The sequence below is a fragment of the Paenibacillus sp. PL2-23 genome, assembly GCF_040834005.1.
In the GTDB taxonomy this organism is placed as follows: domain Bacteria; phylum Bacillota; class Bacilli; order Paenibacillales; family Paenibacillaceae; genus Pristimantibacillus.
Map to the genome: position 1 here is coordinate 3,135,017 of NZ_CP162129.1, position 461,373 is coordinate 3,596,389.

Below are 461,373 nucleotides of genomic sequence, written 5' to 3' on the forward strand. Positions count from 1 at the left end.
GATCGATCAGCTTCGCTTCCAGCGTCGATTCCCCAATGCCCGCAAATTTCAGCAGCCGCGAATACAGCGGCTTCTCCTCTCCCAGCATGCTTCTCAGCCATGCCTGGCCAGGTCCCTCCAGCATCGGCTTCATTTCCTTTGGCGGACCGGGCAGCAGCATGTAGAGCATGCCGTCCGCCTCCAGCGCGTTCCCCACGGCAAGGCCAGTCGCGTTCTGAAGCGGAACGCTGCCCTCGATCATAAGCGCTTGCTTCCGATTGCTCTCCACCATCGCGATGCCCCTCGAAGAGAACAGCTCCTCAATGGCGGCCATAGAAGGCTCATGGAGGATGAGGCTGCGTCCCAAGTCCTCAGCCAGCACATCCTTGGTCAAATCGTCCTGTGTCGGCCCTAGACCGCCCGTGAACAACAGAAGGTCCGCTCTTCCGCGTCCAATCTCAATCGCTTGCTGAAGCCGTGTTGCGTTGTCCCCGACAACGGTCTGAAAGTACACGTCAATACCAAGCTCCGCCAGCTTCTGTGAAATCGCCTGGGCATTCGTATTGACGATCTGTCCCAGCAGCAGCTCCGTTCCTACCGCAATAATTTCCGCTTTCATTCCCGTATGTGCCTCCTAGCCCAGCTTCCTCGATCCACGCGCTGACACAAAAGCACTCCCCCTGTCGCGGGAAAGTGCTTTGAAGCGCTGGTTGTTATTCCACCGGTATTAAATGTTTATTCTTCACGAAGTAATCAATGCCCGAATAGACGGTTATGATCGCGGCAATCCAGCTGGCGATAACGTCAAAAGGAAAGTCGATCAGCGCAAACGGGAAATTGTTGATCAGCAGGGCGATAATCATCGTAATTTGGATAGCCGTCTTCCATTTGCCCCAAGCGCTTGCAGCCATGACGGAGCCCTCCAGCAGCGCAATCTGCCTCAGTCCCGTCACCGCGAACTCCCGGCTGATAATAATAATGGCGATCAGCGCATTCAGCTTGCCCATCTCCACAAGCGAGATCAGCACAGCCGCTACCAGGAGCTTATCCGCCAGCGGATCCAGCAGCTTCCCCAGATTGGTTACAATCTTGTTCTTGCGCGCGATGTAGCCATCCAGACCGTCCGTGCTCGCCGCGATAATGAAGATCACAGCGGCGATCATCTGGTTGTAGGAGATTTCGAAATCCATAAAGGACAGCGAACCTAAATCCACCTTGATAAGCAGGAAAAACATGATGACTGGAACAAGAAATATTCTTGCAAGGGTAATCCTATTCGCTAAATTCATGATACGCCCTCCCCGGACAGATCGAACTCGTACGCGTGCGTCACGCGCACCTTCTGCATGGAGCCAATCTCCGCCCGGCAATTCGAAATAAATACCTCGCCGTCGATTTCGGGAGCATCGTACATCGATCTGCCGATATAGACGTCGCTGCGGCCGTCGTAACGCTCCACAAGCACGTCGATTTCTTTGCCGATATACTTGCTGCTGTTGTCGCGCGAGACGATACGCTGCAGCTCCATCAGCGTATTGACGCGGAATTCCTTCACCTCGTCGGGCACATGGTTCGGCAGACGAACGGCTGGCGTGCCCTCTTCGCTGGAGTAGGCAAATACGCCAAGACGGTCAAATTTGATCTCTTTGACAAACTCGCACAGGTTTTCGAAATCCTGCTCAGTCTCGCCAGGAAAACCTACAATAAGGCTTGTGCGCAGCGCGACATCGGGAATGGCCGCGCGAATTTTGGCGATGAGCTCGCGTGTATCACGCTGGCGGCCCGGCCTGCGCATGCGCTTCAGAATGGTGTCCTCGCTGTGCTGCAGCGGCATGTCGATGTATTTGCAAATTTTCGGATTGGTTGCTATAGCCTCAATCAGTTCATCGGAGAAGAAGCCTGGATAAGCGTAATGCAGCCTTACCCAATGAATGCCCTCCACCTCGCTCACGCGATTCATAAGCTCCGGCAGCATAAAGCGGTCATATAGGTCCGTGCCGTAGTTCGTTGAATCCTGGGCAATCAGACTGATTTCCTTCACGCCCTGCGCCGCCAGTCCTTCCACTTCCTTCACGATCGACTCCATCGAACGGCTGCGGAAGCTGCCCCGCATCATAGGTATGCTGCAGAATGTGCACGCGTTGTCGCAGCCCTCCGCAATTTTGACATATGCCGTATAACGCGGCGTCGTGACGAGTCGCGGAAGCTGCTGCTCGTAATTGAATACGGGATTGCCCACGCGGATCGGCTTCTTGCCGCGCAGCGCCTCATCGACGATGTCGTTAATGTTATGGAAATCGCCCGTTCCGACGATACCGTCAATCTCCGGCATCTCTTCCATCAGCTGCTGCTTGTAGCGCTGGGTCAGACAGCCCGATACAATTAACGCCTTCAAGCGGCCCGTTTCCTTCAGATCGGCCATCTCCAGAATTGTATTGACGGATTCCTCTTTGGCCGCATCGATGAAGCCGCACGTATTCACGATGATTACAGTGGCCTCATCCGGCTCATTCACTAGACGGAATCCGCGCTCATGAATGAGACCCGACATAATTTCGGAATCCACCAGATTTTTTTCGCAGCCTAATGTAACTACCTTCACTCTTTCCGTCATATATGTACTTCAATTCCCTTCTATTCACGCTGTACTCATTAACGGTAATTCGTAAATTGCAATTCCACTGGCAGCTCGGCTCCGCGAAGCAAAGCGATAACGGCTTGCAGATCATCTCTGCTTTTGCCTGTCACACGAATTTGATCGCCCTGTATCTGGCTTTTCACCTTCAGCTTGGAATCGCGAATGAGCACGTTGATTTTTTTGGACACGTCCTGCTCAATGCCTTGTCTCAGCTTAATGCGCTGTTTAACGGTACCGCCGCTTGCGCCTTCGATTTTGCCGAAATCCATATTTTTGATAGGGACGCCGCGTTTGACCATTTTGGATTGCAAAATATCGATTACGCTCTTCAGCTTATATTCGTCATCCGAGCCCACCACAAGCTCTTCCTTCTCAAGCGCTATGCTGCTTTTGCTGCCCTTGAAATCGAAGCGCGTCTCTATTTCGCGCTCCGCCTGCGTGATCGCGTTAGACAGCTCCTGCATATCTACCTTCGATACAATGTCAAATGAACTTTCTGAACTCATGTCAGGCTCCTCTCCCTCACTATCCTTAAATGGATTGATTATTCGCTTGTTATAGAATCCGTTGCCGCGCCTTCGCCGGCAGCCGGCGAAGGCGTAGCTGACGCGCCAGCTCCCTCCGCTGCGGGAACAAGCAGCAGCTGCTTGGAGCCTGCTCGATCGCCATCCGGCACAGGCACGCCATCTACGGTCACCTCAGTGAAGTCTGCCCGGCCTACATTAATATAGATAGGCTCTGTCAGCTCGTACGTTTGAACGGCGCCATCCTCCGCATTGGCGTAGAACAGCTTGGTTCCCCTGTTGCTGCCTGAACGCACCTCAACCCAGTTTCTTCCCCCAACAACCTTCAGCTCCACCTTATGTACGGTACCAGCGGGACCAATATCGTATAGATCCGTTTTGCCCGACTTGCTGTTGAACGTAACTGTAGTCGGAGCCTTCGTAGGCGGCGGTGGCGTAACGGATACTGCAGGCTCGCTGGGATCCGGATTGTCAGTGGCTGGCGCTGGCGTTGATGAATTTTCCGTAATGGGCGTATCATCTGCCTTGTTCGTATCAGGGTCGTCATTTCTCACTACATAATACCAGACCAGGACAAGAATCAAGATCAGGAAGCACCACATAACCAGATTAAATCCGATTTTGCCGAATCGCTCTGAGGCCTGCGACTTCATCTTCCTTGGCTTGCGCACAGGAATAGGCTCCGTGGCATGCTCCACCGCAGGTGCCGGCACCTCATGCTGATAGAGCCGCAGCACCTCTTCGGGATCAAGACCGACAGCCTCGGAGTAGTTCTTCACGAACGCCCGAACATAGAAGGACCCCGGCAGGACACTGTAATCGCCGGATTCAATCGCCTCTAGGTATCGTTTTCTGATTTTGGTTAGCTCCTGAATCTCGTCAAGCGATAAGCCGCGCTGCTCTCTGGCTTTGCGTAGCAATGCGCCTAAGTCAGACATGGAGTAGCCTCCTTCCGGATGGATGGTTTAGAATTCGTCCGTATAATTAGCTGTAAATGATTCGTAGGTAATTTCTTCTTCCGGCGTATTGCGCAGCTCCACGATAATATCGAAGTGGCTGTAGTCGTATTGGGATTCCTTCACAAAAATATCGGGATGCTCGATCACCTTCGTTGACGGCATAGCCATAATCTCCTGGAGCAGCGCATAATGCTTCTCATTGGAGCGTATGGTGCTTACAATTCCGTCAATAATAAAGATGTTGTTCGGCTGCATCTCTTCCTCCGACAGCTGGCTGCGGACTGTCTGGCGCAGCAAGGTGGAGGATACGAACGTCCACCGTTTGTTGGAGCACACGCTTCCGGCTATTATCGACTCCGTCTTGCCGACACGCGGCATACCCCTCAAGCCTATAACATGATTGCCGTCCCTCTTGAACACCTCGCCCAGGAAATCCACAAGCAGACCAAGCTCGTCCCTTACAAAACGGAACGTCTTGCGATCGTCGGAATCCCTCTCGATATAACGTCCATGACGGACAGCCAATATGTCGACAATAGTGGGCGTGCGAAGCTTGTTCACGGTTATATTGTCGACCTTCTGGAGCATCTTGCCCAGTAGCTCAATCTTCTCATCGTCGTCCGTCTGCAGCAGCATGCCGCGGGTGCGATCCTCGACGCCGTTGATCGTCATGATGTTCACCTCAAGCATGCCGAGCAGGGATGCGATATCTCCCAGAAGTCCGGGACGGTTTTTATGTATTTTGTATTCCATGTACCATTGTTTCGTTTCCATTGCGTTCACCGTCCTAAACTTGAATAATAAATAGAATAAAGACAAAAATCAAGTGAAAATCTGCATTAGTTTACCATAATCAACATTCTACAATTTTCGTCATAATCCTGCAACGACGCCGAACATTGCAGAAAAGCCTCCGCGAAAGAGGAGGCTTCCCTGCTCGTTATGAGTGCTAGGCTTTTTCGACAAGCTTGACCATGAGCCTTGCAATCGCCTTGCGTTCTTCCTGGTCACCGACATCCCAAAGCTGCTTCAAAACACTTTCTTCATCGTTTTTCGGATCAACCTTCTCATCGAGGAAGCTGCCGATCTCGAACGCCAGGTTCGAAATCGTCTCTTCTGTCAAGCCCATTTTCTTCGCTTGCGACACGCGATCCGCCAAAAAATGCTTCCAGGTTTCGAAATTAGTAAGGACAGTTGACATGTATCTTCGCCTCCTAGGGTAGTGTGGAAAAGAATCATCAACAGTCGTTATTGTGTGCACATCGGTCCAGGTTTATACCCTAAGCATCAAGATTGCAGGCATTGTCAGGTGTGCCAGCCGCCGTTCGGGCTTATGATCTGACCTGTAATATAGGAGGATTCTGGAAGGGACAAGAAATAAACAAGCGACGCAATCTCCTCGGCCGAGCCAAAGCGTCCCGCCGGAATTTCCTGCTGCAGCGCCGCCTTCTCCTCCGGGTTGAAGCCGGCCATCATGACGGTATCGACGACGCCAGGCGCGACGGCGTTCACCGTTACGCCTGAGGGCGCCAGCTCTTTGGCCAGCGCCTTGGTGAACGCGTTCATGCCGCCCTTGGTGGTGGAATAGAGCACCTCGCAGGAAGCGCCTGACATGCCCCATACGGAGGAGACGTTAATAATTCTGCCGAACCGCTGTCCAATCATATGAGGCATGAACAGCTGCGTGCACAGAAACATACCCTTCAGATTGACGGCCATCACATCGTCCCACATCCCCTCCGACACGTCGGCAAGCATCCCATAGTGAGAGATGCCGCCGTTGTTGACCAGGATGTCGGGCCGGATGCCATGGCTCTCCAGCTTGTCGCGCATTCTGCCCAGCTGCTCGCTGGAACGAAGATCCGCTGAGATCGTCATTACATTAGCGCCCAGCGACATGCACATTCGCGCGGTTTCGTTCGCATGCTCATGCGACTCCAAATAATGAATAACGATATTGACGCCTTCCGCGGCAAACCGTTTGGCGATGGCCGCCCCGATGCCCCGGCTCCCCCCGGTTATCAGTACCGTTGTCTCCTGTAGTGTCTTCACGCGTTCTCCGCTGATTTCTCCACTATGGACACGGCTAGCTGCTGGAAGTCGAAATGCTCGCGCAATCTCGCGTTCACTTCCTCCAGCTTGCAGGCCTCATAACATTGGAGCACATCGAACATATCGCTGTCGCGGAAGCGGTATCGGGTAAATTCGCCCGCAATGGATTCGGGGGAGTTGAGCATGCGAAGATAGCTGCCGATCTTCTTCCGTTTGGAGCGCTCGAACGTATCGGAGTCGATGCCGTTCTGGATCGCTTGGGCAATTCCGTCCTTCAGCCGCTGGATGAGCGCGTCGGGCTCCGGCGTATCGCCGCCCAGCACCGAAAAGGCGTAATCCCTGCTGGAGTTGTATTCATGGCCGAAGGAATCCGATATGAGATTGCTTTCATACAACGATTGATACAGCTTGGAGCTAGGGCCGATCAGCGCGTCTAGCATGAGCTTGGTCGTCACTTCATTGCGAAGCAGCGCTTCGCCCTCCAAGCCCACCCGCTTCTCCTTGAACCCCAGCATGCACTTGGGAAGGGACACGGGAAGCTGCACGACCTTGCGCGGCGTTTGAACCGCGGTTGGCTCCTCGTCGAAGAAGCGTTTAATGTCGCCTTGCGGCTGGAACGACTTAGCCGCTTGATTGCTTCGCACCAGCTCGAACACCTCTGCGGCATCCACTCCGCCCACAACGAACAGCAGCATATTGGAGGGATGGTAGAACGTTTCGTAGCAGCGATACAGCGTTTCCTTGTCAATCTGATAGATGGAATCCACAGTTCCCGCTATATCGATGTGAACGGGATGGGTCTGGTACAGCGCGGAAATCAGTCCAAAATAAACGCGCCAATCCGCATTATCCCGATACATATTGATCTCTTGCTCGATAATGCCCTTCTCCTTGTTCACATTCTCGTCTGTGAAATAAGGATTCTGCACGAAATTAATCAGCGTTTCAAGATTGGCGTGAATTTGCTCAGTCGCCGAAAACAAATAAACGGTGCGATCAAAGGTTGTATAAGCGTTGGCGCTGGCGCCTTGGGAGGCAAACACCGCAAAGATATCGCCCTCCGGCTCCTCGAACATCTTGTGCTCCAGGAAATGCGCGATGCCATCAGGTACGCGCGCAGGCGTCTCGTCGCCAACGGCAAACACGTTGTCGATGGAGCCGTATTTTGTGGAGAAGGTGGCATACGTTTTCTGAAAGCCTTCCTTCGGCAGCACAATAACCTCAAGTCCGTTGTCCATCACTTCACGATACAACGTCTCCTGCACATGCGGATATTGTAACGTTTCCATAATCGGTTAAGCCTCCTTCCTGTCCCGCAGGAAATATACCGTATCCAGCTGCACCTGCTCTGCCACCTTCACGATATCGCCCGGCGTAACAGCCTGCACCTGCTCCATCAGCTCCATGCTGGAACGGCTGTTGCCCGTAAGCACACTGTTGAAATCATAGGACAGCATCTCGTAAGCGGAGTCCTGCAGCTCTCTCAGATGTCCCGAGATCATCGCTTTCGTCTGGTTGATCTCCAGATCCGAGAGTTGTCCCGCCTTCATGCTCTCCAGCTGAGCCTTGATGATCTCGACAGCCTTGTCGTAGTTGGCGAATTCGATGCCAGACTGTATCGTGCAGATCCCCTTGTGACCATCCAGTCGGCTTGCCGCGTAATAAGCCAGGCTTTCCTTCTCGCGAACATTGATGAACAGCTTGGAATGCGGATATCCGCCCAGAATGCCGTTATACATAAGAGCCGCGGGATACAGCGGATCATCATAGCCTACGCCAGTGCGCAGGCCCATATTGAGCTTGCCTTGACTGACCTCCATGCGATCCACTACAAATTTGGTTTCCTGAACGTTTCGCTTCACGACAGGTCGATTATAATGGGCCGGCATGCCGGGCTTCAGCCGGAAGGACTCCGACACCAGCCTCGTGACTTCCTCCAGCGTTGTGTCGCCGACAACATATAAATCCAGCGCGGCGTTATCCAGCCATCCCTCATAATGGCGATATAATGCTTCTGGAGTAATGGCGTCTACGGCGTTTAATTGGCCAAGCGGATGGAGACGGTAAGGCTCGCCCTGGCACATTTCCTCCAGGCACCGCTCAGCCGCGTAACGCACTTTATCATTGACGATGGCTTCAAGACGCTTCTTCAGCGTGATCTTCTCCGCATCCACATATTTGCTCCGGAAGCCGTTGCCCTCCAGACATGGCTCTGTCAGCACTTCTCCCAGAAAGCCGATGGACGCCGCTAACAAAGAATGCTCCGAGCTGACGAATCGGTCATTGATAACATCCATTCGAAATTGCACGATTTGAGAGTCGCCCCTCTTGTATACATCGAAGCCGAAGCCCGCGCCGTACATGTCGTCCAGCTTCTCGCGGAACGCGATGGTCTCCGGCGTCTTCGCGGTACCTCTTCGCAGCACGAAAGGAGTCAGCGCGACAGGCGTCACATGCTCCTCCTCCAGCGGCACCCCGGCAAACAAAGATATCGCAAACGTCTTGAAACGATTCGTAGGCAGCACATGCAGGCGGATACGCTCGTGCTGTCCTCTTTGGAATGAAGACACGCGGTTTGCTCCCTTCATTAACGCCGTTTTTTTCATTTTAACTCAACAGAAATGGAAGAAGCAACCACTGCTGCGCTTGCGCAGAAGCGGCTGCTTCCCCTATAACCCGACTATTTGGTCACATGCAGAAGATATGCTTCCCGATCGTCTTGATCTGTGTTCTCGTCCAAATCCAGCTCGAAGTGGCTGTGTTCGGATTGAAGTAATAGAGACAGCCGCCGCTGGGGTCCCAGCCGTTCAGCGCGTCCTCCACCGCCTCCTTGGCCTTGGCGTTCGGAGTTAAGTAGATTTGGCCATCCGCTACGGCTGTGAACGCCCTTGGCTGGAATATGACGCCGTAAACCGTGTTAGGGAAGCTCTCCGAGCGGACCCTGTTCAGGATGACCGCTGCCACCGCAACCTGACCCTCGTAAGGCTCGCCCCGAGCTTCGCCGTATACGGCGTTGGCCATAATCTGAAGATCATTATCCGACAAGCCTAGTCGATTCGACTTGGCCATATCGCTCCCGGCTGAAGTGGCGCTGCCTTGCCCGCTTCCGCCGGTTGAGGCATTGCCTCCGCCGCCAGCGCTGGTTGTGCCAGGCTTCCAGCCCTTACTGGCATCCACAAGCTTCTTCTTGGTGTCCGCGCCGACAACGCCGTCGGACTTCAGGCCGAATTTCCATTGAAACCAGGTAACCGCGCCTTTGGTCTTCGAGCCGAAGACGCCGTCGATCTTGCCATTGTAGTAACCGAGGTAGGTCAGCCGTCCTTGCAGCTCAGTCACATCGGCTCCGGAGGAGCCTGTCTTCAGCGTCGCGCTGCTAAACGTCTCGGCCGATTCGCCGAAGCTCCTCATCAAAGTCAGTGCGCCGAACACAAGCAGGACGATGATGGAGGTCACCGCTATCAAACGATTTCTCATGTAAGGATCTGCCTTTCTCTTGCAAGTTAGTTCGCTTCAGGTAGCGTTACCTAACTCTAGTATGAGAAAGTTGTCCAGCTTCTATGCACCGTCCGACCTATCTTATGAGCTGATTCGGCCGGCTTGCAGCTGCTCCAGCGTCATCAGCACCTCTCTCGGCTTGCTTCCCTCGTAAGGACCAACAACGCCGCGCGCTTCCATCTGATCAATCATGCGGGCCGCTCGGGTATAACCAACGCGCATTCTGCGCTGCAGCAAGGATACCGATGCCTGCTTCGCCTCCACTACAATCTGGACCGCTTGATCGAACAGCTCGTCCAGCTGCAGCTCGTCATTCTCCGTCTCCTCGTCGAGCTCCGGCACCAAATCCTCCTTGTACTCCGCTTCGCCCTGGTCTCTAGCATAGCCAACTAACGCTTCGACCTCCTGGTCGGACAGGAACGCCCCTTGCACCCGGATGGGCTTCGACATGCCGACAGGAAGGAATAGCATGTCACCCCTGCCCAACAGCTTCTCCGCTCCCGCCATATCCAGGATGGTACGGGAGTCGACCTGTGAGGAGACGCCGAATGCGATCCGTGAAGGAATATTCGCCTTGATAACGCCTGTAATAACGTCCACCGAAGGCCGCTGTGTCGCTATGATGAGATGGATGCCTGCCGCTCTCGCCATTTGGGCCAGCCTGGCGATGGAATCCTCAACATCGCCGGCGGCAACCATCATGAGGTCGGCCAGCTCGTCAACGATGACGACAATATAAGGAAGGACCGCTGCGGGATTATCCGCCATCAACGTATTATAGCCCTCAATGTTCCTTGTTGACGACTTGGAGAACAGCTCATAACGCTTCTCCATTTCCACGACTATCTTCTTGAGCGCCAGCGATGCTCGGCGCGGATCTGTGACAACTGGCGCCAGCAAATGAGGGATGCCGTTGTAGACATTCAGCTCCACCATCTTGGGATCAATCATCAGAAACTTCACTTCATCCGGCTTTGCTTTGTACAGGATGCTTGTAATGATGCCATTAATACAAACCGATTTGCCGGAGCCAGTCGCACCGGCTACAAGCAAGTGAGGCATCTTGGCCAGATTGCCGACGATTGTCCCTCCGGATATATCTCTGCCAAAGGCGATGGACAGCTTGGCGGAGGAGTTAAGGAACGCCGGCGTCTCCATAACCTCCCGCATCGTCACGACGGACACCTCCATGTTGGGCACCTCGATGCCAATAGCGGATTTACCCGGAATGGGCGCTTCCATCCGAACGTCCTTGGCAGCCAGAGCGAGGGCGATGTCATCCGTCAGCCCCACGATGCGGCTCACCTTGACTCCCGTTGCCGGCTGCACCTCATAACGGGTAACCGCAGGGCCCCTCACAACATCCAGCACCTTCGCGCGAACGCCGAAGCTCTCCAGCGTCGCCTCCAGCTTGCGCTTGGAGTCATACATATCAGCGGCTTCGCTTCCTTTGGCAAGTCCGTTCGGCTTGTGCAGCAAGGTGAACGGCGGCAGACGATACGGCTTCTCCGCCTTAGCGGCGGCTTCATCCGCCATGGGACGCCGAGGCACTCCCTCCGCAGGCTCCTCACCTGACACAATGGCATCGGAATCCAACAATGGATTATGCTCCGACTCCTGCGCGTCTGCCCCTATATGCTCGTCTGACTGTAGATCCGTCCTGTCAGCATCATCCTGTATGGATTCCGCCCCATGCGCCGACGCATCCCAGCCCTGCAAGGGCTCATCATAGCCCTCTGACTCGTGGCGCAGAAGCTGCTCCGCTCGGTTGTCGACTTCCGGCATTTCTTCATCCCATGGAGGCCCATCGTTATCGTCGCGGCCCCCTTCCTTGGAAGCCTGCTGCTCGCTCTCGCTAAGCTTCCCTCCGGCGGGCTCCCAATCATCGCCAAGCTCCTTCTGCCAGGCTGGCTTGGCATCGTCCTGGGACGAGGGCTCCAGAGGCTGATGGGACAGCTCCCAATCGTCATGCCCCGGATGCGCTTCCTTGCCAGGCTGCTCCTCCTGCTTCCATGCGAAGAAGAGGGATCTCTTCTTCTTAACGGGCGCTGGCTGATACAGCGTGTCGTCCGCATCATCCATCGTCCCGTCATGCTCCCCATCACCCGGCCCCATTGCAGTAGCATTGGCAAGTGCGGCCTCCGCCGCTCGGCGCTTGCGCATGGCGGCACGTTTCGCATTCAGCAGCTTGATCAGACGGGCCGTCCGCTTGCGAAGCGTACCCAGCAGCTCTACATAGGATTTGCCTGTAATGAGCATAAACGCAATCGCGAACATGACAATGTTCATAATAACCGCGCCGTAATACCCGAACAGCATGAAGAATAAAGCGTATTGGATCGCTCCGACATAGCCTCCGCTAATCGACTTCTCCCGAATGGACACATCCAGCTCTGGAGAGACGGAGATCAGCTGATCTCGTAGGTCGGTGCCGAGCGTAGACAGAATCACGCTGCTTGTCAGCGCCTCGCCCTCCACCCCGGCAAATCGCAAATTCACTTCGGAGATGGAGCTGCTGAGCGTGAACGCCAGCACAAGAATCAGCAGTCCCGTCTTGCGGCTGGACCATGCCTTGGGCCAAGCCCGCTTGACCATAACGCTGAGACCCACATAAATGCCGACCAGCGCCAGCACAAAATAAAACTTGCCAAGCACGAGTCCGAACAGCTTGGACAATGCTCGCCCGACTGTCGCTTCCCCCGACATGGCAATGATGGATATCGTAATAAGCAATATGCCGTATACTTCATATTTCAACTGAGCGCCAATGGATTTCTTCCGTCTCTTCTTTGCCAATTCCGTCACCTCTGGTCTACCATTATATCACAGACGTGACGGTTTGGACTATGACGGGTGCTGGCGCCCCTGAGACTTCCTAATTCGTATCGTAATAGACGATGGAGCCAGGAGCCAGCTCCGGTCGCAAATAATCATTCAGCGAGCACTGCAGCAATCGAACGACCCTGCCCATCCCATGGGCAATGGGCACCACTTGCAGCATAATATCCCCTCGCCATACCTCGCAGGTCTCCTCCGCCTCATCTCCGAAGCCTTGCAGGACAAGCTCCAGAGGCATTGTCGTGTGCAGCGTCATTGCGTCATGCCACCTCCTGTCGGAACGAGTGCCGACGCTCTTCTCATTTCAATCATGCCGTTCAGCTCGCGCAGGGCATCGCCCAAGCCGCCCACTGCATTCATTAGCCCATGCTTGACGGCGTCGGTGCCAATAACCGTTGTGCCGATATCTCGGGTCAGCTCACCCGTCTTGAACATCAGCTGCTTGAACGTGGCCTCGGTGACTTGGGAGTGGGAGGTTACGAATCGGACAACACGCTCCTGCATTTTGTCCAAATATTCGAAGGTCTGCGGAACGCCGATGACCAGTCCGTTCAAGCGAATGGGGTGAATCGTCATCGTTGCGGTTTCGGCGATAAATGAATAATTGCCCGCCACCGCAATGGGCACGCCGATGGAATGACCGCCGCCTAATACGAGCGTCACCGTCGGCTTGGACAGAGTCGAGATCATTTCGGCGATGGCCAGACCCGCCTCCACATCTCCGCCTACCGTATTCAGCACGATAAGCACACCTTCAATTTTCGGATTTTGCTCCGCTGCGACGAGCTGCGGAATAATATGCTCATATTTAGTCGTTTTGTTCTGCGGGGGCAATATCATATGCCCTTCTACTTGTCCAATAATGGTCATGCAGTAGATGTTCGACTCCCCAGGAGACGGCGAAGACGCGGTTCCCAGCTGTTGAATATTTTCAACCGCAGGGTTCAGCTTTCGCTTGTCATCCCCCATAGGCTGTTCCGGTTGCTCGTTGTTTACAGTTCTGGACGGAAATAACGTGTCAGTCATACATCTATCCCCTTTTGGCTTCGAATCAGTGGCTCATCATAGTATGGGGTCGAATGCCTTTTTTATACCGCCCTTGCTCCTTGATCCATGAGGGCCAACAATAGAAAAACGCTCTTCCCGTCCGCATGCGGAGGAAAGAGCGTATTCGTATCGTGATGGGTTATCGTCGATTAGACTTCCATGATAATCGGCAGGATCATGGGACGACGACGAGTTTGCTCGTACAGGAATCGGCCAAGCGCATCCTTCACATTCGTCTTCAGGGATGCCCACTCATTGACCTTGTCGTTCATCAGCTTGTTCAGCGTAGAAGTGACAATGCGGTTGGCCTCATCCAGCAAGCCCTCGGACTCGCGGACATATACAAATCCGCGGGAGATGATGTCCGGACCGGACAGGATTGTGCCGTCCTGCTTGCTCAGCGTGACGACCACGACCAGAATGCCGTCCTGCGACAGAAGCTTACGGTCACGGAGAACAATGTTCCCTACGTCGCCGACGCCCAGTCCGTCAATCAGCACATTGCCTGCCTGCACCTTCGCGCCTTTGCGGGCAACGCCGCCTTGCACTTCAACCGTATCGCCGTTATCGACGATGAAGATGTTCTCGCGTTCCATACCGATGGCTTCCCCAAGCTTCGCATGCTGGCGAAGCATCCGATATTCACCGTGAATGGGAATAAAGTACTTCGGCTTAATCAGGTTGAGCATCAGCTTCAGCTCTTCCTGACTGCCATGGCCGGAGACGTGCACACCGGATACGGAGCCTGGTCCATAGATGACGTTGGCACCCAGTCGGAACAGCTCGTCCACCGTGCGTCCAACATAACGCTCGTTGCCCGGAATCGGCGTCGCGGCAATGATCACCGTATCCCCTGGCAATATATCAACCTTGCGATGCGTGGAACGCGCCATGCGCGTAAGCGCGGACATCGGCTCGCCCTGGCTGCCTGTGCATAGGATAACAACGCGATCAGCAGCCAGCTTGTTCACTTCCTCCGGCTCAATCAGCATGCCTTCCGGAATGTTCAAATATCCAAGCTCCGAAGCGATGCCAACCACGTTCACCATGCTGCGGCCTACGACTGCAATCTTGCGGCGAGTTGCGATCGAGGCATTAATAATTTGTTGAATCCGGTGCACGTTGGAGGCGAAGGTAGCCACAACAACGCGCTGAGTCGACTTGCGGAAGATATCCTCCAGCTCATCTCCAACATTGCTCTCCGAAGGCGTGTAGCCCGGTCTCTCGGCGTTCGTGCTGTCCGACAGAAGCGCCAGCACGCCGCGGCTGCCAATCTCCGCTATGCGCTGGAGATCCGCGAATTGATCGTTAACCGGCGTGTGATCGAACTTGAAGTCACCCGTGTGAACGACAATGCCCTCCGGTGTTTCCAGGCATACGCCAACGGAATCCGGAATACTGTGGTTCGTCTTGAAGAAGCTTGCGCGAATTGTGCCCATCTGAACCTCGGAATCGGCATTGATCAGAATGCGCTTCGTCTCGCCCAGCAGTCCAGCTTCCTTCAGCTTGCCCTCAATCAGGCCCAGCGTCAGTTTTGTTCCATACACAGGCACGTTCAGATGCTTCAGCACGTATGGCAATCCGCCGATATGGTCCTCATGGCCATGCGTGATGAGAATGCCGCGAACCTTGTCGCGATTCTCCGTCAGGTAAGAGATGTCCGGAATGACGATGTCGATGCCCAGCATGTCCTCCTCTGGAAACTTCAGGCCCGAATCGACGACGACGATGTCGTTGTTGTATTGAATGACGTACATATTTTTCCCGATTTCGCCCACTCCGCCAAGTGCGAAGATCAGCAGCTTATCTTGGTTGTTCTTTTTTGACAAGTGAATCTATACCTCCTACAAATTGTAATAAAAGCATTATCTATACATACTCAGATAAACGTCAGATGCCGCTCTGACGATCTCTTCAAAAATCAAATCATTTTATTGCCGCACCCAGTCACTTGTGTTTTATTATACATGAAGAAAAAGATGGAATACAAGTAATACCGGAGAATACATAAAAACCAGCCCGGCAGACGCAGGCTCAAACAGAAAGCCGATGCTGCTCGCACCGGCTTCTAAAGCGTCTCTCAGACGTATGAATTAGGACAAGAGCTTGCGCAAATAATCGGCTTCCGACTCATTCGCGCTCACAAGCGGCAGACGCACGCCGCCTACCGGCATACCCTTCAAGCCCAGCGCGAATTTGACCGCAACGGGGTTAGGCACAGGATGAGGACAATAAAACAGGCCTTTGAATACGGGGAACAGCTCACCGTTCAGACGGGCGGCTTCCTTCACGTTGCCGCTGACGTAGGCTTCAATCATCTCTCGCATCTTCGTCCCCACAATGTGGCTTGCTACACTTATGATGCCGTAAGCGCCCACGGACATAGCAGGCAGGGCTGCGCTGTCGTCCCCGCTGTACACCAGGAAGCCTTCCGGCGCGCCGCTAATAATTTGCGTCAGCTGCTCCAGAGAAGCGCAGTCCTTGGTAGCGACTACATTATCAAGCTCCGCAAGGCGAAGTGTCGTCTGAACGGAAATATTAATACCGGTACGGCCTTCGACATTGTACAGGATGACAGGCAGCTTCGTGGATTCCGCAATGGCTTTGAAATGCTGGAACAGCCCCTCCTGCGACGGCTTGTTGTAATAAGGAGCGACGAGCAGCACGCCATCCACTCCGCAGAGCTCCGCTTCCTTCGTCAGATGGATGGAATGGGCGGTATTGTTGCTGCCCGTTCCCGCGATCACCTTGCAGCGGCCCGCCGCGTGCTTCACGACAAATCGGAACAGCTTCAGCTTCTCTTCCTCCGATAACGTCGGCGACTCGCCTGTCGTACCGGATACAATCAAGCTGTCGGATTGCTGTTCATCAATTAAATAGTGAATTAATTTCTCCGTCGTCTGCCAGTCGATTTGTCCATCAGCATCGAACGGGGTCACCATCGCGGTGATCAATCTGCCGAACTCCATGGGGATCTGCCTCCTAATTGTTACATCTAATCAATAAGTGCGAATTTATGGACCATCCGTCTCCCGGTGCAGGTCGAACTTGGCGTGCAGCGCTCTAAGCGCTTTGGCCATATCCTCCTGCTGGACGAGAACCCATATGGTCATATTGGAATCAGCGGACTGCATGATTGTAACGCCCTGCTCCGTTAAAGCCTCCACAATACGAGCCATTACACCCGGCTGACCGCTCATGCCTCCGCCGATGACGGAAATTTTGGCGCAGCCGGATACGGCCGTGGGAGCAAAGCCGGATTGCCTCAGCAATTGCAATGCATGTTCCGCGTCATGATCAAACACCGTATAGACGGCCCCGCTTGGCGTCACGTTAATGAAATCGACGCTGATATGATGTTTGGCCATCGTCTGAAACACTTGAAGCTGCATATCATTGCGCCCGTCGAGCGCCTTGACTGTAATCTGCGTTACGCCGGCTACATGAGCAATACCCGTCACATAACGGTCCTTGACCGCCTGTGCAGCGGGCGGCGTGTCCGTGACTAGCGTGCCCGGCTCATCGGAGAAGGTCGACCGCACGCGCACCGGAATTCGAGCCTGCTGAGCAACCTCAACCGCTCGAGGATGTATGACCTTGGCACCCTGGCGCGCCATGTTGCCTATCTCCGTATAGCTTACGCAAGCCAGCTGTCTCGCTTCCGCCACAAAACGCGGATCCGCCGTTAACAACCCATTGACATCGGTATAAATATCTACGAGCTCCGCCCGCAGCGCAGCGCCCAGCGCGGTTGCAGACGTATCGCTGCCGCCGCGTCCAAGCGTTGTGAGGTCGCCGGCCGCCGTTACGCCTTGGAAGCCCGTCACAACCACGACCTTGTCCTGTCGAAGCAGCCCCATAATCCGATCCGTTCCGATCGACTTGATTCTGGCGTTGCCGAACTGATCGTCGGTCAGGATTCCCGCTCCTCCGCCAGTGAGCGCGGTTGAGGGAATCCCTCTGGACAGGAGCAGGCTGCACAAGGCGGCGGCCGAGATCATCTCTCCGCAGCCCAGCAGCAAATCCCTCTCCCTTGGGGGCAAGGCCCCTTCATTGTCTTGCATCAAGGAAAGCAGCGTATCCGTTGCATACGGATCGCCCTTGCGTCCCATCGCCGAGACAACGACGACGACGGCGAAGCCGTCCTCCCGTTCCCTGGCTATATGACGAATAACGCGGTCTCTAGCTTGCTCGGTTGATAGCGAGGTTCCTCCGAATTTCTGAACCAGAATTCGCATATCGTCCCCCTCCAATATCCACCGAAGACGAGAGCAGCGTTATACCCGTTGTGTATTCCATTAACCTCTTGCGATCCCTGTTGCTACTATTCATATATCCTGCTGCAGCTTGTTGCAGGTTGTCGGAGACCATCCGCATGACTCGACCCCATTCGACAAGTCCGAACCATACGTCGACGAATACGCCAGTAAGCCTACACTGACGCTTCCGCCGCAAGCGGGTACTGCCCATGGACGAGGGGAACAACGCGATTGCATCTCCCCTGGCGCGTCCTCAAGCAGCTGCTTGGCGTCTTCCAGTTCCAAATTATTAAGCTACGCTTACGAAAAACGTTCGATCAGGAGCGGCTGAAGCTGACGCCCTTGTAGCGCGGCTTCACACGCCTCCATCACCAGATCCATTCTCGCAACCAAAGAATTGGGCTTCTGAGTAGGATTATCTTGACCAAATGGCACAAAATAAATATGTTTAGCCACTAGAAGCTTTGCAATATTAGCGGCATTCAAGCCCAAGCCGTCGTTCGTCGAGATCGCCAGCACAAGGGGACGGCCGTTGCGCATTTGCGCTTTCGCCGCCATCAGTACGGCGCTATCCGTAATGGCGTTAGCCAGCCTGCTCGTCGTGTTGCCAGTGCATGGAGCAATAACAAGCACGTCAAGCAGCTTGGATGGTCCAAGCGGCTCCGCCTGAACGATAGTCGAAATAATCTCGTTGCCCGTAATGCCGGTCAACCGCTCCTGCCATTCCTTGGCCGTGCCGAATCTTGTATCCGTCGTAATCAATGAATTCGACACGATCGGCACAACATTGGCGCCTGCGTCCACAAACCGTTTGATCTCCGGCATAACCTCTGCGAATGTGCAGTGAGAGCCCGACAATGCGTAGCCTACCGTAATCCCGTTCCAATTCATATCCCATTCCCCCGCTCCATCGTGTCTTCCATAATCAGTTGCGATAAACAATCCGCTATGATCCGACCTGCTGTCTTGGGAGCCACGATACCGGGGAGACCGGGTGCAAGCATCGCCTTGATACCCCGCTTCTCAGCGAAGCGGAAGTCCGTTCCGCCAGGCTTCGACGCGAGGTCGATGATGACGGTCCGTGACGGTAAATTTGCGATAATTTGCGCTGTGACTATCATAGTCGGAATTGTATTAAAAAGCAAGTCAATATTCCCTACGTTTTGCAACAAGCTGCCCATGTAAAAAGGCTTAAAACCCATCTCCGAGGCGCGTGCAAAATGCTCCGATCTTCGCACGCCAACCTTCACGTTGGCGCCCAAGCCTTGAAGCGTTCTTGCCATCGTAAATCCAGTCCGGCCAAAGCCGAGCACCATGGCACTGGATCCGTGAATCGTAATGTCGGTATGCTGGATCGCCATCATCAATGCGCCTTCCGCCGTCGGTATGGAGTTGTAGATCGCTACGTCATCCCGGTCGAACAGCTCGACCAGCGCAATGCCCTTCTCCTCGCAAAGGCCTCGGAGATACGGCTTCGCCATTCCGGTATACACCTTGCAGTGCAAGGGAAGCTTCGCAATATGGGAACGCGTCAGCTTCAGCTCGCGATCGCTGAATACGGTATGGATCACACCTTGATCGTCCGTTCCGACCGCCGGCAGCAGCAGAGCGTCTACGCCCTCGAACAGCGCTTCATCGAACTCTGCATGTACGGCTCCGTCCAACGACGAGTGCAGGCCGTCGAAGCCGCAGACCGTGACGCTCGCATCCAGCTCGCTCAGCTTTCGAATGACCTCAAGCTGACGCGCGTCGCCGCCCAGCAGCAGTACTTGAACGCCTGTTAGCATCGGGCTTCACTCCCTTCTGGCAAATAGATATAGACCATCGTATGCTTCCGCCCAAGGCAGGGTGAAAAAAAGCGCACAAAAAAAGATCGGAACGCCTCCGCGCTCCGATCTCACTTCTATTATTTGACGCCTGTATGCCCGAAGCCGCCCGCTCCTCGAACCGTATCCGGAAGCTCATCGGCCTCCTCAATTACGACGGAAGGCACCTCCTGGAACACCATCTGGGCAATTCTTTCGCCGCGCGTAATGACGAACGGCTCGGACCCCAAATTTGCAAGCAGCACCTTCACTTCGCCCCTGTAATCAGCGTCGATTGTGCCAGGCGAGTTCAAGCAGGTAATGCCGTGCTTGTAAGCGAGACCGCTTCTTGGACGAATCTGCGCCTCCAGCTCCTTCGGCATCGCCATCGCGAAGCCCGTTGGCACCAGCACGCGCTCGCCTGGGGCGAGCGTCATCGGCTCCTCGACGGCGGCCTGCAGGTCGAAGCCTGCCGCCCATTCCGACATTTTGCGCGGAATCGCGATATCGTCGTTGCCCTCCAGCCGTTTAAACAGCACCTGGTACATATTGATCTCTCCTTAGCTTCACCGCGTCCTTGTCTGTCGAGCCGACCATCGCTACCGCAAACGGCACAGCAAGCATTCGCTTCGTCACTTCCCGTATATCGTCCATCGTAACGGAATCAATACGATTCAACAGTTCGTCCAGCGTATAATGATGGCCGATCATCAGCTCGTTTTTGCCAATCCGGTTCATTCGGCTGCTGGTGCTCTCCAGACTCAGAATCAGCGAGCCCTTCAGCTGCTCCTTGCCGCGATGAAGCTCCTCCTCCGCCAAGCCTTTCACGGACAGCTCCTGGATTTGCTCCAGCGTGAGGTCGAGCACTTCCTTCGTCTGCTTGGGAGCCGTTCCCGCGTATACGGTGAACAGTCCGGAGTCGGCATAGCCTGTATGATACGAATATACCGAATAAGCGAGACCGCGCTTCTCCCTAATCTCCTGGAACAGACGCGAGCTCATGCCGCCGCCAAGCGCGTTGTTCAGCAGCACCATCGCATACAGCTTGGGATCCCGATTGGAGCAGCCCGGGAAGGTCATGCATATATGATTCTGCTCCGTTTTTTTCTTATAAAAAATATAATCGCCGCGGAACACCGGCGGCTCTGTCAGGAACGGGGTGGAATGGGCGGCGAACCCGCCGAAGTGGGCCTCCAGCAAGGGTAGCAGCTTGCCCTCCTCCACGTTGCCCGCAACGCTGACAACCGTGTTCTCAATCGTATACCGCTCCTGCATATAGCCCCTCAGCGTGTCAGGACCCATCGCTTCCAGCCGTTCCTTCAGGCCTAGGATAGAATAAGCCAGCGCATGATCTCCGAAGGAAGCTCGCGAGGCCTCGTCATGCACCTTATCGTCAGGCGTATCCTCGTACATGGCAATTTCTTCGAGAATGACGTTTTTTTCTTTGGCGAGCTCATGCGGGTCGAATTGGGAATGGAAGAACATGTCCGAAAGCGCGTCCACTGCCATCGGCAAATGCTCATCCAGCACCTTGGCGAAGTAGCACGTGTACTCCTTGGACGTAAAGGCGTTCACATTGCCCCCGATTCCGTCGAACAGATCGGCGATGTCCTTGGCCGTCCGCTTCTCCGTACCCTTGAAGAGCATGTGCTCGATAAAATGGGAAATTCCGTTATTTTCCAACGTTTCGTTCCGAGAGCCCGTTTTCACCCATATGCCGAACGAAACGGAACGGACGGTCGGGATGTATTCCACCACAACGCGCAAGCCGTTGCTAAGCGTATATTTGTTCACTAAGCGTCGTCCTCCTATTCGTATATCACTATATCAGAATACGCCCGCGCCCTCAACAACGACCGGCACTCGCGCTTCCGACAAGGTTTCGCTAACCGTCCCGATGGCGTACCCCTTGGCCAGCGCGCTGTCGATCATGCCGCCTATGGCATCACGCGTCGCAGCCGTAGGATGCATCAGGATCAAAGCTCCCGGCTCCAGCTTGGACGAAATTTTGCGAATGACATAATCCGGGGATGGCTTCATCCAATCCACCGTGTCAATCGTCCATAGAACGGTGCCCAGCCCTTGCTCTCTGGCGGCCTGAACAGTAGCTGCGTTGTAGGAGCCGGATGGAGGCGCGAACCAGACATTGTCGACTCCAAGCAAATCCTTCAGCAGCGTCTGCGTTCGCACGATTTGGCTCGTCTGATCGGCTCTGCTTAATTTTTTCATATCCGGATGCGAATAAGCGTGATTGGACATCTCATGGCCCTCGGCCTGAATTCTCCGCGCTACGTCTACATTGCCCTTCAACCATGACCCGTCCAGGAAAAAGGTCGCCTTGACCCCTTTGCCCCGCAAGGTTTCCAGAATGGGGTCTATGTATTCATTGCCCCACGCAACGTTAATCATTAGCGAGATCATCGGCTTCTCCGGATTGCCCCTGTAGATAGGGTGTGCGCCTAGCTGGGCGAGTGTAATCTTGGGCGGAATTTCCCTGTACTGATACGGAATAGCGCCGCCTCTCGGCGCTTCAAGAGCAGCCTTATACGTTCCCTCTATATCGACAGAAAGGCCGTTATAGCCCGGAATCGCATGCCATACCCGATCAATGCGGGCATTAACAGGAGCAATAGCTTTTGTCTCCGCCTCCGCGACAATTGCCTCGTACAGCTCCCGCTTCTCCTCCTCCGAATAAGCGGGCGGCGCCAGCGCCTCGATTGCATCCTCCGATTTCACCGTCGAGATGAATGAAGCGATGTTGCCATTCATTTTGACCAGAACCACCATCATGAACAAGCTGGCCGCGATGACGGCCGCTTTGCGCATCTTCATTGCCCCCACTCCCATACGAGCAAAGTCGCGCGGGAGCAGAGCAGCTCCTCGTTCGCTTAACACCCAGTCTATGAGTTCTTGGACAAGATTATGCTTCAGGATTTGCAAAACAAAAAGAGACAGATAAGCTCTGGCTCTTCGGTCCTTGCTATAAATGGCTGAGGGGGGGCAGCCCGCTGCAATCTAGGATTGAGCAGGCTCTTCCGCTGTCAGTACCGCCTTGCGAGACAGGTTGACGCGACCTTGCTGATCGATTTCGGTTACCTTCACCGTGATCTGATCGCCGATCTTCACCACATCCTCGCATTTCGCCACACGCTCAGTGGACAATTGCGAGATATGCACCAGTCCGTCCTTGTTAGGAAGAATCTCCACGAACACGCCGAACTTCTCAATGCGTCTCACTGTGCCAAGATAGATTTCTCCCACCACAACTTCCTTCACGATGCCTTCGATAATGGCTCTGGCCTTCTGATTCATCTCTTCGTTGGAGGAAGCGATGAACACCATGCCGTCCTGCTCAATATCGATTTTCACGCCGGTTTCCTCAATGATTTTGTTGATGATCTTGCCGCCTGCTCCAATAACATCACGGATTTTGTCCGGATTAATACGAAGCGTAAGAATCTTGGGCGCGTATTTGGAAAGGCTTGTCCGTGGTGTGGACATCACTTCCAGCATTTTGCCCAGGATATGCATGCGGCCTTGACGCGCCTGCTCCAGCGACTGCTCCAGAATGCTGCGGTCGATGCCGTCGATTTTGATATCCATTTGAATCGCCGTTACGCCTTGCGCTGTGCCTGCAACCTTGAAGTCCATGTCGCCGAGGTGATCCTCCATGCCCTGAATGTCGGACAGAATCGAGAAGTGATCGCCGTCCTTGATCAGACCCATAGCGATGCCTGCCACTGGCGCTTTGATCGGTACGCCTGCATCCATCATCGCAAGCGTGCTTGCGCAGATGCTGGCCTGGGAAGTAGAGCCGTTGGACTCCAGCACCTCGGATACAAGGCGAATCGTGTACGGGAACTCCGCCTCGGAAGGAATAACCTTCGACAACGCGCGTTCGCCCAGAGCGCCATGACCGATTTCCCTGCGGCCAGGAGGGCGCAGAGGACGAGCCTCGCCTACGCTGAACGGCGGGAAGTTGTAATGATGCATGAAGCGTTTCGTTTCTTCCGGCGAGATGCCGTCGAGAATTTGCACGTCGCCCATGGCGCCAAGCGTACAGATGCTAAGCGCTTGCGTTTGACCGCGCGTGAACAGGCCGGAGCCGTGTGTACGCGGCAGCAGAGCGACATCGCATTCGATCGGACGAATCTCGTCGAGACCGCGTCCGTCAGGACGAACCTTGTCATGCGTAATTAGACGGCGAACCTCTTCCTTCACGATGTCGTACAATACTTCCTTCACGTCGGCCAGAAGCTCCGGCGTATCGGCATATTGCACCTCGAAATGAGCCACTGCATCGCCGTTAACAGCGTCAATCGCTTCTTGACGGGCATGCTTCTCGGGAATTTTGATCGCTTCCACCAGTCGAGCGGATGCGAAGGCGCGAACCTCAGCGTTGACGCTGGCATTCACCGTATGTAATTTTACTGCCATTTTCTCCTTGCCCGCTAGAGCTTGAAGCTCCTCGATGTTGGCCACAATGTTTTTGATCTCATCATGTCCGAACATAATCGCTTCCAGCATAACGGATTCCGGCACTTCGTTCGCTTCCGCTTCCACCATCATAATGGCTTCCTTCGTACCTGCGACTACTACAAAAATATCCGTCAGCTGCTCTTGCTCCACCGTCGGGTTAATAACAAATTGTCCATTCACGCGACCCACGATAACACCGCCGATTGGTCCGCTGAACGGCACATCGGAGATGGTTAGCGCAGCGGATGTTCCGATCATCGCCGCAATTTCAGGGGAGCAGTCCTGGTCCACGCTCATGACGATGTTGGCAATTTGCACGTCATTGCGGAAGCCTTCCGGGAACAACGGGCGAATCGGACGGTCTGTCAAGCGACTGGACAGAATCGCCTTTTCGCTTGGCCGGCCCTCACGCTTGATGAAGCCTCCCGGAATTTTGCCCACCGCGTACAGTCTCTCTTCATAGTTGACCGTCAGTGGGAAGAAGTCCAGGTCCTTCGGCTCTGATGACGCGGTTACCGTACACAGAATGACGGTCTCCCCGTAACGAACCGTAACGGCCGCATTCGCTTGCTTGGCGAGACGCCCAGTCTCTAGAATGAGAGGTCTTCCTCCAAGCGTCGTTTCAATACGTTGAATCATCACAATTCCCTCCTTATCCTATTACAAAAAGCAACCCGAAATCCCGTATCCAGAAGCACTGGGGATGGGAAGATCAGGTTGCTTTTCGTCACGCATGTTTTAGCGGCGCAGGCCGAGTTTTTCGATCAATGCGCTATAACGTCTAACGTCCTTGTTCTTCAGGTAAGCTAGCAACTTACGGCGTTGACCTACCATCTTAAGCAATCCGCGGCGGGAATGATGATCCTTCTTGTGCTCGCGCAAATGCTGAGTCAGGTTAACGATGTTTTCCGTAAGGATAGCGATTTGAACCTCAGGGGACCCTGTGTCACTTGCGTGAGTTTTGTGAGTCTCGATCAGTTCTTGCTTGCGTTCTTGAGTAAGTGCCATCCTTTTCACCTCCTTCATTCATAATCGCCATTAGCCTCGCCGCCGTCGGTGAGATCGGACAACCAAGCTAAGGTTCAGTATACGAAGCATGCAGACCCGATAACAGGCAAGCTGTTCGCAACGTTCTTTAGTATAGCATAACGAATAGCCGCTTGTCGAGAAAATGCGCTAGTGTGTCGCCAGCAAATTTCTTGCCTTGTCGGTATCCGCCGCGATTTGGGCAATCAGCTCCTGGATGGAGCCAAACTTCTGCTCTGGACGTATAAAATGACGGAATTGCACCTTCATCTCCCGGCCATAAATATCGCGGTCAAAGTCGAACAAATGCGCCTCCATCACCGGCATCACATCCGTTTTGTTGAATGTCGGCTTCATCCCATGATTAAGCACACCGTCGTAAGCCGCGCCGTCAATCCATGCCGTAATGGCATATACGCCAAGCCTCGGCGCAACGTATGGTTCCACGATTTCCAGATTCGCCGTCGGGAATCCGATGGTCCGCCCCCGTCCATCGCCATGCACGACTGTACCTGTTATATCATAAGGTCTTCCAAGCAGCGCGCTCACCATGTCGAGATCTCCGCTCTCCAGCGACTCCCGCGTCAAGGTGCTGCTTACTTTGCGCCCGTCCTCATAAAGCGGCTTCTCCACATGTACGGACATAACGCTGCCGCCAAGCTCGACGAGAAGCTCCGGCGTACCCGCTCCCCGGCTGCCGAAGGCAAAGTCGAAGCCTACTGCGACATGACTGACGCGAAGCGGCTGCAGCACCTCCGTCACGAATTGCTCCGGCGACAAAGCGGCGAACCGGCGATCAAACCGCATCACGAACACCATGTCGACGCCCAGAGCAGCGAACAGCTCCGTCTTGCGGGCAAGCGGCGTTAAAGAGCGGTAATAATGATCCCCATGGCCAAGCACTTCCTTGGGATGCGGGGAGAACGTCAGAACGGCAGACAGCATGTCCGACTGCCGCGCGTATCTGACAGCCTCGCTTATAACGTTCTGATGGCCTCGATGCACGCCGTCGAAATGGCCGATCGCTACAGAAATCCGCTTGCCTTCTGTCCGTGAATAGCCATTCTCTTCAAGCGGATAAGATAATGAGATGATTTCCACAGATGACACCTGCATTTCTACATGAACTGTAAGATGGCCTCGAAGGTTACTCCTCCGCAGCCGCCACAAATACTTTGACCGGCTTCAGGAGCGAAGCTTCGGCATCCACCTGATAGATGCCCAGGAAGGGACCGCCCTCTCCCGGCTCGTACAGTCGGACTAACTCGTTGTCGTTCCAGGAGCCTTCGCTTTGGCCGGCTGAGACCGCCCACAGCTTCAGCTTCTGTCCGCGTCTAGCCAGCGGAACCTTGCTCTCGGCCACAATCGCAGCGGGCATATGGCTAATAGCCTGATCAGCTGGTATCAGATATCGCTCCAAATCGCCAGCCTCCATATGCCTCTCGATATCCTCAAGCGTTAGACAGCCTTCCGCTGTAATGCCGCCGGACATGGTCCGCGTCAGCTTCGCCATGGCTGCAGGCAGCCCGAGCGCCTTGCCGATATCCACACAGAGCGTGCGAATATAGGTGCCTTTGGAGCAGATGACCGAGAAGGTCAGCTCTGGCTCGTCGCCTTGGAGTCGGGTATCCAGCAGCTCGATCCCGTGAATCGTCACCGTTCTGGATTTCCGTTCGACCGTCTTGCCTTCTCTCGCCAGCTCGTATAATCGCTTGCCGTTGACCTTAACCGCGGAGAACATCGGCGGCACCTGCTCGATCTCGCCAACAAATTGCAGGAGCGCCTGCTGAATTTGTTCGCGGGTGATGGAGCCGACAGACTCGCGCGCAATGACCGTTCCGGTCATATCCTCTGTGTCGGTCGCAATGCCGAGACGAAGCACCGCTTCATAGGCTTTGGGTCTCTCCTGAATGTACTCCACGACCCGCGTTGATCGTCCGAGGCATAAGGGCAGCACGCCGGTCACCATGGGATCAAGCGTGCCGGTATGGCCGATTCGTTTCATCCTGAGCAGCCTTCTAGCTTTGGCCACCACATCATGCGAGGTCCATCCTTCCGGTTTCCATACCGCCAGAATGCCTTCCATGCTTATACCAACGCCTTTCTAACCTCTTCTACCACGCGCTTTATCGCTTCCCCCAAATCGCCCTCCAGACGGCAGCCAGACGCGCGAACATGTCCGCCCCCGCCGAAGCTCTGAGCGATCTCTGCGACATCCGCCTTGCCTGCGGAACGCAGGCTTGCCTTCACGCCGCCGTCTGACGTTTCCTTGAACAGGATGCCAACCTCAACTCCATCAACGTTAAGCGCATAATTGACGATGCCCTCCAAATCCTCGGGAACAGCGCCGCACGCCTTCAGATCATCCTTGCCGATATACAGCCAGCCGATCTTCAGATCGTCGCTGAACGTCAGTCTCGCAAGCGACGTTTGAAGCAGCTTCAGCTTCGCCGCCGTCATCTTCTCCAGCAATTGATCCGCCAGCTCGCTGCCGGACACGCCTGCAGCAAGCAGCTTGGCCGCTATCTCCATGACGCGGGGAGTGGTATTGGAATACCGGAACCCTCCCGTATCGGTAAGTAGACCCGTATAAATGGCCACTGCGCAATCCAAATCCGGCTCGAGACCGGCGCGTTCAATAAGATCATACAGCATTTCGACAGTAGCCGCAGCATTCGGACGGATGACATTCACTGTGCCGAACCGGTTATTGGTGGGGTGATGATCGATGTTCAGAAGGGGAATGCCTTCCGGAAACATCAAAGAGACTTCCCCGATGCGCCGGTTATCGGCGCAATCCACCGCAATAACCGCATCGAACGACGCCTCCGGCCTCTGCCTCTTATAGGAGTGAATTCGATCAAAGTGAACCAAATATTGAAGTCTGGACGGGAGCTCGCTTTCATTAATGAGCACAGCTCTCTTGCCCAGACGCTCCAGCAGCCAGCTTATGACAACTGTAGAGCTTATAGCGTCTCCGTCAGGCTGAACATGGGATACGACAAGGAAGGAAGCATTGGCCTTCATGAAGGCCAATGCTTCGTCCAATGCAATCATGTACTCTTGTTGATCGCTCATGACCGCGCATCGTTTCCGTTGTTAATTTCGCCAAGCAGCGATTCGATCCGGCTGCCGTATTCGATGCTGCTGTCGAACTTGAACTGCAGCTCGGGAGTATGGCGCAGCTTCATCCGCTTGCCAAGCTCGGAACGGAGGAAGCCGTTCGCTTTGGCCAGCGCCTTCAGCGTCTCTTCCTTCTGCTCGTCGCTGCCGAGCACGCTCAGATAAACACGGGCCTGGGATAAGTCGCTGGTCGTTTCCACGCCGGTCACTGTAATGAACCCGATACGGGGATCCTTCAGCTCCTGCTGGATAATCTGGCTCAGCTCCTTCTTGATCTGCTCGCTGACCCTTCCGACGCGTATCTTAGCCATGCATGATCACCTCTCTACCGTTTCCATGATGAACGCTTCAATCATGTCTCCCTCTTTAATATCGCTAAAGCGCTCAAGCGTTATACCGCATTCGTAGCCTTGCGCCACTTCCTTGGCATCGTCCTTGAACCGCTTGAGGGAATCCACCTTGCCCGTGTAGACCACGATGCCGTCGCGGATGACTCTTGCTTCTGCGTTGCGGACAATCTTGCCGTCGACAACCATGGACCCGGCAATCGCGCCGACCTTGGTTACCTTGAAGACGTTGCGCACCTCGGCATGGCCGATGACAACTTCCTTGTAGATCGGATCCAGCATGCCCTTCATCGCTTGCTCGATCTCGTCGATGACGTTGTAGATAACCCGGTGCATACGCACGTCAACCTTCTCCTGGGCGATAGTCGCTTCCGCCTGCGGATCAGGGCGAACGTTGAAGCCGATAACAATCGCATTGGAGGCGGAAGCCAGAATAACATCAGATTCCGTAATCGCGCCGACGCCGGTGTGAATGATCTTCACGCGTACGCCTTCGATATCGATCTTCGCCAGAGAGCCCTTGAGAGCCTCCGCGGAGCCTTGCACGTCCGCTTTAATAATGACATGCAGATCCTTGATTTCGCCGTCCTTGATGTGGCTGTACAGATCGTCGAGCGTAACGCGCGTATTGGCGCCCATCTCCGACTGGCGATGCTTGATCGCGCGGCGATCGGCGATTGCGCGAGCCTTGCGCTCATCCTCGAATACCATAAACGGATCGCCGGCCAGCGGCACCTCCGTCAAGCCTGTTATTTCCACAGGAGTCGATGGACCAGCTTCCTTCAATCTGCGTCCGCGGTCATTGACCATCGCTCTCACGCGGCCGAAGCAGTTGCCCGCAACAAACGCGTCGCCGATTTTCAAGGTGCCGTGCTGCACGAGAATACGCGCCACAGGACCTTTGCCTTTGTCCAGCTCCGCCTCGATAACCGTTGCTCTGGCGCGTTTGTTCGGGTTCGCTTTGAACTCGTTCACTTCCGCCACAAGCAGGATCATTTCCAGCAAGCCTTCCAGGTTGATGCGCTGCTTCGCGGATACTTCCACGAAGATCGTATCGCCGCCCCACTCTTCCGGAACTAGCTCGTATTCCGTCATTTCCTGCTTGATTTTGTCCGCGTTCGCTTCCGGCTTATCGATCTTGTTGACAGCAACGATGATTGGAACGCCTGCCGCTTTGGCATGGTTGATCGCCTCCACCGTCTGAGGCATGATGCCGTCATCCGCTGCAACAACGATAATCGTAATATCCGTCACCTGAGCACCCCGCGCGCGCATAAGCGTAAACGCTTCGTGGCCCGGCGTATCGAGGAACGTAATTTTTTTGCCGTTGATTTCGACCTGGTAAGCGCCGATGTGCTGCGTAATGCCGCCTGCTTCGCCGCCTGTCACGTTTGTTTTGCGGATGGCGTCCAGCAATGTCGTCTTGCCGTGGTCGACGTGGCCCATAATGGTCACGACTGGCGGACGAGACTTCAGATCCGCTTCATCGTCAACCTCTTCCACTGTCTCGAAGGTGTCTTCCTCAACCGGAATTTTCACCTCGACCTCAACGCCATATTCGCCCGCGATCAGAAGAATGGCATCCATGTCGATTTCTTGGTTAATCGTCGCCATCACACCAAGGAATAGAAGCTTCTTAATAACCTCGGAAGCATCCTTGTGGAGAAGCTTCGCTAAGTCGCCTACCGTTAATGTGCCGCGAACGATAATTTTCTTCGGCGTGTTGTCGATTTTCTCGCGCGGCGGCTGTTGATTGCCTTTGCCGCGGTTTTTACCGCCTCTGCCGTTCGATTTGAAGCCGCCGCGCCCATCTTCGAAACGCTTCTGATTCGCGCCTTTTTTGCGATCCTCATAGCTTCCGCCGCTGCGGCCTTGCTGGCCTCTGTTGCCGCCGGCGTCGAAGCTTCTGCTCTGGCCTTGCGGCGCCGCTGCCGGACGATTGCCGGAAGAAGCGCCTGCGCCTCCGCCTTGGCCGAAGGAGCGATTGCCGCCGCCTTGACCGCCTTGACCTCCCTGACCGCCTTGACGGTTGCCTTGGTAGCCCTGGCCTTGACCTTGGCCTTGGCCGCCGGATGGACGGTTAAATCCGCCGCCCTGGCCTCCGCCGGATGGACGACCGCCTTGGCCTTGTCCGCCCTGGCCTCCTTGGCCGCCGCCTTGGCGGTTGCCTTGATAGCCTTGACCGCTGCCGGATGGGCGTCCGCCCTGGCCTTGGCCGCCTTGACCGCCTTGGCCGCCGCCCTGGCGATTACCTTGATAGCCCTGGCCGCCTTGTCGATTGCCTTGATAGCCTTGTCCGCCGCCGGATGGACGTCCTTGGCCTTGCTGTTGTCCTTGGCCTGAAGGTCGTTGTCCGCCTTGGCCGCCTTGCTGTGGTCTCTGTTCACGTTGTTCGCCTGTTGGTTGAGTTTTCGTATTAATAGAGTTCATTGTCCCCTGTCTGTCTTGTGATGTTGGTCTGGCAGCCTGTTCTCCGCCCTGGCTCGGCCTCGGCCGATTCGGGGCTGTGGCTGCGGCAACCGCTGGTCCGCCTTCTTGCGCTCGCTTTGCGGCGGCATTGCTCTTGATATCACGGAAGAAGCCCTCCACCTTGTGCACCATTTCGTTCTCCATGACGCTCATGTGGTTGTTAACGGGCAGGTTCAACCGTTTAAGAATCGTAATAATTTCTTTGCTGCTCATATTAAGAGACTTCGCGTATTCATATACCCGAAGCTTATCTTTATTGTCCTTGCTGTCCTGTTTGTTGCTCAATAGGATCCACCTCCGTATTTTGGCTCAGATGACTTCCAATCATTTTTCCGAATTGCATATCGGTAACCGCCAGCACGACGCGTTCAGATTTCCCTATCGCCTTTCCCAGCTGCTCTCGATCATATGCCTCGGCGAGTTGTATTCCGTAGGTGCCGCATTTATCTCGGAACTTCTTCTTGGTGTTGTCAGACGCGTCGCCTGCGACGATCACCAGCCGGGCTTTGCCCGCCCTGACCGCCTTCAGCACGATCTCATCGCCCGTAATCAGCTTGCCGGCGCGCATAGCCATGCCAAGCGAAGACAACGCCTTATCAGGCTTATTCGTCATCCGCCGTCAGCTCCTTGGCCGCGATGAACGCATCCTCCACCGCAATAAAGTCTTTCTCCAATTGATCGTATATATGTTCGCCAACGGGCAGCTTCAAAGCCCGGTCCAGCGCCTTCGTCTTCTTCGCAAGCTTGAAGCAGCTTACCTTGCCGCACAAATAAGCGCCGCGCCCGGCTTTTTTGCCGGTTAGATCAATTCCGACCTCGCCGTCCGGTGTGCGAACGATCCGAATAAGCTCCTTCTTCGGCATCATTTCTTGACATGCGACGCATTTGCGAAGCGGTATCTTCCTCGGTCTCACCGTTCACCCTCCCCTTCCTGTACGAGCGATAGGCCGTTTAGTCGATAGATACGGAATCCTGGTGCATCGTTCCCGCATTAGACTTCGGCCGGCCATATTCCTGCTCCGCCTGCGTCTCGCTCTTAATATCGATTTTCCAGCCTGTTAGCTTAGCGGCCAGTCTTGCATTCTGACCCTTGATGCCGATCGCCAGAGAGAGCTGATAATCCGGCACGATCACTCGCGCCATCTTCTCCTGCTCGAAGACGATAACCTCCAGCACCTTGGATGGGCTGAGCGCGTTCGCCACGTACTCCTCCACACTCTCGGACCAGCGGACGATATCGATCTTCTCGCCTTTCAGCTCGTTCACGATTGTCTGTACGCGCAGACCCTTCTGACCAACGCAGGAGCCTACCGGATCCACCTCGTCATTGCGGGAATGCACGGCAATCTTGGAGCGGAAGCCCGCTTCGCGTGCAACAGAACGAATCTCGACGACGCCGTCATAAATCTCGGGCACCTCAAGCTCGAACAGACGCTTCAGAAGACCAGGATGAGTTCTGGACATGATGATTTGAGGTCCCTTAGTCGTGTTCTCAACCTTTGTTATAAAGGATTTGACGCGATCGCCATGCTTGAATTTATCCGTCGGCATAAGCTCCGTCAGCGGAAGCACCGCCTCCACCTTGCCCAGATCAACAAATAGATTGCGCACATCCTGGCGCTGCACAATACCGTTGACGATATCCTCTTCCTTGTCGATAAAGGCGTTATAGATAAGTCCGCGCTCCGCTTCGCGAATTCGCTGCGTCACGACCTGCTTGGCCGTCTGAGCGGCGATACGTCCGAAATCTCTTGGCGTAACCTCAATCTCCGCCACATCGTCGAGCTGGTAATGCGGGTTGATCTCGCGAGACGCCTCCACCGAAATTTCAAGGCGAGGATCAAGCACCTCGTCCACGACGGTTTTGCGGGCATATACTTTAATAACGCCGTTATGGCGGTTAATATCGACCCTTACGTTCTGAGCTGTGTTGAAATTGCGTTTGTAGCTGGAAATAAGCGCGGCTTCAATCGCCTCGAGCAGCACATCCTTGGCGATTCCTTTCTCTCTCTCGATTTCCTGCAGAGCTTCAATAAAATCCATACTCATTGGAACGATGGTCCCCCTTTCATAATAGAAGCAATAATTAGAATTGAATGGCGAGTCTGGCGCTTGCGACCTTCGCGTAAGGGATGTTGTGCTCCTTCTTGCCCGTCTTCACAACAACGGTATCGCCGTCGAACGACACGAGATGGCCTTCGAATTCCTTAGCCCCGTCCACCGGCTCGTAGGTAGTAAATAGAACATATTTGCCGACAGCCTTGCGGACATCCTCCGGCTTCTTCAGGGGGCGTTCCGCGCCTGGGGACGACACTTCAAGAAAATACGCGCCGGATATGGGATCGTTTTTGTCAAGCTGCTCGCTCACATATTCGCTGATGCGCCCGCATTCGTCGATATCGATGCCGCCTTCCTTATCTACAAAAATGCGAAGAAACCAGTTGCTGCCTTCCTTGATATATTCAATGTCGACCAGCTCAAAGCCATTATCGTTGAGGAACGACAGAATCATAGCCTCAACAGCGGATTTGATAGTGGATGTGCTCAAAATGAAAAAACCTCCCGTATAGGTTGCAATGTGATATTGCCGAATACAAAACGTAAAGAGTGGGTTTCCCCACTCTTCTGCATCAAGAATCTATCCTCATCATTGCCACAAAAATTATAACATAACCGCCTATACGTGACAAGAAATGATTTCTAGTTTCAATCATACTCTTGCACGGTACGTGACAAGAAATGATTTCTAGTTTCAATCTCAAAACAACGATAGCTGGTTCGACTCCGGCAAGCCTCTGAAGCAGCCCATGCCTCCGAGCACCTCGATAATCGTTTTGGTCGCCTTGGACTTCATCTGGAAATCCTCGATCGACAGAAACTCTCCATCATTCCGCGCCGCCGCGATATTGCGTGCCGCATTGTCGCCGATGCCGGCGATGGCTGCAAAAGGCGGGATAAGTGAATCGCCGTCCACCTGGAATTTGATGGCGTCGGAGCGATACAGATCAATGGGCTTAAACGAGAAGCCGCGAGCCGTCATCTCCAGCGACATCTCCAGCTGCGACACCATGTTTTTTTCCTTCGGCGTCGCGTTGAAGCCCTTGGCTTCAATCTCGACCAGCTTCCGGTAGATGGCGTCGTAGCCCTGGCACAGCAGCTCCAGGTCGAAATCGTCAGCCCGTACGGTGAAATAGGTGGCGTAATATTGAATCGGATAATACAGTTTGAAGAACGCCGTACGCACAGCGGATATAACATAAGCGGCCGCGTGCGCCTTCGGGAACATGTATTCAATGCGCAGGCAGGAGTCAATATACCACTGCGGCACCTTGCAGCGCTTCATCTCATCAATCCACTCCGGCGTGAGGCCCTTGCCCTTCCGCACGCTTTCGGTAATTTTGAAGGCGAGGCCGGCGTCCATGCCCGCTTTGTAGATGAGGTACAGCATAATGTCGTCGCGGCAGCCAATAACGGTTTTAATGTTGCACGTCCCGTTTTTGATAAGCTCCTGCGCATTCCCGAGCCACACGCCCGTTCCATGCGACAGACCGGAGATTTGAAGCAGATCGGCGAAAGAGGACGGCTGCGTCTCCTGCAGCATCTGGCGCACGAACTTCGTCCCCATCTCCGGCACGCCGTAGGTTGCCACGGAGGACCGGATCTGCTCCGGCATGACGCCAAGCGCTTCCGTGGAATTGAACATGCTCATGACCTTGGGATCATTCATAGGAATGGTCGTGGGATCAACGCCGGTCAAATCCTGCAGCATGCGCATCATCGTGGGATCGTCATGGCCGAGAATATCGAGCTTCAGCAGATTTTCATCGAAGGCGTGATAGTCAAAATGCGTTGTCTTCCATTCCGCCGACGTATCGTCCGCCGGATACTGTACAGGCGTGACATCCTCCACCTCAATGTAATCCGGCACCACGACGATGCCGCCGGGATGCTGGCCCGTGCTGCGCTTTACGCCGGTACAGCCGCTCGCCAGCCTCTGGAGCTCCGCCTGGCGCCATTTCTTTTGATGCTCTTCCTCATATTTTTTGGCGAAGCCATACGCGGTTTTCTCCGCTACTGTGCCGATCGTGCCCGCGCGGTATACGCATTTCTCACCGAACATTTCCTTGGTGAAGTTATGGGCTATCGGCTGGTATTCGCCCGAGAAATTCAGATCGATATCGGGAACCTTGTCGCCCTTGAAGCCCAGGAACGTCTCGAACGGTATATCCTGGCCTTCGCCCTTCATCGGCTTACCGCACTGCGGGCAATCCTTGGCGGGCAAATCGAAGCCGCTGGGCACGCTGCCGTCGAGGAACCATTCGCTGTGCCTGCATGCCTTGTTGAGGCACAAATAATGGGCTGGCAGCGGGTTAACCTCCGAAATGCCTAGGAATGTCGCTACGACAGACGAGCCGACGGAGCCCCTGGAGCCTACCAGGTAGCCGTCGCGATTCGACTTCTTCACCAGCTTCTCGGATATCAGATAGTTGGCGGAGAACTTGTATTTGATAATCGGTACAAGCTCCTTCTCCAACCGATCAATGACCACCTGAGGAAGCTCTTCCCCGTACATCGACTTCGCCGTTTCATAACAGGTGTTCCGAATCTCCTCGTCCGCTCCTTCAATGTTGGGAGTGAACAGCTCCTTCGGGAACATATCATAGCTTTCAAAGCGGTCGGCCAGCTCCGATGTGTTCGTGACGACCACCTCTCGGGCCCGCGCGTCTCCCAGGAATCGGAACTCCTCCAGCATCTCCTCCGTGGTGCGGAAATGCGCATCGGGCTTGCGCTGGTTTTTGAGCGGACTGAAGCCGGTGATGCCGTGAATCGTAATATCGCGGTACATTTTGTCCCGTGGATTCAAGTAATGCACGTTGCCTGTCGCGATGACCTTCTTGCCAAGCTCGTCTCCGATTTGGCATATGCGTCTCATCGCGTCCTCAAGCTCCGCTCGGCTGCCCACAAGACCCTTCTCCACCAAATGCATGTAGAAATCGATAGGCTGAATTTCCAGCACGTCGTAGAATTCGGCGACTTCCTTCGCTTCCTCGTACGATTTGTTCAGCACCGTCTCAAAAAACTCGCCTTTCTCGCAGCCCGATATAACGAGCAGGCCCTCGCGAAGCTCCACCAGCTTGCTTTTGGGAATGGTGGCAACCTTCTTAAAATATTCGGTATGTGATAAGGAGATAAGCTTAAATAAGTTCTTCTTCCCAGCCGCGTTAAGCGCATAAATATTGCAATGGAACGGCCGCTGGTTGGACAGGTCCAGCCCCACGTAATCGTTCAGCTGGTGCAGGTCCTTAATGTTGCGCTCCGCAGCGTCTCCAATCAAGCCGAACAGCACGCCGCCCAGCGCAATGGAATCGTCAATGGCACGGTGATGATTCTCGAGACTGACCTTGTATTTGTCAGCAAGCGTGTTCAGTCTATGGTTTTTCATGTTGGGATGAAGAAAGCGAGCGAGCTCCAGCGTATCAAGCACCGGATTCGTTAGCTCCGGCATGCCAATGCCCCTAAGATTGGCCTGAATAAAGCCTATATCAAACCTCGCGTTATGGGCAACCAGAATATCGTCGCCGATAAACTCGACGAACTCGCGAAGCTTAGGCTCCAGCTCCGGCGCATCCTTTACCATGTCGTCGTTAATATTCGTCAGCTGCTGAATATGGTAAGGGATTTTTTCGTGCGGGTTAATGAATGTCGTGAAGCGATCCACTTCTTTCCCTTCGCGCATTCTAACGCCCGCAAGCTCGATAATTTTGTTGTTGACGACAGACAGGCCTGTCGTCTCGATATCAAAGACGATATAAGTAGCTGTCGCCATAACCTCGGAGCGAGAGTGAAGCACCATCGGCACGGCATCGTTCACCACATTGGCTTCCAGACCAAACAGCACCTTCATGCCATGCTTCTTGGCCGCCTTCACGGCATCCGGATAACATTGCACATTGCTGTGGTCAGTCACGGCAATCGCCTTATGTCCCCACTTGGCGGCCAGCTTCACATATTCGCCGATCGGCGCGACCGCGTCCATTGTGCTCATTGTTGTATGCAGATGGAATTCCACCCGTTTCTCCTCGGCCTTATCCATCCGATCCGGCGGGGATTGTATCTCATGCAGGTCGTTCGGCATCATGACGAGCTCCGGCTCCTGCATAAACCGGTCATATTCGATACGGCCGCGCGCCTTAACCCATTTGCCGTTCGCCAGCTGGGACAAAATTTTGACGTCCTCCTTCGTCTTGGCGAACATCTTCATGGCAATGGAATCGGTAAAATCCGTTACATTGAACGTAAACAGCGTGCTGCCGTTGCGAAGCTCCTTCACATCCAGACCAAATACGGCGCCCTGCACCGTAATCTTCTTCTCCTCGTCCTGAATCCTCATCAGGGGAACGGCTTCCTCGCGAATGTCGTAGCCTACCGCCAGACGAACAGCTTCTTCGCCATCCTCCTCCGCGGAGGCTGATTCCACCTGCGCGTCGGCCATAAGCTGCTGTACGACGTTGCGCTCTTCTAACACAATTTTTTGCTGAAATTCCTCATACATGTCCGCCCGGGCTTCGCCTACGATCATTTTCACTTTGCAATCGCGGTCGAAATTCGTTTTGTAGAAAGCTGAGATGGCCTCATCTACCTGCTTCTTCCGCGCAAGCTCCAGACCCGTGGCATCCATAAGCGATAAAGTAATCAGGTCGCCCTGCGCTTCTATGGAGGCCTTCATCAGCCATCCGTTGACAGACGCGATTTCACGCTGCGCCCATTCCATGAACAGCGGCCAATATTGGAGCACGATATTTTCCGTCTCGACAACGGGATCGTATATGAATACAAAGGCTGCCGCCGCAATATGCTCGAATTTCTTCCGCACGGACTGGCATAACCCATTATAGGCTTGTAAAGGAACCATGGACGTTTTGCGGATGCAAAACGTCCATTCTCTGTTTGTGCTGCTGACGATAACTTGATCGATATATCCATCTTGAAAATAAGTCTGTACAAGCTCATGCGGCAGCCCCGCTTGCTGCAGGAGCAGCTCGAAGCGCTGACGCTTGTCGCCGGTTTGGCTCATTGCTGTCAACTCCTGTCCGAACCGAAAGCAGTTCTTAATAGGCGCGCGCGAATACGACGGTGTGCTTGGCTTCGTCGCCGCATACTAGGCAGGACGGCTTCGAGACGGAGGGCTCGAACGGAATGTTGCGGCTCGTTGCTCCCGTCTCCTCTTTCACTTGCTTCTCGCATGCTGCTGATCCACACCAGCCAGCTTCCACAAAGCCGCGCTGCTCCTCCAGGAAAGCCTTCATCTCATCCAGCGTGTCGACGGCCCTGGAATTGGCTTCGCGGAAGGACTTGGCGCGGACATACATCTCCTGCTGCGTCTCCTCCAGCATCTTCTCGACCTCAGCCACCAGGCTATCCTGCTTCACAATTCGCTTCTCGCCGGTAATGCGGGATACCAATACAACAACGCCATTGTCCATATCACGAGGTCCAAGCTCCAGGCGAAGAGGAACGCCGCGCATCTCATATTCGTTGAACTTCCAGCCAGGGCTAACGTCAGAACGGTCATCAACCTTAACCCGTACGCCGGCCTTTTTCAATTCCGCGTACAGCTCGTCCACTCTGCCCACCACCTGCTCTCGGGTTTTTGGCGGTCCGATTGGAATCATAATGACTTGTGTAGGTGCAACCTTCGGAGGCAGCGCCAGGCCGCGGTCATCGCCGTGAACCATAATAAGCGCGCCGATCAGCCGCGTGCTGACGCCCCAGGAGGTGGTATGGGCATACTGCAGCGTATTTTCGCGATCCAAATATTTAATATCGAACGCAACAGCGAACTTATTGCCGAGATAATGAGAGGTTCCCGCTTGAACGGCTCGTCCGTCCTTCATCATCGCTTCGATGGAATAGGTATCGACGGCGCCGGCGAAGCGCTCGGACGGCGTTTTTTCACCACGGATAACCGGTATGGCTAGAAACTCCTCGACAAAGCTGGTGTATACATCCAGCATTTGCATCGTTTCCTGGCGGGCCTCCTCCTCGGTTTCATGCGCGGTATGGCCCTCCTGCCACAGGAATTCGCTTGTGCGAAGGAACGGCAGCGTCCGCTTCTCCCAGCGGACAACATTCGCCCACTGGTTAATGAGCAAGGGCAGATCGCGGTAGGATTGAATCCACTTCGCGTACATATGTCCAATCATCGTCTCGGAGGTTGGGCGAATAGCCAGACGCTCCTCCAGCTTCTCGCCTGCCGCCTCCGTTACCCACGGCAGCTCGGGGTTGAAGCCTTCAACGTGCTCCTTCTCCTTCTGGAAGAAGCTCTCCGGAATGAAGAGGGGGAAATACGCGTTGCGATGCCCTGTCTCCTTGAAGCGGCGATCCAGATCTCGCTGAATATTTTCCCACAGCTCATAGCCTTCCGGACGGAACACGATGCAGCCACGCACTGGCGAATAATCCATAAGCTCCGCTTTTTTGATGACATCGATATACCATCTTGAGAAATCTTCGCTTTGCGGCGTAATTTCAGTAACAAATCCTTTTTCCTTGGACATGGGCGACAGACTACTCCCCTCGAACTAATCGTAAAATATCGTTATAGGTGACCGCGACCATAAGCAGCATAAGCATCGCGAAGCCTACAAAATGAACCATGCTTTCTTTGTTAGGATCAATCGGCTTTCTTCTTACGGCCTCCAGGCCGAGGAAGATAAGGCGGCTTCCGTCCAGCGCCGGTACTGGAAGCAGGTTGAATATGCCCAAATACAAGCTGAGCAGCGCCGTCCAGGAAGTGAGCTGCGCGATGCCCTTCTTCGCGATTTCGGCGGTCACATTCGCAGTCCGCACAGGACCTCCCAGATCATCGAACTGGAATTGGCCTGTAATCAGCATTTTGAAGCTTTCAAAAATAAATTCCGTGCTAACCTTCATCAGCTCGGCAGCGCGAGCAATCGTCTCTCCGAAGGTCGCGGAGCGTGTAGGCGGTGAAGCGCTGATGCCTACCTTGCCTGCTCCTTCCTCATTCGCTCTAGGCGTAATTTGGAAGCTGAGCGGCTCCCCATCCCGAAGCACATTGATTTCAACAGGCACGCCGGGCGACTTGCCGATGATATCAATCATCTTCCCGAGATCGGCACCTATCTTCTCGCCGTTTACGGTATCGACGATGTCGCCTTGGCGCAGATCCACTCCTGCTGCGGGCATGCCGCTTTCGATCGAACGAATAATGAGCTTATCCGGATTGTCAACCGGCATGCCCACCATCTGGGCATACACAGCATACAAGACAAACGCCAGAATAAAGTTCATCATGGGTCCGGCGAAGATCGCCATGGCCCGCTTGCGCACAGGCTTGCTGCCGAAATGTCTGTCAATCGGCGCAATCTGCGTATCCTTCCCTCTGGAAACGACAAGAGCCTGCGGGTGTACCGAGAAGCTTTCGGATTCTCCCTCAACCAGCAGGTTCATGGAAAGCGCGCGCTCCAAATCAACCCGCTCCACCTCGCCGCGAACGGTACCCGTTCTCTCGTCCAGCCTGTCGAGGTAAATACGTGTAATTTGATTATCCTTCAGCTTAACGGCAACGGTCTGTCCCGGCTGAACCTCTACAAGCTCCGGATCCTCGCCCGCCATTCGGACGAAGCCGCCGGCTGGTATAAGCCTCAGCGTATATCTGGTTTCGCCTCGTTTGACGGAGAACAGCTTCGGACCAAAGCCGATCGCAAACTCTCTCACTAGGATGCCTGCGCGTTTGGCGAAAAAATAATGCCCCCATTCATGAATGGTGACAATGACGAAAAACACGAGCACTGTCGACAAAACGACCCCAATCATTCCCATTGCAGTGTTGCCCCCTGTTCGTTACGGCCTGTACATAGATTATCATTATTCTCCCGCCCGATACAAGAGAACCACTATTTCGCCATGATCAAACCGTTGATGCCAGGTGCCGTGCCCACTTGTCCACTTCGTTGATGGCTTCTAGATCGTGCAGCTCGCAAGGATCGTGCCGCTCCACCACCGTCTCGATCACACGCTCGATGTCCAGAAACGTAATTTCGTCATTCAAGAAACGAGCGACCGCCACTTCGTTGGCCGCGTTATAGACAGCCGGCGCCGATTGTCCCATTCGTCCGCAGGCATAAGCCATACGGAGACAAGGGTACCGCTCCTCATCCATCGCCCGAAAGTGCAGTTTGCCAATATCTGCCAGGCTAAGCCGCTCTGTAGGCGTCGGCATACGCTCTGGATAGGTCAAGGCGTACTGAATCGGCACACGCATGTCAGGCATGCCTAATTGCGCGATGATGCTATGGTCTATGTACTCAACAAAGGAGTGAATTATGCTCTCCGGATGAATAAGAACATGGATCTGATCGTAGGAGAGATTGAACAGCCATCTCGCCTCAATGACCTCCAGACCCTTGTTGACCATCGTGGCGGAATCAATGGTAATCTTGGCGCCCATCGACCAATTGGGATGATTAAGCGCCTCTGCTACGGTAACACCCTCAAGCTCGGCTCTCGTCCGATCGCGGAACGAGCCGCCTGAAGCGGTCAGTGTAATCCCCAGCACATCGGCTCTTCTCTCACCGTTCAAGCATTGGAACAATGCCGAATGCTCGCTGTCGATAGGAAGAATCGATACGCCTCTCTGGCGTGCCCGCTCCATAACAAGATGGCCGGCGGTTACAAGGGTCTCCTTATTCGCGAGCCCAATCATTTTGCCCGCGTCAATAGCCGCCATTGTCGCAGGCAAGCCGCGGCTCCCGACAATAGCGGTAACGACCGTATCGGCATCGGTGCCGGCAGCTACCTCAATCAAGCCTTCTTCGCCGAATACAACCTTCGTGCCCGCTGGCAGATGAGGCCTTGCTTCCTCCGCCAGCTCCCTGGACGCCAGGCTCACGATTGCCGGTCTAAATTCTTGAGCCTGCTGGACAGCCAAGTCGACATTCCGCCCTGCGGAAATGCCCGTTACCCGGAATTGCTCAGGATGATGCCGGACGATGTCCAGCGTCTGCGTCCCGATCGAGCCGGTGGAGCCTAATACCGCGATTTGTTTCAACACAATCCCCTCCACAACCTATACAGGGATCAGTTCCAAAAGCAGGAGCAGCGGGAACACGATCAGCCAGCTGTCGCAGCGATCGAGTACGCCACCATGGCCTGGAAGCAGCGTTCCCGTATCTTTAATGTTTCGAACACGTTTGTATGCGGATTGAATCAGATCGCCGAATTGACCCGCGACAGCCGCAAGGACGCCAATGACCAACGCTTTGGCCACTGTAATGACTTCTGGTTTGAATAACGCGAACACTACAGCAACCAGAAGCGCCAGCAGCACACCGCCAAGCGCACCCTCGATGGTCTTGTTCGGACTGATGGACGGCCACAGCTTTCGCTTGCCAATCGCTCTTCCTACGAAATAAGCCCCTACGTCCGAAGCCCAGATGCAGCCGAAGGATAGGAACGACCAGAACAAACCATGATCATCTACAGCGCGCACTGTAATCATAGCCGCAAAGCCGTAACCGACGTAGAGAGCGCCAAGCAGCATGAGCGCGGCACCGTCAATGCTTGTTTCGTTTTTGGTAACGACGGTGATGGACAGCAGCAGAAACGCCAGCATCCAGATGATAGTCAGCGGTCCAGGCAGGCTGATCCCCCACGCCTCCCAAGGCAAGGTGAAATAAAGCACGCCCGCAAAGCCAAGCACGGAGGCTGGATGGGACAGCTTGAAGCCGTTCATTCTTGCATATTCGGCAAATCCGATAATCGCCAGCAGCACAAGCAGTCCAGTATAGAACGCTCCGCCGATAACGGCTAGACCTACAAACAACGCGCCTGCGATAATACCCGTAACCAATCGTTGTTTCAAAATACAGTCACTCTCCGTCAGATGAAGCTATAATCCGCCATACCTTCTGGCCCTGCGCTGATATTGGCCAATCGCTTCATAAAAGTGCTTTTCCGAAAATTCCGGCCAATACACATCCGTAAACCATAATTCGCTGTACGCCAACTGCCATAACATAAAATTGCTGAGACGCAGCTCGCCGCTTGTACGGATTAACAAATCCGGATCTGGCAGCCCGCTGGAAAGCAGCCGCGATGACATGGCTTCCTCATCAATATCATCAATGGACAGGACCCCAGTCTTCACATCGGAGGCCATGTCGCGAATGGCGTTCACCATCTCCATCCGGCTGCCGTAATTAAGGGCAAAGTTAAGGATGAGACCCGTGTTGCCCGCGGTTTTCGTAATCGCTTCCTCCAGCGCGCTAAGCGTATGCGGCGGAAGATTGTCGCGGGAGCCCATCATACGGACCTGAACGTTATTGGCGATGAGTTCGTCTAATTCAATTTCGATAAATTGCTGCGGAAGCTTCATAAGAAACTCCACCTCCGCTTTTGGCCTCTTCCAATTCTCCGTTGAAAAGGCGTACATCGTCAAATATTTGATGCCAAGCCGATCTGCGGCAATGGTTATGCGCTTCACTGTCTTCATCCCGGAATGATGACCTGCCACGCGCGGCAAGCCGCGCTTCCTCGCCCATCTTCCGTTGCCGTCCATAATGATGGCCACATGGACAGGTATATTATCTGTTGACAGCGAAGCGGCAGTCGGCGAGGATGAAAGGCCCAGCTTGGCCCATAGTCGCTTGATCATCTTGCTTCCTCCCAACCGAAGGCCTTCATAATGTAAGCATGCATGCGTCTTTAAAAACGTAACCCCACCTAACGGAGGGGCTTTTGGGTCATTTAAACTTCCATAATTTCTTTTTCTTTGGCGGATAACACCTTATCCACTTCCGCAATAAATTTATCCGTCGTCTTCTGAATATCTTCCTGGTGGCGACGCGATTCGTCTTCGGAAATATCCGTTTTCTCCAGCTTCTTCACGTCGTCGTTGGCGTCGCGTCTAATATTGCGGATCGCAACCTTGGCTTCTTCGCCGAACTTCTTCGACGCTTTAACCAGCTCCGTACGGCGCTCTTCCGTCAGCGGCGGAACCGAAATACGGATAGCGGAGCCATCGTTAGAAGGCGTCAGACCCAGATCCGATTTCATTATCGCTTTTTCGATGGCTGCTACTGAAGATTTGTCCCATGGCTGAATCATCAGCGTCCGGGAATCCGGGGTATTAATGTTCGCCAATTGATTAAGAGGAGTCAAAGCGCCGTAATATTCAACCTGCACACGATCCAGCAAGGCAGGGCTTGCCTTGCCCGCGCGAAGCGTCGACAGATCGCGTTTGAGAGCGCCAATCGCTTTCTCCATCCGTTCCTCTGCATTTTTTTTAATGGTTTGTGGCATTACTTTGCACTTCCTTTCACGATAGTACCGATCTTCTCGCCCAGCACAACACGTTTAATATTACCGCTCTCCGTAATGGAGAACACGATCAGTGGAATATTGTTGTCCATGCAAAGCGACGATGCGGTGGAGTCCATTACGCCAAGATTCAGATTCAGCACGTCCAGATACGTCAGCTCCTCGAACTTCTGAGCCGTTTCATCCTTGAACGGGTCGGCAGAATACACGCCGTCCACCTTGTTTTTCGCCATCAAGATGACTTCCGCCTCTATCTCAGCTGCGCGCAGCGCCGCCGTCGTATCCGTCGAGAAAAACGGATTGCCTGTTCCAGCCGCGAATATGACAACACGCCCCTTCTCCAGATGGCGGATCGCGCGGCGTCTAATGTAAGGCTCCGCAATCTGCTGCATAGCTATCGAGGTTTGTACGCGTGTTGGCACATCAATTTGCTCCAGCGCATCCTGAAGAGCAAGCGAGTTCATAACCGTAGCCAGCATACCCATATAATCGGCCGTTGCCCGGTCGATTCCTTTGGCGGTGCCGGCAATTCCTCTCCAGATGTTACCTCCGCCTACGACGATTGCAACCTCAACGCCGAGCTCTACGACTTCCTTCACTTGGTTTGCAATGGAAGAGATAACGGAAGCCTCGATGCCATATCCTTCGTTGCCGGACAAGGATTCTCCGCTTACTTTCAAGACAATGCGTTTAAATACAGGATGTTCCAACGTTTTTACCCCCATCATACCCCCGCTGCCGAGGACACTCTTTATTCAATTCACAACGATCGATAGACAAAAGCAAGGCGGGGCGGACGCCCCGCCCCGCCTGTGCGTTCGGATTACAGTTTCGCTTGAGCCATAACTTCTTCAACGAAGTTGTCGACTTTTTTCTCAAGGCCTTCGCCCAGCTCGTAACGAACAAAGCGACGGATGGAAATATTTTCACCGATTTTGCTAATTTTTTCGTTCAGCAGCTCGGAGATTGTTTTGTCTGGGTCTTTAATGAAGGATTGCTCAAGCAAGCAATACTCTTCATAATATTTCGAGATACGGCCTTCAACCATTTTCTCAACGATTTTTTCTGGCTTGCCTTCGTTAAGCGCTTGGTTTTTCAGGATTTCCTTTTCCTTCTCCAGCTCGTCACCCGGCACTTCTTCGCGGCGTACGAACTTCGGATTAGCGGCAGCGATTTGCATCGCGATGTCTCTAGCGAATTCGCGGAACTGATCCGTTTTTGCAACAAAATCTGTTTCGCAGTTCACTTCAACCAGAACGCCGATACGGCCGCCTGCGTGAATGTAGGATTCTACTACGCCCTCAGTCGCGATACGGCCAGCTTTGTTCGCTGCAGCCGCCAGACCTTTCTCACGAAGCAAAGCGATCGCTTTCTCGACGTCGCCGCCTGTTTCATCCAACGCTTTTTTGCAATCGAGCATGCCTGCTCCCGTTCTCTCACGTAGTTCCTTTACCGCGCTTGCGCTAACTGCCATGTGAAACCCTCCTAAAAGTTTACATCTGATTTTTGTTCAAAAAAAGGGCAGTGAGAGGTTTGCACCATCTGACCACCCTTTGTTGTTTGTATTGTTGCCTCAGGCCATTAAACCTTAAGCAGTTGTTTGCTCGCCTTGGTTCGCTTCCACGATCGCGTCAGCCATCTTAGCTGTAAGCAGCTTAACCGCGCGGATCGCGTCGTCGTTACCTGGGATGACATAGTCGATCTCGTCCGGATCGCAGTTCGTATCAACGATACCTACGATTGGGATACCCAGCTTGCGAGCTTCCGCTACTGCGATACGCTCTTTGCGCGGGTCGATAACGAACAGGGCGCTAGGCAGGCCTTTCATGCCTTTGATGCCGCCCAGGAATTTCTCAAGACGCTCTTTCTCCTTGCGAAGAATGATAACCTCTTTCTTAGGAAGAACCTCGAAAGTGCCGTCCTCTTCCCATTTCTCCAGCTGCTTCAGACGGTCGATACGCTTCTGAATCGTTTGGAAGTTCGTCAGCGTGCCGCCCAACCAGCGCTGGTTGATGTAGAAGTTGCCGCAACGCTCAGCTTCTTCTTTCACCGAATCCTGAGCTTGCTTCTTCGTGCCTACGAACAGCATAGTGCCGCCCTCTGCAGCGATCGATTTAACAAAGTTGTACGCCTCGTCAACTTTCTTAACCGTTTTTTGCAAGTCGATAATGTAAATTCCGTTTCTTTCTGTGAAGATATAACGATCCATCTTTGGGTTCCAACGACGTGTCTGGTGACCGAAGTGTACCCCAGCTTCAAGAAGCTGCTTCATGGAAATAACCGCCATCTCTTCAACACCTCCTGTTATGGTTTTTTGTGTCCCTCCGCGAATCGCATCTTCCACTAAAACTTTCGCCGGGCGAAAGCACCGTTAATGAAATTGACCCGCGTGTGTTTTTAACACCGTCATTTAATATATCACAGTTAGGCATGCGGTGCAACAACTCGTTCTATAAATCGATTAATTTCGACGGGAGCGCCTTAAGATTGGTTGGCTACCATCTGCTCAGCCGCGTATTTGGACAGAGGCTTGCTCGTAACAGCTTGGACCGCCGCTTCCACGCCGGCGCCGGTTGGAAGAACGAAATAACCGGCGCGAACCTTTAGCTTGCCGCTTTGCATCTGTTTCACAAATTCGCCTGCTTGCTCAATAATTTGTTGATCCAGCAACAGCTTCTCCGTCTGATTCAGATTCATCCCGGGAGTGATATGAATGAGCCTTAATTCACCCTGCCCGCTCTGAACGGCAGACGGCTCCTGGGAGGCCGGAGCAGGCGTAGAGGGCGCTGCGTCGAGCTTGTCAGCATCGGCAGTCCCTGTCGCCTCAGGCTGCTCTGGGGGCGACGATAAGCCTGGGCTCTCTTGGGCGGCAGCGCCGCCGCTCAGCTCAGCGCCAATCGCGTTGAGCCGATCCTGGCTCCTCTCGCCCAGCTGGAACAGCTGAACCAGCAGCGCTCCTACAATAATGCCAGTGCCCAGCCCCAGCAGGAATGTTCGCAGGTTAGGCATGCGCAGCCTCCTCCTGCCTGGACAACCCGATAATCAGCTGTACCTCGCCTTTGTTCATGCCAAGCCTTTTGGCAATGGCTTCAACCGATTTGCCTTCACCATAGAGCTGGAACAGCTCGGCATATCTTGCATGAATGGAATCCGGCTTGGGCTTAGGCTCCTGCTCCGCGTAGTCAGGGGACGCAGGCTGAAGCGCGTCAACCGGATTCTTCTCAGCGGGAGTGCCGCTTGACAGGCCCGGATGAGAGGCTGGAGGCTGTGCCAATCGAGGCTGGGGATGGGCTGCAGCCAATGCGGGACTCACAATGGCATCCTGCAGCAGCTTCTCCAGCTGGCCGCAGCGCTGCTCCAGCGACGCGATCCGCTCGTCCTTCCTGACGGCCTCCAGCTTTGAGCTTTTTTGCGTTTCCGCAACAAGCTGCATCAGCTGTTCATTATCCTTCTCCATGTTTTCCATAAATTGATCGAGAGCCGTCTCCATGTTGCGCACCGATTGCGTGGACTCCTCCGCTTCCGGCTTCTTCTTCGGCACGAAGAAAGCAACCATGATGACGACCGCTCCCACAAGCGCTATCGTTTGCCATGAATCCATCGGTTGCATCCCGCCTTTGATCTATTCTACGGACCTTTTAAAGCTTAATGTCGAAGTGATGACCTTTGAACGGGTGTGCCGGCGTATCCGGCTGGGGTTCTTGCTCCGCATTGTCATCCTTCTTTTTGGGCTTCCGCTTCTTATAAGGATTGCCATCCGGACTGTCTTGATCCGTTTTGACATCCAGATTTGAGGATTTTTCAATAGCTGTGTTCTGTCTGCGCATCTCCTCGGTCTGCTTGGCCGTCCCGCTGGCAAGCATCGTCTGCTCCGTTATGGGACGCTGGAGCGATTGCTGATGCATGCCGCCGAACTCCTGCGTTCTTGGCACGGACATTTGGAAATCCAGAGGCTTGAAGGTCATAGGCTCGAACTCCTTCCGCTAGTCCCGGTCAGGCATGATAAGGTGTAAGCGAAATATCTCCATCCATAAGCTTGAAGGAGACGCGCTGCGCGCTGTCTTTGACGAATTTGGTGTACCGGCCGATTACGACCTTGGTTCCGCTGTACACCGTCCCGCTGACGTTCACCTTGGAGCGGTCTGTATCCTCCAGTGTACGTTCGATTTCCAGCATTCTCGACTTGGATTGCTCAATCAACGCAATCGTCTGACGCTTGGTTGCGTTCAGCTTGGCGCGCATTTCCAGACGCTCAGCCGACAGCTGCCCAGCGGCAGCCAGCTGATCCAGCAGCACAAGCGCCTTCTCCGTCTTTTCGTTGCTTTCGTACGATTGCTTAATCGTTGAACGAAGCTGCAGCAGCTCCTCCCTCAGCTGAGGGTTGACGCCGACCTCCACCACCGTTGCTGTAGACATAACATTGCCAAGCGTGCGAACACTCACCTGCTCGCCAGCTTGAACAATACCTCCTACGATCAGTCCTTTAGCGCCGGAGCAGATTACATTTTTCCCCGCCTTAACGGTGGAATGCATGATGCTCTGCGATACGATGATGTCTTCGCCCGCTACAACGTTCCCATCCTGGATAAAGGAGCTTTTGATGTTGCGTCCCGCCCTGACATGCCCTTTATTGCCGGCCATAATGCCGCTTGTAATTTCAATAGAACCCTCCGATTCCAGCTCGGCGCCTTCAACGCCGCCTACAACACGAATATCGCCGGAGGCTTTGACACGGAAACCGTTCAACACATTCCCGCGAATGACAACGGTTCCCACAAAGTCAATATTGCCTACACTGTAATCGACATCCCCGTTCACCTCATAGACGGGAAATACGTTTATTTTACCTTTTTCCGTCTGCGTCACTAATCCGTCTATCGCGGCGTACATGGCCGATTCATTGACCACGACGTTTTTTCCAATTTTGAACCGCGCCCGCTTCCCGAGCTTCGGCGCGAGTTCTTCTCCTGTAACCGTCATGCCGGCAGGGCCGGAGAGCGGCTCGATGAGCTCTGCAATCAGCTGCCCGCGCAATACATTGTTGAGCTTGGTTACCTGCTTCAAATCCACCTTGCCGCCCTCATCCTCGGACGGCTGATGGTCCTCATTCCCCATGCTGAACGCAAAGCGCACATAACCGTCCTTGCCGGCTGGCGGATTATCGCCTTGAGCGATGACGGTCTGCTCTTTGCTGAAAGAGATGGGATCCTTGCATATTTGCTCTATAACCTGGGTGCGGAGTCCGTGTACAACTCCCTTGCTTCGTATATATTGTTCCATATCAAACGCACTGCATGAGAATTCATCCGTTATTCGAGTGAATGTCAAAAAGGCAGATAGCTTGTCAGCAGAAGCCTGAATGCGCAGGTAAGTGTCAAGCTGTGAAAAGTCCACCTTGCTCCCTCCTCTCTAATGCTGCATCAGTTGATCCCTCTGATTCGCAAGTGCCGCCCGCAAACGCAGGATAGCTTTGGAGTGTAGCTGGGAAATACGGGAGGGCGACAATGACATGACTTCCGCGATCTCGCTTAGTGAAAGCTCTTCATAATAAAACAGGGAGATTACGGTCCGCTCCTTCTCCGTCAGCCGGTCAATGCCCGCTGCCAGCGTATCCTTCAAATAAAATTCATGAACCTTGAAGTCTGGATTTTTGGCTTTATCGTCTATTAATAGCGACATCCGAGTTTCGCTTTCTTCTTCGCGTATAGGATCCTCGAGAGAGCAGATGGTCGCTACGGATATATCATGCAGCATAGCCACAAATTCCTTCTCCGACACCTGCAGATAGTCGCTCACTTCAGCGTCCGTCACGGAACGCATCATTTTTTGCTCCAAATGCTGATAGGCGTCCTCGACCCGCTTCGCTTTCTCCCTTACGGAGCGCGGCACCCAATCGCCTTGGCGAAGTCCATCGATAATAGCGCCGCGAATACGCCAGGACGCGTAGGTCTCGAACTGCAAGCCGCGCATGTAATCGAACTTTTCGATAGCATCGATCAGCCCCATCACGCCGTGGCTTGCCAGGTCGTCTTTGATGACGTTTTTGGGCAAGCCAATCGCCATCCTGTTCGTTACGTAATCAACAAGAGGCAGATAGTTTTCGATTAGCTGCTTTTTGGCTTCAAGATCGCCGCGCTCTCTCCATGCTTGCCACATCTGGATGTTTGTCAAATGAGGCGTTTTTAGCTCTGTCATCGACTCACTCTCCTGTCAGGTGACGTATGGCTTTCACCAATTCTTCTGGTTGTTTGTTCGTGTTGGATACGAATTGAGGCGGGGCCAAAGGTCGAAACTCAGCTTGCTTCTGCGCATCCGCAGGAGCGGGCGGTTCAGCCGACCCTCCTCCTTGCAGCTGTGCTTTTAACAAATCGTTAATGTCGTCAACTTCGTCCGGTGTCGTCACATCGAGCTGCTGCCCTTTCACTTGCTCATCAGCCCCTTCCTCCCCGTTCGCCGACAAGGCCGGAGGCTGCAAGATCATCCCCCATACAAGCCTTGCGACGTAACCAAGCAGGAAAAAAGCCGCAAATGCGTACAATCCTCTGAGCAAAACAACGGTCAACGGATTGTTGCCGAATGAGAATATCGCAGTCAGCGCTATTCCCAATATGCCAAAAGCTACATTCCATCGCCATGTTCCCAGCATCTTAAATCTCCTTTACCCCAAACTGCACGCTTCTAATGAATAGAATACCCTTGACGCTGTCAAACTCAACCGTTCTCCCATAGTTCCCGCCCGTGTCCTGCCCCCTGATCGGAATGCGGAATCGCTCCAGCATCTCGATGCAGCTATCCACATTGCGCGGCCCTATGCGAAGCGTATCAGAGCCGCCCATAGCGAACATCTGTGCGCCGCCGGCCATCTTGGCCTCCATGCGCTCGATTCGAGCTCCCACCGCCAGCATGCGATCTAGGAGCTCTGGTATAGCCGTATCCGCATATTTGGCAACATTAATTTGCGATTCGCGGGCAATACTGGAGGAGGGCAGCATGACATGCGCCATGCCTGCAACCTTGCACTTGGGATCGAATAATGTAAGCCCTACGCATGAGCCCAGACCGGTTGTTTTGAGGACGGCACCTTCAACGGCAATGTTGAGATCCGCCATACCCACCTTCACTAACGGCTGCCCTATCATCCCAAATCGACTCCCAGTGCCTTGAAAATTTTGTTGAAAGAATCCGGATCAGGGATCAGGAAGAAATGGCCTTCCAGCGCTTGTCTGTCTTCAATAAATGTCGTTTCGATCAATAGGGCGGAATCGCCCATTTCACCGAATTGCATAAGACCGTAGCTTAGTATGGCGCCGGCCATATCAAGCGCGATAGACGGTACGGATGGCGCCATCGGAAGCTTAGTGAAATCAGCCAAGGAGGATAGATAAGAGCCAGCTAGTATATTGCCAATTTCGCATAAGGCGGAAAGCTCCATCTCCGAATAGCCTTCACTCTCCACATGATTGATGGACATCATCTGGTTCAGCATCCGTTTGGCTGCGGGCTCTTCAATAATAAAGAACATATTGCCGGGAGCCTCGCCTTCAACGCGGAGAAATACGGCCAAAACGATCTGCTCCGCGCCGCCCACCCGTTCCGCCACCTCTTCAAAGGGAAGAAGGCTGACCTTCGGAACAGCCATATCAACGGGCTTGTCCAGCAGCTTCGACAGGGCGGTCGCCGCATTGCCTGCGCCGATATTGCCTACTTCCTTCAGCACATCCAGCTCAAACGCTTTAAACGAATCAAATCCGCTCACGGCTTATACCTCAAGCTGCTCGATCTGAACAATTTCGTTGCGGTTCAACACTTCCGACAGGTTCAGCATAATAAGCAGGCGCCCTTCCCCCAGCTTGGCAATGCCGCGCAAGTATTTGGCCTTGATGCCGCCTACGATTTCTGGCGGAGTGTCGATGTTGTCGGTATCAATATCAATAACATCGTTAGCCGCATCCACAATAAATCCGACTTCAATTTCGCCGACGGCTACAACGATAATGCGCGAATGCTCCGTAGGCGAGGTCTCCTCGAGACCGAAGCGGCCTCTAAGATCGAGGACCGGGACAACAACGCCGCGAAGATTAATGACGCCTTTAATGAAGGCTGCTGTCTTCGGTACTCTTGTAATTGGGGACAATCGCTCGATGGTGCGCACTCGTTCCACTTCAATTCCGTACTCTTCGTTGCCTAGCCCGAATACGATTACCTTCAATTCTTCTCCCATCGTACATAACCTCCCTTATTTAATTAAAGCGTTCGGGTCAATAATGAGCGCCACCTGGCCATCGCCGAGAATGGTCGCGCCAGAAATCGCGTGAACATTGGTCAAATATTTGCCCAGTGTTTTGAGTACAATCTCGCTTTGGCCAATAAATTCATCGACGATTACCGCCGCCCACTTATCGCCTTTGCGAATGACGATCATTTCATTTTCTTCTTCAGCCGTCTCATCAAAGTCTGGAGACTCCAGCACCTGGCTGAGCGATACGACTGGTATGATGGAATTACGGAATTTAATCATCCGGTTGCCGTGAACATTAAGCATGCTGCTGCGCTTCACGATGCCGGTCTCCACAATGGAAGTAAGCGGGATCGCATATTTCTCGGAGCCCAGCTTAATAAGCATCGCCGATATAATCGACAGCGTGAGCGGCAGCTGGACCGAAAACTTGGTGCCTTTGCCGAATTCGGAATGTACCGTCACATTGCCGCCCAAGGAAGTAATTTTGGTTTTAACAACATCAAGTCCAACGCCGCGGCCTGATATATCCGATATTTTGTCTGCCGTGCTGAAGCCTGGGGCGAAGATCAGCATATTAATTTCATCGGCATTTAGCTTCAAGCTCTCTTCTTCAGTAATAACCCCGTTTTTGATCGCGGTTTTGAGCACCTTCTCCTGATTGATGCCAGCGCCGTCCTCTTCCACCTCGATGAAGACATGATTGCCGCTATGATAAGCGCTCAGACGAATCGTACCCATCTCCGGCTTCCCTGACTCCAGACGCTTTGTCGTCGTCTCAATGCCATGGTCTACCGAATTGCGAAGCAAGTGAACGAGCGGATCGCCGATCTCATCAATGACGGTCCGGTCAAGCTCCGTATCCGCGCCAGTAATAACGAGATCAATCTTCTTGTCGAGCGACTTCGCGAGATCGCGAACCATGCGCGGGAAGCGGTTGAATACGGAGTCCACCGGCACCATCCGCAGCTTAAGCACGATATTCTGGAGATCCGAGCTGACCCGGGACATATGCTCCACGGTCTCCGTCAGGTCGTTGCGCTTCACCTCACTAGCCAGCTGCTCCAGTCGAACGCGGTCAATCAACAGCTCGCTGAACAGGTTCATTAACGTGTCCAGACGGTCGATATCGACACGAATCGTTCTGCCTACAGCAGCTTGTCCGCCGCCAGCCGCTCGCTTGGCCGGCTCTCCTGCTTCCTTCTTCGCAGCTTCAGCCGGAGTCGCCTCCTGGGCTTCAGCCGGCTTAGGAGGGGCTTCCACTGCCGCCGCGGCAGGCGCAGCAGTCAGAGAGGCCAACGATTCGGGATCAAGCGGCGTCACTTCCACCGAGGCGACCTCGGATATATTCGCGATTTGCGCCTGCAGCGAATCCGCAGTAACGGTTGAGATCGTAAACACCTTGAAAGAACGGTCGAACTTCTCCTGCTCCAGATCTTGAACGGAAGGGTCCGACTTGACAACCTCGCCCGTTCTCTCCAGGACGTCGAACACCATATATGCCCGCGCAGCCTTCAGAACACAGGTCTCATCCAGCGTCACCTGCACATAATAAGGCTCGTGGCCGCTTTCCATGGATTGCAGCAAGATGGAGGATTGGAACTGGTCCAGCAAGGCAGATGCGCCTTCAGCTTGCCCAGCGGGACTTGCCGCTGGCGCTGCCGAGGCAGCCCCGCTCTTGTAGTCGCTCTTCAGAATGGTCTGAAGCGAGGCGACAATGGCCGTAACATCTGCTTTGCCGGTGCCGCCGTCAATGATGTCCTGCACCATGGCCTCAAGCGCGTCCAAACCTTTGAACAGCGTATCGAAGATGAAGCTGTCCATCTTAAGCTTGCTGTTGCGGACGAGATCCAGCACGTTCTCCATCTCGTGCGTCAATGCCGCCAAATCCTCAAACCCCATTGTAGCGGACATGCCTTTGAGCGTATGTGCAGAACGGAAGATGGATTGTACGATGCTCAAATCTTCAGGATCGCCTTCCAGCTGCAGCAGATTTTCATTCAAGGATTGCAGATGATCATTGGATTCGTCGATAAACATGGACAAATACGCATTCATATCCATTTTCTAGCACCTCCTATTGAAAATATGTCTAATCAATTGATTACAGCGCTGACAAGCTTGGATGCAATTTGTTGAAGCGGGAGCACCTTCTGGGCAGCTCCGCATTCCACCGCGGAACGGGGCATGCCGTAGACGATGCAGGTTTCCTCCGCTTCCGCAATCGTTGTAGCGGCGCCGTTGTCCAGCAGGGCTTTGAGCCCTCGGGCGCCATCGCTGCCCATCCCCGTCATGACAACCGCATGACGCTCCAGCTCCTTGAAGGACAGCAGTGATTCGAACATGACATCTACGGAAGGGCGGTGACCGTTGCGCTGAGGCGCCTCCGTCAGTCTTATGAAGTAGCCTGCTCCGTCTTTGGCCAACTCCATATGATAGCCGCCTGGCGCGATGTAAGCGTGACCTGCTGCAACTCTCATGCCCTGCTCCGCTTCATGTACGTTCAGCTCGCTGAAGCTGTCCAACCGCTGTGCCAGCGATTTGGTGAATCTGGGCGGCATATGCTGAACGATTAGAACCGGCGCCGGGAAGCTTCCCGGCAGGGAGCAGATCACCTCGTGCAATGCCCGCGGACCGCCTGTTGAGGTTCCGATGGCGACCAAATGCTTGAAGGTTTCGGCTTGCTTTCCTTTGCTTGCCGGATTATGTGCAGTGGAAGACAACTTCAACTTCGTCGACGGAGCAGCTGCCGGAGGCTCTTCTTTAGCCCGCGGAACGATTGTTTTGCCGCCTAGGCTTTGCGGCTTTCCTCGCTCTGTTCGCTCTGTCTTGGTTGTCTTATCCGTTTTTGAAGCATAAGTATTGGATTTAGCTTGCGTAAGCGGGGATGCCGGCTTATCCGTCAGCCCTCCTCTGACCAGCTTCGAAGCCGGCTTCGGCTTGGACGGCGCTTCCCCTTGAAGCGTGTCAGCCGTTTGAGTCAGCTCGGCAGATGCGAGCTTCTGCGCAGACCCCTCGGCAAGCACGCTGCGACTGCTCCGCTTGGCGAGCACCGCCGTTTTCAGCTTCTCCAGAAGCTGTTCGCCGACATGGTTAATGTCGTCTCCAGAGGTGCCCACCGTAGGCTTGCGAATAAAGTCAAAGGCTCCGAATTGCAGCGCCTTGATTGTATCTCTTGTATTGTCCTCGCTTATTCCCGACAACATAATAATGGGAATCGGTCCTGCCTTCATGATGAGCTGCAGCGCGTCAAGCCCATTCATCTTAGGCATCTCCAAGTCCATAGTCATGACATCCGGCTTCAGCTCTGCTGCCATCATGACTGCTTCAAGACCATTGCTGGCCGTGGCGGCTATTTCGAATTGTCCGTCCTGAAGGATAAGGTCGCTTATAATTTTCCGCATGAAGGCGGAATCATCCACTACAAGAACCCGATAGGGAGCCATCGCTTCCCACCTCATTTCCAAAGGATTATCTTGAAAGTCTGAATAATTTGGTCAGGAATCCTTTGACGCCGCTGGCATCACCGTTCGACTGTGGAATGTCTAGAAACTCCTTCGCTATTCGAGTAATCGCTGCCGCGGCATCGCTGTCGGGAAACGCGATAATAAATGGCACCTGACGCTTGACCGCCTTGGATACATGCGGGTCGTCCGGCAGGATCCCCAGCGTCGGAAGCTCCGATTGGAGGAATCGATGAGCGACTAAGCTGATCTTCTGGGCTGTATCCCTTCCTTCCTTGAAATCGGATGAACGATTTACGACCAGCTTGAACGAAATGCTCATGTCCATGGCCTTCACCATTTTGATCAGGGCGTACGCATCGGTAATTGACGTTGGCTCAGGGGTTGTAACCACAATGGTCTCCTGGGCGGATGAGATGAATTTGACCGTTTCCTTAGACAATCCCGCGCCTGTGTCAAACAGGATCACATCGTATTCGCCGTGAAGCTTCTCAATTTCTCCGGCGAACCGGTTGAGCTGATCGTTGGACAGCTCCAGCAAATCCTTGAAGCCTGAGCCGCCAGCAATATAGTGGATGTCCTCCGGTCCCACCGCGATAATATCCCAAATCGTTTTTTCCTGCTTCAGCAGATGGTACAAGCTGTATTGCGAGCTTCTCCCCATTAATACATCAATATTGGCCATGCCGATATCGGCATCGAACACAAGAACCTTTTTCCCAAGACGTTTCAGAGCTATGGCGAAGTTCAAGCTGAAATTGGACTTGCCAACGCCGCCCTTGCCGCTGGTCACGGTAATAATACGTGTGTTTCTCTGGTCTGTGCGATGCTCCTGCTGTCTGACTAAATTGCGCAGCGCTTCAGCCTGATCATTCATTTTCGCCGTCTCCTAACAGCTGATCCAGATAGACCTGCACCCGGAATCGCTCAATATCATCTGGTACGGTTTGGCCGCTGGCCAAATAGATCGGTTGCAGCTGATATTTAAGGATTAAGTTAAAAATGGCACCGTACACCGTTGTTTCGTCCAGCTTCGTAAACAGCACCTTGTGTATGCCGTATTTGGTGAACCGTTCTGCGATGATCGACATATCCGACGTTTTGCCCGTTAGGCTTAACACTAAAATCGTTTCGTTAGGCTCATTCGACTGCAGAAGGCTGATGACTTCCGATACGTGCAGCTCGCTGCGGAAATTGCGTCCTGCCGTGTCCATGAAGATCAGGTCCCTTTCTGCCAATCCTTTGTAGGCTTTGGGCAGATCGGATGGAGAAAATACGACCTCCAGTGGAACGTTTAATATATTCGCGTACGTTCTCAGCTGATCGACAGCCGCTATTCTGTACGTATCGGAAGTAATAAAACCAACTTTTTTGCCTCGCTTTATCGTCTGCTCGGCGGCAAGCTTCGCAATCGTTGTTGTTTTCCCAACTCCTGTCGGTCCCACAAAATGAACGATTCGGGTCTCGCTGCTGATCTCCGCGTTGCAATAAGGCTCCAGCCACTCAGACAGAATACGTTTGGCTTGCTGCCAGACCTCTTCCTTCTGATAGGAGCGGTTTTCTAGCTTCTGCTTCTCCAGCAGATCCTCGACGATCTTGTCAATCCATGCCTCGTCAAGCTCCTGCTGGGTTAATCGTGTCTTGAGCAGCGCGATAGGCTCCGATAATTGAGTAAGGCCCTGCTGCTTGGAGAGCTTGACCATATACTCGCGCAGATCGCGAATTTCATTCACAATAAACTGGTCGATTTCTTCCCGCGGGGGCGCGCTCGGCTTCACAGCCGCTGCAGATGCTGCCGCGGCGTATGGCGCTGCTGGCGCATCCATTACTGCAGTGGCTGCACTAGCGCCTCGCTGGGCTGTCTGCAGGATTTGCTCCACCACGGCGTGAACCTCAGGCGTCGTTTTTCTAGGCGCTGGATTCTGTGCCTTGGGCGAATTGGATTCCACAGCCGCAATAACTTCCATCTTCTTCTTGCGAAACATGCCCATAAAGCCGCCAACCTTTATTTCCTTTGTGTCCAATATCACGGCATCCTTGCCTAGATCAGTGCGGATTTGCGATACAGCCTCCGGCAAGGCGTTCACCACGTAGCGCTTTACTCTCATAGATTCACCACCCCTACGCTTTGGACTTCAACGGAAGGCTCCAGCTCGCTGTAAGATAGAACTGGCACCTCCTGCATCGTCCGTTCGATTATTTGTCTCAGATACATGCGGATTGTAGGCGAAGCCAATACGATTGGCTGCTGGCCGGATTGAATTTGGCGGCTCACATGCTCATTCAGCTTCTGATATATACTTTGTGTTGATATCGGATCCAGGGCGATATAGCTGCCATGCTCTGTCTGTTGAACGGATTCCGCGATCTTCTTCTCAAGCTGCGGCCCTACCGTAATAACTCGCAGCGTATCTCCGCCAGGGGCGAATTGCTGCGTGATTTGGCGGGACAAGGCTTGTCTGACGTATTCCGTCAGAATGTCGGGGTCTTTAGTATAGTGGCCATGGTCAGCCAGCGCTTCGAAGATCGTTACCAAATCGCGAATAGACACCTTTTCCTTCAGCAGCTTGGCGAGCACCTTCTGCACATCCCCCACCGTAAGAATGGAAGGAATCAGCTCATCGATAAGCGCCGGATAGGATTCCTTGACGTTCTCCACCAGCATCTTCGCTTCTTGTCGGCCAATCAGTTCATGAGCATGACGCTTGACGACCTCTGTCAGATGAGTGGCGACAACCGACGGAGGATCGACGATCGTATAGCCGGACAGCTCGGCCCTCTCCTTCATCGTCTCATCAATCCAGAGAGCGGGTAGCCCGAACGCTGGTTCTGTTGTTTCAATACCGACAACGGAGTCGTCATCGAAGCCCGGGCTCATTGCCAAATAATGATTAAGAAGCAAATCACCTCGCGCCACGGCGTTTCCTTTGATTTTGATCACATATTCATTTGGACGAAGCTGGATGTTGTCGCGGATGCGAATGACCGGTACAACAAGTCCAAGCTCCAGCGCGCATTGACGTCGAATCATAATGATACGATCAAGCAAGTCGCCGCCCTGCTGGGTATCCGCCAGTGGGATCAGACCATACCCAAACTCGAATTCGATCGGGTCCACTTGCAGCAAGCTGATGACGCTCTCCGGACTGCGTACCTCCTCGATTTGCTGCTCCTCCACAAGCAGCTCCTCCTGCTCCTGCCGCTTGTCCATTCTCTTCTGCATCGTATATGCTCCGAATGCCAGAAGCCCGGCGAATGGCCACGTGGTCATAATGCCGATTGGAGTCAAACCAAGCACGGCAATCGTTCCCGCTGCTATATACAGCATCTTGGGGTACTTGAACAGCTGCCCCGTCACATCCTCCGACAGATTGCCATCCGATGCCGCGCGAGTAACAATTAAGCCGGCTGCCGTGGAAATTAACAGAGCAGGAATTTGTGCTACTAGACCGTCACCAATCGTCAGAATGGAGAAGGTCTCCAATGCTTCAGAAAACTCCATGCCATGCATGGCCATGCCGACAATAAAGCCGCCGATCAGGTTAATAATTAAGATGATGATGGTAGCGATGGCATCGCCTTTGACAAACTTGCTCGCACCGTCCATGGCGCCGTAGAAGTCCGCTTCCCGCTCAATCTTAGAGCGGCGATCCTTGGCCTGCTGCTCATTGATCAGACCGGAATTGAGATCGGCGTCTATACTCATCTGCTTGCCGGGCATCGCATCCAGCGTGAATCTTGCCGCAACCTCGGCTACGCGTTCTGAACCTTTGGTAATAACGATAAATTGAACGACGACTAGGATCAGGAAGACAATGAAGCCAATGACAACCTCGCCGCCGCCCACCCAGCTGCCGAACGTTGCGATGACATCGCCGGCCTCGGCGTTCTGCAGAATACTTCTCGTAGTCGATACCGATAGTGCCAGCCTGAACAGCGTTGTAATGAGGAGCAAGGAAGGAAATATAGAGAAATCAAGAGCTTCCCTTGTATTCATGGAAACCAGCAATATCATTAATGCGATGGATATATTCAGGATAAGAAGGATGTCGATTAGGAGGATCGGTATCGGAATGATCATCATGAGTACGATGCCGATAATGCCCAGAATAATGAATAAATCTTTTGGTTTCATGATGGATCCCCTCCTTCTTCTGCGCTGTGGACAGACACGCCGCTCTTACCTTCTGCGGCCTTTCAATTTGTATACATAAGCGAGTACCTCTGCAACTGCCTGGAACAAATCTGCCGGGATGACGTCTCCGATCTCGGCACATTCGTACAGCGCTCGGGCAAGCGGCTTGTTTTCCATTGTGATGACGCCATTCTCCTTGGCGATTTCCTTAATTCTGAGCGCCACATGATCCATGCCCTTGGCGAGAATGGTCGGCGCCTCCATGTTGGAAGCATCGTATTTGAGCGCGATTGCGAAGTGCGTCGGGTTCGTAATGACGACATCCGCTTTGGGAACATCCTGCATCATTCTCTGCAGCGCCATCTTGCGCTGACGCTCGCGAATCCGGCTTTTAATCAACGGATCGCCTTCCGATTTCTTGTATTCATCTTTAATGTCCTGCTTCGACATCCTTAAGCTTTTCTCGTGCTCGTATTTCTGGTATAGAAAATCAAGAAAGGCCAGCACCGCCAGCACAGCAGAAACCTGCAGCCCCAGCATGATCGTCAGGTGCGACGCAAAGGAGAAAATGGCTTCCAGTGGCTTGCTGGAAAGTGTCAGCATCTCGTCCCATTCGCGCATGATGGTCGTGTAGACCAGTATGGCGATAATCGTTACCTTCAAGATGCTTTTCAGAAATTCAACCAAGCTTCTCATCGAAAAAATACGTTTAAAGCCTTCGATGGGATTTAGCTTCTTCAGCTGAAATTTAAGACCTTCTCCCGTAAGCAAAAATCCGAATTGCATGATGTTGCCGACAACGCCCGCCAGCATAACGATGGCGAAAATGGGCAGCAGCATCATAAGAAATTGCGCGGCAATATTCATAAACAGCTCCATGACGTTGGCGGTTGTCAGCTCCATATTGAGCCAATGCTGGAAGAGTCCGCCGAACATGGCATCCACGCGGTTTCTATAATAATCGCCAAGCATCATGAATGAAGCGAACACGAACAGAAGAATAAATGCTCCGGGCAAATCCTGCGATTTGGCGACCTGGCCCTTCTTCCTGGCATCCTGGCGTTTCTTGGGTGTCGCTTTTTCCGTTTTCTCTTGGTTGAACATCTGCAAATCAAGCTGGAATCGAAACTTGCGCACCCTTGAAAGCCTCCTATTGTCCTTCTTGCGATCCGCCTTGAATTACCGCGAACAGCTGCTCCAGCGAATCGAACATAATGGAGAACAGCTTCTCGAACAAGGTCGCAAGTCCTGGCATAAGCAGGACGATCAAAAATAAACCCAGCATCAGCTTCAATGGCACACCAATAACAAATACATTGAATTGAGGCGCTGTTTTCGTCAAAAAGCCTAACCCTAAATCTGTCAGAAACATAGCCACTACGAGCGGGGCAGCGATTTGCAGGGCCAGCAGAAACGTATTGCTGAACACTCTTACCAGCAGCTCCGTTACGTTACCGCTCATCAGCCTGGCGAACAGCTCATTATCCAGCGGGATCCACTGGTAGCTGTCCATCAGTCCAGATAGCATATAATGATGGCCGTTCATCATCAGGAAAACGACCAGCATCAGCATAAATTTGAAATTGCCCAGAAGCGGCGCCGAAACACCGGAATGCGGATCTACGACGTTCGCCATCGCAAAGCCGATCTGCATATCCATTAAAGCGCCAGCGGTTTGCACCACCATAAAAAACAGATAAACGACGAACCCTATTAATAGACCGATAATAATTTCCCTCAGCACCGACAAGACATAAAGCGCATCCGGGACGATCGTCTGCTCCATGCCATAGGAGAGAAACACGATCAGCGATATAAAAAAGCCGAGGCCCAGTTTAAACGTATTCGGCACACCTCGGGAAGAAAAGACTGGAGCAACGACGAAAAACGCAGTAATTCGACAAAAAATAAGCAAAAAAATGGGGAAACCCTGTACGATCGCATTCATGCTCTCACAACCTAACCGATATACTGATGAAGATTATTCAGTAAGTTGTAGGTGAAATCGACGATCGTATTCAGTATCCATGGACCAAATACGATAATGGATACAAACACAGCGACAATTTTTGGGACAAAAGCAAGCGTCTGCTCCTGGATTTGCGTCGTCGCCTGGAACACGCTGACGATCAAACCTACTATCAGAGCAAGTGCAAGCATGGGTGCGCTGGCTTTCAGAACGGTAAAAACCGCATCTCCGGCTAGTCCGATTACAAAATCCGCGCTCATCGCCTTCATCACCTGCACTTATCATGTATTAAAACTGAGCAGCAACGATTTGGTGATCAAGTACCACCCGTCTACCAGAACAAACAGGAGCAGCTTAAAAGGAAGCGAAATCATAATAGGCGGCAGCATCATCATACCCATTGCCATTAGCGTGCTGGATACGATCATATCGATAACCAGAAACGGGATAAAGATCATAAATCCCATCTGGAACGCTGTCTTCAGCTCACTGATTGCGTATGCTGGGACAAGAACAGTCAGCGGTATGTCTTCTATGGTCGCCGGCTTCTCCGTCTTCGTATAATTCATGAAGAGCATGAGATCCTTTTCCCTTGTATGGACGAACATAAATTCCTTCATCGGTACCGCAGCCTTATCGAATGCTTCCGTCTGCGTCAATTCCCCCTTCAGATAGGGCTGAAGGGCCGTCTCGTTCACCTGGCCGAACGTAGGCGCCATAATGAACAAGGTGAGAAATAACGCGAGTCCGATCAGCACCTGATTCGGGGGCATCATCTGAGTCCCGAGGGACGTCCTGACGAAGCTGAGAACGATGACGATTCTTGTGAAGCTGGTCATCAGCACGAGTATGGCTGGCGCAAGGCTTAACACGGTAATGAGCAGCAATAGCGTTAAAGCGCTAGTGCCCGGCTGCTCCCCCTCCGCCCCTCCGATGTCGATTGACACGTCTGGCAGGGGATTGGCGAAAGCATGCGGCTGCGCCAGCATCGAGAACAGCAGCACAGCAGCAATAGACAGCAGCAGCTTATTTCTTCTCATGATCCATCAACCGTTCATTTGTATTATGTTCATGAAGCATAGCCTCCAATTGCTGTTTGCGATCGGACTGCTTGCTCATCTTGGATTGAAGCATATCCTGGAAGCTGGAGGCTTCGTTCCACTCCCCTGGCTCATCCCCGTCAGTCTTGGAGCGGCGCTGCCACTTGTCCAAGATGGACTTAAAGTCCACCCTCTTCCATGTCGTATCGCCCTGACGCTCCAATGCGGCTGCCAGCTGCGCCGCCTCCTCCGGATCGGTCAGCTTATCCAGCAACGTAATTTGTTGTCCAACGCCTACAATATAGATTCGCCCGCCTATATCTACAACCTGAAGCGATTGATTCTGGCCCAGCGCTATACCGCCAAGCGAACGCATGGAACGGTTGCCGCCCCATAGCTGATTGCGCTTGGACAGCCACTTCAGTGCAAACAGGATTAGCGCGACGACGACGGCCAGCGCAACCATGACCCAAACGAGGCTGCTGATCAAATCTGAGGCCGATGCGCCGGGAATATTGTCCTGCGGCTGCCCCAGGTCACCGATGCCGCTGGAATCAGCAGCAGCCAGTGTCGGCAATGCAGCCCACCCTACTAGCGTAAGGAGAGCCGCGCGCATTCTAGGATCCTTCATGATAGGGAAACCGTTACCCTAACGTTTTCTTAATCGCTTCGATAACGCGATCCGCTTGGAACGGCTTGACAATAAAGTCCTTTGCTCCAGCCTGGATGGCATCAATAACCATCGCTTGCTGACCCATCGCAGAACACATGATCACCTTCGCGTTGCCGTCGAGCTTTTTGATTTCCTTAAGCGCGGAGATCCCGTCCATCTCGGGCATCGTAATGTCCATTGTAATCAGATCCGGCTTAAGCTCCTTGTACTTCTCAACTGCCTGCGCACCATCCTGCGCTTCTCCAACTACCTCGTACCCGTTTTTGGACAGGATATCACGAATCATCATGCGCATAAATGCGGCGTCGTCTACGATAAGAATGCGGTTTGCCATCTTCATTTCCTCCTAGGATGTTATTGTAATTTTTGAATGCGGTCCCACTGGCTTACGATATCCGTGACGCGAACGCCGAAATTCTCATCGATAACAACAACCTCGCCTTTGGCAATCAGCTTGTTATTGACCAGAATATCGACAGGCTCGCCTGCCAGCTTGTCCAGCTCAATAATTGAGCCCTGAGAAAGCTCAAGAATATCCTTAATTTGTTTCTGGGTCCTACCTAATTCTACAGTGACCTTCAACGGTATGTCGAGCAATAAATTCAAATTCGTGCCGTCATTCGACGCAAATTGCGGCTGGCCAAAGTTGGCGAATTGAACAGGCTGCACATTCACATTTCGATTCGGGCTTGGCGCGTATCCGGCTGGCGGATATTGCCCCGCGTATGGATCATAGGCCGCAGCAGGCTGCCCATATCCAGGATATGGTGGAGCTGGCGGCTGCTGATACATTGGCGGTGGCGTCGGAGGAGCCATCATGCCCGCTGCCGCCGCTTGGTGCATGCCCGCATATGGATCGGGGGCCGCTGCCGCCGCTGGCTGCGCTGGCGCAGGCGCAGGCGCAGGTGGAGGCGTTGGCGCTGCTGCCGCAGGCGCCGGGGCAGGTGTCGGAGCTGGCAGCTCTTCAGCCGTACCCATTAGAATAGATACCATCTGCTTCGCGAACGTTACCGGCAGTAGCTGCATGATGGTGGAATCAATTAAATCGCCAATTGCAAGCCGGAATGAAATTTTGATGAACACATCGACAGGAGGAAGATGCCCCATGCCGTCTCCGTTATGAACATCCAGAATATCGATTCCAGGCGGTGAAATGTTGACAAAGCGATTGAAGATAGTTGACATCGACGTTGCCGAGGAGCCCATCATCTGATTCATGGCTTCCTGCACAGCGCTGATATGAATTTCATTCAGCTCGCCAGGAACCACCTGTCCCTCGCCGCCCAGCATCAAATCCGCAATAACCTGCGCGTCGTTCGTATGGATAACAAGCGAGTTAATGCCTTCGAAGCCGTCAACATAATTGACGCTGACCGCGACATGCGGCTTAGGAAATATATCGCCAAGCTCCTCGCGCTTGACCAAGGTAACCGTTGGCGTCGTAATATCTACTTTTTTGCCCAGCAGCGTCGACAATGCGGTAGCCGCGCTCCCAAAGGTAATGTTGCCGATTTCCCCCAGCGCGTCCTGCTCCATCTCGGACAAATAATCGGAGAGCACGACATCATTGGAAGGCGCTTCTTCAGGCTCGCCAGAGGATTGACGAAGCAGCGCGTCGATTTCCTCTTGTGACAAATAATCCTTACTCATCATTTTCTTCTTCAGCTCCTTCGTTTACGATTTTGTCCACTTGTATCGCAATTTTATCTCGAACCGAGCCTGGGCTTCCGATAAATTTTAATTTATCTCCAACAAAGATTTTTAAGCCTTCATCTACCGACTTGTTTAGATTTAACACATCGCCGGCGCTAAGGGACAGAAATTCGTTGATCGTAATGGACGTCTCGCCAAGCTCCGCAACAATGGGCAGCTTCGCTTTGTTTACGCGCTGCTCCAGAATTTCCACTTCGCCAGGGATACGCTCCTTCTTCTGCGACACGAACCAGTGATGAACAGACAGCCGCGGCATAATCGGCTCGATGACGACGTGCGGTATACATAGGTTGATCATGCCAGTCGTATCGCCAATCTTGGTACTGAATGAGATAAGGGCGATGGTTTCGTTAGGCGATACAATCTGCATGAATTGCGGATTCGTCTCCAGCGCCTCCAGTCGAGGCTGAATATCCATAACCGTCTTCCATGCTTCCTGCAGGCTGTCGAATGTTCTGGCGAATATTCTCTCCATAACAGTTGTTTCGATTTCGGTCAAATTGCTGATCTTGGAGGGAGCCACGCCTTGTCCGCCCAGCATCCTGTCCAGCATCGCATAAGCGACGTTGGGATGCACCTCCAGCACCATCCGCCCTTCCAGCGGCTCGGCTTCAAATATGTTCAGAATCGTCATTTTGGGTATGGAGCGAATGAACTCGTCATAAGGCAATTGTTCGACATCGACCACATTAATTTGAACAAAAGTGCGAAGCTGAGCCGAGAAATAGGTTGTCAAATATCGCGCGAAGTTCTCATGTATACGAGTCAAGCTGCGGATGTGATCCTTCGAGAACCGAACGGCGCGCTTGAAATCGTACACACTGACCTTGCGCGTTGTTTCTTCCTTCTTCAAATCCTCCGCATCCATTTCGCCGGACGATAAGGCGGCAAGCAGCGCGTCGATTTCGTTCTGCGATAATACATCAACCAATTCTCTCACCTCCTTCGAGGAATAGCTTCGCTAATTAAATCTCAGTAATAATAAAGTTCGTAATTTCTACCTTCACTAGCTTACCGCTTGGCAGTATGGGATTGATGAGCGTCAACAGCTTGGACTCCAGATAGTCCTCTCCGGCAGAGCCGTTCAGCTCCTCTGCCTTCAAGTCCGCGAGCGTGCGGCTCACGATTGGCTTGATCTCAATTTCGAGCAGCTTGTCGAACTCTTCTTTCGTTTTCTTCTCGTCTAGCTGGAAGGCGAAGCTCATACGAACGACATAGTTAGGGTCAAGCAGGTTCCGCTGAAAATCCTTCAGCTCAGAAGTTACTTCCACGCGTTCGTCAGCTGTCAACACCGCGATCTCGACAGGCTCTTCATGATGCGCCGCCTCGTCGGTCGGATCATTGAACATCGTCCGGAACAAAATAATGGCCACGATGGCGATGAGAGTGATGGACAATAAAATTGTAATTAACCAAGGCATCATCTTTTTCATGTCGAAGGACCCTCCGTTTTACTCTTTTGGGCCGCAGCAACGAGGCCAATTGTTTGAAGAAACTGCTGATTAAGCGCGATGAGCTCAGGCGTCTTTTCTTTCACGACAAGCTTATTGCCGGTCGTGAGCGTAATAACGGTATCAGCAGCCTCTTCAATCAATTCAATTAGAAGAGCATTAATTGTTATTTTGGTTCCGTTCAAACGCGTTACGGTAATCATGAGTTATCCCCTCTTTATTTCGGGGAGGCTTGCGCCTCCCCCTGTGCTATGGATTGGATTAACGTTTCAGATTGACAACCTCTTGCAAAATTTCGTCGGAGGTCGTGATAATTCGGGAGTTCGCTTGGAAGCCGCGCTGTGCCACAATCATTTCGGTAAACTCGGCTGTCAGATCGACGTTCGACATCTCCAGCTGTCCAGAGATGATGGCGCCTGTTCCAGCTTCGGCGTCATTGGCTGCGAACAGCTCGAACTCTCCCTCCGGATTGGCGTTGACAGTCATCCGATACAGGTTACCGCCAACCTTCTCAAGACCGCTGGGGTTGACGACTCTGGCAACGCCGAGCGGTCCGTATTCCACCTGACCGTCCGCTGTCACACCAAGCAGAGTACCGTTCTGGCTAATCGTAAACGCCGTAACCTCTTCATCCAGCACGATTGGGGCTCCATCCTGACCGAGCACGAACATGCCGTCCTGCGTAACGAGCTGTCTATTCGCATCCAGTGTAAAGTTACCGGCGCGTGTCAGCAGCATTTCCCCTCCGTCGCCGGCGGATACAACAAAAAATCCGTCGCCGTCAATGCGGAGGTCTGTTACTTGATTCGTTGTCATAGCAGATCCCGCGGTATGAATCGTATCAATCGAACCAATCGCAACGCCAAGACCGATCTGCTTGGCGTTAACGCCGCCGCTTGTGCCTTCCTCAGGCGCCGTTACGCCGGACACCGTCTGGCTTAGAATGTCCTGGAACATAACGCGGCCCGCTTTGAAGCCGACCGTGTTCACGTTCGCAATGTTATTGCCGATGACGTCAAGCTTGGTTTGAAACCCTCGCATACCGGATACGCCGGAGTACATAGATCTTAACATGGTTTCAGTTCCCCCAATGGTTATAATTTACAGATGTCCGCTGCTTCAATCGATCCGCATGCGGCAAGGCCTCCGTTAGGTCCAGCCTTAAGAAATAATAATGGCGCTGTCTATTTGCGTAAATACGCTGCTCTTCATTTGATTGCCATCCATGGCCGTTACCACGGTACGGCTTGGTACATTCACGATCATGGCAATATCCTTTAATACAATTAAGGAATCCTTGGCGCCCTTGGATGCCGCGTCGTCGACAGCCTTCATAAGCTGATTCAGCGATTCGGGCTGAAGCGTGATGCCTCTCTGCTGCATGCGCACTTCGGCGTGATGGCTGAACCTCAAGGTTGTGGAGCTAAGCAGCTTGCCGAATGGAGTGGCCGATCCCGTCTGGCCGTTGCCGGTCTTGGCTGTTTTGTCAGAAGCTAGCGGCGACTGCTTGATCGGAAACAGATGTCCAATCTTCATGGAATCGCTCATGGTGCTTCCACCTCTTCCGCTCCGGCCTCAGCCTCATCGGCATCTTCCTCCGGCTCAGCCTCAGTCCTGCCAGGATCTGTGTCCGAGATCGAAACGAGATAGTCCAACGCCACTTCCTTGGCACCGATCTGGGCGTATAATACGCCGTCCTTCGACAAGATGGAATCCACCTGCCCGCTCATGGTCGCGATCGCGCCAGTCTCGTCATATTCGTTCCACTCCACAAACTTTCCGATCATGCTGGAGGCTGCACCAATATTTTGACGCATTAACGATAATTCAGTGGACATATTCATCAGCTGCTCAACGGACGTGAACTGCGCCATCTGTGCGATAAATTCCTTGTCCTGCAAGGGCTGCATGGGATCTTGGTTGCGCAGCTGCGTGACCAGAATAGTTAGAAATTGATCCTTCCCAAGTGTGTCCGAGCTGCTTCTGGCAGCTGCAGTCCGAACGTTTGACACATCATAATTGGGCCATACGTTGCGCGTCGATACGCTGTCTGCCATCCTTCGTTCACCTCCCGTCATCCCTATTGAAAGCTATCCCATCCTGCTCTTAGCCACTTAAGCTGTTTCATTGATGGAACGTCCGTATCCCAAGCCCTGAATAGCAGCTTGCTCCACCAGGTCGGATTCAAACGCGTTATCTGTTACCTTCTGGTCATCTCGGAAGCCTTGACGATTGCCTGATGACTGTCCACCCTGCTGGCCGTGGCCCGCATGCTGCTGAGACAGCTCGGATGAGGAGGAGCTTTGTGTCACCTCCAGCTTATCCACATGGAGACCCTGTGCTTGCAGGGACGCTCTCAGCTGTGCCATCTGGTTGTCCAGCATATCCTTAGCCATAGCGGAATCCGTCTGGAATATCGCGGTCAGCACACCATTCTGCATCGAGATCCGCACATCCACTTGACCCAGATGCTCAGGGAACAGCATCAGCTTTGCCTCAGACAAGCCGCTAACGGTATGTATATCAAACTTCGATACGATCATGCCGTTCATGGTCTCTGCGAAATCATCAGCCAGTACGAAGGCCGAAGGCGCCGCAGCTGCCTTATGCAATAGCGGAGAAAACTCCTTTACATTATCCGGTCCGATAAAAGGCAGTGTCCCTGAAGCGAGCGATTCGCCGCCTTTGGCCTCGCCAGCCATTTCCTCGTAAGGCATACCCGCCGCCTCGGCAGCTGACGATATCGCCCCATTCAAAACAGAGGGATGATTCACCGCCTGCGACAGCCGCTGGAGAAGAGCTGATGTATCTTTAGTCGTTGCAGGCTGAGCCATCAACCAAGCTGGAAGTGCTGCTTCCGACTGGGCTTTACTGCTGGAGCTTGAAGATTTGTCCTCCGACAAACTAACCGCCATCGTTTGCAATTGAGCCATAATCAGCGCAAATGGCTCCTGGCCCTTCAGCTGCTTCATAGCTCCAAGCTGCAACGCTGCCTGTAGCTGAAGCAAACCATCCTGAATACCTGATTTCACATTGGCAAGCATCTCGTGGGCATCTACAGTCTCTGATGCGTCGCCAGAGCCGGTATTCGTTGGAGGCATCGGTACGCCAAGCAGAGCGAGTAGCGCCTGTAAGGAATCAAGCAAGGCTTGAAGCTGTTCAAGCTGCTCCAATGCCGCGTTCGATTCATTCGATTGTGCCATGCTCGCATCCAGCTGATCCACCAACCCTTCAATGAAAAAGCTGATGTCTTCAACGGTAGGGGTTGCACCTTGCTCTGCTCCCGCAGTCAGCGCCTCCAGTCCAGCAGCAATGGCAAGTAGCCCGACGGTAGATGGTTGTTCGCTGCCGCCATTAGCTTCTGTGCCCATGATCTGAACCAGTGCCTGCTGAAAGCCCTCTCCCTCAGAGCCAGCTGTTCCGTTCGCATTCGACCCTAGCTTAGCGGCAGATGCTTGTCCCATTGAGGTGCTGCTTACATGTAGCATATCCATTTCAATTCACCTCCTTTCCCGTACCTGCTTTGGCATTATGAGCCAGACATCAGCTTGGACATGATACCTGCTGCCGCTTCCTCGTCAATGCTCGACATCTCTGCCAGAATGGAAGAACGAGTGCCGTCATCCACGGCATTCAAGATGCGGATAACCTTGCTGGGACTAATATCAATCATCCCAATAAGCATTTCGCCTGCGCTTTTAGCGTCCATGGCCGAGAAAGTTGCACGAAGCTGGTCCTGATTCAATGTGGAGGATGCCGGCTTTTCAACCGCAGCAGCGGCTTCCGCTTTTTCGAGACGGGCTTGCAGCGCTGCAAGCTGCTGATCCTTAGCCGTCACGCTGTCCTTCATCTTCATCGTCACCTCTGCGGCGATCGCAGGATTCATCTTCTCCATAATTCGGACTCGGTCATCCGCACGCATCGCCGAGAACAACAACACCATTTCATCATTGGTCAGGTTCTGTACGATTGGAGCCGCCTTGCTGGGCGTCATCCTGGTGAACATGCTGGCAAGCTCGGTAATCTTCGCTTGGTATTGCTCGTCATCCAGCTTCTTTTCTTCCGTCTGCTGCTTCAACGCTTCATTCTCTTGCTCTAGCTCCTTGACTGCCGTCTCTTGCGAGGATTGTGAGCTGGTCGTGTCCGCAAGCTGCTGCTTGGCTTCGGCGAGCTCAGCCTCGAGCTCCTGTATACGTTCGTTCATCTTGATCGTCCGGATTTGATCGTCATCCATTGTGCTGCCGGTAACCTCCGGCTCCGGCAGAACGTTCTTCACCACGGGGACAGATTGTCCGAACTGAAGCGCTCGATTACGGAAATCGGTGTCGAACAAGGTAAGCAGTACGCCCAACAAAACGATTACGAATAAGATCGGCACCATCACGAACAAGAAGCGTTCGAACCCGTTATAACCTTTTTCCAATTCTGCATCCGCCATATTCTTCACTCCTTCAAGCGGCGTCCCACGGTGCTACGGGGTAGGCATGATGAACCTAACGGTCGCCATTTCGTCAAGCTCGTTCTGCTCCTTCAGCTGCAAAGCCTGCTTAAAACGATCAAGAGCATGGTCTTTGGCTTTCAGCCACACCTTTTCGTCCTTCATTTTGTCTGCAAGCTTCGAACGGTTTTGCTCAACCTTGCGTTCAGCCTGCCATACATCCTTCAGCTTCTGTTCAATGCGCAGCTGCAGGTGGTCGATGTAATCGCCAATCAACCGCAAATCGGATAATGGCATGCCAGTCTGGGAAGCCTCCTGAAGCTTGTTCTCCCAATCCGACTTGATCTCCCTAAGCTCGTGGAGCGACTTTTCTTCCTCTTGCAGTGAGCTAAGCGCTGTTGACAGCACCCATTCCGCCTGCGTCTTTTCGCTGGTCTTCAGGTCTACAATTTTTTGAAAGGAATAATGAAAGGAAGCCAATCCGCTCAACTCCTATAAAATTCATTCAGAAGACGTTCCTGCGTATGCTGCAGATTTGTTTTTTCATTCGTTTTTTGTCTGGTGAAGGCATGAATAGCGTCGATATGTTCAATGGCCGTATCGATTTCTTTGTTCGAGCCTAGCTGATACGCCCCGATATTGATGAGATCCTCCGAATCCTTGTAGAGAGAGAGCAGCCGCTTTAACCGATTGGCTGCATCCTGCTGCTCTTCGGATACGATTTCCTTCATCACGCGGCTTACGGAGGCCAGCACGTCTATCGCAGGGAAGTGGCCTTTATGGGCAATATGACGACTGAGCACAATATGGCCATCCAGAATGCCTCGCACCGCGTCCGCTATCGGCTCATTCATATCATCACCATCAACCAATACGGTATAGAAGGCGGTGATGGAGCCTTTGACTCCGGTTCCCGCTCGCTCCAGCAGCTTGGGCAACGCAGCGAATACGGATGGTGTATAACCCCGTGTAGCGGGAGGCTCGCCCACGGCAAGACCTACCTCGCGAAGCGCCATTGCATAGCGGGTAACGGAATCCATCATCAGCATCACGTTCAGTCCGCGGTCCCGGAAATATTCCGCGATGCTGGTCGCGATAAGCGCGCCCTTCATTCGAATGAGCGCCGGCTGGTCGGAAGTTGCAACGATTACGACAGAACGAGCTAAGCCTTCAGGTCCCAGGTCCTTCTCCATAAACTCCAGCACTTCCCGGCCTCGTTCGCCAATCAACGCAATCACATTGACATCAGCTGACGTATTGCGGGCGATCATGCCGAGCAGGGTGCTCTTGCCTACTCCGGAGCCAGCGAATATGCCAACGCGCTGGCCTTGGCCGACAGTCAGCAAGCCGTCAATCGCGCGCACACCGATACTAAGCGGATCCTTGACTCTCGGCCTGCTCAGTGGATTACTTGGCTCGTTATGAGTGGAGTAGTGCTGCATGCGGCTTGGCAGACGCGAGCCGTCGAGCGGATTACCAAGTCCGTCAAGCACCTTGCCAAGCAGCTCGGAGCCGACCTGCACCGTTAGCGGCTTGCCCGTACCTACAACGTCACAGCCCGGGCTGATCGCGTGCAGTTCGCCAAGCGGCATCAGAATAACCTTGTTATTCCGGAAGCCGACTACCTCCGCTTTCAGAGGTTTGGCACCCTTGGAAGGATAGATGTAGCATAGGTCGCCAATACTGGCGTCTGGACCTTCCGATTCAACGGTCAAGCCAATGACCTGCGTAACCTTCCCGTTCACTCGCACGGGATCAATCGGCCTGAGATGCTCCAAATATTTGCCGATATCCAGCTCAATCGAATGCATGCGCCTGACCTCTCTCTTCGCTGCTATGATGTGCCAATCCGATCAGCTCGCGCTTGATCTCGGCCAGCTGTGTGTCGATGCGGGCGTCAATACTTCCGAACGAGGAACGAATGACACAGCCATTATCCTTAATGGAGGAATCCGGCAAAATCTGCAGTTCCGCTTGCGAATCGATTGCGGTATGAAGCTCTTCTCGGGCGGCTTGCACAAACGCCAGCTGAGAAGGAGCCACACATAAGGTTATGACACCTTGCTCGCGTCTGCGTGATAATGATTTACGGATAAACTCAATCATTACATCCGGAGCAAGTGTTAATTGCTGTCCAATAATTTTTTCAGCGATAGCACAGCTAAGCTCCACGAGAAACGGCTCCGCCTCTTGAATAATTTGCTCGCGGGTGGAATAAGCGAGACTCAGCACCTCTGCCGCTTCCTCCAGCTTGGCTTGCCATTGCTGTTGCAGATCGGCTTGAGATGCAGCCGTCCCTTCCGCGTAGCCCTGCTCAAAGCCGGCTTGCCTGGCCGCTTCGGCAGCGTGAATGTCCTCATTCCGCTTCTCCAGCCACCAGAGCTCAATCTGGGCCTTTGCTTCTTCGAGCATGGTCTCGCATTCCTTGGACGTTTCTCTCAGCTGATTTTCGGCGAACGCTTGAGCGTCCTCCATAATTTGATCCCGAAGGGACAACGTCTCCTCATCTGGTCCGGCAGGCTCCTCTGGAACAGTGTGCTCATGGCCTTCCGCAGCTGGTGCCGAGTAAGGATTGATCCAAGATAACTGTTTCGATTGCTCAAGCGGAATGACGCTGGTCGACTTGATCAAATTAGACAATGATATCATCTCCTCCGCCGCGCGCGATGATGATTTCGCCCGACTCTTCTAGCCTGCGAATCGTAGCGACGATTCTGGTCTGGGCTTCCTCGACGTCACGCAGCCGGACAGGGCCCATGATATCCATCTCTTCCTTGAACGTATCCGCCATCCGTTTGGACATATTGCGGAAGATGGCTTCTCGCACTTCCTCGCTTGCAACCTTGAGGGCAAGCTGGAGATCGGCGTTCTCGATATCGCGAATGATTCGCTGAATGGAGCGGTTGTCGATGTTGACGATATCCTCGAACACGAACATCCGCTTCTTGATTTCTTCTGCAAGCTCCGGATCCTGAATCTCCAGCGCGTCCAGAATCGTACGCTCCGTACCACGGTCGACGCCGTTCAGGATTTGAACGATGGAGTCTATACCGCCAGCATTCGTGTAGTCTTGTGTAACCGTAGCCGACAGCTTCTGCTCCAGCACCCGCTCAACCTGTGAGATGACCTCTGGAGACGTGCTGTCCATGAGCGCCACTCTTCTGGCCACATCCGCCTGCTTATCTTGCGGCAGCGAGGACAATATTTGAGAAGATTGATCCGGCTGCAGGTAAGACAGCACCAAAGCGATAGTCTGAGAATTTTCGTTCTGGATAAAGTTCAAGATTTGAGCTGGCTCAGCCTTGCGCGCAAAGTCGAAAGGTCTGACCTGCAGCGTGGCAGTCAAGCGATTAATAACCTCCAGCGCCTTCGTCTCGCCAAGCGCTTTCTCCAGAATGTCCTTGGCGTATGAAATACCGCCTTGCGATATATATTCCTGCGCCATGCAGATTTGATGAAATTCACTTAAGATAAGCTCCCGGTCCTGGCTGTCCACCTTACGAACGTTCGCGATTTCGAGCGTCAGCTGTTCAATTTCATCATCTCGAAGATGCTTGAATATTTGAGCGGAAACCTCGGGCCCGAGCGTTATTAATAAGATCGCTGCTTTTTGTCTGCCGGTTAGCACTTGCATCGTCTTAGACAATGACAGTCCTCCTATTCTTCAGCAAGCCAGGTACGGAGAAGATTAACGAATTCGTCCGGCTTACGCTTGGCAAGCGTTTCAAGATTTTTCCGAGCTTGGCTTTCATTGGTGACCGTTTCAAGATCAAGCGTAGGATATTCGACTTTGGTCTGCTCCGGTATATCGGCTTCCTCGACCTCGTCCTGCCTTCTTCTTCTGCGCACTAGCATAAAAGCTAGACCGCCGATAATCGCCAGCGCGGCTGCGCCGATTCCAAGCAGCCATCCCGTCGAAAGTCCGCCTGCCGCAGCATCTGTCGGGCTTTCTGCAAAATTTCGGGCAATGAGTGAAACCTTTTTGTCAATCAGCTCGTCATTATTCACATCCTGACCGGAATCGGCCAGCTGTGATCGCACAAGCGTGGTCAAATAATTCATAATATCATTTCTTGCTTGCTCATCATTCAATTGTGCGGCCTCGATGCCGATACTAATAGAGAGATCCTTCAGCACAAACGGTCCGGACTGGATATTTCTTTTGATTCGGTCAAAGTCATAGTTCCGGAGCTGGGAGCTCGTCTCGGAGGAGCTGCTCTCTCCTCCTGCCGCTTCGTAGCCCGGGATGTCGGTTTCACCTGTCCCGGCTACGCCGCCGGCTTCTGTAGAAGAGCCGGTTGATGTGGCATTATTAATTTCCTCACTGACAATAATGCCATTATTGTTATTATTATCCAGCGGTCTGACCAGATTTTCCTCCGTTATTTCCTTATCGAAGTTCATGCTGCTGGATACACTAACCACTAGATTGTCGCTCCCAACAATAGGACCTAGGAACGATAATATATTTTTTTTCAGATCAGTTTCGAATTTGCTTTGGATTCTGAATTGCAAATCCACAATATCCGCGTCTCCGATACCCATGCCGCCCGCCTCGGAGGACATGAGCTCGCCCTGCGGACTCGAAATGGTAATATCCTCAACTTCCAGGTCCGGCACAGTCGCCTGCACAAGATTGTAATAGCTGTCGATTTCCTTTTGCGACGGACGGTAGCCTGGAGTAAATTTGATTACGATTGCGGCAGATGCCTTGGATGTATCCTCCGGCGTCAGGAACACGCTTTCCTCTGCTGCACTAATGAGCACCTTGGAGCTTTCGACGCCTTGCAGCTGATTCAGAAGCTTCTGCACCTCGCCATTCAAAGCGTTCTGATAAATGACGTTAAATTCATTTTCCGTTGTTCCTAGCGCGGATGAATTAGCGCTGAACACTTCGAAGCCGATGGAGCCGTTCTGCACCAGCCCTTGCGAGCCAATATCAACCTTCACCCTGGAAGCTACCGCGCTTGGCACCATAATGCTGGTCCCGCCTCCACTGAGCTCATAAGGAATCCCGTTGCTGTCAAGATAATTCATAACGGCTGCCGCATCGGTTGCATCCAGATTTTGAAAGGCGAGTTCATATTCGGTTCTAGTGAATACGATTGTCAACAGGATAACCGTCAACAATATTCCGCTTACGGAAGCCCCCAACCATATTTTTTGCTTTTTGCCCATTTGGCTCCACGTTAGCTGAAGCCGTTCTCGATATTGGGCGACTCTCTCGTTCACAATTTCACCTCACCTTTGCTGGGAAAAACGTACGATTAGATTTGCATCCGCATGATTTCTTGATAAGCCTCAACCACCTTGTTGCGGACTTGTGAGGTGAACTGCAAGCTAAGCTGGGCCTGCTCCGAAGCGAGCAGAACCTGAGTGACGTCGACCTTGCCGACCAAATATTGATCGTTCAGCTTATGAACGTTCCTCTCTTGGGCACTGACGCTGTCCAGCGCCGTCTGTAAATATTGGCCGAAGCTTTGTGTCAGTTCAGCCGGCGTTTTCTGTGTAATAGGCTCCGACTGGAGCGCTTTAACGGGAACGGCTTGTCCCAGGTTCATCGATTGGATCATGAATTTCCCTCCGTGTTTGTCTAGTTACCGATTCCGGTTATCTGCCAATCTCCAGCGCTTTAATGAACATCGACTTGGTGGCGTTGATAGCCGTCACATTGGCTTCATAAGCTCTCGATGCCGATATCATATCAACCATTTCCTTGGCTACATCCACGTTTGGCATGTTCACGTAGCCATTCTCGTCCGCATCGGGATGCGTCGGATTGTAGACCAGCTTGGTGGGGGAATGATCCTCTTGAATTTTAGTCACTCGGACGCCCTTAGCACTGCCGTCCTCTCCCATTTGCTTGGAAAGCATGCTGGAAAAAGACTGTGAAGTAGGCTCCAATACGACCAGCTTCCGCTTGTATGGTTCAAATTTCCCATTTACAAACCTGCCGCGTGTGGTCTCTGCATTGGCAATATTGGATGAAATGACGTCCATTCGCAATCGCTGAGCGGTTAGCGCCGAGGCGCTGATATCAAAACCATTGGAAATCTTCAAGAATTAAACCCTCCCGTCGATTGCGATCCGCATCATTTTCAATTCATGGTTAATTTGTTGGATATAGAAGTTGTAATTGAGCTGATTCTTGGCCAGCAACGACATTTCCCGATCCATATCGACATTATTTTTGTTATTATTCATGCTTGTCGAATCATCCGTTACCACTTTAGCATCAGGAACCCTTGATGCGCTAGCACCAATTTCTATATGACGAGAATCGCTGATTTTACCAGCAAGCCGCTTCTGGCCTGACACACCCATCGATTCCTCCAGTAGCTGCTCGAACAAAACTTCCGATCGCTTGAAATAAGGAGTATCCGCGTTTGCGACGTTGTTAGAGATCACTCTCTGTCTCATTTCTGCTGCGTACACGGCTTGTTCCATACGGTTGAACGATGCGCCATTCAGCAAACTCATACTGCTTCACCACTTTCATTATGAAAATCCTTATGTAACGTATTCAACAGAATATTCGCCATTCCTTCTTCTTTCGACATAAAATAATTAAAAAAATGAGACAAAAATGTCGATTGATGCTGTCAGCATAATATTCAACAATTTCCTAAAACTTTACAATACGCAAATAGCCCTATCTTTTGTAAAAGATAGGGCTATCCTGGTATGCCAGACCTATGTTCAGCTTTTTATCTTTTCTAGTTCCTGAAGCAGTTGCTGATTCAGAATTCGAATATATGTGCCCTTCATGCCTAACGATCTAGTCTCGATTACCCCAGCGCTCTCCAGCTTGCGAAGAGCGTTCACAATGACCGAACGGGTTATGCCGACCCGGTCCGCAATTTTCGAAGCAACAAGAAGCCCTTCCTTGCCGTCCAGCTCCTCGAATATATGCTCCACCGCTTCCAATTCACTGAAGGACAAGGAGCCGACTGCAACAGCGACAACCGCGCGGCTTCGCACCTCCTGCTCGAATTCCTCCGCACGCTCGCGCAAAATCTCCATCCCGACAATCGTCGAGCCGTATTCAGCAAGGACGAGGTCATTGTCGTTGAAGGGGCCCGAGAGCCGGGATAGGACCAGCGTACCAAGCCGATCTCCGCCGCCGGTAATCGGAACAACGGTCATCACTTCCTGGTCGCCCAGTCGGCCGAAGCTGCTGAACATACCGCTGTCCGGGAGCACATTCGTTATCGTTTCCTCCGCCTCCAGAAAACCTGCGTTCGTCTCTGCTGTGAACCGGAGCTCGTCCGCTGTCAGCGTCCGCATATATTCGTGCTCGTACGGATCTACCGCGGCGCAGCCCAGCACTTTGCCCCTGCGGCTGACGACGAACACATTGCTCTGTATCGTCGTACACAGCACCTCTGCCATTTCTCTGAAGCTAAGCGCCTTGCCGGCTGCTCGTTGGAGCAGCCGGTTCAGCGTTCTTGTTTTATTCAATAAACTCATTTGCAAATGCCTCCCAAGACTGTAACCGCTACAATATATATTGACTCAAATCGCGATCCTTCGCAATGCCTCCAAGCTTTTCTCTTACGTATTCAGGGGTAATCGTCATCTTATCCAGGGAAAGCTCCGGTGCTTCGAAGGACAGGTCCTCCAGCAGCTTCTCCAGAATAGTGTGCAGTCTGCGCGCACCGATATTTTCCATATTGCGATTGACGTCAGCGGCAATGGACGCAAGCTCGCGGATAGCCTCAGGCGCAAACTCAACCTCGATGCCTTCCGTCTGCAGGAGCGCGGTGTATTGCTTCGTCAGCGCGTTTTTGGGCTCAGTCAGGATGCGAATAAAGTCGTCCAGGCTTAAGCTGGTCAGCTCCACCCGAATCGGGAATCGCCCCTGAAGCTCCGGTATCAGATCAGACGGCTTGGCGATATGGAAGGCGCCCGCTGCAATAAACAGCACATAATCCGTTTTGACCGGACCGTATTTCGTCATAACCGTCGAGCCTTCGACGATCGGCAGAATGTCTCTTTGCACCCCTTCTCTTGACACATCCGGACCTGAGCCGCGTGAAGGGCTTGCGATTTTGTCGATTTCGTCGATAAAGATAATGCCGCTTTGCTCGGCGCGCTTGACGGACTCCGTAATAACATCATCCATATCGATCAGCTTGTTGGCTTCTTCCTGAACAAGCGCCTTGCGCGCCTCCTTTACAGGAAGCTTGCGCTTCTTCGGCTTTTTCGGCATCAACTGGCCGAACAGCTCCTGCATGTTCATGCCCATGCTGTCTGCGCCTGGACCTTGCCCAGACAGCATATCCAGCATATTCGGCGTTGTGTCCTCCACTTCAATCTCGATGATTTCATTCTCCAGCTTGCCGGCAGCCAGCCCCTCGCGAATTTGCGAGCGCTTGAGCTGAAGCGCTTGATCCTGCTCTTTGTCCGGCTCCTCCTCTTTCTCCTCCGAGGAGCCACCGAACAGCATTTCGAATGGATTTTTGGACGGCTTTGCTTTGACGGCGGACGGCGCTAGCAGCAGCACAATACGTTCATTTGCCAGCTGTTCCGCGCGATCCTTCACTTCCTCGGTTTTCTCTTCCTTGACCATCCGAATCGCCGTCTCCACCAAATCGCGAACCATGGATTCCACATCTCTGCCCACATAACCCACTTCCGTGAATTTGGTTGCCTCCAGCTTGACGAACGGAGCCTTCACCAGCTTCGCCAGCCTTCTGGCGATTTCGGTTTTACCGACGCCGGTAGGTCCAATCATCAGGATATTCTTGGGCATAATTTCGTCGCGAAGCGATTCCTCCAGCTTGCTTCTCCGATAACGATTGCGAAGCGCGACCGCAACCGATCGCTTCGCGTCCTTCTGGCCAACGATATACTTATCCAATTCCGCGACGATCTGGCGCGGCGTCAGTGCATCATTTCCCATTGTCCATCGCCTCCGTTATCTTCATTTAGATCTCTTCTACAATGATATTATGGTTGGTATACACACAAATTTCCGCGGCGATCTCCAGCGACGATTTGGCGATTTCTTTGGCCTCCATAGCCGACGCATGCTTCACCAGAGCTCTAGCCGCAGATAACGCAAACGTGCCTCCGGACCCGATGGCAAGTATGCCGTCATCCGGCTCGATGATTTCGCCATTTCCAGAAATCAAGAGCAGACCCGTTTTGTCCATCACCAGCATCATCGCCTCCAGCTTGCGCAGCACACGGTCGGAGCGCCAGTCCTTCGCCATCTCCACAGCGGCCCGCTGCAGGTTGCCATGATGCTCCTCGAGCTTGGCCTCGAACTTCTCGAACAATGTAATCGCATCGGCGACAGAACCGGCAAAGCCGGCTACAACCTGTCCCCGGTACAGCCTCCGTACCTTTTTGGCTGAATTTTTCATAACCATACTGTTGCCGAACGTCACTTGTCCGTCTCCCGCGATAGCGCCCTTCCCTCCGTGCCGAACGGCGCAAATCGTTGTCGCGTGGAATTGCATTTCCATAATCCTGCAACCTCCTCCGATAATCATTAGGAATGGGAACCCGAAAACAAAAATCTCCTAGTTTACTGTACGGCGGATGCTGATAAATGTTCCTGTTTAAATTGTTCTATGCGCGATATCGCACGATTAGCAATCGCTTCGTTTTTTTCTTTTTTGTTGCGGATTTTATTCTCAAGCGGCGGGAACAGGCCAAAGTTGGCATTCATCGGCTGGAAATGCTTAAAGTCCGCTGTCGTAATGTATTGAGCCATGCTCCCAAGCGCAGTCTGCTCAGGCAGCACCAACGGCTCCTGTCCCTTGGCGAGACGCGCCGCGTTCAGACCTGCGATCAAGCCCGAAGCGGCTGATTCTACATAACCTTCAACGCCCGTCATCTGGCCGGCAAAAAATAAAGAATCTCTGTTCAACGTTTGATAAGTAGGCTTCAGCAGCTTGGGGGAATTAATAAAGGTGTTCCGGTGCATGACACCGAATCGCACAAATTCCGCGTTCTCCAGCCCTGGAATCATTGAAAAGACACGCTTCTGCTCGCCCCACTTCAGATGCGTCTGGAAGCCGACCATATTGTACAGCGTTCCTGCTGCGTTATCCTGACGCAGCTGAATGACCGCGTGCGGCAGCTTGCCGGTATGCGGGTTGACCAGCCCTACAGGCTTCATAGGACCGAACAGCGCGGTTTGCTTGCCCCGGCTCATCATCACTTCAATCGGCATGCAGCCTTCAAAATATATTTCCTTCTCGAATTCCTTAAGCTCCGCTGTCTCGGCGGCTATCAGCGCTTCGTAGAAAGCGTCAAATTCCTCCTCGGTCATTGGGCAGTTCAAGTAAGCCGCTTCTCCCTTATCGTACCGGGACGCCAAATACACCTTACTCATATCGATGGAGTCCTTCTCGATAATCGGCGCCGCCGCGTCATAGAAGTAGAAGTACTCCTCACCAAGCAAATCCTGAATTTGCTTGGACAAATCCGGCGCTGTCAATGGCCCCGTCGCGATAACCGTAATACCTTCCTTCGGTATTTCGGTTACTTCTTCATTCCGGATCTCAACCAGGGGATGCTCACGCAGCCTGCTCGTGACCTCGCCCGAGAAGCCGTCACGGTCGACGGCAAGCGCTCCGCCCGCAGGCACGGCATGCTGATCCGCGCAGCTGAGAATAAGGGAGTCCAGCCGGCGCATCTCCTCCTTCAGCACGCCTACTGCGTTCGTCAGGCCGTTCGCCCGCAGACTGTTGCTGCATACGAGCTCAGCGAATTGATTGGTATGGTGGGCCGGCGTTTGCTTCACCGGACGCATTTCATATAAGGTAACGGGCACGCCTTGCGACGCGATCTGCCAAGCGGCCTCGCTTCCGGCGAGACCGGCACCGATTACAGTCACTTTTTGCGACACATTCATTCATCCTTTCTGTGTGAGGGCCCATGGCCCCCTCTGGTCACCTGCGCTGAAGAACGTCCCAGCTGCAGAGTTCGTTGGAGGTAGTGAGTCCTAAGAACAACATCATCCTCCCCTGGAGGGGAGGACGTGTGTGTGGTGCTTTTGTTGAGCTGCTATCGTTATGCCTGCTCTTCTTGCTCATGCTCTGACTCATCGTCGATAATCTCTTCGGAATAATCGCAGGAGACGCATTGGAGCTTAGCTCCGCTTCGATTGCGCTTCTCCACAAGCATGGATTGACAGCTCGGGCACGACTTGCCCGTCGGCTTATCCCAGGACACATATTCGCAAGCTGGATATTGATCACAGCCATAGAAGATGCGGCCCTTCTTGCTGCGGCGCTCGATAATTTTTCCTTCATGGCAGGTCGGGCAGGTTACCCCGATGTCCTTGACAATCGGCTTGGTGTTGCGGCATTCCGGAAAGCCTGAGCACGCAAGAAACTTGCCGAAGCGGCCCATCTTGTACACAAGATGACGTCCGCACTTCTCGCAAATTTCATCCGATACCTCATCCTGCAGCTCGACTTCCTTCATCTCCTCCTCGGCAACCGAAAGCCGCTTCTCGAAGGAGTCATAGAACTTCGCAAGCACCTTTACCCAATCCTCGCTGCCTTCCTCTACATGGTCGAGGTTGCCCTCCATGTTGGCTGTAAACTCAGCGTCCAGGATTTCGGGGAAAAACTCCTCCATCAGCTCGCTGACCAGCTCGCCAAGCTCGGTCGGCATAAACTTCTTCTCCTCAATCGCCACATAGCCGCGCTTCTGGATCGTCTCCAGCGTCGGGGCGTAGGTGCTGGGACGCCCGATTCCAAGCTCCTCCAGCGTGCGGACCAGTCTAGCCTCGGTATAACGCGGCGGAGGCTGGGTGAAGTGCTGCTTGGGCTCAATGCCGTCCGTCTGAACCGCATCACCCTTCACCAGCGGCGGCAAAAACTTATGCTCCTCCACCGTACCGTCATCATTGCCTTCCACGTACACCTTCATGAACCCCGCGAACTTCACCTTGGAGCCGTTCGCGCGGAATACGGTTTGGCCCGCTTCCAGATCGACCGTCATCGTATCTAGCACTGCCGATGACATCTGGCTGGAGGTGAATCGTTCCCAGACAAGCTTATACAGCCGCAGCTGATCGCGCGTCAGGAAGGGCTTCATAGACTCCGGATCCCGGTAAATCGAGGTGGGCCGGATGGCCTCATGCGCGTCCTGAGCGTTGCTGTTTTTCTTCGTATACACGCGCGGCTGCTCAGGATTGTACGCTGCGCCGTATTTCTCCTCGATATATGCCTTGGCTTCTTCTTGGGCCACAGGCGAAATTCTGGTCGAATCCGTTCTCATATACGTAATCAGACCGACGGTGCCTTCTTTGCCAAGCTCGACGCCCTCATACAGCTGCTGCGCAACCGACATCGTCTTGGAGGCTCGGAAGCCGATCTTCCGGGCTGCCTCCTGCTGAAGCGATGACGTAATGAACGGCGGCGCCGGATTGCGAAGCCTTTCCTTCTCCTTCACTTCTACAACGGAGAACGACTGGCCTCCCATTGCCTTCAGCACTTCCTGTACGTCCGCTTCCTTGCTCAGCTCGCGTTTTTCGCCATCAACGGCATAATATTTGGCATCAAAGGCCACGCCCTTATGAAGCAGCTTGGCTGTTATCGACCAATATTCCTCAGGCACAAACGCGTCGATTTCGTTCTCGCGGTCTATAATGAGCTTCACCGCTACGGATTGCACACGTCCAGCGGACAAGCCTTTTTTGACTTTCTTCCATAATAATGGACTAATCTTGTAGCCAACTAGCCGATCCAGAATTCGTCTCGCCTGCTGCGCGTTCACAAGGTCCATATTAATTTTGCGCGGGTGCTTGAAAGCATCCTTTACCGCCTGCTTCGTAATTTCGTTAAAAACAACGCGGCATGTGTCGGCTTCGTCCAGCTCCAAATAATGCGCCAAATGCCAAGCGATTGCTTCCCCTTCACGATCGGGGTCAGCCGCCAGGTACACGTTTTTTACTTTTTTGCGGGCATCCTTCAATTCTTTAAGCACGTTGCCTTTGCCGCGAATCGTTATGTATTTGGGACTAAAATCGTTTTCGACCTCAACACCGATCTGGCTTTTGGGCAAGTCGCGAATATGTCCCATGGATGCCTTTACAATATATTTGCTGCCCAAATATTTGCCAATGGTTTTGGCTTTGGCCGGTGATTCTACAATGACGAGTGAATCTGCCACATGAGGTGCCTCCTCTCTATACAACAAACCATAAGACTACAACGCTATATATATGGAACCTGGCTGAAGCTCGATTTTCCGTTTTATACATAAATTTAGCAGAAGTGCGTTCAAATGTCCAAACGGAATCGCAGACAGCTCGTGCAGCTCATTGATGCTCAAGGGCTGATCCCGCAAAAAAGCTATAATCCGACTCTCCTCGGCGGACAGCGGGACGTTCAGTCCCGGGCTTTGGGGCTCGCTTCCACCCTGCGAATCGACATAACGCTTGGACTGCTCCTGCAGCCATGGCAGCTCTTCGTACACTTGACTGGCCTCCGTCATGATACGAGCCATCCCCTCGCGGATCAGGTCATTTGGGCCTTCACTTTTGGGGGAGGTGATGGGGCCGGGCAGCGCGAACAGCTCCCGATCCATCTGGAACGCATGGTTAGCCGTAATGAGCGAGCCGCTTCTGCGCGCGCCCTCCACTACGATCGTTGCACGGGATAACGCCGCAATAATCCGATTGCGCTGATGGAATTGGCCCGGATGGAGCTTTGTCCCGATTGGCGTCTCCGACAGGATCAAGCCATCCCGTGCGATCCGGCGGAATAGCGACTCGTTCTCCGGAGGATAACACGTATCGATGGGTGTAGGCAACACCGCTATTGTGCTGCCAGCTCCCTTGAGAGCCGCTTCATGAGTAATCGCGTCCACACCCTTGGCAAGTCCGCTTACAACGGTCAGACCGCTTCTGGAGAGCTCCAGCGCGAATGCTGCGGCGGCATGTCGCCCATAGGCCGTCGGAACGCGAGTGCCTACGATCGCGGCAGCCGGTCGATCCAGCAGCTCCAATCGCCCTCTCGCGTACAGTACCCAAGGAGGCTGCGCAATTTGCCGAAGGATATCGGGATACCGTTGGTCAGTGGGAGTAAGCACAACGGCATGGGCTGCGCGCACAGCAGCCGACTCGCCGGTTGCGAGCTTCCACGGCTGCTCCTGATATAGCCGAACCGCACTCTCCGCTTGCTTGGGCTTCAGACCGATGGCAAGCAGCTCCTCCACGGTCCAGCAATCTCTCCGCCACAGCGAATGCTTGACCGCCTTATCAATGGCATGCCAGCCTATTCCCGGTATCTCGTAGAGCGCGATAATCATCTGCCTGCGAGCTTGTTCGTCTTGATTCATCCTATCAGCCCTCTCATTGTAGGGCCGCCTTGCATTCCTATCTATTGTGCGTTACAAACCGCAAGAATGCAAGCCGACCGTTGAATTTAACGATTTTCACCTGGCGGTGGAACACAAAAAGGCAGCCTTCCGACCACCGCTGAACACGGTGACGAAAGGCTGCCTGCCTTTGAACAATCTATTATTTGCGAGTGATGCATTTCTCCAGAAGACCTTGCTCTTCCAGAACGCTTACAAGCGTGGAGCCCATCTCGGAAGGAGTTGGAGCTACCTTAATGCCGCAAGCCTCCAGCGTCGCGATCTTCTCGGCTGCTGTTCCCTTGCCGCCGGAGATGATTGCGCCTGCATGGCCCATACGCTTGCCCGGAGGCGCCGTTGCGCCGCCGATGAAGCCAACAACCGGCTTCTTCATGTTCGCTTTGATCCACTCAGCGGCTTCTTCCTCAGCCGTTCCGCCGATTTCGCCAATCATAATAACCGCGTAAGTGTCGGGATCGTCGTTAAAACGGCTAAGAATATCGATAAACTCCGAGCCTTTCACCGGGTCGCCGCCGATGCCTACCGCGGAGGATTGACCGATGCCGCGAGTCGTCAGCTGATGTACAGCCTCGTAAGTCAATGTTCCGGAACGGGATACAACGCCTACATGCCCAACAGTGTGAATGTAGCCCGGCATAATGCCGATTTTGCATTCGCCAGGTGTAATAACGCCAGGGCAGTTCGGTCCGATCAGAACCGTTTTGCTGCCTTCCATATAGCGCTTCACTTTCACCATGTCAAGAACAGGAATGCCTTCTGTAATACAGATAACGAGATCCAGCTCTGCGTCTACAGCTTCCATAATGGAGTCTGCAGCGAATGCCGGCGGCACGTAAATAACCGAAGCTGTCGCGCCAGTCGCTTGCTTCGCTTCCTGAACCGTGTTGAATACGGGCAAGGAAACAACTGTGCCGTTCTCCAGCGTAATATCGACATTGGTGCCGCCTTTGCCTGGCGTTACGCCGCCGACCATTTGCGTGCCGTAGTCGAGCGCGCCCTTGGCATGGAACATACCCGTTTTGCCTGTGATGCCTTGAGTGATGACTTTTGTATCTTTATTGACCAAAATACTCAACTGAACTCACATCCCCTGATTGAATTTCTACGCGTATATAGGGCCGATTCCGATCGGCTTATTTCACCAGTGCGACAATTTTCTGAGCGCCGTCCGCCATGGAATCTGCAGCCACAATGTTAAGGCCGGATTCGTTAAGCAGCTTCTTGCCCAGCTCTACATTCGTGCCCTCAAGACGCACAACAAGCGGACGGTCCAGGCCAAGTTCCTTGGCAGCCGCGATTACGCCTTCAGCGATAACGTTGCAGCGCATGATTCCGCCAAAGATATTGACGAAGATCCCCTTGACCTTCTCGTCGGACAGAATGATTTTGAACGCTTCCGTTACTTTTTCTTTTGTCGCGCCGCCCCCTACGTCAAGGAAGTTCGCAGGGTCGCCGCCGTAGTATTTGATAATATCCATAGTCGCCATCGCAAGACCAGCGCCGTTAACCATGCAGCCGATGTTGCCGTCGAGAGCGATATAGCTCAGGTCGTATTTGGACGCTTCGATTTCCTTCGCGTCTTCTTCTTCCAGGTCGCGCAGCTCGATAATATCCTTCTGGCGGTACAGGGCGTTGGAGTCGAAGTTCAGCTTCGCGTCCAGAGCCATAACGTTGCCATCGCCCGTTACGACGAGCGGATTGATCTCGGCGATGGAGCAGTCCTTCTCCACGAATGCCGTGTACAGGGCAAGCATGAACTTCACAGCCTTGTTCACGAGCTCAGCAGGAATGTTGATGGCGTAAGCCAGCTTGCGAGCCTGGAACGGCTGCATGCCAACGGCCGGATCGATAACTTCCTTGAAGATTTTCTCAGGGGAATGCTCGGCAACCTCTTCGATCTCCGTTCCGCCTTCTTCGGACGCCATCATGGTGACGCGGCCCGTGCCGCGATCAAGCACAACGCCAATATAATATTCTTTTTTGATGTCGCAGCCTTGCTCGATCAGAAGGCGCTTGACCTCTTTTCCTTCCGGTCCTGTCTGATGAGTAACAAGCACCTTGCCCAAAATTTCGCTCGCGTAAGCGCGCACCTCATCCAAACTTTTGGCGACCTTGACACCGCCTGCTTTGCCGCGTCCACCCGCGTGAATTTGCGCCTTCACGACGACGACCGGCGTACCGAGCGATTCCGCTGCGGCTACGGCCTCATCTACGGAGAATGCCACCTTGCCCTCCGGCACGACTACCCCGTATTGCTTCAGTACCGCTTTGCCTTGATACTCATGGATATTCATTGTTGAAATCCTCCATTTCACAGACTCTCGAATAAGTCATATGTACAGTACACAAACCTTTATCATTGTAGCACTTTTGCTTGTCCAATTCCTTATTTTTCTGATTGAAAGCGCAAGCTTTTTTGATATGGATATCATCTCAAAATGAGATTAAACCCCGCCACAAGCCCTAGTATGACCCAATCCCCACCATTTAACCGCCTGTCTTAGGATAGGTTTGACAGATAGTAGCCGAGGCCTTACTATAGGATCATCGCAATCCTATAGCGTATAATTATTTTCAGTGAGGAAGCACCTTCTGAATGGACGTTTATTAACCATTCCAGGAGGTGCTTTTTTTGTACAGCTTTACGCATAGCGCAAGCGTGATGGGCGTGGAGGGCCGCAGCATATTCGTCGAGGTCGATATCAGCAGCGGCCTGCCGCAGGTGAATGTGGTCGGTCTGCCGGACCCCGCCGTGCGGGAGTCGGTGGAGCGGGTGCGCGCCGGCCTCAAGAACAGCGGCTTCACATTCCCGATGGATCGCATTACCGTCAATTTGGCGCCCGCAGATATGCGGAAGGAGGGCACGGCCTTTGATCTGGCTATCGCCGCAGGCATTCTGACCGCGAGCGGCCAGCTTGACGGAGCATTGCTTGATGGCACGCTGCTCATAGGAGAGCTGTCGCTCGACGGCGGCGTGCGCCCCGTAACCGGCGTGCTCGCCATGATGGAACAAGCCCAGAGAATGGGCATGAAGCGCGTTCTGCTGCCCGTCGGGAACCGCAAGGAGGCGGCCTGGATTTCCGGCATCGACGTGTATGCCATCGCCCACGTTCGGGAGCTGAGGCCCCAATCGGCTGCCGGCCCTAGTCCTGCCCCCTATTGGTCGCGGTTCGCCACGGATGAGAAGGCAGCGGGAAGCCGCAGCCATGACAATTGTATGCCTAGGGAGCAGCTGGATTTCGCAGACATTATTGGACAGCATCAGGCCAAGCGAGCCATGCTGATCGCGGCATCGGGCAAACACAATATATTGCTGAGCGGACCGCCCGGCACTGGCAAAACGATGATGATTCGGCGTCTTCCCGGCATACTGCCGCCGCTAACGGAGACGGAGGCGCTGGAGGTTACAAAAATTTACAGCGTGGCGGGCAAGCTGCCAGATGGCGCTGGGGGACTTATGCAGCAGCCCCCGTTCCGCGCGCCTCATCACAGCATCTCAACGGGCGGCCTCATCGGAGGCGGGTCCATTCCGAAGCCGGGCGAAGTGACGCTGGCGCACCGCGGCGTACTTTATTTGGATGAGCTGCCTGAGTTCCCCCGCTCCGTACTGGAGCTGCTGCGGCAGCCAATCGAGGACCGCGTCGTAACCATCTCCAGGGCCAGAGCGACCATTCAGTTCCCTGCCTCGCTCATGCTGGCGGCCTCGTTCAACCCGTGTCCCTGCGGATATTATGGGCATGAGTTTGGAGAAAAGCGCTGCACATGCAGCCCGGCCGTTATTACACGCTATCGCTCCAAGCTGTCGGGGCCGTTGCTGGATCGGCTGGACCTGCAGCTGGAAGTGCCCCGCCCGATCTCGTTCGAGCGAGAACGAAATGAAGCCAGCGTCACAACAGCGGAGCTGAGAGCGCAAGTGGCCCAAGCGCGCGCCGTTCAAGCGGAACGCAACCTGATATACGGCGTCACCTGCAACAGCGAGCTGTCGGGCGAGGGTTTAAGACGGGCGGCTGCCCTGAAGCCGGACGCGCGCAAGCTGATGGACACCGCGTTCCAGCAGCTAGGCATCAGCATGCGCGCGCATGACCGCCTGCTGAAGCTTGGCCGGACGATCGCCGACATTGAAGGAAGCCGCTTAGTGGAGTGCGAGCATATCGCAGAAGCGATTCAGTACAGGCGATTAGACCTGAAGCTGTGAAGCACCGCTGCCCACAAATCTGCAGGATCAAGCAGGACGCTGCCCATTAGTTGAGAAGCCCTTGTAGGGGTTAAAAGGTATAGCCACCCCCTTTTGAATACGATATAATTCTGGAGTAAGGCGTAACATCCACTTGGTATATCTTTATTATCCCTAATTTCATCATCCGATCCGACATATCTAAAATAATCGTTCCTACAGGAGCTACTATTGCAATTGTTGGCGGTTTGTTTGGATGATTGACATTTACGAAAAGGAGCTAATTACAATAAAGCCTGCAATTACATATCGTTTAGGCATTTGCGCAGCCTGCTTAGTCCTGCTTAACTTTACAACTACATCATCGCAAAACACGATATTGACCATCGTAGCAGCCTATACCGGAATTACAGCAGTTTTCCATATTGCAAGTAAATTCATCCAATCCAGAAAAAAAGAGAGGCCGTGACTGGCTTCTCTTTTTTGTTTGGTTCAGCAGGTTTTATCCATGCCTACCTAATATCTGCTTCGTCTTAAAATTAATTACCGTAATTGACGGACTAAGCATCTTTTTATAATTGTCATATCTTTATCACTAAACGTTCCATACTGCTTAATAAATTCAACAGCCTCATCTTCCATTTTTTTCATACTGAGTTTAAACGCTATAAAGTCACCTCATTTTTATTCTTCGCTTGCATCGTTAGAATACTTTAACTTATCTACTTGAATCCAAGTAATTAATTCTTTCTTATCTATTGGATAGGTATCTTCAAGATCTTTATTCTCCTCCAAAAACACCTCTCCTTTCCGTGTCAGTTTTGCTGGACGCAGTGAAAATTTATCGCCTGCTCGCAATACTCTTTCCAAATATCCTTCTCTCTCGAGGAGTTTAATCATACGCTCAAACTCGAAGTCTTTTAATCCATAATGCCTACTTTCAGGCATATTCTCTTTCCAGTGTATTTCTCTCAGAATACTGTAGCCAACTCTCATCTGAACTTACCTCCATTGGATATTGTTTGAAATGACATGAAACTGGTTTACAATTGGTTTCATTAAAGTTGTCATTCAATCCGAGACTTATTATGTTACCAGAAATTTCTCCTTTCTGGGTTGAGAGTGCATGTGATATTGGCTCGTTTGTACTGTCAGTATCTGAATTTGATCAGAATCCTTCAAATGTAACAGCACCATCAAATTTTAAGGGAATAGGATGGGAAAAGCATCATATTTTCGAGAAAAGATTTGCCTCGCAGTTAGGCACAACAAGCGCAGACATGTTGTTGCCGCTCAGTTTCCCTATCGGGAAACGAGCGGCTTTTTCTTGCCAAGGATGGCGTCAATAAGGGACAATGAATGGCGTGTGCAGCCGAAGGCTGTACCGCCATTCATTGTCCAAGGAGCTGCGAAAACGACCAAATAAAAAAGGAAGACGTTATGGGTTGCAGCCCCGTCTTCCTTTCCCCATTTCGCTTAGCGTTAGAAATGAAACCAGAGATTTCACGACAGGTAACGTTTACGGTCATAAAGACTGGAAAGCAGCAACCGGTCGTCGGCTGGGAATACGATAGCAAGGACTTCTTCTACTACAATAATCTTAGTTATATTGTTAATACGCACAAGGGTTGGGGAAGAATAAAGATCGGGAAATACAGTAACAAATCAGGTGTTACTGAATCGACGTCTGCTGTAGGTTCTTACTTCCATAAATATGGCGTTGCTACTGGATCATTGTCATTCAGTCCAGCCCCTTCCATAGGCATTTCATTTGCATCTGGGTATGATCAATTTGCAGATGCGACTACTAACCCATTCTCTTGGACAAATTACAACTATTAAACATTAGGCGGATTTATTCCGCCTTTTCATTTACAAGAAAGTAGGTTTGGTTGATGGATATTTTCGCGTTTGTCTCAATGGTGATATTCGTTGTTAGTTTCCTTTATGCCTTAAAATCACTCAAAGAAAAGAATAAATACTTCGGAGTGCTTGTTTTTACATCTGCAATTTTCGCAGGTATCAACTTCTGGCTCCTTTATTACTTTATTGAAAATTGAAATGAGTGAGGATTTGGCGTGCTTTATTTGGATGATGTCAGAAGAAAATAAAGTATTAGACCTGCGCCGGTTAGTTAGGCTTAAGGGCAGATTATCGTAATATTAAAATGGGGCTCGCCTCTTTATTTATATCTCCTGGAGATCAGAAACTCGGCAACGGGATACACGGCCAAACCGAAGCACAAAATGAGGCTTAACGGGACATTGTCTTGTCCATTCACGTACTTCTCGACGACGAGAAGGATAACCAGGGCGATTAGAAGGGCGAAGTAACTGATTTGTGCGCTTTTCAATTGAATCGTTTTGCCCAATTCGTCGTCTTGGCTGAAACCCTGATGCTGGGTTCCCCATGTCAAAGCGGACATGACCACTCCGAGCGGAATCGCCAAGCGGATGAAATCGTCAACAACCCCAAGCGTATCTCGTTGAAGCCACCGGTAGAACATTTGACAGAACAACAAGAAGAATAGTCCCCCGACGATATAAGCTAGAAGCTGACGCCAGTTCATCTTGGCGGTTTTCATAATTTTTTTCCTCCTTGAAGAGACTTGTTAATTACGAATGAATAACTCATCGACTGTCATGCCTAAAACATCCGCAAGTTTAAAGGCAAGCTGAAGCGTCGGATCGTATTTATTATTCTCGATGGCATTGATTGTTTGTCTGGAAACGTTACAAACCGCTGCGAGTTGTTCCTGCGAAATGCCATTTTCCTTACGAATCTCCTTGATTCGATTCTCCAATTCACCAACCCCGTATGTCAAAATGTTTTTACATCTCCATAGTATTTAATTACTCTGTAAATGTCAAATTCTTTTTACATTTTTCCCGTGATAAAGCTGACTTCATAACTTAGGGCGCGTAAAGCAAACGGAAAACGTTAGTTTAACAACACAGCGGCAGTCTACGACTTTATTTTCTCGTTCAGGGCCGCTGCCGGTGAAAATAATGCGTCAGTCTAGAACTTATTCCCTATACCTGATGTTTTTCAAACTCTGAAACCGCATCAAATCAACCAACCCAGTCAAATATTTTTTTTCTTTCAACAGATTCCTCACGCACCAAAAAGCCGCGTTCCCTCAGAACGCGGCTTCGTAATGGGTATAAGCCTCAATACGATCATCTTCGCCTATGGTTACGGCTATCACATCAAACCGGACAAAGGCGTCACGCTGTCTGGTCATCGTCAGATAAGCCGCAGCTACGCTGCGAAGCTTATTCTGCTTGCGCGCGTCGACCGACTCGGCCGCTGTGCCGAAGCGCCCTACAGAGCCGGCGCTTCTGGCCCTCACCTCGATGAACACGAGCCGCCCACCTTCACGGGCGATCAAATCCAGCTCCCCAAGACGCGAACGCCAATTGGTCTCCAGGATCTCATAGCCTTGGAGCGCCAGACGCCGACTCGCCTCCGCCTCTCCCAGAGCTCCCAGCCGCTTGCGATTAACGGTCATGGAGCAGCTCCTTCGCGCGACGATCCGATTGGTAGACGAAGCTCAGCACTTCTGCAACCAAAGCATACAGCTCCGCTGGAATTTCCTGATCCACGTCCAGCTTGGACAGAACCTCCACCAGCGAGGCGTCCTCTTGTACAGGAACGCCGCTGTCCTTCGCCTTCTCCAGAATGCGGTCAGCCAGAAAGCCCTGGCCCTTGGCGACGACAACAGGCGCAGAACGTTCGCCCGGCTCGTATTTGAGGGCAACCGCCTTCCGCGGAGGAGTCGCCTTTTCTCCTTCTCCATGCTGCTTCATGCCCGGTAATCCACCCCTTTGTAGCGCGTTGACGCGAATTGGGACAAATCTGGAGGACTTTGAGCTTTGGATTTGACCGTCGAGGCTGCCGCAGTCTCCCCCTGGGAACCCTCCGGAAGCGGGGTAGCCCGCAAAGAGGACAGCTGGTAGCCCGTTTCCTGCAGCCGATCGGCGATGTCGGCGCGCGACGTTTCGATCAGCTGAGTGATAGCAGGATGGTCATTCCAAATATTGAGGCTGACGATTCTGTCCGTCACCGTCACATCCACCAGCGTATCCCCCAGGCTCGACATGGTCAGATGAAACAGCAGCCGGCAGTTCTCGGCGTCCAGCTCTCCTCGCTTGCCCCGCCTCGTCTGGATATGCACGGAAGCCGTGGTGCCGCCGTTCGCGTCCTGGAACGGAATGAACATGGTCACATGCGTGAAGACGGAGCTGTTGCGCTCCGGCGTTAACAGCAGCTGCTGGCCGGTTATATGGTTCACCAACTGCTGAGCCGTCTCCTTCAAGGATGCCGGTGCGTCGCTCGCGCTGGCGAGAGACATCAGCGCGCTCTTCAGCGATTCCGATACAAGAGGGGAGCTTGCGGGCGAAGACTCCGCCGCCGGTAATCCCTCCCCCCCGATCTGGGAGGCTAGCATCGCCAGCTGAGCTGGCTGCAGAGGCGCCACGGGAGCCCGGCCGCTCGCATCCGCGCCTGAGGCTCCTGGCGCAGCTGCTTGTCCGCCTGCCCCCAAGTCGCCTCTGCTCGGCGTATTCACGGACCTCTGCGCCTCGTTGGCGACGGGCCCCGGCCTGGTCTCTCCCGAGGCCAGGCGCGCGCCTTCCTCCGACGAACCGCCGGCGCCTCGCGCCACCCCTTGCCTGGCCGCCTGCTCCAGCTCCCCGCCAGCTTCCTGCGCCAACTGATCTCCAGAAGCGCCTGGAGCGCCTGGAGAGGGCGCTGTAGCCGCTGTAGCCGCTTTGGCCAGCTGAAGCTCATGATCGACGCCCATCCACTTCATCAAGCCGCTTAGCCAGCCTCCTGCCCCTTGGCTTGGCGCAGCAGAGGCTCTAGCGCCCGCGCCATCGGCGCCTGCCGAAGCCTGAGCCGCGCCTGTTGCCTGCTGCGCAGCACCTGGCCATTCTCGCTTCCCGACCACAGGCGCCGCCTCCTCATGCGCTAAGCCCGCTGCCGCCGCCGCTCCGCCTAATGCGCCTGCAGCTGGACGATTCGGCTCATGAGCCGCCAGGCCGCCGCTGCGGATCGCCTCGCCCTGCTCCAGCAGCGCAACGACGCGCGTTGCTGCCGCTAGCGCGGGCCGCTCAGCTTCGCTTAGTCCGGCCGCGCCGTTCTGCGCGCCCACGTAAGCCTTAAGCTCGCTTTCCAAAGATTGGAGCAGCTCATGGGCCGACCTCCCATACATGACCTGGCTCATGGATGCAATCGTAGCCTGCGTCATGGGCAGCCCGCGTTTGAATACAGCAGCCGCAGCCGTCATCCACGGCTCGGCGTCCACCCCTGCGGGTCTAACCGCAGCGGCCTCCTGGAACGCCTTGGCGGCGGTCCGATTCAGAAGGAAGCCCTCCCTGCGCAAATCCTTGACGATGTCCAGCGCCCAGCGCTGATCCGGCAAGCTCAATAGCTTGGCGAAATCCCGGAACGTATCGTCTAGCAATCCCGTTTGACTAGGATCAACGGCCTTCAGGATGACGACCGAGGCGGTGGATTCCGGCTGAACCTGCAGGATGGCCGATTGGCCAACCGACAGCGGCATCTCAAGCTTAGCCCGCACCTGCACACCGTTTATTTGCACAAGCGCTTCATTATTTTCGAAGGATTGCATGACGACGCCTCGTACAACCTGGCCAACCTTCAGCTCCATGGCCTTCACTTCGCCGCCCGTTGAATCGCCAAGCAATCCACGCATGATTTGACCGATATTCATGTCTGACATTCCCTCCATCGCGGGATAGCACCTTTATGCTTACCATTCATACACCTTATATCGGTTATATGTGCTGAACCCTGAAGCGAAATTCCAGCAGCATCCATCCTTCAGAACAAAAACGCTCGGCAGCCAGCGACCGCCCCTATTGGGCGTTAATCACCAGGCAACCAAGCGTCTTCTACTCATCATGCATGTTCAAGCCATTCAGCCTACACTTCCACTTCACCCAGAAGCTTCTTGAGGAATGTGCGGCGATGCAGCGGACTTGCTCCGTACTCCAGCAGTCGATCCCGATGAAGCTTGGTCGCATAGCCCTTATGTATAGCAATTCCGTAGTCCGGATAACGCGCTTCCCATTCGCCCAGGCATAGCCGATCTCTCGTTACCTTGGCCATGATGGATGCTGCGGCGATGGATTGACTGGTCGCGTCACCCTTCACAATGGCTTGCTGCGGGAGCGGCGAATCCACTCTCTCCGCGTCAACAAGCAAATAATCGGCCCGCACATTCAGACCCTCCACCGCCATTCTCATCGCCAGTCTGGCTGCCTGCTTAATGTTGATCTCGTCTACGGTAGCGGCGTCAACATGAGCGACAGACCAAGCTATGGCTTCCCGCGAAATGATGTCGTACAGCTCATTCCGCTTCTTCTCCGACAGCTTCTTGGAATCGTTGACGCCTTCAATGACAAGGCCAGGCGGCAGAATAACCGCACCCGCAACAACGTCCCCGAACAGACAGCCTCGACCTACCTCGTCCACCCCGGCAATGGCGCTATACCCTTGTGACCACAGCTCTCGCTCCAGCTCCAGCAGCATATCGATGTCCCCCGTTTCTCCGCTCCCGGCAGCTTGGGCCTTACACTTGACGCGCAGGCATATCGTCGTACGGAGCTTCCAGCGTAATGCGTCCCAGCTTGCCAGCTCTCAAATCACGCAAAATAATGCCGGAGGCCTTCTCCAGGTCTACTCGGCCGCCGCCCATCAGACAGCCCCGCCTGCGCCCGATATCCTCCATCACGCGGACAATTTCTTCCCCGTCCTCCAAATCCGCAGGAGGCTTCTCCAGCTCGTAGCGCTCCTTCAGCGTCGGCCAATAACGGCCAGCCAGCTCGCGAATCGCAAAAAACGCAATATCATCCACATTAAGAATTTGCTCGCGAATAGCGCCCGTCATGGCCAGCCGGTAGCCCACCAGCTGATCCTCGAATTTCGGCCACAATATGCCCGGCGTATCCAGCAGCTCCATCTCCGTACCGACCTTGATCCATTGCTGGCCCTTCGTAACGCCCGGCTTGTCGCCGGTTGCCGCGATATTGCGCCCCGCAAGACGGTTGATCAACGTAGACTTGCCGACATTCGGAATGCCGACGATCAGACCTCTGACCGCTCTTGGATTCATGCCCTTCCCAATCTGCCTCGCAATCTTCTCGTGCAGAATTTCCTTCGCCTTCATGGGAATATCCTGTACCCGAGTACCCGTCTGAGAGTCAACCGACACACATTCATGGCCCTCATGGGCAAAATAAGCCATCCATTGCTCCGTCGTCCTGGGATCGGCTAAATCCGATTTGTTCAGCACAATCAGACGCGGCTTGCCCTGCAAAATATCGTCCACCATGGGATTGCGGCTTGACAGAGGCACCCTCGCGTCAAGCAGTTCAATCGCGATATCAATTAGCTTTAATTTCTCTTGTATCTGCCGTTTGGCACGGGTCATGTGACCCGGGAACCATTGAATGGCCATTCCTTCACCTCTTGTCTAGTACCTGTGCTTAATGAAGCTGATCTTGTCCAGCGGCCAGAAAATAACATCCGCGCGTCCGACGATTTCCTCGTCCTTCACGAAGCCGATTACCCGGCTGTCCGTGCTGTTGCCGCGGTTGTCTCCCAGCACGAAGATCATCCCCTCCGGCACCGTCTTCTCTGTCACCGTTTCATTAGGAAAGTTTTTCTCCGTATTATAAAGCTCGCCTCTTGCGCGCGCAGCCTCGATTGCCTCTTTTATGTACGGCTCCTCGACTAATACGTCATTGATGTACAAGTCATCTCCGTCAAGACGAATTTGATCTCCGGGAACGCCAATGACCCGTTTAATGAACTTTCTGCCCTGCTCCGGCACGTCAAACACGACAACCTCTCCGAACTGGGGCTCACGAATATCATACAGTATTTTGTTCACAATTAACCGTTCGCTTGTCTCGAAATTCGGCTGCATCGAGTCCCCGTCCACAATAAAGGGAGAAAATAAAAACTGCCTGATTACAAATACAAGCAAGACAGCGATAACCAGGGCTTTGATCCACTCCACAATTTCTTTAAAGGCCCTGCCTTCTCTCTGATGCGTGACGGAACGTGGTGTATCGTTGGCGGCTTCCTGGACACTGCCGTTTTCCTTCGTCTCGTCTACGGTTTTCCACTCGTCTTCGTTACGATGCTGCGAATCCATGATTTCGCCTTCTTTCTCGAAGTCTAATAGGTTATCCAAAAAAACGAAAAGGAGCTTGTTTGCGCAAGCCCCTCTTGTCGTTCATCTTAACGAATTTCTTTAATTCTAGCAGCTTTACCGCGCAGGTTGCGAAGGTAGTACAGCTTAGCGCGACGTACTTTACCGCGACGTGCCACCTCGATCTTGTCGATCTTAGGCGAATGAATCGGGAAAGTTCTCTCCACGCCAACACCGTAAGAAATTTTGCGTACAGTAAAAGTTTCGCTGATGCCGCCGCCGCGACGTTTGATAACAACGCCTTCGAACAGCTGGATACGCTCGCGCGTTCCCTCGATAACTTTAACGTAAACCTTCAGCGTGTCGCCAGGGCGAAAGCTTGGAAGATCTTGACGCAATTGCTCTTGAGTAATTGCTTGTACAATGTTCATTCTTCGTTCACTCCTTCCACCATAGACGTTCATGTAAGCTCCCGAGCTCTCCTGAGTCGTTCATTGCTTATAGCGGACCGTCCGTGTTAACAAACAACATTAGAAATATTACCATAGAAAAGAGCACAAAGCAACAGGTTTATTCCTTCCGCCTGCTTCATGTATACTGGCAAAGATAGAATCTACTTCATGGAGGTGCGCCGCCGTGCACGGAATCAGACACCGCATCAGCAAGGAAGGTCAACCTTTACGCCAGTCATTGATCGGCCTATGTGCAGTCCTTTTTATTTTTGCCAGCATATCCACGGGATATACATACGCCTCTTCAGCGGAATTCAGCGATATGAAAGGCCATTGGTCGAGCTCGTATATCACTTGGGCGATGGAAGAGGGACTGACAAACGGCTACGAGGATGGAACCTTCCAGCCGGACAAGCCCATTACGGAGGCCGAATTTCTGGCGCTGCTGCTGCGAGCTTACGGGTTGATAAGTGTAGCTGACGTGGCTGCCGGAAGCCAGTGGCACGCGCCTTATTATGAATACGCGAACAGCCTGGGTTGGCCGATGAATCATGCCAACACAAGAGGCAGCTTCCTTCGGGGACAGGCTGCGCTGCTGATGGCGACTGCAGCCCGCGGCGTTGTCTTGACGGAACGAGAAGCGATTAAATGGCTGCTGGACGAAGGCATCTCCAACGGCCGCACAGCGGCAACCATTGAAGGCTTCGCCTCAACGGGCAGCATCACCCGCGCTGAAGCGCTCACCTTTCTCTATAAGCTCAAGCTGCATACGAAGCTGCTCTCGTCGACCAAGCTTCCGACCGTTCAATCCGGCCTTTATGGCATTGAGCTGGGAGATCATGTCGACAAGCTGATCGCGCTGCATGGAAAGCCAGACGGCATCGTGCTAAGCGAATACGCGTTTTCATGGCATGTCTATACGGGAGGCGGACAATATGAGCCATTTGCTATGTATGGCCTTGCAAGCGATAGGATCGTTGCCGCCTTTTCGCCCTCGAAGGGTGGCTGGCAGCTCCCTGGCGGCTTAACCAACGGCTTGCCGCTCGCATCCGCTAAGCCTCTGCTTGCAGGAGTCACTGGTGTTCGGCAGGAGGACGATTATTATGCGTATTCAGCTGGCGGCGTTCGGACGACGCTATTCCTGGACGCTTTGGATGGCGATGGAATTGTCGGCATCCTGAAGCAGCAGGAAGGGCTGAAGGCATCCACCGCTCGAGATGACAAGCTGCGGGATGCGCTTGAGCAGACATTGTTCGATCTCGTTAATGCGGAGCGAGTGACGAGAGGAATCTCAGCCCTCTCCTGGGACCGCTTAGCGGCCCAAGCCGCTCGCTTGCACAGCGAGGATATGCGCGACCATAACTACTTCAGCCATACGAATAAAGGAAATGCATCCGCATTCGACCGGATGGAGTCGCAAGGCATTCGATTTCGGTATGCCGCCGAAAACATCGCCGCAGGACAGCCTAACAGCTTTTTCGCCCATTACGCCTTTCTGAACTCTGCGTCGCACCGCAAGGCGATGCTGGATGCGAAGCTGACGAAGCTGGGAGTTGGCGTTGCCCTTGGCGGCTCCTATAAGCAATATTTTACTCAAAATTATTACAGTCCGTTATAAGCCAACTCGGCTTCGAGATGCAAAATAAGGGAATGCAGCCTCCATGGAAGCCGCGTTCCCTTATTTGTTCTCCTCCGCCATCTGTCGCTGGGCCCATTCCTTCAGCAGCTTGCGTTCCTTCTCCGTTAACTCCGCGCCCTCTAACAAATCCGGCCTCCGCTTGAACGTCCTCAGAAGCGACTGCTCCCTCCGCCATTGCTCAATCTTGGCATGATGCCCGGATATAAGAATATCGGGAACGCTCCAATCACGGAATTGGGGCGGCCGGGTGTAATGAGGATGCTCCAGCAAGCCCGTACTGTAGGAATCCGTCACCGCTGAGGTTTCATTCCCGAGCACGCCCGGCAGCAGCCTCACGACGCTGTCGATGACCGTCATAGCGGGAATCTCGCCGCCTGTCAGCACGTAATCGCCGATGGACAGCTCGTCCGTGACCAGATGCTCGCGAATTCGTTCATCGTAGCCTTCATAATGGCCGCATATAAGCACAAGATGCTCCTCCTTGGCCAGCTCCTCCGCTTTGCGCTGCGTAAACGATTCGCCTTGCGGACACATGAGAATCACCCTTGTCTTACTCTCCGAACGAGCCTGAAGCTCCTCCACCGCCGCGAATACGGGCTCCGGCTTCAGCACCATGCCCCCTCCGCCGCCATAGGGGTAATCATCGACTGTGCTATGCTTGTTCGTGGAATATTGCCGGAAGTTAATGGCCTCCAGCGATACGAGCCCCTTCTCCTTCGCCTTCCCCAGGATACTGGAGCCGAAGACGCCTTCGAACATTTCCGGGAACAGCGTCAGAACATCAATTCTCATGTTAGACCAGCCCTTCCATTAACCTCACGGTCACAACCTTATCCTCCACATTCACAGCCAGCACCACATCATCGATAACAGGCAGCAGCAATTGCTTGCCCCGCTTCTTGGCCAGCTCCACTACCCATACGTCATTGGCGCCCGGACTGAGAATTTCCGAAATGTCGCCCAGCGTCTCCCCATCCTCAGTTACAACGGAGCAGCCGATAATTTGATGATAATAATATTCCCCTTGCTCAAGCTTGCCTTGCTGCGCCTCCGATACCTTCAGCAGCCAGCCCTTGTATTTCTCGACGTCGTTAATGTTGTCGTAGCCTTCCAGCTTAAGCAAATAGACGTTTTTCTGCTCGCGGGAGCCAGTAATCGTCACCTCATGCGATTCGCCGGTCCCCTCGTTCACCATCAGAAGCTTGCTTCCCTTGGCGAAGCGCTCCTCTGCAAAGTCTGTTTGCGAAACGACCTTCACCTCGCCGCGAATGCCGTGTGTATTAACTATTTTACCTACGGTATACCATCTTTCGCTCATGCCCAGAACCCGCCCTTCCAAGTTAATGAGATGCTTTGTGCTTCTTCTTATGCTATGTAAAAAGGGTCAGGACATTCGTCCCAACCCTGCTGCGTGCCATCGGCTTATGAAATAATATCGACGATGACGCGTTTATTCGATTTGACGGATGCCGAGGTTACCACTGTGCGCATCGCTTTCGCGATGCGGCCCTGCTTGCCGATTACTTTACCTATGTCATCGGGGTGAACCGAAAGCTCGTAAACCGTACTCCGCTCATCATCCTTCACTCCGACTCGCACTTCGTCCGGATGATCCACTAAAGCCTTCGCTATGACAAGAATTAATTCTTTCATCACAAAGCCCTCCGCTGTTCAACAGTTATTTCTGTTGTCTAAGCTCATGGAACTTCTTCAGAACACCAGCTTGGGAAAGCAGGTTGCGAACAGTGTCGGAAGCTTGCGCGCCAGTCTGCAGCCATTTCAGAGCTTTCTCTTCATCGATAGAGACTTGAGCTGGCTGAGCAACCGGATTGTAAGTGCCGATTTCTTCAATAAAACGTCCATCACGCGGGGAACGGGAATCCGATACAACGACGCGGTAGAATGGTGCCTTGTGAGCGCCCATACGTTTCAAGCGAATACGTACTGCCATTTATGATTCACCTCCTTCAAAAAATACAGTTCTTATAAACGTTCATCAGAACGGGAACTTCATATTGCGTCCCAGCATGCCTTTCATGCCCTTGAGGCCCTTCTTGCCCTTGGGTCCCTTCGGTCCCATCATGGAGGAGAACTGCTTCATCATCTTGCGCATATCGTCGAACTGCTTGATCAGACGATTCACTTCCACGATGGTTGTGCCGCTGCCAGCCGCGACGCGCTTGCGCCGGCTATGGTTCAGCAGCTCCGGCTTCTGCTTCTCTTCCTTCGTCATGGAGCGAACAATCGCTTCAATCCGGCCAAGCTGCTTCTCGTCGACCTTCAGATCCTTCATGCCGCCCTTCATCTTGTTCATGCCGGGCAGCATATCCATAATCTGATCCAGCGGTCCCAGCTTGCGAACCTGCTCCATCTGTTCCAGGAAATCGTCGAACGTGAACTCTGCCGTACGCATCTTGCGCTCCATCTCGGCAGCCTTGTCCGCGTCAATGCCGGCCTGCGCCTTCTCGATCAGGGACAGCATATCGCCCATGCCGAGAATACGGGACGCCATCCGCTCCGGATGGAACGGCTCCAGCGAGTCGATCTTCTCGCCCATAGCCGCGAACTTGATCGGCCGGCCCGTCACAGCCTTGACGGAAAGCGCCGCACCGCCGCGAGTGTCGCCGTCCAGCTTCGTCAGCACGACGCCCGACAGCTCCAGCTGCTCATGGAAGCTTTGCGCCACATTCACGGCGTCCTGCCCCGTCATCGCGTCGACAACGAGGAGCACCTCATCCGGCTTCACGTTCGCATGAATCTGCTTCAGCTCTTCCATCAGCTCTTCGTCGATGTGCAGACGTCCCGCCGTATCGAAGATGACGTAATCATTGCCGTTATCCTTGGCGTGCTGCAGGCCCTGCTTGGCAATATCGACCGGCGAGGCCTGATCGCCAAGCGAGAATACCGGAGCGCCAATCTGCTCGCCCAGCACCTGGAGCTGCTTAATCGCAGCGGGACGATAGATGTCGCACGCAACAAGCAATGGCTTGTGCTTATCCTTCTGGAGCAGCTTCGCCAGCTTGCCGGAGGTCGTTGTTTTGCCCGCGCCCTGCAAGCCGACCATCATAATAACCGTTGGAGGCTTGTTCGCTTTGGCAAGCTTGGATTGGGTGCCGCCCATCAACGCGGTTAATTCCTTATTGACGATGTCGATAATAACCATGCCGGGAGTGAAGCTCTTCGACACATCCAGCCCGACAGCCTGCTCCTTCACTTTGGCGATAAAATCCTTGACGACTTTAAAGTTAACGTCGGCCTCCAGGAGCGCCAGGCGAACCTCACGCATCGCATCGTTGACATCGTCTTCCGATACCTTGCCTTTGCCTCTCAGCTTGCTGAATACATTCTGCAGGCGATTGCTTAAGCTTTCAAATGCTGCCATGAATCCTCGCCTCCTTCCCTTGCCGTGCCTTCTGCCGTTCGGAATGCTCCGACGGCTTCTATAAGGGACCGTTTGTCCCCGTCATTCATCACGATGGCCTCGATCTGCCCCTCAAGCTGATCAGCCAGACGAAGCAGTCGCTCGTGCTTGGCCAGAAGAGACAGCTTCTCTTCATAGCTCTCCAGCGCAACCTCCGTCCGCCTGATATTGTCATAGACGGCTTGCCGGCTGATGCCGAACTCCGAGGCAATTTCGCCAAGCGAAAAATCATCGTGATAATAATAAGTAAGTATGGTGCGCTGCTTCTCAGTCAGCAGACTTTCGTAGAAGTCGAACAGCAAGTTGATTCTCGTTGTTCGGGCCAAGGCATCCGGTGCGGCTTCTTTCAACGCTCCCGCCTCCTTCACGTCTCTTCTACATCAAGCTAAATGCACTGCGGCACTTCATGCAACGTCTCTTATCATACAGGATGACAATTGCCCTGTCAAGCAATTAACCTTGTCAGCTGCCAAGGAAGCATGAAGCAGGCTTCCTGACTGCGAGACGAGTGTCAACGAGTCTCCGCTTATTCCGACAGTTTCCGCCTATGCGGATGGCTCCTGCTCCTCCGCCTTGCTGATCAGTCCGGCGAACAACGCGTGTACGAATTGCTCCGAATCGAACGTCTGCAGATCGCCCATCTTCTCCCCGAGGCCAACAAGCTTAACGGGCAGGTTCAGCTCGTTGCGGATCGCCACAACAATGCCGCCCTTGGCCGTTCCGTCGAGTTTCGTGAGAACAAGCCCAGTCACGCCGCTTTTTTCGCCGAACAGCTTGGCCTGGCTCAGCGCGTTCTGGCCGGTCGTCGCGTCAAGCACAAGCAGCACCTCGTGAGGCGCCTCCGGCAGCTCCCGCTGAATGACCCGGAAAATTTTGTTCAGCTCTTCCATCAGGTTCGTCTTATTCTGAAGACGGCCGGCGGTGTCGCATAGAAGCACGTCTACCTTGCGCTGCTTCGCCGCTTGCACGGCGTCGAACATGACGGCTGCGGGATCGGCGCCTGACGATTGCTTGATCACATCAACGCCAACTCGCTGGCCCCATACCTCCAGCTGCTCGATTGCCCCCGCGCGGAACGTGTCGCCTGCGGCGAGCAGCACCGACTTCCCTTCGCTCTTGAACTTATGCGCCAGCTTGCCGATTGTCGTTGTTTTGCCAACACCATTGACGCCAACGAATAGAATCACCGTAATTTGCCCTTCGGGCGCCATGCGCAGCTCCGCATGATCATCGCCTCGCAGCAGGCCGATCAGCTTCTCGGACAGGACAGGCTGCAGCTCCGCCGCGTCCTCAATCTTCCGTTTCTTCACCTCGACGCGCAGCTCGTCGATCAATCCCATGACCGTATTCACGCCCACATCGGCACCGATCAATATTTCTTCCAGCTCTTCATAGAACTCCTCGTCGATCTTCTTCCGGCGAGTAATCAGCTCCTCGACCTTCTCCACGAACGCCGTACGCGTCTTGGTCAATCCTTCCTTGAATACGTTGGTGACGGATTCCGTCTTCGCCGCAATGCTTTCCTTCAGCTTCTTAAAAAAACTCATGCCTGTCGTTCCTCCATCCTGAACATCCTGACAACGTCACATGTTATTCCAACTAAGCCGATACCGGCTCTTCCTCTTCCAGCCGCACCGACACAAGCTTCGATACGCCGCCTTCCTCCATCGTAACGCCATATAGGACATCCGCTTCTTCCATAGTGCCTTTGCGGTGAGTAACGACGATGAACTGGGTCAGGTCGGAGAACTCACGCAAATATTGCGCAAAGCGCGATACGTTGGCTTCGTCCAGCGCGGCCTCGACCTCGTCCAGCACGCAGAACGGAACCGGCTTCACCTGCAGAATCGCGAACAACAGCGCGATTGCGGTCAAAGCGCGCTCGCCGCCCGAAAGCAGCTGCAGGTTCTGCAGCTTCTTGCCCGGTGGCTGCGCGACAATATCAATGCCCGTATCCAGCACGCGATCCGGCTCCACCAGTATGAGATCCGCGCGGCCTCCGCCGAACAGCTTCGCGAACACAACGACGAAGTGGCCGCGTATCGCTTCGAAGGTGGTACGGAACCGCTTGGACATCTCATCGTCCATCTCTTTGATGACCTGGTACAGCGCCGTTTTCGCTTCGATAAGATCGTTTTTCTGCTCTGACAGGAAGTCGTAACGTTCCTTGACGCGCTCATATTCCTCAATGGCGCCAAGGTTCACCTCGCCCAGCGCGGTGATTTGGCGCTTCAGATCGCGTACTTCATTCTGCGCGCCGACAACATCCTCGGGTACAGGGTATTGCTCCTTCGCAAGCTCGAAGCTGAGCTCATACTCCTCGCTCAGCTTGCGCAATAGGTTGTCAAGCTCCACATCCTGGCGATTGACCGCAATTTCTGTGCTGCGCAATTGGTCCTCAATAGCCCGCAGCTGCGCGCGCTGCTCCTTGGTCTCGCTTTCGCCCTGCTCCAGCTCGGCAATTCGCTGCGCTCTCGCGGCGCGCTTCAGATCGGTCCCCTCCGCGCAGCTCGCCTTCTTAATCCGCAGATGGTTCAGCTGCTCGATCTGAGCGATCGTCTCGTCGGCGTGACGGGCGATTTCCTCCTCCTGCTGCGCGTACAGCGACCGCAGATTCGCAAGCTCGCCCTTCGCTCTCTGAATGTCCGAGCGGACGCGGGCGGCCTGATCCTCGAAGCTCAGCTTCTCTTGATCCGTCTTGGCGACGGCAATCTTCAGATCCGTCAGCTGGCCTTGCAGCTCCTCCTTGGCGGACTCGCTTGCCTTGCGGCGCTCCTCTGCCAGCCGGATCGCCTCCTGAAGCCTCGCCTCATCCAGCGTTAGCTGCTGGAGACGCTGCTCCGCCGCGGCTGCGGCTTGAGCAATTTGCTCCTGCTCCTGCGTCTGCGAGCTCCGCTCCGAGACGGACAGCTCATTCTGCTCCGCCAGCAGCCTGGCCTCCGACTGAAGCTGCTGCTGCTCCGCGCGAATGCCCTGCTCCCGGATTCGGCACTGCTCCGCGTGCCCGCGAAGCTCCTCCATATTTTGCGAGCGGATGGAATGCTCCTTCCGCAAATCGCTCAGCTTGCTCAACAGCCCATCCAAGGTTGCCCTTGCTTCCTTGATTTCCTGATCCAGTGCCTCGATCTGACGGCTGCGGCCAAGCAGGCTTGCGCCTTTCTTCTGCAGGCTGCCCCCCGTCATGGAGCCGCCGGCGTTCACAACGTCGCCTTCCAGGGTGACCACACGGTAGCGATATTGGCAGCGCGAGGCGATGCGATTCGCCTGCTCCAACGTCTCCGCCAGCAGGACGTTGCCCAGCAGGTTGTTGATGATGGCCTGATACCGCTCGTCGCATTGGACCAGCTCGGACGCGACGCCGACAAAGCCTTCAACAGCCGCGATGGAACGTTTGTCGTTCTCCGGCACCATACGTCCGCGGATTACATCCAGCGGGAGGAACGTGGCTCGGCCCAGCTGACGCTGCTTCAGGAACGCAATGGCGTTCCTCGCCGTCCGCTCGTCCTCCATGACAATATGCTGCAGCGCCCCGCCCAGCGCCGTCTCGACCGCAATCTCAATACGCTGCGGCACCCGCACCAGCTCGGCAACCGCGCCATGAACGCCGTCAATGCCGCCTGAGGAGCGTCGCGCCGCCTTCAGCACTTCCTTGACGCCCTGCATGAATCCGTCCAGCGCGTCCTGCATTTCCTTCATCGTGTCGCGCCTGGAGATATGGCTGTCCAGACGCTGCTCCCACTTGCGGATCAGCGTCAGCACCTCATCGATCCCCGCGGCAAGCGACTTGACCGACTCCGATTGCTCCAGCATGTTGTTCCTTGTCTTCTCCAGCAGCTCCAGCGTCGAAGCCAAATCCAGCTCAAGCGACTTGCGGCGCTCGTCCAGCTTCGCCTTCTGCTCGGTCCACTTGGATTCGTCTTCGCTTAAGCGCTCCATGCGACGCTGCAGCGTCTCCTTCTGCTGCGCCGCATACCGAATTTCGTTGCGGTGCTGCGCCATTGCGCTCAGCACGTCGAGCAGCTCGCCCTTCAGACGCTCCTCCGCGTCGACTACCGCTCCGCCCGCCACGCCGATCAGATTGACTTCCTCCGCAGCCAGCTTCGTGCGAAGCTCCGCCAGATCCGCCTCCAAAGCCGCCGCGCGGCTTCGGAATTCCGCTTCATCCTTCGTCAGGGAAGCGATCCTCGCGTCTTGGGCGGCGATGGACTCCTCCAGCTGCTTCTTGTTCTGCTCCAGGTTCCGCTTCCGCTCCTTCAGCACCTCGCCGTAGCCTTCGCATTTCTCTACGTCCTCGCTAATTTGAAGCATGGCTTCGTGGAGCTCATCCAGCGCCTGCTCGATATCTCTCAGCTGAAGGCGATCCTGCTCCAGATGCGCGTCATGCTTGGAGACAATCGTAGAGAGCTGAAGCTGCTCAGCCGTCAGCTTGTCCAGCTTGTCCTTCGCTTCGGACCAAGACTGATGCACAGTCTCAATATTATGTACGTACATCGAGATTTCTTTAGTTTTGAGCGTTTCCTTCAGTGCTTTGAAGTGAATCGCCTTCTCCGATTGCTTCTGGAGAGGACCAACCTGATCCTCCAGCTCCATCACAAGATCGTGAATGCGGAGCAAATTCTGCTCGGTCTCATCCAGCTTCTTCTGCGCCTCTCGCTTGCGAGACTTATATTTCACAATGCCGGAGGCTTCCTCGAATATGCCCCTGCGATCCTCGGATCGCGTGCTCAAAATCTCCTCGATTCGTCCCTGGCCGATAATGGAATAGGCTTCCTTGCCGATGCCAGTATCCATGAACAGCTCCGTTATATCCTTCAAGCGGCAAGGCTGCTTGTTGATCATATACTCGCTGTCGCCGCTGCGGTGCACTCGTCTCGTAACCGTCACTTCATTATATTCGAGCGGCAGCGCGCCGTCCGAATTGTCCAGCGTAAGGGACACTTCTCCATAGTTGACCGCTTTACGAGCATCGCTGCCCGCAAATATAATATCCTCCATCTTGCCCCCGCGAAGGCTCTTGGCGCTTTGCTCGCCGAGAACCCAACGAATGCCGTCGGATATATTGCTTTTCCCCGAACCGTTCGGGCCGACCACCGCCGTTATACCGTTTACAAACTCCAATTCGGTTTTGTCGGCGAAGGATTTGAAGCCTGCTAATTCAATCCTCTTCAAAAACATAGTTTGGCTTTCACCTCACCCTCCATTGTATCATAATATCCTGGATTACGATAAACTTTTCAGCAGCCTGCAAGCCTACGCATCGCCTTGTTTAACCGTTCCCTGCAAGAGCCCGCCCCGTCCTAATATGACAAAAATCCCTCCCACCGATATATACGGTCGAAAGGGATTTTCATAGGAATAAGCCTGGACGATTGGACTGGCGTAAACGCATCGTTGTCATCGCTTATTTGTCCTGGGACAGCAGATTCCAGGCTTCGGCCGCGGCCCGCTGCTCCGCTTCCTTCTTCGTGCGGCCAGCACCTCTGCCGTAACAGCGTTCAGCCCCCAGGAACACTTCCACAATAAACTCGCGGTCGTGAGCCGGTCCGCGCTCTTCAAGCACGCGATATTCCACGGGACCCAGTCCGTGATGCTGAGCCTTCTCCTGAAGCTTCGACTTGGCATCCTTCATCAGCAGGCCGAAATCATTGGACTCAATGAACGGGAACATGTGCTCCTCCAGGAACACTCTGGTCCGATCAATACCGGCATCCAGGAAGATCGCTCCGACAAAGGATTCGAACAAATCAGCCAGCAGCGCTTGTCGATAGCGTCCGCCAAGCTGCTCCTCCCCGCGTCCCAGCAGCACATGCTTGCCAAGCTCCAGACGCTCCGCGAAATAAGCCAGCGAAGGCTCACAGACGACCGATGCCCGCATGCGGGTCAGCTCGCCTTCCGGCCGCTTGGGATACGTCGCGAACAGATACTCTGATACAAGCAGCTGCAGAACGGCATCGCCTAGAAACTCCAGACGCTCATTATCCTGAACGGAGCCGCGTTTGTGCTCGTTGACGTAGGACGTATGGGTAAATGCCTGTCTCAGCAGCTTCGTGCGTTTGAAACTGAGCTGCAGCTTCTGCTGCAGCTCCTCAAAGTGTTCATGCTTCATATGCCTTCATCACGATCGTCGCGTTGTGGCCGCCGAATCCGAAGGAGTTGGACAAGGCCACTTTCACGTCGGCTTTGCGGGCGATGTTCGGAACGTAATCCAGGTCAAGCTCAGGATCTTGATTGTCCAAGTTGATGGTTGGAGCGATAATGCCCTCCTTAAGCGTCAGGCCAAGAATAACAGCCTCCACGCCGCCGGCGGCTCCCAGCAGATGCCCCGTCATCGACTTGGTAGAGCTGACAGCCAGCTTGTAGGCGTGATCGCCGAACGTCTTTTTGATCGCTGTCGTCTCCGACTTGTCCCCGACCGGAGTTGACGTACCGTGAGCATTGATATAGTCGATATCGGACGGCTCGATGCCTGCGTCTCGAATCGCCTTCGCCATGCAGCGCGCAGCGCCGTCGGGATCCGGCTCCGTCATATGGTGAGCGTCTCCGCTCATGCCGTAGCCGATGACCTCAGCATAGATGCGAGCGCCGCGCGCTTGCGCGTGCTCCAGCGATTCCAGCACGAGCACGCCCGAGCCTTCGCCCATTATAAAGCCATCGCGGTCGATATCGAATGGCCGGCTCGCTTTCTCCGGCTCCTCGTTGCGCGTGGACATCGCTCGCATGGAGCAGAAGCCCGCCATGCCCGTCGGACGGATGGTTGCCTCGGCACCGCCTGCGATCATAACGTCCGCGTCGCCGCGTTGAATCATTTTGAAGGAGTCGCCAATGGAATGCGTGCCCGTCGCGCAAGCCGTCACAGCCGTGCTGTTAGGGCCTTTGGCGCCGGTCAGCATCGACACTTGGCCGGATGCCATATTCGCGATCATCATGGGAATAAAAAACGGACTGACGCGCTTTGGACCCTTCTCCAGCAGCACATTGTGCTGATCCTCCCAGGTGCCAAGGCCGCCGATTCCGCTGCCGATCATAACGCCGACACGCTCCGGATCCGCGTTGGTGCCGATTGTCAGCCCCGCGTCCTCAACAGCAAGCTTGCTCGCGACAGCCGCGAACTGAACGAAGCGGTCCATCCGGCGCGCTTCTTTTTTATCCAAGCCGTAGTCCTCGGGATTAAAGTTCTTGATCTCCGCAGCAATCCTTGTCGGATACTCCGAGAAGTCGAAAGCTTCAATAACAGATACTCCAGACTTGCCTTCCAGCAGAGCCTGCCAGAATGCCTCCAGATTCGAGCCGAGCGAGGTCATAACCCCCATGCCCGTAACGACAACTCTATGTTTCATAATCTTCACCTCAGCAGCTAGCGATATGGAAGAATACGCATAGCGCCCTTCCTTCAATCTATATGTAATAGCGATTAAGCTCCATTAGTCGAGATCCACAAAAAAATGCCATCGTAAAAACGCTTAACATGGAGAGAAGTCCCGTCTATTGCAGGCGGGACTTGTCCATCCTTAGGTATGAGATTGTATGTAGGATACAACTTCTCCCACCGTCGTGATTTTCTCTGCATCTTCATCAGAGATTTCCATATCAAACTCGTCTTCCAGCTCCATGACCAATTCAACGACGTCAAGAGAGTCAGCTCCGAGGTCATCTTTGAAGGAAGCTTCAAGTGTTACTTCTGCTTCGTCTACGCCAAGGCGGTCGATGACAATACGTTTTACGCGATCTACTACTTCGGACATCCGGTTCACCTCCTCCACCGTATTATACGAGAATTAATACCAAATTGCCATCTTTACCTTACGAGATCAAACCACATGCTTCACGGCTTGCTACATGTACATGCCGCCGTCCACGTGGACCGTCTGGCCTGTCATATAGGCCGCTGCGTCAGACGCAAGGAACCGGACCGCGTTCGCGATGTCGGAAGCGTCGCCGAGACGCGCAAGCGGAATTTGGCCCGACAGCGAAGCCTTCATATCGTCAGGCAGCTTGTCCGTCATATCCGTCTGGATGAAGCCAGGCGCTACGCAGTTGACCGTGATGCCGCGGGACGCCAGCTCGCGGGCGCTGGCTTTCGTCAGGCCGATAACGCCGGCTTTGGCGGCCACATAGTTGGCTTGGCCGGGATTGCCCAGCACGCCGACGACAGAGGAGATGTTGATGATGCGGCCAGAGCGCTGCTTCATCATGGGACGGGTAACGGCTTTGATCCCGTTGAACACGCCCTTCAGATTCGTCTCGATGACCTGATCGAACTCCTCTTCCTTCATGCGCATGATTAAATTATCTCTTGTAATGCCTGCGTTATTCACCAGAATATCGACGGCGCCAAGTTGCTCGATTACATCCTTGACCATCGCCTCAAATTCGTCCGCCTTGCCTACATTGGCTTTGACAAGCACCGCACGGCGGCCAAGCGCCTCCACTGCAGCCGCCGTCTCCGCCGCCGCGGCTTCGCTTCCGGAATAATTGATCGCCACGTCAGCCCCCGCTTCCGCAAGCGAGATGGCGATAGCGCGTCCAATGCCGCGGGATGCGCCAGTGACGAGCGCTTTCTTGCCTTCCAGACTCGCAAACATTGCCTTCCCCTCCTACCTTAGGTTAACTTATTCCGCCTTCAGCGCTTCAAGCGCCGCGACGCTGTTCACCGAGATCACACGAACGCTTCGGTCGATCTTCTTGATCAGACCAGCCAGCACCGTGCCTGAACCGATCTCGACGAATGTATCCACGCCCTGCCCGATCAGATAACGTACGCTATCCTCCCACAGCACCGGTGAATACACCTGCTCCACGAGCAGCTCCCGAAGCTCGGACGCGCTTGTGGCTTCCTTGGCCGTAACATTCGCCACAACCGGAACAGAAGCGTCCTGCCATGACGCCGTCGCCAGCGTGTCTGCCAGCTTCTCGGCAGCCGGCTTCATGAGCGAAGAATGGAAGGGACCGCTTACCTCAAGCGATATGACGCGCTTGGCTCCGATCTCCTTGCCTTGCTCGACGACCGCTTGCACGCCAGCAGCCGTGCCCGACACCACGATTTGGCCTGGACAATTCACATTCGCTAGCTCTACACCCGTACCATTCGCCGAGATCGACTCGCACAGGCTCGACAGCGCCTCGCGCTCCGCGCCCAGCACCGCCGCCATAGCCCCTTGCCCGCTTGGAACGGCTTGCTCCATATATTGGCCCCGCGCCCGAACAATGCGCACGGCGTCCTCGAAGGAGAGCGCTCCAGCTGCCACTAACGCGCTGTATTCGCCAAGACTGTGGCCCGCCACATAATCCGCTTGGAGACCACTCCCTTCCAGCAGCTTCAGGTAGGCAGCCGATACCGTGAGCAGCGCTGGCTGCGTGTTCGCCGTCTGCTTCAGCGCCTCCTCAGGCCCTTCAAATATAAGTGTTGTGAGATCGATGCCAAGTATGTGATTGGCCTGCTCGAACAGCTGTTTCACGCTGTCGGATGCTTCATACGCGTCTTTGCCCATGCCCAGGGCCTGTGCCCCTTGACCGGGGAATACAAATGCCGTTTTTCCCAACAAAGTTCCCTCCCCAAACATGTCCGATTCAGTCTCAACCTCGGATTTAACGGTTGAATGCTGGACCGGCTACCAGATCAATACGGACGCCCCCCAGGTCAATCCGCCGCCGAAGCCGACGAACACGAGGCAATCCCCTTCCTTCACGCGATCCTGCTCCACGGCCTCCGCCAGAGCGACGGGAATGGACGCCGCCGACATATTGCCGTACTTGTCCAGGTTGACCATCGCCTTCTCCTCCGGCAGATTAAGCCGGTTCATAGCGGATTGAATGATTCGGATATTAGCTTGATGAGGCACCAGCAGATCAACGTCCGCCTTAGTCATGCCCGCCTTCGCCAGCGCGTCCTCTGCCGCGCTGCCCATAATTCGGACGGCAAACTTGAATACATCGTTGCCCGCCATATGTATATAATGCTGCTTGCCGGATAAGCTGGCTTCGGATGCCGGCATGCGCGAGCCGCCGCCGCTTACCTTGAGCAGCTCTCCGCCGCTGCCGTCTGCTCCAAGCTCGAAGGAACGGAAGCCTCTGCCTCCTTCGACCGGTCCAAGCACGACTGCGCCCGCGCCATCCCCGAACAGAATACATGTATTCCGGTCCGTATAATCCGTAATCCGGGACAGCGTCTCCGCACCGACGACCAGCACATGCTTATACATGCCTGTGGCAATCATGTTGGACGCAGTGGCCAGACCGTATATGAAGCCCGAGCAGGCCGCCGACAAGTCAAACGCCGCGGCCTTCGTCGCTCCCAGCTTGTCCTGAAGCAGGCAAGCCGTAGACGGGAAGAACATATCCGGCGTAATGGTCGCGACGATAATCAGATCGATATCCTCCGCTGTTAGGCCAGCCGCCTCAAGCGCGCGCTTCGACGCTTCAAGCGCGAGGTCGGAGGTCGCTTCGGCCTCCGCCGCTACCCTGCGCTCCTTGATGCCTGTGCGGGTGACGATCCACTCGTCGTTTGTCTCCACCATTTGCTCCAGCTGTTGATTGGTAAGAATTCGTTCAGGCACGTATTTGCCCGTGCCAATAATGCCAACAGATTGCAGACTCATGCTACTCACTCACTTCCGGTTGATTTCTGCGGAGATCGATTCGATCAAGCTGGCTTGCAGCGCGATTCGTGTCTGGCGAACCGCGTTTTTCACCGCAGTAGCGTCCGATGAACCGTGACACTTAATAACGAGGCCGTTCAAGCCCAGCAGCGGAGCTCCGCCGTGCTCCTTGTAATCCAGCTTCTTCTTCACCTGCTTCAGCTTAGGCAGCATAATAGCCGCTGCAACCTTCGTCATAAGAGAGCTGCCGAAAGCCTCCTTCAATACAGCGAAGATCGTTCCGGCTGTGCCCTCCATCGACTTCAGCATGATATTGCCGGCAAACCCGTCGCACACCAGCACGTCGCACGTTCCGTTCAGGATATCCCGGGATTCCACGTTGCCGACGAAATGAATAGGCGCTTGCTCCAGCAGCTCGAACGCCGCTTTGGTCAGCTCGTTGCCCTTCTTCGCTTCCGTTCCGACGTTGAGCAGCCCCACGCGCGGCTTCGCTAGTCCGTGAACCTTGGCGCGATATATACTGCCCATGATGCCGTACTGAAGCAAATGCTCCGGCTTGGCGTCCATGTTGGCGCCCAGATCAAGCGCCAGCACGCCAACATCGTCCATGGTTGGCATCATTGGCGCCAGCGCCGGGCGTTCGATGCCCTCCATACGGCCGACAATCAGCAAGCCGGTTGTCATCAGCGCTCCCGTATTGCCTGCTGACATCATGGCGTCAGCCGCCTTGTCCTTCACGAGCTGGCCCGCAACGACCATGGAAGCCGTCTTTTTCCTTCGGACGGCCTTTACTGGCTCGTCATCCGGTCCAATTACGTCCTCCGCGTGATAAATTCGTATATTGGCAGGCGGGTTGTCCTTCAGAAGCGGCTCAATCACCGCTTGATTACCCACCAGCAGCAGCTCGGTGTCCGGCCATTCCCTGGCCGCCTCCAGCGCTCCCTGAACGATGGAGCCCGGGGCGTGGTCTCCCCCCATGGCATCAATCGCGATCCGCATGTGTTACTCCTCCTCCGTTGTCTCTGTCGCCGGCGGACCTGTAGATGACGAAGTTGCCCTGGAACACCATCTCGTCGCCTACATAGGTGAACAGCTCTACCTTTGATTTGCTTCTCTCGCCCGAAATCGAGCGCACATACGCCTTGGCGATACACTTCTCCCCAAGCTTGACGGGCCGGATAAACCGGATATCAGCGGTCACAGTCAAAGCGATGGCGTCATTAATAACCGCAACGGCCAGCGAGTTTGCCTGTGCGAACACATGATGGCCCCTTGCGATGCCCGTGCGGGAGAACACATGCTCCTCGCGGATTTCGAAGATGGAGATACCGCTCTTGTCCAGCTCCAGGTCGACGATGTCGCCGATCACCTCATGAAGCGGCAGCGAGCGTACGGCGTCGTAGGAGCGTTCAGCCATCAGCTTCAGCCGTTCCCGCAGCTCCGGAATGCCGAGCTCCATTCGGTCGAGCCTGACGGTCTGGATGCTGACCTTCAGCAGCCTCGTCAGCTCGCGATCCGTTATGAACGGATTGTCATCTATATGCTGGGCCAGCAACTGATGCCGCTGACGCTTGGGCATTCGTTCCATGCTCGGCCCCCTTGTCCGCTGATCCAATTCGGAATGCCGCCTCGCATTCCTTATTAGTTATATGTATAGCCTGTAATTTTATCACCTGGTACTAAATCAGTATATGAGAAAACCTCTCCCGAGGTCAACTCAGGATAAGTAAAGAACAAAAAAAATAGCACCTCACCGCTAGATGAAGTGCTACCGCCCGAAATCATTATTATTGGGAAATGATCTCTTTCGTTTTGTAATATCCACACACTTTGCATACGTGGTGAGCCAATTTCAGCTCTCCGCACTGCTCGCACTTCACCATACCCGGTATCGCAAGCTTGAAATGCGTACGACGTTTGTCGCGGCGAGTTTTGGATGTTCTACGTTGAGGTACTGCCATCTTTCCCACCTCCTTCACAAAATCAATAGCCGTGCTGCTAATCCTTAAATAAATCCTTCAGCGCCGCAAATCGAGGATCGATGACCTCATGCTTGCAATCGCATGCTCGCTCATTTAAGTTCTCTCCACAGGACTGGCACAGTCCCTTGCAATCCTTGCTGCACAACGGGGCAAACGGCATAAATACCAGAACCGCTTCCTCCAGAAACGGCCTTAAATCCAGCCTCTCCGTTGGCACCTCCACGAACTCGTCGTTCTCGTCCGCTTCTGGCCCCTCGTCCTTCTCCTCTGCGGATGCCAGCTTGAACTGCTCGAAGTACGGTATAACCGTATGCTCCTCCACCTTGTCCAAGCAGCGAGAGCAAGCCAGGTCCAGGTCAATGGACAATTCTCCGGATGCGGTTACGAAGCCTTCGTGACCAGCCACCTCAAGCGATACGTGCAGCGGTCCAGCCGCTAAGACATCCGCACGACCCTTGAACAGCTCGCTTACGTCCAGCTTCTCCTGCACCGTTGCCTTCAGGCCCTTGGCCATCCATTCCTGCATATGAAACTGCATAACATCACTCCAAACAAACAAAGATTATTATAGCGATTTACTTGATCTTTTGTCAACAATTTCACTCAGGCTATTTGGCGCGCCCCTATCCGTTAAGTGACGAAGCACCCTCTCTATGCTATATTGAAATCACTTGTCAATCAAGCGTCAGAAAGGCTGGTAAGCGATGCGGGCAGTCGGTTTAATCGTAGAATACAACCCTTTTCATAACGGACATCTTTATCATTTGCGCCAATCGGTCAAAATAACAGACGCTGAGGCGGTCGTCGCCGTCATGAGCGGCAATTTCCTGCAGCGGGGTGAGCCCGCCATGTGGGACAAGTGGACACGCACGCGCATGGCGCTTGCCGGCGGCTGCGACCTGGTGATCGAGCTCCCGTGCGCCTACGCGACGCAAGCGGCAGAATGGTTCGCCTATGGCGCCGTATCGCTGCTGGAGGCGACAGGTGTCGTAGACGCGTTCTGCTTCGGCACAGAAAGCGGCCAGCTTGCGCCGCTTCTGCGCGCGGCGGACATCGCGGCCGAGGAGCCGCCGCGATTCCGTGAGCTGCTAATGGGCGGCCTGGGCAGCGGCGCAAGCTACCCCGTAGCCTACAGCAGAGCGGTGCAGGCTTATCTCGGCGAGCAAGGGGCGGAGGATATGTCCCGTTTCCCGTTCGATCAGCCCAATCACACGCTAGGCCTTCATTATCTCATTGCGCTGAAGCGGCTAAAGGGGACCATGACCCCTTATACGATTGCCAGAGAGAAGGCTCAATATCATCAGTCAGACGTCACGGACAGCTCTATCGCAAGCGCGACGGCCATTCGCAAGCTGCTGCTTGAGAGCCGCTCGCTGCAGGGCATAAGCCGCTATGTACCCTCCTCTACCTCCAGCATCCTATCGGAACGGCTGGATGCCGGCGTGCCCGCGATGGGCTGGGAGCAGTACGAGAAGCCGCTGTTCCGCATGCTCCTGACGCAAGACCGCCACCGATTGGCGGAATTTCACGAAATAACGGAAGGACTGGAGCATCGTATTCTGAACGCGCTGCCAGAGCTGGAGTCATGGAGCTTCGAGAGCCTGCTCGGCGCGCTGAAGACGAGACGTTATACCCGAACAAAGCTGCAGCGCGCCCTTCTCTCCATTCTGCTGGGCCACGCCAAAGAGGATTTCACGCGGGACAAGCTTGCGGGAGGCGTACGGTATATCCGCGTGCTCGGCTTCACGGATAAGGGCCGCGAGCTGCTGAAGGACATGCGCCGCCAAGCGTCGCTTCCCGTCCTGATGAGCGCCGCGCGCCCGCCGGGCTCGTACCGCTATCTGGAGCTGGATGTGCGGGCCAGCAATGCATATATGCTGGGCGTGCCAGGGGCAAGCCTTCAGCGCGATCTATACCGTGACTATCGGGACGCTCCCATCATGCTCTAAAGACGCTTCGTGAAGGAGGCGACGGCATTCATCGCCTCCTGCAGCGTCTCCACGCCTACGATCTGCATGTCCGACCCCATGCTTCGCGCCTTCGCCGCGGCGGCCCCCTCATTGGCCTTCGGCACCAGGAACAGACTTGCGCCTTCAGCGTCCGTCGACACAACCTTCTGCTTGATGCCGCCAATGGCCCCAATTCTTCCGCTGGGATCAATGGTGCCTGTAGCGGCAATCCGTCCGCCGCCCGTCAAGTCTCCCTCCGTAAGCAGATCTATCGCAGCAAGAGCAAATACAAGACCAGCGGACGGACCACCAATCTCCCGGGCCGAAATGCGCAGCGACTGCTCCTCCTGCTCCGCCTGTACGGCTCGCAGCTCTGTGAAGCCCTTAACTCCAAGCAGCTCTGCCAGCCGTTTGGCCTCTCCACCTGTATCGCCAGCCATCGCTTCGGCGTCTCGAAGCTCAATCTCCAGCGTCTCTCCCCCGCGATCCGCCTCCAATATGACAGATTGCCCCTGGCCGCTTCTTACATCCCCTAGCACAGCCGCCACCAGCTTCGCAGCGTGCTCCACGCTCTGGAATCGTTCGCCGTCCTGGATGCCGATCAGCCTGTCTCCCGCCTTCAGCTTCCCTGCGGGATGGTCCGCGATAAGGATCACATCCGTCACCACAATGGACGCCGTCTCCACCCTGTACGGCACGTTCAAATATCGGTACGCCGCTTCCAGGGCGTCCTGCTGTGAGCCCTCCATAATTACCGTCAGCCGCTCCGAATACTGCTGCTGGGAATATTGGCCAAACACGTCGTTTTTCAGATAAATGTCGCGATCACCGTCGACAGCCGCCTTCAGGACGCCCCACATGTTCGGCAGCGTCAGCTTAACCGCAGTAAGCAGCAGCTCTCCTTCGCCCTGGCCTCCCCTGGAGCCGGAGGCGTATTCAATCATCGGCTCCACCGGAACCGCGATTCCCGGCTCGTAGACCGCATACGGCGTCGGCGCATACAGCAGCCCCCACATGACAAGAGCGGTCGCGCCCGCCGACAGCGCGATGCGGCGCAGGGCGGATATTCCGGAACGCATAGGCTGTTCCCCCCAATCTATGCTTCAATGCATCCTGCGATGCTGGTCTATCTCCGGACTGGCCGGCGTACTTATGAATCGTAAGAGGTATGTCCAAGAGGAGTTGAGCCATCTTGCCCAAAACCATTCTGCTGGCCGTCTTGTCGATCCTATTGGTGGGCTCCATCATCACGCAGCCCGACGCCTCGTTCCAGGCGTCACTGCAAGGGCTGGCCGTTTGGTGGAACATCGTGTTCCCCGGCATGCTGCCCTTTCTCGTTCTATATGAAATCATGCTTGCGTTCGGTCTCGCTCATGTGCTGGGCGCCCTGCTTCAGCCCGCGATGAGGCGCTCCGCCCCGCTGCCCGGAGAAACGGCTCTGGCGCTTGTCGTCGGCTGGCTGGGCGGCTATCCCGCTGGCTCCGAGGCCGTCGCCTCACTGCGCAAGCGCGAGCTGCTCAGCCGCTCGCAGGGCCAGCGGCTGCTCGCGATCGCCTATATGCCCAATCCGCTGTTCATGCTCGTTGTCATCGGCGCTGGCTTCCTTCACAAGCCGATAGCAGGCATGATGATAACAGCAGCTGTATGGGCCTCCGCCCTCTGGCTGCTGCTGATGTCCTTGCTATTCCGCAGAAGACGGTCCGCTCTGGCAGCGGAGACGCCAAGCAGCGAGTCAGCCGCCGACAACCAAGAAGCCCCCAAGCCGCCAGGCTTGGCTGCTGGACTGGCGCTGGCCCTTCAAGGCGGCCGGGAGCAGGATGGCCGCAGCTTCGGCAAGGTGCTTGGCGACGCCGTATCCGGCAGCGTTCAGAAGCTGATGGTCATTGGCGGGTTTATGATATTAGCCTCCGTGCTGTCCAAGCTGACGGAGCCGCTCCTTGCACCCATCGCAGAGCAAGGCTTTGCGTTTATCGGTCCTGCGCTCTTCGAAGGGCATCTAGGCGCCTACGCCGCAGCCCTCTGGCAAGCGCCCGGGGACAGCTTGGCATTCAGCTGCGCTATTATTTCAGCGGTCCTGGCCTGGAGCGGCCTCGCGGGCATTCTTCAGACCGGCTATGCCATAACCGGAACGGACTTGAAGCTGCTGCCCTTTGTCGCTTACCGGCTGAATCACGCGCTGCACGCCTTCATTCTGACGCTCCTGCTCTGGAAGCCGCTAAGCTGGCTGACAGCCAAGCTCGGGGGGAGCGGCGTATTCCCAGCGATGCAGCCCTACGAGTCCATAAGCCCTCCAGCGAATAGGCTCGCAGCCTTCGCCGTCAGCGATCTGCCGACGCTGTGGCCAGCCTCCTTGCTTGCAGCAGGCATCCTGTTGGCGCTTATCCTGACAGCGCGCATACTCATTGGCCCGGGAGGCTGGCGCGGGAAGCGCGCGACCCGCTAAACCCCGTTATCAGCGCCTGCATAACGCCTTGCCGCAGGCTTAGCCCCTGGCCGCGTACTTCTCCTTCAGTCGCTCTTCTACCACCTGCGGCACCAGCTCGTGCACATCGCCTTTGAATTGGGCGATCTCCTTCACGATGCTGGAGCTCAGATATGAATATTTGGGATTCGTCATCATAAACATCGTGTCGATCTCGCCATCCAGCAAATGGTTGGTTGAAGCCAGCTGAAGCTCATATTCGAAATCCGTGACAGATCGAATGCCGCGAATAATCACATCCGCATCCTTGCTTCGCATGAACCTTACCAGCAGATCACGGAAGCTGTCAATCTCCACGTTCGGAATGTCCTTGGTCACCTCTGCCAGCAGCTGTTTGCGCTCCTCTACGGAGAACAGCGGGTTTTTGCTTGTATTGTTAAGCACTGCGACAATCAGGCGATCGAATTGCTTCGCGGAACGCTTAATAATATCCAGGTGTCCGTAAGTGACGGGGTCGAAGCTGCCTGGATACACCGCGATTCGCTCCTTCTTATCAGACTGGCTCCGTTCGTTCTGGTTCATTCTCCGACACGCTCCTATTCTTGTTGTCTTGCATTATGTAGCGGTATATCGTAACGGCTGTATCGCCATATTGCGCGTGCCTGATCTGCTGGAATGCCGCCAGCTCCTCCGGATAGCCGTGGGAGGCGTCATGCTCTACGACGACAGTGGCATCCTCCGCCAGCATGCCCTTCTCCGCCAGCTCAGCCATCACCTCATCCATCGTCGTCATCCGGTATGGCGGATCGAGGAACACCATTGAGAATTGAATGCCACGCTTTGCCAACGCTTTCAATGCTCGCTCCGCATCGTTTTTATATATTTCCGCCGCGCTCTCAGCGCCGACCGCTTTCACATTGTGGCGGATGATATCCAGGCTGATTTTCTCTTTGTCGACAAAGATAACCCGCTCCGCCCCTCTGCTCCACGCTTCGATCCCGAGACCTCCCGTCCCTGCGAACAGATCCAGCGCGATCCCGCCGTCGAAGTACGGTCCAATCATACTAAATATCGCTTCCTTCACCTTATCCGTGGTTGGCCTCGTATTCGTGCCCGGCACGGCCTTCAGCGCGCGCCCTCTCGCCGCGCCCGCGATGACTCTCACAGCTATTGCCCCTTTCGCGTCCTATCCCGCCTATCTTAGTGTTCACCCATCTTACCATATTCGGGAACATCTCACCATCGCGTTGCCGCAAAGGCCTCTTCGCAATATTTTTATCTGGGATGTATAAACGTTCCCAAAGCGGACAAAATAGGATCATCGGCGTCGCGAGATGCCGTAGACAACCGCGGAGAAGACTTACGTTTCCCCATAAGTTCTTCGTCCGGTTTCTCCTCTCCCATGAAAAGGGCGTCCCGAAAGGGGCGCCCGATTGGCGTTTGCAGATTTTGCCATCCAAAGTCCCGTTTGCAAGGATGGCAGCATGTGGTAGACTAATGTATTATTGCCCAACTCAGGGTGCTCAATAAAATCTTAATTATTGGAGAGAGCTGTTTGAATTGTCGTTGCAGAACACAGGTCGAGAAGCTGCGAACCATTATGGAGCAAACCTATGACGAATATTTGTCGTTTACGGACCCGGCAGTCCTATCGGCAAGTCAAGCACTGGATGATGCTTTGGTGCAATATCGCAACTGTCCCAGCTTTGAGCAATGCAGCAGGTGGGGACGGCCTGACACCCAATCCAAAAAAGACCCTACGATTTGCTAATCAGCGCCCCGCTTGGGGCGTTTTTTGTTTCGCTTCAACCCCTCGCGCTAGTTATCTCCCGAACTGTTCATTATTTCTAAAGCGTGCCGCTCAAAAGTTTGATCCATTCAGGGCAACCTTATAAAAATGAAGGAGGTTGTTCTTTATGCATACCGTTTGGAAGGGCGCAATCAGCTTCGGTCTCGTGCACGTGCCTGTCAAAATGTTTACCGCTACGGAAGACAAGGACATTCGTTTCCGCACCATTCACAAGGAATGCGGCATGCCGATTTCGCAGCAGCGGGTGTGCTCGCATTGCGGGCGCGAGATCGCGAGCGACGAGCTGGCCAAGGGCTTTGAATACGAAAAGGATAAATTTGTTTTGTTCAGCGAGGAGGAGCTGGAGGAGCTGCGACCGGAGTCTGCGCGCACAATATCGATCCTGGATTTTGTGGATTTGACCGATATTGATCCCATATATTTCGAGAAGGCGTATTACCTGTCTCCCGATATGGCTGGCTCTGGCGCATACGGGCTGCTGATTGAAGCCATTCGCCAAACAGGCAAAATTGGTATTGCCAAAATCTCGATCCGCAGCAAAAGCCGACTTGCCGCCATCCGCGTTGTCGCCAACTGCCTCTGTCTGGAGACGATGCACTTTCCAGATGAAATCCGGCCCATATCGCTTGTGCCCAACATACCGGAGCAGACAGCGGTGAACGACAAGGAGCTGGAGATCGCCAAGCTGCTGGTAGAGCAGCTGTCGGCGCCATTCGCTCCTGACAAATACACCGATGATTACAGACTGGCGCTGCAGAATGCCATCGAAGCCAAGATTGCAGGTGAAGGCATCGACATTGTAGCGGCGCCCGCGACTGAAGCCGGCGGCGGCAATGTCGTAGATCTTATGGCGGCTCTGCAAGCAAGTCTTGACGCCGTGGCCAAAATTCCCACCGATACCGGCGGAGAGAAACGCAAAACAGGCAAAGCAGCGGCACCTAAAGAGAAAAAAAACAAAAAAACAAAAGAAACGGCATCGTAATGGAGGTTCCTTATGCCTGAGCTCCCTGAAATGGAAACCTACAGAGCTCTGCTGAGCGAACGAATCGCAGGGAAAAGGATTCGAGCGGCCATGGTGACGCGCGAAAAAACGATCAACGTGCCAGTCGATGCGTTCAGATCGCGGGTAGAAGGTCAAAGGCTGGCGCGCATCGACAGGCGGGCCAAAATGCTTCTCTTCCGGCTGGACAGCGGGGATTCACTCCTCCTGCATCTCATGCTTGGCGGCTCGATGTTTTTCGGCGCTCCGGAGGAAGCGCCTGACCGGACGGCCCAGGTCGTGCTCGCGCTCGAGGGAGGCGGCAGCCTTTTTTTCCACGGCTTGCGTCTCGGTTATCTGCACGTCTATACTCCAGCCGAGCTGGAGGAGAAGCTCCAAGGGCTCGGTCCAGAGCCGCTCGATCCAGCGTTTGGACCCAACAACCTCACCTTGCAGCTACGGCGGAAATCCAGACGCGCAGTGAAATTTGCGCTGACGGACCAGAACGTCATCGCCGGGATCGGCAACTGCTATGCTGACGAGATGTGTTACTCCGCCGGAATTAACCCGCTTCGCAAGCTGTCGAGCCTGTCGGACGGCGAACTCCAAACCCTCTTCAATTCGATGCGTTCAACGCTGGCGGAAGGAATTCGGTATGGCGGGTACATGGAGACCCCTCTATTCACGGGCGATTCTTTAACCGGCGGCTATAATAGCCGCTGCAAGGTATATGACCGTGGCGGCGAGCCCTGCATCCGCTGCGGCACCCCGATTACAAGGACGGAGAGCAGCGGACGGAAGGTGTTCTTCTGCGGATCCTGTCAACGGCAAGGAGGACACATCAATGGCGGTGAAGACGCCGTCAACGACAAGGCTGCAATGCGTGAGCTGGTTGTTCACCATTAAGCACGACGCGCTCGGCGTTGGGCGCGACGCGGTCGACGTTGGGCGCGGCGCGGTCAGCGTTGGGCGGCACGCGCCTTCCGCTGGCGCTTATCGCTTCTGAATCAGCGATTGGACGAATTTGATTTCCTCCGAATGAGGGAAGCTCGCGTTGTTAGGCGTCTCCAGCACGATCGGCAGCTCCCGGATGACGGGACTGTGGAGGAACTCCGCCATAGCCCGCTCTCCGATGCACCCTCTCCCGACACTGGCGTGCCGATCCTTGAAGGAACGGCTGGGATAGACGGAATCGTTCAGGTGAACAGCCTTCAGATGCTGGAAGTATCCCAGCTCCTTCCCCTTCTCCAGCAGGGCCCCCCAATTGTCACCCGTCCACAAGCCGCTCGCAAACGCGTGGCAGGTATCAAAGCAAAACCCCATTTTTTCGGGAAAGCTGGACAGGGCTCGCATTTGAACCAGCTCCTCCATCGTCATCCCCATTCGCCCGCCTTGACCGGAATGATTTTCAATGAGCAGGAGTGCGGGGCCATCACTGACGCTTAACACTTCATTCATGGTCTCCAGCATTAGCTGATATCCGCGAAGAGGTTCCGTTCCCTTGTATTTGCCGAAATGAACGACGAGGCCAGTCGAGCCGCAAGCGGATGCAATCTCAAGATCGTTAATCAGCGAACGGATCGTCGATTGCCGCAGCTCCGGCTCCTCCGCTGATAGATTCGTTGCATATGGCGTATGGGCGATTGAAGACAAGCCTTGCTCCCGGCAGAAGCGGGCGCAGCTTTGGGCATCTTGTTTGTCATACTTCTTCAGAGTCAGACTGCGGGGGTTTTTCGGAAAATATTGAAAAGACCGCCCTCCCAATCTAACGGCCTCCTTGGCGGCAGCCAAATAACCGTTGCGAATCGACACATGGCTGCCGAGTCTCATCTTATTCCCCCTACCCTCTTTTACCCTTTAGCCTTCCTCAGCGGCTCCGGAATGATTCCAGACCTCATGTGGGCAAACTGGGAGCAGTAGAGAATGGGAGGTTCATAAATGATGCCAACAACAACAGAGCTGAGACCCGTTCATCCCTTCGAGCCTGTCCGCACAGCCACGCAGCCCGAGGGCCGGCAATGGACCGCTCAGATCAAGTGGGACGGCGTGCGGATGCTGACCTATTATGACGGCAGCAACACCAGACTGGTCAATCGCAATCTGAACGACCGGACCTTGCAATATCCCGAGCTGCTGGATGTAAGGACATACTGTAGGGCGAATTCCGTTATTCTGGACGGCGAGATTATCGCATTCCAAGAGAACAGGCCGTCCTTCTATGAAGTGATGAAACGCGACCGGCTGCGCGCTGTCCCTTCAATTAAAGCGGCTTCTGCAAGAACGCCCGTCACCTACATGATCTTTGATATTCTCTACCAGAATGGCGCATGGGTGATAGACAAGACGCTGGCGGAGCGTCAGGCCCTGCTTCAGAGCCTGATCATCCCCCGACCCAACATCCAGCTCGTCCAGAACGCTGCCGATGGTGAAGCCCTGTTCCATTTAATGAAGCAATACGGGATGGAAGGCATTATGTACAAGGATCTGGGGAGCGCGTACGCGATTAACGGAAAGGACGGACGCTGGAGGAAGCGGAAGGTGTTCCACGATCTGATCGCTGTCATTGGAGGCGTCACGCTCCGGGACCGGCTGGTCAACTCCCTGCTGCTCGGCGTTTACACCGAATCAGGACAGCTGCAGTATATCGGTCACGCAGGCGGCGGCAAGCTGACTCGCAAGGACTGGACGGCTATTACGGAGATGGCCGCTGGCTTGCGAGCGGAGCGCATGCCCTTCGCGAATACGCCGGAGAGAAGCAAGGATGCGGTATGGATAACGCCTGCGCTTACTGTGAAGGTCGAATATTTGGAGCTTACACCGGGCGGCACTATGCGCCATCCTACCCTTCAAGCCATCGTTGACCGTCCGGGCAAGGATTGTACGACCGATCAGCTAAGCTGATTTTTCTGCATTCAGAATAATAAGCAGGCGCAGCCGCTTCAACTTGGTGAAGGACTGCGCCCGCTTGAGTTTTAGAAAATTTTGCGATTCACGCCAAGCAGCCTTCTTCTGCGGTCATTGGCTCGCTCTACGATGTCTGCCGGCGGCTTGTAGGCAGCGTTTACGTCGTGACTCATATGCGGCACAATAAATTTTTTGCGGTATATAATTTGCTGCACATACCTCGGCGTATCGCTTAGATTCGGAGCGCCCCGATGCCAAATTTGACTATTGAAGAGAAGACAGTCACCCGCATTGGCCAGGATGGAGACGGGGCCGGCCCCGTTATAATCCTCTATTTCCTCGCTGAACGATAGATGCTTGCCTGCTCTGTGCGAGCCGGGCACGACCTGTGTCGGGCCGAGCTCCTCTGTTATGTCATCCAGATAATATAACGCATTTAATAAGTAGATAGGCACAGGAATACGGGCATCCCACTCCACGCCGTCCGGCAGAGGGAAGAATAGCGCTTCGTCGACATGCCATTTGCTGACCCCGTTGTTTTTCATCGTGCGCATACCGTTCATACTGCTGAGCTGACACTCCGGGCCCAGCACCTCTTCGACGAATTCGATGACGCCCGGATGGTCGATCAATTGCTCGAATGGTTCCCCGCGCTCGAACATGGGTCCCTGCAGCATCACCTCCGGACCCTTCCCCTCGAATGCCAGGGCGATCCCTTCTTTAATGACAGAGGTCTGCTGGGGCGTCAGGGCATTCCGGAACAAAACATAACCATCCTGATGTAATTGCTGCAGCTGCTCGGCATACAAGCTTTCCGTTTTTATCATCATCTTCATACCACCTATCGATTAGATTGAATGAGGGCGCCTCACTTTTTTCATACGATTGCTTATTAACGGCTCGGTTGTCACTTCGATTTTTTGCGGAATTTTGTAGGGGGGCAGATGCTCCAGACAATAAGCTCGAATCATGCCTCGCAGCTCCTTCAAGCCGATCTCCTGGCGCAGCCTGACCGTAGCTTTGATAAGCTGGCCGGTAATGGCGCTGGGCTCCGCGGTTACCGCGACCTCGGAGATGCTGTCCATCTGCTCAATAACGCTTTCGATCTCCGCAGGATACACCTTCTCGCCGCCCACATTGATCAGCTCCGACCGCCGGCCTAGGATGCGAATGTCATTCCCTTCGACAATCGCTTCATCTCCTGTTCTCAGCCAGCCATCTCTAGTAAACGGGCTTGGGGCGTTCAGGTAGCCCAGCATGGCGGTGCCCGATTTCAGCTCCAGCAGCCCATCCACAATCCGGTACTGCAGCTCCGAATCGGCGATAGAGAAGGACAGCGACTCGGAGCTGGCAGAGCGTGTGCGCAGCACTCCGATTTCCGACATGCCGTAAGCTTGGACGGCGCGCACGCCGGGGAATTGCTTATTCCACAAGGCCAGCGTATGCGGGGGCATGACCTCGGAGCCGTAGGATACAACCTGCAGGCTCGACAGATCATAGTGCTGGCATACGCCGCTGATAAGCAGCAGCCTCATGAAGGTGGGGGACGTAGGCAGCACCTCAATCCGGTGCCGCTCGATCAAGCGGCACACCTCATGGGGCGAACGATCCTCCGCCACATACAGGCAGCCGCCGCTCGCAAGCGTCTGCAGCAAGATGTTGAGACCGCCGATATGATCGAACAGCATAAACGGGATCGTCCGGCTGCTGCGTCCGGCCGTCCGGAATTTACGCAGCAGCCGCTCGCTGCTATGCACCGCAGCCTTACTCTTGCCCGTCGTGCCCGACGAGAACAGCACGAGACCGCCCGAGCCTTCCTCTAGCAGCGAAGCAAGCAGAGGATGCTCCGCTCGTCGTCCCCTCTCCTCCATGGCGAAGTGAATCTGGTCGCCTGTCCACCTGCTACGGAGGGACACCTGCGCAATGTCCATATATTCGTCCCGTTTCCTGGCCGGCAGCTCGGGAGCAAGCGGCACCACCACACACCCTGCTCGCAGCAAGCCGAATAGCGCAGCCACAGCCTCCGGCGAATAATCCGCTTCCAGGGAAACGACATGCCTCTCGCCCGCCAACTTGTCTCCGCAGCTGAGCGCGCGTTTGACAAGCCATTCGTAGGTATAGACATTCTCCCGCCATACCATAGCCGGTCGCTGCGCATAATCGGCAGAGAAGCGCTTCAACAGCTCATCCACACTCATCCTGCCTCCTCCAGGCAGCCCTTCAGGTAAGCAACAAGGCTGTCCACCGTACGGAACGGATTATTGCTCCATTGCTGCGCAGCGCGATCCGACAGTGCGATCCGCGCGCCCAGCTCCTCCTCGACCGACTGCTCCACGACGGCCAGCAGCGAGACCAGGCCCAAGGAATCCAGGAAGCCGTCACGCCCATACAGCGGTGTATGCCCTCCCAGCTCTCCCGGCGCCTTCGCCGAATAAGCGTAAGCAATCTCCTGGCAGCCATCCAGCACAATGCGAAGCAGCTCATCCCGGTTCGGCGTGGATATGCTGGCTGACTCTTCTGAATCTTCGCCTTCCTGCTCCAGCAGCGGCGCAGCCCCGCCCGCATAAGCCTGGAGCCGCTCGTAGAAGCTGTATTCCTGATTGACCAGCTTGCCGATTACATCGAGCACCTCGGTTACGCTCTCTCCCTCTCGACGGGCGACAGCGGAGCTGACAAGCAGCTTGTGAGCATGCTCCCAGCTTCGAATCAAGTGGTCGAACTCTTCGGCGAAGGCCGTGAAGCCGTCACCCGGGAGTCGTACCACATCATAGAGCAAATCCCGGAAGAAATACCGGCTCCAGCGCATGTCGAACAGGAAGCCCGATGCTTGGCTGAATGCCGCTTGATCGGTCCGCGGCAGACCTTGGGCGAGCTGCCTCAGCAGCTTCAGCGACACGGCATGGCCGAAGAAATAGGTACGGCCGCCGGACTCCACCTCCCGGCCTGCCAGAAACTCATGCACATGCGTCAGCAGGACGCGAAGCAGCGCCTCCTCATAAGCGGCGGCGGACAAGGGCGCCTCCGGCGCAATCGATACGGTGCAATACGAATGCAGCTCCTCTCTCCGTTTGGCGGCGGCCAGCTCAGGGATGCATTGATTGCCCTTCCAGTAAGCGTCGAATACGGGAATCGGCAGCGAGCCCTTGAACCGGGCAGGCACAGGATCGTAGATATGCACCTCGGTTTCGCTGACCCCATATACAGCCAGCCAATGATCAACCAGATAGAGGCGCGACTGCGGATCCGTCAGCTTGCTGATGTATACCGGATTGAGGTAATCCTCGCAATAGGGCAGATAATAGCTGGTGCCCGTCGTAAGCATCAGCTCTCCTCTTGCCGTCAGCTCCCGCGCGAGCTCCAGACCCTCCTGAAGCCCCCCCAGCTCCGTATAGCCATTCATGAGCCAGATCGCTTCCTTGTAATTCAGCTTGTTGAAATAGGTCTTCACCAGTCCTTCGCTGGAGCATGCCGGCAAGCCATACAAGCGGGCTCCCGCCAGAAGCCCCAGGCTGCTGAAGCCATGCTGCCGCCTCAGCACCTCGTGTATAAGCGGAAAATTGCACGGATAGTAATACGGAATGTCTTCAAGTGGACGAAATGGCTCCATCCCCATCCATCCCCCTTCCTGTCTCGTTCGACTTGTTAACGGCAAAGCGTTCGATGGTGAAGTGAAGATCCAGCTCCTGGTCGGCGCGTATGCGTCGATTGGGAACACGATTCCCGTCCGCATCCAGCTCAAAGCGCCTGAAGCCTTGCGTGAACCGGAACTGGTACCCGCTGTCTCGCGGCACGAGAAACCGTCCGCTGTAGCGGCTGCCGCCAATCGCGGACAGCTTCATCCCCATGCCGCCGAAGATTGCGTCGGCCTGCGAGAATGCGGGCGGCACCTCAGCCGTCAAGGTTACGGATACGAGCTCTGACAGCTCCGCAACGACCGTATACCGCGATGAGGCGTGCAGCCCCTCCGCTTGTACATGAATCCAGGCCTCTCCCTCTTGTCTTGGAACTAATGTACCGTCCTCCCTAATATCCAGCACGTCCGGCCGCTCCGAATGGAAATCGCCCCGCAGGACGGTCATCAGCAAGCCGTTCTCGTACCGAATCAATGGATTCAGACGGACACGCGGTCCCTTGATCCCTACCTCCATTCGCCCATGCAGCTCCAGCGCGGCTGGTCTGCTCGGCTTGCCAAACATGTACAGAAGAGGCATTTCCACTCTCTGCGCCCAGGCGGTTTCTTCATGCGCGGCATCCGGCTGCAGGAGGAAGGCCAGCTCCTCCCTATGCCTGTAGCCTTGGCCCAGCAGCCGTTCCGCTGCCGCTCGCGCATGCTCCGGAAGGAACAAGCCCTCCGCGTCCCCGATATCCATCCATATTCGTCCCGGGCCGCGTCCCGGGTAATCCTGGTAGAGCTTCTCCTCGCGCAGTCCGGACGGCGATTCCGCATCCAGGCTCGCTTTGATGAAATAAGGGGATAGCAGGATCAGCTTGCCGAACACATCCGGATAACGGAAGCCGATATGGTACGACGACAAGGCGCCGGCGGAGGCGCCCATAAGCGCCGTATGGCCGGCATCCGTCATCGTATTGAAGCGACGGTCGATATAAGGCTTCAGCTCATGCACGATGAAATGCTCGTAATCGACGCCCGAGCAGCGGATTCTGTCCGCCTCCTCCTCCGGCGCCTTGAAATGATAAAATTCATTCCCCTCCACGGGCCTGACATGGCCGATGGCCACCACGATGATCCGTTCGATCCTCCCCTCCGCAATCAGACGATCGCAAGCCTCATCCACATGCCAGCTGTCGCCGCCGGGGCGAATGGAGGGGAAGGCTCGCTGTCCCGCATGCATATAGAGCACGGGATAACGTACAGCCCTGTCCTCCTGCTTGTAGCCAGGAGGCAGATACACATAAATCGAACGGTAGTTGGCAAGCCTGCTGGCGTAAAAGTCGGCAATCGTTACAATTGTGGAGTTTTCCTGCAATCTCTCTTCCTCCTTCTCCTGCTCTCTGCTTGCAAAGCTGCAACTGCCCCCCTTTCCGCATTGACCTTCTGCGGCGCCTCGCAGTCGCCGGCAACGACGAACAACCCCGTCACTCTGCAGAGTAGACGGGGTTGTTCGTCAACCGAACGGCTGCCGGTTTCCTAAACATGGCCCTCAGATTGTCATTTCTAAACTTCACCACTATAATAATCCACCGCTTTTAAAATGTAAATCATTTAATTTAATTTTAAATATTGACATTAATTCAAATATATATTTAGATATAAGTGCAAATATAATTTAAGGGCTATGCTTTTCTGGTATCGCGTTGGGGCATTCGCTTCCGCCGATGACAGGAACAACCCCGGCATCTCCGCAAGATTGGAGCTGCCGGATTTTTTTTGCCCAGGAAGGGAGGGTAACATTCGCTATTGGATACCGGTTCAGCCGAAGCATTAAGCTTGCGCAATACGAATACGAGATGAGAGGCGGAATGAAATGATCAGATTATGGAGAAGTACTTATGTTGCCGTACTGCTGGCGGCTATGCTGCTCGCAAGCCTGCACATCCCCGCGCTGCAAGGCTCCACCACCGTCTATGCCGCACCCGACACGTCCGTTGCCAACAAACAGAATTTCAGCACCGACGTGATCTATCAGCTGTTCACGGACCGGTTCCGCAACGGCAATACGGCTAACGATCCGACAGGCGCTGCCTTCAGCGCTTCCTGTACGAACCTGCGCCTATACTGCGGAGGCGACTGGCAGGGCATTATAGACAAGATTAACGATAACTACTTCACGAATATGGGCATCACGGCTCTGTGGATCTCTCAGCCGGTCGAGAATATCTACTCCATCGTCAACTACTCCGGCACCTCGATTACCTCCTACCATGGCTACTGGGCCCGCGACTTCAAGCGAACAAACCCCTACTTCGGGAGCTTCACCGACTTTACCAATCTCATCAACGCGGCGCATGCCAAAAATATAAAGGTCATTATCGACTTTGCGCCCAACCATACATCGCCCGCCATGGAGACCAACTCCGCCTTCGCGGAGAACGGAAGGCTCTATGATAACGGCACCCTGCTCGCCGGCTACACGGGCGATATGAACGGGCTGTTCCATCATAATGGCGGCACCGACTTCTCCTCGCTGGAGAACGGCATCTACAAAAACTTGTATGATCTCGCCGACATCAACCACAACAAGACGATTACCGACACCTACTTCAAGGATGCAATCAAGCTGTGGCTCGATCTCGGCATTGACGGCATTCGCGTAGACGCGGTGAAGCATATGCCGTTGGGCTGGCAGAAAAACTGGATGTCCGCCATTAACGAATACAAGCCGGTCTTTACGTTCGGCGAATGGTTCCTGGGCGTCAACGAAGTGGACCCGAACAATCACAAGTTCGCCAATGAATCCGGCATGAGCCTGCTCGACTTCCAGTTCAATCAGAAGGTCAGACAGGTATTCCGAGACAACACCGACACGATGTACGGACTCGACAGCATGCTGTCTTCTACCGCAGCCAGCTACCATCAGGTCAACGATCTGGTGACCTTTATCGACAATCATGATATGGATCGATTCAAGACAAGTTCGGTCAACAATCGCAGCCTGGAGCTGGCGCTGGCGCTGACTCTCACCTCGCGCGGCGTACCCGCCATCTACTACGGAACGGAGCATTACCTGACAGGCAATGGCGATCCCGGCAACCGCGGGCCAATGACGTCCTTCTCGCAGACGACAACCGCCTTCAACGTCATCAAGAAGCTGGCGCCGCTTCGCAAATCCAATCCCGCGATTGCTTATGGCACCACCCAGCAGCGCTGGATTAACAACGATGTGTACATCTTCGAGCGGAAGTTCGGTAACAGCGTGGCCGTCGTGGCGATCAACCGCAACCAGTCCGCCTCCGCATCCATTGGCGGATTGCTGACAAGCCTGCCTGCCGGCACCTATACCGACGCGCTGGGCGGCCTGCTCGGCGGCAGCTCCATATCGGTTGGAAGCGGCGGAGCCGCATCGACGTTTACTCTCGCGGCAGGCGCGGCAGCCGTCTGGCAGTACACGCCGGCTCAAACGTCGCCCGTTGTGGGACATGTCGGACCGGTTATGGGCAAGGCGGGAACCGTCGTTACCATTGACGGACGCGGCTTCGGCGGAACGGCGGGAACGGTGTATTTTGGCACAACGGCCGTATCCGGAGCCCAAATTGTCAGCTGGGAGGATACGCAGATCAAAGTGATTGCGCCAGCCGCAGCAGCCGGTCTCTACCAGGTGAAGATTAGAACGGCAGGAGCTGTCGACAGCAACGCCTATAACGGCTTCAATCTGCTGACGGGGTCCCAGGTATCCATCCGATTCGTGGTCAACAACGCAACCACCGCACTTGGCGAAAATGTCTATCTGGTCGGCAATGTCGCCGAGCTGGGCAGCTGGACGCCGGCCAAGGCCATTGGTCCAATGTTTAATACGGTGATGGCGGCTTACCCGACCTGGTACTACGATGTGAGCGTTCCCGCGAACACCGCGCTGCAATTCAAATTCATCAAGAAGAACGGCTCGACGGTAACTTGGGAGAGCGGCAGCAATCACACCTTTACAACCCCGTCATCCGGCATCGCGACGATTACCGTGAACTGGCAGTAGCAGCCTGAACAAATAAGAAAATGACAAAACCCCTGAAACATGTCCACAGGATATGGTTCAGGGGTTTTGGCTCATCCTTTGGACGCGCCGGACATGAGGCCTTGCACAAGAAAGCGCTGGAGGAAGATGAACAGCAGTGTGATCGGTATGCCAATAAGCACCGCTCCAGCCGCAAACATCGTGAAGTTGCTGTTCTGGAAGCTGTTGACGAGATCCCACATCCCGACGGCCAGCGTCCAGTTCTCCTTCGTCCGCAGCACAAGCCGGGCGAAGATGAAGTCCACCCATGCTCCGGTGAAGCTGGTTAACGCCACATAAGTGAGGATCGGACGGGAGAGCGGCAGCATGATTTTGGTAAATACGGTCAAATTGCTTGCCCCGTCGATTCTGGCCGCCTCATCCAGACTGCGGGGAATCGTATCGAAGAAGCCTTTGACGATAAAGCCGCCGAGAACGGCGCCTGCGGAGTAGACCAGCACAAGCGCGGTATGCGTGTCCAGCAGCTTCAGCTGCAGCAGGATGACATAGATGGCGATCAGGCTCATGAAGCTGGGGAACATGCCCAGCACCAGCATGACCGTAAGCGCCGTCTTTCGCCCCTTGAACTGAAAGCGGGACATGGCATACATGCCCAGCGTAACCAACGTTGTCGAGAAGATCATGGTCAGCGTCGCAATCTTGAGCGTGTTCAAATACCATCTGCCGTACTGGAACGATGGGGTCGTGAACAGCTCGCGATAATGATTCAGGGTGAACTGGCTTGGCCATAGGCTCTCGCTGTACAGCGCCGCTCCGGGACGCAGAGAAGACAACACGATCCATAACACAGGATAGACGGCCACAACCGTCAGAATCAGCAGCAGAATGTAGCTTAATCCCAGCCTTACCACGTTATTTTTCCGATTCATTGGATCATATCCTCCTCTTTGAACGAACGCGAGCGACGGAAATTCCAGATCGAGAACGACGCTATAATCAGGAATATGATAATGCCTATGGCGGAAGCCATATTGAACTTGCTGTTGTCGAGCGTCAGCTTATACAGCCATGTGACGAGCAGGTCGGTTGCTCCCGCGAACTGATAATCCCCCTTGATGGGATTGCCGTTCGTCAGCAGGAAGATGACATTAAAGTTGTTGATATTCCCTGCGAATTGCATAATGAGCACCGGTGCTGTCGCAAACAAAATAAACGGCATCGTTATGATCCGGAACTTCTGCAGCATTGTAGCTCCGTCCACGTCGGCAGCCTCGTACAGATCCCGCGGAATCGACGTCAGCACGCCTAGAATCAGCACCATCGTTACGGGAATGCCCAGCCACATATTGACGACGATAACCGTTACCTTGGCCCAGAATGGATCGGTCAGCCAAGGCAAGCCCTCCAGCCCGAACGCCCGGAAATATTGATTGATGGGCCCAAATTGGCCGTTGAACAAATTTTTCATCAGCAGCAAGGATATGATCTGAGGGATGGCGTAGGGCAGAATGAAAATGGTGCGCCACAGCTTCTTGAAGCGAATCCCCCTCTGCTCGATAAGCAGCGCGACAAGCACGCCGCCGAAGTACGTCGTTACGGTCGCGAGCACTGCCCAGATCAGGGTCCAGGTTAAGACGCCGAGGAACGTATGGCTCCAGCTCTTGAGCTGCAGCAGATCGACAAACGTCTTAAAGCCGACCCAGTCCACCAGCTTGGCGGGAGGAATATGGTCGGGTGCGGAATAGTTGGTAAAGGCCAGCATAATGGTGAACACGATGGGCAGCACTGTAAACAGCAAGACGCCCATAGCGGGAACAAACAACAAGATTTGCGGAAAATAGCGGTCGATGGCATTGCGCTTCAGCTTCAGGGCGCCCCGATCCCCATCGGCTTCATCAATCACCTTGCCCGTCTGATGAGCATCAAAGATATTAACCGCGTAAAGTAAAATAAATACAAATAATGCCAAAAGAACAAGCAAACCATCAAGCATCAGGAAGATGGAGTGATCGCCCTTGACCAGTTGGGTCCCTCCGCCCTGCTTCACAAATTTCTGCGTCTGCTCGCCCAATGTGACCAGACCCCAGACCGCGTGCTGCAGCCTTGGGGCAATGTAATAGAGGCCGAGCGCTTCTATGAGCAGGAAGGCAAGCCCCTTCAGCCATTGCCTGTTGTATAGCTGGCCAAGTCCCATGGCAAGGACGGACATGAGAGTAGCGGCCGCTCTATGTTTGTTCATGTTCAATGCTCCTCCTAGTTCATAGCCCGCCGGAATGCAATCCCGGCGGGTGAATGATCATCTATATGCCAGTGGACTAGGAGGCAGAGATCGCTTCCTGAATTTGCTGGACGGCTTTATCCAGAGCTTCCTTGACATCCTTGCCTTCATCCCAGATTTCCGCGATGCCCGCCGTAATCGGACCCCAGACATTGCCCATCTCCGGAATGGACGGCATCGGCGTGGAATTTTTGAACTGATCCAGGAACGCCTTAGTCACCTCGTCATTGGCGATAGCCGGATCCGAAGCCGCTTCCGTATTGGACGGCAGCAAGCCGTTCATTTCAAAGTTTTTCAGCTGAGCCTCCTTCGTGGAGAGGAAACGGGCGAACAGCTTGGCGGCGTTCGGGTATTGCGAGTTGGCGTTGACATAATAAGCCTTGACGCCGGAGAAGGATACCATCGGCTTGCCGTTGATCGTAGGAAGCGGCGCTACGCCGAAGTCCAGCCCTTCTGTCGCTCTGTAATCGGACAACGCCCACGGACCGTTGATGTCCATCGCTAGCGTGCCGCCTGTGAACAAGCCTTTTTTGATATCGTAGTTCACGTCGCCCATCTTGATCGGGAGCAGCTTCTCCTTCAGCGACTGAAGGAACTTGCCGCCTTCAATGGACCCCTCATTGTTCAGGCCGATATCGTTTTTATCCGTATTTTCCTGGCCGAACATATAGCCGCCCGGCGTGACGAGGAACGCATAGTCGTAATAGAACTGCTGCAGCTCCCACATCATCGCGAATTTATTATTGCTCACATCGTTGAACGTTTCGGCGAAGGCGATAACCTCCTCCATGGTTTGCGGCGGAGTCGGAATGAGCTTCTTGTTATAGTACATCGCATAGGTTTCAACCGCGTACGGATAGCCGTACAGCACATCCTCGTAGGTGACAGCCTTCACCGCATTCTCCGCATTTTCGCTTGCTGTCTGCTCCTGAAACTCCTCATTCGGGAAGATAAGGCCCGCTTGGGCCGCGCGGCCGATCTGATCATGCGGGAATACAACGACATCCGCTCCGAGTCCTGCCGGTCCGTCCGTTGTCAGCTTCGTGACCTGATCCGGCGGAGCCAGCTCCTCCATCTTCACCGGTACGCCGTACTGCTCCTCGAACTCCTTGCCCAGCGCCTCAATGAACGTCCGCTGATTTTTGTCCTCCCAGATAATTAGGCTAGCTCCCGCCTCTGGCTGTAAGCCCTCCACAGCGTCGGACGTTGCCGCCGGACTTGTTGCTTCGGGCGCGGTGGATGCCGGCGTATTGCCGCCTCCCCCTCCGGAACTGCATGCCGTCAGCGCCACTGCCAGGATGGAAATTGCCGTTGTGCCCAACCACTTTTTCATTTCATTTGCCCCTCTCGTTTTTTTGAAATTGTCCAAGCTTGCCTGCATGGATGTCGAGGCCTGCATGTTGCCCCGTCTCTCAGTCCGGCTTACGCGGCCATGTGAGGACTAGGAGCAAACGTTTGCGCATTGTTTGAAATAGGAGTGTACGAATCGTTTATGCATGTATGAAAACTGTCTGAACGGTCGATCCGTCTCATGATGTAAGCGCTGCATCGACGTGAACTCATCATACCTGACAAATTTTGTTGGTTCAAACGATTGCACAGTCGTTTGTGGGTTATTTTTGCCAATTTTTTATTCATTTTCTCGTTCAATCTCCGCTTTTCTCTGTTTCTTGAAAAAGTTAGCAAACTTGTCATTCCGTCTATTATTGTTTCTATTGACAATCGCAGCCGTACGATGTTATGTTTGAAGAGGAAACCGGTTTCTCCGAATGGAAAAGGGATTCAGTCCTGATCAGGCTGCATCCACCCCTGCTGTTTGTTGCGCAAACGTTAGCACGTTGCGTTCTGCAGCAAGCATTTCCTCCAATGAGCTCGTCATCATCTAGTTCTAGTCATCCGCTTTGCACTTTTCAGCCTCAAGAACGTACCTGCTAAGCTTCGCCGCCACACAAATTGTAAGCGCTTTATCCATTATGTTAGGAGGGACATTATGCTTCTGAAGAAAGGTTTGCAAGTCCTGCTACTGCTTACGCTGTTCTCGACGCTTCTCATGAACGGATTAACGCACACGCCGCAGCCAGTGGAAGCCGCAAGCATCGGCACAATCGACGAAAACGATACGATCTATCAAATTATGGTCGACCGCTTCCATGACGGGGATCCGACCAACAACGCGACAGGCGCCGCAATCCGTTACGGCGAAACGTCCGAGGAGGACTTCCGCCATATGAAGGGCGGTGATTGGCAAGGCGTCATCGACAAGCTCTCCTACATCAAAAATATGGGTTATACAGCCATCTGGATATCCCCTGTCGCGGAGCCTCAGATGACCAATCGGGAGAATAACGGCACAGGCCGCAATACCGCGTATCACGGCTACAACGTCAAGGATCCCAACAAAGCCAATCCCTATTTCGGCACGAAGGAGAAGCTGAAGGAGCTGGTGGACGCCGCGCACGCGCAGGGCATTAAAGTCATCATCGACGTCGTTCCCAACCATATCGGAGACTATATGCTGGGCACGCAGGCCTATTACGACATTCCCGCCTTGCAGCCTGCCGCTCCGTTCAACAATCCGGCCTGGTATCATCACAATGGCGATATCAACTGGTCTCTAACCGACGGCAGATACGATCAATGGGCCCAGAATTACTTGGAGAATCACGATCTGGCCGGCCTTGACGACATCGACTTTGATGTTCCCGCCGCCAAGCAGGCCATATTCGATTCCATCAAGGGCTGGTTCGACTACACCGGCGCGGACGGCGCCCGCGTCGATGCCGCCAAGCTGATGCATCCGTCCGATATCGGTGCGCTGGAAGACTATCTGGGCGTCAATACGTTCGGCGAGAACTTCGACGGCAATCCGGAGTTTGTGTCCCGCTGGCTTGGCGACGGCAAGGAATGGGGCATGCTTGACTTCCCGCTGTTCTTCTCGGTTCTTAACAGCTTTGCGTACGGCCAATCCTTCGACTCCACCGTGAAGAGCACGCTAGCCCAGGACTCCGTATACAACGGCAGAGAAAATCATATGGTCACCTTCATTGACAATCACGACCGCAACCGCTTCCTGCAAGAAGCCGGCGGAAGTGTGCAGAAGCTGCAGAACGCCTTGACCTTCATCTTCACCGTCCGGGGGATGCCTGTTGTGTTCCAAGGCACGGAGCAGAACAAGGGCAACGGCAACAATCAAATCATTACCGGCGGTATCGCCGATACGTGGAACCGCTGGTCGATGGTGAAGCGCGACAGTAGCGGCAACGTGCTAGAAAATTATTTTAACGAAAACACGAACACCTATCAGCATATTGCCAAGCTGAATCAAATTCGCAAGAACAACGAGGCGCTGCGCGTCGGAAAACAGCGAGAAATGTGGTCCGCGCAAAATCTATATGCGTTCTCCCGTCGAATCGACAGCGGCGCTAAGGCGGGTCAAGAGGTGATCTCGGTCTTCAGCAACGCCTCCAGCGGCACGCAGACTGTCACGATTCCGCTGCGCGTCGAAAGCTCCATTCCTGTAGGCACGGTATTGGTCAATGGGTTAAATACAAGCGAAACCGTAACTGTACAGAGCGGCGGAACTACCGGCAAGCAAATTACCGTAAGCGTCGCTGCCAACTCGTCGAAAATACTGGCCCCGGCAATTGCGGATTCCACAGCTCCTACTGTGCCGGTTAATGTGAATGCGCAAGCTGTCAACGCATCCGCCGTTCAGGTGTCCTGGACAGCAGCGACGGATAATGTTGGCGTGACGGGCTACGAGGTGTTCCGGAACGGCACGCTCGTTGGAACGACTGCCTCCACCAGCTACACCGACAGCGAACTGGCGGGCAGCACAACCTATACGTATACCGTCAAGGCTTACGACGCCGCCGGCAACCGCTCCGCCGCAAGCGCTGCCGCTTCCGTGACGACGCCAGCAGGCAACAATGTGACGATCTATTACAAGAACGGCTATACAACGCCGTATATCCACTACCGCCCTGTCGGCGGCACCTGGACCACCGCGCCGGGAACGGCGATTCCGGCCTCCGAGATTAGCGGCTATCACAAGATCACCATCAACATCGGCTCCGCTACTCAGCTCGAAGCCTGCTTCAACAACGGCAGCGGCCAGTGGGACAGCAACAACTCGCAGAACTACCTGTTCGGCACCGGCACCTGGACCTATACGCCGACAGGCCAAATCACCAGCGGCGCTCCCGTCGTCACGCCGCCTGACACGACGGCGCCTTCCGTTCCGCAGTCCGTCACGGCAACCGCCTCCGGCGCAAGCTCTGCGGCTATAACATGGAGCGCTTCGACGGACAACGTCGGCGTCACGGGCTATGAGGTGTTCCGGAACGGCACGCTCGTTGGAACGACTGCCTCCACCAGCTACACCGACAGCGGACTGGCCGGCAGCACAACCTACGCCTATACCGTGAAGGCCTACGACGCCGCCGGCAACCGCTCCGCCGCAAGCGCCGCCGCTTCCGTGACGACACCAGCAGGCAACAGCGTGACGGTCTATTACAAGAACTCGGCTTTCGCCCAGTCGTACATTCACTACAGAATCGGCTCATCCGCGACTTGGACGACGCCTCCGGGAGCGGCGATGCAGACGGAAGCCGCTTATCCCGGCTACAGAAGCATCACCATTCCGCTTGGCAGCGCCACGAGCATAACGGCCGCCTTCAACAACGGCAGCGGACAATGGGACAACAACGGCGGCAACAACTATACAATTAACGCCGGCACCTGGTCGCTGGTGAACGGCAATCTGGCCAGCGGCGTTCCGCAGCCGGACAGCGTGACGTTCCGCGTCACCGTGCCGGCTTCGACTCCGGCTGGCGGTCCCGTCTACCTGAGCGGATCGTTCAACAGCTGGGCGCCCGCCGACCCTGCTTATCAGATGACGAAGGGCACGGACGGCGTCTATACGCTCACCCTGCCGCTGCCTGCCGGCACCGCCGTGCAATATAAGGCGACGCGCGGCTCCTGGGCCACCGTGGAGGTGAACGGGAACGGCAGCGACATCGCCAACCGGACGCTGACGCCTGCCGGCGGCGCCCAGACGGTGTCCATTACCGTTCAGCGCTGGAAGGATCAATAAGTGCTAATAGTTATCGCTTCATAGAGAAGCACCCCTGGCGCAGCTGCGCAGCCGGGGGTGCTTCTTTTAAGCTTTGGAGCGGGAAGATTCCCGGACAATGATCTTCGGCTGAAGCCACACCCCTTGATGCGGAAGCTCCGGCTGCTCAATCCGATCCATGATCATCCTCCCGGCTCGAACGCCGAGCTCGAACGTATTAATAAACAAGCTGGTCAGTGAGGGCGTTGTATGCGCCGAAAAAGGCTCATCGTCAAACGCGGCAATCCCCAGCTGACCGGGCGCATGAATGCCCAGCTCCTTGACCGCCTTCAACGCTCCGAATGCAACCTGGCTATTCATGCAGATGATGGAATCCGGCGGCGAACGCCTCTCCATCAGCCTCATGACCTCCTGATAGCCCAGCTTGTCATCCGCCACTCCTCGCGCGTCCCAGATCTCGTCTGCTGGAAGGCCAGCCTCTTGCAGCTGAGCTTGATAGCCCTGGTAGCGTTTTGTAAATAACCGTTCCCCTGTGACGCCGCCAATAAAGGCGATGCTGCGATAGGATTGAGCAAGCAGATGCTCCGTCAGCATGCGGCCGCCCATCTCATTGTCGAAATCGACCCATGTTGCAGCAGCTCCCCCATACTCCCCCATGGATACATACGGAAAATCAAGAAGCCTTAGCTGCTCCGCGTCCTCGTCCGTGAGAATGGAATTGTTCGTAATTAATCCGTCAATCCGCCTGCTCATCACAAGCCGCTTCATATAATGGCGTTCCTCGTGAGCATCGCCGGCGTTGACGTTAACGACTGTCAGATCATATTGCCGAGGACCGATAACGCTTTCAATCCCTACCATTATATTATAGAAGTGAGGGTTCAAATACGCCTGCTCCTGAGACATGTCGATCAGCAAGCCGATATTGTATGTTTTTTGCTTCGCTAGCCGAGTCGCCATACTGCTTGGCGTGTAGTTCATGTCCTTCATAATTTGCCGCACCCGCGCTTTCGTGTCCGCCGAGATCGTGGGAGAATCATTCAACACCTTGGATACGGTCGATTTGGCTACACCCGCTGCGCGCGCAATATCCGTAATTGTTATTTTCATAAAGCTTTCCTCTCGTCTCCGCCTGGGTAATTTCCCTTAAATATAGCATACCGGCCGGCAAGGAAATACTATTATCTATCGCATATCGGCCAACCCCTCCTTCATATATTGCCACAAGGAACATTATGGAAGGAGGGCGACCTCATGAACCCCAATCCTCAGTTTCGCACCTATCAGCCTTTTGTGGGACCATTCGACCCTTGCCCGCCCATTCGAGAAAAAAGCTACAACGTCCCGCCACAGCTGTTCATTACCTTTCAGCCTCCCAATTGGCAGCAGTTCTCGCCTTATGAAGCGTTGAAATACGGCACGTTGTGGCCAGCGCTTTACGCTCCCTACCCGAACCCTAATCGTCAGAAAGAAGGTGAATCATGATGGCTCATCAGCTCGATGAAGCTTATTACAAGCTGCTGCATGACCTTCAGTCTGTCGATTTTGTGCTGGTGGAGCTTAACTTGTACCTGGATACGCATCCCGATGACGAAGCTGCAATCGCGCAGTACAATCAGTTCTGCGAGCTCCGCCATCGTATAGCCGCGCAATATGAAGCCCAATACGGACCGCTTATGAACTTCGGTCACAGCCTCTCCAAGGCTCCGTTTCAATGGAAGGAAGCTCCTTGGCCCTGGCAAGTGTAAGGTTAGCTTAGCGCGCCGCTGTAGGCAGGCGAAAACTTGACGGAGAAAGCGAGGAACGCGAGCCGATGTGGACTTACGAGAAGAAGCTGCAGTACCCCGTTAAGGTGAGCAAATGCGATCCCTTAATGGCCAAGTTTCTGATGGAGCAATACGGTGGAGCCGACGGCGAGCTGGCCGCAGCGCTGCGTTACTTGAATCAGCGATATACGATTCCAGACAAGGTCATCGGACTGCTGACGGATATCGGAACCGAGGAGTTCGCCCACCTTGAGATGATCGCTACGATGGTCTACAAGCTGACCAAGGACGCTACTCCGGATCAGATGATCGCGGCCGGGCTAGGTCCGCATTACGCCAGCCATGACAGCGCGCTGTTCTATTCGAACGCCGCCGGCGTGCCGTGGACGGCGAGCTATATCCAGGCGAAGGGCGACCCTATCGCCGACCTCTACGAGGACATTGCCGCCGAGGAGAAGGCCCGCGCCACCTATCAGTGGCTCATCGACATGACGGACGATGTAGACCTTCAGGACAGCCTGAAGTTTCTCCGCGAGCGTGAAATCATCCACTCCTTGCGCTTCCGCGAAGCTGTCGAGATCCTGAAGGAGGAACGGGACCGACAGATTTATTTTTAGGTGCGAATCCATTGTAGACGGCTTTGCCGTCCTTGGGTGGGCCAGCTTCGGATATCACATTCCGGGGCTGGCCTTACTGTCCGATATTCTATGACTCGGTACTACTCTTGTCGTTTCCGCCTTTCATTAACACATAAACAACCTGTCCTTGTCCGCCTAAAACAATACATCCAACCCGCTCCCAAAGCTCCCTCTCCGGCTTTTCTCCAGCACATTGGGATCGAAAATGTCAACTCCGCCGCAGCGAAGGCACGAGACAAACAGGTAGTGGTGGTACTGAATGTCCATTAGCTTGCTGAGTCCCGTGCCCGTCATTGCCACCTCATTTACCATACACGCATCATGACCACATTTTCCGCAGACATAGCTCTCCGTCAGACGTTCCTCGATCCCCTGGCGCTGCTCCCTTTCATCCACTTCAGCATCATCGCCCCGCTCCTCGGGGCCGCCGCCTTCCAGATGCTCCGGCAGCACCTCGTGTCTGCAAGACGGACAGATCGTTCCGCTCAGCACCACTTCTTCTCCGCACCATGGACATAATACCTGATTCATCCCGTCAGCCTCCTTATATTTCAAGCTTTCACTCTAATACACCATGAAGCTCCTATAGGTTGCAAGCATTATTGTTCAAAAAAAACAAAAAGCCCGCAAACCGTTACGGTTTGCGGACCTATGCAGCCCCACATCGCCAGACCTTCCTTTAGCCCGGCTCCGGAGTCTGCCCGCTGACACGGCGCAGCTCATTGGCCAGCCGGTTGAACTCCTCGCGCGCATCCTCCGAGTCCGTCGCAAAGTATCCGGCGCTTAGAAAGCGGATTATTTTGTTGGCATCCTCTGGCGTTAGCATAGGCTCTTCCCCTCCTCCATCGTCGTCCAGCTTCGTATCGACGGAGGCGACAAATGCTTCCCAGCCGCTCCAGTCGCCATCCTCATTCATGAGACGAGGACAGTTTTTGCCGCTCCAGTCATAATGCCTGCGCAGCCGATCCGTCCCCCAGCCCCGATCCTTCAGCATGGAAGCGACTAATGTGGAAGCATTGTCCAAGGTCGCGTCGTAATTGCCGCTCTCCGTGATTTCGATGCCGATCGAGGTCCGGTTGCCGCTGCCTGCGGAGCTGCCGTCACCCGCATGCCAGGCCACCTCGTTAAGCGGTATACATTCGATCGCCTCGCGCTCGTCGATGACAATATGGAATGACGCGGTGCCGTTATTCGCCGTATTGGTTAACCAATTGCGCTCATTGCGGGCAGTGCTTCTCGGATTGGCTGTATTGTGAATCGTAATCGTCGTGGCACTCATGGCGATGCCGGGACGGCGATTGTTTTTTGTTGACTTTGGAATGTAGTCCACAACATAGGTGTACATCCCCTCTGCTCCCCCTTCCCTGAGCCGTTATGCTTCCATCCTATTCCGCACAGGGCGGAAAGGGCACAGCTACTCCAGGAAGACGGCTTTCGCCTCACTGTCCCAGCTCACGCCAAGCGACAGCACCTCTGCCAAATCCCGCACCTTCACATAGCCGGTGGATTGGGACAGGGTCGTCTCCAGCTCTTGTCCGTTCGCCGTTACCTGGGTTCCCGTCCACCCGATTTTGGCGCCGAGCGCCTCTCCGATTCGCCGGGCGGGTATCCATGTCACGCCTTCCTTCAAATAGCCGCCCGCGAGCACCTGTCCCTGGTGAATGATAGGAACCATCGCGTTCGTCTGGAACGCTGGCGGTTTCTCCTGCCGCTCGCCAAGCTCGTCGTACCTTGTTAAGCCGTATTGCCGGATAAGCCTAATCAGCTTGTCGGCATAGGCGGGATCCGTAGCGTAGCCGCTTGCCTGGAACATCTGAGCCTGACTCTCCGGTGTCTTCGCCGCACGAACGCGATGATATCTGGATGTGCCAAGGAACAGCTCCTGATCCTTATAGAAGTGGTAAATGCTTCTGTACGCCCGGAAGGCCGATTGCGTCTCAACCGCCCGATTATCGACATACTCCCACGTGCCCTTAACAACCGCCTGCCCTTGCCAATACGCGTTCCGAACGCCAGTCCCCACCTTAATGCCACCCAGGTTGTTCCACGCATGAATCACGCCGCCCGTCTCCAGGATGCTCTGCGCGATGCGCACGGAAGGGAAAATCGGTGAGCCCTCTTGTCGTACCAAAATAACCGCTGGCGCTATCGCCGCAATAAATTGCTCTCTCGTCAGCTTCGCCATAAGCCCAGCTCCTCTCTTGGATGGGTTGTACGCACTCCTCCATACTTCCGTTATATGCGGCGCAGACGCAGAAGGAAACGGCCTTCCGTCTATGTGGACGAAAGGCCGCTTGGGTGGATGCTATAGGTTATAAAATAATTTCGTATTGCGCAGCAGGGCTGAAGCCGCCTCTGCAACCGGAATGCCTTTGATCTCCGCCAGCCGCTCCGCTGCCGCCTTCACCATCTGCGGCCTTGTGGGCATGCCTTCGAACGGTCCGTCGAACGGCCAAGGCCCGTCCGTCTCCACCATCATCAGCTCCAGCGGATAGCGCCGCGCCAGCTCGGCAATTTCCTCCTCGTATACGATGTCCGGCGTAACGGAGATGAAATAGCCCGCTTGCGCCATTCGGCTTGTCGTCTCGGCGCTTCCCTTGAACCAATGAAAGTGCGCCCGCTTTACGCCATGCTTGCACAGCAGCTCACAGGCCTTATCCGCGTCCTCATATACGGCATGGAGCACGATGGGACGATTCAGCTCCGCAGCCAGCCTCACGAAAGCCTCCAGCAGCTTCAGATGACGCGCTTCATCGAACGCCTCTCCCTTCGCCTGCCGCTCCGTCCGCATATAATAGGGCAGCCCAACCTCTCCAATCGCGAACGGCTCTCCCGAAGCATGTCTATGGCGTATCCAAGCCAACAGCCTCTCTCGCTCCTCCTCCGAAGGCGGCTCCTGCTCGGGATGAAAGCCGTATGCCGGCAGTACCTGGCCCGGGTAACGAGCTGCTAGCGCTGCGGTCCGCTTGCAGGACGCCAAGTGCATCGAGACGGCGACCACCGCCTGTACGCCTTCGCGGAACGCCGCTTCAAGCAGCCGCTCCTGCTCCGCATCCTCATACAGCTCGGCATGAATATGCGCATCGATATAGCTTAGCCTGTCAGTCATGCCGCGACTCCTCTCCCTCCGCCCCTTGCAAACGCCGTAACAGCCTTCCCCTCAGCTCCATGAACCGCGCGTCCTCCCACAGCTCCTCCCGGCGCGGACGCTCGAACGGAACAGCTATCTCATCCACGATCTCTGCCGGAGACGAGGACAGCACCAGTATGCGATCGGACAAATACAGCGCCTCTTCGATGCTGTGCGTAACCAGCAACACCGACCTCCTATTCTGCTCCCACAACGAGAGTAGCCACTTCTGCATCTGTCCCCGGGTAAGCGCGTCCAGCGCGCCGAACGGCTCGTCGAGCAGCATGAGGGGCTGAGGCGACAGCAGCGCTCTCAAGAACGACACGCGCTGCCTCATCCCGCCCGATAACACATGGGGATACGCGTCGGCGTAAGAGTCGAGGCCGATGCGTCTCAGCCATTCCCCAGCACGCGCTCGCGCCTCCTTCCTCGACACGCCCGCGACCGAGAGAGACAGCTCAATATTGCCTATGACGGTTCGCCATGGGAGCAGCGACGCCTGCTGAGGCATATACGCCACATGGCCGGTCTCGCCCGTCGTTTCTCTGCCGCCGATATGCACTTCGCCGGACGATGGTCTCGCAAGTCCCCCGATGATGCTGAACAGCGTCGTCTTGCCGCTGCCCGAAGGACCGATGATGGAGACAAATTCGCCTTCCGCGACGCGAAGCGACACATGGTGCAGCACCTCCTGCTCACCGCGTTTATCTGCAAATGTCTTGCTTACGTTCCGCACCTCAAGCATTCGGCTTCACCTCTTCCTTCGCCGGCCGCCAGCGGATCACCAGCTTCTCCGCCAGCGCGACCAGCCCGAACAGCGCCAGGCTGACCACGATGATCAGAATGGCGGCAGCGAATGCCCGCTCCGGCATAAATCCCCGGGTAGACAGCACCATGTAGCCCCCAAGGCCCAGCTTCGGCGACAGCATCTCCGCGAACGAGGCGCTCAGCACGCTGTAGGAGGCTGCGATCTTCAGCCCTGAGAACAATCCCAGCGCAGCGCCCGGCAGCTCCAGCCTCCAGAACAGCGTCCACTTCCCGCTGCCGATCATTTGCATATATCGCCGCAAGCCCTCGTCCGTCCCGGACAGGCCGCCCAGCATAGCGACGCTGACAGGGAAGAAGCAGACCAGCATCACAAGCAGCGCCTTCGGCAGCATGCCGTAGCCGAACAGCATCGTCATGATCGGGGCAAGGATGACGATGGGCACATTCTGCGACAGGATAAGCAGCGGATAGACGCCTCTGCGCGCGCCCGGCAGCAAATGCAGCAAAGCGGCGAGCCCGAAGCCCGCCGCCGATCCCCCCGCAAAGCCGATAAATGCCAGTCCAATCGTCGCGGCTGCATGCTCAATCAACCTCGGCCACACATTCGGCTTCAGCACCTCCTGCGCGACACCGGCCGGCGACGGCACAATCCACTCCTCCACCAGGGAGAAGGAGACCGCCGCTTGCCATACGCCAAGCACGGCGGCCAGCACAACGAGGGGCGGCCATATGCGGGACCAGCCCGCCGTTTTATTGCCCATCGGGATATTTCTCAAGCAGCCGGTCCATCGAGGCGCCGCTCTCCGGGTTATAATAAATTTTGATCTGCGAAATGACGGAGGCGCAGCCCATCTCCGCCATCGCTTCGTTCATCCGCTGCACCACCGCCAGGAGCTCGGCCAGCTCCCCTTCCATCGTCGTCTCCAGCGGAGCGACGCGGTAAGGAACGCCCGATGCCTTTATGATGTCGATTGCGCGATCCACGTAAGGAAGCACACTGGCTCCCCCCGGCGTGCTTGGCAATATCTGAATGCTGACCAGCGCGTTAGCCATACGATCCCTGCTTTCTGCTTGATGTTAGCCGTTATTCCGGCAAAAACTCGTTCGTGAACGCTTGCTCCGCGTCCAGCTCCTTCTCCAGAAGCCCGCGCTCGAACATCCAGTCCGCGTAGCTGTCCCACACGCTCAGCTTCTGCTCACCCCAGCGCGCCGCGTCGTCCTGGTAGCGAGGGCTTAGCCACTTCTGGCTCGCCTTCACCAGCTCCGGATTCAGATCGGGCTCCGCCGCGATCAGTATATCCGCCGCTTCCTCCGGCTGGTCAATCGCATACTGATAGCCTGCGGCAGCGCCCGCCGTGAATGCCTTCACCAGCTCCGGACTGTCGGCGATCAGCTTCTCGCTCGTGACGAGCACAGGCGTATAATAATCCAGCTTCTCGCTGTAATCCGTGAGGTAGACCATGTTCAGCTCTTCCCCGCGCAGCTCCGCCTCTACACCCGTCCAGGCATAATAGATCCAGGCGAAATCGATATCCCGCTTCACAGCCGCGAAGAAATCGCTGTCGCCTATGCTCATGATGTCGACCTTGCCGACATCTCCGCCGTCCTCGCGCATGAGCGCATCGATGACCGCTTCCTCCACCGGAGCGCCCCAGCCGCCATAACGCATGCCCTCGAACTTCTTGGGCGAATCGATGCCCTTCTCCTTTGGTGAAGCGAAGCCCGACGTATTATGCTGAATGACCGCCGCGATCGACACCAGCGGCACCTCCGCAATACGCGCCATCGTCACCGATTCCTGATAGCTGACGCCGAATTCCGCATTGCCTGCGGCAACCATCGCGTCGGCCCCCTCTTGCCCTGGCTGTATAATCTCGACCTCAAGCCCCTGCTCCTCAAAGAAGCCTTTGTCCCGAGCAACATACAGGCCCGTATGATTCGTATTGGGCGTCCAGTCCAGCACAACCTTCACTTTCTCCAGAGGCTTGTCCGCCGAATGATTCCCTTCCTTGCTGGCCGCCCCCTCGTTCCCGTTATTTCCGCCGCATCCGGCGATTGCCATTGCAAGCGCAAGCGTCGTCAGCGCACGACCCCATTTTCCTTTTGTATGGCTTCCCATGCTGCATCCCTCTCCCTGTCTGTTCAGTTGTTGGTGCCATTGACGGCTCTCCGTTCATACGAAAAAAAACGCCCCCCGGATACGGAAGACGTCGTGTTGTCGGCTGTCTCAAGCTGCTAAGCTAAGCTTCGATTCCTACGCCGGCATTATCCGGATCAGGTTATACGGGTCGGAATGTGTGGCATTCCCTCTCAGCCGGCTCCTCCAGCTCCCCGGAATATGCAATTCTCGTCAATAACGTTTCCATTATAGCAGACTGCGACCAGAATGCCAGCCTTATTTTTCCGCCTGCAGGCTTCTCAGCCCTTCGGCCGCCTCCGCGCGATACCGCTTTCGAATGCCAACAACAAGCATCGCGAGTGGAAGCACAATCTGGAACAGGGGCACAATCTTAAGGGTAATGTCGAGCCCGATCCAGATGTGGTACGTATTGTTAGGCTCCAGGAAGCTCATGCCATAGATGAACGCCCCAATCGGGAATACCAGGCTGCGCTGCGAAATGCCCGTTACCGCGTTAACCGTTAAGATGGAGGCGATGAACAGCGTTGTTATTTTGACATATAAGCCGGTGTACAGGAGCAAGGTTACAATAATATCAAGCCGCTCCAGGAAGTTCGCCAGCCGCACAAGCTGCACGACCTGCAGCAGAGGCAGCGCCGTCAGCGCGGACAGCTGGGGTCCCAGCACACACATAATGAGCATATTCATCCCGACTAGAAACGCGGATACGATCAGATAGGCTTTATACGATGCGGGCCCTATCAGGTTCTTCTCCTTGACCAGACTCCAGAACACCAGCATAACGACCATCTGTCCGAAGGGGAACGAGAGCAAATCCGGGAACACCGCCTGCACAATCGGCATGGGACCGTTCTCCATCATCGGCAGGAGCCGCCCAAGCTTCACCAGACCGCTGGAGAATACGAGCAAAATAAGCAATCCGTAGCTGATGACGACTACAGGCAGGAGCAGCTGGACGACTCGCACGAATACCTCGACGCCCTTGCTCGCCGTATACGCGCTGACAAGCAATATAATAAGCATAATGATCCATTTCGGCGTAAATCCGAGCAGCGCCATCGTTGTCAGCTCACCGAAGTCGCGCACGTTCCGCATGGATTCATACGCGAACCACATGGCTTGAATCACTCCCACGGCTCCGCCAATATATCGGCCGAAGTGGAACTTGTACAAATCCGCGATCCCGACACTGGGAGCCCGCTTCTGCAGCCGGATATACAAGACCAGCAGAATCAGTCCCACTGTCGCCGCAACGGTCATCGCAATCCACGAATCCTGCTTGGCCTTAATGCCCAGCTCGAATAGCGGCGTGCTGCCAATCATAAACAACATGATGAGAATGGCCAGCTGGCTTTTGCCTATTTGCTGCATGTTTCCCCTCCTCCCCGCGGCCGCAAGCGTCGTCAGCTCCCTGCTTTCTTCTGCGCATCCTTGAAATTATTACCGCTCATGCCTGTGGAATTCAGCTTCATCTTGACCGTTGCTTCAACCTCTGTCTGAGGGAATACGTCCCGCCAGCTTCCGCTTATTTCCTTCCATTGCTTCGGATAGCTTCGGTAAATGAGCGTGCCGAAGCCGGTCACGTCGACGCCCTGCTTGCGAACGGCCTCCCAGCCGTCCAGCATCGTCGCTTTGATCTCATTCTCAATCCGGCGCTCCAGCTTCTCTACCTCTGCCGGCTTGCTCAGATCTCCGGGGCAGTTGTATTCCATGAGTATCCCTGTTGCCTCGACGTCTGCACGTATGAGCCACTTGCCGTTCCTCGGCTCCGGCTTCAGCCTGGTGGAGGCGGTCAATATTCTGGCGGACGAGGTTTCCTTGCCCTTCCCTTCATCGGAGCAGGAGAACGATACGGTGGTTTTGTCGATATGATCGGTCAGCCACATAGTGCCTCTGCTCTGGTCATCATCCAGCCAGCCGACGAGCTTGTCTCCCTGGATAAGTCCAAGCTCGCTTAGCCGCACCTTCGTCTGCGTGGTCGTCCCCCCCATCATGCCCGCGTTATCAGTGCCTTCCCCTGGACCGGCGATGACAAGTCCCGGAATGCTGGTTGCCTGCGTGCTGCCAAGCAGCTCCATCAACACGTCGTGAGCTGTCATCTGGCGGAACGAGGAGCTTCCCAGCTCCTGATTCGCTATCATCCGCTGGATCGCCGCCCCCGGTATTTGCTCCAGCGGGATCAGCTGCTCCAGCATGCGCCTGGCGCTGCCTTTGGACAGGAAGACGCTTACGGTTTCTCTGGAATCGTGATTTCTCAGGTACGCCTCCAGCAAGGGACCCAGTCCCTTGCGCGCCGCTTCCTGCCCGATCACAATAGATTGATTGTGGGAGAAATAGAGCCTGCGGCTCGTCTCCTCGCTCGCTTTGCTGATGGCGTATCGGAAGTTCTCACCGGTTGTCGAGAACACATTGACTGCAGCAGTCCCGCTCTCCCCCGTCTGGCTGGAGATCGCTTTGGGAATGACGATCTGATAGGACAACGTCCACTTGCCGTTATGCCAGTCGACACCCGTGGCCGAGATAATCGCTATATCATTCAGCTCCACGCGATTCCAGCAGCCCGTCTGAACCAGCAGGAGCAAGGCGCATATCATGAATCTGAGCATTCGCATCGCGGTTGCCCCCTCTATTTGCCGGAATGCCGCTGCGCGGGCGGGCGCTTGGCACTGCCCTGCCGCCGCGGATTGCGAAGATTCGTGTCCATGGGCCGCAGCACGATCGACCACCAAGGCTTGCGGACAAATATCCCCTTCAGCATTACCCATTTATTCGGTGAAGGGGCGAACGGGGACATATACGGCACCCCGAACGAACGCAGCGACGTCAGGTGTACGATGATGAACAGCACCGATACATAAATGCCCAGAAATCCGAGCATGCCCGCCATGATCATAATGCCGAACCGAAGAATCCTCGACGTTGCCGCCATGCTGGATTCCGGCATCACGAAATTCGAAATCGCCGTAAAGGATACTACGATAACCATGCCGGCGGACACGATGCCCGCTTGCACAGCCGATTGCCCCAGCACGAGCGCGCCCACGATCGAGATGGCTGGACCAATTGCCCGCGGCATGCGCAGCCCCGCCTCGCGAAGCACCTCGAAGGTCATCTCCATCAGCAGGGCTTCCACCAGACCGGGGAATGGCACTCCTTCCCTCTGCGCCGCAAGGCTGATGAGCAGCGTCGTGGGCAGCATCTCTTGATGGAATGTCGTAATGGCGATATAGAGAGACGGGAAGATCATCGAGATGAGATAAGCGACATAACGGATTGTCCGGATGAACGTCGCGATGTCGAAGCGCTGATAATAATCCTCCGGCGAGTCGAAGAAGCTGAAGAACGTTGTGGGCGCAATCAACGCGATGGGAGAGCCGTCGACGAGAATGGCCACCTTGCCCTCCAGAATCGAAGCCGCGACCGTATCCGGCCTCTCCGTGTTCATCAGCGTAGGAAACATCGTAAACGATTCATCCTGTATAAACTCCTCAATATATCCGCTCTCCAGCACGCCGTCGATATCGATGGCGGCCAGCCTCCTGTACACTTCCTTCACTACGGCCGGATCCGCTACCCCATTCAAATATAGAACCGATACATTGGAATGGGTCTGCTCCCCAATCTTGTGCGTCTGCACATGCAGATTAGACGACCGGATAATGCGCCGAACGAGGCTGACATTCGTATGCACATCCTCGACAAAGCCATGCTGCGGTCCCCGGATCACCGTCTGCGTCTGTGGAATGGTGACGGCGCGCTGCTGGCCGCCATTCACATCGGCCAGCAGCGCCGTTACGCCGCCATCCGCCAGCAAGAGACAATGGCCATCCGCCATATATTGCAGCGCTTCCTCCATCGTCGACGTTTCCTTAACCGAGCTGATCGAGACGACGCAGGCTCGCATGGACGTGAGCAGCCGATCGCCCCGCTCCTCCGCATACGCGGGCAGCTCCATCGTCATCATCGGCGCGATGATGCTTTCGTTAATGGTTGCGGTCTCGACGAGACCGTCAATATAAAGCAGAGCAATCTCCCTCTCGGGGGCTGCGTCGCTGCGGAATAATCGAATAACCAGATCGCTGCTGCTCCCGAACCTTGCGTTCACGGCATGCACGTTCGCTTGAAGCGACGCGCTGAGCGGCGTTTTTGCCCCTTGTTTGGTTTCGCTCATAACGCACCCTCTATTTCCATGTTGCTTCTATATTGGCTCATTATGGCTTTCTTTATGTATAGCTTCAGCCTTCACCAACAAGGCGGGACTCCAATATGATGTACGGACTAAGCGAAACGGGAGGGAATGGGCCGCATGAACAGCATCAGCTTGTGCATGATCGTGCGCAATGAAGAGGACAGCCTGGGACGCTGTCTGGCATCCGTGAAGGAAGCGGTGGACGAGATCGTCATCGTCGACACCGGCTCCACCGACCGGACCAAGGAAATTGCGTCTTCCTTCGGCGCCGTTATCTACGACTTCGAATGGATTGACGACTTTGCCGCCGCGCGCAATTACGCTTTCGAGCAGGCGACGCAGACCTTCATCCTGTGGCTCGACGCGGACGACGTGCTGGAGGAAGCGGATTTGCGGCGCCTGCTGACACTTAAATCGCAGAAGCTTCCGTATGACAGTATTACAATGAGCTATCATCTGAGCTTCGACTCTGCCGGCAATCCTGTCTACAGCCTGCGCAGGAATCGCCTGGTGCGCCGCAGCGCGGGCTTTCGCTGGCACGGTCCCGTCCACGAATATTTGGCCGTCTCGGGGCGCATCCATCATAGCGACGTTGCCGTCACCCATCGCAAGGAGCGGCAGCATACCGACCGCAACCTCCGCATTTATTTGAAGCGGCTGGAGGCCGGAGAAACGTTCACACCGCGGGATCAATATTATTTCGCCAATGAGCTTCGCGATCATTCTCGCCTGGAGGAAGCCGCCTCGTGGTATGACAAATTTCTGGCATCCGGCCGCGGCTGGGTGGAGGACGAGATTGGCGCCTGTATGAAGCAAGCAGATTGCTACGGGCGGCTTGGGCAATCCGACCGCCAGATCGCGTCGCTGCTTCGCACGCTGAGCTACGATATCCCGCGAGCCGAATTTTGCTGCCAGCTTGGCGCCGCCCTGCTGGAGCAGAAGCGTTACCAGCAAGCTGCCTACTGGTTCACACAAGCGACGCGGCTCGAGAAGCCGGTCCACCTGATGAGCGCCACGGACAACGCCGCTTGGACCTGGCTCCCCCATCTGCAGCTGACGGTTTGCTACGACCGAATGGGCGACCGCGCCAAAGCGATGGAGCATCACCGCAAAGCCCGCAGCTACAACCCGGATCACCCCAGCATCGTCTTTAACGAGCAATACTTCAACAGGACGAAGACGTAATCGGGCTCCCCTGGGGACCAGAAGCTCGTATTAGGCAGGGCATCCAGCTTAAAAAGCGGCGTTCCCTCAGATGGGGACGCCGCTTTTGCTTATCTATTGAACATCAATGGTTGATCGCCAACTCCAATGCCGCCATCACTACTCGCCTTCTGTTCTTAGGAGAGAGCCTCAGATAATCCCTAATGGATTGCGTTTTGATCAGGGGCCGGGTGTCTTCATTTATGCGATCAAGCTCAATCTCAGCTATATACGAAGCAACCCGCCTCTAGTAAAAACGCGTGCGGAGAAGTCAAACGTCAGCGTTACCGTTGTAAAACCTGCCAACAAACCTTCAACGAACTCACAAACACTCCTCTTCAACGAACCAGAAGACCCCACGTGTGGGTTCGATTCATCGCATGCATGATTGAGGGCTATTCACTCAGAAAATGTGCCGAGCAATTACACAATGAAGTCACACATGTCACCTTGTTTTACTGGCGACATAAGATTCTTTCTGCCTTGAAGCAGGTTCCAACTGAAGCATTCCAGGACATCGTTGAAATGGACGAGACCTACTTTCTATACTCAGAAAAAGGCAAGCGGAAGATTGCTGACCGTAAACCCCGCAAACGAGGCGGCAAAGCCAAGTATCGTGGCATCAGTAAGGAACAAGTATGTGTCCTTGTCGCCCGTGACCGTCAGAAGATGACCTACTCTGGCGTTCTTGGACGTGGTCGCATTCAGACAACGAAATTAGATGAGGCGATTGGCAGTTATTTATCCGATTCGAACGTGCTTTGTACGGATGCTTGGCGGGCATTTAGCTCTTATGCGAATGCAAAAGGCTTAGCTCATTACCGATTCAAGTCCGATGGGAAACAACGGGTGAAGGGCGTTTACCACATCCAAAACGTAAACAGCTATCATAGTCGTTTGAAGAAATGGATGGACCGCTTCAATGGTGTTGCAACCAAATATTTGCAACATTATTTAGCTTGGTTCCGTTATATAGACAGCAAGGAATATGAGAATACTTCATCAAATAAGAAGAATATGTTGGTCCAATCGTGCTTGTTTACTGTTAATGACACGAATAAAAAGCTTCGGCTTTCTGCTTATTCTTGTTAAGCTTTCGGCTATTATTAATCCATTATGGATATTAAGTTACATGGAGGGATGATAATGAAAATATGGTCGATTTCTATTTTTTTGCTATTAATTCTAATAGGTTGTACGAACAATGGTAAACTCACCGAAGAACCAGAAAACAAAAGCATCACGGGAGATGAACCTCCAAAAGCCATGATTCAGATTGGAAATCAACTGTACGAAACAAAACTTGGCTCATATTGCTGGACAAGTAGATGTGTGGATACAGCGGGTCCAACTGAAACGCTAAAAGACAAAAATCCGATTACTGTAAATCCTGGCGATGAAATTAATTTCGTGATGGAATATCAACCAAAACCAAACAAATTTCATCTCGAACAATTTAATGAAAACAAACAATCTGAAGTTGCGTTGAATAATAATGGTTTTAATGCACCAGTACAAGAAGGAATATATTATTATTCCTATGGAACGTGGTGGATGGATGAAAAAGAAGCAAACGTATCCCGTGGGAGTGCCTTTTATGCATTTGTTATCAAAGTAAATTAAACGTTTCAAGTAAGCCTGTTCATCCTGAATGGGTACTATTGTTCAATAAACCGCCTTTCAACCAAGGTGGTTTTCTTATTCTTAAAAATCAACATTGGAGTTTAACATAGCCAAATGAATAATGATAAGTTGAGCGTATTGGAGAAAGAAATGGATTCGATTATAAAAAACATCATTGTTCAACTAAGGACAGAGAAATCTATCAGTAATAGTATGATTGATCAATTAATTAATCAACTTGATGAATTCAAAGCTATAATAAAGGATCAAGATCATATATCTCGCACATTTGCAGGTAAATTGTTTTATTTATTTAGCACAATGGTTTTTGAGGCGAAATATATGCAATATGATCAAGATATTATGGATGTAATTTCCCAATTAAGAGTCTGTGTATTGAAAGTTTTTGATGAACAACAATTTCAGATCTAAACACGGGCCACGCGCAAGTGTAACAGCTTCATGTGGTTTTCATTTTGAGTGACGAAATAGCCCCCATCTAGCGATAGGAGCTGCTCGAAGAGATACATCATGACAGTCCCGATGGCGCTATGCAACGGTACGGTATGGCTTTGGCATCAGCGCCGTCACGATTGGCGTATTCGCGTCATGCCGCACAGTGTGAAGAACAATCATAGACGTTACGTCTTCCTTATACCGTTGCAGCAACCTCGTCTTCCCGCAACGTCGCCATTGGGTGCAAATAGGAATGGTCAAATGAATGGCTTCAATGGATCGCCCTCCCGCACTTTGTTCGCCCAATCCGGGTTGACGAGTGCGCTCGTCCCCACGGCCACTAGGTCCGCATCGCCCTTCTCCAGCAAGGCTTCCGCTTTCTCCGGATCGCCAAGCTTGTTCTGAATAAATATACTGCACTGTAGACCTTTCGTCGCCAAGATGCATACTCCTGAGTTTCTATCGCCTAGCACAGCCCAATTTTTAGAGCTCGAGGTCCACACGATGATGTACGAATTTACAAAAATGGAATCAGCAGGACTGTCATCCGGCTCTTCATTGATGGCATCCCAATATTGACCACCGCTCAAATGAATCGGGAGATTAATCCAATTGTAATATCCGAATTCTTTGAAATAATAATGTTCCGGATCGGGGTCAACAACGGCTACAAGCACGTGGTCATCTTTAGATTCTCCAGCCAGAATCACAAGACTCTCCCAGAAATCATCTGTCCCAATTGAACACTCCCGCCACCTAAGAGGTGGAGGATTCTTGGGTTGTTGCTCCTCATGGAGCAAAGTCGTAGCGATATTTTTTTGAAATATCGTACACCAAGCGATCCCTGTGGTTCCCACAGTTCCTATTTTATTCGTTACTGGGCCATGGCCTTTATGTTTTGTGCCGCATTCCAATCTCGGTCATGTGGCGTTTGGCAAGATACACATGTCCATCCCCGCACGCTCAAATCCCTCACTTCTGCTTGCTTGTACCCACAGACGTGACAGGTTTGGCTCGTTGGCGCAAATACCGGTGTTTCCTTGATCGTTCGCCCATACCACTTGGCTTTGTAATGCAGTTGACGGCTCATTTCGCCCCAGGATGCATCTGCTATGTGTTTGGCGAGGTGTCGTTGTTTCATCATGTTTGCAATACGTAAGTCCTCGAGACAGATCGTTTGGTTTTCACGGATCCATTTCGTAGTCTGCTTATGCATCGCGTCTAATCGGCTATTTCGAATCCTTTCATGGATGAGGGCGACTTTTCTTTTCGCTTTAGACCAGTTACTTCCGCCTTGTTTCCTTCTTGCAAGGATGCGCTGCCATTTCGTGAGCAGCCGTTCATATCGCAACGTATATCTTGGATTATCCATTGCAGGACCTTCCGAAGGCACGGCAAGATACTTGATACCCACGTCAATACCGAGTATGCGGTCAGTTAAAGGAAGAGGCTGGATGTCGACCTCGCATACCAACGATACAAACCATTTGCCGCTTGGGGCTAGTCGTACGGTAGCGGATAGGATCCGGCCTTCGATCTCTCTTGACTTGGCATAGGGTACCCAGCCTAGCTTGGGAAGTTGCAGACGGTTTTCCTTCACAGCAATGTTCCCGTTCGTATATCGCGTCGTATAGCTTTGTACGGGATGCTTGCGACTCTTGAAGCGAGGTAGATAATTCTGCTTGTTGAAGTGGCGCTGATATCCGTCAGCCAAGTTTCGCACAGCCGACTGTAAGGCAATGCTGTCCACTTCTTTCAACCAAGACCACTCGCGCTTCATGTCAGGAAGCTGAGATGCACAGGCGTTATAAGACAAACCTTTGCCTGTAACCTGATAGGTATGCCTCCATTTTGCTAGGAGGTGGTTGAACACAAAACGGCAGCAACCCAATGTTTTGCGCAATTGCATGATTTGTACATGACTAGGATAGATCCGAAATTTGAAGGCTTTATGCTGGAGCATCGTCTGATTCGTCACCTCGCTGCAAAAGAGATGAATGTAACTTATTCCAATTATAGCACAAATGTTCGCATTTATCCACAAACAAAATTCCCGATTCATCCCCTGGCTACGCTCTCACTTCGTGAGTAAGGTGGCTTAGAGGCAGGGGTATTCTCGGTGTCTATGATAAATCAAAATTATAAAAGAAAAAATGGTTAAAGCATGGCCTGAATACTTGATCAGGCAGTTTCTTTTCACCGTTAATCATCTCATGTATACCATTCCTCATCTGCCCGAAACTCGCCTTTGTTTTGCAACCTATATCTCTGATACATTTTAACTCCCCTCCTCTGCGGATGGACGGCATCATTCACAAAACCTCACCATTAATCACATCCATGTCCCAATGCCCCCAAAGCTCCTTTTCGGAGATATTGCTGCGCCCGCCATTCGAGCTCAGCATTACAGCTGCACCAAAATACTCCCGGCAACCTTGTTGCGGGGATTCCTGTAACGTGTTGACGTTCTTTCGGATCGTCATAGCTACTAGCCGAATATAAGAATGGCCTGCAGAACCTGCAGTTATTTGGAAGCCCCATCAACATTTCAAGGAGATTACCTGCAGAACCTGCAGGTATATTGGGGTCAAAGGGCTCATTCCCCCAAAATCCATGTATTTACATGTACCTTTTGCAGTTATCGTTGGCCACAAGGAACCTTTCACCAAAATAACTGTACTTTCTGCATGTCGAGCATGAATCGGCTGGAAAGCCGTGCTTCCATACGGGCATACAGGGCTGCGCATTCGCAGGCTTCACTCGTCGTGAGCATTCTTCTGTTTAACTGATCTGGATTCAGCGCGATAGCGGTAATTTCCCCTTGTGCATTGCAGTTATACCCGGACAAGCGTGCTGAAGATGTAATGATTCCCAAACATAACTTTTGTATAAAACACCCCTTGCGCGGGAACAATTGTTCGTATTAATATTAAATAAGAACAAATGTTCTGAGGAGTGATGAAGGATGTCAACCGATCAATGGATTGTCCGAAGAGCGATGATCGCCCGCCCGGGTCATCAAGAGCAGCATGTCAGTCAGCGTGTAATCCGTGCCCTGCAGCACAGAAACGGCATCTTCCATGCACATGCATACCCTGCGGCCAAGCGCGTGCCGTATGGATTCCGAGCAGCGCCTGCGTCTGCCGGCGGGCCCCTGGGCAGCTATGTCTTCTGAACGCTCCATTCTGCTGGTCGACGGGCAATCCTTCTATGCGTCCGTCGAGAAGGCGGCGCATCCCGAATTCAAGGATATGCCGGTAGCTGTGGGGGATCCGGAGCGTCGCAGCGGTATCATATTGGCAGCATGTCCAATAGCGAAGGCCCATGGCGTGACAACGGCTAGCCGCGTATTTGAAGCGCAAGCGGCATGCAAGGACCTCGTCATTATTAAGCCGCGGATGCAGCGCTATATTACGGTATCGCTTTTAATTACGGAAATTTATGAAGCCATCACCCCTCTCGTGGAGCCCTACAGCATCGATGAGCAGTTTCTGGACGTGACGGGAAGCGCCAATATGTTCGGCTCTGCCGAAGAGGTGGCGCGCCAGATTCAACAGCGAGTCATGCTGTCGACGGGCGTCTGGAGCCGCGTTGGAATAGGCCCCACCAAGGTGCTGGCCAAAACCGCAACGGACAATTTCGCCAAGCGGCATCCCGACGGCATATACCGGCTGGACTACAGCAATATCGAGCAGGAGCTATGGCCGCTGCCTATCCAGAAGATGTTTATGGTGGCCTCCAGGATGACCAGACGGTTCTTGATGTGGGGCATTCAGACAATTGGCGATATCGCCCGGATGGAATTGCCGGATTTCAAGCGATTAATGCGGCGCATGATGGGCAAGCAATCGGACATCCAGGCCGAATATTATTGGCAGACCGCCCGGGGCATCGATCCAAGTCCCGTTATGCCCTCCATTAGAGGGGCGCTCCAATCCGTGAGCCACGGGAAGGCGCTTCGCGCTTCGCTCTACACGAGAAAAGCCGATATTGAGGTTGTCATTCTGGAATTATGCGCGGAGGTTTGCCGCCGCGCCCGCCGTATCGGCATTCAGGGAAGGGTTGTCTCGCTGGGCCTGGGAGAAACAGACGGGCTGCACGCCCATACCTTTGGCCGTCAGCTGACTTTGCCGTATCCGACCAATCTGACGCGTGAGCTGCAAGCAGCGGTTCTGCGCCTGTTTAACGAGCACTGGAGAGGGATGCCAGTGAGCTATATAACGATTGCGCTCACACAGCTCGTCAGAGATGATGTGCAGTATCTGGACCTGTTCACAGATCGCGCCAAGACGTATGACCTGGAGCGCGCAATGGATGGAATTAAGGATCGTTACGGCGATACCGCGATACTGCGAGCATCGTCTCTGCTGGAAGCCGGGATTGCCCGTGAGCGAGCTACGCAGATCGGAGGCCATTACAAATGAGCAAATTAGATGGTAATAACCGATGGGGAGGCAAGATGCTAATGACGGAGCATCAGCAACAATATGATAACCGGAGTCAGCCGAAGCTGACGGGACGGCCGACCAAGGAAGAGCTGGAGATGGTTCGAGATTTCATTACCTACCCCCATATCATTCATATGATTCAGAAGAGCCAGGAGGACGTGGAACTCGTTCATATTACCTTGAAAGGCGTCCTTATGAGATGTCTCGAATATTTGCTGTTCAAGGCATCCAACGACTTCTATTCCCTGAAGCGCGAGCTGAAATCCAGAAACATTAAAGTGGTTGAAGACGAGACAAACGACGGCATTCTGTACTATCGCTACTTCTGCAGAGGATACGAGGACAAATTCGGAATCGTCAAAGAGACGCTTCGCACCGAAATCATCCAACGCATGACTCGTTATACCTCTGAGATTGGCCAACGGTTTGGCGAGAGATGATCAGAAGCCCGCGCTTCTGCAAGCAAGCTGCTGCATCGCTCACACCCTCCCATCGCCCGCCTCCCATCCCTCTCCGGGCTTCTCGCCCCGCTGAGAGGCAAGAACTGCAAGCTCCAGCTTGCTGAGCATCAGACCATATTCATTCGTAATCTCAAAGCTTCGGGGAAGCGGCAGCTCGCGGAAATAGCGGGCCACCTGGTCAACCTTCTGGAACCAATCCCCAGGCTCGACCGGGTCCATGGGGTGATCCTTCCACGCTGATGGAAGCAGCGGGCTGTAGATCCGATCAGCGCCGGGCTTCAGCCGGCCGCCAAGCAGCTTCTCTTCGTAGACGCGCTTCGGCGCTCCACGACGAACGCCCTCGAACAGATGCGGCGCATAATCGCTGCGCGAGCCGGTATGCTTCACCGCGGCAGCGAAGCTTCTAGCCCCTTCGAATACCGCCGGCACGCCGAACAGCATGGCATACAGCCGCTTGCCGAATTCAATTCGCTCCTCCAGATCGCGGAAGCTCTCCAGAATCAGACCGGCCAGACGCAGCTCTCCGCATCCGCCGTGCTCCTTATCCTCGCTCCCATAAGGGAAGAAGACGCCGTTCAGCTGCAGGAGCGACTGCAGGCCGAAGAAGAGTGTGTGCAGGACCCGCTGGTCGAAATACGGGCTCTGGACAACGCGCCCCTCGATGAAATGCTGTTCGTTCACAATCAGGGATGTCGTCAGCAGGGCGGAATCCCGTTCTCTCCAGAACTGCTTCCACACAGGCGTCATAAACCGCGACACGCCGAAGGCCGGCAGCAAATGAAACAGACTGCGGCCCAGGCTCCGGCTCCACTGGTAAAGCAGCAGCTGTGGATAAGCGTCTGCAAATATAAGACTGTTGGCCCGTTCCAGGAACAGGAACACATCCCGCCGCTGATGATCCGCAAGAAGCCTCGGGAGCCATTCCCCTTGCAGGTCCGTCATGTTCCAGCCGCCGTTGCGCGACACCAGATGCGCGAGCAATGCCCAGTGCAGCTCCGGCGAGTGAAAATATACGTTCCGATACGCTTCCGTCCGCGTCACATTGTTGCGATTCGCTTCGGCGGTATCTTTACGAATCCGCTCAATCAGCATCCGCTCGTCCGGCGACCAGGCTGGAGCCTCAGGCTCGCCTGAAGCTGGGGCGGAAGTGTCTGCATCATCAGCGGAGACTGCCTCAAGCTTCAGCCAAGCCTCCTTCAGCTTCACAACGGACCCGTCCGGGAGCGACAGGGGCTCCGCTTTCTCCAGCATGTCATGGGACGCGTTCATCGCCTTCCATTTTCCCGTCGCATAGGCCAGCGCCTCGCCGGGCAGCGCCAGCAAATGACTGAACCATCCCCCAAGCCCGGAGCGCTCCTCCCCTTTGGGCCGATCATCCGCGTTATCTTCTGTCATTGTTGCTCCCCCTTTCACCTGACACCCGCATGCTTACCATTATTTGCAAATGACAAGTCCGTCATACGAAGCAGACCTTCACAGGCGCCATACCGTACCGTATGCCGCAGCCATATCGCTTGCCTCTCGCTTCGCGCGGATGAGAAAGTTATAATGGTTACAAACTTGAGGAAAGGGGCAAAGGCCTGGATGTGCGGACGATATACGGTGACCGTGACGCTGGAGGAATTGATGCTGCGATACATGATCGAGGAGACGAATGTGCCCTTTCATCGCCCCAAATATAACGTCGCCCCCGGCCAGCAGGTGCTGGCTGTCATAAGCGGCAGCAACGGAAAAAACCGTCTGGGAGAGCTCAAGTGGGGGCTTGTGCCGCCGTGGGCTGACGATCCCAAGATCGGCTATATGATGATTAACGCCAGATCCGAGACGGCAGCCGAGAAGCCTGCGTTCAAGGTCCCTCTCCAGCGGAAGAGATGTATCCTCCCGGCAGATGGCTTCTATGAATGGAAAGCCGTTCAGGGAGGGAAGCAGCCGATGCGCTTTACGCTCAAGACGAGAGACCTCTTCAGCTTGGCAGGCCTGTACGAAACGTGGGTATCGCCCAGCGGCGAGAAGCTCAGCACATGCACCGTGCTGACGACGAGGCCGAATGAGCTTGTCGCCCCGGTTCATGACCGAATGCCCGTTATATTGAGACCCCAGCATGAAGCCGCATGGCTCAGCCGAGAGCAGCAGAGCGTTCCATCCCTTCTGTCGATGCTGGAGCCGCTGCCCCCTGAGGAGATGGAGGTCTATCCGGTCAGCGCCGCCGTGGGCAACGTGCGCAATGACGACGAATCGCTGATTGCCTGCCAGCCGCCCGCTGAACAGCTTGGTCTGTGGTAGCTCTTGCTTGAATTCTGTGAAGGAAGCGAACGCCAGAATTCGGCTGATAACGAGTAAATGGATATGGGGAGTGTCAAATGACATCAATAGCGTATCAAGGTATAGCTCATTCAACTGTTCATGTTCCTGCCATAATTGAAAAGGTGCGAGAATTTGCACTTTCATATGGTTGGAAGATTGAGCGCAATGCCCTAGACTTCATTGTTGTTACGCCTCACCGTCAATGTGAATCCATTGTAATAGCCTTTGATCAGAAACTGAGATTTTCTGGCGTTACCAAGACAGTGTATTCGCCTGTCGAAATACATCATCAAATTTCCGAATTTTTCTTCGCAATCAAACCTTTATTAAAACGGCTTCGAATTGATGATGACACTGGCTACTGGGACGCTTTCTTAGAAGAAAGGCTTAACAAGAAGTCTAGAGAGCTTGTTATTTTTCCAGATGTGAAACAAGATAAAATCATTACAGAACAGCTATTTCTCTCTAAACATGCGACTTTGGCGGATAAGGAATTCTGGACCTACGACTACGATAATCGAGACTCCTATTTCGAGAATCGCATTTTGCTTCATTATCCTACGATTAGAAATCTAATGGGATATGATTTGGCCAATGGCAGAGGCTTTGCTTTTATCGCAGATGATATTGTTGTCAACCTGGAGAAGGAGGGTTTTGTGTCATACGACTCAGAGTTTTTCCAAATGTATCATTCCCGCTACTTTAATGCCCTTGCAATTTTATGGGCTTGGCGTAACTCCATTGACAAGCCTACGGAGACAAAGCGCAACAGGTGTTTTGCTTTTGCACATGCACTTGAAAATGGTGTTGAAGGCGGGGAACAAGACGGTTACAGTGGTAAGCTGCATCGAGAGGCATCCCTTGCATTAGATATACTTTTAGAAAAAGAGGGACCTGCCTCTCCGTATCGTAGTTTGCAAATATTTTATGCTTTATTTGATTTTTGCCATCTTAAAAGGAAACCCATTGACTGATCCCAAAAATTACACAGAGAGCTTTCCCCTTAACAAACAGCCCTTTAGAGGCTTTTTATTATTTAGAATGACTATCATACAAAAAAATCGCTGACCCGAAGGTCAGCGAAACATGCCCCATAGCTTCAACAGATGGAAGGTATTGTTGGGGTCAATCTTTTGAGCCAATACGAAATTGACGATCTGCTCCTCTTGCACGTCCGACAGCTTCTCATGCAATATGACAGCGGCGGATTTCACCAGCTTTCGAACCTTGGCACGATCCTGCAGATCAAATTTCGTTACATGAGAGAGCAGCTGACGAATCTTATCCTTGACATTGGGATTTTTCAGCTTCGTCTTGACGCGTTCGACCAGCTGCGGCTTGATGCCGTAGTTCTGGTAGCCCATGGGATGATGCACCTCCTTCGGCAATCCTGCAATGCACTAACTGCTTCTATGCACTAACTATATGCCGAAGAGGGGCAAATCTTGCTTAATCGAGCTGTTCCCCTTGAAATAAGGGATCATCCCGCAGCATAGCCCACAGCTTCGAGAAGGAAGGATTCGTCCAGAAATCCTCCTTGTCCGCCAGACGCCCCGCATCTTCGCGGGCCAGCTCCAGGGTGTCGTAATCCGCAACCATGTCCGCTACGCGGAACTCGGGCAGGCCGCTTTGCTTCGTGCCGAAGAAGTCGCCTGGACCGCGAAGCTCCAGATCGCGGCGCGCCACCTCGAAGCCGTCGTTCGTCTCGGTCATGACCTTCATCCGCTCGCGTCCATTCTCCGATTTGGGATCGGCCACGAGAATGCAATGAGATTGGTGCTCCCCGCGTCCTACACGCCCGCGCAGCTGATGCAGCTGCGACAGGCCGAAGCGCTCCGCGTCCATAATAATCATAAGCGTCGCGTTAGGCACGTCTACCCCAACCTCGACAACCGTTGTGGCCACAAGCACCTGAGATTCGTTCGCCCCGAATTGAGACATCACCGCCTCCTTCTCGGAAGCCGTCAGCCGGCCGTGCAGCAAGCCGACGTGCAGGTCAGGGCAAGCCTGCTGCAGCTGCACATACTGGTCAATCGCGTTCTGCACGTCCAGCTTGTCCGACTCCTCAATGAGGGGACAGATGACATAGGCTTGCCGCCCAGCGGCAGCCTCCTTGCGTATGAAACCCAGCACGCGCTCCATCGCGTCATGCTTCACCCAATACGTCTTGATCGGCTTGCGTCCCTTCGGCAACTCCTTGATCGAAGAGACATCCATATCGCCGAATGCCGTGATGGCCAGCGTACGAGGAATCGGAGTTGCCGTCATGGTCAGGACGTCAGGATTGGGGCCTTTGCGCCGCAGCACGCTGCGCTGGTTTACGCCGAACCGGTGCTGCTCGTCCGTCACAACAAGCCCAAGGCTGCGGAAATATACATCGTCCTGAATAAGCGCGTGCGTGCCGACAATGACATCGATCAGTCCCATCTGAAGACCCGCCAGCACATCCCTTCGCTTGCGCTCCGTCAGGCTGCCCGTCAGCAAGCCAACCTGCAGCCCCGTGCCCTCATACAGTCGCTCCAGCGACTTGGCGTGCTGCTCCGCCAATATTTCTGTCGGCACCATAAGAGCGCCTTGATGACCGGCCTTCACCGCGCCATAGAGCGCGATTGCGGCCACTACCGTTTTACCCGAGCCGACATCGCCTTGAACCAGACGGTTCATGCTCCAGCCTCGGCGCATATCCGTCAATATTTCGTTCACGACCTTCTTCTGCGCGTCGGTCAGCTCGAATGGCAGCGTCGCCGCGAAGCTGCGAATCGTCTCGCTTTCAATGCGGAAGGCGATGCCGTCATTGCGCACGCGATTAAGCGAACGGTACGCCTGCAGCTTCAGCTGGAAGAGAAACAGCTCCTCGTATACCATTCTTCTGCGCGCTTCCTGGCCTTTGCGGAAATCGCCGGGCATATGCAGCAGACGGAAAGCCTCCGCCCTTGTCATTAGCCGATGCTCCTCCACGAGCTCGTAGGGCAGCACCTCTTCGATCATCGCTCCGTACTGCTCGAGCGCCGTCGCTATCATTTTGCGAATCCATTGCTGGGTAATGTTGCCGCCCACATGATAGACGGGCTGCAGCGAGCCCGACTTGCTATTCTTCGCCGTATCAGGGAACTCCGACTCTGATACCGTCATCCACAGGCGATGCTGCTCCCACTTGCCCGTCAGCATAATTTCCCTTGACAGCGTCAATTGCTCCTGAAGATAAGGCCGATTGAACCAGACCGCCGTCACCAGCAATCCTCCAACCTCGACTTTGCAGGTCAGACGCGACTTATTGCGGCCGTAGCGCTGCAGAAGCGGCGCCCCGCGCACGATGCCCAGCACCGTCGCCTTCTCTCCGTTCTTCACCTCGGACAGCTCACGCAGACGATAATCCTCGTAGCGAAACGGGAAGTAGCCCAGAAGGTCAGCGATAGAGCGCACGCCAAAGGCGTGAAGCTCTCCCTCCTTGAGAGCGCTCACGCCTTTGAGCTGTCTAACCGGTATTTGATCCAGCTTCAACATGGTATGGCTCACATCCTATACAGGAAGACGGCGGAGACGCCAGGACCCGTATGTACGCCAATAACAGAGCCTACTGTTGTGTAGCTGACTTCCTTGACGTTGAGCTCGCTCTTCACCCGATCGCCGAGCTCCTCAGCCGCTTCCCTATTATCCGAACCCGCCACAATAAGACCTACGGGAGCGTCGCCGAACGAAGTCTTCAGCATCTCCGCGATGCGGCCCATCGCCTTCTTCGTTCCGCGAACCTTGTCTACGGAATAGACGCCGCCGTCCTTGTCCAGAGACAGAATCGGCTTAATATTGAGAATGGAGCCGATAAGAGCCGATGCTCGCCCGATTCTCCCGCCCTTGTGCAGGTATTCCAGCGTATCAACCAGAAAATATAGCTCCATATCATTCTGAATGCGCTGAATCTCATTCAGAATCTGCTCCTTCGACTTCCCGGCCTGCGCCATCTCGGCCGCGCGGACCACCATTAAGCCGATGCCATAGGAAGCCGATTTGGAATCCACGATCGAAATATCCGCGGGACGCTCCAGCATGGATTCCGCGATGACCGCTGACTGATGTGTGCCGCTTAAGACAGAAGCCAGATGAATCGATATAATCGGCGAATCCGGGTCCTCGTCCAGCAGACGCTCGTACACCTCGGCAAATTCAAGCGGCGACGGCTGCGACGTCGTAGGCAGAACCGGCGATGCTTGCAGCCGTTCATAGAATTGCTCCGTGCTGATCGTAATGGAGTCCAAATAAGTTTCTTCACCGAACAGCACCTTGAGCGGCACCATCTCGATGCCGAGCTGCGCCCGAACAGGTGCAGGAATGTCGGAAGTGCTGTCTGTCACAATACGTACCTTGCCCATGTTATCCCCTCCTGGAAGGCTTTATATAGCCCATCTATTCAACCGCGAACAAATAGGGGTAAAGCGGCTGGCCGCCCGGCTGCACTTCGATCTCCAGCTCCGGGAAAGCTGTCTCGGCCCAATCGCATACCGCGGCCGTTAGCTCCGGTTCGGAATCCATGCCCGTCAGCACGGTGAGCAGATCGCCGCCCTTCTCCATCATACTGGCAATGAGCCCTTGACAGGCTTCCAGCAGATCCGCGTGCGATATGACAATCGCTTTCTCCTTGATGCCGATATAATCGCCCTCCGTGATGCTGACGCCGTCGATGGACGTGTCGCGAACAGCCTTCGTGACTTGTCCCGATACGACATGACCCGCCGCGGTCTTCATCCACTCCGCGTTGCGCTCCGGAGTCTCATCCTCCTTGAACGCAAGCACTGCCGCAAGGCCTTGCGGAATCGTGCGAGTCGGAATAACGGTAATATTGCGCTCGCTAAGCTCGGCGGCCTGCTCTGCCGCAAGAATAATGTTGCTGTTGTTTGGCAGCAGGAAGATATGCTCCGCCGACAGACCTTCAATCGCCTTCAGGAAGTCCTCCGTGCTGGGATTCATCGTCTGGCCGCCGGACAACACCGTATCGACGTCGCTTCCAAGGAACATCTCCGCTATGCCCTCGCCCATCGCGACGGCAATAATGCCATATGGAGCCTGCTCGAATACTTGGCCCGGAGCTATGCCGCTGAGCGCTTGGCCCGCCAGCAGCTCCGCTGCCGCGAGATCCGCTTGACCGACAGCCGAATGCTCGTCATGCTCGACAATATCGCGGTGCTGCTCTCGCATATTCAGGATATGAATATCCGTCAGCTCCCCGTAAGGCAGCGAGGCGTTGAGCACGTCGCCCGGCTTGCGGGAATGAACGTGAACCTTGATGATGTTATCCTCGGCAATAACGAGAATGGAATCGCCATCCCTCTCCAATATACGTTTGTAAGCGGATTCATCAAAAAACACTGCAGTGGAGCCAGCAAGCTTGCGATTAATAAAAAATTCCATGTCGTACAGGAACTCAATATCCTCCGTATTCAGACGGGCTTGCGCGGAGCTTGGCTCCATGCGGCGCTCAGCCACTCGCGGTGCGGATGGAACCGCTACCTCATCCGGCATAGCCGCCTCTGAAGGCTGAAGATACAGCTCTTGGTAGCCGCCATTCGACTCCCCCTCAGACAGGCTGCGCACAAAGCCTTCGTAGATCAACACAAGGCCCTGGCCGCCGGAATCCACGACGCCGACCTGCTTCAGAACCGGCAGCTGATCAGGCGTCCGCTGAAGCGCTTCGTCCGCTTTCCGGTGCACCTCCGCCATCAGATCGGCTACGTCGGCCGCGCGCCGGGCATATTGCACGGCATGCTTGGCCGCTTCCCTGGCAACCGTCAGAATCGTGCCCTCTACCGGCTTGACGACCGCCTTGTATGCCATATCAACGCCATTCTGAAGCGCAGCCGCCAAATCGACAGGGGACGCCTCGGAAAACGTGGAAAGCGATTTCGAGAAACCGCGGAATAATTGCGACAGAATAACGCCGGAATTGCCTCTGGCACCCATAAGCAGACCCTTCGACAGCGCTTCGGCTGATTTGCCAATATGCTCCGAGGGCTTGCTTCGCAGCTCCCTTATGCCGGAGCTCATCGTTAAATTCATATTTGTGCCTGTATCGCCGTCCGGCACCGGGAACACGTTAAGTGCGTTGACGCGTTCCGCATTGTGCTGCAATAGCTCCGCTCCCAGCAACGCCATTGCGGCAAAATCCGATCCGTTAATTGAGCGCTTACCCAATGAAAATTCCCCTTCCTGCTACCTGGATACCCTTACGTCTTGTACAAATATATGGACTTCATCCACCTGCAAGCCGATGACGTTGTTCAGCACATATTTTACTTTTGATTGAATGTTGTGCGCCACCTCGGAAATTTTGGTTCCGTAGCTTACAATGATGTGGAGGTCGATATGAAGCTGATCATGCTCCCGGCGCACCTCGACGCCGCGGGACATATTCTCTCTTCCGAGCAGCTCCGCAATGCCATCCTTCAAGCCTTTGCGCGAAGCCATGCCGACGAGTCCATAACAATCCATAGCCGCAGAGCCCGCCAATACGGCGATGCAATGGTCGGTTACATGTATGGCGCCTAGTTCGGTATTAAGCTGCAGAGACATGGCAATACACTCCCTTACTCTATATTATGGACTATGTACCATTGTACTATAAACAACTCTGATATTGAAGTGCAATCACGCTCAGCACCTCCCATAATGGGAACAGGAGTTGTCTGGCCTGTGCAGAACAGGATGAAAATTGCAAGGCAACACGCATAATATGGTTGAATAGGCGCCCCGTTTATGATACGATATTCGAGTGTGTTTAATGATGCATGTGTATGTTACATGGTATGTAGATGCGTACGTTACCACCAATTATTTATAGGAGGTGTAGTCATGTCCCGCAAATGTTATCTGACTGGCAAATCGCCGCGTCAAGGCAACAACGTTTCCCACGCCAACAACAAAACTCGTCGTTCTTGGGGCGTTAACGTGCAGAAGGTTCGCATTATGGTCGACGGCAAACCGAAACGCGTATACGTAAGCGCGCGCGCTCTGAAATCCGGTAAAGTGACCCGCGTATAATTATGGCCTTCGAGCCATAGACAAAAGCACCTGAAGCTCAGGTGCTTTTATTTTTGCCTGCTCACCAGCATGCCTGCGGAGGACGCAGGCAGAGTCCGGGATTAACTTTTTTGGAACGTATTCAAAATCGCTTTGACAAACCCGCCCAGAAATTTCGGCAGTTTGATCGTATAAAATTTCATGCCCCATCCCTCCTCAGACACGCTCATGAAATAGACCGTCACCACATCCCGCGCTCATGTAACCATCCTATGCGAAGGATCATTGTCCTATTCCATTGCAAGCGCTCCAAGAGCAGAGACGGGGCTGCAGCCCAGGGCATGTCTGAGAAACCCTGAACAGTTACTACACGTAAGGCTTGTCAGACACACCCTAAACGCCCTGGAACATCTCCGGATTACGGGCGAACAGATAGACCGTTATGCTTAGAATGACGATAAAGCAGAGCACCAGGGATAACACAACAAACAAAACGCGTTTGCCGGTCGTCTCGAAGCGACGGAAAAAAAGGATCGCGATATAGATGGCCAGAAGCGAAAATATATATTTCGTAATGCCGGTAATTTGCGTAAATATCGCCAGGCTGCCGCCCGCCCCCAAGCTGTACAGCAGCACCCAAAAAGCGTTCTTCATCCTCTCGTTCATAGCCCGCTCCCCCTAACGCAGCGCTGCGATGGCAGCCGCCCGATCCTGCTCTCCGAACACCGCGTTGCCTGCGACAAGCACGTTGGCGCCAGCCTCTACAATGGCCTTCGCCGTATCCCGGTTCACGCCGCCGTCCACCTGCACATGTACGTTCGACAGCTCCCGTTCCTCCAGCATCCCCCGCACCTGACGAAGCTTCACCAAGGAATAAGGGATAAAGGATTGCCCTCCGAAGCCAGGGTTGACGGTCATAATGAGGACAAGATCAAGCTCGTGAATGATGGGCTCCAGCACGGAGACCGGTGTTGCGGGATTGATGGCGACGCCAGCGGGAAGCCCTTGCTCCTTGATGGCGTGAACCGTCCGATGAAGATGAACGCAGGCTTCAGCGTGCACGGTAATCCGGTCCGCGCCCGCCGCTATGTAGCTGTTCAGCGACAGCTCCGGCCGCTCGATCATCAGATGCACGTCGAACGGGAGCTTCGTGGCCGATCTAACCGCGGCGATGACGGGAGGGCCGAATGTCAAATTCGGCACGAAATGGCCGTCCATGACATCCACATGGATCCAGTCCGCTCCGGCATGCTCCGCCGCTTGAATTTCCTCTCCCAGTCTTGCAAAGTCTGCCGAGAGGATGGATGGGGCAATGATGGTCATTACAATTAATACCTCCGCTTCATATCTTTCATTTCTTCTAGAAATAAAACGTAATGGTCGTAACGGCTGCGCTCAATCTCGCCGGCCTCTAAAGCGTCCAGCACGGCGCAGCCAGGCTCGTGCACGTGCGTGCAGCCGCGGAACCTGCAATCCGGCGAGAGCTTCCGCATCTCCACAAAGCAGTAGCTTAAGTCCTCTACGCCAAGCTCGCCGAAGTCAAGCTGGCTGAAGCCAGGCGTATCGGCGACATAACCGCCGTCGATGTCGATCAGCTCTACATGCCTTGTTGTATGCTTGCCTCGCCCAAGCCGATTGCTGATTGCGTTGGTTTCGAGCTGGAGGCCCGGCACCAGCGCATTCAGCAGCGAGGATTTGCCTACCCCGGACTGGCCGGCGAATACGGCAAGATGGCCTTGAAGCCGCTGCCTCAGCTCGGAGATGCCCGCCTGCTTGCGTGAGCTTGTTCCGAAGACCTCGTAGCCGAGCTTGCGGTAGATGCGGGTTACGGAGGCGGCGGCAGCGGCCGCCTCCTCCGTCTCTTCGCCTTCGCTTTCGAGATCCTGCTTGCTCAAGGCCAATACGGCGGGAATGCCGGCATGCTCGATATGGACCAGAAACTTGTCCAGCAGCTGCAGATTCAAGGCGGGCTCGGTCACCGAAAACACCAGAATCGCCAGATCCACGTTCGCGACAGGAGGGCGGATCAGCTCGGAGCTTCGGGGGAACAGCTCCGTAACTGTTCCTTCCCCGTTCTCCGTCAGACTGTAATGCACCTTGTCGCCGACAAGCGGCGACTCCCCGCGCTTCTTGAACACGCCGCGCGCCCTGCACTGCACCGTTGCCGAATCGCTGGCCTCGCCCTCTGCCCTTACGTAGTAATACCCGCTGAGCGCTTTGACGATCATGCCGGTCATTTGGTTGTCGTCCTTATTCTCCGCCGCTTCCTTCGCCTTCGCCTTCAGTCTCGCCATTGCCTTCGTCTACCCCCGCTTGTGCCGTTTCTTGTCCTTCGTCACCGCCGCCGTCCGACGGCGGTGGCGTCTCTTCACCTGGAATCGTCAGCCCGGGTCCGCCCGAGCCGTTCAAATCCTCATATCTGATTTCTCTGGTATCCATAAACTGATTGTCGCGGTACACCGTCACCGTTGCCACCGTGTCCGGAGCCAGCACCACGGTAACGGGAATATCCACCGTGCCGGTAATCGTCCTCGTCTCGCCCGTAATATTCTCGCCTGTGGCGTCAGAATAGTCGATTCTCACTTCGCTGGACTTCCCGGCGACAGCTGGGGATATTTTGACCGTGAATGTATATTTCTTCGCGTCGGCAGGAGGTCCCGAGCTTACGCGCAGCGTTATATTGGAGCCCTTCGGCACCCGGTCTCCCGCATTAAAGTTGTCGACGGAGATAACCTTGTCCTTCTCATGGATATAGCTCGGCTCGTAGAGCACATCCTCTTCGTCCAGAACAAGCTCCAGCGTACTCAGCATCTTCCGCGCCGTAGACAAGCTTTCGTCAACCAGGTCCGGCATCTCCACCGTCTCCCGTCCGAGGCTGACGACAAACGCGATCTCGTCCTTCTCGGGGTCCAGCTGCTCCCCGTCGGCCGGCGTCTGCTTCAGAATGATATCCGCCTCTTCCTCGCTATGCTCCTCCGTCACAAGGATGCGGTCCTCCGTGAAGCCGAGCCCCAGCAGCTCCTCCTTCACCGTCTTGAACCGCTGCCCGACAAAGTTTCGAACGGTGGCAAGCTCAGGGCCGTCGCTGACGGTCAGCTGAATATGGGTATTCGCCTTGACCTTCATATTTTTTTTGTTCTGATCCATAACATGATCCTTCGGGACGTCCTTGCTGAATTCCCGTATGAGCGGCTCCTCCACTCGCAGCCCATTCTCCTGAAGCTCCTTGTACGCTTCGTCAATCGACAAACCTACGACATAAGGCACATCCACTTCCTCGGGATCCAGCTTGTCGAGCAGCCAGACAAATCCGGCAATGAGCAGCGCCAGGAGCAGTAGGGTTACACCAACGATCGTAACCGGTTTCTTCCAGCCTTGGGACTTCTTCTCCTCTTCCATCCATTTGCCCGTATCAGAGGCGATCGCAGCCTTGGGGTCCGGGCGCTCCCGCCCCGCCGACGTGCTGGACATGCCGGCATCGCCCCGAATGGCGGGCATCACCCTGGTCTCTTCCATATCGTGAAAATCCGCAAATGAGATTTTGGGCTCATTCAGACGCTCGGGCCGCAGGCAGGTGTCAAGATCCAGCAGCATCTCGTGCGCGGACGCGTAACGCTCGCTTGGATTTTTGCGCATGGCCTTCAGAATAATATTCTCCACGCTTTGCGGAATATGAGGATTGACAAAACGCGGATCCTCGAACGTCTCCTGCAGATGCTTCAGCGCAACGCTGATCGGGCTCTCCCCCAGGAATGGCAGCCTGCCCGTCAGCATCTGATACATAACAATGCCAAGGGAATACAGATCGGATTTCTCCCCTGTGTTAATGCCTTTGGCGTGCTCCGGCGAAAAATAATGAACAGAGCCTACAACGGAGCCCGTCTGTGTAATCGTGGAGGAAGTCACCGCGCGGGCGATGCCGAAGTCCGTCACCTTCACGCGGCCATTATTGCCAATTAATATATTATGAGGCTTAATATCGCGATGTATGATGTGATTGCTATGGGCGTGGTCCAGAGCGTCGCTGATTTGCACCGCGATGCGGACCGCCTCGTCCGCCTGAAGCGGCGCGCGTTCCTGTATCATTTCATTCAGATTATTGCCTTCGACATATTCCATCACAATGTAATGGGTATCATCCTCTTGGCCGACGTCATAGATGCTGACGACATTGGGATGGGAAAGCGCCGCGGCCGATTGAGCCTCTCTGCGGAATCTGCGAATAAATTCCTCATCGTTCACGAACTGCTGGCGGAGCACCTTCACGGCAACCTTCCGGTTCAACAGGACGTCATGCGCCTTGTAGACAAGCGCCATGCCGCCTCCGCCGATCCGCGACAGGATTTCGTAACGGCCGCTCAAATCATGTCCGATCATTATGCCCCTCCTCCCGCTTCATGCCGGCCTGCTCCTGCAGCAGAACAATCGTAATATTGTCGTCGCCGCCCGCTTCAAGCGCAAGCTGAATGAGGTGATCCGCCTTGCTCTCCAGCGTAGGATCGTCCTCACCGGCGATAACGGCGTGCATCTCCTGCTCGCTGACCATATTCGTCAAGCCGTCGCTGCAGAGCATCAGAACATCCTCCGGCGACCAGGCCAGCGCCTGCACGTCGATGTCCACGTTGGGGTCGGTACCTATCGCTCGGGTGAGCACGTTGCGCCTCGGGTGACGGGCCGCCTCCTCCTCCGTCAATTGTCCCGATCTTACAAGCTCGTTCACCAAGGAATGGTCCATCGTCAGCAGATCGATTGAGCGCTTGGACACCTTGTAGGCCCGGCTGTCGCCGACATGGCCGATAATGGCATTCCCCGCGCGAAGCAGCGCGGCGACGATCGTCGTCCCCATGTTGTGGTAGCGATCGTCGCCTGACGCCATGGCATATATTGTCTCGTTCGCCTCGCTGATTGCCTGACGGATCAGCATCTTGCCCTCTTGCTCCGTCAATTCCGGCTTCGCCGCATGCTTCTCCAGAGCGCCGCGGAACGCGTTCACCGCCATCTGGCTTGCGACATCGCCGGCTTGATGCCCGCCCATGCCGTCCGCCACTATCGCCAGCGTCACGCCGTTCTGTAATTCCCCCACCCAGGACTGGTCCTCGTTGATTTGCCGGACTCGTCCGATATGACTGCGGTATGCCGTTAACAAATTCTCATCACCTCGACTGAGACTCCATATGTTTGGCTCTTAATTGTCCGCAGGCAGCGGCAATGTCATGGCCCTGCTCCCTGCGGATCGTCACGTTAATCTTATTACGCTCCAGCACCCGCTGGAATTCGAATATATCCTCACGCGGCGTACGGACATAATTGCGCTCCGGCACATGATTGACGGGAATAAGGTTCACGTGGCACAGCATGTCCTTCAGCACGCCCGCAAGCTCCTCGGCATGCTCCGCTTGATCGTTCACGCCGCCGATGAGGGCATATTCGAACGTAATTCTTCTTCCCGTTTTGGCGATGTAGTAACGGCAAGCCTCAATCACGTCCTCGAACGGGAAGCGCCGATTCACGGGCATCAGCTTGGAGCGCAGCTTGTCGTTCGGCGCATGGATCGAAATGGCCAGATTGATCTGGGTGTTCTCGTCCGCGAATTTGTACATGCTGGGCACAATGCCGCTCGTCGACACCGTAATATGGCGCTGGCCGATATTCAAGCCCTTCTCGTGGATCATGTTGCGCAGGAACACCATCGTCGGCTCGTAGTTCTCGAACGGCTCGCCGGAGCCCATAATGACGATGCTGGATACCCGCTCGCCCGTCGCGTCCAGCATCTGCTGGGCCGTTACGACCTGCGCCACGATTTCGCCGGCGGTCAGATTCCGCTTGAGTCCTCCCAGAGTCGACGCGCAGAAGGTACACCCGATCCGGCAGCCAACCTGCGTCGTGACACAGATGCTGTTGCCGTAATTGTGGCGCATAATAACCGTCTCAATGGCATGATTGTCGTGCAGGCCGAACAGAAACTTGACTGTTCCGTCCTTGGATTCGAACTTCGTAATTTCAGTGAGGGTCACGAACTGGAACTGGTCGTCCAGCTTCTGGCGCAGCGACTTGGACAGATTCGACATGTCCTCGAAGCTCTTCACCCGCTTCACGTATAACCAGTCGAACAGCTGATCCGCTCGGAACGCCGGCTCCCCGTTCTCCTTCATCCAATCCCGGAGAGCGTCCAGCGTATAATCATAAATAAAAGGTTTCATCTCATCACACCTGTAGTTTATTGTAGGACAGCCTGCCCCCAGAATATGCCTAATTCTGGGCTGCTGTCGATTTATTTTACCACAAACGCCCATAACCAGCCATCATGCCAGCCGTGGACGCCTCTTCATGCGGGCTATATAGAAGCCGTCACTCCCATAATGCTGCGGCAGCAGCTGCAGCTCGCCGGTGAAATCGGGGCCGATCAGCCCATCCTGGCGCAGACGCTCCTTCACCGTGTCCGGCCACTCCGAGTCCAGCTCGAACTCCGGATGCGCGGCCAGGAATGCCGCGACTTGCCGTTCATTCTCTTCCTTCTCCATCGTGCACGTGCTGTATACGAGCGTCCCTCCTGGACGGACCAGGCCGCACACTTCGTTCAGCAGCCGCCTCTGAACGGCCGCGATCTCGAAGATGTCGCTCTCCGTCTTGTTCCATTTGATCTCGGGCTTGCGGCGAATGACGCCGAGGCCGGAGCAAGGAGCGTCCAGCAGCACCGCGTCCATAGAGCCCTCCGCGAACCGATTGGACAGCTCCGCGGCGTCGCCGATTATGGCCTCCACGTTGCGCAGCTTCAGCCGCTCCGTCTGGGCGGTAATCAGCTCGCGCTTATGGGCGTGCAGATCGTTCGCCCACACCTTGCCCTTGCCCTCCATCAGCTCCGCCAGATGGGCGCTCTTGCCCCCTGGCGCGGCGCAGCAATCCAGCACCTTCATGCCGGGCGCAGGGGCAACGACCTCCGCGACGAGCATAGAGCTCTCGTCCTGCAGCGACCAGCGCCCCTGCCTGAATCCATCGGCATCCGCCATATTGCCGCCTCCCGTGACGACAATTCCGAATGGCGCAAGCTGGGACGGCTTCGCTTCGATGCCGCTCTCTCTCAGCTCACGCAGCAGCTCGTCCCGAGTGCCGGCCAGCCGGTTCGCGCGGATGCTGGCGTGAGGCGGCTCATTGCCCGCTGCCAGCATCGCCTCCGTCGTCTCCAGCCCGTAAGCGTCCGCCCAGCGCTTCACCAGCCACTCCGGGTAGGAGTGCCTGATCGCCAGCGTGGCGATTGGCGTTGCCGCCTGGATCCGGTCCAGCGTCAGCTCGCCGCGTGCGCGGTCCAGGCTGCGAAGCACGCCGTTCACCATTCCCGAGATGCCGGCATGGCCCCGCCGCTTGGCGATTGTGACCGCTTCATGAACGGCCGCATGAACGGGAATCCGATCCAGGAACAGCAGCTGATAAGCGCTCAGACGCAGCAGCTGGTGCACCCAAGGCTCCAGCTTGGAGAGGCCTTTGGCGACAAACTTGCCGAGCCAATAATCCAGCGTCGCCTGCCTGCCGATCGTGCCGTACACCAGCTCCGTCGCCAGGGCGGCGTCCGCCCGCGACATGCCGGAATCCTGCAGCGAGCGGTTAAGCTGTATATTGCTGTACGCGCCGGACTTTGCGACCTTCACAAGTATATCCAGCGCCAGCTCTCTGGGTGTAGCCGACTTGCCGGATTGCCGGCTGCGGCCGGCGCCACCGCCTGCCCCCCGAGGGCGCCTTCCCTCTGCTCCGCTCATGGCTGCTCACCGCCGCCAAGCTTCGTCCCCGGCTCGATGCGAGCGCCGCGTATCCACTCCGATACCGGCATCACGCGTTTGCCAGCGGGCTGCACATCCTTCAGCACCAGCCTGCCGTCACCCGTCTGGACAACAATGCCGGACGCATCCGCGGACAGAATCGTTCCGGGCTCCTGCAAGGCTCCTCCTGCGCCACCGGCAGCGGGCGCCTCGCAAGCCCATACCTTGAATACCTCGCCTCCCAGCGAAGTGAAGGCTCCCGCCATGGGAGACAGGCCTCGCACCTGATTGAACAGCGCGCGCGCCGGCCGTCCCCAATCGATTCTCTCGTCATCGCGCGTCAGATTCGGCGCGTATGTCGCCTCCTCCTCCCGCTGCGGAACAGCCTGAGCCGTACCGTCGATAATGGAGGGCAGCGTCTCGCCCAGCAGCTTGGCTCCCGCCAAGCTGAGCTTCTCGAACATCGTGCCCGACGTATCCTCGTCGAGGATCGGCAGGGCCACCCTGCTGATCATGTCGCCGGTATCCAGGCCTTCCGCCATATACATAATCGTCACGCCCGTCTCGCTCTCGCCCTGCATAATGGAGCGCTGGATGGGCGCCCCGCCGCGATACTTGGGCAGGAGCGAGCCGTGCACATTGATACAGCCGAGACGCGGCAGCTCCAGTACAGCCCTGGGAAGAATCTGGCCGTATGCGGCCGTCACGATCAGGTCGGGCTTATATTCAGCGACAGCGGCCACGGCCTCTGGGCTTCTCATCCGTTCAGGCTGGAGAACGGGTATACCAAGCGATAACGCCGCTTCCTTGACAGGGGGCGGCGTCAACGTTTTTTTGCGGCCCTTCGGCCGATCCGGTTGTGAGACGGCCGCGACAACGCTGTAGCCGCTTGCTGCCAGCAAATGCAAGGAAGGGACGGCGAAATCCGGCGTCCCCATAAATACGATACGCATGGCTCTAATCGCCGCCTTTTCTCTGTCTGTCCGACACATCATATACGCTCGCGGCCAAGTCCGTGAACAAGATGCCGTTCAGATGATCAATTTCGTGCTGGAAGGCCCGCGCAAAAAAACCGCTTGCCGTCACCGTAAATTTGTCTCCGTCGCTGTTCTGTCCTTCCACTACGATCCGCTCGGCGCGAAGCACCTCGCCGTTCAGATTGGGAATGCTGAGGCAGCCCTCAGGCCCAAGCTGCTCTCCCTCCTGCTCCACAATAACGGGATTCACCATCTCCACCAGACCATTCTCGTCCCCGACGTCCACCACAATGACGCGCTTGGAGATGCCGATCTGCGGCGCCGCGAGACCGACGCCGTCCGCGTCGTACATGGTCTCTGCCATATCTCTCAGCAGCTTCTTCAAATTATCGTTAAACTTCGTAACCTCTTTGGCCACTTCCCGCAATACCGGGTCCGGGTCCTTGACAATCAAGCGAATACTCATGCTGCTCCCCATCCTTTAATCCAATCTATAGAGGTAGTTCCATCCTACAATATCATTTGCGGGTCCACATCCACGCTGAAGAGCACGCCTTTCTGCTGCGAGCCTTCCGTGAACGGCCGGAGCGCCTGCCGGACAAGCGCGGCCGCGTCGATGCTTCCCCGATATTTTATCACACATTGAAAACGGTAGCGATCTTTCATTCTTGAGATCGGCGAGGCGACGGGTCCCAGCACCTCCAGCGCACGCGCCAGTCCGGTGGACAACGGCGCCAGCACCCCTTGGTGCTGAGCCAGCTCCTTCAGTTCCATCGCGAACTGCTCGCTGACGGAGGCCAGCAGAGGCAACCCCTCGTGGGACATCGTCACCAGAACAAGACGGCAATAAGGCGGATAACCCATCATCGACCGGTGGCGCAGCTCCTCCGCAGAGAACGATGCGTAATCATGACGCTGAGCTGTTGTGATCGCGTAATGCTCCGGAGAATACGTCTGGATGACCACCTCGCCCTCCAGCTCATGCCGGCCGGCGCGTCCCGCCACCTGCGTCAGCAGCTGGAAGGTCTTCTCTGCCGCCCGGAAGTCGGGCAGATGCAGCGAGGTGTCCGCCGCGATGACCCCTACAAGGGTTACATAAGGAAAGTCCAGCCCCTTGGCAACCATCTGCGTCCCCAGCAGCACATCCGCCTCCCGATCGCCGAACCGCTTCAGCAGCCGCTCATGCGCATGCTTCTCGCCCGTCGTATCCACGTCCATGCGAATGACTCGCATGCCTGGGAACAGCTTCGCGAGCTCCTCCTCCACACGCTGGGTGCCGGTGCCGAAATACCGGATATGCTCGCTCCCGCAGGCAGGGCAGGATGCCGGAGCCCCCTCGGCGTGGCCGCAATAATGGCAGCGCAGCACACGCGACTTCTGGTGGAAGGTGAGCGAGATATCGCAATGCGGGCACGTCGCCGTATGGCCGCAGGAGCGGCACATCACGAACGTCGAATAGCCTCTGCGATTGAGCAGCAGGACGGACTGCTCCCCGCGCTCCAGCCTCTCCAGCAGCGCCTCGTGCAGCCTTCGGCTGAACATGGAGCGATTGCCCGCGCGCAGCTCCTCCCGCATGTCGACAACCTCGACCTCCGGCATGGGACGGCCGCCGACGCGGTGCGGCATCGGCAGCAGCGCGGAAGGCGCGCCTGGCGCCGCTTGCGCCGCCGAGCGGCTCGCGGCGGCGAAGGATTCCAGCGACGGCGTCGCAGAACCAAGCACAACCGCCGCGCCATGCTGCTTTGCCCGCCTGACTGCAACCTCGCGGGCATGATATTTGGGGCTTTCCTCCTGCTTGTAGGAGGATTCATGCTCCTCGTCGATAATAATGAGCCCAATTCGTTCGAATGGAGCAAAGATCGCCGAGCGGGCTCCAATGGCGACCTGGGCCTTCCCGCTGCGAATTTTGCGCCATTCGTCGAATCGCTCCCCGTTGGACAGCCGACTGTGCAGCACCGCAACGGCATTGCCGAATCGACCCTTGAACCGCTCCACCATCTGGGGGGTTAGGGATATTTCCGGAACGAGCACAATCGCCTGTCTGGCCTGATCCAGGCAATGCTGAATCGCTTGCAGATACACCTCGGTTTTCCCGCTGCCCGTTACGCCGTGGAGCAGCATGGTCCGGCCCTGGCCGTCCTCCATCGCGTCGACGATCCGGCCGAACACCTCCTGCTGCCCCTCCGTCAGAGGCAGCGGCTTGGTCCGGGCAAATTGACGATCCTTGTAAGGATCGCGGCCCTTCTCCACCTCGCGAATAACGAGCAGTCCCTTCTCCGCCAAAGCCTTGACGCTTGCCGCAGATGCGCCGGACTGCTGCGCCAGCTCCTGCAGCGTCGTCGCTTCAGCGCGCTCATACATCAGCATAAGCGCAACGCGCTGCTTCGCGGCCCGCGTGGACACCTGCGCAAGCGCCTCCTCCAGCGGCAGCGCGGGCTCAGGGAGGAATACCGTCAGCACTTGACGGACGGACAGCCTGTCCTTAATGGAGGAGAGCTGCGCCAGCGCCCCGCTGCGAAGAGCGAGCTTAACCGTTCGGAGATGCTCCGGAAACCGCGCGATCAGCTTATCCAGCTTGACGAGGCCATCGCCGCTTCTCATCCAATCCACAAGCTCGGGGGGCAGCTCGTCCAGCGATTCTTCGTCGCCCAGCGCGATCTGGCGCTCCTCCTTGCCCTTCAGCGCGGCTGGAATCATGGCTTGCAGCGATTGCGTCCAGGAGCAGCAATATTTATCGCTCATCCACCTGGACAGCTCAATCATGTCCGGCAGCAGCGGCGGCACCGGGTCCAGAAGCTCAGCAACGGACTTCAGTCTGGTTCGATCGACGGAAGCCGAATCCGCGATTTCGATCACGAAGCCCTGCAGCACCCTTCCGCCGAATGGAACGCCAACCCGACTGCCGACCTCCAGCCAGCCCGCCATGCCCTCCGGCACCTCATAATCAAACGGCCGATCCGTCTGGCGGCTCGGCACGTCGACAATGACTCTCGCGATCATGAACGGTCCCCTCCGCGCTGGAACAGGCGATCCGCAATCAATGCCATTAGTCGGCTCGCGACCTCCCGCTTGGACAGCAGCGGGAACGACGCCTCAAGACCCTCTGGCCCGTATACATCGACGGCGTTTGTGTCGCCGTTGAAGCCAACGCCTTCCTTGCTGACGTCGTTGGCGACAATCAGATCACAATTTTTGCGCTTCAGCTTGTCCATCGCGTAGTGAGCCACCTGCTCCGTCTCCGCAGCAAAGCCGACGAGCAGCTGATGCTCCTTCCGCTCACCCAGCGTCGCCAGAATATCCGTCGTGCGCTCCAGCTCAAGGACAAGCTTTTCTCCGCTTTTTTTGACCTTCTGCTTATGTACGATAGCCGGCCTGTAATCCGCGACCGCCGCCGCCTTGATGACGACATCGGTCCCAGGAAACGCTTCGACAACAGCCTCCAGCATGTCAGCGGCGGAAGCAACGCGAACCACCTGGACGCCTGCGGGCGGCGTCTCCGTAGAACGGCCCGCCACGAGCGTAACGTCTGCGCCCATACGCTGCGCCGCCTCCGCAATGGCGAAGCCCATCTTGCCGGAGGAGTCGTTCGTCAAATATCGGACAGGATCCAGCCGCTCCATCGTTCCGCCTGCTGTCACCAGAACGCGCTTCCCCCGCAGACGGCCGCTGCCGGCGAACCATGTCTCGATGGAGCGGACGATGTCCTCGGGCTCCGCGAGCCTGCCCTTTGCTACATAGCCGCATGCCAGCTGCCCCGTTCCAGGCTCTACGAACATGGCTCCGCGCGCCGCAAGCTTCTCTATATTGGAGACGACCGCGGGATGCTCATACATATGGACATTCATGGCCGGGGCTATAAGGATAGGGCAGGTTGCAGCCAGCAGCGTTGTGCTGAGCATATCGTCAGCCAGACCGTTCGCCAGCTTGGCGATACTGTTGGCTGTCGCGGGAGCCACAACGATCAGATCCGCATGATCCGCTTGATGGATATGGGTCACAACGGCAGGATCACGCTCGTCGAAGGTATCGATGAGCACGGGATTGCGAGACAGCGTCTGCAGTGTAAGCGGGGTAATGAATTGCGCCGCGGATGCCGTCATCATGACATGGACGTCAGCCCCCGCTTGCGTCAGCTTGCTGCACAAGGCGGCTCCCTTATAAGCGGCGATGCCGCCGGTTATGCCTAATATCATTCTTTTGCCAGCGATCATGATGCCACAGCTCCTATCCCTTAGACGCTTGCTCCGAACAGCGTGTCCGGCAAGCGGTTACCAATCCATTCTTTCTCTTAGGCTCGTAATATGGGCGACATGATGCTTCCCGTGCCAAGCCACAAATCCGAGGAACCAGGACAGCTTGAGCTGGCTGCCTTTCTCCGGATGATAGAACTGCTTGTCGAAATCGGACCGCTCCATGGCGTGAAGCAGCACGGACCACCGGCGGTGGACGCCATCCACAATAGCAAGACTGACCTCCGGCGCCACCTTCAGCGAATCCTCCGTTTCAGCCCAGCCTTCTTCGTTAAAGGGCTTGATCGTCGGATTATTCTCCGTCAGAGCAAGCTTGAATCGGGAGAAGCAATTCATCGCCGCGTCGGCGACATGATGCACCACCTGCCGGATCGTCCAGCCGCCTGTCCGGTATGGCGTGTCCAGCTGCTCGTCGTCAAGTCCTTCGATGGCCGCCTTCAACAGCGCGGGCAGCGCCTCCACCTCGCGAATCCATTCCCTCTGCTGCGCAGCTGTCATGCCTTCGAACGAATATTTGCCAATGGGATACCGCAATTGCTCCATACCTGATCACCCTCCAGGAATAAAATAAAATGTATAGCGAGAGATTCAAGCCGTATCGGGCAAAAAAAGAGGTGCAATACTGTCGCCAGCTCACACCTCTCTTGTGGAACGTTCTATGCTGCTATTCTTCCTTGGTGGCCAGCGTCTCAACTTGAATCACGTCGCCGTAGATCTCCTCAAGCGCCACGCCTACATACTTGTGGGAGCGCGGGCTCGCAAGCTCCGATTTGTCGCCATTACGCAGCATGCGCGCTCTTCTGGATGCCGCGACGACAAGCGTGTACTTGCTGTCTACCTTCTTTACCATCTCGTCAATGGATGGATACAACATTGTGCATTCTCCTCACTCAAGCTTTCTCGATTGCGGTCTTCATCCCTGTCACATAAGGCATGAACCGTTCCCTGCGGCAATGCTCGGCAATCACAATACTGCGAATCCGGTCACAAGCCGCGTCTATCTCATCATTGATAACGGCATAGTCATAATGGCGAAGCAGATTCATCTCTTCAACGGCGACGTTCATTCGCGTGTCGATGATATCCTGCGTTTCGGTGCCGCGTCCCGTAATTCGCTCCTTCAGCACATCCAGCGACGGCGGCAGCAGGAAGATGAAGATCGCCTCCGGGAACTTCTCTTTCACCTTGAGCGCTCCCTGCACCTCGATCTCCAGAATAACATCCTTGCCGCTTGAGAGGGTGCGATCCACGAAGTCGCGAGGCGTGCCGTAATAATTGCCTACGTATTCCGCGTGCTCCAGAAGCGCGTCGCGCGCGATCATCTCCTGAAACTGCTCTCTTGTCTTGAAAAAATAATTAACGCCGTCAACCTCGCCCTGTCTCGGTTGCCTCGTCGTGGCCGACACGGAGTATACAATCTCCGGCATGCGGCCGCGCAGCGCGGAGCACACCGTTCCTTTCCCCACCCCGGCAGGACCGGACAAAACAATTAACAATCCCATTTGTTCCATACTCCCCGTACTATTCGTCGTTATCGTCATCCTTCGTGGATAAACGATGGGCAACCGTCTCCGGTTGAACCGCTGATAAAATAACGTGATCGCTGTCCGTAATAATAACCGCGCGGGTGCGGCGTCCATAAGTCGCGTCAATCAGCATATGGCGATCGCGCGCTTCCTGAATGATACGTTTAATGGGAGCCGACTCCGGACTTACGATCGAGATAATGCGATTCGCAGACACAATATTGCCGAATCCGATATTAATGAGCTTAATAGCCAAGCCAGGTCCTCCTCCGCCTACGGTCCTTCAATGCGCAACATTTGCACGCTGCCAGCGTAAACGGCCCTCGCCGTCCTTGCGGAGCAGCATGCGTTTCGCGGTGAAAGCCGAGCACTTCAGTATGGTGTAACACATACATGCCCGGAATTCCAAAAAACGACAGAACATTGCTCTATTGTTGACGAATTCATGCATAAGCATACGTATACTCCAACTTATGCCTTATTCTAATTGATTTCTTCCTTTGGAACAAGCAAAAGTTCGTATTTCGTCTCCCGGGCAGCCTCTTTCATCAGGACTGACCCGTCTTCTCCCACACATGGCGGGTTAACTGAACGGCCATGTCATAGAACATAAACGGCGTAATGAGATAGATGCCGTTGAAATGCTGAAGCGCGCAGTCGAGCAGCTCCTTCGCGATGCGAACGCCCTCGGCGCGGCCCTCCGCTCCCTCCAGTCCGGCCATGCGGGCGCGCACCTCCACAGAGAGCTGAATGCCCGGCACCTCATTATGAAGATACTCCGCGTTTCGTCCGTTCGCAAGCGGCATAATCCCGATGAAGACCGGCACGCTCAGATGCTTGGTCGACTCCGCGATCCGCTCCATCAGGGCGGGATCGTACACCGGCTGGGTCATAATATAGTCCGCGCCGGAAGCAATCTTGCGTTCGAGGCGCTGCACCGCCTTGTCCAGATGCTTGACGTTCGGATTGAACGCCGCGCCGACCACAAAGCTCGCCTTCTGCTTCAGCGGCTTGCCTGAGAAGGCTGTCCCCTCATTAAGCTGCTTGATCATCCGAATCATCTCGAACGAGGTCAGATCGTAAACCGAGCTGGAGTCGGGCAGGTCGCCGAAGCGAGCGGGATCCCCGGTCACCGCCAGCACATGGTCGATGCCCAGCGCGTCCAGCCCCATCATATGCGATTGTGTGCCGATCAGGTTGCGGTCTCGGCAAGCGATATGCACAAGCGGCCGAATGTCGACCCTCTCCTGCAGCAGCGCAGCCAGCGCGATATTGCTCATTCGCGTCACGGCGAGGGAGTTGTCCGCCATGGTAATGGCGTCCGCCTTGGCCTTCTTCAGCGCGACCGCGCCTTCCATAAACTTGCGGATGTCGAGATCTCTCGGCGGGTCCAGCTCCACGATAACCGTGTGGCGCTGCTTCACAAGGTCAACAATCGTCGGCTCGCTGCGCTCCGCATATGCGACAGCCTCGCCAGTCTTGGGCGCGGCCTCGCGAACGGCCGCCGCCTGGCGCTTGGCCGCCTCCGCCGCGCCTGGCTGCGGCACGTAATCCGCCAGCGAAGCGGCCATGGCCGCCACATGCTCAGGCGTGGTGCCGCAGCAGCCGCCGATAATCCGAGCGCCGCGGTCCGCAAATTTGCGGGCGCATTCGGCGAAATAATCGGGGCCGGCGGAATATGTATACGTCCCGTCTACATAATCCGGTATGCCCGCATTGGGGTAGACCGAATACGGCAGCGGCACGGAGCCGCTGGCGGAATCCATCGCCCGCATTATGCCGTTCGGACCGCTGCGGCAGTTAAAGCCAACCACATCCGCGCCCAGCGACTGCAGCTCGGCGAACGCGTCGGCGACAGCGACGCCGTCCAGCGTCCTCCCGAAGTCCTCCACGGCGAATTGGCAGATGACGGGCAGCTCGGTCAGCTCCCTGGCGAGTCGAAGCGCAAGCTTCATCTCCGACAGATCATAGAACGTCTCCAGAAGCAGACCGTCTACGCCTTCCTCCAGCATGACCCGCATCTGACGCTCGTAAGCGTCGACAACTCGCGCCGTGCGCACGTTCTTCAGCTTGCCGTCGCGGATGGAGCCGATGGCTCCAACCACGTATGCGTCCGCTCCTACAGCGCGTCTCGCGAGGCGAACACCCGCCCGGTTGATCGCTTCCATCTCGTGCTCAAGACCGTGCCTGGACAGCTTCTCCGCATTGGCGGAGAAGGTGTTCGTCTCAATAACCCGAGCGCCCGCTTCATAATACTGGCGATGCACGCTCTCGATGACATCAGGCCTCAGGACATTAAATTCTTCGTAAGAAACGCCGACAGGGAACCCCATCTGATACAGATAGGTTCCCATCGCTCCGTCACCGATCAGGATGCGCTCGGCGAGCGCATCCCTCAAGCTCGGTCTATTCTGTAAGCCCGCGTTCATAAGAATTCCTCTACAGGCTTCCGCGGAACACTTCCGCGGCCGGTCCTGTCATATAGACATGATTGTCTTCCTCGCTCCACTCGATCAGCAGATCCCCGCCCTTGAGGGAGACGGTTGCTTCGCGATCCGTCGCGCCGGTCAGCACGGAAGCCACCAATGTCGCACATGCGCCCGTGCCGCAGGCGAGTGTCGGGCCAGCACCGCGCTCCCATACCCGCATGTCCGCCTGCGTGCGGGAGTTGACGGTTACAAATTCAACATTGATCTTGCGGGGGAACATAGGATGCTTCTCCAGCTTAGGCCCCCATGCCTCCAGATCGAATGTAACGGCGTCATCCACATAGATAACGCAGTGCGGGTTGCCCATCGACACCGCAGTGAACTTGAATTCGCGGCCGTCCACCTCGATAGGGTGCTCGATTACGCGCTCGGCGTCTACTGTCGTCGGCACCTGCAGACCGTTCAGAATAGGCTCGCCCATGTCGACGCGAACGGTCTGCACCTTGCCGCCCTCTACCGTAAGCTGGACCTTCTGAACGCCGGCGCCAAGCGTTTCGATCGTAATCTCTTCGCTGCTGGTCAAGCCATTATCGTAGACGTATTTGGCTACGCAGCGGATCGCGTTGCCGCACTGCTCCGCCTCAGAGCCGTCGGAATTCATAATCCGCATGCGGAAATCCGCTTGCTCCGAAGGCAGAATGTAGACCAGTCCGTCAGCGCCGATTCCGAAAAACCGGTTGCACAGCTGGACTGCCAGCTCCGCCGCGTTGTCCGGAAGCGCCTGCTCCCCTGCCACTACGATAAAATCATTGCCGAGTCCATGCATTTTGGTGAAGTTCATCTATCGCTCTCTCCTTAGCTCTAGTCGTATGCTAGTCTGTCATTATTCCTAATAGCATACCTTAAAGCCAGGCGAAACGCTATTCATAAATTGCATCAACATTTGCACTTTTCGATCAGCGAACCACCGACTGCGGTCCAATCGGACGCTTCGTGCGCGCCTTCGCTTTGCCTGGCTTGCCGAGCACGCTTCCGATCCCCATAACGAAGGTTGGAATGCCCGCCGCAACAAATACGAGACACCAATCACGGAAGCCCAGAGGCACCGTCTTGAAGATCGGCTGCAGCGCTTCAATATAAAGCACGCCGAGCATCAGCAGCAGCGAAGAGATAACGGCCAGCACCAAATATTTGTTCTGCAGCGGGTTCCGATGGAAGATAGATCGCGAGCTGCGGCAGTCGAATACATGAATGAGCTGCGCCATCACGAGCGTCGCGAAAGCCACAGTCTGCGCGTGCACGAGACCCGCCGCGTCGCCGCTCCCTTCCTTCAGCGCGATCCAGAAGGCGCCGAGCGTGCATATGCCGATCAGCACGCCGCGGCTGATGATTTTCCAGCCCAGCCGTCTGGCAAAAATATTTTCTTTGGCTGGCCTCGGCTTCTGCTGCATCAGGTCCTTCTCCGCCTGATCCACGCCAAGCGCCATAGCCGGCAAGCCGTCTGTTACGAGATTAACCCACAGGATTTGAATAGGCACGAGCGGCAGCGGCAAGCCCGCCATCATCGCGAAGAACATAACCAGAATTTCGCCGACATTGGATGCCAGCAAATACCGGATGAACTTCCGGATATTTTCGTAGATGCCCCGCCCCTCTTCAATCGCAGCGACAATCGTCGAGAAGTTGTCGTCGCTGAGCACAAGCGCCGACGCTTCCTTGGACACATCCGTACCCGTGATGCCCATGGCGATGCCAATATCCGCCGCCTTAATGGCCGGCGCGTCGTTCACGCCGTCTCCCGTCATCGCGACCACATGGCCTCTGCGCTGCAGCGACTTAACAATCCGCAGCTTATGCTCGGGCGAGACGCGGGCGTAGACGTAGACATGGTCCACCTGCTTGTCGAGCTCCTCGTCGCTCATCGCCTCCAGCTGCTTGCCGCTCATCGCGAGTCCGCCGCGCGGCATAATGCCGAGCTGTGCAGCTATGGCTTCCGCCGTAAGCTGATGATCGCCCGTAATCATTACCGTCTTGATGCCAGCTCTGCGGCATATGGCGATGGCGTCCTTCACCTCGCGTCTTGGCGGATCGATCATACCCGTCAGGCCGACGAATACAAGATTGGACTCCGCCTCCGCCTCCGTCTCGCACCGGTCCGTCTGCCGCAAATCCCGGTACGCGAAGCCCAGCACCCGAAGCGCGGACTGCGCCATCCGCTCTCCCGCCTCTGCTACCTTCCGCTTCAGCGTTCCCGTGAACGGCACCACCTTGCCGTCCCACAGCACGTAAGCGCATTGCTCCATCAGCATGTCGGGAGCGCCCTTGGCAAGCAGCAGCCTGCCGCCTTGATGCGAGAGAAGGACAGACATCCGCTTCCGCTCGGAATCAAACGGGAATTCCTTCACCCTCTGATAGAGCGCCTCCAGCGATTTGGGCGAGGAGCCAAGCTTCGTTGCCAGCACAGTCAGCGCGCCTTCGGTGGGGTCGCCCTTCAGCGTCCACTCCTCCTGCGCCTCCTTGGCCTTTCGCCGCTTGGCGTCGTCAGGCTCTGTGCGGACCAGTTGGGCGTTGTTGCACAACGCGCTAATCTGGAGAAGGCGCTTGATGGACTGGTCGCCTTTAATATCGAGCGCCTTGCCCCCCTCATAGATCGCGCCTGTCGGGTCGTAGCCCTCTCCGCTGACCTCCAGCTCCCGTCCGCTCAGCCATACATGCGTCACTGTCATCTTGTTCTGCGTGAGCGTGCCCGTCTTGTCCGAGCAGATGACCGAGGCGCAGCCAAGCGTCTCCACAGACGGCAGCTTCCGCACAATCGCCTTCCGCTTGATCATCCGCTGCACGCCCAGCGCCAGCGCAATGGTCACGATCGCGGGAAGCCCCTCCGGAATGGCGGCCACCGCCAGACTGACGCCAGCCAGGAACATGCCGTACGGCGGCTGGCCATGCAGAATGCCTGCAATCACGACCATGACCGTAAGGCCAAGCGCCACGAAAATTAGAATTTTGCCCAGCTGCTCCAGCCTGTGCTGCAGCGGCGTCTCCATCGTTTCCGTGTCTTGGATGAGACCCGCGATCTTGCCCATCTCCGTTGCCATGCCTGTCCGGATGACAACACCCTTGGCTGTTCCCCTGGTCACCATCGTGCCCATAAATCCGACGTTGCGCTGGTCGCCAAGCGGCAGGTCCTCTTCGCCGATGGCGGCCGCATGCTTGCCTACAGGCACCGATTCCCCGGTTAGCGCAGACTCCTCTACGTAGCAGCTGTTCGCTTCAATGAAACGAAGATCGGCAGGCACACGGTCGCCGCTCTCCAGATAGACGATGTCACCAGCCACCAGCTCACGCGCGGGCACAGTGACGAGCTCGCCTCCCCGCATGACCTTTGCCGCAGGCGCGGACAGCTCCTTCAGCGCTCGGAGGGACCGCTCCGCGCGAAACTCCTGCATGAAGCCGAGCACAGCGTTCAGCACGATGATCGCGATAATCGTAATGGCGTCCAAATATTCGCCGAGCAGGCCCGAGATCAAGGTCGCGCCCATCAGAATCAGAACCATAAAGTCCTTGAACTGGTTCAGGAACAGCAGGATGGGCGAAACCTTCTTGCCCTCCGCCAGCTCGTTATGCCCGTCCTTCTCCAGCCGCTCTGCGGCGGCTGACGGCTTCAGCCCGCTTCCTCCCGAGCTGCCGAGCGACGCGAGGAGCTCCTCGGCGCCCAATTGATGCCATTTCATTTGTTCCATTGCATGCTTCCCTCCCGTTGATTGCCGTTGCAGCGGACAGCTCGGCCTATGCGGGAGCTCGTCAAGAGCTCCGGCTGCGCGCCAGTCGAGCAGGCCCTGCTTGCTTCATCATGAATAGCGATCGTTATGGGTTATGAACAACCTCATCTACGGTAAATGTATTCGGACAGCCCTGTGAATATCACAGAGCCCCTTAAGTTTTTGTCCCGAATATGGCATGATAGAGTCATCCTGTAAAAGCGAGGTACATATCATCATGGCATTAGACGGTCTTGTTGTCCGCGCGATCGCCGCAGAGCTTCAGCGCTGCGCGGGCGCGCGAATTCATAAAATCCATCAGCCCACGGAGCATGATCTGGTGCTCTCCATCCGGGGAGCAGGCGTATCCGGCAAGCTGCTTGTGTCCGCCAATCCGACCTATCCCAGAGTCCACTTCACCGAAGCGACGTTCGTCAATCCGCTGGAAGCTCCCATGTTCTGCATGCTGCTTCGCAAGCATTGCGAGGGCGGCGTCATCGAGGCAGTGAAGCAGGTGGGACGCGAGCGCGTGCTTCATATTGACGTCAGGCAGCGCGACGAGCTTGGCGACTTAAGCTTCAAGACAATCATTGTGGAGATTATGGGCAGGCACAGCAACATTATTCTGATCGACAAAGCAACCGGCATGATCCACGACGGCATTCACCATGTTACGCCCGCGATCAGCAGCTACCGGATCGTCATGCCGGGCAGCGCGTATACGCCGCCCCCGGATCAAGGCAAGACGGACCCGCTGAGCGTCACGAGCGCCGACCAGTTCCGGGAGCTTCTTGCAGCGGCTGCGGGAGACGAGCCTTCACCCTGGCACAAGACGCTGATTGCCGCGTTCAGCGGACTGAGTCCGCTGGTGGCCAAGGAGCTTGTCCACCGAGCGGCTGCTCTGGGCGTTACAGCTGATGCGGACTCCATGTGGGACAGCTTCCGCCCCCTTATGCTGGAGGTGGAGGCGAACCGCTTCGAGCCCGTCATCTTGACGGAAGAAGCTTCGGGCAAGGCCAGCTTCTCCATTACACGGCTCACCCATCTGGAGGGCGAGACCGTCCGATTCGGGTCGGTTAGCGAATGTCTGGAGGCGTTCTACGGGGACAAGGCCGAGCGCGACACGGTCAAGCAGCGCGCTGCCGACCTGATCCGGTTCGTCCAGAACGAAAAGGCGAAGAACGAGGCGAAGGTTCGCAAGCTGGAGGAAACGCTGCTGGAGGCGCAGGACGCGGAGAAATACCGGGTGCTTGGGGAGCTGCTAACCGCCTATATGCACCAGATTAACCGCGGGGACGAATCCATCGAGCTGATCAACTTCTATGACGAGGAGGAGGCTGCGGTGCGCATCACACTGGATCCGCAGCTGACGCCCTCCGAGAACGCGCAGCGTTACTTCCGCAAATATACGAAGCAGCGGAACAGCCAAAGCGTGGTCGCCGAGCAATTGAAGCTGGCGGAAGCGGAGATCACCTACTTCGAAGCGCTGCTGCAGCAGCTCGACAACGCTTCTCTGGCCGATATCGAGGAGATTCGCGACGAGCTGGTCCAGCAGGGCTACCTCCGAGAGCGCAAATCGCGGGGACCGAAGCGGAAGAAGCCGCAAAATCCGGCGCTGCTCTGCTATACCTCCTCGGAGGATGCCCTTATCTTCGTTGGCAAAAACAATACGCAAAACGAATATTTGACGAACCGGCTGGCGTCCCCATCCGATACATGGCTGCATACCAAGGACATCCCAGGCTCCCATGTCGTCATTCGCGGCAGCGACTTCGGCGATCCGACGCTGGAGGAAGCCGCCATGCTGGCCGCCCATTACAGCCAGGCCAAGGACTCCAGCATGGTGCCCGTCGACTATACACTGATCCGTCATGTGCGCAAGCCAAGCGGCGCGAAGCCCGGCTTCGTCATCTATGACCATCAGAAGACGCTGTTCATTACCCCGGACCGGGAGCGGCTGAAGGCACTTCCGTCCGTTGTCAAATAAGCGGATTCACGAGGAACAATAAGAACGGGCTGTCCCGTGAGAGGCTCATGCTTCTCACGGGACAGCCCGTTTTATGCGGCAATGGTATGGATTATGTTTGGCGCGAGCCGCGATTTGCGGCATGCCCCGCAGCGACAGCCTTCAGCCGCTCAGCCACCGTCATGTCGACGGAACACATTCCCAGCTCACCATGAAAGGCAATCCCTCCACGCTCGCCATGGAAGTCGGAGCCCCCTGTAGCCAGCACGCCATAACGATCGGCAAGCTCCCCGTATCGACGCTCCTCTGCTTCCCCATGATCGGAATGGAAGATTTCAAGACCGTCCGCCCCGCTCCCGAGCAGCTCCTCGACAAGCGCGTCGCGGCTGTACAGGCCCGGATGCGCGATAACGCTGGCGCCGCCGGCCTCGCGAATCCAGGTTAACGCCTCAAGCGGATGCACCTTCGGCACCTGCACGTACGCAGCACCGCCAGAGCCGAGAAGCCGGTCGAACGCCTCATTCATGTTGCTTACGACGCCAAGCCGAATGAGGGCCTCGGCGAAATGCGGCCGTCCGATGCTCCCTTCCTTGCCTCGCGACGCGGCGGCGCTTCTCACATCATCGAACGTGATGGGAATGCCCAGGCCTTGCAGCTTGGCAAGCAACAGCTCATTGCGGCTCTCGCGAGTCCCGCCCACGCTGGCCAGTCGCTCCAGCCAGACGGGATCATTGTTGTCCGTATAATAGGCCAGCACATGAATGTCGCAGCCGTCCGCGACCGTGCTCAGCTCCACGCCGGGAACAACCGTTATGCAGATTCTTGCGCCCTCCAGCAACGCCTCCGGCACGCCGGCGACTGTGTCATGATCCGTAATCGCCACCGCAGCCAGCCCAGCAGCCTTTGCCCTGCGGACGACCTCAGCCGGTGTATGCCGTCCGTCCGAGGCAGTCGTATGCGTGTGCAGATCCGCTCGCCTCGCTATAACCATTGGTGCAGATCCTTTTCGCGCAGGAAGGTCAGGAAGGTGACGGCGGAAATGGGCAGCAGCGCGGATTTCAAATAAATGGAATAGAACTCCCGCTGGAATTTGGAGTCGGTTATTTTGACCAGCTTAATCAAGCCAAGAGCCACCTCGTGCTTCACGGACGAGGAGGACAGGAAGGAAATGCCGAGACCCGCCTCCACTGCGGATTTGATTGCGCCTGTGCTGCCCAGCTCCATCACGACATTCAGCGAGGCCGGGTCCATGTTTTTTTTCTTCAGCTGCTCCTCCATGACAAGCCGCGTGCCCGACCCCTGCTCTCGCAGCACAAATGGATATTGAAGCGCCTCCTCCAAGGTGACAGCAGGCTGATCCGCGAGGGGATGGCCCTTGGGCACGACAAGCATCAGCTCGTCGCTCATCACGGCTTCCATATGCATGTCGGGATGGTTGACCGGCGCTTCGATCAGGCCGAAATTAAGCTGATGGTTCAGGATTTCCTCCATAATCTGCGCGGTATTCATTACCTTCATACTGATTGTAATATGGGGATACTCCTGTCCGAACGGTCCCAGCAGCCGGGGCAATATATATTCCCCGATCGTCAGGCTGGAGCCGAGCTGGAGCCTGCCCTTCAGCTGCTTCGTGAACGTTGACATGGCCTGGTCCGTATCGCGGATCAGCTCGATGCTGCTCTTGGCGTATGGCATAAGCGCGCGGCCCGCTTCTGTCAGGTCAATGCGCTTGGTGGAGCGCTGAAGCAGCTTGGTGCCAAAATAATCCTCCAGGGACTGGACCTGCATCGTCACGGCGGGCTGCGTCATATGAAGCGCTTGCGCGGCCGCGGAGAAGCTGCCCCTCTCAGCCACGGTATAAAAAATATGCAATTGATGAAAGTTAAGCGCCATAGTCGATCCGTCCTTTCTATACACCGTATTATACAACAAACGGGAATCCGATGCAGGCCTAGTTCCAAGGTCCGCACAAATAAGCGCATCCGCTCAGGAATGCGCTTTCCATCTAAATATTGCAATATATACCATATTCAATTACCGCCCTTTATCTCCGCTTCCTGCTGTTCTTCACGAGGGTCATGCGCCTGGAATGACGCAGCCAGGAATAATAGGACTTCAGGTCCCGCAGCTCGATCGTCTCGGACATACGCCCAAGGAAGGTGACGACAATCATCTTATGCAGCGGATTGCCCAGCAGGTCGCGATCTGTCAAGGAATCCGAAAACTCCGCAACAAATACAAGATCCTCGTCGATGAGATAGACATCCTGCTCGTTGCGGTAATAAGGTTCGATTCGCCCCTTCTTCAAGCATTCCCATAGGAACTCCGCGATATCCTCGAAGCCGGTCTTTTGACTTTCAATCCGATCGTGCCAGCGACTCTTGGCGTGGTTGGTAATAATGACATCAACCACCTTCTTATCGCCCAGTTCAACATAAAACGACTCGTATGTACTCCACCTTCTCGTCACTTTATCCTTCATATGGCAACCTACTCCTCCCAAGGAACCAGGGCTTTTATCCTATCTATCTATTCCCCATTCTACCATGATTGTCCGATATTTCAACAATAAAATAAAGACAGGCCATTTATGTTTATATTTGGTATTAATGGCCGAAAGAAAAAGACCTCCCTAACGTCTTAACGACGCCGGGAAGCCTTTGGTTACAACATTCAGCCAAAAAAATTATAAACTGTAAAATCTCGTTTTGTCTTCGCTGTCCTTGCTGTATTCAGTCGGTATCTCGGCGCGGAAGGATCTTTCGACTTTGCGCACGTATGACAGCCGGCTCATCTGCTTCAGCGATTCCTCCACCTTGTCGGCGTTCATATACATCACCACGTAATGCAGCTTCCTGGACATATAATGAACAGTTCCGAAACGCTCCAGCGCCCTGGCCGCCTTCAGATCGCTAACCCATACAATAAATCCCGTTCGATCCGGTAACATCTCCCACTCTCCTCTTCCCTCCGGCTCGCCCGCGCAGCCTGCTAGCCGCAGCCTCCGCTGCCGCAGCCGCCTCCGACATTCCGTTCATTGCCCGGCACCTTGATGAGATCGGACACGGACTCCGCGATCAGCCTGGACACCTCATACAGCATATCGTCCACCGTCTGCTCCGCTGCCTTGAATCTGCTGACGCACTCCACTTCCGCCAGCTGATTCTGGATCAGCTTCACCTTATCCTTGGCTTCATGGTAGCTGGGATGAAATCGTCCGAATCGCTGGCACTCCTCGAACAATTCCTTGGCTTTGGCGAATTGGCTCTGCAGCGCCTTCACCTCGGCACTTCCCTCCACGACGGACTTCCAATATAAATATTCGGCCACCTCGGCCGACTGATTAATCCAATCTCCCAGCTCGTAAGCGGACAGAAGCAGCGATCCCATATCGAGCGAAGATCTTGCGCCATCCTCCTGAGCCGCCCCTGCTTGACTTGATTCGGCAACCGGCATGGATCCACCTCTTTCCTATTCGCTTGCTACTACAATATCATAACATATACCCCTCGCCAATAGAAAAACACATTATGTGGATAGCCCGTTAGGAAGCAGCAGCCTCATCTCCTCCCACATATCCGGAGTCAACCTGCTCTTCTCCGGACGGTCGCCGCTGACCATGCGGCCGGTCACCGCCCACTCTCGCCCCCGCTGCTCCACCTGCTCGGGAACAAAGGCCTGCAGCTCTCCGTTCAAGCGCAGCTGAACAGCGGTCTGCAGCGCAACGGCCTGCTGCATAAACGCTTTGCGGGTGGAATCGTGATAGCTTCGCATTTCATTCCACCACGCGGCAGGAACCTGCTCGATGCCGGGCAGCAGCACCACCTCCGTCTCCTCCTGTACGAGTCCGTACTGGTGCAGTGCGATGGGCTCAAGCAGCAGACGGATGGACGGCTCTGAAGGGGGAATCGGAGCGGAATCCCCATCCGTATGGGGCAGAGGCGGATAGCTGGGCCGCGCTGCCGGCGAGCCGCTGACACCGATGACTCCTTTGCGTGGAGGATAACCCGACTTCTGCAGCAGCCTCCTGATTTCAGTGACCGAATCGCCGGGGACAATAAAGTCCAAACCGCCAATCTCCTGGAGAGGCAGCCCGTACACTTCCTTTATCGCCTTCACATGCCGGGCCATCTCCTGGGAATCACAGCGCAGCAGCGTAACCGCCTGGAAGGCAAATCGGCAGGCCTTGTCCGTCCACTCGCGAAGCAGCGACTGTACATGGAGGGAGCAGGACTCCTCCCCGCTTGCCTCCGCAAGGAATTGCTCCAGCCCCTCCCTCGTTCGCCCCTGCTCCAGGGCATTGGAGACCGCGGCCTGCGTTAGTCGATAGAGAACAGGCTCCTCCGCGTTCTGCCGCTCGCCAAGCAGCTCCAGCTCCCATCGGATTGTATAGCGGCACCCCGGCGGCACCCAAATGTCCCCGTTAGGCTGCACCATAATAGGCTCCGTGTCTGAAGCGCTTGAGAAGCGCCGCCGCTTGAATAACGATTCACAAGGGTCAGTGTCGGCTAATCCCAGCTCCATCCATCCAAGCTCATGAAACAATCGTGTCCAGCTCGGCATCGTCGTCGAAGCCGCGTCTGCCTCTGCGAGCAGCGTCTCGGCTTGCTGAACGCTACACCACTCTTCCGTCGGCGCGTTGAGCAGAACGCCCGCGGCAAGCGCCTCAGCGCCAACCAAACGGAACAGGACAGAGCATACCCAGTCCTGCAGCTCACGTTCCCGCTGCTCCTCCGTCATTGCTGACCATATGCCCAGCCGCCTCATATCCAGCTCAAGGCGATCCTCCCCCTTGCTCAGCAGCCCCAGCTCGGAGCATGCCGTCAGAGCGAAGGCCGTCCCCAGGGAATAATGCTCCTTGTGCATCCACTCCAAAGGAAAAGCGTTTAGCCTGCTTTCGTCAAGCTGCAGCGCTTCATCCAGCCTGGCAGCTGTTTTTTTGGGCAGCAGCCCCTTAGCTGTATAGGAGCTGTCCGCCTTGGCCAGCGCCGCCATGGCATATAGAAGCCTCCGGCCAAACGGCTCCTTGGGGGAGCCCTCTGCCGCAGACCTTGCGCGTGACGCTGCCGGAGCCAGCTGGACCGGCAACAGTACCCCCAGCCAAACGGCGTAGCAGTCGGCAGGAACCCCGTACAGCCGCTCGCCCCACAGCTTCTGCACCGCCACCAGGAAGCCGGCCCTCTCCAGCCCCCTGATGGCGATTCTGCACTCTGCGCCCGCCATGCCCGTATGCTCGCGAAGCGTCTGGAGCAGCTTCTCCTCGGTTACCGCCTCCGCGCCGAGCCGCAGCAGAATCGTCTTCAGAGCCGTTGACGCGTATGCCGGCAGCCCATTGATCGCCGATGCCGCGCAGTCGCGATCCTTGACAGCCTCCAGCCATGTCAGCCCCCTCTCCGCCGCAGGCCTCCAGAGCGGCTGCCGGAGAAGCGCCTCCTGCCTCTCCCTGCTCATCCTGGTCTCAAGCTGCCGCGTATTCATCCTTGCGCCGCCTCCTTCGATTGAACTGAACTCCCGCACCCAACGCCGTCACCGGGCAGCGGAAGCTGTATGTAGTCGTAGCCCTGCTCCAGCATAAACATCTGCCGCTTCAGAGCGAACTCGGTCTCCTTCGTCCCTTCGGTCACAAGCGTGTAGAACCAGGCTTCATTGCTTCCTGATTTCGGTCTTAGGAGACGTCCAACTCGCTGCGCCTCCTCTTGCCTGGAGCCAAAGCTTCCTGACAGCTGAATCGCCACTGCCGCGTCCGGCAGATCGATTGCGAGATTGGCCACCTTCGATACCACAAGCACATGATGCTGTCCCGAACGGAAGGCCTCATACAGCCTCAGCCGCTCCTCTTGCGGCGTTTCCCCCGTAAGGAGCGGCGCATTCAGCTCGCCGGCCACTGTCTTTAATTGATTCAGATATTGTCCTATGACCAGCGTCGGCTTGTCCCGATGCCTCCTCAGCAGCTCGCGGACAACGGGCAGCTTGTTCCCGTTCTCGGCTGCAATCCGCAGCTTGGAGCGAGGCGCTGCGCTCACATAGCTGTCCCGCTGCCCATCCGCTAATGGAATACGAATCTCGGCGCAGCTGACCGTGGAGATGTAGGACTGCTCCTCCGCCAACTTCCAGTTCATAACATAATGCTTGGGACCGATCAGCGAATACACATCCTCCGCGCAGCCATCCTCGCGCACTAACGTTGCGGTCAGGCCCAGCCTTCGAGTCGCTTGAATCGACGCGGTCATCCGGAATACGGGAGCCGGCAGCAGATGAACCTCGTCGTAGATAATAAGCCCCCAGTCCCGTTCGTTGAACAGCCCCATATGCTTGTATGCGTCCGACTTCGTCTTGCGATAGGTTAACAGCTGGTAGGTTGCGATCGTGACCGGCTTCACCTGCTTCCCTTGGCCGCTGTATATGCCAACCGCCTCCGGCGCAAGCGTGGTCTTGTCCAGCAGCTCCTCCCGCCATTGCTCCGCGGAGGCTCGGCTTGCCGTCAGAATCAGCGTCTCCGCTCGCAGCTCCGCCATAGCCGCCGCTCCCACAATGGTTTTGCCGGTGCCGCATGGCAGCACCACAACGCCGCTCCCTCCCGACGCTTCTCCGTCTGCCGAGAATTGCTGAACAGCCTCCCGCTGATAGGGCCGCAGCGCGAATGCCGCACCTCGCGCCGTCGTCGATCGAAGCGACACGTCCAGGGCCTGTCCGGCGTGATAGCCCGCGAGGTCGACTACATGATAGCCCAGCTTCGTCAGCTCTTGCTTGCAGACGCCGCGGCTCTCCCCCTTCAGAAGCCATTCCGTGTCGGAGCGATAAGCCTTCACCCAATCGTGAACGCCGCCCTTCAGCTTCAGCTGCTGAAGCAGGATGGCTTCTCCGGACAAAACCAGCTCCGTGTCTTCTGTATACAGCTTCAGCTTGCCAAAGCGGCCAGCCCACAGCCGAACAGCATCCTCCGCCTGCATGGGAAGGCCATACCGCGCATGCTCCTTCAGCCGCCCTACGACTTCCTCGGCAGTCCAACCGGCGCTCAGCGCGTGCCATAACGTCATCGGCGTAATGCGGTAGGTATGCATCGATCCCACTCGCTTAACGGCCTCCGCAGATGCAAGCAGCAGCTCCCTGGCTGCCGCGGCAGGCAGTCGATCATCCAGCAGGATGGTCAAATCAGATTGAATGATTAAGCTTGCCTCAGTCCCCATAACGGCACCTCACTTCACGGCCATTGCCGCTGTCTCACCCCTCAGTATGCTGGGATTTCCAGGATTTTATCCCCCGGCTTGCAAACCGTTTCGATTATATGCGCAAATTATGTTATAGTAGATAGGATTGTATCGGTTCATTTATTCGAGCTGGAGGCTTTACTTCGATGAGACATACTTATATGCTTTTGCTGCTTATGCTCGCAATCCTGACGGCCGGTTGCTCCAATCTCTCTCTGCCAGCCGCCCCTTCCCTGAAGTCGGATACATGGTATCCCGTGTCGGGCTTTGTTGACGGCGACACATTTAAAATTCAAGTAGGCGATGAGGACACCACCATTCGCATGCTCTATATCGATACGCCCGAAACGAAGAAGCCGAACACTCCCGTACAGCCCTTCGGCCCGGAGGCATCCGAATTTACGAAGCAGCGCTTGGAGCAGTCCGGCGAGGTCAAGCTGACATTCGACAAGGAGCTGAAGGACATCTACGACCGCACACTTGCTGTTGTGGAGCTGAAGGACGGCAGCATCTTGAATGAATTGCTCCTGATGGAAGGCTTGGCGAAGGTTCTGATTGTAGAGCCCAATGTCAAGATGGAGAATGTGTACAAGCAGCTGGAGCAATCCGCCAAGCAAAGCGGGATCGGGATATGGCGTTCCGGCAAGGAAACCAGCCAGTCCGAGCTGCCAGCCAAGAAGGCGGCGTCGATAGGCCTGGAGATGAACGTGGACAAGGTCGCGGAGGTCGTGACAATCGTGAACACGACATTCGAGCCCATCAATATGGAGGACTGGAAGCTGGTCAGCGTAAGAGGCAACCAGACGTACAGCTTTGAACCGTTCGAGCTGCCGGGCCAAGGCAAGCTGCTTATCATATCCGGCCTTAACGAACCAGCGCGCCTGGATGACAAGGCTCTCCGCCTGGAATGGGAAGTCGATAATGTATGGAATAACATGGAGAGCGATCCTGCAGAGCTGTATAATGAAAAAAATGAGCTTGTCGCCCTGTGGGAGGACAATTAATTGTCCCCCCGCAGCAGCGGCAAGCTCTTTTTTTTGACCCGTACAGCGTTTATTCTCCGTGTTCGCTGGCGTAATGCTCCGCCATGCCGATCAGCAATGCCGCGGCATCCTTCATGGCGCGCTCGTCGAAATCAAATTTGGGATGATGGTGGGAATAGAGCGCCCCGCAATCCGGATTGCCGGCGCCTACGAACATGAAGCAGCCCGGCTTCTCCTTCAAATAGTAGGAGAAATCCTCCGCGACGGTGATGGCTTCAGCCTCTATAGTGCCGGCTTTCCCGAAGATGCCGGGTGCTACGTCGAAGAAGCGGGCAGCTTCAAGTCCATCGTTAACGACAGGCGGATAGCCGACTCTCATGTGATAGTGATGCTCCGCGCCGTACATCTCGCAAGTATGACGAATGAATGCCTCCAGTCGCTTATGGATCATGAACCGAGTCGACTCCTCGAACGACCTTACCGTTCCTTTCAGCTGGCACTTCTCCGCGATGATATTGTTGGTGGTGCCCGCTTGGAACGAGCCAATCGTCAAGACAGCGGGATGCAGCGGATTCACATTGCGGCTGACTATGGTCTGAAGACCCTGCACAAGCGCCGACCCAACGACAATGGCATCCACGGCTTGATGGGGGAGTCCCCCGTGGCCGCCCTTTCCTTCAATATCAATGACAAACTCATCCGCCGCGCTCATGAAAGGTCCTGCCTTCGTCGAAGCGCTGCCATAAGGGAGCGGGGTCCACAGATGCACGCCATATATAACATCTGCGCCTGCCATCGCCCCGTCGCGCACCATCTGGGCCGCTCCGCCCGGCGTGACCTCCTCCGCTGGCTGGAAGAGCAGTCTTCTCTCGCCCTTCAGCTTGCCTCTGTGCGATTGATAGAATTGGGCAACGGCCAGCAGCGTTGCCGTATGGCCGTCATGACCGCACGCGTGCATAACGCCTGGCGACTTGGACGCGTAATCGCAATCCTTCTCGTCCTGGATGGGCAGCGCGTCGATATCCGCCCTTAGCGCCACTACAGGACCTGGCAGATCTCCTTTAATGGTAACAATCAAGCCGTGGCCGCCGACCTCCGTCCGCAGCTCGCAGCCGATATCTCTCAGCTTGCTTGCGAGCCAAGCAGCTGTCTTCTTTTCGTGGAATGAAAGCTCGGGATGCTGATGCAAATATCTGCGCCACGCGACCATCTCGGGGTATAGCTGGGCTATCATTTGTTCAGCCATGGCTACCAGCTCCATCTCGGCACCCTCCTCACAACGTTATAGCCTCTCGGCATTCGCCGAGGTAGATGGGACAAGGGTTTCCTTGTACCACCAAACTTGCTCTCCTCCTACTTCGTAGGGGGATTTTTTCATTTAATTCCTTTTTGCGTTATGGGAAATATTCTAGGAATATTTGGTCATTTTCACCGAAAAAGCCTTGACAAATCCTCCAATTTTCCAAAATCGCGTCGTAAGGGTTCGTTTTTCAAGCCCATTAATCGCGATTGGAGAGCTTCTCATGAAACCTATTTTTGTTCCGCATGCGGACTACCAAGACTTTGTTCTTAAACAGCTTCGTACTCATGTTGGGCCCGGTATCATTATCATCCAAAAGGACTGGCCGCTTCTTACGAAATTTTGGATGACTGATCTTTCTCCCATCACGACATTTCTTCGAGACTCTTACTCGGATCGCGGCCCTGAACCTCGAGATCCAGCTGCTATGTTTCGATCCTTCCTCTTGTTCCTCATGACCAACCCCGAGAAGGGATTAACCGAATGGGTGAATGTCTTGAAGCGGACACCGATCTATGCCATTCTCTGCGGTTTCGACTTCGATGATCTTCCTGGCGTCGGGACCTTCTATGATTTCTTCAGACGCCTTTGGCCTGCGGTAGACAAACATCTTAAACCGATGAAGCAACCCAAACGCAAGAGCAAACCGAAGAAAGGCAAAAAAGGTGAGAAAGCGCCTACGGCTACACCGGGCAGAGTCAAACGTCTCGTCACTTGGATGATGCGTCACGCGGATAAGAAAACAGCTTTACCAACGGATCCCTTGTTCGACTTCTTCCAGTCACAAATCCTTACCGTATCGGCGAATCTAGGTTTGCTTGGGGATGTTTCAGCGCTGAGTGCTGCCGGTGATGGAACTCCCATCGTCACTGCTGCCTATACAAGAAGCAAGGCCACTTGCGATTGTTTTGCCCAAGGTTTGCTGGGTTGTAACCATCCTCGTATTTACTCCCAGCCCGATTGCAACTCGGGCTGGGACAGCGCCAGAGAGAAGTATTATAACGGATACCATCTCTACATGATTTCTGCGGCTGATAGTAAATACGACTTGCCTTTGTACCCTAGACTGCAGCCTGCTTCCCGGCATGACGCTGTCAGTCTAGTCATCAGTATGATGGAATGTAAGCACCGTTTCAACCTTGGCGTGATCGATAAGATACTGCTCGATGCCGCTCATGACGCAGAAGCGATTTACACGCTTCTGGATCAGCAGGACATCGAGCCTTTCATTGATCTAAACAAGCGTAGCAAGAAGAATCTGACGACGGACAGCGACATCCAGATTTCTCCGGCCGGCATTCCAATCTGTCCGAAAGGCCGTGAAATGAAGCCAAACGGGTTTGATAAATCCCAAAACCGCCAGAAGTGGCGGTGCACCTCATCCTGCGGGTGCTCGGATGCCAAGTACGGACGGACATACCATACGCACAGCAACGATAATCTTCGCCTGTTTCCTAAAACCGCTCGCGAGTCAGAGAAGTGGAAGTTGATTTACAAACGCCGCACGTCTATTGAGCGTTCCAATAAGCGGGAAAAGATCGATTACAAACTCGAATCCGGGCGGCACCGCTCGACGATGATGTGGTACATGCGGATCTACGGCATTATGACCTGCCAGCACATGGATGCCTGGTATATGAGCCAGAAGGACGAATGGGACAAGCTGAAAGCTACTATCTGCCCTACATTCGCTTAAGCTTTTCAAAAAAACGATTCTCAGAAATTGGCGAGGTCTGCCTATTTTTAAAAATGGTTTTCATTTTCCATGTTTTCCAGCACCAAAGCTCATTTACTCCCGCACGCTCCCCTTCAGCCCGTCTCTAATTCCGAGAGGCTATCGTTTTATCTAGTTTAGCAGAAGATGCGCGCTTTATGGAAGCCTTGCTGACGCGCCGCTCCCCACTCTCCATTTTGCCCGCCGCCGTGCAATTATTACAATGTCCCGAACTTCGCCATTCCATAGGGACTAAGGCTTGCTAAGACTGGGGAAACATACTATCATGAGTAAAGAATGCGAACAACTATGTCTTGTGAATATTGGGAGGAACTGAAATGATTATTGAAAACTCCGGACTGAATGGGCTCCAGAGCGAGCTGCATATCTTGGACGACGCGGCGGAGAAAGCCGGCTTCGTTCGTTGGCAATGGGAATACTACCGCGCTACATACGATTTGAAATTGACAGACCGCACAAGCGGACAAGACTATTTCCTTCGCGTGAACACACGCGCTGTCGAAGGCAAGCTTGAGAACCCGCACGCCGTTCTGGTCATCGAAGCCATCTACATTGGTCGGGCTACCTTCCCGCATGGCATGGAATACGAATCGCCTGTTCCAAAGCATATTATGGATACGGGCGCGCAACGTCTGGAACAGCTGAAGCAGCAGCTTGTCTAACGAGGGACAACTCTCATGAAAGCTTCGCACAACGGCAGTCGGGGAAGACCGGACTTTCTGCTTCTCATCATGACGCTGCTGCTTGTAGGCTTCGGTATCCTAATGGTGTTCAGCGCCAGCTCGGGCGTAGCCGCCATCGGTTGGAACGATGCCTTATATTTCACCAAGCGCCAGCTCGTGTGGGCTGGCCTCGGGCTCTTCGCTATGTTCGTGGCGATGAACCTCAGGTACCAGTTTTTCAAGAAAGCGTTTATGCTGTTTTTTGTGCCGGTTCTGGTTATGCTGATCCTGGTCCCCTTCACCAGCGAGGAAATTAACGGCGCGCGAAGCTGGTTCGGCTTCGGCTCGCTCGGTATTCAGCCAACGGAGCCCGCGAAGCTTGCCATTATTCTATATCTGGGAGCGCTCATCTCGAAGAAGGGCGAGAAGTTCCGAGATTTCAAGACAGGCCTGCTGCCTGTTATGATTATTGTCTCCATCGTCTGCGGGCTCATTATGCTGCAACCGGATCTGGGCTCCTGCCTAGTGCTCGCCGTCTGCGCGACGATTATGATTATGGCCGGCGGAGCGAACCTGAAGCAGGTATTCGCCTCCGGAGTGGCGTTATCTCTCGTTGTCACGGTATTAGTCTCGATCTCGATGGCTATCAATCCCCGTTCTTGGGAGTATCGCATTGAAAGGTTCACCTCGTACATGGACCCTATCGCCAATCAGCAGGATGGCGCATTCCAGCTCATTTCATCGCTCCAGGCGCTGGGACACGGCGGATTGACGGGGGCCGGTTTCGGTGAAAGCGTTCAGAAGCTGCATTATTTGGATTATCCCTATAATGACTTTATCTTCTCTATCATTGCGGAGGAGCTGGGGTTCATCGGTTCTGTGATTTTCCTCATCTTTTATCTGCTGTTCTTGTGGCGCGGCTTGATTGTTTCGCTGCGGTGCCCCGATATCTATGGGACAGTGGTCGGCGTCGGCATCGTGGGACTGTTCGCCATGCAAGCCTTTATCAATATCGGAGGCGTAACGGCGACGATACCCATTACCGGAGTGACGCTTCCGTTCATTAGCTACGGCGGGTCCTCTATGCTGTTTAGTCTGGTTAGCATGGGCATTATGCTCAGCATCTCCAGAGAATACAATCGCACGGACAAGCCCAAGAGAACCAAAGGCAAAGCCTAGCCTTAACCATAATGCGGCGCCCCCTGGATGGGAGCGCCGCATTATGGTTTTTGTTTTATTTCAATCGTTGAGGCGTCTCTTCCGGTTCGTCTTCCTTGAACGCAACGCCCTCTACCTTCACATTTACCTCTACTACCTGCAGACCCGTCATGTTCTCGACAGATTCCCGCACATTGAGCTGCAGCTGGCGGCAAACCTCTTGAATCGGAATACCGTAATGCACAATAATTCTTAAGTCGATGGCTGCTTCTACTTGGCCAACCTCGACCGATACGCCTTTCTGTACGTTCTTCCCGCTGAGACGTTTGGCAAGTCCTTCTGAGATGCCGCCTGACATTGCCGCGATGCCTGGCGTTTCGAGTGCTGCAAGTCCCGCGATTGTCGCTACTACGTCATCGGATATACGGATAATGCCAGTTTGAAGGTCTTCGGTCATGTCATCCACTCCTCAATTTGCCATATAGGTTCATTGTAATGGAACAGACGCCCCGAAGCAAGAATGGGTGACGAAACAAAAAAAGCAGTCCTCCGAAGAAGACTACCCCTGCGCTTTGCGATCCAAAGCCTCGTATAATACAGCCAAATTACGTTCAAGCCTGTTCAAGATGTCCTTGCCCGAAAGCTCGGCAATCAATCCCGCGCGTACCGCAAAGTCCACCTCGCGCGAAAACCCATACATCTGTGTGTCCAGTACCTCTTCGTACAGTGGACATTGACGAGTCGTCAAGTTCTCCATCTGTACCTCGATTAACTTCTCTATTTTACCCGCGTCCTCCTGAAGAAGACGAAGCGCTCGCTCGTGCAACAAATCCGTGATTTCCGGTGCAGACATACTTCTCCCCCCTGTGCGCGTCAACCTGCCAACTTCTATACCCTTTATATTAGACGAAATGAGACGAATACACAAGGACAAAACATAAATGCGCCCCCTCCAGGCGGAGGGGGCGCATAATGGATAACGATTGCAATTAATCAGTAATGACAGTAACGTTCAGGTTATGCTTCGCAAATATCTCGGACATCTTCTGCTTCGCTTCCTCGGCATCTGGACCATGGACGTGGAGCTCGTAGGAGTGACCGCCCACCAATGTCGTGAACAGGCCAAGAATACTCTTAACGTCGATGTATTTGCTGTCAGCCTGTAGTACGATGGAAGAAGAGAATTGGCTAGCTGCTTGAGAAATCTCAACAATTGCTGCGTTATTGGACATGGTGAATCCCTCCATACAAATTAGTAAAGCTTTCCTTTGACAACATGATACCTTGAAACCCCTTCAGCATCAAGTGGTTTGGTGAAAAAAACGCTTCATTTGAAATAATTACTATTTCAGCGCGTCCGGGTTCAGTGCTTCCAGCTCCGGAATGACAAACAATCCGTCCTTGCGAATCAGCACATCGTCGAAGTAGATTTCGCCGCCTCCGTACTCCGGTCGCTGGATGAGAACAAGATCCCAATGAACCGCGGAGCGGTTACCGTTATCCGTCTCCTCATAGGCCTGCCCTGGAGTAAAATGAAGGCTGCCCGCGATTTTTTCATCGAACAGTATATCATTCATGGGATGCAGGATATGGGGATTAAAGCCGATCGCAAACTCACCGATATAGCGAGAGCCTTCATCCGTATCCAAAATTTCGTTCAACCGCGCCGTATCATTGCTCTCGGCCTTCACGATTTTGCCATTCTCGAATGTAAACGAAATATGCTGGAACGTTACGCCCGAATACACGCTTGGCGCATTGTATGTGATTGTGCCGTTAACGGAATCGCGCACCGGCGCGGAGAACACCTCACCATCGGGAATATTGCGATGCCCGCAGCATTTTTTGGAGCCAATATTCAAGATAGAGAACGTCAGATCTGTTCCAGGCGCTACGATACGCACCTTATCCGTCCGATCCATCAGCGCCTTGAGCGGGTCCATCGCCTTCTCCATCTTGGCGTAATCCAGATTGCATACGTCGAAATAGAAGTTTTCGAACGACTCTGTGCTCATGTTGGCCAGCTGCGCCATAGAGGGACTTGGATACCTCAGGATGACCCACTTCGTTTTTTTGACGCGCTGCTCCATATGTACGGGATTGCGGTACAGCTGCTCATATAAACGCATGTTTTCCTTCGGCACGTCCGCAAGCTCGTTGACGTTGTCGCCGGATCGAACGCCGATGTAGCCTTGCATCTGCTTCATCCGCTCCAGATCCAGCGCTGCCCAAGTCTCCATCTGCTCCTTCGTCGCATGCATCAGCATGGTGCGGAGCACGGAGCGGTCGCTAAACTCCAGGAACGGACGGCCGCCGCGAGCGGCTACCTCTTCGATGATGCACTTCGCAAGCTCCTTCTCGGAGCCAATCATGTCAATAAGAATATTGTCGCCTGGCTGGACGTCAATGGAATATTGAACTAAATTTTGGGCCAGTCGTTTCAGTCTTGGATCGCGCATGGTTGATCTACTCCTTCTAATCGCTTTTAACCATAATAACGATTCATATCGTATCATGATTTTTCTCTTATTGCACTTCCTCCGTCACGGTTGACGCTCCGTTAAACGCTTCGAAGCGAACGGTGGTATGGCGGCTTTCACGCTTCCGCTCCTCGTTGCGGTCATACGTGAATACGGTGTTCTCCTCCATCTTCAGCGGAAGCATCAGACGCCGGTCAATTACAATATCATATTCGGTCTCAACCTCTAGCGATGACAGCATCAGGCTTAGCTCCTTCGAAGCCTGAACCAGCAGCGCTTGGCGCTCTGAGGTGTAAGCGTCGTCTGCGGCAAGCGCCGCGTCGGAAGCCACCTGCTCCAGCTCCTCCCTCAGCGCCTTCTCCCAACGGTTTTTGGACTCAACCGGCTTTTCCTTGACCCTGATCGTTACCGTATCCGCGCTCCCGGCTCCCGCCTCCGTTGCAGGCAGCATCGCTACCCTCTCATAGGATCGGCTTAACGTCTCCAGCACCTGCACCGGATTCCAGTATAACGAATCCTGAATGTCTGATTGTATCGTAAGCTGATGGTGGTCTACCACCTTGCCTTCGAACAGCTGCGGCTTCAGTGGCGGCCCTCCTGCCATTCCTATACTCATTGCCCCGGCGAATGAATATTGATCCATCCCTGCCAGACCGGCATACGACAGCCGAAGCCATTCCTCCGGAGCAAGCTTGGAGGCTGCTCCGGCGCAGCCAGCCATGGTTAACCAAGCGGCCGCCAGCATGGCGACAAGTCGCCTTCGATTCCATCCCATCCTCATCCCTCCACGTCCACGCGTCTTACCCAATCTGCCCAGCTTTTTTTAGAGTACCGGAATGACGCCTCTCTTATACCCCACATCATATAAACCGCATAGAAAAAGACGCCCTCATTCAAGGCGTCTTCTAATGATGATCTCCTACCATAATGCAGTTCCGTCCCTTGTGCTTCGCTTCATACAAAGCCATGTCGGCTCTATAGAACAACGATTCCACGCTAATCTTCTCATTGTCGAAGGTCCACTCCGACACTCCGCATGAGACCGTCACGGACGGGTCTGTCTCCTCCGCCACCTGGGCGCGAATGCGCTCCGCGATACGCAAGGCCTGGTCTGTCCGAATGCCGGGCAAATAGACGGCGAGTTCTTCCCCGCCCCATCTGGCTGCAATGTCCCCTTGGCGAATTGTGCTGGAGATAATGTTGCTTACCTGTATGAGGATTCGATCGCCTACTTGATGGCCATACGTGTCATTCACCCGTTTGAAATAATCAATGTCCACAAGAATGAGTGAGCCGAACGAATCCTTGCGCTGTCTGCTCTGAATCTGCTCGTCCAGATAATGCCGAGCATGAAGACCGGTCAGGTTATCTGTGATAACCATCCTTCTGACCTCGGCATGCAGCGACGCGTTCGTGAAGGCAAGTCCAATATGCGTGCTCATGACCTGCAGCAGCTTGTAATTGTCGTAGGAGAAAAAATTAGGCACCTTATGCGTAACGAGAATAACGCCTACCACCTCTCCGTCCACGAAGATTGGAGTGGCGATCAGCGAACGGGAGCCCGTATTGTCCATAAGCTTGGAGGTAACAACGCGAGTATTCCAATAGTCCGATATAATAAGAGGTTCCTTCGTTCGGTATATAATGCCGCAGAAGCCATACTCCGGCGAGAACTGCTCGCTAGCCATTGCCGGTACATTGCTGGATTTGACGATAAAACGATTGGTCGGCTTATCAAGCTGAAGCACACAGCAATAGTCGGCTTCGAAGATCGTCAGCAGCTCATTGGTCGCGAATTGGAAGATCTCCTTCACGCGAAGCGACTGGTTCAGACGTTTGGTCATCTCATTAATTAAACGAAGCTCATTGATAAGCAGGTTCGACTGCTCATACAGCTTGGCGTTCTCGAACGCGGTGCCCGCCGTGTCGCCCAGCAGCTGGAACGCCGGCAAATCAGACTCATCCCATTTGCCCCGCTCCACCAGAATGCACAGTACGCCATAGGCCGCCTGCTTGCCCGTCATGGGTACGGCAAGACGCATGGTTCCGTCGCGTTCAAACTCCATGGCCGGCTTGCCCCCTAGGAACGCCTTCGCCACGATATCATGGGCCGTATTCTTGAACATAAGAGGCTTGATACGGGGATCTCCATCCACGTAATCCTGCGACAGATACAGATGCACCTCGGAGTTAGGGTACAATGTCTCCAGACTGTAAAGCATCTCCGTCAGAACGGATGTTACGTCCGTCTGATCGTACAATCGCTTCGCGGCGAGGAACAAGGCTTCTCTTCGATCCGCTTCCTTATCCGTTCGTTCTTGCTGGAGCAGGAGGTCTCTGACGAACACATGCTCAAAGCTGCGATAGAAGCAGGAGCGGTAATGAAGCGCGGCGGACTCCAGCTCATTCCTTGTGACCGGTGTCCCGCGCCTCGCGCAGAACACCAGCATAGCCAGTATGGACCGATCCCGTCTACGGCGAATCGGAATGGCGGTAGCGTCCCATTGTGCCGTGCTGACGACGCTGGCATCGTCAAGCTTCATAGCGGATTCTACAGCAGCCGCGGCGACGACGTCCACCTCTTCGTCCTCCGCTTCCCCACGAGTGGCTCCCTGCCACCGGCCATCTTTCGTGTATACACGATATTGCCCCGCCCGGAGAGAAGACAAATCGCCCGCTTCACGCTTCCATGAGGAGAAGCTTTCGGCTAGCAGATTCGGAAGATAAGGCTCGTCCGCTTCATGAATATCTTCATTGGCAAACCAAATGGGCTGTTCGACCATCCATTCATTGACCATTGAGCACCTGACCCTTTCCTATCCGTGCAAGGGGACAACTTTCATTTCTACCATCATACTTTATTTTTAAGAATATTGCACTATCGTTTCCATATTTTATAGGACTATAGGCACTTTTTTGCGGTCCTTCACTTTTCTATGCGGAGACACCTGTTCTTCTTGACTTTTCCCGTGTATCTCCTATAATATTAATTGTTGAAAACATGGGCGTACGGTTTTGTGTCACCCTCAGGTTTGTGTTCACTGTCAGGCCAGCGGCTGAAGTGCTTGTCAGGGATTGGGCTTCCATCCATTGAACATATTCCGCGCAACACAACCCCATTCTCAAACATTCCATTTGATGAAGGAGTTCATTGACACATGGCACGTTATACAGGACCTAAATTTAAATTAAGCCGCCGCCTGGGCATTTCCCTTAGCGGTACTGGCAAAGACTTGAAGCGCCCATTCCCTCCGGGACAGCACGGCCCGAACCAACGCAGAAAGATGAGCGGCTACGGCGTTCAATTGCAAGAGAAACAAAAGCTTCGCCACATGTACGGCATGAACGAAAAACCGTTCCGCAACCTGTACGACAAAGCGGCTAAGATGAAAGGTAAAGCGGGCGATAACTTCATGGCGCTTCTGGAAAGCCGCCTGGACAACCTGGTTTACCGTCTTGCATTCGCGAACTCCCGCGCTGGCGCTCGTCAGCTGGTAGCTCACGGTCACGTGACTGTAAACGGCAAGAAAGTCGACATCGCTTCCTACACGGTAGCTGTTGGCGACGTTATCGGCCTGCGCGAGCGCAGCCGCTCCCTGAAATCCATCAAGGAAGCTCTGGAAGGCCGTCATCACCTTCCGAACTACCTGGAATTCAGCGAGCAAGCTATGGAAGGCAAGTACGTTCGCCTGCCTGACCGCTCCGAGCTGAGCCAAGAGATCGACGAGAAGCAAATCGTCGAGTTCTACAGCCGTTAATAGCAAGAAGCGAAAGAAAAACCTTGAACCTGCCGGTTCAAGGTTTTTTTCGTTTATTCAGCTGGTTTGACGGGAGCGGCGATCGGTTTAACCTCCGGTGTTGAAGCCGCTGCTCCTGTTGCTGTTGCAGTTGTTGGGATCGCCTTGGACGTGAGCCCTCTTATCAGCTGATTCACATCGATGCCCGACACGCTCTTCAGCATCTCCGGCGCTGTGGCCATCAGAGAGGTCACGTAGTTGCTTACACGCGCCGCGCCTTCTCCATTCCCTGTGTCCACAACCGTCAGCTTGTCGATGGAGCTGATTGGCTCAGCCACTTTGCCTGCAAGCTCAGGCAGCATCTTCACAATAATATCGAGAACGGCCGCTTCGCCGAATTTCGCGAACGCGTCGGCCAGCTTCTCCTTCGCCTCCGCTTCCGCAAGACCGCGCAGACGAATAACCTCTGCCTCTGCCGTACCTTTTGCCCGCTCAGCCTCGGCAACCGCCAGACCATCCAAGCGCTTCTGCGACGCTTGAGCCTTCGCTTCCGCCTCGATACGATATTGCAAAGCATCTGCTTCGCGCAGTCGCTTCGACTTGTCGGCTTCCGCCGCCTGCTCCACCGCATAACGGTCCGCGTCCGCCTTCTTCTTCACCTCAGCGTCATACTGCTTCTCGCGACGCAGAATTTCCTTCGCTTCCAGATCGATTTCCCGCTCCTTGCGCACCAGCTCGACCTTCATCTGCTCCTCGACAACGCTCTGCTTGGCGCGAGCCTCTTGAATGGAGTATGCCTGATCCGCCTCGGCTTTGGCTGTGTCCTGATCGCGCTTGAAGGAAGCGACCTTCATCTCCTTGTCCTTCTCCGCCTCCGCGATGTTGGTATCGCGAAGCAGCTCCGCCTTTTGTCCCGCTTCCGACGCAAGCGCCTTCTGAATTCTCGCGTCCCGTACCGCTTCTGCCTCTGCGATCTCGGCATCCCGCTTCACGGCTGCGATTCTCGGCTTGCCGAGCGCATCCAAATACCCGTGCTTATCGCGCAAATCCTTGATTGTAAACGAGACGATCTGCAGGCCCATCTTCTTCAGATCCTTGGCCGCAACACCCTGCACCTCTTGAGCGAATTTATCGCGATTCCGGTAAACTTCCTCCACCGTCATGGAGCCAAGAATCGCCCTCAGATGACCTTCCAGCACCTCCTGAGCTTCACCCTTCAGCGCTTCAGTCGGCTTGCCCAGGAACTGCTCGGCTGCTGTCGCCACATCCTCCACAGCACCGCCAATCTTAATGATCGCTACTCCGTCAGCCATTACCGGAACGCCCTGCTCTGTATAGACCTCCGGCGTCGAGACGTCCAGCTTATGGGAAAGCAGCGACAGAAACTCCGCCTTCTGGAATACCGGCAATATAAAAGCGCCGCCGCCGCGAATAATTTTGACCTTGCGGCCGGATTCGTCAACAGCTGTATTGCGAGTGCCCAGGAAGGAGCCCGTTACAAGCATTGCTTCATCCGGGCTGACCGTTTTGTACCTCGCCCAGAATGCCAATCCTAATACGATAATAACTCCAACTACAATTGACGGTATCACAAACACTTCTGGCATGTGAACAGCACCTTTCTCCTATAGATTCAAGTTTAATTCAGACACGTACAGGACACCCTCTCGAACCTCGACCACGACGACCCTGGAGCCATCCGCTATCTCTGCGCCGTCAAAGCTGGCCGCAATTTGATTCGTATTGCCCGCGCCAACCTTGACCATCACCTCGCCATAGCCCTTAGCCGGAATGGGAACAATCACATCGCCAAGCGCGCCAGCCAGCGAGGTTACCGAGTAGGCAATGGAGCTTTCGCTGTCTTCCATCGGTCTAACGTACAAGAAATAGACGGCAACCGCACCCGCAATTGCGATCAGCACCGCAGCAAGCACGATGAGCGGCCCTGCCAGGCTCGTGTAACGCTCCATAAGGAAGCCCGCCCCGCCAAAAATCGTAATGCCGCCGACGATGGTCATGGGCTGCAGAAAGTCCACAGCCAGAAAGTCAAAAACGCCATCCAGCGCCTGGCTCAAAAAATCTCCGAAGATAACGCTGACAATCGCATACAGGATGCCGCCAATCAAACAAGCCATGTAGACCGATTCCATTTCACCCCTCCTTCCATCCTGTTGCTTAGTCTGTTTGAAGTTCTCCATCTAATACGCCATTTATTGACAAACGTTTCTTAAAAAATGAATTTAAATTTCATACCTCCCTCACCTCACCCGCTCGGGCTGTCAAATCCGCCTTTTTTCTTGAATGCCAAAAATAGCGGCAAGCCCTTTCAAGGCTGCCGCTTCTTGGCATTGTATTTGCTATAAAGCCGATTCATAATGTCGCGGCCGGTCGGCGTCTGCGCCAGGCCGCCCTTGGCCGTCTCCCGATGCTCAGAGGGCATCGTCTCCGCCACCCGCCCAGGTGAAGCTTTTGTTGCCATGGGTTCCGAATTTTTAAAAAGATGATGGGTCAGGGTCTGATCATTCGCGCAACAGACTCATCCGGCGAACGCGGAGATATAGGCTTAATTGATTACTTTTGGCGGCGCTGCCGGTTAAATCTTGCATACATCACAAGCGCAGCAATCATCATGGCGCCAAAGCCAACATTGCTAGCGAGCTCCGCTTCCATTCCCAGCAGCATGCAGACATTCGTCACCAAGCTTTTTGTCAGCAACGCAACCGCTATCAACATTATAGGGCGAATGATGTTATACCTTTTCATGAGATTCCTCCTCGCGTTATACATCCATCATACGACCACAATTCATCGAAATACAAGTAAAAAGACAAACCACCTCGATTACAGCGAATTGTCTCGCAGGAATGGGAAACGGGATAATTCCGATCTTGATCTGCATAGTCCGCTCCTCTGAATCGCATGGATCACTTATTTTCCACATTGTAGCGTTAGGAGAAGGCCATGGCAATGAATCCAACCCAGATTGGAAAACATTTGCCCCTGTTCATGCGTCTTAATATAAGAATACGCGTCGAACGATTGACGAGAAGCTCTGCCGCACTCGACAAAGTCGGACAAGAGTCGCCTTCATTTATGTAACTACTGGGGATTTATGCTATAATGATAATGCTATTTTGGAGGAGGAGTCATTAGGATGCAAGAAGAAAAGCAACCATCGTCAAACAAACCCTACGGCAAATGGCGATTATTTGGACTGGTCTCTTTTATAACGTTCAAATGGATCATTTATTTCGGCATATTTTTTGGCCTTCTGGCTGGAGGAGCGGTGACCGGCTATGTGGCGGCTCTGGTCAAGGATGAAGAGATTCGGCCGCAATCGCTCATTCAGAACAAGGTCGGCGAATATTCGATGACGGGCTACGTGTACTTCAACGACGATTCGCTGGTGGGACAGCTTCGCACCGACGAGGACCGGATCGTCATTACATATGATGAAATTCCGCAGCCCGTGATCGACGCATTGCTCGCGACAGAAGACAATAACTTCTTCGAGCACAATGGCGTTGACATCAACGGTCTTGGCCGGGCCGTGAAGCAGAAGCTATTCAACGAGGACACGCAGACAGGCGGCAGCACGCTGACCCAGCAGCTGGCGAGACGCGTATTCCTCAGTCTGGATCGGACCGACAGCCGCAAGATCAAAGAAATTTTCCTGTCGCTCAGAATGGAGCGTTATCTGACGAAGGAGGAGATTCTTGCCGCCTATCTGAACAAGATGCCGTTCGGCAACGGCTCTAACGGCTATCAGGTATTCGGCATCAAAGCCGCAGCCAAAGGCATCTTCGGAATTACGGACCTGAACAAGCTCAATGTCGCACAATCCGCGTATCTTGCCGGCCTGCCGCAGCTGCCGTCGCTGTACAACGCCTTTAACGGCACGGGCCAATTCAATGAGGCCGGCTTTGAGCGCGCCATCAAACGGCAGCAGCTCGTGCTGACACGCATGCTTGAGACAGGGAAAATTACGCAAGAGGAATACGATGCCGCACTCCAATTCGATATGCGGGCATCGCTTGCTCCTCCAAGCGAAAAAGCGTACACCACGTACCCTTATCTCATGCTGGAGGCGGAGCGCCAAGCAGCCGAGGTGCTGCTCATGCAAGAGGACCCTTCCCTGACGAAGGAGGATCTGCGCAAGAAAGAAAATGCAGCCTTGATCGAGGAGGCGCGAGAGCAGCTGCTTCGCGGCGGCTATCATGTCTACACGACAATCGACAAGCGTGTCTACGACATCATGCGCGAAATTGCAAGCAACGAAGAAAACTTCACGCCTTACAGCGAGGAGAAGGGCTTGGAGCAGATTGCCGGCGTAATGCTCGACCATAAGACGGGCGCGATAATCGGCATGCTGGAAGGCCGAGACTTCTACGAGGAGCAGATGAACTTCGCAACGCAGATGATTCGTCAGCCAGGCTCCACGATGAAGACGCTCGCCGCTTATTTGCCGGCTATCGAGAGCGGCATCGTGCAGCCCGGCAGCATAGTCGACGACGCGCCGCTTGTTATGCGGGACGGCCAGAAGGGCTATCATCTCCCGATGAACGTCACAAACAAGTTTTTGGGACTGGTCACTGCGCGGGAAGCGCTGAACAAGTCCTTGAACCTGCCGGCGCTCAAAATTTTCAACGAAGAGGTTACCATTGAGAAGTCGTGGGAGTTTGTCAGAAGCCTGGGCATTACAACGCTGCAGCCAGAGGATGCTTATTCTCAGACAGGCGTAATCGGCGGATTGAGCCTCGGTGTTTCCGTCGAAGAACTAACGAACGCTTACGGCTCCATTCCGAACCAAGGCGTACTGCTGGATGCTTATATGATCCAGAAAATTACGGACGCCAACGGCAAAATTATTTTCGAACACAAGGACCAGCCGAAACGCGTTTTCTCTGAGCAAAGCGCATTTCTTATGACGGATATGCTGAGAACGGTCATTTCGGACCCAACAGGCACCGGCTATTCCGTTTCCAAGCAATTTAACCAATACGGCAAAATCCCGGTCGCAGGCAAAACGGGCTCTACCCAGAGCTACGGAGACGTATGGTTTATGGGCTTTACGCCGGACGTTACGCTTGGCGTGTGGGCCGGCTACGAGGAGCAGATCAACTCGCTGTCCAACAATGGACGCACGAGAGCGCGCTCCATCTGGACGCTCATTATGAACAGACTGACGGAGGAGAAGCCGGAGCTGTTCGTGACAGAGGCATTCGCGAAGCCTGAGGGCATCGTGAAGATGACGGTTTCCAGCGCCAGCGGCTTGCTGCCCACTCAGCTTACAACAGCGGCCGGCATGCTGGTGACCGACTGGTTCAACAAGGAATTTGTGCCGAAGGAATCTGACGACGCTTTGGTCAATATGAAATACATTAAGTACGAGGGCATCAATTACGTGCCGAATGAAGCCACGCCAGAGGATATGCTGAAGGAGAAAATTGTAGTGAAGCGGAAGAAGCCGCTTGACGTGCTTATGGATGAGATCAAGGAAGCGCAATCCAAGCTGCCAGCGAAAAACCGACGGCCGCTTGAGGTATATGTTCCAGCAGACGCCGGCAACGATGCGCCTTCCAAGGTTGATCCTCGCGCAGACGATGGAGCGCTCCCGGCACCGCCGAACAATGTGCAATTGAAAGAAGGGGCGAACGGCTCGGTAACGATTACCTTCTCGGACAGCAAGTCGCCAGACATCGTCGGTTATCGTCTGTACCGCTCCGTTAACCAGGGGCCATTCGTCAAATTCGGCGATTCCATCCATTACGGGGAGAGCTATACGTTCAGCTTCCAGGCCTCGACGAATGAAGCTTCGTCTTATTATGTCGCCGCTGTAGACGTCGTGGGCAAGGAATCGCCGCAAGGCGAGGTGTTGATGCTGGGCAATCCGCCATTCCTGCCGGAGATGCCGATACCGGGCATGCCGGACGGCAATGATGGAACGGAGAATGGCGGCGAGGATGGCGAGCCTGGCGAAGACGGCAGCGCGCCAACGGCTCCTCCGGCAGCGCCGACAGGCCTGCAAGCGCAGCGTGCCGCGCTCAGCATCATTCTGAGCTGGGCGGGGAATCCCGTATCGGATCAAGTGACCGCCTACCATATTTATTACAGCGCCAACAATGATGGCAGCTATGTGAAGCTGGCGACCACGTCGCAGACTAGCTTTGAGCATATGGCCCCGATGTCCAAGGGCAGCTATCAAATCACTGCCGAGAATAGCGTTGGAGTATCTCTCCCCTCCTCCGCCATCTCAGCAAGCGAATGAGAAGGCAAATCAAGAAGGCCGCCGGGCTCCAACAGGAGCCCGGCGGCCTTCTTCTTGTTCATTAATCCTCAATCGTAGAGAGATCGCCTGTCGGCAGGTTAAGCTCCCAAGCCTTCAGCACCCTTCTCATAATCTTGCCGCTGCGTGTCTTCGGCAGCTTATCCTTGAATTCAATTTCGCGAGGGGCCGCATGCGCGGACAAGCCTACCTTCACGAATTGCGAGATTTCCTTCTTCAGCTCCTCCGATGGCTCGAAGCCTTCGCGAAGCGCGATAAACGCTTTAATAATTTCGCCGCGCATAGGATCCGGCTTGCCAATGACACCCGCCTCAGCTACAGCAGGATGCTCCACCAGCTTGCTCTCCACCTCGAACGGACCTACTCGCTCGCCGGCTGTATTAATGACGTCGTCAATCCGGCCCTGGAACCAGAAGTAGCCGTCCTCGTCCATGTAGGCCGAGTCACCGGACACATACCAGCCCTCCAGGCGGAAGTATTCCTCGTATTTGGCTTGGTTGTTCCAAATCTTGCGCATCATGGACGGCCATGGCGTGCGCACCGCCAGATTGCCCATGCGGTATGGAGGCACAACATTGCCGCTATCGTCAATAATGGCTGCTTGAACGCCAGGAATCGGCTTGCCCATGGAGCCCGGTTTAATATCCATGCTTGGGTAGTTGCAGATCAGCTGGCCGCCTGTTTCGGTCATCCACCAGGTATCGTGAATGCGTTGATTGTATACCTTCAAGCCCCATCTCACGACCTCGGGATTCAGCGGCTCTCCAACGCTCAGCACATGGCGGAGGCTCGACAGATCATATTGCTTGGTCAGGTCGTCTCCCGCACCCATCAGCATGCGGAATGCAGTAGGAGCGCTGTACCATACGGTTACGCCGTATTTCTGAATGACGGAATACCAGTCGCCGGGACTGAAGCGGCCTCCGCGCACCACAATCGTAGCGCCGTTCAGCCATGGAGCAAATATGCCATAGGAGGTTCCTGTTACCCAGCCAGGATCAGCCGTACACCAATAAATATCGTCATCCTTCAGGTCGAGGACGATCTCCCCTGTATATTTGTGCTGGATCATAGCGTTCTGTACATGAAATACACCTTTTGGCTTTCCGGTAGATCCCGATGTATAATGGAGTATAAGTCCGTCCTCGCGGTTCAGCCATTCGATGTCTGCGGTTTCGGAGGCCTTGGCCATCTCCGCCTTGAAATCGATGATTCCCGCTTCGCTCGGCATTTCGTCGCCATATACGATAATATGCTTCAACGCAGGCAGCTCGTCACGTTTAATGCGGTGCAGCAGCGACGGCGTCGTTACTATTGCGACCGCTTCACTGTCCTGAAGCCTGTCCTTGACGGCCGTTTCCATAAAGGCCTCGAACAAGGGACCAACGACCGCTCCGATCTTCAAGGCGCCCAGTACGCTGAAGTACAGCTCTGGCGTGCGCGGCATAAAGATGAACACCCGCTCGCCCTTGCCGATGCCAAGCCCGCGCAGCACATTCGCGAAACGGTTCGATTGCTCGCTTAGCTGCTGGAATGTATACGATTCATCGCGCTCCGCGTCACTGTAGTACAGAGCAACCTTATCGCCTTTGCCAAGCTCCAGATGGCGTTCGATGGCTTCATAAGCCATATTCACCTTGCCGGACTCGCTCCAGCTGAACCCGTTCAGCACTTGCTCCCAGTCGAAGGAGGCTGCCGCCTCTTCGTAGCTCTTCAAATTCGGATTAGCTGCGATTGCCGGTACACGCTCTTGATGCAAGTTGATCATGCTATCACTCTCCCATCAAATCTCTAAATCATTAGATTACGTATGCGCTTACAATTGATCTCTAACATTATACCACAAATGATAAACGCTCGACTATGGTTTTCAATTTATTGATTTTTACTCATAAAATTTAGTGTGAAAACATCATAATTATGAAGATTTTGATCATTGAAAGATCATTGAAAGGAGATCTACGCCAATGGAGCACCGCAAACGTCCACAGAGGGACATCATTATCACTCGCGATAACCGCGAGCTTATCATGGAAGGCCCCGTCCCTCCCGATGCGTTAGCCCGTTGCACGATGCATCCCAAGCTGGACGCGTTCCGCAGACCGGCGGAGCAGCATGAGGCGTTAGTCGAAATTGCTGGCCTAACGGAGGGCCGTATTCTGATTGCCCGCGAAGGGAAACAGATTGTCGGCTATGTCACCTTTCATTATCCGGACGAGCTGGAACGCTGGTCTGAGGGCGGCATGCTGGACCTGATTGAGCTTGGCGCAATCGAGGTTGCCAACGACTACCGCTCGTACGGTATTGCCAAACGACTTATCGCATTGGCTTTCGCGGAGGAGCAGCTGGAGAACATGATCGTGTATACAACTGAATATTATTGGCACTGGGATCTGGAAGGAACGGGACTGAACGTGTGGGATTACCGCCAAATGATGGAGAAGCTGATGAAATCAGCAGGCATGATCTGGTATGCGACAGATGACCCGGAGATTAGCTCCCATCCCGCCAATTGCTTAATGGTTCGCATCGGCAAGGAAGTGCCTCTCGCTTCCATCGAACAATTCGACCGCGTCAGATTCCGGAATCGCTATATGTATTAACGCCATCTATCACTGGGAAAGGAATTGAGCATAGAATGGGATCAGAAGCCATATTCATTCATCATTCCGATTCATCCGGTTATAAATTTCATGATGAACACCCCTTTGATCCGATCCGGCAAACATTGACTATCGATTTGCTGATGGATGCAGGGGCATTGACCAAGGAGCAAATCATTTCACCGGATTATCGATTATCCGAACAGCAATTAGGCTGGATTCATCGTCACGATTATTTGCAGGCGGTGAAGCAGCTGGATGTCGAAGACGACCCCCGCAGCAAGGCGGTTATGGCGGAGCCATTTGGCCTGCAGACGGAGGACACGCCCTTCTTCCCCGGGCTGCACAAGGCCGCCTCTGCGATCGCCACCGGCTCGCTGGAGGCGGCTGAAGCTGTAATGAGTGGACAAGCCAAACACGCCTTCCATATGGCGGGCGGCCATCATCACGCGTTTCCTGACCGCGCGTCCGGCTTCTGCGTCTATAATGACGCAGCAATAGCCATTGCGCACATACGAAGGAATTATAACGCCAGAGTGCTGTACGTCGATACGGACGTTCACCATGGCGATGGCGTTCAATGGTCATTTTATGAGGACCCCGATGTCTGTACCTATTCCATTCACGAGACGGGCAAATTTCTGTTCCCTGGCACTGGCTTTGTCCACGAGAAAGGAGTCGATGCCGGCTTCGGCGCTTGCTATAATATGCCTCTGGAGCCGTATACCGAAGACGATTCCTGGCTGGAGAGCTTCAACATAACGCTGCGCAAGGTCATTGCGGCGTTCAAGCCCGATATTATCATCAGCCAGCATGGGTGCGACGCTCACGCCTTCGATCCTTTGTCCCATATTCATTGCAGCATGCGCATTTACGAGCAGATTCCCGCCATTGTGCATGAGCTGGCTCATGCCTACACGGAGGGCCGCTGGGTTGCGCTTGGAGGGGGAGGCTACGACATATGGAGGGTTGTCCCGCGCGCCTGGGCGCATGTCTGGCTGGAGATGACGGAGCATCCGCTCTCAGCCCAGATCAGACAGGGCTCTCAAGTCCCCCTGCCGCCATCCTGGCTGGAGCGCTGGAAGGACCGCAGCCCCGTTCCTCTGCCGGATTACTGGCAAGACAACATGGCTGATATACCCGCCATTCCGCGCCGCAGCATCATTACAGAGCAGAACCGCGCGGTGCAGTCCATAGTTATTCAGGACTTGTAGCCAGCCCTCTCCGTCCCATAATGGCTCCACCTAATAGAAGAAGCGCCGCAATGTGCGGCGCTTCTTCTATCTATAGCTGCTTCATCATTTCATCGATAATTCGATACGAATTGTCAGAGGCTTGCACCGTAAATTCCGCAAAGTTTACATGCGCGGAGCCGTCAGCCTTGTCCGACATGGAACGGATAACAACATAAGGAATGTTATTCATATCGCATACTTGAGCCACTGCCGCGCCTTCCATCTCTGCGCATACGCCTTGCAGGGTTTTGTGAAGCTCCTCCACCGTCCCTCTGTCAGCGATAAACTGATCACCCGAAAGCACCTTGCCCTTGAGGCAGTGTCCCGGGAACACGCGTTCCGCCGCTTCATAGGCCAGCCGCACAAGCTGCTCGTCCGCCACAAATTCCGAGCGCGGGTGAAACGGAATAACGCCTCTTGCGAAGCCCAGCGGAGTTACATCCATGTCATGCTGGATGCAGCTCGTAGAGACAACGATATCTCCGATGTTAAGCGATGGATCCAGCGCCCCCGCAACACCAGTGAACAATACGCAGCCTGCTCCCAGATCCAGCAGAAGCTGTGTGCATACTGCGGCATTCACCTTGCCTACGCCCGACTTGCAGTAGATGACTGCTTTCCCGTGAAAGCTGCCCTCATAATACGTGATGCCGGCTTTCGTACATTCGGAGCTTACCTCAACATGCTGGTGAAGCAGCTCGATCTCCTCCGCCATCGCGCCGATGATGCCTATCTTTGCTGTCATTATGCTTCAATGCCCCCAACTGAATGCCGAACAACAATTTCATGCGGCAGAACCACCTTTGAATGCTCGACATTTTCTTTCTTCATCAGCTTCGTCAGCAGACGCATGGACACGGCGCCAATATCGTACATCGGCTGCGCCACCGCCGTCAGCTGCGGTCTGACCATAGACGCCATACGGCTATTATCAACACTGATCACCGATATGTCTCCCGGCACGCTGAGGCCGGAGTCCTGAATGCAATGAATAGCGCCGATCGCCATTTCGTCAGTGGCGGAGAAGACAGCCGTCGGACGCTCATCCAGCTCAATAAAATATTTCATCGCGTCTACACCGGATTCATACCGGTAGTTGCCAATGCGAACTAATGTCTCATCGTATGTAAGGCCGGATTGCTCCAATGCGCGCTTATAACCCTGGAATCGGGCGTAGCCGTTGGACGGATCCTGCAGCGTGCCGCTAATCATGGCAATACGTTTATGCCCTTGCGACACCAGCTTCATAACCGCATCGAAGGCAGCCTCTTCATGGTTGATGTCCACAGAAGGAATCTGATTGTTCTCGTCGCTGGTCGCGCACAATACAATCGGCACATTAGCTGTGCGGAACGCGACTACATGATCGTCCGTAACCGCCCCGCCCATAAACAGCAAGCCGTCAACCTGCTTCTCCAGAAGGGTGTTGATGACCCGGATTTCCTTGTCTTTCTTCTTATCGGCGTTGCACAGGATAATATTATAATGATACATGTTCGCAATATCTTCGATACCGCGAGCTACCTCTGCAAATATCGCGTTGGATATATCGGGAATGACGACGCCAACCGTAGTAGTCTTCTTGCTGGCCAAGCCGCGCGCTACCGCGTTTGGACGATAGCCGAGACGCTCGATGGCCTCGTACACTTTCTTCCTTGTTGCTGGTTTCACGTTCGGGTTGTTATTGACGACCCGGGAAACCGTTGCCATGGACACACCTGCTTCTCTTGCTACATCATAAATGGTTACCGTCACGGATTCTCTCTCCATTTGTTCAAATTTGTCTTTCTCTCGTACGCCGTATATTAACGTAATAATACGACAAAATATTACTTTTCGCAATGTTCACGCCTATCGGTCGTAGGAAATACATGTGAGGAATCCTGCTGCAGGTAACGAATTTACGACGCGCCGCACCATAACGGAGCTGTGACAAAGACCTGATCGGCCCTGCGGCTTGCCTGTGGTATGGCGTTTACGGCGCTATGTAAGCATCGTGCGTCTGCTAATCTGGTTCAGACGTTTCTCAATATCTGCGATCCATGTCTCATCCTTCAACGACTGCGCGAGCAGATACAGATCCAGCAGCATGTTCACTCGCTGCTTGATCAGCGCTTCGACCTCATGAGGCTCCGGCTGCTGCTTAAAAGATTTGGCTTCTACTAACAAATCTGCCCATTCATTGCATTCATTAAACAAAAAGCTGCCCTTATGAGGATGAGCTCCAAGCTGGGCGATCAAACCAGTCAGGTCCGGCTTCACTTCAGGTATAACCTCGCTTCTGCTGCATGATGCGCAGGAAAAGATCGGCACATTGTCGATTTCCACTTTACCTGAATAGATGACCGTACGCAGCTTCATGGTCATAGTCTCGCCGCAGAGGCATGTTTTCCGCAAGATGACCCACTCCTTCTCATAACGGAAGATCCGTTATTGTTTCAACTTGCTTAAAATGATTCGACCATTTTTGTCAAAAATCCTGCTGCGGACGCTTTGTAATTTTTTCTACCATGCGTGGATTAGGATCGGACGAGCCTTCTCCACCTGTCCCGGACGAATGGCACCGATGCCACGAGTGTCCAGATGGCAGCCCCGATGATATCATTGCGAATATCCATGGGGTCCATCATACGGCCGCCCACATAGGATTGGTGAAGCTCATCCGTCACCCCGTACAAGCCGCAGAGGGCGATAATCACAAGCTTCATGGACCATCGCTCGGACCTTCTTCCGAACCCATAGTCGAATGCCGCTGCAAGAATGAAGTAAGACACGAAGTGTCCCCAGTTGAAGTCCTTCATTGCGGGAAAAAAAGTCTGAAAAAACGGCAGAATGGACCCTATTTCGTCGCCGGTGCGGGAGGATAACGCGAAGATGACGCCCATCCATAGCAAAGCCGGAATAAATCGCAGCCATTTGTTTATTTGATTCATGTATACTCCTTCGATACAATAGGAATGATTGATCCTTCATAAATTGACGGAGATGGAGTGATGCGATAATGAGCTTGAGCAACACAACGGTTATTTGTCTGCTGGACGACGAATTCGAGGATCTGGAATTATGGTATCCTGTATACCGCGCCCGCGAGGCTGGCGCGACGGTGCTGTTCGCAGGGCCCGAGAAAGGCAAGACGCATATTGGCAAATATGGCGTACCCGCCGTGGCGGACATATCCTTCGACGAGATGAACAGCCGGGACATTCAAGGCCTTCTTGTTCCTGGCGGCTGGGCCCCCGACAAGCTGAGACGCTACCCGAAGGTGCTCCAGCTGGTACAAGAGCTTAACGACTCGGACAAGCCGATCGGCCAAATCTGCCATGCGGGCTGGGTGCTAATATCAGCCAAAATATTGCATGGTCGCAAGGTCACATCGACGCCGGGCATACGGGATGATATGGAGAACGCAGGTGCGGAATGGTTCGACGAGCCGGTTGTGGTGGACGGCAATCTGATCTCCGCTCGCAGACCGCCTGATCTCCCGCCGTACGCCAAAGCATTTGTGGACGCATTAGAACAGCGAATGGGCTAGCCATTCGCTGTTCGTTCGTTTATAGTCGCTTTGAAATCATTCAAGCGCTGCACAATTTCGTTGCTGGTGCGGCACGCTTTGAGCTGCTCAAGCAGCGCTCTGCTCTCCTCCTGCCTGGTCATCAGAAGTCTCTGCTTCACATGCAGAATGGAGTGAGCCGACATGCTAAGGTCGTCAACGTCAAGACCGAGCCAAATCGGCAGCGCTCTGAGGTCGCCAGCCATCTCCCCGCACACGCTGACCGTAATGCCCTGTCTCTTCGCCGCTTCCGCTGTCTGCAGCAGCATCCGCAGCAATGCGGGATGGAATGGATCATAGAGATGGGAAATTTGCTCGTTCATCCGATCGACCGCAAGCGTGAACTGCACCAGATCATTGGTGCCGACGCTGAAGAAATCAACCTCCTGGGCCAGCAAATCCGCAATCATGACGGCTGCGGGCACCTCAATCATGATCCCCACCTTCATCGCCTTGTCATAAGCGATGCCGTCCTCATCCAGCTCCCGTCTTGCTTCATCCAGAATGGCGTTCGCCGCTCTCACTTCTTCGAGAGAAGAGATCAAGGGATACATCAACTTCACATCCCCGAAGGCGCTTGCGCGGAGAATAGCTCGAAGCTGCGTCTTGAACAGATCTCTGCGGTCCAATGAGATACGGATGGCTCTGTATCCCAGGAATGGATTATCTTCCTCTGGCAGCTCGAAGTAATCCAGCTGCTTGTCGCCGCCAATATCCAGCGTTCGGATGACCAGCGATTCCCCTCCCAGGCGCTCTGCCACGCTTCGGTACACCTCGAACTGCTCCTCCTCGCGAGGGAACCGGCTGCGGTCCATGTATAGAAACTCCGTCCGGAACAGCCCCACGCCGCTCGCTCCGCTCGACAGGGCAATTTCGAGCTCCTTCATGGAGCTGATATTCGCCTTCAGCCTCAGCGACTTGCCGTCCGGCGTGACGGAGGTGCGGTCCGCGATATGCTGAAGCTTCCTCTTCTCCTCAGTCTCGCTCTCTCGAAGCCGTTCATATTCGGCGATAATGGCGGGCTCCGGCTCGATATACACCTTGCCTTCTCCGCCGTCGACGACAATCATCTGGCCCGTATTAATCGGCTCGTTCAGATCCCCCTCCACTCCCACGACAAGGGGAATGCCCAAAGCGCGAGCCATGATGGAGGAATGGGAAGTCGTACTCCCGGCCATCGTCACAATGCCCAGCACATGATCGGGGTTAATATGGGCCAGCTGCGACGGAGACAGCTCCTTCGCAACGAGAATGAACGGCTGTGTATCCTTCGGCAGCGCAATCTCAGGCACACCCAGGAGATGCTTCAGCAGACGATTGCCTACATCCTTGATGTCGAGCGCCCGCTCCTTCATATATTCGTCGTCCAGCAGGTCGAACATCGTGACGAAGTGGTCAATCGCCTCCTTGACCGCCACTTCCGCCGCCTTGTACTGGCGCTGGATAATGCCCTGAATTTCGTTCATGAACACGGGGTCGTCCAATATCGCGATATGGGCGTCGAATATATGTGTTTCCTCTGAGCCGACAACCTCCCTCAGCTCGTCCTTGATCTGCTCGATTTCGTGCTTGGAGGTGCGAATCCCTTCATACACCCGCTCGAACTCTCTGGCGAAATCCGCAACGTCGATCTTCTGATCGGGTACCTCCCACTCCCAGTTCGGCAGCACAAAAGCTTTCCCGATCGCGATGCCCGACGAGGCGCCAATCCCTTGAATCATTGTGTTTCCCCTCCACCATTGCTCTCTTTAAGCACGACTGACATGACCGACGATTGGCCCTTCCTCACCGCTTTGAACGGCGCGTATCTCCAGGATTGGACGATATCGGAGTTCGTAATGACCATAGGTGTGGCCAAGGATTTGGCTTCCTTGCGAACCCGCTGCAGATTGAAGCGGATCAGCAGCTTGCCGGGAGTGACGTCGTCTCCCTCCTTGACGAAGGCTTCGAAATACGATTTGCCTCCCAGACGGGACGTGTCGATGCCAATATGCAGCAGCACCTCCAGCCCTTCCGCCGTCTTGATGCCGATGGCGTGCATCGTCGGATAAATATGCATAACCTTCCCCTTAACCGGCGATACAAGCTCTCCCTTCTCCGGGATAAACGCGACGCCCTGACCCACCAGCTTGCCGGCGAATATGGGATCAGGCACCTCTTCGAGAGGAATCATGCGGCCCTGCATCGGCGAATGGAACAGCACCTGGGCCTGGTCGCGCCGAATCGCCTTCAGCATCTCCTCGCGAATAAGCTCGGAATAGGTGCCGAACACGACCTGAACATGGCCGCCGCCCAGCCGGATAACCCCCGCCGCGCCCAGATTGCGAAGCGCGTTAATATCGATAATTTTTTCGTTCGATACCTTCAGTCGGAGACGGGTGATACAGGATTCCATCTGCACAATATTTTGTTTGCCGCCTATGGCTTGCAGAATGAGCGGCGCCCGATAAGGGATATCCCCGGCCCATTCGTCGAGCTGAGAGCCCTCCTCGCGTCCCGGAGTGGGAATGCGGAATCGGCGGATCGCCCACCTGAACAGCAAATAATAGATGATCCCAACCACAATGCCAATCGGAATCAGCAGCCAGCCTCGTGTAGCCAGATGGGCATTCAGAATAAAGTCAATGGCGCCTGCCGAGAAAGAGAAGCCGTGCAGGATGCCCAGCTCATATGTAATCCACATGATAAAGCCGGACAGGAGCGCGTGAACGACGTACAAATATGGCGCGACGAACAGAAACGCAAATTCGACAGGCTCCGTCACCCCTGTCAGGAACGACGCCAGCGCGGCGTACATAAACGTCTTGCGGATCTTAGGCTTCAAATCCTCCCGCGCCTCGTGAATAATCGCGAATGCAATGGCGGGCAGCGCGAACATCATGGTGGGATACAGCCCGGCCATAAAGCTGCCGGCGGTGGGGTCCCCCGCAAAGAAACGCGGCAAATCCCCGTATACGGTATTCCCGGCCTCCGTCTCGAAGCCTCCGATCTGAAACCAGAACACATGGCTGACCAGATGGTGAAGCCCGAACACAACGAGAATACGATGGATGAAGCCATACAGGAACACGCCGAAGCCGCCGCCGGTAGATACTGTGTCACCCAGTTGTACAAGCAAGCTTTGCAGAGCGGGAGCAACATTAACCATACCTATGGCGAATATAAGCGAAATACAACTGACGAACAACGGAACAAAACGCGGCCCGCCAAAAAACTGAATATATTCCGGAAGCCGCAAATCCTTGAACCGCTCATGGCTGAATCCCGAAAAAATACCGATAATGGCGCCGATCAGAACCGTCGGCTCGATATTGGGATCGGCGGAGCCCGTAATCCCCTTATAAATAATCATGCCGATCAATGCCGCCATTCCTGCGGCCAAGGCATTGCTCGTTAAGCCAAGCGCGATGCCAAGCGCGAATATATACGGCAAATAAGCGAATATGATGTCGCTTGCATTCCTCAGATGCTCTGGCATCCCCGGCAGGCCAATCAGCTCCCATGGCAGCTGACTGATGCTGAGGAACACGGCCGCTGCGGGCAGCACGATCATCGGCAGCATGAAAGCCCTGCCCAATTGCTGCAGGCTCCCTATGAAAGTCATCGGCTTGCCTCCTTCGTAAGCGCTATCTTCTGTTTGTTGATTGGATGGGAACAACCTTTATTACGATGTTAAGCGCTGGCTTGCTTTTTGTCAAAAGCCAAAAATAAAAGACGGGCCAGTGGCCCGCCCTGTTGATGATTCTTTCCCTTATGCAAGGGGTTATCGGGTGTAAGAAGCGTTCGAGCTGCTCGCTTGCCAACCTACCTTGGAAATAACGGGACCTGCTTGATCATAAGCATGCGTCGCGTTATATACAGGGTTCAGTCCTGTGCTGGAATGCGTCTGGGTCATGCCGTATTGGGCATTGGCATTTCCTTGGTGCTGGGCCATCGACTGATTAATCATCGACTGATTCGTCATCGATTGATTGTTCATGGCGTTGAACGCAGCCTGCACTGGCTGATAATAAGAGTGCTGGCCATATTGGCTATGAGATTGAGCCGTGTTTGTGTTCTGGCCCGCTTGATAGCCCGTATGCGCGATAACCGGACCTACGTTGCCGAAGGCTGTCGCAGGAGAGCTTGCATAGCTTTGTACCGGTTGATGCGAAATGAATGAATGGTTCGTAACGGCCGGTTGCGAATAGGATTGATAGGCGGGTGCAGCATGCTGGTAGCCCATTTGCGCTTGCGCGCCGTAGCCTGCTGCTTGGTTGCTGACGATCGATCCATTTGTTTGAGTCTGGTTGAACGTCGGCTGGCTCAGCTGGCCTTGATAATGGGATTGTACTGGCTGAAATTGCGATTGGTTCTGGTTCAGATAGCTCTGTTGCCCGCCTTGAAATGGTTGTACCGGCTGTCCCGAATATTGATTCACGTCGTGTCCTCCTTGGGTGTGTGCGTAAGTCTTCAAGCGCTGCTGGCCCAACCGACGCCCGCTTTCTTGCTTGCGTCATTGGTTTGCCTCGCTGAAGCCTTTCTTATTGTGGAGAATAGACACGAATATTATTACCGTCAGGTTTTGGATTTTCCTTGGGGCAGGAGGATGGAGTCCTCCACCTTGATGCAGCGATCCATAATGATGTTCATCCCTGCCGCTGAGGCGATATTCGCCGCTTCGTCGTTCGATATGCCTAGCTGAAGCCACAAGGTTTTGGCACCGATGGCAGCCGCTTCCTCGGCGACAGCTGGCGTATGCTCGCTCCGTCTGAACACATTGACAATGTCTACCGGGACGGGAATATCGCTTAGCTTCGCGTAGCTTTGCTGCCCCAGAATCGTCTCCGCGTTCGGATTAACAGGAATAATCGTATACCCCTTCTTCTGCATGGCTTCCGATACCATATAGGAAACCCGATCCGGCTTGTCGGACAGTCCGACAACCGCAATCGTCTCGCTTGAACGCAGCAGCTCTCTGATCTGCTCTCTATCTGGATTATGAAATGCCATAGCCTTCACCCCTCGGTTCATTAAGATTCAACACTTTTAATGAGAAGAGGAATCGCCTTCGCCTTGCACCCATTCCACGTTGGCGCCCAGCGCCTTCAGGTGGTCAAAGTAAATCGGGTACGATTTCGCGACATGATGCGCGTCATGAATACGGATCGGCGCTTTGGCGCGCAGTCCCACGACCGTCAGCGCCATAATGACCCGGTGATCATAATGCGCGTCGATGTCGACGCCGCCCTCGACGCCTTCCGGACGGCCATGCACGATGATCTCGCTTTGGCGCTCCTCCACGTTCGCTCCCGCCTTGCGCAGCTCATTCAAATAGTCGGTAATGCGGTCGCACTCCTTGTAGCGAAGATTCTCTACATTATAGAAACGCGATGTGCCCTCCGCAAACACGGCGGCCGCCACCATCGCCAGAACGGCGTCAGTCGCATGGTCCCCGTCGAACTCTACCGCCTTCAGCTTGCCGTTGCCTTGCACGTGCACAACGCCGTTCTCGTGGGTAAGCGGGGCTTCCATCATCCGCAGTACATCCACAACCGCGCGTTCGCCCTGCTTGCTGCGCTCCAGCAAACGGTTCACAACGACGTCAGACTCCGTTACAGCGGCAGCGGCGAGAATGGCCGCGGAGCCCGGGTAATCGCCTTGTACGTAGTACGTCTTCGCTTCATAACGCTGACGCCCCGGCACTCTGAACCTCATATAATCCTCGTCCGCATGAATGACGATGCCGGCTTGCTCCAGCACCTCAAGCGTCTGTCCGACGACCACCTTGGACTTCAAGTCGTGAAGCACCTCGATTTCACTGTCCTCGTCGAGGAGCGGAGTCAAGAACAAGAGCGCGCTCAGGAACTGCGAGCTGATGTTGCCGGACACTTGAATTTTGCCGCCGCGCGGCTGTCCGCCTTGAATGCGAATCGGGAGCTTGCCTTCATTATGCTCAATTGTAACGCCCATCTTGCCCAGCGACTCAATCAAATCATCATGAGGACGTTTGCCGAGCGAATCCGGGTAACGATTAATGAAGGTAACGTCCGGGCATAACGACGCCACCGCCATGAGGAAGCGCAGAACGGCGCCCGCATTGCCTACATCCAGCTGCTCTACCGGCTTGGGATTGCGGCCGAAGCCGGTAATGACGATCTTCTCGTCGTCCTCCTCCACCAATGCCCCCAGATCGCGAATGCAGCGGCGCATAGCGTCGCTGTCTTCACTGTGCGCGGGAAAATAAATCGTGCTGGTGCCTTCCGCAAGAGCCGCTACCAGCAAATATCTTGTCGTATAGTTCTTCGAGGACAGCGCCTCAATTCTGCCCTTCAGCCGGGGCGTCGGCGTAACGATTACATCCATGTCTCGATTATGTCTCCTTCTATTATGAATTGGAATGATGAAGCTTCCATTGATTGATGATGATCGTTGCAACCTCTTCCACAGACAGCTCTGTTGTGTCGATCGTCAGATGAGCAAAGTCATAAATGCCTTGCCGCTGCTTCAGCAGCGTGCGCACTCGGCTCTCCACATCCCCTTGGAGCAGTGGTCTGGCCGTATCGGACATAACCCTGTCAATAATCTGCTCCGCGCTGCACTGGAGCGATACGACAAAGCCGCCATGCAGCATTGCATCGCGATTGCCTTCCCTCAGCACGGCTCCCCCGCCTGTGGCAAGCACCATGGGCTCCTTCCGTGCCAGTAGCGCTGTCAGCACCCGACTCTCAATGTCACGGAACGCTTCCTCGCCGTCGCTCTGGAAGATGGACGAGATGGTCCGGCCTTCCGCGCGTTCAATTTCTTCATCCGCGTCCACTCTGGCATATCCCAGCCGTTCCGACAGCAGCCGGCTGACACTGGATTTGCCCGTGCCCATAAAGCCGATTAAGACCAATTTGTCGCGTATTGCTTGTGAATCCATTGATCAACCTTCCTTATCTCCCTTATCTTTCGGTAGGGCTTTCATTTCTTCCATATCATATCATATTTTTTTGGAGCGACGGGTATAAAATATCGCAATATGCCGTATGGATGTTAATGATGCACGAGAATGCCTATTCCATATAAGGGAGCGACAAGCTATGCCAAGCGAAGCTGCGACACACGCTTTTCATGCTACAGAGCTCAGGATCAGACAAATACTGGACCCCGACCATCCCCTTTGCCGTGAGGATGTAGTCTGGATGCTGGGGTATATCAAAAAAAAGGTGGCTGACGGGGACCCATCCTTCATGGATCTGCCGCAGCCACGCTTGATGCAGAATTTTCTGTACTTTGCCGAAGCGGCGATGGCGCTCATCGTGCGCAGGCACTACTGCGATCAAGAGGCCAGCCGGCTTCGTCATTTGCTGAGACAAGCCGCTTACGGGCTAATCCCGGAACGGTGAAGCTTACGCTTGCATCCAGTTGAAGTGGAAGCTGCCTTCCTTGTCAACACGCTTGAACGTATGAGCGCCGAAGTAGTCGCGCTGCGCTTGCAGCAGGTTCGCCGGCAGGCGCTCCGTACGGTAGCTGTCGAAGTACGCCAGCGCGCTCGCGAATGCCGGTACCGGCACACCGTTCGTCACGGCTGCAGCGACAACCTCGCGCCATGCGCCCTGGTACGATTCCACGATGTTCTGGAAGTACGGATCCAGCAACAGGTTGCGAAGCTCCGGATCGCGGTCGTACGCGTCCTTGATGTTCTGCAGGAAGCGCGCGCGAATAATGCAGCCGCCGCGGAAGATCATCGCGATGTCGCCGTAGCGCAGATCCCAGCCGTACTCCTCGGAAGCCGCGCGCATCTGCGCGAAACCTTGCGCGTAGGAGCAAATTTTGCTCGCGAACAGCGCCTTGCGCACGGATTCAATGAATGCCGCCTTGTCGCCTTGGAACGGCGCCTTCGCAGGGCCCTTCAGCACTTTGCTTGCCGCTACACGCTCTTCCTTCATAGCCGACAGGAAGCGGGTGAACACGGATTCCGTAATGATGGACAGCGGCACGCCCAGATCCAGCGAGCTTTGGCTCGTCCATTTGCCTGTGCCCTTCTGTCCCGCGGAGTCCAGAATCACATCTACCATCGGCTTGCCCGTCTCCGGATCGTATTTCGCGAAGATATCGCGCGTAATTTCGATCAGGTAGCTGTCCAGCTCGCCTTTGTTCCACTCCGTGAAAATTTCATGGAGCTCCTCCGTGCTGACGCCAAGCACGTTCTGCAGCAGGTCGTACGCTTCGCAGATCAGCTGCATATCGCCGTATTCGATGCCGTTGTGCACCATTTTCACGTAATGGCCAGCGCCGTCCGGTCCAATGTAAGTGCAGCATGCGTCTTCGCCAACCTTGGCGGAGATAGCCGTCAGAATCGGCTCCACCAGCTCATAAGCCGACTTCTGTCCGCCAGGCATAATGGATGGGCCCTTCAGCGCGCCCTCTTCGCCGCCGGATACGCCCGTGCCGATGAAGCGGAAGCCCTTCGCCTCCAGCTCCTTGCTGCGGCGCTGCGTGTCAGGGAAATAAGCGTTGCCGCCGTCGATGATAATATCGCCTTGGTCCAGATGCGGAACAAGCGATTCGATCGTCGCGTCAGTACCCGCGCCCGCCTGCACCATGATCAGGATCTTGCGCGGCGTCTCCAGCGACTGCACGAACTCCTCGATGGAGTAAGCCGGCACCAGGTTTTTGCCCGCCGCTTCCTTCATCAGATCATCCGTCTTCTCGCGGGAACGGTTGAACACCGACACCGTGAAGCCTCTGCTTTCAATATTCAAAGCCAAGTTCTTGCCCATGACCGCAAGTCCGATAACGCCGATTTGTTGTTTTGACATCTGGTTTTTTCCATCCTTTGTCTGTAGTTTTGTACACAATAGCTCTATTCTACTCTTTTCTGCCCCAGATGAAAACTGTTTGCATCCAAAATTGTAACGCCGACGCATTAGATTTATTAACCGATTCAAAAAAACGACCTTACGCCGCGCGGTCCCCGCGCCAAGCATAAGATCGTTTCTAATCCCAAGTCCATATGCAATCAATCATTCATTATAGCTCCAGCTGAAGCATTTCGGACCGAAGTCCCATCAGCCTCTCCTTCGATTTTGTAACCGCTTCCTCATCCTTGGCCTCCAAAGCTTCTTGCAGCACGCAAAGCTCGTAATCCAGCTCGTAGCGCAGCACCACAGCCCTTTCCTCAGCTCGTTTCGATTGGAACGCTTTGATCATTTCTTCAATGGTGACAAGGGGCTTCTTCTGATAAATAATCCGATGTTCCATGCCAGACACCTCCACAAGTCGTATAATCTCGCCGAACATAATGTTCTCAATCACGATTTGACGATCCTTGATCCGCTTCACGACCGCATGTCCACGTGTGTCATTAATAAGCTTTTCGAGCAGCTCCGACAATTTTTCATCCTTGATAATATAATCGCCCACAATTTTGTACCGGCTGTTCATACGTTGGAAATGCAGCTTCACGAGCTTGCGCCCCGTCCGAATCGACACGAGAAACTGTCCCTCCGTCTCGCTCCAATACAAGGAGTACCCTTCCTGAATAAGATCACGGATGAGATTTTGGATTTGCCGGCGTTCGAATCGTAGCTCCAAATTGCAATATTCGACTTCATAGCTTTTGTTCACGGCAATCCCTCCTTAACTTTAATATAAACGCAGTGGGAACTTGGGAAAACAACGAATGCTGGACAGTTGACGAAATAGTCTGAAAATTTGTTCTTATCCATATCTTATACTCCATCTTATGTTCTGGCAACTTGGATTATTGACTAATTTTCGGAATACTCCGTCCCTTTCTTCATTTTCCCTATGGTTCTGCGCACGAACGCCCATTCTATGTTATAATGATTATCAAATAATAAGACTTCTCAATATAACATAACAAAGGAGCTCCACTATGACAACGAACCTCACATCCCCGGCTCTGGCCGGATTCCAGCAGGCTGACTTCGACGTCTTTCAGCTGCAAGGGCTGGAGGAGAGAATGGCTGGCATCGAAGCGCAGATACGGCCCAAATTCCGGGCTATTGGCGAGCGGCTGACAGCCGAGCTCGCACCGCTCGCGGGCAAGGAGCTGCACCTCCATATTGCCAAACACGCCAGACGTACCGTGAACCCGCCCAAGGATACTTGGCTCGCGATCTGCGATAATAAGAGAGGGTACAAGGCACACCCCCACTTCCAGCTTGGACTATTCGACGATCATCTGTTCATCTGGCTCGCCCTCATCTACGAGGTGCCGAACAAGAAGAGCATCGCCTCCGGCATGCTGGAGCGGCTGGATGAGGTCATCGCGTTGGTGCCGCAGGACTATGTCCTGTCCATGGATCATATGAAAAAGGACAGCACGCCGATTCGCGAGCTGGACGAAGACGGCTGGAGAGCCATACTGACCCGGTTCCGTGATGTGCAGAAGGCCGAGCTGCTCATTGGACGTCACGTCGCCGCGGACGACCCGCTCCTGGGTAACGGCGACGCCTTGCTGGCCTATGCCGCGTCCACGTACGAGTCGCTTATGCCTCTGTATCGTATGGCTTGCGGCAGCAGCCAATAAATAGACGCAAGGCCTTCCGGAGGGATTGCTTATCCCCCGGAAGGCCTTGTTCTGCTTTAGCAGCTAGGAATTATGTGGATGAGCCTGCTTCGACAGCTGAGCCCTGCTGGGCTGCCGCCGCTCTCCTCTGCTTCCGAGATTTGCGGAAGAACAGCAGCTCGTAGACGCAAGGCACAATAATAAGCGTAAGCAGCGTCGCGACGGCTAATCCTCCAATAACGACAATCGCCAGGCTTTGCGATACGATGCTGCCGGATTCGTGGCTGCCGAACACCAGCGGCAGCATCGCGCAGATGGTGGCCAGCGCCGTCATGACAATAGGACGCATACGAGTTGCAGCCGCTTCGATTAACGCTTCTCGCACGGTCATCGTCGCTTCATTCTGCCTGACACGGTCGATAAGCACGATCGCGTTGGTCACAACAATGCCAATCAGCATCAGCGCGCCGAACATCGCTGTAAAGTCTGGCGTTATGCCGGAGACAAGCAGACCCAGTACCGCTCCGATCGCCGCCAGCGGCAGCGTAATCATGATGGCAAGCGGCGCCCGAAGCGTCTTGAAGGCAAGAACCATGATCAGATAGACAAGCCCGATGGAGATCAGCGCGGTTAAGCCCAGATCGGCGAAATCCTGGGACTGCTCCGCAGATGCGCCGCCTATGGAAATGCGGGCGCCATCCGGCAGCTCCAAGCCGTTAATCGACTTCGTTAGCTCCTCCCCAACGAGCGAGAGCTTTTTGGGATCCACATTTGCCGTAATTCGAATATAATTTTCGCCGTCCTTATGGTAATAAGTCGAAGGCAGCTCCTTCTGCGTCAATGTCGCTATATCGGAGATTGCTTGCGATCCGCCCTCCGTCCATACCGTCAAGCTCTCCAGCTCGGCGGCCGTATCGGGGTTGTCTATCGGGAGCAGCATCACCGGGACAGCCTCTCCCTCCACGGGAATGCTGCCAAGCGGTACGGGATTCAGCAGCCCCTGCAGCTGCATGGCCACCTCCTCGCCCCTCGCTTCGCCGTTCAGCTCGAAGGTATAGACGGACTTCTTCTCCTCCTGATTACTTTCCACCTTGAGCACGCCATCTATGTCTGCTGCTGCGCGAAGCGCCTGCTCGGCCGCCCGCTCCAGCCCATCCTCGTCTTCAGCGGTCACATCCATAAAGATGGATGAGGAGCCGCCGCCCATCATGAGATCCATCGCATTAGCGGCAAGATCGGCGTTCTCGTACTGGGATTGCTGCCCGCGAACCGCATCCATGAAGGCTTCCGCGTCCGCGCCCTCCTTCATGTCCACTAACAAGCTGACGAGTGTAGGGGACACGATGGCGCCGAACTGCGCGTTGTCGGAGCTGTTGCCAATGGCCATGAGCACCCACTCTACATCCCCATGTGCGTGGATGAAGCCCTCCAGCTTCTCGCCGCCCGCGATCACCTCGTCGTAAGGCGTGTCGCTTGGATACTGAAGCTCGACATTCACATGCTCGGAGCTGGAGGCATCCAGCGCCCCCTTGGGCATCGCGGCATAAGCGCCAACGGAGGCGATAAGCAGCACCGCCGACAGGGTCAAGGGAAGCCATTTGCGCTGCAAATTCCACGCCATAAAGGCAGAGAAGCGCGTCGAGCCCTTGTGCTCAGCCTCCTTCGTACCCTTCAGCAGCACCGCGCTGAGCAACGGCACAACCGTAAGAGCGACTACAAGAGAGGCAAGCAGGGAGTAAGTTACCGTCAGCGCAAACGGCAGCAGGAAATCCTGCAGGGAGCCTCGCAGCAAGCCCATAGGAAGGAAGACGGCCACCGTTACAATCGTCGAAGAAGTAATGGCCGACGCAACCTCCTTCGTCGCCTCTGTAATAAGACCGATCGAGAACGTCTCGCGCTGCAGCCTTCGGTATATATTCTCAATAACGACGATGCTGTCATCCACTAGCCGGCCAACGGCAACCGCTACGCCGCCTAACGTAATGATATTGAGAGACACCCCGGACAGCTGCAGCAAATATAACGTGATAGCAAGGGACAGCGGGATGGATACGATCGTGACAATCGTCGCGCGGAGATTGCGCATGAAGAGCAGAATAACAATCGTTGCGAACAGCGCCCCAAGGAGCACCTCGCGCAGCATGCTGTTCACGGAATGCACAACGGACTCTGCCGTGCTGATTAACACCTGCGCCTCCATCTGAGGGTCGTTGGCATTCAGCTCCTCTATTTCCTTCTCCACTTGGTTGCCCACCGCAACGGCGTTTGCATCGGCGGCTTTGGCGATCGTCAGCATAACGGCATCCTTGCCATTCATACGGCTCAAGCTTTCGCTCTCCGAGCTGAGCTGCACGTCAGCGGCATCAGCAAGCGTCAAGCCGGCAGCAATCGGAAGAGCCCGTAATGCTTCCAGATCGTCCACTCGATCGACCAGCTGGATATTTGCCGCCGCTCCGTCCACGTTCCGGTCGCCCAAGGAGACTGTTACGCCTCTGCCCTGCAGCACATTCATCAGCGACAGCACTGGCAGGCCAGCCTCCTGCAGCTTATCCGCCTTCGGCGCAATCGTAATGACCGCCCTCTCCAGGCCGGACACCGTAATTGCTCCAGCGCCATCAATAGCTTGGAGAGCGGCTTGTACCTTGGACACCTTTTCCTTCTTCTCTGTTTCGGACATGCTTTCATCGAACGACACCGTAATCCAGCCGATAGGTATCATGGACGTGTTAAGCTGCGTCACGAACGGCTGCATCACATTTGAAGGCAGCGGCACACTCCCAATAAGCTCCTGGATCGCGGCTTTGGCTTCCTTCATGTTTGTTTTGGAATCAAAATTAATGGAGATCTGGGAATAACCGTCCCATGTCGTGGAGAACATCGTGGTTTTGCCATCGACGAACATCACCGCTTCCTCCAGCGGATTCGTAACCTGCTCCTCCATCGTGCCTGCGCTGCTTCCTTGCCCGATTGCAGTAATGACAACCTGCGGATTGTCCGCGGACGGGAGGAATTCCATGGGCAGGCGTAAATAGCTGATGGCTCCCATCACCAGCGCCATGACGACGAGCAATAGAATTGCCGCCTTGTTTCGGAATGACCATTCTGTCATTTTGTTCATAGTGTGGCACAAGCTCCTTCTCTACTGGTTTTATCCATACCATCATAAGCGCTGGGAATCGTTAGGAAAAACGTCTGTAGGCGGTAATTCGACCGCATCGCAAGACGGAGCGTGCCTGCGACTTCAGTCTGGGATTACGCTTACATTTCGCTTTGAGATTTGAACCGAGTGCAGAGGGAGCGTATTTATTCTTAAAATGCAACAAAAAAACGCCGGCCCTGGTGGCTTGCGGCCACCCGCCGACGTCTTAATGGGTTCATGATGAAGCTGCTGAGGTCTGCTTCTGCTCTCTGGCATCCAATTGGCGGAAGCGGAGCACTAGCAGCATCGCTGCCAAGCACAAGATGCCGCCGATCAGGTACGGCAGGCCCAGCTCTATGGTGAAGAGCAAGGAGCCCAGCAGAGGGCCGGCGATGCGGCCGAGGCTGTCCATAGACGAGCTGAGACCGGAAGCCACGCCTACTCCGACCTTCGTCTTCTGCGTAATCAAGGAGGTTACGCATGGACGAATCAGAGCGTTGCCGACGCCGAATACCGCAAGCGATACAATGGCCCACCACAGCGAATGCGCATAAAGCAGCAGGAAGAAGCCGGCAGCCGATATGACCAAGCCAATCGAGATGTACTTCCCTTCCTCGCCCTTCTTGATTCTGCGCCGTACAATGCCCCCTTGCACCAGAGCGCCCACCAAGCCGCATACAAAAAACAACAGCCCAACCTGAAGCGGTGTCACATCAAAGCGCTTCATCCCAAAAAATTGAAGCGTCGCTTCCATGCCCGCCAGCGTAAACGTAACAAAAAACGCCAGTACATACAGGTATTTAAGCGGTCCCTGGAACGCCTTCCAACGAGAAACGCTTTTTTCGCTTTTGGCCTTGCGCTTCTCCGGGGGCAGCGACTCCTTCAGCTTCGCCGCTGCCAGCAGACAGGTCGTCAGCGCAAGCGCCGAAGCCGCAAAAAACGGCGTATTCAGCGAGAATATGCTGAGCAGTCCGCCGAAGCCCGGGCCCAGCGTAAAGCCGAGGCCTATGGACATCCCGACCAGCCCCATACCTTTGGTGCGCTGCTCCGGCGGCGTAATGTCCGACACATAAGCAACGATAACCGAAGCGACCGCTCCGGAGAACAGTCCCCCCAGAGCACGGGATGCATACATCAGCGTCAAGCTGTCGCCCGCGAGTCCGAACAGCAGGAAGCTGGCGGAGAACCCGGCCAGTCCCGTCAGGATGACCGGCCTTCTGCCGATCCGGTCCGACAGCGTTCCCCACAGCGGTGACAGAATAAAGGATACGGCCGAATACAGCGCGAGCATGCGCCCCGTATGCATCTCGGCTTCCTTGGGATCAGCCTCCAGAATAATTTCTGGCATAACCGGGATGATAATGCCGAACCCTATAAAGGTAATCATAAGTATAGCCATAACAATCATTAATCGACTATCTCTTCGTCTTTCTTTCATGCAGCAATCCCCCCACGTCTCTATCGTAACATATTGGATTTGTGTCATCTTTGAACAATTCGGGAACAAATCGGCTATGCGAATGGGCGCTCCAAGCGGCCAGCTTCAATATCCGCTTGCATTCCCCCTTGTTTTTGTTATACTCTACTATGTTTGTACACTTCATGAAAGGCAGGGATGACAGCGATGGATCATCGTCAAACACCGCTCTTCACTGCGCTTCGCGAGCATGCGGCGCAAAATCCCGTTCAATTCCATATTCCGGGACATAAGAAGGGCCTCGGAAGCGATTCTGAATTCCGCGCATTTATCGGCGACAACGCGTTGTCGATCGATCTCATTAATATAGCGCCGCTGGACGACCTGCATCAGCCGACAGGCGTCATCGAGCAGGCTCAGAAGCTGGCTGCAGACGCATTCGGCTCCGACTATACCTACTTCTCCGTACAGGGCACCAGCGGAGCAATCATTACGATGATTATGTCCGTCTGCGCTCCCGGCGACAAAATTATCGTCCCGCGCAATGTGCATAAATCCATTATGGCGGCCATTATATTTGCTGGCGCCAGGCCCGTGTTCATCTCGCCCGCCAGAGATAACAACCTGGGCATTGATCACGGCATTACGACAAGGTCCGTGCGCCGCGCGCTGGAGAAGCATCCCGACTCCAAGGCGGTGCTGGTCATCAACCCGACCTACTTCGGCATCTGCGCGAACCTGAAGGAAATTGTAGATCTTGTGCACAGCTACGACATTCCCGTGCTCGTCGACGAGGCCCATGGCGTACTGATCCACTTCCATGACAAGCTGCCCATGTCCGCCATGCAGGCCGGCGCCGACATGGCGGCGACAAGCGTACATAAGCTTGGCGGCTCCATGACGCAGAGCTCTGTGCTTAACATTCGCAAGGGGCGCGTCAATCCGCAGCGGGTTCAGACAATCATCAGCATGCTGACGACAACGTCCACCTCCTATATTTTGCTGGCTTCCCTGGATACATCAAGACGCAATCTGGCCCTTCATGGCCGTGAGCTCGCGGAGCAGGCAATCGCGCTTGCCCAGGATGCCCGCCGTCAAATTAATGAGATTCCAGGGCTGTACAGCTTCGGCGAAGACATTCTGGGCGGAGAAGCAACCTTCGACTATGATCCCACCAAGGTAACGATTCATGTTCGCCATCTTGGCATCACAGGCTATGAGACGGAGAACTGGCTGCGGGAGCACTATAATTTGGAAATCGAATTAAGTGACATGTATAACATTCTTTGCCTAGTTACGCCTGGCGATACCTCAGACTCGTTAGCTAAGCTATTAGAGGCGCTCCGCGGCTTGTCCGCCGCGTTCTATGAAGGAGCCGAGGCTCGCGAGCTCGTGGTCAAAATCCCGGACATTCCGCAGCTCTCTCTCACGCCTAGAGACGCGTTCTACGCCGAGACGGAGGTTATTCCGTTCAAGGAGTCGGCGGGGCGCATCATCGCGGAGTTCATCTATGTCTATCCGCCCGGCATTCCGATTCTGCTGCCAGGGGAAGTCATCTCGCAGAAAAATATTGACTACATCGTCGATCATGTAGAGGTGGGACTGCCCGTCAAAGGACCCGAGGATCGCAGCATTGAATTTGTAAAGGTCATTGTGGAGGAAACAGCCATTTCCTAGCGGTTGCCGCTATCTTGTAAACCTTTCCAGCCCATGCTAAGATGGCTCTAGAGGTGATGCCGATGAGTCAAAGCGCTTATATTAAGCTGGTGAAAGGCTCCAAGGATCAATCCGTTACGCTTCGAGATGTTGAGGATGCCCTGCTTCGTTACCGGGAGATGACCTCGTTAACGGGCTCTCAGCTGGGCTGGGATTATGAGGGGGCCGCTTTCCCTTATACGATTCAATCGGAGGGGGATGAGCGGTGGTTCTATCTGAAGGGCGTCTCGTCATCCTACAGGCATATCATTATGGGGATATCGGAAGCGACTAGCACGGACGGCGATTCCGTTCCTTGTGTCCAGGTTGTGCTGCCTGAAGAAGCAACCCACGGCGACAAAGCCAAAGCCAATGAGCTGTGCAAATATATGGCGAAGCGCTGGCAGGCCGAGCTGACCCTGTTCAACGGCAGAACGATGTATTACAATCCGCGCAAATAGTATAACAACCATACAATATGACAAAGGCTCCCCGACTGGCGTTACGCCGATCAGGGAGCCTTATCTTCTAACATTATTCCTTGCCTTCATTCTCCGTACGCGCAATTTCCTCATAAATGGCTGTCACGCGCTCCCATTCCGCGTCATCCTCGATGCCGACCAGGAATGCTTCTTCGTCTTCTTCTTCTATGCGGAAGATTACGCCGTCTTGCTCCGGATCTTGGCGATCCAGCAGAACAGCATATACGTTATCATCGGATTCGAACGTGTAGACCATTACCATCTCGCGCTCTTCGCCTTCATCGTTCGTTACGATGAACACATGCTCTTCATGCTCGTGATCATGTCCACAGCCGCAGTCATCGCCACACTGATCTTGCTTGTGCTCGCTCATGATTTGTTACCCCATTTCACTAAATTGATCATACCTTGCCATCGTACCATGTATAACTACAGACGGTCAAACGAAAAGCTCCGCATGGCGCGGAGCGTCTTCGTGCCCTATCCTGTTCACCCTAAGGAGCCCTTGATGGAATTTGCTTCTCCGATACGACCGCCCACTCCTCCGAGCCCTCCAGCTTCAGATAGAAGCGAACCGTATAAATGCCCGTCGATTCGAATTTGTAATCAAATTCCTCGGAGACGAACCAGAAGATGTCCTTATCCTTCATCTCATTCGCCACGTTTTTGTTTTGAATCGTTTTTTCTTTCCCGTATGGGTCTACAATGGAAAACTTAACGGCCGCAATGTCCGTCTGCAGATTATCGATCTGCGAGAATACCTTGATCTTGCCCTGGAAGCCCTTCTCCACCACGCCGAATGGACTATTCCCCTTGTTGTACAGGAACATATGTACGTTCGGCTTGTAGACCGTCGCGCGCTTATTGGCATTGTCCCACTTCACGATGGCGTTCAACGCGTTCGCCACTTCTCTAAGCGGCAAATAGGTTTTACCGTCAATCATAAGCCCGCTATCGGCCAATTCCCCACCGTTGACTAGCACACGAACCTTCTGAGCAGCGTCGTTTGCAAAGATGATGGTGCCCCCGCACAAGCTGAGCAGCACCAGCCAAACCGCTACCTTCCTGAACCTCATAGCTGCATTAACCCCCATCCGTTATTCTGGATGTAAGGTTATACTCCCTGAGCCGAACAAAGTTGCGGTCTGCGGGCGTTTTATTTTATATGAGATCAAATGATTCCGAAGTTGTCAAATGCTGTTGAAACCTGCGCTTGCCTGGGAAATATACCCCCCTTTATTACCCCATTGTTTTGGTCAAAATACAAGGCACGCCCTTGCCAATCGCTCCGGGCTCCTGCATGCTGGCCAAGTAACGCATGCCTCTTGCGCAGGGCGTCTTGCAAACCTTGCAGGTATCCGACAGCACCAGCTTGTAATTGACCTGCCTCCGATCGTTCGCAAGCTGCTTCCCCTTCGCCGCTTTCCCCTTAGCGCCTTTGCCTTTGCTCATGCCCGCCCACTCCTTCAATGATCATCCTCTTGCCTGTGACATTGTATGCCAATATGCGGCGATGTGCTTCTGTCCGCATTGGCAACCGAGCACAAAATTTGGTACAGTGACAGAAGGGACCAATTGAGGGGAGAGTAGGTTCAGATGCATATTACAATGCTAGGGACGGGGAGCGCCTTCGCCAAGCGTTATAACAACAATAATGCGCTCATCGAAGCGAACGGCTATCGACTGCTCGTCGACTGCGGCATTACCTTGCCCAAGGCGCTGCATGATTTCGGCATGGACTTCCCGCAGCTGAACGCCGTTCTAATCAGCCATATTCATGGCGACCATGTCGGGGGACTGGAGGAGCTGGCCTTCCAGATGATGTTCAAGCATCAACGCAAGCCCGTGCTGTATATTGCCGACGTGCTAGTGGAGCCGCTATGGGAGCATACGCTAAGGGGAGGCTTGACCCAAGGCGACTTGAACAGCATCACCGATTTCTTCGAGGTGCAGCCCCTTCAAGTGGGCAAGTCGTACATACTCGCCAACGGCCTTACCGTGGAGCTGATCCAGACCAAGCATATTGAAGGCAAAGCCAGCTTCTCATTCCTGTTTAATGGCACCTTTTTTTATTCCGCTGATATGCGGTTTGACGGCCAGCTCCTGCAGGAGCTGGTGGAGAGAGGCGTGGAGACGATCTACCATGATTGCCAGCTGGAGCCGCCCGGCGTGGTCCACGCATGCTTGGACGAGCTGCTGACGCTGCCTGCTGAGGTGCAGGAGAAGACATGGCTGATGCATTACGGAGATGCGATGGAGCAATATGCGGACAAGACTGGCCGCATGCGTTTCGTCAAGCAGCACACCGTTTACGATGTATAATGGAACAAAGCCGGAGGAGACGCCGTTTATGGCGCCTCCTCCGGCTTTGCTTATAGGCTCTCCTAGAACAGGGGCAGCTGATCCAGATTGTTAGAGGGATCACCGTCCGCGTCGCCGCGAATGTACATTTCGCCATCGCGTCCCTTGAAGGCATTGACGCCGGCGATTTGACCGGCCTGCACCTCTTGAAGCGCAGCCTGGTAATCAAGCTGACGCCCGGTGGACGTTTTGAACGCCGTAATGTCCCCGTCCCCATTCTTCTGAACGGCTACGATAACCTCTCGTGTGTCGCTCGTATTCCCATTCGCTTGCATAGATGCTCCTCCTTTGTCGCCTGCATGGCTTCATTCGGAGTTAGCGTACCCACCCTATCTAACCTCTATTCCTTAACCTTCCGCATCCATACATGCTCTTCGTCATATGACCATGTATCCTGCTTGAGCAGCTCAGCCACACCACAAATACAGATCATTATGAGACCGAACATCCCCGTGAGCCAGATTGCCAGGTACGCGTACAAAGCCGTCATTCCTATCGCCTCCTTGCGCTCTCTTTCTAACCATGTATGCGCGAGGCTGGCAAAATAGTCTAACGGATTGGCGGAATACAGAGCATGCCGCTGTACAAACAATAACGAGGCGCCAACTAAAGGACAGGAGTGTGGACGGAATGACGGATTTGAATAGCCAATATGACTGCGCGAATGCATCCTCCGATTTGCCGGCATTAATCCAGCAGCTTCAGCAGCTGGAGAACGGCGCTCATGATGAGAGCAAGCAATGGCAGGACCAGGTCAATCATCTGCGCAATCAAATTGCTTTTATCCGGAACAAATGCGACTTGACCAAGGAATCTTAAGGACATAAGAAGGACAACAAACAGGGTCGCGTCAAGAGGCTTAATTCTTCCTCTTCCGGCGCGACCCTCTTCTATATTGACTTGTTTCCGCTTCCTCCTCGTCTTCCCTCTTCGCCGCTATGACTGCCCATAACGCAAGAAGATCGCCAATGACGACAACAATTCCCGCGATGATCGCCAGGTCATCCGCAGAAAGCCCGCTGCCGCCGCGTCCACCGGATTTGGATTTGGGCATCGTTATACTCCCCCGCCGATTTGCCTATGATGATAGCAGTCTATTCAGATAGGCGTGAATGGAGTGGGCATTTTGGCAAAATCGTCACTTCACATCCTGCAACCGATCCACTAGCAGCTCCAGCTTCTCGTTCGCCGATCCCAACGTTGAGCCATCGAACAGGAGCAGCAGTGCATTTTGCATCTGATATTGGGCAGGTGGATACGTGCTTAGCATGAGGGTCTGGTGCTCCAGCAGCTTGCGGCCCTCCACAAGCTCTTCTTGAGCCGGAAATATGTAGACGTACAGCTCGCTGCCGTCTTCAAGCCGATACGCCTGCTGGGACTGGGTTCCAGCTGCCAGCCTGTAAGGCTCACGCATGCTCGTTGCCTCATAGGAGATGTTCTGCTCCACGAGCCTCTCTTGGATCCATGCCTGATTCAGCAGCCTCAGCTCTCGCATGAACATCTCCTCGGACTCCGAGAAGCGGGTCAACCACAATGCCCATATGGTGATTAACGTGATTAACAAAGCGCCTAATATAATGAAATAAACCTTGATTGTCTTCACAGCCTCACTCCTGCCAGCGATTCCTTTGCTTCATACAGTTCTAACGCTTCGCCAACCTAAATGGTTACAGCCCAAAAAGAAAAACCCTTAGCAAGTAAGGGTCAGGCTGTTGACAAAGCCCCAGATTTCTGGGGCCTTGTTCTACAGAGAAGGTTATTTATTTAAATATTCGTATATGAAATCAAAGAAGATCGCCTTACCCTACCTGCTTGGCTAGGTGGTTGGCGATCTTCTTTACGTTCTGAACGAGGGCGGTCATCAATGCCTGTTCCAGGACTTTTTTCTGTCCCCGAAACCGGCAATAGCGAAGTCCGTGGAGCTCTTTGGCATCCGCGAAACTTCGCTCAACAGTTTGGTATCGTAATCGGTAAAGATATTTGCCAGAACGGCTGCGACCGTTCTGCTTGACCCATTCCTTGCTGTCTTGCCACACGTGCCGCGTGAGCACTCGCTGTTTCTTTTTCGAACGCGTGCATTCATGCAGCATGGGGCACGCTGCGCATATCTTTGGGTCAGACTTGTAGTGGCGGTATCCATCCCGGTCGGTTGTGGAATAAGGCAGTTCGTGCTTCTGCGGACAGATGTAGACGTTGTGTTCCGGATCATATTTAAAGCGCCATTTCGCAATTAATCCTTTTACAGGGGTAAAGCTTCTGCCACCAATGACAGCGTAAATGTTCTTTTTGTGAAGTTTCCTGCAAATCGAAGCTGTAAAGTAACCTGCATCCAAAGCAACGGCTTCAAGCGACTGTTCAAACCCGAATTTCTTTACCTGGAGTTCAAGGCGATCTAAATAAGGCGTCGAATCATGGACATTTCCTGGCGTGATGTGCACATCCGTCACGATGTTGTATTTATGGTCAACCGTGCGGTGATCAAGATAGAAGAAGCCCTCTGGCTTACCGTCGCGCACCATATAGCCGCTCTCAGGGTCCGTTGTGCTTATCTTTGTTTCCTTCTTTTCCGTCACCACCTTTCGAGGTTTTAGAGCTTTTTTCCGTTCGATGCTCTGTCTGCTTCAACGGCTGCGTCCAGCTCGTCGAGATAGTTTTTTACACTCTTCTCAACTTCTTGTTTGACGAATTTTCGCTTATTGGCATTCGCTTTAAGATGCGTAGAATCCGTAACTAGGACGCGGCCTGCCACCATACGAAGTTCAATTGCTTTGAAGACAATATGGTCAAATATCTCTTGGACAAGATTACTGTCCGCGAGTCGTTTCCGATTCAGGCTTAGTGTGCTATGGTCGGGTACTCGATCCGTAAGTCCCAGACCAACAAACCACCGGTAGGCATTGTTGAGCTGCACTTCTTGTTCGAGTTGGCGCTCAGAGCGGATCCCGTACAAATAACCAATGAACATCATTTTAAAGAGCATAATGGGATCGACAGATGGGCGTCCGTTATCTACTGAATAATAGGGTTTGACCTTTTCGAGAATGAAGGAGAAGTCGACGTGCTTATGTATTTTTCGGAGTTGGTGATTCTGCGGAACGAGATCCTCGAGGCACACAAATTCGTAGCTATTTTGAATGTTTGAATTAGAACGTAACATCCTAACACCGCCTTAAGTAAGTTAATAATATTATACCATATTAACGCGGTAAATGGATAAAGAAATAATGCAATAGAAAAGCCTGTTGAGGTTTATCAACAGGCTGACCCTTAGCAAGTAAGGGTTTCTCCATGTGTGTTGTTAATGTTAGAAGCGTTGGCCGCCGCCGATTTGCTGCTCCGCGATTTGAACCAGCTTTTTCGTAATGTAGCCGCCAAGCGAACCAGCGTCGCGAGTGGAGAGGTTACCGTTGTAGCCGTCTTGCTGGTAAGCAACGCCCAGAGTGGAAGCTGCCTCCATTTTGATTTGATTGATCGCTTGTCTAGCTTGCGGTACTACCAGCGTGTTTGAATTTTGTCTGCTCATGTTAGTCACTCCTTAGTTGGATGTGATATTATTTTGTCGCGAAAATCGAGAACTATACACCTGAACCTGGGTGCTTTTAAATTTTTTTTGAAAGCTTCTTTACGTTCCTTTGTTACATGGAGTGGCTAGGCAGCCGATAGTATTAGAAGGGAGGTGAAGCAATGGATATCGCAGCGATGTCGACAGCGCTAAGTCAAGCATCCTTGTCCCAAGCCGTTGGAATCAAAGTACTTAACATGGCTAAGGGACAAGCTGAGCAGCAGAGCCAACAGTTTGTACAGATGATGAACGCCAGCCTGGACCCCAATTTGGGCAAGCATCTCGATCTTCGCGTCTAGCTGACCATAGGCTGATGACTACCTCAATCCAGATATATGAGCGAAAAGAAACAACCAACGATCTCGCTCTTGCGGGATCGTTGGTTGTCATCCATCTTAATTTACAATTTAGGCTTGACCTCCAGCAGGAGGACCCCTTCTGAGCCTAGGCTGAAGCTGGAGCCCATACTCTGGCCAGTCATCATATTTTTCACCGTCACACTTTGATTGTTCGCCATCTTCAGACTAATAGCAGAGCTTGATTTGCCCACATTCACAATCGTCATTAGATACGTATTGGATCCGTTCGGCACAACGCGCCAGAAAGCGCCCTTGGATGGCAGCCCATTGTTTTCTGTCAGGACTACAGGCGGTGTATGGTTGCGAGCCTTCAACTCGGTCGTCACCTTGGCTGCCATATTCGTTACGGAATTGTCCATCAGCTTAATCAGCTTGCCCGCACCCTTGGAGAGCGTCTTCGCGCGAGGCTGTTTGTACTCGTTGAACTTAAGGCTGACGTCATCGAGGATGACGGTCCCTCCGTTGTTGAGATAAATTTGCAGCGCGTTAATTTCAGCCTCCGTCACTTCTTCTGTCTTGCGGACGACAATGACATCCCAATCGGAGTTCGGCTGTTTGAAAATAATGTTTTTCGTGGCGAAGCCGAGAGGAACGCCGCTGAAGTACATGGATTCGTACATATCGAACTGATCACTCATATAATTGGAATCATTAATAGCTGCAGCCTCGGAGTAGAACAAGCGAACCGGCTTGCGTTCTCTCTGAAACTTAACAATTTCGTTCGAGAAGGCATTCAGATCCATCATCGTCTTGGTCAGCTCCTGGGCCACTTGAGGCTGCTGGGCTACTGAGGCAGCGTACGATTCACCCAAACCTCCAGACGCATTCTGCAGCCTCTCTTCAATCGATCCATCCGGATTACGGCCCCAGAACCAAGTGAGCCCACCGTTTAGTCCATGTACCGTCGTCTGCCAGTACGTCGATCGGACATACTCCGGCTTCATATACAGATCGCGGTATTGAGTGGTAGAGAGCAAATGAACCTCGGAGTTGAAGTGCGGCTTGTTCGGACTGACGGAATCCATAAAATCATAGGACATAGCCATCTCTTCCCAATAATAAGCATACTTCGACTCCCAGCTCTCTGGACCAGGGCTATTCATATTCCGCTTGCGGATCTTCGCATCGTCTCCAATCATCTCCGTCAGCTCGGTTAACGCTTCGAAGTCAATACCGTGATCCCGGGCACCTTCGACGAACAGATCCGGCATAATCTTGAGCTGAGTCCTGGCCGCTGGATCGTATTTTTTAACTTCGTCATGAAGGAAGGTCAGCCATTCCGTTCCGCGATCCATATTGAAGCGCGACCAGTCGTACCAGATTGGCGTGTTCTTGTACGACAAGTCCAGCGGAATCGTTAGATTTATTTGGCTGAAGGCTGTGTAGCTGGTTCCCCAGAGCGCATTCAGCTTTGCAATTGTGCCGTGCTTTGTCTCGAGCCACGTTCTGAACTTGCTCATCGTGTATGTGGTTACATTCGCAATTGCAGCCCAGTGGCCTTTGGCCGTGAACCAATGGGGCTCATTCGCAAGAATGTAACCAAGCTTCGTATAATTCTGGCCGGCAGTAGTGGGAATTGTCCCTTTAAAAACGTCCTTCCATATTTCTCTTACCTGCGGGTGATCAAAATCGTATTTGGTGAAGAAGCTCTGACCCTATATAGCCTGCCGTATTCGTTGGTCGATTCTGCAGGTCACTCATTTTGGTCTGGTCAATCGTGCCTGCCTCGTCGAGTGCGAAGATGGGGCTGATCGCCTTGGGGTGATCCAGCTTGCCAAGATATTCATTGTACAAGGTTGGATCGGATGTTGAAATATGGAGCGGCTTAGAGAAGTAATCGTACAGGAAAACCGGCCTGCCATTAGAAATGAACTGATCGTTCTGTATCGTAATGTTGGACCAATTCACCTTCGGAACTGCACGTCGCGTTATCGCTCCGCTTATGACCTGCGTCAGCTCCGACTTGGCCTTATCCAACATTTGAATCACTTCATTTCTCTCAAAGTTGGGAAGCTCGTTGGCCAGCTGCTGCGCATTCCCTTGGAACTTGCTCACCCTCTCGAACTGCACCTTGTTTTTGGCTACGTTCGCCGCATCCCAATCTGCATACTTGAGAAACTCGGCAGCCATCCAAGCCGCACTTTCCTCTCGAGTCGTATCGTGCCCGCTTCCTTTCGCCTGCGTTATTAACGTATTCAACTCACCCAGCTTTCTTGTCGCTTCCTGCTTGGGCGTCTCCGCGCCAGACACCTTCGACAAGCCATCTGCAGCTGCCAAGCTTATGGCAAGTGTGATACATAGGGTCAAGCTGGCCAGCCTTTGTTTGATTCCCATAACAACACCTCGTTTCGTAATATGAAATCGCTTACAATCTTTGACGAACAACTTCTATGCTACCTTCATTTCGACAGCTTATTGCAATCGAGATACCCTCCTTTAATTTTATATTTAAATTCAATATTTACATGTAATAAATTATCCTTATTTTTTCCATATGTCAACAACAAAAAAATCACCCGCACTTTGCCGAAAAAATGACAAAATGAGAGTGATGGTGTGTTCACAACATGCTTAACAACCGATCAAATAAGGTGAATCGAATTCGTATCAGATTTGTATCGCTGTCCCAAAATGATATATTATGAAAAGGAAAAAAGCCCTGATTTCTCAGGACTTTTCAGTATGATCTGTAGTGGGCTCGAACCACTGACCCCCACCCTGTCAAGATGGTGCTCTCCCAGCTGAGCTAACAGATCTCGTCAGCGACAATTAATAATATATCAAAAATAAAATACATCGTCAATATGATGATCCAAATATTTTTCAAAAAAAACAAGCGGCTATGGCAACATATTCCCTTGTACCTTCGTCAATAAGGGTGCAGCTGCAAAAAAACGATATGAGGTGAAACAATGAAGACGAACAAAAAATCATGGCTAATGATCGTGCTAGCGGCGATTCTTGTATTTACACTGGGACAATCTGTTATGGCCTTCTCTGATGTAGGCAAGGATAACAACGAAGAGAAGATTGAAGCATTGAAGAAGCTAGGCGTCGTCAACGGCGTCTCCAGCGATACATTCCAACCCAAAGGCGAGCTTACTTACGCAGCCGGCATCTCTATGATCGTCAGAGGGCTGGATCTCAATCTGGATCATGTGCGTTTTATCCAAGCGCCCAAAGCGAGCGACAATCATCCCAACCTGAAGGATGACGCTTGGTATTCAGAAGCCTTCATCATTGCCGACTTCTATAACTTGGATATTCCGCGTGACGTGAAGCCAAGCGACAAGCTCACGAAGGAGCAATTCGCCCACCACCTGTTCCAGGCTATGATGACCAAAGGCGACTTCGCGTTTATCGAAATTTATATGATGCTGGAGGATGAGAGCGATGTGAATCCAGCATACATGAACAGCATCCAGAAGCTGCTTATCGCGAAGATTGTGTCGCTTGACGACAGCCAGCGCTTCTATCCCAACAAGGTGATGACGCGCGGCGAAGCGGCAGCATGGCTGCATGACGGCATGAAATTCGTAGAGCCTGTCACTGAGGGCAAGATTTCCGTCGAAGCTGTGAACGATGATGTGAACAAGGTGACCATCACAGCGCAGCTGCCGCATCCCGGCTATGGTCTGCGTATCTCGTCCATCTCCTTCGAGGGGAATCAAGCTGTCATTCATACAGAGCTGATAGAGCCTGATCCCGATAAAATGTATCCCCAAGTCATCACAGAAGTGAAGGTTACAACTTACGTCGACGCCAAGTTCAAGCCCGTGCTGGCTGGCTCCGACGGCGGCGGCACTGCCAGCTCCGACGGCTCCGCTGCCATAGAGCAATCGCTTGCCAGCTAACGAAGAACAGAGCTTCCACTTAGACGTCTGCCGGACGCCTAAGCGGAAGCTCTATTGTTATCCTGACTACTCTGGCAAGCTCCAGTCAATCGGCTCCATGCCGTTCGCCCTCAAGAAATCATTAGTCCGAGAGAACGGCCTGCTTCCCAAAAAACCTTTCCTGGCGGCTAATGGGCTTGGATGCGGGGAGGACACAATGAGATGCCTGCTGGAGTCAATACCCGCCGCTTTATCCTGCGCATGCTTGCCCCATAACAAAAACACCAGCGGCCGCTCTCTATCGTTAAGCAGCGAGATGATGCGGTCAGTCAGCCTCTCCCAGCCTATTCCCTGATGCGAGGCGGGCTTCCCTTCCTCTACCGTTAGCACGTTATTGAGCAGCAGAACCCCCTGCCGCGCCCATGACTCCAGGCAGCCGTGCTTGGCTTGCGCGATGCCAAGGTCAGACTCAAGCTCCTTGTACATATTGCGCAGGGAAGGCGGCACCTTGACCCCCTTTTTCACCGAGAAGCTTAGTCCATGAGCTTGTTCAGCCCCATGGTATGGGTCCTGCCCAAGAATAACAGCCTTAGCTTCCCTTAGGGAAGTGAAGCTCAAAGCATTTAACACATCACACTTTGGCGGATAAACGGTCGATGAAGCGTAACGAAGCTCCAGCTCACACATCAGCCCTCTCATATAGGGCTGCTCCAGCTCCTCCGCCAGCAGAAGTCCCCAATCATTATCCGGTAATTGTATAGCCATTCCATCCCCCCTACTGTTATAAGATTACCATATAGGAGCAGCCGCGATAAATGAAGCGTGCTTGATATTATCCAAAGTGTCATGGGTCGGCACCATGTAGCTCGTCGGGTTGTAGATATCGACGGGATCCTTATTCACAGCTTCTCAGTAGCTTTGTTCCGAAATTTGCTAATATTATATTGTTTGTTATTTATTTAGTTAAATATCGAGCAATCACTTGTTGCGAGCCTGATGATACGTCCCAGCGGGATGCAAAAAAACGCCTTGCACCAGCAAGACGTTTCAGCATAACAGGCCTATCCAATTGTATTTGCAGCATCTATCGCTTAGCGAGCATACTGCTCCCTCATAATGAGCTGGCCCGCTATCAGCTTGCGCTCATAGGAGCCGCCTCTGTTCTCGCTTCTCCACAGCAGCTGGTCAACTGCTCGCTCGCCCAGCAATCCCATATCCACATTCACAGTTGCCAGTATCGGCGATGAGGCAGCCGTATTGTCGAAGCCGGTTACCATACATTGCTCCGGCACCCCAATTCCCCGTTTGGCCAGCTCCTCAATGAGAAAGGCCGCATTCGTATCGTGCGCGCACACGAACACATCCGGCAGCACATCCAGCGACATCAGCTTCATTAACGCATAAGGATCAACGGCTTCCGGCCCAATCAGGAGCGGATCCTGGCGCAGCTCGATCTCATGCTCCTCCAGCGTCGTTCGGAAGGCGAGCCAGCGCTCGTAGAAGCTTGGGGCGTCCTTAATATAACCGACGAACTGGAACGTCCGCAGCCCCTTGCTGATCAGCTTGACCATCAGCTCCTTCATGCCGTTGAAATTATCCGTGAACACCGTATCGCATTGGAAGGCCGGGTCCATATGATCGACCATAACGACGGGAATATCAAGCCGCCTGCTATCGAGCAATATTTGCGTTGAGATGGAGCCCACCGTAACAATGCCGCGAATCGCGCCCGGATTAAGCAGACTGAACAGATTGTCCGAGGACGGCTCCGTAAGCGTCAGAATGTCCATGCCCATCTGATTCAGCCGGTTGGTTATGCCGTCGAACACAGGCCCCCAATATACGGAGTCCCTGTTCTGGTACCTCACATTGGGGAACAGAATAAGGATAGTGCCCGACTGCTGCTGCTCCAGGGGCGGACGATTGTCGTACGCCGCTCTTGGCGGTTCATTTTTCCGAAAATAACCCAGCTGTCCAGCCGCCTTCAGTATCGTCTCTCTCGTATGGGCGCTGACGCCAGGCTTCGAGCTGAGCGCGCGTGATACCGCAAACTTGGATACGCCAACCAAATCGGCGATTTCCTGTATTGTAACCTTGCCCTTCATCCGACTCATCCATTCGTAAGTATGTTATAAGGACATTCTACAAAGCTTGACGGCATTCATCAAGGAGTTTCATGCCATTCCGGCAGCTCATCTAACGTTATGACATAATCATGCTCCAGCACATACCGTATATGCACCTTGCTGTTATGCCTGCCGTCCCCGATAAATTCCCCTGACCACGTGCAGAACCAGCTCCAATTGGCGCCATAGCCGATCAGCAGCTCCGGATCCGGAATGGGACCGTTCTCTGTTAATGCGACCAGCTTCTTATCGCCTACAAGCTCGACCAGCTTCTCATAGCTGCGGCTGACGGGATTGTAATCGCCGGGCTCGGGATACGAATCGACGCTGACCATATCGACCGTACCGTCTCCGGGGTACCAAGCGGAATCTTCAGAATTCCAAATCCATATCAAATTATGAATCTGATGCACATGGGTAAGCCGTTCGTAGAGCAGCCTCCATAACGCCTTAGCCGGCTCCGGCCCCTGCGCTCCCCACCAGAACCAGCCCCCCTCCGCTTCGTGAAGCGGCCGCCACAGCACCGGGATGCCTGCATCCTGCAGCCGTTGCAGCTGCACGGCGATGGCGTCAATATCCCTTAAGAGCATGCCATACCGCTCCGAGTCCGGATCGGCAAGGGCGGCTGCCAGATCGAAGGTCGTGCCTTCCTTATAGAACCCCTTCCACCATGGCTGCTCCTGGGAATCGATCAGATCCGAGGGAGCGTTCCAGTGCCAGGCAAGCGTCACAATTCCGCCAAGCTCATGCCATTGAAGCATATCCTCAACTTCCCGGGACGAAGAGCCGCGCTCCACGCGGGTCGGGGAATATTCAATGAGGTCAAAGCCCGCGATGGCCGGCAGCTTGCCATAGTCCCAGTTCAGCTGCAGCGCCTCTTTCAAGGTCTGCTGCCCGGACAAAATATGGGTGCCATAATGGTCAACCAAATACCGATAAAGCGCTTTCGTTTCTTCCGTCGCCTGTGAATCGACGAGTGTAGGCGTTACCTGGCGTTCTCCTCTCGGCAGCGCTTTCCGGATCGTGATCCCATCAATGTCATACCAGCCCCAATGCGAGGTGACGGCAATTTCATTCCGTCCATCCTTCAATAACATCTTGCCGGCCGAGGCGTCCGTGAAGCTCTCTGCTGCCGCCAGCCTCAGATCGCCAAACGGCGTTCCGTTAAGCGACAATCGGGCGTGCTTGTTACCGCTAGCGCTCCGATAGCTGACGGTCACATCATACAACCCTGCTGCCGGCGCTTCGACGGCCACAGCTACGGAGTCCGTCTCGGCGTCGAAGCCCGTCACATAGCCGATTCCTGAATAACCTTGGACAGACGACCCCACCTCCACTCCGGTGAGCCGTCCCCCCTCCGCCTCGAACACCCATTCAGGCGGATCCTCTCCCTTATCTGAGCATGCAGTTAACACGGAGGCGAGAAGCCCAATAACAAGAGCTGATGCGACGCTTTTCCTGCGAATCGTAACCCCCCCTTATCCCGACCATCAGAGACCTTAATCCAAAATACCAAACAAACGATATCATTTTGTTTGGTTTTGTTAGTTTAAACTTTAGCTTTATTTTGATTAATCGTCAATACCTAACCAGACAAAAGAAAAAATCGATCACAAGGATCGATTTCCTGAGCCAATTATTAAGCTTTCTCTGGGTTTGCAATGGCAAAAAAGGAATTTGCATTACGGTGCACCACGCTGCCATCCTTCATCCGAATGGCGTCCGGATTGTAGCCCGCGATCGTCGAGATCGGACGGATCTGCATGCCGTTCTGCACAACCTTTACGAATGTGGAGGTTTTGATCGCCAGCTCAAAGTCCTTGTCCGTTATAATTTGTTGATCCACTTGCAATTCTCTTTCGCTCACAGTAATGTCTCCTTATTGGTCAGTTCTGTTCTGGTTCAATACACACAACCTCTATAGTACCTTAAAGTCCAGCCTATCTCAAGCGCTCATCCAGCTTTCTTTCAATGGAATCCAATTTGTCCTCAATACGCTTAACCTTTCTCTTCATATGAACGACAAACGATACCACCGAAATAATGATGGCGATATAGATCAGTGAAAAAAATGTCGTTGCCCAGTCAAATGACATTTTTAAACAACTCCTTTCCTATTGATTACATACCATACTGTTGAAGTTCAAGCAATGGAGGAAATTCCATCCTATAACTTGAAGTGATTAATGTAAAAGCCACTCCCAAGTCGGAGTGGCTTTAGGCTGTTTCTTCTTGAGCTTCATCGTCAACTTCATTGAAGATATTCATTCTCATGCTTATCTGTTTCCTAGTAGCTCCATGAGGGTAACTTTCATTTAGTACAAAAGAGTTTTTCAAATAGAAATCCAAAAGATGTCTATCATTTTCAACATCTGCATCAACTGTGATGAATTCGCATGCAACAGATTCATTAACCTCTGCATCAATACCTCTTGCTAATTCTATCATCAGTGATCCAATCCCTCTATATACATCTCGATAACCCTCATCAACCGCCAACTTACCGATTTTAATGGATGGGAAACTCCCAAACCGTATGTATTCAGGGAATTGCTCTTCCCTTTCAGTGTCATTTAGACGAATTGAATCAGACACGAGTGACATGTAGGCCACAATATCTGCTGATGATTTATCAATTAGTAGATAAGTACGTGATATATTCATATTCTGAAAATTCAAAGCATGCTCAATAAGAAATTCTTGATATTCTATAATCGAGCATTTAAAATCCTTAAGTCTGTAGCCATCCGTTAGGTTAACTAGGCTAAATCTAACAATATCTTCATTAATATCACGTTTCGCCACTGATTATCCCCGCATTTTTTTCAAGAGTTGAAGGGCTCTCTGATTCTTTTCAATAGAAGTAGGAGATGGTTTCTTTGTGACTTCTTTCAAAAAATCTTGAGCGAATTTCCCTCTCAATTCAACTGTTTGTTCAATCGGTTTAACAGCCATCTTCTTCACCTTCCTCTTTTTACTCATAATATCTACCTCCTAGAATACTATTCTAGGATTAACTAAACATAAAAGCTGTCGGTTGATAGATAGGATGAGTGAAAATTTATCTTCTTCAATTGATAGGAATAAACATCTTCCGACTTGGATATAAATATAATGAGAAAGTCTGTCGTTTCATCGAATTGTTTTCAGCTTCGAAAGTATGTAATATTTTCCTTGTTTTTATTCTATCATCTTATATCAATGAGAATCAATATAATCTTGTCGAGATCATTGTTACCGCCATAACAAAAAAATCCTCTTTCGCCTTCACCTGTATTGGAGTACAGATGATGCGAAAAAGGATCTTACGCATGAAATCCTATGCGGCAGGAATGATCAATTTCTACCTTACAGGATTCATCATTATGTATGGTTTAATAAAGTAAGGATGCCGAGGACGGGAATCGAACCCGTACGGTGGTCACCCACCGCAGGATTTTAAGTCCTGTGCGTCTGCCAGTTCCGCCACCCCGGCATGGTGTTGCAATTGCTTACAAAATGGTGGGCCCTGAGGGACTCGAACCCCCGACCAATCGGTTATGAGCCGACCGCTCTAACCAACTGAGCTAAGGGCCCTCGAAAAACGTCTATTCAACGTGTTGATCGATAAGTTTGGTTGCGGGGGCAGGATTTGAACCTGCGGCCTTCGGGTTATGAGCCCGACGAGCTACCGAGCTGCTCCACCCCGCGACATTAACCATCCAAGCAATTTTAATGGCGACATCAATTAATATACTATAAATGAGAAGCTTGCGTCAAGGTTTTTTTCTAAAAAATGCTACGGAAGAAACCGAACGCCATAACGTCCCTTGCGTGAGCGGAATACCTCCACCTCGCGAGGGCAATCGTAGCCATAGATCCACCAATCATTTTCCATTCTGCGCACCAAGCAGCCCGCTTGGAATTTGGTATCATATAATCGGAGCCAATAAATCCATTTCAGCATGTTCTTCGCCTCCAGCTATGCAAGTGATAATGCCTATAGAATACCCCAATCCTTCATAAATCAAGCATGAGGCATTTTTTCACTTAGCACTGCCAAAAGTCGGGTATACTATAACTAAGCATTCATTTCACTTGAAGGAGCTGAACGGGATGATTTACGGGATTGCGTTATTTCCGGATAAGGAAGTGCAGGATGCTGCCAACAGCTGGAGAATTCGCCATGACCCCCATTATTGCCATATCCCGGCTCATATGACGCTGCGGGAGGCTGAGGAATGGGATGATGTGAAGCTGGAGCGCGCGGTCAAGCATCTGGACGCGGTATCGGCTTCATTCAAGCCGTTTGAAGTCACGTTCAACCGAGTATCCACGTTTTTCCCTGTCTCCAACACCCTCTATTACGCCCTGGAGGACCCCTCGCAAGTGGATAATCTTCATAGGGCCATATGCAGTGGTCCGGGCATGCAGCAGCCTTACAATTATGTGTACACGCCTCATGTCACCATTGGGCGCAAGCTGCAAGAGGAAGAGCTGCATGACTTGTACGGCAACCTTCGGATGACCGAGATCCGACTGAGCAGCTATATAGACCGCATTCATCTGCTTTATCAGACGGAGCAAGGCGGATGGACAGCTTATCAATCATTTCAGCTGAAGGGATAAGGTTTACTCGCTATTGGACCATAAGCACTAAAAAGAAGCCAGCAGCCGCGTCATCGCGAGCCTGCTGGCTTCTTTTCATTAACTGCTCCTATTCCACCTTTTCGACGGCTTCCGTCTCCACGGAGACCTCGCTCTGTACTCGCGGCATCGGCATTGGCAGCGGCTCAATCACTCCACCGCCGCCTGGCTCGACAGCCCCTTCCAGAATGGCATTGCCTCGCGTCTCCCACTCAGCTAGCGCTTCCTTTACTTCCTTGGTGCCGTCAAGCACAGCCTGGAACAGCTCATAGCCGACATTTTGCGCTTGCCATACGTTTGGCTTCTCGCGATAAATTTTGTCATCGTTGTTCGAGGTTGGCGGCAATGGCTTCAGCATCGTAAATGCTTCGATATTGTACGACATCCCGCCGATCGGCTGCAGAAATTCCTTGCGCGCCACAAGCTCATAGTTGCTTCTCGCCTTCAGCTTCGCCCATTCCTTGCTATTGGAAAATTTAATGAATTCCCAAGCGTCTTTTGCGTTTTGCGCATTGGTATTAATACCCATCAGCTGGCTGAGACCGATATTGCCTCCGGATTCAGGATTCATAGGGTCGACCGGAACCGTAACGACATCCCAGTCAATCGCTTCGAAGCCTTCAATCTTGCTGGCATTGTCATTGGCGCGTCTCAGCTCATTCACATAATACGATTCCCCAATGACCATAGCCATATTGCCGCTGAGGAACAAATCGCCGAAGAAAGGATCGTTAATCGGCTCGCCGGCAGCGTTGCGTTTCTCATACATTTGATTCATAAACTGCTGGTTGGGGATGACACCATCATTATACAGGCTGACAACCGTATCCATCGCCTGGGCCCAAGGGTCGCTGTTCACCACCATCTTCTCGCCCTTGTCATCCCATACTCGCAGCTGCAGCAGCGATGTATAAGCGTTCAACGTGCTGAAGCCATCATTCACCCAGCGGTTGAACGAGAAACCAAAGGTCGGATCTTCTTCATTAGCGTCGGCTACTTGGCGCGCTTTGTTGAACAGATCCGTCCAGGTCATCTTGTCGGTAGGAGGCTCAACGCCTTTGTCCGTAAACAGCTTCTTGTTGTAATATAACGCAGAGGAATAGAAGGTAGGCGTTAAGGCGTACAGATTGCCGTCCCCTGCTGCCTTGATGCCTTCAATAACGGTCGGCACGTAATCGCTAATATCGAATTTATCCTTCTGAATCATAGGATCCAGAGATTGCAGCAGATTGTCTTGCGTGAAGCGGCGCAGCATATTGTAGTCCACTACCACGACGTCAACAGGATTCTGCCCCGTCATGAGCTCTTTCATCCTCTCGTAAGGGTCCGGCTGCTCAGCAGGCTCCTTGCCTGGCTCCGTCGGCTGGAAGCGCTGCTCGTCGTAGCTGATCGCTCCTACAATCTCAAATTGAATATTGGGATGCTGCATCTCGAACATATCGGTGTATTGCTGGCGGAAATAAGGCTCGTTGTCTGCACCGCCGTACAGCACGCCGATTCGAAGCACGCGGTTTTCGGATTCGGAAGGCTCGCTTCCGCCAGTGCATCCGGACAGCAGACCTGCGAACAGCGTCAGCGTCAATCCGAACATCGACCATTTGGCAAATCGTTTATTCATTGTCATGACCCCCTAATAATTTTGGCGCAGATATAATGATCCGCTCTCCATCGAATTCCATTGAAGCTTTGTCCTTAATGCCAAGCGTGGTTAAATATTCCTTGGGAACCTGCAGTCGGCCCACCTTGTCGACGACGACGTAAGCTTCATGCACCTGGCTTAGCCCACGCGCCGTCCTCTGACCGAGCTCACCTCCATCCGTAATATTGGGATTGCGTTTAATAAATTCCGTGCTGGTCAAGCCGTCACGAATCGCGACTACGCGGTCGACCTTGCTCGCAAGCGACATATCATGCGTGACAATCACGATCGTGATGCCAAGCTCTTGGTTCAGCGTTCGGAATATGCTCATAATGAGATCGGAGGTTGCCGTATCCACGGAGCCCGTCGGCTCATCCGCCAGCAGCAGCTTAGGACGATTCGACAGCGATATCGCAATCGCGACACGCTGCTGCTCCCCGCCTGAGAGCTGATGCAGCTTGTTGTGCATACGCTCCTTCAAGCCTACCCACTCCAGAAGCTGCTTGGCGTATCCGCGATCCACCTTGCCGGATAACATCATCGGCATCTCTACATTCTCTAACGCGGACAGATAAGGCAGCAGGTTGCGCGCATTGTTCTGCCAGATGAAGCCAACCGTTTCGCGCTTGTACTGCACAAGCTCCTCCTCCGTAATTTTGAGAAGGTCCCATGGCCCCACCTTGACCTGGCCGGCCGAAGGCCGGTCAAGTCCCCCCAGCGTATTGAGCAGCGTCGATTTGCCGCTGCCGCTGTTGCCGATAATCGCCATCAGCTCTCCGTCCTCCACGGTTAAGTTCAGGCCTTGCAGCGCCACGACCTCCAGTTCGTCGGTCTTGTATATTTTGACTAAGCCTTCGCAGTGTATCATGGCTTGCTACCTCTCCTCTCCCATCTTGACCGCCTGGTGCACCTTCAGTCTGCGGATATGCAGGAAGAGAAGCGCAGCGCCGATCAGCATCATCACGCCGACGACAGCGAACAGCTGGTTGGTGTCCCTCGCTTCGAACACAACGCGGAAGGGCGGCACCGTCTCCGCCACATTGTCCGCCGTCTGCAGGAAAGGCAGGAACAGCTTGCTGACGAGCTTGCCAATCAGAACGCCCAGCCCAATCGCAAGCCCGGCCGTGAACAGCTGCTCCAGCAGAAGCATGCCGGTCAGCTGCTTCCGGGACAATCCCATAGCCCGCAGCACGCCAAATTGAACAACGCGTCCCGACAAGTTGAAGAACCAGTACAGAATATATCCCGCAAGCGTGATGACAACCGACACCAGGAAGCCGAGGCTCAGAATGCCGAATACGCCGCCTCGCGTCGGATGCTTGGCTTGCACAATCAGCTCGGAGCGGACGTCCTCGACGGCGGCCAGCTCGATGCCCTCCTTCTGCAGCTGCTCGACGGCAGGCGCCAGCAGCGCGTCCGGCTTCATTTTGAGCCAAACCTCGTAAGGCATAATAGGAAGCTGATCATAGACATAATCCAGATTCGTAATAATAAATGGCGTTTTATCCGGGTATTGCGTTGGCCAATACGGCAGAATCCCAACAATCGTAAAGTCAAGCATGCCATCCGCAAAGCCGACAGATACCGTATCGCCTCCCTTCAGCTGATACCTCTCCGCCACGCCTGCCGGTATAATGGCCGCCTGCTCGTAATAGCTAAGCGCGTTCAAATACTTGTAAGGGTGAGCGGGGTAGAGATCATCCCTGAACCAGGCAACCTGCGCAAAATCAACGTTGTCGATGCCCATAATGTTGCCTTGGCCGATGGACTTGCCGGAGATGACGACATTGCCTTTTGCGGTCAGCACGCGGGCCGCCGCCTCCACGCCCTCCAGCTCGCGATAGATTTCGAACGGCGGCTCCGTATACAGAACCCGCGACGGTACACCACCGCTGCCACCGCCGCTGCCGCCTCCATTGCCGCCTCCTCCGCCCCCGCCATCTCCGCCGCCTCCATTGCCCCCGCCGTCGGGTGGCTGCTGAGGTGTCACCTCCGGCGTTCCTTGCCATACGGACTGAATAATGACATCTGATCCGTATTTATATAAGACACGCTCCGTAGAGTTCAGATCGATTGTCCTCGCCGCAGAAGCATTGTATACGCCAAGCCCAAGCGTTAGCACAAGCAGAATCATAAGCGGATAATAGCCCTTGGAGGAACGGGACAGCTGCGTCAGAGTCAGATACAGCGGCACCGGAAGGAACTTGCGTCCCAGCCAGTTGAACAGCTTCAGCAGCCACGGGAACAGCCGCAGGAAGAACAAGCCCAGCGCGAAGATCGACAGCGCCGGCACAAAAAACAGGAACGGCTGCACGTTCAGCTGATCCGTCGTCATACCGGTCTGGAAGGTCAGCATCTGGCGCTCATTGAACATATACCAGCCGTATCCGGCAGCGCACAGCAGCAGCACATCGATGAACCACCGCTGCCACAGCGGCTTGCGGTCGGAGCGCGCAAGCTCCTGCTTGTAGCTGACAATAGACGATCTTGCGTAGATGACGGCTGGAATGACTGTCGCCAAGATCGCCAGCAGGACAGCGCTGCCTCCCGCGATAATCGCCTCCATAGAGAAGCCCACCGGTATCGACTTCCGGTTGACAAAGGACAGGAAGCCGTCGGCGGAGCCGATGCTCTTGGCCATAAACCAGCCGATGAACGGTCCGGCAGCCAGTGCGAGGATGCCCAGCAGCAAGCCCTCCAGCAAATAGATCCATATAATTTGCTTGGTGCCCGCTCCGCGGCTGCGCAGAACGGCAATGTCGCTCCTCTGCTTGTCAAGCGACTGCCTCGCGTTCATCGCGATGAAATAGAACACCATCGCGATCATTGGCGCCGCCAGCGTGAAGAGCAGCGTCTGCAACTGCAGGCTTTGCCTGCGGAATTCCTTCAGCGTATCCGCAAAGGAAATTTCAACACGCGTATCCTTGAGGCGCTGGTACAGCTCAATATCCAGCCGGTTCAGCGCGCGCCCCAGCGGCGTCAGCTGGCTCGTCTGAATGTCCGACAAATCGAAGGCGTAGTACCAGCCCGCATTGTGCATCGGTATTTGGTAATGCTCCAGGAGCACCTTCTGGAAGGCCTGCTCGCTGATCTGCAGCGTGCCAAGGAGGCTCTCCAGCCCCTGATACCAATACGGGTCCCCTGCATATACGGGATTTACGGCGCCAACGATCTGGACGCGCAGCGTCAGGTTTAATCCCCCGTACACGGGGTATTCGAATATATCGCCGATATGAACGTCGTTGCGGAACATCGCTTCCTCGAACATAACGGCCTCGATCAGCTCCGTCTGGCCTTCGCCTTCCGTGAACCATTGCCCTTGGGCAAGCTCCGTATGGGACTGAAGGCCGGACATCGTCATGAGAGCCAGCTGCCTGGCGCGCCCCGCATCAACCTTGGCGGGGTCCTCCGCTACGATATCGGAGCTGCGAATCGAATAGCTTTTGAGATACGTATCATATGTAAATCCGATATCTTGAGGCACGTTTGTACCAATATAACGATCCAGCTCAGCAAGCGCCGCAAGGTCCGTTGTCTGGCCTCCCGTCGACTGGTATTTCATGAGCAGAGAGCCGGCGGGCATCCCTTCGCTCTTCTGCTGCAGCGAGTCGGCGACGACACGCTTAAGCGCCCCGTCGGCATACATCGGGATGCTCGTCGCGAACGCGACTGCTAAAGTAAGTCCGGCCAGCGTGCTGAAGGTGAGCCAACGCGTATTCCACATTTTGCGGAACAGAAATCGAAACAGCGGAATACCCATGGTTTATCGACCTACAACTTTCTGTCCCGGCTCCAGCCCCGCCAAAATTTCGATATCGGTCGCCGTCTGCTGTCCAACCTCGACATCCACCTCGCGCTTGCCGTTTTCATCTATCACTTGCACGTAGGTGCGCGAGCCGATGCTCCGCAGCGTGGATGGCGGAATTACAACGGCCTTTTCCGTACGCTTGGTTATAATATTAATAGCTACCGGTGTGCCCCGATGAAGACCTTCCGGGAGCTCCGCCAGCTGCACGATCATAAAGTCCTCTGGCCGCTCCGGCTTGTTCTCCCCATTTGGTTCTCCGCCGCCCCCTCCTGACGACGGCTCCGTCGACTTGATTGGAAGCTGCTTCACCTGTCCCTTGAAGCTTCCGGCATTATTAATCGTGACCACGGCCTCCATTCCGGCGGACACCTTGGCTAGCTCCGTTTTGGTCAGCTTGGCTGCAGGCGTCATCAACGCCGTATCCGCCACAATCGCAATAGGCGCGTACGCTTTGACCGTATCGCCCTTCTGCACGCTCAGCGACACGATTGTGCCTGAGAATGGCGCGTATATCGTCGCCTTGCTGATTTCCTCCTCCAGATCGGTCAGCTTCTGGCGCTTCTCCTCGAACGCAATCTGCTTCTCCTCGAATTCCAGCGGATCCATCTCGTCCCGGGTGCGAAGCGTTTCCTTCATGAGATTTTCTTCACGGCGAAACGCCAATCTTTCATTCCGCAGCTGCTTCTCAAGGTCATCCACGTCAAGCTCGGCGATGGGGTCACCGGCCTGCACCTGGTCGCCCGATTTCACATACACCTCTTTGATATGCTTATCGCCCAGTGTAAAATACATCGTTTCCTCTTCCAGCGAAATCAGCTTGCCGATGACCTGCACCTTCGTCTCCAGCGTCTTCGTTGTCACCTCGTATTCCGGCTTCTTCGAAATCTGGGGCGGCACAATTTCCGGCAGCACCTCCTCCTCCTTCTCGTCGGGCAGCAGCGCGCAGCCGCTAGTAAACGCCAGCGAGGCGCATATTGCAGCAATACAGGAATGCTTAAATAAATTTCCCGTCCACCATTTCATAGACATGGTCGGCAACCTCCAAAATCGTAGGATCATGAGTAGTCATACATATAGAGACATGTTCAGCTTGAATGATATTTTGAAAGACTGCCATAATTTGCGCGGACATTCCGGTATCCAGCTCAGCAGTCGGCTCGTCGGCCAGCAGCAGAATCGGTTTGTGCGCAATCGCTTTGGCGATGGCGACGCGCTGCTGCTCCCCGCCCGACAGCTCGAACGGCCGATGATGCATTCGCTTCTCAAGGCCAACCAGCTCCAGACATTCCGCAACGCGGCTCTTCCATTCCGAACGAGGCGTGCCAGCCATACGAAGCGACAGCTCCACATTCTCCCAGGCTGACAATAGGGGCATCAGAGCGAAAGCCTGAAAGATAAAGCCCATCTCCTTCCGCCGAACCATCGTTCTCTCGTCGTCGCTCATCCCGCTGAAGGCGCGATTGTTGAACCGAATTTCGCCTTTGCTCGGCGTATCGAGTCCGCCCAGACAATTCAGCAGTGTTGTTTTACCCGAGCCCGAGCGCCCCTTGAGCATAACAAGCTGCTTCCGCTGCACCTCCATGTTGATGCCCTTCAGCACATGCAGCGTATTGCCTCCAACCTGGAACATTCGCTCCACCTGCTTCACAGTCAGCAGCGCCTCTCCGGCATCCAACCCGCTGCTGTCTCTCTCAGCGGCTGCCGGGGACTCCTCCTGCTCAGAGCTATGTCCAGACTCTATGTTTGGCGTAACAGTCATCGTATCGGTCTCTCCCCCCTGTCTATCTTCATAATTCTAATCTACATGCATAGACGTTGGATCGTTAAAAAAAGTTACGACATATTTCCTATTTCCAAAAACATTTTTTCAGCCCATATTCAGCTTGCTTACACATAACGATGCCCCCGGGCAAGTCGCCTTGCTCGGGGGCATTCCATCATTAAGTATTCACTTTGAAATGCGCAACGGCTCCGCTTAGCTGCTTGACAATATCGTCAAGCTCATGAGCCGAGGCTAGAATGTTCTCCATCAGGGCGAGCTGCTCCTCTGTAGCGGCGGCTACGCTCTCCGTCTTGCCCAGATTGGCGGCAGCAGTCGAGGCGCTTTGCTCCACAGATGCGCTCACTTCCTCCGAGCTGGCGGACATCTGCTCAGAGATGGCGGAGTTTTCCTGCAGCTGCTCGGTCATCGCCTGAACCGCCGAAGTAATGGCGTTCAGCTTCTCATACAATTCGTCTACTCGATCGTTGCCGCGCTCGACCTCAAGCAGCGTTTTGTTCATAAACGAGGAAGCGCCGGCTATTTCGTTCTGCGTCAGCGTGACGAGATCGTTGATGCTCTCTGCCGATTCCAGAGAGCCGGCGGCCAGCTTGCGAATCTCGCCCGCTACAACGGCAAAGCCGCGTCCATGCTCTCCCGCCCGAGCGGCCTCAATCGAAGCGTTAAGTGACAAGATATTGGTCTGATTCGCGAACGCCGTAATGTTGTCAGCGATCGACCCGATCTGCTGAGATCGATTCTCCAGCATGCCGATCGTAGAGGAAAGCTTGCCGATAATGGATTTGATCTCCTCCATCTGGGAGAGCAGTCTTTGCAGGGAAGCATGGCCCTGATCCGCCTGTGCCAAGGTAGTATGGGAATAGTCAGCCAGCTCCGATGTATTCTCCGCGATGCGCGATATCCCCACTGCCATCTCCTCGATCGCACGTGACGTCTCCTCCGAGCTTCTTGCCTGCGATTCCGAGCCGCTTGCAACTTCCTGGATATGATTCGCCACATGCTCGGAGGCTGAGGCGGATTCCCCGGCAGCCTGCGCGAGCTGGGAAGACGATTCGCTGACCAGCTTGGTGCTGCCGACAATACCTGCGACAAGACTTGACATGCTCTGAATCATATCGTCTGTGGAACGGGCAATCAGGCCCAGCTCATCCTTGTCATATTTGCCCTCCCTAGAGGCTGTTAGGTTGCCTTCGCCTACCAGCTGCATCTTGTGAACCACCGTGCGAATGGTCCGCATCATCCGGATAATCATGATAACGACAAACAAAATCAAGGCAATGGAAACAAGGCCAATTCCGACAAAGGTTTGCGTCTGGGCTCTTTGCAAGCGTTCTTCAATTGCTTTCAACGTAGCGTGGGAATGATCAACGGCTATCCCCTCGATTTTATCAATCGCAGCGCGGCTGGTCTGGAATACGTTGTCAAGCCGCCGATCAACAGGCTGAGACTCGTTATTCTCCGCAAGCGCAGAAGCCTCCTGGAACCAGCTCGTAAACTCCGATTCGAACAAAGAGAACAGCTCATCCGCACTTTCTCCTGATTCCGCGTGTCTACTGCTCAACATGTCAGCGGTTACACTAATACTCTTGGCTTCGGCCACTCGATCAAACGCTTGCTGATAGTTTTCAGACAAGTCCTTTAATGCCGCTTGGCGGCCTTCCGTATCAAGCAAGCCCGACTCCAGCAGCAGATACGCCACATACGCCTGATACATATCTCTATCCGCATTCAGAATGATGGTTTCGACTTGAACCATCTGATCGATAACCTTTGTTTTAACATCATCGTATACCGATTTTTGTTCATTGGTTAGATACACTCCCGTCCCCGCATAAAAAAGCAAGGGGAGCGCAGCTATTAACACCAGCTTGACTCGCAGCGACAATTTCATGAATGAAGCACACCTCTCGTTGTAAAATTCACCGTAATCCGTATATCGGATTTTTTAAAATTAAAAATAAGAGGATTCGACAATAAAATATTAACAAAATCAACAAATAAGGAGCAGACCTCCGCTTGACGGGAGTCTGCTCCTTAACAATCTAAAGCAATTATACGCCAAAGGCTTGCGGATTTTCCCGCCAGGCTTGCAGCGCCGCTACGTCGGACTGCTCCACCTTGCCAAGCTGTACAGCAGTATCGATCAGCGCCGAATAGTTCGACAGCGTCTCTAGCTGGAAGCCTTCGTCCTGGAACGACTTCGTTGCGCTTTGGAATTGATAGGTGAAAATCGCCAGCACCGCGCTAACCTCGGCGCCCGCTTCTCTGACGGCTTGAGCCGCCTTAAGCGAGCTTCCGCCAGTAGAGATCAAATCCTCAATGACGATCACCTTCTGACCCGGCGTGATTCGTCCTTCGATTTGATTCTGCTTGCCGTGGCCCTTCGCCTTGTCGCGAATATAGGCCATCGGCAGGTTCAGCTTCCCAGCAACCCAAGCGGCATGAGGAATGCCGGCTGTAGACGTGCCCGCAATGACCTCTACATCAGCATACCGCTCGCGAATGATGGTGGCGAAACCTTCCGCAACCAGATTCCGAATGTCAGGGTAAGACATCGTCAGACGATTGTCGCAGTAGATTGGCGATTTCAGCCCCGACGTCCAAGTGAAGGGCTCGTTCGGACGGAGCGCCACCGCTCCGATTTCCAGCAAATTTTTGGCGATTTCATTGGGCAGATTGGATAGTGTCAGATTACTCAACCGATATCAGCTCCTCAATAATAGATTCAAGCGCAACGCGAGGGTCGGGCGCAGCCGTGATCGGGCGTCCGATCACCATAAAATCCGTGCCTTGGCGCAGAGCGTCACCCGGCGTCATGATGCGGGACTGGTCATGAACAGCGGAGCCGACAGGACGAATGCCAGGCGTTACCGTCTGGAAGCTTGTCCCGCAGGCCGCCTTGATCGCGGCCACCTCGGAGGGCGAAGCGACCACCCCGGCCAGACCGGATGACTTCGCAAGCTTCGCGTAACGAATGACGGCGTCCTCAACGGTTCCCGGTATGCCGATCTGCTCGTTCAGCATGGATTGATTGGTGCTTGTAAGCTGCGTGACGGCAATAACTGCCGGCATCGCGGCGCCGCCGCTGACTGCAGCCTGCGCTCCTTCAAGCGCGGCCTCCAGCATCGCGGCGCCTCCAGCGGCATGCACATTGAACATATCCACGCCGAGTCTGGTCACGCTGCTTGCGCCGCCCTTGACGGTGTTCGGTATATCATGCATTTTCACGTCGAGGAACACATAATATCCCCGCTCCTTCAGACTGGCGACAAATCCGGGACCAGCAGCATAGAACAGCTGCATGCCTACCTTCATGTAGCAGGGAATGCCCTTCAGCCCTTCGATCAGCCTCTCCGCCGCAACGGCGTCTGGATAATCCAGCGCCACCATGATGCGTCCAGCCGCTTGTTCTCTTGTTAAGCTCACCGCAATCCCTCCGCCTATTTAGTCTTTGACATGACTTGACGCTCCCGGCTGGAAGCGTCAAGTTCATTGTTCCTATTATTTTTGCAGCACTGGCATCGCATGGGAGGAGAAGTTAATCGTCTCCATCATATTGAGCAATGCGCGAACTGTATCCAGGGAAGTCATGCAGACAACGCCGTTCTCAACCGCTTCGCGGCGAATACGGAAGCCATCGCGCTGAGGCGTCTTGCCCTTCGTCAGCGTGTTGACTACGAATTGCGCTTTGCCTTCGCGAACCAGATCCAGAATGTTCGGCGAACCCTCGCTCAGCTTGTTCACGCGGGTCACGTAGAGACCTGCCGCTTCAAGCGCATCGGCCGTGCCGCCTGTCGCGATAATTTTGTAGCCGATGTTGTAGAAGCCGCGGAGCAATTCTGTCGCTTCCTCTTTGTCCTTATCCGCAACAGTGGCTACAATGGTGCCCGATGTCGGAATTTTCATACCTGCGCCAATCAAGCCCTTGTACAGCGCCTTCGCGTATTGAACGTCGCGTCCCATAACCTCGCCCGTCGATTTCATCTCCGGCGTCAATGTTGGGTCAACGCGGCGCAGCTTCGCGAAGGAGAACACTGGAACCTTGACGGACACGTAATTGTCTTCCGGCCACAAGCCATCCGTGTAGCCGAGCTCCGCCAGCTTGGTGCCCATAATCGCTTGCGTCGCCAGGTTCGCCATTGGCAGGTTTGTCACCTTGCTCAAGAATGGAACCGTACGCGAGGAGCGTGGATTCACTTCAATAACGTAGACCTGATCGTTATGAATGACGAACTGGATGTTCACCAGACCGATAACCTTCAATTCCTTCGCAATCTTGATCGTGATCTCCACGATTTGATCCTTGATCGCCTGGGACAGCGATTGCGGCGGATATACCGCGATGGAGTCGCCGGAGTGAACCCCTGCCCGCTCCACATGCTCCATGATGCCTGGGATCAGCACCGTCTCGCCATCGCAGATAGCGTCGACCTCCGCTTCCTTGCCCAGCATGTAACGGTCGATCAGTACCGGATGCTCCGGATTGATCTTCACCGCAACCTCCATGTAGCTCAGAAGCTCCTGATCGGAATATACAATTTCCATTGCGCGTCCGCCCAGGACGTAGGATGGACGTACGAGCACCGGGTAGCCCAGCTTCTGAGCCGTAACAACCGCTTCGTCCACCGATGTAACCGTGCTGCCTTCAGGCTGCGCGATTTGCAGCGTACGCAGCAGCGCCTCGAACTTCTTGCGGTCCTCGGCGGCATCGATGCTCTCCAGGCTGGAGCCTAGAATGCGTACGCCCGCCTTGGCCAGCGGCGCCGCCAGGTTGATGGCGGTTTGGCCGCCGAATTGTACGATAACGCCAATCGGGTTTTCCTGCTCGATGACGTTCATGACATCCTCGAAGAACAGCGGCTCGAAGTACAGGCGGTCAGACGTGCTGAAGTCCGTGGATACCGTTTCCGGGTTGTTGTTAATAATAACGGCTTCGTAGCCGGCCTTCTGAATCGCCCATACCGCATGCACCGTGGAATAGTCGAACTCGATGCCTTGGCCGATCCGGATTGGACCGGAGCCCAGCACCAGCACCTTCTGCTTCGATGTCTCCACGACTTCATTCTCGACCTCATATGTCGAGTAGTAGTAAGGCGTAGTCGCCTCGAACTCAGCCGCGCAGGTGTCAACCATCTTGTAGACAGGCTTCAGGTTGTTCTGCAGACGGAACTCGCGAACCTCGCCTTCAGTTGTGTGGCTGCCGTTCGGGAAGCCTTCCTTGCGAAGCTCCGCGATGGAGCGGTCGGAGAAGCCTTTGCATTTCGCTTCGTACAGTGTTTGCGTCGACAACGTCGCTTCCTTGCGCAGACGATCCTCGAATGCGACGATGGATTGGATTTTGTCCAGGAACCACCAGTCGATTTTGGTTATATCCTGCAGCTCCTGCAGCGTGAAGCCGCGGCGGAACGCCTCTGCCACCAGGAACATACGCTCGTCATCCGGCTTAGCCAGGCGCGTGCGCAGCACTTCCTCGTCAAGGCCGGGCGCATCCTTCAGATGCAGTCGGTGAACGCCGATTTCGAGCGAGCGAACCGCCTTGTGAATGGATTCCTCGAACGTGCGTCCGATTGCCATTACCTCGCCTGTCGCTTTCATCTGCGTGCCCAGCTTGCGGTTCGCGTCAACAAACTTGTCGAACGGCCAGCGTGGAATTTTGGATACAATGTAGTCCAGCGTAGGCTCGAAGCAAGCATAAGTTTGGCCAGTTACGGGATTAACCAGCTCGTCAAGCGTGTAGCCTACCGCAATTTTGGCTGCCATCTTCGCGATGGGATATCCTGTCGCCTTGGATGCAAGAGCGGAGGAACGGCTGACGCGCGGGTTAACCTCGATGACATAATATTGGTAGCTGTGCGGATCAAGCGCGAACTGCACGTTGCAGCCGCCCTCGATGTTCAGCGCTCTAATAATCTTGAGAGAAGCGGAGCGCAGCATTTGGTATTCTCTGTCCGACAAGGTTTGGGAAGGCGCTACGACGATGCTGTCGCCGGTATGTACGCCAACCGGGTCGAAGTTCTCCATGTTGCACACGACGATACAGTTGTCGTTCGCGTCGCGCATAACCTCGTATTCGACTTCCTTCATGCCGGCGATCGATTTCTCGATCAAGCACTGGCTGATCGGGCTGTAGCGAATGCCGGATGCGACGATTTCGCGCAGCTCTTCCTCGCTGGCGCAGATGCCGCCGCCTGTTCCGCCAAGCGTATACGCGGGACGAACGATGATTGGGTAGCCGATTTGATTCGCGAAGTCGACCGCAGCCTCAACCGTTGTAACAATCTCGCTCTCAGGCACCGGCTGCTCCAGCTCACGCATCAGCTCGCGGAACAAGTCGCGGTCCTCGGCTTTTTCGATCGCTGTCAGCTGTGTGCCGAGCAGCTTCACGTTTTCACGTTCCAGCACGCCTGCGCGCGCCAGCTCTACCGCCATGTTAAGGCCCGTTTGGCCGCCAAGCGTAGGCAGCAAGCCGTCAGGACGCTCCTGGCGAATAATCTGGGAGACGAAATCCAGCGTAATCGGCTCGATGTACACTTTGTGCGCCATATTTGTGTCCGTCATAATAGTCGCAGGGTTGCTGTTGATCAGCACAACCTCATAACCTTCTTCTTTAAGCGCTTGGCAAGCCTGCGTGCCGGCGTAATCGAATTCCGCCGCCTGACCGATGACAATCGGGCCGGACCCGATTACGAGAATTTTTTTGAGTTCATTATTTTTGGGCATACTGAAGCTCTCCTTTCAACGTCTCCGACAACACGGCCTGCCGAGGTTTTGGTGGGTTGTTTTTTTTGTGCTCGCGGATCATGTCCAGAAACTCATCGAACAGGTAGCTGGAGTCGAACGGACCCGGCGCCGCTTCTGGATGGTACTGTACAGAGAAAGCGGGATAGGTGTTGTGCTTCAGACCTTCGATTGTTTTATCGTTGTTGTTGATATGCGTAACGGCAAGCTGCGTTCCCTCGATGGAGGAATCCACAACGGTGTAGCCGTGGTTCTGCGATGTAATGTAGCAGCGGTTGGTCGCCAGCTCCTTGACGGGATGGTTTCCGCCCCGATGTCCAAACTTAAGCTTGCCCGTATCCGCTCCGCAAGCGAGCGCGAATAGCTGATGGCCAAGGCAAATGCCGAAGATCGGATATTCGCCCAGCAGCTCGGAGATCATCTTGACCGCGTGCGGCACATCCTTGGGATCCCCAGGGCCGTTGGACAGCTGAATGCCGTCCGGCGCAAGGCGGCGAATCTCGTCAGCCGTCGTATCATGCGGCACAACAACGACATCGCAGCCGCGCTGCGTCAGCTCGCGCAGAATGCCGCTTTTGGCGCCGAAGTCCACCAGCACGATTCTTTCGCGAGTGCCTGGGCTGGAGAAGACATGTTTGGTGGAGGTGCGAGCCACTTGATCCGTCAGCAGCTTGGAGGCGTTCAGACGCTCCGCCAGCTCCTCGATGCGCTCGTTGCCTGTCGTGATAAGGCCCTTCATTGTGCCGTAGTGGCGCAGCTTGCGAGTCAGCATACGCGTATCGATCTCGTGAATGCCGGGAATGCCATATTCCTTAAGCAGCTGGCCCAGCGAATATTGAGCGCGCCAGTTGCTCGGCACCGGCTCGTGGCGGCGAACAACGAAGCCGTGAATATAAGGGCGGATGGCCTCGAAGTCATCGCGCGTAATCCCGTAGTTGCCGATAAGCGGGAACGTCATTGTGACGATCTGTCCGCAGTATGAAGGGTCCGACAATACCTCCTGGTACCCTGTAATCCCCGTATTGAAAACAACCTCTCCCATCGTCTGCGCTTCCGCTCCGAACGACAGGCCCGTGAACAATGTTCCGTCTTCCAACAGTAATCTAGCTTGCATCCGTATCACTCCTCTGGTCGTCTTGTCTTGCCCTTGCTCTATGCTTAGTGTCTTCTTAATCGCTCCATACTACCGCGCCATCAACGATCGTCGCAACCGGCCAGCCCTTCAGGCTCCAGCCGCCGAACGGCGTATTGCTGCTCTTCGACAGGAATGTCGACGGATCAACCGTACGCTCGTTATCCAAATCGACGATGGTGAGGTCGGCTGGCGCTCCTTGCTCCAGCTTGCCAGTGTTCAGCCTGAACACTCTCGCAGGATCCAATGTCATACGCTCCAGCAGGAAGCCCAGCGTCCACTTGCCCGTCTGCACGAACTTCGTGTACAGCAGCGGGAAAGCCGTTTCGAAGCCGACGATGCCGAATGGCGCAAGCTCGACGCCGCGCGCCTTCTCTTCTGCGCTGTGAGGCGCATGATCCGTTACGATCATGTCGATGGTGCCGTCCTCCAGTCCTTCGATGACCGCTTGTACATCGCGCGGCGTCCGAAGCGGCGGGTTCATCTTCCAGTTGGCATCGTCCAGACCAGGAATATCCTCGTCGGACAGCAGCAGATGATGCGGGCATACCTCTGCGGTCACCTTCACGCCGATGGACTTCGCCAAGCGAATAAGTCTGACCGACTGCTCCGTGCTGACATGGCATACATGATAGTGCACACCTGTCGCTTCCGCTAGCAGAACGTCGCGTCCTACATGGATTGCCTCGGATTCGTTCGGTATCCCCTTGATGCCGTGCTTGCGGCTGAAGGCTCCTTCTGAAGCCCAAGCGCCCTCTACCAGTGTGTCATCCTCGCAGTGCGCGATGACAGGCATGTCTAACGATTTCGCAAGCGCCATCGCGTCTTTCATCATTTGGGCGCTCTGAACGCCAACGCCGTCATCAGTGAAGCCGATTGCGCCGGCTTCCTTCAACGCTGCAAAGTCCGTCAGCTCCCGGCCAAGCTCGTTTTTGGTAATGGCGGCGTAAGGCAGCACCTTCACGATGCCTTCTCTGGCCGCTTTGTCCAGCACATATTGTACCGTCTCCGGCTTGTCGATGACGGGTCTTGTGTTCGGCATGCAGGCGATGGTCGTGAAGCCGCCTTTGGCTGCGGAACGTGAGCCAGTCACGATATCCTCTTTATGCTCGAAGCCTGGGTCGCGCAGATGAACGTGCATGTCGATAAAGCCTGCCGAGACCAGCTTGCCGCCGGCGTCAATGGTTTCCGCACTGCCCGTGTCCACGTCTGTGCCGCCGTCTGCGATTTCGGCGATTATACCGTCGCTTACGCGGATATGCTTTGCCTCCAGCTTACCAGTCTGGCTGTTCCATACGTTTCCGTTTTTTATCCATAATGACATATGTTTAACCCTCCGTTATTGTCCGTCACCCGTAGGTTTAGCTTAAAGCTCGTTCGATAACAGCCATTCGAATCGGCACGCCATTCTCCATTTGGGGAAAAATTCTGGATTGCGGATGCTCCACCAGGTCCCCGTCGATTTCCACGTTCCGATTGACAGGCGCCGGATGCATGATGATGGCGTGCGGCGCGATACGGCCAGCGCGTTCAACCGTCAAGCCGTATTGCTCCCTGTAAGCCTCGGCAGAGCTGAGCATGCCTGTTGTATGGCGCTCCAGCTGTACCCTCAGCATCATGACAACGTCCGCTTTAAGCGCCTCGTCCACGGACACATACGGCACATCCAGCTCGGGAGCCTGCATGTTCGGAGGCGCGCAGAAGCTCACCTTGGCTCCGAACTTCCGTAGAGCGTACAGATTGGAGCGAGCCACCCGACTGTGGAGAACATCGCCGATAATGGCTACGTTCAAGCCGTTCAGGGAGCCGAACTGCTTCCGCATCGTATACAGATCCAGAAGCGCCTGCGTGGGATGCTCGTTATTGCCGTCGCCCGCGTTCACGAGCGGCACCTTGATGACTTCAGCCAGCTCGGCCAGCAGGCCAATCGGCTTCAGTCGGATGACTCCGACGTCGATGCCCATGGATTCCAGCGTTCGCACCGTGTCGTAGATGGATTCGCCCTTCTCTACGCTGGAGGCAGCCGCCGAGAAGTTGATCACCTCGGCGCCAAGCCGCTTCTCGGCTACCTCGAACGAGAACCGCGTGCGCGTGCTGTTCTCGAAAAACATGTTCGCCGCAAATTTGCCTTGCTGCCCGCTGTGCACCTTCACAGGATGATTCTCCCAATATGCGGCGCGATCAAGAATGGATTCTATTTCGTCTCTTGCCAAATCCTTAAGTCCGAGCAAACTTTTTTGCTTCAGCTGCGTCAGTGTCATGTTAAGCTTGCCCCCTCTGATGGATGATGGTTACTTCGTCAATGGCGTCGATTTCAGTCAAGCATACCTGGATTTGCTCCTGCTTGGAGGTAGGCACGTTCTTGCCGATGAAGTCGGGCCGGATGGGCAGCTCGCGATGGCCTCTGTCGACCAGCACCGCCAGCTGGATGCTGCGCGGTCTTCCACAGTCCATCAGCGCGTCCATAGCGGCCCGGATTGTGCGCCCTGTGTAGAGCACATCGTCGAACAGAATAATGACTTTGTCCCTTGTCGTAAAGGGCGTGCCGTCAGTTTCGCCAAGCGCTGCCGACACCTCGATGTTCGCGGCCGCGGACTCCGCAAGGTCGTCGCGGTACTGCGTGATATCGAGCTCACGAACCGGAACCGGTCTACCCTCGATCTCAGCGATTCTGTCCGCTATACGATTCGCCAGGTAGATGCCTCTGGTCCGAATGCCTACAATGACGCAATCATCGATGCCCTTGTTTTTCTCGACAATTTCATGCGCGATCCGGGTCAACGCTCTTCGAATCGCCGTCTCGTCCATTATGATTCGATGCTCTTCATCCGCCATTGCCGATCACCTCTCTTCACCATTTTCCCACAAAAAAACTCCTTGCGGAGTGCGCAAGGAGTTGTGATCAGTCAAATATAGGGCATCCCATCAGTATGCGACAAAATCCGCAGAGGGCTCAAACTGAGGGTAAACCTGTCCTATTGTCATTATTGACTTATATTCACGCTACCTTGCCAGCCTCTCGGGACTGAGTTAAAGGTACTAAGCTGTATCATAGGAATTATCCCACGTTACGTCGAGGAAGTCAATAGCGATGCGCGCTATATTTGTCGACTTTAGTGTGGGCATTCCTATGACGGCTATGCAAGGATAGCGTTGGCAATTGGAGTGCTTAAACTGGATAGGGATTACAGGCTGAGCTTGCGAATCCGCTCTACCGCTTTTTCCGTATTCTCGCGGCTGCCGAACGCCGTCAGGCGGAAGTAGCCTTGACCGCTTTGGCCGAAGCCCACGCCAGGCGTTCCGACAATGTTGGCTTCCGACAGCAGCTTGTCGAAGAAGCTCCAGGAATCCATGCCTTGCGGCGTCTTCAGCCAGATGTAAGGCGCGTTGACGCCGCCGAACACTTCAAGGCCGATGGAAGCCAGTCCATCGCGGATGATCGCCGCATTGGTCATGTAATATTCAACGAGGGAAGCGATCTGCTCCTTGCCTTCCGGCGAATAGATCGCAGCAGCGCCGCGTTGTGTCACATAAGATACGCCATTGAACTTCGTTGTGTGGCGACGGTTCCACAGATCGTTGATCAGAACGGAATTGCCGTTCGCGTCCGTTCCTTTGAGCTCGCGAGGCACAACCGTGTACGCGCAGCGCACGCCAGTGAACCCGGCTGTCTTGGAGAAGCTGCGGAACTCAATGGCAACCTCTTTGGCGCCTTCGATCTCATAGATGCTGTGCGGAACGTCCTTCTCTTGAATGAAGGCCTCGTACGCGGAGTCGAACAGAATCAGGCAATTGTTCTCGCGCGCGTAGTCGACCCATACCTTCAGCTCTTCCTTCGTCAGCGTCATGCCCGTCGGGTTGTTCGGGTAGCAGAGGTAGATCAAGTCGACCTTGCGGTCAGGCAGGCTTGGCTTGAAGTTGTTCTCTGCCGTGCAAGACAGATATACGATGTTATCGTAACGCTTCGTCTCTGGATTGTATTTGCCGGAGCGTCCAGCCATCACGTTAGTATCGACATAAACGGGATATACGGGATCCTGCACCGCAACAATCGCGTCCTGGCTGAAAATCTCCTGTATGTTGCCAACGTCGCACTTGGACCCGTCGCTGACGAATACTTCATTGGTTGCGATGTCGATGCCGCGGGCCTTGTAGTCGTTCTCGATAATGGCCTGAATCAGGAAGTCATACCCCTGCTCCGGACCGTAACCGCGGAACGTGCCTGGCAGTGCAAGCTCGTCCACCGCGGCGTGCATGGCATTCAATACCGCATCTGGCAGTCCGCGCGTAACATCGCCAATACCCAGGCTGATAATTTCGGCATTCGGGTTTTCTTGAATAAATTTCGTGCGGCGTTTTGCAATTTCGGAGAACAGATAGCTGCCTTGCAGCTCCATGTAATTCTGATTAATGGCTGTCATGATATTCACCTTTCTATCACCAATTTGGATGTGCCCTATAATACTTTAGGATAACGCACTTGCGTAACCAACATAATGCAGAATCTGGTCAAAAGTTTGCACTTATTTCGTTACGACACCTGCACTACACAGCTTGACGTTATCGGAGCCGAAGGCTGTTCAGCACATGCTCCATATCGGCCGGCAGCGACGCTTCGAACAGCAGCCTTTCGCCGCTTCTTGGATGCGTGAAGCCCAGCACCGCGGCGTGCAGCGCCTGGCCGTTCAGCGCCACCGTCTTATTCCGCCCGTATACGGGATCCCCTGCCATAGGATGGCCGATATATTTCATATGTACACGAATTTGATGCGTTCTCCCCGTCTCCAGCTGAAGCTCAAGAAGGGTATAATCACCCAGTCTCTCCATCACCTTGAAATGAGTGACGGCGGGCTTGCTGTTATGCGCCGTCACGGTAAACAGCTTACGGTCGTTCGTGTCGCGGCCGATTGGCGCGTCGATGGTCCCTTGATCATGCGGCACATTGCCGTGTACAAGCGCAATATATTTGCGCGTGACGGAATGCTCCTTCAGCTGCTCGGCCAGGGACACGTGGGCCAAATCGTTTTTGGCCGCCATCAGCAGGCCTGTTGTGTCCTTATCGATGCGATGAACAATGCCGGGGCGCAGCAGTCCGTTAATGCCGGACAAATCCCGGCAGTGATGCATCAGGGCGTTGACCACGGTGCCCGATGCATGTCCTGGCGCGGGATGGACGACCAAGCCGCGCGGCTTGTTGATGACGATGACATCGGAATCCTCGTACACGACATCCAGCGGAATAGGCTCCGGCTCGATATTCGCGTTCTCCGCTTCCGGAATGACCAGCGTGATCTGATCGCCGGAGGCGAGCTTGAAGTTGGGCTTGACGGTCCCCCCGTTCACCTGGGCGGACCCCGCTTTGATCCATTCCTGGATTTGCGTGCGCGAAACGCCCGCCAGATCCAAATTTTCGGCTATAAACTTATCGATTCGGTCTCCGCTTCCCTCAGGGGAGACGACCCACTCTGCCGCTTCTGTATTGTCATCAAACGGTTGATTGCTTGCCATGCCCATTCTGCTCCTCGTTAGGCTGCTCGTTCCGGTCTCCCTCAGTGACGGATGCCGGATGCTCCTCGTGCTGCACCCGTCTCCGCTCGTCGCGCGCCACTAGCAGCGTGTCCAACAGGATTAGCCCGACACCGACTACAATCGCGGAATCCGCCACATTGAAGATAGGGAACGTGTAGCTGCCGAAATTAAATTTGAAGAAATCGACGACCTCTCCGAAGCGGACGCGATCAATGAAGTTGCCCAGCGCTCCGCCCAGAACCAGAGTAAGCCCCGTGAACAACGTCGGCTTGCCTGTCCTTCGCATCGAATGCGCGTACCAGATGAGGCCGACTACAATAATACAGGTAATAATAATAAAGAAGGTTCGCTGCTCCTGCAGGATGCCGAACGCCGCTCCTCTGTTGCGATGCGACGTAATAAGGAAGAAGCTTCCGATGACGCTGAATTCATCGCCTATGGCCATTTTTGTCGCGATTGCCTTTTTGGTCACAAAATCCACAATAAATACGGCGACGGCAATCAGGTAGTAATAGAGATAACGCACCCGGATCACTCCTAATCATAATGAAATGGCAGTCCTCCATCTCCGATGGCGGAGGCTTGCCAAGCTTGCGCTTCACCTAGTGTAGCATAGGAACGCAGCAGGAACCAGCTGCCCGCGCTTCCGTCGCGAGAGCCGTCTTCCATGCATGTCCATACTGAAACAGCCAGGTTCGGCGAATCCTAATACCGCAATAATGATTCGATGATGCCATTTAGCTGCAAAGGACGGTGCTATCCCATGTCATATCCAACAAGCTCACAGCTCGACCTGCTGCGCGCGCGCCTGCAGGATGAGCGGCAACATATGGAGTCCCGATTGGAACAAAACGAGCATTACGGCAAAAGCCATTCCCTGCGCGACGAGACGGGCGAGCTGTCTCCTATCGACAATCATCCCGGCGATCTCGCCACCGAGCTGTACGAGCGAGAGAAGGACATCTCCCTGCTGGAGCAGGAGGAGCTTCATCTCAGACGTATTGAAGCAGCTCTGAAAGCGATGGACAATGGCACCTACGGCACCTGCGCCACATGCGGGGAGCCCATTCCATTGGAGCGGCTTGATGCCCTGCCGGATACGCTGTATTGCATTCGCCATACACCGCTTGACGACCATTCGCGCAGCCGCCCCCTCGAGGAAGCGTTCCTCCAGCCTCCCTTCGGCCGCACCAGCCTGGACGAGCATGAGGATGGGTATAACGGCTTCGACGGAGAGGACGCCTGGCAAATCGTGGAATCCTGGGGCAATGCCGATTCACCTGCCTTCTCGGAGAATCGGGACGCCGCCGACTACGAGCATGTAGGCATCGAAGCCATAGAGCACGATGGCTATGTGGAATCGCTGGAAAGCTTCCTCGCCACCGACATCACAGGCCGCCATGTGTCAGTGGTGCGCAACAGGGAATACGAACGCTACATGCATAGCGACGAAGGGGATCACGAGCTGGAGCAGGAGGAGGAGTCGGACTCTCTCCGCTAATACGATTTGCCCTCCAGCTGTATTTGCACAATCCGGACAATATCCGCGATGTAATCCCCGATAATGGGGAGATTAAGCGCTCCGAGAATACGAAGCACGTACAGGATGGTTGCCGCAAAAAACGTAAAGCCAATCGCGATGCCGACTCCTCTGGCCGTGCCCGCCAGCAAATTCCGCCAAATTAGCGAGATCGGGCGGTTGAGCAAATCCACGTATTCCGCGATATGCGTTTTCTCCATCTCCGATGCGATATGCTGCATTCGCTTGTCGAGCGCAGCCAATGACTTCTGCAGCGCGTTCAGGTTATTGTCCGTTTCCGGCATGACGCCACCTCCGTTTGCAACAGAGAAGCCCGCTCCGCCAGCACGGCGGGCAAGCGGGCTTCCTCTCATTCCTATACTATATCCTTATCCCTTGACGAAAATCCCAATTTCTTTTTCGCCCAACTTGACTCTTTCCATGCTCGGGGAGGATTCGTATACAACAGTCTGCAGCAGCACGTTGTCATGCAGCACATCAGTGAACGCTTGGAGCGCTTCCTTCAGCTCAGCATCCACATCGAGCACCAGCTCAATTCGCTTTTCGATGGGCAGATCCAGCTTCTTACGGGTATCCTGCACTGCCCGGATCACCTCGCGGACCCAGCCCTCCTGCTCCAGCTCCGGCGTAATTTCCGTGTTCAGGGCAACCGTCACGCCTCCGCCTGACGCGGAAGCGAAGCCGGATTTGGCCTGCTTCTCAACCAGGAGCTCGTCAAGCGAAATGGAGAGAGCCTCGCCATCCCCGCTGGTGAAGGCAAAGCTGCCGCCGTTGACGACCGCGCGCGCCTCGTCTGCCGACAATGCTTTGAGAGCGGACTGGATCGGAGCAACGTTTTTGCCGTATTTTTTGCCCGCAGCCTTCAGATTCAGCTTCAGGCTGAAATCAACGAAGCCGCTGTCCGAATGCTGCACGACGATGGACTTGACGTTAATCTCATCCTTGATAATCGCCTCATATTCATCGATACGGAAATCGCGGTCCAGCGAAACGATCAGCTCCGACAATGGCTGGCGGGTCTTGATCGACGTTTCGTTCCGGACATTGCGCGCAAGCTCGACGATGCCCTTGGTGCTCTCCATATCGCGCTCCAGCTCCGAATCAATCAGCGCTTCGTCTGCAACCGGGAAGTCGGCGAGATGCACGCTGCCGCCTCCGCCCAGATTGCCGTAGACATCATCGGCAAGGAGCGGCGTATACGGCGCGATCAGACGGGACAGCTGGAGAAGCACGCCGCGCAGCGTCTGATAAGCGGCAACCTTATCCTCCGACAAGCCGCTGCCCCAGAATCTGTCGCGGGAGCGGCGAATATACCAGTTGCTCAGCTCGTCTACGAATACCTCAATGGACTTGGCCGGATTCAGGAAGTCGTTAACCTCCAGCCCTTTCGTTACGGACTGAATCAAGCTGTTCAGGCGGGAGACGATCCAGCGGTCCAACTTGTTCGCGGATGGCTTCTCCTCATGAGCGGCCGGGTCGAAGCCGTCGATGGTTGCGTACAAGGCGTAGAACGCGTGCGTATTGACAATCGTATCCACTACCTTCGACTTGGCTTCCCCTACGATGCCTCGCGAGAAGCGCTTGCTGTTCCAAGGCGCGCTGTCAGCAAGCAGCGCCCAGCGGAACGCGTCCGTACCATATTCATTAATGATTTCCCATGGGTCAATGACATTGCCCTTGGACTTCGACATCTTCTGGCCGTTCTCGTCCAGAATGTGGCCCGTCGATATGACAGCCTTGTACGGCGCCTGGCCGTTGTAGAGCGTCGATACAGCCAACAGGCTGAAGAACCAGCCGCGAGTCTGGTCGATCCCTTCGCATATAATATCCGCAGGATACTGCTCCTTGAAGGTCCCCTCGTCGCCGAAGGGATGATGCTGCTGGGCGAACGGCATGGAGCCGCTGTCGAACCACACGTCAATAACCTCCGGCGTGCGTCTCATAACCGCGCCCTCCGCGAATGGCGACTTCAGCAGAATATCGTCTACGTAAGGCTTGTGCAGCTCAATAGTCTCCGGCACCTCGCCGACAGCGCGGGCGCGCAGATCCGCGATGCTGTCAGGCGCATATTGCTTGCCCGTCGCTTCGCACACCCATACATTCAGCGGCGTTCCCCAATAACGGTTGCGGCTGATATTCCAATCCACCAAATCCTCCAGGAACTTGCCGAAGCGGCCCTCCCGAATATGGCCCGGGTACCAATCCACACCGTTGTTGTTGGCGATCAGCTGATCCTTGACGGCTGTTGTCTCGATGAACCAGCTCTCCGTCGCGTAATAGAGAAGCGGCGATTTGCAGCGCCAGCAGAACGGATAGCTATGCTCGTAGCGCTCCTTGGCGAACAGCAACCCCTTCTCGCTCAGCATCTTCACGATGTCGACGTCGCAATCTTTCACGAAGCGACCGGCCAGATCCGTAACCTCTTCTACATAACGGCCCGCGTTGTTCACGACACTCAGCATGCTGATGCCGTTCTGACGCGCAACCTTATAGTCGTCCTCGCCATGCGCCGGCGCAATATGCACGATGCCTGTGCCGCTTGTGTCGCTGACGAAGTCGCCTGTGATTACGATATGCCCCTTCTCGATCGGCACGTAGCGGAATGGTGGCTCGTAGGCCAGGCCTGCCAGCTCGGAGCCCTTCAAGGTAGATAAAATATCGTAGTTTTCCTTCAGCACGCTTTCCGCGAGCGCCTCGGCCACGATGTACACTTCTCCGTCCTTGGATGCCCTGACATAATTCAATTCCGCATTCACGGCAAGGGCAACGTTGGCCGGTAAGGTCCAAGGCGTTGTTGTCCAAGCGAGAATGTATTCGCCGGTAGCCTGCAGCTTGAACTTGGCGGTCGCGCTTAGATCCTTGACATCCTCGTAGCCCTGCGCGACCTCATGGGAGCTGAGCGTCGTCTGGCAGCATGGGCAGTACGGGCTGACCCGGTGACCTCGGTACAGCAGGCCCTTCTTGTGAATCGTCGACAAAATATGCCAGACGCTTTCGATATACTCATTTTTTAACGTAATATACGGGTTGTCGAGATCCGTCCAATACGCGATCGCCTCTGTCAGCTCGCGCCACTGCTTTTCGTATTCGAATACGCTGTCCTTGCATTTTTTCACAAAAGCTTCTACGCCATAATTTTCGATTTCCTGCTTGCCGGAGATACCAAGCTGCTTCTCCACGCCAAGCTCGACCGGCAGACCATGTGTATCCCAGCCCGCTTTGCGGACAACGCGGTAGCCAGCCATCGTCTTGTAGCGGCAAATAAAGTCTTTAATAACCCGGCCCAGCACGTGGCCGATATGAGGCGCGCCGTTGGCTGTCGGAGGACCCTCATAGAATACAAAATTCGGTTTGCCTTCCCGATTCAGAATGGATTGCTTGAATGTGTCCTGCTGCTGCCACTGCTGGAGCACGCGAAGCTCGCGTGCGCGCGCGCGTTCCTTGACATCTACGCGTTGCATAACCCTGTCTCCCTTCCACACTTTCCCAAAATAAAAATAAAGCCCCGTCCCCTTAGAAGGGACGAGGCTTGCTCGCGATACCACCCTTGTTCCGCCCTGCCATGCCCCATGGGGCATGAGCCGCTTCCACGCCGAATATCGACGGGACCGCTGACGGCACCTTAGCCGCGAATCCTGTGATTCGCAATCCCTGTAACGGGGGACAGCCGTCGATGCTTAATGCCGCATTGGATGCGGGTTAGGCGCCTCATCTCGGAGAGGATCTTCCGTCATGGCTCAAACGCCGGACTTGCAGCAGTCGCCGGCTCTCTGGGGATTGAACGCAAGACATACTCGTTCTCGTCATAGATGTTCTTAGCATATGGATACCATTATTTATAGCTTACAGAAGGCCCTCTTGTCAAACGGGCATACGCCCAATTGTTGAGCTTAGCCCCGAAGCAGCTCACGCTCGGAATCTCGGGACGAGCCAGCCTCCAGCGAATCCCAGCCATCCTGGGACAGCAGCTCAAGCTGAGCCTCCACCAGCGTGCGGAATCTCGCGCGATAGATCGACGCCTGCTTCTTGAGCTCTTCCACCTCAAGCGACACCTTGCGCGATTTGTTCAGCGACTCATTAACGATACGGTCCGCGTTCTTCTCGGCTTCCTTAATAATGAGCTGCGCTTCCTTCTTGGCGTTGTTGCGCACCTCGTCGGCAGCCTCCTGAGCCACGATAATCGTCTTGCTGAGCGTCTCCTCGATGTTGGAGAAGTGGTTCAGCCTCTCCTGCAGAGCCAGCATTTGGTTCTGGATCTCCTTGTTTTCGCGAATGAGCGACTCATAGTCCTTAATGACCTGGTCCAGAAATTCATTCACTTCGTCCTCGTCATAGCCGCGCAGACGGCGCGAGAATTCCTTGTTATGTATGTCCAATGGCGTAAGCGGCATTGGCGCACCTCCTCATTATGTTCTGCGTAAGCCGCCCATGCGGCTGCAGGTCCAAGCACTCGGCCTTGCTCTTCATGTGAGTAGTGATTCGACAGCCCCATGTTTTTTTCCTGCAACGCGCTAAATAAATTTACCGATTTTTACCCGAATTCTGCCCTTTTTTGTCACACCGTCGACTTCAAGCACCTTAAATCGACCAAGTCCCTTGAACGACACCACATCGCCTTCCTTCAGCGGCTCTGCAGGATTCTCCTCCGTCTTCCAGTTCACTCTGCAGCGCCCGGCTCTTATTGGATCTACGATCTTGGAGCGGCTGACCCGATAGACGTCGCTGGCGATGCCGTCCAGCCGCATCGAAGCAACCGTCAAGCTGATCTCCTCCAGCTTGGACGCCACGGTCTGGAGCTTGCCCAGGGGAATGACGTCAGTGAGGACATTCAATCGGTGCACTTGCCTCAGATGAACGTTCAAATAATCGGCGATTTCGTCCGTGACCAGCACATGGGCGAAGGTGTCATGCACATGAATATCTCCAATGCGATCACGCTTGATGCCAAGCCCCAGCAGCGCTCCCAGGAAATCTCCATGATCCAGGTCCTGATAGGTCGAGCCTGAAGCTCTTGCCTCCAGCACCGCAATGCCCATAGGCTCATCGTCCAGATGGCGATAGTCCGGTGCAATCAAAGCCCTTACCCGCTCCGCGTCATCGCAGCCGCCGTCCAGTCGGATCCCCACATCGGGATAGCGGTTGGCCAGCATAGCCAATATTTGAGCCTGTCTCGGGTCCAAAAAATCGGTCCGCTTCAGCTCATGCTGCAATGCGGACCGATCTATCCATTCCAGCACCCGATCGACAAACGGCTTCTCCTCGGGGTGAAAGTGATTGTATATAGCTGTCTTCATTAGACTAGCCTGCCAGATTCAGCAGATAGCTGATGACGGAAATCAAGCCGATGGAGATGAATCGCAGCGCCAGCAGCGCAACGATAGGAGACAGATCCAGCACGCCGCCAATCGGCGGGATAAACCGGCGGAATATGCCGATATACGGCTCCACAATACGTCCAAGCAGCTGCCCGATGGAGCTCTCCCTTGCGTTCGGGAACCATGACAGCAGAACATAGCCAATAATCAAATAGCTGTAAATTTCAAGTGCAAGTCTTACAAAATACAAAATAGATTGTTCCAACCCAAGGTCACCTCATTTTGTTGTAGTCGTTCTCCTCAGCCAGCATTTCCGTTATGGCGCCTTGTATTTCGACCGAGTCAGGCGTACAGAGAAAAATATTAGGTCCTAGCTTCGAGATGCTGCCGCTTAAAGCGTACACCGTGCCGCTCAAGAAATCAACAATGCGGAGCGCCAGGTCGCTTCTGACGCGCTGCAGGTTGACGATAACCGCCCTGCGCGACCGCAGGTGGTCGGCGATTTCCTGCGCTTCATCATAAGAGCGGGGCTCGCTGAGCACGACTCGCGTATTTTTCTGCGAATGAATGCTGACGACGTTGTTGCCGGAGCCGGAAACGCCGGTTTGGCTTCGTAGGTTTCTACGTGTCTCGAACGGAGAGGTTTCATTTTCTTGATCCTCCATCTGATTCACGCGCTCGCGCTCCACAACTTCCTCTTCCTCCTGCAGGCCGAAGAAATTCATAAATCGATTCATGACGCTCATTGTCCATCCTCCTCTTTCCCGACTAATATACTTCCCAATCGGATCCAGGTCGCGCCTTCCTCGATCGCAACCTCGAAATCATTCGACATCCCCATCGACAAATGCTCAAGCCGCTCAGCATGCGGAGAAGTCTGCCGCACTTGATCCCTGAGCTCCCGCAGGGCGCGGAAGACGCCTCTTGTGTCCTCAGGCTCCGCCTCGTAAGGCGCCATCGTCATGAGGCCGATAGGCTGAATAGAGGACAAGCCGCTGATGGACGCCAGGAAAGGCACAACATCCTCCGGCTCCATGCCATGCTTGGACGACTCCCCGGATACATTGGTCTGAATAAAGCATGGGACGACGATGCCAAGCTGGGACGCGCGCTTGTGAATAGCCTCCGCGAGCGACAGCCTGTCCAGCGAATGTATGTAAGTGAATCTCCCTATGACGTCTTTAACCTTATTCGTCTGCAAAGAACCGATGAAATGCCAAATCGGCTTGCCGGCTTCCTCCAGCCCCTCGTCTCCGCTTAGCGCGTGCCACTTGCTCTGCGCGTCCTGCCAACGATTCTCGCCCAGATGAATCAGCCCGTTGTCGAAGGCTTCCTTCGTTCGGTCCACTGATACGTATTTGGTGACGGCGATGACGCCAATATCCTCCCGCCGTCTGCCTGCCCGCTCGCATGCGGCCGCGATTTTCTGCTCTACAAGACGCCAATTGTGTTGAATAGACATAAATAAACTTCACCTTTCCCGAATACCGATCCAGCTTGCCATTCTGCCCGTCCTGCCCCCTTCAGTCCGATGGGAGTAGAACAGATCAGTCCGGCAACCGGTACACCAATTGCTTAATTCGATATGACTCGCCAAAATTCCTGCTTTTATCATAATCTGTCGGTTTATTTCTTTCAAGCTGGGCTCCGCCTTGCCGTTCCCCTTCCTGCGCATGCACGCAGCAGCAGCGTCGCTGTCCAAACCCAGCTCGCCAAGGATACGCTCAAGCTCTGTGACAACGGCGCCATCCACTTCATAGCAGCACGCGTCGATGGACGGCCCGATGGCCGCAAGCACGTTGCCCGGATTGACGCCATAGGCCGACTCCATCGCCAGCAGCGTCTCCTTCGCGATCATCCCCGCAGTCCCTCTCCAGCCCGCGTGCGCAAGCGCGACTACTCCGGCGGCCGGCTCATAGAAATACAATGGAACACAATCCGCGTAAAAGGAGGTCAGCAGCACGCCCGGCACATTCGTCATCAGGGCGTCGCAGCCGGCGATCGCGTCCTGCAGCTCCGACCTGCCCCTGCCGCGGTCAGCCTCCGTTACTGCAGCAACACGGGCGCCATGAACCTGCTCCGCGCACGTCCAGGCGTCAAAGCTCCATCCGATCCCTTCCGCTATTCTGCGCCGATTGCGGATCACATCGTCCGCCTTGTCACCCACATGCAAGCCGATATTCAGGCTGTCCCAGGGCTTGGCGCTAACGCCGCCCGACCGGCCGGAGAAGCCGGCCGTCAGCCCACCCTCCCGCTCCATCCAGGACGATAACAAAAAAAGCGAAGGCTCCTTCGCTGTGCTCTCTTCATCATGCCTCACAAACAGTTCCAAATGCCTCACCCCATGATCAGTCGTAAGCAGCAACGGTCACGCGAATCATGCTTCGCCGCTTATGGACAGTTTAACGGTTTCAGGTCCGCGCGTGCAAATCATCATCTTCGGAGCGAAGCGCCTTGGCCTCATCCATTCGGACAAGCACCACGTCGGCGCCGATCTTCACAATATTGCGCCATGGAATGACAATTTCCGTTCCATTGCTGCCGAACAAGCCGAATACCTTCGTAAACTGCGGCACAACGATGGAGTCAATACGCCCCTGGCGCAGGTCTAACTCCAGATCGCTAATATGGCCCAGCTTCTTCCCGTCGACAATATTAATAACGTCCTTAGTTTGAAAATCGGATATTTTCATGCCAACTCACCACGCTTCCGGCGCATTGTAGGTACACGCTTATGGGTTCTATAGGATATGTATATGAGCCAATTGGCCAAAATGTCCACCTTTCCCCCGAACTCCGCCTACAAAAATAAGAGCGGAGCGCTCATGCGCCCCGCCCCTCGCCGTGCTGCCGTTTACGTCTTGACATGCTTCTGCATCTGCTGAATGGCGGATTTCTCCAGCCTTGACACCTGCGCCTGCGAGATGCCGATTTCATCGGCAACCTCCATCTGCGTCTTGCCTTCGAAGAAGCGCATGGACAGGATCATTTTCTCCCGCTCATTCAGCTTATGCATCGCTTCCCTCAAAGCAATCTCCTCGATCCACGACACATCCTTGTTCCGGTCGTCGCTGATCTGATCCATCACATAGATTGGATCTCCGCCGTCATGATAGATCGGCTCGAACAGGGATACGGGATCTTGAATCGCGTCGAGGGCGAACACGACATCCTCCTTCGGCACGTTCAGCGCCTCCGAAATTTCGAATATCGTCGGCTCCCTTGAATTTTTGTTCGTAAGACTGTCCCTTACCTGAAGCGCCTTGTAGGCGATGTCTCGCAAGCTTCGGGATACGCGAATGGGATTGTTGTCGCGCAAATACCTTCGAATTTCTCCAATAATCATTGGCACGGCATAGGTGGAAAATTTAACGTTTTGACTAAGGTCGAAATTATCAATCGCCTTCATAAGTCCGATGCAGCCAACCTGGAATAGATCGTCTACAAATTCTCCCCTATTGTTAAACCGTTGAATAACGCTGAGAACGAGCCGCAAATTGCCGTTCACTAATTTCTCCCTTGCTGCCCATTCGTTGCGGGTCTGCAACGCCGTGAATAGCTCTCGCATTTCGACATTGGTTAGTACAGGCAGTTTCGCGGTATCCACTCCACAGATCTCGACTTTATTTCGGGTCAACGTGATTACCTCCCAAGGAGAAACATTAATGTTCATTATCTCCTCGGACCTTCATTTTATTCCTCGCCTGACATGGGCAGGGAAATTGCAAAGGGGCCCCGAAGGGCCCCGAATCCTCATACCATCTTGTTAAATTCCTTGCGCAGACGCTTAATAATTCTTTTTTCCAGCCTGGAAATATACGATTGAGAGATGCCCAACATGTCAGCGACATCCTTCTGCGTTTTCTCTTCGCCGTCCGCCAGGCCGAAGCGCAGCTCCATAATAATTCGCTCCCGCTCCGACAGCTTGTCGAGCGCCTTGTGCAGCAGCTTGCGATCCACCTGCTCTTCAATATTGCGGTAGATGGTATCGTTCTCCGTGCCAAGGACATCCGACAGCAGCAGCTCGTTGCCGTCCCAATCAATATTGAGCGGCTCATCGAAGGACACCTCGGTCCTCGTCTTGCTGTTCCGCCTCAGATACATCAGAATTTCGTTTTCGATACAGCGCGAAGCATAGGTTGCCAGCTTAATTTTTTTCTCCGGATCAAATGTATTGACAGCCTTGATCAGCCCGATCGCCCCGATCGACACCAGATCCTCAATATGAATGCCGGTATTCTCGAACTTCCTGGCAATATAGACAACCAGCCGCAGATTTCTTTCGATTAACATGGCCCGGATAGCGGTATCGCCAGAAGGGAGCTTCTCCAGCAAATATTCCTCTTCCTCGCGCGTCAATGGTGGAGGTAGAGCTTCGCTGCCGCCAATGTAATAGATTTCTTCGCTCTTTAGTCCGAATAAAAATAAAATTCGATAATAATATAAATGCAGTATCAGTTTGTACTTGACGAGCATGTGGCCCATCCCTCCCCAATGTAGTATGCGATTAAGGCTTACGATTGCACCATTGCCGGATGGATAATGGCTTGATAAGCACCGTCGGCCGCTAGCTTGCCGCCGTCCAATCCAATGAGCACCCTTTTTGTTTCGTACACTTGCCCCTCGCGGTTCACCTCTACGGCATCCGGCTTCAGCGCCAGCATGAACTGCGAGCCCTTGGTCACTCCGCGGAACGGAACAAGCCGCAGCCGGTCCTGCCATTTAAACCATTCATCGTCCATGCCAGCCACCAGTCGATCCACGCCGCCTTCACGAATGCTCTTCACCCAGGACGGGGGCAGCTCATCCTCCAGCTGCGATACCTCCAGCACCATAACAGGCGTTCGAGTAAGGGGATCATAGAGCTGGTTGCCCGTGTCGATCAGACCTACGCAAGCGTACAGCTGTCCATCTATGGTTACCTTGACGTCCGCCAGATGCGAGGCTTGAAGCTCCTTTTCCCGTTTTCCCGCGAGCACAGCCCTATATATGTAGAGGCCGATACCAAGCGCCGCTGCCAAATAAAAGAGGGACAGCTTCAGTTCCGCTTGAACGCTTCCGCCGGCAATCGCCATCGTCCTCCATACTTCTCCGGAGCCCTGCATCAACAAATAATAAAGTCCAAGCACAGCGCCAGCCGCAACAAAATTAACGCTGTAGAAGGCCGCGATATTGCGAATAAAATGCTGCAAGGACAAAAAGCCGAACGCGATCCACACCATACCTACTGAAAAAATGATCTTTACCCCAAGCGTAAATAGGAATGACAGCTGGGGATAAAGCATAAGTACAACATAGCAGGCTCCGAATGCGGCGGACGCTAGCACCCGCCAGCGCTTGGGCCGAAGATGCCTCACCCATGCCGTGGTCAGCAGAATAGCGCCATCCACCAGCAGCTCGCGCAGAAACAAAATATCGATGTACACGGTCAAGCCGGCCTCTCCTCCCTCCCGCGACCGGCATTCCATCCCTCCCCGAGAGGACGATTGAGACTAGTATATTGTAATCCTATTTCAAAGTCTGTCTATTCATGACGGACTAAGCCATCTTTTTTTGTCGACTTTGCTAGAGTAAAGGGCTGAAAATTTCAGCCCCTCCTCATCAAACCGTACGTGAGGTTTTCCCTCATACGGCTTTCCGATGTTCGTCATTCATGTGCATGCAGATTACAAGAGCGTTTTGAGTCCATGTTGTCTAGCCATGAATTTAACCTCGCGCACAGAACTCATCCATCGTGCGCGTTGCCGCTTCTTCGCGTACCATCTCGCAAGCCTCTGAAGAATGTACCAATCCAGCTTTGCCATCTTCCGCTGACTGTGGGCGGTGTAGTAATAATTCCGCCAGCCTTGTATCTTGGGATTTAACCAATTGACCTGTTCAAGTAACGACTTGTGCCGCATACCCGGCGGTGCCAGACGGTCTTTTACGACTTCCCGAATGCGTTCTTCTGCTTTCCGAGTCAGCCATTGCTGAGTGGTGTAATACACTTTTCCTTTGGAGGTTTCTGCTTTCGTCTTGCGATGATGCATACCGAGAAAGTCGAAGCCTTCTTCTCCTGTCCACAGTCCGACGATGCGCGTTTTGGTTGGATGCAAGGTGAGTTCGAGACGATCCATAATCGCACGAATAAGTTCGTACGATCGGTCTGCGTCTTTCTTCGTTTTGCATACAACCACGAAGTCATCCGCATAACGCGTTAGTTCTCCGTGACCGCTCCCATGTCGTTCCCACAGAATGTCGAAGTAATTGAGGTAAATGTTCGCAAGCAGCGGAGATATTACCCCGCCTTGCGGTGTTCCCAAATCTGAGCGCCTTACCGTCCCTTCTTCCATCACTCCCGCTTGTAACCACTTCCGAACCAGCTTCAACATTCGTCTGTCACTGATTCGCATTTCAACCAGTTTCATAAGCTTCTCTTGATTGATGTTGTCGAAGTAGCCTTGGATGTCGACGTCGATCACCCAATTTCCCTTGCGATTGCATGCCTTCCGGATCCGGTCCAGCGCTCCCTTCGCACTTCTCTTCGGACGGAATCCAAATGAGGATTCCTGAAAATCGGCTTCAAAGATCGGTTCCATGACTAGTTTTGTTGCCATTTGTATGACGCGATCTCGAATGGTCGGAATACCAAGCGGTCTTTGCTTCCCATCTTTCTTCGGGATGTAATGCCGCCGAACAGGCTGTGGGTGGTAGCGCCCCTCTTTTAAAAGCCGTTGGCATTCAAGCAAGAAGAGGTATTCGCCTTGCTTCTCGATGTCCGTCAGCGTCTCACCGTCGACGCCCGCCGAGCCTTTATTGGCTCGCACCCTGCGCCATGCTTCCCACAAAATGTCCATTCGGTAGACCTTGTCATACAAAGCGTGGAATCTGCGTTTCTTGTTTTCCTTGGCCGCATGACCTAGTTTCTCTTGGAGTTGTTGAACGTTTTCCTTTGGTGTTGTTAGCCGATTGGCATTCACTGACTCGTACCTCCTTAAGAAACGTGAACAAAGCAGAGCTCCTTCCCTCCCGCAGGTTATGTTGTCCTACGGTTCCTTGGTACTACGAGCCCCTCGGACTCCCTTCCTGCAGACATCTCACTTCACCTTTTTTTCAGCTTATAGAGCGCCTCGCTACGAGTTTTTTTTTCTCGTGCAGGGGAGGGCCTCCCCAGTTCACTACATCCTCTTTCATACCATGCCGCTCCCTCTACGCCGGAGGATTCTTCACTGCCGTTCCAAGTTCAGAGCAGTTTCCCTGGCCTTCGTCCATGTATGCGGGACTCGGCTTCCTCTTGTCCCTCTTGCGAGGCCTTTTTGACGACGCGGCAGGATTCACTTCATGTTACGGCCTGGTATTTCGCTCGCCCTGTCTCCGACAGGTACTTTCGTCGATACGCTTCTACGCACAGATTTCGCCGTACGCAGGTATCCTAGCTACGCGGGGGCTTGGCCCCTCCCGCGACCGGACTTTCACCGGCTAGAAGATGCGTGCTTCTGGGCACGCCATACAAAAAAAGCCCAAGGGTGCAAACTGCCCCTTGGACCTTCTATGCTTGCTATTCATGTCGACCTATCCAATTATCTGTCTCCGCGCGGCTGCTTGCGGAGGAAGGCAGGAATTTCCAGCTGATCGCTGGACGTGCCTACGCCGAATGGCTTGACGCTGGATTGGCTTGGCGAGGACTTCGGCTCACTGTAGCCCGCTTCCTGCTGGGAGCCGCCTCTGCGCGCAGGCTGCGGCGCGCCCTTCGACTCGAAGCCTGTCGCGATGACAGTAACCTTGATCTCGTCCTTCAGATCCTCGTCGATGATTGCGCCGAAGATCATATTCACATCCGGATCGGATGCGGAGATAACGATCTCAGCCGCCTCATTCACCTCATACAGGGACAGATTGCTGCCGCCTGTAATATTCATAATGACGCCGCGAGCGCCGTCGATCGAGGTTTCCAGCAATGGGCTCATAATTGCCTTGCGCGCCGCCTCTGCTGCACGATTCTCGCCTGTAGCGATGCCGATGCCCATAAGCGCGGAGCCGCGCTCCGTCATAATCGTCTTCACGTCGGCGAAATCGAGGTTGATCAGACCCGGCACTGCAATCAGGTCAGAGATGCCTTGCACCGCTTGGCGCAGCACGTTGTCCGCTTCGCGGAACGCTTCCAGCATCGGCGTTTTCTTGTCGACAATTTCCAGAAGGCGATCGTTCGGAATGACGATCAGCGTGTCCACCTTTTCCTTCAGCGCTTCGATGCCGTGCTCGGCTTGTCCGGAACGCTTGCGTCCCTCGAAGGTGAACGGACGCGTCACGACGCCAACGGTCAACGCGCCGCACTCGCGCGCGATCTCCGCGATGACGGGAGCCGCGCCCGTGCCTGTACCGCCGCCCATGCCCGCTGTAACGAACACCATATCGGAGCCCTTGAGCTGATTCATAATCAAATCACGGGATTCCTCGGCCGCCTTATGGCCCACATCAGGATTAGCTCCGGCACCCAGACCGCGGGTCAGCTTGTCGCCGATTTGCAGCTTATGCTCGGATTTGGCAAGATGCAGCGCCTGGGCATCCGTATTGACGGTAATAAACTCGACACCCTTGACACCATTCTCAATCATTCGGTTCACGGCATTGCTTCCGCCGCCGCCAACACCAATTACTTTTATTTGAGCGAGCTGTTCAAGCTCCAAATCGAATTCCAACATCTCACATTTTCCCCCAGTCAAATAAATTCGTTAAACATGTTTTTGATCCGCTCGAACATACCGGGTTTAGATGAAGCTGCGGGACCCGCTTTGCGGCTTGCTGCTGCTTTCTTGACGGCGCCGGCGCCTCGAACGCCCATATACTTCGAAACATATTGAATCATGCCAACACCGCTGCTGTAAGCGGAGTCCTTCACGCCGATAAAGTCAGGCAGCGCGATGCGAACCGAGCTTTCCAGCTCGTATTGCGCCAGCGCAACCGTGCCTGGAAGAGCAGCCGCTCCACCCGTCAGCACGTACCCGTTCACTTTGTCGCCGTACCCAAGCCGCCGCACTTCCTGCCGAATAAGCTGGCAAATTTCTTGCATGCGGGGCTCAATAATGCTGGCCAGATCCTTCTGCGAAAATTCCTTCTCCAGGTTGCTGCCCATGCGCGAAACCTTAAATTTCACATCATCAGCCGCGTCAGCCATAATGGCGCAGCCGTACTTCAGCTTGAACTTCTCTGCTTGATCGCTTTGCGTGCGAAGTCCATAAGCAATATCGTTGGTCACGAATTCGCCGCCGATCGGAAGCGTCGAAATCGCGGCTAAGCCGCCTTGCTCATAGATGGCGATTGTGGTAGACCCCGCGCCGATATCCACCAGCACAGTGCCAATCATCTTCTCGTCCTTCGTAAGCGACATCACACCGGACGCCAGCGACATAAGAATAACGCCGGAAATACGCAATCCGGCTTTCTCGACGCAGCGCATCAGATTATGTATCGCCGTCTTGGTGCCTGTTACGATTGTCGCTTCAACCTCAAGCCTTACCCCTATCATGCCCCGAGGGTCCGAAATTCCTTCCAGACCGTCGACCAAATATTGCTTTGGCACCAGATTGATAATTTCCCTCTCGGGCGGCAGCGCAACGACCTTAGCCGCTTGCAGCACCCGCTCGATATCCTCTTCTCCAATTTCCCTGTCCTCGTTGGATACCGCAACGACGCCATGATTGGTCTGCAACGCAATATGATTGCCTTGAATCCCTACATATACATCAGATATTTGAATGCCGACCATACGCTCAGCATGCTCTACGGCATTGCGGATCGATTGTACAGTCTGGTCAATATCGACGATTGCTCCCTTGCGAATCCCCTCTGAATCAGCAGATCCAACTCCAATAATATTAATGGCTCCATTATTCATTTCGCCAATAATAGCACGAACTTTGGATGTACCGATGTCCAAACTGACGATGATGTCATTACTGCTCAACTCGCGGCACCTCCGTTTCCAAAATAGATAATTGTTATCGTCATATATGATGGTGAAAGCTAAGTATGATCAAGTCTCTCTACTTATTCAACGCCATTAATATTTTCCCTCTTTTTTCAACAAAATTTTCACACATCCTGCAAATGCGTGTCGAAGGATGAAGCCTTCATGCCGCGGACAGCGGCAAAACCGTTGACAGAGGGGACAATGGAAGTCATGGACGGCAGCTCGATGCGTTTCAGTCATCAGACTCCGCAAACGCCGTAAATAAAATTCTACCATTCTTTGAAGCTATTGAGTAGTCTCTTTTTACTCAGTTCTCGCATTTTATGAGCCGTCCCGATCGTCGGCAGCGCCGTCGCCCTCTTCCCCCTCCGTTTGGAAGGGCACATAGGTATCGGCGAGCAGCATCGTAATTTTGCCAGGCTCCTGCGTTTCGATTACGGCATTCAGCGCGTCGATTTTGTCTGGAAGCACGGAAACCGCCGTAATCACCTCGAAATGCGTGCGCGTATAGATGCGAATGCGGTCCGGATAAGCCTTGGACGGTATAGGCGAAATCTCGGACAGGTCCGACAGCTGCTGCTGCGGAATAAGCGCAAGCTTCTCTGTCAGTGCGTTTTTGACGGGATCGCCAGCCGTCCAGCCCGATAGAACGGGCTTGTCCAGCAGCTGCGCGCTGTCTTGGTCAGCGGATACGCTTGTCCCGTTCGACAGCAGCGCAGTCAGGTTGCCCTCCGCGGACAGCTCGAACGCTACAACGGGATATTCCTGGACCGTAATTTTGACAATCCCGGGGAATACCTTCATGACCTTGGCTTCCTTCACTTGAGGCAATGCCTTGACATTGCGGGATATGATATCCGACGCCGTCTGGAAGAAGGGGTCGCCCACTTCAATCTTGGAGGCGGCGGCAATTTGCTCAGTTGTGGTGAAATGCATGCCGGCTATTCCAATTTCTGAAATTTTGCTAATGGAAGAATTAAAGAATAAGACGCCTAGCAGGGCAATAAACAAAAGAAATAGAACGGCAAGCAGCTTCTTATTGCCTCTGCGTTTGTGTGCGGGCTCCTTCAGCACAGGCATTTGTGTGTTCATGACTTGTCCCTCTTTTCCTCGAAACGATGGCCGCCCCAATTCCATTGCGAGGCAAGGCCGGTTGAGGTAGCCATTCGTTTCTAACTTACCGCTGGATGGCATATCATTAATGATTAGGCATATTCGGCACTGGCGACGTTCTTGTAATGCGAGCCCCCAGCCTGGATAACATCGTTTCAATCCGGTCATAACCGCGGTCGATATGGTGTACCTGCTCCACGATCGTGCGTCCTTGCGCGGCAAGCCCCGCAATGACAAGAGCTGCTCCTGCCCGCAGATCCGTGGCCTCTACGGTCGCGCCGTACAGTCTGGGCACGCCTCGGATGAAAGCCGCGTTCAGGTCGACGCGAATGTCAGCGCCCATGCGAGACAGCTCGTCGACATGCTTGAGCCTTCCTTCGAATATCGTTTCCTTCAATATGCTGACACCGTCCGCTAACGCGAGAAGGACCATCATTTGAGATTGCAGATCCGTAGGGAATGCCGGATAAGGAGAAGTGACAATCCGCTCCACCGCCTTCGGCCTGGCGGAGCTGCCGACCTTTATTATATCACCGTCGACGACAATTTGAACACCTGCGCGGCGCAGAACATGGATAAGAGAGGAGAGATGAGCGGGCTGAGTTTCCTGGAGAGTAACCTGGCCGCGGGTTGCGGCGGCCGCCACCATAACGGTGCCTGCCACAATCCGGTCCGGAATAACCTTGTAACGGCACGGCGATAGCTCGCTAACGCCGTCAATTGTAATCGTATCTGTGCCGGCTCCCATAATTTTGGCGCCCATGGCATTAAGGAATCGCTGCAAATCTTGAATTTCCGGCTCGCGGGCGGCATTGCTGATCGTTGTGCGTCCTTCCGCCAGCACCGCTGCCATCATGATGTTTTCCGTTGCGCCTACGCTCGGGAAGCTTAGATGAATGTCTGCTCCGGCCAGCTTGCTCGCGCGGCAGACAATTCGGTTGTGGGCCTCTTCGATTTCCGCGCCAAGCGCCTGAAGCCCCTGCAGATGAAGATCGATCTTGCGTTCGCCGATGGCGCACCCTCCCGGCTGGTACACCTGCACCTCGCCGAACCTGGCAAGCAGCGGTCCCATTAAGAAGATCGAGGATCTCATCTGTTTCATCAGCGTTTCCGGCACATGGGACGTATGAGCTGACGTTGTATCCAGCACAACCGTATCTCCCGTATGCTCGGCGCGGCATCCTAATTCGCGCAAAATGTTCAGCATTACGTCGATATCCAGCAAATGAGGCACGGAATCAATTGTTGTTGTGCCCTCAGCCAGCAGGCTGGCTGCCAATATCGGCAATGCGGCATTTTTTGCTCCTTGGATAACTATGGTTCCTGAGAGTGGTTTCCCGCCTTCAATCACCAATTTGTCCAATGTATCACCTCCGAATTACCGCTCGCCCGACACCAATACCTCCGGCACCAGCTTGACGCCGAAGCGCTGCTCCACGGTGCTTTGTATGTGGGACATAAGGGCGAGAACATCTCTAGCTGTCGCTTGCCCGGTGTTGATGATAAAATTGGCGTGAAGCTCGGATACTTGCGCTCCTCCCATGGTGAACCCCTTCAGTCCAGCCTCCTGGATGAGCCTTGCGGCGTAATCCCCCGGCGGATTGCGGAATACGCTCCCCGCGCAGGGCAGCTGCAGCGGCTGAGTCCGCAATCTTCTCTCCTTGTAGGTGGCCAGCGTGGACGCAATTTCCATCCGGTCGCCCTCGGCCAGCTCAAAAGCCGCTTCTGCGACAAGCCCCTTCATCTCGTGAAGGATGGAATGGCGGTAAGCGAAACGCATATCCTTTTCTTCAAAACGTACCAATTCACCTGTCTCCAGAACAATGTCAGCATATTTGAAAATACGCGACACATCCGATCCGTGCGCTCCCGCGTTCATATAGACGGCGCCTCCGACCGTGCCCGGAATTCCCCCCGCGAATTCCAGACCTGTCAGCCCTTCCTTGCCAGCCATCACCGAAAGCTTGATAAATGAGTAGGAAGCCCCCGCTATGGCGGTTGTTCCTTCGAAACGCACGTAATCGAGACCATCTGCCGGCTTGATTACAACCCCGCGAATCCCCTTGTCGCTGACCAGCATATTGGAGCCACGGCCCAGATTGGACCAGCTGGCGCCAAGCTTATTCAGCAGCTTCACGGTGGCGATCAGCTCCTCCTTCCCCGCCGGAAGGATTAATAAATCGGCGGGACCGCCGATTTTCCAGGTCGTATGCTTCGACAGCGGCTCGTTCGGTAACAGCTTTCCTATTCTCGCTTTTTCAAGCTCCGCTATAAGTGCTTCCATTGCGTCTTCCTCCTTAAGGTGCTGCGGTACTGCCATTCGCCGCGGCTGAGAGCCGCTCTGCTGCAATCATCCGCTCTCGATGGCGTCGGTCGCGAATATAGAGTATCCTATGCCCTGCGTTCAGGTTGTGTGACAATCGCCTATAGCCAAGGGGCTCTAGCGGAATCGCCGCAAGCCCAGCAGCGCGTCTGCGATGCGGGCCGCGGAGTCCGGCACGGCCAGCTTCGACGCGGCGCCCGACATGGCGGCCATCCGCTTGCGATCGCCGAGCAGCGCCTCCATGGCGCCAAGCAGCTTCTCGCCGCTGAGCTCCTTCTCCAGCAGCAGCTCAGCCGCCCCGGCGTTGACGAGGCTTCTGGCATTCGCCTCCTGATGATTGTTGGTTACGTTGGGAGACGGAATCAGAATCGAAGGCAGGCCCAGCGCCGTAATCTCCGCCAGCGACGAAGCGCCGGAGCGGCTGACGACCAGCGCCGTGTCCCGCAATACCTCAGCCATATTATTTAAGTAAGGCACCAGCGTCAGGGAGCTCCCCGCGCCAAGCGCTTGTATTCGCTCTTTTGTCGACTCGTAATAGATATCCCCCGTCACGAACACTACGCGCGCGCCGGCTAGACGGCTTAGCTTCGGCGCCATCTCGATGACCGCTTCGTTCAGCGCCCGCGCGCCACGGCTTCCACCGACAATCAGCGCCAGCCTTGTGCCGGCCTGAAGGCCCAGGGACTCCAAGCCCTTGCCGGGCGCGGCTCGCAGCACGTTGGAGGCTACCGGATTGCCCGTATAGGAGGTTGCTTTGGCCCTTGGGAATTGCTTCTCCGATTCCGGAAAGCTGACGCCGATATGATCGGCATACCGGGACAGGAATTGATTCGTCAAGCCCGGGATCGCGTTCTGCTCATGAATAAATGTAGGAATGCCAAGCTTCGCCGCCGCATACACGACGGGTCCGCATACATAGCCGCCAGTGCCGACAACGACGTCTGGCTTGAATTCGCGCAGCAGCGCCTTGGAGCGCTTCACGCCCTTCAGAAACCGCATGACTGTCTTGATATTTTCCAGTGACAGCTTCCGACGGAAGCCGGTAATCTCAATCGCCTCGAACGGTATGCTCTGTCCAGGCACGACACGGCTCTCCATGCCGTTCTCTGTTCCTATGTACAGCAGCCTCGTGTCCGGATCGAGCTGCTGCATATGCTTGCCTATGGCAACCGCAGGATAAATGTGGCCGCCGGTTCCTCCACCGGTCAACACGATACGCATATGATTCACCTCGAATAACGGGATATGTTCAGCAGAATGCCAAGCGCCGTCAGCAGCAGCGTCAAGGATGAGCCTCCATAGCTGACAAGCGGCAGCGTAATGCCTGTAACGGGCATCATGCCAATGACTACGCCGATATTTATTAACACCTGCACGCCGATAATGCCGGTAATGCCTACCGCAAGCAGGCTGCCGAACGTATCCGGCGCCGCGATTGCGGCCCTGATGCCCCGCCATACGACGACCAGGAATAATAGAATAAGCGTGGAGCCTCCGATGAAGCCAAGCTCCTCCGCCAGGATCGAAAATATGAAATCCGTCTGCGGCTCCGGCAAATAGCTGAACTTTTGGCGGCTCATGCCGAGACCGAGGCCGACGAGACCGCCAGGCCCGACAGCGAACAGCGATTGTATAATTTGGTACCCTCCGCCCAGCGGATCCGACCACGGATCCAGGAAGGACGTAATGCGCTGCAGACGATAGGGAGCCGCCAGAATAAGCCCAACGAAACCAACAACGCCCAGCATAGCGAGCCCTCCCAGATGGGACAGTCTAGCGCCTGCGGTAAAAATAAGAATAATAGACGCGCCCACCATGACGGTCCCCGTCCCGAGATCCGGCTGCAGCATAATCATGCCGAAGGCCAGAAAAACCAGGCCAAGCGGGGGCATAAGCCCTTTTGTGAACTGCGTAATCATCCCCTGCTTCTCGGACAGCCATTTGGCCAGGAACAAGATCATCGCCAGCTTCATGAACTCCGACGGCTGAATGCCGAAGGAGCTGATGCCGAGCCAGCTTCGCGCGCCGCCGCGAACAACGCCGACGCCGGGGATAAGCACCAGCACCAGCAGCCCGAAGCAGACGATAAGCGCCAGCGGCGCCCATTTCTTCCAGACGGAATAATGCGTCCTCATTGTAAATAGTAACGCACCTACGCCCAGCCCGGCAAACAGCAGCTGCCGCTTCACATAATAGAATCGATCGCCGAACTCGTGGAACGCAAGCACGGCGCTTGCGCTGTACACCATGACAAGACCGATCGACAGGATCAGTCCGATTGCCGCAAGCAGCCACATATCCGGGGCAGTCCGCGCTTTTGCCATCGCAACACACCTCTTCGCATGGGAAAGTAGGGACAGGCCCCCTACTTACAAGGTATGCGCCGATTGCTTAAAAATGCTCCCTCTCTGCTCGTAGGATGCGAACATATCCCAGCTTGCGCACGCGGGCGATAGAAGAACAATATCGCCCGCCTCGGCAAGCGAGGCCGCCTGGCTTACCGCCTGGCGAAGAGTGCTCTCGGCGTCCTTCTCATCGTTCACCGATTGCGCGTTCGTTAAACCTGCAAGCTCCGCCACCTTCAGCAGCTTATTCTTGGTCTGGCCGAGCGTTACCAGCCCCTTCAGCCCGCGAAAGAGAGGAAGCAGCTCCATATAATCGGAGCCCCGGTCCAGCCCTCCCGCAATGAGAATGATCGGCCTCTTGAGCGAACGGACCGACATGGTCGTCGCCGTCGGATTGGTGGCTTTGGAATCATTGTAGTAGGCTACGCCTCCACGCTCCGCTACAAACTCCAGACGATGCTCCACGCCCTTGAACTGCTCCAGCGGCTTCGCCAGCCCAGCCGCTGGCGCTCCCGCCGCCAACGCCGCCGCGATAGCCGCCAGCGCGTTGGCGGCATTATGCCTGCCCGGAATGCCGAGCGCGTCTACAGGCATGATGGCAGTCTCCATGCCATCGGCGCGATATACGATGCGCCGCTCCGCTTGCGCCTCGCCGGCGCCGTCCTCCCGGCTATAGGGAGGCTCGACGCAGACGCCCTTCTCCAGCCGCTCGTAGAGGGAGAACGGCAGCACGGCAGCTCTCAAGCCTTCGGCCGCTTCCCGGCAGGCCTTGTCGTCCCAATTCAGAACGGCGGTATCGCCTTCCTGCTGGTTGGCGAACAGCTTGCGCTTGGAGGCGACATAGTCCTCCATATCGCCATGATAGTCCAAATGCGTCTCCGCCAGGTTAAGCAGCAGCCCCACTTGCGGACGGAATGCGGCAGTCCCTTTCAGCTGGAAGCTGCTCAGCTCGGCGACAATCCAGCCGTCCTGCTCCGCCTCCTGCACAGCCTCGCACAGCGGCAGTCCGATATTCCCCGCCACGATCGGCTTCATGCCGGCTGCTTCCAGAAGCTTGCCTATAAGCGTCGTTGTTGTTGTCTTGCCATTGGAGCCGGTAATGCCAATGATCGGAGCCGGAGACAGCCAATAAGCGGCTTCCACCTCCGTAATCACCTCTACGCCTCGCGCCAGCGCCGCTTGGACTGGAGCTGCGGAATAGGGAATGCCGGGGTTTTTCACAAGCAAGGCTGTACGGCCGTCGATCAGGTCGTCCGGATGATAACCACACAGCACAGAAATGCCCAAAGCGGACAGCTCATCCGCTTCGGGACATAATTCACGGTCTTTCTTATCATTGACAATAACGTCTGCGCCGAGCTTATGGAACAGCTTGGCGACGCTGACACCGCTTCTTGCGAGCCCAAGCACGACAACGCGCTGACCGCTGTAGGTGGATGGATGATTCATAAGGCCATTCCTTTCTATGTATGCAGGAAGCGGCTCTCTTCTTGCGAGAACCGCCCACGCCCTTCGTATTGAGATGCATCATTCGCTTGAAGCTACATAATGAGCAGTACGCCTGCAGCCGCGAATACCAAGCCAACGGACCAGAACACGGCAACGACCTTCCACTCCGACCAGCCCGACAGCTCGAAATGATGGTGAATCGGGCTCATTTTGAAGATCCGCTTGCCCCTGAGCTTGAATGAAGCAACCTGGATAATAACAGACAGCATCTCCAGAACGAACACGCCGCCGATCAGAATGAGCAGCAGCTCCGTCTTGGTCAGAATCGCGACGGCTGCGATGCCGCCCCCGATGCCAAGGGAGCCCATGTCCCCCATAAACACCTTGGCGGGATGCGCGTTGAATACGAGGAAGCCTAGCACCGCTCCGATCATAGCCGCCGAGAATACCGCCGACTCATGGGAGGACGCCTGCAGCGCCACTATTGTGAACGCGCCGAACGCGATGGCGCTGGTGCCGGCGAGCAGTCCGTCCAGCCCGTCCGTAAAGTTGACAGAGTTGCTGGCTGCGAACATGATAATAACGACAAAGGGATAGTAGAACCAGCCGAGATCAAATCCAAAGCCCGTCCCCGGCACAACTATTTCCGTGCTGTGATTCATATTGTACAGCATAGCGCAGACCGCGACGGAGAACAGCAGCTGACCGAACAGCTTCTGCCTCGCCGTCAAGCCCAGCGAGCGCTTGAATACGATTTTGATATAGTCGTCCAGAAAGCCTACAAGGCCGAAGCCGAGCGACGCTGTCAGCAGCACCCAAAATTCGGGCGTCTTGTCGGCGAAGCGAAGGAACGCGATCAGCAGCGCGATCATAATGATAATGCCGCCCATCGTCGGCGTACCCTGCTTCTTCAAATGGCTTTGAGGACCGACCTCGCGAATTTGCTGGCCGAACTTCAGCCTGCGGAGAAGCGGAATGAACAATGGTCCCAGCAAAACCGCTAGCAGGAAAGAAACGCCGATCGCAAACAAGATGACCATCATATCCATCTTCTCACCCCTTCTCCAAAGCTTGGACAACCTGTTCCATGCGCATACCTCGCGAGCCCTTCACCAGAACGAGGTCGTCCGGCTGCAGCTTCTCCTTCAGCCACGCCGCCAGCTCTTCCTTGTTGTCGAAGTGGCGGATTAGACCCTGCTCCGCAACGTCAGGCAAGACGCGCGCCGCCGCCTCGCTGGTATGGATGGACAGCGGCCCGTGCGTCAGTAAGCCCTCCGCCTTGCCGCCTGCCAAATATTCACCCATCTCAACATGGAGCGTCACCTCATCAGGTCCCAGCTCCAGCATGTCGCCGAGCACAATCCATCTTCTGCCGAAGCCCTCCAGCCCCGCCACCAAATCGATGGCCGCGCGAACCGCAGTGGGATTGGCGTTGTAGGCATCATTCAGCACAACAGCGCCGTTCGAAGCTCGGGTCGGCTCAATCCGCATGCCCGTAAGCGACAGCGTCTCGAAGCCTCTGGCAATGTCGGCCGGCTTGACGCCGAACAGGCGGGCTGCGGCTATCGCCGCCAGTGCGTTGCTGATGTTATGGCGGCCGGGCACCGGTATACGAAGCGTTCCAAGCGCTGTCCGCTCACTCTTGTACAGAGGAGCAAAGCCGCTGTCGAACGGCGACAGGTCCATATCCTCAGCGGACCATTCACAAGATGGGCCCAGGCCGAAGGTGCGAAGCGCCACACCTTCCGGGAGCTTCATGGACGCTAAGCCCTCCTGAAGCAGAGGCTCGTCGCCATTGTAGAGCAGGGTGCCGCCGTCGGACAGTCCCAGCGCGATCTCCAGCTTCGCCTTAGCGATGCCTGCGCGCGAGCCAAGCTGAAGCAGATGGGCGTCGCCGATGTTGGTAATAATGGCGACGTCAGGCATGGCGATCTTCGTGAGCAGCTCGATCTCGCCGAAGCCGCTCATCCCCATCTCTAGCACGGCAACCTCCGTATCCTCGTCCATCTTCAATAGCGTAAGAGGCAGCCCGATATGATTGTTCAGGTTGCCCTCCGTCTTCAGCACGCGGTATTGCATGCCCAGCAGCGCCGCCGCCATATCCTTGGTCGTCGTCTTCCCGTTGCTGCCGGTTATGCCGACGACACGCGCCATCAGCTCGCCGCGGTATGCCGAAGCGAGCCGCTGAAGCGCGGCCAGCGTATCGTCGACAAGAAGAAACGGCAGCTCCGCAAGCGAGGCCGGCAGCTCCCGGCCCTTCTGCCATAGCATCGCCTTCGCGCCGCTTGCAGCCGCCTGCTCCGCAAATGCATGCCCATCGAACCGCTCGCCCACGATGGGCACGAACAGCTCTCCGCTCCCCGCTATTCTGCTGTCCGTCATTACGCCGCTGACCATCTCGTCCGCGCGGCCTCCCTTGCGAATCGCGCCGCACATCGACGCGATCTGCCCTACAGTCCGTTTAATCAATGTATTAGTCCCCTTATGGCTTCTTTTGCTACTAATCGATCGTCGAAGTCGTATACCTTGCCTCCGACAAGCTGGTAGGTTTCATGACCTTTCCCCGCAATCAATACTACATCGCCTGGGCTTGCCATTTCAACCGCTTTTTGAATCGCTTCGCGGCGATCCGCAATTAACGCGTATTTCTCCCTCGCGAGACCCGCTTCCAGAAGTCCCGCCTCGATATCCCCAATAATCCGGCTGGGGTCCTCCGTCCTGGGATTGTCAGAGGTGACGATGACTTCATCCGCCAGCCGTGCCGCGATACCTCCCATAAGAGGGCGCTTCGTCCGATCGCGGTCCCCGCCGCAGCCGAATACGCATATGACCCTGCCGGCGGCAAACTCACGCACCGCACGCAGCACGTTCTCGAGTCCGTCCGGCGTATGGGCATAATCGACGACCACTGCGAACGGCTGGCCCGCCTCAACACTCTCAACGCGTCCCGGCACGCCCGGAATGGATTCCAGCGAGCGCTTGATGTCCTCCAGCGCTATATCCTCGACAAGCGCGGCTGCGATTGCCGCAAGCGCGTTATAGACGTTGAACTTGCCTGACAACCTGAGCCTAATGTCCATGTCCCCTCGGAAGGTGAGCGCGCGGAACTCTGTCCCTTGTGCCGTGATGCGGATGTTCTTCGCCCTCACGTCCGCAGTGTTCAATATGCCGTAAGTAATGACTTCAGCGGAAGTCAGCATCCCGTACGCGGCGCTGGCGGGATCATCCGCGTTCAGCACCGCATAGGAGCGCTCCGCCGGGGAATGGGGATAGGCGTTGCCCAGCCTGGAGAAAAACAAGCCCTTGGCGTCCCTATATTTCTCCATCGTGCCGTGGTAATCCAGATGGTCCTGCGTCAGGTTGGTGAAGATGGCGGTGCGGAAGCGGCAGCCCTTCACCCGGCCCTGCTCCAGCGCGTGCGACGACACCTCCATCGCGCAGTAGCGCGTGCCGGCGTCTCTCATCTCCCCAAGCTGACGCTGAAGATCATGCGCGTCCGGCGTCGTTCCGCTTGCAGGGAACGACTTGCCCCCATAACGCCATTCAATGGTGCCGATGACGCCGGAAGGCTTGCCGCTGTCATTCAAGATGCGCTCTATCAAATAAGTCGTAGTCGTCTTCCCGTTTGTGCCCGTCACGCCAATAACCTTCACTTGGCTGCTGGGATGGCCGTATACATAATCGGAGATTACGGCAGTCGCCAGTCTGCAGTCCTTCACGATCAGCTGCGGGACCTCAAGCGGCAGCTCGCGCTCGCACACAAGTGCGCTTGCCCCCCGCTTCACCGCGTCCGCAGCGAACGTATGGCCGTCCACTGTCAGACCCGGCACGCATAAGAACAGCCCACCCGGCTTCACCTTCCTGGAATCCTTCTCTACTCCTGTAATTTCCGTCTCCCCATCCCCGACCAAGCGGGCTGTAAGCAGCAAATCTGTAAGTTCGCTCAGACGCATATCCACCAAGCCTCCCTCGATAACTCTGACGGGATACTATATGCCGCCCAGAGCTGCCGTGTTAATGGCCCAGTTGCTTATACGCCTATTATACGTCTATAAAAGCGATGGTTAATGGGAATGCGTCTGCTCGACGTCCTCCTCGTCCCCGAGGTAAATCCGGATCGTGGAGCCGCGGTCTACTCGCGTGCCGGCCGCGGGAGCTTGTCGAATGACATATTGCCCTGTGCCTGCGGAAGTCAGATTAAAGTTCATATTCAAGTCCTCGTACAACTCCGAGACGCTTTTGCCTACAACGTTCGGCACGGTCACGATCGGCGTATCCCCGTATTTGTACAGCCGGTCGATCTGATTCTCGCGGGGCGGAATTTCGAGCACCGACAGGGCATCCTCCATCATGCCGCGAACAATGGGAGCAGCCACCAGACCGCCGAACTGAATGCCCTGCGGATTGTCGACCGCCACATAAATGACGATCTGTGGATCGTCCGCCGGCGCAAAGCCGATAAACGAAACAATATGCTCGTTCGGCGAATACCGCCCGTTGATAACCTTCTGCGCGGTGCCCGTCTTGCCGCCGACACGGTAGCCGTCGATAAACGCGTTACGTCCCGTTCCTTTGGCTACTACACTCTCCAGCGCCTCGCGAACCTGCTTCGACGTTTCCTCGGAGATCACCTTGCGGACCGCCTCAGGCTCAATCGTCTGTACGGTTTCTCCGGTTTCGCGGTTAATAAAGGATTTGGCCACGTGAGGCTTGTATAGCGTCCCCCCGTTGATGGCCGCAGACACCGCCGTAATCTGTTGAATCGGCGTGACGGACACGCCTTGGCCGAACGCTGTTGTCGCCAGCTCCACAGGACCAACCTGACTAAGCTTGAACAGGATGCCGTTTTCTTCCCCGCCGATGTCGATCCCTGTTTTGGTGCCGAAGCCGAAGTCCTTAATATATTGGAACAAAGTTTCCTTTCCGAGCCGGTTGCCTAACGTCACGAACCCGGGATTGCAGGAGTTTTCCACAACCTCCAAGAACGTCTGGCTGCCGTGGCCGCCCTTCTTCCAGCAGCGAAGCCTCGCTCCACCTATCTCGATGGCTCCGGGATCGAAGAACGTTTCATTCGTCAAGTCAACCTTCTTCTCCTCCAGAGCGGCTGCCAGTGTAATAATCTTAAACGTGGAGCCCGGCTCATACGTCATCCAGATGGGCAAATTCCGATTATACACCTCGGAGGCGACCTCCCTGTACTTGTCCGGCTCATAGGTCGGCCGGCTGGCCATGCCTAATATTTCGCCGTTGTTCGGGTCCATGGCAATGGCGATAATGCCGTCCGGCTGCAGCGCCGTCATGGCCTGATCCAGCTCGCGCTCCATAATGGTCTGAATTTCCTGGTCGATCGTCAGCTGCAGCGTCAGCCCTTCCTTCGGCTCGACATAAATGTCGGACGAATTCGGCATCTGACGCCCTGCGGCGTCGGATAACCAGGACACATTGCCCTGAATGCCTTTGAGCATATCGTCATATCTGGCCTCCACGCCAGTAAGCCCTTGATTGTCAATGCCCGTAAAGCCAAGCAGGTGAGCGGCAAGGCTGCCGTAAGGATAAAATCGTTTGTTGTCCTCCGCTACCACGATGCCGGGCAGCTCAAGCGCTTGAATCTCCTCCGCCTTTTCCTGCGAAAGCTTGCGGCCAGCCGTGCCCAGATTGACGATCATCGCCTTCTTGGTCAGAAAGCTCATCATCTTCTCTTCGGTTGAGCCCAGCATCCTTGCCAGCGTCTCAGCGGTTCCCTCCTTGTCCTTCACCTGGACAGGAATCGCCCACACGGTCGGTGAGCTGACGTTATAGGCCAGCCGGACGCCGTTGCGATCCCATATCTCGCCGCGGCTCCCCATATATGGAATATCCCGGCGCCAGGAATCCTCCGCTTTCGCAGACAGCTCCGCCCCTTCAATCAACTGTACATAAGCAAGTCGAATACATAACGCCAGAAAAGCAACACCCGCAAAAAGCAGCACCAGGAACAGCCGCCTTCGAACCGTCACGTTTGAAACCTTCACAATGGACCTCCCCCTTCGTACCGACGTACGCTGAATCGACCATAAAGCGTGCAGAAACACTCTATTCAGCCTATTCGGGACAAGGGGGGGATAGAACAAGCTTCCCGGACGAGGATATCAGTTTTCTGCGGCCTGTTCATCCTTCGGAGCAGGCTGCGCTTCGCCTTCGACGGCTTCCTCCTCCGACAAAGCGGCGACAGTGGCAGCTGCCTCGTCGTAAAGCTCGGAGCCTGCGGGCGGGAGCAGCTGCACCTTCACGATTCGGACGCCATTCTTCTCCTCCACCTGCTGGGAGACGACGTAGCCTGAGCCTTGCGGCAGGAGCTTCGCCCCTATAATCGAGGTCAGCTCCAGCGCGTCCCGCAGCGACACGCCGGTTAAATTCGGCACTGGCAGCTTATCCTTCTGCTCTGTTATGAGATATACCTTCTGTGTCGGGTGAATGATGGAGCCCTCCGACGGAATTTGCGCAAGCACCGTCCCGCCGTCTCCGACAATTTCATAGGATAACGCCTTGGCTTTCAGCTCATCCTTCGCCCTGGCAACCTGAAGCTTGCCCATGTCCGGCACAACGACCTTAATTTCGTTTGTTCCGGAATTCTCCTCCGGCACCCAATTAGGGGCTACGCCCATCTTCCGCAAGCTTTTGCGGACAATTTCCTGGAAGGCAGGCGCCGCGACCGAGCCGCCGCCCGCGTACCGGTCATTCGGCTCATCGACAGCAATGTAGAGTACAATACGCGGGTTGTCCACAGGCGCATAACCGATGAAGGACACCATGAACTTTTCCTCCGAATATCGGCCTCCGATATACTTCTGCGCCGTTCCCGTCTTGCCGGCCACGCGATAGCCTTCAATATAGGCGTTGCGGCCTGTGCCGATCTCCTGGTCGGAGACGACCTGCTCCAAATATTCGCCTACCTTGCGCGACGTATCCTCCGATATAACCTGACGAATGACCTTTGGCTCCGTCAGCATCGTGGTGTTGGTGTTCGGGTCGGTTACGCTCTTGATGACATGCGGCACCATCAGCTTGCCGCCGTTCGCGACGGCCGCTACTGCCGCGACCTGCTGAATCGCCGTCACCGAGACGCCTTGTCCGAAGGACGCCGCCGCAATGTCCATGTTGTATTGGAAGCGGATGGAGCCGGTCAGCTCATTGGGCAGCTCGATGCCCGTCTTTTGGCCAAAGCCGAATCTGGTGATATAATCTCTCAGTCTCTCCGCGCCGAGCCGCTCCAATCCAAGCTTGACAAACGCGACATTGCTGGAATATTTTAAGCCGTCAAGGAAGGAGATGGTCCCCCAGCCGTCAAGATTATGGTCCCTGATCACGTGAGTATCGCCCGGCACCTTATAGCGACCCGATTGATACAGCTCATCCGGGTTGAACAGGCCCTCCTCCACCGCGGCCGCAAGCGTCGCGATCTTGAACGTGGAGCCTGGCTCGTACAGCGACCCGACGGCGTGGTTGAACATGTTGGCGTAAGGAGCGTCCCAGTAGGCATTGGGATTAAACTCCGGCATATTGGCCATCGCCAATATTTCCATCGTCTGGGGATCCGCAGCAATAGCAGTCGCGCTCTTGGGCTGGTATTTCTCCATGATGCCTCGCAGCGCTTCTTCCACATACCACTGAATGTCATTGTCAATCGTGAGGGCGATGCTGCTGCCATCCTGCTGGGGCTTGTATTCGATCTCGCCCTCTGAGAGCTGGACTCTCACACCATCCTTCTGATAGCGGAAGATGCCGTCCGTGCCCGTCAGCTGCTCGTCAAAATAAGCCTCGATACCCGTTTTGTTCTCCCGATTCACATCGATATAGCCCACCAGCTGCGACGCTAGTGTATCGCGGGGATATTCGCGTTTGAGCGTCTCATCGATCATAATGCCCGTATCGTAGCCTAGCTTCTTCTTCAGGAGCTCTTCTTTCAGCTCGTTACGGAACGCTGTCAGCTCATCCGCTGTCTGCTTCTCGATTTGCCATCCGCCTCTGCGGAGCTCCCGGTGGGCATAGAATTCGCCATTCTCCTTCTTCGCGGTTACCGCCTTGCGAATGTCGCTTTCGGGGGCGTCCAGCGTTTCCTGCAGCCCCTTCACAACCTCCTCCGTAATGCCAAGCTCGTGAATGAGCTTGGGATTAACGGATACATTGTAAGCGATCGTATCCATAGCAAGCACGTTGCCGTTCCGATCCGTTATGGTGCCCCGCTTGGCTGTCAGCTTGTCGGCCGCAGCCCAGCGCGCCTTCGCTTTCTCGTAATAGAAATCTCCTTGCAACACTTGCACATAGAATATTCTACCAATCAGAATGAGAAAAAGGAGGGTCATTACCCCTCCAAATAACAGCGTCCGCAGCCTAATTCTTTTGTTCATATGGTCACACCCTATTCGCGCATAGCCGTGCTTAAGCCGTCATTATCTTTTTTGACTGTAATGCCGTTGTCCGAGGTCCTTACCATGCCCTGCAGCTCGGCCATTTCCCTGATCCGCTCTGGATTGCTGAGCCTTTCGACCTGCCGCTTCAGCTCCTCGAGCTCGACGTTCATCGTCTCGTAATCGGCATTCATCCCTTTGATTTGCACATTCATATCATAGATTTGAGCGTAGCGAGAGAGGATAACCCCGGCCACCACCACGCAAATGATTACGGTAAAAAGATAAAGAAGCTTTTCCTGCATGGGCAAGGATTTACGTTTAACGACAACTTTTCGAGTTTCGCGAATGACTTCCTGCTGCTGCGGCTTGCGCTTCGGCTGAAGCGCAAGGTTTCCATTTACGTATGCCACTAGTTATCCCCCTCTTATCAAATAATTCACTTAAAGTGGTTGTTCAAACAACCTCTTAAAGCTTTTGCGCAATTCTTAGTTTGGCCGAGCGCGCACGCGGGTTTAGCTCAAGCTCCCGCTCCCCCGGCGCGATTGGCTTGCGATTTACAAGCTTCAGCACGCCCTTGTTACCGCATACGCATAACGGGAAGTCAGGCGGGCAAGTACACTTCTCCACATATTTGGCGAATATTTGCTTGCAGATCCGGTCCTCCAGCGAGTGAAAGGTGATGACCGAGGCTCTGCCGCCAGGAGCGAGACAGCGGACCGCCGCCTCAAGCGCCTCCTCCTCCGCGCCCAGCTCGTCATTCACCGCAATGCGCAGCGCCTGGAAGGAGCGTTTGGCGGGATGCGGCCCCGTCCTCCTCGTTGCAGCGGGAATAGAGAGCTTGATCAGCTCCGCTAGCTCGCCCGTCTTCTCGATTGGCGCGGCCTCGCGAGCCTTCACGATGTTACGGGCAATGCTCCTCGCGAACTTCTCCTCGCCATAACGATCCAGGATGCGGGCAATTTCGCGTTCCTCCCAAGTGTTGACGATGTCATGCGCCGTCAGCTCCTCCTCCCGATCCATCCGCATGTCAAGCGGCGCATCGTGATTATAGCTGAATCCTCTCTCCGCCTCGTCCAGCTGTGGACTCGACACCCCCAGATCGAACAGAAACCCGTCCACCTGCGGCAGACCATCCTTCATAGGGACGTCGCAGCCTATCAGCTCCTGCTCCAAATACCGGAAGTTGCTTCTAACCAGCGTCACTTTATCCATATAAGGAGCAAGCCTCTTGCGCGCGTTGTCCAGCGCCCAGTCGTCCTGGTCGAATGCGATCAAACGTCCTCCCGCGCCCAGGCGTGAGGCAATAAGCTCGCTATGCCCCGCTCCCCCAAGCGTGCAATCGACGTAAATGCCGTCCGGCTTGATCGCCAGACCGTCAACCGCTTCCTCCAATAAAACCGTTACATGCTGAAACACGCTTTATGTCCTCCTGTTTCTCGCTATCCTGCTAAGCGTTTATCCATCTAGAAGTTGAAATCGAAATCAACCAGCTTCTCGGCGATTTCGTTGAAGGTCTGCTCGGACTGCTCGTAGTAGCCGTCCCATGTTCCCTTGCTCCATATTTCCACCCTGCCTGATACGCCGAGCACCATACAATCCTTGTCCAGCTTGGCATATTCCCGCAGGTGGCTGGGTATATTTACCCTTCCCTGTTTGTCCAGCTCGCATTCCGTCGCCCCCGAGAAAAAAAACCGGGTAAACGCCCTCGCGTCCGACTTCATGAGCGGAAGCGACTTCAGCTTCTGCTCCAGCGCGCTCCACTCCGTCATGGGATAGACGAACAAGCAATGATCGAGGCCGCGCGTAGCAATGAAGGTTGTTCCAAGCGCTTCGCGGAATTTGGCAGGAATAATTAGCCGACCCTTGTCGTCGATGCTATGCTGATATTCCCCCATAAACATAATTCCGCTCCACTCCTTCCCCCATACACTCCACTTTGCCCCACTTTCCCCCACTGAATACAGTAGTTCGCCACCTAAAATAAAAATCCTGCTCCATGAGCAGGATTTTTGAAAAATTATTTTAACCTGTTAAGTTTCCTTATCCGGTTGATCGGGCGCCTCCGCCGCAGCGGACGATGGTGCCGATGGAGCGATCGACTCGCCATAGGCCGCCTTCCTCCCGCCTGCGCCGACTCTCCGTCGACGCCTCACGGCCATAAGGATCGGCACGAGAACGACCGCCAGCACAGCGGCTACAGGCAACGCGCCAGCTGCCATAATGATCAGCAGCTTCACACCTTCCACGACCACCTCGAAGCTGCCCTTCAGCGTGTCAGTCAATTTCGTTCCGAAGCCAGGCTCGTTGGCGCTTGCCGAGGAAGCGACCGACTGATCACGCTGCACCATCCTCAAAGACACTGTCGAATAGGCCACGTTATTGTCCAGATAACGAATTTTGCCCTTAATGGTTTCGATCTCCTCCTGAACCGTTCCTAGCTGGTTGGAGAATTGAAGCAGCTCATCCGCCTTAACCGCCTTCTCCATCATCTCGGCAAGGCGCTGCTCCACCAGCTGCCTGGCCTTCAGCCTGGATTCCAGATCCACATATTGCTCCGTCACGTCTGAACCGGAGAGGCTTTGGCCGAAATGCGAATGGTCGATCTTGGAGACGGCGTCGATGAAGGACATAAAGCCTTCAGCAGGCACCTTGATCTGATAGGTAGCGCCTACCTCTCCATCATACCGCGTATCCTGAAACTCAAGAATATAGCCCCCGCTCAGATGAATCGCGTCGCGGAGCTTGGAGGACGCCGCCTTCAGCTCCTCCACCTCCATCGTCAAATTCGCCGTATAAATAATTTTGCCCTGCGCGATGCCTGCCGACTGTGACGTTATGCCCGCAACGCCTGCCGCTGAGCCGGAAGAGCCCGGTGCTCCGCCCGAGTCCTGCAAGCTCTCCTCCTTGACCCCGCCGCTCTCTCCGCTTGAAGCACCCTTCATCAGCTTCTGGGAGGATCCGCTTGCCATATCGGCTGGCGCGGCTCCCTCAAAGCTCATCGCCTTATCCTCTGCTGCGTTATCATGGTCCGAGGCTGAGCAGCCCGCCAATGCGGCAGCCGCCATAATCGCCATGGCCAGCAGCGCCAGGCTTATTTTCTTGCCTATTTTCCCCCTGTTTAGATACACGCCAACGCCCCCTATATCGCTAGAAAGTACGCGCCACGATACGCGTCTTGCTGACATAGACGGAAATTCATGTCAAAAGGTTGCCCGGGCAAAAAAGAAGAGCCCAGATTCTCCTTCATGCAGGGAGAATCTGGGCTCGCGCTTCCGATATGGGGATTAATGCTCCGTCCAGCTGTCCAGATAGGCGGCCTGCTGAGGCGTCAGCGTATCGATACCGAAGCCAAGCGACTCCAGCTTCAATCTCGCAACCTGCTCGTCCAGCTCATAAGGCACATTGACGACCTTGTTGCCGATGGCTTGATACTGATCATTGATGAACTTCAAGGACATTGCCTGCAAGGCAAACGTCATGTCCATAATTTCCGCCGGATGGCCATCGCCCGCCGCCAGATTGACGAGACGTCCCTCCGCCAGCAGATAAATGCTGCGGCCGTCCTCCAATTGGTACTCCTCGATGTTGCGGCGAACCGTTCGTTTGCCCTTCGACATCGCCTCAAGCTCCACCTTGTTCACTTCTACGTCGAAATGGCCGGCGTTGGACAGAATCGCGCCGTTCTTCATGACCTTGTAATGCTCGCCGCGAATGACATCGCGGTTGCCCGTCACTGTAACGAAGATGTCGCCCTGCTTGGCCGCTTCCAGCATCGGCATGACGGCAAAGCCGTCCATGTATGCCTCAACCGCCTTGATCGCGTCGATCTCGGTCACAATAACGTTTGCGCCCATGCCTTTGGCGCGCATTGCAACACCCTTGCCGCACCAGCCATAGCCTACCACAACAACCGTCTTGCCTGCTACAACCAGGTTTGTCGTACGATTGATGCCGTCGAATACGGATTGGCCCGTGCCGTAGCGATTGTCGAACAAATATTTGCAGAAGGCATCATTAACAGCTACCATCGGGAAGCTGAGCGCTCCATCCTTCTCCAGCGCCTTCAAGCGGATGATGCCCGTTGTTGTCTCCTCCGCGCCGCCGCGCAGGTTGACCGCCATCTCCTTGCTCTCGGAGTGCAGCAGCGTCACGAGATCGCCGCCATCGTCGATGAGAAGATCCGGCTTGCATTCCAGCGCCTTCATATTAAGCGCCTTGAATTCCGCAGCCGACGGGTTATATTTGGCGAATACGGTGATGCCGTCCTCCACCAGCGCTGCACATACGTCATCCTGCGTCGACAGCGGATTGCTGCCTGTAATGGTCACTTCCGCGCCGCCGGCCTGTACGACCTTCGCGAGGTAAGCCGTCTTCGCCTCCAGATGGAGCGAGATCGCAACCTTCAAGCCCTGGAACGGCTTCTCCGTCTCGAACTGCTCCTTAATCCGGTTAAGCACGGGCATATGCGCGCTGGCCCAATCTATCTTTAGATGGCCCTCCGGCGCCAGCGACGGATCTGTAATGATGCTGTTTTGTACTGCGTTTGTCATAGTTAAACCTCCAATTATGATAACTTTACCACTTATAAGTGAACCGTCTCATGGCCCCCGGTTCTGCTGTAGGGAGCCTCCAACAGCTTCTGCAGCCAGGCATCGCCGTACCGATTCCAGTAGATCACCATCGACAGCACGCGCTCCTGCGGCTTGCCAAGCGGCGCGATCGCCGTCGCAATGCGATCGAGCTGACGTAGGGCTGCATCGAACTGCTTGTGGTTCGCGTCCGTTGTTTTGGCCTCCAGGTAGTCGATCTGCTCCATGATCTTCGCCATGTTCGTTTCGCCCAGCTTAGCCAGACCCGCCTGCACCGACGCCGCAAGATCGATGAGCGGCTGATACATCTCCTGGAACGCCGCCTTAACGGCTCCGAACCGCTGCTCGACGTTCAGGCTGTCCTGCTGCTTGAGCCATGCCTCCTTCCGCGCCTCCATACGTTCAAGCACATCCGCGAGCTCCAGCTCGTATTTCGTCATATTTTTGGCGATTGTGCCTTCAATCAACGTATAGGACATGCGAGGCACCAGGATAGGCATCTCCATATCCAGCTTGCGGAACGCTTCGCCAGTCAGCGCCCAGTAAGCAATTTCACCAGGGCCCAGCACGGTGCCGAGCACGGGGAACAAATAGTCCTGCATGATCGGTCTGCTCAGCACATTATTGCTGAGCAGCTCCGGCTGCTGCTCCGCGATGTGCAGAAGCTCCTCCTTGGACCACATGGAGTGGCCTCTGCGGTCCTGGAACCCCGTCTCATTCTTGTACAGCAGCGTCCGCTCGCCGCCCCGCTCCGGATGGAACAGGAACAGGTTCGCGCTGCCTGGCGTTACCTCTGCCTGCAGGGAATACCCGAAGGACTGGATGTGTGCCGCCGTAGCCGCATACGCCTTCTCCAGCTCGTCATTCCGAAGCAGCAGCGTGCGGAACATAGGGGACTCCAGCTCCCGCAGGGAACGATCGTCTGCGTCAATCAGGACGAGCCCCTCCGAGCCGAACAAATAACCCAGCAGACCTGCGAACAAGTCGCTGAGCGAGCCGGACCTGCTAGACAACTCCGACAGCTTCTCCAGCACGCTCGGCTTGAACTCGGATGACGGCAGCGCCTCATCCAGCTCGCGCAGCAGCCCGTCCCATGCCTCGCTTTCGATGCGCGTGGCGCTGACGGAAGCCCGCGGTCCTTCCGGACGGGTTACGGCCAGCTTCCGAAGCTCCTGCTCTGCTGTCACAACATATGCGTGATTCGCCTCGTCCCAGTCATGATCCTCGCCCGCAATCCAGAACACGGGCACAACGTCGCGCCCCAGCTGCTCAGCCGCCGATTTGGCCGCTTGAATGATGGATACCGCCTTATGGATGACAAGCAGCGGACCTGTCAACAGGCCTGCCTGCTGTCCGCCAATGACGACGGGAGCGCCCTGCGCGATTCGGTCGATGGAGGCCATGACTTCGTTGGATGCCCCTAAGCGCCCGTTATAGGCGCGAAGAACCTCCGCAAGCTTGCTCTTGTCCGCACGCAGAGCGGAGCGCTCCTCCAGTGCAAGGAGCCGTCTCTCCCAATCCTGACGGCTGCCGGAATAATAGCCGTACAACGCCGCAATCCGGTCATCCGATTGCTTCATATAAGCTTCCGTCAAAGGCTGAGCGATAGGTAGTTGGTACGATTCTTTCGTGAGCATGCTGCCCTCGCCTCCCGAATGGATCTATGTAAGTATGTATGGAAATGAAAAGCTATGCCACAGCCATTGTACACAAAGAAGAAGTCGCCAGTCAAAGCAAAACGCCCCTATATGGGAGGGGCGCTGTCGATATGCTTCAATCGTTAGGCGACGGTAAACACAATTCTGCCAAGCAATATGATCATAAATACCAGGTAGAGCGCCGCCATAGCTACAAAGCTGATGCGCCACACCGCCCTGAACACGCGCTTCACATCGACGCTGCCCCGCTTGCGGAACTGCGCGTTGCCGATGAGCCCGCCGCCCAGCACAAGGACAAGCAGGATGCCATATAAACCGAACGCGCTGTCGAACAGCATATTGAACAGCGCAGCCACGCACAGAATAAAAAAAGCGTTCGATACGTCTATGGCCATAAGCAGCGCTTTTTTTCGGTTATGTATAATGGCGCCGTAGCCGATCAGAACAATTGCAAAGGGCAGGATCGGAATAAGCGCGATAATCGCATACAGCTTCTCAATGCTATCCCATAATACCCCCATGCACGACCACCTTTCATCCGTCAGTTATAAGCTTGAATCATTGTTGTCACAGCGTCATTCAGAGGCGACCTCATGCCGCGCTCCCTCGCAAGCCTGCTGACCGCGCCGTTAATGGCCTCAATCTCCGTCGGCCTGGCGGCTCGCACATCTGCCAGCATGGAGGATACGTTGCACGCCGTCCTCCGGCACACCTCCAGGATCCCATCCCAGCTGCCCGAATTAGGCTTCATTCCCGCCGCAGTCAAGATACCGTACGTTTCCTGGTACAGCGCTTCCATCAGCGCATATCGTCTTCTGTCGTTCGGCAGCTCGCCGTTCAAGCAGTCGAATAGGGCTGTCAAGGGATTAATGACCGCGTTAATCAGAAGCTTCTGGAAAATGCGATCCTCCATGTCATTCGACAGGAATGTCTCGAATCCTGCCTTCCGCAGCGTTTCAAGCAACATTTTTTGAGCTTTCTCACTGATTTCGCCATCTCCTGCGCCATTCTCCGCCTTCTGGGCAATCCATAGGCCGCCGGAGCCTGTATGACGGACCGTACGCTCGTCCTCGCGTTTGGCGCCAGACGTCGTAACGGAAGCATACAGGGGTACTCCAGGCAGACCCTCAGCCAGCTTCTCCAAATGGCCCAATCCATTCTGCAGGCAGACTATGCCCGCTATCGCGCCTTGCCCTGAGACCATAGCCAGCCCGCGGAGCCGGCTGATCAGCTCCTCCCCGATGGCCGACTGCTTCACGGCAAGCACAACCCAACTGTCTCCTCGACCGTCTGCTCGATCACAAGCAACCTCAGGCCCCAGCCATTGGACAGCGGGCCGCTGCACCGTCTCGCCGCTCTCGTCCAGGAGCGTCAGCCCCTTCGCTTCGATAAGCCTGCACTGCCGCTCCGTTCTCGTCCAGAGCTTAACATCGGCCCCTGACGCGGCAAGCTTGGCCGCAAGCAGCAGCCCCAATGCGCCGCCCCCTATAATCTCCATTCTCATGCTCATTCACCGTCCATTCGTTCTTCATTCGTATTATACACTGTCCAGCGCAGCAAAGAACCCCGCCAGCTTTCCATTGGCGGGGTTCCTCATCCTAGCGTGTATATCGGAACTGCGGTAGATTGCGGGATAAGCGACAGCTTAGCGCGCAAGGCTATTCAATACGTTCCAGGTTGCCATTCGCGTCCATCTTGAAGCGCGGCTTGGCTTCCTCTTCATTCGATAATACCGTGAGTCGTCTGGCGCGGTCCATAATCTGAATCAGCGTCTTGTAATCATCATTAACGGCATGGTAGTCTGTCTGCGCGCTGTTCACTTCCTTGGTCAGTCTCTCATTCTCGCTGCGCAGCCGGTGAAGCTCCTCTTCCTTGTCTTTTAATTCCTTCTCGAACAGCTTGATCTGTCTCGCCAAATCCTGATAGGTCGTTTTCCATCCACGCAAATAACGGATTACCGCGTCGACGGACAGCCCCTCATCCAGGGAGCCGGCATCCTGCTTGAACGTCCTCTCTTCCGTGTCATACACGGCGAGTGATGAAACCTGGGACGTCGGGGCAACGGTCTGCTTCTTCAAATAATTCCGCTTCTGGCGCTGCTGCTTCGCGATTTGAATCGCATCCTCATATCGCTTGCGAACACAGCTGTTCCAGCGGAAGCCGCATGCTGCGGAGGTCCTTCCAATTCTTTCGCCCACTTCCTCGAATGCGGCGAGCTGCGTGCTTCCTTCACGGATATGGCGCAGCGTTACTTCAGCCAGAATGAGGTCGTCGTCCGGGCTCCACGCGTCTTGTCTTACTGCTGTCATGCAATCAAAACCTCCTAACGTAAAAGGCGCTTACTTATCACTATGCTCTTGGTAGAGTTCATAGAATCTATTGGATAGTAATTTGTATATCCATTTTTTTGCGACCTCATACATGATTCGGAGGATTCATGAGCAAACTGTAAAAGAACTCCGCCTTTCAGTCAAAAAGTTTGCGATTTCGTCACGGATTTTAGTTTACACTGCCATGGGCAAACGCTATAATGAAATTTAGAAAATCGGCGCTGGGTTAAAAAGGGGGATGTATCATGGCACGCATGTATCGAGTACTTGGCTTCTGGTGCTTAGTGATCGGACTGATGGCTTTCGCAGGCCACATGACGGAATTCGCGCTGCTCTTCTTCGCGCAAGCTGTCGCGTTCGTATTTTTAGGCTACTTGAACTTCTCCGAGAGAACATACATAATGATGTTCTGGGGATATATGGCGATTTCATTCGTAGGCTTTACCTATTGGTCAGTCTTCAAGATGGACTTGCCATTCTAGAAACCAATAGCATAAGGCTGTCACCGCTTGAAGCAACAAGCGGCGGCAGCCTTTTTCTATCCCGTCTTATTCATCTCCAGTATCATCACCTTAAAGCTTTCGCTCATGCCGTCGCTTAGCAGCAGCTGTCTGACGGCCCGATTACGCCTCGCCCCCACGCTGAAGGGGTCCCTCCCGTCATGCTCCACGAGCAGCTCCAGCACGCCTTGATCCATCAGGAACCGCTTCTGGGTATCGTAGTAGATGGCCTGGAAGCCGGCCTCCTCCGCGCATGCTTTGACGAAATCGAAGGCGACATGGGCGGTAATATCTCTTTGGCCCGGCCGGTCGAAGGGCTGATCGCCCCCCTGATGCCTGGCATAGGTCATCAGAGTGCCCTCCATCCGATGCTCTCCCGCATATTCGGGAGCGGCATGCCCATAGTCCAAGATGGCGATTCGCACTGTGCTGCCCGCGCACCAATTCCCAAGCTGAGCAAGCCAATCGTTAACGCCTGGACAAACCTCCGTGATCTGACCCTCGCGGAGCTCTACGCCGTCCCGCTTCAGCCAATGCGCCAGCCGTGGATCGGACAATGGCATCCGGGAGTATACAAAGCTCCCGTCGGGAAGAATAGCGACGCCCAGCTCCACCAGCTGGCCGTCCTTGCGCTGTATGCGGCTCACAGGGAACGCATCCAGCAGCTCATTGGCAATGAGCAGCGCGGGCCGTTCGTTAAGCCATTGCCGTATGCCGAAGGAGCTTAGCGCGTCAGTATTCAGCACAAAGGGCGGCTCGCTGAGCTCCAGCGCCATCATAGCTGCCTTCGCAGCGGCCGCGTGTCCGGAATGATTCTCGATAAGCAGCTGCCGATGCCAAGGCTTCGCGTCCAGCTCCCGGCAGAAGGCGGCGATTTGAGCTGATAATACGCCCGTTCCCGCGCCCCATTCCACAATAGATATGGACTGCCCATGCAGCTGGCTGTAGCGATGGGCGCAGCCCGCAAGCAGGCGCCCCATGATATCTCCAATTGCGGAGCTGGTATAGAAATCCCCGCCCTTGCCGACCCTTGCGGCGCCAGTCCGATAATAACCGAATTCGCTGTCATAAAGACAAGCCTCCATATATTTCCGGAAAGGAATAGACGGCACCGCCAGCTCCTTGCCGTCATCATCCAAGACAATGCCGGATGAAGGGGATTGCCCGATTATAGCCTTCAGCTTTTTCGCCAGAGGAGTGTCCGTATCGTAAGACATAAGCTTTCATCCTTTTCCAAATGTAAGATATAATAGAATTGGCTTCCGCATACACTAGTTGCTGAGGAGGGGAGGATGCCATTGACGGAGAGCCATACTCGCGCGCGAGCGTCGGCCGCAATCCTAATCGCGTTGTTAAGCGCCTTGCTGCTCATGCGATTGCCCGCATTTGCGGAAGGAACCGCACCAGCCCAAGACGACGTGCATACCTTGCTCGAAAGAAGCTTGTCTGTGGTGGAGCTCGACAAGGAAATAAGCCGAATTGCGGCAGAGAAGCAAGCCTTGCTGGGCACCATGTCAGAAACAGAGCAGCTTCTCGTCGAGCGGGAGCTTGCCATTGAGGAGCAACGGGAGCAAGCAGGCCAAGTGCTTCGCTCTTATTATATGGGTGAGCGGGATCTGCTCTATCTCTCGCTGCTGGCTTCGGATTCCTGGTCGAAGCTGTTCAGCCTGCTGGACTACATAGATATTATTATTTCGCAAGACAAGCATACCTTGAACGCCTATATCCAGCAATCCCGGGCTCTGCAGGAGCAATACGCGGAGCTTGAGGGCAGACAGCTTGACCTCATTGCGCTGGAGGAGAGGCTTAAGCTGCAGCGCGAACGCGTCATTGCGCTTGAGGCCCAGCTGGAGGATGAGCTGCGCGGACGATCCGACAGGGACCGGCTTCGACTGTTAATCCAGGAGCTGACCGGCTTCTGGGAAAGGGAAGGGCTGACCGAGGTGAAGGCTTATTTCCAGGCTCTGTCGCAAGCGATGGGGAAGCTGCCTGGCTGGATCCAAGACAACAAGGATTTGATGGAGATCAAGGGCTTTCAATATACGATTACCGTCCCGGAGGATCGCCTGAACGAATTTCTGCGCGAGCAGGATGAGCGGTTCAATTATTTCTCCTTCCAGTTCGAGGATGGCAAGATTACGGCGCACGGCAAGCGAGACGATATCGAAATCAGCATCAGCGGCCGCTATAGTCTGATTGAAAAACCGAAAAACGGGATTATATTCCATGTTGAGGAGCTGATCTTCAATGGGTTCGCTCTGCCGGATACAACACGAGCCGCCTTGGAGGAGGAATTTGACCTGGGGTTCTATCCCGGTCTCATTACCAGCTTCCTCAAAGCCAATGACGTGACCGTCAAGGAAGGAGAGCTCACGATTAAGCTGAGTGTTGCCTTGTGACGAATCCCAGAAGCGATACAGGCGCGCATAGGAACAAAGAGAGAAAAAGGATGGCGGCAGCCAGCCTTTTTTGGTTAGAGCTGGCCGTCCGAATGGGCTTGAGCTGCACCCAGAGCTGGCATAGCATCCGCAAAGGCGCTGAACGAGTCCGCCTCCGCCCCGGCTCGCTTCCATGCCGCCTCCCAAGCCCTCCATGTGATGGGCCAGCCTGGATCGTTATCCATGCCTGTCCGGGGGGCCGGCTTGACGCTTAACGCATCGAACCACCAATCTGGCGGCTGTCTATCGGCCAGCGCCAGCAGATTGGGCTGGCCGCCGTACAAGGACGCTCTGACCGGCAGAGCATGCCTGGATGCCATTTCCTTCAGACCGACCGCAGTGCCCGTCATCTCTTGAATCCACAGCATGGCATCCTCCTCATAGCGCGTGGAGGCAGCGATAACATAGCTGCTGCTATTCAGCCAAGGATATTGAACGGATTGACGTTCGATCATCAGACGTTCACGAATGGCGGGCTCCAGCTTAACGTAATCGCTCCATCGCATCGCAGCCATCAACAGCCGGTGATTCTCCAGAAGCTCTTGAAGCGCTTCCGTTCCCCCTTCTTCGCCGCTGGCGACAACACGAGAGCGGCTGCTCAGCTCAGACAGCCTGCCCAGGAGAGCTTCGGATGAGGAGTCCAGCCTCAGCCAGGCGCGGTCGTCCTCGTCAAACCGGGACAGCAGCATCAGCAAGCCTGTCAGGTCGCCCTCTTCAAGCCAAGTCAGATAGACACGATTGTCCCCGCTATCCTCCGCACGGCGCTGCTCGGCCAATAAACTGTCGGCTGCGGCAAGCACCTCAGACCAGCTGCCAGGCGGCTTCGACAGACCGCGCTGCTCCAGCAGCAGCTCATCCCAGGCAAGGAAATAGGGATCCATGCTCTCTGGGGCGCCCCACAGATAGCCGTTCCATTTCATAGGCTCAATCAGCGCGGGAAGCTGATCGGAGAGAACATCACCCGACATCAGACTGTCGACAGGCTTAAGATAGCCCTGTACGGCAAGCGGCACAACCCAGCTGCTGTTCACAAGCATCACATCCGGCGCGGAGCCTTGCGCCCCGAGCTGAACCGCCCTGTCGTATCGATCGGCGGACGGATAATCGTTATGCAATGCAATTTGAATATGGGGATACTGCAGCATAAATGTATTTGTTCGTTGCATAAGCGCTTCATACTCCCCGGGAGGAAGCGACACCGATATATAAAGCTCCGACGGCTCAGGCTCCATAAGCTCGCCGTCTGCAGGCACCACAGGTCCCGCTCCGGCCGATAAGCTTGTCCGATTCCAATTCCAGTTCAACGTTTGGGCTATAAATACGAGCAGCAGAACGGTGAGCAGCAACGCGCTTAACAGCAGAGGCGCATATTTGCGAAGAAACACAGCCTTCTTCCTTTCAGCTTGCTTGATATGGGAATAGGATAACAGGTATAAGCCGATATGTATACGCTTTTATTAACAATCTCCTCCGCTATTCAGCAAGACAGAAGACAAGGGCAGGCGTGCGCCCTTGTCTTCGCGTCAGAGCTATTCCTCTATAACAGGTCTGCGGCATGCTGAGCCAGCTTCGAGCGTTCGCCCTTCTCCAGCGTCATATGGCCGCTGATGCCCTCCCGTTTGAATTTTTCGACAATATGGGTCAAGCCATTGCTTATGGAATCCAGATAAGGATGATCGATTTGACCAGGATCGCCCATCAGGACGATTTTGCTGCCCTCCCCCACGCGCGAGACAATCGTCTTCACCTCATGCTTGGTCAGATTTTGCGCCTCGTCAATAATGATGAACTGGCCGGGGATGGATCGCCCTCTTATATACGTGAGCGCTTCGACTTGAATGCTGCCCATGCCCATCAATATTTTATCAATATCGCCCGACTTTTTGGTATCGAACAAATATTCCAGATTGTCATAGATGGGCTGCATCCATGGACGCAGCTTCTCTTCCTTCTCGCCAGGCAAATACCCGATATCCTTGCCCATCGGCACAACGGGTCTTGCGATAAGAAGCTTTTTATATTTATGTTCATCCTCCACCTTAAGCAGGCCCGCGGCGAGCGCCAGAAGCGTCTTGCCTGTCCCCGCCTTGCCGGATAAGGTGACAAGCGGAATATCGTCGTTCAGCAGCAGCTCCAGCGCCATTCGCTGCTGCGCGTTGCGCGCGGTAATGCCCCATACGGGATCATTGCTAAGATATAGAGGCTCCAGACGAATGCCGTCCGAGCTTACCTTAAGCAGCGCGGATTTCGACGTGCCCATCTCGTCCCTTAAGATGACAAACTCATTGGGATTCAGCCTCTCCCGAAGCTGAAGGCTGTTTACGCTCAGGAATCGGTACGTATAAAATTCGTCAATGACAGCGGGATGCACATGCAGCGTCACATTGCCAGTGTAAAACTCGGAGTGCTCAACCACTCTGTCGGACAGATAATCCTGCGCGGACAGCCCCAGCACATCCGCTTTGATGCGGACCAGGACGTCCTTGCTCACCAGCACGACCTGGCGGCGTTCGTCCGCATTCTCCTGCTCCATATGATAATTGAGGGCGACGGCCAATATCCGATTGTCATTGGACATCTCCCCGAACATTTCCTGTACGCGGATAAAGCTTCTATGATTGAGCTCGACCTTCAATATTCCGCCCCTTGGAAGCATGATTCCTTCGTGAAGATGGCCCTGTTCCCTCATCTGATCCAGCGATCGGGAGACATGCCTTGCATTGCGGCCAAGTTCGTCCGCGAGCCGTTTCTTGGAATCGATTTCCTCCAGCACGATCGCGGGGATGATCACTTCATTATCCTCGAAGGCGAAGAGCGATTGCGGATCATGCAGCAAAACGTTGGTATCGAGCACGAATATTTTTTTCATAAGAAGAACCCTCCCGGCGTCGGATATACATTTGCATACATAGCCTCAGTTGGCAGCGGACACACTATTGCATAAGCGAAACTGCGCGACACTTAACTTGAAAGAGGTGGCATACATGTACAAATGGTTATCAGCGGCAATCGTTATTGCGATCGTTGCAACGGGTTGCAGCGCCGGCGCGCGTAATCATTCATCACCCTCTCCCCAGAATAATGGCCAAGTCACCGCCCAGCAGAATACAAGCGGCAAGAAGCAGATCGTAGATCGAACAGAGGTAGAGGCGCACCTGGAGGAGCTGGCCAAAGGTATTCAAGGCGTTGACAACGCGCACTGCGTCGTCATCGGCAATACGGCGATCGTCGGCATTGACGTGGACGGCAATCTGGAGCGTTCACGCGTCGGGACGATCAAATATTCTGTTGCGGAAGCTTTCAGGAAGGACCCCTATGGTATTGATGCTTTTGTGACGGCGGATATCGATATAAACAACCGGCTGCGGGAAATCGGCGAGGACCTGCGCCAAGGCCGGCCAATCGCCGGCTTCGCGGAGGAACTGGCCGATATTATGGGCCGGCTCGTGCCGCAGATGCCTAGAGATATTGTCTCGCCTGCCGTTGACGATGAGGATGTCAACCAATTCGGCGGACCGCATGACGCCAAAGAAGCGAAGCCGGATGCGCAAGAAGCGAATATGCGTTAATTTATGGTAAAGTCGTCCAAAAGACGCAAAAAGCCTAGTGATCTCATCACTAGGCTTTCCAATCGTTAACAGGCCAAATGCTCGCACACTTGTCCGCATGAATGCTCGCCAACCGTCTAACCTCGTCTTCGCGCAACATCGCTACCAGCCAAGCATCAGGACGCGGATCTACCGCAGCATATCGTTCCACCATCCGCATGACCTCCTTCTGAATGTCCATCCAAAAGCAGCTTCCTAGCTCTAATTATAGCTATTATATTGGCGACAGTCTACGGTCATTCAGCCATTTTTGCCTGGAGGGCAGTTTGAGCCTGCGCAAGGCTATCTTCATTGACATAGACATGAGGGCTTCTCCATACACCCTCAAGGGACAGAAACTCAATGTCGCTGCTGCGCAAGGAGCTGTATTCCGCCAGCATGCGCCTCATCTCGGAGCTTGGCATATCCATCGTCATGTTGTTGCCGACAGATTCGATCACCGAACCAATCTTCGTTAATCCGCCAATACTAACCATCTTGTCCAGAATAGCTCCGATCACCTCGCTTTGCCTGCGATTGCGGTCGAAGTCACTTGACATATTGGTTCCGTCGTTCGATTTGCGGTAACGGACAAAGTCCAGCGCGTTTTTGCCGTCCAGCGTTTGTTGGCCCGGCTGCAGGTCGATATTGGTGCCATCCGCGGTATCCCTGTATTTCATCCGAATATCGACATTCACCTTCACGCCGCCGAGCGCGTCTACAACAGCGGAGAAGCCCCGGAAATTGATAATGCCGGCATATTGAATATCAATGCCGAACAGCTCGCCCATGACGTCCTTGACCGCTTTCTTGCCGGCCAGATCCGCAGCTTCCTTGTCCTGCCCATTGTCCCTGCGAGCTACCGTAAAGAAATCGGCGTAGAAGCTGTTCGCCTTGCGGCCGCGATAGCCGTCAACCTCGATAAGCGTATCTCGCGGTATGGATACGATCGTCGCTTTCTTGGTGGTGGGATTGAACGCCGCAACCATCATGACGTCCGTATTGAGTGTGCCGCCGTTTTCCCTGGAATCCAAACCCATCAGCACGAATGCGACGGGCTTCTTCTTGACGGATTGCTCTACCGGAACCTCTGTCGCCTCCGTCTTGTCGAGGCCGATCGTTTCAATCGCGTCGTTTGCCTTGACGCCGATATAGACGACAAGCGCCGCCGCGCTAAGGAGAAGTCCGAAGAACAGAACGAAGAAGGCGGTCAGCAAAGGCCGCTTCTTCTTCGTTTTGGTCTTTTTGGATTTATGTTTGGGGGGGACGGAAGCTGACTTCCGCGATCCTGACCGAGGAGGCAATGATGTCGGTCCTTGACTCATCTCTTCCACCTTCAAGCTCAGTTATATTTGGGATTAGCTATAATGTCCTGCAGCAGCTGCTCCCCGCTCTCGCGAGGAAACAGTTGCAGCTTGGTGCGGGAATCCTTGTCGTAACGGACATGAATCATCGTGTCGTCCGTTCTTGCAATGTCGAAGGAAACGAGGCCATGATCCTCCCGCAGTATCTGCTCGAAGAACGCCAGCGTGTCTCTTGCCGCCCCATCATCAGGCCTCGCATCAGCGACGATCCGAATTTGCAGCCAATTGAACAGCGCGTCCTCCAGTCTCATTGGCCGTTCTCCGCGCCCCGGCTCTCCGCGCTGGATGGACCGCCGCGGCCCTTCTTCCACTTGTCGTAGAGCTGGCGTCCGCGCAGCATCATCATCATGAGCACGGCAATCGCCATACATTGAATGATCGGCAGCTTATCCACCTGCATAATCATCAGGATAAACGACCCGAATGCCATAAGCAGATAGACCAGCACTTCCTTGAGGATAGGCAGCCGCTTCGCCGACGGGCGGAAAACGGAATTGAAAATATAAATGGTGAAGCCCAAAATAATCAAATACGTAATGAGCTTATGCTCGCTGAACCATGCCTGCATCCCTCTTACCTCCTAAACGCAGCTCCAAAACCTGCGGCGTAGACGGTTCCTTATTAGATGCCCGCCTGCGACATTTTGCGGTGCTTCTCCGCGCGCTCGCGCTCGCTTTTCACCAGAATCTTCTTGCGGAGACGAATGGATTTGGGAGTAATCTCGCAATATTCGTCATCGTTCAAATATTCAAGCGCCTGCTCCAGCGAGAAGATGACCGGCGTTTTCAGCTTGACGGTATCATCCTTGCCTGCAGAGCGCACGTTGGACAGCTGCTTCTCCTTGCAAATATTCACGATAATATCATTGTCGCGGTTGTGCTCGCCGACAATCATACCCTCGTAAATCTCGGTGCCCGGCTCCAGGAAGAGCAAGCCGCGGTCCTCAACGCCCAGCATGCCATAGAAGGTCGAGGTGCCGTTCTCGCTTGCGACAAGCACGCCCTGATGACGGCCGCCGACACTGGATCCGGCAAGCGGACCATAGCTGTCGAACGCATGGTTCATAATGCCGTAGCCGCGAGTCAGCGTCAAGAAGGACGTTCGGTAGCCGATCAAGCCGCGGGCAGGAATAATAAACTCCAGTCGCACCTGGCCGCTGCCATTGTTGATCATGTTCACCATCTCGGCTTTGCGTGTGCCCAGGCTCTCCATAACGGAGCCCATGCTCTCCTCCGGCACGTCGATCAGCAGACGCTCGTATGGCTCTTGCTTCTCGCCGTCCACTTCCTTCACGATAACCTCAGGCTTGGATACCTGGAGCTCGTAGCCCTCGCGGCGCATATTCTCGATCAGAATGCCAAGGTGAAGCTCGCCGCGACCGGATACGACAAACGCGTCCGGGCTGTCCGTCTCATCTACGCGAAGCGCGACATCGGTTTCCAGCTCCTTGAACAGACGCTCGCGAAGCTTGCGGGACGTTACCCACTTGCCTTCGCGGCCGGCGAACGGGCTGTTGTTGACAAGGAACGTCATCTGCAGCGTAGGCTCGTCAATCTTCAGAACAGGCAGCGCTTCTGGATGCTGCGGGTCCGCGATCGTCTCGCCAATATTAATCTCACGAATACCGGCAATCGCGACGATATCGCCTGCGCCGGCTTCTGGAATCTCAACGCGCTTAAGGCCCTGGAAGCCGAAGAGCTTCTCGATACGAGCCTGCTTCGTCTTGCCTTCGCGGTCGATGACCGCTATGGCCTGGCCTTGCTTGATCAGACCGCGATTCACGCGCCCGATGGCGATACGGCCCAAATATTCGTTGTAGTCAAGCAGCGTCACGAGGAATTGCAGCGGATCCTCCACGCTCTCTGTAGGGGAAGGAATGTGGCTGACGATTGTGTCGTACAGCGCCATCATGTTCTCATCCTGCACCTCAGGGTCAAGGCTCGACGTACCCATAAGCGCCGAAGCGTACACAACAGGGAATTCCAGCTGCTCGTCGTTAGCACCGAGCTCGATGAACAGATCCAGCACCTCGTCGATTACCTCGACAGGCCTCGCGTTGGGACGGTCGATCTTGTTCACGACGACGATCGGCGTCAGCTGATGCTCCAGCGCCTTGCGAAGCACGAACTTCGTCTGCGGCATGCAGCCCTCGAACGCGTCAACGACCAGCAGCACGCCGTCTACCATCTTCATAATCCGTTCCACTTCGCCGCCAAAGTCGGCGTGGCCCGGCGTATCTACAATGTTGATCAGGTAATTCTTGTACGTGATCGCCGTGTTTTTGGCCAGAATCGTAATGCCGCGTTCCCGCTCCAGGTCATTGGAGTCCATGGCGCGCTCTTGCACAGCCTCATGCTCTCTGAACGTGCCGGATTGCTGAAGGAGCTTGTCGACGAGAGTCGTCTTGCCATGGTCGACGTGCGCGATAATCGCGATGTTGCGTAAATTTTCTCTTGCTTGCATAAAAATTAATCCACTCCAATGTTTGTTTTTCGAGACTGTTCCCCAAATGTCCGCCGCGTGTCGCACTCCGAACCCATGGACAACAGTCGCTCTTCTCTCTCTCCTACCAGCGTCTGCGCCTGCCGAACATCATCCAGGCGCCGGCCGCGATGAGCAGACCAGCTATCAGGTAGATGCCCCAGCTCCACAGCAGGATCAATACAAGGAACAGCATAGATACTGCGCCAAGCGCGATGGAAGCCGTCAATACGATACGAGGCGCGTTCGAGCCGAACATATAGTATTCGTACAAGCCCGCTGCCGCACCCAGCAGGAAGACCGGCCACAGATATCTCAGGCTGTCCCAGCCGAAGATGTTGCAGAGCATGAACAGCACCGCGTACACCACGAGCATCCCGCCGGGCACGAGCATGACAGCCGGAACTACTCTGCCGAAATAGAGCACATGCAGCAGCACTCCCGGAATCAATACGAGCAACGGCCAAAAAATAGCCCCCAAGAAGCTGAATACCCCTAATTTGCCCAATAAGATCAGGACCCCGGCTAGCAGCAAAATAATTCCAGCGGAATATTTGTTAGAAGGCATATGCATTCCGCTCCTTACCACATCAATCGTACCATTAACGAAAGACGCCAATTTTTTATCTTTCTTAGTGTAATGGAACTGGCGCAAAAAAACCAGTAACCTGTCGAGAGTTTCACAAAAAAAAGAAACCGCGCCAGCGGGCGCGGCTCCCAGTGTCAGTCCGGTCTCTTGCGCAATACGGCAAATATGACGACCAACGGGACGCACAGCAGCGGAATAAGCTCGGACCATGTGCCATTGCCGTGGAAGATGGCGGCGTCCAGTCCGGGATCCTTCATAAGCATCTCGCCGGCGGCGTAAGCGAGGAGCGCGGCTCCGATATAGGATAAAGCGGGAAATTTCGACAGCAGCCTGCCTAGCGCCTGGCTCCCCCATACGATCATCGGAATGCTAAGCGCGATGCCCAGCAGAATCAGGATGATGTCACCGTCGGCGACCGCCGCGATAGCAAGCACGTTATCCAGGCTCATGACAAAATCTGCGGTGACGATCGTCCAGATCGCGCCGTACAGCGTTACGGACTTCTTCCCCTTCTCCCGCGCTTCCTCGGCGCCGCTGGAGTCCACCAGCAGCTTGACGGCAATCATAAGCAGCAGAATAGCGCCCGCCGCTTGCAAATATGGAATCTGGAGCAGCTGCAGCGCGACGATGGTCAGCGCACAGCGCAAGCCTACCGCGGCGAAGGTCCCCCACCAGACGGCGGCCTTGCGCTGCTTCGCGGGCAGCTGGCGGCTGGCCATGGCGATGACGATCGCGTTATCTCCGCTCAGCAGCACGTTAATTAACGCAATCTGCAAAAAAATGATAAGGCTGTCCACAACATGACTCCCCTCTCCGTACAGAACTGTCGCTTTCAATTGGCTTCCGGCAGCGCGACAGCCTTTATATCAGACCTATGTACAAGCCCAGGGGAATATGTCAATTAAAAACAGCGAGCCCTCTCAGGCTCGCTGTCAATCGCTTTTCAAAACGGTATCTAATCGGCTAGAACCAGCTGTCCTCTCCCGCTTGCAGGTCAGGCGTCTGCTGACCCGGCTTCAGAATGAGCTGCTCAGTATCCCGCACGGCCGTCTCGATCATCTCGGAGTATTGAGGAATGCCAGCCTCCACCCGCTCCACAATACGCATGTTGGGATTTGTGCTTGGAGATTTCGGCAGGAACAGCGTACAGCAGTCCTCATAAGGCAGGATGGACGTCTCGTACGTGCCGATCTTCTCGGCAAGTCTAATAATTTCGGCCTTGTCCATCATAATGAGCGGCTTCAGCAGCGGCAGGTCGGCCGCCCGGCCAATGACATTCATGCTGGGCAGCGTCTGGCTTGCGACCTGGCCCAGACTTTCTCCCGTCACGATGCCTAGGGCGTCGTTACGAACCGCCAGCTGCTCTGTAATGCGGAACATGGCTCTTCGCATCATGGTAATGATCAGGTTGTCCTGCCCCTGCTGAGCCAGTGTGGTCTGAATATCCGTGAAGGGAACAAGATGCAGCTTGAGCGGCGCGCTATGATAATAGGCAAGCCGCTGGGCGAGAGCCACAACCTTGTCCTTTGCCTGCTCGCTGGTGAACGGGTAGCTGTGGAAATGAACGGCTTCAATCTGAAGGCCCTTCCTCATTGCCAGCCAGCCGGCGACAGGACTGTCGATGCCGCCTGACAGCAGCAGCATCGCCTTGCCGTTAGAGCCGTAAGGGAAGCCGCCCGCCGCGGGGATGACCTGGGAGAACAGGTAGGTCGCTTCCTCCTGGATATCAACCTTAAGCTCCACCTCAGGATTGCGCACGTCGACGCTCAGCTCGGGGAATGCCCGAAGAATATGCGCGCCGACCAGATGATTCATCTCCTGTGAGGGATGCGGGAAGCCTTTCCAGGCACGCTTCACGCTAACCTTAAACGTCTTGGGCGGCTGCTCCATAGCATTCATCAGCGTCATCGCGGCCGAACGAATGGCCTCCAGCTCCGACTCCGTGCTTATGACGGGACTTAAAGAATGCAAGCCGAACAGGTCCTTCAGCCGATCGGCGACTCTCTCGTAAGGCTGCCCATTTAACTTGACATACAGCCTGCCATATGTTTTCCAATAGGTAATGCCCTGGAATGGCGACAGCGCGCTTCGCACTTGCTGCTGCATTCGTTTCTCGAACTGGTTCCGGTTCCTGCCCTTCATAATCAGATCGCCGTAACGCAGTACAATTTGGTCGTAAATCAATGTGTCGAGCTCCTCTCAAGCGGCTTCAGCTTGCCTATAACGCTCTTAAGCGCGGTAATCAGCCCATCAATGTGTCCGTCCTCGTGCTCATCCCCGAAGCTTATGCGCACGCCGCCTGAGGCGTGCGCAGCGCTTGCGCCGAGCGCCAGCAGAACGCGGCTTGGCTTATTTTCCTTGGACGAGCAGGCGGATTTGGTTGACGCTATTATACCATGCTGCTCCAGCATGTGAACGATAACCTCGGGCTTCATCCCGGGATAGGAGAAATGTACGATATGAGGCGCCAGCGGCTCGCCGCCGTTCAGCCTCAGCTCCGGACAGCTCCGGACGAACGCGCGCAGCCTGTCCCCGTGCCGTCGCATGGCCGCGCTTCTCTCCTCCATACTCTCCATGGACATGCGCAGCGCCTTGGCGGAAGCGACGATTGCCGGCACATTCTCCGTTCCTGCTCGCAAGCCTGACTCCTGCCCCCCGCCAGATGCGAGTGGCTGCAGCGTCACACCGTCTCTTATATACAGCCAGCCAACGCCCTTGGGACCGCGGAGCTTATGCGCGGAGCCGCTGACAAGATCGATGCCCCAGCCCTCCGGATGTAGCGTCACTTTGCCGATGCTCTGAACCGCATCGACATGGAACAGCGTCTGCGGATATGCTCGCAGCAGCTCGCCGATTTCCCTAATGGGCTGAACGGTGCCGATTTCATTATTCACATGCATGACCGTAACGAGAATCGTCTCCTTCGTCAATGCCCCCGCCACATCCTCTGCCGAGACGTGTCCCTCGGCGCTCGTGGGGAGGAAGGTGATTTGGAAGCCTTCCTGCTCCAACTGTTTCAGCGCGTCATGCACAGAGGCATGCTCGATGCCGGATGCGATAATATGATTCCCGCGAGATCGATACTGGCGCGCAGCCCCTTTGATCGCCAAATTATTGGACTCCGTTCCGCCCGATGTGAACAGCCAGCGCCCAGACCTCGTGCCCAGCTGCGCCGCAATCAGAGCTCTCGACCGCTCAATGAGCTTGGCCGCCTCTGCCCCTCCCGCATGGAGCGAGGACGGGTTCGCGTAATGCTTCCTCATGACCTCCCCCAACGTCGCGATAACCTCTTCATAGGGCGGCGTGGACGCGCAATGGTCGAAATACAACATGACTCTCCTCCTCTCCTGAAACAACAAAAGAGACCAGCGATATGTCCGCGAGCGTGAACGCCGCGCGTCAATCGTGATCTCGTGTGCGGTCAAGGGGGTCAGGTTAGATAATGGCCCCCTGAACTTTCCCGATATAGCGCTGCGTCTCCTCCGGCAGCTCGTTCAGCCTCGCAGCCAGCTCCTCGTCCGTCGAGATGCCCAGACGGTCCAATCGGCCGGGGCCTGCATTGTATGCAGCAAGTGCGACTGCTTCATTACCGCCATATTTGCGGAGCAGCAGGGACAAATATTTGGTGCCGCCTTCAATATTTTGCGCCGGATCGAACGAATCCGACACGCCCAGCCCGCGCGCTGTGCCATCCATCAGCTGCATCAAGCCTTTGGCCCCGGCGTGGGACTGAGCATGGGGATTGAAGCCGGATTCCGCAGCGATGACAGCATGCACGAGAGCCGGCGAGACGCCATGTCTGGCCGCCGCCTGCTGGATCAGCTCCCCGTATGCGCTGCTGTCTCCTGCATGAGCCGACGGCTCTGCTTTAACGCTCGTCAACGCTCCCGCATCCGAGAGGCCATACTGGGCAACCTGAGCCCACAGCTCCTTCGACCAGACAGGCGTCTTGCCGTCCATCACGCCAGTCGCCGCTTCCTCGCCGGACGCCATCTGCGCGGACAGAATCGTTTCAAATATATCGTTATTGCCGGAAGTCCCCGTCGTTTTGTTCTGGACTCCAATATTCAAGCTTGGGGCTAGCTGCGCTTGCAGCAGCGCCTTCATTGTGCGCGGATCGATACTCAAGGACGATGCCCCCTCATGCTGGCTTTATGCTTTTGAAACATAATATTTAGATTATATATCGGATTTTATTGTACATGTTTTTAGTCCTTCCCGCCAGCCCCATCTCCCTGCAGCCTTGCCCCCCACTTTCCGTTCAGCCAAGTCATAAGGAAGGACACGCCAGCCAGAACAAGCAGGACAAGCACCTTGTACAGCGCCCCTTCGCCGCTTAAATCCATGAAGATCGTTTTGGCCGCTACGACAGCCAGCACAACGGAGCCGAACAGCCGGAATGTTTTTTCCCCGTAATAGGAGCCCCATACAACGAGCATCAGCGCATATACGCCCCATACAACGGACAATGTCAATCCTCTGTAGACATCTGGCGCAGCCGTCCAATATTCGGTGAAAAGATTCTGAATTTGCCGCGTCATCAGCCCGCCCAATATCAGATGTGAGAGCAGCGCGAATCCGCGGGAGAACAATCGGCTGACGACTGGCGGGAAGCCCTCGAAGCGCAGACGCCGCGCGTAATAGAAGCCGAGACCAGCAAGCAGCATCCAAGCGATCGCTCCCCAATTGAGAAACGGGATATAGACGCCGAACCACTCGCCGCGATCCGTCCACCAGGTCACCGCATACCAGAATACGCCAAGGAAGAACCAGATGACGATACCAAGGACGGTTGCCGCAATCCACCGCTTCACCGCTCCAATCGCCGTAAGCAAGTAGGCGTACAGCGTCCACATGATGACGTGAAACAACACGCCTTCGCCTAAGCTTTGTATGGCCATAAGCAGCAGAAGCGTGCCGCCGAGCCCGAACACGGCGGACGGGAGGGTCATTACCCCTTTAAGCTTATATACGGCAAAGCCAATCAGCAGATAGATGATCGCGATGAATGCAAGCGTAAACCCGTAGGGCAGCTCGCCATCCCATATCGTCAGCGCCCATACGCCGAACAGTATGCCATTAGCCGCTTGGAGATACAGGTCCAGCCCCTCAAAGCTGGCTTTATTTCTCCAGGAGGAGGCGAATAACGCAAGCGTGTAGAACAGGAACGCGGCCATCGCGTACCGTATCGGCATGCTCCATAACCCCTCTGTCGCAGGGCTGAATTGAACAAAATAGACCCCATACATGACCCAAGTGCCGATAAAGGCGATCACACGCAGCTCTGTCCAGCTGCGAAGAAAGCCGATTGTTATAAACGCAGCGTTGAGCACAAGCATATACAGGAACAGCGTAAAGACCTGATCCGTCTCCGGACGCATCATGAGAGGAGAGAGCATCGCGCCGGCAATCGCAATATTCATAAGCAGGCGGGATTCGTTGCGGTATGCGTAATAGGCGATGCCGAATGTAACGCCCGTCATACCCAGCAGAACAAGCGTCGGCTCCCAGAAATCATAATAGATGCCTGCGAAGGAGAACGTTGCATATAGGATACAGGCGCCGATACCGCAAATCATTTCACCCGCAATGACAAGGGCTGATCTCCGTGCCAGCTGGATGCCGGCGATGACAGCACCGCTTCCCGCCAGTAGCCCGAGGCCCGTCTTCATCATGTTCGTCATCCAGCCCTGCTGAATGGAATATTGGAATAACGTAATACATGCGGCAATCATAAACATAGCGCCCAGCAGCGACGTCCAATTCTTCTTTATGAATTCGATTCCGTTCATCCTCGAACCCTCCCAATGATCAAATACGCCAGCTTGGCGATCCCAAGCAGCAGCAGGCACAGCGCTACAGCGACAAGCTCCAGCTGGAGCAAGTACCAGGGCCAGGGCGCAAGCGCGTCAAGCAAGGACGCCGTTGACGGCTTTCTGGCCAGGAACATAAAGTTTGTGGTCCCCGTCCATATGTTCACGAGGGCCGCGGGCACCGCCAGCAGGTGGAGCCAGAGTAAGGCAAGCAGCGCTGACCGTAATGTCGGACGATACCGTTCGACAGCCAGCAGATAGACAGCCGCCGATATAATGCCGATATGAGCGATGAAGAAGTGGAAATAGCGGAAATGCGGAAACGGCTGCGTCAGGTTCGGTGTAAGGAGCGCCTGCAGGGCGCCAAGCGTCCCGAGGAAAAACACGATGGGATACAGCCCCTGCCACCTGAAGGCCAGTGCCGCCGCGGATAACAGCAGCGTCAGGCTGCACAGCTGGAAGGGCAGCGTGCCTGCGCTCCAGCCTCCATCGAAGGCATACGACAGCTGCAGAGCAGCCTCGCAGGCAGCAAGCGCCAGGGCCATTCCGATACGGAAGCGTTGTCCCCAGCCTTCCGTCCTCAACACCTTGCGGAGCGCAATAATCGCCGCTGGCGCAGCCAGAGCGGCAATCAGCGCCGCCATATGCGGCCATGAATACATTTCGAACATAGGCTCCACCCTTCTCCCTCTCCATTGCCTCATCCTATCTGGCTACAGGTTCATCATATAGGATTGGCGAAAAAAAAATAGTACCAACAATTTGTGGTACTACTTCGAAGCCGCATCCTGCTCCCCCTCCAGCAGCCCCATCTCCTTGGCCTTGGCCGCCGCTTCCTTGGAGCCCTCCATGCCCAGCTTCTTCAATATATTGTTGACGTGGTTTTTGACCGTTCGAAGCGTGATGAACAGCTTCTCCGCGATCTGCGGCTGTGTATAGCCTTCATGGATCAAGCCAAGCAGCTGCCGCTCGGACGGCGTAATGAGATCGCCCAGCTTTTTGGCTTCGAATTCCCGCTCCAGCGCCTTCAGCCGTTTGAATTCCTCTCTCAGCTTCTCGGCCGCCGCCGCGCTGATGGGCGATTGTCTGCTATACGCCAGCCTGATTGCGGCCGGCAGCTTCTCGAAGCTGCTTTTGATCTGATAGTCGATGGCGCCCGCCTGGAAGGACTGCAGGATAAGTTCCTTCTCCTCCATTGACGTCAGCATAATAACCCGGGCGCCTGTGGATAGAGCCGCCTCCTCAGCGAGCTGAATGCCCTCCGGACGGCCTTCCAGCATAATGTCCATCAGCACGACGTCAGCGGGAATCTCCGCGGAAGCCATCGCTTCTCGCAGCTCCCCGGCGCTCGACGCCGTCCAGACCAACTCGAAATCCGGCTCCGCGCCCAAATAGCCCGCCAGTCCCCGCTTCCAATCGGGATCATCTTCTACCAGCCCGATACGAATGATGTCCATAAGCGTCCTCCTTCATATATGGATGGATTGCAACCTAACTATTGGAGCTCGCCTGCCTTGCCTGCAGCGGTTTTTTGGGAAAAGCCATATAGAATGCCGCGCCTTCTCCCTTCTTGCTGCGAAGCTGCAGACTCCCCTTATGCTTCCGCATCACATGATAGGCATAGGGCAAGCCTAGACCAAAGTTATGGCCTGTGCGCTTCGTGGAATAAAAGGGTTCAAACGCGTGTAATTGCATCGAGCGGTCCATTCCGGGACCGGAGTCGCGAATTTCCACAATCAGCTCACGCTTCGTTTCCGTTAACGCTACCTGGAGCAGCCCTTCCTTGCCCATCGCTTCAATAGCATTCATCACGATGTTCGTAATGGCCTCCGCGGTCTGAGCCTGATCCAGCAGCAGCGACCAGCCTCCCCTAAGATGTGTCCGAAGCTGGATGGTTCCCAACGCAGGCTGAATGGCCTGCAGCGCTCCCTCGATGACCTCCGCAAGATCCGCCCTCTGGAGCTGCAGCGTCAAATCCTCCGTCCGCCTGTGAACCCGCGCGACCATCTCCTCCATGTGTCGGGAGGCAGACAGTACGGCTTCAACATCGGCCAGCAGCTCCGTTTGCTCCGTCTCGGCGGCGTAGCGCTTCATCTTCTCCGCGAACAGCTTCAGCTTGCCCGCGTCGTTTTTGATAGCGTGATTGAGCATCGCTGTGCCCGAGGTGACCGCGCGCAGGGTGGTGTCAAATCTTCTTCGCTCGATAAAGATGCGAATGCCCATGAACCCGTATGTGAACATGCCCAGCACAAACACCAGCGTCCCGAGGCCCACAACCCATGTGTTGTACACCCACATCCGCAGCATGCCCATGCTTGGCAGCACATAGTTCATGACCATCACGAACAGCGCCGGAGGCAATACCGCGAAGCAGACTACCCAATGCGTCCGAGCATACACGGTCGGCGGAACCCGCTTGGATAATACAAGCGCTGCTCCCGCCAATATATAGGGAACGGCCCACCAGACCACAATGTCGAACGTAATGGGATACCGCTCGTTATAAGCTGGCGTGAAGGCAAGGCAATAGAGGATGGGAAGCAGCAGCAGCAAAGGAATCGAGACAGCAAGCCGCCGATTGAACCGCACACCGCGATAGGAGATCCCGAACAGCAGGAAAAAATACGGAATGCCATAATAGGAAAATAGGGATGAGAACGCTTGCAGGCGAAACAAAGCATCCAGCGTTCCCGCTCCGGCGCCCGCGTCAGCAGCGTAAGGGATCCAGGAGCCGTCGAGAACGGCTGCCAGCGCGCCGGAGCCTCCGCTCCACGCGAGCGCCCCAAGCCTGCGGTTAACGGCCGAGCCCGGCTCGGACAGCCACAGAATAGCCGCGATTCCGCTTAACGCGATAAATACAAATAACATAGACCTGCTCCTTCTGATGCGGTCATGAACTAGCCATATATGAATGTAGCTTGTTAGTCAAGTTCCATATGAACCCATCTTAAGGCTGCGAATTGCGCTTGTAAAGAGTCGTAAATCAATGAGAATAACGTTCTCAATCGGAATAAATGGGTCTGAATGAACGTGAGCGCCTTATAAGGTCCCATTTGGCGGTTGTCAGTACTTGTAATCTTTCGCTATAGTAAAGCATAAGTAAATATAAACTATATTGATAAAAAGGGTAGTGAGAATCCAAAATGGGTAGTGACGGTATAGGTCTGAATTTATTCATGATTGCTCTTCTTATTTTTTTGACTGCTTTTTTCGTCGCAACGGAGTTTGCCATCGTCAAGCTGCGGGCGAGCCGGATCGAACAGTTAGTGCTGGAGGGCCGTAAGAACGCGCTTGCCGTTCAGAAGGTCACGAGCAATCTGGATGCCTACTTGTCGGCATGTCAGCTAGGTATTACAATTACCGCTCTCGGACTTGGTTTTCTGGGAGAACCGACAGTAGAGAAAATTCTTTTACCCGTTTTTGAAGGAATGGAAATAAACGAAACGCTGAGCCATGCCCTGTCAATCGGTATCGCGTTTATCGTCATCACCTTCATCCATGTCGTCGTAGGCGAGCTCGCGCCGAAGTCGTGGGCCATCCAAAAAGCGGAGTACATCTCGTTTTTAACGGCGAAGCCGATTATTTTTTTCCACAGACTTATGTTCCCCTTCATCTGGCTGCTTAACGGCTCCGCTAACGCGCTGGTGCGTATGTTCGGACTGAAGCCGATGACCGAGCATGAGGAAGCTCACTCCGAAGAGGAAATTCAATTGATTCTGAACGAGAGCTACCAAAGCGGCAAAATCAACAACACGGAGTACGGTTATGTGAGCCGGATCTTCGCGTTTGACGAGCTGCTGGCCAAAGAAATTATGGTTCCTCGGACAGACATGATTTGCTTATACACCAACAATTCGCTCAAGGACAACCTGGAAATCATTCGCAAGGAGCAATATACGCGGTTTCCTGTTGCGCTGGAGAGCAAAGATAATATAGTAGGCATGATCAACACAAAGCAGCTGTTCCTGGAATACGACGCGGACAAAGCCTTTGACCTGAAGAAGCTGATCCATCCCGTTCTGAGCGTATCAGAGGTTACACCTGTTAAGATGCTGCTGAAGCGTATGCAGCTGGAGCGCGTTCATATCGCGATTCTGGTGGACGAATATGGCGGAACGTCCGGTCTAATCACGATTGAGGACATTCTGGAGGAGATCGTTGGTGAAATACGCGACGAGTTCGACGCAGACGAGCGCAAAGAAATCGAGCAGCTGGCCGACAACTGCTATCTGCTTGACGGCAAGGTGCTGCTGGATGAGCTGACCGATTTGACCGGCATGAGCTTCCATGAAGAGGATGTCGACACCATCGGCGGCTGGCTGTACAGCAAGTTGGTTGATCCTAAGCCGGGCAAGGAGCATCAGTTCGAGCATTTGAAATTTATTATTCGCGAAACAAGCAAAAACCGTATCCGCAAGATCGAAATGCTGATCGAGCAGCCCCAGTTGGAGGGCGAAACGGCCTAATTAAATCATACAAAAGCAAGGGCAGGATGAACGTCTCATGGACGATCACCCTGCCCTTCCTTCTTCTTTCGCCTTTATGATGGCCCACGCTGTTTATTTTCCTTCGCCGAACGGAACTGCTGCACCAGCTTGAATACAGCCGTCGCGCTTCCCATAGAGGAGCGGTAGCGCTCGATGTGCGCTTTCGCAAGCGGTGTATCATAATAGCCCGGAGCATATTTGTCCAGCATCGCCTGCATCGCTTCTGTCGCTTCATCCAGATCTCTGACAAGCTCCATCTGACCAAACGACATAACGCTCATATAAGCAGTATCCGTCTTGGCCGGAATGGGATCAGGGATGGTGCCGTACGACTCGCTAACGGTCAAGCAGCCCGAGCTCCCGCCCTCCATCGCCCGCATCTTGCGCCCCTCCTGCGCTCCATGGAAATAAAACGCGTTGCGCTTCTTCATCCAGACAAAATTTAGAGGCACGACATATGGCAGCCCATCATCGGTCAAGCCCAGAAATCCTGTCTCCGCTCTCGCCAAAAAATCTTCGATCCTTCGCTCATCCGTACATTCGCGCTTTTGTAATCGAACGGTAAACATATTGCCATCCCCCTTCTCTGCAGCTCCAATATTGTGATATTGTCACTATATACCTATTCTGTACCTGCCTAAAGGGACAGAAATGATGAATATTAAGGGGACAGATATCCATGAACCATATGATTGGAATCACACCGTTATTAGACAAGCAAAGCCGCGTCCCTCTCTACATGCAGCTGTATCTGTATGTACGCAAACAAATCGAGACGGGAGCTATGGCCGCTGGACAAGCTCTCCCCTCCATTCGCCAGCTGTCCCACCACCTGGGTATTAGCAAAAATACGGTCGAAGCCGCCTACGCTCAGCTTGTCGCAGAAGGCTATACGGTTAGCAAGGAACGTGGCGGCTACAGAGTGCAGGCTATTGAGGAGTTAGTTGCACCTCCCGGCAGCTCAGCTTCCGCCCAGCATGCGCCTTCAGCCCCAGCAGCCGCTGCATCAAAAAAAATACGCTACGATTTCCGTTACGGGGATATCGCGTTCGACCGGTTCCCGCATACGGCTTGGCGCTCCTGTGTGACGGAGTCACTCGCGTTGAATGACAAGGACGTGTTCGGCTACGGCGATCCACAGGGACACTATGGTCTCCGGGAGTCCATCGCCCAGTATGTGTATCAGTCTCGCGGCATGGATTGCGGAGCGGATCAAATCTATTTGTGCGCGGGTACGCAGCATGCGGTTAGCATGCTCATCCAGCTGCTGGGACTGCATGCAGCCTCCATCGCTATGGAGGAGCCCGGCTATGTTGGCGTCAAATCCGTCTTTCGCAGCTCCGGCTGCACCTTGCTTCCCATTGGAATAGAGCACGACGGGATCAATCTGCATCAGCTTCAAGCAGACGCGAAGGATGCGAGGATTGTATATGTCACCCCTTCCCACCAATTTCCGCTCGGGATGGTTATGCCCGTTCAGAAACGGCTGCGGCTGCTGCAATGGGCGGCTGAGGGAGAGCGATATATTATCGAAGACGATTATGACAGCGAATTCCGCTACAGCAGCGCTCCCATTCCCGCGCTCAAGGCTTTGGATACACAGGATCGCGTCATTTATACGGGCACCTTCTCGAAGTCATTCCTGCCGGCGGTCCGTCTGAGCTACATCATATTTCCTGAGAGACTGGCTCAGCAATTGCGGGCTAAGCTGACACTGTACAGCCAGGCTGCTTCGCCTCTCCTTCAGGGGGCAGTTTGGCTGTTTATGAAAAACGGGCATTATGCCCGTCATGTCAGGAAGATGCGTCGCGTATATCATGCTCGTCACAAAGCGCTGCTTGATGCCATCCAGGAGCATTTTGGCGAACACGCCAGCATCATCGGAGACTGCTCCGGCATGCATGTGCTCCTGAATGTGCCGGGACGAGCAGCCTCTGAGCTGCTGGAGCTTGCGGAAGCCCAGGGATGCAGAGTGTATTCTCCTGCCAGGCATTGGAACAATCCCATGGACTGCCCGCCCCATTATGTCATGCTGGGCTTCGGCGGCTTGACGGAGCTGGAGCTGAAGGAAGGCGTGCAGCAGCTGGAAAAAGCGTGGTTAAGTCCCGAACTTTTCTGAAAATTTAAACTTCACAAAAAGGCTTGCATATATAATTAAGGATGTGTAATAATAAGTCTTGTCTTCAGGAAATAGAGACATGCCGCTGTAGCTCAACTGGTAGAGCAACTGACTTGTAATCAGTAGGTTGGGGGTTCAAGTCCTCTCGGCGGCACCATTCTTTTCTGGGGCATCATACATAGTGACCAAGACGCTTCCGCGATGCGGAGGCGTCTTTTTGTTGGTCTCCAGCCCCGATAACCACACACGGGATCGTTGTTGAAGTATTTTGATGTGTTTGTGGAGCGATAGCGATTCCTCGTGCCGTTATGGAGCCGCACAAGCCCTCTTTACGCTCGATAGCCACACGTGGAATCGTTGTTGAAGTATTTTGATGTGTTTGCGATTCCTCGCGTCGTTATGGAGCTGCACAAGCCCTCTTTACGCTCGATAGCCACACGTGGGATCGTTGTTGAAGTAATTTGATGTGTTTGTGGAGCGATAGCGATTTCTCGTGTCGTTATGGAGCCGCACAAGCCCTCTTTACGCTCGATAACCACACGTGGGATCGTTGTTGAAGTAATTTGATGTGTTTGCGGGGCGATAGCGATTCCTCGCGTCGTTATGGGGCCGCACAAGCCCTCTTTACGCTCGATAACCACACGTGGGATCGTTGTTGAAGTAATTTGATGTGTTTGTGGGGCAATAGCAATTCCTCGTGTCGTTATGGAGCCGCACAAGCCCTCTTTACGCTCGATAGCCACACGCGGGATCGTTGTTGAAGTAATTTGATGTGTTTGTGGGGCAATAGCAATTCCTCGTGTCGTTATGGAGCTGACAAGTCCTCTCTAGCCCCGATAACGACACGGCGTTCTAAGATAATTACTCGTCCGCTTCATCCCATTTTTTGGAGTAAGCTTTTTTGGTTACCCACAGCGTCATCCAGGTGATAAGCGCGATTATAATGACCGAAAAAATCCACACTGATGCCGGAACGTTCCCCATCTATGCCCCTCCTCTCTTCGTTCCTTTTATTGTACCTCAATTCACACCGAGGACACGTCTGAATCGTTAACAAATTGGGAACTTTTCTCCTGAACACCGAATGGCCCATTCCCAGTTCCGAGAGCAATAACAGGAACTGCGCTACTGGATGTGTTGACAGACTCCCCTTCCATATTAATAATGAAAGTCAAATGAGTCATTCTAGGGAGGCAATAAGAGCAATGGAATTCCGACTGGACCTGATCGAAACAAAAGTAGAGTTTTTTGAGGCTGCCAGCCTGAAGGCGCTGGAGGAGGATATCGGCAAAGCCATCGAGGTGAACAAAGCGCTGATGCTGGATGTGCATGCGGTGTCTCATCAAGCGGTATTCGACCCCCGCAGCGAGAAGATGAGGTATAGTGCTGTGGTACACTTCAAGCTGAAAAAATAAAACCAAGGCCATGTACTCTGCCAGGAGCACATGGCCTTGGTTTCTATTGGCTGCCGCAGCCCTTGAGGTTATGCATGCCAAATGCGAGGCATCGGCAGAGGCTCCTTGCCAAGCTCAGCCCAAATATATTTGAGCAGCAGCTCCGACTTCAGCACCGCATAATCGGGGTCGTCCCAACGATTGTGCAGCTCGCCGGGGTCTTCGACCAAATCAAACAGCTCCCCGTAGGTTTGGTTGTAATATACCGTTATTTTATACCGCGCGTCTACGTACGTCTTCTGATGAATGGTCGTCGCTTCATGCCGGAATTCGCATATCGCATGATCACGCGCGCTTTCCCGCTGCCCGAGCCACACCTCCTTCTGATCGATCCCCGTCATGGCATGGGGGATGGGAATGCCGCAGAACGACAGGAATGTCGGCGCAAGATCGACAAGCGACTGAATCGACTCAGAAGTTTTGCCAGCAGGCACTCGGCCTGGGTAACGAACGATAAACGGCAGCTTAATCAAATCCTCGTAATGAAAGCCGCCTTTGGCCTGAAGCCCATGCTGCCCGAAGAAATGACCGTGATCGGTTGTAAATACAACTATTGTATCCTCCGCAAGACCAAGCTCGTCCAGCTTATCCAATATCGCTCCGATATATTTGTCCATCAGGCTGATCATGCCATAATACACCGCAACCAGCTTCCTCTTATCATAATCCGTTAGCCGAGTCTTGCCTTTGTATAGATGAGAGCCATAGCCATGGATGCCGTAGCCGCTCTCCAGCAGCTCGGAGAAATCCGGAGCATCCTCCTGCGTTTTGCCAAAATGAGGCGGGTTGCGGTCATGCTCTCCCGCCACCACGGAAGGAATTGTTAAGCTGTCAGGGTCATACATTTCATCCCAAGGCTCCGGCGCCAAATAATCGGGATGCGGGTCGAAGAAGCTGGACCACAGCAGGAATGGCTCATCGCTTTCCTTAAACTGCTCCAGCAAGTCGTTTGTCCGCTCCGCAATCCATGTGTTGTAATGATACTCCTCCGGAATCGGCCATTTGTACATTTGAGCCGGATCCATTGTGCCAGTCGGCGGGAGGAAATAATCCCTCCAATTCAAACAGCCCTTCTCTTCCATCCATAAAGCGTAATGCTGTCCCACATGCGCCTCATTCGTATGATTCCGCGCAAGCTCCACATGATCAAAGCCGTAGAACGGACCGTGGAACGATTGCCAGTGCTCCAAATCCTGAAGGATGGGATATGCCTCCTGCGAAGGATATTCCTCTGTCGAGCGAAGCGGCTGGAAATGGGCTTTGCCAACCAAGGCAGTGCGATAGCCCGCATCACTGAAATCCTCCCCGACGGTATGGCGGTCCTCCAGCAGCTTCGTGCCAAGCGTCCAGGCCCCATGCTGGCTCGGATACATCCCCGTAATAATGGACGCCCGCGTTGGCGTACAGGTTGGATTGGGGCAATACGCGCGCGTGAACGCCGTTCCTTCCCTGGTCAGCCTGTCGAGATTCGGCGTATGGACCTCGGAGTTAAATGCTCCGATTGTATTCCAGTGCTGCTGATCGCTTGTAATCAACAAAATATTAGGTTTCTTCATCCCAGTATCGCCTCCTATGCTATAATCTTAGGAGAAACCCATACATCTGACCATATCTGAATCTCAGATACAACTATCCGTTTATCAGCTGGGGGCGGCTTACATGGCAATGATCGAAGACAGTCGCGAGTACAGGGAATTTCTATATCATACGCCTGGAGCCTGGGAGCGGGACGGACAGCTATGGACCATTCGCGCCGGCCACAGCATCACAAGACCTGGTTATGTGACGGGACCGCGTCGCATTGAATGCTTCAGCTTGCATCTCATAGTAACAGGCGAGCTTGAGCTGCTGGACGACGGGCAAAGCATCGAGCTGAAGGAAGGGGATGTCTTCTGCTTGTTCCCCGGCCGGACGTACACCTATAAGCGGCCTGAGAGCTGTCCCGATCTGCGTCTGCGCTGGATCGCGTTTGACGGCGGAGCGGCGGCCTCCATGCTTGAAGAGGCTGGTTTGACAGACTCTGTCCCCTATAAACGCCAATGCCTGACACCAGCCATCATGTCGATCATGGACCAGCAGTTCCACCTGCTACGCAAGGAAGGCTCCAGCTTCACAACGCCGCGAGAGACGCTGCTGCTGCAGAGCCTGCTGCTCCAGCTGTTCGCCGCTTTGATGGAGGATATGCGCAAGTCGATTCGCCCCCTGCCCCTCTGGGTTGAGCAAAGCGTCGCTTATATCGAGCTTCATGCGACTGAAGGGCTGACTGTCGATCGCCTGGCCGAGATGGCCGGCCTGCATCGGAATTATTATTCGACTGCGTTCTCGGAGTCGACGGGCAAGTCGCCGCAGCAGTACATCACCGAGGTGCGCATGGGTAAAGCTGCGGGTTGGCTGCTTGAGCCCGGGACGACAGTGACGGAAATCGCGTATTCCCTGGGCTACGCGAACCCCTATTCGTTCACTCGGGCATTCATCCGGTATTACGGAATGCCGCCCACCGCTTATCGGGAGCTGAAGAAGGAGTGAGAGAATGATCAAGCCCGGAGATATCATGCGCCAGCTGAATCAGATGAATTTCAAGGTGCTGCTGGCAGGCCATAATAGGAAGGGAGTCAATTGGACGCAGGAGCCCTATACCCATCGGTTCAACAGTCTGTGGCTCATCTCCAAAGGCAAAGCCACTTTTGTCATTGACGGCGTCTCGCATGCCGCTGAGCCCGGCAAGCTGTTTGTGGTGGCCCCTGGCACGGTTGTGCAGCGCTCGACGGAGGAAGGGCAACCGCTAGAATTTTATTTTGTCCGGTTCACTTATACCACGTCTTATGAAGAGGAAGGACGCTGGATGACCGAAGGCGAGTCGTCCGGTCCCCTGCTGCTCCACGGCGCCTTCACTATACAGAATCCACTGCCTCTGCTGCATGCCTTCGAGCAGATGTGCGAGCTTGTGAAGCGCCGAAGCCAGCTGGTCATCATGCGGCAGCGCATTGCGATGCTTGAGCTGTTGACGCTTATCGTTGCGGATCTGCGCTCGCAGATTGTGACCGGCCATACCAATACGGTCATTGAGAAGACCATTGATTATATGGTCAATCATTATGATAAAAGCATTACGCTGGACGATCTGGCCGATATGGCTGGCCTGAGCCCAAGCCACTTCAGCCGCCTGTTCAAAAAATACGCAGGCAGCACGCCCCTTCATTATTTGACCCAGCTGCGCATGGACAGAGCGAAGGAGCTGCTGACGTTATCCGATTACCGGATGAAAGCCATCGCGCAGAGCATCGGGTACGCGGATGAGCTGTATTTTAGCCGGATGTTCAAGAAGATGGTCGGCACCAGCCCGAAGGAATATGCCAGAACGCACAAAGCATCCCCCTAAGCACAGAGAAACCGGCGGCCCATCATGGCCGCCGGCTCTTATTGCGCGCTTTGTGCGGGCGCCTCTGGAGAGCTCTCGCTGTATTGCAGCTCCACCAGCTTCCGGTATGCGCCTCCGAGCTTCATCAGTTCGGCATGCGAACCCGATTCCTGAATACGCCCCTTGTGCATGACGATGATTCGATCAGCATGCTGAATCGTTGACAGCCGATGCGCTACAATCAGCGTCGTCCGCCCTTGAGACAGCTTCATCAGCCCTCGCTGCAGCGTCTGCTCGGTCTCCGTATCGACGTGCGCCGTCGCTTCGTCCAGAATGAGCATGTCGGGATTGCTGACGAATACCCGAAGGAAGGCAAGCAGCTGCTGCTGTCCCGAGGAGAGCCGCATGCCCTGCTCCCCGATCCGGGTCTCATACTGCTGCGGAAGCCTCATAATAAAATCCTCCATATCCAGCAGCTTGACGGCTAAGCGAATATCCTCATTGCTGACCTCCGGGCGATTCATCCGGATGTTGTCGTAGACATTGCCCGAGAACACAAAGGGATCCTGCTGAATGACTCCAATGGAGGTCCGAAGCTGTTCCAGCTCCAGCTCTCTAAGGTCAATGCCATCCAGCCGCACCGTACCCTTCTGAATATCGTAGAACCGGTTAATGAGCCCGATGATGGAGCTCTTGCCCGCTCCTGTTGCACCTACGAAAGCAATCGTCTCCCCTGGCTTTGCGGAGAAGCTAATATCCCGCAGCACCCATTGGTCAGGCTCATACGCAAACCACACGCCTTCAAACTGGATGGAGCCGCGCAGCGGCTTCTCCAGCTTAACAGGCTTAGAAGGGCTAGCGATTGTCGGCTTCTCCTCCAGCAGCTCGAATATGCGCTCCGCCGATGCAAGCGCGGTTTGAATTTGCGTATAGCGGTCGGACAAAGCCGCAAGCGGCTGGAAAAACAGTCGGACGTAAGTCGTAAACGCATAAACAACGCCGAACGTAACCCCAGCGGCAAGCACCGACTTGCCGCCATACCAGACGACAATCGCCAATGCCAGATTGCCCAGAAACGCGATCAGCGGGTTGAACACCGAGTTGTTGACAGTGCCCCTCATGCCCGCTTTATAATGCGCCATGTTAAACTCGTCAAAATGCTCCAGCTGCTTGCTTTCTCTTGTGAACATTTGGATAAGGCTCATGCCCGACAAGGTTTCCGCCAGAAACGAATTGAGACGAGACAGCATGACCCGTGCCGCGCGCTGAGCGTCGCGTATTATTTTTTTGAAATAGAAGGTGGCGATCAGAAGCAGCGGGATAACCGCAAAGGATACAAGCGCCATCTCCAGATGAAGATACAGCATGATGCCAGCAATGCCGAACAGAAGCAGCGCTTCCTTCGCCAGATTGACAATAACCTGCGAGAACAGCTGATTAATCGCCTCGACATCATATGCCACTCGCGTTACAACACGACCAACCGGGTTACGGTCATAATAAGACGTTTGCAGCTTAGCCAGGTGGCCGAACATTCGGGCTCTGAGATCATAAATGATTCTTTGACCGGTCATCTGCAATAAATTAGACTGCCAGTAGGTGAATAATCCGGAGACGATAACGCTGAGCAGGAATAAACCGGCGATCCAGACGAAGCCCGTGTAATCCTGCTTGCGGAACGCCGACGCCTCCTCATCCGTCAATACCATTCCTGCCCAGACAGCTCCATCCTCGGCCGTAATCAAGACTCCCTCTCCTGATTCGGACACCTGCAGCCCCTCGGCCTGCAGCGGCCAGCCCTCTACAAGCACATAGTCGCTCTCAATGTCGACAATCTGCGCAAGCTGGGTCCCTTCCAGCCACGCTTCCTTCGTCGGCTCCGCCCGATAATAGACGGAATCCCCAAGGAATACGGGAGAGCCGTACGTCCGCTCATCCTCCTCCAGCCGCTGCGCGAGAGCCGGATCCGAGGTAGATACCATCGGTTTCCCGATCCCGCCAATCCGGTCGTCGATCGCGCTTTTGACTAGAAGCGGCTGCACCACGGCTGTAGCGGCGATAAGCAGGGCGAACAGAAATGAGACCGTGATGCTCCTCCAATATGGACGAGCGAATGCGAGCATCCTCCTCCATAACAACCCATCCTTTATATTGCGGCGCTTATCTTCCTCATGAATGTCCATGCTTACCCCTCCATTGCGCGGTTAACGGTCTGCTTCTCATAGATGGACGCGTACAAACCGCCTTGCTTCATCAGCGACGCGTGGTCGCCCCTCTCTACTATCCGTCCATGATCCATCACAATAATTTCGTCCGCGTGACGAATGGCCGACAGACGGTGACTCGTAATGATTGTTGTTCGATCCTTCATCATCGATTTCAAGTTGCTCAGGATACGCGCCTCCGTCTCTGCGTCAACGGCAGACAAGCTGTCGTCGAATACTAGAATGGAAGGCTTCTTAATAACCGCTCGGGCAATGCTGACGCGTTGACGCTGGCCTCCGGACAAGGAGACCCCCCTCTCGCCCAGCGAGGTGTCGAACTGTCTCGGGAAGGCGATAATATTATCATGCACCTGCGCAATCCGCGCCGCTTCGCTGATCTGCTCGCCGGAATACCGCTTGGGATCAAAGGCGATATTCTGGCCGATTGTCGTCGAGAACAGCATATGCTCCTGCGGCACGAAGCCAACCGACTGCCTCAAGCGCTGCAGCGGGATGCCCCGAATATCCCGTCCGTCGATAAACACGGTGCCTTCCGGCGGATTGTACAGCCGCAGCAGAAGCTGAACAAGCGTCGTCTTGCCGCTGCCGACCTTCCCTACAATCGCCAGGCTTCCGCCAGCGGGCACATTCAGATGGATATCCTCAAGGGCATTATGCTCCTGGCCCGGGTATCGGAAGCTTAGCCCGCGGCACTGAATTCCCCCCTGGATCTTATCCATAGGGAGCGTGTCCTGATCGTCAGCCACCTCAGGCGGCGTATCCAGCACATGCCTAAGACGTTCATCAACAGCCCTTCCCCGCTGAAACACATTGATGACCTTGCCCAAGTTTTCTACAGGGGATATAAGCATCGTCAGATACGTATTGAAGGCAACAAATTGGCCCAGGCTGATGCTCCCCTTCATAACAAGCATGCCGCCGAATACAACGGACAACAGATAACAAAGCCCTACGATTGCTTGGCTAAGCGCCGAGAATGAGGAGTTTGCTTCAATAAGAAGGCGATTCGTCTCGACATTGCGCTCATTTTCCTTCTGGAACTTATTCATCTCCGCCCGCTCCTGCGCATAAGCCTTGACGACGCGAATGCCCGCCACAAACTCCTGCACGCGGCTGGTCAGTCCGCCAATCGCTTCCTGCACCATAGTTGTCCGGTCCTGAATCCGCGTACGGAATCGATAAGCCAGATAGGTCAACGCCGGCAGCGGAAGCAGCACGATTAAGGTCAGGCCCATATGAACGGTGCCCGCCATCGCCACAATTGCAATCGCAATAAGAATGGCCGCCTCTATTGCCGCGAACACCCCTGTCATGCCGACATCGCGCATTATGTTGAGATCGTTGACGGCATGCGACATCAAATCGCCGATCCGCTGCCGGTTGAAGTATTCCGCAGACAAGCTTTCCCATTTGACAAAAAGCTTTCTCCGAAGCCGCATTTCCAGCAGACGCGCCAGACGAAACAAATAAATGCGGCTGATGGAGCGGAAGAAGGCAGACACCAGACCAACTCCGACAATCCAGCAGGCGATGGTTGTAATATCCGCCATCGTCGGCGACAAGGATTCGATCAGATCAGTGAAGTGGCCGAGCAGAAGCGGTATGACAAGCTGCAACAGACAAGATATGGACAATAACGCTGCACCTATCATATATTGGCCTTTATATTTAACAAGATGCTCCTGAAACAATGGCATAGATTTCACGATATTTCCCCCTTATTGGCGCCATGGCTATAAGTTTACTCCTCTCTACTGTGGAATAACATGGAGATTAACGCTCAAATTTATGGATTATATCGCTTTTTGTCACCACACAATAAAACGCGTTATCGTCAACGATAACGCGCGGAAGCCCTTCACCCTCTGCCCCATAGGAGCCAGGAAAATTTGATTTTTTGGGTCACTAACACAATCAGCCAAGGAATCGCGAGCACAACAAGCAGCGTCACAGCGATATAAGGATGATAAAAGACATGCTGCGGCGGCGGGTTGAATATCGTCTTCCACGTTGACAGCACTGCCGGGTGAACGAGGTAAATGCCAAATGAGGCAGCGCCGAGCGCCAGCAGCCATCTCCCGACCCGAGCGGAACGATCCATGACCATTCGACCAATCCAGATTAAGCTGATGCCCGCAAGCACCCCATACAGGTTATACAGAATTACATAAGCAGGAGGCCAATAGCTTGTCCCATCCCGATGCGCAATCAGCATAAGCAGGTAGGTAAACCCAACAAATACGGTAAGGGCAAACGTCCACCATACTCCCCCGCTCTTCTTCGCAAACGCTCCATAACACATGCCGATCGCGGCGCCGACTCCGAATACGATGGCATAATTGGGCAGAAGCTTGGCGGCATTCTCGAACGGCTTCACGTAGTGATGAATCGAATAGAAAACCCCTTGCACAAGCAAGCCAAGAATAACCAGATGGCGAGGCTTCAGCCGAAGCCATCTCACAACGGCCATCAGCAACGGGAACACAAGGTAGAATTGAATAATGATAATCATAAAATACAAATGATAGCCTGTCTCGCCCCACCGCAGCTGATCGACAAACTCCAGAAGATCGAATGAAACGGGCTGCTGGCTGAGCGCCTGTCGGTATAAATAGTAGATCAAAGCCCAAATCACATAGGGAATGACTATAAATTTTAAACGTTTCTTATAGAACTCCATCGCCTGCGCGAAGCTCCAATCGTCGTGATAGCGATAGAACAGGACCAGTCCATTAATGAGAATAAAGACCGGCACAGCGAACATGCTCAGCTGGTTGGCCAGCATGTAGAACGGCGCCGACGCGCTTCCCCAGGGCACCCCTACGCGCGGATCAGCGGTCACATGAATAAGCAGCACAGCTATAATAGCCACCGCTTTGACCACGTTCAGCTCCACAATATGTTGTTTCATTCCACAATAGCTCCATTCGACAATAGGTCAGTAGATTCTTTGAATGCCCTCTTATTATACAAGCTGTTATTTACTTTGTCTTAATATTTTTTTGCAGAAATCTATCATCCTTTTAACACTACAGAACAATTAAAGTGTGATATAAAATATCATTTTGAGATATTTATACGAAATTTATTGACGAATCTACTATTATGATGTTAGGATTCTTAACATATAATAGAGAAGGAGTTGGAGCATATTGTTTAAAATGAAGAAAGTAGATCGGGAGGCACTGAGGGATTTCAGGCCCCGATTTAGTAAAAAATCCTTATTTTCCGCCACTCTTGCACTAACTATGCTCTTCACTGGAGCATTACCCTCTGCTAACGTAAACGCGTTAACTAAGGTAACATCTCAAGCGGGAACAGAATGGCTCATTCATGATTCCTTTGCCCCTAACCTCGATACGGGCAGCATTCGGAGCGCAAACGCTACACCGATTCAAGGCTTTGGCAATATTTTTGTAAAAGTCTCAACAACACCTTCGCCCCGTATGAACGGACAGCTCATGAGAGGCTTTGGACTTACCTTCGACGGCACCAACTCCTTTGCCACAACACAATCCTTCAATCAAGGCGGTATCCTGATTACTCGCGATATTTATGTTAATAACGCCAGCAATAGCGTCAGGTTTTTTGACACCTTTACGAATACGTCCAATGCCGCTATAACGGTCGATGTTTCCTTTGGCGGATCGCTGGGCTATGGGAGCGGCGACTATAACAGCTTGGTCAAAATGACCTCCAGCGGCGACACTGCCATCACTTCCGAGGATTCCTGGGCACTAATCGGCAATTCCAGAGCAGCGGACCGGCCAATCGGGGTGCTGCTGGGCGAATCGGCCCCGTTCCAGGGCGCGCTGCATGGCACAGGCAATCAGCAGAAGGACCCCTTTACCACTCCGCTGGCAACCGCCGGCAACGAGTCGAACTTTTACGGCTTTATTCATCAGCTGACAATCCAGCCCGGCCATACTGAATCTCTGGCCCGATATGTCATGGCGGGTGAAACAGGCGATGCAGGTCTGACTCAGGCAGAAGAAACACTGAATCAGCTGGCAGACAACCCGGATTTAACGAATCTGACTGCTGAGCAGGTATGTACGCTGAGCAACTGGGATGTAACCAGCTTAAACGGATTTGATTCTGCCGTATGCGCTGGCGTCACCTCTCTCAGTGTGCCGGCGGCTCCCGCTGCGCCTGCTATGGTGACAAGCTCCAGCTACGATGTGTTCAACAAAACCATCGCCCAGCTGCAAGCTGATATGGTGAACGGGCTGACAACCTCGGAAGCCATTACCCAGGCTTATCTGGATCGTATATCGGCCTACGACCTCGGGCAAATGGGCTTACACTCCTTCCTGCACGTATCCAGCACGGCCCTTCAGCAGGCCCGAGCCGCCGACCAAGCGCGCCGAGCAGGACAAACCGGGGAATTGCTTGGCATTCCCATTGCCATCAAAGATATTTTTGACACGAAGGATATGCCGACGACAGGCGGCTCCAAGGCGCTGGCGGGATGGCAGCCGGCATCAGACGCTTATCAGGTTGAAAAGCTGAGAGAAGCGGGAGCTGTTATCATTGGCAAAGCCAATACCTCGGAATTCGCTAACAGCGGAAGCTTCAGCGAAAGCGGCTGGATGCAGACCTGGAATGCGCTCTATCCGTCCAAAACCTCGTACGGCTCCAGCGGCGGCTCTGCCGTATCCGTTGCAGCCAGCTTCGCGGCCGCTGCGCTGGGCACTCAGACAGGCGTCTCCCTGTATGCGCCGACAGTTGGCGCCAGCCTGACGACGTTCCGCGGCACTGACGGCATGGCAAGCACACGCGGCGTTATGCCGCTGACATGGGGACAGGACTATGCGGGCCCTATCGCTCGCACCGTCACGGATCTGGCGTACCTGCTGAATGCTACAACAGGCACAGACCCTCAGGATATGCTGACTGTAGAAGCCGATGACAGAAGGCCCGAGGACTGGACGGCAGCTCTTGATGCCACTGCCCTGAATGGCAAACGTATCGGCTATATCCCAGCCTCCTTCGTATCCTCTTATGCCGATGACGGTACAGGAACAGCTATTATGGACCATTTTGACAGCTTGGTCGCAGCAGGTGCTGAAATGGTCGAGATGACCGCGCCTCCAGGCGGCGGCACAAGACCAGGCGGCAATGCAGGAGCCGAGGGCTGGGCCCGCTATCTCGAGCTTCACGATAATTTCCCTTTCGCCAGCGGCGATGAGCTCCTCGCTTCGCCCGAGGTGCTGCTGTACAATCAACGAAGCCTGCAGGTTCGTGAACGTATGACGGAAGCTCAGGTACAGGACTATATCAATTACCGTACGAACTATAAGCAGATTATTGCAGACTGGATGGATCAATTCGACGTAGACAGCGTTGTATATGCCGGCTTTATTAGCGACATGTATAACAATGACGGCGCCGCCGCTCAATTGAGTGCGGACAGAGGCACTGGCGTACTGACATCCACCGTTGGCCTGCCTACAGTGGTTGTGCCCGTGGGCCAAAGCCCGAATGGCTACTCCATCTCCATGCAGCTGGTAGGCAAAGCATGGGATGACGCCAACGTACTGGCTATGGGATACGCGCTGGAGCAGCAAACCATGGCGCGCAGCGTTACGACCTTTGCGCCTCCATTGACTTATGTACAGCCATATATCCCTCCTGTCAACCCGGTTAACCCGCCGCCTGCCCAGCAGGATGAAGAGCAAGAGGAGCAAGAGCAAGAGCAAGATGAAACAGAACAGGAACAGGAACAGGAAGAGCAAGCCCCTGTAGTCGTATCCTTCAGCGATACGATGCAGCATTGGGCCAAAGGCAGCATTGACTTCCTTATTCAGAAGGGATTGCTGTCCGGCTTCCCGGATGAGACCTTCCGTCCAGATCTGAGCATGACAAGGGCGCAGGCTGTGAAGGTGATGGTGCTTCAATCGGGCCTGGATGCCCAGCCAAGCAGCTTCATCGATGTATCCGGGATGCACTGGGCCGCTGGCTACATCGGCGCGGCACAGAAAGCTGGACTTATGAATGGCTATTCGGATGGCACCTTCCAGCCGGACAAGCCTCTGACACGGGCCGAGATGGCCGTGCTGCTTGCCAGAGCATTCCAGCTCAGTGGCAGCAGCACAGGCTTCTCTGATGTAGAGTCGGAGGACTGGTCAGCGTCAGCCATCGCAGCCCTAAGCGCCAACAACATTATTACCGGCTATGGAGACGGCTCCTTCCGACCTGCCAAGTCGATCACAAGAGCCGAATTCGCCACCATGGTGACAAGAGTGCTGCAGCGTTAAGGCAGCAGCACAGCAGCTATTACGAATAACAGCAAGCTCCGGGACATCAACGTTCCGGAGCTTGCTGTTTATTTCTATTTGAAGAAATTCCATTTCCAGATCACTGCATGTTTCTCCCTCATTAGCGCATACTGGTGAAAAATGATAAAGAAGGGGAACTCATGAGTATCCTTCAACAATTAAAGTTCAGAGCGAAGACGGACGACGATCTGCTTCTTGAGCCAATACGCATTAGCGGCCAAGAAGCCATTTTTATCGCCCAACGTTCACTTATTGATCTACCCGCTACCCTGAATAGCTTGTATCAACGTTCTGCCAATCCAGCTTCAGGTTGTGTCGTCTTAGGCAAACCTATTCCAGATCCAGAGGAAAAGGAGCTTTTGACAGCCATATTAGAGGGGCAGGGACTTCTATGGCTCGAAGCAGATCGCTGCTTTGTGGCGGTCACGCCAATTGCCAAAACCTTATCAAGATCAATCGAGACGCCAACGACAGAGAACGTCCTTAGAGGCTCGATCAGCGCCTTCGTAGAGGACCTGGATACCAATATCGGACTCATTCGCAAGCATGAGCCTTCCTCCACCCTTTTAACCCGGGAATTCCACTTCGGGAAAATAGGGCATAAGCGAGTGGTTCTGCTGTATAAGGATGATTTGATCGAACCTCAGTTGAAGCAATCGATAATGGAGCAACTGAACCGACATGCCGAACAAGAGCTTAGCAACCTCCAAATGCTTTCACTTATTCTTGGATTTCCTAAGTGGACGCTTGTGACGAAATTCAATACATCAGAATTGCCGCAGGAAGCCGAAACCGCGTTGAACCTTGGCAAAGCTGTCCTGCTTGTAGACCGGATGCCATTTGCCGTGATCCTTCCTAGTCTCCTCTGGGATATGTTTGCGGTGCAAAACGACAGAAACTTCCCTGCTGTATTTATGGGATTGATCCGCTTTCTTCGTATCCTTGCCGTATTTACGAACATCATCATTCCCGGCTTGTATGTTGCGCTTGTTTCCGTGAACCCGGACGTGCTACGTATTGAGATGGCCCTCTCAATCGCAAAGAGCCGCGTAGATGTTCCTTATCCTTCTATCGTAGAAACTTTGCTGCTGCTTTTTATTCTGGAATTAACGTTAGAGGCGAGCATACGACTTCCCAAGAGCATAGGACCTACAGTAACGATGGTGGGAGGCATCATATTAGGACAAGCCGTCGTCAGCGCTAAGCTGGTCAGCAATTTGCTTATCATTATTCTAGCCGCTACTTCCATTTCAAGCTCTGTGGTCGTTGGCTTCCAAAATTCCTTCTCCGTTCGTCTCTTTAAATATTTGTTGCTTGTCCTATCCGCTATATTTGGCGTCATCGGTTTAATAGGAGGACTTGTCATCATATGCGCTTATCTCTCCAGCGTAACGTCCTTCGGCATTCCGTATTTGCAGCTGTACAAATCTGGGAGGGGACCCAATGGTTAAAAACGCACAAGTGATCAGTATGTATTGGCTCACCCATATCGGCTTGATTTTTTTCTTATATCCAGCGGATATCATTGAATCAACCGGAGCCGGCCATTGGATCCCAATCTTGGTCGGCTATAGCATACACGTTGTGGTGCTTTACGTGTATTTGAAGGGCTTGCGACTGGCCGACGGCCATAGCCTGCCTGATATTCTCGCTATGGCAGGCAGGCATGCAGCTGCGGTTCTGCTGGCCCCTGTGTTCATCTATTTGACGCTGGTCCTCATCATTACTGCGAGAGCCTATGGAGAAATCATCAATCTGCTTTATCTTGAGAATACCCCCTTGTGGGCTACAATCGCTCTATTGCTTGGCATTGCAGCTTATGTGGCATCGCTGGGGCTGGAGTCGATGATGCGGACAGGACTGCTGTTATTTGGCTTATGCTTGCCTTTTGCCGTATTTGTGCTCGCTTCCTCATTCCAGAACGCCGACTGGCACTACTTTCTCCCAGTGATGGATGAAAGGTCTTCAAGCTTCTCCTTTCTGACAGCCCAGCCCTTTCTAAAAAGCTTGTTCGCCTTCGGAGGAGGGTTCTTGTTTCTCGGCTTTGTCCAGCCCAGGCTCCACTACCATCACCGGAAGCTTCTATTGTCCAGCCTGGTTCTGCTGCCTTTATTTCTAATTTCGGTTTACGTCCCGATCCTGACCTTCGGTCAGAACACAGCATCTACTTTCCTTTTCCCATTCCTGATGGCTACCGACACCGTCGATATCGACTATTTAATTTTCGAGAGGACAACTTTGTTTTTTATGCTGAGTATGATCGTATTTGTAATCATCTTTCTGGCTCTTGTCCTATGGAAAACAACGATTATTGCAGGTCGTTTCGCAAAAATACCCATCAAGCCCTTCACAGCTGTGTGGGCACTCGTATTATGGCTGGCCTCGCTCCAGCTTAAGGACTGGCAGAACGTGGAGGAGCTTCTTGGCTGGAACACATATTTTAGACTCTATATCATGTTCGTCATCCCTTTCATTACCCTAGCCCTTGGATACCGCCATGCCCGCAGCAAGAGAGGAGATCAGACATATGAATCACCTTCTTAGACGACTGTTTCCGGCTATTGCGATATGGCTGATTATTTTACCAACACTGAGCGGCTGCTGGGACAACAAGGACATTAATCACAGAGCACTTCCAATTGCGATGGGAATTGCCAAAAGAGAGGGAATATATGTGGTTATTCTCCAGATACCAGAGCCCGGACTGGGGGCAACCAAAATCCGGATCGTCCAGCAGACCGGTACAACAATTAACGAAATTGTCGACCGAATGAGCAAAAATATGGAAAGCCAAGTCGATCTCCTGCACCTTAAGGTTGTTCTCTTCGAAGCCAGCTTTGCTGAGGTTGGAGTTCATGACATTGTGGAGACGTTTATGCGCGCCCATGCCCTGTCTCCCAATACAATGGCAGCGATTTGCGATGAGCCAATCGACACTTTTTTCCATAATATCGAGTTCTACAATAAAAACAACGGTACGGTGTTAATTAATTTTTTCGAAAAAAATGCGGGGTGGAATCCTCATATTGCAGCTGACCGTATTTGGGAGCTTTACAGGAGCATGCGATCCTACACACGCGACACCGTCGTTCCCATCATCCGATCAGGCAAAGGCACAGTGATTGAAAGCAGAGGATCAGCCGTCATCCGGAACGGCCGATTCGTTGAACGGCTGTCATCTGACGAAACTCTGCTCATTAACGTATTTAACGGCATTAGCGCGCGAGGGAAAATTGAAGTCATGGATCACGCGACCGTGCAAATCATAGGCACATCCATTCGTCGCAGGAGCTTTATCCAGAATGGCCGGCCCATACTCACAGTTTCCGTTACGCTCAAGGGCTCTCTGGTCGAAACACGCGGACAGCCGACGATTGACCAAATCAAGAAGGAAATTGACGAGCAGCTGACCGTCAGATTCGAGGGTATGCTCAGAAAGCTGCAGAAAGAGAACGCAGACATTCTTGGTACCGGCCAATTATTCCGAACAAAATACAACAGAGTGGAGCTATCGCATTGGCGAACAGATTACTTTCCACAGTTGAGAATTGATATTAAATTCAATTCGATTATTCAGAATACAGGAAATTTGAAAGCCCAAGCGCAGTGAAAAGCCCTAGTCCCGGTAACACTTCAAATCTGAAGCCGCTCAACTAAGCTATGACTCTTATGAATATGGCTTCATAAGGTCATACTAATAAACATAACTTTGCCAACAACCGGAAGGAGCGCTCGATATGACATTCGACAACCCGTCACCGTCCGCGTCCGCCAACGGTCCATCCCCTGCCAGACGCAAGCTGCATACGCATGTGGATCTGCAGGTCGACCGAGGCTGGTTCGACGAGCTGCAGCAGCGCATCAGCAAGAATGGACCCTGGGACGATTGGACGCTCTATCAGCTAACAATGGAAGCCGAAGAAGCGAGGCGCGTCGAAAGCTTCGAAGAGCTGCAATGCTTGAAGACCTTGCCTGCCATTGAGCCGATGCCCCACCAGATCAGCACCGCAAGCAAGGTGCTCCACGAGATGGGCGGCAGAGCGATTCTTGCGGATGAGGTTGGACTGGGCAAAACAATAGAGGCAGGTCTCGTGCTCAAGGAATATATGGTTCGCGGCCTCGTGAAGCGCGCTCTTATTCTTGTGCCCGCCTCTCTAGTCCTGCAGTGGGTGCGTGAGCTGAATCAGAAGTTTGGCATATCCGCCGTTGCTCAGAAGAAGGAGCACACCTGGGGCTATGACATCGTCGTCGCGTCAATAGACACGGCCAAACGCGACCCTCATCGGGAGCGCGTGCTTGGCACCGATTACGATCTGATCATTATAGACGAAGCCCATAAGCTCAAAAACAAAAAAACAACCAACTATCAGTTCGCCACCCAGCTTCGCAAAAAATATTGCCTGCTGCTGACGGCAACGCCGATTCAAAACGATCTGGACGAGCTGTACAATCTGATCACCCTGCTGAAGCCAGGCCAGCTTGGCGGCCAAAGCGAGTTCGCGGCGAACTTCGTGGTGGACAAGCGACTGCCCAAAAACGAGGATCAGCTGCAGGAGGCTCTGTCCTCCATTATGATTCGGAACCGCAGAGGCGACGGCGGCATCCACTTTACGAAACGTTTTGTCAAAAACATCCCGCTATCACTTTCCCCTGAAGAAAAAGCGTTGTACGACGCCGTCACCGGCTTTGTCAAGGAGCGTTATGAGGAAAGCGGAGGCGATATGTCCAGCATGCTGTCGCTCGTAACGCTTCAGAGAGAGGTATGCAGCAGCAGAGATGCCGTCTTCCTGACCCTTGTCAATTTGTTCAAAAAAACGTCCGAGGATTCGCCGATCCGCCCTAAAATATGGGAGCTCGTCGAAAAAATCAAAGGCATTAAAGCGAACACAAAAGCAGAAAAGGCGATGGAGCTCGTCAAGGAGATGAACGAGAAGGTTATCATTTTCACGGAGTACCGCGCCACGCAGGAATATTTGCTGCAGTTTTTCCGAAGCCACGACATGATGGCTGTTCCTTACCGAGGCGGCATGAATCGAGGCAAAAAGGATTGGATGATGGATTTGTTCCGCGGCCGCGCCCAAGTGTTAATTGCAACGGAAGCCGGAGGAGAAGGCATTAATCTGCAGTTTTGCCATCACATGATCAATTTCGATCTGCCCTGGAATCCCATGCGGGTGGAGCAGCGGATCGGACGTGTGCATCGGCTTGGCCAGACGGAGGATGTGCGCATCTACAACCTGTGCACCCAGGGCACGATCGAGGAGCATATCGTCAACCTCCTGCATGAAAAAATCAATTTATTCGAGCTGGTCATCGGAGAGCTGGACCATATTCTGGAACGATTCGAGGGCGGCGACTCGCTGGAGCAGCGGCTTGCGAAGGCTATGCTGGATGCTGGCAGCGATCAGGAGCTGCAGCGGGAGCTACATGCGCTGGGGAGCTCCATTAGCCAAATTCGCAGCGAAGTCCAAACGACAGGAAGCCATTCCTACGCTTCGCCTAAGCCGGATCTGATGATCCGGACAGACCGCCTCGGAACGGAGGTAAAGCCATGAACGCCAAGCAGGTGCATAAGTTTCTGGGCCGTTATCTGGAAGCGACGGAATGCTCCATCATCGAGAAATCTCCCGCTCATTACACCGTCAAGCTGTCGCCCCAAGCGGACCGGGAGCTGACGAACCGACCCTACTATTGGAGCTTCGTGGATCGTGTGGGAGCGGAGCCCGAGACCATGTCCTTCCTGTTCATTACGGATAAGGACAAATTCGAAGCCTCCATGGAGGCAAAGCCTGTCAACGAGCCCTCTAGCGCGCCGCAGCAGGACAGCCAGTCTGCGGCGGCGGACGCCGCGCTGGCACGCTCCTTCGGCTTCATCAACAGCTCCATTAACGCACCTCGCATACCGCGAGAGGAGCTTTACTTCGGCTCGCGCAAGCTGGATCAGCTGTTCAGCGCCTCCAGGAGCAAGGGCAGCTACGTCTATTTGTTCCAAGAGCCGGACAAACGCGGCGCAACCCCCTTCCAATCCACGGCCTATACGGCGTGGTTGGGCGTGAACCTGAAGGTGGAATTTGCCTGTGACCGAAAGCGCGAGGAAATTCACAGCTTCGGCGTCTCCCTGGCGACTGGGCATTGTATCGACGGCTTCCATCATCGTCTTGTCGCCACCAGGCTGACGCCTCGGCTGCCGGCTAACATTCATGTGGCAAAAAACGGCATAACGTTTGCCAGAGCTCTTGCTATTGTCGAGCAGCAGCTGGAGCGAAAGCTGAAGAGCTACGATTACACCTGGGCGACGGAGGCGTCGCAGAGGCTGGAGGAGGAGCTGTCGCGAATTCACGCTTATTACGAGCCATTGGTCGAGCATGCTTTGGAGGACAATAAAGCCGCCATACAGGAGCAGTTCGAGCAGCGCAAAGCTGAGATCAAATGGCAATACGAGCCCCGCGTGACGGCATCCGCCATTAACTGCGGTATTTTCCACCTGGAGGGCATCGATTGAATAGCATTTGACGGAAACTGCAGGTTTACGGCACAAAAAAGCTGCTGCAGCCCTAGCTAGAGGCGACAGGTTGCAACAGCCTTCTTCCCGCTTGTCCGATACACTGGAATGGAGGTGATACTTATGATCAAATTCCCAGCTTCATCCCTTGCCGCTTGTCTGCTCGCCGTTACTTGCCTGCTGCTGCCCGTTGCTTCGGCTTCCTATGCCGCAGCTGCCGCCTTAGAGGTTGAACAAAGCTCCAACGTCGAATCCAGGGTGACTTCACAAGCCCGTACTTGGGTGGACGAGCTGTCCTCCAAGCCGCGATATGCCTCCTGGAGCAACTCGGCTTTGTCCATTTCGCCGCTTGGACCAGGCACGCACAGCTGGCTTGTTCACGTGACAAAGAATAAAGAAATCGTTGGCTATCTCGTCATACACGCTACTGAAGAAGGAGGCTTCCAGCTGGGCGAATATGGCACCGGCGCCTATCCGCCGTTCAACGAGCAGGCGCTGCAGCTTTCCTTGCTGCAGCTTGCGCTTGCCTCCTACAAAGCGGAGCGCGTCTACGTTGATCCCCTGCAAGCCGCTTGGCGCATTCGCTCCAAGCAATCCATTTATTATACGGACGCCATGACGGGTGAGGGCTTGCCTGTGGCAGCTGATGCGGATTGGATGAAGGAACGAGAGGACCGGGACACAAAAAAACATGGGCTGCTAGCTGCCCATGCATCCAATTCTAATCTGGAGACTTCTTACGGACTGATTCCTTCCTTCGATCCTTACGCCAGAATGCCCTGGCTGACGAAACAGCCGCTCAAGCTGGACCCGGGGTCTTCGGCAGCTGCAAGCTTGATGAAAGCGTTAGTCAACCGAGAACAGCTACGATTTACGACCGTCGCGTTCGAGGGCAAACAGAGGCAGGTTTGGTCTGTAGTGGGCTTCGACCTGTGGGACGGCGGCCAGCTTTATCTCGCTCTGGATACGGATGAGGATGGAGCTGACCGCCGTTATCTGCCCGCTACCCTGCTTATGGAACGCGGCCAATTTTATCGCTGACGCCCGCCGTCACGGCCCTTGCCGCGCCACCAAATCATCAGCCCCGCAGGACCCCAGCCGAACCAACGCGTCAGCCATGGCTCTCTTTGCGCCTTGGCTGACGTTCTAGTCAGCTTGCGCGTCTCGGCAGGCGTTTCCATATAGCTCACGAACCGCTCCGTCACAAATTTGACATAATCGGCTCCTCCCTTCATCCCCATCACCTCACTTTATCGATATTGTTATAGCCTTATCCTTCCCTTTGCCGCGCCTCCGTAATCATGCATGAGTTTTCCTCCGGAGAGACACGCTATCCTTAGGCGTTCAACCTGAACAACAGGATGAAGCTAAGGGGGATATTCATGCGGCTACCGCTGACAAAAGGAACTATGCTTCTCTGGACAGCAGCACTGGCGGCGAGTCTTCTGCTTAGTCCCGTCATGGTACGGGCGGATGTGGAAAAGGGTCCGGGCACGGACAATCGCCGGGAATGGATGCTTCCCCGAACGACGGTCATCATTGACGTTGGGCACGGCGGCATCGACGGCGGAGCGTCCTTCGGCGGCACATTAGAGAAGGATATTAATTTGGCGATCGCAAGCAAGCTTTATTTGCTGCTGCACAGCAAGGGCATTCCAGCAGTCATGAATCGGACGGGCGATTATGCGCTTAGCGAGGAAAACCGCTGGCATCATACGACATCCAGACATCGGAAGGATTTGTCTCAGCGACAGATGCTGACGGAGGAGATCCGCAGCGAGCTGCTGGTTAGCCTGCACGTCAATGCTGCCAGAAACAACGCAAAACGCGGACCATTGGTCCTTCACCAGGACAGCGGCGAAAGCGCCTTGCTCGCATTCTGCCTGCAGGACGCGCTCAACCGCCAGCAAGGAGCGATGGGCTCTCCCCGGCTGGGGAAGCCGTTTTATTTGCTGCGTCGGGTCGATCAGCCCTCTGTCATCATAGAGATGGGGTTCATCAGCAACGCCTCCGACCGCGCAATGCTGACCAACCCCATCCGTCAAACCGAAATCGCGCAGGCGATTGTATCAGGGATTCGGCAATACAAGTGGATCGCCCATTGACGCTCTCACCATATCCGATACGCGGACAAAGCTGACCGCCGATTGCATGGACGGAATGGAGCCGTGAAGCACGGATGCCGTCTTCTTGCCAGGCGGTCCCACATGACCGATCGTCACGGCGCTCTCACGAGTTTGCATCAGCTTGCTAAGCACCCTCACCTGCTTGGCTATGTGCTGCTCTGTATACACGTCATCCAGGAATACATCATTGGATACAATTGGCACGCCAATCTCTTCGGCGATTTTTGGAATAACGGTTTTGAAGGTAGTGCGGCTGTCCAGAAAAAACAACCCATGCTCCTTGCAAACGGTTAGTACGACGCGCATAATTCGCTCGTCAGCCGTTATTTTGGAGCCCATATGATTGTTCATCCCGACTGCATGCGGCACGTCCGCGATAGCCTGCTCCACACGGCTGCGAACCTCCGCATCCGTCAGATTCGCCGTAATGGCGCCGGGCCCCAGCCATTTCTTCATGCCCTTATTGGGCTCCATCGGCATGTGCACAATAACATCATGGCCAAGGCGATGCGCAGCCTCCGCGTCCTCTTTGGTTGTTGGCATAAATGGCATTACAGCCGCTGTAAATGGTACAGGAAGCTTCAGCATCTCCTCTGTGCCAGTCATACCATTGCCGAAGTCGTCAATGACGATTGCGACCTTCTTGTTGGTTGGATGGGCTTGGACCCCCAAGGTCTCCTCAGCTGTCTCATTCTGCGCGTATGGCAGAAGCTCCGCGTTCATATTGCCTTCCGCCGACGCATTTGGCAGGATGAGCGGGAAGCAAGCAGCAGACATCACAATCGTCAGAATCACATGTTTTTTAAGTGGGATAAATCGGGTAAGCGCCATTCTTGTTCTCTCCTGTCTGTTTCCAGCTGGTTCAGGTCCGAGCCTCAGTCTCATGTACTATGCCCCACACCTGTTAAGAATATCCAAGCAGAAGGCTGTTGGAATAGGCTGAAAATTTAAACTTTATGAGAGTGATTGACTTCACCTTCGCCTACGTGTTAGTATAAAACTCGTCACTGAGACATGCGGTCGTGGCGGAATTGGCAGACGCGCTAGATTCAGGTTCTAGTGGTGTAACAGCCGTGGAGGTTCGAGTCCTCTCGACCGCACCATACAAGGGGTTCAAGCGCATGAGCTTGAGCCTTTTTTATTTGCTCCAAATCGCCCACCTCAGCTCATTTAGACGTTTCTGGCACGTCTATTTGTTCCAAAATACCCATCTCCGCTCATTTAGACGTTTCTGGCACGTCTATTTACTCCAATTCGACGGTTTCAGCTCATTTAGACGTTTTTGGCACGTCTATTTGCTCCAAAACCCCAACCACCCATTCCAGCTCCATCCTCTTTTCAATTTCTTAAAAAAAAGTTGACCTCACGTGTATCCCTGTGATATATTATATTCTGTTGACACAATAAATGCGGTCGTGGCGGAATTGGCAGACGCGCTAGATTCAGGTTCTAGTGGTGTAACAGCCGTGGAGGTTCGAGTCCTCTCGACCGCACCAACTATTCAAACAAGAAAATCGTACATATGGAAGAGCCCCCTCAGCAATGAGGGGGCTCTTCCCGTATATGCATCCATGATCAGTCGAACAAATCGCCAAAAACGTCAAGCACCGTTTTTTTCTTTTTGTATGGCCGGCCATATTTGTCGTAGCCATAATGCCCCTTGCCATAGCCGCTATGTCCATAACCGCTTTGGCCGTAGCCTTGTGACGGCGGATAACCGGGTGCACCGGGCTGGCCATAGCTGCCGCTGCCTGGTGGAGGGGTTGGCGCGCCGAATCCGCCTGGAGAAGGCGGCGCCCCGTACGGCTGGCTGCCGTAGCCTTGCCCTGGAGGTGCAGAAGCGCCCCCGTCCGGGGGCTGACTGCCGCCAAAGCCTTGGGCTTGGCCTGAGTCCGCAGGAGCACGCTGCCCGCTATATGGCGATGAACCAAATCCATAGCCTCCGCCCGGCTGAGAAGGATGCATGTGCTGCTCCATACGTTCATAATCCTGCTGCATCTCGCGTACGCCCTGCATCAGCTTCTCCAGCTCTCCGCGGTCCAGCCACACGCCCTTGCATTGCGGGCACACGTCAATTTCCACTTCATCCCTCATAACCTCTCGCATCTTCACATCGTCGCACACTGGACATTTCATTGGCTATTCTCCCCCTCCAACCCATTGTTTAAGCGATCCTCTGCCGCAGATATGTATCGATAATCTCTGCTTAGCTTCACAACCCTGCGGCTCGGCTTGCGAATGACGACGCTTGTCTCGTCCCATGCCACCACAATGCCCAGCACATCATTCATCTCCATCTCATCCCGAATAACTCTGACGGTTTCGCCGGATAATCGAAACGCGTCCAGCTGCTCTTCCGTAATCATATCGTTTGCCACCCTTCATTGCCTCATGCAGTCTTCCATCTATTATACAAAAAAACCTCAATGATAACAGTTGCCTGATCATTGAGGTTTCTATGAATGACATTGTCGCTTTAGCCGACATGCTCCCGGTTTGTTTCATACCATTCGTCAAGGACTCGCGAGGACATGACCCGGCCGGCAATATATTCGCCTTGCTTCTCCGTGAATTGCTCTCGCCACTCCACGCCCAGCTCCGTGCACAGCTTTACGACGGTCAGAAGCTCCGACCACGCGACATACCGTTTGTACCAGAAAAACTGAGGATGCTCAATCATATAAGGATAGAGATCGTCAAACTCCGTATGCTTGCAGTCAAGCGCTCTCTCAAAATGCACCTTGGCATCGCCTAGCTTCTCAATTAAAAAATCAGATGACATGTTCCCCATTGCTTATGCCTCCCCTCGATCACTTGAGTTTCATTATAAGCGAAAACATCGTTCGGGGAAAGGGCTTTCGAGCTGGTACTTCTTACTCAAATCGGATATTGCCGTTATCCAACGACGCGATTTTCACCAGTGATTCCACCTTAATGCCCTGTTCCCTAAGCGTTTTCCCGCCGGCCTGGAACGATTTCTCCACGACAATGCCCATACCCGCAAGCGTCGCTCCTGACTTCTCAATAATTTTGATCAATCCGCGAGCGGCGTCACCATTCGCAATAATATCGTCGATGAACAGCAGCTTATCCTCGCTGGACAAAAATTCTTTGGACACCATAATGTCAGTGACCATTCCCTTCGTAAAGGAAGGAACACGTTCGATATATACATCAGGGTCGGCGATCAGCGTTTTCTTCCTTCTGGCGAATACAAGCGGCACGCCCAGCACATACGCCGTCGCGAACGCCGCAGGGATGCCGGACGATTCAATCGTAATAACCTTCGTAATGCCGCTTTCCGCGAAGCGGTTGGCGAATTCATGACCCATCTCCATTGTAAGCGAAGGGTCCACCTGATGATTGATGATGGCATCCATTCGCAGCACATCGCTGGACAATACCGACGATTGCTCCAATATTCGTTGCTTCAACTTTTCCATAACCTTCTAACCTCCGCCAATAAACCCTTTTGGATAAATTACCACAGGACAACGAACAGCGCAACTAATCCTTGCAAACCTAAGGAATGTTTAACGATTATTTTGTATAATGAAGCAACAAGTCCGCCATAAAAAACGTTTAATATAGAGAGAGAAGCTTATAAGGGAGGAGATTACGATGAACGCGAACGCTCAATCGCAGCAGCGTTTCCTGAAGACAGCCGCGGCCTTCTCCGTTGCCATCGCGCTTGCCGCATGCCAAAGTCCCGCAGATCCGTCGAAGGAAGCCCAAGGACAAGCAGCCTCGCCTCAACCGCAATCCGCCAGCCCGGCTATTCCGTATGAGGAGCTTGAACCCCATACAAGCCATGACATTCCGGAACAAGAGGAGCAGGAGGATCTTGATGCGAGAACGGAGACCTCTTCCATGACTGCTTCCGGTAACAGCAAGCCTAAGACCAAGATGGAGCAATGGAGAGAGAGCTCCCCCGCACTGCTGGGCATATCCCTTCAAGACAGTCGCTCCGATGTGATCAATCAGCATGGCGAGCCCATTGACAGCTACGAGCTGCAGGACGCCTCCGGAAATATTGATGTAATGGAATATAAAGGCTATTCAGTCGGCATTGGCTCCAGCGGAACCGTTCAATTTGTTGAGGTGTATAGCTCAGATATTGGGACAGGCATTACCGGCCTGCGGGTCGGAGACAAGCCCGAGCAAGCCAAGCTTGAGCTAGGCAAGCCGGAGGAGGCCTCCGATTATTTGCTTATCTATCAAGGGACCGGCGCAAGCCTCCGAGTGGATATTGATCCCAAGCGGGATCAAATTGTCGCCCTGAAGCTCGTAGCAAAGCTATAACGCCAGTTCTCCATCTTTGTGTCATGCTTGTCTCCCCTTGGACATACCCTCTTATAGAGAAGGCATATGGAACGGGGGAAGCGAGCATGCATAATAAAATAAACCTGGGCAAGGTTCTGCAGATCGCGTCGACCTACATGGGCACCATTGTAGGAGCGGGCTTTGCTACAGGCCAGGAAATTTTGCAGTTTTTCACCAGATTCGGTTACTGGGGCGCCTTTACGATCGTCCTTGCGACCTTCCTGTTTATTTGGCTAGGCACCAAGATGATGTTGATCGCCAGCGAAATTCGAGCCAAATCCTACGAGGATCTCAATATTGCTCTGTTCGGGGAGCGCTATGGCAGAGTGATCAGTTTGTTTATGCTCATCATTCTGCTTGGGGTGACAGCCGTTATGCTCGCCGGCGCGGGCACAATTTTTTATGAGCATTGGAACATTTCGTATCAGGCTGGACTGCTTCTGACGATCGCTGGCAGCTTCTTGCTGCTGCGCAAAGGCATGAACGCGATTCTGACGGTTAATGCTGTTGTGGTGCCCGTCATGCTGTTGTTCACCGTGCTCGTCATGATCGATACGTTCAACACGCCCGGCGCGAATAAATTCGCAACCCTGACCACAGACTATTCCCCGTGGGCAGCGTGGGCTTCTCCATTCCTCTATGCCGCCTTCAACCTGTCGCTGGCGCAAGCTGTGCTCGTTCCGCTAGGCGCGGAAATCCGCGACAGGAAAACAATCATCGTCGGCTCCTGGCTCGGCGCGATCGGAATTGGCTTTATGCTGCTGGCCGGACATATCGCCTTATCCGTACATATGCCCGGCATTCAGCAATTCGCTATTCCAATGGGCGGCATCGCCAGACAGCTGGGCTACTATGTGCAATTTATATACATCTTCCTTATTTTCTCCGAAATATTTACGACCCTTATCGCCAATATTTACGGCTTGACGCTGCAGCTCGGTGAGCGGATGCGCTGGTCTCGCCAGCTTCTGACGATGGGCATCCTCCTCGTGTGCTATATTGCAAGCCAGATCGGCTTCGGTCCTCTTCTATCGACGCTGTACCCTTTATTCGGCCTCATCAGCCTAGGATGGCTTCTATTAATTGTACGAAGGAAGATGACTTGATTGTAAGGCATAGTCAATAGTCAAGCCATAGATTCCAGTGGAGCCTCCCGTTCACTTCCCTGCAGGGGTGTGTGCGGCTCCAGTGAGATCAGCTTTGCCTCCGGCACCGCCGTCAGCAATAAATCCCGCGTTTCCGGATGACACGTAAAAAATAAAATTTGCCGTTCCGCAGACAGCTCCGCAAGCAGGCTTACGGCCGCTTTTCGTCTCGAAGCATCGAAATTAACGAACAAATCGTCTAGCAGCAGCGGCAGCAATACGTCCTTGGACGCTTCCTTCGCCAGGGCCAGCCTCATCGCAAGATAGAGCTGCTCGGCCGTTCCGCGGCTGAGCATGCCGCTGTCCAGCACAACTCGGCCGCGATCCTCCACAGTCAGTCCTTCTCGCGCGGAAACCGCGTTTACGCGAATATATCGGCCTTCCGTTAGTCGCGCGAAGTAGGAGGACGCATGCCGAAGAACAACTGGCTGCCGCTCCTCTTCATATACACGTTTCGTTTGCTGGATTAAAGCCTTGGCAATGGTGAGAACGGCGTAGCGCTCCAGATCGGCATCCAGCTCCGTCCGAAGCATCTCCCGCTTGGTCAGCAGACTCGCCCTCTCCTCGGCTTGCGTCATCCCTTCAAGAGCTCCCTTGAGCTCGCCCTTGCGCTCCAGAAGCTCCCTCTGGTCATGCATGAGCTTGGCTTCCTGCGCCTTCAACGACTCCAACAGCTCCGACAGCTCCTGCTCATCGGTCTTTTCCAGCAGCTCCGACACCCCCTTAAGCTCATCCGGCATGAGTCCCGCCGAAAGCTCCACCTCCAGCCGTACCCGCTCGTTATCGAGCTGATCCAGCAAGCTTCTGTCCGCCAGCGCTTGGATGTAATCGGCTTCCTGAGCCGCTCCGAACCGGTCTAGCACGCTCCCTATACGGCTCTCAATATCCTGCAGCTCCGCTTCAAGTCCCGTCAGACGCTCTATGCATGCAGTGCGCTTAACCGCAAGCTGTCGCTGGTTATCCGATACTTGCTGATGCCTGGACACCTCAGCATGCAAAATGTGGAGGGCTGACACCGCATCCTCCTTCAGGCGCAGCTCCGCTTCACGATATCCCGCGCACAACGTTGCCGCCTCCCTCCCGTAGTCGGCGCATGCCTGCTCTGCCGCTTCGGCCTTGGCCGCCAAGCGATCCCATTGGCTCAGCCGCTCCAGCGCCTTCTCCGCCAGATCGAACGTCTCCAGCGTTGCCGCCGGGGTCATCTCCAAGGGCAAGCCTTGCTCGTCCAGCCACGCTCGCCACCTTCCCAGCTCCCGGTCTTGCTCCTGACGAAGCTGCTCCGCTGCTGCGCCCCTGGATTCCATATGATCAAGATGGCGACGGAGACGCGCTTCCGCATCCCATTGGGCTTGCATCGCCTGATCCCGCTCGGCGATCGCGTCCAGCCGCTCCTGCACCTCTACTCGCATGGCGGAGCGCAGGCCAGCGCCTCCCATGCGGCTCAGCCACAGCTTCATATCGGATGGAGCCGCAGGCTTCGCCAGCTCGCCAATGGCATGGAGGAGCGCGGACTCCGCAGCTCCTTCATGGGGACTGCTCCTGCTGAAGCGCCGCTCCTTCCCGGGGTTCATCCCCCTGGCCGCTTTCCTCCCCCGCATCCAGCTCCCGAACAGGAGCCCAACCGCGCCGCCAGTAAGCGCAACAGCCGCCATAGCTCCCATTGCGCCATAGTCACCGAAGAGTCCCAATGCCGAGGGAATGCCCAGCAATATACCTGCCCCCCCAAGCATGCTCCCTCCCATTGACATGCTCATCCCCCGGAAAGGCCTCTTCTCTCCATTGCGAGTCTTGGCGCCAGCCTCTTCAACCTCCCATACACGCAACGCCTCCTCGAATCCATGCCATGCCGATGTAAGAGCAAGCTTGCTATCCGGAAACACGCCGAACCGCCCTTCTCCGCTGCGCTTGAAGCGATCGGCTCCGCGCTTCGCCAGCCGCTCTGCTTCCAGTTGGCGATCGGTCAGCTCTCTCTCCTGGGCCCGGAGTCCATCCAGCTCCATGCCGATGCGCTCCTCTGACCGCCTGCATGCCTCCAGACGATCCATCGCCACTCGAACATAATCGCGCTCGGCGATCGTCATGCTCATCTGTCGCAGGCGCTTCTCCGTCCACTCCGGCGAAATGCCCCCAACCAAAACGCCAATCGACTCATCCAGCGCAAGCAGCTGGCTTCGCCATTCCGTCAATTCGCCATTCAAGGTCCTGAACCAATCGGCGCGTTGCAGCAGCGCCCTAAGCCCGTCCGATCTCGCCAGGATATCTTGGTCGAACGTTAAGCCCTCCCCCTGGCGGGCCAGCAACTGCAGTTCCATCCGCAGCTCCTCCGCTCTGCGCCGGGCGTCCTCCCTGCTCCGCTGCAGCTCCTCCCATGTTCGCTCCGCCCCGGGGGACAAGCCTTCCGTGTAGGAGAGCCTGCCCCGTTCCGCTTCAAGCTGCCGCTTGCGTAGCCAGGCCGGCCTCGCCGACAAGGCTCTTCGCGCGGCTCTCAGTCTGGCTTGAACAGCCGGAAGCCGGCCGGCCACCTCCCCTAATGCCTGCTCCGTGTCAGCTTCCTGCCGCCGGAGCTCGTTGAAGCGGCCGATATCATCGCTCAGCCTCCGCCATTCCGCTTCATTCTGCTCCAGCGCTTTAATGCCGGTATTCAGCTTCCGGCTGGCGCTTCTTGGACGGAACAGCTCGTCCAGCTCCTTGTGGAGCTCCTTCTCCGCGGCGGCAATTCCTGCCCCGCCCTCCCAGCCGGCTTGGTAGAGATGCCTGCCCAGCTCTTCGCCGGACAGCATGCCGATCTCATGCAGCTCTGTTAATGAAATCGCAAATAATGAACGATACAGCTTCTCGTGTATATGGCCCAGCATATCGTGCTCAAGCTGCCTCTGCTCCAGTGCGGTCTCCTTGAGTGCAGCATCTGCCGCAAGCCCTTCATGCCCGCCCAGCGGCCTCAGCATCGGACGGCCGCCGGCTGCATCGGCATAACGAAGCAGCATATAGCGTTCCCCTGCGCTTGTCTGGAACGCCAAGCGGCCGCCATGCCGGCCGCCGCGGACGGGCTCTGCCCTCTCCGCTGGGCTGCTGCGCCGCGCGAAGCCGTACAGCATCGCGCGGAAATAGCCCAGGAGCGTGCTTTTGCCCGCTTCATTGGGTCCGTAGACGATGACAAGCGGCGCATCCAAATCCAGACTTCGGTTATACAGCTGGCCGAACCCGTCAATATGCGTCTCGATCCATCTCATGTGCGAAGCCCTCCCCTTTCGTTATGCTTCATGCTCCATTCACCCTTCGCGGCGACTGCTGCCCCCTTGCACGATCATACCGAGCGCAAGCTCCCTGGCTTCTTGCAGCCACTCGGCCGGGGGGCGCTCCCATTTCTCCCGGCCGATGCGGCCGAGCTTGGGGTGCAGTCTGGCGTCCTCCAGCGCTGCTGAAGCGAAGGCCCGCCAATCCCCCTCCGATGACAGCAGCCGTTCGCTTAGCCGCAGCAGCTCACCCGCGAAGCTGTCCTCGCCCGCGAGCGTATCCCAGTCGATAACAGCCCCCGTCTCGGCCGTCAGGGCGTAGCAATATAGCCATGGAGCCCCGGGCATGGGCTCTTCTTCCGCCTGCAGCTCCTCCAGCAGGGCCGCTAACGTTGCTTGCTGTGCGGTTGTCCGATATAGCGAACCTCTTCCGATCAGCTTCAGCCGAAGCATGACCGCTCTGCCATGCTGCTCCTCCCTTACCGCAGCGGCGGCCTGGCGGAGCTCCCTGAGCAGCTCCTGCTCTGTCGTGTGCCCTTCAATAGAGACAGACCTCTCGGTCCAGCGAACGCTGTCCAGCGGAACAAATTGCAGCTCTGTTCGGCCCTCCTCCGACACCTCGACAAGAAAGCAGCCCTTGGGTCCCGTTTCCTTGGGATTTCTTCCCTGAATATTGCCGGGATACACAATATGAGGATACTCGTGCAGCACCCCTCGCTTATGGATGTGACCAAGCGCCCAATAATGGAAGCCGCTTGCGGCCAGCTCCTGAACGGTGCATGGCGCGTAAGGGTCATGTCCGGCGTCGCCCCCCGCGTGGCCATGAAGCAGCGCGATATGATAAGGGGCGCCTGCAAGGGGCCGATAATGGGCTGCCATATTTCTCATTTCGGCTCTCTGGCCGTAGGACATGCCGTATATATGCGCCGCCAGTTCCCCGGTTCGGCTGAACGCCGGCTGACAGTCTACCTGACCGGCTCCAAAAATATGTACGTTAGACGGCAGGTCCAGCTGCGCCCGGTCCCCGCCTAGATGGTCATGATTGCCGTGAATGGCGTATACCGCCACTCCCGCCTCCCGAAGCCGCTCCCACTCTCTGACCAGAGCAAGCTGAGCTCGCAGGGAACGATCCGCCGAATCATAAAGATCGCCGGCTATAACGATAAAATCGACCCTCTCCTCGATCGCCGCCTCCGTGAGCCTTCTGACAGCTTCGAACGTAGATGCCTCAAGCTGCTCCCTCACAGCCTCCGGCGCCTTGGACAGCCCTCTGAAGGGACTGTCCAAATGCAAATCGGCCGCATGCAGGAATCGAAATGAAATGCCCAGAGCGCACACCTCCTATCCCTCATTCGTTATTGTGCCATGTATAGCACCAAGCCGCTGCTATTCCGGCAGCGGCTTGGCTTTCACTTCCATATAAACCTTCTTCATCTGCGAGATAACTCGCTGCAGCGAATACACCTTCTTCGCTTTATCCCATGCCGACCGCGCGAGGTTATAACGATAATGAGGGTCCGATACAACCTTCTCCAGCGCGTCAGCGAGCGCCTGCGCGTCTTCCGGCGGCACCAGCAGCCCGTTCACCCCGTCCTCGATCTGCTCCGCAATGCCGCCGACATTTGTCCCGACCAAGGCAAGCCAGCAGAGCGCAGCCTCCGCGAATACCGAGCCGAACGCCTCCGCCCGCGATGGCAGCACAAACACGTCGAAGAACGGCATAAACTCTTCAGGATGAAGCATATAGCCATAAAATATAATGTCATCGTACAAGTCCAGCTCCTGGGCCAGCTCCTCCAGCTCCTTGCGGATGGGACCATCCCCGATGATATGGAGCACGAACGGACAACCTCTGCGCTTCAGCTCAGCGCATGCGTGCAGCAAGATATCCAATCCCTTGGCGGGCACCAGCCTGCAGACCGTAATCAGCTGAGTGACCTCGTTCTCATGGGATATCGGCTTGAAGCGCTTCTCGTCGAAGCCATTGGGAATAACCTTAATGGCATTGGGGTCATCGATATAAGGCGCAAGATAATGGCGGAACGACTCCGACACCGTCATCAGCTTGTCGGTACGATGCTCCAGCTCGCGATAGATCGAAGTTAGAAACTTATGCTCTGGTCCGCCCTCCTGGATTCTTCCGTTCAGAATCAGCTCCCGCTCATAGCTGGAATGGACCGTCATAACGACCGGCGTGTTCGGGAACAGCTCCTTCATGACCAGGGCGGCGATGGGATGATGCGCATGAATGATGTCGTAAGACTTCCCTATACGCATGCGCGTCCACCAGACGTAGTCGCGATAGGTTTGAATGTACTTGTCTACCAGCGCGTTGCCCTTGAATTCGGTATAATCAAATGTATGGAAGACGACCTCTTCCTGGCCTTTGTTCCGGACCCGCTTCGGCAGGGAGAACAGCTCCATGCCCCAGCCCAGCTTGTGGAACCGCTCCTGGATATACGGAACCATGGAGGAGACGCCTCCCGGCTGCTCCGGCGGAAAAAACAAAGCTTGCAATATATTCATAGGTCCAGCTCCTGAAAGGTTTCTAAAGCGGTGTTCGCTTCGAATGTAAAAGGATAACTTTAGACTACCTATTCTCCAATAATATGATATGATAGAACATATGTTTCTGTAAAGGTTGAATCATTCTGCACATACTGGTGGTTGAGATATGTCAATTATGCTTGGAATCAGCAGTCCTGTCGGACAGTGGCTGTCATCCGCATCGGTTATCGTCATCTTAATGTTAATGCTGTTCATGTCAGTCAAGCTGCACGCCAGCTACCGCAGCAAGAGCACCTACCGGCTGCTTATTACCGCCATCTCGCTTGCCGCCGTTAGGCAGCTGGCGCTTATCGCGGTCTCGGCCTCCGGCTTGGGGACGCTTGCGTATGTTCAGCTTGCGGCCGACATGCTGCATATCCTTTCTTTTATCATTATAAACTTTGTGTTCATGAAATTATATACCTATCCCACCGCGCAGCTTCGGCTCCTTCCGTTCACCGTCATGTCCTTGCTGACGCTGGTTGCCGCCATTGTGCAAGTTACCGTGGATCCCGGCGGCGGCTCGGAGCTCGCGCTGAATGCTGCGGCGTTCCCGTTGCTGGACGTCTACGCCATCGTGGTTACTCTTATTATATTAATCGCCACGCGGTCGGCTGACATGAATAACAAATTTTATGGAAGCCTGATTGTCGTATTTATCTATGAATGCGCACGCGCCGCCGACACCTACGTCTTCCTGGGCTCGCCCTCCTGGTTCAAGGTGCTGACGACACTGCTGCCTGTCGTGTATTACACACTGCTGTTCATGCTGCTGTTCGAGTGGGTCATCGACCGTCTGATGTCCACCTATCAGTCGTCGATCGTAGACGGGCTGACCGGCCTCTACAACCGCCGCCACTTCCAGTCCAAGGCGGAGGCGCTGCTGGCCCGCGGCAAGAAGACTGCCATCATCTTCTGCGACATAGATAATTTCAAGAAGCTGAACGATACGCACGGCCATCACAAAGCGGATGGCGTCCTCAAGCAGGTCGCCGATATTATCAGCGAGGAGAGCAGAGGCATCGGAGCCGCGGGCCGTTATGGCGGCGAGGAGCTTCTGGCCTGCATCTCTACCGAGCGCGTTAAGCCCGAGATCGTAGCGGAATCTATACGGCGCCGCGTTGAGGCGGAGACGATCGTGACCATCAGCGTTGGCTTCAGCACCAACAAGGAAAGCGCCAGCGTGCAAGAGCTGGTGAAGCTTGCGGATGAAGCCATGTATTACTCCAAGACCAATGGCAAAAACCGCGTCACCGCCTACAGGTCCATCCCTGCCTCAATGAGAGGCATGGGATGAGACAGCCTGATCACTGATGGGGAAGCCAGCCCACTGCCGGCTTCCCCAACTGCTTTTTGGGGGCCATGTCAGACCTCAAGCTCCCCTCGAAGCACAGTAACCGCCTGTCCCGACAGCAGCACCCTTTTATCCATTAGCTTCATTCCGACAACGCCTCCTCTTGGCGAAGCCTGGAAGCCGGTTAAATCCGCTTTACGCAGTCGTTTCGCCCAATAGGGGGCCAGCGCGCAATGCGCCGAGCCCGTCACGGGATCCTCTGCTATGCCACAGCCTCAGCTTCAATACCTATCATCCTTTCTTACCTGCTCGTCCAAAAAAAGAAAAAGAACCTGCTTCCGCAAGCTCTTTGCGATATTAGTCCTTCAAAGGAATCAGCAGCGCAACCGGCTCTTCCTCCCAGTGCTGTTCATCAATATAAAACAGCTCCAGCGAAACCGCCTGATCATGCTTCTGAAGCTTCTCCTCATTCATCCAGGCATGCAGCTGCTCATAACCTTCGCCAATCCGTTTGTTCGAGCACGCCACCATCGCGTAGCGATGAGCTGGAATCGTTATACGTACCATACCGGGAGGAAGCTCCTCCATATGCTGCACTTCATAACATGCCCAATAGGTCGCGAACGCTTCATTGCCGTAATAGGGACTATACAGCACCGTCGACTTGATCGCGTCGTTAAACTCATGCTTGCGTGCCAGAAACTCCGTCTGGAGACGGATGGCTTCATCCGGGAAGGATGAATACGGTCCGCAATAATGAATGCCTACAAGCTGTAACGCCGGTTTGGAGATGATTGAGCAATTTTCCACGCTGTCTTCCTCCTTAACGTATTGTTGGACAATGACAATCGGTTAACGTCCACTTCCTCGTCTGACTTCAGGCTTTAGCGTTCGGATGAGCCTACTCAACCTTTAGTGTAGCACGAATTCCAGCTATTAGGATACTAGCTCATGTAAAAATTCCATGTTGATGAAGACCAAATGCTGCCCTGTTATTCGCTGTCCAGCCTCTTCATAAAGTCCTCAAGCGCGCTGTACCCCTGCTGCTTCAAATACCAGTTATTCGCCGCCGCCTCGATTAATCCGGCAACGTCTCGGCCAGGCTGCAGCTGAATTTCGATATGCGGTATGGACACACCCATATATTCCACATAGGTTGGCTCCAGCTCCAGCTCGTTGTTCAGGTCATTGTCACGCCATTTGGTCAGCTCGATATCCAGCGTTATACGCGTCTCGTCCTGGAACGCCTTCCTTCCATAGAGACGCACAACGTTCACAAGACCAACACTGCGGAGCGCCAGAAATTCCTTTGTTTTTTCGTTATGGCTGCCCAGCAGCGTTTGGGGGCTCAGCTTCTTGATCACAACGATGTCGTCCGCCACAAGACGATGCCCTCGGCGGATCAACGTATGGGCCGTCTCGCTTTTGCCTACGCCCGACTTGCCCCTGAGCAGGATACCGATGCCCGATACATTTAAGCATACGCCGTGCACGGCAATTTCGGGCGCCAGCGCCTTGGTCAGATAAGCGTCCAGCATACCCAGGAACGGAGTTGTCGACTCCGCCGTGCGCAGAAGCGGTATGCCCTCCTCTTCACAATATTTGGTCAAATATTTGAGCCCATCCTGCGCCCTTGTGACGATAAAGCACGGCGGATGATAGCTGACGATATTGCCAATATGATGATTGCGCTCCTCCTCTGTGAGGCGATGAAGATACGTAATCTCTTTTTTGCCAAGAACCTGCACGTGCTCCTGGGGAAAATAATCAAAATAACCAACAAATTCGAGCCCCGGTCGATAAGCCTTGCCTTTGGTAATCGTGCGGGTCAGCCGACTCTCGCCAGCCAGCACCTCCAGGCGAAACCGGTCGACCACCTCTTGGACCGTAATGGATTTCATGTTCCCCTAGCCCCTCTCTTCTCGCAAAAATCGCCCCCGCCTTGCCGCAAGGCACAGTCGAGAGCGATCTTGATTGAATGTATGAGTCAAGCTGTTTGTTTAGAAGTTAAAAACAAAATCATCGTCATTCAGAGGCTCCACGTGAATGGTGCGAACGTAGCCGTTGCCCTTCTTGGAGAAGAAGTCATGCTGCTTCGTGTGAGTGCTGATCCCGTTGAATACAATGGGATTCACCGGCTCCTCAGGGAAATGAGGCTCCAGACCAAGGTTCATCAGCGCTTTGTTTGCATTGTAGCGAACGTACGCCTTCACTTCCTCCTCCAGGCCAACCGGCGAGTAGAGGTGATCCGTGTAGACGACCTCGTTCTCGTACAGCTCCAGCAGGAGAGCATACACCTCGCTCTGCAGAGCGGCGCGAGCTTCCGGACTGAACGTTGCGAACAGCTCCTGCGCCAGCACCCCTACGTATAAGCCGTGAATGCTTTCGTCCCGCAGAATCAGGTCGATAATTTCGCCGCTGCTCGTCATCTTGCCTTGACCCGCCAGATAAAGCGGATAGAAGAAGCCGCTGTAGAACAGGTAGCTCTCCAGGAAGACGGACGCCGCCATCGCCTTGTACAGCTCCTCAGGTCCGGTAATATTGGAATACCAAGACGCGATCAGGTTCGCTTTCTTCTGAAGCTGAGGATTTTCCTCTACCCACTTGAAGATCGCGTCGATCTCTTCACCGGAAGCCAGCGTCGTAAAGATGCTGCTGTAGGATTTGGCGTGAATCTGCTCCATCATGGACATGAAGGACAATACTGCTTTTCTCTGCAGTCCGTCAACGTGTTCCAAAATTTTGGGCATGCCTACGCCGCCTTGAATCGTATCCAGCAGCGTCAAGCCGCCAAGCACATTCTTGTACAGCGTGCGCTCCTCATCCGACATTTGCATCCAGTCCATCTTATCATCCGATAACGGAATTTCTTCGTCCGTCCAGAACTGCATGACGTTCTGCTGCCAGAACGTCAACGTGAAGTCGTCGTCCGGACGATTCCAATTGACTGCTTTCATATTAGGCATACTCCTTTTGGGGGAAGTTCTCTATTGGTCAAACAAATTAAACGGCGCAGCTCGTGCACTCCTCCACCGAGAGGCGCTTCGTTCTGGTGTAATAAAGCGACTTCAGGCCCTTCTGCGCGGCGTATACGTAGAAGCGCGCCAGCTCACGGGTTGTCACGTTACTGTTCACATGTAGAACGGTCGAGATGCCTTGATCCACATGCTGGCCGATTTCGGCGATCAGGTCGATCAGCTTGAACTGATTAATGTTATACGCCGATTTGTAGTAGAAGAAGTTATCCTGCGACAAATACGGCATCGGGTAGTAGGTCGTCGAGTTCGCGTATGTGCGTGTCTCGATATGCTCCACAATCGGCATAACGCTTGAAGTCGCGTTCTGAATGTAGGAGATGCTTTGCGTTGGCGCGATCGCCAGACGGTAAGCATGATACAAGCCATGCGCCTGTACCTTCTCCTTGAGCTCGGCCCAGTCCTGAGGAGACGGAATGTCAATGCCCTGGAACAATTCCTTCACGCGCTCCAGCTTCGGACGATAGTCCGTCTCGATGTATCGGGTGAAGTACGTGCCCTTCGCGTATTCGGAGCGCTCGAAGTCCTTGAACGTCTCGCCTCTCTCCTTCGCGATTTCCATACTTTTCTCCAGGGAATAGAAGTTCATCATCATGAAGAACGCGCTGGCGAAATCCTTCGCCTCATCGCTCTCATAAGCAATTTTGTTTTTGGCCAGGTATCCGTTCAGGTTCATCGCGCCCAGACCGACGGAATGCAGCTCCTCGTTCGCCTTGCGTACGCCTGGAGCATTGTCGATCTTGGACAGGTCGCTAACCGTTGTCAGCGCCTCGATGCCGACGTGCACGGATTCCTTCACCTTCCCGCGTTCCATTACGTTCACTATATTGAGAGACGCCAGGTTGCAGCTGATATCGCGGCGGATGACGTCGTCGTAGCCGTAGTCTTTAATTTCCGATGTTTCCTGCAGCTGAAAAATTTCCGTACAAAGATTAGACATCTTAATAGAGCCGATATCCTTGAGCGCATGTACGTTGTTGGCATTCGATTTGTTCATAATGTATGGGTAGCCGGACTCCAGCTGAATCGATGCGATCTTCGTCAGCATGTCGCGCGCGTTCATGACCGTCTTCTTCGTGACGCTGTCGTTCGCGAGCAGCTCCTCATACATCTCGTCCATGTCCATATCGTCCAGATGCTGGCCGTAAGCCTTTTGGACGGAATGGGGTCCGAATACAACAAGCGGCTTGTTCTGAGCGGCAAGCTCGTAGAACTTGTTCGGAATGATCAGGCCAATCGAAAGCGTCTTGATCCGGGACTTCTCATCCGCGTTAATCTTCTTGCAATCGAGAAACTCAATAATATCCCAGCCAAAAATGTTATAGTAGCCCGCTCCGGAGCCCTTGCGCTGCCCCATCTGATCGGCATAGGAGAACGCGTCCTCCATCAGCTTCAGCACCGGCATAATGCCCTTCGCCGCGCCTTCTACGCCTTTGATCGGCTCGCCGCGTCCCCGCAGCTTGGACAAGTTGACGGCTACGCCGCCACCGATCTTGGAGAGCTGCATGCATGTGCCCAGCACATAGTTAATGGAATTCAGGGAATCGTCCATCTCCAACAGGAAGCAGGATACCATCTCGCCGCGGCGGCTCTTGCCCGCGTTCAGGAAGGTCGGAGTGGCCGGCTGCAGACGCTGCTCGATCATCGCATCCGCGATGCGAAGGGCGCGTTCCGCGTCGCCTTGTCCAAGATGAAGGGCTACGATCGCCACACGGTCGGGATATTGCTCCAGGTATTGCGCCTTGTTGTTCGTCTTCATCGCGTAGTCCTTGTAGAACTTGGAGATCGCCATGTAGGACTGGAATTCAAAGCCTGCGTTAGACGTCAGGTTGAACACAGCTTCAACCTGCTCGTATGTATAGTGATCGAACACATTGTCGTAGTAGTCGTTCGTGATGAGGTAATCCAGCTTCTCGCGAAGCGAACCGAATTTGACGCTTTTCTCTTCTACCTCCGCCATAAAGGCTTGTACCGCTTCTTTATCCTTGTCCAACTGATAGAATCCGTCCGCTCCGCGCTGCATGAGCTCGTTGTTTAATTCAATATGCTTCAATCGCCCGCACCCTTTCGACAAAATGTTCCCTATCCTGACTCGTTCCCGACAATTCAAACTTCAAAATAACAGGCACATCATACTTCTTGGCAATTGTGTCCGCGCTTTTGGCAAAGCCCGGCCCCCAATTGCGATTGCCGCTCGCAGACACGCCGCGCAGCAGAGAATAGTTCTCGGCGAGGAAGGAGTCTACCTTCTCCGGAACCTGTCCGAACCCCGTCGTATAGGTCACGAGCACGAATGGCTCGTCAATCTTCCGCTGCTCGTCGATTGTCACCGCGCGCATATTCAGATTATTGATGAAACGTTTGACATTGCCCGTTTTGGAATCGTACACAACCAGCACCGCGAGCCCGCTCCCCTACTGAATTTTAGCAATCAAAAAGCGCTTCTGACCGCCGCTAGCAGGCAGACGCGCTTTATCTGGATATACTAGATGTAGTTCGATAAATTCGCCATATCCATCAAGATGTTGATGTTGTTACTGATTTTACATCAATATATTGATCCCGTCAATGAAAAATATGGAGAATCTATGAAACGGAATGAGGGCGCACTCGACTATTTTAACAGATATAGCTATGATGGGATAGTGACATTTTATTGCTAATTGGAGGCTTGTATGGATAGGGGTTGGAAGCAACCGAATGCTCGCCTGGAGCTGGCCGAGCTGGGTCGGCGCACTGGCGAGGAGCTGACGGACATGGTTCAATATGTGGAAGAATTGGAGAGAAAATGCTCGGAGCTGGAGGGGGAAAATGCCCTCTTGAAGACGGAGCTGAGCAAGCTGAAGGACGTGTTGTCCAGACGAACCGCCCCGGCGGCAGCCATGAACAGCAGGCTGAAGGACGCGCTGCGAGAATAATCAGGATCCCTCCAAGCAAAGGAGGAAAGGGTGTCTAACCCTGTTTCAAGGGCTGTATGATGGGCTTGGCGAGCCTCGCCGGTCATTCCCACTAATCGAGTCGGTTCGACACAACGAAACAAGGCTGCTCAAGCGCGTCACAACTGCGCAGGAGCAGCCTTGTTCCATTCCAGCCCCTATTTGACCGCCGCAAAAAATAAACGCTCAGAGGAAGCGCTGGCGGGCTTAAGCTCGAAATCCGCAAACCGGTCGACGGTGCGAAAGCCTGCCTTGCGAAGCGCATTCGCGATCCAGTCGGGATCATAAGCCCGCTGCGTATGCGTTTCCTCGAACCGGTTGAACGGCAGAGAGCCGGCATCGCGGGCGAATATCGTCAGATGGTGCTCGATTTGGCAGCGCGCCTCCTCAAGCTCGCAGGTCCATATGTAGGCAATATCGCGCTCGTCCAGCACAAATGGCTGCTCCTCCGCGTACCGCAGCAGCTGGCTTGGCGGATGCATATCGAACAGGAAGGAGCCGCCAGGCTTAAGCGCAAGATACGTGCGGCGGAGGGCCGCTTCGATATCGGCTTCCTCCGTCAGGTAGTTCAGGCAGTCGCAGAACGATATAACAGCGTCCACCGGCTCCCCCAGCTCCCATTCGCGCATATCCTGCTGGAGCCAGCGAATCGTGCCGGCCCGCGATCTGACAGCCTGCTGCGGCGTCTCGTCCCATTTGCTCCGGGCGACGGACAGCATGTCCGAGGACAGGTCGATGCCATAAACTTGAAAGCCCGACCGCGCGAGAGGTATGGCGAGGCTGCCCGTGCCGCAGCCAAGATCCACGACAGTGGACGGCATGCCGTAGCGCGACCAGGCGGCTCTCGCGAAACCCAGCCAGTCCGCGTATGGCATATCCTCCATCAACTGGTCGTAGACAAGCGCAAATTGTCCATAGGATTGCGTCACTCCCGCTCAGCTCCTTCAGCGTGCCCGGAGCCGCCCTCCGGCGGCGCGGCCAGATAGGTCCAGCTGCCCTTCTGGGTAACCAAGCCTTCCCGCATCAGCTTGCCCAGCGCTCGCTTGAATGCGGATTTGCTAATGCCGAACCGCTGCTTGATCAGCTCAGCCTCCGTTTCGTCAGAATAAGGCATGCCGCCTGCCGGACGTTCCTTCAGGAAAGCGAGGATCCGATCGGCATCCTCCACCCGGCCGACCTCCTTCCTCTCTGTCATTGACAGGTTGACTCGGCCGTCCTCGCGAATGAACGTCACCCGCGCGCGAACGCGCTCGCCAAGCCTCAGCGGCCGCGTTCGCTCAGAGCTCGGAATGAGACCATACACCCCAAAGCCTACAACGCCTCCGTCTACGATAACGAACGAGCCCATCTGAAGCGTCTTCGTTACCCAGCCCTCGACCCACGTGTTGCGCCAGGCGGCAGGCGCCGGGAATACTAGCGGAGCAAGCTCCTCCTCGAAGGCCAGCTTGGCGACAAGCCTGCCGATCTTGTCATGCTTCATGACGACGAACACTTCATCGCCTGGAAGCGGACGGTAAGCAACGCTCTCCGGCAGCTCGGAAAGCGGCAGCAGCAGCTGCCGCCCGAGACCCATCTCCAGGAAGCAGCCCAGCCGCGGATGCACATCCGCAACCTTCAGCCGCGCAAGCTCGCCCAGCTGAAGCAGCGGCTTCTTCATCGTAGCCGCCAGACGATCCTCGGAATCGTAATAAATAAATACGCTGACCGTGCCCCCGACGCCTGGCTTGGAGCCGACAAGCTCCGTATAGTGCAGAAGCACTTCGGATTCGCCGTCGCTCAGGAAGAAGCCGTACGGGGACACTTCGCGCGTAATTTTGAGTTGATAGGTTTCTCCAGCCGTCAGGCTCATGCGAACTCCACGACCTTAGCGTCGGACCATAACCGCTCGATATTATAATAATCGCGTTCCTCGCGGTGGAAGATATGCACAATGACGTCGCCCAGATCAATAAGCACCCATCTGGCGGTGTCCATTCCTTCAATTCCGCGCACTCTTGTTCCCCCAAGCTCCGCCTGCTTGCGCACTTCCGTCGCAATGGCCTGCACCTGTGTATCTGAATTGCCGCTGCAAATGACAAAATAGTCTGCCACAAGCGAAACTTCCTTGAGATTCAGGGCGATGACGTCCATCGCTTTTTTATCCTCGACGGCTTGCACCGCAGTTTTCAATAACTGATCCGATTTCAACAGCATATAGCCCTCCTTCTGTTTCGAGCTCCCAGCAGGCTTCATCCCGCCCGCCCTGTTAGTTTCCGCGAATTTCCTCAATTAATCCGTTGCGCGCCTCAAGCGTCAGGGGATAAATACGTTTGCCCTTGGCGATCAGGAAGCCGATCGTGCCGTCTAGACCGGCAAGCACGGCGCGTTCCAGGCTTTCCTCGCTCAGCGCCCGAATGTCATTGACGCCGGGAAAGTCTCGTCCCGGCTCGATATAATCGGCAAGCCATACAACCTTCTCCAGCTTGGACATGCCTCTGCGGCCCGAGGTATGGAACCGAATGGCGTCCAGTACGCCGAGGTCGGACACCCCGAACTCCTGCTCCGCCACCCAAGCGCCAACATATTGATGCCACAGCTCCTTGTCATAGCGCAGCACGTCATCCGACAGCTGATGGTCGCGTATAACACTGCCCTGGCGCTCCGTCGGCCAATATTTGGCTACATCGTGAAGAATAGCGGCCAGCTCGGCGCGGCGAGGATCCTCTCCATATCGCTGGGACAGCGCCACAGCTGTCGCCATAACGCCTTCGGTATGAAGCCATCTCCGCTCCGGCATTTCCGCTTTAACCTTCTCTATCATGAGGGACCGTTCCATACAGGCCAAGCCTCCTTATATAAGCAAGCACGGAATCCGGAAGGAGATACCGCACGGAAAGGCGATTCGCCAGCTTAGCGCGCAGCTTGGTTGACGAGATGCCGATCTGCGGCATCTCTGCCAGAAGCAGCGAATGGCGCAGCTCGGCCGATAGCTCTTCCAGTTCCATGGGCTCTCCCGGCCGCGCTAGACCAATGAAGCCCGCTTGCGCCGACAGCTCCTGGATCCGATGCCAGCGCGGCAGGTCGTTCATGCGATCCGATCCAATAATATAATAGAAAGCATAGCGGGGATACTGAGAGCGCAGCTCCAATATCGTATCGATGGAGTAGCTGATCCCCCCGCGTCTGATCTCAAGATCAAGCGCCCGGAATTCGCCGTGGCCCGCAATCGCGAGCTGAACCATCTCCAACCGCTGCGCGGCCGCTGCTAGCGGCGCGCGGTTTTTGAGCGGCGGGTCAGCGGTGGGGATGAACCACACCTCATCGAGGCCGCCCTGCTCTCTCGCGGTCTCCGCCGCAATCAGGTGCCCGATATGAATGGGATCGAACGTGCCGCCCATTATGCCGATTTTTTTCAAGTCACCGTCCCTCCTTAAGGAAGCACGATCGTCTTATGATCCTTGGACTCTTTGTAGAGCACGATCGTTTTGCCGATGACCTGAACAAGCTCCGCGCCAGCCGCTTCCGACACCTCGGCTCCAATTTCCTTGGGTTCGTCCAAGCAGTTGTTCAGCACGGATACCTTAATCAGCTCTCTTGTCTCCAGGGCTTCCTCGATATGGCGGACCAGATGCTCATTCGTCCCGCCCTTGCCTACCTGGAAAATCGGCTGTAAATGATGCGCCTGAGCGCGAAGGAACCGTTTTTGTTTGCCTGTTAGCATATCCTCAACATCCTTTTTCTCTTAGATCTCTCACGTTATTCGGCCAAAATGCCCGCCGTTGCGGCTGCCGGGCGCTAACCCTGAAGCGCCGCGAGCACTTCCTCTCTCATCGCCGCCGCCGGGGCAGGCTGTCCTGTCCAATATTCGAACGCGTACGCGCCTTGGTAGATAAACATGCCGAGGCCGCCATGCGTCTGGCAGCCTCTCGCTGCCGCCGCATGCAGAAAGGCGGTCTGCAGCGGATTGTAGATCAGATCGCTGACGACCGCTCCTGGGTTCAGCCACTCTCCGGGAACCGGCGATTGGTCCACATTAGGGAACATGCCTACCGAGGTCGTATTGATGATGATATCCGCGTCCCCGCACCACTCCTGCAGCCGATCATTCGACGAAGCTTCAATAATAAAGGAGCCACTCGATAAGGAGGAGGCCAGCTCCTCCGCTCGCTGAGCGGAACGATTGACAATTCGCACACGCTCAGGCCCCTCCTGCAGCAAGGCGTAGATAATGCCGCGGGCCGCGCCGCCCGCTCCAATGACGGTAATGCGCTTGCCCGCCAGCTGCGGGGAAGCTTCCTCCTTCAGCGAACGAACGTAACCGATGCCGTCTGTATTGTAGCCCGTCAGCTTGCCGTTATCGTTGACAATCGTGTTGACAGCCCCTATAATGCGGGCGCTTTCGTGAATATCGTCCAGCAGGTCCATAATGCGCAGCTTATGGGGAATGGTTACGTTAACCCCGCGAATGCCCATTGCACGCACGCCGGCTACAAAATGCTCCAGCTTGTCGTCTGTAATATGAAACGCCATATACACGCCGTTAATCCCCGTCTCCCGAAAAGCCCGGTTCATCATAATCGGCGATTTGGAATGGCGGATCGGATCTCCGATTACCCCATAAAGCTCCGTATGACTGTCAATCCTTCCACCTGACGCTGTCACCGTTTCTCCCCCTTAACCATCAGCCGAAGCCGCAAATCCGTTCCCCGAATCAGATCATGGAATCGCGCAGCAATACCTTCACACCTTTGGGCGCGTACACATCTACAAGCGCGCCCCTCATGCCATTCACTTGAATCCAGCCTAGTCCCGACACAAATACATCCTGCTTCTCGCCTTGTCGGATGCGCAGCGAATGCCGCGTCCAAGCCGGAATATCCGCCAGCTCATCCAGCGTTGGCGCGCCCAGCAGCTCGCCCTTATGCTCCTCGTACAGCGATTCAGCCCTCTCAAGCTTGGTCCGGTGAACGTTAAGCGCATTGGAAATATAAAGTGTAAACGACTGCCGCTCCCCCTCGACAAAATCGAAGCGGACCAGGCTGCCGATGAACAAGGTCTGTCCCTCGTTCAGCTGGTACACAAGCGGCTTGATCGGCTTGTCCGGCAGCAGCGAGCCCAGGAAGGTGCGCGGCACAACCTCAGCCATCCGGCTAGTGTATACGATGCCGGGCGTATCAATAATAGACTTGCCGTCCTCCAGCGGGATATTGACCGCGTCAAGCGTAGTGCCCGGGTATCGGGATGTTGTCAGCTCCCGCTCCATATCGCTGTAATCCCTGATCAGCCGGTTAATAAGCGTGGACTTGCCGACGTTAGTGGCGCCTACCACATAGACGTCGCGGTTGCCCCTGTACCGGCCAATCGCGTCAATGACATGCTCGAAGCCCATATTCCGCTTGGCGCTGCAGAGCACGACGTCAACCGTACGCAGCCCGTGCGACTTGGCTTGCTTCTGCACCCAATTCCGAATGCGATTCGTGTTCATGCCCTTCGGAAGCAAATCGATTTTGTTGACGACCAGCAGCACCGGATTATTGCCGACAAACCGCCCCAGCCCTGTAATCAGGCTTCCCTCAAAATCATACAAATCGACGATATGGACAACCAGACTGTCCGTTGTCCCGATGCTGCCGAGCAGCTTGAGGAAGTCGTCCTGATCGACCGCGACGGACGCCGCTTCATTATAATGACGGATGCGGAAGCAGCGCTGGCAAATGACATGCTCGCTCTTGGCTGCCGACTCCGGTACGTATCCCGGCATATCCGGGCTGCTGGCCTGCAGCTTCACGCCGCAGCCCGCGCAGGAAATCGTTGTCTCGCTTAGCTGTTGTTCGTTCACTTCGTTTCCTCCTCGTACCATAACCCGCGTTTGCGGAGCCGTGCCAGCGCAAATCGCTCAAGCCGGCGGTTCACCAGCGTCATGACGCCTTCGTCCGCCGGCGAAATCGGTATAACCAGAATCGTATAGAGCCCCATCCGATTCCCTCCCAGGACATCAGTCATCATCTGGTCTCCGATCATAACCGTCTCATCCGCCTGCAAGCCAAGCATTGCCAGCGCTTTGCGGAAGGAAGCCTGCGTCGGCTTCTTCGCTTTGTGCAGAAACGGAATGTCCAGCGGCGCTGCAAAGTTGCTTACCCGTGTCCTGTTGTTGTTAGACACAATGACAACCTTGAAGCCCACATTCCTGACCTTGTCCAGCCATGCGACGAGCTCCGGGGTCGCCAGAGGCTCCTTCGCGCCGACAAGCGTGTTGTCCAGATCCGTAATAATACCGCGCACGCCTCTGGACGCAAGCTCATCAAGGTCAATATCGTATACCGAATTGACGCGCATATTCGGCAGCAATCGTTCGAACATATGTGAATATCCCTCTTCCTTCTCCGTGCTATCTTACGAAACTATACCATACATTCCGAATTTGTTGCAAAAAAATACCGCTTGCCGGCAAGCGCCTCAAGCGGTATTCCAATTGCAGTGCTGCTACCTCAGCTCGCCGATCAACTCGCGCACTTTGCTCGCGAAGCGATCTGCTTCATCCTTGGTCGCCGCGCCCGCCCCGTACTTCGCCTGCTCGAAGCGATCCAGCACATACCGGAAATCGTCTCTCAGGCGCTTCCGGCTGTCTGTCCAGCGCGCTACAGCCTCGCGCATCGTCTCATGCTCCTCCCTCTGCAGCCCCCGCTTCCGGCATGCCCGGAGCAATCGATTCGTCTCCAGCACGATCAGCTCATTGGCGCTGTAGGACTGATTGCGCCAGCTGCGCCAAGCCATCGCTATCCGCTTGCGGCCTATCAGCACTGCCGCTGCCGCCGCAAGGATAGCGGCCAGGCCAAGCCATTTCCAAATGCCGCTGCCGGAGTCTGCTCTCTCCGGCTCCGCAGGAGACGCTTCCGGCTCGTCTGCCTCTGTCTCGGGAGCGGCCGGCTCCTCGCCCTCCGCCGCTGCGTATGGGAATAAGAAGCCTGATGTGGGCTCGAATGGAATCCAGCCATAGCCGTCAAAATAGATTTCGACCCAGGAGTGGGCGTCCGCGTTCCGAACGGTGTACATGCCCGCGCCGGCTGGATTGAGGTCCTCCTCCAGCAGCAGCTCTTCGGGCGGGCCGTAATATTCGGCCGGCAATGAGCCCGGCGAGAAGCCCTTGACCCAGCGCGCAGGAAGCTCCAGCGTACGGGCCATCACCGCCATGGACGTGGAGAAGTAGTCGCAGTACCCTTCCATCAGCTCGAACAGGAATTGATCCACGAAGTCGCCGCTGCTCCCGGTAAGCTTCGTTAAATCCGGCTTATTATCGTAGGCATAGCTCGTCCTTAGAAACTGCTCAAGCAGCTTCGCCTTATCGTAATCCGTTGCGCCCGCCGCCGTTACCTCAGCAGCCAAATCCCGCACTCGCTGCGTCACACTGTCCGGCAGCTGCACATACATCGCCTGCAAGCCCGCGTCAGGCAGCTTGGCTTCGACACCGCGCAAGCCCTCCTCATCCAGCATCACTACGGAAGACGTAATGGAATAAGCCTGAGGAGACTCCCCTCCGCTCCAGCGGAGCTCGGCGCTGACTGGGAGCCAGCTGAGCGCGCGGGGCAGTCCCTGCTCCTTCTCCCCCACCCAATTCACCTTGGATATGGAGGAGGCGCCGAACAACACGGGATACACGTCCTCGCGCTCCATCGTAATAATCTGGCTGACCTCTGTCACTTCCGCCAGCTCAGGCGGGAACAGCACCGCCAGCTCCTGCTCCTTCAGCACGCGCTCTAACGGAAAAGGCGTCGCCTCGTCCTCCCAGCCCTTGCCGGTATAGACGGACTTGTCCTCGCCGCGCCAATAGCTCTTCTGCGAGGTCTGCACCGTCATCATGGGGGAGAAGTCGTAATCAAAGCCGCCTCCAAGCTCCTCGTCGTTGCGGCTGTACCCGGAGCTTGCATTGCTGCTGGAGCCGCTGGAGCTGTCGTTCACAATCGCCTTGTCGCCGAGAAACACGCGCACCTCTTCGCCCTTTGCATTTTTCCAGATGGTATAGGGATCCTGAAGCAGCGGAGCGATAGACGGCACATTCAGCGCTATAGCCAAAAATATCGCAAGCACGATCGCGGCTGGCGTAAACACGCGAATGGGATATTCCAGCAGATCGCGCCAGCTGTCGGGATGCTTGCGCTTCAAGCTGTGAAGATGATCCAGCACCAGCCAGATCAGCCCTACGAACACGACGGCCGCCACATTGTCCCACAGCCAGATGGGTGTGAAGGAATCCGCCACGGTCAGCAAGAGAATGCTGGCGCCAACAAAGCCGAACATGCGAAGCCTTGTTTTGGCCCAAGCCGCGAACAACGCATGAATAAACCATAAGAGAAGGCCGAACCAAATGAACGGATGAAGTCCAGCCAGCGTCTGCTGGAGCCACCAGCCCACATCCCCCGCGCGCTCTGGCGGAGCGACCGCCCATTCCATGCGGGCATGCCGGAAGGTCAGCACTACCGCGGCGGCAAATTGCAGCGTCCACCGAAAAAATTTGAGCTTATAGGGAATAAAGATATCAATAATAGCCGCCCACACCAATGTTCCGTAAGCGATCGCATACGTTTCGGGCCACCAGTAGCCCTCGAATATCGACAGGGAGCTAATGATAATCAACGCGACAAATACGGACACGGAGCGGTCATACCAATGCTTTCCCGCTAGATTCAGCAACGATTTTGCCCTCTTCCTCATGCGATACCGCTCCCTTCCAGAGCCGCGGGAAGCTCCTGCAGCTGGCGGACCTCATAGATGAGCCAGCCGCGGCTCTCCAGGATTCTCTTCCATGCCGTGCTGCCGGACTTGCCGCCAGGCGAGCTGATGTGAATGAGACAAGGCGTCAAGCCTTTGCGCGACAACCACTCCATCCCCTGTATGATCTGGCTCCCCGTGTCCTGCGAAACCAGAAGCGCAAAGCTGCCTGGCTCGATCACGGAATCCGCCAGCTGCAGCGATTGATAGATCGGCTGCGGCGCGTCCGGCTCGACGTTCGTCAGATGCTTCATGACAAGGCTGCGCTGCTCCGCGCCGGACTTCGGCGGCAGCATAGTCAATTGGTCGCCGATCGACACCAGCCCAATCGCCGTATCATCACGGGAGCCATGCTCCATAATGGATGCCGCTACGGAGACGGCAAGCTCGAACCGCTCCCGCGAGGCGGCGTCGCCCCCAGGCGCATACCGGTCCAGCACCATGATCGTCCGGGGCAGCGATTCACGCTCGAACGCCTTGGATTTCCACTGTCCGGTCTTCGCCGTTGCGTTCCAATGCACACGAGACAGCCGATCGCCGTAATGATATTCCCTGACGCCGTTGATCTGCGTCGTTTCTTTGGCGGAGCGCGACGCGGCCGCATGTGAATAGGGACCGCGAACGCCGCGCTGGAAGCCGTTCCATTGCCTGAGCGGCACCGTTTGCGGCAAGACGCTCAACACGCCGTCATGGCGGAAGGACCCGGCATGCTCGAACAGGCCGAATACGTCGTAAGACACACATTCGATATCGCGGAAGCGGTATTCTCCTCGCGCTAGCGGCGGCGTTCGGTATGACATCTCTCCCGTCCGCTTCCAATTGGGCACAAACGAGGTTTCGAACTGCAGCGCCTGACCGTTATGCCGGTGCAGCGCGTCCCTCACAATGACGTAAGGCAGCGGGAACAGGCCTGGAATCTTGACCTTCAGCTGAACCTCCACGGAGCCGCCGGCTTGCAGCGCGCCCGCCGCGCCCTGAGCGGCGTAAGCCCGGCTCCCGGACACCTTGCCGATACCGCTGAAGCGGCCCAGCATCAGATACAGGAGCAGCAGGTTTAAAATAATAAAAAGCATCAATGCCGTTTTGCCGCCCTGGAACAAAAAATAGAACAAGCTGCAGCCGTACACAAATGCGATGAACCTCCAGCGAATGCGTTTAGCCTTCTTCGCCTCCATCACATTAACGCTCCAGCCGGACCGGCACTTTCGTCGATTGAATCGCCTGGGATACTACGTCTTCCGCATGAAGTCCGTTCATTCTGGCCTCCGTCCGCAGGAGCAGGCGATGCGGCAGAATGAATGGCGCAAGCGACTTGACGTCATCCGGCGTGACGTATTCTCGCTGCTGCAGATAGGCGCTGGCTTTGGCCGCGCGCGTCAACGAGATCGCCGCCCGCGGGCTGGCGCCCAGCAGGACGCTCGTATGGTCTCTGGTGGCCCGGACCAGGCTTACAATATATTTGGCGACGGCGTCATCCATATGGACTTGCTGCACCTGCTTCTGAATGCGGGTCATATCGCCGATCTCCAGGACCGGCTGCACTTGATCTGAGGGATGATAGCTTTCGACAGCCGCAATCATCTTCTGCTCGTCCTCCTGAGTCGGATAACCAAGCGACAGCTTCATCATGAAGCGGTCAAGCTGAGCCTCAGGCAGCGTGTAAGTGCCTTCGAACTCAATGGGGTTCTGAGTCGCGAGCAGAATGAATGGAGCAGGCAGCTCATAGGTGTCTCCGTCAACCGTCACGCAGCCCTCCTCCATCGCTTCCAGCAGCGCGGACTGGGTTTTTGTCGTTGCGCGGTTGATCTCGTCCGCCAGCAATATATTGGCCATCACGGGACCCGGCCGGAAGATGAAGCTTTCCTGCTTGGGGTGGTAGATCGACACGCCTGTTATATCCGTAGGCAGAAGGTCGGGGTTGCATTGAATCCTTCTGAACTGTCCGCCAATTGATTTGGCCAGCGCCTTGACGAGCTGGGTTTTGCCGGTGCCGGGAACATCCTCCAGCAGCACGTGCCCGCCAGCGAGCACTGCGATCAGCAATCTTTCTATCTCGTCTTGCTTTCCGAGAATACAAGTATTTAAGTTTCGAACGATCGTCGAGCATAATTGCATGTCAGCTGTACGAATTTCCATCTGATAACCTCCCGGAATGAACGCTCTGAATGCGCTTTAATAGTGCCCTTAATAGTACTATTTTACAGTAGGTGATAGACACTTCACAAATGGGACGCTTCCAAAAAAAATTGGAGAATCCCACAGGATTCTCCAAATGTATAGTATTTCCAAACTCTTAGCCTTTTGGCCGAATAACGAGCGCCGCCAGAAAGGAGAAAATAATCGCAGCCGATATGCCGGCGCTTGTCACCTTGAATATGCCGGATATGACCCCAATCCAGCCGGAGTTGTGCAGCTCCGTCAAGGCGCCGTGCACCAGCGCGTTGCCAAAGCTTGTAATGGGAACCGATGCGCCTGCGCCGGCAAACTCAATAAGAGGCTCGTACAGATTCAAGCCGTCGACGATCGCGCCGATGACAACCAAGGTCGCCATGGTATGCGCAGGCGTCAGCTTCAGCACGTCGAACATGAGCTGGCCGATGACGCATATGGCCCCGCCCACAAGGAAGGCCCACAGGAAGATCATGAGGATTGCTCCTTTCCCGCAGCAATGGCCACCGCATGGGCAATACATGGAATGCTTTCGCCTTGCTGGAAGGATAAGGGCGACAGCAGTGCGCCGGTAGCAACGACCAGAATGCGCTTTAGCTCGCCTCGCTGCAGTCTTTTGAGCAGATGGCCGTAAGTGACGACGGCCGAGCAGCCGCAGCCGCTGCCTCCCGCCTGGACCTTCTGGCGCTGCACATCATACACCATCAGGCCGCAATCATTAAACTCCGTATGATCCATCGGTACGCCGTTCTGCATGAGCAGATCCCTGGCGATGGGATGCCCCACGCCGGCCAGGTCGCCAGTCACGATCAGGTCATAATGGCCCGGCGTTCTGCCGGTATCGTTGAAATGCGCCTGGATCGTATCCACAGCAGCCGGGGCCATCGCTGCACCCATATTGAACGGATCGGTTATACCAAGGTCAACAACCTTGCCGATCGTCGCGCATTCAATGACGGGCCCCTCTCCAGATGCTGCCACAACGGCGGCGCCCGCGCCGGTCACCGTATATTGCGCCGTCGGAGGCTTCTGCGAGCCGTATTCCGTCGGATAGCGGAACTGCTTCTCAGCTGTGCAGTTATGGCTGCAGGTGCCTGCCAGCACATGTGTAGCCGCGCCGCTGTCGACCAGCTGCGAGGCCAGCGCCAGCGTCTCCATAGAGGTGGAGCAGGCGCCAAATACGCCGATATACGGCGCTCCCAGCGTGCGGGCGGCAAAGCTGTTGCTAATAATCTGATTCATCAGATCGCCGCCGATATAGAATTGAATGCCGCTTTTATCCATCTTGGCGTTCTGGACGGCGAATTCGCTTGCTTGCTCCAGCAGCAGCCGCTCCGCCTTCTCCCAGCTCTTCTGCTGCATATCCAGCTCAGGATGCACAAGATCAAATTCAGCAGCGAGCGGACCCTCGCCTTCGTCTGGACCGACAACCGCTGCCGCGCCTATAATAACGGGTTTATTTTCGAACCACCATGATTGTTTGCCCCGGAGCATCTTATTGCCCCCCGGTGCCCAGAATGAGGTGCGCGATCCCGACAAAAAAAGCCGCAACCGTGCCGTATACGATAACCGCGCCCGCAAGCTTGAACATATTGCCGCCGACTCCAAGCACAAGCCCTTCGCTTCGATGCTCAAGCGCAGCCGAGCACATGGAGTTCGCAAAGCCCGTCACCGGTACCGCAGAGCCCGCTCCAGCGAACTGGGCCAGCTTGTCATACACGCCAAGACTGGTCAAAATAACCGATATGAGAATCAGCACCGCGACCGTCGGGTTGCTCGCCTGCTCGGGCGTCATATTCATCAGATGGACGAACAGCTCCGAAATCGCTTGTCCGACCAGACAGATCGACCCGCCGACCAGGAAAGCTCTGAGGCAGTTCAGCATAATGGAGCGGGGCGGTTCCATTTCTTTGGCGTAGGCCTGATATTCCTTTGGCGACATCGACATTTTTTTGTAGAGGTTAGCAGTAGGTCCTTTCGATGCCAATTTCAGTTTCCTCCCTTACGGCATAAGCTACATTCCTTTTCATTATTTGTAACGAGCGATTGTGTTATGCCAACAAAAAAAAGAATTGTCCGCCTCCTCATTCGCTGAGAAAGCAAACAATTCTTCGTAACTGCAAGCAAGCGTTACACTCGAACCGAAAGGCCTGCCGCTTGGAACACATGGTCGAAGCCGCGCTGCGAACGGCGAGCCAGCTCCTCCGGCGCGTCCTCGGGCGGAGCGCTCGTCAATATTTCCTGAGTAACGGGCCCATCGTAGCCGATGCTGTGGAGCGCCTTCAGGAAGCCCGCTAGATCGATGACCCCTTCACCGGGATAAAGCCGGCCATTGTCGAGCGCTTCCTCGACGGGCACGTCCGGCGCGTCGTTGATATGGACATGCACGATCTGTCCGCCCGTCAGCGCTTCAATCGCCTCGGGCCCCAGTCCCGTCGTATACCAATGATACGCATCCAGCAGCAAGCCTACGTTCGGCTCCCCAATCGCGCCAATCCAATCCAGCGTCTCCTCCATCGTCCATATAAAAGGATTTTTCCAAGTCGAGCGCAAATGATGCGGACCTACAAACTCCAGCCCCAGCGAGATGCCGTATTGGCCCAGAATCAACGCACATTGCCGCAGCCTGCGCGTCGCAACCGCCATGAAATGCGCCGCCTTCCAGTCCGTGGACGGCAGAATGTACGTGCAGCAGCGGGTACAGCCCAGCTTCTGGGCGGCCGCCGCCGCTTGCTTCAGCTCGTTCAAGCCGCTGGCGAACTGCTCCTCTGACTGGCGCCACTCGACAGGCAGCCCGATTGCTCCCAAGACAACGCCATTTTGCTCCAATAGCGCCTTCGCTCCCTGCTCTCCGTACTTCTCAATCAACGATTTGGCGTCGACGTCCACCGCCTGGAAGCCGTAACGTCCCGCCAGCTCAATAAGCTCTTTCTCATCCTTCAGCTTGCCCAGGCCCGCTCCCGTAAGTCCTCTTAGCATTGTATTCGCCTCCTCTATTCGTTCATATTCCAGTCCAGGACAACCTCATGCCCCGTTCTGGAGCTTTCGTAGATGGCGTCCAGAATCAGGTTGTTCGTAAAGCCCGTCAGCGCGGAAGTGATGGGCTTCGTGCCAGTTTGTATACATGCCAGGAAGTGGCGGCTTAGTCGCGCTCTCTCCCCCTCATCCAGCTCTGGCCGCAATAGCGTGGTTTCCATAGGCTGATCGAACTTCTCGGTAAGCAGCTTGCCGGAGCCGCCCCTGTAGCTTGCTCCTCCGTCTGTGCCCATCAGATGAACAAACGGAAGATTGTCCGTATCCATATGAACCGCCCAGCTGACCTCCAGCGACAAGGTGCTGCCGTCCTCCATCTTGATAAGCGCTGTTGCCAGATCCTCAACATCATAGGCCCCGTTCCAATTGGGCATGCCCCAGGTTCCAATGCCTTTACGGCTTGGTCCAAATTCCGCGTAGGTGGATCCATAGACGGACACTGGCTTTGGATTGCCCATCAGATAGATAGCCAGGTCCAGCATATGGACACCGATATCGATCAGCGGTCCCCCGCCGGATTGATCCATCTGCGTGAACCATGTTCCCCAGCCAGGAATGCCCTTGCGCCGGAACCAACCCGTTTTGGCTGAATAAATCCGGCCAAGCTCGCCGCGCTCCACCTGCGCCTTAATCGCCATCGGAATAGCCTCCCACCTCATTTGATGGGCCACCATCACAACTCGGTCAGACTTGGCGCTTGCCTGAAGGATTCTTTTGGCCGCGCTGCTGTTAATGCCCATGGGCTTCTCCAGCAGCACATGCTTGCCTGCTTCGATCGCAAGTATAGCCAGCGGCGCGTGAAGCTGGTTCGGCACGCCAATGATAACCGCATCCACATCGGATCGAGCAATCAGCTCCTCCGGAGTAGCTGTGACGAATGGAATGCCGTAAGCAATGGCGCGCTCCTGGGCCAGCGGCATAAATGCGTCCGTAATCGCTGTGATCTCACACTGGTCGAACAGCTTGGAAAACTCATGGGCGTGCACATTCCCGATATTGCCTGCACCGATTATGCCGATTCTAACCTTGCCGCTCATGTCGACAACCTCCACTATGTCTTATATTTTCGATAATCTCCTATTTCCTTCGTAATCGCTTACGCCCTTTATGTTAAAATAATCTTAATCCAAATGCGTGCTTGTTTTTTCGATTTATATCTCATTTTTTCGGAGGCTGTATGACCTACTTTCCCGAATACCTCAAAACCTATCCCAACATGGATACATCCAGTCCGCTTCATATTAGTCTCAACCAGCTGCCGAACGGCTATCGGCGGCATCGACATGATTTTTTGGAGTTTTCGTTTGTGATTGAAGGCGCGGGCCAAGAGGCAATTAATGAAATGAAGCATGACATGCTGCCGGGCACATTCACTTTCGTGCTGCCGTACCAGGTTCATGAGCTGTTCACCCAGCCGGGCAAGCCGCTTAAGCTGTTTAATTGTATGTTCAGCATGGATTTATTAATGGAGACAGGCGCTGCGGAAGGACTTCATCGGTTATTCGACGGGGCGGGTTCGGTTCCGTTTATCCAATTAAACGGGCAAGAGCAAGCGCGAATGACGTGGCTGATGGAGGATATGTACAAGGAATACGGGAGTAACGAGCCTTGGCGTCACACCATGCTCCAAGCTCGGCTCAAGGAAATTTTGGTGTTGTTCGACCGGACGCGGAGGAAGCAGGGCGAGCTGGCCACAAGCAGCAGCTCCGGCGCCGATAGTGGAAGGAAGGACGCCGAAGCCCGCAGGCAAGCTGGATTTGTCTGGTCGATTGTTCATTATATACACAAGCACTACCAAGACGAGCTTAGCTTGTCCGAGCTTGCGGAGCGCTTCTCTCTCAGCGTGTCCAGGATGAGCGAGGTCGTCAAGGAAACAACGGGGCAGACCTACTCCCAGTTTCTTCGGGATTTACGGCTTAGGCATGTCTGCAGTCTGCTGGCATCAACAGAAATGAGCATCGCGGAGATTGCGATGGAGGTCGGCTATGGGTCTTACAAAACGTTCTCGCGAGTCTTCCGTGAGAGCAAAGGCATTGCGCCCAAGGACTACCGACGCTCAGTCGCCTTACGCGGGAAGCCGGCAGCTGCGCAGTTAGAGGGGTGAGGCATCTACAGCTTATGCTGCAGGGTGTAGACCAGCTCCTCCGGCTTGTCCCAGACGAAGGGGCGAATCCACTCGCTTTGCCCCAGCAGTCTGTCGGCTTGCTCGCTCTGCACAGTCCAAATAATGGGCACGCCAGCGCTCGCTGCAAATCCAGCCGCATAATACAGCTCTGGACCCGCCTCGGTCAAATCCGCGACGATCAGCTTGCTGCCTCTCAAGCTCTCAAGGAGCTCGGCGTCCGCCTTCTTCAGCCCGGACGGCAGCAGCATGCGCGTCTGGTAGCCGCATTGCTCCAGTCCCGGCAGCAGCGGCGACGCCAGCTCCTGACCGATGGACTCGTCGCCCGCCAATACGGTGCACAGCTTCCGCTTGCCGCCTCCAGCTATAGCAGCCGCATCCGACCAGCCATGCTCCGTCAGCTTCAGCACCGCGCCTTCCCGGAGGATGCGGCCGCTATCTCTCAGCTGCTCCATAATGAATACGAACTCCTGAAGATTAGCCGCGTAAGCCAGATTGTAATTACGTGTCATGGGATGCAGGCTTACGGGCTCCATCGGAGCATCCGTTCTGCGGTATAAGTATCGAAGGAAGCGCTTCTCCTTCTCCTCCTGCGTTATGGGAACAGCGGGCGAGTCCGCGATTGCCTGAACCTGATCAAGCGTCAGCGCCGCCCGGTCGCCCTCCTCGAATTGCTCTCTTATATAAGCCGACACCTGCGGCAGAAGCGTCCGCTTCCTAGCATAAGGCAAGGCTTGAATAGCGCTGTAGGCCTTGGAATCAAGCCGATAAAACGCGCCAGGCGCGCACATACAGTCGCTGTACGTATCGAAGCCGTCATCGTCGGATTCCAGCGCGGCCAGCTCGTTGCAGAATAAGCAATGTTTTTTGTTCAACCTGATCACCTCTTGCTTATAGCATTCGGCGGCTGCGCAGGATATAAGGGCGGCGAGCTTTAAGTGTAAGACTCCACACCCTCCACATGTCGTTATTTCATAGTACAATCGTCGCTTATTCACACTTATATTGCGATCATATATATGATACATTAACGTTAATGTCACAATATTATAGCTTTCGAATGTTATTCATTTACGACAAGGAGAGGCGATGCTCGTGATAAAAATCGGTATGATCAGCTATTGGCATGTACACGCCTGGGATTACACCAAGCAAGCACAAGAAACGGCTGGAACACAAATTACCGCCGTTTGGGACGAAATCGAAGCGCGTGGACGAGAGGCCGCCGAGAAGCTGGGGGTTCCTTATTTCTCGAATCTTGACGACATGCTGTCCAGCGATCTTGTGGATGCGGTCATTGTGGACGCTCCGACGAACCGGCACGAGGAAGTTATCGTGAAAGCCGCAAAGGCAGGCAAGCACATTTTTACCGAGAAGGTAATCGCTCCGACAACAGATGAAGTGACTCGCATATTAGCTGCCGTGGACTCCGCCGGCGTGAAGCTGACCGTGTCACTGCCTCGTTTGAATGATGGCTATACGCTTGCAATCCGCAGTGTGCTGGAACAGCGACAGCTTGGCCAGATTACGCTTGTGCGAGTGAGACTATCGCATAACGGCGCAACCGCAAATTGGCTGCCTGAGCATTTCTATAATATGGAGCAATGCGGTGGCGGCGCCATGATTGACCTTGGCTGCCATCCGATGTATCTGACAGCGCTGTTCATGGGAAGCCTACCGGAGAGCGTTCGTTCAACTTATGGTTATGTGACGGGCAAAGAAGTAGAGGACAACGCTGTTGCTATTCTGCAAGGAGCCGACGGAGCTATTGGCATCGTTGAAGCCGGCTTTGTTAATCCGCATTCCCCGTTTACGATTGAGGTTCATGGGACGGAAGGCACACTGCTGTATGGCTCGCCGGACGCCAAGCTACTTGTTCGTGCAAACGGCGACGATATGTGGAACGAGGTTGCTATCCCTGCCAACCGCGAGAGCGCTTTCGAGCAGTGGGTCAGCCATGTGACGAACGGAACAAGCGCCGATGAGAACATTCGAATTGCGCGGGAGCTTACCTTGCTGATGGAGACCTCGAATCGCTCAGCCAGAGAAGGAAAAGCGATCCTGTTAGCCGAATAGAAAGCATAGCAGCTAGAACCTAACGAAAGGTAGGCAATGGCCATGACCTCCAAATGGGAGTACGAAGATATGTGGGAGAAACCGGACGCCTTGGAGCGATTGGATTTGCATATCCGTTGGGGACCCTACAATATTCAAGTGCTTCGCTTTCATCTAACGCAATTCCTGCCGGGCAGAACGGTGCCCTTCCATAAGCATGCCGAATTTGAATTTCATTTCATTCCCAAGGGAAAAGGCAAGGTCATTCTAGTTGACAAGGAATACGCCTTGAAAGCGGGTCAGCTGTATCTAACAGGACCGGGCGTTATCCATTACCAGGAAGCCGACGCCTTGGAGGCGATGGATGAGCTTTGTCTGCATATCGATATCGTGGAGCGTACCGACGAGCCGCCATCTGATGATTGGGAGTTTGTAGAAGCCGTCACTTGCGTGAAGAAGCTTATGGACCTTCCACTCGCTCCCGCCCAGGATGCGCATGAAGCAATGCCTTGCTTCCTGGATGCTTATCAAGCATGCATGGCCGGGTATCCCGGCAGCTATACGACGATCAAGCAGCAAGTGATTCAGATTCTTCTGCGTACGGTTAGGGCGTACGAGACGCCCGGCAGCAACGACCAGCTGCCCACCAAGGACATGAAAAGCTATCGCTACGAGCTTGCTCTTGAATTTATGAGAGTGAATTATGCGGAGTCTGTCACGCTGGAGGATGTGGCGGAGCGACTCTGGATAAGCCCCCGCCAGCTGCAGAGATTGTTTAAGGAGCATGGCGAAGGCCACTCCTTTACCCGCATATTAGAGGATATACGCCTAGCGGCTGTCATCCAGGAGCTTGAAGCATCGAGCTCTTCCATTGAGGGGATCGCTGCCCGGACTGGCTTTGCATCAGGCAACTACTTACACGCTGTTTTCCGCAAGCGGTACGGCATGACGCCGTCCGACTATCGCAAATCTATTCAATCAGGAGGAAATATCCATGTCCAACATCTATAAAATTGCCATTATCGGCTGTGGCGGTATCGCCAACGGCAAGCATATGCCAGCCCTCAAAAAATTAGACAACATTCAAATGATCGCTTTCTGCGACATCGTGGAGGATAAAGCAATCACGGCTGCCAATCAATATGGCGTCGAAGGCGCCAAGGTATATACCAATTACAAGGAGCTGCTTAGCGACTCCTCCATTGACATCGTTCACGTCTGTACACCGAATGACTCCCATGCGGAAATTGCAATTGCGGCGCTAGAGGCCGGCAAGCATGTCATGTGTGAGAAGCCGATGGCCAAAACGGCAGAGGAAGCACAGCAGATGGTGGATGCCGTCAAGCGCACGGGCAAAAAACTGACCATCGGCTACAACAACCGCTTCCGCTCCGACAGCCAGCATTTGAAGAAAATATGCGAATCCGGCGAGCTCGGTGAGATATACATGGCCAAGGCTCACGCCATCCGTCGCCGCGCCGTACCGACCTGGGGCGTATTCCTGGACGAGGAGAAGCAAGGCGGAGGACCGCTTATTGACATCGGTACGCACGCTCTTGATCTTACGCTGTGGATGATGAACAACTATAAACCGAAGGTTGTGCTTGGCACTTCTTATCATAAGCTCTCGCAACGCGAGAATGCGGCGAATGCTTGGGGTCCATGGGACCCGAAAAAATTCACAGTAGAGGATTCCGCATTCGGCATGGTCGTTATGGAGGATGGCGCTACCATTATGCTGGAATCCAGCTGGGCGTTGAACACTCTGGAGGTTGACGAAGCAAAGTGCACCCTTTGCGGCACGGAAGGCGGCGCTGACATGAAAGGCGGCCTTCGCATTAACGGCGAACAGCACAGCCGCTTGTACACCAAGGAAGTGGAGCTGAGCTCCGGCGGGGTGGCCTTCTATGACGGCGCATCCGACAATGCGCCGGATCTGGAGATGAGAGCTTGGATTCACGCCATTGAAAACGACATCGATCCCGTAGTAACGCCGGAGCAGGCGTTTGTCGTCTCCCAAATTCTCGAAGCCATCTACGAATCGTCCAAAACAGGCAAAGCCGTTTATTTGTAAAACGGGTTGCCCTTCTAAGCATTGTACCTTAAAGCTTCGTACCTTTAGCTTATACCGCAAATGTGTACCCATAAGCTTTATACCTTAAGCTCTGTACCTTAAACTCTGTACCTAAGCTCTGTACCCTAAGCTTGCACCTGAAGCTTGTACCTGAAGCTTGTACCGTAAACCTGTATCTTAAGCTTCTACCTTAACGTTAAACACCTTGGCTAACACTCCTAATTGGACAGCAGCTAAGCCCTCAAAGAGACTTCATCCTGATGACCTCAAAGAGCCCTCCACTCCGCATGGCGGAAGGGACGGCTCTTTGTTTTTTCGTTCCTTCCAGTTGAGTTATATCTGGAACAACCCAGCATCAAATTAAGAGTCCCAATGGCGCCAATTATACTTGTTTTACATGTTTTGCTTGTTTTGCTTGTTTTGCTCGTTTTATCACCGCTTTGCATATTCGCTCTATCCCCTTCTTCCTTCTGGGATGATCTCAGATTTTCACAAGTGCCCTCAAATGTTACAGATGTTCTGAGATGTATCAGATGTTCCCAGATGGTTTTTGATGATACTGGATGATGTGGGGGATTGTCATGAAATCTTAAATAATCTTAGATAATTTCAGGTAAGCTTGGATGTTCTCGGATGTTCACTTAAGTTCTCAGGTGATCAAGGATAACGTGAGGTGGTATGAGGTAAAATCTAAAATCTATGTCTCAAACGCCTTAAGTCAGCTATCCCCTCAACTCAGTGTTAAGCAACTTGCTTAGACTCCAGTCAGCGCACCAGTTTCATTTTCATTTATTCTGATTGGAATTAGAATTACAACATAGAAAACAGTCTCCACCGGCATTGAAAAACAGACTAAGACTGGATTAATCGCATATACAAGCACGAAAAACGCCTACAGAGTAGACGAAAACAGAGATTTAGAGAGATTTACACATCTTAAGCCATATTTCGTTTCGCAACCAAACCACGCAGACTGCTATCTGCTTATTCACATATAGTGCAGCGCCCAGTTAACCATAAAGAATCAATATCACCAATGTAATTCAAATGTTCTAAATCGCATCATCTATACAAAACCAAGCTTGGCAGTACAAATAAAAGTCAGCATACTGAATGTAGACTTTGATCCTGTGAGGATAAGGAAATATGTGCCGATAATTGATCAACATGCCGTGAATTCAGAACACATAACAGTAAGCGATTAAATGCAGCCGCGGAACCAAATGCTCCATAGTTTAACCGAAAACAGCCCTCATCCAGATAGTGTTGGGCGTATTTGATTCCTATGCCATGGTAGGTGTCATTCATCCATTGCAGAATGTTATCCGTCATTCTTGACAGGGGGTACATAGGATCTAAGGATTGCGATTCGCACGTCCATTTCTCATTGCCATCAGAGTCAATAACCTTGTAATATTGCAACTTCCGCAACTGCTGAAAACGAGGATTCATCTGGACAATAGTAGCGTCCTTCTCGCAATGCTTCGCCATAAAAGCTTCCTGCTCGTGAACATTGAGCAAAGCTCTGGCATGCTTATGTCTCGGGATGAATGCTAGCCTGTAGTAGCCAGGGCCAGCTGTTTCCTTGTTGTGGGCAATGATGATGGAACGTTCTTTCATCAGTCGATTTTCTGTTAATATAGTCTGTCTTCCGAATATTTCAAGCTTCGCTTCCACTAAACCTGAGAGAGTTCTCTGCTGATCCATCCAGGAAATTGAAAGCCGGATGCAGTGAAGCATCTTCCAGGCGGTCTTATAGGTTACTTCAATGATCTGGCTTAGTTTCGTAGCATTTACACCATCCTTATGGCAGGCCACCAAATATATGGCCAACAGCCATTTCCTCAGCGGGGTTCTGCTCTTGTGCATAATCGTTCCGGAGGTTAATGAAAATTGATCGCGGCAAGACCTGCATTCGAACAACGGCATTCTTCTCGACATCATTCGGATAATGGAACCCCCTCCACACTTGACGCAGCTAACCCCGTTCTCCCACCTCAAGCTCTCGACCGCATCTATACAAGATTGCTCATCCGGATATGCTTCATTAAACTCATTCACTGCCGCCTCTATCACCAATGCCACCTCCAAAAAAGAACATTTGTTCTCATATAGAATAGCATTTTATTCCTATTTGCACAAGCAAAATGTTAAAGGTGCACCAAGTTTTTCGTCCTTAATGTCAAAATCTATAATTCTGGCATTCCTGAGTAGAAGGGATAGTTAGCCGAAGGGGCAATGGAACGATGGTTGGAGCATGACTCAGCGCTTCTGAGTTGAGGGGATAGTTAACCGAAGGGGGACTGGAACGATGGGTTGAGCCTGACGGACCGTTTCTGAGTCGAGGGGATAGTCAGTCGAGAGCCCAGCGCAAGCTTAAAAAACGCCTATCGGAGATAAGGTCCGGAGGCGCTTTCGTTATGGTTGCACATTATTTTTTGAGATAGCTTATTGCAACGGTATTCGGCCCTGTATGGGAGCAGATGGTGCAGCCGCCTTCAATGACTATAATTTCTTGGACATCGGTATGCTCCAGCAGGTAGGTTCTGATGTAATCAGCGGACTTCTCCGCAACCGTCTGGGCGATAACAACCAGCTTCAAATCGAGGCTCCCCATGTTATCAACTACGTTCTTCATAACATTTTCGAGCGCCTTCTGTGTTTTCCCCCGGTATTTCCTTGTCGATATAATTAGTCCGTTCTTGATTCCTAGTACGGGCCGGATCTGGAGCATGCTTCCGATCATGCTTTGAATACTGGATACTCGGCCGCCCTTGTGAAGATAATCCAGACGATCGATCAGAATATCGATTTCGACACGAGCCTTGCGCTCCTCGATAGCAGACACCGTCTCAGCCAAGCTGTCGCCCTGCTCCAGCATGCGCGCCGCCATAATCACCAGCATGGCGTAGCTTGCCGAGAGATGCGTGGAATCGATGACTGTAACCAGCCCCTCCGGAAGCTCCTCCATAGCGATTATCGCGTTCTGATAAGTCGATGAGACCCGGGCCGACATGCTGATATACAAAACCTGGTCTCCGCCCTCCGTCGCCGCTCGAAAAGCCTCCACAAAATCGTTGGGCGACGGAGCTGCGGTCCTGGGCAAAACGCCCGATTCGTCTACACGCCTGTAAATATCGTCAGTCGTAATATCGATGCCATCCCTAAAGCTTTGCTCGCCAAAAATAATGTAAAGCGGCACGATGGTAATGCCATATCTCCTAACCCACTCTTGCGGAAGATCGGAAACGCTGTCTGCGAATACTCTAATGTTGGCCAAAACGCATCCTCCAATCAAATCTTTTCATACTGTTAAGTATAGTATACAAAAGACTCGATGGGTAGGACCCCATAGCATGGCCAACTCCTAATACACAAGGCTGCGACGATCCTTCAATCCGAGAGCCGGGACTTTGCTATTGAAGCATCCATCACTTCATATGCTGCGTACTTTATGGATGCGTACAGCTGTGCGCGAGTTTGCATATCCCCAAGCATAGCGATTTGGGTTCCGCTTTGAATGATTTCGGCGAATATCTTCTCGTATGCCTTGGCTGCCACGCGTAGTGAAGTGACCGGATAAATTACCATCCTATAGCCCCAACCGCGAAATTGCTCTGCTGTATAATAAGGCGTACGTCCGAATTCGGTCATATTGGCGAGCAGCGGACAATCCGGCATTGCTTCGCTAAACCTCTTAAATTCGGTTTCATCCTCCAACGCCTCCGGGAAAATACCATCGGCTCCAGCTTCCCTATACAAGCTGGCCCTGCTAATCGCGCCCTCCATTCCTTCTACGCTTCTCGCGTCAGTGCGTGCGATGACGATTAGCGTTGGACTCGTCTCTTTTATCGCATGTATCTTATGAGCCATCTCCTCCGGCGGAACCAGCCGTTTACCGGTCAGATGGCCACATTTTTTGGGCATCTCCTGATCCTCCAGCTGAACGGCCGCCGCTTTGGCCTCAACCAGCTCCTTTCCAGCCCTCGCCGCATTCAGAATACCGCCAAAGCCTGTATCGATATCGGCTAGAACGGGCAGCCCTGTCGCCCGCACCAGCTCTCTAACCCTCTCAGCCAGCTCTTGGGAATGGATGATTCCTAGATCAGGCAGACCACGGCTTGCTGCATATGCGGCACCGGACAAATACAAAGCCCGAAACCCGGCGTGCTTGGCGACCAGGGCGGCCATCCCGTCATGCGCCCCGGGTATTTGCAATACCTCCTCGCCGGTAATCAGCTTGCGGAACCGCTCCGCAAGCTCGCGCTGCTCCGGATCTTTTTCGATTAACCAAGACATGGCTGCAGCTCCTCTCTTCATACAATCCTTCAAATGACCAGCATGCTCATAAATCGAGTGACCGTCATAGCTGACAGCCTGTCGAGATCAAAGCCTTCCTTCATTATGGCTGCGGTCCGCCCTCTAGGGAATCGGGTCAGCAGGCTGCTTTCACATTTTTGAACAACCTGGGGCAGCCCTTCCTCCCTCCGTTTCCGGTGGCCAAGCGGATATTCGCACGTTATTTTTGCCGATGACGTTCCGTCCCGGAAATGAATTTGAAGCGCATTGGCGATGGAACGTTTTGCTGGGTCCAGATAATCCCTGCTAAAGCCTTCATCATGGACCACAACCATCTTCTCTCGCAGCGCGTCGATGCGAGGATCCGCCGCAGCCTCGTCCTCGTAATGATCAGCCGTTAATTGGCCGTGGAGCAAGGCGACGGCTACCATATACTGCAAGCAATGATCCCGATCAGCCGGATTGTGGAGAGCTCCCCTCTTATCAATGATCCGAATGGCGGATTCATGTGTATGGAGGGTCAAGCTCGCGATATCGTCAAGACGATCCCGGACTGCGCCATGCAATGCAAATGCGCATTCCACTGCTGTTTGCGCATGAAATTCAGCCGGGAACGCTATTTTGAAGAGAATATTTTCCATAACATAAGTGCCTAGCGGTCGAGCAAGCGTCAGCGGCTTGCCCCCTAGCAACACATCGTGAAAGCCCCACTTCGGCGCCGATAAGGGGGTATGATAGCCCATCTCACCCATCTGCGCCATCAACGCATGACGAACCGCCCTGCTTGTCGCATCGCCGGCGGCCCAGGATTTGCGAGACCCCGTATTAGGCGAATGCCGATAGGCGCGCAGGCTGCCTCCGTCAAGCCAGGCATTGGAGACGGCATCCGCAATTTCCTCGCGTGTAAGCCCAAGCAACGCACTTGCGACCGCCGTTGAAGCGATCCTTACGAACAAAACATGATCCAGCCCTTGACGATTAAGCGAATTGCCGAGTGCCAGCACGCCTTGTATTTCATGCGCCTTGATGGAGGCTTCAAGCACATACTTCATGAGCAGCGGCTGACGGCCCTCTGCCATATGGCACCGGCTTACATAATCGGCAACCGCCAATATGGCCCCCAAATTGTCGGATGGATGTCCCCATTCTGCCGCCAGCCAAGTATCATTGTAATCCAGCCATCGAATAAGGCAGCCAATATTAAATGCGGCATGAACGGGATCCAGCTCTAGCCTTGTACCGGGCACTCTAGCCCCTCCGGGGAGCACGGCGCCCGGCACGATTGGCCCAATATGCTTGGCGCAATCCGGAAAACGGAGCGCAAGCACAGCAGTTCCAATAGAATCCATCAGCACGTATTGCGCGATGCGATACGCTTCATCGCTTCTCGGCTTATAGCTGAAGGCATATTCGGCGATCTCCTCGATCAGACTATCCCTTGCCCCATTAATCCCCATCGCGCAGCACCCCTTCCTTCCCGCCGTCTTCCGCGAGTCGCAGTCCCCTGGGACCGATATATCGCACTCTAGGACGGAACAATCGATTATGAGCATGCTGCTCCATCACATGCGCACAAATACCGGCAGTGCGCGCTGCCAAAAATACCGGTGTAAACAACGCTGTCGGAATGCCTAGCAGATGGTAGACAGGCGCAGCGTAATAATCGAGGTTGGGATGAAGACCTTTTTCCTCGTGCATAATCGTCTCACCGGCGACGCACATGGACAGAAGGCGAGCATCTCCTCGCACCGCGCTTAGCTCCGTCAATGCTTCCTTCAGCAGGAGCGCTCGAGGATCGGGTTTCCTCATGTATACACGATGGCCAAAGCCCATGATCCGCTCCTTGGCCGCCAGCTTGCCCCGAATCAACGTCTCCATCCCGGCCTCCGTTCCCGCGCTCAGCAGCAGCTCCATCACCGCTTCATTAGCGCCTCCGTGCAATGTGCCCTTGAGGGAGGCAGCCGCTCCAGCCAATGCGCCGTACATATCAGATTGCGTAGAAGCAATCACTCTCGCCGCAAAGGTGGAGTTAGGCAGCTCGTGTTCGCTATAAGCAATAAGCGATTGGTCGAACAGACGCTCCTCAAGCTCGCTTGGCGTTCGACCCGTCATCATATACAAGAAGTTTGCGGCATACGACAATTCCGGGCGAGGAGCAAGCGGTTCAAGTCCATGTGCCATTCGATAGCCGCCAGCGCATAGTTGCGGCACCCTGGCTAGCAAGGCAATCGCCTTGCGCCGATTCCCCTCTTCTGTTCGGTCATCCAGGTCGGGATCAAACCCTGCAAGCGCGGATATGCCGGTTCGAAGAACATCCATCATGCTCGGCCGCTTGGGCAAGAAGGATAGAAGGTGGAGCACCTCCTTCTCCATACTGCTTGCTCCTCTAACCTGATCCATTAATGCCGCTCGCTCCCCAGCATCAGGCAGACTGCCGTCAAGCAGCAAGCCCGCTACATCCATAAAAACAGCCTTGCGGGCAAGCTCCATTAAATCGTAGCCTCGAAGCAGGATCAGTTCATTCCCTGTATCCAGATAGGAAATCGACGTTTCGCAGGCAATAACATTCTCCAATCCTGGCGAGTAACTTTCCATCGTCATTCTCCTCCTCCGCGCCCCGGCATCAGGATTCCTTCAGTACATGCTTCGATATGACAAGACGCTGAATTTCATTGGTGCCTTCATAGATTTGTGTCACCTTGGCGTCGCGGAATAATCTCTCGATTGGGTACTCTCGCATATATCCGTTGCCGCCATGAATTTGAACCGCTTCGGCAGCCGCATACATGGCTGTATCCGAGCAAAACCTCTTCGCCATCGACGCCTCCTTGGGACAACGCGCGCCTTGGCTGCGGAGCTCAGCCGCCTGATAGAGCAGCAGCCTCGCCGCTTCAATATTCGTCGCCATGTCAGCAAGCTTGAATGCTATGGCCTGGTGCTCCGCGATAGGCTTGCCGAACTGCCGGCGCTTCTTGGCATATTGGATGGAATAATCCAGCGCAGCCTCCGCTATCCCAAGCGCTTGGGCAGCGATGCCAATGCGCCCTCCCTCAAGATGATCCAGCGCGATTCGAAGCCCATCGCCCTCCGTCCCAAGCAGCTGGCTTGCCGGCACCTCTGCATCTATAAAGCTCAGCTCTGTCGTACTGGAGCCATGCAGTCCTAGCTTACGCTCGTTTTTACCGATGGAGAGGCCTTCAGTTCCCCTTTCAACAATAAAAGCGGACAAGCGCTTGGCTCCTCTGGCGGGATCCGTAACCGCAAACGTAAGGAACGTATCCGCATAGCTTCCGTTTGTAATAAAGCTTTTGGTGCCGTTCAGCACATAACGTCCATTCCTCTTCTCGGCGGTAGTCCGGATGCCTGAAGCATCGGAGCCAGCGCTTGGCTCCGTCAGGGCAAACGCCCCAATATACTGGCCTCCCGCCAGCTTAGGCAAATAACGCTGCTTCTGGACGTCGTCCCCGTAGCTTAGGATCGGCTGTGTCGCCACAGAGGCATGAACGGATAAAATAACGCCAACCGCCGCGCTGACCCGGGATATTTCGTGAATGGCAATAATGGAGGACAGATAGTCGGCACCCGCGCCTCCCCACTGCTCAGGAATGGCAATACCCATAAGTCCCAGCTCACCCATCTTCCTCACGACGGCAAGCGGAAATTCATCATTCTCCTCCATAGCCGGAATAAGCGGAGTAATCTCCCGTCTGGCAAAATCCCTAACCATGTGGCGCAGCGCTTCCTGCTCCTCTGAAAAAGAGAACATGGCGCATCCACTCCTCTGCGGGTTATTCGTAGCTGTAAAATCCGCGTCCCGTCTTGCGTCCCAGCCAGCCTGCCCGAACGTATTGCCGCAGCAGCGGACAAGGGCGATATTTGGAATCGCCAAATTCCTGGTGAAGCACATTCAATATGGATAAGCAGGTGTCCAGACCGATTAGATCCGCCAGCTTAAGCGGTCCCATCGGGTGCCTCATACCCAGCGTCATGATGCTGTCAATGGCTTCGCGCGAGGCGACGCCTTCATACAAGCAGAACACGGCTTCGTTAATCATAGGCATCAGCACCCGATTGGAGACGAAGCCTGGGAAATCGCGTGCTACAATCGGACTTTTCTGGAGGCGCTCAGCCAAGCTCACAATAAGCGCGGTTGTCTCTTCCGAGGTAGCGAGTCCCGGAATAACCTCCACCAGAGGCATAACGGCAACGGGATTCATAAAATGCATGCCGATTACACGCTCAGGGCGCTTGGTTGCACCGGCCAGCCGCGTAATGGACAACGAGGATGTATTACTGGCGAGCACCGCGGTTTCGGCACAAATCGCATCCAGCCTGCGGAACAGCTCTGCTTTCACCCCCGCATCCTCGCTGACGGCTTCAATGACAAGCTCCGAGCCCGCCGCGTCTCCAAGCACAGCAGTCGGTGTAATGCGGTCGAGAATGGCCTGCGCTTCCTCCCGGCTTCTATAGCCCTTCTCCGCCTCTCGCCCCAGCGTCGCACGAATCTGCTCCATGCCGCGTACAGCGCGGGCGTATTCGATATCATGCAGCATCACCTGCAAGCCTGCAGCCGCTGCCGCCTGGGCAATACCGCCGCCCATCTGTCCGGCTCCAACAACCATTATTCGATTGATATTCACGCATCATTCCTCCCCGTACCCTCAACCTTGATCAGCATGGCGTCGCCTTGACCGGTGCCGCTGCAGATGGCGGCAATCCCAAGACCTCCCCCTCTTCTTCTAAGCTCATAGATGAGCGAAATAATGATTCGGGCTCCACTTGCCCCAATAGGATGGCCAAGCGCAATCGCTCCGCCGTTGACGTTCACCTGCTCGGCATTCCAACCGACCAGCTTGCCGCTGGTGAGTACAACTGCAGCAAATGCTTCATTAACCTCGATCAAGGTGATATCCTTGATGGAATAACCTGTTGCTGACAGCAGCTTGCGTATCGCATGACCGGGAGCCTCGGCGATTCGAGAGGGCTCCAGCGCAGCCTCGGCATGCCCCGCAATTGTCGCTAATGGGCGAATGCCCCTTGCGCGAGCCTCCCGCTCCGCCATTAGCACAAGTGCTGCCGCGCCGTCATTCACTCCCGGCGCGTTGCCGGCGGTCACCGTTCCATGAGCGCTGAACAGCGGAGAAAGGCCCGCCATTGCGGCAATATTGGCGTCTTTGCGAGGCATTTCATCCGTTGCGACAATGGTATCACCGCCACTGCGTCCAGTGAGCCGGACGGGAACCGTCTCTTCCGCCAGCTTGCCGCCCTCTATCGCCTTCACCGCACGCAGATGGCTTCGCAACGCCCACTCATCCTGCTCCTGGCGCGTAATGCCCCATTCAGCGGCAGCTTGATCGCCGTACACTCCCATGTGGACGGAGCCAAACGGACATGTCAGCCCATCATGCAGCATCAGATCCAGCGCGGTGCCATGCCCCATCCGATTGCCCCAGCGGCAGCTCTTCAGCGCAAATGGCGCACCAGACATACTTTCCATGCCTCCTGCGACGATAACGCTTCCATCACCGGACCGAATGGCCTGATCAGCCATCGTAACGGCTCGCATTCCCGAAGCGCATACCTTGTTGACCGTCTCCGACGCCGCGCCCCACGGCAGACCAGCCTCCAGGGCAGCCTGCCTCGCAGGCACCTGTCCCGCTCCTCCTTGCAGCACCATCCCCATAATCGATTTCTCAATGTCCGAGGGCTGCAGGCCTGCCCGCTGCACGGCTTCCTTTATAGCCAAGCCTCCGAGCCTAACAGCCGGCACCTCCCTGAACGCGCCCCCGAGCTTTCCAAAAGGAGTTCTCGCTGCGCCTACAATAACCGCACGCTCCGCCATCCCACCCACTCCTTTAGATTCGGCCTATTGTATCTTATGCGGCGAGAGGCGCTTCTCAGAAATTGAGCGGAATAAAAAAAAGCACTCCCCGATCGGGAATGCTTTCCGCAACTATACTAAATATGCAATGAAAGGTTATACGCAGCAGCTCTCGCTACTGGGAAGCTTGGCTTAAGGTGGACTTGAGCCAATCGTAAGCCATTCGACCGTTCACTTCATGGCCGCCCGGGACTATATCTACGCCCAGCTTGTCTGGCGCGCCATAAGCCGCGTAGATTTCTTCAATGCAGGAGGCCGCCTGACGAAACCCGTGTACGGGGAACAGCCGGTCGCCTTGCCCGCTTTCCAGGAACAAGGGACGGGGCGCGATCAAGCCGATCAGCTCGGGAAGCTCCGCATGGCGCAGCAGGCCGGGCGTGTAGTTATCCACACAATGCCTCATGGCTAGAATGCTGTCCTTGAACGTATTGGTGAAGCCGCTCAATACGACGGCGCGAATACGTTCATCCAATGCAGCGGCGGCGTGCGCAATAAGCGCGCCTCCCGAGAAGCCCATAGCACCGATTTGATCGTCCTCGACCTCGGGCCTTCCCTGCAAATAAGACAGCGCAGTCCATGCCTCGGCAACGCGCAAACCCGTTAACGTCTTGCCCAGCATCATAAGATGTGTAGACAGGGTATAACAGGAGTTTGGAGCATTCCCATCCTGCTCCAGGTCGGAGCGCAGCCTCCGTTCGCCGTAGCCCATGACATCCGGCGCGATGACAACTAATCCACGCTTCACCAATTGAATGGCGAAATGCGCGTGGCAGCCGGGAGAGCCTTCATCCGTTGCACCGTCAGGCTTCAAGCCGACAATCTCGCGACTGCCGTAGCCATGACCGTGCAAGGCCAGCGTCCCCGGCAATGGCCCCGAAGCGCCATTCGGAATGAGCACATACGCGGGGAAGGTGAGTCCGGGAGTGGCCGATAATTCAACCCGCTCCCGTACATAGCCGTCGCATTCTACACGTTCCAGCAAGCGAGGAGTGTGATCGGAATTCGGCTTGAATTGGCCAATCAGGCCTCTAAGCGTATCCCTCAGCCTGGCCTGTCTCTCTTCAAGCGTCTCAGCCGCACTCTTGTCAGCATGCCGATCGACCGCCTGCCGATAAAGCCCCTCCAGCCATTCGTCGCCACTCCATGTCACCCGCGTCCAGCCTCCCCGAATGCTATAATATAACGCCGTCCTTAAAGATTGCGATTTCCCGGAAGCCGTTCCGCTCGCTATGCGTCCGGGTTTCTCCTGACGCGAGAGCGATGAGATACTCCCACATCTCGTCTGCCAGCATGGGCATTGTCACACCTTCCAGCAGCTTGCCTGCGTTGAAGTCAATCCAATTCTTCTTGCGCTCCGCAAGCTCGGAATTCGTCGCGACCTTTACCGTCGGGACCGCGCCGCCAAACGGCGTACCGCGTCCCGTTGTAAAAAAGACGACATGCGCGCCGGCTGCAGATAATGCCGTCACCGATACCATATCGTTGCCTGGCGCCTCCAGCAGGTTCAGCCCCGCGCGGCTCACTCTCCCGCCATAACCGACAACGTCTCTTACGATGGCATGGCCGCCTTTCTGCGTGCAGCCAAGCGACTTCTCCTCCAGCGTCGTAATCCCGCCGTCCTTGTTGCCTGGGGATGGATTTTCATAAATATTTTGCCCATGACGGATAAAATATTGCTTGAAATCATTAATCAGCGTGACAATATCGCCAAACACTCCTTCATCCTGCGCGCGATTCATCAGAATCGTCTCTGCGCCGAACATTTCCGGCACCTCCGTCAGAATCGCGGTTCCGCCAGCCGCAATTAACCGGTCCGACAACACGCCTACCAGCGGGTTGGCCGTAATGCCGGACAGACCATCGGAGCCTCCGCACTTCAGCCCAATCTTCAGCTTGGAGACCGGCACCGGCTCTCGCTGGAATGCTCCTGCATATTCCGCAAGCTCCTCCAGTAGCAGCAGACCCTTGTCCAGCTCGTCTTCTTCCTCTTGCACACGCATAAATTTCACGCGGCGCTCATCGTAATCGCCAATCGCTCCCTTGAAGAGATCGATTCCGTTGTTCTCGCAGCCGAGTCCGACAACGAGTACGCCGCCGGCGTTAGGATGATGCACAAGCGACGCAAGCAGCTTCTGCGTATAGGTCAGGTCATCGCCAAGCTGGGAGCAGCCGAAGGGATGGGCGAAGTGATGAACGCCTCCATCCAGCATGGAGCCGAACTGCGCTTCGCCTTGCTTAGCCAGCAGCTCGCACATTTTGTTAATGCAGCCGACGGTATTGATAATCCAAATCTCATTGCGAATGCCCACCGATCCATCCGGACGAACGTAGCCCTGAAATGTAGGAACGGCGGCCATATCCGAAGGGCTGGCCTCGTTAAATGAAGCGCTGCTGGCAGGCTCGTACCGATAATCCAGAATGTCGCCGAGGCCAGTCTCCAAATTATGTGTATGCACCCACTCGCCAGGCTGCAGATCCGCTTTGGCTTTACCGATGGAATAGCCGAATTTGAATACATCCTGTCCCTTTGGAACCGGCGCTGTCGCAATTTTATGCCCTTTGGGCACATTCGCGTTCAACGTCAGTCTGCTGCCGTCCTCCAGCTCCACCAGCTCGCCTGCGGCATAGGGCCTTAACGCTACAATGACCTGATCTCGCTCCGACAGTCTAATCCAATCGCTCATCGATATACGCCCCCCTCAAGCTCCGATAATTGCTTCGCTACCGCTTCCGTCAAATTGCTCCAAGAGGTGAGGTCCTCGCCCCACAGCTCCTTCTCCGCGAGCAACGCACTTGCCACGGCTGCCGAGTCGGCTTTGTCTGCAAGCGCCTTCTCCCAGATACTGGCTAACAGAGCCGCCTTTGACTCATCGTCCCGCACCGTATAGGCGACACCGTCGAGTGTCCGTCCCGTAAACGAGCCGTCTTCTTCCCTCGTCGTTTGGTAATACCGTAGAAGTCCCGCAAAGCCGAGAGCCAGCGACTCCGGTATCGCCTCGCCCCTCTCCGCGTAATACGCGATTGTCGGCAGTAGCCTTACCTTGAACTTGCTCAGCGCGTTCATGGCGATATCCGCAAGCCGATGGCGAATATGTGGATTGGCGAATCGCTCGAACACATCAGAAGCATAAGCGCGAAGCTCCTCTTCCGGATACGGCAGGGTCGGCACAATATGCTTCTCAACGGCACTTCTTGCCTGAGCGCCAAGCTGACGATGCTCCAGGATATCTCCGACATGCTGAACGCCATTCACAAGGCCAAGCGTCGCCATCCAGGTATGGGCGCCGTTCAATATACGTACCTTGCGCTGCTGGAAAGGCTTCAGATCATCTGTCCAATATACGTTCAAGCCAGCCTTCCTAAGCGGCAGCAGCTTCTCCAGCTCCTCATCCGCTTCAATCGCCCACAGATGGTATGGCTCAGCGGTGCATAGCAGCCCGTCCCGGTAGCCCCATTCCGCGAACCAGGCCTCCGCCTGCTCCTCAGCCGGATAGCCAGTTACAATTCGGTCGACCAGTGAATTCAGAAAGCGGTTATGGCCAGTCACCCAGCCCTTAAACGCTTCAGAGAAGCCCCAATCGTCAGCATAACGAAGCACCGCGTCACGAAGCGAGTCGCCATTTCTCTCCAGCAGCTCGCAGGGCAGGAATACAAGTCCCTTGTCCGTTGCGCCCTGGAAGGCTTCAAACCGAAGATGAAGCAAATAAGCAACCTTGCCAGGGAAAGAGAGGATGGCCCCTTCGCCAAGCTCCTCCGGCCGGTACACGAGGCCCGCTTCTGTTGTGTTGGAGATGACAACTTGAAGCTCGGGACTGACCGCCAGGCCTTTGAAGCGCTCCCAATCGGAATAGGGATCGAATACCTCGGAGAATACATCAATCACTTCCTTGCGGGAGACGGGTGCTCCGTTCTCAATGCCTTGCGTGACCAGCGTATACAAGCCGTCCTGGGAAGCCAGCTTTTCTATTTTGGCGCGGCCAGCAGGTCGCGGCTGCGTGATAGCGATTCCACCCTCGTATAATCCTTTTTCGCGGCATACATGTATCATCCAATCCGCAAAGCCGCGTAAAAAATTGCCTTCACCGATTTGCAGAATGGTAACGGGTGCAGTTTGATTTTTACTTTTATCCGTGAGTTGCAAGCTTTGATTCAAGGTCAACATCGCTGCACGGCTCCTTTGTTATGAAGTATATCTCCATTGTAAAGGATCAACATATATAATCATATTGCCTCATATTGCAGAAACATACTGAATTTTGATATTCTAAGCCTATCGAGCAACGAAAGGAGGCCGCTATGATGAAAGCGTCCCCACATCGCAAGCCCTTCCCGGGAGATGCACCCATTCCGTTATCGCTTAACTATATGCTGACCAAGCATCCGGAGCGGGAGCTGCCGGATCATCTTCACGATCATTTTGAGCTCGTATACGTGCATGAGGGCAGTGGGAAATTTTTTATCGATAGAGCCTTATACGATAAGCTTCCCGGTGATTTGTTCCTCATACCCGGCAACACCATTCACCAGGCTTTCCCCGACGCCGACCGTCCGATCGTATCCACGGCCGTATTCTTCGCTCCGGCGCTCGTCGCGGCGGACGTGTTCGACGATCGATATTCCTTGCTGCAATGCTTCGATATCGCTCGCAAGCGCAAGAGCTATCGTCTTGCTCTGCCGGAGACCGTGCTTCCCAAGCTACTTTCGTCGCTGAGCCGCATTCATGATGAAATGACGAATAAGCCGCCCGGCTATTGTACCGCCGGACGGCTTGCGCTGTGCGATATGCTGCTGGAGCTGAACCGCAGTCTCATATGGCCGGCCGAACAGACCGTACCGGATGATCGCGGCGGACCCGACTGGCTGCTAGAGGCGCTGCGCTTCATCGACGACAACCTGCGAGGCTCCGTCGGATTATCTGAGCTCGCCAGCCTTGCTGCGGTATCGCCTCCACACTTCTCCCGCGTCTTCAAATCGTGGACGGGCATGAACGTCACGGACTACGTGAACGCCAAGCGGGTGATTCGCGCGAAGGAGCTGCTTCTTCATACCGATTATGGCATTCACGTCATCGCCGAGGAATGCGGCTTCGACAGCCTCCCGCATTTCCACCGTGTCTTCCGCTCGCTTGCCGGCGTTACGCCAGGACAGTTCCGCAAGCAGCGTTAATGGTGGATTCGCTGCTTGGGCCATTGCGAGCCGCCCGGCCTGGGGCACTCCCTGTCCGCAAGCTTCGCCCGCACTTCAACGAAGCAGCCGCAGTGGCCGCAGGTGCTGCCGTACTGCAGAGAAGGACAATTGCGGCATGCTTCAAGTCGCTCTCTATACACATCATCCGCGGCGCAATGGAAGCCTTGAAGCTCCAGCCTGCTTACCATCCGGTGGATCAGCTCCTGGGACACGTTCACATCGGCCGAGCAGCCTTTGCAGTCCGATCTCATCGGCTTACGCCTTCACTTCCAGCACCACAACAGACATAGGCGGCAGCGTTGCCGTCAGCTTGCCCTCGGCCGTCTGGAAGCCGTAATACGGCTGAGGAGCAACGGCATTGGGCTGATCGAACGTGTTGTGGGCATTCGGCGCAGATGTCGTCAGGATCTTGCCGGATACCGCGCCGAAGCTCAGCAGTCCGCGAAGCTCAATTGGGATAACGGCTTCACTGCTGTGGCTCAGGTTGCTGATGCCGATATGGATAGTGCCGTCACTCTGCTTGGAAGCCGTAGCGCTGATCTGCGGTATCGCTTCTCCGTCCATCTCATACGACTCGCTCTGTACGCGCATATCCAGCAGAGACGCGCCTTGATGCACCTTGTACATATCGAATACATGATAAGTCGGGGTAAGCACCATTTTGTCCCCTTCGGTCAGAATCATGGCCTGCAGCACGTTAACGGTCTGCGCAATATTCGCCATCTGCACCCGATCGCAATGCTGATGGAATATATCCAGGGTCGTCGAAGCCACAAGCGCGTCCCGCTGTGTATTCTGCTGATACAGGAAGCCCGGATTAGTGCCGGGCTCCACATTGAACCAGGTTCCCCATTCATCCACAATGAGGCCAACGCGCTTCTCCGGATCGTAGCGGTCCATGACCGTTGCGTGCATGGCAATAATCTCGTCCATCTTGAGCGCTTTCTGCAGCGTGACGAACCATTCGCGGTCCGTGAAATCGGTTGCTGAGCCTTTGTCCCCCCAGGTTCCCGGAACAACATAATAATGTAAGCTCAAGCCGTCCATGAAGCGTCCCGATTCCTTCATCATCACTTCCGTCCATTGCACATTGTAATCCGATGCGCCGCACGCAATTTTGTAAACGCGGTTCCCGTCGAAGTTGCGAACATAAGACTGATATTGACGGTACAGATCGGAATAATATTCCGGCCTCATATTGCCTCCGCAGCCCCAATTCTCATTGCCCACGCCAAAATATGGCAGTTTCCATGGCTCCTCGCGCCCATTCCTTCTGCGCAGGTCCGCCATCGGGGATTCCCCGGCAAAGGTCATATATTCAACCCAATCCTTCATTTCCTTGACCGTTCCACTCCCTACATTGCCCGCAATATAGGGCTCGCAGTCCAGCAGCTCGCATAACATAAGAAACTCATGGGTGCCAAAATGATTGTTTTCAATGACGCCGCCCCAATGATTGTTAATCATGCGAGGACGATTCTCGCGAGGCCCGATTCCGTCCATCCAGTGATAATCGTCCGCGAAGCAGCCTCCAGGCCAGCGCAGCACGGGAATGCGAAGCCCCTTCAGCGCTTCCAGCACATCATTGCGAATGCCGTTCGTATTGGGAATAGGAGAATCCTCTCCCACCCAAATGCCTTCATATATACATCTCCCCAGATGCTCTGCGAAATGGCTGTATATATTCCTGTTAATCGTCCCTTTAGTCATGTCCGCATGAATGGTAATCATATTATTGCCCATACCCCTGCTCCTCCTTCAGTATAATGAATTCATAAAAATATTATTTCTAACTAATAATTATTAATCCATCTATATCGTAGTTCAAATCTTGTGGAAAAGCAATGAGAAAAGAAAAAAACAGGCCCTCCCTCAATAGCGGGAAAGCCTGCTTCGTTTATATTCTATATTAGCTCAAAATGCTTTTGGCTGTCTGGACGACGTTGGCCACGGAGAAGCCGAAGAAGCCCATTACCTCCGGTCCAGGACCCGATGCTCCGAATGTTTCAATGGATACGACCTTGCCTTCGAAGCCGGTATAACGCTCCCAGCCTAAGGAAATGCCCGCTTCAATGGCGATCCGCTTGGTGACGGCATTCGGCAATACGCTCTGCTTATAAGCCTCTGGCGCCTTGTCGAACAGCTCGCAAGATGGCATGGCTACTACGCGTACCGAGACATTATCCTTCTCCAGCTCAGCCTTGGCGTTCACAGCAAGGGAGACCTCGGAGCCTGTCGCGATCAGAATAACATCCGGCTTCTCGTTGGTCTCGGCCAGGATGTAGCCGCCTTTGGAAACCGCGTCGACGTTGCCTTTGGTCGCCTCGTAGATCGGCAGGTTCTGGCGGCTGAGAATAAGCGCGACAGGACCATCATTCTGCTGCAGAGCGTACGCCCATGCGCTTGCCGTTTCGTTCGCGTCAGACGGACGAATGACCGTCAGGCCTGGAATCGTGCGCAGCGCAGCCAAGTGCTCAACCGGCTCGTGTGTCGGGCCGTCCTCGCCAACCGCGATGGAGTCATGCGTAAATACATAAGTTACAGGCAGCTTCTGAAGGGCAGCCAGACGAATGGAAGGACGCAGGTAATCGCTGAATACAAAGAATGTGCTCACGAACGGCTTCACGCCGCCGTGCAGCGCCATGCCGTTGCCGGCTGCGCCCATTGCGTGCTCGCGGACGCCGAAGTAGACGTTGCGGCCTGCATAGGAATCAACGGCGAATTTGCCTTCGCCTTTAATATCGGTCATCGTCGAGTGCGACAGATCCGCACTTCCGCCGAAGATGGAAGGTACAATCTTTACGAAGTGGTTGATCGCTTCGCCACTCGCTACGCGAGTCGAGATGGACTTCGACGTATCGAACGAAAGAATGTCGGAAGCGTCCAGCAGCACTTTGCCGTCAATGGCTTGTGCGAGCTCCTGGCCCAATGCCTCGAACTTCGCTTGGTAAGCGGCAAACAGCTTGTTCCACTCCTCTGCCTTCGCTGCGCCTTGCGCCTTCAGCCCCTCGAAATGAGCTCGAACATCCGCCGGTACAGTGAACTCCTCTTCATGCTCCCAGCCGTAAACAGCTTTGGTTGCGATCGCTTCTTCCTTGCCAAGCGGATTGCCATGCACCTTGTTGGTGCCTTGTGCCTTGCTGCCATAGCCGATGATGGTACGAACCTCGATCAGAGTTGGCTGCTCCAGGTTCTGCTGAGCGGCTTCAATCGCTTTGGAGATTGCTTCTACATCATTGCCGTCTTCGACGCGCAGGTATTGCCAGTTCGCGGATTCCGCGCGCTTCTGGATACCCTCGCCGAACGAAAGGTTCAGATCGCCGTCCAACGAAATATCGTTGGAATCGTACAGAACAACCAGCTTGCCCAGCTTCATGTGGCCCGCCATGGACATCGCCTCATAGGAGATCCCCTCCATCAAGCAGCCGTCTCCGACAAGGGCGTAGGTGTAATGATCAATGACAGGGAAGCCCTCCTGGTTGAACTTCGCCGCCAGATGCGCTTCAGCCATCGCCATGCCCACGGCATTGGCAATGCCCTGGCCCAGAGGACCTGTTGTCGCGTCAACGCCGTCAGTATGGCCGAACTCCGGATGTCCTGGCGTCTTGCTGTTCAGCTTGCGGAATTGCTTCAGATCGTCGATTGACACCTCATAACCGAACAGGTGCAGCAGGCTGTACAGAAGCGCGGAGCCATGGCCCGCCGACAGCACAAAGCGATCGCGGTTGAACCACTTCGCGTGGCCCGGATTATGATTCATCAGCTTGGACCAAAGAGCGTACGCCATAGGAGCGGCGCCCATCGGAAGACCAGGATGGCCGGAATTAGCAGCGTTAATGGCATCGATGGAAAGCGTGCGGATCGTATCGATTGCGAGCTGGTCTATCGTTTTTGTAAGTGGCATGTATATTCTTCCTTTCTATTCTCCAGCGCGGCATTCCCTATTGAAAAACGCTGGTATCTCTTTCTTCATTCCACTATAATACGATTAACACCTATATAAGTAATCGATATATTTGAGAGGAGTTATATATCGTGTCTATATCAAATAATTATGAGCTGTACAAAGTCTTTTATTGGGCGGCCAAGACCGGCAGCTTGTCCAAAGCGGCCAAAGCCGTCTATTTGACCCAGCCCAGCGTCAGCCACGCGATCAAGCAGCTCGAGGACAGCTTCGGCCTCTCCCTGTTCCACCGCACCGCCAAAGGCGTTACGCTGACCCAGGAGGGAGCGATTCTATACTCCTATATCGAGCAGTCGCAAGTGCTGATCTCGCTCGCGGAGGAGAAGATGGCCGCTCTCAAAAGCTTGGACAGCGGCGAGCTCCGAATCGGCGGCAGCGATTCCTTGTTCAAGCATTATTTGCTGCCCTATCTGGAGGAATTTCATCTCAAATATCCCGGCATCAAGCTTCATCTGAATCATGGGACGACGCCAGAGGTAATGGCTTTTCTGAAGGAAGGACGGATTGATCTCGGCGTGGTGCGTCTGCCGATCGGCGATCCGCAGCTGGAAGTAAGAGAGAGCATGACGCTTCAGGATTGTTTTGTGGCGGGAGCCCGTTATGCGGATTTAAAGGGGACCGTGCTGTCGCTGGAGGAGCTCCTCCAGCATCCCATCATATTGTTCTCGCGGAACAGCCGTGCTCGAATGGCCATTACCGAGCTGTTCCAAAGCTATGGACGAACGGTGAAACCGGAAATCGAGGTCGGCAGCGTCGATCTGCTTATTGAATTTGCGCGCAAAGGACTCGGCATCTCCTATGTAAGCCGCGAATTTGTGTCGCAGGAGCTGGAGGACGGCTCCCTCTTCGAAATTCAGCTGGACGTTCAGCTTCCGCCTACGCATGTCGGAATTATGACGATGCGGAGCATGCCGCTGTCGCAAGCGGCAACCCGGTTCATCGAGCTAGTGGGGTAACCGGCAGCAGACAAAGGAAAGAGCCGCCTGACGGCGGCTCTTCTTATGCTTCCGATTTCTCGGGTTTGTTTTTGCTGGAGGGGGCGAACCAGCCGATGAGGGCGATTGCTACCAATACAGCATAGAACGTTAATGTCCAGCCTGTGCTGTGCGGGAAATGATGATCCAGCACGCCGATATCCTCGTGCGCCAGTGTAATGACAGCCAGCTTCACGCCAACCCATGCGACGATCGCGTAAGCTGTCGTCTCCAGTGCCGGTCTGTCCCCAAGCAGCTTCACAAACCAAGTCGCTGCGTATTTGATCAGAATCAGGCCTGCGAGTCCGCCAAGCACAACCACTATGAATTTGGCTCCGTCCATGCCGCCAAAATTGCCAAGCGGCGAATCTGGAAGGCCCAGCGCAAGCGCAACGGCAGCCAGAATGGAGTCGATCGCAAATGCGAGATCGGCAATCGCAATTTTACCCACGGTCGGCCAGAAGCCTTTGCCCTTCGATTCCTTCTCCACTTCCTCGCGATGGTTTTCATTTTCCTTGCCGAAGCGTGACTGTATGATGTGCTTTAACCCCAGGTACAGCAAGTAAGCGGCGCCAATCGCCTGAATTTGCCAGACGTTTGCAATAAACGAGATGGCGAACAGCGCTCCGAACCGGAATACGAAAGCCATAATGATCCCGTAATTAATCGCTTTCTTCTTCTGATCGTCGGGCAGATGCTTGGCGATCACCGCAAGCACAAGGGCATTGTCCGCTGACAGCAGCCCCTCCAGGCAAATCAAAATCAGCAAAGCCCAAGCATACTCTAACCAAATGGAATCCAACTTCAGTTCCCCTCTCAACATTGAATGCTATGTAGTGATTGCGATAAAACCCACGAGAAGCCGCTTACCTCTTCTTTTCTAACCTTCATTATACACAAACGACAAAAAACCTCAAATGCGGCAGAGTCCTTGCCTTACTTGACCTCTATCCACTTCTCTTCGGTTATGTGTATGTCGTCCAGATAAAAATGCAGGTAAACGGTCTGAATGCCCTTCTCCGGGAAGGTATACGTCCCCGTAAAAACGCCTTCTCCTTCATGGGTCAAATCGAACAGCTTGGGCTCGCCGTCAACACGCGTATCGAAGGTAACCATTGCGTCCTCTGTAACCGTAAGGCCCGTCACGTCAACCTTCAATTGCAGAGGCGTTCCAGCCGATACGGTCTCCGGCTCCGTCGCAAGCTTCACTTCTATAGCATCCAAATCAATCGGTTGTTCGCTTGAGCACGCCGCGATGCCGCCCATTAACGTCCACACCATCGCCAGAGCGATCCATCTTTTTTTCATCGCGCAACGCTCTCCTTTACGATTCCGGATACGTCCTCCGGAGAAACTGAATAGATTGCTGAATCAATGCCTTCAGCACGTCCAGGTCGATATCGGACACCTTGTTAATATAGACGCATGCCTTGCCCGATGTATGCTTGCCGAAGCTCTGAAGCAGCTCTTCTCTCGCTTCGTCGCCAGGGGCGAAGTAGAGGCTGATTTTGCTTTTGCGCGGAGAGAAGCCAACCAGCGCTGCGTCTCCTTCATGGCCCGTTGCGTATTTGTAATGATAAGAGCCGAAGCCGATGATGCTGGGACCCCACATTTTGGCGGGATAGCCCGTCGTTTCGGTGAACAGGTCCAGAAGCTGATACGCGTCCTGGCGCTTCTTCGGATTCTCTACTGTCTCTTCAATAAAAGCAATGACGCTGTTGTCGGTTTCCTTCGTTTTGAGCTCGTACATGAATGGGACCGCCTCCTGATCGCGTGATGAATACCTCTCCGCCGTCTATATTATAGGGAAAGGCACGCATATACAACATTCCGCAAACGCGGCTGAATATACGGCTCCTGGCTGTTTAACAGATGCTGCGCGTACATGACGGTTACCTGGGAATCGGGATCCATAATGCCCATGCAGCCAGCTGCTCCGCTCCAGCCAAATTCGCCGATTGGACTAAGCGAGCCGCTCCCAGCCGGCGAGACATGCGTGCGGACGCCCAGGCCATATCCATAGCCTCGAAGCTGCTCCCAGGAATAATCGCCTCGCGTCGCATCCGTCAATTGGTCCGTTCTCATCAGATCAACGGATCGAGACGATAAGAGACGCACGCCGCTCGGGCTTGTCCCCCCATTGGTCAGCGCATTCAGGAATTTCACATAGTCACCCGATGTGGACAACAGCCCAGCGCCGCCGCTCTCCAATTCCGTGCCGATTCGGAAGCCGTTCCCGTCAAAGGCTACGGCCTTGCCATGCTCCTCGCTGTAGGCATATTGAGGCGCAAGCCTTCCCCGCTGCTGCTCCGACAGCTCGAACGTAGTGTCCGACATACCCAGAGGACCGATAATTTCATCCTTCAAATAAGTCCCAAAGCTTCTGCCGTCCACCACCTCGACCAGCGCTCCGAGGACATCATGGCATACGCTGTAATTCCAGCGTGTGCCCGGCTCGAAATGGAGAGGCTCCTTGGCCAGCGCTCTGGCGAAAGCCCGGGTTGGCAGCTTGCCGTTCGTCTCCTTCACAGCAGCTTGAAGCGCGGGCACCTGAAGATCGTAGGAGAAGCCGGCTGTCATCGCGAACAAATCCCTGACTGTAATAGGCCGCTCCGCTCTCTCCAGCGCAAATTCGCCGTCCAGCCCTTGCTTCCTCACATACATTTCGGCGTATTCCGGCATGTAGGCCGAGATCGGATCGTTCAGGAGCATGGCTCCCTTCTCTACCAGCTGCATCGCCGCGACACAGGTCATGATTTTGGTCATGGAATAAATGTTCATGATGCGGCCTTCGTCAATAGCCGTTCCCGCCTCCAGATCCAGAACGCCGCTGCGGTATTTGAATACCGTTTCGTTCCGATGCATGACGATTACCTCGGCCCAAGGAATTCGCCAGGCCGTTATGCGGTCCAGAAATGAAGCTAATGGTTGAAAGTCCATTCTTCGTCATCCCCTGATTTAGAATTAGAAGCTCCTTCATTATAAGCGAAAACGGTCCCTATTGACTCGGCAACCCATTAACGTTTTGTGGACAATCACAGCTTGAACGACTTGACGGACTCATTCAGCTCTACCGACAGCGTCGTCAGCTGCTGAATAGCGGCGGAAATCTCCCCCATGGACGCGCTTTGCTGCTGTGCGGAAGCCGCTACCTCCTCCGTACCGGCTGCCTGCTCCTGTGTAATGCCGCCAATCTGACCCATTGCTCCGGCAATGCCAGAGAAGGCATCCTCCACCTTCTCTAATGAGCCCAGCATCAGGTTCGTCTGCGTCGTAAACTCCGACACGCCCGCGTAGATGCGGCTGAAATTCTGATGAGTGCCGTTGATCCAGGAATGCCCAAGCTCAACCGCCTGCGTGCCTTCCTCAATGCTTCTCTTCACCAGCTGGCTGTTCAGCTGCGTGCTGGAGATCAGCTCGTTGACGGACTGCGCCGCCTGAGCGGATTGCGAGGCCAGCTTCTTGACCTCATCGGCGACGACCGCAAAGCCTCGGCCCAGCTCCCCTACTCGCGCCGCTTCAATAGAGGCGTTCAGGGCCAGCAGATTCGTCTGCGTCGATATTTCGGTAATCATGCCGATAATTTCGCCGATCTCTCCGGAGCGCTTGTCCAGCGCTGCCGCCGCTTGCTCCGACTGCTGCATCGCTTTCTTGATTTCCTCCATCTGTTGAAGTGTGCGATCAACAAGCTCCTGGCCTTGCTCCGACTGCGCATGCACTTCGGTCGCGATATCCTGCATTTCCTTCATGCCTGTCGTTACGGTCTTCATATCGTTGTCAATGCTGAAGATGCCCTCTTGGCTCTCCGTTACGCTTTGAACAATCTCCGTAATGCCCTGCGTCATCCTGTCTGTCGATTCCGCCACCGTCTGAGCGCTTTGCGTCGATTCATTAACGGATTGCTGCAGATGCTTGCTCGTATTCTCAATCAGAGTAGACGATGCCATGACCTGCTGAATCAGCGTCTTCAAGCTGTTGATCATGACGCCAAAGGCGCCGGCAAGCTTGCCGATTTCATCCTGGCGATCGAGGTGAAGCTCGCTCTGCATATCTCCTGCAGCCACCCTCTCCGCCGCCTCCATCAGCTTGCGAAGCGGCTTCGTAATAATACGCCCGATTACAACTGCGATTGCGCTGCCGACCAGGAACACAATGACGGATATAATAATCGTCCTCCAATTGGAGCTTGCGGCGGTCTCCGGCACAACGGAGGCATCCAGGTCAATCCCCAGAATGCCATATACCTCGCCCGTCTCGTTCTTCAGAGGAGTAAATATGGATTTATGGGTCCCATATTCATCCACATAGATCGGGCTGATCTTGGCCTGGTTCTCGCTAATAGCATCCTTCATCTCCTGGGTAAAGAGGTATGGCGTACCGAAATCGTCAGGCACGCCGGACAAGATCAGAATACGCTCCTCGCCCTGCGAGTTGGACAAGATATATACATTCTCCAGGCTGTGCTCTGCTTGCAGCCGCTCAAGCTCCGACTTCATTGCGGCATACAGCGGATCGTCTGCGCTAGCCAGCTCCTTTCCGCTGCCCGGAATAGCCGTCAGCGTATTCTGAGCAATCCGAATATCGGTCTCCAGACGCTTATCGAACTGCTCCAGCAGCTTGTCCGACAGATTGCTCTGCGACATGGTGCCGGATATGGCAAACGCCGCGCAGGTAACAATTTGCAGCGCAAGAATGCTGAACACTATTTTTGCAGAGAGACGTTCTCTAAACCAATTCCATTTCAACAAAGGCTTTCTCATCTTCCTTCTCCTTCTTGGCCAGCGCTTCATAAGCGGCATAGGTTTCCTCAATTTTCTGCTTCAAGAAGCCGACAATGGCTTGCACATCGGATAATTGCGTATATGGCGATATAACAAATAGCTTCGCCGCGTAAAGCGCGATGTCCCCGGCTCCATCGGCCGTCCGCACATACAGATGCTTTTTGGTATCTCCAAAAAACATCTCCCCGCGAGCTCTGCCCAATGTTTCGAACAGCATGTCGTTCAGCCTGTTCTCGCACTGGATCTGCGCTTTGGTGCGCTGCCCCCTGCATTCCGCCGCAAAGCCGTTCTTACGATCCGAATAGATACGGAAGAGCGTAATAATGCCCGGGTTATCAGGATTGACGATAACAGCCTCGGGCAGCTCCTCGGAGAGCCTCCTCCGGAAAGCGAGGTTGATCTCGACAAATTGGGCCAGCAGCCTCTGATAGCCCTCGGCTCCAAACGCGAGCAAGGCGCTTAGAATACTGATAGAGCTGCCCATTCGGGAGCATTCCAGCGTATAGCTGGTGTGATAATCGCCGTAGCCTCGATGTCCGACATATGGCGTTTCGTCCGGCTCCAGATCAACCAGCTTAAGATCCGAGGCCCGCTTCACCAGGAACAGGCTGGTAGAGTATGGCGTCTGGCCGAGCTTCTGGAAATCGAAGCAAAGCGAGTCCGCCAAATGCAGGTGCCTCATTCTCTCCTGTATGGCCGCAAGCGCGGCTAGCGTCTCCTCGCCGATCGCCAGTGGATTGCCCGCAAAGTCGTAATGATTAAAAAACGCAAAAAATCCACCCAGTGCCGAGTCCGCATGAATATGCGGCTTCCGGATGCTGTGTTGCGCCGCTATCTCCTCAGAGGCTTCTACGATCTCCGCGAGATTGTCAATGCCCATCGCGTCCGTCGTCGCCGTTGACGCAACGACGTAGATGGGAACCCCTCCCCGGCGGATGACTTGCTCCATCTTCTCCTTAAGATCGCGCACGTCCATGGAGCTGTCCTCCCGCGTTCGGACCTTCACCAGATTGTTGGTGCCGAGACCGGTCGCCTCCATCGACTTGAACAAGCTGTAATGCGCCGCTTCGGAACAGAAGGCATACAGATTATGCGGGACGCCCGCCTTCTTGATGGAAGGATCATGCTTGTTGATGGCGATACGCAGCCCTGTAAAGATTGCGCCCTGACCGCCCCAGGTGGTATAGCCGCCGCTCTCCGAGGGCGTATAGCCGACAAGCTCCGACATCATCGCGACGACTCGGACCTCCGCCTCAGCGCCGGCCGGCCCATACACATCCCACAGGTTATTGCCGTTAACCGCGAATGCGGCCAGCATGCCCAGAATGCCGGGTGTGCTCGCCATAGGGAGAATATTCGTCAAAAAATATTTGGTGTGATACGGATGGCCATGCAGCAGCTTCAACAGCTCTTCATTCACTTGTTCAAGCGGTCTGCCGGCGACGGGAATGCGGCTTTCGGCCGTCAGCTCCCGGTAAAAATGACTACCTCGGTCCTTTTCTCCTTTCAGATAGACGGATTCCGGGTCCTTAAGCGCATCGACTCCTTCCATAAGCTGCTTCACTAGGCCCATAAATTGCTCTCTCTGCTGCAAGTTGCCGTCGTCGCTGGGAAATAAGGCACGGATATTCAGTTGGTTCATTCTCTCTACCTCTCTCCTGTTTAATCTCTCTTTGTTTATATAGGCAAAGAGGCGCGCCTAATATTGTTCATAGGCGCGCCTCTGCTTACATCTGCAGCTGGCTGACATTTCCCCTGATTGGAAGTAGTCCCTATAGCTTTGCGTCTCGCGCCTTTCGACGGATTTGCCATGTATCAAATTGTGCAAGGTGCCTACATGTTCTAGCAACTTTTGACAGCAAGTAGGAACATTCTACTACTTCGGCTTTCGATTATCAATAGATTAAATGAGTGGAAATTGTTAAGTCCTCGAAACGATCATGAATTTGTCACAAATAACAGGCTCGCAATGAAATAGACGCCTCAAGCACTCCCATGCGGGCGGCCGCATATGATACACCTGAAGCGCAGGGGGACGTCTATCCTACCCCGTTAGGAGCGCATCGTTCAATACTAGCAAGGAGTGAATGTATATGTCCTTTTTCCCTCCGTTTGGCCCTCCGGGCGGCGGCGGATTCCCGCCTTTCCTGCCGCCGGGTCCAACTCCGCCATTGGGACCGCCGCCTGGTCCTCCGGGCTCGCCCATGCAGCCGGGTGCCGGCTTGCAGGCTCCAACCGCCCCTCCTCCCCAATTCGTACCGCAGCAGCCGCAGACGGCAGCCTTTGCGGTTGACCCTGGCGGCATCCGCAGATGCTTGTTCCGCAACACGTACATTTGGCTCAGCAACGGCAATCAATTCTGGTATTTCCCCGTATTCGTCGGCCGCCACTCCGTCGCTGGCTTCCAGTGGAACGGCTTCTTCTGGATGTATGCGGGATACGATCTAAGACGAATCGAGTCGTTTACTTGCTTCTAAATCGTGTCTGACAACCCCTTTAATAGTCTCGGCGTTCTCAGAACATACATCCTTTTCTCACTCCTCTTCCCGCAGCGTGTCATGGCATCCGCCATGATGCGCTGCTTTGGCGTTCCCCCATGCTCCCGGAATTCCTGGAATAAAGTGTTGACAGCTCCACTGATAATGATTATCATAATAATCGTTGAGAATTATTATCAAAATTTGCAGAAGCATTAGGGGGAACACATCATGCTTAACCGAAACAGACGATCATTCGTAACGATTATCTCGCTTATTCTTATCCTCGCGTTAGCCGCTTGCGGCAATAACACGAATAACGGGAATAGCGGCAACGCCGCAGGCACAGCTTCGCCTGCCGCTTCCGAGACGGCTCCGGAGGCAACTGCTGCCAATGAGGAACGCGTGATTCAGCACGCCCTCGGGGAAACACCCATTACCGGAATCCCGCAAAAAATTGTTGTCCTGGAATGGACATATGCCGAAGACCTGCTTGCGCTGGGCGTGCAGCCAGCCGGCGTTGCCGATATCGACAATATGAAGAAATGGATGAAAACGCCTGTTGAGCTGGCTGCAGACGTCCAGGACGTAGGAACTCGTCAGGAGCCCAATCTGGAGACGATTACAGCGCTTGAGCCTGACCTCATTATCGGCGTGACGTTCCGTCATGAAGCCATTAAGGATCAGCTTAGCGCTATCGCTCCGACCATCATGTTCAACCCTTACCCGGCTGAGGGAAGCGGCGATCAGTACCAAGAGATGGTCGATACGTTCAATACAATCGCGACTGTTGTAGACAAGACGGAGGAAGCGGAGGCAGTGCTGGCCGATCTGCAGAAAGCGTATGACGACGCCAAAGCAAAAATCGTCGCTGCAGGCAAAGACGGTCAGCCGATCGTTCTGGCCATGCCGCTTGTGAACCAAAACGCCGTATCGTTCCGGATTTCCACAGATAATGCGCTGGCGATTAAAGTATTGGAGCATATCGGACTGACTAACGCTTATCAATCGGAGCAATTCGAGGTATATGGCTTCGCTACCAAGGACATTGAGGCGTTCCCGCCGCTGCAGGACGCAGACTTCCTGCACATTACAATGGAAGAAGCGGCAACGGACATGCTGAGCAAAAACGCAGTATGGAACGGTCTGCGCTTCGTCCAGGACAATCGCGCTTACGCGCTTGGAGGAGACACCTGGCCGTACGGCGGCCCTCATTCCGCCAAGATGCTGGCTGAACGCGTAGCCTCTGTGCTGAGCGGTGAATAATGACACCGGCATATTCGAATAGTCCGGCCCGTTCCGCCAATGGCGGAACGGGCTGGAAGCCTTTTGCGGTGCTGCTGGGCGGTGTACTGCTGCTTGCCATTCTGACCTTTATCAGCTTGACGCAAGGACTGTCACGCATATCGGCAGGAACTGTGCTGGAGGCTATCCTATCCCCTCAGGCAATTACTGAACATCAGATCATTAACGGCGTAAGACTGCCCCGCACTGTTATGGCGCTCCTATCCGGAGCCGCTTTGGCGGTTGCGGGCGCTCTTATGCAAAGCGTCACCCGCAATCCGCTGGCCTCGGAGACGACGCTTGGCGTTAATGCGGGGGCTTATCTAGTTGTTGTGCTGGGAACGATTTTTTGGCCGGGCTTGCTGTATGCATACGCTTTCCCGATGGCGGTTCTAGGCGGCGCGGCCGCAGCGCTGGCGGTATTCGGAATGGGCGGCGGCCGCAAGGGCACGCCGATACGCATTGCGCTGTCTGGCATGATTATTACGCTCGTGCTGTCTTCCGTCACAAGCGCGCTTCTGCTGCTGTTCGAGGAAAGCACGCAAGGCTTGTTCATCTGGGGCTCCGGCACGCTCCTGCAGAACGACTGGAGCGGCGTACGCTTCGCATGGCCGTGGATTATTGGCGGTCTGGCGCTTATCATGCTGGCGGTTCGCCATCTCGACCTGCTTGCCTTCTCGGAGGAGACGGCGCGTTCCCTCGGACATCATGTCGCGCGCACTCGCATGCTAGCAATGGCCATAGCGATTACGCTGGCCTGCGTCAGCGTCAGTATCGTTGGACCCATCGGCTTTATTGGACTAATTGCCCCTCATATCGTGAAGCTGTCCGGCATTACCCGGCATGGCTGGCTGCTGCCCTTGAGCGCGCTCTGGGGAGCCGCCATTCTCATCGGAGCCGACACGGTGGCGCGAATGTTCGCGCGCAGCGCCATTGGCGATCTGCCTGCCGGCGCCATTACGGCGTTGATTGGCGCACCGTGGATCATCTGGTTGGCGCTGAAGTCCTCCAAAGCCTTCGGCGCTGGGGGTTCCTCGCAGAACGTCTCCATGTATGTGGGCTCGCTTGGCCGCAAGCTGTCTTATCCGGTGCTCGTCAGCCTCTTCTCCGCTGCGCTGATAGCGGTATGTCTGGCCGCGCTTGGAAGCGGCAGCAACGCGATGTCTCTGCAGGAGGTTGTTGCAGCCTTAGCAGGCAACGGAACAGCGCTGGATGAGAAGGTCATATGGAATATTCGCCTGCCGCGGCTGCTTACTGCACTGCTGGCGGGAGTTGCCCTTGCGGCCAGCGGCAGCCTGATGCAGAGCTCGCTGCGCAATCCAATGGCTGATCCCCATATTGTAGGAGTCAGCGGCGGAGCTGGGGTTGGCGCATTGGCGATGATCGTCTTGTTCTCGCAAGCCGATTGGATTCCGCTAGGCGCCTTTGTCGGAGGGCTTGCCGCCGCTGGCATCGTCTATGCGCTCGCTTGGAGGCGCGGCTTGAATCCCATCGTGCTCGTCTTGATCGGGATCGCGGTGGCATCGGCAGCTTCCGCCGTCATCACGATGCTGGTCATTCACGCCAAGCTAACGCTGGCGCCCGCTCTGGCCTGGCTGGCAGGCAGCACTTATGCCCGCGGCTGGCCGGAGTTCAATCAGCTGCTGCCCATCGTTGCTCTGCTTGTGCCGCTGGGCTGGTGGCTAGGCAAGCGAGTCGATCTGCTGTCGTTCCATGACAGCAGCGCTCAAGGGCTTGGCCTTGCCGTCCGGCGAACCCGGCTGCTGACCGGCCTGCTCTCCGTCCTGCTGGCCTCCGTCGCGGCCTCCGTCGTTGGAGCGATCGGCTTTATCGGTCTGCTCGCCCCTCATGCGGCCCGCATGCTGGCAGGACCGCATCATCGCCGCTCCATGCTGCTTGGTCTGTTGTTCGGCGGAACGCTGCTTGTCGGCGCAGACTGGATCGGCCGTATTCTGATCGCGCCGAAGGAAATCCCGTCCGGCATCGTAGTGGCGCTGCTGGGCGCGCCGTATTTGCTGTATTTGATGGTGCGCTCCGCTCGGTCGGGCAAATAAGCTGCAGAACATAAGGAAACCGCCATGCCCTGACTGCGCAGTCAGGACATGGCGGTTTCGCTTTTGGCGCTGGCTATCGCTCTTCTAGCAGCGTTACGATAAGATGAACGGCTGCCGCCCGGTTGGCGTTATTCAGCGGAGCAAATCTCCCATTGCCGACCCCTTGAATCCAGCCGCGATTCACCGCAGCGGCAATATAGGGCTGAGCCCACACCGGGATTTCGTCAGCATCCGCAAAGCGCGGCTTCTCGCCTGGCGTCGGTACAATCCCCTCAGCTCTGACAATCAGCGACGCCATCTCGGCGCGCGAGATGAGTCTGCCCGGCTGAAAGGTGCCATCCGAATAGCCTTCTATCAGCTTCGCCTCTATTGCCGCCGCTATATAGGCCGTCGCCCAGTCAGGGATGCTCTCCTTATCCCTGAAGCTCAGCACAGGCGAAGCTGGTATCGGCACATCCAAGGCGCGCACGAGCATCGCAACAAATTCCGCTCTCGTCACTGGCTGGCTGGGTCGGAAGGTCCCGTCGCTGTAGCCGGCTACCCATCCCCGTGCTCCCGCTTCCCCTATCGACGCCTCTGCCCAATGCCCCGCAATATCGCGAAAGGCCAGACTGGTCCATTGAATCCGCGATGACAGCTCCAGCATATCCAGACCGGAGTCCACGAGCTTCACATCATACAACGTGAATATAGACGGACCAGCGGAGAGCATCTCGAACGTAAGGGTGGCTAGAGTCGCCTCGCCGCTTGTCCCTTTGGCGCTGCCCACCTTGGAATGCGCAAACAGAATATCCCCATTTGTTACAATGGGCTCTACCGTAAAACCCGGAATGGCGCTTTTGGCAGACAGAAATCTCAGTTTCTTAGGATCATAAGCGAGATTGAATTGAAAGGCGTACAAGTCGGCCAGCCCCCGCCCTTTCACTTCAAGCATCACTTTGGCTTCCCCATTCGTCGCTTTCAGTGTTATCATCGGCTCTTGTGCCGCCAGCAGCGAGCCGGGAGACCAGAGCGATAGGAGTAGAAGCGCTGATACCAACAACAGTCCATTTCTCTTCATAAAGGCCATCTGAGCCTCCTCCTCTCTGGGCATGCGAGGAAGGAGCCAACAGCCCCTTCCTCCTAACTTCCCTTGCCGCAGCCCACTGGAGCTTACTGCAGCAGCAGGCTCAACTGTTACTCCTTCACCCACTCCGTCAGAATCATTTGGGCGACCGCCGCCAGCACACGGATATCGATGACGCCCTCGTCGAACAGATCCGCCTTCGCGATTTCGCTCCAGACCGCATCCCCGGAGGTCGCGCCAAAGTATTTTGCGATAATGGACAGATCACGCAGCGTTATGGACGTCCCGCCGCCGGCCAGGCTGATGAACCGCGTATGGAACTGCCCAATTGCGGCGTTCAGAGCACCGGTTGCCGCATCAACCTGGGCTTGCGTGGCCCATGCGTTGCCTAGGACATTGGACGCCGAATCAATAGCGGCTTGCAGCTGAGCCTTGGAGCCCGCCTCGTATTTGCCGATTTTATCGCCCTCCACCGCTTGAGACAGCAGATTCTGGGCGGAGACGATCGCTTGCTGCAGCGCCGTTTTGTTCGAATCAATCGGCGGCGTCTGGCCGATGCTTGTCGTATGATAAGCTTCTGTTATGTTCGCCAGGCCTGCCAAGCCATCACGCGATACGTCGAACCTTGTAACGGATGAGCTTGCTCCCCCTAAAGGCGCATCCGACTTCACTCTGCCGCGCAACGCGAACAAGTCTCCGCTGCTCGCAATGGCGTGGTCCTCGCCCCCGCTGATGAGAATGACGCGTATTTGCCCATCGGACGGTCGGACGGCCGTTGCGAGCACATGCAGCTGTTCGCGGCTTGAAGCAATGGCGTTGTCCGCAAGCGCCATCACCCCGTTTTCGCCGGCAATCATATCGAACTCCAGCTTCGAGGGATCATATTGCACGATGACATCCATTGCAGTAAAGCTTTCATGCACTTGCGACGCGCCAACCTTCAGCTCGATCGCTTGACCGGCGTGAGCCGTGGCTGGACCGGAGAGAGCTGCCGTCGCCCAATGCTCGCCCGGCGGCAACTCCGTGTCGTTCAGCGTGACGAAGGCAGAGAGAGGAATGTTCAGCTCCTTCACCAGCCCTGCCACAAGCTCGGATACCTTGATCGCGCCGTTCATCTGCAGATGCGTGTTATCCTCTTTCCCGTCAACCCACATAAAGATATTTTTGGTGCCCTCCGGACCAAGCTCCCGGAAATACTCCCAGCTGGCCCCATTCAGATCAATTAGCAGCGTATCCGTCTCTAACGCTACGGCCTTCATCGCCTGTACATATTCCGGGAAGCTCTTATTTAGCTCTTCGCCGGTGTAGTCCCGTCTGTTCACAGGTGTGACGAGGACTGGAGTCGCTCCTCTTTGCTTGGCGCCGTCGATATATGTCTTTAGATAAACCTTGAATTCCTCCGGGGTCAGGTAGCGCTCCGGACGGGATGGCGTAGAATCATTGTGGGACCATTGCATGAACAGGTAATCCCCTGCATGAAGGTCGAGCAGCAGCTCATTCAGATGGCCGCCCACAAGAAACGTTTTGCTGCTCAGCCCGCCGATCGCGCGATTATCGACGCTCACCTGCTCCAGATCAAAGTAGCGGCCCAGCGTCTCGCCCCAGCCAGCCTGCGGTCGATAGCCTTCCGCATAGTTGGCGACCGTGGAATCGCTCGCCAAATAGATAACCGGCTTGTCGCCAGAGCCGTTCTCAGGAAGACGCTCGATGCTTAACGCGTTGATTTTGGGCGTATTTCCTGTAAATTCAAATTGGAATAGGCCATCGATTAGAGCGATATCATAGGTCCATTCTCTGAATTCCCCGGCAGGCACTGTTGTTACCGGCAGCTTCGCCATCTGCTCCACCGTTACCCCTACGTTTGTCGCTTCCTGCACGTCACCGATCGTCATCGTAACCCGATAATTGGCGGGCTCCATCTCTACCAGGAAGGAAGTGCCGTTGACGCGGACCAAGTCCTCTGTCAACGCATTGCCGCTGTTACGGCTGACATTCTCCGTCAGTGCAGTATTAGCGAAGCCATAGCCGTTCCCTTCGACATAGGCCCAAGCCGCATGAACCCCCGCATATCCTTCGGTCGGGTCTCCCGGACCAAAGTCCAGACGGTATGATGTCCTAGCTTGGAGGGGCTCGCTTGAGAGCGAAGCCTTCGCCGTAGTCAGCATATGGAAGACATGATCGACCTCCGCCTGCGTCGCATCCGTACCGATAATGGACTGAGCAGCCGCGAGCGCATTGTTCAGCACGGCCTTCGAGGACTCCGTATAGGTGGACAAATCCATTGCGGCGACCTCCTCATGCAGCGCAATTAATGCGGTCTGATCGCCTGAAGACGGCGGAAGGTCCTCACCTTCTATGCGCAAGTTGTCGATCTGAGTCGTCCAGGCCAATGTGCCGCCTCCCCCTTTTCTTGTGCCAAGAAACCTCAACGCCCGCACATTATCGGCGTATGCGGTTCCGGCGCTCATCGGAATATCTTCAATCGTCTGCGTCACGCTGCTGTTCGCGAGGCTGGTTAGAGTAAGCGTTATTTTTTTCTCCACAAAGTTAATCGTTGCGTCCACGTTCACCCACTGGTTTTTGGTTATTGCCGTAGCAACTCCCCCAGCGGGAATTGCCGTGCTGCCCGTACCATAATCAGGACTGTAATGCCCCGGGAAATAGCCGATTGTGGAGTTGGCGCTGCTGTTCGTATACAAGGTGAGAATCAGATTCTCGTTGCCGTCCTGAAGAGACAGATGTCCCTCCGACGGGAATGCTCCCACATTGCCGGTATGCCAGTCGAAGTTCACCCTGACGATATCTCCGGCAACGGGGTCGAATACACGGAACACCTTGGATCGGTTGCCTGAGCCCGAGCCGACTACGTTCAGCACCTTATTGCCATTCTGCTCCACAACCGTGCCTGTCATTTGGCCCGGAATGCCAGTTGCGTTAACCATGGCATACTGGAATGCGGCGGGGTCTCCCTCGAAATCCTCCTCATACACCTGCTTTTCCGGCTCCGGCTCCGGCTCGACGATATAGGGATCGATGACCAAAGGAGAGATTGTGAGCCCCATCTCCTTGACCGCGCCCGCTACTAAACCGGCAATAACTTGAGCGCCGTATTGGCTGAAGTGCGTATTATCATTAATGCCGTTCGGGTATTTCGGATATTGGCCCGGATACGCGTACAGGAATATATCCTCCGTAGCGGCCAGCCCGACCTTGTTGTAATGCGTGACGCTGAGCTGGCTCAAATCAATCAGCGGTACGTTGAGCGATTCTGCAATCTCTTTCGCAGCCGCTGCATATTCCGGGAAGCTAACGTTAAATTCCTGCGTAATAGTATTAAAATCTCTGCGCCCGACAGGCGTGAGCAGTACCGGCGTCGCGCCGCGCTGTCTCGCACCGTTTACATAGCGGGTCAAATACGATTTGTAATCCTCAGGAGACGCGTATCGTTCCGGAATGCCCGCGCTCGCATCATTATGTCCGAAGGAGATGAAGAAAAAATCGCCAGGCTTGATCTCCCGCAGCACCGCATCCAATCGGCCGTCCACCATAAAGGATTTGCTGCTTCGGCCGCCGATGGAATGATTGGCGACTACCGCTCCATTAGCAAAATAGCTGCCAAAAGCCTGGCCCCAGCCCTGTTGAGGAGCCTGCAGCTGGCTGTAGGATTGCATGGTTGAATCGCCTGCCATATAGATCGTTGCTGCGGCGCCGGCTGTTTTTTCGTTATACCTCTCAATGATTAGCTCCTGAAGATGGATAGCTGTACCTGAAAAAATAAATTCCAGCTGGCCGTCCACCAACGCGATATCGTAGGCATACACCAGCGACTCGCCTGCAGGCACACCCGTAACTGCCAGCTTCTGGACGTATTCGGATTTGACGCCGACATGGGCAGCAGTCGATTCATCGCCCACCTTCAGCGTAACCTTATAATTGGCATTGGGCAGGTCAACAGCGAATTTGGTGTTGTCCGCCAGGGTCACGCTTCCCGGTCCCACGGTAACTTGGCTTGAAGACTCGAAGCCATAGCCGGCTTCCGCAGAATAAGAGCCATTCTGCACGCCAATGGCATGCGCTTCTGTCTCAGCGCCAAAGTCAAAGCGGTACACCGGCTGGGCCGCCGCGCCGCCTCCTGCCAGATGAAGCTCGGCCTTCGGGAAGCTGGTTGCTTCTGTGCCGATATAGAAGCCTGTATGCGGAGGCTGATTATAGCCTACATTTTGCCAAGCAATGCTGAGACGATATATGGGATCCTGCATCAGCGCCGGTATCCGATAAGTTGTCGGAATAGTTGTGGTATAGAGCCTGTATTCCGTGCTGTCTTCGTTCCTGAGCAGAAGCTCCTCGCGCCAATCTCCCATCAGATCCGCCTGAATGGCCGGGTTTCCTTTGGTATGATTGTTTGTCAAGGCGCCAGTCGCTCGAAAAATTTCGTCCAGCTTCTTGTTTTCGTGATCCCAATTATAAATAACGGGGATGCCTTTGGCCGCGTTGTTGTCCCAAATATGGTCGAACAGCTCGCGCTGAAGGTCGCCGTCCCACCATATTGCGAAGTTAGCACTTTTGGGCGCTTCAGCCCCCTCATAAATAATTTCTCCTGCTGATGAAAACACACGGGTAACGGGCTCCATCTGTCCATTCACAATGGTGGAAGCCCATGACTCGTAGCCTGGATAACGGGGATCAATATCTGCAGACATGCCGCGTCCAGTGTCGATGCCCGTATATTCTCCCCAAATAATTTCACCAGTTGCCGCATCCCGCATCTCAATCCCATATTCGGCGTTGACATGCTCGTGTACGCTTAGAATCTGGTAGCCTGCCCTGTTCGGATCCAGCTTGCCGGCATGCATGGCGTCGCCATGTCCCAGCCCGGTGCTGTATAACACTGATCCATCGTCGTCAATTGCGAGCGCCCCGAACATCACCTCATCCTTGCCGTCGGCATCGACATCGAGAATGGCAAGGCCATGGTTGCCTTGGCCTTCGTATGCCTTGCCGGCTATATTGCTGTCGAATACCCAGCGCTTCACGAGCTCGCCGTCTACCAAATCGTAGGCCGCCAGCACGGAGCGGGTGTAATAGCCGCGGGTCATGATGACGCTGGGCTTCACGCCGTCCAAATAAGCAATGCCCGCCAGGAAGCGGTCTACCCTGTTGCCGTAGCCGTCGCCCCACTCGCTTACATTGCCTCTGGGAGGCTCGTATTGGACGGTTGACATCGCTTCGCCAGTCCATCCATTAAACGCTGTCAAATATTCCGGCCCAGTCAGAATATAACCGCCCTCGTTGCGGTAATCCTTGGAGCCGTCGCCAATCACCTGGCCCTTGCCATCCCTTGTGCCATCCGCCGTTTTGACTACGACCTCCGCTTTGCCGTCCCCATCCAGATCATATACCATGAGCTGCGTATAATGAGCGCCAGCGCGGATATTGACACCTAGATCGATACGCCAGAGCCTGGAGCCGTCCAGCTTGATGGCGTCGATGAATACATTGCCGGTATATCCGGCATGCGAATTGTCCTTTGCGTTAGTCGGATTCCATAGAAACACTATTTCATATTCGCCGTCGCCGTCCAAATCCGCGATGGAAGCATCGCTTGCCATATACGAATACGAGCCGCCATCCTTCGTTCGGCCGTCCGCAGGCTTATCCAGCGGAATAGGCAAGTATTGGTTATGCCAAACCGAAGCCGTCCGGGGCACCATCTCCTCCTTGCCGCCGATAATCGTCGACAGCTGGTATTGCGAGCTGTCCGCGCCCGTTGTATCCATATAGTTGGTCGCTCCGTCAATGGGCGAAGCATTCACCTTATAGCCGTTTTTGTAGACATTGAAAGCGATTTCGTCTGGGTCCGTGATCAAATAACGCCAGCTCAAAAAAACGCCGCCGTCGATCAGCACCGCCACCAGCCCCCGATCCAAATATTCGCCTTGACGGGCTGGCTGGCTCTCTGACGCTCCCGCGCGATCCGGCGCCGGAACAGCCACCAGCGAAAAAACCAAGAGGAAGGCTAACAGCAAGACACCTATGGCTTTGACCCGCGATACACCTTTTATACCCATGAGCTCACTCCTTATATAGTCTCATGACTGGACCTGTTGGGACTCGTCTCTGAACGAAAGCGATTGCAGGATGAAGTGAAGCGCTTTCAAATAAATTAAAAAACACCTCCTAAATAAAGAACGTCCCTCTACTTCGTTGGCTGCTCTTGGTGTTGCGAGGCTGTGCCCATCGTACCCCGTAAGGCTGGCGACGGTAAACCGGCAGTATTGATTATCCCTGTCACTTTTGCTTAAGTCCCTCCTTAAGCGTGATTTCAGTATACATTTTGTATCAAAAATGAATGACGATAAGCAAAAGTGAAGGGAAGCACAGCCTTCCGTTCTGCTAGGCGGCTATGCTTGGCGGCTGACAGACACAAAAAAAAAGCACTGCGCTTACCTTGTAAGCGCAGTGCTTCAGTCTCTATCATTCCCTTATCGAAGAGGCGACGTGGATTGCCGCTGAACGAGCGCCGGAGGCAGCACAACTCGCTCTGGCGTTCGCTCTGGCTCCCGGAGCACGTATTGCACAGCTAGCTGGCCCAGGCGCTCAATGGGCTGAGCAATCGTCGTCAGCGGCGGATCTGTGACGGAAGCTAGCACCGTATCATCAAAGCCGACAATCGAGCAATCATCCGGAATGCGCAGTCCTGCCGTTTTGGCGGCCTGAAGGGCGCCGATCGCGAGCATATCGTTGCAGCAGAAGATGGCTGTCGGACGTTCCGCTTGGCTCAGAAGCGCCAGCGCGCTCGCCTTGCCGTCCTTGAGGCTGCTGCTCCGCACAAGCTGCGGGTCGAGCGTAATGCCAGCCGCCGCGGCGGTTTCCCTGAAGCCGCGCACCCTCTCCCGGCTGCTGCTGATTGACTCCTGCTCGGCCAGCACGGCAAGCCGGCGATGTCCCAGTCCAATCAGATGCTCTGCAGCGGAGGCGCCGCCCCCGTAATCGTCCACAACGATGGTCGGTACCCCTGCCGCCGGGCATTCACGGGAGAGAAACGCGACAGGCATGCCGCCTTGAAGCAACGGAGCAAGCGCCGACAGCTCCTTCAAGCCCGTCCCGACAATGACGCCATCCACGTTTTTCTGCTCCAGCAGAGCCGCGTAATGCTCCACCTTGTCGTCGCGATTATCCGTGCTGCATATGAAGACGCTGTAGCCGTGACGCTGGCCTTCATCCTCGACAGCCCTTGCAATTTCGGCAAAAAACGGGTTGGAAATATCCGGAACAAGCAAGCCCAGCGCATAGGTTTTTTTGCCCGTCAACGCGGAGGCGATCATGCTCGGCTTATAGCCCATTCGCAGCATAATTCTCCGAATTTCCTCCCGCCGCTCCGCGCTGATTTTGCCCTTGCCGTTGATGACAAGGGATACCGTCGCAATGGATACTCCGGCTTCCTTGGCCACATCATATATCGTCGCTTTCATCATGGCGTTCTCCATTCGCTCGTAATCCGTCCTACTATCATTATGCTTGCAAAAGAGACCGCTTTCAATGATTATCTGCGCGCCGAAGGCGGAGGCATCAGCCAGGCATGGTCCGGATCGTTGTAGAACCTCCAGGTGCGCTTCGGACCCGCCATCACATTCAAATAATAAACCTCGTAGCCAGGCGGCGCCGATACGGGATGATAGCCCCGGGGCACAAGCACCGCTTCTCCATCATGTACGGCAAGCGTCTCGTCAAGCGAGCGATCGTCCGTGTATACCCGCTGAATCGCGAAGCCCGCAGCGGGGTCCGTGTGATAATAATACGTCTCCTCAAGCAGCGATTCCTCCGGCAGGCAATCCCGGTCATGCTTATGCGGCGGATAGCTGGACCAATGCCCGCCCGGCGTGAACACCTCTACCACCAGCAGGCTGTCCGCCGGCTCGCTCTCCGGCAGGATGTTGTGTACAAGGCGCTCCATGCTGCCGCTGCCTCTATGCTCGACGCCGATTTGCTCTGGCGCAATGAGTCGCGCCTGGTGGCCGCCCTTGCCCGGCGCCAGGCATATCGCAAGCTCCAGCTCTGTCGTTGCCGTTATGCTGAAGCGGTCTTCGCTCGGCACATACACCGCGTACGGAGGCAGCTTCTCGAAGACGCTCATCCGCTCACCGATATTGCTCCAGCTGAACTCTCTGGTGGATGCGTTCGCTTTACCGCTTAAGATGACCAGACAAGCCTCCCGGTCGCCTGTATCACGGCTAATCTGATCGCCTGGCGCCAGCTTGAACACCTCAAAGCCGACGTACGCCCAGCCAGCGGATTGCGGCGTAATGGATAAAACGCTGCCGTCCTTCGCCGGACCCGGCCTCACAATAAGATCCGCCATCCTTACACCCCTTCTCGCATCGACGCAAGCTCATTCAGCTTGACCGGTCTGTTCAGCTGAATGGACAGCTTCGCGGCCAGCGCGATCAGCTCAGCCTGAAGGCCGTCGTTGCCATCGACCGGCAGCGGGAGATTGCGTCTGACGCAGTCAATGAATATTCGCGTCTCCTCTATATAGGCCTCATTATAACGCTCCAGGAAGAAATGCAGAGGCTTGTCGCGGCCGACCCCTTCCCCATCGCTCACAACAACCGTATTGGGATAATCATTGTCGGCGGACGCCGCTCCCCGCGAACCAAACACCTCAACCCGCTGATCATACCCATAGGAAGCGCGGCGGCTGTTGTCGATGACAGCAAGCGCGCCGCTTGCGAAGGTCAGCGTTGTAATCGCCGTATCCACATCTCCAGCCTCGCCAATGGCGGGATCCACGAGCACCGCCCCCTGGGCGAACACCGATTCCACCTCGCTCCCAGTCATATAGCGCGCCATATCGAAATCGTGAATCGCCATGTCCATGAAGAGGCCCCCAGAGACCTTGATGTATTCCAGGCTTGGAGGAGCGGGGTCTCGAGATGTGATCTTAATCAAATGCGGCTCCCCTACGCGCCCTTGCTCAACCAGCTCTCGCAGTCGCTTGAAATTATGGTCGAAGCGGCGGTTAAAGCCAATCTGCAGCTTTACTCCCGCTTGGCTGACCGCCTCTATTGCTTCCTTTGTTTGAGCGGCGTCCATGCTGACCGGCTTCTCGCAGAAGATGTGCTTGCCCGCCGCTGCCGCCTGCATGATCAGCGGCACATGAGTATCCGTCGAGGAACAGATGAATACCGCGTCGATGTCCTCATGCAACACAATATCCCCGCTGTTGGACGTTACGACGGCGATTCCGCGCGCGTCCGCCCAACGCTTCAGCTCCTCGCTGACGAATAGATCGCTGATCGCGACAACCTCCGCCTCCGCCATGCGGAGCAGGTTGTCAGCATGAATCTTGCCGATGCGCCCAGCTCCGATAATGCCCACTTTCACCTTGTCCATCGTTGGCCCTCCCGCTTCCGGCGTATCCCGATGAAGCAAATACGCCGGGCTGTCGATTTTTATGGTCATAGAGGCCACTGCCCGCCTACCAGCGGGCCGTCACCATTTTTTTGCGCGTATAGAACTCGACGCCGTCTGTGCCGTTGGCATGCAGATCGCCGTAGAAGGAATCCTTCCAGCCCGAGAATGGGAAAAACGCCATGGGCGCGGGAACGCCCAGATTAACCCCCAGCATGCCCGCTTCAATCGTCTCACGGAATTGGCGAACGCTGCCGCCGTCCCGCGTGAACAGACATGCGCCATTAGCGAAGCTGGACTTGTTGGCGATGTCGATCGCTTCCTCCAGCGAAGCGGCACGCATAATGGAGAGCACGGGCGCAAAAATTTCGTCCCGCCATATTTTCATCTCGCAGCTCACATGATCGAAGATCGTTGGCCCTACAAAATATCCGCCCTGTCCCGCGGCGGCATCCTTGCGCCCATCACGCAGCAGCGTTGCGCCTTCCTGCTCGCCGGCTTCAATGTAGCCAAGCGTCCTCGCCTTGTGAGAGTCGCGGATGACGGGTCCCAGGAATACTCCCTCCTCCATGCCATTGCCTATCGTAATGTCGTCCGCCGCTTGCTGCAGCTTCGCGATCAGCGGTTCGGCGGCGTCGCCGACGGCGATGACAACCGCACAGGCCATGCAGCGCTCGCCTGCGGAGCCGAAGGCCGCGCTGACGATTTGCGTTACCGCCGCGTCAAGGTCGGCGTCCGGCAGGACAATGGAATGGTTTTTGGCGCCTGCAAGCGCCTGAACCCTCTTGCCGTTAGCCGTTCCCCGCTTGTAGACGTATTCCGCCACCGGCTGCGAGCCGACGAACGATATGGCTGCCACATCCCGATTGTCGAGCAGGCCGTTAACGACATCATGAGCGCCATGCACAATGCTCAGCACCCCTGCAGGCAGGCCGGCTTCCAGCATCAGCTCCGCGAGTCTGCCCGCCAGCAGCGGCGTTCGCTCGGAGGGCTTCAGAACAAAGGTGTTGCCGCACGCGATAGCAAGCGGGAACATCCAGCAAGGCACCATCATGGGGAAGTTGAACGGCGTAATGCCGCCGACGACGCCGATGGGATAACGGTACATGCCGGACTCCAGATTTGTTGCAATATCGGGAAGCTGCTTGCCCATCATCAGCGTTGGAGCGCCCGCCGCAAACTCGACGCATTCAATGCCGCGCTGCACCTCTCCGTAAGCTTCCGTATAGCTTTTGCCATTCTCCAGCGTAATGAGACGCGCGAGCTCCTCCCAGTGCTCCACAAGCAGCTGCTGGTACTTGAACAATACGCGCGCCCGGCGCGGCACAGGCGTCCGGCTCCAGCCCCGGAACGCCGTCTTCGCCGCGGCTACCGCCTCGTCTACCTCCTCGCTTGATGAAATGGGGACGTAGGCAAGCACCTCCTCCGTTGCAGGGTTGTAGACAGGCTCCGTCCTGCCGGACCGGGAAGGCACCCATTGCCCGCCGATCAAATTGTTTAACGTGCTGACGTTTGCGTTCATAAGAGGTCATCCCTTTCTTCTTGTATCATTCGTTTTCCTTATGTCTGTGAACATCCCTTAGCCCGTTATTTCGCCTCTCTGGCAGCGGGCAATATAATCATGCACCTGAGACGCCGTCGGCATCGCATCCGAGCAGCTGTGGCTGGAGATGACAATACATGCCGCCGCGCTGCCAAACTCCATGCTGGCGCTGATGCTCCACCCCTGCATGAGGCCGTAGAGGAAGCCTGCCGCATAGGAATCGCCCGCCCCGAACGTCTTGACGACCTTGGCCGGGAAGCTTCTCGCCCGGTGCGAGGCGCCGTCCTTGGTATAGGCGATGGAGCCGTCCTTGCCGTGCTTGATAATGACGATATCCGCCGAATGGTTGAACCATTTGGACGCCGTGACCTCGTCATCCCGCTCGGCATTGCCGCCGAGACGCTCCATCATGTCAAATTCCTCGCGAGTACCCATAATAATGTCGCACTTCTCGGCCGCCAGGTTGTAATAGACGGCCGTTTCCTCTTGGGATGTCCATGTATACGGCCGGTAATCCAGGTCGAAGGCGATGACCGTCCCGTGGCGCTTGGCGTAATCCAGCGCCTGAAACACCGCTTCACGCGAAGGGCTTTGGGCCAGCGCCGTACCGGAGATCAGCAGCAGCTTGGCGTCCGCAACAAGCGACTCCCGCACCTCGCCCGCCTCCAGCTTCAAATCCGCAACATTATCCCGATACATCAGGATGCTGCATGCCGTTGGGCTTTTTATTTCCGTGAAAGCAAGTCCCGTAACCGCACCGGTCCGATCGACCGATACGCCAGAGGTCTCAATGCCCTCTCGTTCCAGATAACCCGTAATAAATCTTCCCATTTGGTCATCGGCTACTTTGCCGATAAAGCCGGTACGAAGCCCCAGCCGGGACATGCCGATGCAAATATTGGCGGGCGAGCCCCCCACATATTTGGTGAAGGTCATCGTCTCCTCCATAGGACGATTTATTTCATTAGCGTTCAAATCGATACAGAGCCTGCCAATTGCCACAAAATCAAACGGCTTGCTGGAATCCCATGCTATATGCGATTGTGCCATCGTCTACTCCCCTCCGCCCGCCGCTTCCAGCAGGCCGTTCATATAATCCAGCGCATTGCGAGCATATTGGAATGGAGGGTGCAGGGCTGGATCCTGCTCGCCCTCAAGCATAGCCCAACCTTCATAGCCCCGCTCCACCAGCTCTGCCAGTATTGGCGCAAAGTCGATGCAGCCGTCGCCGGGCACCGTGAAGACACCCTTGCGGATACAGGTGACAAAATCCGCTCCTTGCGTCCGCGCCTCCGCAAGCACATGCGGCCGGACATCCTTCAAGTGCACATAAGCTATGCGGCCGTAATGCTTCCGCAGCAGCTGCAGCGGGTCGGAGCCGCCATAATAGGCATGCCCTGTGTCATAGAGCAGCCAGACGAGCGCCGGGTCGGTGAGCGCCATAAGGCGGTCAATCTCCTCCGGCGACTCCACCACCGTTCCGCCATGATGATGATAAGCCAGCTTCATGCCATATTCCCTGGCAATGCGGCCCGCGGCGTTCAGCCCTTCAGCCAGGCTGTGCCAGCCCGCCTCGTCCAAGCGCAGCACCTCCTTCTCATGCGGCGTACGGCGCGGATCGAAGTGGAGCGAGCCGCCGACCTCCGCTGTGCTGATGACAGGGCTGCCCATCTCATGCAGAAACTGTGCATGCGTGCGATAAGCCGCCAGCTCCGCCTCTCTGCAGGAGGGATCCGACAGCAGCACCGACTTCCACTGCGAGACGAGCCGTATTCCCCGAGACGCCAGCTCCCGCTTCAGCGCCGCTCGATCCTGGGGATATTTGCGCCCCATCTCTGTGCCGGTCAGACCCAGCCTCTGGATATCGTCCACAATAGTTTCAAACGTTGTATCCGCTCCATGCTCCCGGACATCCTCACCAACCCAGTTAATGGGGTGAATGCCGATTTGGAACGTTGTTGGCTTGCGCATGCTAAAGACCTCCCCGCGTTGATGATCGTAATATAGAAGCTCGCTGCTACAGCTCCCTTGTCCGGGCAATCCCTTCAGCTACGGCCCGATGGGACGCCTCCACCTTGGGACTTGACGACACCGACGGCACATCGACCCGCCACCAGGATTCATATCCATCTGTGTTCGTGCCTGGCAGCACTTTAATCTCGATCAGCGCCGAGCCCGACTCTTCGCGCGCTTGAAGCAGCGCCTCCCGAAGCTGTTGGGCCGTGCGGACGGTATACGCTCTTGCGCCCATGCTGCGCGCGTGCGCGGCGAAGTCCATCGGCATATAATCGCCTGTCAGCCTGCCGGTTGCGTCTTCGCGGTATCGGAACTCATTGCCGAAGCCGTCGCTGCCGTGTCCTCTCTGAAGATTGTGAATGCATTGATAGCCGCTGTTGTCGAACAACAGAACCGTCATCTTCACTCCCTCCTGGATGCTTGTGAGCAGCTCGGAATGGAGCATGAGATAGCTGCCATCGCCGACCATGGCGTACACCTCTTGCTTCGGCGCTGCAAGCGCCGCGCCGAACGCTCCGCTTACCTCATAGCCCATGCAGGAGAAGCCGTATTCCATATGGTAGGTTCCCGGCTGGGCCGGACGCCATAAGCGATGCAGGTCTCCGGGCAGGCTGCCGGCCGCGGCGACAATGATGTCGGACGGCTGCAGCGATTCGTTGATGACGCCAAGCGCTCTTGTCTGCGATAACCCTTCTTCATGCTCCAGCGTATAGAGACGGTCGACCTCGCGGCTCCATTCAGACTTCAGGCTCATCAGCTCATCCGTCCCATATCCGCTGGCGTAATTAGCCCCCTTCAGCGCAGCGTGCAGCGCTTGCAGCGCTTCCTTCGCATCCGCGGTGACCGCGATGCCGCCCAGCTTCACTGAGTCGAACGCGCTGACGTTGATATTAATGAACTGCACATCAGGATTGCCGAAGGCTGACTTGGACGCTGTTGTGAAATCGGAATAGCGTGTGCCGATGCCTATAATGGCATCCGCTTCCTTCGCCAGCCGGTTCGCAGCGAGCGTTCCCGTCACGCCAACTCCACCCATATTCAGCGGATGGTCCCATGGGAGAACGCTTTTGCCCGCCTGCGTCTCCGCTACGGGAATGCCGAAGGCCTCAGCGAACGCAGCAAGCTCTCCTGTCGCTCCGCTGTAATGAACGCCGCCGCCCGCAATCAGCAGCGGTCTCCGCTTGCCTATCAGCAGGCTGACAGCGCGGTGAATCGCCGCCGCCGCCGGAGGACGACGATCAACCGCATGGACTCTCCTTGCCAGGAAGGACGCCGGAAAGTCATACGTCTCGGCCTGCACATCCTGGGGCAGCGCCAACGTAACAGCGCCTGTCTCCGCGGGATCCGTCAGCACCCGCATAGCCTGAAGCGCCGCCTTCATTAGCTGCTCCGGCCGTACAATGCGGTCCCAGTAGCGGCTGACCGGCTTGAAGGCGTCTGCCGCCGACAGGGTGTAATCGGCTGGAGCCTCCAGCTGCTGCAGCACGGGGTCTGGCTGGCGGCATGCGAAGTTGTCGCCAGGTAGCAGAAGCAGCGGAATACGGTTAACCGTTGCGGTGCCTGCCGCCGTCACCATATTCAGAGCTCCAGGTCCAATAGAGGACGTGCAGGCATAGATCCTCCTCCGTCCGCTCTGCTTGGCGAATGCCGTGGCGGCATGTGCCATGCCCTGCTCGTTTTTACCTTGAATGAATGTTAATCCGCCAGGACTCCTCTCCAATGCCTCGCCGATCCCCGTCACATTGCCATGGCCGAATATACCCATTACGCCTTGGACAAACTTGGTTTCCTTGCCGTCAATCGATACATATTGATTGTCCAGAAACTGGAGCAAGGCCTGCGCCATTGACAGCTTAATTGTCTTCATGGAATTCCACCTCCAAAGGGTTAAGCGCTTAATCCATCAAACAAGTGCAAACGACTGCGTCTTCCATTGGCGGAGCAGCATACGTTTCGCGTCGAAATATAAGCCCAGTATAGAGAACACTGCTTTCTTATCTTTTAAACCATCACCCGGTTATCATCTTCAGGCTGGCTATCTCCACACCCGCCAGCATCATGATGCCGATCCCATGGTTGTCGTTAACAACGGTGCGCAGATCATACATGTAGTAGTCCGGGGAAAAGGAATATCGAGACCCGCTGCACACGCCGTGCACGTTGCCCGAACGGTCAATCGCGCTGCTGGCCAGCCCCCGCCAAGCCTTCAAGGCAGCATCCGAATAACGGGCAGCCTGCTGATCCAGCCAGCCGAAGCGTACGCCTCGAGCGAACGCGTAAGCGAACATCGCCGTGCACGAAGCCTCCTCATAAGCGTCCGGTTCATTCAGCACCTGCCGCCATAGTCCCGATTCGCTTTGAAGACGAGCTACCCCCGCACACATATCCCGGAAAAATCTCAGCAGCTCCTCGCGGTCAACATGCTGGCGCGGGAGATGCTCCAGCAGCTCAGACAGTGAGAACAGCACCCAGCCGTTGCCCCGTCCCCAAGGCACCTTCGTCGCCTGGCCGTACTTGAAATCATAGACATGAGACATGATTCCCTCCTCTTCCAGGAACAGATAGCGCCGGAACAGCAGAAACTGCTTGGCTGCCTCGTCCATCGCATGTTGCTTCCCGCTCACAAGCGCATATCGAGTCAGGAATGGAGCGCTCATATACAGATCGTCGGCCCACATCGTCTGATCAAAGTATTCGCCCTCGCTCAATCGGTAGAAGGCGCCATCCTCTGTTCTCTCCAGCTTCCCAAGCATGAAGTCCCCAATCTTATCGGCAATTCGCAGGAAGCTTGCATCCCCTGCCAGAGAATAAGCCTCCAGCATTGCTGAGCCGAAAGAGCCGCAGTTATCCAGCATGCGCATAAGCACCAGTTGGTGATTAATGGCGGGGAATCCATACGCCTCCCGATCCCAGAGCGAATAGTCATAAAAGCGGGTACAGCTGCGGATATGCTCCAGCGCGTATTGGGCTAGATCCTGCCGGTTCAGCGCTTTGGCCGATCGCAGCAGCCCATACATCGTCACGCCAAGCGGGTAATCCCACCGCCCGAAGTTTGTTGCCGAGCCAGTCGTCCATTTGTTGCTGAGCATTGCGTTCTCGTAGTAGGGCCGCAAGCGCGTATGGGGCGCATCCAGCTCCCAATAGGCGAGCCCTGCCGGACTGCCGTCCTGATGAACAGCAGGCAGCAATGTATGCGTACAACACACTTCGCTTGGGTTCAGCTCGGCATCGGCGTCGATGGGCCCCCGGTATAGCCACGGCCCCTCATACCCGTGCACCTGAATCGGCAGCTCCAAGGGCAGCGGCTGCCCATCTGCCGTCGCATGAAGCTCAAAGCCCCAGCCTTGTGGACTGCTCAAGGTGCGAATCAGGAGTTGGCCGCCGCCTGCTGGCCGCCGAATAGACGTGCGAAACGTCCCCGCCTCCGGCAATTCAAACACCCTCTCGTCATCCAGCCACAGCTCTGATGGTCCGCACGCATGCCCCTCTACCACGATGCTCTGTCGACCCGTCTGCGGCAGCCTGGCCCATCCATAGCCCGCAACGGGAACGGTCGGCCGGCCGAACAGCCTCTCCAGATTAGGCTTAAGCGCATCCTCATCTGTCCACCTTGCGCGAGGCTGCCAGAGTAGTCCAGTTTCCTCCTCAGTCTGGTCGAAAGCCGGCATCGCACCCTCTCCGAATAGCGGCCTATTAACCGATTCCGAATATACCCAGCCCGCATGCCCGGCCCTCCCTGAGAATGGAGACAATACATTCAGAATTCGTACCTTTCCCTCGTCTGCCCCGAATCGGCAGCCAAAGCCAGCCGCTGTTTTCTTCGCTTCGATAAGCAGCTTATTCCAGCCCTTGCGAAGCAGAATCGGAATAATCGCTCTGGCGTGCGGCTCCATCTCCTCTACTACAGTGGAACGATAGATTCTCTCCTCGTTCATATACAAGGTAACAGGGCCTAGCGGCTGCATGACGCCGTCTATGGATCGTTCATCATCGCTCCACACGAGTCCGCACGCGTAAGCATAATGCCCTTTGCCCGCCTCCGGCAGCCTCTCCGCCAGGTTGATCTCATAGAGCCCTTCCTCCGTCTGCAGAATGCCCGCCTTGGAGAAGGCTCTCAGTGCGAATGGAACTGGCGGATTCACTCCCGTATAACGCGCGGCAAGCACCTCCAGTATGCGACGGCTATCGTTTCCAAACCAATAACGAGCGCTCTCTCTGTCCGTCAAGCTTGCTTGCATGTGTATCATTGACTGCTCCTTCCCGATGTACGGATATGGAACGTTTTGTCGTACGGCGTCAACAGGTTGACGAGCAGCGTCTGACAATTCGCCGGGTAAGCCGTATTGTTGAGCACACGAGCACTATGCTCATGCCCGCCTCCCTCCAATGCAATCCAGTCGCTTCCAGCCGCACATGTGACGACCCCTCCCTGCCAGAACGACGTGCCTGTCCCTGCAGGAGAAAGCCTGCCTCCACTCAGCTCGCCTTCACGATCAAAGACAAACGAAATTTGCGTCATCAGCAGATCAGGTGCCTCGCAGCGAAGACGAATGGTCCAGCCTTCCTCATTCTCTGATAGGTCGATGTCAATGGCATGGCTTTGTTCATGCGTTAGCTCACGGAGATGATGCGGCAGCAGATACCAGGGACTCACCTTCTCGCTTGCGCTTGCCGGCAGCCTATCCGCGGCAACGGGTCCATAATAGCCCTTATGCTCAACGGCTGACAGACGGTAGCCAATCTCCCGCTCCTCCAGCCGCTGCAGCTTCACAAAGCCTGGCTGGAAGGACGTCGCAGCCTGGACGGCCAGAAGGCGGACTGCTCCGTGGCGTAGAGCAAAAAACGAATTCGATTCGGTTATAACCGTTGCGCTGGTGGGACCATTCCGGTGCCTGGCTACAGGCGCACCGAAATCGGGATGCAGCCGGCTATGGTAGATGCGGCCTCCATGGCCGGCCCCCTCCATCTGGCTCAGGTAATGCTCGCGCGGGAAGCTGCTGTTTATGACAATGCGATAGTGATCCGGCAGCGAGGACGGCTGAACCTCGCTGCTGCGAAGCTCAGAGTATCGCATCATGCCAAGCAGCGCGTTATTGGGCAGCCAGCCCGGGTGCTTCAGCGCCTGTCCGGCATGCTCCGCAATCGCAGCAAACAACGGGCTTCGATCACGTTCAGCCATCAGCTTCGCGACGAGGAAATAACCGCTCATATCGTATTGGCTGCCGAAATCCTGCCGACCTGAATAATCCGTTACTACAGTGCCGTCTGGATGAATCATATACGCCATCATGTTGAGGTTACGTCGAACCGGCTCCAGCAGCACCGGCATGTCGAACAGCTCCGCCGTATAATACAGCACGATGTCGCTGACGGCGTTGTAGATGCCGTTGCTCCGTTCCGTCCATTCCCCGTCCTCTGTACAGTCGAGACCTTCTGCAAGCCACTGCTCTGCTCGAGCCTTGAGCTCTGTCCTGCCGGTCAATTGATACATGAATCCGAGCGCTGCTGTAATAACCCAGCGATGATTCGGGGTATGGCAGCCTCCCGTAAGCAAGGCCGGAATCGTACGCTCAAGGAAGGTGCGAATATCCCCAGCCGCTTGCTTAAGCGGCAGCCATTCATTACCGGCCAGCAGCTCATACACTTGAGCCAGACCGCCCACGACGAACGCCGTATCGGGCGGTGAATGCCTGTTCGTCCAAGGTGGGGAGATCGTCCCGTCCTCGTGCTGCGACCTCAGCATAAAGGCCGCGGCCAGCTCCAGTCGGCGCAGAAGCTCTGCGTCACGATAATACCTGGAAGCTTCGTTCACCAGAGCCGTCGCCCATAGCGCCATCACCATCGGCGTACCGCCATGGCTTGGCCAAGCGATGCCATTCGCGGGATCCACCACCCCTCCTTCGAACCGGCTCCCTCTCGCCAGCACCTGATGTTCCATGCCATCCTTCACACGCTCATCATTGATTGCAATCAGCTTGTCATAAATGTCCACTAGCATGCACTTCCCCCTTCACCTTGACAGCGCAGACACTATCCTTTGACTGCGCCTAGCATTACACCGCTGACAAAATATCTCTGGAGCCACGGATAGACGAGTAGAATGGGCACAGTGGCAAATATAACGCTTGCCGCCTTCAGGCTTTCGGGGACAAGATTAGCCATCTGCGCTCCTTCATTTTGCAGCAGGTCCGTAATCATGTTGTTCTGAATGAGCTGATACAGCTTCAGCTGCAGTGGATACAGCTCCGGACTGGTAATGTACATCAGCGTATCGGTAAAGCCGTTCCAGCGACCCACTGCATAGAAGAGGCTAAGCGTCGTTATGACCGGCAGAGAAAGCGGCAGCATAATGCTGATTAGAGTGCGAAAGTGACTGCTTCCGTCAATTTCAGCCGACTCCTCCAAACTTTCCGGAATGTTCTGTAAAAAGGAAATAAGGATAATCAAATAAAATGGATTAATTAAACCAGGAAGCACTAGCGCCCATATTGAATCCAACAGATGCAGATTGCGAACGAGAATATATTCGGGAATGATGCCGCCGCTGAAGAACATGGTAATGACGACGAGCAGCATGATTGTCTTGCGCCCGCGCAGCTTCTTTTGAGCCAAGGTGTTTCTGCCGTCCATTAATAGCCGGAAGTTGACGTTCATAAATGTCCGAAATTAGACCGATATAGTGACCATACTATCAGTCTAAAGAAAGAAGAAACGCTTCCGTAATCGTCATGCTGTTACGAGCAGCATAACCGGAAGCGTCACCCCAAGAATATGGTCATTGTATCAGATTTCACGCTGGTTGAGAAGGAGTCTGCGACCGGCGTTTTTTGTTAGGAGTGCGGAATTGGTTCCCTGTCCCTGCTGCGGCTGCTGGTTAGAGGTAGCGGGCAGTCGGGGGCGGGTGTGGTACAGAAGTAGCGGAGAACGAGCGAAGCTCATCATTCGGAGGTTGTACTGTAGGTCATGCGCAAGAATTCATCATGAGCTGCCAGATCTGCTTGTCCCCTACAAGCGGTATGACGCTGAAAGCATCGAAAATGCCTTAGTAGAGCCAGATGCTTTAGTAGTAGCCGCAGACGAATCCACCCTTTCTAGATGGCTGGCTTGGTTTCGGGTATGGGCGGCGTATGCAGCAGCAGCGCTTCAGGCGATTAGCATCCAGTTCCAGCTCCCTGTGCAGCAAGCGTCCGTTGCTCCGCAGTCCGCACTCCACGCTTTAGGACGGTATGTCGGTGACGCAGCCGGGTGGCTAAGAAGAACTGTCCGCCCCATCGCCAATTTAAATCTTTGGGTTACAGACCCGTTCTGCCTGTCTGTCCGCTGAAGCTTGTTTTAGACTCATGCTAACCCTAGTAAATGGAGGCATGAGGATGAACAGACAAAAGAAATCGGACAAGGTTGCGGCGGAACGCTTTCAACTGCTGTCGCCGCTCCTAGCATCCGGTCTGGATGCGGCGAAGGCGGCTCAGTTAAAGTCGGCCATTTGTGCGCAGTCCGGCTTATCAGAGAGGACGCTGCGCCGGTACTTGGCCGAATATCGCAAGGATGGGTTCGACGGACTCAAGCCGAAACCCAAAGGCCGGAAGCCGCTGCCAGACACCATACCAACTGAGGTGCTGGAAGAAGCGATCCTGCTTCGGCGGGAGGTGCCGAAGCGGAGTGTGCGCCAAATTATCCAGATCCTCGAATGGGAGGAGAAGATCGCACCTGGAATAATTAAACGCAGCACCCTGCAGGCGAGATTAACCAGGCGCGGTTACAGTTCAAGGCAGATGCGGATGTATGCCGGTGGCGGTACGGCCGCGCGGCGCTTTCAGAAGCAGTCCCGCAATCGCTTATGGCAGAGTGACATCAAGTATGGGCCGTACCTTCCCATTGGTCCTGGCGGTTCGAAGAAACAAGTCTATCTGGTGTTATTCGTGGATGACGCGACGCGGTATGTGCTGCATGGAGCCTTCTACGCGTCGATGGAGCAAGCCATCGTCGAGGACAGTTTCCGAAGAGCGATCGAGAAATACGGTGTCCCAGAGGCCGTGTACTTCGACAACGGCAAGCAATACCGCACGACTTGGATGAACCGGACGTGCGCGAAACTCGGTATTCGCTTGCTCTTTGCCAAGCCCTACTCTCCGGAAAGTAAAGGCAAGGTTGAGCGTCTAAACGGCGCTGTGCAGAGCTTTCTGGACGAGGTCGCGCTTGAGAACGTTAAGACACTCACCGAGCTTAACGACTGGTTCCAAGTATGGCTTTCGGAGTGCTACCAGAATAAACCCCATGCCGCGCTGGCGAACAAACAAACACCCGAAGCTGCGTTTCGGAGCGATCCGGCAGCGCTTCAGTTCGTAAATTCCGAGCACCTCGCGGCCAGCTTCCTCCACGCGGAACAGCGGAAAGTGGATAAGGCCGGCTGTATCAGCTTTCAAGGCAAGAAGTATGAAGTTGGGCTGTTGTTCATTGGGCAAACGGTTCAAGTCGTCTATGACCCGGCAGATATCACAGAAGTGACGATCGAATACGAGGGATGTACGCCTTGGCAAGCACGGGAGCTCATCATTGGAGAAAGGGCTGGCAAGCGGCCGGCCCTTCCAGAGCATTTGCAGAAGCAGTCAGCAACGGAATCCCGCTTGCTCCGAGGTGCCGAGCGGAAGCATGACGAGCGCGCACAAACCCAAACGCCGGCCGTCTCCTACCGCATGCTGAGGAAGGAGGCTGGCAAGGATGTTTGAATCCTTCTACGACATGACCCGTACACCATTTGCTCGGGATATTCCCGTGACAGAGCTTTATCCGGCGAGTGCTATGGAAGAGATGCTGGACCGGTTGCAATACGCTGCTGAGCGCCAATTATTCGCCGTCATTAGCGGCGACTGCGGGACGGGCAAGACAACAACAGTCCGCCGCTTTGCCGCCATGCTGGATGCAGCGAAGTATAAGCTGTTGTACCTGTCGGACTCCAAGCTAACGCCGCGCCACTTCTACAAAGGGTTGCTCGAACAACTCGGATGCGAGTCGAAGTTCTACCGAGGCGATGCGAAGCGTCAGTTGCATCGCGAAGTGGAACTCATGCGCGGCATTCATCGACTGGAACCGGTTGTCGTCGTAGATGAAGCCCATCTGCTCGATCGGGAGATGCTGGAGGAAGTGCGCTTTCTCCTCAACTTCAAGATGGATGCGCAAAGCCCCATGGCGCTAATTCTAGTCGGGCAGAACGAGCTATGGGAAAAGCTTCGTCTTCAATCCTACACAGCGATTCGTCAGCGGATTGACTTGCAGTGCAAGCTGCCCTATTTCGACCGTTCCCAAGTCGGTGAATATCTGAAGCGTCAGTTAGCGTATGCCGGCACCAATCATGAGATATTCTCTGATGAGGCGGTAAATGAAGTTTACCGATTCTCGGGCGGATCGGCCAGACTCATCAACAAGTTGAGCACTCATTGCCTCATCTACGGAGCCCAGATCAAGCGCCGCATCATTGACGATCATATGGTGAAGCACGTGATTCAGGGTGAATTGTCATGAACGAGCCTTGGAACCAGATGACCTACGATCGGGACGCGAATAGTTGGTTTGTCCTGCTAGGAGAGAAAGCTTATCCTGTTTATTG

At 54.7% G+C, this 461,373-nt stretch carries 431 protein-coding genes, 7 tRNA genes, 2 pseudogenes and 2 riboswitches (2 of these 442 only partly in view); of the genes and pseudogenes, 79 read left to right on the forward strand and 361 right to left on the reverse strand.

Annotated features, from left to right (window positions below; all coding sequences use genetic code 11):
* The 89 genes from AB1S56_RS13610 to sucC form a co-directional block, all read right to left on the reverse strand.
* Positions 1–598, reverse strand: the 5' end (the start) of a protein-coding gene (locus tag AB1S56_RS13610; RefSeq protein ID WP_340868734.1) for a competence/damage-inducible protein A. The gene continues 650 nt to the left of window position 1, outside the view; the window shows 598 of its 1,248 coding nt (coding positions 1–598); it begins with the start codon at positions 596–598; the stop codon falls past the left edge of the window.
* A gap of 94 nt (positions 599–692) precedes the next feature.
* Entirely contained in the window at positions 693–1,268 is a 576-nt protein-coding gene (pgsA, locus tag AB1S56_RS13615; protein WP_340868733.1) for a CDP-diacylglycerol--glycerol-3-phosphate 3-phosphatidyltransferase, read from the reverse strand.
* A complete protein-coding gene (gene rimO / locus AB1S56_RS13620; RefSeq protein ID WP_340868732.1) occupies positions 1,265–2,593 on the reverse strand; it encodes a 30S ribosomal protein S12 methylthiotransferase RimO in 1,329 nt (442 codons plus the stop codon). The genes pgsA and rimO overlap by 4 nt, the downstream gene beginning before the upstream one ends.
* A 38-nt stretch (positions 2,594–2,631) precedes the next feature.
* On the reverse strand, positions 2,632–3,123 hold the full coding sequence (locus AB1S56_RS13625) for a YajQ family cyclic di-GMP-binding protein (RefSeq protein WP_340868731.1): 492 nt from the start codon (positions 3,121–3,123) through the stop codon (positions 2,632–2,634).
* Positions 3,124–3,161: 38 nt separating this feature from the next.
* Entirely contained in the window at positions 3,162–4,079 is a 918-nt protein-coding gene (locus AB1S56_RS13630; RefSeq protein WP_340868730.1) for a RodZ domain-containing protein, read from the reverse strand.
* Positions 4,080–4,106: 27 nt separating this feature from the next.
* Positions 4,107–4,874: a DUF3388 domain-containing protein gene (locus AB1S56_RS13635; RefSeq protein ID WP_340868729.1), complete on the reverse strand. Its 768-nt coding sequence runs from the start codon at positions 4,872–4,874 to the stop codon at positions 4,107–4,109.
* A gap of 175 nt (positions 4,875–5,049) precedes the next feature.
* The gene (locus AB1S56_RS13640) at positions 5,050–5,301 is read right to left on the reverse strand and encodes a DUF3243 domain-containing protein (RefSeq protein WP_340868728.1); all 252 of its coding nucleotides are present in this window, start codon (positions 5,299–5,301) and stop codon (positions 5,050–5,052) included.
* A 104-nt stretch (positions 5,302–5,405) separates the two neighbouring features.
* Positions 5,406–6,152 (reverse strand): 3-oxoacyl-ACP reductase FabG, encoded by a 747-nt coding sequence (gene fabG / locus AB1S56_RS13645; RefSeq protein ID WP_340868727.1) that lies wholly within the window; start codon positions 6,150–6,152, stop codon positions 5,406–5,408.
* Positions 6,149–7,441 (reverse strand): pitrilysin family protein, encoded by a 1,293-nt coding sequence (locus tag AB1S56_RS13650; RefSeq protein WP_340868725.1) that lies wholly within the window; start codon positions 7,439–7,441, stop codon positions 6,149–6,151. The genes fabG (AB1S56_RS13645) and AB1S56_RS13650 overlap by 4 nt, the downstream gene beginning before the upstream one ends.
* A 6-nt stretch (positions 7,442–7,447) precedes the next feature.
* On the reverse strand, positions 7,448–8,740 hold the full coding sequence (locus AB1S56_RS13655; protein WP_340868898.1) for a pitrilysin family protein: 1,293 nt from the start codon (positions 8,738–8,740) through the stop codon (positions 7,448–7,450).
* Positions 8,741–8,840: 100 nt separating this feature from the next.
* Complete coding sequence (gene sleB / locus AB1S56_RS13660; RefSeq protein ID WP_340868724.1) at positions 8,841–9,626, reverse strand: spore cortex-lytic enzyme; 786 nt, start codon at positions 9,624–9,626, stop codon at positions 8,841–8,843.
* Between the two features lie 102 nt (positions 9,627–9,728).
* Positions 9,729–12,443, reverse strand: a complete 2,715-nt coding sequence (locus tag AB1S56_RS13665; RefSeq protein WP_340868722.1) for a DNA translocase FtsK — start codon at positions 12,441–12,443, stop codon at positions 9,729–9,731.
* Between the two features lie 79 nt (positions 12,444–12,522).
* The gene (locus AB1S56_RS13670) at positions 12,523–12,741 is read right to left on the reverse strand and encodes a YlzJ-like family protein (RefSeq protein ID WP_340868721.1); all 219 of its coding nucleotides are present in this window, start codon (positions 12,739–12,741) and stop codon (positions 12,523–12,525) included.
* Positions 12,738–13,454: an ATP-dependent Clp protease proteolytic subunit gene (locus tag AB1S56_RS13675; RefSeq protein WP_340868897.1), complete on the reverse strand. Its 717-nt coding sequence runs from the start codon at positions 13,452–13,454 to the stop codon at positions 12,738–12,740. The genes AB1S56_RS13670 and AB1S56_RS13675 overlap by 4 nt, the downstream gene beginning before the upstream one ends.
* 227 nt (positions 13,455–13,681) lie before the next feature.
* The gene (locus AB1S56_RS13680; protein WP_340868719.1) at positions 13,682–15,361 is read right to left on the reverse strand and encodes a ribonuclease J; all 1,680 of its coding nucleotides are present in this window, start codon (positions 15,359–15,361) and stop codon (positions 13,682–13,684) included.
* A 264-nt stretch (positions 15,362–15,625) separates the two neighbouring features.
* Complete coding sequence (gene dapA, locus AB1S56_RS13685) at positions 15,626–16,501, reverse strand: 4-hydroxy-tetrahydrodipicolinate synthase (protein WP_340868717.1); 876 nt, start codon at positions 16,499–16,501, stop codon at positions 15,626–15,628.
* 45 nt (positions 16,502–16,546) lie between these two features.
* Positions 16,547–17,770 carry an aspartate kinase gene (gene dapG / locus AB1S56_RS13690; RefSeq protein ID WP_340868716.1) on the reverse strand — a complete coding sequence of 408 codons (1,224 nt, stop codon included), beginning with the start codon at positions 17,768–17,770 and terminating at the stop codon, positions 16,547–16,549.
* 90 nt (positions 17,771–17,860) lie between these two features.
* Positions 17,861–18,076 (reverse strand): hypothetical protein, encoded by a 216-nt coding sequence (locus tag AB1S56_RS13695; protein WP_340868715.1) that lies wholly within the window; start codon positions 18,074–18,076, stop codon positions 17,861–17,863.
* A 15-nt stretch (positions 18,077–18,091) separates the two neighbouring features.
* Positions 18,092–18,682, reverse strand: coding sequence for a dipicolinate synthase subunit B (locus tag AB1S56_RS13700; protein WP_340868714.1), 591 nt, complete (start codon positions 18,680–18,682; stop codon positions 18,092–18,094).
* On the reverse strand, positions 18,679–19,578 hold the full coding sequence (gene dpsA, locus AB1S56_RS13705; protein WP_340868713.1) for a dipicolinate synthase subunit DpsA: 900 nt from the start codon (positions 19,576–19,578) through the stop codon (positions 18,679–18,681). Before dpsA ends, AB1S56_RS13700 begins: the two co-directional genes overlap by 4 nt.
* 119 nt (positions 19,579–19,697) lie before the next feature.
* Entirely contained in the window at positions 19,698–20,144 is a 447-nt protein-coding gene (gene dut / locus AB1S56_RS13710; RefSeq protein ID WP_340868712.1) for a dUTP diphosphatase, read from the reverse strand.
* Entirely contained in the window at positions 20,125–21,390 is a 1,266-nt protein-coding gene (locus tag AB1S56_RS13715; RefSeq protein ID WP_340868711.1) for a pitrilysin family protein, read from the reverse strand. The genes dut and AB1S56_RS13715 overlap by 20 nt, the downstream gene beginning before the upstream one ends.
* A 33-nt stretch (positions 21,391–21,423) precedes the next feature.
* A complete protein-coding gene (locus tag AB1S56_RS13720) occupies positions 21,424–22,428 on the reverse strand; it encodes a polysaccharide deacetylase family protein (RefSeq protein ID WP_340868710.1) in 1,005 nt (334 codons plus the stop codon).
* 183 nt (positions 22,429–22,611) lie between these two features.
* Positions 22,612–24,714, reverse strand: coding sequence for a polyribonucleotide nucleotidyltransferase (pnp, locus tag AB1S56_RS13725; RefSeq protein ID WP_340868709.1), 2,103 nt, complete (start codon positions 24,712–24,714; stop codon positions 22,612–22,614).
* A gap of 99 nt (positions 24,715–24,813) precedes the next feature.
* Positions 24,814–25,083: a 30S ribosomal protein S15 gene (gene rpsO / locus AB1S56_RS13730; protein WP_340868707.1), complete on the reverse strand. Its 270-nt coding sequence runs from the start codon at positions 25,081–25,083 to the stop codon at positions 24,814–24,816.
* 168 nt (positions 25,084–25,251) lie between these two features.
* Positions 25,252–26,202 (reverse strand): bifunctional riboflavin kinase/FAD synthetase, encoded by a 951-nt coding sequence (locus AB1S56_RS13735; protein WP_340868706.1) that lies wholly within the window; start codon positions 26,200–26,202, stop codon positions 25,252–25,254.
* Positions 26,203–26,248: 46 nt separating this feature from the next.
* Positions 26,249–27,187: a tRNA pseudouridine(55) synthase TruB gene (gene truB / locus AB1S56_RS13740; RefSeq protein ID WP_340868705.1), complete on the reverse strand. Its 939-nt coding sequence runs from the start codon at positions 27,185–27,187 to the stop codon at positions 26,249–26,251.
* Positions 27,188–27,189: 2 nt separating this feature from the next.
* The gene (locus AB1S56_RS13745) at positions 27,190–28,179 is read right to left on the reverse strand and encodes a bifunctional oligoribonuclease/PAP phosphatase NrnA (RefSeq protein WP_340868704.1); all 990 of its coding nucleotides are present in this window, start codon (positions 28,177–28,179) and stop codon (positions 27,190–27,192) included.
* Complete coding sequence (rbfA, locus tag AB1S56_RS13750; protein ID WP_340868703.1) at positions 28,176–28,535, reverse strand: 30S ribosome-binding factor RbfA; 360 nt, start codon at positions 28,533–28,535, stop codon at positions 28,176–28,178. The genes AB1S56_RS13745 and rbfA overlap by 4 nt, the downstream gene beginning before the upstream one ends.
* A gap of 6 nt (positions 28,536–28,541) precedes the next feature.
* The gene (infB, locus tag AB1S56_RS13755; protein ID WP_340868702.1) at positions 28,542–31,325 is read right to left on the reverse strand and encodes a translation initiation factor IF-2; all 2,784 of its coding nucleotides are present in this window, start codon (positions 31,323–31,325) and stop codon (positions 28,542–28,544) included.
* Positions 31,294–31,653: a ribosomal L7Ae/L30e/S12e/Gadd45 family protein gene (locus AB1S56_RS13760; protein WP_340868701.1), complete on the reverse strand. Its 360-nt coding sequence runs from the start codon at positions 31,651–31,653 to the stop codon at positions 31,294–31,296. The genes infB and AB1S56_RS13760 overlap by 32 nt, the downstream gene beginning before the upstream one ends.
* On the reverse strand, positions 31,643–31,954 hold the full coding sequence (locus tag AB1S56_RS13765; RefSeq protein ID WP_340868699.1) for a YlxR family protein: 312 nt from the start codon (positions 31,952–31,954) through the stop codon (positions 31,643–31,645). Before AB1S56_RS13765 ends, AB1S56_RS13760 begins: the two co-directional genes overlap by 11 nt.
* Positions 31,955–31,991: 37 nt before the next feature.
* Positions 31,992–33,089, reverse strand: coding sequence for a transcription termination factor NusA (gene nusA / locus AB1S56_RS13770; RefSeq protein ID WP_340868697.1), 1,098 nt, complete (start codon positions 33,087–33,089; stop codon positions 31,992–31,994).
* A gap of 37 nt (positions 33,090–33,126) precedes the next feature.
* The gene (gene rimP, locus AB1S56_RS13775; protein WP_340868695.1) at positions 33,127–33,588 is read right to left on the reverse strand and encodes a ribosome maturation factor RimP; all 462 of its coding nucleotides are present in this window, start codon (positions 33,586–33,588) and stop codon (positions 33,127–33,129) included.
* A gap of 210 nt (positions 33,589–33,798) precedes the next feature.
* Entirely contained in the window at positions 33,799–38,115 is a 4,317-nt protein-coding gene (locus tag AB1S56_RS13780) for a PolC-type DNA polymerase III (RefSeq protein WP_340868694.1), read from the reverse strand.
* Positions 38,116–38,149: 34 nt separating this feature from the next.
* The gene (gene proS, locus AB1S56_RS13785; RefSeq protein ID WP_340868693.1) at positions 38,150–39,598 is read right to left on the reverse strand and encodes a proline--tRNA ligase; all 1,449 of its coding nucleotides are present in this window, start codon (positions 39,596–39,598) and stop codon (positions 38,150–38,152) included.
* 10 nt (positions 39,599–39,608) lie between these two features.
* Positions 39,609–40,883 carry an RIP metalloprotease RseP gene (rseP, locus tag AB1S56_RS13790; protein ID WP_340868692.1) on the reverse strand — a complete coding sequence of 425 codons (1,275 nt, stop codon included), beginning with the start codon at positions 40,881–40,883 and terminating at the stop codon, positions 39,609–39,611.
* 88 nt (positions 40,884–40,971) lie between these two features.
* Entirely contained in the window at positions 40,972–42,111 is a 1,140-nt protein-coding gene (locus tag AB1S56_RS13795; RefSeq protein ID WP_340868691.1) for a 1-deoxy-D-xylulose-5-phosphate reductoisomerase, read from the reverse strand.
* Positions 42,112–42,129: 18 nt separating this feature from the next.
* Entirely contained in the window at positions 42,130–42,924 is a 795-nt protein-coding gene (locus AB1S56_RS13800; RefSeq protein WP_340868690.1) for a phosphatidate cytidylyltransferase, read from the reverse strand.
* A 27-nt stretch (positions 42,925–42,951) separates the two neighbouring features.
* Complete coding sequence (locus AB1S56_RS13805; RefSeq protein WP_340868688.1) at positions 42,952–43,716, reverse strand: isoprenyl transferase; 765 nt, start codon at positions 43,714–43,716, stop codon at positions 42,952–42,954.
* 92 nt (positions 43,717–43,808) lie between these two features.
* Positions 43,809–44,363, reverse strand: coding sequence for a ribosome recycling factor (frr, locus tag AB1S56_RS13810; RefSeq protein ID WP_340868687.1), 555 nt, complete (start codon positions 44,361–44,363; stop codon positions 43,809–43,811).
* The gene (gene pyrH, locus AB1S56_RS13815; protein WP_340868684.1) at positions 44,363–45,091 is read right to left on the reverse strand and encodes a UMP kinase; all 729 of its coding nucleotides are present in this window, start codon (positions 45,089–45,091) and stop codon (positions 44,363–44,365) included. The genes frr and pyrH overlap by 1 nt, the downstream gene beginning before the upstream one ends.
* Positions 45,092–45,204: 113 nt before the next feature.
* Entirely contained in the window at positions 45,205–45,855 is a 651-nt protein-coding gene (gene tsf / locus AB1S56_RS13820; protein ID WP_340868682.1) for a translation elongation factor Ts, read from the reverse strand.
* A 114-nt stretch (positions 45,856–45,969) separates the two neighbouring features.
* Complete coding sequence (gene rpsB, locus AB1S56_RS13825; RefSeq protein ID WP_340868681.1) at positions 45,970–46,668, reverse strand: 30S ribosomal protein S2; 699 nt, start codon at positions 46,666–46,668, stop codon at positions 45,970–45,972.
* 194 nt (positions 46,669–46,862) lie between these two features.
* Entirely contained in the window at positions 46,863–47,390 is a 528-nt protein-coding gene (locus AB1S56_RS13830; RefSeq protein ID WP_340868680.1) for a hypothetical protein, read from the reverse strand.
* Positions 47,383–47,982, reverse strand: coding sequence for a hypothetical protein (locus AB1S56_RS13835; RefSeq protein WP_340868678.1), 600 nt, complete (start codon positions 47,980–47,982; stop codon positions 47,383–47,385). Before AB1S56_RS13835 ends, AB1S56_RS13830 begins: the two co-directional genes overlap by 8 nt.
* Before the next feature lie 37 nt (positions 47,983–48,019).
* Positions 48,020–48,346, reverse strand: coding sequence for a hypothetical protein (locus AB1S56_RS13840; protein WP_340868677.1), 327 nt, complete (start codon positions 48,344–48,346; stop codon positions 48,020–48,022).
* A 28-nt stretch (positions 48,347–48,374) separates the two neighbouring features.
* The gene (locus AB1S56_RS13845; protein ID WP_340868676.1) at positions 48,375–49,775 is read right to left on the reverse strand and encodes a FapA family protein; all 1,401 of its coding nucleotides are present in this window, start codon (positions 49,773–49,775) and stop codon (positions 48,375–48,377) included.
* A 15-nt stretch (positions 49,776–49,790) separates the two neighbouring features.
* On the reverse strand, positions 49,791–50,576 hold the full coding sequence (locus AB1S56_RS13850; RefSeq protein WP_340868674.1) for a FliA/WhiG family RNA polymerase sigma factor: 786 nt from the start codon (positions 50,574–50,576) through the stop codon (positions 49,791–49,793).
* A gap of 4 nt (positions 50,577–50,580) precedes the next feature.
* Positions 50,581–51,027 carry a hypothetical protein gene (locus AB1S56_RS13855; protein WP_340868673.1) on the reverse strand — a complete coding sequence of 149 codons (447 nt, stop codon included), beginning with the start codon at positions 51,025–51,027 and terminating at the stop codon, positions 50,581–50,583.
* 1 nt (position 51,028) lies between these two features.
* A complete protein-coding gene (locus tag AB1S56_RS13860; RefSeq protein WP_340868672.1) occupies positions 51,029–51,520 on the reverse strand; it encodes a chemotaxis protein CheD in 492 nt (163 codons plus the stop codon).
* On the reverse strand, positions 51,517–52,137 hold the full coding sequence (locus AB1S56_RS13865; protein ID WP_340868671.1) for a chemotaxis protein CheC: 621 nt from the start codon (positions 52,135–52,137) through the stop codon (positions 51,517–51,519). The genes AB1S56_RS13860 and AB1S56_RS13865 overlap by 4 nt, the downstream gene beginning before the upstream one ends.
* A gap of 3 nt (positions 52,138–52,140) precedes the next feature.
* Positions 52,141–52,602, reverse strand: a complete 462-nt coding sequence (locus AB1S56_RS13870; RefSeq protein WP_340868670.1) for a chemotaxis protein CheW — start codon at positions 52,600–52,602, stop codon at positions 52,141–52,143.
* A 15-nt stretch (positions 52,603–52,617) separates the two neighbouring features.
* Positions 52,618–54,681, reverse strand: a complete 2,064-nt coding sequence (locus tag AB1S56_RS13875; protein WP_340868669.1) for a chemotaxis protein CheA — start codon at positions 54,679–54,681, stop codon at positions 52,618–52,620.
* A 32-nt stretch (positions 54,682–54,713) separates the two neighbouring features.
* A complete protein-coding gene (locus AB1S56_RS13880) occupies positions 54,714–56,078 on the reverse strand; it encodes a chemotaxis response regulator protein-glutamate methylesterase (protein ID WP_367903470.1) in 1,365 nt (454 codons plus the stop codon).
* Between the two features lie 10 nt (positions 56,079–56,088).
* Positions 56,089–56,958, reverse strand: a complete 870-nt coding sequence (locus AB1S56_RS13885) for a MinD/ParA family protein (protein WP_340868667.1) — start codon at positions 56,956–56,958, stop codon at positions 56,089–56,091.
* Positions 56,951–58,189: a flagellar biosynthesis protein FlhF gene (gene flhF / locus AB1S56_RS13890; protein ID WP_340868666.1), complete on the reverse strand. Its 1,239-nt coding sequence runs from the start codon at positions 58,187–58,189 to the stop codon at positions 56,951–56,953. Before flhF ends, AB1S56_RS13885 begins: the two co-directional genes overlap by 8 nt.
* The gene (gene flhA / locus AB1S56_RS13895; RefSeq protein WP_340868665.1) at positions 58,186–60,216 is read right to left on the reverse strand and encodes a flagellar biosynthesis protein FlhA; all 2,031 of its coding nucleotides are present in this window, start codon (positions 60,214–60,216) and stop codon (positions 58,186–58,188) included. The genes flhF and flhA overlap by 4 nt, the downstream gene beginning before the upstream one ends.
* A 45-nt stretch (positions 60,217–60,261) precedes the next feature.
* A complete protein-coding gene (flhB, locus tag AB1S56_RS13900) occupies positions 60,262–61,353 on the reverse strand; it encodes a flagellar biosynthesis protein FlhB (protein ID WP_340868663.1) in 1,092 nt (363 codons plus the stop codon).
* Positions 61,354–61,366: 13 nt separating this feature from the next.
* Entirely contained in the window at positions 61,367–62,164 is a 798-nt protein-coding gene (gene fliR, locus AB1S56_RS13905) for a flagellar biosynthetic protein FliR (RefSeq protein ID WP_340868661.1), read from the reverse strand.
* Between the two features lie 11 nt (positions 62,165–62,175).
* A complete protein-coding gene (gene fliQ / locus AB1S56_RS13910; protein ID WP_340868660.1) occupies positions 62,176–62,445 on the reverse strand; it encodes a flagellar biosynthesis protein FliQ in 270 nt (89 codons plus the stop codon).
* A gap of 21 nt (positions 62,446–62,466) precedes the next feature.
* A complete protein-coding gene (gene fliP, locus AB1S56_RS13915; protein ID WP_340868896.1) occupies positions 62,467–63,174 on the reverse strand; it encodes a flagellar type III secretion system pore protein FliP in 708 nt (235 codons plus the stop codon).
* Between the two features lie 37 nt (positions 63,175–63,211).
* Entirely contained in the window at positions 63,212–63,856 is a 645-nt protein-coding gene (locus AB1S56_RS13920; RefSeq protein ID WP_340868659.1) for a flagellar biosynthetic protein FliO, read from the reverse strand.
* A gap of 13 nt (positions 63,857–63,869) precedes the next feature.
* Positions 63,870–64,232, reverse strand: coding sequence for a response regulator (locus AB1S56_RS13925; RefSeq protein WP_156280733.1), 363 nt, complete (start codon positions 64,230–64,232; stop codon positions 63,870–63,872).
* A 20-nt stretch (positions 64,233–64,252) separates the two neighbouring features.
* Positions 64,253–65,551: a flagellar motor switch phosphatase FliY gene (fliY, locus tag AB1S56_RS13930; RefSeq protein WP_340868657.1), complete on the reverse strand. Its 1,299-nt coding sequence runs from the start codon at positions 65,549–65,551 to the stop codon at positions 64,253–64,255.
* Positions 65,541–66,542, reverse strand: coding sequence for a flagellar motor switch protein FliM (gene fliM / locus AB1S56_RS13935; RefSeq protein ID WP_340868656.1), 1,002 nt, complete (start codon positions 66,540–66,542; stop codon positions 65,541–65,543). Before fliM ends, fliY begins: the two co-directional genes overlap by 11 nt.
* Before the next feature lie 34 nt (positions 66,543–66,576).
* Entirely contained in the window at positions 66,577–67,044 is a 468-nt protein-coding gene (locus tag AB1S56_RS13940; protein ID WP_340868654.1) for a flagellar basal body-associated FliL family protein, read from the reverse strand.
* Entirely contained in the window at positions 67,041–67,265 is a 225-nt protein-coding gene (locus AB1S56_RS13945; RefSeq protein ID WP_340868653.1) for a flagellar FlbD family protein, read from the reverse strand. The genes AB1S56_RS13940 and AB1S56_RS13945 overlap by 4 nt, the downstream gene beginning before the upstream one ends.
* Before the next feature lie 58 nt (positions 67,266–67,323).
* Positions 67,324–68,136, reverse strand: a complete 813-nt coding sequence (gene flgG, locus AB1S56_RS13950; protein WP_340868652.1) for a flagellar basal body rod protein FlgG — start codon at positions 68,134–68,136, stop codon at positions 67,324–67,326.
* 87 nt (positions 68,137–68,223) lie between these two features.
* Positions 68,224–68,610: a TIGR02530 family flagellar biosynthesis protein gene (locus AB1S56_RS13955; protein WP_340868651.1), complete on the reverse strand. Its 387-nt coding sequence runs from the start codon at positions 68,608–68,610 to the stop codon at positions 68,224–68,226.
* Positions 68,607–69,119, reverse strand: a complete 513-nt coding sequence (locus AB1S56_RS13960) for a flagellar hook capping FlgD N-terminal domain-containing protein (RefSeq protein ID WP_340868650.1) — start codon at positions 69,117–69,119, stop codon at positions 68,607–68,609. The genes AB1S56_RS13955 and AB1S56_RS13960 overlap by 4 nt, the downstream gene beginning before the upstream one ends.
* 57 nt (positions 69,120–69,176) lie before the next feature.
* Positions 69,177–70,556, reverse strand: coding sequence for a flagellar hook-length control protein FliK (locus AB1S56_RS13965; RefSeq protein ID WP_340868649.1), 1,380 nt, complete (start codon positions 70,554–70,556; stop codon positions 69,177–69,179).
* Positions 70,557–70,591: 35 nt separating this feature from the next.
* Positions 70,592–71,500 carry an MgtE protein gene (locus tag AB1S56_RS13970; protein ID WP_340868647.1) on the reverse strand — a complete coding sequence of 303 codons (909 nt, stop codon included), beginning with the start codon at positions 71,498–71,500 and terminating at the stop codon, positions 70,592–70,594.
* 33 nt (positions 71,501–71,533) lie between these two features.
* Positions 71,534–71,980 (reverse strand): flagellar export protein FliJ, encoded by a 447-nt coding sequence (fliJ, locus tag AB1S56_RS13975; RefSeq protein ID WP_340868646.1) that lies wholly within the window; start codon positions 71,978–71,980, stop codon positions 71,534–71,536.
* A 5-nt stretch (positions 71,981–71,985) separates the two neighbouring features.
* Positions 71,986–73,311 (reverse strand): flagellar protein export ATPase FliI, encoded by a 1,326-nt coding sequence (fliI, locus tag AB1S56_RS13980; protein ID WP_340868645.1) that lies wholly within the window; start codon positions 73,309–73,311, stop codon positions 71,986–71,988.
* Entirely contained in the window at positions 73,298–74,140 is an 843-nt protein-coding gene (locus tag AB1S56_RS13985; protein WP_340868643.1) for a FliH/SctL family protein, read from the reverse strand. Before AB1S56_RS13985 ends, fliI begins: the two co-directional genes overlap by 14 nt.
* On the reverse strand, positions 74,133–75,146 hold the full coding sequence (gene fliG / locus AB1S56_RS13990; RefSeq protein ID WP_340868642.1) for a flagellar motor switch protein FliG: 1,014 nt from the start codon (positions 75,144–75,146) through the stop codon (positions 74,133–74,135). The genes AB1S56_RS13985 and fliG overlap by 8 nt, the downstream gene beginning before the upstream one ends.
* 11 nt (positions 75,147–75,157) lie before the next feature.
* Positions 75,158–76,732, reverse strand: coding sequence for a flagellar basal-body MS-ring/collar protein FliF (gene fliF, locus AB1S56_RS13995; RefSeq protein WP_340868641.1), 1,575 nt, complete (start codon positions 76,730–76,732; stop codon positions 75,158–75,160).
* A 35-nt stretch (positions 76,733–76,767) separates the two neighbouring features.
* Entirely contained in the window at positions 76,768–77,073 is a 306-nt protein-coding gene (fliE, locus tag AB1S56_RS14000) for a flagellar hook-basal body complex protein FliE (RefSeq protein ID WP_340868640.1), read from the reverse strand.
* Positions 77,074–77,110: 37 nt separating this feature from the next.
* The gene (flgC, locus tag AB1S56_RS14005) at positions 77,111–77,560 is read right to left on the reverse strand and encodes a flagellar basal body rod protein FlgC (RefSeq protein WP_340868639.1); all 450 of its coding nucleotides are present in this window, start codon (positions 77,558–77,560) and stop codon (positions 77,111–77,113) included.
* A gap of 3 nt (positions 77,561–77,563) precedes the next feature.
* Entirely contained in the window at positions 77,564–77,980 is a 417-nt protein-coding gene (gene flgB, locus AB1S56_RS14010) for a flagellar basal body rod protein FlgB (protein ID WP_340868638.1), read from the reverse strand.
* 219 nt (positions 77,981–78,199) lie between these two features.
* Positions 78,200–78,970, reverse strand: a complete 771-nt coding sequence (gene codY / locus AB1S56_RS14015; protein WP_340868637.1) for a GTP-sensing pleiotropic transcriptional regulator CodY — start codon at positions 78,968–78,970, stop codon at positions 78,200–78,202.
* A 28-nt stretch (positions 78,971–78,998) separates the two neighbouring features.
* The gene (gene hslU / locus AB1S56_RS14020; protein WP_340868636.1) at positions 78,999–80,405 is read right to left on the reverse strand and encodes an ATP-dependent protease ATPase subunit HslU; all 1,407 of its coding nucleotides are present in this window, start codon (positions 80,403–80,405) and stop codon (positions 78,999–79,001) included.
* 25 nt (positions 80,406–80,430) lie between these two features.
* Entirely contained in the window at positions 80,431–80,973 is a 543-nt protein-coding gene (hslV, locus tag AB1S56_RS14025) for an ATP-dependent protease subunit HslV (protein ID WP_340868635.1), read from the reverse strand.
* Positions 80,974–81,035: 62 nt separating this feature from the next.
* Positions 81,036–82,370 (reverse strand): FADH(2)-oxidizing methylenetetrahydrofolate--tRNA-(uracil(54)-C(5))-methyltransferase TrmFO, encoded by a 1,335-nt coding sequence (trmFO, locus tag AB1S56_RS14030; RefSeq protein WP_340868633.1) that lies wholly within the window; start codon positions 82,368–82,370, stop codon positions 81,036–81,038.
* Between the two features lie 158 nt (positions 82,371–82,528).
* Positions 82,529–84,640 (reverse strand): type I DNA topoisomerase, encoded by a 2,112-nt coding sequence (gene topA / locus AB1S56_RS14035; RefSeq protein WP_340868631.1) that lies wholly within the window; start codon positions 84,638–84,640, stop codon positions 82,529–82,531.
* A 36-nt stretch (positions 84,641–84,676) separates the two neighbouring features.
* Entirely contained in the window at positions 84,677–85,810 is a 1,134-nt protein-coding gene (gene dprA / locus AB1S56_RS14040; protein ID WP_340868630.1) for a DNA-processing protein DprA, read from the reverse strand.
* Between the two features lie 181 nt (positions 85,811–85,991).
* The gene (gene sucD, locus AB1S56_RS14045) at positions 85,992–86,924 is read right to left on the reverse strand and encodes a succinate--CoA ligase subunit alpha (protein ID WP_340868628.1); all 933 of its coding nucleotides are present in this window, start codon (positions 86,922–86,924) and stop codon (positions 85,992–85,994) included.
* A gap of 58 nt (positions 86,925–86,982) precedes the next feature.
* Positions 86,983–88,143: an ADP-forming succinate--CoA ligase subunit beta gene (gene sucC / locus AB1S56_RS14050; RefSeq protein ID WP_340868627.1), complete on the reverse strand. Its 1,161-nt coding sequence runs from the start codon at positions 88,141–88,143 to the stop codon at positions 86,983–86,985.
* Positions 88,144–88,481: 338 nt separating this feature from the next.
* Between sucC and AB1S56_RS14055 the strand changes: the two genes are divergently transcribed.
* Positions 88,482–90,044, forward strand: coding sequence for a YifB family Mg chelatase-like AAA ATPase (locus AB1S56_RS14055; RefSeq protein WP_367903362.1), 1,563 nt, complete (start codon positions 88,482–88,484; stop codon positions 90,042–90,044).
* Between the two features lie 663 nt (positions 90,045–90,707).
* Here the strand turns inward: AB1S56_RS14055 and AB1S56_RS14060 are convergent.
* A complete protein-coding gene (locus AB1S56_RS14060) occupies positions 90,708–91,019 on the reverse strand; it encodes a hypothetical protein (RefSeq protein WP_340868625.1) in 312 nt (103 codons plus the stop codon).
* Between the two features lie 92 nt (positions 91,020–91,111).
* On the opposite strand from AB1S56_RS14060, the gene AB1S56_RS14065 reads away from it, so the two are divergent.
* The gene (locus AB1S56_RS14065; RefSeq protein WP_367903363.1) at positions 91,112–91,372 is read left to right on the forward strand and encodes a hypothetical protein; all 261 of its coding nucleotides are present in this window, start codon (positions 91,112–91,114) and stop codon (positions 91,370–91,372) included.
* Between the two features lie 833 nt (positions 91,373–92,205).
* Here AB1S56_RS14065 and AB1S56_RS14070 read toward each other — a convergent pair.
* The 9 genes from AB1S56_RS14070 to rplS all read right to left on the reverse strand — a co-directional run bounded on the left by AB1S56_RS14070 (position 92,206) and on the right by rplS (position 98,639).
* Positions 92,206–92,607 (reverse strand): hypothetical protein, encoded by a 402-nt coding sequence (locus tag AB1S56_RS14070; protein ID WP_340868624.1) that lies wholly within the window; start codon positions 92,605–92,607, stop codon positions 92,206–92,208.
* 27 nt (positions 92,608–92,634) lie between these two features.
* Positions 92,635–92,826, reverse strand: coding sequence for a helix-turn-helix transcriptional regulator (locus AB1S56_RS14075; protein WP_340868623.1), 192 nt, complete (start codon positions 92,824–92,826; stop codon positions 92,635–92,637).
* A 336-nt stretch (positions 92,827–93,162) separates the two neighbouring features.
* A complete protein-coding gene (locus AB1S56_RS14080) occupies positions 93,163–93,534 on the reverse strand; it encodes a YraN family protein (protein ID WP_340868622.1) in 372 nt (123 codons plus the stop codon).
* Positions 93,524–93,832 carry an EscU/YscU/HrcU family type III secretion system export apparatus switch protein gene (locus tag AB1S56_RS14085; RefSeq protein WP_340868621.1) on the reverse strand — a complete coding sequence of 103 codons (309 nt, stop codon included), beginning with the start codon at positions 93,830–93,832 and terminating at the stop codon, positions 93,524–93,526. Before AB1S56_RS14085 ends, AB1S56_RS14080 begins: the two co-directional genes overlap by 11 nt.
* Complete coding sequence (locus AB1S56_RS14090) at positions 93,829–95,760, reverse strand: flagellar hook-length control protein FliK (RefSeq protein WP_340868620.1); 1,932 nt, start codon at positions 95,758–95,760, stop codon at positions 93,829–93,831. Before AB1S56_RS14090 ends, AB1S56_RS14085 begins: the two co-directional genes overlap by 4 nt.
* Positions 95,761–95,972: 212 nt before the next feature.
* On the reverse strand, positions 95,973–96,638 hold the full coding sequence (locus AB1S56_RS14095; protein WP_340868895.1) for a ribonuclease HII: 666 nt from the start codon (positions 96,636–96,638) through the stop codon (positions 95,973–95,975).
* Complete coding sequence (gene ylqF / locus AB1S56_RS14100) at positions 96,622–97,509, reverse strand: ribosome biogenesis GTPase YlqF (protein ID WP_340868618.1); 888 nt, start codon at positions 97,507–97,509, stop codon at positions 96,622–96,624. The genes AB1S56_RS14095 and ylqF overlap by 17 nt, the downstream gene beginning before the upstream one ends.
* A 15-nt stretch (positions 97,510–97,524) precedes the next feature.
* Positions 97,525–98,211 carry a signal peptidase I gene (gene lepB, locus AB1S56_RS14105; RefSeq protein ID WP_340868617.1) on the reverse strand — a complete coding sequence of 229 codons (687 nt, stop codon included), beginning with the start codon at positions 98,209–98,211 and terminating at the stop codon, positions 97,525–97,527.
* 86 nt (positions 98,212–98,297) lie between these two features.
* Positions 98,298–98,639, reverse strand: a complete 342-nt coding sequence (rplS, locus tag AB1S56_RS14110) for a 50S ribosomal protein L19 (protein ID WP_340868616.1) — start codon at positions 98,637–98,639, stop codon at positions 98,298–98,300.
* A gap of 343 nt (positions 98,640–98,982) precedes the next feature.
* Here rplS and AB1S56_RS14115 point away from each other — a divergent pair, with 343 nt between their 5' ends.
* A complete protein-coding gene (locus AB1S56_RS14115; protein ID WP_340868614.1) occupies positions 98,983–100,278 on the forward strand; it encodes a CAP domain-containing protein in 1,296 nt (431 codons plus the stop codon).
* A 60-nt stretch (positions 100,279–100,338) separates the two neighbouring features.
* On the opposite strand, the gene trmD is transcribed toward AB1S56_RS14115, so the two are convergent.
* The 18 genes from trmD to AB1S56_RS14205 all read right to left on the reverse strand — a co-directional run bounded on the left by trmD (position 100,339) and on the right by AB1S56_RS14205 (position 116,835).
* On the reverse strand, positions 100,339–101,091 hold the full coding sequence (trmD, locus tag AB1S56_RS14120) for a tRNA (guanosine(37)-N1)-methyltransferase TrmD (RefSeq protein ID WP_340868613.1): 753 nt from the start codon (positions 101,089–101,091) through the stop codon (positions 100,339–100,341).
* Position 101,092: 1 nt separating this feature from the next.
* Positions 101,093–101,617: a ribosome maturation factor RimM gene (rimM, locus tag AB1S56_RS14125; RefSeq protein ID WP_340868612.1), complete on the reverse strand. Its 525-nt coding sequence runs from the start codon at positions 101,615–101,617 to the stop codon at positions 101,093–101,095.
* 104 nt (positions 101,618–101,721) lie between these two features.
* Positions 101,722–101,952: a KH domain-containing protein gene (locus AB1S56_RS14130; protein ID WP_340868611.1), complete on the reverse strand. Its 231-nt coding sequence runs from the start codon at positions 101,950–101,952 to the stop codon at positions 101,722–101,724.
* A 25-nt stretch (positions 101,953–101,977) separates the two neighbouring features.
* Entirely contained in the window at positions 101,978–102,250 is a 273-nt protein-coding gene (gene rpsP, locus AB1S56_RS14135) for a 30S ribosomal protein S16 (protein ID WP_340868610.1), read from the reverse strand.
* A gap of 45 nt (positions 102,251–102,295) precedes the next feature.
* Positions 102,296–103,681 carry a signal recognition particle protein gene (ffh, locus tag AB1S56_RS14140; protein ID WP_340868609.1) on the reverse strand — a complete coding sequence of 462 codons (1,386 nt, stop codon included), beginning with the start codon at positions 103,679–103,681 and terminating at the stop codon, positions 102,296–102,298.
* The gene (locus AB1S56_RS14145) at positions 103,660–104,070 is read right to left on the reverse strand and encodes a putative DNA-binding protein (protein ID WP_340868608.1); all 411 of its coding nucleotides are present in this window, start codon (positions 104,068–104,070) and stop codon (positions 103,660–103,662) included. The genes ffh and AB1S56_RS14145 overlap by 22 nt, the downstream gene beginning before the upstream one ends.
* Positions 104,071–104,265: 195 nt before the next feature.
* Positions 104,266–105,267, reverse strand: a complete 1,002-nt coding sequence (ftsY, locus tag AB1S56_RS14150) for a signal recognition particle-docking protein FtsY (protein ID WP_340868607.1) — start codon at positions 105,265–105,267, stop codon at positions 104,266–104,268.
* A 52-nt stretch (positions 105,268–105,319) separates the two neighbouring features.
* Positions 105,320–108,895 (reverse strand): chromosome segregation protein SMC, encoded by a 3,576-nt coding sequence (gene smc / locus AB1S56_RS14155; protein ID WP_340868606.1) that lies wholly within the window; start codon positions 108,893–108,895, stop codon positions 105,320–105,322.
* A gap of 226 nt (positions 108,896–109,121) precedes the next feature.
* Positions 109,122–109,826 carry a ribonuclease III gene (gene rnc, locus AB1S56_RS14160; protein WP_340868605.1) on the reverse strand — a complete coding sequence of 235 codons (705 nt, stop codon included), beginning with the start codon at positions 109,824–109,826 and terminating at the stop codon, positions 109,122–109,124.
* Positions 109,816–111,057, reverse strand: coding sequence for a beta-ketoacyl-ACP synthase II (fabF, locus tag AB1S56_RS14165; protein ID WP_340868604.1), 1,242 nt, complete (start codon positions 111,055–111,057; stop codon positions 109,816–109,818). The genes rnc and fabF overlap by 11 nt, the downstream gene beginning before the upstream one ends.
* A gap of 171 nt (positions 111,058–111,228) precedes the next feature.
* Positions 111,229–111,462 (reverse strand): acyl carrier protein, encoded by a 234-nt coding sequence (gene acpP, locus AB1S56_RS14170; protein WP_068686948.1) that lies wholly within the window; start codon positions 111,460–111,462, stop codon positions 111,229–111,231.
* A 90-nt stretch (positions 111,463–111,552) separates the two neighbouring features.
* Positions 111,553–112,302, reverse strand: coding sequence for a 3-oxoacyl-[acyl-carrier-protein] reductase (gene fabG / locus AB1S56_RS14175; protein WP_340868602.1), 750 nt, complete (start codon positions 112,300–112,302; stop codon positions 111,553–111,555).
* A gap of 27 nt (positions 112,303–112,329) precedes the next feature.
* Positions 112,330–113,259 carry an ACP S-malonyltransferase gene (fabD, locus tag AB1S56_RS14180; RefSeq protein WP_340868601.1) on the reverse strand — a complete coding sequence of 310 codons (930 nt, stop codon included), beginning with the start codon at positions 113,257–113,259 and terminating at the stop codon, positions 112,330–112,332.
* Positions 113,260–113,328: 69 nt separating this feature from the next.
* Positions 113,329–114,315 carry a beta-ketoacyl-ACP synthase III gene (locus AB1S56_RS14185; RefSeq protein ID WP_340868600.1) on the reverse strand — a complete coding sequence of 329 codons (987 nt, stop codon included), beginning with the start codon at positions 114,313–114,315 and terminating at the stop codon, positions 113,329–113,331.
* Between the two features lie 9 nt (positions 114,316–114,324).
* Positions 114,325–115,314 (reverse strand): phosphate acyltransferase PlsX, encoded by a 990-nt coding sequence (gene plsX, locus AB1S56_RS14190; protein WP_340868599.1) that lies wholly within the window; start codon positions 115,312–115,314, stop codon positions 114,325–114,327.
* A complete protein-coding gene (gene fapR, locus AB1S56_RS14195; RefSeq protein WP_340868894.1) occupies positions 115,298–115,894 on the reverse strand; it encodes a transcription factor FapR in 597 nt (198 codons plus the stop codon). The genes plsX and fapR overlap by 17 nt, the downstream gene beginning before the upstream one ends.
* Positions 115,895–116,102: 208 nt before the next feature.
* Positions 116,103–116,276: a 50S ribosomal protein L32 gene (gene rpmF, locus AB1S56_RS14200; RefSeq protein ID WP_116043433.1), complete on the reverse strand. Its 174-nt coding sequence runs from the start codon at positions 116,274–116,276 to the stop codon at positions 116,103–116,105.
* Positions 116,277–116,313: 37 nt separating this feature from the next.
* The gene (locus AB1S56_RS14205; protein WP_340868596.1) at positions 116,314–116,835 is read right to left on the reverse strand and encodes a DUF177 domain-containing protein; all 522 of its coding nucleotides are present in this window, start codon (positions 116,833–116,835) and stop codon (positions 116,314–116,316) included.
* A gap of 166 nt (positions 116,836–117,001) precedes the next feature.
* On the opposite strand from AB1S56_RS14205, the gene AB1S56_RS14210 reads away from it, so the two are divergent.
* Positions 117,002–118,246 carry a nucleotidyltransferase gene (locus AB1S56_RS14210; protein ID WP_340868595.1) on the forward strand — a complete coding sequence of 415 codons (1,245 nt, stop codon included), beginning with the start codon at positions 117,002–117,004 and terminating at the stop codon, positions 118,244–118,246.
* Here AB1S56_RS14210 and AB1S56_RS14215 read toward each other — a convergent pair.
* The gene (locus AB1S56_RS14215; protein WP_340868594.1) at positions 118,243–119,325 is read right to left on the reverse strand and encodes a S16 family serine protease; all 1,083 of its coding nucleotides are present in this window, start codon (positions 119,323–119,325) and stop codon (positions 118,243–118,245) included. The two genes, AB1S56_RS14210 and AB1S56_RS14215, sit on opposite strands and share 4 nt — an antisense overlap.
* Before the next feature lie 113 nt (positions 119,326–119,438).
* On the opposite strand from AB1S56_RS14215, the gene AB1S56_RS14220 reads away from it, so the two are divergent.
* Positions 119,439–120,689 (forward strand): nucleoside recognition domain-containing protein, encoded by a 1,251-nt coding sequence (locus AB1S56_RS14220; protein ID WP_340868593.1) that lies wholly within the window; start codon positions 119,439–119,441, stop codon positions 120,687–120,689.
* Positions 120,690–120,728: 39 nt separating this feature from the next.
* Here AB1S56_RS14220 and coaD read toward each other — a convergent pair whose 3' ends face one another.
* Positions 120,729–121,250, reverse strand: a complete 522-nt coding sequence (gene coaD / locus AB1S56_RS14225; RefSeq protein ID WP_340868591.1) for a pantetheine-phosphate adenylyltransferase — start codon at positions 121,248–121,250, stop codon at positions 120,729–120,731.
* Positions 121,222–121,833 (reverse strand): 16S rRNA (guanine(966)-N(2))-methyltransferase RsmD, encoded by a 612-nt coding sequence (gene rsmD, locus AB1S56_RS14230; protein ID WP_340868589.1) that lies wholly within the window; start codon positions 121,831–121,833, stop codon positions 121,222–121,224. The genes coaD and rsmD overlap by 29 nt, the downstream gene beginning before the upstream one ends.
* Before the next feature lie 390 nt (positions 121,834–122,223).
* Here rsmD and AB1S56_RS14235 point away from each other — a divergent pair, with 390 nt between their 5' ends.
* The 3 genes from AB1S56_RS14235 (at position 122,224) to AB1S56_RS14245 (ending at position 124,363) form a co-directional block, all read left to right on the forward strand.
* On the forward strand, positions 122,224–122,439 hold the full coding sequence (locus AB1S56_RS14235) for an aspartyl-phosphate phosphatase Spo0E family protein (protein ID WP_340868587.1): 216 nt from the start codon (positions 122,224–122,226) through the stop codon (positions 122,437–122,439).
* Between the two features lie 145 nt (positions 122,440–122,584).
* Entirely contained in the window at positions 122,585–123,460 is an 876-nt protein-coding gene (locus AB1S56_RS14240) for a Ku protein (RefSeq protein WP_340868585.1), read from the forward strand.
* Between the two features lie 12 nt (positions 123,461–123,472).
* Positions 123,473–124,363 (forward strand): DNA-formamidopyrimidine glycosylase family protein, encoded by an 891-nt coding sequence (locus tag AB1S56_RS14245; protein ID WP_340868583.1) that lies wholly within the window; start codon positions 123,473–123,475, stop codon positions 124,361–124,363.
* 87 nt (positions 124,364–124,450) lie between these two features.
* Here the strand turns inward: AB1S56_RS14245 and AB1S56_RS14250 are convergent, their stop codons facing one another.
* Positions 124,451–125,287, reverse strand: coding sequence for a deoxyribonuclease IV (locus AB1S56_RS14250; RefSeq protein ID WP_340868582.1), 837 nt, complete (start codon positions 125,285–125,287; stop codon positions 124,451–124,453).
* 108 nt (positions 125,288–125,395) lie between these two features.
* Here AB1S56_RS14250 and AB1S56_RS14255 point away from each other — a divergent pair, with 108 nt between their 5' ends.
* A complete protein-coding gene (locus tag AB1S56_RS14255) occupies positions 125,396–126,358 on the forward strand; it encodes a DNA ligase (RefSeq protein ID WP_340868581.1) in 963 nt (320 codons plus the stop codon).
* 71 nt (positions 126,359–126,429) lie between these two features.
* Here the strand turns inward: AB1S56_RS14255 and AB1S56_RS14260 are convergent, their stop codons facing one another.
* From AB1S56_RS14260 to AB1S56_RS14275, 4 genes are read right to left on the reverse strand one after another with little or no spacing between them, the layout of a single operon-like run.
* The gene (locus AB1S56_RS14260; protein WP_340868580.1) at positions 126,430–127,191 is read right to left on the reverse strand and encodes a phytanoyl-CoA dioxygenase family protein; all 762 of its coding nucleotides are present in this window, start codon (positions 127,189–127,191) and stop codon (positions 126,430–126,432) included.
* A gap of 18 nt (positions 127,192–127,209) precedes the next feature.
* Positions 127,210–128,559 (reverse strand): long-chain fatty acid--CoA ligase, encoded by a 1,350-nt coding sequence (locus tag AB1S56_RS14265; RefSeq protein ID WP_340868579.1) that lies wholly within the window; start codon positions 128,557–128,559, stop codon positions 127,210–127,212.
* Positions 128,556–129,968: a hypothetical protein gene (locus tag AB1S56_RS14270; RefSeq protein ID WP_340868578.1), complete on the reverse strand. Its 1,413-nt coding sequence runs from the start codon at positions 129,966–129,968 to the stop codon at positions 128,556–128,558. The genes AB1S56_RS14265 and AB1S56_RS14270 overlap by 4 nt, the downstream gene beginning before the upstream one ends.
* On the reverse strand, positions 129,946–131,349 hold the full coding sequence (locus AB1S56_RS14275; RefSeq protein ID WP_340868577.1) for an alpha/beta hydrolase-fold protein: 1,404 nt from the start codon (positions 131,347–131,349) through the stop codon (positions 129,946–129,948). The genes AB1S56_RS14270 and AB1S56_RS14275 overlap by 23 nt, the downstream gene beginning before the upstream one ends.
* Positions 131,350–131,895: 546 nt before the next feature.
* Between AB1S56_RS14275 and AB1S56_RS14280 the strand changes: the two genes are divergently transcribed.
* The gene (locus tag AB1S56_RS14280; protein ID WP_340868891.1) at positions 131,896–134,010 is read left to right on the forward strand and encodes an alpha-amylase family glycosyl hydrolase; all 2,115 of its coding nucleotides are present in this window, start codon (positions 131,896–131,898) and stop codon (positions 134,008–134,010) included.
* A 71-nt stretch (positions 134,011–134,081) separates the two neighbouring features.
* On the opposite strand, the gene AB1S56_RS14285 is transcribed toward AB1S56_RS14280, so the two are convergent.
* The 3 genes from AB1S56_RS14285 to AB1S56_RS14295 all read right to left on the reverse strand — a co-directional run bounded on the left by AB1S56_RS14285 (position 134,082) and on the right by AB1S56_RS14295 (position 137,600).
* Positions 134,082–134,918 carry a sugar ABC transporter permease gene (locus AB1S56_RS14285; protein ID WP_340868576.1) on the reverse strand — a complete coding sequence of 279 codons (837 nt, stop codon included), beginning with the start codon at positions 134,916–134,918 and terminating at the stop codon, positions 134,082–134,084.
* Positions 134,915–136,228, reverse strand: a complete 1,314-nt coding sequence (locus AB1S56_RS14290; protein WP_340868575.1) for a sugar ABC transporter permease — start codon at positions 136,226–136,228, stop codon at positions 134,915–134,917. The genes AB1S56_RS14285 and AB1S56_RS14290 overlap by 4 nt, the downstream gene beginning before the upstream one ends.
* Positions 136,229–136,304: 76 nt before the next feature.
* Complete coding sequence (locus tag AB1S56_RS14295) at positions 136,305–137,600, reverse strand: extracellular solute-binding protein (protein WP_340868574.1); 1,296 nt, start codon at positions 137,598–137,600, stop codon at positions 136,305–136,307.
* Between the two features lie 657 nt (positions 137,601–138,257).
* On the opposite strand from AB1S56_RS14295, the gene AB1S56_RS14300 reads away from it, so the two are divergent.
* The gene (locus AB1S56_RS14300) at positions 138,258–141,362 is read left to right on the forward strand and encodes an alpha-amylase family glycosyl hydrolase (protein WP_340868573.1); all 3,105 of its coding nucleotides are present in this window, start codon (positions 138,258–138,260) and stop codon (positions 141,360–141,362) included.
* Between the two features lie 66 nt (positions 141,363–141,428).
* Here the strand turns inward: AB1S56_RS14300 and AB1S56_RS14305 are convergent, their stop codons facing one another.
* Entirely contained in the window at positions 141,429–142,451 is a 1,023-nt protein-coding gene (locus AB1S56_RS14305; protein ID WP_340868571.1) for a LacI family DNA-binding transcriptional regulator, read from the reverse strand.
* Between the two features lie 144 nt (positions 142,452–142,595).
* Here AB1S56_RS14305 and AB1S56_RS14310 point away from each other — a divergent pair, with 144 nt between their 5' ends.
* From AB1S56_RS14310 to AB1S56_RS14320, 3 genes are all read left to right on the forward strand, one after another.
* Positions 142,596–142,826, forward strand: coding sequence for a spore coat associated protein CotJA (locus tag AB1S56_RS14310; protein WP_340868569.1), 231 nt, complete (start codon positions 142,596–142,598; stop codon positions 142,824–142,826).
* Positions 142,826–143,089, forward strand: a complete 264-nt coding sequence (locus AB1S56_RS14315) for a spore coat protein CotJB (protein ID WP_340868889.1) — start codon at positions 142,826–142,828, stop codon at positions 143,087–143,089. Before AB1S56_RS14310 ends, AB1S56_RS14315 begins: the two co-directional genes overlap by 1 nt.
* A 65-nt stretch (positions 143,090–143,154) precedes the next feature.
* Positions 143,155–143,724: a manganese catalase family protein gene (locus tag AB1S56_RS14320; RefSeq protein WP_340868567.1), complete on the forward strand. Its 570-nt coding sequence runs from the start codon at positions 143,155–143,157 to the stop codon at positions 143,722–143,724.
* Between the two features lie 156 nt (positions 143,725–143,880).
* On the opposite strand, the gene AB1S56_RS14325 is transcribed toward AB1S56_RS14320, so the two are convergent.
* From AB1S56_RS14325 to AB1S56_RS14375, 11 genes are all read right to left on the reverse strand, one after another.
* A complete protein-coding gene (locus AB1S56_RS14325) occupies positions 143,881–144,276 on the reverse strand; it encodes a zinc ribbon domain-containing protein (RefSeq protein WP_340868565.1) in 396 nt (131 codons plus the stop codon).
* A 148-nt stretch (positions 144,277–144,424) separates the two neighbouring features.
* A complete protein-coding gene (locus AB1S56_RS14330; RefSeq protein ID WP_340868563.1) occupies positions 144,425–145,090 on the reverse strand; it encodes an N-acetylmuramoyl-L-alanine amidase in 666 nt (221 codons plus the stop codon).
* 69 nt (positions 145,091–145,159) lie between these two features.
* On the reverse strand, positions 145,160–145,930 hold the full coding sequence (locus tag AB1S56_RS14335) for a glucosaminidase domain-containing protein (protein WP_340868561.1): 771 nt from the start codon (positions 145,928–145,930) through the stop codon (positions 145,160–145,162).
* A 120-nt stretch (positions 145,931–146,050) separates the two neighbouring features.
* Positions 146,051–146,854, reverse strand: coding sequence for a TatD family hydrolase (locus AB1S56_RS14340; protein WP_340868560.1), 804 nt, complete (start codon positions 146,852–146,854; stop codon positions 146,051–146,053).
* Positions 146,847–147,620 (reverse strand): ABC transporter ATP-binding protein, encoded by a 774-nt coding sequence (locus tag AB1S56_RS14345; RefSeq protein ID WP_340868558.1) that lies wholly within the window; start codon positions 147,618–147,620, stop codon positions 146,847–146,849. The genes AB1S56_RS14340 and AB1S56_RS14345 overlap by 8 nt, the downstream gene beginning before the upstream one ends.
* A complete protein-coding gene (locus AB1S56_RS14350) occupies positions 147,613–148,404 on the reverse strand; it encodes an ABC transporter permease (RefSeq protein ID WP_340868556.1) in 792 nt (263 codons plus the stop codon). The genes AB1S56_RS14345 and AB1S56_RS14350 overlap by 8 nt, the downstream gene beginning before the upstream one ends.
* Positions 148,394–148,696 (reverse strand): MTH1187 family thiamine-binding protein, encoded by a 303-nt coding sequence (locus AB1S56_RS14355; RefSeq protein ID WP_340868555.1) that lies wholly within the window; start codon positions 148,694–148,696, stop codon positions 148,394–148,396. The genes AB1S56_RS14350 and AB1S56_RS14355 overlap by 11 nt, the downstream gene beginning before the upstream one ends.
* 31 nt (positions 148,697–148,727) lie before the next feature.
* On the reverse strand, positions 148,728–149,762 hold the full coding sequence (locus AB1S56_RS14360; RefSeq protein WP_340868553.1) for an ABC transporter substrate-binding protein: 1,035 nt from the start codon (positions 149,760–149,762) through the stop codon (positions 148,728–148,730).
* Positions 149,763–149,875: 113 nt separating this feature from the next.
* A riboswitch (TPP riboswitch) is annotated at positions 149,876–149,987 on the reverse strand.
* 51 nt (positions 149,988–150,038) lie between these two features.
* Entirely contained in the window at positions 150,039–151,154 is a 1,116-nt protein-coding gene (locus AB1S56_RS14365) for an endospore germination permease (protein ID WP_340868552.1), read from the reverse strand.
* A gap of 32 nt (positions 151,155–151,186) precedes the next feature.
* Entirely contained in the window at positions 151,187–152,395 is a 1,209-nt protein-coding gene (locus tag AB1S56_RS14370; protein WP_340868550.1) for a Ger(x)C family spore germination protein, read from the reverse strand.
* 14 nt (positions 152,396–152,409) lie between these two features.
* A complete protein-coding gene (locus AB1S56_RS14375) occupies positions 152,410–153,954 on the reverse strand; it encodes a spore germination protein (RefSeq protein WP_340868548.1) in 1,545 nt (514 codons plus the stop codon).
* A 135-nt stretch (positions 153,955–154,089) separates the two neighbouring features.
* On the opposite strand from AB1S56_RS14375, the gene AB1S56_RS14380 reads away from it, so the two are divergent.
* From AB1S56_RS14380 to AB1S56_RS14395, 4 genes and pseudogenes are all read left to right on the forward strand, one after another.
* Positions 154,090–155,157, forward strand: a complete 1,068-nt coding sequence (locus AB1S56_RS14380) for a glycosyltransferase (protein ID WP_340868547.1) — start codon at positions 154,090–154,092, stop codon at positions 155,155–155,157.
* Between the two features lie 285 nt (positions 155,158–155,442).
* A pseudogene (locus tag AB1S56_RS14385) lies at positions 155,443–156,267 on the forward strand (IS1595 family transposase); the annotation flags it as partial.
* A 54-nt stretch (positions 156,268–156,321) separates the two neighbouring features.
* Entirely contained in the window at positions 156,322–156,798 is a 477-nt protein-coding gene (locus tag AB1S56_RS14390) for a hypothetical protein (RefSeq protein WP_340868546.1), read from the forward strand.
* A 114-nt stretch (positions 156,799–156,912) separates the two neighbouring features.
* A complete protein-coding gene (locus tag AB1S56_RS14395; protein WP_340868545.1) occupies positions 156,913–157,230 on the forward strand; it encodes a hypothetical protein in 318 nt (105 codons plus the stop codon).
* A 281-nt stretch (positions 157,231–157,511) separates the two neighbouring features.
* On the opposite strand, the gene AB1S56_RS14400 is transcribed toward AB1S56_RS14395, so the two are convergent.
* Positions 157,512–157,694 carry a hypothetical protein gene (locus tag AB1S56_RS14400; RefSeq protein WP_340868544.1) on the reverse strand — a complete coding sequence of 61 codons (183 nt, stop codon included), beginning with the start codon at positions 157,692–157,694 and terminating at the stop codon, positions 157,512–157,514.
* A gap of 434 nt (positions 157,695–158,128) precedes the next feature.
* Positions 158,129–159,217, reverse strand: coding sequence for an IS200/IS605 family element RNA-guided endonuclease TnpB (gene tnpB, locus AB1S56_RS14405; protein WP_367903471.1), 1,089 nt, complete (start codon positions 159,215–159,217; stop codon positions 158,129–158,131).
* Between the two features lie 1,201 nt (positions 159,218–160,418).
* On the opposite strand from tnpB, the gene AB1S56_RS14410 reads away from it, so the two are divergent.
* Positions 160,419–161,678: a DNA polymerase IV gene (locus tag AB1S56_RS14410; RefSeq protein WP_340871813.1), complete on the forward strand. Its 1,260-nt coding sequence runs from the start codon at positions 160,419–160,421 to the stop codon at positions 161,676–161,678.
* A complete protein-coding gene (locus AB1S56_RS14415; RefSeq protein WP_340871736.1) occupies positions 161,675–162,142 on the forward strand; it encodes a hypothetical protein in 468 nt (155 codons plus the stop codon). The genes AB1S56_RS14410 and AB1S56_RS14415 overlap by 4 nt, the downstream gene beginning before the upstream one ends.
* 39 nt (positions 162,143–162,181) lie before the next feature.
* Here AB1S56_RS14415 and AB1S56_RS14420 read toward each other — a convergent pair whose 3' ends face one another.
* On the reverse strand, positions 162,182–163,558 hold the full coding sequence (locus tag AB1S56_RS14420; protein WP_340871738.1) for a DUF2515 domain-containing protein: 1,377 nt from the start codon (positions 163,556–163,558) through the stop codon (positions 162,182–162,184).
* A 189-nt stretch (positions 163,559–163,747) separates the two neighbouring features.
* Between AB1S56_RS14420 and AB1S56_RS14425 the strand changes: the two genes are divergently transcribed.
* Together AB1S56_RS14425 and AB1S56_RS14430 are read left to right on the forward strand one after the other, a co-directional pair.
* A complete protein-coding gene (locus tag AB1S56_RS14425) occupies positions 163,748–164,446 on the forward strand; it encodes an SOS response-associated peptidase (RefSeq protein ID WP_340871739.1) in 699 nt (232 codons plus the stop codon).
* A 77-nt stretch (positions 164,447–164,523) separates the two neighbouring features.
* Entirely contained in the window at positions 164,524–165,441 is a 918-nt protein-coding gene (locus tag AB1S56_RS14430) for a hypothetical protein (protein WP_340871740.1), read from the forward strand.
* A 102-nt stretch (positions 165,442–165,543) separates the two neighbouring features.
* Here the strand turns inward: AB1S56_RS14430 and AB1S56_RS14435 are convergent, their stop codons facing one another.
* The 5 genes from AB1S56_RS14435 to AB1S56_RS14455 form a co-directional block, all read right to left on the reverse strand.
* Positions 165,544–165,831: a stage VI sporulation protein F gene (locus AB1S56_RS14435; RefSeq protein ID WP_340871741.1), complete on the reverse strand. Its 288-nt coding sequence runs from the start codon at positions 165,829–165,831 to the stop codon at positions 165,544–165,546.
* Between the two features lie 85 nt (positions 165,832–165,916).
* Positions 165,917–167,971: an ATP-dependent DNA helicase RecG gene (recG, locus tag AB1S56_RS14440; protein ID WP_340871742.1), complete on the reverse strand. Its 2,055-nt coding sequence runs from the start codon at positions 167,969–167,971 to the stop codon at positions 165,917–165,919.
* A gap of 8 nt (positions 167,972–167,979) precedes the next feature.
* Positions 167,980–168,834 (reverse strand): DegV family protein, encoded by an 855-nt coding sequence (locus AB1S56_RS14445; protein ID WP_340871743.1) that lies wholly within the window; start codon positions 168,832–168,834, stop codon positions 167,980–167,982.
* 34 nt (positions 168,835–168,868) lie between these two features.
* Complete coding sequence (locus AB1S56_RS14450; RefSeq protein ID WP_340871814.1) at positions 168,869–170,611, reverse strand: DAK2 domain-containing protein; 1,743 nt, start codon at positions 170,609–170,611, stop codon at positions 168,869–168,871.
* A 57-nt stretch (positions 170,612–170,668) separates the two neighbouring features.
* Positions 170,669–171,028, reverse strand: a complete 360-nt coding sequence (locus tag AB1S56_RS14455; RefSeq protein ID WP_257446528.1) for an Asp23/Gls24 family envelope stress response protein — start codon at positions 171,026–171,028, stop codon at positions 170,669–170,671.
* A 279-nt stretch (positions 171,029–171,307) separates the two neighbouring features.
* Here AB1S56_RS14455 and rpmB point away from each other — a divergent pair, with 279 nt between their 5' ends.
* Positions 171,308–171,496 (forward strand): 50S ribosomal protein L28, encoded by a 189-nt coding sequence (gene rpmB, locus AB1S56_RS14460; RefSeq protein ID WP_340871747.1) that lies wholly within the window; start codon positions 171,308–171,310, stop codon positions 171,494–171,496.
* Between the two features lie 101 nt (positions 171,497–171,597).
* Here rpmB and spoVM read toward each other — a convergent pair whose 3' ends face one another.
* From spoVM to AB1S56_RS14555, 19 genes are all read right to left on the reverse strand, one after another.
* Positions 171,598–171,678 (reverse strand): stage V sporulation protein SpoVM, encoded by an 81-nt coding sequence (gene spoVM / locus AB1S56_RS14465; RefSeq protein ID WP_040711006.1) that lies wholly within the window; start codon positions 171,676–171,678, stop codon positions 171,598–171,600.
* 190 nt (positions 171,679–171,868) lie between these two features.
* Positions 171,869–172,141, reverse strand: a complete 273-nt coding sequence (locus tag AB1S56_RS14470) for a hypothetical protein (protein WP_340871748.1) — start codon at positions 172,139–172,141, stop codon at positions 171,869–171,871.
* 12 nt (positions 172,142–172,153) lie between these two features.
* Positions 172,154–172,798 carry a ribulose-phosphate 3-epimerase gene (gene rpe / locus AB1S56_RS14475; RefSeq protein ID WP_340871750.1) on the reverse strand — a complete coding sequence of 215 codons (645 nt, stop codon included), beginning with the start codon at positions 172,796–172,798 and terminating at the stop codon, positions 172,154–172,156.
* Between the two features lie 5 nt (positions 172,799–172,803).
* Positions 172,804–173,712 carry a ribosome small subunit-dependent GTPase A gene (gene rsgA, locus AB1S56_RS14480; RefSeq protein WP_340871818.1) on the reverse strand — a complete coding sequence of 303 codons (909 nt, stop codon included), beginning with the start codon at positions 173,710–173,712 and terminating at the stop codon, positions 172,804–172,806.
* Positions 173,713–173,725: 13 nt separating this feature from the next.
* Complete coding sequence (pknB, locus tag AB1S56_RS14485) at positions 173,726–175,852, reverse strand: Stk1 family PASTA domain-containing Ser/Thr kinase (RefSeq protein ID WP_340871751.1); 2,127 nt, start codon at positions 175,850–175,852, stop codon at positions 173,726–173,728.
* On the reverse strand, positions 175,839–176,621 hold the full coding sequence (locus AB1S56_RS14490; protein ID WP_340871752.1) for a Stp1/IreP family PP2C-type Ser/Thr phosphatase: 783 nt from the start codon (positions 176,619–176,621) through the stop codon (positions 175,839–175,841). The genes pknB and AB1S56_RS14490 overlap by 14 nt, the downstream gene beginning before the upstream one ends.
* 7 nt (positions 176,622–176,628) lie before the next feature.
* Positions 176,629–177,675: a 23S rRNA (adenine(2503)-C(2))-methyltransferase RlmN gene (rlmN, locus tag AB1S56_RS14495; protein WP_340871753.1), complete on the reverse strand. Its 1,047-nt coding sequence runs from the start codon at positions 177,673–177,675 to the stop codon at positions 176,629–176,631.
* A 102-nt stretch (positions 177,676–177,777) separates the two neighbouring features.
* The gene (gene rsmB / locus AB1S56_RS14500) at positions 177,778–179,226 is read right to left on the reverse strand and encodes a 16S rRNA (cytosine(967)-C(5))-methyltransferase RsmB (RefSeq protein WP_340871754.1); all 1,449 of its coding nucleotides are present in this window, start codon (positions 179,224–179,226) and stop codon (positions 177,778–177,780) included.
* The gene (fmt, locus tag AB1S56_RS14505; RefSeq protein WP_340871755.1) at positions 179,223–180,179 is read right to left on the reverse strand and encodes a methionyl-tRNA formyltransferase; all 957 of its coding nucleotides are present in this window, start codon (positions 180,177–180,179) and stop codon (positions 179,223–179,225) included. Before fmt ends, rsmB begins: the two co-directional genes overlap by 4 nt.
* Before the next feature lie 4 nt (positions 180,180–180,183).
* Positions 180,184–180,669 carry a peptide deformylase gene (gene def / locus AB1S56_RS14510; RefSeq protein ID WP_340871757.1) on the reverse strand — a complete coding sequence of 162 codons (486 nt, stop codon included), beginning with the start codon at positions 180,667–180,669 and terminating at the stop codon, positions 180,184–180,186.
* A 44-nt stretch (positions 180,670–180,713) separates the two neighbouring features.
* Positions 180,714–183,203, reverse strand: a complete 2,490-nt coding sequence (gene priA / locus AB1S56_RS14515; protein WP_340871758.1) for a primosomal protein N' — start codon at positions 183,201–183,203, stop codon at positions 180,714–180,716.
* Positions 183,200–184,414 (reverse strand): bifunctional phosphopantothenoylcysteine decarboxylase/phosphopantothenate--cysteine ligase CoaBC, encoded by a 1,215-nt coding sequence (gene coaBC, locus AB1S56_RS14520; RefSeq protein ID WP_340871760.1) that lies wholly within the window; start codon positions 184,412–184,414, stop codon positions 183,200–183,202. The genes priA and coaBC overlap by 4 nt, the downstream gene beginning before the upstream one ends.
* 57 nt (positions 184,415–184,471) lie before the next feature.
* On the reverse strand, positions 184,472–184,996 hold the full coding sequence (locus tag AB1S56_RS14525) for a YfiT family bacillithiol transferase (protein WP_340871761.1): 525 nt from the start codon (positions 184,994–184,996) through the stop codon (positions 184,472–184,474).
* A gap of 121 nt (positions 184,997–185,117) precedes the next feature.
* Positions 185,118–185,327, reverse strand: coding sequence for a DNA-directed RNA polymerase subunit omega (gene rpoZ / locus AB1S56_RS14530; RefSeq protein WP_340871763.1), 210 nt, complete (start codon positions 185,325–185,327; stop codon positions 185,118–185,120).
* Positions 185,328–185,343: 16 nt separating this feature from the next.
* Positions 185,344–185,964: a guanylate kinase gene (gene gmk, locus AB1S56_RS14535; protein ID WP_340871765.1), complete on the reverse strand. Its 621-nt coding sequence runs from the start codon at positions 185,962–185,964 to the stop codon at positions 185,344–185,346.
* Positions 185,965–185,974: 10 nt separating this feature from the next.
* A complete protein-coding gene (remA, locus tag AB1S56_RS14540) occupies positions 185,975–186,235 on the reverse strand; it encodes an extracellular matrix/biofilm regulator RemA (RefSeq protein WP_005548256.1) in 261 nt (86 codons plus the stop codon).
* A 292-nt stretch (positions 186,236–186,527) separates the two neighbouring features.
* Positions 186,528–188,408 carry a bifunctional homocysteine S-methyltransferase/methylenetetrahydrofolate reductase gene (locus tag AB1S56_RS14545; RefSeq protein WP_340871766.1) on the reverse strand — a complete coding sequence of 627 codons (1,881 nt, stop codon included), beginning with the start codon at positions 188,406–188,408 and terminating at the stop codon, positions 186,528–186,530.
* A gap of 10 nt (positions 188,409–188,418) precedes the next feature.
* Positions 188,419–189,249 carry a diaminopimelate epimerase gene (gene dapF, locus AB1S56_RS14550; RefSeq protein ID WP_340871767.1) on the reverse strand — a complete coding sequence of 277 codons (831 nt, stop codon included), beginning with the start codon at positions 189,247–189,249 and terminating at the stop codon, positions 188,419–188,421.
* Positions 189,250–189,364: 115 nt separating this feature from the next.
* A complete protein-coding gene (locus AB1S56_RS14555) occupies positions 189,365–192,148 on the reverse strand; it encodes a calcium-translocating P-type ATPase, SERCA-type (protein ID WP_340871769.1) in 2,784 nt (927 codons plus the stop codon).
* A 256-nt stretch (positions 192,149–192,404) separates the two neighbouring features.
* Between AB1S56_RS14555 and AB1S56_RS14560 the strand changes: the two genes are divergently transcribed.
* A complete protein-coding gene (locus AB1S56_RS14560) occupies positions 192,405–194,153 on the forward strand; it encodes an NFACT RNA binding domain-containing protein (RefSeq protein ID WP_340871770.1) in 1,749 nt (582 codons plus the stop codon).
* Between the two features lie 91 nt (positions 194,154–194,244).
* Here AB1S56_RS14560 and AB1S56_RS14565 read toward each other — a convergent pair whose 3' ends face one another.
* From AB1S56_RS14565 to AB1S56_RS14595, 7 genes are all read right to left on the reverse strand, one after another.
* Positions 194,245–195,123, reverse strand: coding sequence for a PHP domain-containing protein (locus AB1S56_RS14565; RefSeq protein ID WP_340871771.1), 879 nt, complete (start codon positions 195,121–195,123; stop codon positions 194,245–194,247).
* Positions 195,114–196,025: a selenium metabolism-associated LysR family transcriptional regulator gene (locus tag AB1S56_RS14570; RefSeq protein WP_340871772.1), complete on the reverse strand. Its 912-nt coding sequence runs from the start codon at positions 196,023–196,025 to the stop codon at positions 195,114–195,116. Before AB1S56_RS14570 ends, AB1S56_RS14565 begins: the two co-directional genes overlap by 10 nt.
* 151 nt (positions 196,026–196,176) lie before the next feature.
* Positions 196,177–196,614 (reverse strand): hypothetical protein, encoded by a 438-nt coding sequence (locus AB1S56_RS14575; protein ID WP_340871773.1) that lies wholly within the window; start codon positions 196,612–196,614, stop codon positions 196,177–196,179.
* A gap of 204 nt (positions 196,615–196,818) precedes the next feature.
* Positions 196,819–197,082, reverse strand: coding sequence for a YlbG family protein (locus AB1S56_RS14580; protein ID WP_340871774.1), 264 nt, complete (start codon positions 197,080–197,082; stop codon positions 196,819–196,821).
* Positions 197,083–197,123: 41 nt separating this feature from the next.
* On the reverse strand, positions 197,124–197,588 hold the full coding sequence (locus tag AB1S56_RS14585) for a YlbF family regulator (protein WP_340871775.1): 465 nt from the start codon (positions 197,586–197,588) through the stop codon (positions 197,124–197,126).
* A gap of 72 nt (positions 197,589–197,660) precedes the next feature.
* The gene (locus AB1S56_RS14590; protein WP_340871776.1) at positions 197,661–199,610 is read right to left on the reverse strand and encodes a helicase-associated domain-containing protein; all 1,950 of its coding nucleotides are present in this window, start codon (positions 199,608–199,610) and stop codon (positions 197,661–197,663) included.
* Entirely contained in the window at positions 199,607–201,319 is a 1,713-nt protein-coding gene (locus tag AB1S56_RS14595) for a DNA repair helicase XPB (protein ID WP_340871777.1), read from the reverse strand. Before AB1S56_RS14595 ends, AB1S56_RS14590 begins: the two co-directional genes overlap by 4 nt.
* Before the next feature lie 167 nt (positions 201,320–201,486).
* Between AB1S56_RS14595 and AB1S56_RS14600 the strand changes: the two genes are divergently transcribed.
* Positions 201,487–202,344, forward strand: a complete 858-nt coding sequence (locus AB1S56_RS14600; RefSeq protein WP_340871778.1) for a thermonuclease family protein — start codon at positions 201,487–201,489, stop codon at positions 202,342–202,344.
* A gap of 49 nt (positions 202,345–202,393) precedes the next feature.
* On the opposite strand, the gene AB1S56_RS14605 is transcribed toward AB1S56_RS14600, so the two are convergent.
* Positions 202,394–203,584, reverse strand: a complete 1,191-nt coding sequence (locus AB1S56_RS14605) for an amidohydrolase (protein ID WP_340871779.1) — start codon at positions 203,582–203,584, stop codon at positions 202,394–202,396.
* 262 nt (positions 203,585–203,846) lie between these two features.
* On the opposite strand from AB1S56_RS14605, the gene AB1S56_RS14610 reads away from it, so the two are divergent.
* The 3 genes from AB1S56_RS14610 to ftsW all read left to right on the forward strand — a co-directional run bounded on the left by AB1S56_RS14610 (position 203,847) and on the right by ftsW (position 207,199).
* Positions 203,847–205,319 carry a transposase gene (locus AB1S56_RS14610; protein WP_340871780.1) on the forward strand — a complete coding sequence of 491 codons (1,473 nt, stop codon included), beginning with the start codon at positions 203,847–203,849 and terminating at the stop codon, positions 205,317–205,319.
* 356 nt (positions 205,320–205,675) lie between these two features.
* Complete coding sequence (locus AB1S56_RS14615) at positions 205,676–206,020, forward strand: YugN family protein (RefSeq protein WP_340871782.1); 345 nt, start codon at positions 205,676–205,678, stop codon at positions 206,018–206,020.
* Between the two features lie 15 nt (positions 206,021–206,035).
* Positions 206,036–207,199, forward strand: coding sequence for a putative lipid II flippase FtsW (gene ftsW, locus AB1S56_RS14620; protein WP_340871783.1), 1,164 nt, complete (start codon positions 206,036–206,038; stop codon positions 207,197–207,199).
* A 55-nt stretch (positions 207,200–207,254) separates the two neighbouring features.
* Here ftsW and AB1S56_RS14625 read toward each other — a convergent pair whose 3' ends face one another.
* The 6 genes from AB1S56_RS14625 to AB1S56_RS14650 form a co-directional block, all read right to left on the reverse strand.
* A complete protein-coding gene (locus AB1S56_RS14625) occupies positions 207,255–207,635 on the reverse strand; it encodes an Asp23/Gls24 family envelope stress response protein (protein WP_257446417.1) in 381 nt (126 codons plus the stop codon).
* 102 nt (positions 207,636–207,737) lie between these two features.
* Complete coding sequence (locus AB1S56_RS14630) at positions 207,738–208,031, reverse strand: YlaN family protein (protein WP_340871784.1); 294 nt, start codon at positions 208,029–208,031, stop codon at positions 207,738–207,740.
* 136 nt (positions 208,032–208,167) lie between these two features.
* Positions 208,168–208,410 carry an HPr family phosphocarrier protein gene (locus AB1S56_RS14635; RefSeq protein WP_340871785.1) on the reverse strand — a complete coding sequence of 81 codons (243 nt, stop codon included), beginning with the start codon at positions 208,408–208,410 and terminating at the stop codon, positions 208,168–208,170.
* A gap of 111 nt (positions 208,411–208,521) precedes the next feature.
* Entirely contained in the window at positions 208,522–209,637 is a 1,116-nt protein-coding gene (locus AB1S56_RS14640; protein ID WP_340871787.1) for an aminopeptidase, read from the reverse strand.
* A 67-nt stretch (positions 209,638–209,704) separates the two neighbouring features.
* On the reverse strand, positions 209,705–210,433 hold the full coding sequence (locus tag AB1S56_RS14645; protein WP_340871788.1) for a hypothetical protein: 729 nt from the start codon (positions 210,431–210,433) through the stop codon (positions 209,705–209,707).
* A 130-nt stretch (positions 210,434–210,563) separates the two neighbouring features.
* The gene (locus AB1S56_RS14650; RefSeq protein WP_340871789.1) at positions 210,564–212,456 is read right to left on the reverse strand and encodes a diguanylate cyclase; all 1,893 of its coding nucleotides are present in this window, start codon (positions 212,454–212,456) and stop codon (positions 210,564–210,566) included.
* A 360-nt stretch (positions 212,457–212,816) separates the two neighbouring features.
* Between AB1S56_RS14650 and rpsD the strand changes: the two genes are divergently transcribed.
* Positions 212,817–213,416 (forward strand): 30S ribosomal protein S4, encoded by a 600-nt coding sequence (rpsD, locus tag AB1S56_RS14655; protein ID WP_340871790.1) that lies wholly within the window; start codon positions 212,817–212,819, stop codon positions 213,414–213,416.
* 53 nt (positions 213,417–213,469) lie between these two features.
* On the opposite strand, the gene AB1S56_RS14660 is transcribed toward rpsD, so the two are convergent.
* From AB1S56_RS14660 to AB1S56_RS14670, 3 genes are all read right to left on the reverse strand, one after another.
* Positions 213,470–215,002 (reverse strand): flotillin family protein, encoded by a 1,533-nt coding sequence (locus AB1S56_RS14660; protein WP_340871791.1) that lies wholly within the window; start codon positions 215,000–215,002, stop codon positions 213,470–213,472.
* Positions 215,003–215,020: 18 nt separating this feature from the next.
* Positions 215,021–215,545: a protease gene (locus AB1S56_RS14665; protein WP_340871792.1), complete on the reverse strand. Its 525-nt coding sequence runs from the start codon at positions 215,543–215,545 to the stop codon at positions 215,021–215,023.
* A gap of 421 nt (positions 215,546–215,966) precedes the next feature.
* Positions 215,967–216,158 carry a hypothetical protein gene (locus tag AB1S56_RS14670; RefSeq protein WP_340871793.1) on the reverse strand — a complete coding sequence of 64 codons (192 nt, stop codon included), beginning with the start codon at positions 216,156–216,158 and terminating at the stop codon, positions 215,967–215,969.
* Between the two features lie 391 nt (positions 216,159–216,549).
* Here AB1S56_RS14670 and AB1S56_RS14675 point away from each other — a divergent pair, with 391 nt between their 5' ends.
* Positions 216,550–219,663, forward strand: a complete 3,114-nt coding sequence (locus AB1S56_RS14675) for a transglycosylase domain-containing protein (RefSeq protein WP_340871794.1) — start codon at positions 216,550–216,552, stop codon at positions 219,661–219,663.
* A 61-nt stretch (positions 219,664–219,724) separates the two neighbouring features.
* On the opposite strand, the gene acsA is transcribed toward AB1S56_RS14675, so the two are convergent.
* Complete coding sequence (acsA, locus tag AB1S56_RS14680; protein ID WP_340871795.1) at positions 219,725–221,449, reverse strand: acetate--CoA ligase; 1,725 nt, start codon at positions 221,447–221,449, stop codon at positions 219,725–219,727.
* A gap of 199 nt (positions 221,450–221,648) precedes the next feature.
* Between acsA and AB1S56_RS14685 the strand changes: the two genes are divergently transcribed.
* Both AB1S56_RS14685 and AB1S56_RS14690 read left to right on the forward strand, forming a co-directional pair.
* On the forward strand, positions 221,649–222,284 hold the full coding sequence (locus AB1S56_RS14685) for a GNAT family N-acetyltransferase (protein WP_340871796.1): 636 nt from the start codon (positions 221,649–221,651) through the stop codon (positions 222,282–222,284).
* Between the two features lie 35 nt (positions 222,285–222,319).
* On the forward strand, positions 222,320–223,498 hold the full coding sequence (locus AB1S56_RS14690; RefSeq protein ID WP_340871797.1) for an acetoin utilization protein AcuC: 1,179 nt from the start codon (positions 222,320–222,322) through the stop codon (positions 223,496–223,498).
* A 70-nt stretch (positions 223,499–223,568) separates the two neighbouring features.
* Here the strand turns inward: AB1S56_RS14690 and AB1S56_RS14695 are convergent, their stop codons facing one another.
* The 4 genes from AB1S56_RS14695 to AB1S56_RS14710 form a co-directional block, all read right to left on the reverse strand.
* Entirely contained in the window at positions 223,569–224,264 is a 696-nt protein-coding gene (locus tag AB1S56_RS14695) for a 5'-methylthioadenosine/adenosylhomocysteine nucleosidase (RefSeq protein WP_340871799.1), read from the reverse strand.
* Positions 224,264–225,274, reverse strand: a complete 1,011-nt coding sequence (ccpA, locus tag AB1S56_RS14700) for a catabolite control protein A (protein WP_340871800.1) — start codon at positions 225,272–225,274, stop codon at positions 224,264–224,266. The genes AB1S56_RS14695 and ccpA overlap by 1 nt, the downstream gene beginning before the upstream one ends.
* A 228-nt stretch (positions 225,275–225,502) precedes the next feature.
* Positions 225,503–225,916 carry a hypothetical protein gene (locus AB1S56_RS14705; RefSeq protein ID WP_340871802.1) on the reverse strand — a complete coding sequence of 138 codons (414 nt, stop codon included), beginning with the start codon at positions 225,914–225,916 and terminating at the stop codon, positions 225,503–225,505.
* A gap of 122 nt (positions 225,917–226,038) precedes the next feature.
* Positions 226,039–226,452, reverse strand: a complete 414-nt coding sequence (locus AB1S56_RS14710) for a VanZ family protein (RefSeq protein ID WP_340871804.1) — start codon at positions 226,450–226,452, stop codon at positions 226,039–226,041.
* A gap of 68 nt (positions 226,453–226,520) precedes the next feature.
* Here AB1S56_RS14710 and AB1S56_RS14715 point away from each other — a divergent pair, with 68 nt between their 5' ends.
* Positions 226,521–227,051, forward strand: coding sequence for a type 1 glutamine amidotransferase domain-containing protein (locus tag AB1S56_RS14715; RefSeq protein ID WP_340871805.1), 531 nt, complete (start codon positions 226,521–226,523; stop codon positions 227,049–227,051).
* Here AB1S56_RS14715 and ptsP read toward each other — a convergent pair.
* The 6 genes from ptsP to AB1S56_RS14745 all read right to left on the reverse strand — a co-directional run bounded on the left by ptsP (position 227,048) and on the right by AB1S56_RS14745 (position 233,973).
* Complete coding sequence (gene ptsP / locus AB1S56_RS14720) at positions 227,048–228,790, reverse strand: phosphoenolpyruvate--protein phosphotransferase (protein WP_340871806.1); 1,743 nt, start codon at positions 228,788–228,790, stop codon at positions 227,048–227,050. The genes AB1S56_RS14715 and ptsP overlap by 4 nt on opposite strands.
* Entirely contained in the window at positions 228,787–230,673 is a 1,887-nt protein-coding gene (locus AB1S56_RS14725; protein ID WP_340871807.1) for a glucose PTS transporter subunit IIA, read from the reverse strand. Before AB1S56_RS14725 ends, ptsP begins: the two co-directional genes overlap by 4 nt.
* Positions 230,674–230,832: 159 nt before the next feature.
* Positions 230,833–231,489 carry a hypothetical protein gene (locus AB1S56_RS14730; RefSeq protein WP_340871808.1) on the reverse strand — a complete coding sequence of 219 codons (657 nt, stop codon included), beginning with the start codon at positions 231,487–231,489 and terminating at the stop codon, positions 230,833–230,835.
* Between the two features lie 137 nt (positions 231,490–231,626).
* Complete coding sequence (locus AB1S56_RS14735; RefSeq protein WP_340871809.1) at positions 231,627–232,061, reverse strand: CoA-binding protein; 435 nt, start codon at positions 232,059–232,061, stop codon at positions 231,627–231,629.
* Positions 232,062–232,097: 36 nt separating this feature from the next.
* Entirely contained in the window at positions 232,098–233,414 is a 1,317-nt protein-coding gene (aroA, locus tag AB1S56_RS14740; RefSeq protein ID WP_340871810.1) for a 3-phosphoshikimate 1-carboxyvinyltransferase, read from the reverse strand.
* A gap of 22 nt (positions 233,415–233,436) precedes the next feature.
* A complete protein-coding gene (locus AB1S56_RS14745) occupies positions 233,437–233,973 on the reverse strand; it encodes a shikimate kinase (RefSeq protein WP_340871811.1) in 537 nt (178 codons plus the stop codon).
* Between the two features lie 262 nt (positions 233,974–234,235).
* On the opposite strand from AB1S56_RS14745, the gene AB1S56_RS14750 reads away from it, so the two are divergent.
* Positions 234,236–234,439 carry a hypothetical protein gene (locus AB1S56_RS14750; RefSeq protein ID WP_340871812.1) on the forward strand — a complete coding sequence of 68 codons (204 nt, stop codon included), beginning with the start codon at positions 234,236–234,238 and terminating at the stop codon, positions 234,437–234,439.
* 3 nt (positions 234,440–234,442) lie between these two features.
* On the opposite strand, the gene gndA is transcribed toward AB1S56_RS14750, so the two are convergent.
* Both gndA and AB1S56_RS14760 read right to left on the reverse strand, forming a co-directional pair.
* A complete protein-coding gene (gndA, locus tag AB1S56_RS14755) occupies positions 234,443–235,855 on the reverse strand; it encodes an NADP-dependent phosphogluconate dehydrogenase (RefSeq protein ID WP_367903364.1) in 1,413 nt (470 codons plus the stop codon).
* 211 nt (positions 235,856–236,066) lie between these two features.
* Complete coding sequence (locus AB1S56_RS14760; RefSeq protein ID WP_340873657.1) at positions 236,067–236,663, reverse strand: hypothetical protein; 597 nt, start codon at positions 236,661–236,663, stop codon at positions 236,067–236,069.
* 271 nt (positions 236,664–236,934) lie between these two features.
* Here AB1S56_RS14760 and AB1S56_RS14765 point away from each other — a divergent pair, with 271 nt between their 5' ends.
* Positions 236,935–237,591 (forward strand): DUF1054 domain-containing protein, encoded by a 657-nt coding sequence (locus tag AB1S56_RS14765; protein ID WP_340873655.1) that lies wholly within the window; start codon positions 236,935–236,937, stop codon positions 237,589–237,591.
* 70 nt (positions 237,592–237,661) lie between these two features.
* On the opposite strand, the gene AB1S56_RS14770 is transcribed toward AB1S56_RS14765, so the two are convergent.
* Together AB1S56_RS14770 and AB1S56_RS14775 are read right to left on the reverse strand one after the other, a co-directional pair.
* On the reverse strand, positions 237,662–240,688 hold the full coding sequence (locus AB1S56_RS14770; RefSeq protein ID WP_340873654.1) for an efflux RND transporter permease subunit: 3,027 nt from the start codon (positions 240,686–240,688) through the stop codon (positions 237,662–237,664).
* Between the two features lie 256 nt (positions 240,689–240,944).
* Positions 240,945–242,147 (reverse strand): MFS transporter, encoded by a 1,203-nt coding sequence (locus tag AB1S56_RS14775; RefSeq protein WP_340873652.1) that lies wholly within the window; start codon positions 242,145–242,147, stop codon positions 240,945–240,947.
* A 186-nt stretch (positions 242,148–242,333) separates the two neighbouring features.
* On the opposite strand from AB1S56_RS14775, the gene AB1S56_RS14780 reads away from it, so the two are divergent.
* Both AB1S56_RS14780 and AB1S56_RS14785 read left to right on the forward strand, forming a co-directional pair.
* A complete protein-coding gene (locus tag AB1S56_RS14780; protein ID WP_340873651.1) occupies positions 242,334–243,803 on the forward strand; it encodes an aminotransferase class I/II-fold pyridoxal phosphate-dependent enzyme in 1,470 nt (489 codons plus the stop codon).
* A gap of 62 nt (positions 243,804–243,865) precedes the next feature.
* Positions 243,866–244,282, forward strand: a complete 417-nt coding sequence (locus tag AB1S56_RS14785) for a DUF1885 family protein (RefSeq protein ID WP_340873650.1) — start codon at positions 243,866–243,868, stop codon at positions 244,280–244,282.
* A 73-nt stretch (positions 244,283–244,355) separates the two neighbouring features.
* Here the strand turns inward: AB1S56_RS14785 and AB1S56_RS14790 are convergent, their stop codons facing one another.
* From AB1S56_RS14790 to AB1S56_RS14800, 3 genes are all read right to left on the reverse strand, one after another.
* The gene (locus AB1S56_RS14790) at positions 244,356–244,676 is read right to left on the reverse strand and encodes a DUF1292 domain-containing protein (protein WP_340873648.1); all 321 of its coding nucleotides are present in this window, start codon (positions 244,674–244,676) and stop codon (positions 244,356–244,358) included.
* A 121-nt stretch (positions 244,677–244,797) separates the two neighbouring features.
* Positions 244,798–245,379, reverse strand: a complete 582-nt coding sequence (locus tag AB1S56_RS14795; RefSeq protein ID WP_340873647.1) for a stalk domain-containing protein — start codon at positions 245,377–245,379, stop codon at positions 244,798–244,800.
* 163 nt (positions 245,380–245,542) lie between these two features.
* Positions 245,543–245,755, reverse strand: coding sequence for a hypothetical protein (locus AB1S56_RS14800; RefSeq protein ID WP_340873646.1), 213 nt, complete (start codon positions 245,753–245,755; stop codon positions 245,543–245,545).
* A gap of 144 nt (positions 245,756–245,899) precedes the next feature.
* On the opposite strand from AB1S56_RS14800, the gene AB1S56_RS14805 reads away from it, so the two are divergent.
* Positions 245,900–246,625, forward strand: coding sequence for an MBL fold metallo-hydrolase (locus AB1S56_RS14805; protein WP_340873645.1), 726 nt, complete (start codon positions 245,900–245,902; stop codon positions 246,623–246,625).
* Positions 246,626–246,687: 62 nt separating this feature from the next.
* On the opposite strand, the gene AB1S56_RS14810 is transcribed toward AB1S56_RS14805, so the two are convergent.
* Positions 246,688–246,939 carry a DUF3892 domain-containing protein gene (locus AB1S56_RS14810; RefSeq protein ID WP_340873644.1) on the reverse strand — a complete coding sequence of 84 codons (252 nt, stop codon included), beginning with the start codon at positions 246,937–246,939 and terminating at the stop codon, positions 246,688–246,690.
* Between the two features lie 65 nt (positions 246,940–247,004).
* A complete protein-coding gene (locus AB1S56_RS14815; protein WP_340873643.1) occupies positions 247,005–247,154 on the reverse strand; it encodes a hypothetical protein in 150 nt (49 codons plus the stop codon).
* Positions 247,155–247,294: 140 nt separating this feature from the next.
* Between AB1S56_RS14815 and AB1S56_RS14820 the strand changes: the two genes are divergently transcribed.
* Positions 247,295–247,483: a DUF2524 domain-containing protein gene (locus tag AB1S56_RS14820; protein WP_340873642.1), complete on the forward strand. Its 189-nt coding sequence runs from the start codon at positions 247,295–247,297 to the stop codon at positions 247,481–247,483.
* Positions 247,484–247,523: 40 nt separating this feature from the next.
* Here AB1S56_RS14820 and AB1S56_RS14825 read toward each other — a convergent pair whose 3' ends face one another.
* The 4 genes from AB1S56_RS14825 to AB1S56_RS14840 all read right to left on the reverse strand — a co-directional run bounded on the left by AB1S56_RS14825 (position 247,524) and on the right by AB1S56_RS14840 (position 250,187).
* Entirely contained in the window at positions 247,524–247,718 is a 195-nt protein-coding gene (locus AB1S56_RS14825) for a hypothetical protein (protein WP_340873641.1), read from the reverse strand.
* A gap of 84 nt (positions 247,719–247,802) precedes the next feature.
* Positions 247,803–248,267 (reverse strand): hypothetical protein, encoded by a 465-nt coding sequence (locus tag AB1S56_RS14830; RefSeq protein WP_340873640.1) that lies wholly within the window; start codon positions 248,265–248,267, stop codon positions 247,803–247,805.
* A 196-nt stretch (positions 248,268–248,463) separates the two neighbouring features.
* Positions 248,464–249,821, reverse strand: a protein-coding gene (locus AB1S56_RS14835) for an IS1182 family transposase (RefSeq protein WP_367903365.1) whose coding sequence is annotated in 2 segments (ribosomal slippage) — positions 248,464–249,257 and positions 249,257–249,821 — 1,359 coding nt in all. Because the reading frame shifts where the segments join, the coding sequence is not laid out codon by codon here.
* Between the two features lie 147 nt (positions 249,822–249,968).
* Positions 249,969–250,187, reverse strand: a complete 219-nt coding sequence (locus AB1S56_RS14840; RefSeq protein WP_340872934.1) for an alpha/beta-type small acid-soluble spore protein — start codon at positions 250,185–250,187, stop codon at positions 249,969–249,971.
* Positions 250,188–250,348: 161 nt separating this feature from the next.
* On the opposite strand from AB1S56_RS14840, the gene AB1S56_RS14845 reads away from it, so the two are divergent.
* Positions 250,349–250,525 (forward strand): YjfB family protein, encoded by a 177-nt coding sequence (locus AB1S56_RS14845; protein WP_340872933.1) that lies wholly within the window; start codon positions 250,349–250,351, stop codon positions 250,523–250,525.
* A 101-nt stretch (positions 250,526–250,626) separates the two neighbouring features.
* Here AB1S56_RS14845 and AB1S56_RS14850 read toward each other — a convergent pair whose 3' ends face one another.
* From AB1S56_RS14850 to AB1S56_RS14860, 3 genes are all read right to left on the reverse strand, one after another.
* Positions 250,627–252,045, reverse strand: coding sequence for a beta-galactosidase (locus AB1S56_RS14850; RefSeq protein WP_340872932.1), 1,419 nt, complete (start codon positions 252,043–252,045; stop codon positions 250,627–250,629).
* A 163-nt stretch (positions 252,046–252,208) separates the two neighbouring features.
* Complete coding sequence (locus AB1S56_RS14855; RefSeq protein WP_340872931.1) at positions 252,209–252,919, reverse strand: hypothetical protein; 711 nt, start codon at positions 252,917–252,919, stop codon at positions 252,209–252,211.
* Between the two features lie 349 nt (positions 252,920–253,268).
* Positions 253,269–253,341 (reverse strand) — tRNA-Val (locus AB1S56_RS14860).
* Between the two features lie 156 nt (positions 253,342–253,497).
* On the opposite strand from AB1S56_RS14860, the gene AB1S56_RS14865 reads away from it, so the two are divergent.
* Positions 253,498–254,439 carry an S-layer homology domain-containing protein gene (locus AB1S56_RS14865; protein ID WP_340872929.1) on the forward strand — a complete coding sequence of 314 codons (942 nt, stop codon included), beginning with the start codon at positions 253,498–253,500 and terminating at the stop codon, positions 254,437–254,439.
* Positions 254,440–254,505: 66 nt separating this feature from the next.
* Here AB1S56_RS14865 and ung read toward each other — a convergent pair whose 3' ends face one another.
* The 11 genes from ung to AB1S56_RS14920 form a co-directional block, all read right to left on the reverse strand.
* Entirely contained in the window at positions 254,506–255,183 is a 678-nt protein-coding gene (gene ung / locus AB1S56_RS14870) for a uracil-DNA glycosylase (protein ID WP_340872928.1), read from the reverse strand.
* Positions 255,184–255,509: 326 nt separating this feature from the next.
* Complete coding sequence (locus AB1S56_RS14875) at positions 255,510–256,523, reverse strand: substrate-binding domain-containing protein (protein ID WP_340872927.1); 1,014 nt, start codon at positions 256,521–256,523, stop codon at positions 255,510–255,512.
* Positions 256,524–256,582: 59 nt separating this feature from the next.
* Complete coding sequence (locus AB1S56_RS14880) at positions 256,583–257,914, reverse strand: glycosyl hydrolase (protein WP_340872926.1); 1,332 nt, start codon at positions 257,912–257,914, stop codon at positions 256,583–256,585.
* A 269-nt stretch (positions 257,915–258,183) separates the two neighbouring features.
* A complete protein-coding gene (locus AB1S56_RS14885; RefSeq protein ID WP_340872924.1) occupies positions 258,184–258,411 on the reverse strand; it encodes a hypothetical protein in 228 nt (75 codons plus the stop codon).
* Between the two features lie 73 nt (positions 258,412–258,484).
* Complete coding sequence (locus AB1S56_RS14890) at positions 258,485–258,640, reverse strand: hypothetical protein (protein WP_340872923.1); 156 nt, start codon at positions 258,638–258,640, stop codon at positions 258,485–258,487.
* 121 nt (positions 258,641–258,761) lie between these two features.
* A complete protein-coding gene (locus AB1S56_RS14895; RefSeq protein ID WP_340872922.1) occupies positions 258,762–259,349 on the reverse strand; it encodes a hypothetical protein in 588 nt (195 codons plus the stop codon).
* 3 nt (positions 259,350–259,352) lie between these two features.
* Entirely contained in the window at positions 259,353–259,526 is a 174-nt protein-coding gene (locus AB1S56_RS14900; protein ID WP_340872919.1) for a hypothetical protein, read from the reverse strand.
* Positions 259,527–259,933: 407 nt separating this feature from the next.
* Positions 259,934–260,019: transfer RNA gene (locus tag AB1S56_RS14905), tRNA-Leu, on the reverse strand.
* A 24-nt stretch (positions 260,020–260,043) separates the two neighbouring features.
* A tRNA-Ile gene (locus AB1S56_RS14910) sits at positions 260,044–260,120 on the reverse strand.
* A 37-nt stretch (positions 260,121–260,157) separates the two neighbouring features.
* Positions 260,158–260,234 (reverse strand) — tRNA-Met (locus AB1S56_RS14915).
* 88 nt (positions 260,235–260,322) lie between these two features.
* The gene (locus AB1S56_RS14920) at positions 260,323–260,490 is read right to left on the reverse strand and encodes a hypothetical protein (RefSeq protein WP_340872937.1); all 168 of its coding nucleotides are present in this window, start codon (positions 260,488–260,490) and stop codon (positions 260,323–260,325) included.
* Between the two features lie 149 nt (positions 260,491–260,639).
* On the opposite strand from AB1S56_RS14920, the gene AB1S56_RS14925 reads away from it, so the two are divergent.
* On the forward strand, positions 260,640–261,152 hold the full coding sequence (locus AB1S56_RS14925) for a 2'-5' RNA ligase family protein (RefSeq protein ID WP_340872918.1): 513 nt from the start codon (positions 260,640–260,642) through the stop codon (positions 261,150–261,152).
* A gap of 88 nt (positions 261,153–261,240) precedes the next feature.
* Here the strand turns inward: AB1S56_RS14925 and AB1S56_RS14930 are convergent, their stop codons facing one another.
* The 16 genes from AB1S56_RS14930 to lspA all read right to left on the reverse strand — a co-directional run bounded on the left by AB1S56_RS14930 (position 261,241) and on the right by lspA (position 282,322).
* The gene (locus tag AB1S56_RS14930; protein ID WP_340872917.1) at positions 261,241–262,788 is read right to left on the reverse strand and encodes an extracellular solute-binding protein; all 1,548 of its coding nucleotides are present in this window, start codon (positions 262,786–262,788) and stop codon (positions 261,241–261,243) included.
* The gene (locus tag AB1S56_RS14935; protein ID WP_340872915.1) at positions 262,781–263,677 is read right to left on the reverse strand and encodes an ABC transporter ATP-binding protein; all 897 of its coding nucleotides are present in this window, start codon (positions 263,675–263,677) and stop codon (positions 262,781–262,783) included. Before AB1S56_RS14935 ends, AB1S56_RS14930 begins: the two co-directional genes overlap by 8 nt.
* Positions 263,678–263,683: 6 nt before the next feature.
* Positions 263,684–266,569, reverse strand: a complete 2,886-nt coding sequence (locus AB1S56_RS14940; protein WP_340872914.1) for an ABC transporter permease — start codon at positions 266,567–266,569, stop codon at positions 263,684–263,686.
* Between the two features lie 3 nt (positions 266,570–266,572).
* Complete coding sequence (locus tag AB1S56_RS14945; protein WP_340872913.1) at positions 266,573–267,646, reverse strand: efflux RND transporter periplasmic adaptor subunit; 1,074 nt, start codon at positions 267,644–267,646, stop codon at positions 266,573–266,575.
* On the reverse strand, positions 267,612–268,376 hold the full coding sequence (locus AB1S56_RS14950; protein ID WP_340872912.1) for an ABC transporter ATP-binding protein: 765 nt from the start codon (positions 268,374–268,376) through the stop codon (positions 267,612–267,614). The genes AB1S56_RS14945 and AB1S56_RS14950 overlap by 35 nt, the downstream gene beginning before the upstream one ends.
* A gap of 181 nt (positions 268,377–268,557) precedes the next feature.
* Positions 268,558–270,288 (reverse strand): methyl-accepting chemotaxis protein, encoded by a 1,731-nt coding sequence (locus AB1S56_RS14955; protein ID WP_340872911.1) that lies wholly within the window; start codon positions 270,286–270,288, stop codon positions 268,558–268,560.
* Between the two features lie 160 nt (positions 270,289–270,448).
* A complete protein-coding gene (pyrE, locus tag AB1S56_RS14960; protein ID WP_340872909.1) occupies positions 270,449–271,096 on the reverse strand; it encodes an orotate phosphoribosyltransferase in 648 nt (215 codons plus the stop codon).
* Positions 271,089–271,823, reverse strand: a complete 735-nt coding sequence (gene pyrF / locus AB1S56_RS14965) for an orotidine-5'-phosphate decarboxylase (RefSeq protein WP_340872908.1) — start codon at positions 271,821–271,823, stop codon at positions 271,089–271,091. The genes pyrE and pyrF overlap by 8 nt, the downstream gene beginning before the upstream one ends.
* Before the next feature lie 75 nt (positions 271,824–271,898).
* Positions 271,899–275,117 (reverse strand): carbamoyl-phosphate synthase large subunit, encoded by a 3,219-nt coding sequence (gene carB, locus AB1S56_RS14970; RefSeq protein WP_340872907.1) that lies wholly within the window; start codon positions 275,115–275,117, stop codon positions 271,899–271,901.
* Complete coding sequence (locus tag AB1S56_RS14975; protein WP_340872905.1) at positions 275,104–276,249, reverse strand: carbamoyl phosphate synthase small subunit; 1,146 nt, start codon at positions 276,247–276,249, stop codon at positions 275,104–275,106. The genes carB and AB1S56_RS14975 overlap by 14 nt, the downstream gene beginning before the upstream one ends.
* Positions 276,250–276,304: 55 nt before the next feature.
* Entirely contained in the window at positions 276,305–277,591 is a 1,287-nt protein-coding gene (locus AB1S56_RS14980; RefSeq protein WP_340872903.1) for a dihydroorotase, read from the reverse strand.
* A 37-nt stretch (positions 277,592–277,628) separates the two neighbouring features.
* Positions 277,629–278,528 carry an aspartate carbamoyltransferase catalytic subunit gene (locus tag AB1S56_RS14985; RefSeq protein WP_340872901.1) on the reverse strand — a complete coding sequence of 300 codons (900 nt, stop codon included), beginning with the start codon at positions 278,526–278,528 and terminating at the stop codon, positions 277,629–277,631.
* Position 278,529: 1 nt separating this feature from the next.
* Positions 278,530–279,102 (reverse strand): bifunctional pyr operon transcriptional regulator/uracil phosphoribosyltransferase PyrR, encoded by a 573-nt coding sequence (gene pyrR / locus AB1S56_RS14990; RefSeq protein ID WP_340872899.1) that lies wholly within the window; start codon positions 279,100–279,102, stop codon positions 278,530–278,532.
* 350 nt (positions 279,103–279,452) lie between these two features.
* A complete protein-coding gene (locus AB1S56_RS14995; protein WP_340872936.1) occupies positions 279,453–280,688 on the reverse strand; it encodes an LL-diaminopimelate aminotransferase in 1,236 nt (411 codons plus the stop codon).
* Between the two features lie 139 nt (positions 280,689–280,827).
* On the reverse strand, positions 280,828–281,775 hold the full coding sequence (locus tag AB1S56_RS15000; protein ID WP_340872897.1) for an RluA family pseudouridine synthase: 948 nt from the start codon (positions 281,773–281,775) through the stop codon (positions 280,828–280,830).
* Entirely contained in the window at positions 281,753–282,322 is a 570-nt protein-coding gene (lspA, locus tag AB1S56_RS15005; RefSeq protein ID WP_340872895.1) for a signal peptidase II, read from the reverse strand. Before lspA ends, AB1S56_RS15000 begins: the two co-directional genes overlap by 23 nt.
* A gap of 237 nt (positions 282,323–282,559) precedes the next feature.
* On the opposite strand from lspA, the gene AB1S56_RS15010 reads away from it, so the two are divergent.
* Positions 282,560–283,297: a TraR/DksA C4-type zinc finger protein gene (locus tag AB1S56_RS15010; protein ID WP_340872891.1), complete on the forward strand. Its 738-nt coding sequence runs from the start codon at positions 282,560–282,562 to the stop codon at positions 283,295–283,297.
* Here the strand turns inward: AB1S56_RS15010 and AB1S56_RS15015 are convergent.
* From AB1S56_RS15015 to AB1S56_RS15185, 35 genes are all read right to left on the reverse strand, one after another.
* Entirely contained in the window at positions 283,294–283,620 is a 327-nt protein-coding gene (locus AB1S56_RS15015; RefSeq protein ID WP_340872935.1) for a DUF5665 domain-containing protein, read from the reverse strand. The two genes, AB1S56_RS15010 and AB1S56_RS15015, sit on opposite strands and share 4 nt — an antisense overlap.
* Before the next feature lie 84 nt (positions 283,621–283,704).
* On the reverse strand, positions 283,705–286,797 hold the full coding sequence (gene ileS / locus AB1S56_RS15020; protein ID WP_340872890.1) for an isoleucine--tRNA ligase: 3,093 nt from the start codon (positions 286,795–286,797) through the stop codon (positions 283,705–283,707).
* A gap of 429 nt (positions 286,798–287,226) precedes the next feature.
* Positions 287,227–287,727: a DivIVA domain-containing protein gene (locus AB1S56_RS15025; RefSeq protein WP_340872889.1), complete on the reverse strand. Its 501-nt coding sequence runs from the start codon at positions 287,725–287,727 to the stop codon at positions 287,227–287,229.
* A 120-nt stretch (positions 287,728–287,847) separates the two neighbouring features.
* Positions 287,848–288,630: a YlmH/Sll1252 family protein gene (locus tag AB1S56_RS15030; protein WP_340872886.1), complete on the reverse strand. Its 783-nt coding sequence runs from the start codon at positions 288,628–288,630 to the stop codon at positions 287,848–287,850.
* Between the two features lie 4 nt (positions 288,631–288,634).
* The gene (locus AB1S56_RS15035) at positions 288,635–288,916 is read right to left on the reverse strand and encodes a YggT family protein (protein WP_340872884.1); all 282 of its coding nucleotides are present in this window, start codon (positions 288,914–288,916) and stop codon (positions 288,635–288,637) included.
* A gap of 7 nt (positions 288,917–288,923) precedes the next feature.
* Positions 288,924–289,397: a cell division protein SepF gene (locus AB1S56_RS15040; protein ID WP_340872883.1), complete on the reverse strand. Its 474-nt coding sequence runs from the start codon at positions 289,395–289,397 to the stop codon at positions 288,924–288,926.
* Complete coding sequence (locus tag AB1S56_RS15045; protein WP_340872882.1) at positions 289,394–290,113, reverse strand: YggS family pyridoxal phosphate-dependent enzyme; 720 nt, start codon at positions 290,111–290,113, stop codon at positions 289,394–289,396. The genes AB1S56_RS15040 and AB1S56_RS15045 overlap by 4 nt, the downstream gene beginning before the upstream one ends.
* Before the next feature lie 9 nt (positions 290,114–290,122).
* Complete coding sequence (pgeF, locus tag AB1S56_RS15050; RefSeq protein WP_367903366.1) at positions 290,123–290,983, reverse strand: peptidoglycan editing factor PgeF; 861 nt, start codon at positions 290,981–290,983, stop codon at positions 290,123–290,125.
* Between the two features lie 79 nt (positions 290,984–291,062).
* Entirely contained in the window at positions 291,063–291,344 is a 282-nt protein-coding gene (locus AB1S56_RS15055; protein WP_340872880.1) for a YlmC/YmxH family sporulation protein, read from the reverse strand.
* A 161-nt stretch (positions 291,345–291,505) separates the two neighbouring features.
* Entirely contained in the window at positions 291,506–292,288 is a 783-nt protein-coding gene (gene sigG / locus AB1S56_RS15060; protein ID WP_340872879.1) for an RNA polymerase sporulation sigma factor SigG, read from the reverse strand.
* A gap of 116 nt (positions 292,289–292,404) precedes the next feature.
* The gene (gene sigE / locus AB1S56_RS15065) at positions 292,405–293,127 is read right to left on the reverse strand and encodes an RNA polymerase sporulation sigma factor SigE (RefSeq protein WP_340872878.1); all 723 of its coding nucleotides are present in this window, start codon (positions 293,125–293,127) and stop codon (positions 292,405–292,407) included.
* Positions 293,128–293,165: 38 nt separating this feature from the next.
* A complete protein-coding gene (gene spoIIGA / locus AB1S56_RS15070; RefSeq protein ID WP_340872876.1) occupies positions 293,166–294,119 on the reverse strand; it encodes a sigma-E processing peptidase SpoIIGA in 954 nt (317 codons plus the stop codon).
* A gap of 198 nt (positions 294,120–294,317) precedes the next feature.
* Entirely contained in the window at positions 294,318–295,610 is a 1,293-nt protein-coding gene (ltrA, locus tag AB1S56_RS15075) for a group II intron reverse transcriptase/maturase (protein WP_138224102.1), read from the reverse strand.
* Between the two features lie 600 nt (positions 295,611–296,210).
* On the reverse strand, positions 296,211–297,332 hold the full coding sequence (ftsZ, locus tag AB1S56_RS15080; protein ID WP_340869172.1) for a cell division protein FtsZ: 1,122 nt from the start codon (positions 297,330–297,332) through the stop codon (positions 296,211–296,213).
* 17 nt (positions 297,333–297,349) lie between these two features.
* Positions 297,350–298,594 (reverse strand): cell division protein FtsA, encoded by a 1,245-nt coding sequence (ftsA, locus tag AB1S56_RS15085; protein ID WP_340869176.1) that lies wholly within the window; start codon positions 298,592–298,594, stop codon positions 297,350–297,352.
* A gap of 327 nt (positions 298,595–298,921) precedes the next feature.
* On the reverse strand, positions 298,922–299,692 hold the full coding sequence (locus AB1S56_RS15090) for an FtsQ-type POTRA domain-containing protein (RefSeq protein ID WP_340869177.1): 771 nt from the start codon (positions 299,690–299,692) through the stop codon (positions 298,922–298,924).
* Positions 299,693–299,798: 106 nt separating this feature from the next.
* The gene (murA, locus tag AB1S56_RS15095; RefSeq protein ID WP_340869178.1) at positions 299,799–301,076 is read right to left on the reverse strand and encodes a UDP-N-acetylglucosamine 1-carboxyvinyltransferase; all 1,278 of its coding nucleotides are present in this window, start codon (positions 301,074–301,076) and stop codon (positions 299,799–299,801) included.
* A 15-nt stretch (positions 301,077–301,091) separates the two neighbouring features.
* Complete coding sequence (gene murB / locus AB1S56_RS15100; RefSeq protein ID WP_340869179.1) at positions 301,092–301,997, reverse strand: UDP-N-acetylmuramate dehydrogenase; 906 nt, start codon at positions 301,995–301,997, stop codon at positions 301,092–301,094.
* Positions 301,998–302,153: 156 nt separating this feature from the next.
* Positions 302,154–303,257, reverse strand: coding sequence for an undecaprenyldiphospho-muramoylpentapeptide beta-N-acetylglucosaminyltransferase (gene murG, locus AB1S56_RS15105; protein WP_340869180.1), 1,104 nt, complete (start codon positions 303,255–303,257; stop codon positions 302,154–302,156).
* 5 nt (positions 303,258–303,262) lie between these two features.
* Entirely contained in the window at positions 303,263–304,360 is a 1,098-nt protein-coding gene (spoVE, locus tag AB1S56_RS15110) for a stage V sporulation protein E (RefSeq protein WP_340869181.1), read from the reverse strand.
* 45 nt (positions 304,361–304,405) lie between these two features.
* Entirely contained in the window at positions 304,406–305,830 is a 1,425-nt protein-coding gene (gene murD, locus AB1S56_RS15115; protein WP_340869182.1) for a UDP-N-acetylmuramoyl-L-alanine--D-glutamate ligase, read from the reverse strand.
* A gap of 92 nt (positions 305,831–305,922) precedes the next feature.
* Entirely contained in the window at positions 305,923–306,879 is a 957-nt protein-coding gene (mraY, locus tag AB1S56_RS15120) for a phospho-N-acetylmuramoyl-pentapeptide-transferase (protein ID WP_340869183.1), read from the reverse strand.
* A gap of 4 nt (positions 306,880–306,883) precedes the next feature.
* Entirely contained in the window at positions 306,884–308,299 is a 1,416-nt protein-coding gene (gene murF / locus AB1S56_RS15125; protein ID WP_340869185.1) for a UDP-N-acetylmuramoyl-tripeptide--D-alanyl-D-alanine ligase, read from the reverse strand.
* Positions 308,296–309,783, reverse strand: a complete 1,488-nt coding sequence (locus AB1S56_RS15130) for a UDP-N-acetylmuramoyl-L-alanyl-D-glutamate--2,6-diaminopimelate ligase (protein WP_340869186.1) — start codon at positions 309,781–309,783, stop codon at positions 308,296–308,298. The genes murF and AB1S56_RS15130 overlap by 4 nt, the downstream gene beginning before the upstream one ends.
* A gap of 111 nt (positions 309,784–309,894) precedes the next feature.
* Positions 309,895–311,841, reverse strand: a complete 1,947-nt coding sequence (locus AB1S56_RS15135; protein WP_340869187.1) for a stage V sporulation protein D — start codon at positions 311,839–311,841, stop codon at positions 309,895–309,897.
* Positions 311,842–311,958: 117 nt separating this feature from the next.
* A complete protein-coding gene (locus AB1S56_RS15140) occupies positions 311,959–314,217 on the reverse strand; it encodes a penicillin-binding transpeptidase domain-containing protein (RefSeq protein ID WP_340869189.1) in 2,259 nt (752 codons plus the stop codon).
* An 11-nt stretch (positions 314,218–314,228) separates the two neighbouring features.
* Positions 314,229–314,630, reverse strand: coding sequence for a cell division protein FtsL (ftsL, locus tag AB1S56_RS15145; protein ID WP_340869191.1), 402 nt, complete (start codon positions 314,628–314,630; stop codon positions 314,229–314,231).
* A 55-nt stretch (positions 314,631–314,685) separates the two neighbouring features.
* On the reverse strand, positions 314,686–315,636 hold the full coding sequence (gene rsmH / locus AB1S56_RS15150) for a 16S rRNA (cytosine(1402)-N(4))-methyltransferase RsmH (protein WP_340869192.1): 951 nt from the start codon (positions 315,634–315,636) through the stop codon (positions 314,686–314,688).
* Between the two features lie 47 nt (positions 315,637–315,683).
* Complete coding sequence (gene mraZ / locus AB1S56_RS15155; protein ID WP_340869193.1) at positions 315,684–316,121, reverse strand: division/cell wall cluster transcriptional repressor MraZ; 438 nt, start codon at positions 316,119–316,121, stop codon at positions 315,684–315,686.
* 129 nt (positions 316,122–316,250) lie between these two features.
* Positions 316,251–317,348, reverse strand: coding sequence for a DUF4349 domain-containing protein (locus tag AB1S56_RS15160; RefSeq protein WP_340869195.1), 1,098 nt, complete (start codon positions 317,346–317,348; stop codon positions 316,251–316,253).
* A 156-nt stretch (positions 317,349–317,504) separates the two neighbouring features.
* Positions 317,505–318,770: an adenosylhomocysteinase gene (locus AB1S56_RS15165; RefSeq protein WP_340869197.1), complete on the reverse strand. Its 1,266-nt coding sequence runs from the start codon at positions 318,768–318,770 to the stop codon at positions 317,505–317,507.
* 32 nt (positions 318,771–318,802) lie between these two features.
* A complete protein-coding gene (gene bshC, locus AB1S56_RS15170) occupies positions 318,803–320,446 on the reverse strand; it encodes a bacillithiol biosynthesis cysteine-adding enzyme BshC (protein ID WP_340869199.1) in 1,644 nt (547 codons plus the stop codon).
* A gap of 143 nt (positions 320,447–320,589) precedes the next feature.
* Positions 320,590–320,988 carry a DUF3397 domain-containing protein gene (locus AB1S56_RS15175; protein ID WP_340869201.1) on the reverse strand — a complete coding sequence of 133 codons (399 nt, stop codon included), beginning with the start codon at positions 320,986–320,988 and terminating at the stop codon, positions 320,590–320,592.
* Positions 320,989–321,008: 20 nt separating this feature from the next.
* Complete coding sequence (locus tag AB1S56_RS15180) at positions 321,009–321,971, reverse strand: 2-dehydropantoate 2-reductase (RefSeq protein ID WP_340869202.1); 963 nt, start codon at positions 321,969–321,971, stop codon at positions 321,009–321,011.
* Between the two features lie 154 nt (positions 321,972–322,125).
* Entirely contained in the window at positions 322,126–322,776 is a 651-nt protein-coding gene (locus AB1S56_RS15185; RefSeq protein ID WP_340869204.1) for an RsfA family transcriptional regulator, read from the reverse strand.
* 266 nt (positions 322,777–323,042) lie between these two features.
* Between AB1S56_RS15185 and AB1S56_RS15190 the strand changes: the two genes are divergently transcribed.
* The gene (locus tag AB1S56_RS15190) at positions 323,043–323,279 is read left to right on the forward strand and encodes a DUF2626 domain-containing protein (RefSeq protein WP_340869205.1); all 237 of its coding nucleotides are present in this window, start codon (positions 323,043–323,045) and stop codon (positions 323,277–323,279) included.
* 56 nt (positions 323,280–323,335) lie between these two features.
* Here the strand turns inward: AB1S56_RS15190 and AB1S56_RS15195 are convergent, their stop codons facing one another.
* The gene (locus tag AB1S56_RS15195) at positions 323,336–324,514 is read right to left on the reverse strand and encodes an SAM-dependent methyltransferase (protein ID WP_340869206.1); all 1,179 of its coding nucleotides are present in this window, start codon (positions 324,512–324,514) and stop codon (positions 323,336–323,338) included.
* Positions 324,515–324,589: 75 nt separating this feature from the next.
* On the opposite strand from AB1S56_RS15195, the gene AB1S56_RS15200 reads away from it, so the two are divergent.
* Positions 324,590–325,696: a hypothetical protein gene (locus tag AB1S56_RS15200; protein ID WP_340869207.1), complete on the forward strand. Its 1,107-nt coding sequence runs from the start codon at positions 324,590–324,592 to the stop codon at positions 325,694–325,696.
* 74 nt (positions 325,697–325,770) lie between these two features.
* On the opposite strand, the gene AB1S56_RS15205 is transcribed toward AB1S56_RS15200, so the two are convergent.
* Positions 325,771–327,120 (reverse strand): extracellular solute-binding protein, encoded by a 1,350-nt coding sequence (locus AB1S56_RS15205; RefSeq protein ID WP_340869208.1) that lies wholly within the window; start codon positions 327,118–327,120, stop codon positions 325,771–325,773.
* A 152-nt stretch (positions 327,121–327,272) separates the two neighbouring features.
* On the reverse strand, positions 327,273–328,604 hold the full coding sequence (locus AB1S56_RS15210; protein WP_340869209.1) for a PhoH family protein: 1,332 nt from the start codon (positions 328,602–328,604) through the stop codon (positions 327,273–327,275).
* A gap of 115 nt (positions 328,605–328,719) precedes the next feature.
* On the opposite strand from AB1S56_RS15210, the gene AB1S56_RS15215 reads away from it, so the two are divergent.
* Complete coding sequence (locus AB1S56_RS15215) at positions 328,720–329,304, forward strand: YhcN/YlaJ family sporulation lipoprotein (RefSeq protein ID WP_340869210.1); 585 nt, start codon at positions 328,720–328,722, stop codon at positions 329,302–329,304.
* Between the two features lie 49 nt (positions 329,305–329,353).
* Here AB1S56_RS15215 and AB1S56_RS15220 read toward each other — a convergent pair whose 3' ends face one another.
* The 14 genes from AB1S56_RS15220 to AB1S56_RS15285 all read right to left on the reverse strand — a co-directional run bounded on the left by AB1S56_RS15220 (position 329,354) and on the right by AB1S56_RS15285 (position 342,437).
* Positions 329,354–329,524, reverse strand: a complete 171-nt coding sequence (locus AB1S56_RS15220; protein ID WP_340869212.1) for a hypothetical protein — start codon at positions 329,522–329,524, stop codon at positions 329,354–329,356.
* Between the two features lie 55 nt (positions 329,525–329,579).
* Positions 329,580–330,539 (reverse strand): LCP family protein, encoded by a 960-nt coding sequence (locus tag AB1S56_RS15225; protein ID WP_340869213.1) that lies wholly within the window; start codon positions 330,537–330,539, stop codon positions 329,580–329,582.
* A gap of 125 nt (positions 330,540–330,664) precedes the next feature.
* Entirely contained in the window at positions 330,665–330,937 is a 273-nt protein-coding gene (locus AB1S56_RS15230; protein ID WP_340869214.1) for a hypothetical protein, read from the reverse strand.
* Positions 330,934–331,254, reverse strand: coding sequence for a YlaH-like family protein (locus AB1S56_RS15235; RefSeq protein WP_340869216.1), 321 nt, complete (start codon positions 331,252–331,254; stop codon positions 330,934–330,936). Before AB1S56_RS15235 ends, AB1S56_RS15230 begins: the two co-directional genes overlap by 4 nt.
* Before the next feature lie 53 nt (positions 331,255–331,307).
* Complete coding sequence (typA, locus tag AB1S56_RS15240) at positions 331,308–333,149, reverse strand: translational GTPase TypA (RefSeq protein ID WP_340869218.1); 1,842 nt, start codon at positions 333,147–333,149, stop codon at positions 331,308–331,310.
* Between the two features lie 103 nt (positions 333,150–333,252).
* On the reverse strand, positions 333,253–333,735 hold the full coding sequence (locus AB1S56_RS15245; protein ID WP_340869220.1) for a hypothetical protein: 483 nt from the start codon (positions 333,733–333,735) through the stop codon (positions 333,253–333,255).
* A gap of 155 nt (positions 333,736–333,890) precedes the next feature.
* Positions 333,891–334,553 (reverse strand): TerC family protein, encoded by a 663-nt coding sequence (locus tag AB1S56_RS15250; protein ID WP_340869221.1) that lies wholly within the window; start codon positions 334,551–334,553, stop codon positions 333,891–333,893.
* Between the two features lie 166 nt (positions 334,554–334,719).
* Entirely contained in the window at positions 334,720–335,940 is a 1,221-nt protein-coding gene (thiI, locus tag AB1S56_RS15255; RefSeq protein ID WP_340869223.1) for a tRNA uracil 4-sulfurtransferase ThiI, read from the reverse strand.
* Positions 335,937–337,088 carry a cysteine desulfurase family protein gene (locus AB1S56_RS15260; protein WP_340869224.1) on the reverse strand — a complete coding sequence of 384 codons (1,152 nt, stop codon included), beginning with the start codon at positions 337,086–337,088 and terminating at the stop codon, positions 335,937–335,939. Before AB1S56_RS15260 ends, thiI begins: the two co-directional genes overlap by 4 nt.
* Positions 337,089–337,191: 103 nt before the next feature.
* On the reverse strand, positions 337,192–337,884 hold the full coding sequence (locus tag AB1S56_RS15265; RefSeq protein ID WP_340869225.1) for a lytic transglycosylase domain-containing protein: 693 nt from the start codon (positions 337,882–337,884) through the stop codon (positions 337,192–337,194).
* Positions 337,885–337,964: 80 nt separating this feature from the next.
* On the reverse strand, positions 337,965–339,548 hold the full coding sequence (locus AB1S56_RS15270; RefSeq protein WP_340869227.1) for a DUF2339 domain-containing protein: 1,584 nt from the start codon (positions 339,546–339,548) through the stop codon (positions 337,965–337,967).
* Positions 339,545–340,240, reverse strand: coding sequence for a TIGR02206 family membrane protein (locus AB1S56_RS15275; RefSeq protein ID WP_340869228.1), 696 nt, complete (start codon positions 340,238–340,240; stop codon positions 339,545–339,547). Before AB1S56_RS15275 ends, AB1S56_RS15270 begins: the two co-directional genes overlap by 4 nt.
* A gap of 99 nt (positions 340,241–340,339) precedes the next feature.
* Positions 340,340–341,026: a response regulator transcription factor gene (locus tag AB1S56_RS15280; protein WP_340869229.1), complete on the reverse strand. Its 687-nt coding sequence runs from the start codon at positions 341,024–341,026 to the stop codon at positions 340,340–340,342.
* Positions 341,027–341,060: 34 nt separating this feature from the next.
* Positions 341,061–342,437: a HAMP domain-containing sensor histidine kinase gene (locus AB1S56_RS15285; protein WP_340869230.1), complete on the reverse strand. Its 1,377-nt coding sequence runs from the start codon at positions 342,435–342,437 to the stop codon at positions 341,061–341,063.
* Between the two features lie 275 nt (positions 342,438–342,712).
* Between AB1S56_RS15285 and AB1S56_RS15290 the strand changes: the two genes are divergently transcribed.
* Entirely contained in the window at positions 342,713–344,035 is a 1,323-nt protein-coding gene (locus AB1S56_RS15290; protein ID WP_340869232.1) for a hemolysin family protein, read from the forward strand.
* A gap of 74 nt (positions 344,036–344,109) precedes the next feature.
* Here the strand turns inward: AB1S56_RS15290 and AB1S56_RS15295 are convergent, their stop codons facing one another.
* On the reverse strand, positions 344,110–344,625 hold the full coding sequence (locus tag AB1S56_RS15295) for a pyridoxamine 5'-phosphate oxidase family protein (RefSeq protein ID WP_340869234.1): 516 nt from the start codon (positions 344,623–344,625) through the stop codon (positions 344,110–344,112).
* 110 nt (positions 344,626–344,735) lie between these two features.
* Between AB1S56_RS15295 and AB1S56_RS15300 the strand changes: the two genes are divergently transcribed.
* Entirely contained in the window at positions 344,736–346,175 is a 1,440-nt protein-coding gene (locus AB1S56_RS15300; RefSeq protein WP_340869236.1) for a PLP-dependent aminotransferase family protein, read from the forward strand.
* Between the two features lie 81 nt (positions 346,176–346,256).
* Positions 346,257–346,332, forward strand: a tRNA-Thr gene (locus tag AB1S56_RS15305).
* A 704-nt stretch (positions 346,333–347,036) separates the two neighbouring features.
* Here the strand turns inward: AB1S56_RS15305 and AB1S56_RS15310 are convergent.
* Complete coding sequence (locus AB1S56_RS15310) at positions 347,037–347,159, reverse strand: hypothetical protein (protein WP_340869238.1); 123 nt, start codon at positions 347,157–347,159, stop codon at positions 347,037–347,039.
* 221 nt (positions 347,160–347,380) lie between these two features.
* Between AB1S56_RS15310 and AB1S56_RS15315 the strand changes: the two genes are divergently transcribed.
* Complete coding sequence (locus AB1S56_RS15315) at positions 347,381–347,590, forward strand: DUF2536 family protein (RefSeq protein ID WP_340869239.1); 210 nt, start codon at positions 347,381–347,383, stop codon at positions 347,588–347,590.
* Positions 347,591–347,658: 68 nt separating this feature from the next.
* Here the strand turns inward: AB1S56_RS15315 and AB1S56_RS15320 are convergent, their stop codons facing one another.
* Complete coding sequence (locus AB1S56_RS15320; protein ID WP_340869240.1) at positions 347,659–349,185, reverse strand: sulfatase-like hydrolase/transferase; 1,527 nt, start codon at positions 349,183–349,185, stop codon at positions 347,659–347,661.
* Positions 349,186–349,288: 103 nt separating this feature from the next.
* Between AB1S56_RS15320 and AB1S56_RS15325 the strand changes: the two genes are divergently transcribed.
* Both AB1S56_RS15325 and AB1S56_RS15330 read left to right on the forward strand, forming a co-directional pair.
* Entirely contained in the window at positions 349,289–350,155 is an 867-nt protein-coding gene (locus AB1S56_RS15325; protein ID WP_340869241.1) for an AraC family transcriptional regulator, read from the forward strand.
* 4 nt (positions 350,156–350,159) lie between these two features.
* Positions 350,160–351,008, forward strand: a complete 849-nt coding sequence (locus AB1S56_RS15330) for an AraC family transcriptional regulator (RefSeq protein WP_340869242.1) — start codon at positions 350,160–350,162, stop codon at positions 351,006–351,008.
* A 38-nt stretch (positions 351,009–351,046) separates the two neighbouring features.
* Here AB1S56_RS15330 and AB1S56_RS15335 read toward each other — a convergent pair whose 3' ends face one another.
* The 3 genes from AB1S56_RS15335 to AB1S56_RS15345 all read right to left on the reverse strand — a co-directional run bounded on the left by AB1S56_RS15335 (position 351,047) and on the right by AB1S56_RS15345 (position 356,123).
* Positions 351,047–353,170 (reverse strand): ABC transporter ATP-binding protein, encoded by a 2,124-nt coding sequence (locus AB1S56_RS15335; protein ID WP_340869244.1) that lies wholly within the window; start codon positions 353,168–353,170, stop codon positions 351,047–351,049.
* A 2-nt stretch (positions 353,171–353,172) separates the two neighbouring features.
* Entirely contained in the window at positions 353,173–354,909 is a 1,737-nt protein-coding gene (locus AB1S56_RS15340; protein WP_340869357.1) for an ABC transporter ATP-binding protein, read from the reverse strand.
* Positions 354,910–355,070: 161 nt separating this feature from the next.
* Positions 355,071–356,123, reverse strand: coding sequence for an acyltransferase (locus AB1S56_RS15345; protein ID WP_340869245.1), 1,053 nt, complete (start codon positions 356,121–356,123; stop codon positions 355,071–355,073).
* Between the two features lie 550 nt (positions 356,124–356,673).
* Between AB1S56_RS15345 and AB1S56_RS15350 the strand changes: the two genes are divergently transcribed.
* The 7 genes from AB1S56_RS15350 to AB1S56_RS15380 all read left to right on the forward strand — a co-directional run bounded on the left by AB1S56_RS15350 (position 356,674) and on the right by AB1S56_RS15380 (position 367,036).
* Entirely contained in the window at positions 356,674–359,472 is a 2,799-nt protein-coding gene (locus tag AB1S56_RS15350) for an amidase family protein (protein ID WP_340869247.1), read from the forward strand.
* 134 nt (positions 359,473–359,606) lie between these two features.
* Positions 359,607–360,944 (forward strand): spore germination protein, encoded by a 1,338-nt coding sequence (locus AB1S56_RS15355; protein WP_340869249.1) that lies wholly within the window; start codon positions 359,607–359,609, stop codon positions 360,942–360,944.
* The gene (locus AB1S56_RS15360; protein ID WP_340869251.1) at positions 360,937–362,037 is read left to right on the forward strand and encodes a GerAB/ArcD/ProY family transporter; all 1,101 of its coding nucleotides are present in this window, start codon (positions 360,937–360,939) and stop codon (positions 362,035–362,037) included. Before AB1S56_RS15355 ends, AB1S56_RS15360 begins: the two co-directional genes overlap by 8 nt.
* Positions 362,021–363,103 (forward strand): Ger(x)C family spore germination protein, encoded by a 1,083-nt coding sequence (locus AB1S56_RS15365; RefSeq protein WP_340869253.1) that lies wholly within the window; start codon positions 362,021–362,023, stop codon positions 363,101–363,103. Before AB1S56_RS15360 ends, AB1S56_RS15365 begins: the two co-directional genes overlap by 17 nt.
* Before the next feature lie 127 nt (positions 363,104–363,230).
* On the forward strand, positions 363,231–365,048 hold the full coding sequence (locus tag AB1S56_RS15370; protein ID WP_340869255.1) for an SNF2-related protein: 1,818 nt from the start codon (positions 363,231–363,233) through the stop codon (positions 365,046–365,048).
* Complete coding sequence (locus AB1S56_RS15375) at positions 365,045–365,995, forward strand: YqhG family protein (RefSeq protein ID WP_340869256.1); 951 nt, start codon at positions 365,045–365,047, stop codon at positions 365,993–365,995. The genes AB1S56_RS15370 and AB1S56_RS15375 overlap by 4 nt, the downstream gene beginning before the upstream one ends.
* Before the next feature lie 123 nt (positions 365,996–366,118).
* Entirely contained in the window at positions 366,119–367,036 is a 918-nt protein-coding gene (locus AB1S56_RS15380; RefSeq protein WP_340869258.1) for a hypothetical protein, read from the forward strand.
* Here AB1S56_RS15380 and AB1S56_RS15385 read toward each other — a convergent pair.
* Positions 367,027–367,230, reverse strand: coding sequence for a YqzE family protein (locus tag AB1S56_RS15385; protein WP_340869259.1), 204 nt, complete (start codon positions 367,228–367,230; stop codon positions 367,027–367,029). The genes AB1S56_RS15380 and AB1S56_RS15385 overlap by 10 nt on opposite strands.
* A 147-nt stretch (positions 367,231–367,377) precedes the next feature.
* On the opposite strand from AB1S56_RS15385, the gene AB1S56_RS15390 reads away from it, so the two are divergent.
* Positions 367,378–368,100, forward strand: a complete 723-nt coding sequence (locus tag AB1S56_RS15390; RefSeq protein WP_340869261.1) for an N-acetylmuramoyl-L-alanine amidase — start codon at positions 367,378–367,380, stop codon at positions 368,098–368,100.
* Here AB1S56_RS15390 and AB1S56_RS15395 read toward each other — a convergent pair.
* Positions 368,065–368,952, reverse strand: a complete 888-nt coding sequence (locus tag AB1S56_RS15395; RefSeq protein WP_340869262.1) for a divergent polysaccharide deacetylase family protein — start codon at positions 368,950–368,952, stop codon at positions 368,065–368,067. The two genes, AB1S56_RS15390 and AB1S56_RS15395, sit on opposite strands and share 36 nt — an antisense overlap.
* Before the next feature lie 185 nt (positions 368,953–369,137).
* Here AB1S56_RS15395 and AB1S56_RS15400 point away from each other — a divergent pair.
* Positions 369,138–369,224: transfer RNA gene (locus tag AB1S56_RS15400), tRNA-Leu, on the forward strand.
* 306 nt (positions 369,225–369,530) lie between these two features.
* Positions 369,531–369,617: transfer RNA gene (locus AB1S56_RS15405), tRNA-Leu, on the forward strand.
* Between the two features lie 79 nt (positions 369,618–369,696).
* On the opposite strand, the gene AB1S56_RS15410 is transcribed toward AB1S56_RS15405, so the two are convergent.
* The 4 genes from AB1S56_RS15410 to AB1S56_RS15425 all read right to left on the reverse strand — a co-directional run bounded on the left by AB1S56_RS15410 (position 369,697) and on the right by AB1S56_RS15425 (position 371,564).
* Positions 369,697–370,257, reverse strand: coding sequence for a zf-TFIIB domain-containing protein (locus AB1S56_RS15410; protein ID WP_340869263.1), 561 nt, complete (start codon positions 370,255–370,257; stop codon positions 369,697–369,699).
* A complete protein-coding gene (locus AB1S56_RS15415; RefSeq protein WP_340869358.1) occupies positions 370,254–370,487 on the reverse strand; it encodes a hypothetical protein in 234 nt (77 codons plus the stop codon). The genes AB1S56_RS15410 and AB1S56_RS15415 overlap by 4 nt, the downstream gene beginning before the upstream one ends.
* 110 nt (positions 370,488–370,597) lie before the next feature.
* Positions 370,598–370,912, reverse strand: coding sequence for a hypothetical protein (locus AB1S56_RS15420; RefSeq protein WP_340869264.1), 315 nt, complete (start codon positions 370,910–370,912; stop codon positions 370,598–370,600).
* A gap of 82 nt (positions 370,913–370,994) precedes the next feature.
* Entirely contained in the window at positions 370,995–371,564 is a 570-nt protein-coding gene (locus tag AB1S56_RS15425; protein WP_340869265.1) for a xanthine phosphoribosyltransferase, read from the reverse strand.
* A gap of 178 nt (positions 371,565–371,742) precedes the next feature.
* Here AB1S56_RS15425 and AB1S56_RS15430 point away from each other — a divergent pair, with 178 nt between their 5' ends.
* Positions 371,743–372,423 carry a hypothetical protein gene (locus AB1S56_RS15430; protein ID WP_340869266.1) on the forward strand — a complete coding sequence of 227 codons (681 nt, stop codon included), beginning with the start codon at positions 371,743–371,745 and terminating at the stop codon, positions 372,421–372,423.
* A gap of 86 nt (positions 372,424–372,509) precedes the next feature.
* Positions 372,510–373,550, forward strand: coding sequence for a hypothetical protein (locus AB1S56_RS15435; RefSeq protein WP_340869267.1), 1,041 nt, complete (start codon positions 372,510–372,512; stop codon positions 373,548–373,550).
* Positions 373,551–373,570: 20 nt separating this feature from the next.
* Here AB1S56_RS15435 and AB1S56_RS15440 read toward each other — a convergent pair whose 3' ends face one another.
* The 3 genes from AB1S56_RS15440 to AB1S56_RS15450 are packed head-to-tail and all read right to left on the reverse strand — an operon-like array spanning position 373,571 to position 379,348.
* Positions 373,571–376,819 carry an AAA family ATPase gene (locus tag AB1S56_RS15440; protein ID WP_340869268.1) on the reverse strand — a complete coding sequence of 1,083 codons (3,249 nt, stop codon included), beginning with the start codon at positions 376,817–376,819 and terminating at the stop codon, positions 373,571–373,573.
* 39 nt (positions 376,820–376,858) lie between these two features.
* Positions 376,859–378,160: a DNA repair exonuclease gene (locus tag AB1S56_RS15445; RefSeq protein ID WP_340869269.1), complete on the reverse strand. Its 1,302-nt coding sequence runs from the start codon at positions 378,158–378,160 to the stop codon at positions 376,859–376,861.
* A 48-nt stretch (positions 378,161–378,208) separates the two neighbouring features.
* The gene (locus AB1S56_RS15450; RefSeq protein ID WP_340869270.1) at positions 378,209–379,348 is read right to left on the reverse strand and encodes a glycosyltransferase family 4 protein; all 1,140 of its coding nucleotides are present in this window, start codon (positions 379,346–379,348) and stop codon (positions 378,209–378,211) included.
* A gap of 148 nt (positions 379,349–379,496) precedes the next feature.
* Here AB1S56_RS15450 and AB1S56_RS15455 point away from each other — a divergent pair, with 148 nt between their 5' ends.
* Positions 379,497–380,666: a GGDEF domain-containing protein gene (locus AB1S56_RS15455; RefSeq protein WP_340869271.1), complete on the forward strand. Its 1,170-nt coding sequence runs from the start codon at positions 379,497–379,499 to the stop codon at positions 380,664–380,666.
* Positions 380,667–380,734: 68 nt separating this feature from the next.
* Here the strand turns inward: AB1S56_RS15455 and AB1S56_RS15460 are convergent, their stop codons facing one another.
* From AB1S56_RS15460 to nrdI, 6 genes are all read right to left on the reverse strand, one after another.
* The gene (locus AB1S56_RS15460) at positions 380,735–380,929 is read right to left on the reverse strand and encodes a PhzF family phenazine biosynthesis protein (protein WP_340869359.1); all 195 of its coding nucleotides are present in this window, start codon (positions 380,927–380,929) and stop codon (positions 380,735–380,737) included.
* 91 nt (positions 380,930–381,020) lie between these two features.
* Positions 381,021–381,473 carry a GyrI-like domain-containing protein gene (locus AB1S56_RS15465; protein WP_340869272.1) on the reverse strand — a complete coding sequence of 151 codons (453 nt, stop codon included), beginning with the start codon at positions 381,471–381,473 and terminating at the stop codon, positions 381,021–381,023.
* A gap of 182 nt (positions 381,474–381,655) precedes the next feature.
* On the reverse strand, positions 381,656–382,564 hold the full coding sequence (hprK, locus tag AB1S56_RS15470; protein ID WP_340869273.1) for an HPr(Ser) kinase/phosphatase: 909 nt from the start codon (positions 382,562–382,564) through the stop codon (positions 381,656–381,658).
* A 99-nt stretch (positions 382,565–382,663) separates the two neighbouring features.
* A complete protein-coding gene (gene nrdF / locus AB1S56_RS15475) occupies positions 382,664–383,620 on the reverse strand; it encodes a class 1b ribonucleoside-diphosphate reductase subunit beta (protein WP_340869275.1) in 957 nt (318 codons plus the stop codon).
* A gap of 46 nt (positions 383,621–383,666) precedes the next feature.
* Positions 383,667–385,751, reverse strand: a complete 2,085-nt coding sequence (nrdE, locus tag AB1S56_RS15480) for a class 1b ribonucleoside-diphosphate reductase subunit alpha (RefSeq protein ID WP_340869276.1) — start codon at positions 385,749–385,751, stop codon at positions 383,667–383,669.
* On the reverse strand, positions 385,738–386,097 hold the full coding sequence (gene nrdI / locus AB1S56_RS15485; protein ID WP_340869277.1) for a class Ib ribonucleoside-diphosphate reductase assembly flavoprotein NrdI: 360 nt from the start codon (positions 386,095–386,097) through the stop codon (positions 385,738–385,740). Before nrdI ends, nrdE begins: the two co-directional genes overlap by 14 nt.
* A gap of 276 nt (positions 386,098–386,373) precedes the next feature.
* On the opposite strand from nrdI, the gene AB1S56_RS15490 reads away from it, so the two are divergent.
* On the forward strand, positions 386,374–386,616 hold the full coding sequence (locus tag AB1S56_RS15490) for a hypothetical protein (protein WP_340869279.1): 243 nt from the start codon (positions 386,374–386,376) through the stop codon (positions 386,614–386,616).
* Positions 386,617–386,792: 176 nt separating this feature from the next.
* Here AB1S56_RS15490 and AB1S56_RS15495 read toward each other — a convergent pair whose 3' ends face one another.
* From AB1S56_RS15495 to AB1S56_RS15575, 17 genes are all read right to left on the reverse strand, one after another.
* Positions 386,793–387,518, reverse strand: coding sequence for a class I SAM-dependent methyltransferase (locus AB1S56_RS15495; protein ID WP_340869361.1), 726 nt, complete (start codon positions 387,516–387,518; stop codon positions 386,793–386,795).
* 41 nt (positions 387,519–387,559) lie between these two features.
* A complete protein-coding gene (locus AB1S56_RS15500; RefSeq protein ID WP_340869280.1) occupies positions 387,560–388,483 on the reverse strand; it encodes a S1-like domain-containing RNA-binding protein in 924 nt (307 codons plus the stop codon).
* The gene (rsfS, locus tag AB1S56_RS15505; protein ID WP_340869281.1) at positions 388,480–388,827 is read right to left on the reverse strand and encodes a ribosome silencing factor; all 348 of its coding nucleotides are present in this window, start codon (positions 388,825–388,827) and stop codon (positions 388,480–388,482) included. Before rsfS ends, AB1S56_RS15500 begins: the two co-directional genes overlap by 4 nt.
* Positions 388,828–388,879: 52 nt before the next feature.
* Positions 388,880–389,449, reverse strand: coding sequence for a bis(5'-nucleosyl)-tetraphosphatase (symmetrical) YqeK (yqeK, locus tag AB1S56_RS15510; protein WP_340869283.1), 570 nt, complete (start codon positions 389,447–389,449; stop codon positions 388,880–388,882).
* Positions 389,418–390,029 carry a nicotinate-nucleotide adenylyltransferase gene (gene nadD / locus AB1S56_RS15515; RefSeq protein WP_340869284.1) on the reverse strand — a complete coding sequence of 204 codons (612 nt, stop codon included), beginning with the start codon at positions 390,027–390,029 and terminating at the stop codon, positions 389,418–389,420. Before nadD ends, yqeK begins: the two co-directional genes overlap by 32 nt.
* Positions 390,030–390,043: 14 nt before the next feature.
* The gene (yhbY, locus tag AB1S56_RS15520; protein WP_340869285.1) at positions 390,044–390,334 is read right to left on the reverse strand and encodes a ribosome assembly RNA-binding protein YhbY; all 291 of its coding nucleotides are present in this window, start codon (positions 390,332–390,334) and stop codon (positions 390,044–390,046) included.
* A 74-nt stretch (positions 390,335–390,408) separates the two neighbouring features.
* Positions 390,409–391,275: a shikimate dehydrogenase gene (gene aroE, locus AB1S56_RS15525; protein WP_340869287.1), complete on the reverse strand. Its 867-nt coding sequence runs from the start codon at positions 391,273–391,275 to the stop codon at positions 390,409–390,411.
* Between the two features lie 49 nt (positions 391,276–391,324).
* Positions 391,325–392,452, reverse strand: a complete 1,128-nt coding sequence (yqeH, locus tag AB1S56_RS15530; RefSeq protein WP_340869288.1) for a ribosome biogenesis GTPase YqeH — start codon at positions 392,450–392,452, stop codon at positions 391,325–391,327.
* Positions 392,449–392,973, reverse strand: coding sequence for a YqeG family HAD IIIA-type phosphatase (locus AB1S56_RS15535; RefSeq protein ID WP_340869289.1), 525 nt, complete (start codon positions 392,971–392,973; stop codon positions 392,449–392,451). The genes yqeH and AB1S56_RS15535 overlap by 4 nt, the downstream gene beginning before the upstream one ends.
* A 123-nt stretch (positions 392,974–393,096) precedes the next feature.
* Positions 393,097–395,322, reverse strand: coding sequence for a transglutaminase domain-containing protein (locus tag AB1S56_RS15540; RefSeq protein WP_340869290.1), 2,226 nt, complete (start codon positions 395,320–395,322; stop codon positions 393,097–393,099).
* Positions 395,319–396,554: a DUF58 domain-containing protein gene (locus AB1S56_RS15545; RefSeq protein ID WP_340869291.1), complete on the reverse strand. Its 1,236-nt coding sequence runs from the start codon at positions 396,552–396,554 to the stop codon at positions 395,319–395,321. Before AB1S56_RS15545 ends, AB1S56_RS15540 begins: the two co-directional genes overlap by 4 nt.
* 4 nt (positions 396,555–396,558) lie before the next feature.
* Positions 396,559–397,515, reverse strand: coding sequence for a MoxR family ATPase (locus AB1S56_RS15550; protein ID WP_340869293.1), 957 nt, complete (start codon positions 397,513–397,515; stop codon positions 396,559–396,561).
* A gap of 157 nt (positions 397,516–397,672) precedes the next feature.
* Entirely contained in the window at positions 397,673–398,023 is a 351-nt protein-coding gene (gene spoVAE / locus AB1S56_RS15555) for a stage V sporulation protein AE (RefSeq protein ID WP_340869294.1), read from the reverse strand.
* Positions 398,020–399,042 carry a stage V sporulation protein AD gene (gene spoVAD, locus AB1S56_RS15560; protein ID WP_340869295.1) on the reverse strand — a complete coding sequence of 341 codons (1,023 nt, stop codon included), beginning with the start codon at positions 399,040–399,042 and terminating at the stop codon, positions 398,020–398,022. The genes spoVAE and spoVAD overlap by 4 nt, the downstream gene beginning before the upstream one ends.
* Position 399,043: 1 nt before the next feature.
* Positions 399,044–399,496, reverse strand: a complete 453-nt coding sequence (spoVAC, locus tag AB1S56_RS15565) for a stage V sporulation protein AC (protein ID WP_340869362.1) — start codon at positions 399,494–399,496, stop codon at positions 399,044–399,046.
* 182 nt (positions 399,497–399,678) lie between these two features.
* Positions 399,679–400,527 carry a sugar phosphate isomerase/epimerase family protein gene (locus AB1S56_RS15570; RefSeq protein WP_340869296.1) on the reverse strand — a complete coding sequence of 283 codons (849 nt, stop codon included), beginning with the start codon at positions 400,525–400,527 and terminating at the stop codon, positions 399,679–399,681.
* Between the two features lie 14 nt (positions 400,528–400,541).
* Positions 400,542–401,618, reverse strand: a complete 1,077-nt coding sequence (locus tag AB1S56_RS15575; RefSeq protein ID WP_340869297.1) for a Gfo/Idh/MocA family oxidoreductase — start codon at positions 401,616–401,618, stop codon at positions 400,542–400,544.
* 140 nt (positions 401,619–401,758) lie between these two features.
* Between AB1S56_RS15575 and AB1S56_RS15580 the strand changes: the two genes are divergently transcribed.
* Complete coding sequence (locus AB1S56_RS15580; RefSeq protein WP_340869298.1) at positions 401,759–402,685, forward strand: AraC family transcriptional regulator; 927 nt, start codon at positions 401,759–401,761, stop codon at positions 402,683–402,685.
* Between the two features lie 5 nt (positions 402,686–402,690).
* On the opposite strand, the gene AB1S56_RS15585 is transcribed toward AB1S56_RS15580, so the two are convergent.
* A complete protein-coding gene (locus tag AB1S56_RS15585; protein WP_340869299.1) occupies positions 402,691–403,578 on the reverse strand; it encodes a hypothetical protein in 888 nt (295 codons plus the stop codon).
* Positions 403,579–403,798: 220 nt separating this feature from the next.
* On the opposite strand from AB1S56_RS15585, the gene AB1S56_RS15590 reads away from it, so the two are divergent.
* From AB1S56_RS15590 to AB1S56_RS15600, 3 genes are all read left to right on the forward strand, one after another.
* On the forward strand, positions 403,799–404,779 hold the full coding sequence (locus AB1S56_RS15590) for a Gfo/Idh/MocA family oxidoreductase (RefSeq protein WP_340869301.1): 981 nt from the start codon (positions 403,799–403,801) through the stop codon (positions 404,777–404,779).
* Between the two features lie 69 nt (positions 404,780–404,848).
* The gene (locus tag AB1S56_RS15595; RefSeq protein ID WP_340869302.1) at positions 404,849–405,769 is read left to right on the forward strand and encodes a helix-turn-helix domain-containing protein; all 921 of its coding nucleotides are present in this window, start codon (positions 404,849–404,851) and stop codon (positions 405,767–405,769) included.
* On the forward strand, positions 405,753–406,832 hold the full coding sequence (locus AB1S56_RS15600) for a Gfo/Idh/MocA family oxidoreductase (protein ID WP_340869304.1): 1,080 nt from the start codon (positions 405,753–405,755) through the stop codon (positions 406,830–406,832). The genes AB1S56_RS15595 and AB1S56_RS15600 overlap by 17 nt, the downstream gene beginning before the upstream one ends.
* A 1,101-nt stretch (positions 406,833–407,933) precedes the next feature.
* Here the strand turns inward: AB1S56_RS15600 and AB1S56_RS15605 are convergent.
* The 11 genes from AB1S56_RS15605 to AB1S56_RS15655 all read right to left on the reverse strand — a co-directional run bounded on the left by AB1S56_RS15605 (position 407,934) and on the right by AB1S56_RS15655 (position 421,174).
* The gene (locus tag AB1S56_RS15605) at positions 407,934–408,917 is read right to left on the reverse strand and encodes an IS1595 family transposase (protein ID WP_340869364.1); all 984 of its coding nucleotides are present in this window, start codon (positions 408,915–408,917) and stop codon (positions 407,934–407,936) included.
* A 346-nt stretch (positions 408,918–409,263) separates the two neighbouring features.
* The gene (locus tag AB1S56_RS15610; protein ID WP_340869305.1) at positions 409,264–410,112 is read right to left on the reverse strand and encodes a DegV family protein; all 849 of its coding nucleotides are present in this window, start codon (positions 410,110–410,112) and stop codon (positions 409,264–409,266) included.
* A gap of 113 nt (positions 410,113–410,225) precedes the next feature.
* Positions 410,226–411,131: a methylisocitrate lyase gene (gene prpB / locus AB1S56_RS15615; protein WP_340869307.1), complete on the reverse strand. Its 906-nt coding sequence runs from the start codon at positions 411,129–411,131 to the stop codon at positions 410,226–410,228.
* Between the two features lie 29 nt (positions 411,132–411,160).
* On the reverse strand, positions 411,161–412,588 hold the full coding sequence (locus tag AB1S56_RS15620; protein ID WP_340869309.1) for a bifunctional 2-methylcitrate dehydratase/aconitate hydratase: 1,428 nt from the start codon (positions 412,586–412,588) through the stop codon (positions 411,161–411,163).
* Positions 412,578–413,726, reverse strand: coding sequence for a citrate synthase (mmgD, locus tag AB1S56_RS15625; protein WP_340869310.1), 1,149 nt, complete (start codon positions 413,724–413,726; stop codon positions 412,578–412,580). Before mmgD ends, AB1S56_RS15620 begins: the two co-directional genes overlap by 11 nt.
* Positions 413,727–413,754: 28 nt before the next feature.
* Entirely contained in the window at positions 413,755–414,897 is a 1,143-nt protein-coding gene (locus AB1S56_RS15630; RefSeq protein ID WP_340869312.1) for an acyl-CoA dehydrogenase, read from the reverse strand.
* A 22-nt stretch (positions 414,898–414,919) separates the two neighbouring features.
* Complete coding sequence (locus tag AB1S56_RS15635) at positions 414,920–415,771, reverse strand: 3-hydroxybutyryl-CoA dehydrogenase (protein WP_340869313.1); 852 nt, start codon at positions 415,769–415,771, stop codon at positions 414,920–414,922.
* Entirely contained in the window at positions 415,768–416,973 is a 1,206-nt protein-coding gene (locus tag AB1S56_RS15640) for an acetyl-CoA C-acetyltransferase (protein ID WP_340869314.1), read from the reverse strand. The genes AB1S56_RS15635 and AB1S56_RS15640 overlap by 4 nt, the downstream gene beginning before the upstream one ends.
* A 154-nt stretch (positions 416,974–417,127) precedes the next feature.
* Complete coding sequence (locus tag AB1S56_RS15645) at positions 417,128–418,162, reverse strand: alpha/beta hydrolase family protein (protein WP_340869315.1); 1,035 nt, start codon at positions 418,160–418,162, stop codon at positions 417,128–417,130.
* A gap of 22 nt (positions 418,163–418,184) precedes the next feature.
* Complete coding sequence (locus tag AB1S56_RS15650; protein WP_340869316.1) at positions 418,185–419,696, reverse strand: altronate dehydratase family protein; 1,512 nt, start codon at positions 419,694–419,696, stop codon at positions 418,185–418,187.
* A complete protein-coding gene (locus tag AB1S56_RS15655; RefSeq protein ID WP_340869318.1) occupies positions 419,693–421,174 on the reverse strand; it encodes a tagaturonate reductase in 1,482 nt (493 codons plus the stop codon). Before AB1S56_RS15655 ends, AB1S56_RS15650 begins: the two co-directional genes overlap by 4 nt.
* Positions 421,175–421,308: 134 nt before the next feature.
* Here AB1S56_RS15655 and AB1S56_RS15660 point away from each other — a divergent pair, with 134 nt between their 5' ends.
* Positions 421,309–422,178, forward strand: coding sequence for an AraC family transcriptional regulator (locus tag AB1S56_RS15660; protein ID WP_340869320.1), 870 nt, complete (start codon positions 421,309–421,311; stop codon positions 422,176–422,178).
* Here AB1S56_RS15660 and AB1S56_RS15665 read toward each other — a convergent pair.
* From AB1S56_RS15665 to tkt, 3 genes are all read right to left on the reverse strand, one after another.
* Positions 422,175–422,450, reverse strand: coding sequence for a DUF6171 family protein (locus AB1S56_RS15665; RefSeq protein WP_340869321.1), 276 nt, complete (start codon positions 422,448–422,450; stop codon positions 422,175–422,177). The genes AB1S56_RS15660 and AB1S56_RS15665 overlap by 4 nt on opposite strands.
* 4 nt (positions 422,451–422,454) lie before the next feature.
* A complete protein-coding gene (locus AB1S56_RS15670; protein ID WP_340869322.1) occupies positions 422,455–423,942 on the reverse strand; it encodes an alpha-N-arabinofuranosidase in 1,488 nt (495 codons plus the stop codon).
* A gap of 166 nt (positions 423,943–424,108) precedes the next feature.
* Complete coding sequence (tkt, locus tag AB1S56_RS15675) at positions 424,109–426,103, reverse strand: transketolase (RefSeq protein WP_340869323.1); 1,995 nt, start codon at positions 426,101–426,103, stop codon at positions 424,109–424,111.
* A gap of 137 nt (positions 426,104–426,240) precedes the next feature.
* Here tkt and AB1S56_RS15680 point away from each other — a divergent pair, with 137 nt between their 5' ends.
* Positions 426,241–427,119: a LysR family transcriptional regulator gene (locus AB1S56_RS15680; RefSeq protein WP_340869365.1), complete on the forward strand. Its 879-nt coding sequence runs from the start codon at positions 426,241–426,243 to the stop codon at positions 427,117–427,119.
* A 43-nt stretch (positions 427,120–427,162) separates the two neighbouring features.
* Here the strand turns inward: AB1S56_RS15680 and AB1S56_RS15685 are convergent, their stop codons facing one another.
* The 6 genes from AB1S56_RS15685 to AB1S56_RS15710 all read right to left on the reverse strand — a co-directional run bounded on the left by AB1S56_RS15685 (position 427,163) and on the right by AB1S56_RS15710 (position 433,560).
* The gene (locus AB1S56_RS15685; RefSeq protein ID WP_340869324.1) at positions 427,163–427,939 is read right to left on the reverse strand and encodes a TerC family protein; all 777 of its coding nucleotides are present in this window, start codon (positions 427,937–427,939) and stop codon (positions 427,163–427,165) included.
* Positions 427,940–428,073: 134 nt separating this feature from the next.
* A complete protein-coding gene (locus AB1S56_RS15690; RefSeq protein ID WP_340869326.1) occupies positions 428,074–428,445 on the reverse strand; it encodes a hypothetical protein in 372 nt (123 codons plus the stop codon).
* Between the two features lie 16 nt (positions 428,446–428,461).
* On the reverse strand, positions 428,462–428,887 hold the full coding sequence (locus AB1S56_RS15695; protein ID WP_340869327.1) for a DUF1801 domain-containing protein: 426 nt from the start codon (positions 428,885–428,887) through the stop codon (positions 428,462–428,464).
* 50 nt (positions 428,888–428,937) lie between these two features.
* Positions 428,938–430,077 carry a serine hydrolase domain-containing protein gene (locus AB1S56_RS15700; protein WP_340869329.1) on the reverse strand — a complete coding sequence of 380 codons (1,140 nt, stop codon included), beginning with the start codon at positions 430,075–430,077 and terminating at the stop codon, positions 428,938–428,940.
* A gap of 95 nt (positions 430,078–430,172) precedes the next feature.
* Entirely contained in the window at positions 430,173–431,897 is a 1,725-nt protein-coding gene (locus AB1S56_RS15705; protein WP_340869330.1) for a methyl-accepting chemotaxis protein, read from the reverse strand.
* Positions 431,863–433,560: a pyridoxal-dependent decarboxylase gene (locus AB1S56_RS15710; RefSeq protein WP_340869331.1), complete on the reverse strand. Its 1,698-nt coding sequence runs from the start codon at positions 433,558–433,560 to the stop codon at positions 431,863–431,865. The genes AB1S56_RS15705 and AB1S56_RS15710 overlap by 35 nt, the downstream gene beginning before the upstream one ends.
* Before the next feature lie 89 nt (positions 433,561–433,649).
* Positions 433,650–433,738: riboswitch (cyclic di-GMP riboswitch) on the reverse strand.
* 273 nt (positions 433,739–434,011) lie between these two features.
* Here AB1S56_RS15710 and AB1S56_RS15715 point away from each other — a divergent pair.
* The 3 genes from AB1S56_RS15715 (at position 434,012) to fhuB (ending at position 437,733) form a co-directional block, all read left to right on the forward strand.
* The gene (locus tag AB1S56_RS15715) at positions 434,012–434,395 is read left to right on the forward strand and encodes a collagen-like protein (RefSeq protein ID WP_340869332.1); all 384 of its coding nucleotides are present in this window, start codon (positions 434,012–434,014) and stop codon (positions 434,393–434,395) included.
* Positions 434,396–434,626: 231 nt separating this feature from the next.
* On the forward strand, positions 434,627–435,661 hold the full coding sequence (locus AB1S56_RS15720; protein ID WP_340869334.1) for an iron-siderophore ABC transporter substrate-binding protein: 1,035 nt from the start codon (positions 434,627–434,629) through the stop codon (positions 435,659–435,661).
* Positions 435,661–437,733: a Fe(3+)-hydroxamate ABC transporter permease FhuB gene (gene fhuB, locus AB1S56_RS15725; protein ID WP_340869336.1), complete on the forward strand. Its 2,073-nt coding sequence runs from the start codon at positions 435,661–435,663 to the stop codon at positions 437,731–437,733. Before AB1S56_RS15720 ends, fhuB begins: the two co-directional genes overlap by 1 nt.
* Positions 437,734–437,806: 73 nt before the next feature.
* On the opposite strand, the gene AB1S56_RS15730 is transcribed toward fhuB, so the two are convergent.
* The 12 genes and pseudogenes from AB1S56_RS15730 to AB1S56_RS15785 all read right to left on the reverse strand — a co-directional run.
* Entirely contained in the window at positions 437,807–438,802 is a 996-nt protein-coding gene (locus tag AB1S56_RS15730; protein ID WP_340869337.1) for an S-layer homology domain-containing protein, read from the reverse strand.
* Between the two features lie 107 nt (positions 438,803–438,909).
* Positions 438,910–444,867 (reverse strand): GDSL-type esterase/lipase family protein, encoded by a 5,958-nt coding sequence (locus tag AB1S56_RS15735; RefSeq protein ID WP_340869339.1) that lies wholly within the window; start codon positions 444,865–444,867, stop codon positions 438,910–438,912.
* 414 nt (positions 444,868–445,281) lie between these two features.
* Positions 445,282–446,274: a LacI family DNA-binding transcriptional regulator gene (locus AB1S56_RS15740; protein ID WP_340869341.1), complete on the reverse strand. Its 993-nt coding sequence runs from the start codon at positions 446,272–446,274 to the stop codon at positions 445,282–445,284.
* Positions 446,275–446,342: 68 nt separating this feature from the next.
* Positions 446,343–447,158: a 5-deoxy-glucuronate isomerase gene (gene iolB / locus AB1S56_RS15745; protein ID WP_340869343.1), complete on the reverse strand. Its 816-nt coding sequence runs from the start codon at positions 447,156–447,158 to the stop codon at positions 446,343–446,345.
* Positions 447,159–447,160: 2 nt separating this feature from the next.
* On the reverse strand, positions 447,161–448,192 hold the full coding sequence (gene iolG, locus AB1S56_RS15750) for an inositol 2-dehydrogenase (protein ID WP_340869366.1): 1,032 nt from the start codon (positions 448,190–448,192) through the stop codon (positions 447,161–447,163).
* 85 nt (positions 448,193–448,277) lie between these two features.
* Positions 448,278–449,732 carry a CoA-acylating methylmalonate-semialdehyde dehydrogenase gene (locus AB1S56_RS15755; RefSeq protein WP_340869344.1) on the reverse strand — a complete coding sequence of 485 codons (1,455 nt, stop codon included), beginning with the start codon at positions 449,730–449,732 and terminating at the stop codon, positions 448,278–448,280.
* A gap of 57 nt (positions 449,733–449,789) precedes the next feature.
* Positions 449,790–450,803 carry a 5-dehydro-2-deoxygluconokinase gene (gene iolC, locus AB1S56_RS15760; protein ID WP_340869346.1) on the reverse strand — a complete coding sequence of 338 codons (1,014 nt, stop codon included), beginning with the start codon at positions 450,801–450,803 and terminating at the stop codon, positions 449,790–449,792.
* 3 nt (positions 450,804–450,806) lie between these two features.
* Positions 450,807–451,724, reverse strand: a complete 918-nt coding sequence (iolE, locus tag AB1S56_RS15765; RefSeq protein WP_340869348.1) for a myo-inosose-2 dehydratase — start codon at positions 451,722–451,724, stop codon at positions 450,807–450,809.
* 46 nt (positions 451,725–451,770) lie between these two features.
* The gene (iolD, locus tag AB1S56_RS15770; RefSeq protein WP_340869350.1) at positions 451,771–453,636 is read right to left on the reverse strand and encodes a 3D-(3,5/4)-trihydroxycyclohexane-1,2-dione acylhydrolase (decyclizing); all 1,866 of its coding nucleotides are present in this window, start codon (positions 453,634–453,636) and stop codon (positions 451,771–451,773) included.
* A gap of 142 nt (positions 453,637–453,778) precedes the next feature.
* The gene (locus AB1S56_RS15775) at positions 453,779–456,016 is read right to left on the reverse strand and encodes a glycoside hydrolase family 88 protein (RefSeq protein ID WP_340869351.1); all 2,238 of its coding nucleotides are present in this window, start codon (positions 456,014–456,016) and stop codon (positions 453,779–453,781) included.
* Entirely contained in the window at positions 456,013–457,767 is a 1,755-nt protein-coding gene (locus AB1S56_RS15780; protein WP_340869353.1) for a hypothetical protein, read from the reverse strand. The genes AB1S56_RS15775 and AB1S56_RS15780 overlap by 4 nt, the downstream gene beginning before the upstream one ends.
* A gap of 32 nt (positions 457,768–457,799) precedes the next feature.
* A pseudogene (locus tag AB1S56_RS15785) lies at positions 457,800–458,375 on the reverse strand (carbohydrate ABC transporter permease); the annotation flags it as partial.
* 295 nt (positions 458,376–458,670) lie between these two features.
* Here AB1S56_RS15785 and AB1S56_RS15790 point away from each other — a divergent pair.
* The 4 genes in view from AB1S56_RS15790 to AB1S56_RS15805 are tightly spaced (at most 46 nt apart) and all read left to right on the forward strand, a layout consistent with a single transcriptional unit that may run on beyond the window.
* Complete coding sequence (locus tag AB1S56_RS15790; RefSeq protein WP_340869355.1) at positions 458,671–459,093, forward strand: DUF6431 domain-containing protein; 423 nt, start codon at positions 458,671–458,673, stop codon at positions 459,091–459,093.
* A gap of 46 nt (positions 459,094–459,139) precedes the next feature.
* The gene (locus tag AB1S56_RS15795; protein ID WP_367903367.1) at positions 459,140–460,495 is read left to right on the forward strand and encodes a DDE-type integrase/transposase/recombinase; all 1,356 of its coding nucleotides are present in this window, start codon (positions 459,140–459,142) and stop codon (positions 460,493–460,495) included.
* Positions 460,488–461,288, forward strand: a complete 801-nt coding sequence (locus tag AB1S56_RS15800; RefSeq protein WP_367903368.1) for an ExeA family protein — start codon at positions 460,488–460,490, stop codon at positions 461,286–461,288. The genes AB1S56_RS15795 and AB1S56_RS15800 overlap by 8 nt, the downstream gene beginning before the upstream one ends.
* 17 nt (positions 461,289–461,305) lie before the next feature.
* Positions 461,306–461,373 carry the 5' end (the start) of a DUF5348 domain-containing protein gene (locus tag AB1S56_RS15805; protein ID WP_367903463.1) on the forward strand. It continues 139 nt past the right edge of the window, so 68 of the gene's 207 nt are visible here — the first part of the coding sequence; it begins with the start codon at positions 461,306–461,308; its stop codon lies beyond the right edge, outside the window.

Bases quoted from the DNA above. Each gene is read 5' to 3' on its own strand.
- AB1S56_RS13655 (WP_340868898.1), bottom strand. From the start codon at position 8,740: ATGAAGGGAGCAAACCGCGTGTCTTCATTCCAAAGAGGACAGCACGAG.
- AB1S56_RS14975 (WP_340872905.1), bottom strand. From the start codon at position 276,249: ATGCAAGCTAGATTACTGTTGGAAGACGGAACATTGTTCACGGGCCTG.
- mmgD (WP_340869310.1), bottom strand. From the start codon at position 413,726: ATGGAAAGTTACTCGCCAGGATTGGAGAATGTTATTGCCTGCGAAACG.
- rpsB (WP_340868681.1), bottom strand. From the start codon at position 46,668: ATGGCGGTTATTTCCATGAAGCAGCTTCTTGAAGCTGGGGTACACTTC.
- AB1S56_RS14255 (WP_340868581.1), top strand. From the start codon at position 125,396: ATGATGCCAACAACAACAGAGCTGAGACCCGTTCATCCCTTCGAGCCT.
- AB1S56_RS15755 (WP_340869344.1), bottom strand. From the start codon at position 449,732: ATGAACGCAAACGTCAGCACGTTAAACAATTTGATCGGCGGGCAATGG.
- AB1S56_RS14745 (WP_340871811.1), bottom strand. From the start codon at position 233,973: ATGGATTCACAAGCAATACGCGACAAATTGGTCTTAATCGGCTTTATG.
- murB (WP_340869179.1), bottom strand. From the start codon at position 301,997: ATGGAAGCACTTATAGCGGAGCTTGAAAAAGCGAGAATAGGAAAGCTG.
- iolC (WP_340869346.1), bottom strand. From the start codon at position 450,803: ATGGCACAATCGCATATAGCATGGGATTCCAGCAAGCCGTTTGATTTT.
- rimM (WP_340868612.1), bottom strand. From the start codon at position 101,617: ATGAGCGAAAGATGGTATACCGTAGGTAAAATAGTTAATACACACGGC.
- AB1S56_RS15130 (WP_340869186.1), bottom strand. From the start codon at position 309,783: ATGCGTCTGAGCGAACTTACAGATTTGCTGCTTACAGCCCGCTTGGTC.
- AB1S56_RS15385 (WP_340869259.1), bottom strand. From the start codon at position 367,230: ATGAAGGGAGGAGCCGATTATGTCAAATTTGTGACGGAGCGGTTCGTG.
- AB1S56_RS14090 (WP_340868620.1), bottom strand. From the start codon at position 95,760: ATGAATATCGGTCAAATCATGCGTGGATTGCTTGGCGATTCAACGGGC.
- spoVAE (WP_340869294.1), bottom strand. From the start codon at position 398,023: ATGATCTTCCTGTGGGCCTTCCTTGTGGGCGGGGCCATATGCGTCATC.
- AB1S56_RS14795 (WP_340873647.1), bottom strand. From the start codon at position 245,379: ATGAGGTTCAGGAAGGTAGCGGTTTGGCTGGTGCTGCTCAGCTTGTGC.
- AB1S56_RS15550 (WP_340869293.1), bottom strand. From the start codon at position 397,515: ATGGAAATTCGTACAGCTGACATGCAATTATGCTCGACGATCGTTCGA.
- coaD (WP_340868591.1), bottom strand. From the start codon at position 121,250: ATGAACCAGAACGAACGGAGCCAGTCTGATAAGAAGGAGCGAATCGCG.
- AB1S56_RS13885 (WP_340868667.1), bottom strand. From the start codon at position 56,958: ATGAATGATCAGGCTGAAGCGCTGCGCAATTTAGTCAGACAGCAGGAG.
- AB1S56_RS14370 (WP_340868550.1), bottom strand. From the start codon at position 152,395: ATGCGAATGCTCAGATTCATGATATGCGCCTTGCTCCTGCTGGTTCAG.
- AB1S56_RS15710 (WP_340869331.1), bottom strand. From the start codon at position 433,560: ATGAACCAACTGAATATCCGTGCCTTATTTCCCAGCGACGACGGCAAC.
- AB1S56_RS14245 (WP_340868583.1), top strand. From the start codon at position 123,473: ATGCCTGAGCTCCCTGAAATGGAAACCTACAGAGCTCTGCTGAGCGAA.
- AB1S56_RS15570 (WP_340869296.1), bottom strand. From the start codon at position 400,527: ATGCTAAGAGGACTTACGGGAGCGGGCCTGGGCAAGCTGAAGGATGAG.
- spoVAD (WP_340869295.1), bottom strand. From the start codon at position 399,042: ATGCTCCGGGGCAAACAATCATGGTGGTTCGAAAATAAACCCGTTATT.
- AB1S56_RS14715 (WP_340871805.1), top strand. From the start codon at position 226,521: ATGAGCTTGAGCAACACAACGGTTATTTGTCTGCTGGACGACGAATTC.
- dprA (WP_340868630.1), bottom strand. From the start codon at position 85,810: ATGAATCAAGACGAACAAGCTCGCAGGCAGATGATTATCGCGCTCTAC.
- AB1S56_RS14345 (WP_340868558.1), bottom strand. From the start codon at position 147,620: ATGCTTGAGGTGCGGAACGTAAGCAAGACATTTGCAGATAAACGCGGT.
- AB1S56_RS15380 (WP_340869258.1), top strand. From the start codon at position 366,119: ATGATCAAATTCCCAGCTTCATCCCTTGCCGCTTGTCTGCTCGCCGTT.
- AB1S56_RS13955 (WP_340868651.1), bottom strand. From the start codon at position 68,610: ATGAGCGATTCCATGAAGATTGGACATCTGTTTCCGATCAAGCAGTCG.
- AB1S56_RS15365 (WP_340869253.1), top strand. From the start codon at position 362,021: ATGAATCACCTTCTTAGACGACTGTTTCCGGCTATTGCGATATGGCTG.
- AB1S56_RS15695 (WP_340869327.1), bottom strand. From the start codon at position 428,887: ATGTACGAGCTCAAAACGAAGGAAACCGACAACAGCGTCATTGCTTTT.
- AB1S56_RS15325 (WP_340869241.1), top strand. From the start codon at position 349,289: ATGGCAATGATCGAAGACAGTCGCGAGTACAGGGAATTTCTATATCAT.
- AB1S56_RS13760 (WP_340868701.1), bottom strand. From the start codon at position 31,653: ATGACGAATAAGCCTGATAAGGCGTTGTCTTCGCTTGGCATGGCTATG.
- ileS (WP_340872890.1), bottom strand. From the start codon at position 286,797: ATGCAACGCGTAGATGTCAAGGAACGCGCGCGCGCACGCGAGCTTCGC.
- rsmB (WP_340871754.1), bottom strand. From the start codon at position 179,226: ATGAGCGGAGCAGAGGGAAGGCGCCCTCGGGGGGCAGGCGGTGGCGCC.
- AB1S56_RS14725 (WP_340871807.1), bottom strand. From the start codon at position 230,673: ATGACTTTCATAGGGAGCCTGCAGCAATTGGGCAGGGCTTTCATGCTG.
- AB1S56_RS14980 (WP_340872903.1), bottom strand. From the start codon at position 277,591: ATGTCATTATGGATAAAAAACGGAAACGTATGGAACAGCCAGACTGGT.
- AB1S56_RS14850 (WP_340872932.1), bottom strand. From the start codon at position 252,045: ATGAGCAAGTTCAGAACGTGGCTCGAGACAAAGCACGGCACAATTGCA.
- fhuB (WP_340869336.1), top strand. From the start codon at position 435,661: ATGACACCGGCATATTCGAATAGTCCGGCCCGTTCCGCCAATGGCGGA.
- trmD (WP_340868613.1), bottom strand. From the start codon at position 101,091: ATGAGAATTGATGTTCTGACGCTGTTCCCGGAAATGTTCGAAGGCGTC.
- acsA (WP_340871795.1), bottom strand. From the start codon at position 221,449: ATGATCAACTTGCATCAAGAGCGTGTACCGGCAATCGCAGCTAATCCG.
- AB1S56_RS15435 (WP_340869267.1), top strand. From the start codon at position 372,510: ATGCATAATAAAATAAACCTGGGCAAGGTTCTGCAGATCGCGTCGACC.
- AB1S56_RS14265 (WP_340868579.1), bottom strand. From the start codon at position 128,559: ATGAGTGTGGATGAGCTGTTGAAGCGCTTCTCTGCCGATTATGCGCAG.
- spoVE (WP_340869181.1), bottom strand. From the start codon at position 304,360: ATGGCAAAAGCGCGGACTGCCCCGGATATGTGGCTGCTTGCGGCAATC.
- AB1S56_RS15270 (WP_340869227.1), bottom strand. From the start codon at position 339,548: ATGAACGGAATCGAATTCATAAAGAAGAATTGGACGTCGCTGCTGGGC.
- AB1S56_RS15720 (WP_340869334.1), top strand. From the start codon at position 434,627: ATGCTTAACCGAAACAGACGATCATTCGTAACGATTATCTCGCTTATT.
- AB1S56_RS14270 (WP_340868578.1), bottom strand. From the start codon at position 129,968: ATGGAGCCATTTCGTCCACTTGAAGACATTCCGTATTACTATCCGTGC.
- AB1S56_RS15175 (WP_340869201.1), bottom strand. From the start codon at position 320,988: ATGGGGGTATTATGGGATAGCATTGAGAAGCTGTATGCGATTATCGCG.
- AB1S56_RS15245 (WP_340869220.1), bottom strand. From the start codon at position 333,735: ATGCCTTCTAACAAATATTCCGCTGGAATTATTTTGCTGCTAGCCGGG.
- AB1S56_RS14610 (WP_340871780.1), top strand. From the start codon at position 203,847: ATGAAACCTATTTTTGTTCCGCATGCGGACTACCAAGACTTTGTTCTT.
- rplS (WP_340868616.1), bottom strand. From the start codon at position 98,639: ATGAACATTGTACAAGCAATTACTCAAGAGCAATTGCGTCAAGATCTT.
- AB1S56_RS15595 (WP_340869302.1), top strand. From the start codon at position 404,849: ATGTGGGAGAAACCGGACGCCTTGGAGCGATTGGATTTGCATATCCGT.
- AB1S56_RS15215 (WP_340869210.1), top strand. From the start codon at position 328,720: ATGTACAAATGGTTATCAGCGGCAATCGTTATTGCGATCGTTGCAACG.
- AB1S56_RS14785 (WP_340873650.1), top strand. From the start codon at position 243,866: ATGAGTCAAAGCGCTTATATTAAGCTGGTGAAAGGCTCCAAGGATCAA.
- AB1S56_RS14750 (WP_340871812.1), top strand. From the start codon at position 234,236: ATGCTGGGGTATATCAAAAAAAAGGTGGCTGACGGGGACCCATCCTTC.
- acpP (WP_068686948.1), bottom strand. From the start codon at position 111,462: ATGTCCGAAGTAGTAGATCGCGTAAAACGTATTGTCATCGACCGCCTT.
- AB1S56_RS14290 (WP_340868575.1), bottom strand. From the start codon at position 136,228: ATGAACAAACATAGAGCGGCCGCTACTCTCATGTCCGTCCTTGCCATG.
- AB1S56_RS13745 (WP_340868704.1), bottom strand. From the start codon at position 28,179: ATGAGCGATCAACAAGAGTACATGATTGCATTGGACGAAGCATTGGCC.
- AB1S56_RS14435 (WP_340871741.1), bottom strand. From the start codon at position 165,831: ATGGGCTACCAGAACTACGGCATCAAGCCGCAGCTGGTCGAACGCGTC.
- rimO (WP_340868732.1), bottom strand. From the start codon at position 2,593: ATGACGGAAAGAGTGAAGGTAGTTACATTAGGCTGCGAAAAAAATCTG.
- AB1S56_RS15545 (WP_340869291.1), bottom strand. From the start codon at position 396,554: ATGGAGGCGAAGAAGGCTAAACGCATTCGCTGGAGGTTCATCGCATTT.
- rpsO (WP_340868707.1), bottom strand. From the start codon at position 25,083: ATGGCACTTACTCAAGAACGCAAGCAAGAACTGATCGAGACTCACAAA.
- pyrR (WP_340872899.1), bottom strand. From the start codon at position 279,102: ATGGCGGATGAAGAGCATCGAATCATAATGGACGAGACGGCGATTCGA.
- AB1S56_RS15315 (WP_340869239.1), top strand. From the start codon at position 347,381: ATGGAATTCCGACTGGACCTGATCGAAACAAAAGTAGAGTTTTTTGAG.
- AB1S56_RS15320 (WP_340869240.1), bottom strand. From the start codon at position 349,185: ATGAAGAAACCTAATATTTTGTTGATTACAAGCGATCAGCAGCACTGG.
- AB1S56_RS14355 (WP_340868555.1), bottom strand. From the start codon at position 148,696: ATGGCTAACGCGCTGGTCAGCATTCAGATATTGCCAAGCACGCCGGGG.
- AB1S56_RS15780 (WP_340869353.1), bottom strand. From the start codon at position 457,767: ATGCTAGTGGACATTTATGACAAGCTGATTGCAATCAATGATGAGCGT.
- dapF (WP_340871767.1), bottom strand. From the start codon at position 189,249: ATGAACTTCACCAAAATGCATGGACTCGGCAATGATTTTATCGTAGTG.
- AB1S56_RS14800 (WP_340873646.1), bottom strand. From the start codon at position 245,755: ATGAGCAAAGGCAAAGGCGCTAAGGGGAAAGCGGCGAAGGGGAAGCAG.
- fapR (WP_340868894.1), bottom strand. From the start codon at position 115,894: ATGCCCAAGCGTCAGCGGCATCAGTTGCTGGCCCAGCATATAGATGAC.
- flhF (WP_340868666.1), bottom strand. From the start codon at position 58,189: ATGAGAGTAAAGCGCTACGTGGTGAACGCCTTGCCGGAGGCTGTATCG.
- AB1S56_RS14310 (WP_340868569.1), top strand. From the start codon at position 142,596: ATGAACCCCAATCCTCAGTTTCGCACCTATCAGCCTTTTGTGGGACCA.
- AB1S56_RS13625 (WP_340868731.1), bottom strand. From the start codon at position 3,123: ATGAGTTCAGAAAGTTCATTTGACATTGTATCGAAGGTAGATATGCAG.
- AB1S56_RS15360 (WP_340869251.1), top strand. From the start codon at position 360,937: ATGGTTAAAAACGCACAAGTGATCAGTATGTATTGGCTCACCCATATC.
- AB1S56_RS13855 (WP_340868673.1), bottom strand. From the start codon at position 51,027: ATGCTGGGAACATGGCGATGGAATGTAGCTTTTGGCATATTGGGAATA.
- aroA (WP_340871810.1), bottom strand. From the start codon at position 233,414: ATGGATGTAATCGTTACGCCGACGCCCCGGCTGAAGGGCAGAATTGAG.
- AB1S56_RS15275 (WP_340869228.1), bottom strand. From the start codon at position 340,240: ATGTTCGAAATGTATTCATGGCCGCATATGGCGGCGCTGATTGCCGCT.
- bshC (WP_340869199.1), bottom strand. From the start codon at position 320,446: ATGCTCACGAAAGAATCGTACCAACTACCTATCGCTCAGCCTTTGACG.
- AB1S56_RS14640 (WP_340871787.1), bottom strand. From the start codon at position 209,637: ATGCGCGATCCAAGACTGAAACGACTGGCCCAAAATTTAGTTCAATAT.
- AB1S56_RS14735 (WP_340871809.1), bottom strand. From the start codon at position 232,061: ATGGCATTTCATAATCCAGATAGAGAGCAGATCAGAGAGCTGCTGCGT.
- AB1S56_RS14240 (WP_340868585.1), top strand. From the start codon at position 122,585: ATGCATACCGTTTGGAAGGGCGCAATCAGCTTCGGTCTCGTGCACGTG.
- spoVM (WP_040711006.1), bottom strand. From the start codon at position 171,678: ATGAAATTTTATACGATCAAACTGCCGAAATTTCTGGGCGGGTTTGTC.
- AB1S56_RS15200 (WP_340869207.1), top strand. From the start codon at position 324,590: ATGCCATTGACGGAGAGCCATACTCGCGCGCGAGCGTCGGCCGCAATC.
- AB1S56_RS14805 (WP_340873645.1), top strand. From the start codon at position 245,900: ATGCATATTACAATGCTAGGGACGGGGAGCGCCTTCGCCAAGCGTTAT.
- AB1S56_RS14305 (WP_340868571.1), bottom strand. From the start codon at position 142,451: ATGAAAATAACAATTACGGATATTGCGCGCGCAGCGGGTGTAGCCAAA.
- AB1S56_RS15330 (WP_340869242.1), top strand. From the start codon at position 350,160: ATGATCAAGCCCGGAGATATCATGCGCCAGCTGAATCAGATGAATTTC.
- AB1S56_RS14600 (WP_340871778.1), top strand. From the start codon at position 201,487: ATGAGACATACTTATATGCTTTTGCTGCTTATGCTCGCAATCCTGACG.
- AB1S56_RS15705 (WP_340869330.1), bottom strand. From the start codon at position 431,897: ATGAGAAAGCCTTTGTTGAAATGGAATTGGTTTAGAGAACGTCTCTCT.
- rbfA (WP_340868703.1), bottom strand. From the start codon at position 28,535: ATGGCTAAGATACGCGTCGGAAGGGTCAGCGAGCAGATCAAGAAGGAG.
- AB1S56_RS15185 (WP_340869204.1), bottom strand. From the start codon at position 322,776: ATGACAGCAGTAAGACAAGACGCGTGGAGCCCGGACGACGACCTCATT.
- AB1S56_RS15715 (WP_340869332.1), top strand. From the start codon at position 434,012: ATGTCCTTTTTCCCTCCGTTTGGCCCTCCGGGCGGCGGCGGATTCCCG.
- AB1S56_RS15670 (WP_340869322.1), bottom strand. From the start codon at position 423,942: ATGGGCAATAATATGATTACCATTCATGCGGACATGACTAAAGGGACG.
- hslV (WP_340868635.1), bottom strand. From the start codon at position 80,973: ATGGAAATGCAATTCCACGCGACAACGATTTGCGCCGTTCGGCACGGA.
- AB1S56_RS14890 (WP_340872923.1), bottom strand. From the start codon at position 258,640: ATGTCATTTGACTGGGCAACGACATTTTTTTCACTGATCTATATCGCC.
- AB1S56_RS15410 (WP_340869263.1), bottom strand. From the start codon at position 370,257: ATGAAATGTCCAGTGTGCGACGATGTGAAGATGCGAGAGGTTATGAGG.
- ftsY (WP_340868607.1), bottom strand. From the start codon at position 105,267: ATGAGTTTTTTTAAGAAGCTGAAGGAAAGCATTGCGGCGAAGACGGAA.
- AB1S56_RS15730 (WP_340869337.1), bottom strand. From the start codon at position 438,802: ATGGCCTTTATGAAGAGAAATGGACTGTTGTTGGTATCAGCGCTTCTA.
- AB1S56_RS15665 (WP_340869321.1), bottom strand. From the start codon at position 422,450: ATGAGATCGGACTGCAAAGGCTGCTCGGCCGATGTGAACGTGTCCCAG.
- AB1S56_RS14615 (WP_340871782.1), top strand. From the start codon at position 205,676: ATGATTATTGAAAACTCCGGACTGAATGGGCTCCAGAGCGAGCTGCAT.
- smc (WP_340868606.1), bottom strand. From the start codon at position 108,895: ATGTTTTTGAAGAGGATTGAATTAGCAGGCTTCAAATCCTTCGCCGAC.
- AB1S56_RS14350 (WP_340868556.1), bottom strand. From the start codon at position 148,404: ATGGGCAATAAAACGGCGGGCTGGTCCCGCATATGGCCGCCCCTCGTT.
- AB1S56_RS15535 (WP_340869289.1), bottom strand. From the start codon at position 392,973: ATGTTCGAACGATTGCTGCCGAATATGCGCGTCAATTCGGTATACGAT.
- spoVAC (WP_340869362.1), bottom strand. From the start codon at position 399,496: ATGTCGATGTCGCCAAAGGAATATCAGGCCTACGCCAAAGAAATGGAA.
- AB1S56_RS14845 (WP_340872933.1), top strand. From the start codon at position 250,349: ATGGATATCGCAGCGATGTCGACAGCGCTAAGTCAAGCATCCTTGTCC.
- AB1S56_RS15210 (WP_340869209.1), bottom strand. From the start codon at position 328,604: ATGAAAAAAATATTCGTGCTCGATACCAACGTTTTGCTGCATGATCCG.
- AB1S56_RS15620 (WP_340869309.1), bottom strand. From the start codon at position 412,588: ATGGGGATTAATGGGGCAAGGGATAGTCTGATCGAGGAGATCGCCGAA.
- AB1S56_RS14565 (WP_340871771.1), bottom strand. From the start codon at position 195,123: ATGGTTATAGCGAGGCGAGCGGATCTGCACACGCATACGACTGCCTCG.
- AB1S56_RS14665 (WP_340871792.1), bottom strand. From the start codon at position 215,545: ATGGAATCGGTCTACATGGCTTGTTTGATTGGCGGCATCCTGTATGCG.
- AB1S56_RS14450 (WP_340871814.1), bottom strand. From the start codon at position 170,611: ATGGCGTTGCTGGGAGCGGAGCTATTGCAGCACAATGCGGAACGCGTC.
- AB1S56_RS14545 (WP_340871766.1), bottom strand. From the start codon at position 188,408: ATGAACGCGGGCTTACAGAATAGACCGAGCTTGAGGGATGCGCTCGCC.
- mraY (WP_340869183.1), bottom strand. From the start codon at position 306,879: ATGGATATGATGGTCATCTTGTTTGCGATCGGCGTTTCTTTCCTGCTA.
- AB1S56_RS14360 (WP_340868553.1), bottom strand. From the start codon at position 149,762: ATGGGAAGCCATACAAAAGGAAAATGGGGTCGTGCGCTGACGACGCTT.
- AB1S56_RS14790 (WP_340873648.1), bottom strand. From the start codon at position 244,676: ATGAGCGAGCACAAGCAAGATCAGTGTGGCGATGACTGCGGCTGTGGA.
- rsgA (WP_340871818.1), bottom strand. From the start codon at position 173,712: ATGACCGGCATGATCGTCAAAGCGCTCAGCGGGTATTACTACGTAAGG.
- AB1S56_RS14660 (WP_340871791.1), bottom strand. From the start codon at position 215,002: ATGCCAGAAGTGTTTGTGATACCGTCAATTGTAGTTGGAGTTATTATC.
- AB1S56_RS15495 (WP_340869361.1), bottom strand. From the start codon at position 387,518: ATGGAGGATATGCCATACGCGGACTGGCTGGGTTTCGCGAGAGCCGCC.
- AB1S56_RS14570 (WP_340871772.1), bottom strand. From the start codon at position 196,025: ATGGCGCTTAACTTTCATCAATTGCATATTTTTTATACCGTGGCTGAG.
- AB1S56_RS14210 (WP_340868595.1), top strand. From the start codon at position 117,002: ATGCGGGCAGTCGGTTTAATCGTAGAATACAACCCTTTTCATAACGGA.
- AB1S56_RS15390 (WP_340869261.1), top strand. From the start codon at position 367,378: ATGCGGCTACCGCTGACAAAAGGAACTATGCTTCTCTGGACAGCAGCA.
- sucC (WP_340868627.1), bottom strand. From the start codon at position 88,143: ATGAATATCCATGAGTATCAAGGCAAAGCGGTACTGAAGCAATACGGG.
- AB1S56_RS15425 (WP_340869265.1), bottom strand. From the start codon at position 371,564: ATGGAAAAGTTGAAGCAACGAATATTGGAGCAATCGTCGGTATTGTCC.
- AB1S56_RS14825 (WP_340873641.1), bottom strand. From the start codon at position 247,718: ATGCCCAAATCCAAATCCGGTGGACGCGGCGGCAGCGGGCTTTCTGCG.
- AB1S56_RS14775 (WP_340873652.1), bottom strand. From the start codon at position 242,147: ATGAAAGAAAGACGAAGAGATAGTCGATTAATGATTGTTATGGCTATA.
- spoIIGA (WP_340872876.1), bottom strand. From the start codon at position 294,119: ATGGAATGCCGGTCGCGGGAGGGAGGAGAGGCCGGCTTGACCGTGTAC.
- AB1S56_RS13635 (WP_340868729.1), bottom strand. From the start codon at position 4,874: ATGGAAACGAAACAATGGTACATGGAATACAAAATACATAAAAACCGT.
- AB1S56_RS14560 (WP_340871770.1), top strand. From the start codon at position 192,405: ATGGCATTAGACGGTCTTGTTGTCCGCGCGATCGCCGCAGAGCTTCAG.
- def (WP_340871757.1), bottom strand. From the start codon at position 180,669: ATGAGTATTCGCTTGATTGTCAAGGACCCGGACCCGGTATTGCGGGAA.
- rsfS (WP_340869281.1), bottom strand. From the start codon at position 388,827: ATGCTGTTGAAATCGGATCAGTTATTGAAAACTGCGGTGCAAGCCGTC.
- AB1S56_RS15235 (WP_340869216.1), bottom strand. From the start codon at position 331,254: ATGCAGGCATGGTTCAGCGAGCATAAGCTCATTACGTATTTGATTATT.
- iolB (WP_340869343.1), bottom strand. From the start codon at position 447,158: ATGGCGGATCTTATTGTGAGGCCGGGTCCGGCGAAGGACGGCAGCGTT.
- truB (WP_340868705.1), bottom strand. From the start codon at position 27,187: ATGGAAGGCATTCTGGCGGTATGGAAACCGGAAGGATGGACCTCGCAT.
- AB1S56_RS14780 (WP_340873651.1), top strand. From the start codon at position 242,334: ATGGATCATCGTCAAACACCGCTCTTCACTGCGCTTCGCGAGCATGCG.
- proS (WP_340868693.1), bottom strand. From the start codon at position 39,598: ATGTCCAAGGAAAAAGGATTTGTTACTGAAATTACGCCGCAAAGCGAA.
- AB1S56_RS15190 (WP_340869205.1), top strand. From the start codon at position 323,043: ATGGCACGCATGTATCGAGTACTTGGCTTCTGGTGCTTAGTGATCGGA.
- AB1S56_RS13860 (WP_340868672.1), bottom strand. From the start codon at position 51,520: ATGATAGGGCAGCCGTTAGTGAAGGTGGGTATGGCGGATCTCAACATT.
- pnp (WP_340868709.1), bottom strand. From the start codon at position 24,714: ATGATTCAACGTATTGAAACGACGCTTGGAGGAAGACCTCTCATTCTA.
- AB1S56_RS14320 (WP_340868567.1), top strand. From the start codon at position 143,155: ATGTGGACTTACGAGAAGAAGCTGCAGTACCCCGTTAAGGTGAGCAAA.
- AB1S56_RS14900 (WP_340872919.1), bottom strand. From the start codon at position 259,526: ATGAGTAAAAAGAGGAAGGTGAAGAAGATGGCTGTTAAACCGATTGAA.
- AB1S56_RS15740 (WP_340869341.1), bottom strand. From the start codon at position 446,274: ATGATGAAAGCGACGATATATGATGTGGCCAAGGAAGCCGGAGTATCC.
- fliE (WP_340868640.1), bottom strand. From the start codon at position 77,073: ATGATCCAATCGATGAACCTGGGACAAGCCGTTCCCGTTAAAGCGCTC.
- AB1S56_RS15310 (WP_340869238.1), bottom strand. From the start codon at position 347,159: ATGGGGAACGTTCCGGCATCAGTGTGGATTTTTTCGGTCATTATAATC.
- AB1S56_RS15795 (WP_367903367.1), top strand. From the start codon at position 459,140: ATGAACAGACAAAAGAAATCGGACAAGGTTGCGGCGGAACGCTTTCAA.
- gndA (WP_367903364.1), bottom strand. From the start codon at position 235,855: ATGTCAAAACAACAAATCGGCGTTATCGGACTTGCGGTCATGGGCAAG.
- nusA (WP_340868697.1), bottom strand. From the start codon at position 33,089: ATGAGTATGGATTTTATTGAAGCTCTGCAGGAAATCGAGAGAGAGAAA.
- AB1S56_RS15500 (WP_340869280.1), bottom strand. From the start codon at position 388,483: ATGAGCCTGACGGCTGGAGAAACCTATCAACTCAAAATTACGCGCGAA.
- AB1S56_RS15540 (WP_340869290.1), bottom strand. From the start codon at position 395,322: ATGAGGAAGAGGGCAAAATCGTTGCTGAATCTAGCGGGAAAGCATTGG.
- rpoZ (WP_340871763.1), bottom strand. From the start codon at position 185,327: ATGTTGTATCCATCCATTGACGAGATGGTAAAGAAGGTAGACAGCAAG.
- AB1S56_RS13965 (WP_340868649.1), bottom strand. From the start codon at position 70,556: ATGGATATGCTACATGTAAGCAGCACCTCAATGGGACAAGCATCTGCC.
- AB1S56_RS14415 (WP_340871736.1), top strand. From the start codon at position 161,675: ATGAGCAAATTAGATGGTAATAACCGATGGGGAGGCAAGATGCTAATG.
- mraZ (WP_340869193.1), bottom strand. From the start codon at position 316,121: ATGTTTATGGGGGAATATCAGCATAGCATCGACGACAAGGGTCGGCTA.
- AB1S56_RS15220 (WP_340869212.1), bottom strand. From the start codon at position 329,524: ATGGACATTCAGAAGGAGGTCATGCGGATGGTGGAACGATATGCTGCG.
- AB1S56_RS14185 (WP_340868600.1), bottom strand. From the start codon at position 114,315: ATGAGTCTGCAATCTGTTGGCATTATTGGCACGGGCAAATACGTGCCT.
- AB1S56_RS14285 (WP_340868576.1), bottom strand. From the start codon at position 134,918: ATGAATCGGAAAAATAACGTGGTAAGGCTGGGATTAAGCTACATTCTG.
- AB1S56_RS15415 (WP_340869358.1), bottom strand. From the start codon at position 370,487: ATGATTACGGAAGAGCAGCTGGACGCGTTTCGATTATCCGGCGAAACC.
- AB1S56_RS15285 (WP_340869230.1), bottom strand. From the start codon at position 342,437: ATGTTATTTGTATTTATCGCGTTAAGCGGAATCGCGGCTATTCTGTGG.
- AB1S56_RS13920 (WP_340868659.1), bottom strand. From the start codon at position 63,856: ATGAAGGATCCTAGAATGCGCGCGGCTCTCCTTACGCTAGTAGGGTGG.
- AB1S56_RS13805 (WP_340868688.1), bottom strand. From the start codon at position 43,716: ATGATCAAGCGACTATGGGCCAAGCTGGGCCTTTCATCCTCGCCGACT.
- codY (WP_340868637.1), bottom strand. From the start codon at position 78,970: ATGAGTTTATTGAATAAAACAAGAACGCTGAACCGGCTGCTCCAACGA.
- AB1S56_RS14625 (WP_257446417.1), bottom strand. From the start codon at position 207,635: ATGACCGAAGACCTTCAAACTGGCATTATCCGTATATCCGATGACGTA.
- AB1S56_RS14395 (WP_340868545.1), top strand. From the start codon at position 156,913: ATGAATAATGATAAGTTGAGCGTATTGGAGAAAGAAATGGATTCGATT.
- AB1S56_RS15430 (WP_340869266.1), top strand. From the start codon at position 371,743: ATGAACGCGAACGCTCAATCGCAGCAGCGTTTCCTGAAGACAGCCGCG.
- dapG (WP_340868716.1), bottom strand. From the start codon at position 17,770: ATGCGAATTCTGGTTCAGAAATTCGGAGGAACCTCGCTATCAACCGAG.
- AB1S56_RS15090 (WP_340869177.1), bottom strand. From the start codon at position 299,692: ATGAACACACAAATGCCTGTGCTGAAGGAGCCCGCACACAAACGCAGA.
- AB1S56_RS15260 (WP_340869224.1), bottom strand. From the start codon at position 337,088: ATGTTGTATTTCGACCATTGCGCGTCCACGCCGCCCTATGAAGAGGTT.
- AB1S56_RS14365 (WP_340868552.1), bottom strand. From the start codon at position 151,154: ATGCAGCAAATAGGCAAAAGCCAGCTGGCCATTCTCATCATGTTGTTT.
- AB1S56_RS13640 (WP_340868728.1), bottom strand. From the start codon at position 5,301: ATGTCAACTGTCCTTACTAATTTCGAAACCTGGAAGCATTTTTTGGCG.
- fabF (WP_340868604.1), bottom strand. From the start codon at position 111,057: ATGAAACATAGAGTTGTCGTTACGGGCATGGGGGTTATGACCTCGCTC.
- tsf (WP_340868682.1), bottom strand. From the start codon at position 45,855: ATGGCAGTTAGCGCAAGCGCGGTAAAGGAACTACGTGAGAGAACGGGA.
- AB1S56_RS13870 (WP_340868670.1), bottom strand. From the start codon at position 52,602: ATGGGAGAAGAATTGAAGGTAATCGTATTCGGGCTAGGCAACGAAGAG.
- hslU (WP_340868636.1), bottom strand. From the start codon at position 80,405: ATGGGAAATGATGCACTGACGCCGCGCCAGATCGTCGCGGAATTGGAT.
- AB1S56_RS14065 (WP_367903363.1), top strand. From the start codon at position 91,112: ATGTTACCAGAAATTTCTCCTTTCTGGGTTGAGAGTGCATGTGATATT.
- AB1S56_RS14445 (WP_340871743.1), bottom strand. From the start codon at position 168,834: ATGGGCAAGGTACGTATTGTGACAGACAGCACTTCCGACATTCCTGCA.
- AB1S56_RS15180 (WP_340869202.1), bottom strand. From the start codon at position 321,971: ATGAGAATGGAGATTATAGGGGGCGGCGCATTGGGGCTGCTGCTTGCG.
- AB1S56_RS14205 (WP_340868596.1), bottom strand. From the start codon at position 116,835: ATGCAGTTTCATATGCAGGAATGGATGGCCAAGGGCCTGAAGGCAACG.
- AB1S56_RS15055 (WP_340872880.1), bottom strand. From the start codon at position 291,344: ATGAAAATATCCGATTTTCAAACTAAGGACGTTATTAATATTGTCGAC.
- sigE (WP_340872878.1), bottom strand. From the start codon at position 293,127: ATGCTCGTCAAGTACAAACTGATACTGCATTTATATTATTATCGAATT.
- murG (WP_340869180.1), bottom strand. From the start codon at position 303,257: ATGCGTATCGTGTTGACCGGTGGAGGAACCGGCGGCCACATTTATCCT.
- AB1S56_RS15580 (WP_340869298.1), top strand. From the start codon at position 401,759: ATGACCTACTTTCCCGAATACCTCAAAACCTATCCCAACATGGATACA.
- flhA (WP_340868665.1), bottom strand. From the start codon at position 60,216: ATGAAACCAAAAGATTTATTCATTATTCTGGGCATTATCGGCATCGTA.
- AB1S56_RS13675 (WP_340868897.1), bottom strand. From the start codon at position 13,454: ATGGGGGATGACAAGCGAAAGCTGAACCCTGCGGTTGAAAATATTCAA.
- ftsW (WP_340871783.1), top strand. From the start codon at position 206,036: ATGAAAGCTTCGCACAACGGCAGTCGGGGAAGACCGGACTTTCTGCTT.
- rpsP (WP_340868610.1), bottom strand. From the start codon at position 102,250: ATGGCAGTACGTATTCGCTTGAAACGTATGGGCGCTCACAAGGCACCA.
- AB1S56_RS14420 (WP_340871738.1), bottom strand. From the start codon at position 163,558: ATGACAGAAGATAACGCGGATGATCGGCCCAAAGGGGAGGAGCGCTCC.
- AB1S56_RS14840 (WP_340872934.1), bottom strand. From the start codon at position 250,187: ATGAGCAGACAAAATTCAAACACGCTGGTAGTACCGCAAGCTAGACAA.
- AB1S56_RS15420 (WP_340869264.1), bottom strand. From the start codon at position 370,912: ATGGGGAACATGTCATCTGATTTTTTAATTGAGAAGCTAGGCGATGCC.
- AB1S56_RS14455 (WP_257446528.1), bottom strand. From the start codon at position 171,028: ATGTCTCTGCAGCTTAATACCGAACTAGGCGCCATACATGTAACCGAC.
- AB1S56_RS15660 (WP_340869320.1), top strand. From the start codon at position 421,309: ATGATGAAAGCGTCCCCACATCGCAAGCCCTTCCCGGGAGATGCACCC.
- AB1S56_RS13650 (WP_340868725.1), bottom strand. From the start codon at position 7,441: ATGGAAACGTTACAATATCCGCATGTGCAGGAGACGTTGTATCGTGAA.
- ylqF (WP_340868618.1), bottom strand. From the start codon at position 97,509: ATGGCCATTCAATGGTTCCCGGGTCACATGACCCGTGCCAAACGGCAG.
- ffh (WP_340868609.1), bottom strand. From the start codon at position 103,681: ATGGCAGCATTTGAAAGCTTAAGCAATCGCCTGCAGAATGTATTCAGC.
- AB1S56_RS14340 (WP_340868560.1), bottom strand. From the start codon at position 146,854: ATGACTGACAGGCTAAGCTATATCGATGCGCATATTCATGCCGAGCTG.
- AB1S56_RS13670 (WP_340868721.1), bottom strand. From the start codon at position 12,741: ATGACGCTGCACACGACAATGCCTCTGGAGCTTGTCCTGCAAGGCTTC.
- dut (WP_340868712.1), bottom strand. From the start codon at position 20,144: ATGTACCAGGTGCTGTTTAAACGGCTGGAGGGCAACGACGATATCGCG.
- AB1S56_RS15690 (WP_340869326.1), bottom strand. From the start codon at position 428,445: ATGAAAAAAAGATGGATCGCTCTGGCGATGGTGTGGACGTTAATGGGC.
- AB1S56_RS14865 (WP_340872929.1), top strand. From the start codon at position 253,498: ATGAAGACGAACAAAAAATCATGGCTAATGATCGTGCTAGCGGCGATT.
- fliY (WP_340868657.1), bottom strand. From the start codon at position 65,551: ATGATGAGTAAGGATTATTTGTCACAAGAGGAAATCGACGCGCTGCTT.
- AB1S56_RS14855 (WP_340872931.1), bottom strand. From the start codon at position 252,919: ATGGGAATCAAACAAAGGCTGGCCAGCTTGACCCTATGTATCACACTT.
- AB1S56_RS13880 (WP_367903470.1), bottom strand. From the start codon at position 56,078: ATGAGGTGGGAAGCGATGGCTCCCTATCGGGTTCTTGTAGTGGATGAT.
- fliQ (WP_340868660.1), bottom strand. From the start codon at position 62,445: ATGAGCGCGGATTTTGTAATCGGACTAGCCGGAGATGCGGTTTTTACC.
- AB1S56_RS15045 (WP_340872882.1), bottom strand. From the start codon at position 290,113: ATGTCTATTCAACACAATTGGCGTCTTGTAGAGCAGAAAATCGCGGCC.
- AB1S56_RS14820 (WP_340873642.1), top strand. From the start codon at position 247,295: ATGACGGATTTGAATAGCCAATATGACTGCGCGAATGCATCCTCCGAT.
- AB1S56_RS15015 (WP_340872935.1), bottom strand. From the start codon at position 283,620: ATGCCGGAAACGGACAATAACCTGAACGCGCTGCAGAAGTCATTGGCT.
- AB1S56_RS15345 (WP_340869245.1), bottom strand. From the start codon at position 356,123: ATGAAACAACATATTGTGGAGCTGAACGTGGTCAAAGCGGTGGCTATT.
- rseP (WP_340868692.1), bottom strand. From the start codon at position 40,883: ATGGGAATGATTGGGGTCGTTTTGTCGACAGTGCTCGTGTTTTTCGTC.
- AB1S56_RS15340 (WP_340869357.1), bottom strand. From the start codon at position 354,909: ATGCCATTGTTTCAGGAGCATCTTGTTAAATATAAAGGCCAATATATG.
- AB1S56_RS14425 (WP_340871739.1), top strand. From the start codon at position 163,748: ATGTGCGGACGATATACGGTGACCGTGACGCTGGAGGAATTGATGCTG.
- AB1S56_RS14940 (WP_340872914.1), bottom strand. From the start codon at position 266,569: ATGGGTATTCCGCTGTTTCGATTTCTGTTCCGCAAAATGTGGAATACG.
- AB1S56_RS14650 (WP_340871789.1), bottom strand. From the start codon at position 212,456: ATGGTCAATGAATGGATGGTCGAACAGCCCATTTGGTTTGCCAATGAA.
- AB1S56_RS14815 (WP_340873643.1), bottom strand. From the start codon at position 247,154: ATGACGGCTTTGTACGCGTACCTGGCAATCTGGCTCACGGGGATGTTC.
- AB1S56_RS13780 (WP_340868694.1), bottom strand. From the start codon at position 38,115: ATGAGCCAAACCGGCGACAAGCGTCAGCGCTTCGAGCTGCTCCTGCAG.
- AB1S56_RS13940 (WP_340868654.1), bottom strand. From the start codon at position 67,044: ATGAAAAAGATGATGCCTTGGTTAATTACAATTTTATTGTCCATCACT.
- AB1S56_RS14575 (WP_340871773.1), bottom strand. From the start codon at position 196,614: ATGAAGGATAAAGTGACGAGAAGGTGGAGTACATACGAGTCGTTTTAT.
- AB1S56_RS14060 (WP_340868625.1), bottom strand. From the start codon at position 91,019: ATGAGAGTTGGCTACAGTATTCTGAGAGAAATACACTGGAAAGAGAAT.
- frr (WP_340868687.1), bottom strand. From the start codon at position 44,363: ATGCCACAAACCATTAAAAAAAATGCAGAGGAACGGATGGAGAAAGCG.
- AB1S56_RS14765 (WP_340873655.1), top strand. From the start codon at position 236,935: ATGACAACGAACCTCACATCCCCGGCTCTGGCCGGATTCCAGCAGGCT.
- AB1S56_RS14295 (WP_340868574.1), bottom strand. From the start codon at position 137,600: ATGAAAAAGTGGTTGGGCACAACGGCAATTTCCATCCTGGCAGTGGCG.
- AB1S56_RS14770 (WP_340873654.1), bottom strand. From the start codon at position 240,688: ATGAACAAAATGACAGAATGGTCATTCCGAAACAAGGCGGCAATTCTA.
- iolG (WP_340869366.1), bottom strand. From the start codon at position 448,192: ATGGACAAGGTGAAAGTGGGCATTATCGGAGCTGGGCGCATCGGCAAG.
- AB1S56_RS15280 (WP_340869229.1), bottom strand. From the start codon at position 341,026: ATGGACATCATTCGTATCGGGCTGGTAGAAGATGATCCCGATTGGAAG.
- priA (WP_340871758.1), bottom strand. From the start codon at position 183,203: ATGATCGCGAGAGTCATTGTCGACGTGCCGAGCCGCCAGACGGATCGG.
- AB1S56_RS14390 (WP_340868546.1), top strand. From the start codon at position 156,322: ATGAAAATATGGTCGATTTCTATTTTTTTGCTATTAATTCTAATAGGT.
- AB1S56_RS14690 (WP_340871797.1), top strand. From the start codon at position 222,320: ATGGGATCAGAAGCCATATTCATTCATCATTCCGATTCATCCGGTTAT.
- AB1S56_RS15700 (WP_340869329.1), bottom strand. From the start codon at position 430,077: ATGGACTTTCAACCATTAGCTTCATTTCTGGACCGCATAACGGCCTGG.
- typA (WP_340869218.1), bottom strand. From the start codon at position 333,149: ATGCAAGCAAGAGAAAATTTACGCAACATCGCGATTATCGCGCACGTC.
- tnpB (WP_367903471.1), bottom strand. From the start codon at position 159,217: ATGCTCCAGCATAAAGCCTTCAAATTTCGGATCTATCCTAGTCATGTA.
- AB1S56_RS15300 (WP_340869236.1), top strand. From the start codon at position 344,736: ATGAACCATATGATTGGAATCACACCGTTATTAGACAAGCAAAGCCGC.
- AB1S56_RS14260 (WP_340868580.1), bottom strand. From the start codon at position 127,191: ATGATGATAAAAACGGAAAGCTTGTATGCCGAGCAGCTGCAGCAATTA.
- sleB (WP_340868724.1), bottom strand. From the start codon at position 9,626: ATGAGAAATCGTTTGATAGCGGTGACCTCCATCATCGTCCTGCTTGTG.
- AB1S56_RS14325 (WP_340868565.1), bottom strand. From the start codon at position 144,276: ATGAATCAGGTATTATGTCCATGGTGCGGAGAAGAAGTGGTGCTGAGC.
- AB1S56_RS14695 (WP_340871799.1), bottom strand. From the start codon at position 224,264: ATGACAGCAAAGATAGGCATCATCGGCGCGATGGCGGAGGAGATCGAG.
- AB1S56_RS14605 (WP_340871779.1), bottom strand. From the start codon at position 203,584: ATGGAGCTGGTAGCCATGGCTGAACAAATGATAGCCCAGCTATACCCC.
- AB1S56_RS14410 (WP_340871813.1), top strand. From the start codon at position 160,419: ATGTCTTCTGAACGCTCCATTCTGCTGGTCGACGGGCAATCCTTCTAT.
- AB1S56_RS13630 (WP_340868730.1), bottom strand. From the start codon at position 4,079: ATGTCTGACTTAGGCGCATTGCTACGCAAAGCCAGAGAGCAGCGCGGC.
- yhbY (WP_340869285.1), bottom strand. From the start codon at position 390,334: ATGCTAACAGGCAAACAAAAACGGTTCCTTCGCGCTCAGGCGCATCAT.
- AB1S56_RS13945 (WP_340868653.1), bottom strand. From the start codon at position 67,265: ATGATTACCGTAACGCGTTTGAACGGAACCAAAATAACAATTAATGCT.
- AB1S56_RS15335 (WP_340869244.1), bottom strand. From the start codon at position 353,170: ATGGACATTCATGAGGAAGATAAGCGCCGCAATATAAAGGATGGGTTG.
- AB1S56_RS14595 (WP_340871777.1), bottom strand. From the start codon at position 201,319: ATGGGGACTGAGGCAAGCTTAATCATTCAATCTGATTTGACCATCCTG.
- AB1S56_RS15440 (WP_340869268.1), bottom strand. From the start codon at position 376,819: ATGAGATGGATCGAGACGCATATTGACGGGTTCGGCCAGCTGTATAAC.
- AB1S56_RS14950 (WP_340872912.1), bottom strand. From the start codon at position 268,376: ATGACTGTTACGCCAAACATAGAGTCTGGACATAGCTCTGAGCAGGAG.
- AB1S56_RS15630 (WP_340869312.1), bottom strand. From the start codon at position 414,897: ATGTTCTCTTTTTCAGAGGAGCAGGAAGCGCTGCGCCACATGGTTAGG.
- AB1S56_RS14810 (WP_340873644.1), bottom strand. From the start codon at position 246,939: ATGCAAGCGAATGGGAATACGAGCGACACACGAGAGGTTATCGTAGCC.
- AB1S56_RS15575 (WP_340869297.1), bottom strand. From the start codon at position 401,618: ATGAGCGGCAAGGTTAGAATCGGCATAATCGGTGCAGGCAATATCGGG.
- AB1S56_RS14555 (WP_340871769.1), bottom strand. From the start codon at position 192,148: ATGGAACAAATGAAATGGCATCAATTGGGCGCCGAGGAGCTCCTCGCG.
- AB1S56_RS14130 (WP_340868611.1), bottom strand. From the start codon at position 101,952: ATGAAAGAATTAATTCTTGTCATAGCGAAGGCTTTAGTGGATCATCCG.
- ptsP (WP_340871806.1), bottom strand. From the start codon at position 228,790: ATGATTCAAGGGATTGGCGCCTCGTCGGGCATCGCGATCGGGAAAGCT.
- AB1S56_RS14645 (WP_340871788.1), bottom strand. From the start codon at position 210,433: ATGGGATGGAATCGAAGGCGACTTGTCGCCATGCTGGCGGCCGCTTGG.
- AB1S56_RS14085 (WP_340868621.1), bottom strand. From the start codon at position 93,832: ATGAAGCAGCATGGAGAAGGAGAAAAGGCGACTCCTCCGCGGAAGGCG.
- trmFO (WP_340868633.1), bottom strand. From the start codon at position 82,370: ATGAATGTGTCGCAAAAAGTGACTGTAATCGGTGCCGGTCTCGCCGGA.
- AB1S56_RS14330 (WP_340868563.1), bottom strand. From the start codon at position 145,090: ATGTACACCTATGTTGTGGACTACATTCCAAAGTCAACAAAAAACAAT.
- AB1S56_RS15395 (WP_340869262.1), bottom strand. From the start codon at position 368,952: ATGGCGCTTACCCGATTTATCCCACTTAAAAAACATGTGATTCTGACG.
- AB1S56_RS15025 (WP_340872889.1), bottom strand. From the start codon at position 287,727: ATGCCGCTTACGCCATTGGACATACATAACAAGGAATTCTCGCGCCGT.
- AB1S56_RS14675 (WP_340871794.1), top strand. From the start codon at position 216,550: ATGCAAGAAGAAAAGCAACCATCGTCAAACAAACCCTACGGCAAATGG.
- AB1S56_RS15735 (WP_340869339.1), bottom strand. From the start codon at position 444,867: ATGGGTATAAAAGGTGTATCGCGGGTCAAAGCCATAGGTGTCTTGCTG.
- AB1S56_RS14115 (WP_340868614.1), top strand. From the start codon at position 98,983: ATGAAAGGCCATTGGTCGAGCTCGTATATCACTTGGGCGATGGAAGAG.
- AB1S56_RS15140 (WP_340869189.1), bottom strand. From the start codon at position 314,217: ATGAACAAAAGAATTAGGCTGCGGACGCTGTTATTTGGAGGGGTAATG.
- AB1S56_RS14580 (WP_340871774.1), bottom strand. From the start codon at position 197,082: ATGTTACCGGATCGAACGGGATTTATTGTATGGGTTAGCGATCTGAAG.
- AB1S56_RS15655 (WP_340869318.1), bottom strand. From the start codon at position 421,174: ATGTTGACCTTGAATCAAAGCTTGCAACTCACGGATAAAAGTAAAAAT.
- AB1S56_RS14070 (WP_340868624.1), bottom strand. From the start codon at position 92,607: ATGAAAACCGCCAAGATGAACTGGCGTCAGCTTCTAGCTTATATCGTC.
- AB1S56_RS14375 (WP_340868548.1), bottom strand. From the start codon at position 153,954: ATGAGCGAAACCAAACAAGGGGCAAAAACGCCGCTCAGCGCGTCGCTT.
- AB1S56_RS14930 (WP_340872917.1), bottom strand. From the start codon at position 262,788: ATGAATAAACGATTTGCCAAATGGTCGATGTTCGGATTGACGCTGACG.
- rpmF (WP_116043433.1), bottom strand. From the start codon at position 116,276: ATGGCAGTACCTCAACGTAGAACATCCAAAACTCGCCGCGACAAACGT.
- AB1S56_RS14685 (WP_340871796.1), top strand. From the start codon at position 221,649: ATGGAGCACCGCAAACGTCCACAGAGGGACATCATTATCACTCGCGAT.
- AB1S56_RS14585 (WP_340871775.1), bottom strand. From the start codon at position 197,588: ATGCCGGTTGCCGAATCAAGTCAAGCAGGGGCGGCTCAGGAGGATGGC.
- AB1S56_RS15230 (WP_340869214.1), bottom strand. From the start codon at position 330,937: ATGAGACTGGAGGACGCGCTGTTCAATTGGCTGCAAATTCGGATCGTC.
- AB1S56_RS13830 (WP_340868680.1), bottom strand. From the start codon at position 47,390: ATGCCTAACCTGCGAACATTCCTGCTGGGGCTGGGCACTGGCATTATT.
- AB1S56_RS15450 (WP_340869270.1), bottom strand. From the start codon at position 379,348: ATGAATATATTGCAAGCTTTGTTTTTTCCGCCGGAGCAGCCGGGAGGC.
- coaBC (WP_340871760.1), bottom strand. From the start codon at position 184,414: ATGATCGCTGGCAAAAGAATGATATTAGGCATAACCGGCGGCATCGCC.
- AB1S56_RS14525 (WP_340871761.1), bottom strand. From the start codon at position 184,996: ATGGAGCAATTGCGGTATCCCATTGGCAAATATTCGTTCGAAGGCATG.
- dpsA (WP_340868713.1), bottom strand. From the start codon at position 19,578: ATGCTAACAGGCGTTCAAGTACTGCTGCTGGGCGGCGACGCGCGTCAG.
- AB1S56_RS13835 (WP_340868678.1), bottom strand. From the start codon at position 47,982: ATGGATTCATGGCAAACGATAGCGCTTGTGGGAGCGGTCGTCATCATG.
- AB1S56_RS15165 (WP_340869197.1), bottom strand. From the start codon at position 318,770: ATGACAAACGCAGTACAAAACAGCATCATTACAGATCCGTCGCTGGCG.
- AB1S56_RS13970 (WP_340868647.1), bottom strand. From the start codon at position 71,500: ATGGCGGATGCAGAATTGGAAAAAGGTTATAACGGGTTCGAACGCTTC.
- lepB (WP_340868617.1), bottom strand. From the start codon at position 98,211: ATGGATTCGCAGCATCGTAACGAAGACGAGTGGAAAACCGTAGACGAG.
- rpe (WP_340871750.1), bottom strand. From the start codon at position 172,798: ATGACCATCATTGCCCCATCCATCCTCTCGGCAGACTTTGCAAGACTG.
- AB1S56_RS15640 (WP_340869314.1), bottom strand. From the start codon at position 416,973: ATGGCGGAGCGTGCGGTTATTGTAGGCGCAGCGAGAACTCCTTTTGGA.
- AB1S56_RS15490 (WP_340869279.1), top strand. From the start codon at position 386,374: ATGGATAGGGGTTGGAAGCAACCGAATGCTCGCCTGGAGCTGGCCGAG.
- AB1S56_RS14300 (WP_340868573.1), top strand. From the start codon at position 138,258: ATGCTTCTGAAGAAAGGTTTGCAAGTCCTGCTACTGCTTACGCTGTTC.
- AB1S56_RS13875 (WP_340868669.1), bottom strand. From the start codon at position 54,681: ATGGATATGAATGCGTATTTGTCCATGTTTATCGACGAATCCAATGAT.
- AB1S56_RS15650 (WP_340869316.1), bottom strand. From the start codon at position 419,696: ATGAGCGATTGGATTAGACTGTCGGAGCGAGATCAGGTCATTGTAGCG.
- fabG (WP_340868602.1), bottom strand. From the start codon at position 112,302: ATGTTTGCGAGTCTGGAAGGCAAGAAAGCGCTCGTCACTGGCGCATCC.
- yqeK (WP_340869283.1), bottom strand. From the start codon at position 389,449: ATGGAACGGTCCCTCATGATAGAGAAGGTTAAAGCGGAAATGCCGGAG.
- gmk (WP_340871765.1), bottom strand. From the start codon at position 185,964: ATGGAACAAATGGGATTGTTAATTGTTTTGTCCGGTCCTGCCGGGGTG.
- hprK (WP_340869273.1), bottom strand. From the start codon at position 382,564: ATGAAATCCATTACGGTCCAAGAGGTGGTCGACCGGTTTCGCCTGGAG.
- dapA (WP_340868717.1), bottom strand. From the start codon at position 16,501: ATGGAGTTCGGCAGATTGATCACCGCGATGGTGACCCCGTTCGATGCT.
- AB1S56_RS15800 (WP_367903368.1), top strand. From the start codon at position 460,488: ATGTTTGAATCCTTCTACGACATGACCCGTACACCATTTGCTCGGGAT.
- AB1S56_RS14925 (WP_340872918.1), top strand. From the start codon at position 260,640: ATGATTTACGGGATTGCGTTATTTCCGGATAAGGAAGTGCAGGATGCT.
- AB1S56_RS15375 (WP_340869256.1), top strand. From the start codon at position 365,045: ATGAACGCCAAGCAGGTGCATAAGTTTCTGGGCCGTTATCTGGAAGCG.
- AB1S56_RS14955 (WP_340872911.1), bottom strand. From the start codon at position 270,288: ATGAAATTGTCGCTGCGAGTCAAGCTGGTGTTAATAGCTGCGCTCCCC.
- AB1S56_RS15370 (WP_340869255.1), top strand. From the start codon at position 363,231: ATGACATTCGACAACCCGTCACCGTCCGCGTCCGCCAACGGTCCATCC.
- AB1S56_RS14670 (WP_340871793.1), bottom strand. From the start codon at position 216,158: ATGAAAAGGTATAACATCATTCGCCCTATAATGTTGATAGCGGTTGCG.
- AB1S56_RS15030 (WP_340872886.1), bottom strand. From the start codon at position 288,630: ATGAAGACAGCTATATACAATCACTTTCACCCCGAGGAGAAGCCGTTT.
- rpsD (WP_340871790.1), top strand. From the start codon at position 212,817: ATGGCACGTTATACAGGACCTAAATTTAAATTAAGCCGCCGCCTGGGC.
- AB1S56_RS14630 (WP_340871784.1), bottom strand. From the start codon at position 208,031: ATGTCTGCACCGGAAATCACGGATTTGTTGCACGAGCGAGCGCTTCGT.
- AB1S56_RS13720 (WP_340868710.1), bottom strand. From the start codon at position 22,428: ATGAAGATGCGCAAAGCGGCCGTCATCGCGGCCAGCTTGTTCATGATG.
- recG (WP_340871742.1), bottom strand. From the start codon at position 167,971: ATGTTGAAGCTGGATCAAATACCGGTTAGACAGCTCAAAGGCGTGAGC.
- AB1S56_RS14250 (WP_340868582.1), bottom strand. From the start codon at position 125,287: ATGAGACTCGGCAGCCATGTGTCGATTCGCAACGGTTATTTGGCTGCC.
- rnc (WP_340868605.1), bottom strand. From the start codon at position 109,826: ATGAAGCATGAACACTTTGAGGAGCTGCAGCAGAAGCTGCAGCTCAGT.
- AB1S56_RS14380 (WP_340868547.1), top strand. From the start codon at position 154,090: ATGAACAGCATCAGCTTGTGCATGATCGTGCGCAATGAAGAGGACAGC.
- prpB (WP_340869307.1), bottom strand. From the start codon at position 411,131: ATGTCTTGGTTAATCGAAAAAGATCCGGAGCAGCGCGAGCTTGCGGAG.
- rlmN (WP_340871753.1), bottom strand. From the start codon at position 177,675: ATGAAACCTTTTATTTATGATTATACGCTGGACGCTCTCCGGGATTGG.
- fmt (WP_340871755.1), bottom strand. From the start codon at position 180,179: ATGCGTATCGTATTTATGGGGACGCCGGATTTCGCCGTCCCTTCCTTG.
- AB1S56_RS14430 (WP_340871740.1), top strand. From the start codon at position 164,524: ATGACATCAATAGCGTATCAAGGTATAGCTCATTCAACTGTTCATGTT.
- AB1S56_RS14710 (WP_340871804.1), bottom strand. From the start codon at position 226,452: ATGAATCAAATAAACAAATGGCTGCGATTTATTCCGGCTTTGCTATGG.
- murD (WP_340869182.1), bottom strand. From the start codon at position 305,830: ATGAATCATCCATCCACCTACAGCGGTCAGCGCGTTGTCGTGCTTGGG.
- AB1S56_RS14315 (WP_340868889.1), top strand. From the start codon at position 142,826: ATGGCTCATCAGCTCGATGAAGCTTATTACAAGCTGCTGCATGACCTT.
- AB1S56_RS14470 (WP_340871748.1), bottom strand. From the start codon at position 172,141: ATGAACGAGAGGATGAAGAACGCTTTTTGGGTGCTGCTGTACAGCTTG.
- AB1S56_RS14995 (WP_340872936.1), bottom strand. From the start codon at position 280,688: ATGACAGCCATTAATCAGAATTACATGGAGCTGCAAGGCAGCTATCTG.
- AB1S56_RS15455 (WP_340869271.1), top strand. From the start codon at position 379,497: ATGTCAATTATGCTTGGAATCAGCAGTCCTGTCGGACAGTGGCTGTCA.
- AB1S56_RS13700 (WP_340868714.1), bottom strand. From the start codon at position 18,682: ATGAATTGGAACGGGATTACGGTAGGCTACGCATTGTCGGGCTCTCAC.
- AB1S56_RS14080 (WP_340868622.1), bottom strand. From the start codon at position 93,534: ATGACCGTTAATCGCAAGCGGCTGGGAGCTCTGGGAGAGGCGGAGGCG.
- pgsA (WP_340868733.1), bottom strand. From the start codon at position 1,268: ATGAATTTAGCGAATAGGATTACCCTTGCAAGAATATTTCTTGTTCCA.
- rpmB (WP_340871747.1), top strand. From the start codon at position 171,308: ATGTCCCGCAAATGTTATCTGACTGGCAAATCGCCGCGTCAAGGCAAC.
- iolD (WP_340869350.1), bottom strand. From the start codon at position 453,636: ATGAAGACAATTAAGCTGTCAATGGCGCAGGCCTTGCTCCAGTTTCTG.
- AB1S56_RS14985 (WP_340872901.1), bottom strand. From the start codon at position 278,528: ATGACACTGACGCAGCTGAAGCAAAAAAGTTTGCTCGGACTTAAGGAT.
- AB1S56_RS15775 (WP_340869351.1), bottom strand. From the start codon at position 456,016: ATGATACACATGCAAGCAAGCTTGACGGACAGAGAGAGCGCTCGTTAT.
- tkt (WP_340869323.1), bottom strand. From the start codon at position 426,103: ATGCCACTTACAAAAACGATAGACCAGCTCGCAATCGATACGATCCGC.
- ung (WP_340872928.1), bottom strand. From the start codon at position 255,183: ATGGCTATACAATTACCGGATAATGATTGGGGACTTCTGCTGGCGGAG.
- iolE (WP_340869348.1), bottom strand. From the start codon at position 451,724: ATGCGCAAGCCAACAACGTTCCAAATCGGCATTCACCCCATTAACTGG.
- AB1S56_RS13840 (WP_340868677.1), bottom strand. From the start codon at position 48,346: ATGACCTTCAAGCCTCTGGATTTCCAAATGTCCGTGCCAAGAACGCAG.
- AB1S56_RS14635 (WP_340871785.1), bottom strand. From the start codon at position 208,410: ATGTCCAATAACGCAGCAATTGTTGAGATTTCTCAAGCAGCTAGCCAA.
- AB1S56_RS15010 (WP_340872891.1), top strand. From the start codon at position 282,560: ATGTCATATCCAACAAGCTCACAGCTCGACCTGCTGCGCGCGCGCCTG.
- AB1S56_RS15040 (WP_340872883.1), bottom strand. From the start codon at position 289,397: ATGAGCGTCATGAATCGATTTATGAATTTCTTCGGCCTGCAGGAGGAA.
- AB1S56_RS14215 (WP_340868594.1), bottom strand. From the start codon at position 119,325: ATGCGTTCCGGAATATCCGCCCTGCGCCGCATCGCGCTGTCGGCGGGC.
- AB1S56_RS14935 (WP_340872915.1), bottom strand. From the start codon at position 263,677: ATGATACACTGCGAAGGCTTAGTCAAAATATACAAGACCGACGAACTG.
- AB1S56_RS15195 (WP_340869206.1), bottom strand. From the start codon at position 324,514: ATGTCTTACGATACGGACACTCCTCTGGCGAAAAAGCTGAAGGCTATA.
- AB1S56_RS14280 (WP_340868891.1), top strand. From the start codon at position 131,896: ATGCTGCTCGCAAGCCTGCACATCCCCGCGCTGCAAGGCTCCACCACC.
- plsX (WP_340868599.1), bottom strand. From the start codon at position 115,314: ATGCGGATCGCGATTGATGCCATGGGGGGAGACCACGCCCCGGGCTCC.
- AB1S56_RS15295 (WP_340869234.1), bottom strand. From the start codon at position 344,625: ATGTTTACCGTTCGATTACAAAAGCGCGAATGTACGGATGAGCGAAGG.
- nrdF (WP_340869275.1), bottom strand. From the start codon at position 383,620: ATGAAAGCAGTCAATTGGAATCGTCCGGACGACGACTTCACGTTGACG.
- flgG (WP_340868652.1), bottom strand. From the start codon at position 68,136: ATGTTAAGATCTATGTACTCCGGCGTATCCGGTATGCGAGGGTTTCAA.
- pknB (WP_340871751.1), bottom strand. From the start codon at position 175,852: ATGATCGGACATGATTTGAGCGGCCGTTACGAAATCCTGTCGCGGATC.
- AB1S56_RS14875 (WP_340872927.1), bottom strand. From the start codon at position 256,523: ATGAAGGGCAAGGTTACAATACAGGAAATCGCCGATTTGGTTGGCGTA.
- AB1S56_RS15000 (WP_340872897.1), bottom strand. From the start codon at position 281,775: ATGGCAAGCAATCAACCGTTTGATGACAATACAGAAGCGGCAGAGTGG.
- ftsZ (WP_340869172.1), bottom strand. From the start codon at position 297,332: ATGTTGGAATTCGATTTGGAGCTTGAACAGCTCGCTCAAATAAAAGTA.
- AB1S56_RS15350 (WP_340869247.1), top strand. From the start codon at position 356,674: ATGAGAGGCTTTGGACTTACCTTCGACGGCACCAACTCCTTTGCCACA.
- AB1S56_RS13925 (WP_156280733.1), bottom strand. From the start codon at position 64,232: ATGGCAAACCGCATTCTTATCGTAGACGACGCCGCATTTATGCGCATG.
- AB1S56_RS15600 (WP_340869304.1), top strand. From the start codon at position 405,753: ATGTCCAACATCTATAAAATTGCCATTATCGGCTGTGGCGGTATCGCC.
- AB1S56_RS14920 (WP_340872937.1), bottom strand. From the start codon at position 260,490: ATGCTGAAATGGATTTATTGGCTCCGATTATATGATACCAAATTCCAA.
- AB1S56_RS15290 (WP_340869232.1), top strand. From the start codon at position 342,713: ATGGGTAGTGACGGTATAGGTCTGAATTTATTCATGATTGCTCTTCTT.
- AB1S56_RS13850 (WP_340868674.1), bottom strand. From the start codon at position 50,576: ATGACAGAGCTAAAAACGCCTCATTTGACAAACATCCAGATGTGGCAA.
- AB1S56_RS14945 (WP_340872913.1), bottom strand. From the start codon at position 267,646: ATGTCTATGAAATGGTGGACGGGAAATTTATTTAAGCATTCCTGTATT.
- fliP (WP_340868896.1), bottom strand. From the start codon at position 63,174: ATGCTGGCGCAGCCGCATGCTTTCGCCAATCCCCTGCCAGACGTGTCA.
- AB1S56_RS14335 (WP_340868561.1), bottom strand. From the start codon at position 145,930: ATGGCGAAGCTGACGAGAGAGCAATTTATTGCGGCGATAGCGCCAGCG.
- AB1S56_RS14590 (WP_340871776.1), bottom strand. From the start codon at position 199,610: ATGAATACGCGGCAGCTTGAGACCAGGATGAGCAGGGAGAGGCAGGAG.
- carB (WP_340872907.1), bottom strand. From the start codon at position 275,117: ATGCCCAAAAATAATGAACTCAAAAAAATTCTCGTAATCGGGTCCGGC.
- fliI (WP_340868645.1), bottom strand. From the start codon at position 73,311: ATGCATTCGATTGAGCTGGATATCGGCAAATATTTGGAGCATCTCAGG.
- flgB (WP_340868638.1), bottom strand. From the start codon at position 77,980: ATGAGTTTGCTGAATGGCGCATCGTTCAACCGTATGGAACAAGCCGTG.
- AB1S56_RS13960 (WP_340868650.1), bottom strand. From the start codon at position 69,119: ATGGCAGACAGCGTATCGACGCGCAACGTATGGCCCAATTATGATGTG.
- fliR (WP_340868661.1), bottom strand. From the start codon at position 62,164: ATGAATGCGATCGTACAGGGTTTCCCCATTTTTTTGCTTATTTTTTGT.